Genomic DNA, 461,373 nt, shown 5'->3' with positions numbered 1-461,373 from the left:
GCAGGGTTCCTCGCGGCCCCAGCTGAACACGCTGATTTGCCCCTCCATACGGATTGCCGCCCCCGACACCAGCGGGGTTTTGCTGGCAAAGCAGAGCCGGTTCAGCTGTTCGCGCGTCTCGAGGTTATCGCAGCAGTCGATCACCAGCTGATGCCGGGCAATAAGCTGTGCCATCCCGTCATCATCTAGGCGCGCGTTAACCGCCTCGATGGCGATCGATGAGTTGATCGTGGCAAGGCGTGCCCTTGCCGAGTCGACTTTTGCCATCCCCAGCTGCGCCTCGCCGTGCAACACCTGGCGTTGCAGATTCGAGAGCGTCACCTCGTCGAAATCGAGCAGCGTCAGCTGGCCAATTCCGGCGGCGGCAAGATACTGGCTGGCGGCGCAGCCCAGCCCGCCGAGCCCGACCACCAGCACGCGCGCGGCCTTTAGCTGCTCCTGGCCGTCGAGATCAAAACCGCGCAGCACGATTTGACGGTTATAGCGCAGCATCTCCTTGTCGCTTAGCTCGGGTAACATATCAGCCCTCCAGCAGCGCGTTAAACGGCTCAACGTCGACCCATTCACCGGCCGCCACGTTGCCGCGCTCGCGCTCCAGCACGATAAAACAGTTAGCCGCATGGAACGAGCTGAAGATGTGGGAGCCCTGATGCCCGGTGGTTTTTACCTCCAGATCGCCATGAGCATCGCGTTGTACAATACCGCGCTGGAAGTCGAGGCGGCCCGGCGATTTTTTCAGAAAGCTGGCGCAGCGAACGCGCTGGCGCGGGGGCAATGCCGGACCATGCTGTCCGGTTAGCCTGGCCAGCAGCGGTTGCACCAGCTGATAAAAGGTCAGTACCGCCGAGACCGGATTACCCGGCAGGCCGCAGAACCAGCTGTGCGGCAGGCGGCCGAAGGCAAAGGGTTTGCCCGGTTTGATCGCCAGCTTCCAGAAGCCAATTTCACCCAGCTCTTCTAACATCTCTTTGGTGTGATCCGCCGCGCCAACCGATACGCCGCCGCTGCTGATCACCACATCGGCGCTGGCATCAGCCTGGGTAAACGCCGCGCGCAGCGCCGCCGGATCGTCGCGGATAATACCCAGGTCAATCACTTCACAGCCGAGCTTATCCAGCATCAGCCGCACGGCAAAACGGTTAGTGTCATATATCTGTCCTGCTGCCAAAGGCTGACCAACCGGCTGTAGCTCGTCCCCGGTGGAAAAAATCGCCACGCGCAGTTTGCGCACAACGCTGACTTCAGGAATGCCGAGAGAGGCCAGCAGCGGCAGTTGCGCCGCGCCGAGCTTGACCCCGGCAGCCAGCACTTCTGCGCCTTCAGGGATATCTTCCCCCGCACGACGAATATTTTGTCCGGCGCTGATCTCAGCGGTCATGCTCACCGCATCACCCACTAAAGCGGTTTGCTCCTGCATCACCACCGCCTCGCAGCCTGAAGGGAGCGGTGCGCCGGTCATAATGCGAATGCAGCTACCCGCAGGCCATACGCCGTCATACGGGCTACCGGCAAACGCTTTTCCGGCTACCGGCAGCGCGGCGCGCGCGTCGAGGTCCGCCATGCGCAGAGCGTAACCGTCCATCGCCGAATTATCGAAAGGCGGCACGTTCAGCGGGGAAATCACCGGACCTGCCGTAATTCGCCCTACCGCCTGCGTCAGGCTAACGGTTTCGCTATCTGCTAACGGGATAACGCGTGCCAGCAGGGTAGTCAGGGCGTCGTCCAGGGAGATTAATCCCGTAGTCAATGTTTCCATCGGTTGTTTCTCCAGGATACGAACGAAATAGGCGGGCTACATTATGACGTGGATCCGGTACAGGGTCACGTTTGCCGGTGCTAACGGGCGACGGGCTTAACTTATAACTATTAGTTATAAATGCAGGGGAAATATTCCGCTTTACATATCTATACAGCCTACCTATAGTCAAAAAGGTTATTTCCTTGATAAATATATTCTAACTCAGTGTTTTTCATGCTGATTTGCTACAGGTTAAATTAAATAATGGCCAAAGCGACGATTGCAATTCATGGTGGTGCTGGCGCCATTGCGCGTGCCAGCATGAATGCCGGGGATGAGCAGCGCTATCGTCAGGCGTTATCACTCATTGTTGCAGACGCACAGTCCAGGCTGGCGGCAGGGCAGAGCGCGCTGGACGTGGTTACCGAAGCGGTGCGGCAGCTGGAGGAGTGCCCGCTGTTTAATGCCGGGCGCGGCGCGGTATTGACTCATCAGGGACAGCATGAACTGGATGCTTGCGTGATGGACGGTAGCACGCGCGCGGCAGGTGCGGTGGCTGGTGTGACCCGCGTGCGTAATCCGGTGCTGGCCGCACGTGCGGTACTGGAAAACAGCCCGCACGTGCTGTTGATTGGCGAAGGCGCGGAATCGTTTGCGGAAGCACAAGGCCTCGAGAGGGTTGAAAATCACTTTTTTACCACGCCACAGCGCCGCGCCCAGCTCGAACGCGCCATTGCCGACAACCAAATGCGGCTTGACCACGATGCAGGCTCCCTTAGCCCGGATCGTAAATTTGGCACCGTGGGGGCCGTTGCCCGCGACAGTGCCGGCGGGCTGGCGGCAGCTACCTCGACGGGCGGCATCACCAATAAGCAGGCCGGCCGCGTAGGCGATTCGCCGCTGCCCGGCGCGGGCTGTTATGCCAGCGCCGGGGTGGCTGTCTCCTGTACCGGGAGTGGAGAAGTGTTTATGCGCCTGCTTGCGGCCTATGACGTCGCGGCGCTGATGGAGTATGGCGGGCTGTCGTTAGCCCAGGCGACGCAGAAGGTTATTATGGAAAAAATTCCCGAACTGGGCGGAAGCGGTGGGCTTATCGCCGTTGATGCGGCAGGCAATCTGGCGCTGCCTTTCAACAGCGAGGGCATGTACCGCGCATATGGCGTAGCGGGCGAACAGCCGGTGGTGGCTATTTATCGGGAGGACGCCCGGTGAGCGCATTTTCACAGCATGACAAGGTACTGTCGGTGCGCGATCTTAGCGTCAGTTTTGCGCGCGAAGATCGCCAGCGTATTCAGGTCGTAAAGAATTTGTCACTGGATGTGCATGCCGGTGAAACGCTGGCCATCGTTGGTGAGTCCGGCTCAGGAAAATCGGTCACCTCTCTGGCGCTGATGCGTCTGGTGGAGCAGGGGGGCGGCAACATCGACAGCGGCACAATGTGGCTGCGCCGTGAGCGGAAGCCACCGGTCGATCTTGCCACCCTGCCGCAGTCGGAGCTACGCAGCATTCGCGGCGCGGACATGGCGATGATTTTCCAGGAGCCGATGACTTCACTCAATCCGGTGTTTTCGGTTGGCGAGCAGATTGCCGAGTCTATCCGCCTGCATCAGGGGAAAAGCCATGCGCAGGCGCTGGCCGAGGCGCGGCGCATGCTCGATCTGGTGCGCATTCCCGAAGCCAAAAATGTGCTGGCGCGCTACCCGCACCAGCTCTCCGGCGGCATGCGTCAGCGGGTGATGATCGCAATGGCGCTCTCCTGCCGCCCGTCGCTGCTGATTGCCGATGAGCCCACCACCGCGCTGGATGTCACCATCCAGGCACAAATCCTGCAATTGATCCGCGTGCTGCAAAAAGAGATGCAGATGGCGGTAATTTTTATCACCCACGACATGGGGGTGGTCGCGGAGATGGCGGATCGGGTACAGGTCATGTATCGCGGCGACGTATTAGAGAGCGGCAGCGTTCAGGAGATTTTCAGCCATCCGCAGCAGCCGTACACGCGTTCGCTGCTTGCCGCAGTGCCTAAGCTGGGAGCGATGAGTGGGCGCGATCTGCCGGCGAAATTCCCCCTGTCTGGTGATATTGGCGAGCCGGTGGCAGAAGCGCCGCAGGATACGGTCAATCAACTTGACGCCCCGATCCTCCAGGTACGTGACCTGATCACCCGCTTCGATATTCGTGGCGGTATTTTCAACCGGGTGCAGCGGCGGGTACACGCCGTTGAAAAGGTGAGCTTCGATTTGCGCGCCGGTGAAACGCTGGCGCTGGTCGGCGAGTCCGGCTGCGGCAAATCCACCACCGGGCGCTCTTTGTTGCGTCTGGTGGCAAGCCAGGGCGGCAGCATCACCTTTAACGGCCAACGCATCGACCGCCTGCACGGCTCAGCTCTGGCGCATCTGCGCCGCGATATCCAGTTTATCTTTCAGGATCCGTATGCCTCTCTCGATCCCCGCCAGACGGTGGGCTATTCGATAATGGAACCGCTGCTGGTTCACGGCATTGCGCGCGGGCAGGAAGCGGAACGGCGGGTGGCCAGCCTGCTGGAGCGCGTCGGGCTGCAGGCGGAGCATGCCCGGCGCTATCCGCATGAGTTCTCCGGCGGGCAGCGCCAGCGTATCTGCATCGCGCGCGCGCTGGCGCTCAACCCGAAAGTAGTGATTGCCGATGAAGCGGTTTCGGCGCTGGATGTTTCGGTTCAGGCGCAGATCGTTAATCTGATGCTCGATTTACAGCGGGAGTTTGGTATTGCGTTTCTGTTTATTTCCCACGATATGGCGGTGGTGGAACGTATCAGCCACCGGGTAGCGGTGATGTACCTCGGTCAGATTGTGGAGATCGGACCGCGACGGGCGGTATTTGAGCACCCGCAACATCCTTACACCCGCAAGCTGATGGCATCGGTGCCGGTGGCTGACCCCACCCATCGTCGACGTGAGCGTGCTCTGCTAGTTGATGAAATACCCAGTCCTGTCCGCGCCCTCGGCGACGAACCGGACGTGGCTCCGTTGGTTGAGGTTGGAAGCGGACATTTTGTGGCGCGCCACGCCATCAGCCGAACCTGATTGCTGCATAACGAAAACAAGGGATAAGCTAAGATGATGAATAAGCATACGCGTAGGCTGTTGTTAACGGCTGGCCTGTTGGGTAGCTGTGCCACATTCACCGCCTGGGCGGCGAAAGATGTCACTATCGCGGTAGCCTCTAATTTTACCACTCTCGATCCTTACGATGCCAACGACACCCTGTCGCAGGCGGTGGCCAAGTCGTTCTATCAGGGGCTGTTTGGCTTTGATAAAGAGATGAAGCTGGAAAACGTGCTGGCAGAAAGCTATCAGGCCAGCCCGGACGGATTAAGTTACGTTATTAAGCTCAGGAAAGGGGTGAAGTTCCAGGACGGCACGTATTTTGATGCCGCGGCGGTTAAAGCGAACCTCGACCGCGCCAGTAACCCGGATAACCATCTCAAGCGTTATAACCTGTTTAAAACCATCGCCAGTACCGACGTGCTGGATGCCAGTTCGGTGAAAATTACGCTAAAACAGCCGTTCTCGGCATTTATCAACACGCTTGCCAGTCCGGCCGCGGCAATGATTTCGCCGGAGGCACTCAAGAAATACGGTAAGGACATCGGCTTCCATCCGGTGGGTACCGGCCCCTATCAGTTTGTCGCCTGGAATCAGACCGATTTTGTCAAAGTCGCGAAATTCAGCGGTTACTGGAAGCCGGGTTATCCGAAGCTGGACAGCATTACCTGGCGTCCGGTGGTGGATAACAATACCCGTTCCGCGATGCTGCAAACCGGGGAGGCCAACTTTGCTTTCCCAATCCCGTTTGAGCAGGCCAAACTGCTGGAGAAAAACAGTAAGCTGAACCTGGTGGCTTCCCCATCGATTATGCAGCGCTATATCAGCTTTAACGTGACGCAGAAGCCGTTCGATGACCCGAAGGTGCGCGCCGCGATCGGCTACGCCATCAACCGTGAGGCGCTGGCTAAGGTGGCATTCGCCGGGTATGCCACCCCGGCCAGCGGCATCGTTCCGCCGTCTATCCAGTATGCGCAGCAGTATCCTGCCCCGGAATACAACCCGGCGAAAGCGCGTGAACTGCTGAAAGAAGCGGGCTATCCCAACGGCTTTACCACCACGCTGTGGTCTTCACATAATCACAGCACGGCACAAAAGGTGTTGCAGTTTACCCAGCAGCAGCTGGCCCAGGTGGGGATTAAGGTGGAAGTGACGGCGATGGATGCCGGTCAACGCGCGGCACAGGTTGAAGATAAAGGCCAGAAGGAGAGCGGCGTACGCATGTTCTATACCGGCTGGTCGGCTTCCACTGGTGAAGCTAACTGGGCGTTAACGCCGCTGTTTGCCACCCAGTCCTGGCCGCCAACCATCTTTAATACCGCTTTCTACAGCAATCCGCAGGTCGATAAAGATTTAAGCGACGCGCTGAATACCACCGACGGTGAGAAAAAAGCGGCGCTGTATAAAGATGCGCAGGATCGTATCTGGCACGACCAGCCCTGGGCACCGCTGGTGGTTGAAAAGCTGATTTCGGCCAACACCCGCAATTTGAGCGGTTTCTACGTGATGCCGGATACGTCGTTCAACTTTGACGATGCCGATCTGAAGTAACGGTTCAACGCGCCTCCCCCGGGGGGCGCAGGGTATAACATGCTTAATTATTTTCTGAAACGGCTACTGGGGCTGATCCCCACGCTGCTCATTGTCGCCGTGCTGGTGTTTCTTTTTGTGCATCTGCTGCCGGGCGATCCGGCACGACTGATTGCCGGACGCGAAGCCGATGCCGAAGTTGTGGCGCTGGTGCGCCAGCAGCTGGGGCTGGATTTACCGCTGCCGCAGCAGTTTTGGCACTATATCACCCATGCACTACAGGGCGATTTAGGCGTATCCATGGTGTCCAAACGGCCGGTTTCTGAGGAGATCGCTCAACGTTTCCTGCCCACGCTGGGCCTGACGCTGAGCAGTATGCTGTGGTCAGTGATCTTCGGGATGGTCATCGGCGTGGTTTCCGCCGTGTGGCGCAACCGCTGGCCCGATCGGCTGGGTATGACGCTGGCGGTGTCGGGCATTTCGTTCCCCGCTTTTGCGCTGGGTATCCTGCTGATGCAGGTGTTTTCCGTTCAGCTTGGCTGGCTACCAACCGTGGGAGCGGATAGCTGGCAGCACTATATCTTACCGTCCATTACGCTTGGCGCGGCGGTAGCGGCGGTGATGGCGCGTTTTACCCGCGCCTCATTTGTTGAGGTGATCCAGGAAGACTATATCCGTACCGCGAGGGCAAAAGGCGTACGGGAATCGGTAGTGATGGTCAAACACGGTTTGCGTAATGCGATGATCCCGGTAGTGACCATGATGGGCCTGCAGTTTGGTTTTCTGCTTGGCGGCTCTATCGTGGTTGAAGTGGTATTTAACTGGCCGGGGCTGGGACGGCTGCTGGTGGATTCGGTAGCAATGCGTGATTATCCGGTGATCCAGGCCGAAGTACTGCTGTTTTCGCTGGAATTTATTTTGATCAATCTGCTGGTCGATATGCTGTATGCAGCAATCAATCCAGCCATTCGCTACCAGTAAGGATGTACGATGATTAACTGGCGACGTAATGCCTTACTCTCTTCGCTGCCTCAGGTTTCCCCGGATCGGGTTCGCACGCCGTGGCGTGAGTTCTGTCGTCGTTTTCGGCAGCAGCATATGGCGATGGTGGCGGCGATGTTCGTATCACTGTTGATCCTTATTGCGCTCTTTGCCCCTTATTTGGCGCCTTTCGATGCAGAAAACTATTTTGACTACGATCGGCTGAACGAGGGACCTTCGCTGCTGCACTGGTTTGGCGTCGATGCGCTGGGGCGCGATATCTTCAGCCGGGTGCTGTTAGGCAGCCGGCTTTCGCTGGTAGCCGGATTTTTTTCCGTCGCCGTTGGGGCGGTCATTGGCAGCGGGCTGGGGCTGCTGGCCGGCTATTATGAAGGCTGGTGGGATCGGGTGATTATGCGTATTTGTGACGTGCTTTTCGCCTTCCCCGGCATTCTGCTGGCCATTGCGGTGGTGGCGGTGATGGGGAGCGGCATGTCGAACGTGATCCTGGCGGTGGCAATTTTCAGCATTCCAGCCTTTGCGCGGCTGGTACGCGGTAACACGCTGGTGCTGAAGCATCAGACGTGGATCGAGTCAGCGCGCAGTATTGGCGCCTCTGATTTCACCATCATCATGCGTCATATCCTGCCCGGGACGCTTTCGTCGATCGTCGTCTATTTTACCATGCGCATTGGCACTTCAATTATTTCTGCTGCCAGCCTGTCGTTTCTCGGACTGGGGGCCCAGCCGCCGACGCCAGAGTGGGGCGCGATGCTGAATGAGGCGCAGGCGGATATGGTGCTGGCCCCTCACGTGGCGATTTTCCCCAGCCTGGCGATTTTTCTTACCGTGCTGGCCTTCAATCTGTTGGGCGATGGTTTACGCGATGCGCTGGACCCGAAACTGAAAGTCTGAAGCAGGGCAGGCCGGAGAGGCAAATATCAGCGACAGCGGCATTCACCGTGCCGACGTCGCTGCCGGTCTGAATATCATTTTACCCAGCGGCAGACTTCCCAGCCGCGCCGTTGTGCCAACAGATCCAGTTTCTTATCCGGGTTAATCACACAGGCCCGATCGGCGTACTCCAGCATCGGCAGATCGTTTACCGAGTCACTGTAGGCCCAGATCTGCTCAAACGGCTGTCGGCATGCCAGCCACTCTTTAAGCCTGCTGACCTTACCCTGCTGGTAAGTCATGGTGCCGTAAATCTTGCCGCTGTAGCGATCGTCAACAATATCTACGCCAATCGCCAGCGCTGCGTGCGCGCCAAGCCGTTGAGCAATAGGTGAAACCAGATGCTCACCGCTGGCGGAGATAATCACCACCGTATCACCACGCTGTTGATGCCAGCGCAGGCGTTCGTGGGCGGCGGGGTAAATGCGCGGCAGAATGTCTCGCTGGATAAAACGGCGTATCCAGCTCTGAACGGTCGTGATGGCCATACCGGCCAGCGGAGAGAGGGTGGTGTGCATATACTCATCCATTGCGAGTGAACCGCGGTAATATTGCGCCATCAGCAGGCGCTCCTGCTCCAGCAGTGCGGCGGGCGCAAAGCCCTGCCACACCAGCCAGCGCAGCCACAAACCCGTGCTGTCCTCACTAATCAGCGTTTCATCGAGATCAAACAGCGCTAAATCCATCGTTGCGACTCCACGGGGTGGTTTTATTCAGATTAGCTGAATTCTGTGACATCCTGCCCATCCGGTAAAAAATCGGAATTAAGCCGTTCAAGACGCTAACTTATTGCTGCTAAAGGGCCTGGCAGGCAGAAAGCTCCGTATATATTGAACAAACACGAGAAAACTTTACCATCAGGCGGTTCTTTTTAGGACAAGAACACCTTAGTGTAGATGGGTTAATCACCTGACACTGCGTCAATTATCTTGGTCTTTCAGAGGGATACCTGCAACTCCATGAAGAAAAAAACGCTCCTCTCCTCCGCTGTACAAACTCGGATCTGCACCGCCTCACTGCTCCTGCTCACTGTTTCCTGCGCATGGGCGCAAGATGCTCCCGTTGCGCCACAGCTTGATGCCAAAGCCTGGTTTCTGATGGACTTCCACAGTGGCAAAGTGCTGGCCGAGTCCAATGCCGACCTGCGCCTCGATCCGGCCAGCCTGACGAAAATGATGTCCAGTTATGTCATTGGCCAGGCGCTGAAGGCGGGTAAAATCGGTAAGGATGATCTGGTGACCGTAGGCAATGATGCCTGGGCGACCGGAAACCCGGTACTAAAAGGCTCGTCGTTGATGTTTCTTAAACCGGGAGACCGTATTGCGGTATCGGAGCTTAACAAGGGTATCGTTATCCAGTCGGGTAACGATGCCAGCATCGCTCTGGCCGACTATGTCGCCGGCAGTCAGGATGCCTTTGTTGGCCTGATGAACAATTATGTGCAGACGCTAGGGCTTAAAAATACCCATTTTAAAACCGTGCACGGGCTTGATGCCGACGGGCAGTTCAGCACCGCGCGGGATATGGCGCTGATTGGTCAGGCGCTGATCCGCGATGTGCCCGATGAGTACGCGCTGCATAAAGAAAAAGAGTTCACCTTCAATAATATCCGTCAGCATAATCGCAACCGCCTGCTCTGGAGTAGCAACCTACAGGTTGACGGTATTAAAACCGGGCATACTTCGGGTGCGGGAAACAACCTTGTCGCCTCGGCTGTCGAAGGCGATCGACGTATGATCTCCGTGGTACTGGGGGCGGCAACCGATGCGGTTCGCTTCCGCGAAAGCGAGAAGCTGCTCACCTGGGGACTGCGCAATTTTGAAACCGTGACGCCAATCAAAGCGGGTAAGGCTTTTGCCACGCAGCGCGTCTGGTACGGCGATCGCAAAGAGGTGAGCCTCGGTGTTGCCCAGGATGCCGCGATCACGCTTCCTCACGGGCAGTTCAAGGGCCTGAAAGCCAGCTTCACGCTAAGCCAGCCGCAGCTGACCGCGCCATTGGTGAAAAATCAGGTAGTGGGAACGATTGATTTTCAGCTGAACGGTCAGTCCATTGAACAGCGCCCGCTGGTGGTGCTGGAGGCGGTGCCGCAGGGCGGATTATTTAGCCGTATTTGGGATTTCGTGATGATGAAGATGGAGGGCTGGTTCGGCAAGTGGTTTTCCTGATGCTCCGTTGAGCGCCTGAAGACGGGGAGAAACACCCCGTCTTCAGGCGTGCGGCGATAAGGAGGGTTATCACCGTCGGGTGTGGCTATCAGACCAGGTTCCAGGCCACGGCAGAAATCGCCACCAGTCCCACGATGACAACAAACACATTGCTGAGTTTTCCGCTGTATTTGCGCATAGCCGGGACCTTGTTAATCGCGTACATCGGCATCAGGAACAGCAGCACGGCGATAATCGGCCCGCCCAGACTTTCGATCAGACCGAGAATGCTCGGGTCAAGCGTTGCCACAATCCAGGTCGTCACCAGCATAAACATGGCGGTAAAACGATTCAGTTTGTGTTCGGCAATGGTTTTACCACGGCTACGCAGCATTTTATTTACCGTGCCGTTAAATCCTTCACGCGCGCCGAGATAGTGCCCGAGGAAGGATTTAGTGATCGCCACGATGGCGATAATCGGGGCGAGCCACGCCATCAGCGGCGTGTCAAAATGGTTTGCCAGGTAAGACAGAATGGAAATGTTCTGTGATTTGGCTTCTGCCAAGTTCTCTGGCGACAGGCTAAGCACGCAGCTGAAGACGAAGAACATGACCGTGACAACCATCATGATATGGCTGCGCGCCAGAATGCTTGAGCACTTGGGTTCCGCCTTATCACCGTACTCTTCACGTTTGGCGACGGCGAATGCGGAAATAATTGGCGAGTGGTTGAAGGAGAATACCATCACCGGGATGGCCAGCCACAGGGTCATCATCAGCCCTTTACCGCTGCCTTCCAGGCTGACGTTGTCAAAAATCGCGCTGCTCCAGTGTGGGATCAGATACAGCGCCAACAGCATCAGCACCAGCACAAACGGATAGACCAGTACGCTCATGGTCTTCACGATAATCTCTTTGCCGAAACGCACAATGGTCATCAGGCCAACGATCAGGATCAGCGACAGCAGCACACGCGGCGGGGGCTGCATATGTAGCTGATGGGTCATAAAGCTTTCGACGGTATTGGTAATGGCAACGCTGTACACCAGCAGGATGGGATAGATAGCAAAGAAGTAGAGCAGGGTAATAAGCTTACCGGCGCCGGTGCCAAAGTGCTCTTCGACCACCTCGGTAATATCTTCACCGGGTTTACGCCCGGAGAGCACAAAGCGGCACAGGCCACGGTGAGCAAAAAAGGTCATTGGAAAGGCGAGCAGCGCCATTATCACCAGTGGGATCAGCCCACCGATACCGGCATTAATCGGCAGAAACAATACGCCGGCACCGATGGCAGTGCCATACAGGCCCAGCATCCACATGGTGTCGCTTTTACGCCATTGGCCGTCATCCTGCGCTGACTCGGGGGTGAGCGCCGCCGTTTGGGATGTATCCATAAATTCTCCAGTATTAAAGCATGATAAATTAATGCAATCCCAGGCTACCCATTACAGCGTAATTGACTGCCTGATGTCGGATTTAATTATTCTCTGTGATTTTATGGCGCACACTCTACCACCAGACGAAATAGAAGAAAGCACTCAATGATTAATCTCCGGTGATCGCAATCACACTTCCGGCACCTTTTTAGTATTGCCATCTAAATGAAGCCACATTTTTGGCTATTTCTGCCAATTGGTTATTTCTACGCAGATGATTGCACTGATTATTTATTATTCCGCGATGTTGAAAAATATTATCTCATCGATTAATTATTATAATGTAATAAAATATTGATATTTATCAATTCATAATCAAGATGACGCAGGGGTTGCCGGGTATTTAATCAGTTGCGCAAATAGAGAAATTAATAACCTGTAGAACAGGATTGTTTGCGCAATTAAGCCGCCCAGAAGAGTGGATTTCAGGATATGACAAGAATGTTCTGGGCTGGATGACGATCGATTTCAGGGTCTGAATATTCAGACCCTGTTCTCAATTAGCCCCGCACCCAGCCTTTACTAATAGGAAAAGCAAAGAGGGTACGGTACAGGGATGAAAGGAATTGAAGAAGACGCGATCCAAAAAACGGCCAGACGATTTGCGCAAACAGACATGAGAGCATCCCGACAAGCACAGCGCCCAGCATATCCAACGGCCAGTGTATGCCCAGATATACGCGAGACCAGGCGATGAGTACTCCGGCCAGCATCAGTACCATGCCCGACCCGACCCGATGCCAGCTGATAAAGGCAATCGCAAAGGTGAAGATCACCGTGCCATGATCGCTGGGGTAAGAACCATCCGGCGCGTGTGCTAACAGCTGATGGCCAATGCCGACAGCGAAAGGACGCGAATGCGGGAACAGCTGTGCCAGGCACCATGCGATTGACAGTGCATACAGCAACGCTATGCCAGTTTTCGCCACCAGTACGCGCTGCGCGGTTAACTGATTGCGCGGGCCCCACAGCCAGAGGCCAATAATCAGTAACGGCACGACGGCGATAAGGTAGCGTGCGCAGAACGTGGCCAGCCCGATCAGCCAGCCGGGAGGCTCAGCACCGGCGTTAATGCTGAGAAACATCGACTGGTTTAGCGCTTCCATCATGATCAATTCCTCTTCTTCTTTTAAACAGCAGCGTGACGCAGCCGAAAGTGACGCATTGTGTTAACCATACCCACCATGCCGCCCACAAATTATGTGAAAGAAAATGCGCGCCGCGCATCATCTGACCAAAACCCATCGCCAGACCGACCGCGACCGCTATCCACCAGTACAAGAGGGCAAGACGTGGCCAACGTGGGTAGAACAAAAAAAACAGCGCCATCGCGCTAAATCCGCTGGAGGCGTGCCCGCCGGGGAAGCAGTGTCCCGGCCCGCTGTTAGCAGGAACGGTGCCGAAAAGCGGATAAGAAACGGCCTCGCCGCCGAACTGGACCAGGTCCCACGGGCAGGAATGGGTGCTGCCCGACTTCAATATTCCGACGACCAGCGGGCCAATCCCCATCATCAGTGCGACCAGCACCCATCGGGCCTGGCGACGTAGCAGGCCCGCCAGCAGCAGCAGGACGCCGCCGCCAATCACCAGATCTTTCAGCAGGCGGTGATTAATCACATCCAGCCAGCGATTATCCTTCCATGGAAACTGATGGTTTACCGGGTCGAACCAAAGGCGGGTCAGCGCCATATCCCAGCTCTCGTCGCGCGACAGCCAGATAAAAAACAGGGCTGTAAGTACCAGTAGCACGAACTGCTTAAGATAAAAGCGTGCTGTCAGCGGGTAAAGGGGATCGCGCCTAATGTGACGGGTCGTTTGGCTAATATTTAGGTTAACTGATGGTTTCATGTCATTTCGACTGCCTGAAAAATATGATGCTATTGTGCAGGGCAGCGCTTAAGGAAACATTAAGAGTAGGGGGCGATACGGGAACAGGCAGGGCAGAATAACAATGAAAAAAACCCGTTAATCAGTAAATTAACGGGCTCCTCAATACGGGAATTTCAAAGAAAAGCAGTGGCACTAATTAAGACTTCAGCGCCAAAAGAAAGTTCTGTGTGGAATAAGATTATTTTTTATCCCCCCAGGATGGGCCAGATGATGACGATCAGCGTGCCTGCCAGGGTGAGTAATACGTTAGCAATCGCGTAGGTTCCCGCATAACCAAGTGCCGGGATGTTACTGCGTGCGGTATCGCTGATGATCTCCATCGCCGGAGCACAGGTTCGTGCGCCCATGATCGCGCCAAAGAGCAGGGCGCGATTCATTTTTAGCACCCAGGCACCAAACAGAAAACAGATCACTACCGGCACCAGGCTGACAATTAATCCCGCACCCAGCATAAGCAGCCCGGTTTCGCCCAGCCCTTTGGTTATCCCGCTGCCGGCACTTAAACCGACACCGGCCATAAACACCATCAGCCCAAACTCTTTCACCATGGTCAGAGCGCCCTGAGGAATATAGCCAAAGGTAGGATGGTTGGCGCGCAGGAAGCCCAGCATAATCCCCGCGAAGAGCAGTCCGGCCGCATTGCCGATGCCGAAATTGAAGTTGCTGAACTGGAAAGTGATCATGCCGATCATCAGGCCGAGAATAAAGAAGGCGCAGAATGCCAGCAGGTCGGTGACCTGGCTGTGTATGGAAATAAAGCCGATACGGTCGGCAACGGATTTCACGCGCCTTGCTTCTCCGCTGATGTGCAGCACGTCGCCTTTGTTGAGAATGATGCTTTCATCAATTGGCATTTCAATCTGGCTGCGGATCACCCGATTAAGGAAGCAGCCGTGGTCGGTCAGCTTCAGCTGGCTTAGCCGTCGGTTTACCGCATTGTTATTCTTTACCACGATCTCTTCGTTAACGATGCGCATATCCAGCAGGTCGCGGTCGAACACCTCTTTGCCATTGCGGAAGCTGGGATCGAGCCGGGCATGGGCATCCGGGTAACCGACCAGCGAGATTTCGTCACCCGGCTGTAACACCGCGTCGCCATCCGGACTTGCCAGAATGCCGTTACGGCGAATTCGTTCGATATAACAACCGGTCTGGCGATAGATACCCAGCTCGCGCAGATTTTTGCCATCGCTCCAGGCCACCAGCTCCGGCCCTACGCGATAGGCACGGATCACCGGCAGATAGACTTTACGTTTACTGTCCGGGTCAAGCCCGCGCTCGCGCGCAATTTGCTGTGCGCTGGTAGGCAGGTCCTGATGCTGGAGTTTCGGCAGGTAGCGCGCGCCGAAAATTAAACTGACGAGGCCAACCAGGTAGGTCAACGCGTAACCCAGGCTAAGATGATCCTGGGCAAGACTTAAACTTTTGCCGTCCGTCAGGGTTTGGCGCAGGGTATCGCCCGCGCCAACCAGCACCGGAGTGGAGGTCATCGATCCGGCCAGCATTCCGGCCGTCAGGCCGATATCCCAGCCAAACAGCTTGCCCAGCCCCAAGGCCAGCACCATCGCGCTACTGACCATCACTATCGCCAGCATCAAATAGTTTTTGCCATCGCGGAAGAAAATAGAAAAGAAGTTGGGGCCGGCTTCCACGCCCACGCAGAAAATAAATAACATAAAGCCCAGGTTGAGGGCGTCAGTGTTAATTGAGAAGTGCTGTTGGCCGAGAAGTAAAGAGACGACTAAAACGCCAATAGAATTACCGAGTTGAACAGAACCTAACCGGAGTTTGCCTAAACATAACCCCAATGCCAATACGACGAATAATAACAGAATGTGATTTCCAATTAACAAATCTGCAACGTTTATATTCACAAGTCACTTCTTGTTGACGAATAAAATGATGATGGAAAGGGTATGTACGCTAAATTTAACCCGGTGATGCTGCCTTTCAGGCGACAGGTGGACAGCGCTATGGGCAGGCTCAATGCAAACGCCTACTACTTTAATCGTTACCGGGTTAGACAGCCACCTCGCGGCATAGTTATTTTTTATTGCCCGTGCTTTATTTTAAATCCGACGTGCCTACCAAGTAGGTATGCGGAGTGAGGGAATAGGCCGTCACGATGAGTGAGAGGGAAGGGAAACAGAGCAGAGGGCGCGGCGTGACGGTGACTGGCGCTGCGTAGGCACACAGCGCCTGTCACCGTCATAAATTACTGGAAAAGGCCCAGATTTTCTTTCGCGTAGGCTTCAAATTCAGTACAACCACCGATGTGGTTCTGATCGAGGAAAATCTGTGGAACGGTCTCAACCGGTTTGCCAACGGTTTTTTCCAGGTCGGCCTTTGTAATACCTTCAGCATGAATATCGATATAACGGAAATTGAAGTCTTCGCGCTCTTCGGTCAGCTTCTCGGCAAGCTCTTTAGCACGGACACAATAAGGGCAGGCTGGGCGACCAAAAATGACTGCAAACATGGTATCTCCTGAATTTTATAGCGGATTTTTAGTTAATGGGCTAGATGATGCCCGCATCTCTCGCTTAAAGAAAGAAGGAATTACCTGTTAGTTTGATTCGCAAGATCTATACTGAACCGTTGCAGGCCAGGGCGTGAATCGGCTTGCGAAGCCTGAACCCGCCGCAGTCATGAGAGTGTTAATGCGTGCCTTTAGTCAATTACCCCGCCCTTTACTGCTGATGGAAATATTGGGTATTGTGCTGCTGGTTGTCTCCCCGTTTGCACTGCGCGACATGCTGCCATTTTCCCCGTTGAACGGGAAGCCGACGGCAACGGCGTTGCTGTTTGCTGCAATCGTGCTGATACTGCCGGTCCCGGTCGTTATGATCTGGCGCAGCGCCAAACTACTGGCCCCCAAATTATTTCATGTGCTTTCAGTACGCAATAAACGTTAATTAAGGAGATCCCCATGACGCCAACCATCGAGTTACTGCGTTCCCATCGCTCGATTCGCTCTTTCACCGACGAGCAGATCTCCCCCGGACAGCGCGCGGCCATCATTGAGGCAGCGCAGTCCGCTTCCACGTCCAGCTTTTTGCAGTGCTCATCGATCGTTCGCATCAGCGATCGCGCGCTGCGCGAAACGTTGGTTAAGCTGAGCGGTGGCCAGCACTACGTTGCACAGGCTGCTGAATTCTGGGTTTTTTGTGCTGATTTTAACCGTTTGCAGCAGATCAGCCCGCAGGCGGAGCTGGGGCTGGCAGAGCAGCTGCTACTGGGATGCGTTGATACGGCGTTAATGGCACAAAATGCGATGATAGCCGCAGAATCACTCGGCTTCGGCGGTGTGTACATCGGCGGTATTCGTAACCATATTGCCGAGGTCACGGAAGCATTAGGCCTGCCGAAATTTGTGCTGCCGCTGTTTGGCCTGTGTCTGGGTAAGCCTGCTCAAGATCCGCAGTGCAAACCGCGTATGCCTGCCGATCTGCTGGTGCATGAAAATCGCTATCAGCCTTTAAACAGCGCGCTGCTGGCGCAGTACGATGATGAGCTGGTGCAGTATTATCAGAGCCGCGAGAGCAACCCGCGTTCTGAAAGCTGGAGTGAACATATCCAGAAGACGCTTAGCAAAGAGAGCCGCCCATTTATTCTCGATTACTTACACCGGCAGGGCTGGGCAACGCGCTAACGCTGGACGTTCGCCCGTGCGGAATAAGACGCGAATACCCGTCAGCCTGTCGCTAACATCGCGCGTCAGGCTGACGGATGAGCGCTGCGATCCCCAAACCGGCACGCCGGGTCCAAGCTGGCGTGTTGGCCCTGGGATCGTCAGCCTGCGCATTATGGGCTCTGTCTTAATTGCGCGTTTTAGCCTCATATTTCTGCGTTAACCATAGTTTTTGCCGCCGTTTTTCCGTAAGCTAGTACGCAATTTTATGGCTCAAGAGACAATTCTATATGGCTTCACTCGTCGTTCCGGATCTCGACGTGTTACGACGTTGGCTGGATCAACAAAGTATTACCTGGTTTGAGTGTGATTCGTGTCAGGCTCTCCACCTGCCGCATATGCAGAATTTTGACGGCGTATTTGATGCCAAGATTGATCTGGTGGATGAGGTTATTCTTTTTTCAGCACTGGCCGAGGTGAAGCCGACTGCGCTGATCCCGCTGGCGGGCGACCTGTCACAAATTAACGCCAGTTCACTGACGGTGAAAGCATTCCTCGATATTCAGGACGACAATCTGCCTAAGCTTATCGTCTGCCAGTCGTTAAGCATTTCGGCCGGCGTCACCTACGGCCAGTTCAAGCACTTTATGAAGCAGAGTGAAGAACAGATTTCAATGATCGTTATGGAAGCGTTCGCTAACCATCTGCTGGTGATTGCTGAAGAGGATGAACGCCCACCGATCGTCGCCAGCCATTCGCTACTGCATTAATCTGCACCTTACGTTCCTTTTCCTTCGGGTGGACGGGCTTCCGCCCGCCCGTTCCTGCATCCCCCTGTCGCTGAAAAAGTGAGTAAGGCTGTTTAACTGACGCCACTCTCCCTGCCATACCCTGTTTTATTCTGCGTTTTGTCCCGTATTGCCAGATATTTGTCCACTATTTTACTTCCAGTGCCTGTCATGTAGGGAAAAACTGCATAATAAATCGCTTACCGCGTTTTTTAATCCAGAGGCTGGTTTGGATGAATGACAGGCGCTATCTTTGTTTGTCCAGATCCGTCGTGCCCTACCGCTAAACATTGTGTTTAAGGGTATGAGCATCAGCATGAATAATGATGCATGATGAATGCGTCATATGAAGCCAGATCTGCGTAACATAAAGATTATCCCTGTTCAGGAGGATGGAAGATGTTCAACCACGTTAACAAAGGGTTGTCAGGTGCCGCTGTGGCAATGCTGATGGCGATTTCCACCGCCTCACCGGCGGCAGACAGGACGCTGCACGTTTATAACTGGTCTGATTACATCGCGCCGGATACCGTGGCAGATTTTGAAAAACAGACCGGCATCAAAGTGGTGTATGACGTCTTTGACTCCAACGAAGTCCTTGAAGGCAAATTAATGGCTGGCAACACCGGCTATGACGTGGTGGTGCCTTCGTCCAGCTTCCTGGCGCGTCAGCTGGAGTCCGGCGTGTTCCAGCCTCTGGACCGCAGCAAGCTACCGAACTATAAAAATCTTGACGCGGATTTGCTGAAAAAGCTGGAGCAACACGATCCGGGTAACAAATATGCTATCCCTTATCTGTGGGCCACGACCGGCATTGGCTACAATGTTGAAAAAGTGAAGGCGGCGCTGGGCAAAGATGCACCGGTGAACAGCTGGGATCTGGTTCTGAAGCCTGAAAATCTGGCCAAACTAAAAAGCTGTGGTGTCTCCTTCCTTGATGCACCAGAAGAGATTTTTGCCACCGTGTTGAACTATCAGGGCAAAGATCCGAACAGCAGCGATGCGAAAGATTATTCGGGGGCCGCGACCGACCTGCTGTTGAAGCTGCGTCCAAGCATTCGTTACTTCCACTCATCGCAGTACATTAACGACCTCGCGAACGGGAATACCTGCGTGGCTATCGGCTGGGCGGGCGATATCCTTCAGGCGAAAAATCGTGCGCTGGCAGCGAAAAACGGTGTTGAGATCGCCTACAGCATCCCAAAAGAGGGCGCGCTGGCATTCTTTGATACGCTTGCCGTCCCGAAAGATGCAAAAAATGTTGATGAAGCCTGGCAGTTTATTAACTACCTGCTGGAACCTAAAGTGATGGCGAACATATCGAACGCGGTTTTCTACGCCAGCGGTAATAAAGCCTCGCTGCCGTTTGTCGATGCCGCTATCCGCAATAATCCTGGCGTCTACCCTCCGGCGGACGTGATGGCAAAACTGTTCATCCTCAAGGTGCAGGAGCCAAAACTTGACCGCGTGCGCACGCGGGCATGGACTAAAGTGAAGAGTGGGCAGTAGCGCGTATCGCCACAGAGGCGCGCATAACGGCCTCTGTCTTATCATTTCAGCGGGCCCGCCTCTCCAAACGGCGGGCCCCACTTACGATGCCGGAGTATCATGGCAGTGAATGATGTCATTTCCCGTTCTCAAGGCAAAACCGGCAGGGCGCTATCGCCGCTGCTGGAGATCCGTAATCTGACCAAATCCTTCGATGGGCAGCATGCGGTGGATGATGTGAACCTCACCATCTATAAAGGCGAGATTTTCGCGCTGCTTGGGCCTTCAGGCTGCGGCAAGTCAACCCTGCTGCGCATGTTGGCAGGATTTGAATCCCCGACCCAGGGCCAGGTTGTGCTGGACGGGCTTGATCTTTCCCATGTGCCGCCGTATCAACGCCCTATCAATATGATGTTCCAGTCCTATGCGCTTTTTCCGCATATGACGGTGGAGCAAAACATTGCCTTTGGCCTCAAGCAGGACAGGCTGGCGAAAGGTGAGATAAGCGCGCGCGTAGCCGAGATGTTGACGCTGGTGCATATGCAGGATTATGCCAAACGTAAGCCCCACCAGCTCTCTGGCGGCCAGCGTCAGCGTGTGGCGCTGGCGCGCAGCCTGGCAAAGCGGCCAAAACTGCTGCTGCTTGATGAACCGATGGGCGCGCTGGATAAAAAGCTGCGCGACCGTATGCAGCACGAAGTGGTGGATATCCTTGAACGCGTGGGAGTGACCTGCGTGATGGTGACTCACGATCAGGAAGAAGCGATGACCATGGCCGGGCGTATTGCGATAATGAACCGGGGTAAATTCGTCCAGATCGGTGAGCCGGAAGAAATTTACGAGCACCCGGCTACGCGCTTCAGCGCAGAATTTATTGGCTCGGCAAACCTGTTTGAGGGAATTCTGCGCGAACGCCGGCCTGACAGTCTGCTGATTGACAGCCCGGCGCTTGGCTGTCCACTGAGAGTCCTTTCCGATGCTTCGGTGGTGGATGGTGTGCCGGTCACCGTGGCCCTGCGTCCCGAAAAGGTGATGCTGTGCACGCAGCCAACGGCCGATGGCTGTAATTATGCCGTTGGCGACGTGGTGCATATTGCCTATCTCGGCGATCTGTCCATTTACCATGTGCGCCTGGGTAACGGCCAGATGATCAGTGCCCAGCTGCAAAACGCGCATCGCTTCCGCCAGGGAACGCCGACCTGGGGTGATGAAGTGCATCTGTGTTGGGATGCCGACAGCTGTGTGATCCTGATGCAATAGGGGAGACGATGAACCCATTTTCTGAACGTCCCATGGCCGGGCCAGGCACTCGGCAAACGACTATCAAAGGCCTGCTGACCCGGATACAGATGGCGCATGGGCGTAAGCTGGTGATTGCACTGCCGTACCTGTGGCTTTCGCTGCTGTTTTTGCTGCCGTTCCTGATCGTCCTCAAGATCAGCTTCGCCGACGTGGTGCGCGCCATCCCACCTTATAGCGAACTGTTCAGCTGGGCCGACGGCCAGCTGAACCTGGTGCTGAACTTTGGCAACTATTTCACCCTGACCGACGATCCGCTGTATATCGATGCCTATCTGCACTCTTTGCAGGTGGCGGCGGTTTCGACCCTGATCTGTCTACTGATTGGTTATCCGCTGGCATGGGCGGTGGCACACGCTCCGGCATCAACGCGTAATATCCTGCTGCTGTTGGTGATCCTGCCTTCGTGGACCTCATTTCTGGTGCGCGTTTATGCGTGGATGGGGATCCTTAACGATAACGGCGTGTTAAATCGTTTTCTGATGTGGAGCGGGTTCATCGACCATCCGCTCACCATCTTGTACACCAACCTGGCCGTATATATTGGTATCGTTTACTGCTATCTGCCGTTTATGGTGCTGCCCATCTACACCGCCCTGACGCGCATTGATTATTCGCTGGTGGAGGCCGCGCTCGATCTTGGTGCGCGCCCGCTGAAGACGTTTTTCAGCGTAATTGTGCCGCTGACCAAAGGTGGGATTATTGCCGGTTCGATGCTGGTGTTTATCCCGGCGGTGGGGGAGTACGTGATCCCGGAACTGCTCGGTGGCCCGGACAGTATTATGATTGGCCGCGTGCTGTGGCAGGAGTTCTTCAATAACCGTGACTGGCCGGTCGCCTCTGCCCTGGCGGTGATTATCCTGCTGATCCTGATCCTGCCTATCATCTGGTTCCATAAGCATCAAAACAAAGCGTCGGAGGAGAAAGCGTGAATAACCTGCCTGTCATTCGTTCAAAATGGCGCACGGCGATCCTGGCGGTCTGCTTCTTCTTTCTGTACGCGCCGATGCTGCTGCTGGTGGTGTATTCGTTTAACTCATCGCAGCTGGTCGCATGGGAGAGCTTCTCGCTACGCTGGTACAGCGTCTTGTTCCACGACGATGCCATGATCAGTGCGGTGACGCTCAGTCTGTCGATTGCCGCCATGTCGGCAACGGCGGCGGCTATTCTCGGCACTATCGCGGCGGTGGTGATCGTGCGCTTTGGGCGGTTCAAAACGTCGACGGGCTTTGCCTTTATGCTGACCGCGCCGCTGGTGATGCCGGATGTGATCACCGGGCTGTCGCTGCTGCTGCTGTTTGTGGCAATGGCAAACACCTTTGGCTGGCCCGCCGACCGTGGCATGTTGACGATCTGGCTTTCGCATGTGACCTTCTGCACCGCCTATGTGGCGGTGGTGATCAACTCGCGGCTGCGTGAGCTGGACAGATCGATTGAGGAAGCGGCGATGGATCTTGGCGCCACGCCGCTGAAAGTGTTCTTTGTTATCACCGTACCGATGATTGCGCCGGCGATGTTGACCGGTTGGCTGCTGGCGTTTACGTTATCGCTCGACGATCTGGTGATCTCCAGCTTTGTCACCGGGCCGGGTGCCACCACGCTGCCGATGCAGATCTTTGCCAGCGTGCGCCGTGGCGTTAACCCGGAAATTAATGCTCTGGCATCGCTGATCCTGTTCGTGGTGGGGCTGGTCGGATTTATCGCCTGGCGGCTAATGGCGCGAGAAGAGCAGCAGCGAGTGAAAAATATCCGCAAGGTTCACGCTGGGGAATAAGCGGGGGTCTCTCGCCCGCCGCCTTGATGGGCAAACGTAGCGGTAAGGATCCTCAAAGGATATCAGAGAGTTGTATTAACCAACCTTCATCCCCTTTTTTGTCTCGTCGGGCGCAAATTCCTGACGTGGGACTAAGTATTTTCTTACTAATGGCTATAATTAACCGGATGGCGGTACGAGCCGGTTAATGACGCGATCGGATCATGTGCCGTAACGGATCTTTTATTCGCACAGCGGTAGGCAAAATGCGTTTATTTGCCGCCGTACCGGGCGGAACAGCACTGATGTAGAGCCCTGAAAAGGCGGTTGCACCATCAGGAAATCGTGGGGTAGGGAGTTATGTCACAGATATCTGGAGAGAGTCAGGCGTTGTTCAGTGGTACGAATTCTGTCCCGGTCACGGTGTGGATCGCCGGTTGTTCCATCATTGCCACCCGCTGCCTCGGCGTTCTGCTACTGGCGAACGAACTTGGCTATGAGGAGCTGCTGAATCTTATCCATCGTAGCGCCCAGGCCTGGGGATCGACGCTGATTTTTATCGCCAGCCTGCTGGTGTGGTTGACAGAGCTGCGCAGCGCGATTGCCCTGCTGCGTGGACATAACTGGGGCCGATGGGTTTTTCTCACCACCCAAGTGCTGGTGCTGGCGTATATGTTTTCCGCCTCGGCAGGCTGGATTTATCCTGAGCTGTTCAGCATCGTCAGGGAACATGATGCTCAAATACTGCCTTCGCTGTTGCTGGACAAATCTCCTGACCTGCTGGTGCTCCTGCTGCTGTTCGTTCCGGCGAGCAGTCGGCGCTTTTTTCGCTAACCGACCGATGCTGGCCGCATAGAGGGGGCAGCCTTTACGGCCGCGCCCATCCGTGACGCAGATTACTGGGGGAACCAGCGCTGATTCAGCTTTTCGATAGTGCCATTAGCTTTCAGCACGTCAAGCGCCGCGTTAAACTCTGCCAGCAGCGCGGCATTGTCTTTGCGCACCGCAATACCGACCCCAGTACCGAAGAAGTCGCTGTCGGTAATATGTTCACCGACACTCGCCAGGTTCGGATTGGTTTTCAGCCAGGCGCCCACTACCGCGCTGTCTCCCAGGATACCGTCCAGCCGGTTATTTTTCAGGTCGAGAATAGCATTCTGATAGCTGTCGTAGGCAACGGTGACGATCTCCGGGTGTTTTTCCTGTAGGTATTTCTGGTGCGTGGTGCCATTTTCAACCCCCACACGTTTCCCTTTCAGCTGATCCACGCGGGTGAATTTGCCCTGTTGCGCAATGATAATCGCCGAATTCGCGTAATAGGGCTGGGTGAAACTGACCTGCTTGCTACGCTCGGCGGTGATATCCATACCGGAGATGACCGCGTCATAGCGGCGGAATTTAAGCGCCGGTACCAGGCTGTCAAAAGGATTGTTGGTAAAGCTGCACTCGGCCTTCATCTGTGCGCACAGCGCGTTAGCCAAATCGATATCAAAACCGACGATTTGATTTTCGCTGTTTAAGGACTCAAAAGGCGGGTAGGTTGCCGATGAGGCAAAACGAATTTTTTCTGCGGCCTGGGTGCCAAAGGCGGCGCTGGCGAGCAGGGCGGCCAGAATGACTTTTTTCATCTTCTTAGTTCCTTGCGGTCGTATTGTTCGGGCGGTGATGACGATCGTCAGCGAATGATTGCGGTGATCAACCCATTTTCTGCGGGTAGTGGATCAGGTACGGCGTTCAAAGGCCAGCGCCCGTCGTTCGACCAGCCGCATCAACAGGGTCAGCAGACCGTTAACGCAGAGATAGATCACGCCAGCGGCAGCAAATACGCTGATATCGTAGGTGCGTCCGTACAGCAGCTGTCCGTGGCCCATCACCTCCATTAGCGTGATGGTGTAGGCCAGCGAGGTACTTTTAAACACCAGCACTACCTCGTTGGAATAGGAGGAGAGCGCCCGTTTCAGCGCGTAGGGTAGCAGGATGCGCAGCTGTTCTTTGCGGCCCATACCCAGCGCGGCGCAGGCCTGCCATTGCCCGGACGGGATGGCGCGTACCGCCCCGTGAAACAGTAATGTGGTATAGGCGGCGCTGTTCAGTGACAGCGCCAAAAGAGCGCACAGCCAGGGTTGTGACAGCAGGCCCCATAGCCAGGGAATGCTCTGGATCGCCGGGAACTGCCCCGGGCCGTAGTAAATCAGAAAGATCTGCACCAGCAGCGGAGTACCGGTAAACAGCGTGATATAGCCACGGGTTAACAGGCTCAGCACCGGCACTTTCAGCGCCAATACCACGGTGAAGATCAGCGCTAACACCAGGGCCAGGGCCAGCGAAGCCAGGGTGAGCGACAGGCTGGTGTGCAGCCCCTTCAGCAGTTCAGGAAAATAGCTCAGCATCAGGCATCTCCTCGCTCAAAGCGCGTGGTTCGCAGCTCAATGCGTTTCAGCACCTGCTGGCTGAACAGGGTGATTAGCAGGTAGATAGCCGCGGCAACCACATACCAGGTGAAAGGCTCCTGGGTGCGTGTGGCGATACTTTTGGTCTGTAGCATAATGTCGTTTACGCTGATCAACGACACCAGCGCGGTATCCTTCAGCAACACCAGCCACTGGTTGCCCAGGCCGGGCAGCGCATGACGCCACATCTGCGGCACGATCAGGCGCACGAAAATGGCAGATTTTTTCATTCCTAACGCCTGGCCCGACTCCCACTGGCCCTGGGGCACCGCCTTCAGCGCGCCTCGTAGGGTTTGAGAAGCGTAAGAGGAGTAGAGGATCGCCAGCGCGATCACCCCGCAGAGGAAGGGGCTGACGTCAAAATTCTCAATATTGACCTGCACCGGGATCTGTACCAACGCCAGATTAAGGGTGAAACCATCCGACAAGGTCAGCAACAGCTGCGAAGCGCCGAAATAGATGAACAGCACGACGAGGATTTCCGGTAAGGCACGAAACAGCGTAACCAGACCGGTGCCCACCCATGCCAGTGGACGCCAGCGTGCAGATTCCCAAACGGCAAACACCATCGCCAGCATTAATCCGGCAATCAGGGCGCAAACGGCCAGCCCGACGGTCATGCCGGCGGCGCTGGCGAGAGTGTAAAATTCGTTCATTAATTACTGCTGAAACCACTTGCTGTAGAGAGTTTTATAGGTACCGTTGGCTTTCACTTTATCCAACGCCGCGTTGAGCTTGCTCTGCAGCTCGCTATTGCCCTGACGCACGGCAATGCCGAGGCCGTTGCCGAAATACGTTTTGTCAGTCACTTTTTCACCCAGCGGGGCCAGCTCCTGATTATTCTTCAACCATTCGTTGACCACGGCGGTGTCACCGAATACGGCATCGATACGGCCATTTTTCAAATCGAGAACGGCATTCTGATAGCTGTCGTAAGGCACCACTTTGACATCCGGCAGCTTCTCGCCAATGTATTTCTGGTGCGTGGTTCCGTTTTGCACGCCAACACGCTTGCCTTTCAGCGCATCCATATTGGCCAGTTTGCCTTTCTGGGCAATAAACAGGGCGGAATTGTCGTAGTAAGGCTGGGTGAACAGCACCTGTTTTTCACGCTCTGGGGTGATATCCATTCCTGACATCACCGCATCAAAGCGACGGAATTTCAGGCTGGGGATAAGGCTGTCAAAAGCCTGGTTGGTAAAGGTACAGTCGGCGTCAATTTCGTGACACAGGGCATTTGCCAGGTCGACATCAAAGCCCTGAATTTTATTATCCGCATCAATAAATTCGAACGGAGGGTAAGAGGCTTCGGCGGCGAAGCGAATGGTCTGGCTGGCGCCTGCGCTCAGACTGAAACCCGCTAACAGTGCTGCAATGACAATTTTATTCATCGTTATATCCTGCAATCAGTGCGAAAGATAATGTGCAAACGCCTCGGTTTGCGGCTGGTTAAAGCGGCTGTTATCACCCTGCTCTACGATGTAACCGTTTTCCATGTATACCACGCGGCTGGCGGTTTTACGCGCCACTTCCACCTCATGGGTCACGATTACCTGGGTAATATTGGTCTGCGCCAGCTCACGGATAATGCTGACGATCTGAGCGGTGATTTCGGGGTCAAGTGCGGCGGTAGGTTCATCAAACAGCAGCACGGCCGGTTCCATCATTAGCGCTCGTGCGATGGCAACACGCTGCTGTTGCCCCCCCGACAGATGCAGTGGATACCGATCGGCGAAGGGGGTCAGACGCAGCCTGTCCAGCAGCTTTTTCGCCCGTTCATGCGCCTGTGCTTTGCTCAGGCCCAGCACGCGGCAGGGGGCTTCAATCAGATTGTGTGTGACGGTCAGATGTGGCCAAAGATTATACTGTTGAAATACCATGCCGACATTTTGCCGCAGTTCGCGAACGGCGCTGTCAGCAGGGGGTTTACTGAAATCAAAGTTGTTGCCAGCAATGGAAAGCGTACCGGACTGCGGCATTTCCAGCAGGTTTAACACGCGCAGGAGGGAGCTTTTGCCGGCACCGCTCGGCCCGAGCAATACCAGCGTCTCGCCCTCCGGGCAGGTTAGCTGAATGTCAAAAAGCGCCTGGTGGGCACCGTAAAAGCAGTTAATAGCGTTTAGTTGAATACTCATGCGCATAAAGTGAATAGCAATTGATGGCGCAAATCTTAACGCCGACAGAATAGTTATGCAATCATCGTGCGTTAAAATTTATTTTTGTTGGCAGAAAGAGTGAAGCGTAGCACATCATAGCGCGTTCTGAAGTCTCTTAGTCGCCATCCGTCGTGGTTATTCAAATCTGCGCGCCGCACAACAGGCACGCAGAAAACCCTTATTTTGACAGTCGCTGATAAAGAGAACCGTTGGCTAAATGCGGATGAGCGCCAAGATAGCGCACGTCATCCAGCACCCAGCAGTTTCCTTCGCGTACCATTAAGACTTCATCCTGCCACTCGCTGCTGCCGTGTTCTAACGTCACCCGCAGAGGAATATTGCGGGCATCGCGGTTAGGAATGGTCGATGAGTTGGCAACGCTGGCGTGTGTGGCTCCTTCACGGGCGCTGGAAAAAATATCACCGCTCAGCGAGGCGCTTTTCTGGCCGTCTCGCCGTAGGCCATCGAGTGACTGATACAACCTGTCGCTGAAATAAGGACGGTATTTCGCCAGTAGCTGCGCATCCGGTACGCCTGATGAAGGCTGTTGCTCATGCAGATCGTAGAACTGCTGCGCCACGCTGTCCGGGCCGCCAGCAACGCATGCACCGAGGCGTGAGCCGGCGTCCTTATAGGCAGGCTCCACGGCAGTACAGGCGCTTAGTAGCAGGGCCAAAGGCACTATGGCGGCGAAAGGCGTGTATTTCATTCTGATTTCCTTATTGTTATCAGCGGGTGTGCATTATCATTGAGTATAGTCACTCAGCTTAACCCTGAGAACCCAACCCGTTTTGCACAAGGAGATCGGTATGAAATTTTCCACAACCCCCACGCTGGAAGGCCAGCAGATAACCGAATACTGTGGCGTGGTAACCGGCGAGGCAATCCTCGGCGCAAATATCTTCCGCGACTTTTTTGCCGGGATCCGCGATATCGTCGGCGGGCGTTCCGGCGCTTATGAAAAAGAGCTGCGTAAGGCGCGTCAGATTGCGTTTGCCGAACTGGAAGAACAGGCTGAAGCGCTGGGCGCTCAGGCGGTGGTGGGCATTGATATTGATTATGAGACCGTTGGTAAAGACAGCAGTATGCTGATGGTCAGCGTCAGCGGTACTGCGGTTAAACTGCGGCACTAATGCGTCCTCTGTCCGTCACACGGCCGCTGTGGGTGCTGTTAACCCTCTTCCTTTTTACCTCAATAACCCCGCAGGGGCTTCAGCCGCAGCACGGGTATATGGTGGATACCCGGCAGGAGGCTTTCGGTGCGCGTCCGCGCATTAAGGTGCTGGTTATTCACTATACGGCCGGAGATTTTTCGCGTTCGCTTAACGTACTGACCGATCGTAGCGTTAGCGCGCACTATTTGCTCCCCGCCGCGCCGCCGAAATATGACGGCCAGCCGCTGGTGTGGCGGCTGGTGCCAGAGTCGATGCTGGCCTGGCATGCGGGGGTCAGCTTCTGGCGCGGTGCCACCCGGCTGAACGATACTTCTATCGGTATTGAGCTGGAAAACGCAGGCTGGAAGCGGACTAACGCCGGCGTGGACTGGGCGCCGTTTCCCGATGGGCAGATGGCGGCGCTGTTGCCGCTGATGCGTGATATCGTGCAGCGTTATGGCATCAGCCCGCAGGACGTGGTGGCGCACAGCGATATCGCGCCGCTGCGCAAGCAGGACCCCGGGCCGCTGTTTCCCTGGCACTGGCTCGCCGCGCAGGGCGTCGGCGCCTGGCCTGATGATGACCGCGTGGCGTTTTATCTGGCCGGACGGCCGGTTAACCAACGGGCAGACAAGGTGAAGCTGCTGGGCCTGCTGGCGACCTATGGCTACGAAGTGCCTACGCAGATGCAGCCGTATCAGCAGCAGGCGCTGATTACGGCATTTCAGATGCACTTTCGTCCGACAGATTATCGCGGCGTGGCGGATGCTGAAACGGAAGCTATTGCCGCCGCGCTGGTGGAAAAATACGGTGAGCAGTAGAAATTTGACGGACGGTGAGCGTAGCGCGGTACAAGGCCCGCGCTTCGAGCGGAGCGACGCCGCCGCGTCCGTCATATCGCCCTGAACCCTGTTACCGCAGCCAGTTGGTTTTAGCCAGATCGATCACCTCATCGCCGCGACCGCTAATGATCGCCCGCAGCATATACAGGCTGAACCCTTTGGCCTGTTCCAGCTTTATCTGCGGCGGCATGGCTAACTCGTCGGTCGCGGTGACCACGTCAACCAGCACTGGGCCATCGTGGGCCAGCGCCTCGCGCAGCGCTTCATCCAGCTGAGATGCCCGTTCCACGCGAATGCCCTTCACCCCACAGGCGTTGGCAATGGCGGCAAAGTTGGGGTTGTTCAGCTCGGTGCCGTCGGTCAGATAGCCGCCCGCCTTCATCTCCATCGCGACAAACCCCAGCACGCTGTTGTTAAACACCACGATTTTCACCGGCAGTTTAAGCTGCGCCAGCGACAGGAAATCCCCCATTAGCATGCTGAAACCGCCGTCACCGCACAGGGCAATCACCTGGCGCTGTGGGTCAATCGCCTGGGCGCCAATTGCCTGCGGCATGGCGTTGGCCATAGATCCGTGGCTGAAAGAACCTATCAGACGCCGCCTGCCGTTCATTTTCAGATAGCGCGCGGCCCACACGGTCGGCGTTCCGACATCGCAGGTAAAGATGGCGTCCTCACTGGCATGTTGACTGATTTGTTGCGCGAGATACTGCGGATGGATCGCCTGATTATCGTTGGCGGTGGCCAGTGAATCCAGGTCTTTGCGCGCCTCAACATAATGCTTCAGGGCTTTATCGAGGAACTTACGCTCGGTTTTCACCGTCAGCTGCGGCAGCAGGGCGCGAGTGGTGGTTTTAATATCGCCCACCAGCGCCATATCAACGTGGCAATGGCTGCCAATGCTGCCGGGATTGATATCGATCTGGATGATTTTCGCTTTCGGCGGATAGAAAGCGCGATAAGGGAACTGGCTGCCGAGCACCAGCAGCGTATCGGCATTCATCATGGCGTGATAGCCGGAAGAAAAGCCGATCAGGCCGGTCATCCCGACGTCATAAGGATTATCGTATTCTATGTACTCTTTGCCGCGCAGCGCATGTACGATCGGCGCTTTCAGGGTTTCAGCCAGTTTGACCACTTCGGCGTGAGCACCGGCACAACCGCTACCGCAGAGCAGGGTGATTTTCTCGGACTGATTAAGGGTCGCCGCCAGACTGGCCAGCTCATCGGGCACCGGCTGCACCTGCGGCAGTCGTGGTGGATACCAGTCTGGGGTGGCATCTTCAGGTGCCGGCTGTAGCGCCACATCACCGGGTAACACCACCACCGACACGCCCCGATTAAGGATCGCTTTACGCATTGCAATGCCCAGCACCTGTGGTAGCTGTTCCGCACTGGACACCAGTTCGCAATAGTGACTGCACTCACGGAACAGCTCCTGAGGGTGCGTTTCCTGGAAATAGTTACTGCCGATTTCACTTGAAGGAATATGCGCCGCGATAGCCAGTACCGGAACATGGTTGCGGTGGCAGTCGAAAAGACCGTTAATCAGGTGAAGATTACCCGGTCCGCATGAACCGGCGCAGACCGCCAGTTCGCCTGTCATATGCGCTTCTGCCCCAGCGGCGAAAGCAGCCACCTCTTCATGGCGGGTGGGCATCCATGCAATGGTGCCCATTTGGTTCAGGCTGTCGCTCAGGCCGTTCAGCGAGTCGCCGGTGACGCCCCAGATACGTTTAACGCCGGCGCTTTCCAGCGTTTTTGCTACCAGTGATGCAACGGTTTGCTTCATGCTTTTCTCCTCAGTTAAGGCATTATCCTTCAGCCGGAAGGGATAAGTTGCTGCACAAGCATAGTTCAGGTTAACGCCTGCGGGGATAGTGGTATGAAACAAGCCGTTTCTCCTTGACCCTGCGCCTGCTGCCAACCATTCTCAATATATGAAAGAGGGAGGCAAAGGCAAAAATGATCCTGGAAAAAATCGCCGTTAGCGGATTTCGTGGCATTAACCGGCTGTCTCTTAAGCTGGAAGAAGACAACGTTTTAATCGGCGAAAATGCCTGGGGGAAATCCAGCCTGCTGGATGCGTTGACGCTATTATTGGGGCCTGGAGAACTTTATCAATTCAGCGCCGGGGACTTTCATTTTCCGCCGGGCGATGCCCACCGGCGCGAGCGCAATATCCATATCCGTTTTACCTTTCGTGAGTACGAGGCCGGACAGCGCCAGGCACCGCGCTATGCGGCGTTTAGCGGCCTGTGGCAGCGGGGGGAAGGGGGCGCTTATCAACTCTGTTATCAGGTGCAGGGTGAACTGCTGAAGGAAGGCACGGCGATCACCCGGCACCAATTTCTCGACGCTCGCGGTGAGGTACTGGCGGGAGAACGCGCCATGCTGGTCGACACGCTTAAGCGCCTGCATCCGGTTCTGCGCCTGCGCGATGCGCGGTTTAACCGCCGCATGCACCTTGAGCCTACGCAGCACAGCGACGAGGCCGGCTTTAATGCGTTGGCAGAGCAAATTGATACCCTGACGCGTGATTTGCAGTCACGCCCGCAAAACCTGACCGACAGCGCACTGCGTCAGGGATTGACGACCATGCAACAGCTGCTGGAGCACTATTTTTCACTGCATCAACCGGCCGCAGCATCACAAAGCGGTCGTTTATCTCACCAGTTGGCCTCCCGCAGCGGCTGGCGCTACCTGGATAATATCAATCAGCTGATAGCCGAGGCGGATAGCCGCAGTCGCAAAGTGATCCTCCTGCGCATGTTTGCGCTGTTGGTACAGGTGAGAGGGGCGCATCAGCTTGATCCCCAGGCGCGTCCGCTGTTGCTGATTGAAGATCCGGAAACGCGTCTGCACCCGATTATGCTGGCGGTGGCGTGGGGGTTGCTTAACCTGCTGCCGTTGCAAAAAATCACCACCACCAATTCTGGAGAACTACTGTCGCAGGTTCCGGTGGAACAGATCTGTAGGCTGATCCGTGAGCCTGAACGGATTGCCGTCTGGCGTATCGGCCCCGGCGGTATGAGCGCTGAAGAGAGCCGCCGTATTGCTTTTCATATCCGCTTCAACCGCCCTTCTTCGCTCTTTGCCCGCTGCTGGCTGTTAGTCGAGGGCGAAACCGAAGTCTGGGTGATGAATGAACTGGCGCGCCAGTGCGGCCATCATTTTGCTGCTGAAGGGGTAAAGGTCATTGAGTTTGCCCAGTGTGGTCTGCGGCCGTTGCTGAAGTTTGCCGTGCAAATGGGCATTGAATGGTATGTGCTCACCGATGGCGATGAAGCAGGAAAAAAATATGCCGCCACCGCCCGTAGCCTGCTGGAGGGGGAAGACGAACAGCAGCATCTGACACAATTACCCGCACTGGATATGGAGCATTTCCTGTACAGGCAGGGATTTTCTGAGGTTTATCATCGTTTCGCCCGGTTGCCCTCTGGTGCAGCAATGAATATGCGGCGGATTATCGCTAAAGCGGTTCACCACTCATCAAAACCTGAGCTGGCGATTGCCGTGGCGATGGAGGCGGCAGAAAGGGGAACGGAGGCGGTGCCGGTTTTGCTGCGTAAAATGTTTGCCAGGGTACAGTGGTTGGCGCGTGGCAGAGCGGATTGAGCGCTGGTCTTAAGGTGGCTGATTTACGTTTTGCAAAGGATGATCGGACGGCACTTGAAATCGGCACACCACCACCCATATTGATCAAAGCGGCCCTGAATATCAGGTCAGGGCCTGGCCAGAGACGCAGCACGGCAAGCGATCGCCGCGCAGAGGTAAGCAAATGAAGGGCGATGTCTCGGAAAAAAGCATCTATATTTAAGGCAGTTAAAGCTTCTGCGCGTTCACGGATAAAGGCCACTGTTGACGGTGCCGCAACACCATCTCAACCACCCTGTATGACATATTGTTCTGGTTATTCCTGGCCTGAATGATGTTAGTCTGACGAAAGTTATGCTAAGCACACTGGATAAATATGGGAAAGACTAACGACTGGCTTAATTTTGAACAGCTTGCGGACGATAAAGTCCGTGAAGAGCTTAAGCCGCCATCAATGTATAAGGTTATTTTGAACAATGACGATTTCACCCCTATGGAATTTGTTATTGACGTTCTGCAAAAGTTCTTTTCTTATGATATTGAACGTGCAACGCAACTGATGCTTACCGTTCACTACCAGGGCAAAGCGATTTGCGGTGTTTTCACCGCCGAAGTGGCAGAAACCAAAGTCGCTCATGTGAATAAGTATGCCAGGGATAATGAGCATCCGTTGCTATGTACGCTGGAAAAAGCCTGAAAAAGGCGATCTACTGTGAGAGGTGCCTATGCTCAACCAAGAACTGGAACTCAGTTTAAATATGGCTTTCGCCAGAGCGCGTGAGCACCGTCATGAGTTTATGACCGTCGAACATCTGTTACTGGCCCTGTTGAGTAACCCGTCGGCCAGAGAGGCACTGGAAGCCTGTGCGGTGGATATCGTGGCATTACGTCAGGAGCTTGAAGCCTTTATTGAACAAACCACCCCGGTTCTGCCGGCGAGCGAAGAAGAGCGCGATACGCAGCCCACGCTGAGCTTTCAGCGCGTGCTGCAACGTGCGGTTTTCCATGTGCAGTCGTCGGGCCGCAGCGAAGTGGCCGGCGCCAACGTCCTGGTTGCTATTTTTAGCGAACAGGAGTCGCAGGCCGCCTATTTGCTGCGTAAACATGAAGTTAGCCGCCTTGACGTCGTGAACTTTATTTCTCACGGTACGCGTAAAGATGAGCCTGGCCCGGCATCGGGTGCAGAAAATCCTGTTAATGAAGAGCAGGCAGGCGGGGAGGAACGTATGGAAAATTTCACCACCAACCTCAACCAGCTTGCCCAGGTCGGAGGGATCGACCCGCTGATTGGCCGCGATAAAGAGCTGGAACGTACTGTACAGGTACTCTGCCGCCGACGTAAAAATAATCCGCTGCTGGTCGGTGAGTCCGGCGTGGGTAAAACCGCGATTGCAGAAGGGCTGGCCTGGCGGATTGTGCAGGGCGATGTGCCGGAAGTGATCAAAGAGTGCACCATTTATTCGCTGGATATCGGCTCGCTGTTGGCCGGGACAAAATATCGCGGCGATTTTGAAAAGCGCTTCAAAGCCCTGTTGAAACAGCTGGAGCAGGATAAAAATAGTATCCTGTTTATTGATGAAATTCACACTATCATCGGTGCGGGTGCGGCTTCTGGTGGCCAGGTGGATGCGGCAAACCTGATTAAACCGCTGCTATCGGGCGGTAAAATTCGCGTAATGGGTTCTACGACCTATCAGGAATTCAGCAATATCTTTGAGAAAGATCGTGCTCTGGCACGCCGTTTCCAAAAAATAGATATTACTGAACCCTCCATCGATGAAACGGTACAGATCATTACCGGCCTGAAGCCGAAGTATGAAGCGCATCACGATGTACGTTACACCGCGAAAGCGGTGAGAGCGGCGGTGGAACTGGCGGTGAAGTACATTAACGATCGCCATCTGCCCGATAAAGCGATCGATGTTATCGACGAGGCCGGGGCGCGTGCGCGTCTGATGCCGGTCAGCAAACGCAAGAAAACCATCAACGTGGCGGATATTGAAACCGTGGTGGCGCGTATTGCCCGCATCCCGGAAAAGAGCGTTTCGGCCTCCGACCGTGATTCGTTGAAAACGCTGGGTGATCGCCTGAAAATGCTGGTGTTCGGACAGGACAATGCAATTGAAGTGCTGACCGAGGCGATCAAAATGAGTCGTGCCGGGCTGGGGCAGGATCGTAAACCGGTCGGCTCTTTCCTGTTTGCCGGCCCAACCGGGGTCGGGAAAACCGAAGTGACGGTCCAGCTGGCGAAAGCGTTGGGCATCGAGCTGCTGCGTTTTGATATGTCCGAATATATGGAGCGCCATACCGTCAGCCGTTTGATTGGTGCACCTCCTGGCTATGTGGGCTTCGATCAGGGCGGTTTGCTCACAGATGCGGTGATCAAACATCCGCACGCGGTGGTGCTGCTGGATGAAATTGAGAAAGCGCATCCTGACGTATTTAATCTCCTGTTGCAGGTGATGGATAACGGGATGCTGACCGATAACAACGGCCGTAAGGCGGATTTCCGCAACGTGGTGCTGGTCATGACCACTAACGCCGGAGTACGTGAAACCGAGCGCAAATCAATTGGCCTGATCCAGCAGGATAACAGCACGGATGCAATGGAGGAGATCAAAAAAATCTTCACGCCTGAATTCCGAAACCGTCTGGATAACATCATCTGGTTTAAACACCTTGACCAGGCTGTTATTCACCAGGTTGTCGACAAGTTCATTGTTGAACTGCAGGCGCAGCTTGATGCGAAAGGCGTTTCGCTGGAAGTAAGCGATGATGCGCGCGACTGGCTGGCAGAGAAGGGCTACGACAAGGCGATGGGTGCCCGCCCTATGGCGCGTACCGTACAGGAAAACCTCAAGAAGCCGCTGGCCAATGAACTGCTATTTGGTTCCCTCGTTGATGGCGGCTCGGTCTCCGTGGCGCTGGATAGAGAGAAAAACCAGCTGACCTACCACTTCCTGAGCGCGGAGAAGCGCAAGGCTGAAGGTACGGTCCATTAACTCATCGAAATAACGGCAAAACGCCTGGCGAGATGATATCTCGTCAGGCGTTTTTTTTCGCTTTGCGCCAGAGGCCAGCCGTGATGATGAAAATGCCCTGAAGAAAAGGCCGGACAGTTTCCTGTTCGGCCTTATTATCAGTGTTGCAGTATGTACGGCAGCACGGTGGAATGGGGCAAATTAGCGACTACGGAAGACAATGCGGCCTTTGCTCAGGTCGTACGGGGTCAGCTCTACAGTGACTTTGTCGCCCGTCAGGATGCGGATATAGTTTTTGCGCATTTTACCGGAGATATGAGCGGTAACTACATGACCGTTTTCTAATTCAACGCGGAACATGGTGTTAGGTAACGTATCCAGTACGGTACCCTGCATTTCAATATTGTCTTCTTTGGCCATCGAATCCTCTAGGTGGACTACCTTAGTTTTGAACCGGCAAGATAATGCCGAATTTCACGTATTAAGTAAACAATTGCGGGTGAATTCACCCACATCAACCCCTCTTGCGCACGCCAGGCGCAGACGAGTTACGAATAAATCTGGAGTTAATAGCGTCAGCGTGGGGGAACAGCGGGCTAAGAATCTGTTTAACTATGCTGTAAGCGCACGATTAAAAACAGTTCTGACAAGGTGCGTTGCGATTCTCAACCTGGTATTCCGCATCACCATCTTGTACCGGTGAAAGGCGGACGACATACCAAACGCGCATATTATATCACTGTTCTTATGACCTTGCGTGGAAAACATCAGAAGATTGCACTAAAAAAGCCGCTGCGGGCTCCAGCATTCAGAGGAAAGTGGCCGAAAGGCGAGGGAATGAAGATAGGACAGATAGCTGGCGCGCGGGATTTCCTGCGCACCCAAAGACTGGGTATGAGGGTTCAGCACCTGGCAATCAATCAGTTTACCGCCCTGTTGCAGAAAATATCGACTGAATACCAGTAGTGCGGTCTTTGACGCATTCTCGCCCTGGCTGAACATGGATTCGCCGCAAAAAATCTGCCCCAGTGCCAGTCCATACATGCCGCCAACCAGCTCCTCGTCTTGCCAGACTTCAATCGAATGTGCATGGCCAAGCTCATGCAGGCGCTGCCAGGCCAGCTTGACTTCATAAGTGATCCAGGTTCCTTCCTGACGATCGCTGGCGCAACCTTCGATCACCTGCCGGAACCGTTGATTCAGAGTCACACGATAGGGCGATTTCTGGTGGAAACGCTTCATGCTGCGGCTGAGGTGAAAATGCTGCGGCAACAGAATCGCGCGTGGATCGGGTGACCACCAGAGGATCGGATCGCCCGCCGCAAACCACGGAAAAATGCCGCGGTGGTAAGCGTTAAGCAGCCGCTGGGGGCTGAGGTCGCCACCCATTGCCAACAGGCCGTTCGGTTCCCGCAGCGCCCTGTCAGGCGGCGGAAAGTTGAGCGATTCGTGAGAGAGTTGGGCTAGCCGCATCGGGATATACTCATCGGTACGAGATAATGACTATAGCGCAAAGCGCTGAAGAAATGTCCAGTAGCGCCCCTGTTTTGTGATGAGTTCCTCGTGATTTCCCTGCTCAATCAGCCGCCCGTCATCCAGCACGCAAATTTGGTCAAAGTGCGTCAGTCCCCGGAGCCGGTGGGTGACCATAATCAGAGTTTTACCAACCGCGACTTTACGCAGCAGGGTGAGGATCTGCCGCTCGGTTTCCGCATCCAGCCCCTCGGTAGGCTCATCCAGCAACATCAGGGGAGCATCCTTCAGTAACACACGTGCCAGGCCAAGACGGCGTAACTCTCCGCCGGAAAGCTGGCGGCCACCTTCACCCAGCCAGGCATCAAGGCCCTGACCGTTATCCAGCAGTTTCTCCAGCCCCACCTGGCGCAGCGCGTCACAGAGCTTTTCATCGCCCGCCGTCGGCGCGGCTAATAGCAGATTATCCCGCAGGCTGGCGGTAAAGAGATGCACGCGCTGGGTAACAACGCTGATGCAGGAACGCAGATCGGCCTCACTCCAGGCGTGCAGCGGACGATCGTTTAGCATAATGCTGCCGCTTTGCGCATCCCATGCGCGGGTAAGCAGCTGTAGCAATGTCGACTTGCCGCAGCCGGTGCGCCCCAACAGGGCGATATGCTGTCCGGCGGCAATATCAAGGGACAGATTTTTAATGGCGAACGGGCCTTCATCATAGCGGAAGCTAACGTTCTGCAGGCTCAGGCTCGCCGTATCCCATTGTGCCTGTGGCGCATTGGCGTCAAACATGACCTGTGGCGGCTGGGTAATAATTTCAGAAACGCGCTGCGCTGAAGCGATAACATGGCCAAGATGCTGGAATGCGGTTGCCACCGGGGCCAGCGCCTCGAAGGCGGCTAGCGCGCAGAAAACAAACAGGGCAATATATGCACCGGGGTGGGCATCGCCGCCGATACCGCCGGCGCTTAGCCATAATATCAGCGTCACGGCGATGCCGCCCATTAGCATCACCAGCCCCTGAGATATTCCGGTCAGACTGGCCTGGCGCTTTTGGGCGGTCAGCCATGACGCTTCGGTTGCGTCCATACCCTGACGGAAACGGATGGCACCACCATAAAGGTTGAGCTCCGTCTGCCCGCGCAGCCAGCTGGTCAGACTGCCACGATACTCCGCGCGCAGGCGGGTCAGCGCAGCACCGACCGGCAGCCCGGCGCGATAAAACACCGGCGGCAGCAGCAGCAGAGTCAGCAGCATCAATCCTCCGAGGGTAAGCGCTAACCGGCCGTCCAGCCAGCTCAGCCCTGTGGTGACCACCATCAGGACGACCAGCGCGCCAACCAGAGGTGAGATCACCCGCAGGTAGAGATGATCCAGCGTATCGACGTCTGCAACCACGCGGTTAAGCAGATCTCCCTGGCGGAAGCGGGCGATACCCGCCGGCGATAGCGGTAACAGCTTGCTGAAAGTGAACACCCGAAGGTGTTGCAATACGCGGAAAGTCACATCATGACTGACCAGCCGCTCCAGATAACGGGCAACGGTACGGGTGATGGCCGCCCCGCGCACGCCGGCGGCGGGCAGCATATAGTTAAAGCTATAAATGCCCGCCACGCCGACCAGCGCAGTGGCGGCAAGGAACCAGCCGGAGAGTGTCAGCAGGGCAATGCTGGCCAGCAGAGTGACCGCCGCCAGAAGGATGCCACAACACAGCCGCAGACTGTGACGGCGATAGAGTTTCAGAAATGGCAGCAGAGTTTTCATTCGAGCGATCCTCCACGTAGGGCTAACAGTTCGGCAAAGGGGCCGGGATGATTTACCAGCACTTCCCAGCTTCCCTGCTGTACAATGTTGCCGTCACGCATGAGCCAGATTTCATCCCACTGCGCGAGCCGGTCCAGCTGGTGGGTGATAAGCAACGTCGTTTGTGCTTTAGATGCCTTCAGCAGCGCGCGGTTAACGTGCTGCTCGCTGTGCGCATCCAGGCTGGCATCGGGTTCATCCAGTAGCAGTAGCTGGCAGGGCTTCATCAGCGCTCGCGCAACGGCTACGCGCTGTGCCTGGCCGACCGACAGCGTAGCGGCCTGATCTCCGGTGTCACTATCAAGGCCTGCGGGCAATCGTGGCAGAAACTCGTTTACCCCTGCGAGCTCAAGCACCTGCTCCAGACGCGACTCATCATAACTGACGCCGGGCAGTATATTCTGCCGCACGGTTGCCGCCGGCAGATGCGGGTTTTGCCCCACCCAGGCGAGCTGCTGCTGCCAGTGGGGCAGAGCGATATCGCGCAGCTCCGTGCCATCAATCAGTAGTGAACCCTGGTAGGGCAGGTTACCGAGTAGCAGATTGATTAATGAGGTTTTGCCAGCACCACTTTGTCCGACCAGCGCGACACGCTGCCCGGCGCGCAACGTGAAGTTCAGCGGGCCTGCCAGCTGCTGCCCGTCTGCGGTCAATATCGTCAGGTCGGTGGCCACCAGGCTAAAACCGTCTTCCAACCGTGGCGTTAACTCCCCTCGCTGTACCGCGGCCGTTTCACTCTCTTCAAGGAAGGTTTGCAGCACGTCGGCTGCGCCAACGGCCTGCGCTTTAGCATGGTAAAAGGTACCAAGATCGCGCAGCGGTTGATAAAACTCTGGGGCGAGGATCAGCACCAGGAAGCCTGCAAACAGCGTAACCGGGCCGTTGTAGTGACCGAAATCAAAGATGCCAAGATAGGAGAAGCCAAAATAGACGGCGATCAGCGCAATGGAAATTGAAGCAAAAAATTCCAGCACCGCCGAAGAGAGAAACGCCATTCGCAGAACTTCCATAGTGCGCAGACGGAACTGCTCCGAAGCGCTAGCGATGGTGGCCGTTTCCGCCCTGGCCCGATGAAACAGACGCAGCGTATCCAGCCCGCGCAGGCGGTCGAGGAACTGTCCGCTAAGACGAGACAGGGCCAGAAAATTGCGGCGGTTTGCATCAGCGGCGCCCATACCTACCATGGCCATAAACAGCGGAATAAGCGGGGCAGTCGCCAATAACATCAAGGAGGCGACCCAGTTCACCGGAAGCAGCACCAGCAGTACCATTAGCGGGATCGCCCCGGCGAGCATCATTTGAGGCAGATAGCGGCCATAATAATCCTGCATATCTTCGATCTGCTCCATCAGGAGCGTGGCCCAACTTCCGGCCGGTTTGCCCTGAATCCAGGCCGGGCCAAGATGCGCAAGGCGATCCAGTACCTGCTTGCGCAGCGCCTGGCGGATGGCCTGACCGGTTTTGAAACCTACCTTTTCACGCAGCCATGCCAGCAGCGCGCGCCCGGCGAAGCAGGCCAGCAGCATGTAGAAGTAGGCCAGCAGGCCGTTACGCGGCTGCTGGTCAACCAGCAGAGCCTGCAACAGCGTGGCCAATAGCCAGGCCTGAGCAAGGATCAACAGAGTGCTCAAAATACCTAGCAGAAATGAGAGACGCAGCCAAAGCTGGCCGTGCACGCTCTGACTCTTTAGCCAGCGGGTGAGAAGTTGTTGCCGTGTTTTGTTCATCTGTTGCCGTATTGCCCTGACGTAAACAGTAGACAGGCAAAAGCCTGGAAAGGTTGATATAAAGCCAGGGGATGGTACAACGCGGAGGGTAAAAAGGCGACAATTGCTCGTCGCCTTGGGTGTAATTCGCTCAGAGTTTTAACAACTTACTGATTATTTTTAACCAGACCGTCAAGGTAGCGTTCAGCATCAAGCGCCGCCATACAGCCCGTACCGGCAGAGGTAATGGCCTGGCGATAAATGTGGTCCATGACATCCCCTGCGGCGAACACGCCAGGGATACTGGTTTGCGTCGCGTTACCGTGAGTGCCTGACTGCACCTTGATATAACCGTTTTCCAACGCCAGCTGACCGTCAAAAATAGCCGTATTCGGGCTGTGTCCGATGGCGACGAACAAACCGGCAACGGCGAGGTCTTTGCTCCGGTCATCTTTAGTGGAACGCAGGCGCAGGGCGCTTACGCCCATCTGATCGCCCAGCACTTCGTCCAGCGTGTGGTCGGTGTGCAGCACGATGTTGCCGTTTTTCACCTTTTCATTCAGGCGATCGATCAGGATTTTCTCTGCGCGGAAGCTGTCGCGACGATGGATCAAATGGACTTCAGCCGCGATGTTGGCAAGGTATAGCGCTTCTTCTACCGCCGTATTCCCCCCACCGATCACCGCAACTTTCTGATTGCGATAGAAGAAGCCGTCACAGGTGGCGCAGGCGGAAACGCCACGTCCTTTGAACTCTTCTTCTGAAGGCAGGCCGAGATAGCGTGCTGACGCGCCGGTAGCGATAATCAGCGCATCGGCGGTGTACTCACCTTCGTCACCGATCAGGCGAAAAGGGCGGTTTTGCAAATCGACGCTGTGGATATGATCGAAGATTATCTCGGTATTAAATTTCAGCGCATGTTCCTGCATACGCTCCATCAGCAGTGGGCCCGTTAGATCGTGCGCATCGCCCGGCCAGTTTTCGACGTCGGTCGTTGTGGTGAGCTGGCCCCCTTTTTCTAATCCGGTGATCAGTACCGGATTCAGGTTAGCGCGAGCTGCATAGACGGCAGCGGTGTACCCAGCGGGGCCGGAACCCAATATCAGTAACTTACTGTGTTTAGCCGTGCTCATGAGACCCTCATTATTTAACTGGCAAACAGATATGAGGATTGTAGGGAATTTGACGAGGCAAAAAAAGCATTCTGCGATTTTGTTAACAATTAATGAAAAAGCTTGCGCCAATCAACCGCAGAAGCAGGCCAGACACGGGCTAAAAAAAGATCGTCCGCCTTTTTGGATGGCAGCGAATTAGTTGTGAAATTCTCATTTAAAACAGACAGACAGCGGCTCGTTTGGCATGTTGTACTGATTTTTTTTGTTTTGCTTTGACAATCGGCTGCGCTTTTGCGAAAACATTATGGGAAGCAGAGAGTATTCGGTGGTAAAAGTCAGGTTTACGCCCGGCCTTTACGCTTAGGGTCGAATAAGCTCAGTCTGTTATTTGGAATGACGCATGGTGTGGACAGACAACATGCGTCATGCGGATAAAGCGTTCAGTCACGCACAGGCTATATGTCTTCTACTTATGATCAAACCTGTTACGTGGATGTCGTTCAGGCTTTGGCAGGTATAGGGAAGAAGTATATGAGAGACATTAACGATGGTAGAAAATAAAAAACGACCGGGTAAAGATCTGGATAGAATCGATCGCAATATCTTAAATGAACTGCAGAAAGATGGCCGTATTTCTAATGTCGAACTATCCAAACGCGTTGGCTTATCACCCACACCGTGCCTGGAGCGTGTACGCCGTCTGGAGCGACAGGGCTTTATTCTTGGCTATACCGCGCAGCTCAATCCGCATTATCTTGACGCGTCATTACTGGTATTCGTTGAGATTACTCTGAATCGCGGTGCGCCGGACGTATTTGAACAATTTAACGCCGCCGTGCAAAAACTTGAGGAAACTCAAGAGTGTCATCTTGTTTCAGGCGATTTCGACTATTTATTAAAAACCCGCGTACCGGACATGTCGGCCTATCGCAAACTGCTCGGTGAAACCTTGCTACGCCTGCCGGGCGTGAACGATACCCGCACCTATGTGGTCATGGAAGAAGTAAAACAAAGTAACCGGTTAGTGATTAAAACTCGGTAACACAGGGCAGGTGCAAAACCTGGTAGTTTTCGCTACACTCCTGTGAATTCATACAGGTCAAGCGTCGGGCATGCCCGGCGCTGTTTCCTTCATAGTTTACAGGCACCTGGAGATACTCTTGAGCCAGGAATACTCAGAAGATAAAGACGTCACGTTACAACCCTTAAGCGGTGGGCATCGCCTGCTTGAGGCATCATTGATTATTGTTGCTCTATTCGCCGTGTATTTGATGGTGGCGCTGGTGAGTTTCAATCCTTCCGATCCCAGCTGGTCACAAACGGCCTGGCATGAACCTATCCATAATATAGGGGGGGGAGTGGCCGCCTGGCTCGCCGACACGCTATTCTTCATGTTTGGCGTCATGGCCTATGCCATTCCAGCGGTGATTCTGGGACTGTGCTGGATCACTTTCCGGCAGCGCCATTCCCAGGAGTATATCGATTATTTTGCCGTTGCCCTGCGCCTGATCGGCGTGCTGGCGCTGGTTGTCACATCCTGCGGTTTAGCCGCACTCAGTGCTGATGACATCTGGTACTTCGCCTCTGGCGGGGTGATTGGTAGCCTGTTAAGCAGCGCTATGGCTCCGTATTTAAGCGGTTCAGCCGCCACGCTGACCCTGCTATGTGTCTGGGCTGCTGGGCTGACGCTTTATACCGGCTGGTCCTGGCTCACTATCGCTGAAAAAATTGGTGCGATGGTGATGGGCGTGCTCACCTTTGCCAGTAACCGTTCGCGCGGTGACGAGTCATGGCAGTACGAAGAACAGGATAGTGACGACAATCAGGACGAAAGTGCGCTAACGTCCCGGCATGACAACTCCGCGCATGCTGACGATGTTCTTCTTTCTAAGCCAAAGGCCGCGCTGGATAAAGTAAGCCACGAGGGGAACGGCGCAGCCTCAGCAAAATCCACGGCGCAGGCTGGCGGTGAGGCGACGGCTGACCAACAGACCGTACCTGCCGCTGCCGCTGCCGCTGTTAAGCCTGCGGAAACGGCTTCTGTCGAGATCGGCCAGCAGGCGGCGACAGAACAGGCTGTGGTGACACCAGCCGATGAACGGATTGATCCGCCGCTTTATCGCTTTGAAATGCCACCCGAAGAACAGACGCCAGCGCCTTCCGTGCCGCTTGATGAAGAAGATGCAGGCCCGCAGAGGGGCAACTGGCGGGAGACATCAACGGCTTCGCCGTTTGATTTCTCCACAGCGCACGCTTCTCACCCTGCTTCGGTAGCGGCCGCTGCCACCGGTGCTGCGTTGGGTGCTGTAGCGCAGTCCGCCGCTGGCAACGCGCCATTTATGCCTGGTTTTAGTGCGACCAGCGTTGACGATGTGAATCGCCAGGTTAAGCAGGGTATTGGCCCGGAATTGCCCCGACCTAAGCCTGTGAAGCTGCCAACGCGGCGTGAACTGGCTTCCTACGGTATCAAGCTTCCTTCACAGCGTATGGCCGAAGAAAAAGCAAAAGAGCAGGAGCAGCTTCAGACGCAGCAACCGGCCGACGTTCAACGACAGGTTCCTGCTCAGCCGGACGTGACTGAGCATGCCGCCTTTTTCGACCAGCAGCATAGCGGTGGCAATAAGGCTACGGAAGATGAAGAAGCCCTGGAACAGGCCGAGCTGGCGAATCAGTTCGCCGCGCAGCAGCAGCAGCGTTATGCCCCCGAGGCCAGGCCTGAAGTTAAAAACGACGGGCCGGCCTTTATGCTGGATACGCGTGGCGCATTCGATTTCTCTCCAATGGATGATTTGGTAGAGGAAGGCCCGAGCGAGCCGCTGTTTACCCTGCATGACGTCGAGCCTGCGCCGTCGCCAGTCGCCGAAACGGCGCATTCTGCGGCCCCGACCTGGCAGCAGCCGCCAGTCGCCGAAACGGCGCACTCTGCGGCCCCGACCTGGCAGCAGCCGCCAGTCGCCGAAACGGTGCATTCTGCGGCCCCGACCTGGCAGCAGCCGCCAGTCGCCGAAACGGTGCACTCTGCGGCCCCAACCTGGCAGCAGCCGCCGGCCGCCGAAACGGCGCACTCTGCGGCCCCGACCTGGCAGCAGCCGCCGGCTGATAAAACGCCTGAAGCGGTTCCTCCAGCAGGCGTGCCGTCGGCTAAACCGCAGGAGCCGGACATGGACAGCTTGATCCATCCGTTCCTGATGCGTCATGAGCAGCCAACACACAGGCCAACCACGCCGTTGCCTACTCTCGACCTGCTGGCGTCGCCACCGTCAGAAACAGAGCCGGTCGACCAGTTTGCGCTTGAACAGACCGCCCGTCTCATTGAAGCCCGACTCGCCGATTATCGGGTTAAAGCTGAGGTGGTAGGCTATTCGCCCGGCCCGGTCATCACGCGTTTCGAACTGGATTTAGCGCCCGGAGTGAAAGCTGCGCGTATCTCTAATCTGTCGCGCGATCTGGCGCGTTCATTGTCAGCGGTGGCGGTACGTATCGTGGAGGTGATCCCCGGCCGACCTTATGTCGGGCTGGAACTCCCCAACGTGCATCGTCAAACGGTCTATCTACGTGAAGTGTTGGACTGCCCTGCATTTCGTGATAACCCCTCGCCGCTGTCAATCGTGCTGGGCAAGGATATTTCAGGCGATCCGGTAGTTGCCGATCTCGGCAAAATGCCTCATCTGCTTGTCGCAGGTACCACGGGTTCCGGCAAGTCGGTGGGCGTGAATGCCATGATCCTGAGCATCCTGTATAAAGCCACGCCGAAAGAAGTGCGCTTTATCATGATCGATCCGAAAATGCTTGAACTGTCGGTGTATGAAGGTATTCCGCATCTGTTAACTGATGTGGTTACCGACATGAAGGATGCGGCAAACGCGCTGCGCTGGTGCGTGGTTGAAATGGAACGCCGTTATAAACTGATGTCGGCTTTGGGCGTGCGAAATATCGCTGGCTACAACGAAAAGGTGGATATGGCGGAGGCGATGGGCCGTCCAATCCCCGATCCGTTCTGGAAACCCACCGACAGCATGGATATGGATCCGCCAGTGCTGGAGAAAGAGCCGTATATCGTGGTCATGGTCGATGAGTTCGCCGACCTGATCATGACCGTGGGTAAAAAGGTGGAAGAGCTGATCGCCCGCCTGGCCCAGAAAGCGCGCGCTGCCGGCATCCATCTGGTACTGGCCACCCAGCGGCCGTCAGTCGATGTTATTACCGGCCTGATTAAAGCCAATATTCCAACGCGTATCGCTTTCACCGTTTCCAGTAAGATCGACTCGCGTACCATCCTCGATCAGGCTGGCGCAGAGTCGCTGCTGGGTATGGGCGACATGCTGTATCTGGCGCCTAACTCATCGATCCCGGTGCGCGTGCACGGTGCCTTTGTGCGCGATCAGGAAGTCCATGCGGTGGTTAAGGACTGGAAAGCGCGCGAGCGTCCACAGTATAAAGAAGGGATACTTAGCGGCGGTGAGGATAGCGAAGGTGCTGCTGGTGGCATTGACGGTGAAGAGGAACTGGATCAGCTATTCGATCAGGCGGTTGAATTTGTGGTGGACAAACGCCGTGCCTCGATCTCCGGCGTACAGCGCCAGTTCCGTATTGGCTACAACCGCGCGGCGCGCATCATCGAACAGATGGAAGCGCAGGGCATTGTTTCATCTCCGGGCCATAACGGTAACCGCGAGGTGCTTGCTCCCCCGCCGCACGAGAGATAACGCCCCTTGATGACCTCTGGCGACCAACGGGTAAGGCTTGCCTTGCCCGTTGAATTTTTCCCTTTTGCCACCATATCTTAGCGTACTGGCGCAGGGATCAGTTTTTTCTCCTGTTGTTACAGCGACTCCCTGGCTAAAGTTATTCATGTCATGCTTAACCCGAAAGGGGATACAAGACCTTCAATAAGGATGCCGTAATGAAAAAATTAATCATTTCCTGCTGTCTGCTGGCGACATTTTCTGCTGCTGGTGCATGGGCGGATGCCGCAGGCGATCTGCAACAGCGCCTGGATAAGGTGAAGAGCTTCCACGCTACCTTTAGCCAGAAAGTGACGGATGGCAGCGGAACATCGGTGCAGGACGGCGAAGGTGAGATGTGGGTGCAGCGCCCGAATCTGTTCAACTGGCATATGATAACGCCCGATGAAAGTATCCTGATCTCCGATGGAAAAACCCTGTGGTTCTATAATCCGTTCGTTGAGCAGGCCAGCGCCAGCCTGCTTAAAGACGCCACCAGTAACACCCCGTTTATGCTGATAGCGCGTAACCAGGCCAGCGACTGGAAACAGTATCATGTGGCACAAAAAGGTGACGATTTCTCGCTGACGCCGAAATCAGCAGACGGCAATCTGAAACAGTTCACCATCAACGTGGCGCAAAATGGAACCATTAACCAGTTCAGCGCGGTTGAGCAGGATGGGCAACGCAGTAACTATGCCCTGAAAAGCCAGCAGAGCGGGCCGATAAGCGCCGACAAATTTAAGTTCAGACCGCCAAAAGGCGTGACCGTGGACGATCAGCGACAGTGAGGTTTCCGTGAGTAACCTGTCCCTCGACTTTGCCCACAATGAGTTTCAACCTCTGGCCGCACGCATGCGGCCACGCACGCTGGCTGAATATATCGGTCAGCAGCATCTTCTGGCCGCCGGGAAACCATTACCGCGTGCCATTGAAGCCGGTCACCTTCATTCGATGATTTTATGGGGGCCGCCGGGAACGGGAAAAACCACCCTGGCAGAGATCATTGGCCACTACGGTCAGGCGGATGTTGAACGTATTTCGGCCGTCACCTCTGGGATAAAAGACATTCGCGAAGCGATTGAGCGTGCGCGACAGAATCGCCACGCCGGACGCCGTACCATCCTGTTCGTCGATGAAGTTCACCGCTTCAATAAAAGCCAGCAGGATGCTTTTCTGCCGCATATCGAGGATGGCACCATCACTTTTATTGGTGCCACGACGGAAAACCCCTCGTTTGAGCTGAATTCTGCACTGCTGTCTCGCGCCCGCGTCTATTTATTAAAATCGCTCACCGATAAGGATATCTCGGCGGTACTCGACCAGGCCATGCAGGACAGTGAGCGGGGCTATGGCAAAGACAACATCGTATTGCCGGACAACACCCGCGATATGATTGCGCAACTGGTTAACGGCGATGCGCGGCGTGCGCTGAATACGCTGGAAATGATGGCCGATATGGCCGAGGTTAACGGCAAAGGCAAGCGTGAACTGACTTCGACCCTGCTCAATGAAGTCTCCGGGGAGCGCAGCGCCCGCTTCGACAACAAAGGCGACCGCTTCTACGACCTGATCTCGGCCTTGCATAAGTCGGTGCGCGGATCGGCACCGGACGCCGCTCTGTACTGGTATGCACGAATTATCACCGCGGGTGGCGACCCGCTATACGTTGCGCGTCGTCTGCTGGCGATCGCCTCTGAAGATGTTGGTAATGCCGACCCGCGTGGTATGCAGGTGGCTATCTCTGCCTGGGACTGTTTCACCCGCGTTGGGCCGGCAGAAGGGGAGCGGGCGATTGCCCAGGCAATCGTCTACCTTGCCTGTGCACCGAAAAGCAACGCGGTATATAACGCTTTTAAGGCCGCCTTGCGCGATGCGCGTGACAATCCCGATTATGATGTGCCTGAACATTTACGCAACGCGCCAACCAAACTGATGAAGGAAATGGGGCTGGGCGCTGAATATCGCTATGCCCATGATGAAGTTAACGCTTATGCCGCCGGCGAGAGTTATTTTCCGTCGGAGCTGGCGCATACGCGATATTATCTGCCGACATCGCGCGGTCTGGAGGGGAAGATTGGTGAAAAGCTTGCCTGGCTGGCCGAACAGGATCAAAATAGCCCGACAAAACGCTACCGCTGATGATGGCGTTGCGGTAAGGTTAGTAATGAAATCAACACATTCACTGGGTGAGTGTGCCCCCTCTTTTTTACTCAACAACTATTCACAGGACAACCATGCTCGATCCCAATCTACTGCGTAACGAGCCAGACGCAGTCGCTGAAAAACTGGCACGCCGGGGCTATAAGCTGGACGTTGACACGCTGCGCGCGCATGAAGAGCGCCGTAAAGTGCTACAGGTTGAAACAGAGAATCTGCAGGCCGAGCGTAATTCACGATCCAAATCCATCGGCCAGGCTAAGGCACGCGGGGAAGATATCGAGCCATTGCGTCAGGAAGTGAATGCGCTGGGTGAACGTCTGGACGCGGCAAAAGCAGAGCTGGACGCGCTGCTGACCTGCATTAACGACTTTTCAATGGCGATCCCTAATATTCCGGCTGACGTGGTGCCACTGGGCAAAGACGACAGTGAAAACCAGGAAATTTCCCGCTGGGGTGAACCGCGTCAGTTCGATTTTACCGTGCGCGACCACGTTGAGCTGGGTGAAATGGCCGCCGGTCTGGATTTTGCCGCTGCGGTAAAGCTCACCGGCTCACGCTTTATTGTGATGAAGGGCCAGATAGCGTTGATGCACCGTGCCCTGAGCCAGTTTATGCTCGATCTGCACACCGAACAGCATGGCTATCAGGAAACCTACGTGCCTTATCTGGTTAACCATGCCAGCCTGTACGGCACCGGCCAGTTACCGAAATTTGGCGAGGACCTGTTCCATACGCGTCCGCTGGACGAAGAGGCCTCCAGCAGCAATTATGCGCTGATCCCAACCTCCGAAGTGCCGTTGACCAATCTGGTGCGCGATGAAATTTTGGAAGAGGAAACTCTGCCATTGAAAATGACCGCCCACACGCCTTGCTTCCGTTCCGAAGCTGGTGCCTATGGTCGGGACACGCGTGGCCTGATCCGTATGCACCAGTTCGATAAAGTCGAAATGGTGCATATTACTCGCCCGGAAGATTCGATGGATGCGCTGGAAGAGTTGGTGGGGCATGCCGAAAAGGTCCTACAGCTTCTCAATCTGCCTTACCGTAAGGTGTTGTTATGTACCGGCGATATGGGCTTTGGCGCACAGAAAACCTACGATCTGGAAGTGTGGTTGCCGGCGCAGGATACCTACCGCGAAATTTCTTCCTGCTCAAACATGGGTGATTTCCAGGCTCGCCGCATGAAGGCGCGCTGCCGTCCCAGGGGCGAGAGCAAAACCCGCCTGGTGCATACCCTGAACGGTTCTGGCCTTGCCGTGGGGCGTACCCTGGTTGCGGTGCTGGAAAACTATCAGCAGGCCGATGGACGAATCGAAGTGCCGGAAGTGCTGCGCCCTTATATGAAGGGTTTACACTTTATTGGCTAAATCCCTGCCTGACTGGCAGGAGGTTGAGTAAGGAACCCGCCGCCGGCGGGTTTTTTTTGGCTGCGGTTAAGCAAAATAAATGATGGATGATTTCAACTTCATTCTTTCTTGTTTCATTTAATTCAACAGGTTAAACGAGTTTTCTGTGAAAATAAGGACGTTTCTCGATCTGCGAGGATTAACGTCTTAAATCGGCCAAGTGCAAATCGTGCTATTGCCCGTCTATTACGCTTTTCCAATCGTCAGAGCAATGGCATGATGCGCGCAAAATATCCCCCCCGTTTCGGTTATTCACTACTATGTCTACCTGGTCTCGCCCTGTGCTGGTGTTGCTTTGCGGCCTGTTGCTGCTTACGGTTTCAATTGCCGTGCTTAATACTTTAGTTCCTTTGTGGATGACGCATGACGCCCTGCCGACCTGGCAGGTGGGCATCGTCAGCTCCTCTTACTACGCTGGAAACCTGCTGGGTACGTTAGCCGCAGGCTGGGTGATTAAACGATACGGTTTTAACCGCAGCTATTATCTTGCATCATTGATATTTGCAGTGGCGATCGTCGCGTTGGGATTAGGAACCAGCTTTGAATTATGGGCGCTGTGGCGTTTTATTGCCGGGATTGGTTGTGCGCTGATTTGGGTCGTGGTCGAAAGTGCACTAATGTGCAATGGAACGGTACGTAACCGTGGCCGCATGCTGGCAGCTTACATGATCGTCTATTACCTCGGCACCGTCGTGGGGCAGCTGTTAGTGAGCAAGGTCTCTACGGAAGTTATGCAGGTTCTGCCGTGGGTAACCGGGGTCGTGTTGGCGGCAATGCTCCCGCTGGTATTCTGCCGCGTAACGGCTAATCAGGGCGAAGAAGAGGTCCCGGCAGGGCGGATGTGGTCAATGCTGCGCCGCCGTAGCGCCCGCCTGGGAATTAACGGCTGCATAATCTCCGGGATCGTGCTCGGCTCATTGTACGGCCTTATGCCGCTTTACCTTTCGCATCAGGGTATGACCGATGCCGAAGTCGGTTACTGGATGGCTCTACTGGTGAGTGCTGGAATTATTGGCCAGTGGCCGGTTGGCCGGTTGGCGGATCGTTATGGTCGTCTGCTGGTGCTGCGTGTACAGGTATTTGTGATCATCATGGGTGCTCTGGCCATGTTAAGCAATGCCGCGATGGCTCCTTCGCTCTTTATCCTCGGCTGTGCCGGATTTACCCTATATCCGGTTGCTATGTCCTGGGCTTGCGAAACCGTGTCAAACCACGAGCTGGTGGCGATGAACCAGGCGCTGTTGCTAAGCTACACTTTGGGCAGTCTGGTAGGTCCGGCAATGACCTCCTTATTAATGCAGCGATACTCCGACAGCCTGCTGTTTGTCATGATTGGCGGAGTGGCGTTGGTCTACCTGGTCATGCTGCTACGAAAGGCCGATCGCCAGGCCACGCCTATCGCGCACGCGTAGGTTAACAGGCCGCCAGCGCGAAGCGGCACGGTTAATACATCACGCTGTGCCCATAGCTTTCCAGAATATGCTTTACCCGCTCAAGCGTTTCGGCTTTGGGCGGGCGTACACCTTCCAAGCCGTATGCTTCTCCCATTGCCAGCCATTTATGCTTGCCGAGCTCATGATAAGGCAGTAGTTCAATCTTCTCTACATTGGTCATATCGCGGGTAAATTCCCCGAGCTGGTGGGCCGACGCATCATCGTCGCTATAACCCGGAACCACCACATAGCGTATCCAGGTACGGATGTTGCGCCGTGTGAGATAGCGGGCAAAATCGAGCGTCCGGCGGTTTGAAACGCCCACCAGCGTTTGGTGTCTTTCGTCATTGACCTGCTTGAGATCCAGCATTACCAGATCGGTCACATCCAATAGTTCGTCGATAACTGCATCATAACGGCGCACGAAACCGTTAGTATCAAGACAGGTATGGATGCCTTTAGCACGGCAGGCGCGAAACCAGTCGCGAACAAACTCAGCCTGTAGAATGGCTTCACCGCCTGAGGCGGTCACGCCGCCGCCGGAGGCATTGATATAGTGACGATAGGACAGTACGTCATCCATTAATTCCGCTACGCTCACTTCCTTACCGCCATGCGTATCCCAGGTATCGCGGTTGTGGCAGTACAGGCAGCGCATCAGGCATCCCTGAAAAAAGGTAATAAAGCGAATGCCGGGGCCGTCAACGGTGCCACAGGATTCAATTGAGTGAATGCGTCCGGTTACTGACATGGCGATGGTATCTCCAGGTGACACGCTCTTTAGCCGCGTTAAGTCTGTTTTGCCGGTAGTCTGATTCAGGCCACCGGAAAAACGACCTGCTGGTACAATAGGGCTCCCCGATGGGAGCCCTAATCGCCTACAGGGATTGCGTAAAGGTGCGAGTGATCACATCCTGCTGTTGCTCTTTGGTCAGGGAGTTGAAGCGCACGGCGTAGCCAGAGACACGGATCGTCAGCTGCGGGTATTTTTCCGGGTTTTCCATCGCTTCCAGCAGCATATCGCGGTTCATCACGTTGACATTGAGATGCTGGCCCCCCTCAATACTGGCTTCATGGTGGAAGTAACCGTCCATTAAACCGGCAAGATTGGCCTTGCGCACATCGTCATTTTTCCCCAGAGCGTTTGGCACAATAGAGAAGGTGTAAGAGATCCCGTCCTTCGCATAGGCAAACGGCAGTTTTGCCACCGAGGTCAGGGAGGCAACGGCACCTTTCTGGTCGCGGCCGTGCATCGGGTTTGCCCCAGGTCCGAAAGGCGCTCCGGCACGTCGGCCGTCAGGCGTATTACCGGTTTTCTTACCATAGACCACGTTAGAAGTAATGGTCAGGACGGATTGTGTCGGAACGGCGTTACGGTAAGTCTGCAGTTTTTGAATTTTCTTCATAAAACGTTCAACGAGATCGCAGGCAATGTCATCCACGCGGGCATCATTGTTACCGAACTGTGGGTACTCACCTTCGATGTTGAAATCAACCGCTAAACCGTCTTCATCACGAATAGTGGAAACCCTGGCATATTTGATCGCAGACAGTGAGTCGGCCGCGACCGACAGTCCTGCAATCCCGCAGGCCATAGTGCGATAGACATCGCGATCGTGCAGCGCCATAAGTGCAGCTTCGTAGCTGTACTTGTCATGCATGTAATGGATAATATTCAGCGCGGTAACATACTGTTTTGCCAGCCAGTCCATAAAGTGATCCATGCGCTCCATCACTTTGTCATAGTCCAGCACGTCATCCATCATCGGAGCTTCTTTCGGCCCGACCTGCATTTTGAGCTTCTCGTCCACGCCACCGTTGATGGCGTACAGCATGGTTTTTGCCAGGTTGGCGCGCGCGCCGAAGAACTGCATCTGCTTACCGATAATCATCGGGCTTACGCAGCAGGCGATGGCATAGTCATCGCTGTTGAAGTCCGGGCGCATCAGGTCATCATTCTCGTATTGCAGAGAAGAAGTATCGATAGAGACTTTTGCCGCGTACTGTTTAAATTTCTGCGGCAGTTTTTCCGACCACAGTATGGTCATGTTGGGTTCCGGCGAAGGCCCCATGGTGTAGAGCGTATTCAGAAAACGGAAGGTGCTTTTGGTTACCAGAGTACGACCATCAACCCCCATACCGGCCAGTGATTCGGTTGCCCAGATGGGGTCTCCAGAGAACAGTTCATCATATTCCGGGGTGCGCAGGAAACGCACCATCCGCAGTTTCATCACCAGATGGTCGATCAGCTCTTGGGCTTCTCGTTCATCGATCGTGCCTGCTTTGAGATCGCGTTCGAAATAAATATCAAGGAAAGTGGATACGCGGCCAAACGACATCGCCGCACCGTTCTGTGATTTTACCGCCGCCAGGTAGCCGAAGTAGGTCCACTGCACCGCTTGCTGTGCAGTGGTCGCCGGGCCGGAGATATCACAGCCATATTTTGCCGCCATCTCCTTCATCTGTCGCAGGGCAAGATGCTGGTCTGCAATCTCTTCGCGCAGGCGAATGGTAGCTTCCAGATCTATGCCGTTTTCCAGATCGTTCTGGAGCGAGGTGAACTGAGCGAACTTGTCTTTCATCAGCATATCGATGCCGTAAAGCGCAACGCGGCGGTAGTCGCCAATAATACGGCCGCGGCCATAGGCGTCCGGCAGGCCGGTCAGCACGCCGGATTTACGGCAGCGTAGGATATCCGGCGTATAGACATCGAACACGCCCTGGTTATGAGTCTTACGGTATTCAGAAAAGACTTTTTTCAGCGACGGGTCCAGTTCCCGGCCATATACCTTACATGAACCTTCCACCATTTTGATCCCGCCAAAGGGGATCAGAGCACGCTTTAGCGGAGCATCGGTTTGCAGGCCAACGATTTTTTCCAACTCGCGGTTAATATAACCCGCCTCGTGCGAAGTTATTGTCGAAGCCAGATCGGTATCGAAATCAACCGGCGCGTGGGTGCGGTTTTCCAGCTTGATACCTTCCATCACCTTATCCCACAGGCTGGTGGTAGCTTCGCTTGCCCCGGTGAGAAACGCTTCGTCACCGTCATAAGGGGTATAATTCGTTTGGATAAAGTCACGCACATTGACACTGTTCTGCCACTCGCCCGGTGTGAAGTCTTCCCAGGCTGCTGCCATCTTTTGATTGAGATCTGTCATTAGAAACCTACCCTTTAAAGTAAAATCCGTTGTGTCTTCTCGCCGTACAGCCGTATCAGGCGATGACAAAATCCAGTGAAGAGAATTAGCGGCGATCGCCATCTCGCAAATAAATGACCCAGTAAGTCAGTCCAACCAGCAAACCACCGCCGATGATATTGCCGAGCGTCACCGGGATCAGGTTGTCGTTGATAAACTGGCTAATGGTGAGGTGTGAGAACTGCCCGGCGGTTGCGCCCGTGGCGGTCCAGAAATCGGGTGCCGAGAAATTTTTAATGATGATGGCCATCGGGATCAGAAACATATTGGCGATGCTGTGTTCAAAACCGCTGGCAACAAACATAGCCACTGGCAATATCATGGCGAACATCTTATCCAGCAGGCTGCGGCCGGAATAACTCATCCATACCGCCATGCACACCATCAGATTGGCAAGAATGCCGAGACACACTGCCTGCAAGAAGGAGTGATGCATTTTGTGTTCGGCAGTCTGTAAAACATTCAGCCCCCATGCCCCGTTGGCGGCCATATGCTGTGCGGCAAACCAGACCAAAGCGACAAAGAAAATGGCACCGATAAAATTACCGATATAAACCAGGGCCCAGTTGCATGCCAGCTGGATCCAGCTGATGCGTCCGCTGGCCTTTGCCACTACCGTTAGCACCGTGGAGGTAAACAGGTCAGCCCCGCAGACCACTACCAGCATCAGGCCGAGAGAAAAGCAAACGCCGCCAGTCAGTTTTGCCAGGCCCCATGGAATACCGTCGCTGCCGGTGGTGGCGGTGATATAGAAGGTAAAAGCAATGGAAATAAACACTCCGGCTGTAATTGCCAGGAAGAAGGTCGTAAAGGGGTGTTTCGTTGCCTTATAAACGCCAGCTTCTTCAGCAACTTTTGCCACTTCAGAAGGTACGATTAGATCAAAGGGGCTGCCAGCATTCACACTAAGATCCTCCCAGAATTCGTCAGCAAGGGAAGTCTAGCAAAGGTGAAAATCTCAGGATTTGATGTGGATCATACTGGTCTGGTATAGGCCGGGTGAGCAGGATGGGAGTGTTAAATATAAGTTAATATTTTACGAAAAATATTATTTTTTATAAAAACATCCTCAGGGGAGTCACAAAAAAAGGGTTTTACCTGTATCAAAAACTCTAAAATGGTTGAATTCAACGGTATGTCGCCTGCACTAAACCGAATTTTCATGGGTATAAAAAATACTGGTTATAAAAAAGGTAACCGTCTGCACGGTTACCTTTACTGAGCATGGCATCAGAGCCGTATCAAGGCCCCGAAAGACATACTGCCTTGTTTAGAGGCGGTGATACTCTGGAGATGTTATTTCCAGTGACGGCGCTTAGCGACCTGCAGTTTTTCATAGGCAGCCAGCAGAGACTGATGCGCCGGGAATGCTTTCAGATCGCTGTCTACGTTCTGTAAACCATAGAACGGTGCTTCACCCGAAATAGCGGCCGATGCCGCATCTACCGCGCTCTGACCATACATACGTACGAAGGCACCATAGTACTGCTGCGGGTCGCGTTCTTCTTCCTGGCTTAGCAGCAGTAGTGTCTGCAGACAGCGGTAGTAGTTTGCTCGTTCTGCACTGAAAATTGACTGGTTGAACTCCATAGTCCATTCGGTCCAAATTAGCGCCTGTTGCAGATCTCCGCCCGCCAGGGCGAGCATGGACTTGAGCTCTCCAATACGCAGCGTATACCAACCGTTATCTTTACCGGTTGCCAGGCCAAGCAGTTCGCGCACACGCGTGAAGTCGTCGTGGCCATCTTCATCCAGCTGTTCTAGCAGCGACAGATAGTCTGCCTGTTCCCAGCGGCTTTCCGGCAGGCTAAGAAGGGTGTCACGCAGGTAAGCGCCCATACTGTTATTGGCCAGCAGCAGATCTTCTGCCGGGTAGATATCTGACATGCCCGGAACGATGATACGGCAAGCGTAAACATCGAGATGCTCATAATCCGCGATATAAACTTCCTGATCTTCCGACTTAAAGATCGCCATCAGCGTGGCAAATTCTTCTTCAGTCGAACCTTTAAAGCTCCAGTCCGCAAAGGCGTAATCGGCATCGTCCTTAAACATATCCCAGGAAATCAGCCCGCTTGAGTCGATGAAATGCGTCTCCAGGTTGGCATGCTCGGCCACTTCCTCGTCATCGAAGGTTGGCGGAGTAAAGACGTCCAGATCTTTCAGGCCGCGCCCTTGTAACAGTTCGGTGACGGTACGTTCCAGGGCCACGCCAAAGTCAGGATGCGCCCCGAACGAGGCAAAACAGGTACCGTTTTCAGGGTTGAACAACACTACGCAGATCACCGGATACTTACCGCCTAGTGAAGCATCATAAGAGAAGATAGGGAAACCTTCTGCTTCAAGCGTGGCAATTGCTTCCACTACGCCGGGATAGCGGTTAATGACTTCTTGTGGAATGGTTGGCAGGCTGATGGATTCGGCGATAATACGGTTCTTAATATGGCGTTCAAACACCTCTGAAAGGCCCTGTACACGCGCTTCGTTGGCGGTATTTCCCGCCGACATACCATTTGACACATACAGATTGCCGATAATATTCATCGGAATATAGACGGTTTGCCGATCCGACTGGCGGGTAAAGGGCAGCGCACAGATGCCGCGTGCAGCATTACCCGATTGCAGATCGACCAGATCGCTGGCGCTAACTTCATTTTCCGGATCATAGAACTGACGCAAACGCGAATCGAGAATGCCATCGGGCAACCGATCATCATCCGGCAATGGGAACCACTTCTCGTCAGGATAATGGACGAAATCGCCGTTGGCGATCTGCTGGCCTAGCCAAAAATCTGCAAAGAAATAGTTGGTGGACAGACGTTCAAAATATTCACCCAGCGCAGAGGCCAGTGCCGCCTTTTTGCTGGCACCCTTTCCGTTAGTGAAACATAGCGGGCAGTCTCGATCGCGAATATGGACTGACCAGACGTGTGGAACCGGGTTCAGCCACGATGCTTCTTCAATGTTGAAGCCGAGATCCTGCAATTTTTGCTGAAAGCGTGCGATGGAAACTTCCAGCGCGGCGTCTTTGCCTGGGATATAAGTTTGAGTCATTTTGTCCACTCGTGATTGATTGTGCGGAAAGCGCGCAATGATACGGGTTTTCCACTGGAACCGCTATGTAGCAGCGGAAATTTCATGGCGGGAAGAGTGCCATATTTCAGTGAAAAGTGAAGCGGGTCATTCCGCGATCGGGATAGTGCCTCACAAAATATCGTTCTCTGTTACATTTGCCCTACAAGCTGTTGCGGCGCTTCCCGTAGTTGCAGGATGTTTAGCGGATAAATTATTGCAGCAATGGGGTGGCAATGATAAAACCGATAAAGGAATTAAACCGATTGTTCTGAAGGTGGTGAGGGGAAATGAGTCAGATTTTCAATTTTAGCTCTGGCCCGGCTATGTTGCCGGTAGAAGTGCTTCGTCGTGCTGAGCAGGAACTTTGCAACTGGCGTGGTTTAGGAACCTCCGTAATGGAGATCAGCCACCGAAGTAAAGAATTTATACAGGTTGCTGAAGAGGCCGAAAAAGATTTTCGCGATCTGCTGAAGATCCCCTCAAACTACAAAGTTTTATTCTGTCATGGTGGTGCGCGTGGACAGTTTGCAGCGGTGCCGTTAAATTTGCTGGGGCAGCACGGCAAGGCAGATTATGTTGATGGCGGCTATTGGGCAGCCAGCGCAATCAAAGAGGCGCAAAAATACTGTACGCCAAATGTAATTGATGCAAAAACTACGCTAAATGGCCTGCGCGCGATAAGCCCGATGAACAGTTGGGAGCTCTCCGACGATGCTGCCTACGTTCATTTTTGTCCGAATGAAACTATTGACGGCATTGCAATCCATGAAACGCCTGATTTTGGCGATAAGACCGTCGTCGCAGATCTTTCCTCTACGATCCTCTCGACGCCGATTGACGTGAGTCGTTATGGCGTGCTGTACGCCGGTGCACAAAAAAATATCGGCCCTGCTGGCTTAACGTTAGTGGTGGTGCGTGAAGATTTGTTGGGCCACGCGCGCAAAGAACTGCCTTCCATCCTTGATTACACAGTGCTGGCGGAAAACGACTCAATGTTCAACACCCCGCCGACCTTTGCGTGGTATCTGTCTGGCCTGGTATTCAAATGGCTTAAAGAACAGGGGGGCGTTGGCGAGCTGGACAAACGCAATCAGGCGAAAGCCGACCTGCTGTATGGCACTATCGACAGCAGCGACTTCTACCGCAATGATGTGGCTGTTGCTAACCGTTCACGTATGAACGTGCCGTTCCAGCTGGCGGATGCCGCGCTGGATAAACTGTTCCTTGAAGAGTCATTTGCTGCTGGATTACATGCCTTAAAAGGTCATCGGGTTGTTGGTGGCATGCGTGCTTCCATCTACAACGCTATGCCATTGGCAGGTGTGAAAACGCTGACCGACTTTATGATCGACTTTGAACGTCGTCACGGCTAAGGTACATCCGCAACCGTAGCAAGCTTTATCATCTGAAACCTCGCTCCCGGCGGGGTTTCATTGCAATTATTTTGGAGAATACGTTTCACATGCAGGATTCCCTGACGTTACAACCAATCGCCCTGGTCGACGGCACCGTTAACCTTCCTGGCTCCAAGAGCGTATCTAACCGTGCCTTATTGCTGGCAGCGCTGGCAGAGGGAACGACCCGTCTGACCAACCTGCTCGATAGTGATGACGTGCGTCATATGCTGGATGCGCTGAAGGCGATCGGCGTAAAATATTCACTGTCTGCCGACCGCACATGCTGCGAGATAGTTGGTCAGGGTGGGCCACTGAATGCGAAAGAACCGCTTGAGCTTTTCCTCGGCAATGCGGGCACCGCGATGCGCCCGCTTGCGGCAGCATTGTGTATTGGTAACGGCGATGTTGTTCTTACCGGTGAGCCGCGAATGAAAGAGCGCCCGATAGGACATTTGGTGGATGCCCTACGCCAGGGGGGGGCCGAAGTCGAGTATCTTGAGCAGGAGAATTACCCACCACTGCGTGTTAAGGGCGGGTTCAGCGGTGGTGAAGTCACGGTAAATGGTAGCGTATCCAGCCAGTTTTTGACCGCGTTGTTGATGGCCGCACCGCTGGCGCCAAATGATACCCGGATCGTGATCAAAGGCGATCTGGTTTCTAAACCTTATATTGATATCACTCTCAAGCTGATGGCGACTTTCGGCGTAGTGGTGGAAAATAACGACTATGATACTTTCCATATCAGCGGGCAGCAGCAGTATCAGGCAACGCGCGAATATTTGGTAGAAGGCGATGCATCTTCTGCTTCTTACTTTCTGGCCGCTGCGGCAATCAAAGGCGGTACGGTCAAAGTGACCGGTATTGGCCGTAACAGTATGCAGGGCGATATTCACTTTGCCGATGTACTGGAAAAAATGGGTGCCAGCGTGGAGTGGGGCGATGATTACATTGCCTGCACGCGTGGTGACCTCAACGCCGTCGATTTGGATATGAACCATATTCCCGACGCTGCTATGACCATTGCCACCACCGCATTATTTGCACAAGGCACCACGGTAATGCGCAATATTTATAACTGGCGTGTGAAAGAGACCGACCGTCTGACAGCGATGGCTACCGAGTTACGCAAAGTGGGAGCTGAAGTTGAAGAGGGGCATGATTTCATTAGTATTACTCCTCCAGCGAAAATCGTATTCGCGGAAATCGGTACTTACAACGATCATCGCATGGCAATGTGCTTCTCGCTGGTGGCGCTCTCTTCCAGTCCGGTGACTATCCTTGACCCGAAGTGTACTGCCAAAACGTTCCCTGATTATTTCGAACAGCTGGCCCGTCTTAGCCATTTGGCATAACGGTTAGCGTGGCCTGGCACTGACCGCGTGCTGAATGTCTTGGCGCGCGTTTGCTGCGGTTGCAGGTTAGGTTATGAAAGGTATAATGCGCGTCGATAATTCCCTGAGCATGTGCTGCTCGGGCATTCCACCGAAAGGAGAACGACATGACGGCTACAGCCCCTGTGATCACTATTGATGGCCCGAGTGGTGCAGGGAAAGGCACATTGTGTAAAGCAATGGCTGAAGCATTGCAGTGGCACCTGTTGGATTCCGGCGCAATTTATCGGGTACTGGCTTTAGCCGCGCTACATCATCAGGTAGATATCAGCTCTGAAGAAGCGCTGGCTCCGATTGCCGCTCACCTTGACGTGCGTTTTATTTCTCACAGCGGTGAGATAGAAGTGATTCTCGAAGGTGAAAACGTTTCTACAGAGATTCGCACCCAGGACGTCAGTAATACCGCATCCCGTGTCGCCGCGTTTCCCCGCGTGCGCGAAGCGCTACTGCGCCGTCAGCGTGGTTTCCGTGAGTTGCCGGGGCTGATTGCTGATGGTCGCGATATGGGAACGGTGGTGTTCCCCGATGCCCCGGTCAAAATCTTCCTTGATGCAAGTTCTGAAGAACGCGCCAGTCGACGTATGCTGCAGTTGCAGGAGAAGGGGTTTAGTGTTAACTTTGAGCGCCTTTTATCTGAGATAAAAGAGCGAGATGACCGCGATCGCAATCGCGCCATTGCACCGTTGGTGCCCGCAGCCGATGCCTTAGTGCTTGATTCGACGACCATGTCGATTGAGCAGGTGATTGAAATTGCGCTCAACTATGCGCGAGAAAAACTCGCTTTGGTATGATAGTTGGCTATGCTTATTCCTGTGGTGATAAGCAACATCTCGCCGAATGATTTATCTAACCCTGTGATATGGACGTCATGGGGCATGTGAAACAACCCCACCCGTCAGGATGTCAGGTGGACGTTAAATTGAAGAATCCTGAAGATTATCAATATGACTGAATCTTTTGCTCAACTATTTGAAGAATCCCTAAAAACAATCGAAACCCGCCCGGGTTCCATCGTTCGTGGCGTTGTTGTCTCTATCGACAAAGACGTTGTTCTGGTTGATGCGGGTCTGAAATCTGAATCTGCAATTCCTGCAGAGCAGTTCAAGAACGCAGCCGGTGAACTGGAAATTCAGGTTGGTGACGAAGTTGACGTTGCCCTGGATGCAGTAGAAGACGGCTTCGGTGAAACCCTGCTGTCCCGTGAAAAAGCTAAACGTCATGAAGCTTGGATCACGCTGGAGAAAGCTTACGAAGACGCTGAAACTGTTACCGGTGTTATCAACGGCAAGGTTAAAGGCGGCTTCACAGTTGAGCTGAACGGCATCCGTGCGTTCCTGCCAGGTTCACTGGTAGACGTGCGTCCAGTGCGCGATACGCTGCACCTGGAAGGCAAAGAGCTTGAGTTCAAAGTCATCAAGCTGGATCAGAAGCGCAACAACGTTGTTGTTTCACGTCGTGCGGTAATCGAATCCGAGAACAGCGCAGAGCGCGATCAGCTGCTGGAAAACCTGCAGGAAGGCATGGAAGTTAAAGGTATCGTTAAGAACCTCACTGACTACGGTGCATTCGTTGATCTGGGCGGCGTTGATGGCCTGCTGCACATCACTGACATGGCTTGGAAACGCGTTAAGCATCCAAGCGAAATCGTCAACGTTGGTGACGAAATCACTGTTAAAGTGCTGAAGTTCGACCGCGAGCGTACCCGTGTTTCTCTGGGTCTTAAGCAGCTGGGTGAAGATCCATGGGTTGCTATCGCTAAACGTTACCCAGAAGGCACCAAGCTGACGGGTCGTGTAACCAACCTGACTGATTACGGCTGCTTCGTTGAAATCGAAGAAGGCGTGGAAGGCCTGGTACACGTTTCAGAAATGGACTGGACCAACAAAAACATTCACCCATCCAAAGTTGTTAACGTTGGTGATGTTGTAGAAGTTATGGTTCTGGACATCGACGAAGAACGTCGTCGTATCTCCCTGGGTCTGAAGCAGTGCAAATCTAACCCATGGCAGCTGTTTGCAGAAACCCACAACAAGGGCGACCGCGTTGAAGGTAAAATCAAGTCAATCACTGACTTCGGTATCTTCATCGGCCTGGACGGCGGCATCGATGGCCTGGTTCACCTGTCTGACATCTCCTGGAACGCTACCGGAGAAGAAGCGGTTCGTGAATACAAGAAAGGCGACGAAATCGCAGCTGTGGTTCTGCAGGTTGACGCAGAGCGCGAGCGCATCTCTCTGGGCGTGAAGCAGCTGGCAGAAGATCCGTTCAACAACTACATCTCTCTGAATAAGAAAGGTGCAATTGTTAACGGTAAAGTCACTGCGGTTGATGCCAAAGGTGCTACAGTTGAATTAGGTGACGGCGTTGAAGGCTACCTGCGTGCTTCTGAAGCATCGCTGGACCGCGTAGAAGACGCAACTCTGGTTCTGAATGTTGGTGACGATGTTGAAGCCAAGTTCACCGGTGTTGACCGTAAAAACCGCGTTGTCAGCCTGTCTGTTCGTGCTAAAGACCAGGCAGATGAGAAAGAAGCCATCAACACTGTTAACACCAAACAGGAAGAAGGCAACTTCTCTAGCGCTATGGCGGAAGCATTCAAAGCAGCTAAAGGCGAGTAATTGCTTAGGGGCAGCGCAAGCTGCCCTGTTACCGTCGTTAACTGTCATAACTATTCCTGTCAGGGATTAACCGGAGGTTTTATGACCAAGTCAGAACTGATTGAAAGACTTGCAGGCCAGCAATCTCATATTCCGGCGAAAGTCGTTGAGGATGCGGTAAAAGAGATGCTTGAACATATGGCAACCACGTTGTCAGAAGGTGAACGTATCGAAATCCGGGGATTTGGCAGCTTTTCTTTGCACTATCGTGCACCTCGTACTGGCCGTAACCCGAAAACGGGTGACAAAGTAGAGTTGGAAGGTAAATACGTTCCACACTTTAAACCAGGAAAAGAGTTACGCGATCGCGCCAATATTTACGGCGGCTGATAAGCAATTTATCGATAAAACGACACTTCGGTGTCGTTTTTTTTTGCTTCAAATAAATCTATCATCTCTCGCAAAAAATCTGGCGACTTGCTGTAACGGTGCAAACTCTTTACGCGCTGCTATCCACATCTATTTTTCTCTGGCTGTTCGCTCTTTCAAGATACGGCACACTTAGCCTGTCTTGAACAGGGAGAGAGTATGTCGCTGACGGTTAATCTCATTTCGTGGAGCGTTATTATCGCAACGCTTCCGCTTAACTTCTTGCCCCATCTGCCGGGAACTCTTATAACGCTTGTCGTCCTGTTGCTCTCTCTTGCCCTGGCGCTGTGTCCTTGGCAGCTAACAAAGTTTCTGGCACTAACGTTAGTTATGTTTGTTTGGGCGACAACCACAGGGCAGTCTTTACTGAAGCAAATTAATGAGTTATCCCGGGCGCCGATTGACGCTGAAGTACAGATTGAAGGCATACAGCCGGATGGCGAACGGTTAAAAATACGCATATTAAAATATCGGGAAAAATGGGTGTTTCCCCCTGTTCATGCCAATGTGAAGTTACAGCCACAGGATAACGCATTCTGCACCGGCCAGCGGTGGAGGATGCATCTGGTCCTTCGGCCGGTACATGCGCAACTCAATGAAGGGGGATTCGATCGCCAACGTTTTGCCCTTGCGACCCATACGCCGCTAACCGGCAGAGTAAAAAGTGCAAAGATTATCGCGGCAGACTGTAGCTGGCGTGGCCGTCTGATTGAATCGGCGAAAAAAAGTTATCAGCATCTGCCATGGCAGGGATTAATTTCCGCGCTGGCTTTTGGTGAAAGGGCAGAAGTCAGTAAGAAAATTAATCAGCTATTACGTGAAACCGGTACGGCGCACCTTATGGCCATTTCAGGAATGCATATAGCCCTTGCAGCCAGCTTCGGCTGGTTGATGATACGCGGCCTGCAGTTTGCATTCCCCGTCAGATATATAGGCTATCGACTACCGCTGTTTTGCAGTCTGTTGGTGGCCTTGATTTATAGCTGGCTTTCGGGCGGGAATGCGCCGGCAATGCGCGCCATGCTGGCTTTACTTGCGTGGAGTATCCTGCGGTTGCGCGGTATTCATTGCCAGCCCTGGCAGATATGGAGCCTGTGCATTGCTTTGATCCTGTTCTTTGACCCGCTCAGCCTGCTTTCAGACAGCCTATGGCTTTCATCTATGGCGGTGGGCGGCCTGCTGCTTTGGTACCACAATTTTCCACTACCCGTGCGTTTCCTGCGTCGATGGTACTGGTTACCGCTACGTTTACTGCACCTTCAACTGGGAATGATGCTGCTGCTGATGCCCGTGCAGGCACTGATGTTTCATGGAATCAGTCTGAGCGCGCTGGTAGCGAATCTGTGGGCGGTTCCTCTGGTTTCACTGGTCACCGTGCCGCTGATCCTGGTAGCATTAGTTTGTCATGCGCTTCCCGGGATATCTGCTCTGTTGTGGTTTGGTGTCGATCGCTCTTTGGCACTGGTTTTTATACCCTTGCAATACTTGCCACACGGCTGGTTACCTGTCGACAGGACGCTAAGCGTAGCCAGCGTGTTGTGCTGGTTGATTTTAGCCTGTCTGCGCTTCGGCTGGTGGCGGACTTCAACAGCCAGCATCGCGAGCACGGCATTGCTGTTATGCAGCTGGCGTTCATTGTTGCCCGAGCCGGAATGGCGTGTAGATATGCTGGACGTGGGGCACGGGCTGGCGGTGGTGGTCTCTCGCAACGGTGAGGCCACGCTGTACGATACCGGCAATCGCTGGCCCGGTGGCGATGCAGCCCGCAGCCATATTCTGCCGTGGCTTGCCTGGCAGGGACTGCACGTCGGTCACATTATCATCAGCCATGGTCATCTTGATCATATCGGTGGGCTGGCCAGCGTACAGGCCGCCTTTCCACAGGCCAGCGTACGAAGCGCGCTTGCCCGACCGGGGCATCTTTCCTGCCGCAAGGGAGATAACTGGCGATGGCAGGGATTATGGTTTCGTGTGCTTTGGCCTCCAATAGAAGCAAAAGGTGAAGGTAATAACCAATCATGCGTGGTCGCCGTCACCGATGGCAAATGGCGTGTCCTGTTAACCGGCGATATTGAAGCGGCGGCAGAAATGATGCTGGCCGCCGAACGGCGGGACGATCTGCATGCAGATCTGCTCCAGGTGCCACATCATGGCAGCCGAACCTCCTCCACCGGACCCTTTCTGCGCGCCGTATCTGCAAATGCTGCAATAGCTTCTGCTGCACGCTACAGCGCCTGGCGTTTGCCTGCGGCAAAGATTATTAGCCGATACGGTGAAAATGGCGTCGAATGGCGCGATACCGCGCTTTCCGGCCAGCTAAGTGCGCGTTTTTATGCGAATCGATGGCAACTTATCGGGCTAAGAGAACAAATAATGAACCGTTGGTATCATCAGTGGTTTGGCGTACCCAGGGATTCCGGCTAGAATAAGCGGCTATTTTCAACTAAAGCTGGTTAAACAATGCATTTGGATAAAGATCTCTCCACCTGGCAGACATTTCGTCGTCTCTGGCCAATGATTGTGCCATACAAGACGGGGTTGATTGTGGCCGCTGTCGCGCTGATCCTCAATGCGGCGGGCGATACACTTATGCTGTCATTGCTGAAGCCTTTACTTGATGATGGTTTTGGTAAAGCCGATAACTCGGTACTGCTATGGATGCCGCTTGCCGTTATCGGGCTGATGTTGGTACGTGGCGTTACCAGCTACGCTTCCAGCTACTGTATTTCATGGGTTTCAGGCAATGTGGTGATGAAAATGCGCCGCAGTCTGTTCAGCCATATGATGGGCATGCCTGTTTCCTTTTTTGACCAGCAGTCCACCGGAACCTTACTGTCGCGCATTACCTATGACTCTGAGCAGGTTGCCTCCTCCTCGTCCAGCGCGTTAGTGACCGTGGTGCGTGAAGGGGCCTCTATCATCGGCCTGTTTATCATGATGTTTTACTTCAGCTGGCAGCTGTCGGTGATCCTGATCGTGCTGGCACCGGTTGTGTCCTTTGCTATCCGCACCGTTTCTAAGCGTTTCCGCAATATCAGTAAAAATATGCAGAACACCATGGGGCAGGTGACCACTAGCGCAGAGCAGATGCTGAAAGGGCATAAAGAAGTGCTGATCTTCGGCGGGCAGGGCATTGAGAGCGAGCGTTTTAATCGCGTCAGCAACCGCATGCGTCAGCAGGGAATGAAGCTGGTTTCGGCGTCTTCAATTTCCGATCCCATCATTCAGCTGATTGCTTCACTGGCGCTGGCATTTGTACTGTTTGCCGCCAGCTTTCCAAGCGTGATGGAAACGCTAACCGCCGGTACTATCACCGTGGTGTTCTCATCCATGATCGCGCTGATGCGTCCGTTGAAATCCCTGACTAACGTCAATGCTCAGTTCCAGCGTGGAATGGCGGCCTGCCAGACGCTGTTTTCCATCCTTGACAGTGAGCAGGAGGTGGACACGGGTAAACGCAATGTTGAGCGTGCAAAGGGCGATATCGAATTCCGCGATGTTACCTTCTGCTATCCGGGCCGCGATGTGCCCGCGCTGAAAAATATCAATCTGGCGATCCCGGCCGGAAAAACCGTCGCCCTGGTCGGACGCTCTGGTTCCGGCAAGTCAACGATGGCCAGCCTGTTGACGCGCTTTTACGATATCCAGCACGGTAATATTCTGATGGACGGGCATGACCTGCGTGAATACACGCTTGCTTCTCTGCGCAATCAGGTGGCGTTGGTATCGCAAAATGTCCATCTGTTCAACGACACCGTCGCCAATAACATCGCCTATGCCCGTCATGAGCAGTACAGCCGCGAAGATATCGAAAAGGCTGCGACCATGGCGCACGCTATGGACTTTATCAGCAAGATGGATGAGGGCCTGGATACGGTGATTGGCGAAAATGGCGTGCTGCTCTCCGGCGGGCAGCGTCAGCGCATTGCCATCGCGCGCGCATTGCTGCGTGACTGCCCGATTCTGATCCTTGATGAAGCGACCTCCGCGCTGGACACCGAATCTGAACGTGCCATCCAGTCAGCGCTGGATGAACTGCAGAAGAACCGTACCTCACTGGTGATCGCACACCGCCTTTCTACCATCGAGAAAGCGGATGAGATCATTGTGGTAGAAGATGGACAAATTGTGGAACGTGGTACGCATGAACATCTGCTGGCAGAGCGTGGTGCATATGCGCAGCTGCATAAGATGCAATTTGGCCAATGATTGAACGTATCTGGAGTGGGCGTAATGCACTCTATCTGCTGCTGCTTCCCTTTAGCCTTTTCTACGGGCTGATAAGCAACTTCACGCGCCTTAGTTATCGCTGGGGCTGGCGTAAAGCGTGGCGCGCACCCGTTCCGGTGGTGGTGGTGGGTAACCTCACCGCCGGAGGCAATGGCAAAACCCCGGTAGTGATTTGGCTGGTGCAGGCGTTGCAGCAGCGCGGATTGCGCGTTGGCGTTGTTTCGCGCGGTTATGGCGGTAAGGCAGAATACTATCCGCTGGTGCTGGGGCCAAAAACGACCACTGATGAAGCGGGCGATGAACCCGTACTGATTTATCAGCGCACTGGCGCAACGGTAGCCGTTGCGCCAGTGCGTGCTCAGGCGGTTAAAGCGGTGTTGCGCAGTGCGGCGGTAGATATCATCATTACCGATGACGGATTGCAGCATTATGCACTGGCTCGTGATATTGAGATCGTCGTGATTGACGGCGAACGACGTTTTGGTAACGGCTGGTGGCTTCCTGCAGGGCCGATGCGTGAACGCGCAGCCCGTCTGCAAAGCGTCACGGCAATCGTTACCAATGGCGGTAAAGCTCTGCCCGGTGAAATGGCCATGCGGCTAACGCCGGGTTTGGCCGTGAACCTGAAAACCGGTGAGCGGCGGCCTGTTACAGAGCTGGATAATATTGTGGCCATGGCCGGTATTGGTCATCCGCCGCGCTTTTTTAATACTCTGCGGCAGTTGGGAGTGACGCCGCTCAGGCAGGTGGCCTTTGCTGACCATCAGCACTACAGCGCCGAAAGCCTGTACTCACTCACCTCCAGTGGTCAAACGCTGCTGATGACGGAAAAAGATGCCGTTAAAGCCAGCGCTTTTGCTGCTGATAACTGGTGGTACCTGCCGGTAGATGCTTCTCTGCCTACCGCAGAGGCTGAAGCGCTTTTGGCTACGATAACTGCAACATCAGCAGGCTAACATTAGCTGCCCCGCATGACGATTTCCTTGTGCCATTTCTGGCTGGATCGGTTGGTGTCTTCAGCCAGAAATAGCGCTAAAACACGTTTATCTTTCGCCTGTGCAATCAGCCAGTCAGTGAGTCTGGCTCGACACGCAAAACAACGGGCCCGTCTGCCAGCAAATTTCGGGCAGTCTGGGTAACTTCCGGCTCTTTAGCTATGATATTCTGAAGCGATAAATATATTGGCTTTATCGCCGTGCCCCTTACGGAGGAATTATGGATCATCGTCTACTTGAAATCGTCGCTTGCCCGGTTTGCCATGGCAAGCTCTACTACAACAAAGAGCAGCAGGAACTTATTTGTAAACCTGACGGCCTGGCCTACCCGGTGCAGGACGGCATTCCCGTACTGCTGGAGGTTGAGGCGCGCGCGTTGACGTTGGAAGAGAGTCACCCATGAGTTTTGTTGCCATTATTCCTGCCCGTTTTGCTTCTACCCGTCTGCCGGGGAAACCGTTGGTGGATATTCACGGTAAGCCGATGGTGGTTCACGTTATGGAGCGGGCGCTCGAATCGGGCGCTGAGCGAGTGATTGTGGCAACCGACCATATTGACGTAGCGCACGCGGTTGAAGCAGCCGGAGGCGAGGTCTGCATGACACGTGCCGATCATCAGTCTGGTACTGAGCGCCTGGCAGAGGTGATCGATCACTACCAATTCCCTGATGACAAGGTGATCGTTAACGTCCAGGGTGATGAGCCGATGATCCCTCCCGTAATCATCCAGCAGGTAGCAAAAAACATCGCCCAGCGTAGCGTGGGAATGGCTACGCTGGCAGTGCCTGTCGACTCTGTGGAAGAGGCGTTTAACCCTAACGCCGTGAAGGTGGTGCGTGATGCCCAGGGTAACGCGCTTTACTTCTCTCGAGCCACCATCCCGTGGGACCGTGAGCGCTTTGCCGTTTCACAGGACAGCATCGGCGACAACTTCCTACGCCATATTGGCATTTATGGCTATCGTGCCGGCTTCATTCGTCGCTATGTGCGCTGGGAGGCCAGCCCGCTTGAGCAGATCGAGCTGCTGGAACAGCTGCGCGTGCTGTGGTACGGCGAAAAGATCCACGTTGACGTGGCGCAAGCCATCCCCAGTGCGGGTGTGGATACGGCTGAAGATCTGCAGCGTGTTCGCGCAGCCATGCGGTAAATTTCGTGCGGAGCCGCTGCGGCGGCCCGTCATGCTTTCCGTGGCCCGCTCCATTCTGGCGCAATTATCCTTCGCCGCGCCATCATATAGCTTCTTGCCAGTGAGAAACAAAGATGGAACTACTGCGTTCTGAACTGGCGCTGGTACTGGGTGAACCCATCAGTCGGGTTGAATGCATTAGCCAGCAGCCCTATGCCAGCCTGTATACCCTTTATGACGACGGCGGCCATGCGCTGCCGCTCGTGGCCCGGTATTTCAGAGTGCAGGGTGCCGCCGCCCAGGAAGCGCACAAGCTGTCGATATTGGCGCGTGAAGGGAAAGTGCGCGTTCCGATAGTTTATGGTCTGGTTATCAGCCAGCAGATGCCACGACATGAAGTTTTACTGATCGAGCGAATAAGCGGCTTTCCGCTTGATATACCCATGCGTGCTCCGGACCGCTGGCGCCAGCTGCGCGAGCAGGTCGTGGCGGGGCTACTCTCCTGGCATCGCATAGAGAGTAAGGGCCTGGTCGGTAACGTAGACAGCACTCAGCAGAATAGCTGGCCCGCCTGGTATGCGCAGCGTATAGAGGTGTTATGGGCCAGCCTTAACTATATGCGTCCGACCAGGCTGAAGATGGAAGATCGGCAGATATTATTCCGCAGCCGCGCCTGTGTGGGCGCGCTGTTCGCGGGCTTTAACGATCCCTGCGTGTTGGTACACGGAAATCTCACGTTGAACAACATGCTTAGAGAAGCCAGCAGCGATCGTCTACTGGCAATGGTTAATCCTGGCCCGGTTCAGTGGGCCCCGCGTGAATTTGAACTGTACCCACTGTGTGAAACCGGAACGGGTGATGAAGTGCTTGGTGAGTATTTGCAATCTGCGCCGGTAGCAGAGGGGTTTGCTGCCCGCCGCTGGCTGTATATTCTCTGGGAAGAAGCGGCGCACCTCGTCCACCGTGAGCCGTTTGACAGCGCACGGTTCAGGCTCGCCGCGGATTCACTGCTGCCGTGGATCCCCTGAAGATGCCTCTGGCTGCTTCAGCCACTGCCACATACGCCCGATACTTTCATACAGCGCGCGTTCACTGTGGCCGAGCCAGAATGAGGATGGCAGCACGCGCTCCCAGAGGTTAAGCGGCGAAGCAATAGCTAACTGATTGGCAGGCGCAGGCCAGGGCTGTAATCCCTCCTGCTGGAAATAAAGCATGGCTCGGGGCAGATGATTGGCGGACGTTACCAGCGCGAAGGGGCGGTTAGTGACAATTTTTGCGACTTCATGCGCCTCCTGTTCAGTATCGCGCGGCCTGTCAAGAATGATCATTGCCCCGTCGGGGATGCCGAGGGATCGTGCCGTATTGGCGGTGACTGCGGCAGAACTTAACGGATTGCCCTGGGCTTTCCCCCCGGTAAAAATCAGTTTTGCTCGCGGATTTTCGTGCCAGATGCGGATACCTTCGGCCAGACGAGGCAGGCTGTTATTCAGCATGTTGGAGCTGGGTGCCCATTGCGGATTCCAGGTATAACCGCCGCCAAGCACCACGATATAATCCAGCGGCTGCTGATTGTGCCAGCTGGGGTAGCGGTTTTCCAGCGGGGCCAGAAGCCTGTCGGCAACCGGTTGCAGGCTGATAAGTAATAAAACCAGCCAGGCCACGGAGATAAGCGTTCTGGCGCTTTTCTGCCAGCGGCTGAACCAGAGCAGGCAAAGTCCCAGCCCCATGATTAACAGCAGGATGGGTAGCGGAAGCAGCAGGCCACCAATAATTTTTTTTAGGGTAAAAAACATGAAGCTGGCCTCTTTTTGTCCGAAAAAACATCATCCAGGCGTAAAGCCGCGACTGAAAGGTTCATTATTTGCCAGTGTATGCCAAAATACCTCGCTGAATCACGCCCTGAAAGCCGGAGCTGCCTGAATGCAGGATCGCAATTTTGATGATATCGCCGAAAAATTCTCGCAGAACATTTACGGCACCACGAAAGGACGCATTCGCCAGGCGATCCTCTGGCAGGATCTGGATGCGCTGTTAAGCACGTATCCAGCCGGGCAGCTATCGGTGCTGGATGCCGGAGGTGGCGAGGGGCAAACCGGGTGCGGTATTGCAGCGCGTGGGCACCAGGTGCTTTTGTGCGATGTTTCACAAGAAATGTTGGCGCGCGCTCAGCGTCTTGCTCAACAGAAGGGCGTGAGTGATAACATGCAGTTCAAACAGATTGGCGCTCAGCAGATTAACCAGCATTTGGCTGAGCCGGTCGATCTGGTATTGTTTCATGCGGTGCTGGAATGGATAGCGGAACCGCAGCAGGCATTAACCGAATTATATCAGGCGCTTAAGCCAGGCGGCGTCCTGTCGCTAATGTTTTACAACCTGAACGGCCTGCTGATGCAAACGATGGTACTGGGCAACTTCGGCTATTTGCAGGCGGGGCTGAATAAACGCAAAAAGAAAACGCTATCTCCCGACTACCCACGCGATCCGCAGCAGGTTTATGCCTGGCTGGAAGCATGCGGATTCGTCATTGAACATAAAACCGGCATTCGGGTTTTCCATGACTATCTGCGTGATAAAAGCAAACAAAGCGATCGGTTTGATGAGGTGCTGGCCCTGGAGAAGCAGTATTGCCGCCAGGAGCCATTTTTAAGTTTAGGGCGTTACATCCACGTTACCGCGCGGAAACCCATAAGGCAGACGAACTATGAGTGATTTTTCCCAGACAGTACCTGAACTGGTGGCCTGGGCGCGAAAAAATGATTTTTCCGTCTCGTTGCCGACCGAGCGTCTGGCCTTTTTGCTGGCGATCGCCACCCTCAACGGTGAGCGCATGGATGGGGAAATGAGTGAGGGCGAGCTCATTGATGCGTTTCGCCACGTCAGCGAAGGATTTGAGCAAACCAGCGAAACGATAGTGGTTCGCGCCAACAATGCCATCAATGACATGGTGCGTCAGCGCCTGCTGAATCGCTTTACCAGTGAACACTCTGAAGGTCATGCCATCTACCGTTTGACGCCGCTGGCTATCGGTATTACCGACTATTATATTCGTCAGCGCGAGTTTTCCACCCTGCGTTTGTCAATGCAGCTGTCTATCGTCGCCGGTGAGCTGAAGCGTGCAGCAGATGCCGCCGAGGAAGATGGCGATGAGTTTCACTGGCATCGCAACGTGTTCGCACCGTTAAAATATTCGGTGGCGGAGATTTTCGACAGTATTGATATCACCCAGCGCATAATGGATGAGCAGCAGCAGGCGGTGAAAGACGATATTGCGCAGCTTTTGAATAAAGACTGGCGCGCCGCCATCTCCAGCTGCGAGCTGCTGCTGAACGAAACCTCCGGCACGCTGCGTGAATTGCAGGATACGCTGGAAGCCGCAGGGGATAAGCTTCAGGCTAACCTGCTGCGAATCCAGGATGCCACCATGAGCAGCCCGGATCTCGGCTTTGTCGATAAGCTGGTCTTTGACCTGCAAAACAAGCTTGACCGGATTATCAGCTGGGGCCAACAGGCCATAGACCTGTGGATCGGCTACGACCGTCACGTTCATAAATTTATCCGTACCGCCATCGATATGGATAAGAACCGCGTGTTTGCCCAGAGACTGCGCCTGTCGGTGCAAAACTACTTCGATATGCCGTGGGCCCTGACCTACGCGAACGCCGAACGCCTCTATGAGATGCGTGATGAAGAGCTGGTGTTACGCAATGAAGAGGTGACGGGTGAACTGCCTTCCGAGCTGGAATACGAAGAGTTCAATGAAATTCGTGAGCAGCTGGCGGCGATGATCGAAGAAGCGCTGGCTGACTATAAAACGCAGCAAAAGCCGCTGGATCTCGGCGCGGTGATGCGCGATTACCTGACACAATATCCGCGCATTCGTCACTTCGACGTGGCGCGCATTGTTGTCGATCAGGCCGTACGCTTAGGCGTGGCCGAAGCAGATTTCTCCGGCCTGGCTGCTCAGTGGCAGGCTATTAATGATTACGGAGCCAAGGTGCAGGCACATGTCATCGACAAATATTGAACAAGTGATGCCGGTCAGACTGGCACAGGCGCTGGCCAGCCCGATTTTTCCGGCCCTGGATAGCCAGCTGCGTGCCGGGCGTCATATCGGTATTGAAGAGCTGGATAATCACGCCTTTCTGATGGACTACCAGGAGTTCCTGGAAGAGTTCTATGCCCGCTACAACGTAGAACTGATCCGTGCGCCGGAAGGCTTTTTCTACCTGCGTCCGCGCTCGACCACGCTTATCCCGCGTTCGGTGCTTTCCGAGCTGGACATGATGGTGGGGAAAATTCTTTGCTATCTCTATCTCAGCCCTGAACGCCTGGCCAATGAAGGGATTTTCAGCCAGCAGGAGCTGCACGACGAGCTGATGTCTCTGGCCGATGAAGGTCGCTTGCTGAAGCTGGTAAACCAGCGCTCCACCGGTTCTGACCTCGACCGCCAGAAACTACAGGAAAAGATGCGCGCGTCATTAAACCGCCTGCGCCGCCTGGGGATGGTGTGGTTTATGGGTAACGACAGCAGCAAATTTCGCATTACCGAGTCGGTATTTCGCTTCGGGGCCGATGTTCGCAGCGGTGACGATGCGCGTGATGCGCAGCTGCGGATGATCCGTGATGGTGAAGCGATGCAGCTTGACGGCGGCCTGACACTGAACGATGACAGCGAAGAGGGTGATAATGAAGCGAAAAACAGCGCGCCGGACAGTGTGGAGGATGAGTAAATGATCGAACGTGGAAAATTTCGCTCACTGACGCTGATTAACTGGAACGGTTTTTTCGCCCGTACCTTTGATCTTGATGAGCTGGTGACGACACTCTCAGGCGGTAACGGCGCCGGCAAATCAACCACCATGGCGGCGTTTATTACCGCGCTGATCCCCGACCTGACGCTGTTACACTTTCGTAACACGACCGAGGCGGGCGCGACCTCCGGCTCACGTGATAAAGGGCTGCACGGAAAGCTGCGGCCCGGCGTGTGTTATGCGGCGCTGGACGTGGTTAACTCACTTCATCAGCGCGTGATCGTCGGCGTACGTCTGCAACAGATTGCTGGGCGTGACCGCAAGGTTGATATCAAACCGTTCAGTATTCACGGTCTGCCGACGGCGATTAACCCCACCGAAATTTTGACCGAATCGGTCAGTGCTCGCCATGCGCGCGTACTGCCGCTGAGCGAGTTGAAAGAGAAGTTTGAGGCGATGGAGAGCGTGCAGTTTAAGCAGTACAACTCCATTACGGACTACCACTCGGTGATGTTTGACCTGGGGATTGTGGCGCGCCGCCTGCGCACCGCTGCCGACCGCAGCAAATACTACCGCCTGATTGAAGCCTCCCTGTACGGCGGCATTTCCAGCGCGATCACCCGCTCGCTGCGTGACTATCTTCTGCCGGAAAACGGCGGCGTGCGCAAAGCGTTCCAGGATATGGAGGCGGCGCTGCGTGAAAACCGCATGACGCTGGAAGCGATCCGCGTCACCCAGTCCGATCGCGATCTGTTTAAACATCTGATATCAGAAGCCACCAACTACGTATCGGCTGACTACATGCGTCACGCCAACGAGCGGCGTATTCATCTTGACGCCGCGCTGCTGCTGCGTAACGAACTTTTTACCAGCCGCAAGCAGCGCGCCAGCGAACAGTATCGGCATATCGAAATGGCGCGTGAGCTGGCAGAACATAATGCGGCCGAAAGCGATCTGGAAACCGATTATCAGGGTGCCAGCGATCATCTGAACCTGGTGCAGACCGCTTTGCGCCAGCAGGAAAAGATTGACCGCTATGATGCCGATCTTGAAGAGCTGACCTTCCGCCTTGAAGAACAGAATGAAGTCGTGGCGGAAGCGCGCGAAGTGCAGGAAGACAACGAAGCGCGCAGCGAGGCCGCCGAGCTGGAGGTCGACGAGCTGAAAAGCCAGCTGGCTGACTATCAGCAGGCGCTGGACGTGCAGCAGACCCGCGCCATCCAATATCAGCAGGCGCTACAGGCGTTACAGCGCGCTCAGGATATCTGTCAGCTGCGCGATCTTAGCGTCGACAATGCCGAAGAGTGGCAGGAAACTTTCCAGGCGAAAGAGCTGGAAGCAACCGACAAACTGCTGATGCTGGAGCAGAAAATGAGCGTGGCGCAGGCCGCGCACAGCCAGTTCGAGCAGGCATATGAGCTGGTGACCCGTATTGCTGGCCCGGTCAGTCGTAGTGACGCATGGCAGGTGGGGCGCGATGTGCTGCGCGATGCCGGTAACCAGCGCTACCACGCCGAACAGCTGGAGCCGTTACGCAGTCGCGTGAGCGAGCTGGGGCAGCGTTTACGCGAACAGCAGGATGCTGAACGTCTGCTGAGCGATTTCTGTAAACGATACGGCCAGCAGGTGGACGCCGCCGATCTGGAAAATTTACAGGCCGAGCTTGAGGCGCAGATCGAACTGCTTAATGAAAGCGTGGCCGATGCCGGCGAGCGGCGCATGACGTTGCGCCAGGAGCTGGAACAGCTGCGCGAACGTATTGCGCGCCTGACGAAGCAGGCTCCGCAGTGGCTGGCAGCGCAGGAGATCCTCTCCCAGCTGGGTGAACAAACCGGGCAGGCTTTGGAAAACAGCCAGCAGGTTACCGAGTTTATGCAGCAGCTGCTGGAGCGTGAGCGCGAAACCACGGTAGAGCGCGACGACATCGCGGCGCGTAAGCGCGAGATCGAGCGGCAGATTGAGCGCCTTAGCCAGCCCGGGGGATCGGAAGACGCCCGTCTGAACCACCTTGCGGAACGTTTTGGCGGCGTGCTGCTGTCGGAAATTTATGACGATGTTACCATTGATGATGCCCCCTATTTTTCGGCGCTGTATGGACCGGCGCGCCATGCGATCGTGGTGCCTGACCTGTCGTTGATCCGTGAGCAGCTTGATGGCCTGGACGATTGCCCGGAAGATCTCTACCTGATAGAAGGCGACCCGCAGTCGTTTGATGACAGCGTATTTAATGTTGAAGAACTGGCGAAAGCGGTGGTCGTCAAGGCGGGTGACCGCCAGTGGCGCTATTCACGTTTCCCTAAAGTTCCCCTTTTTGGCCGAGCCGCGCGTGAAAACCAGCTGGAAGTATTGCGTGCCGAGCGTGAAACGCTGGCCGAACGTTTTGCCACCCTGTCATTTGACGTGCAGAAAATTCAGCGACTGCACCAGTCGTTCAGCCGGTTTATCGGCAGCCATATCGGCGTGGCTTTTGAACCCGATCCTGAAGCGGCATTACGTCAGCTTAACGGCCGCCGTAATGAAGTCGAGCGTGAGCTGAACAATCATGAAAGCGAAAACCAGCAGCAGCGCCAGCAGTATGAACAGGCCAAAGAGGGCGTATCCCAGCTAAACCGCCTGCTGCCACGCGTTAGTCTGTTGCTGGATGATACGCTACAGGACCGCCACGAGGAGATTCAGGAAAGGCTGGCCGAAGCGCAGGAAGCCACACGCTTTGTGCAGCAGCACGGCGCACAGCTCGCCAGGCTGGAACCTATCCTGGCCGTTCTGCAAAGTGATCCGGAGCAGCATGAGCAACTCACGCTGGACTACCAGCAGGCACAGCAGCAGCAGCGTGATGCGCGCCAGCAGGCGTTTGCCCTGACGGAAGTGGTGCAGCGCCGGGCGCACTTTGGCTATATCGATTCGGCGGGCATGCTGAATGGCACCAGCGATCTGAATGAAAAACTGCGCCAGCGCCTGGAGCAGGCCGAGGCCGAGCGCGCACGTGCACGCGAGCAGCTGCGCCAGCATCAGTCGCAGCTCACCCAGTATTCGCAGGTACTGGCCTCGCTAAAAAGCTCGTTTGATGCCAAACGCGATATGTTGAAAGAGCTACAGCAGGAGATGCAGGATATTGGCGTGCACGCCGATGCCAGCGCCGAACAGCGTGCGCGTTTGCGCCGTGATGAACTCTACGGTGCGTTGAGCAACAACCGCGCGCGCCGTAATCAGCTGGAAAAACAGCTGACGTTCTGCGAGGCCGAAATGGACGCGCTGCAGAAAAAGCTGCGTCGTCTTGAACGCGATTACCAGCAGGGCCGTGAGCAGGTTGTCAGCGCTAAGGCTGGCTGGGTCACGGTGCTGCGAATGGTGAAGGACAATGGCGTCGAACGCCGTCTGCACCGCCGCGAACTGGCCTATCTGGGCGGTGACGAGCTGCGCTCGATGTCCGATAAAGCGTTGGGAGCGTTGCGTCTGGCGGTGGCAGATAATGAACATCTGCGTGATGTGCTGCGCCTGTCCGAAGATCCCAAACGACCAGAGCGCAAAATTCAGTTCTATATCGCCGTATACCAGCATCTGCGCGAACGTATTCGTCAAGATATCATCCGTACCGACGATCCGGTGGAAGCGATTGAACAGATGGAAATTGAGCTGAACCGCCTGACCGAGGAGCTAACCGCCCGCGAGCAGACTCTGGCTATCAGCTCGCGCAGCGTGTCGAATATTATTCGTAAAACGATACAGCGCGAGCAGAACCGCATCCGCCAGCTAAACCAGGGGCTACAGGCCGTCAGTTTTGGTCAGGTGAAGAGCGTGCGTCTGAATGTTAACGTTCGTGAAGCCCATTCAACGCTGCTGGATGTCTTGTCGGAACAGCACGAGCAGCATCAGGATCTGTTTAAAAGTAATCGTCTGACCTTCTCCGAGGCGCTGGCGAAACTTTATCAGCGTCTGAATCCGCAGATTGATATGGGGCAGCGGACGCCGCAAACCATCGGCGAAGAGCTGCTCGACTATCGCAACTATCTTGAGATGGAAGTGGAGGTCAGCCGCGGTTCCGACGGCTGGCTGCGTGCAGAAAGTGGTGCGCTTTCCACCGGCGAGGCGATCGGTACCGGGATGTCTATCCTGGTGATGGTGGTGCAAAGCTGGGAAGAGGAGTCACGCCGACTGCGCGGCAAGGACATTTCGCCGTGTCGTTTGCTGTTCCTCGATGAGGCGGCGCGTCTGGATGCTAAATCTATCGCCACGCTGTTTGAACTCTGCGATCGTCTGGAAATGCAGCTGATTATTGCCGCCCCCGAAAACATCAGCCCCGAAAAAGGCACAACCTACAAACTCGTGCGCAAAGTGTTTAATAATACTGAACATGTGCATGTGGTTGGCCTGCGCGGTTTTTCCGCTGAGCCGGGTGCGGCAACGGGGAGCGCGGATGTTGGCGCACACTAGTGGAGCAGGATAAAAAATAGTGTTTATCGAGTGGTAAATTAACCAACGGGGCATTACTCTCAATAACGGCATTTGTCACGTAACGGGCGAATGCCGTTTTCTGTTTGTATACTTATAACAACGATTAGTCGTTATTTTTTCTTAATAAGCTGACTTAAACAGGGAGCAGGGAATGTCGCTGCAGAAATCATTATCTATACAAGCGCTTGCGGTGGGTTGCTGCCTGCTTTCCGGGCTGGCCACTTTACCCGGCGCGGTAGCCGGTACGCCGCCCGTTTCCGCCCCGGCGGTGCCTGCTGTCAGCGTGACGCAAAGCCAGCAGCAGATCATTGCCGCTCTACCTCAGGGGACAACGCTATTTTACCTGAAAAATCTTTCCCCGCTGTACGCCAACAATCGTATGCAGCCTATGTGGGAGGATCGCCAGGCGGTCAGACAGTTCCAGCAGCAGCTGGCTGAGGTGGCTCTCTCCGGCGTTCAGCCGCAGTTTGCACAGTGGGTAAAGCAGCTGACCGATCCCGCGATTAGTGGCCTGGCCCGCGATCTGGTGTTGTCTGACGCCATGTTGGGTTATCTCCAGTTTACCTCCAACGTGCCGAGCAAAGGTGAGACCTGGCTGTACAGTAATGTTCCCTACCGGATGGAAGCGCCATCAACGATGGCGATTAATCAGTGGCAGCGCGCCCTGTCGCAGAACAACCTCAATGGGTTTGTATTGTCACTGGCTCCCCAACATCCGCAGTATGCGCGCATGCGCCAGGCGCTGAAAACGCTGCTGACGGCGGATGGCCGTCCGTGGCCGCAGCTCATTGATAAGCAGACGCTGCGTCCAGGGCAAATCAGTAACGACGTATCGGCGCTACGCGATATTTTGCAACGCAATGGCATGATGTCATCAGATAATGAACCGGCTAAACTCGCGGCGGAGGTTGTTGGGGCTGTTGATGCGCCACTTATCCACGATGATGACAATGTGCAGCCGGATGTTGCCACCCAGCAGGGTGCTGAAAACAATAGCGTAGTCAGCCCCTCCGCAGGCCCGTCAGGCAATGCCACAGCGGCAAACGGCGTCAACGTGCAGGCGGCGCTGGGCAACGCGGCCAATACCTATACGCCCCAGCTGGTGGAGGCACTGAAACGTTTTCAGCGCTGGCAAGGTCTGGAAGCTGATGGCGCGATTGGCCAGCGCACCCGCGAATGGTTGAATGTCTCTCCACAGCAGCGGGCTACGCTGCTGGCGTTGAACATCCAGCGGCTGCGTCTGCTTCCTGATGATATGCACAACGGCATTATGGTGAACATCCCGAATTACTCGCTGGCGTATTACGTGAACGGTCGTGAAATCCTTGCATCGCGGGTGATTGTAGGGCGGCCGGATCGCAAAACGCCATTGATGCGTAGCGCTTTGAACAATGTGGTGCTCAATCCACCGTGGAACGTGCCGACCACGCTAATACGCAAAGATATCGTTCCGAAGGTGAAACAGGACCCGGCGTACCTCTACAAGCACGGATACACCCTGCTTTCAGGCTGGAGCAGTGAGGCACAGGTGGTTGACCCTTCAATGATAGACTGGAGTATGGTTTCTGCCGCTTCCTTCCCCTATCGGATCCGACAGGCTCCTGGCCCCACAAATTCCCTGGGACGCTACAAGTTTAATATGCCAAGCTCTGACGCTATCTATCTGCACGACACGCCAAATCACGGCCTGTTCCAGAAAGATATACGCGCCCTGAGTTCAGGCTGCGTGAGGGTAAATCGCGCTTCCGATTTGGCCAATTTACTGCTACGGGATGTGGGTTGGAACGACACGCGTATTTCCAGCACGCTGAAAGAGGGAGATACCCGCTTCGTGTCTATTCGCCATCGCATCCCGGTCAACCTCTATTATCTGACCGCCTGGGTTGCAGACGATGGTCAACCCCAGTTTCGTACAGATATTTACAATTATGACTACACCGCGCGTTCAGGTACTCAGGCACTGGTCCGGGCTGGTCAATTATTACTCTAATGCCTGATTAACCAGAAGTTCCAGGCAGGGCGGCGGAAGGGCGTATTGGGTCAGCAAGTGACCCCGTACGCCCTTTTCGTTGACGGCCGGGTTGACGGATGTTTTCGCGCCCGGTAATGTTCCAGCCAGCGCAGTCAATGCACAACTCCGAACCTTTTAGCCAGGTAACGCAGCTTTATGGATAAAATCGACTCTCATCGCCGTAAGTGGTTGACTCTGGGCGGAGCCGCCCTGGGTGTCGCACTTTTACCGGGCCAGGCTTTTGCCTCGCTCTCTACCGCACGTCCCCGAATACTGACCCTGAATAATCTTCATACCGGTGAAAGTCTCAAAACCGAGTTTTTCAACGGCAAATCCTACGATAAATCCGAACTGGCACGTCTTAACCACTTTTTCCGAGACTATCGTGCCAATAAAAGTAAAAGCATCGACCCCCATCTTTTCGATCAGCTGTCTCGTTTGCAAGCTCTGCTCAATACTCGTAAACCTGTTCAGCTTATTTCCGGCTACCGTTCGCTGGTAACCAACAATATGCTGCGTGAAAACGGTGATGGCGTGGCTAAACACAGTTATCACACCTTGGGCCAGGCGATGGACTTCCATATTGAAGGAATTACGTTGAGCAACATCCGTAAAGCCGCGCTTGCGCTGCGCTCCGGTGGTGTTGGCTACTACCCAAAAAGTAATTTTGTGCACATTGATACCGGGCCGGTCAGGCACTGGTAAGCTGAAATTCCGGCTGTCCTGTGGCGGCCGGTAACGGAGTATTATGGAATTTCATATCATACCGGTCACGGCATTCGCACAGAATTGCTCAGTGATCTGGTGCCCTGAAACGGGTGATGCGGCACTGGTTGACCCCGGCGGCGATGCGCAAAAAATCAAAACTGAAATTGCTGCATTGGGCGTAACGCTCAAACAAATCCTGCTGACACACGGTCATCTTGACCATGTTGGGGCTGCGGCCGAGCTGGCTGAGCATTATGACGTATCGATTATCGGCCCGCACAAGGCGGATAAATTCTGGCTGGACGGTTTACCGCAGCAAAGCCAGATGTTTGGTTTTGACGAGTGTGCGCCGCTGACCCCGAACCGTTGGCTGGAAGAGGGGGAAAGTGTGCATGTGGGTCACACCGAGCTGGAAGTGCTTTTGTGCTCCGGACATACGCCCGGGCATATTGTGTTTTTCGACCGCGAAGGTCGTCTGCTGGTCTCCGGCGATGTGATTTTCAACGGTGGAGTCGGGCGCTCAGACTTCCCCCAAGGCAGTCATGACGACCTGATAGCATCTATTCACAGCAAGCTGCTGCCGCTCGGCGATGACGTCGCGTTTATTCCCGGCCATGGGCCTATGTCAACGCTCGGGCGCGAACGTATCAGCAATCCTTTTCTGCAATAATGGCTGCCGAAACGAGAACAGGCCTGCATATGCAGGCCTGTTCTCGTTCGGGGTGACGCCGGGGATATCTGCGTTACGCCGGTTCTTGCCGTTAATCAGCTACAGGACAGCGACAATTGCCTCACACAGCGGAGCCATATTATCTTCGGTCATGCCTGCTACGTTAACGCGCCCGGAGTTTACCGCATAGACGCCAAACTCGTTGCGCAGGCGGATCACCTGATCTTTCGTCAGGCCGCTGAATGAAAACATGCCGTTTTGAGCAATGATAAAGTTAAAATCACCCTGTGCCCCTTTCTCTTTCAGCGTTCTCACAAAAAGCTGGCGCATGCTCTGAATACGCTCACGCATGCTGGTCAGCTCCTGCTCCCACTCCGTACGTAAAGCGCTGTTGCTCAGGATAGTCCCCACCACGGCAGCGCCATGTGCGGGAGGATTGGAATAATTCGCACGGATGGTCGCTTTTACCTGACTGAAGGCCGTATCGGCCACGGCAGCATCGCTGGCAACCAGGGTGCATGCGCCGACGCGCTCGTTATATAGCCCAAAGTTTTTCGAGTATGAGCTGCAAACGATCAGTTCTTTATGGCTGGCTGCGAAGATACGCAGACCTTCAGCATCTTGCTCAAGACCACGAGCAAAACCCTGATAGGCAAAGTCAAACAGCGGCAGCCATCCCTTAGCCAGCGACAGCTCGGCCAGCTGCGCCCACTGTTCAGCCGTCGGATCGATGCCAGTCGGATTATGGCAGCAGCCGTGGAACAGAACGATATCACCGGCCTCGGCAGCATTCAGGCTGTCCAGCATTCCGTTGAAATCCAGTTTGTGGCTGGCTGCATCGTAATAAGCGTATTCACGAACTTCCAGACCGGCGGCGGCAAACACGTTCTGATGATTCGGCCAGCTTGGATTGCTAACCCAGACACGTTTTGCGCCGGTCTGCGTGGCGATAAAGTCGGCTGCAACACGCAGTGCGCCAGTGCCGCCAGGCGTTTGGGCCGTACGTGCACGCCGGCTTTCGATGAGTTTGCTATCGGTACCAAACAGCAGTTCTTGCGTGCAGCGAGCAAAATCGGCAATGCCGTCAATACTGAGGTAATTTTTGGTTGTTTCGTTTTCCAGCAGATACTGTTCAGCCTTTTTCACGCTGGACAGTACCGGCGTTTTGCCGGTTTCATCCTTATACACGCCGATACCGAGGTTGATCTTGTCCAAACGTTCATCCGTGCGGAAGAGATCGGCTAAGCCAAGAATAGGGTCGGCGGGTGCAGCTGCAATACGTTCAAACATAATTGGAGTCCGTTAGCTTAATCTAAAGCGAAGTGTGGCCTCAGGTTACCGCCATAATGGAGAAATTACCAACCGTTTGCGTCAAAAAAACGTCAGGTCTGAACGCGGGAAATGAAAATATTATCGGAGGGCGTTAGCCGAAATCTTAAACGGTAAGCCAATAAAAAACGGGGCCGAAGCCCCGTTGGATCATGCACATGATGCCGCAGGTTTACTGCGGCACGACGGCTATTAGAACTGGTATACCAGGCCAACACCAACGGTGTTGTCGGTAGACGTGCCGGTTGCACGAGTGAAGTCGTTTGCGTCCAGCAGGTTGATTTTATAATCAACGTAGGTGGACATGTTTTTGTTGAAGTAGTAGTAGGTAGCCACGTCGATGTATTTGTACAGATCTTGTTTACCGACGTTCTCGATTTTCTTACCTACTGACTGCACGTAGCCAAGAGACGGACGCAGGCCGAAGTCGAACTGGTATTGCGCTACCGCTTCGAATTTCTGCTCTTTGTTTACAGCGCCGTTGAGTTTTGTATCACCAAAGGTGCCGTCGATATAGGTATTGTTACGGGTTTCACCGTACATCGCCGCCAGGTAAACGTTGTTGGCGTCATATTTAACCGCGGTGGACCAGGTTTCAGCCGTTTTGCTGCCGTTTGCGAAGTAGGCATCACGCTGACCGTTGGTACGGTCGGATTTGGTGTAAGCAGCAGATACCGCTACGCCAACCGGGGTGGTATAGGTAACGGAGGTGCCCCAGCCGTCGCCATTTGCTTTCTTGATTTGACGACCGTTTTCGCTCTCTTCGTTTTTACCCTGATATTGCAGAGCGAAGTCGAGACCATCAACCAGACCGAAGAAGTTGCTGTTACGGTAGGTGGCCAGACCGTTGGAACGACCGACCATGCCATTATCTGAGTAGCCAGAGTCACCACCGAATACCGGCAGGATATCGGTCCATGCCAGTGGGTCATAGCCCACGCCGTAGTTACGGCCATAATCGAATGCGCCGTAATCAGCAAATTTCAGACCGGCGAAGCCAACGCGGGTTTTAGAACCTGAAGTGCCTTCTGCTTCAGATACGTCTGCCTGCACGTTATATTCCCACTGGCCGTAACCGGTCAGCTGATCGGTGATCTGGGTTTGACCTTTGAAGCCGAAACGAACGTAAGACTCATCGCCATCTTCGCCGGTGTTTTTAGAGAACTGGTGACGCGCATCAACTTTACCGTACAGGTCCAGTTTGTTGCCATCTTTGTTATAGATTTCTGCAGCGTTAGCCGCACCTGCTGCCAACAGAGCTGGGATCACTACTGCAAGAATGTTGCGCTTCATCATTTTTTATTACCCTCATTGGAGTTATTTGGACACCTGCCACTGCCGACAACAATTCTTTACAGAACCATGAAGAGAGTTTGGTGTCTTCCTGTGTCTGAAGGCATCTTTCCATTCGTAGCCCGGTTAATCTAGCCCGAAAATGCTACTAATCTCCTATTCTGGTAACAATTAGAAAAAATGTATTTCAAAATGTAATAATCACGGAACTTTGTGAGTCATATCTAACTTTACAAAAATAAAAAAAGGCCAGCGAGGCTGGCCTTAATATATATATGAATTTCTTATATTTAATGCAGAAATCAGAATGTCGCGCTGCGTGGGGTGCGTGGGAAGGCGATAACATCTCTTACATTTTGTACGCCGGTGACATAAGCGATTAATCGCTCGAAACCGAGGCCAAATCCTGAATGGGGTACGGTACCGTAACGGCGTAGATCGCGATACCACCAGTAATCTTCTTTATTCAGCCCCATCTCTGCCAGACGAGCATCTAACACCTCAAGACGTTCTTCACGCTGTGAGCCGCCGATGATCTCGCCAATGCCCGGTGCCAGCACGTCCATAGCGGCCACGGTTTTGCCGTCGTCGTTCAGGCGCATGTAAAATGCCTTGATATCTTTCGGGTAGTTTTTAACCACTACCGGAGCTTTAAAGTGTTTTTCCGCCAGGTAGCGCTCGTGTTCAGAGGAGAGATCGATGCCCCATGAAACCGGGTTCTCAAACTTCTGGCCGGAGGCGAGCAGGATCTCGACAGCTTCGGTGTAATCAACCTGTGCGAAATCGGTTGTCACAAAACGTTCCAGGCGCGAAACCGCATCTTTGTCTACGCGCTCGGCGAAGAAAGCCATATCATCAGCGCGTTCGGTAAGGACCGCTTTGAAAACGTACTTCAGCATGGCTTCTGCCAGTGCCGCGTTATCTTCCAGGTCGGCGAACGCAATTTCCGGCTCCAGCATCCAGAATTCGGCCAGATGCCGGCTGGTGTGCGAGTTTTCAGCGCGGAAGGTCGGGCCAAAGGTATAGATTTTCGAGATGGCGCTGGCGTAGGTTTCGCCATTCAGCTGGCCTGATACGGTCAGGAACGCCTCTTTGCCGAAGAAGTCCTCATCGTAATTGACTTTGCCTTCCGGCGTACGCGGCAGATTTTCCATATCCAGCGTGGAAACGCGGAACATTTCGCCAGCACCTTCAGTGTCAGAAGCGGTAATCAGCGGGGTAGAGACCCAGAAGAAACCCTGTTCGTCAAAGAAGCGATGCAGCGCCTGTGCCAGAGTATGGCGAACGCGTGCTACCGCGCCAATCAGATTCGTGCGTGGGCGCAGGTGCGCAACTTCACGCAGATATTCAATGCTGTGGCGTTTGGCCGCCATTGGATAGGTATCCGGGTCGTCAACCCAGCCGATCACCTCGACGTGAGTCGCCTGAATTTCAAAGCTTTGACCCTCGCCCGGTGACTCAACCACTTTCCCCGTAATGACAACCGAGCAGCCGGTGGTCAGGCGTAATACTTCATCCTGATAATTATTCAGAGAATTATTGACGACAGCCTGGACCGGATTAAAGCAGGAACCGTCATAAACGGCGATAAAGGAAATACCGGCTTTCGAATCTCTCCGGGTACGCACCCAGCCGCGTACGGTGACTTCACTGTCTACCGTTACCCGGCCGTGCAGTACATCCGCTACAGGCACAACGCTCATATCAGTCTCTCACTATTAATCTGAATAGAAATGGAATACCCCAAATTTAGGGTATCGCTATGTTACTTGTCAGTGGATGAGAAACAAGAGAAATTCTGGCGTAAGAGGAGATTTCTTCGGCAGGGTAAGCCAGGGGGAGAGATGTGCTCTCCCCCCTGGGGTTGGGACTAGCTGGCTTTTTTCACCCGTGGCAGATCGAACGCCTTGCGCAGTGCGCGCACGAAGGCTTTGTCGTGGCAAATGGTTTTGCCGGGGCTGTCCGAGAGTTTGGCGACCGGTTTGCCGTTGCACTCAACCAGCTTAATCACGATATTCAGCGGCTTAACCTGCGGTATGTCGCAGCTGAGACGAGTCCCAATGCCAAAGATCACGTTGATGCGCTGCTCAAAGTGGCGGTACAACCCCACGGCTTTATCCAGATCGAGATTGTCAGAAAACACCAAGGTTTTGCTCAGTGGGTCAATGTTCAGCTGCTGGTAGTGGGCAATCGCCTTTTCACCCCATTCAAAGGGATCGCCAGAATCATGGCGCAGCCCCTGGTAGGCATGGGCAAACTCACTGCCAAAATCGCGCAGAAAAGCGTCCGTGGTAATACAGTCGGTAAGGGCGATCCCCAGCCGGTCGGGGTATTCATCCAGCCACGCCTGAAGCGCAGCCCGCTGGCAATTTTCCAGGGTTGGGCTGATTTGTTGATGTGCCTGAAACCACTCGTGCGCCTGGGTTCCCACCGGCGCGATATTTAGCCGACGTGCGATATCGTAATTACTGGAACCGACCAGCCAGGGGAAATCCTGCTTCAGTGTGCTGACAACGGCAAGCTGCACATCGTGTGAAAAACGACGGCGGGTGCCGAAGTCCATCAGCCGAAAACGCGACATATCAAGGTCACAGGTTAGCCGTTTAAACTGCTCCAGTTTACTTTTCAACCGGCTGACGGCCTGCTCCGGGGTGATCTGCGGCGAGCGGTGGCGGTGAACCACTTCGCTGATAAGTGCCAGCAGCGGCACTTCCCACAGGATGACTTCGCGCCAGGGGCCGCTGATGCGAATATCCAGTTTTCCCTGAAGGTTCTGCACCGTAACCTGCTCAGGATTGTAGCGGAAGGTACGTAACCAGTTGAGGTAATCGGTTTTGAAAAACGGCAGGCTGGAAAGATAAGCAAACTCGTTATCAGTCAGCGTCAGCGAGGCCATGTTCGCGATCTGTTGGACTAGCTCGTCCGCGTAGATGCCGAGCATATCCTCACCCCGGCAGCGGAATTCAGCCGTAACCGTCACATCGTAATAACGATGAAAGACAGCCTGCTGCATGTGAAGTTTATAGGCATCGGTATCAAGAAGCGTGGTCAAGATCGGGGCAGCGTGTCGTGTCATGGCGCGTTTCAGCATCCTCTGGCGAAGAGCGTTATCCCTGGTTCAAATAAAGTAAAGTCGCAGCAGTATAACCTGAATACGTATTTATTGAACCTGAACGCAGCACAATTAGAGCAGCCTTCTTGAGTAGAAACAGAGCGTTTGCTGGGCACGCCGCATATTTTTCATTAATGAGCGCGATTGCGCGCGATTGAACGTGGCAACCTGGCGATAACAGGAATAGACTTTACGGGTGAACTTATTACTGACGTGAGAAGGACTTATGACGCAACTGCCGCAAGCTAAAAACCGCCATGACTACCGGGCGCCTGATTATACGATTACCGATATCGATCTGACGTTTAATCTCGATGCCGGCACCACTCAGGTGACGGCGGTCAGCCAGATTAAACGGCTGGGTGCCAGCGGTGCCGAGCTGCGTCTTGATGGTGAAGACCTGACGCTGGTATCGCTGCACGTTGATGATGGCGTCTGGCCGCATTACCACCTGGAGGAGGGCTGTCTGGTGCTGCAACAGCTGCCGGAAACCTTCACTCTGAAAATTGTCAATAATATCCATCCGGATAAAAATACTGCGCTGGAAGGGTTGTACAAGTCTGGCGAGGCTCTTTGTACCCAATGTGAAGCAGAAGGCTTTCGCCATATAACCTGGTATCTTGACCGCCCGGACGTACTGGCGCGTTTCACCACCACGATCATCGCCGCTCAGGCTTTTTATCCCTATCTGCTCTCTAACGGTAACCGCGTGGACGGCGGCCAGCTCGAAGACGGTCGTCACTGGGTAAAATGGCACGACCCTTTCCCGAAACCCTGCTATCTGTTCGCCGTGGTGGCGGGTGATTTTGATGTGCTGCGCGACAGCTTTATCACGCGCTCCGGGCGCGATGTGGCGCTGGAAATCTTCGTCGATCGCGGCAACCTCGATCGCGCTGACTGGGCGATGACCTCGCTGAAGAACAGCATGAAATGGGATGAGGAGCGCTTCGGGCTGGAATATGACCTCGATATCTTTATGATCGTCGCCGTCGACTTCTTTAATATGGGCGCGATGGAGAATAAAGGTCTGAACGTCTTTAACGCCAAATATGTGTTGGCTAAAGCGGAAACCGCCACTGATAAAGATTATCTCGGAATTGAAGCAGTGATCGGCCATGAGTACTTCCATAACTGGACCGGCAACCGCGTGACCTGTCGCGACTGGTTCCAGCTTAGCCTGAAAGAGGGGCTGACGGTGTTCCGCGATCAGGAGTTCAGCTCCGATCTTGGCTCGCGTGCGGTCAACCGTATTGATAACGTGCGCGTGATGCGCGGTTCACAGTTTGCCGAAGATGCCAGCCCGATGGCGCACCCTATCCGCCCGGAGCAGGTGATCGAAATGAACAATTTCTACACTTTGACGGTATATGAAAAGGGTTCAGAAGTGATCCGCATGATGCACACCCTGCTGGGCGAAGAGAATTTCCAGAAGGGTATTCAGCTCTATTTTGAACGCCATGACGGCAGCGCCGCCACCTGTGATGATTTTGTTCAGGCGATGGAAGAGGCATCCAACGTCGACTTGTCGCAGTTCCGCCGCTGGTACAGCCAGTCCGGCACGCCAGTGCTGTCAATCCGCGACGACTATAACCCGGAGCTGGAGCAGTACACGCTGCACGTTACCCAGATGACGCCGTCGACCGCCGATCAAAAAGAGAAGCTGCCGCTGCACATTCCGCTGGATATCGAACTGTACGATGCTGAAGGTCAGGCGATCCCGTTACAGCATAATGGTCACCCGGTGCACCATGTTCTTAACGTCACCGAAGGGTTCCAGACCTTTGTCTTTGATAAGGTCTATTTCCAGCCGGTGCCTTCTTTACTGCGTGAGTTCTCCGCGCCGGTGAAGCTGGACTATCCCTGGAGCGATGCCCAGCTGACTTTCCTGATGCGTCATGCGCGTAATGACTTTGCGCGTTGGGACGCGGCGCAAAGCCTGATGGCGAACTATATCAAGCTGAACGTTTCGCGCCAGCAGCAGGGACAGCCGCTGTCACTTCCGCTGCATGTCGCAGATGCTTTTCGCGCCGTGCTGCTGGAAGAGGGGGGCGATGCGGCATTAATCGCTCTGATCCTGACGCTGCCGGCAGAAAATGAGATAGCAGAGCTGTTCGACACTATCGATCCGCAGGCGATTGCCACGGTACGTGTGGCGTTGGTGCGCACGCTGGCCAATGAGCTGGCCGATGAGTTCCTGGCGGTCTATCACGCCAGTCAGACGGCGGAGTACCGTATTGAACATGCGGATATCGGTAAGCGGTCGCTAAAAAATGTTTGTCTGGGCTACCTGGCTTTCGCTGACAGTGAACTGGCGGATAAGCTGGTTAGCGCGCAATATCATCATGCCAACAACATGACAGATACCGTTGCCGCATTATCAGCGGCGGTGTCGGCGCAGCTGCCTTGCCGTGACGAACTGCTGACGGCGTTTGACAACCGCTGGCATCATGATGGTTTGGTGATGGATAAATGGTTTGCCCTCCAGGCCAGCAGCCCGGCGGACGATGTCGTTACGCAGGTACGGGCGTTGCTGCACCACCGCTCCTTTACCCTGAGTAACCCGAACCGCGTTCGCTCGCTGATCGGAGCCTTTACGCAGCTGAACCCAGGGGCGTTCCATGCCGTTGACGGCAGTGGCTATCAGCTGCTGGTCGAGATCCTGACCGATCTGAATACGCGTAATCCGCAGGTGGCGGCAAGAATGATAGAGCCACTGATCCGGCTGAAACGCTATGATAAAACCCGCCAGGGGCTGATGCGCCAGGCTCTTGAGCAGTTGAAGGGCCTGGATAAGCTATCGGGCGATCTGTTTGAGAAAATCAGCAAAGCGTTGAGCGCCTGACGGGAATATTGAAAAAGAAAATGGGCGACGGCGGTCGTCCATTTTACTTCCCGGAGCCGTTAGCGCTGTGCGTAGCGCCTGTCGTGGGCGGGAGGCGTGCGCTTCATTACCCTGTCTAATACTTCAGCTTCCAGTTCAGCAAGCCTGACCGATCCTTTACGGCGCGGGCGCGGCAGATCGATCGTCAGATCCAGACCAATATCCCCCTCCTCAATCAGCAGTACCCTGTCGGCCAGCGCCACCGCTTCACTGACGTCATGCGTTACCAGTAGCACGGTAAAATGATGCCGTTGCCACAGGGTTTCAATCAGATCCTGCATTTCGATGCGGGTCAGCGCATCCAGGGCACCCAGCGGTTCATCCAGCAGCAGCAGGCCTGGTCGATGGATCAATGCCCGCGCCAGCGCAACACGCTGTTTCTGCCCGCCGGACAGGGCAGCAGGCCAGTCAGGGGCACGGTCGGCAAGGCCAACCGCCTCAAGCGCCGCAAGGGCATCCTCTTTCCAGTTTTTGCCTTTCAGCCCGAGGCCAACATTGTCGATAACGCTTTTCCACGGCAGCAGGCGCGCATCTTGAAACATCAGGCGGATATCTTCGCGCACCTTGCTAAGAGGCGCTGAGCCGGCCAGCAGTTCACCGTGGCTGGTTTTCTCCAGCCCGGCCAGCAGGCGTAGCAGGGTACTTTTGCCGCAGCCGCTGCGTCCCACCACGGCAACAAACTGGCCGGATGGGATATGCAGGTTAATATCGTTCAGTACCGTCCGCCCGTGGTACTGCTTGCTGATATCCTTAATCACCAGCGGCGTACCGGCATTAAGACGCGCCGGAGAGGGGGTTAATTCGCTCATGGAGTTTCCTCTTTCAGTTGATACGCCGGATGCCAGCGTAGCCAGACGCGTTCCAACAGCAGCGCGCTGACGTCAGCCAGTTTTCCCAGCAGGGCATAGAGAATAATGGCTACCACCACCACATCGGTCTGCAAGAACTCGCGGGCATTCATGGCCAGATAGCCAATGCCAGAACTGGCAGAAATCGTTTCCGCCACGATAAGCGTTAGCCACATCAGGCCGAGCGCAAAGCGCACGCCGACCATAATCGAGGGCAGAGCGCCCGGCAGCACCACCTGGATAAACAGGCTCCAGCCGGACAGGCCGTAACTGCGCGCCATCTCTATCAGCCCACGATCAATATTGCGGATGCCGTGCCAGGTATTGATGTAGATCGGAAACAGCGTACCGAGCGCCACAAGGAAAATTTTGGCAGACTCATCGATGCCGAACCACAGGATAACTAACGGGATCAGGGCCAGATGCGGGATGTTGCGCAGCATCTGCACTGACGTATCCAGCAGGCGTTCGCCGAGCTTAGACACGCCGGTGATCAATCCAAGCACCAGGCCAATGGAGCCGCCGATGCTGAATCCGATGACGGCCCGCCAGCTGCTGATCGCCAGGTGTTGCCATAGCTCGCCGCTGGCAGAAAGCTTGTAAAACGTCACGACGATGGCCTCGGGCGAGGGTAGAATTCGCGTCGAAAGCCAGCCCGCCCATGACGCCAGCTGCCATCCCACCACCAGCACGATCGGCAGGGCCCACGGCAGCAAAAAATCTCTAATGCGGATCAACGTTCTGCTCATGTGATACCCCTAGCTTTGAGACACTTTTTGCGGCACGAACTGGTGGGCAATATGCTCACCCTGGGCCAGAATGGCGGCCGGCCGGGGGATTTCCGGCACGACAAGATCGAGGTGCGGGAACAGCAGTTCACCCACCCGATACGCCTCTTCAAGATGCGGGTAGCCGGAAAGAATAAAGGTTTCAATGCCGAGATCGGCATACTCCTGCATGCGGGCCGCCACCGTTGGCCCGTCGCCAACCAGCGCCGTGCCTGCTCCACCGCGCACCAGGCCCACCCCGGCCCACAGGTTTGGACTGATTTCCAGTCGATCGCGCTTGCCGCCGTGCAGGGCGGCCATTCGCTGCTGCCCGACCGAGTCGGTGCGTGCCAGCGCCTCCTGCGCTTTAGCAATAGTCTCATCGTCGAGATGCGAGATCAGACGGTCGGCGGCCTGCCAGGCTTCCTCATTGGTTTCGCGCACGATGACATGCAGACGAATGCCGAAACGCACTTTGCGCCCCTGTGCCGCCGCTTTAGCCTGCACTCGTTCGATTTTCTCTTTCACCTGAGCAGGTGGCTCTCCCCATGTCAGATAGACATCTACCTGTTCTGCGGCCAGATCCTGTGCCACCTCTGAGGAGCCGCCAAACCACAGCGGGGGGCGCGGTTGCTGCACCGGCTTAAACAGCAGCCGTGCGCCGCGCACATGCACATGCTTTCCTTCGTAATCAACCGTTTCACCTTCAAGAACGCGGCGCCAGACCCTGGTGAATTCAGCCGATTCCGCATAGCGTTCGCGGTGATCGAGAAATACGCCATCCCCTGCCAGCTCTTCGGCATCACCGCCGGTCACCAGGTTAAACAAGGCTCTGCCGTTGGATAAGCGGTCCAGCGTTGCCGCCTGACGCGCCGCCTGAGTAGGGGAGATCACGCCCGGGCGCAGCGCCACCAAAAAACGCAGTCGCTGGGTGACCGGGATCAGCGACGCGGCAACCAGCCAGGCGTCTTCACAGGAGCGGCCGGTCGGGATGAGCACGCCGCCAAACCCCAGGCGATCGGCGGCCTGGGCAATCTGTTGCAAATAGGCGTGATCTACCGGACGCGCACCCTCATTGGTGCCCAGATACTGCCCATCGCCGTGGGTCGGTAGAAACCAGAATACGGAAAGGCTCATGTGTTATCTTCCTCAATTAATTGGACGAAGGGCCATGCCAGATGCGGCTGGAAATATCGACCTTCACCGGCATCAGGTGGCTGGCGTAAAACAGGTCAGCAGTCTGCTGCTGCGCCCGTGCCGTTTGTTCGCTCACCAGGCTGATAGTGGTGGGAGGCCGATGATCGAGATAGCTGGCAATTACCGCGTTGGGCAACCCCATTGCCGTGGCGAGCAGATCCACGCTTTGTTCACGCTGGCTGCGCGTCAGCGCGTCTGCCTGGCTAAACGTATCCAGGACCTGCTGGAGAAAAAGGCCGTTTTTCTGCGTATAGGAACGGGTGGCCAGGTAGAACGAGCCGGTAAGACTCAAGGTCCTGCCGTCTTTCAGTACCCGCGCACCGCCCTGCTGGAGCGCGGCGGAATAATACGGATCCCAGATGGTCCAGGCATCAACATCACCCTGCTGGAAAGCGGCGCGCGCATCTGCGGGCGTGAGAAATGCAGGCTTGATATCGCTGAAGCTCAATCCCGCCTCCCGCAGCGCCCGCAGTAACAGGTTGTGGGAGCTGGAACCTTTCTGAAATGCGACTTTATGCCCTTTCAGCTCTGCGACCGTCTTGATCGGGCTGTTTTCCGGTACGAGGATCACTTCGGACAGCGGTTTGGGCGGTTCGGCACCCACGTACAGCAGGTCAGCTCCGGCAGCCTGAGCGAAAATCGGCGGTATATCACCGGTACTGCCCAGATCGATACTGTTGACGTTGAGAGCCTCTAACATCTGTGGCCCGGCGGGGAACTCCACCCATTTAATCTGTGTATCAGGAAAGCGCTGCTCCAATAAATGATGAGACTTTGCCAGCACCATGCTGACCGAGCCTTTTTGATAGCCGATACGGAGTTGTTCTGGAGCATTCTGGGTTGCTGCACCTGCAACGCCTGACGTCAACAGGCCGGTAACGAAAATGCGGGTTAATACTCGTGAAAACAAGGTCATAATGACTCCCAGATTAAACGGCCGTGGCCAACGGCTGACGGCGGCGTGCAAGGGCATGCCATAAGGTATCAACCGCTTCAGCTAAACGTTCCGCCAGCACCGGTGACAATTCCGGCTGGCGATCGTAGTGAGTGATTTGCGAGTCGTCTGCAAAGACCCCATGCAGGATCTCCTGTGCTTTCAGTGCATTAAGTACCGGCTTCAACGCATAATCCACCGCCAGCATATGGGAAACGGTGCCGCCGGTGGCGAGCGGTAACACCACTTTATGTTCCAGCGCACGCTCTGGCAGCAGGTCGAGCAGGGTTTTTAACGCCCCGGAAAATGACGCTTTATAGACGGGAGTGGCAATAATCACACCGTCCGCAGACAGCAGGTCTTGCGTTAATGCCCTCAGAGCGGGCGTATCGAAGCGGGCATACAGCAGGTCTTCAGGAAGAAAATCATGCAAATTCCACGGGATAACCTCGACGCTACGCCTCTCTAAAGCCTGCTGGCACAGAGTCAGTAACGCGGTAGAGCGTGAAGGAGAACGAGGACTTCCTGCCAGAGTGATAATGCGCATAGCGGCTCCTTATAACCAAAAGTTATTGATTAACTAAATTTAAGAACTCATGGCCTTATCCTGGCAGAGCGCTTCGGGGGGCTTAAATGATTTATTCGGCAAATTTAAGCCGTTTTCCACATATAGCGCCGCGTAACAAGCCTGCTCTTCTGGCAAACGAATATTTTTTAACGGCTTTTGCGCCAGGTCATTTCCCTTTGCGCAGAGAAACCCTGATAATCCATACCCGATTTCCACCGGGACCGCAGGAGTGACCATGTATTATCCTTTCGTTCGTAAGGCGCTTTTCAAGCTCGATGCGGAGCGCGCGCACGAGTTGACCTTGCAGCAGCTAAAACGCCTCTCAGGCACGCCTCTGACCAAACTCATTCATCAGTCGCTTCCTTTCAAGCCGGTTAACTGCATGGGCCTGACCTTTAAAAATCCGCTTGGGCTGGCAGCGGGACTGGACAAAAACGGCGAATGTATTGATGCGTTTGGCGCAATGGGCTTTGGTTTTATTGAGATTGGCACCGTCACGCCTCGTCCGCAGCCGGGTAACGACAAGCCCAGGATGTTCCGCGTGGTGGAAGCCGAAGGGATTATCAATCGTATGGGGTTTAATAACCTCGGGGTGGATAATCTGGTGGAGAATGTTAAGAAAGCGCATTTCGACGGCATTCTCGGCATCAATATTGGCAAGAATAAAGACACTCCGGTAGAACAGGGCAAAGAGGATTATTTAGTTTGCATGGATAAAATCTATCCATACGCAGGCTATATCACTATCAATATATCCTCGCCCAATACCCCCGGCTTACGATCTTTACAATACGGTGAGGCGCTGGATGATTTGCTGGCGGCGATTAAAACCCGGCAAAGCGAGTTACAAGCAAGGCATCATAAATATGTGCCGATAGCCGTAAAAATTGCACCAGACCTTTCTGAGGAAGAGTTGATTCAAGTGGCAGACAGTTTAGTACGTCATCATATTGATGGTGTCATTGCCACTAATACCACTCTCGACCGGGAGCTGATTAAAGGACTGAAGTATGCTGATGAAGCCGGGGGATTAAGCGGACGACCGGTGCAGTTGCGCAGCACTGAAATTATCCGCCGGCTGTCGGCTGAATTGCAGGGGCGCGTACCGATTATTGGCGTTGGAGGAATTGATTCGCTGATTTCCGCACGGGAAAAAATCGCCGCAGGTGCTTCGCTGGTACAAATATATTCCGGTTTTATTTACAAAGGCCCTCCTTTGATAAAAGAAATTGTGACCAACCTGTAGAAAGCAGGCTGCTTAAATAGGTCGGGGGCTTTATTTTCGCCGCCGGCTCGTTTATATTTTCCTCTGTGCACACAATAATTAATCATGAAAAAGTGTGTAGGGCTGCTGAAATTGCTTTCTGTTGCTGAGAGCGACCATCTTTTTTCGGCCGTTTGTAACTAAGTATTAATACAGGAAGCTTTTATGAAGATTAAACCAGACGATAAGTGGCGTTGGTTTTTTGATACTGAACTCGACCGTATGATGCTCGATCTCGCTAACGGCATGCTGTTTCGTTCTCGTTTTCGTCGCAAGATGCTCACCCCAGATGCCTTCAACGCCTGCGGTTTTAGCGTTGACGATGCCGCGATGTTCTTCACTTTTGAGGAGCGCTGCCGCGAAATTGAACTCAGCGACGACAGGCGTGCTGAACTGGTGTTGAATGCGCTGGTGGCAACGCGCTTTCTGAAGCCCCTGATGCCAAAAAGCTGGCATTTTGATAATTATCTTCAACCCGGCTGCCCCCCAGACTGTGGTGAGCTGGTGTGTGCAAAAGTTTCCGAAAGCGGCGAAACGGCCATGCTGCTGGTGGTAGAGCCTGGCGAAAGCGCCGCACTTTGTATGCTGGCACAGCCACAGTTGAAGATGGCTGGCCGGGAAATGTTGCTGGGGGATGCGATTAAAATCATGCACGATCGCCTGCGCCCATTAGAAAGATCTGACGGTTTACGCTTCGCACACGCGATCTAGTTTGCGGTGATGGGACCACCGTTATCGCAGTACTAAATCGCCTGCCGGAATACAGCTACAGCTCAGTACCGTTCCGTCTTGACGCACAGCATTTTTCTTCATAGCCCGGACCTCGCCACCGATCAGAGATACCCTGCAGTTGCCGCAGACGCCCGCCCGGCAAGAGTAAGGCACTTTTATTCCCTGCATTTCCAGCTGTTCAAGCAATACCTGCTGATTGTTGCCGGTAAATTGCTGGCCCTGCCAGTTTATCTGTACTTCACTGACCGTATTCGTGGCTACCTTCGGCTCATCCTGCACCTGCCCGGCACCGTAAGCTCGCGCAGGGCGCGTGGACAACACCTCCATTTCATCACCCACGCGCACCACGCCGCTGTTCCGCGCCAGCAGATTGAGGCCGAAATCGATATCACCGCTACCATCCTGCGCGCTACGAAAGCGTTGCAGGGTGTTCAGCGGTTCACCACCCGGATGCTTGCGCCCATGCTGCGTACTGACCGTGGTCAGAATACAGCGGCTACAGGGTTTCGCCACGTCAAAAATAACGTCGCCTATCCTTAGCGATGACCACTTATCCTCTGCCCATGCCTGCGCGCCGCCCACGACCAGATTGGGGCGGAACTGCTCCATTCTGACCCCGGCCGGACTGCGTTGCTGCACATCGTGCAGCGAAGACTCGCTGACCAGCAGGTAAGGATAGCCATCGGCAAAACCGAGTGGAACCTGTGTGAACCGTTTCACCCGGCGCGTCATTTCAGGCCCCACCCAGCGCAGCTGCACCGGACGTGGAAAGAAGCCGCTCAGCCACCGGTTGATATTGTCGGGAGCGATAAAAGCGGTAAACGCATTTCCCCATACCTCGGTCGGCGATGGGGTAGACTGGAAATCAGCAAAGCGCACGTTGGCGCTACTGCCATCGGGGGCGCTGAGATGCAGGCCGTCTACAACCAGCGCCGGCGTTAACAGCACCAGAGAAGGGTACTGACGTGCGGTAATGAATGTGCCGTCGGGTTCGGTCAGCATAAAGATGCGGTCAAACGCCAGTCCGCTGGCTAATGCCTGAGCATGTGAAACCTGCATGGCGCGCATTGATTTGACCGGGTGAACAAATATACGGGTCAGGCTAATCATCGATTCTCCAAAGAGTTGCACCGTTCAGGCAGGAATTTATGCAGTAAAATACGCTAACTTTATGACATGAAGCCATGATTAGCTATAATGCGCAGCAATTTTATGATGACGATAAGTGAAGCTATGAATTCTCTGTTTGCCAGTACGGCGCGTGGGCTCGAAGAGCTGTTAAAAAATGAACTGGAAGGTCTGGGAGCCGAAAGCTGCCAGATCGTTCAGGGCGGCGTACATTATCAGGTCAGCGATCGTCTGATGTATCAGAGTCTGATGTGGAGCCGTCTTGCGTCACGTATCCTGCTACCGTTGACTGAATGCGCGGTTTACAGCGATCTGGATCTCTATCTTGGGGTACAGGCGATAGACTGGCCGGCGATGTTTAGCAGTGACAAAACCTTCGCGGTACATTTTAGCGGGTTAAATGAGGTGATCCGCAACAGCCAGTATGGTGCACTGAAGGTGAAAGATGCCATCGTCGACAGCTTTACGCGTAAAAATCTGCCGCGACCGAATGTTGACCGCGAACAGCCGGATATCCGCGTCAACGTCTGGCTGAATAAAGACACCGCCAGCATTGCGCTGGACCTCAGCGGCGAAGGCCTGCATCAGCGCGGCTATCGCCAGCAAACAGGTCAGGCTCCGTTGAAGGAGAATCTGGCTGCCGCTATCGTGTTACGTTCCGGCTGGCAGTCCGGCACACCGCTGGTCGACCCGATGTGTGGCTCGGGTACGCTGCTGATTGAAGCAGCAATGATAGCCAGCGATCGTGCGCCGGGGCTACAGCGTAAACACTGGGGATTTACCGGCTGGAGCAAGTTTGACCCGTCGTTATGGAGCGACGTCACGCGTGAAGCGCACGAGCGCGCGCGCCAGGGCATTGCACAGACGTCATCGCGTTTCTTTGGCTACGATAATGATGCGCGGGTCATCGACCGTGCGCGTATCAACGCCCGTAACGCCGGGCTTGCTGAACTGATCGGCTTCACCACCCAGGATGTGTTAAAGCTGACGAATCCCCTGGCGCAAGGGCCCGTCGGCACCGTGTTAAGTAACCCCCCTTACGGTGAACGACTGGACAGCGAACCGGCGCTGATCGCTCTACATGGCCAGCTGGGGCGCATTATGAAGACCCATTTCGGCGGCTGGAACCTTTCCCTGTTCAGCGCCTCGCCGGAGTTATTAAGCTGTCTGCAGCTGCGCGCCGAGCGTCAGTTCAAGGCGAAAAATGGCCCGCTGGACTGTGTTCAGAAAAATTATCAGCTGGCGGAAAATCCGACCGGAGCCCCGGCAGGACAGCTGGCTGAAGATTATGCCAACCGTCTGCGTAAAAATGTTAAAAAACTGGACAAGTGGGCCCGCCAGGAAGGAATTCAATGTTATCGCGTCTATGATGCTGACCTGCCGGATTATAATGTGGCGGTCGATCGTTATGGCGACTGGGTAGTGATCCAGGAGTACGCCGCGCCGAAGACCATCGACCCGGCTAAGGCGCGCCAGCGTCTGTTTGATGTTATTTCCGCCACGCTCAGCGTACTGGATCTGCCCGCTAATAAGCTGGTACTGAAAACCCGTGAGAAACAGAAGGGAAAAAGTCAGTATCAGAAGCTGGGTGAGAAGGGCGATTTCTTCGAGGTCGCCGAGTATAACGCGAAATTATGGGTCAATCTGACCGACTATCTCGATACCGGTGTTTTCCTCGACCATCGCATCGCGCGCAAAATGCTGGGGCAAATGAGTAAGGGCAAAGACTTTCTTAATCTGTTCGCTTACACCGGTAGCGCCAGCGTGCATGCTGGTTTAGGTGGCGCGCGCACTACCACCACCATTGATATGTCGCGCACTTATCTGGAGTGGGCTGAACGCAATATGCGTCTCAATGGCCTCTCCGGGCGTCAGCACCGCCTGATGCAGGCTGACTGTTTGAGCTGGCTGCGCGATGCGGACGAGCAGTTTGACCTGATTTTTATCGATCCACCGACATTTTCAAACTCCAAACGTATGGATGAAAGCTTTGATGTTCAGCGCGATCATCTTGATTTGATGAAGGATTTGAAACGTCTGCTGCGTAAAAATGGCACCGTGATGTTCTCTAACAATAAGCGCGGTTTCAAAATGGACTTTGCCGGGATGGAGGCTCTGGGCCTGGTCGCGAATGAGATCACTACCAAAACGCAGTCGCAGGATTTTGCCCGCAACCGTCAAATTCATAACTGCTGGCTGATTACTCACGCCGGTAAGGAATAAGGTTTTATGTCACTAATTAGTATTCACGGCGCTTATCTCTCATTCAGCGATGCGCCGCTGTTGGATAACACCGAACTGCATATCGAAGAAAACGAACGGGTATGTCTGGTCGGTCGTAACGGGGCGGGTAAATCCACCCTGATGAAAATTATCAACCGTGAACAGCCGCTGGATGACGGACGCATCATCTATGAACAGGATCTGATCGTTGCGCGTCTGCAACAGGACCCGCCGCGCAACGTGCAGGGTTCAGTGTATGACTTTGTTGCCGAAGGCGTTGAGGAACAGGCGGAGCATCTCAAGGCCTATCACGCTATCTCCCATCTGGTCATGGAAGATCCGAGTGACAAAAATCTCAATGAGATGGCGCGGCTGCAGGCGATTCTCGATCACCAGAATCTGTGGCAGCTGGAAAGCCGGATTAGCGACGTGTTGAAACAGATTGGTCTGGACGGCGACGCGCAGCTGTCGTCACTCTCCGGCGGCTGGCTGCGTAAGGCGGCGCTCGGACGTGCGCTGGTCAGCAACCCCAAAGTGCTGATGCTGGATGAGCCGACCAACCACTTAGATATTGAAACCATAGACTGGCTGGAAACCTTCCTGAAGACCTTCCAGGGCAGCATTATCTTTATCTCGCATGACCGATCGTTTATCCGCAATATGGCGACACGCATTGTCGATCTCGACCGTGGCAAGCTGGTCTCCTGGCCGGGTGATTACGATCTCTACCTGACCAGCAAAGAAGAAGCGCTGCGCGTTGAAGAGATGCAAAACGCCGAATTTGACCGCAAGCTGGCCCAGGAAGAGGTGTGGATACGTCAGGGCATCAAGGCGCGCCGTACGCGTAACGAGGGTCGCGTGCGCGCGCTGAAAGCATTGCGTCGCGAGCGCTCGGAGCGCCGTGAAGTGATGGGCAAAGCCAACATGCAGGTTGAGGAAGCAAGCCGCTCCGGCAAGATTGTCTTCGAGCTGGAAAACGTCAGCTACGGCATTGCCGGAAAACAGCTGGTGCGTGATTTCTCACGCCAGGTACAGCGTGGTGATAAAATCGCGCTGATTGGCCCTAACGGCTGCGGTAAAACCACGCTGCTAAAACTGATGCTCGATCAGTTAAAAGCCGATAATGGAAGGGTGCATATCGGCACTAAGCTGGAAGTGGCTTATTTCGACCAGCATCGCGCCGAACTGGATCCGGATCGCACCGTGATGGACAACCTGGCAGAAGGTAAACAGGAAGTGATGGTGAACGGTAAGCCGCGCCACGTTCTGGGCTATCTGCAGGAGTTCCTGTTCCATCCGAAACGCGCAATGACGCCGGTACGCGCCCTGTCCGGCGGTGAGCGCAACCGCCTGCTGCTGGCACGACTTTTTCTCAAGCCAAGCAACCTGCTGATCCTCGATGAACCGACCAACGACCTTGACGTGGAAACGCTGGAGCTGCTGGAAGAGTTGATTGACGGCTACCAGGGCACGGTTCTGCTGGTAAGCCACGACCGTCAGTTCGTTGATAATACCGTGACCGAATGCTGGATTTTCGAGGGTAACGGTGATGTTGGTGCCTTTGTCGGCGGTTACCATGACGCCCAGCTGCAACGCCGGGCGTGGAAGGAGAATCGCACGGCAGCCAAAGGCACCGGTGCCGCTGCGCCTCAGACCAGCGTCAGGCAGGAAGCGGTAAAAAAGCCAGCGGCCAAGTTAAGCTATAATATGCAGCGTGAGCTGGAGCAGCTGCCGAAAAAAATGGAAGAGTTAGAGGCGAAGCTGGAGTCGTATCAGACGCAGGTTGCTGATGCGAACTTCTTCAATCAGCCCCATGATATGACTCAACCGGTGCTGGATGCGCTGGCGCAGTCTGAGCAGGAGCTGGAAGTCGCTTTCGAACGTTGGGAATATCTGGAGTCGTTACAAAACGGCGGTTAGTCAGACAGAGGGTTAAATATGTGTTCGTCGCACCACGCGCATCAATGGATGCTTTGTCCGCAGTGTGACCTGATGACACAGTTGCCCGATATCCGGCCGGGCAGCAGAGCAAGCTGCCCTCGTTGTCACACCACGCTGCAATCAAACTGGGTTGAGCCGCGCAAGCGGCCAACTGCCTACGCGTCAGCCGCGCTGTTCATGCTGCTGCTGGCAAATTTATTTCCTTTTATCGATATGAAGGTCGCTGGCCTGAGCAGTGAAATCACCCTGATACAAATACCCAGCGTGATGGTTAGCGATAACTACAGCAGTCTGGCCACGATGTTTTTGCTCTTCGTTCAGGGCGTTCCCGCCCTCTGTATGCTGACCATTTTGCTGTTGGTTAACTCTGCAAAGATGCCGCAGCCGCTGAAGCGCAGCATGACGCGCGTGCTGTTTCATCTGAAAAGCTGGGGTATGGCGGAGATTTTTCTCGCCGGTGTCCTGGTGAGTTTTGTTAAGCTGATGGCCTACGGCGATATTGGTATTGGCACCAGCTTTATCCCGTGGTGTCTTTTTTGCATACTGCAACTCAAAGCGTTTCAATGTATTGACAGGCGTAGCCTGTGGTTGCGGATTGCCCCTTTGCCAGCCCTTAGCTTTAAGCCAAAGTCGGCCGTGAGCGGCCTGCGCCAGGGGTTACGTTCCTGCCGCTGTTGCACCGCCGTGCTGCCAAGCGATACGGTCGTCTGCCCGCGTTGTGCAACACGCGGTCATCCCCGGCGCAAACATAGTTTACAGTGGACGATGGCGCTGCTTATCACCTCCATACTGCTCTACATCCCAGCTAATCTGATGCCCATTATGATCACCGAGGCGTTGGGTAATAAAATCACCTCAACCATTATGGCGGGTGTGATCCTGCTGTGGAGCGAAGGGTCTTATCCGGTGGCGCTGGTCATTTTTATCGCCAGTATCATGGTCCCCTCGTTGAAGATGATCGCCATTGGCTGGTTGTGCTGGGATGCTAACGGGGAAAAAAGCAACAGGAAAGACAGTGAGCGCATGCACAAGATCTATGAAGTGGTGGAGTTTGTCGGGCGCTGGTCGATGATTGACGTATTTGTCATTGCCGTGTTGTCAGCACTGGTTCGCATCGGAAGGCTGATGAATATCTATCCTGCCATTGGGGCGTTGCTGTTTGCGCTGGTGGTTATCTTGACTATGTTTGCCGCTATGACGTTTGATCCCCGTCTCACCTGGGACAGGGCAAGAGAAAAGAGTACTGAGGAGCCTGCAAGTGACGGAGAATAACGACGGAACGGCCAGAGTTGAACAGATTAAGCGCTGGTCACCTGTGTGGATCATCCCCATTGTGACCGTGCTGATCGGGGCATGGATTATCTTTTACCATTTTAGCCATCAGGGCCCGATGGTGACCTTGATCACCACCAATGCCGAAGGGATTGAAGGCGGCAAAACCAAGATAAAAAGCCGCAGCGTTGATGTTGGCACGGTGGAAAGTGCCGTGCTGACAGATGATTTGCATCATGTTGAAATCAAGGCGCGACTCAATTCGGGTATGGAAAAACTGCTGAGTGCAGACAGTGCGTTCTGGGTGGTGAAGCCGGCAATAGGCACTGAAGGGGTAACCGGGCTGGGTACGCTGCTTTCGGGAGCCTATATTGAGCTGCAGCCCGGATCTAAACAGGAAAAGGCAGAGCAGTATGCCCTGCTGGATACGCCACCGCTGGCTCCACCGGACGCTAAAGGTATCCGCATCACGTTGGATAGTGAAAAATCCGGGCAGCTAAGAGCGGGCGATCCGGTGCTGTTCCGTGGCTATCGGGTGGGCTCGGTGGAGACCAGTGCGTTTGATGCAGATAAACGCATGATGACCTATCAGCTGTTCGTATCCGCCCCCTACGACCGTCTGGTGACCAATAATGTCCGTTTCTGGAAAGACAGCGGCATTGCGGTGGATATGTCGGCTTCCGGTATGCGCGTCGAAATGGGGTCGCTCACTACGCTGTTCAGCGGCGGCGTGAGTTTTGACATTCCATCCGGATGGGATCTGGGCACGCCGGCGGAAAATAAAGCGGAGTATCGGCTGTTCAACGATCAGCGCAGTATTCAGGATTCGTTGTACAGCGTGCATAAAGACTTCCTGCTGTTCTTCAACGACTCGATCCGTGGTCTGCAAAAAGGCGCGCCGGTTGAGTTCCGCGGCATCCGCCTCGGTACTGTCGCAGATGTGCCATTTACTATGCCGGGCATCGTTCAACGTCTGAATAACGATTATCGAATTCCGGTACTGATCCGCATTGAGCCCGATCGTTTCCAGTCGCAGCTGGGCAAAGATTTCAACTTCGAGGAACATTTGAAAGATGGCGTCGCTGCCGGTCTGCGCGCCTCGCTGAAGTCTGCCAACCTGCTGACCGGGGCCTTATATGTCGATCTGGATTTCTATAATAATGCCAAACCGGTTTCCGGCCCGGCGACCTTTGCAAACTATAGCGTGATCCCGACCGTAAGCGGAGGGCTGGCGCAAATTCAGCAGAAGTTGATGGAGTCCCTGGACAAAATTAATCGTCTGCCGCTTAATCCGATGCTGAATGAAGCAACCGGCACCCTGAAGGAGAGTCAGCGTACGCTACGTGAGCTGCAAAAAACGCTGGATAACCTTAATCAGCTGACTTCAAGCCAATCGATGAAAGAGCTGCCTGCTGATATGCAGAGCACTTTACGCGAACTTAACCGCAGCATGAAAGGCTTCCAGCCGGGATCGCCGGCGTACAACAAAATGGTGGGCGATATGCAGCGCCTCGATCAGGTTCTGCGCGAGCTACAGCCGGTACTGAAAACGCTGAACACCAAAAGTAATGCGCTGGTGTTCGAAGCCAAACCGGGTCAAGACCCACAGCCAAAGAGGGCGAAATAATGATGAAATGGATCCCTGTAGCGCTTGCCCTGACGCTGAGCGCCTGTGGCAGCGGGCCGAAAACGGCTTACTATCAGCTACCTACGGTAACGCCAAGCACAGCCGTCAGCAGTTCGACACTGGCCCGGCCGCTTTGGGTCGAGCGCGTCACCGTGCCCGATTATCTGGCTGGTAGCGGTGTGGTTTACCAAAGTAACGATGTGCAATATGTTATCGCCACGAATAACCAGTGGGCCAGCCCGCTGGACCAGCAGCTACAACAAACGCTGGTCAGCAATCTGAGCGCGACGCTACCGCAGGTGCTCATTTCATCCACGCCGCTTGGCCAGCAGCATGACACGTTGAAGGTTGACGTAAGCGGTTTCCACGGTCGCTATGACGGCCATGCGGTCGTCAGCGGTGAGTGGGTGCTGGAACATAACGGTGAACTGTTCAAGCAGCCGTTTGTGATAGCGCTGCCGCAGAAAGACGATGGATATGATGCTCTGGTAAGAACACTGGCTGCTGGCTGGCAGCAGGTTGCAGATCAGGTTGCTAATGCGATGATTGCAAACGGTAAATAACCTCGTAAACACGACAGGTTCAACCTTTTATGATGGCAACCATGGACGGTTGCATAGTAAAAAGTTTTCTATAAATCATGTGGTTAGGTGATTTTTTTTGCTTTGTCGCATGAGGAAAAGAAAACTTTAGACTGGTTCACAAATATGACACTCACGTGACATTTTTGCATTGATTTTTGTTGTCAGTCGCGGTAAGAATTGACCGTGGTTGCTCGTAAAGTAACCACTGTTATCTTTCCACCAGATTCCACCAGACTAAAATGAGGGAAACGCGGCATGAAGAGACAGAAACGAGACCGTCTTGATCGGGCACATTCGCGAGGTTATCACGCAGGCATTACCGGGCGCTCGAAGGAGATGTGCCCTTATCAAATGCTGGAGGCTCGGTCTTACTGGCTGGGAGGTTGGCGACAAGCCATGGAGGACAGGACGGTTACCGCGTAACGCCTGTTTAACGAAAGGATAGACCTCCGCCGTGGCGGAGGTTTTCATTTTTCGGCAATGCGATAAAGCCTTTATCAGAAGGCGGCGGTGTCTTTAAACAGGCCCACTTTCAGATCGCTGGCGGTATAAATCACTTCACCATCGACCAGGACCTCACCGTCTGCCACGCCCATTACCAGCTTGCGGTTGATAACGCGCTTGAAGTGGATTCGGTAAGACACTTTTTTAGCCGTTGGCAGCACCTGCCCGGAGAATTTAACCTCACCAACGCCCAGCGCACGACCTTTACCCTCACCACCTAACCAGCCCAGGTAGAAGCCAACCAGTTGCCACATGGCATCAAGCCCCAGGCAGCCTGGCATCACCGGATCGCCGATGAAATGGCAGGAGAAGAACCACAGATCGGGGTTGATATCCAGCTCTGCTTCGACAAAGCCTTTATCATATTTCCCGCCGTCTTCGGTCATTTTAACAACGCGGTCCATCATCAACATATTACCGGATGGCAACGGTGGGCCTCCAGCGCCAAACAGTTCACTGCGACCTGAGGCAATCAGATCTTCTTTTGTATAGGATTCGCGTTTATCAACCATATTCTCAATAAGCCTTCTTTAAGTGAGTGTCGGATTTTAGCTTACAGGTGTAAGCTGAACAAGTCCGATCAGCTTCGGTTAAACCAGTTTAGCCAGCGCAGAGGCCAGGGATGGTGCCGGGCATCCGGCAGGGTAATTTGTGCTATACGCTCTTGTATCGTCTGGAGCAGGCAGGCGCCTTGCTCCTTATGCCACTCTTTGCCCGTCAGCAGCGGCAGCGCTTCATCAACGCTGGATACGGCCCAAAGATGAAATTTACCCTCACGTACAGCATCGACAACCTCTTGCTGTAAGGAAAGATGGCGGACGTTAGCAGCAGGAATAATAACGCCCTGATTACCACTAAGCGTGCGCTGGTTACAAATGTGGAAAAAACCTTCGATTTTTTCATTCACGCCACCTACCGGCTGTACGCGGCCGAACTGGTCGACGGAGCCCGTCACCGCAATCTGCTGGTTGATCGGTTGCAGCGCAAGGGCGCTGATAAGTGCGCAAAGCTCGGCAAGTGAAGCGCTGTCGCCGTCGACTTCTGAATAAGACTGTTCAAAGACCAGTGAGGCTGAAAACGGAAGCTGTTGCTCCAGCTCTAACTCGGTCATTAGCCAGGACTGCATGATCATCATGCCTTTTGCATGAATATTTCCGCCAAGCTCTGCCTTGCGCTCTACATCGGTGAATTCGCCATCACCGGCGTGTACCACGCAGCTGATGCGCGAGGGTTCACCAAAGGCGCGCGGATGACCGGGAAACTCCATCACCGAAAGGGCGTTGATCTGACCAATCATTTCGCCTTCAGTTTCAATCAGGATCTGCTCCTGCAAAATTTCGTCGCGCATCCTGTCCGACAGGAAGCCCTCTCGCCATTCACGCGTGCTTAGGGCATCCTGCAGATTTTGCGCGCTCAGCTCAGCGCCGTCATTGTACAACGCGGCCTCCTGAAGCTGGCGTCCAATCCACTCTGGCTCCAGCGGAAGCGCATCCTGGTCGCCGGTATAGCGTGCGGCCTCACGGACCAACACAGGCCATAAATCTGTAGCCGGGGCAGGGCAGTCAAGACTCTCTGCAACGCTTTGCACCCACATTATCCAGTGATTGATATCTTCATCATCTGCCAGCTGAATATGGTCTTCGAATTCGCTGTACAGCGATACGCTGGCCAGTTCAGGTTCCATATCCTGGAAATCAGCCAGAGCATCGCGTTCACCGATTAGAACCAGTCGAAACTGCATTGGCATTGATGGAATGTCCAGCGGCAATGGGCGATTTTCATCCTGGGAATGCCAATCAAATCGCTGATTAACCAGGATCTGTTTCAGACGCAGCCACATCAACGGCTGGGCAAGCAGAGTACGCAGAGAAAGGATCAGCACCCCGCCATTAGCTTGATGAACCAGACCGGGTGAAAGAGAGAGGTTTGAATGATGGGTACGCACGCAGCCAAAAAGCTGCTCGGGTTCGATCCAGCCGGCCTGATGCACACCGCCCACGCTGGCGAAGTTGTCATCTGCGGATTGGGCCGCATGCCAGCTTACCTGGCGGTCAGTAACCTGATAGTGACCGCCGTACAGCATTGCCGCATCGTCTTCATTGTCTGCCATGGTAGAAATTATATTCTGTAGCAAAGCAAGGTAGGCGGCGCTCTCAGGACTTTTGACCAGCATCAGCGGTACTCTAGCCCGGGTTTGCAGTAACAGACTTAGGCCATTGCATAGCCGTGCCTGCACGGCGGCAAGGCAATCCGCATCGGCAGCCGGGGCAGGCAAGGAAAGATGCTGAAAACGTTCGGTATCGGGCTGTAGGGCGCGCCATTCTAATCGGTAGTTGGTCAAAGTTATCGTTTTTTCTGAAATGAATAAAAGCGGCATTATACGCGATTTCAGCCCGTTAAGCACCGTACACATGCTTTTACCGCAGTTCTGATTGCACAATCATCTACCGCTATCCGTTTTCTTTACGGTCACATGAAAAAAAACTGTTATTCTTAAACGGTTATATGGTCAGCATGAGATCCCAATGAAATATCAGCAACTGGAAAATCTTGAAAGCGGCTGGAAATGGAAATACCTGGTCAAAAAACACCGAGAGGGTGAATTGATCACGCGCTATATCGAGTCTAGTGCGGCGCAGGTCGCCGTCGATGAACTGCTACTCATGGAGAATCGGCCGGTTGATGTGTTGCAGTGGATAGATCTGCATATCAATCCGAAGCTGGAAAATCGGATGAAGCAGACTATTCGTGCGCGGCGTAAGCGTCATTTCAATGCAGAACATCAACATACCCGAAAAAAATCGATAGATTTGGAATATCTGGTGTGGCAGCGTCTGGCGGCGCTGGCTCAACGGCGGGACAGTACGCTTTCTGAAACAATCGTACAGCTTATTGAAGATGCAGAACGTAAAGAGCAATATGCTAATCAGATGTCGTCGCTAAAGCACGATCTGCAGGCGATCCTCGGCAAATCTTAAAAATCAAAACGAGTGGGAAGCGAGCGGTAATACACCTGCTCCGATAATAAAAAACCCCGCATAAGCGGGGTTTTTTTCAAAGCGTAGCGACTTAAGCCTGTGGCTGAGTCACAACGTCCTTGATACCTTTAACTTCGATTTCTACGCGACGGTCTGGACCCAGGCAGTCGATCAGAGCTTTACGAGCTTTCACGCTGTCACAGGTATTGCCAGTTACAGGGTTAGATTTACCCTCGCCACGTGCAGAGATCTTGCTAGAAGGGATGCCTTTAGAAACAAGGTAATCCACTACTGACTGAGCACGTTTCTCTGACAGTTTCTGGTTGTACTGCTCTGAACCGATACGGTCAGTGTAGCCCAGAACAACAACAGAACCATCTTTAGGATCCAGATTGCTCAGCTGGGTGTACAGCTGATCCAGAGCCTGCTGACCTTCTGGCTTCAGAGAAGCTTTGTTGAAGGTGAACAGCACGTCAGACTTCAGAGTGAAACGCTTGGTTTCAACAACTGGAGCTGGTGCTGGTGCTGGAGCAACAACTGGTGCCGCTTCATCCTGACCGAAACGGTAGGAAACGCCAACGCTCAGCATAGAGTTGTCAGGACGCGTACCAACGGTACCTGCATCACCAATGTTGTTAACCCACTGGTAGTCCAGACGGGTTGCCCAGTTTTTGGTCAGTGCGTATTCAACACCAACGGCTGCCAGTGGAGATACACCGGTGTCGTGGTTGCTGATGCGGCCGTAGGTTGGGTTAGTCTGAGTTGAGTCAGCGCGCCATACCATACCACCCAGACGGGTGTAAACGTCCAGATCGTCAGCGATCGGGTAGCTTAATTTAGCTGCCAGCTGAACGCCCTGTGCCTTGAAAGCACCGTTGGTTACGCTGCCTTTGTTAGGCATACGTCCCAGCCAGTCATAACCCAGCTCGAAACCGAGGTATTGGTTAGCCTGATAACCAAGGAATGCACCAGCACCCAGTTGGCTTTCGTGGGTTGGGCCATTGTTGTTTTGGTAACCGTTACCGTAGTAACCAGTATCGTGGTACTGAGACCAACCCAGCTTACCACCGGTGTACCAGGTGTCATCTTTAGGGGCGGCCTGCGCTACGGTAGCGAAGCCAGCCAGTGCCACTGCAATTGCGATAGCTGTCTTTTTCATTTTTGCGCCTCGTTATCATCCAAATAGGCAATGAGCTTAAAATTAGCTCTTTGGTTTAATCCTTCGCCGGGTTGTAAAGCTCGATTATGACTCTTCCAAAAAATGGAGGTTATTGAGCACCCTGGCGAGCTAAAGTCTACAACGTACCAGCAAACTTACAAGTGCGATATGATGGTGCCCTGTAAAAAAAAACGGCTAAAGACATAAAATTTAACACCTGAGGGTGAATTTTTTGCCAGAAATGGGGTCGCGTATAGCGACTAAACCATTGCCACGCCGGGCTCAGCCTAAATTTGTCGCATAAAGAGGGTTTGTTGGAAAAAAAATTTCGGAAAATTCTCCTTTTTACTTAATGATACAAACTTGATTGAATTTTTACCCCATCCAGAGGTCTCGATGGGGATAAAACACCGCGCTCAGACCGCATAATCAGCCCCAACGCCTGGCCGGACTTCGCCGCCTGCTGTAAACGCTGACGTTCCGATACAGATATTTCGTCTGCCAGCCAACCCAAAACAACACTGTAGTTTCCCGTCTGTAATGCTTTGATCATCGCTTCTACGGTGGTGATGGTGCCGCAACGCGGAGATTGCATGACTTTGTCTAAAGGAAGGCCGGAACGCAGTAGCCAGTCGCGGCTTAGTTTTTGTTGTGGCGTTAGCCATAGCTGCCAGCGAGACTGCGTACCCAGTTGCTGCAATAGCGGTAGCAGCAGTAGTTGAGTCATACCGGGATGATCCTCATTATAAATCAATTCGCTTATCAGGCCGTTGGCACATACAGGTGAGGTCATCACCGGTGTGGAAACGTGCTGAGTGCGTTTAAGAGATTGAATTTTTATTGAATGAGTACGCATAATGTCTTCGCCCACCAGTTGACTGTATGGATATACAGTATAGTGCTGTTGAGCAAAGATCAACCTCAATCTTGCTGAGGGCCGGGCAGAAGACTCACAAAGCCAGTCTCGCCCCCTACATTATGATCGTGCGGTATCGGGATGAGATTCTCTGCACCCGAATTTATATGTCGTGGGTAAATAACAACTTTACTGCTTCATCAGCCCCGTTGATCAATAGCTTTGCCGATACGGCGTGAGTCTCCGAAATATTTCACAGCCGCCAGATTTTTTTCGTAGCGTCTCGCAAAATCATAATGCAAACCCGGAAGACGTGAATTATTCATTGAACCCTTAATCAAGATTGCCTATTTTCTAACACGCAATACCACAGAGAAAGAGATGAATTTTCTAATCGATACAGGGAGAGATCATGGACAGTTCAAGACGTAAGATAGCGGAAGTTAAACAGCGGTTGGCACGGCTTGGCGAGGTGAAATCACGAACTCAGTTTGGTGGTTATTCCCTGTCAGTCGAGAAAACCGTTTTTGCGGTTGTAGCGGAAGGTGAAATGTATCTGCGGGCCTGTGAGCGGTTACAGCCCTACATTACAGAACGCAAAATGGAAGCATTAAGCCTGAACAAGCGCGGTGTGTCGGTGGAGCTTGATTACTACCGCGTTGATCGGGCGCTGTGGTCCGATGACAATCTGCTGCTGACGTTTTCACATATCTGCCTGATGGAGGCACAAAGACAGCTGCAAGAACGTCAGAATAACCAAAGACTTAAGGATTTACCCAATTTGGGCATTCGTATGGAGATGCTGTTACGTCAGGTGGGTATTTCCAGTATCGAGATGCTCAAGAGGCAGGGGGCGAAGAACTGCTGGCTTCGTTTGCACGCGTGTAATAAGAATGTCGGGCTAACCGTTTTATTCGCACTGCAGGGAGCCATTGCCGGGCGGCACTATGAAGTGTTGCCACGGGTAGAGAAGGAAGAGTTGCGCAGCTGGTTTTACCTGTATGCACAGCAGGAGGAAAATATCGCGCATTCAGTGAGTTAGGCATGTAAAGCAAGGTCATTCTTTAGTCGTGCGATTTCGGGTAAAAGAGCCACCAGCAGGCCCATCTGCTGCAGAACCAGTGGCTCTTTGGTTTCGGTATCTGCGTTAGATTCGCTCTGTTGAAGATATGCTGTCAGGTTGTCCATTATCTTTTGCGCTTTGTTATCATCAACATTTGCCAGGTGCAGAATACTGTTGACGCAGTTTACGGCATCATCCATGAGTCCCAGCAAAGCGTCATTTTCCAGCTTTTCACGGTGCGCTCCCAGAGCAGAGATGTAGCTGAGAAATGAATGATTGAGGCACAAAAGTCTGAAAGCTTCCTCGCGCAAGTCCCGATCTGTTTTATTCTCTACCGACAGATTGGAAACGACCGAGGCTAGCTCAGCATCCCCGTTATGGGCATCGCGCCGCGCAATGCGATAATCCAGACGGTTATCCTTACCCTGGTAATACTGCACCAGGATCGCCTCCAGATAGCGGAAATTTGCCTTCAACGCACGATCGGCCACGGCAGGAAGCCGCCGAAAGCGCCAGTCAGGCCAGATAAACGTCACCGCCAGCCAGGCTATGCCGCAGCCGATAAGGGTGTCAACAACCCGTGGTAACGCCACTTCGAAACCTTCACCGAGCAGGTTGAAACAGAACAATACAAGCAGCGTGATGAACATCGTGGCATGTGCGTACTGAACATGGCGGAAGGCGAAGAAAAGTACGCCGGAGATGACTATCAAAATCAGCTGCCCTTCAACCGAAGGCACCAGCCACAGTAGCGGTAACCCCAGGGCAATCCCCGTCAGGGTGCCAATGATGCGCAGCGCAAGACGTCGACGGGTGGCGCTGTAGTTTGGCTGGCAGACGAACAGGCTGGTCAACAATATCCAATACCCGTGCTGCAGGCCGGTGATTTGTATCAACGCATAACCGGTGCACAGTAAAAGAGACAGCCGGGTCGCATGGCGAAATAGCGATGACTCTGGGCTAAGGTGACGGCTTAGGCGCAGACGGATATCACTCCAGCCGGTCAGACCTTCGTTAGAAAGCGTATGGTTTTGCTGAGAGTGTGCGTCGGCGAGGATCTGCTCGGATTCAATCGTTGCCAGTTGAGCATCAATTGCTTTCAAATTGTTCAACAGGTAAGCCATCGCTTTAACTTCAGGGCTGTCGGGCTGCTTGTTCATCAGGCGATGAAGTGTGGCCTGCAAATTGGTCAAGACCCTCTCGAAATGAGCGCTATGGTGATAAGGCTCGCGTAGCAGGATGGTACGCGACAACTGGTAGCAAGCCTGGGACTGTAGCGTTAGCAGGCGCTGAAAGCGAAACAGAATATCGCTTGTTCCCCAAGTCTCACGCAGTGTCTGATACTGGACGTGGGATGAGCTGGCTCGCTCATGAATATCCTGCGCAACGAAATAATAGTGCAGGGTACGGCGCGTACCACGTTGACCACGATCGCCACGCAGCCTCGACTGGATGGAGGCTTTCGCCTGATTCAATTGCGTCACCAGCCTGCTGTTGGCCATTGCCATATCCACAAGCGTTTGACGGTCGTCTTCTGGCTGGTCGGGGGCAAACAGGTTGGCTTTGGCTTCCAGGTAACCCGCTAGTTGGGAAAAGCAGCTTGATATACTCTCCTGGAGCGGGCGAATAGGGAATAACAGGTGTCCGATCAGCGTCAGTGCGTTATACCAAATGGCACCCAGCAGCAGCAGGGCCGGCTGCAGATACCATTGAGGAAACAGGTTAATCCCCAGCATGGTATAGATAGCGATAAGCAGCGCGCCGAAAGCGATGGTTGCATAGCGTGGGCCCAGGGCACCCAGCAAAATAAATCCCCAGCTGGACACGGCAAGGCCGGCGATAAACAGCCACGGGTAGGGGAATAACAGCTCGACTGAAACGGAAGCGACGCAGAAGCAGACCAGCGTAATAATCAGGTTACGCAGTCTGCCACTCAGGCGGTCATCGAGATCGGCCAGCGCTGCCGCCACCACTCCCAGCGTCAGGGGGATCGTCCAGGTAACCTGATGCAGCCACCAGGGCAACACGCTGGTTCCAGCCAGTGCCAGGGTAATGCGAATATTGTAGAGCCAGGCGCTGTTAAAAACGCGCTGGCGCAGATTGCCAAACATCTTCGTGGGCATGGTGATTATTCAGCGAAAACGTGCACGTGCATTGGCCTCACGGGCTGCCCTTGCGACTTCAACCGAAACGACACGGCGACCAACCGGCCATAGTGCAATGGCGGCAATTTTAAAATTGGCAATACCCACAGGTATACCGATGATGGTTAAGCATTGTGCAATACCGGCGATAATATGCGTTATGCACAGCCACCAGCCGAAAAACACCAGCCAGAGAATGTTCAGTAGGGTTCTCCCGGAGTTGCGTAATGTATTTTTACCTGTGGGATTCAGCTCATCAACGTGTACCGCTTCGTTACCGTAAGGGACCAGAGACAGTTTGGTTATTTCCCAGCAGGATCGCGTGAGCGGCAAAGTAAAGATGAAGATAATGGTGACAACCGTTGCCAGAAGCCAGCCGAGAGTGGTGACAAACCCACCTAACACAAAATTCAAAACATTTAACACCGTGCGCATAGCAGGCAACTCCTCTTTATAAGGTCTATCTGAAGACAATTCATTGATTGTACCTTGTTCTGGCGCTGTAGAGGTATACTGCAGCCAGTTAAACTGTTTGATGATTAATTTAACCGCAGCCAGGGCATCGGAATGGAACTGAAAGCGACATCGTTGGGTAAACATCTGGCGCAGCATCCTTATAATCGGGTGCGGCTGCTGACCGCAGGCATCGAGGTTAGCGGTGAAAAGCATGAATATACGATCCCTTTTAATCAGCTGCAGGCGATAAAATGCAAGCGGGGACTGGTTTGGGGCGAGCTGGAGTTCACTCTACCTGATGGTAAGGTTGTGCGACTGCATGGCACGGAATGGAATGAAACCCAGCGCTTTTACCACTACCTCAGCCAGTTATGGCAGCAGTGGAGCAGTGAAATGAGTGATGTTTCCGCCACGGTGTTAACCGCGCAGCAGCATCAAATTCATCAGGCTGAACGGCAGGACCGCTGGCTTTCTCGTGGCGATATTGCAGGCTGGCAGCGGGCAATCCATCAGGCTTTTGATTCTCTTCCGTTGCCGGTTGAGCGGCTCGATGAATTTGATAACTGCCGTGAAGCTTACCAGTTTTGTCTGAAATGGCTTAACGATGGCGAACGTCAGCGTTTCAATCGTAACGCTGGGTGGACGGAGCGCGTGCTGGAACAGCATGCCGACTTCTTTAGTCAGGTAGAAACCTCGCCGCTTAATGCTTCGCAGGCGCGGGCTGTGGTGAATGGCGAGGATGCCGTACTGGTGTTGGCGGGGGCAGGCAGTGGTAAAACATCGGTGTTGGTGGCGCGAGCCGGCTGGTTGATGATGCGCAAGCAGGCCAGCGCCGGTCAGGTTTTACTACTGGCATTCGGTCGCAAGGCCGCAGAAGAGATGAACGAACGTATTCGTGCACGGCTGGCAACGGGTGACATTCAGGCGCGAACTTTTCATGCGCTGGCGCTGCATATCATTCAGCAAGGCAGCAATAAATCTCCAGCTATCAGCAGGCTGGAAACAGATAGCGACATGCGGCAGGCGCTGCTGATTGAGGTTTGGCGTCAGCAGTGTAGTGAGAAAAAAGCCCAGGCGAATGGATGGCGTCAGTGGCTGACTGACGAGCTGAAATGGGATTTACCTGACGGGACTTTTTGGCAGGACGATCGGCTGGCGCGGCAGCTTGCCAGCCGCCTGGAGCGCTGGTTAGGACTCATGCGCATGCATGGGGGAACCCAGGCGGAGATGATCGAATCAGCCCCTGAGGCGGTCCGTTTGCTTTTCACTAAACGCGTAAAATTAATGGCCCCTCTAATGAAGGCGTGGAAAGGCGCTCTGAAAGAAGAGGGGGCCATCGATTTCGCCGGGTTGATTCATCAGGCGGTGAATCTTCTGGATAAGGGGCGTTTTATCAGCCCGTGGAAGCATATTCTGGTTGATGAGTTTCAGGATATCTCCCCTCAGCGCGCGGCACTCCTTGCCGCATTACGTCGACAGAATACGCAGAGCTCGCTGTTTGCCGTTGGTGATGACTGGCAGGCCATCTACCGTTTCAGCGGTGCTGATATGGCGTTAACCACTGCCTTCCATCATTACTTCGGTGCGGGCGACCACTGCGTGCTGGACACCACCTACCGTTTTAACCAACGTATCGGCGAAGTGGCCAATGCCTTTGTGCAGGCTAATCCCGCCCAGCTAAAAAAACCGCTCAACGGGCTTAGTAAAGGAAATAAAAAGTCGATTTCACTGCTGCCGGAGGAACAGCTGGAGCCGCTGCTGAACAAAATCAGCGGGTACGCTAAACCCGATGAGCGGATTTTGCTGCTGTCGCGATATCACCATCTGCGTCCGGAAGTGCTGAATAAAGCGGCAACCCGCTGGCCAAAGCTCAATATCGAATTTTCTACGATCCATGCCAGTAAGGGCCAGCAGGCGGATTATGTGATTGTGCTCGGACTGTCGGAAGGTAAAGAGGGTTTTCCCGCAGCGGCGAGAGAATCGGTGATGGAAGACGCACTGCTACCCGTTCCGGAGGATTTTCCGCATGCGGAGGAGCGCAGACTGGCTTATGTCGCAATGACCCGAGCCAGGCAGCAGGTTTGGCTATTGTACGATCCCGATGCGCCTTCGGTTTTTGTCGCTGAATTGAGTAAACAGGGCGTGCCCACATTGCGCAAACCCTGACACAGCGTGACGTATTATTTCAGTCGTTGCTGAAGATAAAGTTGATAATCCGGTATTTCGATTTCGACCTGCCGGTCAAACAGCGGCGAATGGATAATAAAGTCGGCGGTGGTGCGATTGGTCGCGACAGGTATGTTCCACACCGTCGCGAGGCGCAGAAGGGCTTTAACATCGGGGTCGTGCGGCACGGCGTTGAGCGGGTCCCAGAAGAAAATAAGCAGATCAATTCGGCCTTCTGAAATCAGCGCACCCACCTGCTGATCGCCGCCCATCGGCCCGCTCATCATGGCGGTGACGGGTAGGCCGGTGGCACGCTGGACCAGGTGGCCAGTGGTGCCGGTGGCATACAGAATGTGATGCTGTAGCTTCTCTTTGTGAATAGCAACCCACTGCATCAAAGAGGTTTTACAGTGATCATGGGCCACCAGCGCGATATGTTTTTGTGCCTGGACGGTGCGTGTTGTCTGATCCATTCAGATATCCTGGTTGGCTGGAGAGGGCAAAAAGGAATGAGCAAACAGAAGGTTAAGTGTAGCGCCGCAACCCGCCAGATATCAACTGGTATGCAGGGCATTCATCAGCATAATCAGACGTTGACGCGTGGCGGTATCAACCTGAAGAAGCCAAAGGCGCACGGGTTGTGCAGGATGGAGGCTGCTGGTTATGCCGGATAGAGGGCCGGCCGGAGCCTTTAGCGGCAAAGTGTGCGCAAAGCGTGGCACCGACGCCACCTTGCCCGACATATTATAGGCCAGCATTGCCTGCTCGAAACTACTCTGCGTCCTGCCCAATAGCCGATCGCGCTTAGTATCGACTTCAGCGCCCAGCTCATTAACCAGGGTGAACCGGGGCTTGCTGTCGAAATGTTTTGCCTCACGCAGCGTGGTTAGTTGCGGAATGCTGATGACCACTGAAGAGCTGCGCGCTGTAAAGGTGACAATTTGCGGTGAGGATTTCCAGCTGATGGCGGCCTGTGCAGAATTCTTAAACGTTTTTTCTACCTGAAACAATAACTGATGTTCACCACGTTCCAGCTCCAGCCCTTCTGCACCTTTCAGTAGCGACCCCGTAATTTTGCGCCCATCCAGTACCAGAAGGTCAATATCAGCAGACAATTTCAGCGTTGTCGCCAGTGAATTTGCTGCCACCAGCATTGCCAGTAGTCCGGTGATGGCCATACGCAGCTTCATTGTAACTCCAGAGTGGAACGAATAGGGAACGGATACGAGTGTATCAAAGTCTTTCAGTATGGCACCATATTAACATTTGAACATACTTATTTGTGCTACAAGGCGTAAACAGAGGAAATGTCATTCCCTATATCGCCAGGTTTGCCACAATATAGAGCACAGAGCGGTTAAAAACTGGGGGCGAAAATGAATGACGGTACCGTCGCGGATATTCTGTTATCTGCAAAAACGATTGCATTGGTGGGGGCCAGCGACAACCCCGCTCGCCCAAGTTATAGGGTGATGGCATACCTGCTAACCCAGGGGTATCAGGTGATACCCGTCAGTCCGAAACTGGCCGGAAAAACGCTTCAGGGCCAGACGGTTTATGCCGCGCTGGCAGATATTCCGGTAAAAATTGATATGGTCGATGTGTTTCGTCATTCGGATGCAGCATGGGAAGTGGCCCAGGATGCGATAGCCATTCATGCCGGGATATTATGGCTGCAAATTGGCGTAATTAACGAGCAGGCGGCGGTATTAGCGAAAGAGTCGGGATTACAGGTGGTGATGGATCGCTGTCCGAAAATTGAGATCCCGCGCTTAGGTCTGGAAAAGCCGCATTAAAAACCCCGCACTGGGCGGGGTTTAATCAGTTTCTCAGACGTGGTGCTTGCAGCTGCTGACGGATAGAGGCGGCAAGCTCATCCAGGGAGGGCTGTTCGGGATGTTCGCCTGGAATTTCCCATGAAAGCTGGGCTTCAGCCAGGTAGGTCTGAACCGTCTGGCCATCGTCATCCTCCATCACCACGTGATACCAGGGAGCGCCGCGTAGCGTTTCGCTGGTAGCAGCGTCGTCTATTTCCGTATCCGCCAATGAATATTCCGGATCGACATCAACGATCACGCCCAGAAAACCGTAAAGCTGATGGCGTACCTGTTGTCCGAGACCAAATTTGCTGGCAATCATCGTAACCTCCCAAGAAACTTTGTACTTAGTTCTATATTGAGGCGGTTACGACGTTTTCAAGTCAAATGACGCGGCAGGCAAAACCTTTCAGGTACATCCCTTCCGGGTAGCTGCTGATCACCGGATGATCCGCAGCCTGCCGGAACTGTTCGATAAACTGTACCTCGCGCTGTGCATCGACCGCCGCATCAGCAAGGATTTTTTGGAACAGGTCGGTCGCCATCAGGCCGGAGCAGGAGAACGTCATCAGCATCCCGCCGGGATTCAGTAACTGCATGGCCAGCATATTGATGTCCTTATAACCCCGGCAAGCTCCCATCAGCTGATTTTTGTTTTCTACGAATTTAGGGGGGTCCATAATAATCAAATCGAACTTTTCACCCTCGTCACGGTAGCGCCGCAGAAGCTTGAAAACGTCATCACGCTGGAAATGAGCTTTGCTGACATCTAATCCGTTAAGTTCAACGTTTTGACGCGCTACGTCCAGCGCCGCCTGGGAGGTATCAACGCTGATGACCTCTTTGCAGTTGCCCATCAGGGCAGATACGGCGAAGCCGCCGGTGTAGGAGAAGCAGTTCAGCACGCGGCGACCCTGGGCATAGCGCCGGGTTGCCTGACGGCTGTCACGCTGGTCGAGATAGTAGCCGGTCTTATGTCCGGTCTGAATATCCACCAGCAGCTTCATGCCGTGTTCGGTAATGGGCAGAAGGGGTGGCGGTGCGTCACCAAGCACTACGCCCTGAGTCAGCTCCAACCCCTCTTTCTTACGCACGCTGACATCGGACCGATCGTAAATTGCACAATCTGGGTAGCACCGTTGCAGCGCGGTGATGAGCGCCGCACGCTGGTATTCCGCGCCGGCGGATAACAGCTGCAACACAAGGAAATTGCCGAAACGATCGATAGTGATCCCCGGCAATCCATCGGACTCACCGGCGATCAGGCGATAGCTGTCCAGATTGTCACGCAGTGCCAGCCAGTCGCGTAGCTGTTGTGCGGCATTAAGCCGGCGGACGAAAAAGTCGATATCTATCGATTCATCCTGTTGCCAGCTCCAGACTCGGGCGCGGATCTGGGATGAAGGAGACCAGGCTGCGCGTGCCAGCCATTTACCCTGGCTGTCACAGACGTCAATCGTTTCTCCCGGCTGGGCTTTTCCTTCCAGACGGGCAACGGCACCGGAAAATACCCACGGATGACGACGAAGCAAGGATTTTTCACGTCCTTTGGCAAGAATTAAACGAACGGTCATGTTTGGCTATGCTTAATCTAAGAGAATCAGACGATATTGTCCGGTGCCATCCGTAAAAAAGCAATGAGTCTTGGTCAGAGGAGGAAAAATGCCAATCATCTGTCAACGCGTGTGGGTTCATGGTCGGGTTCAGGGAGTCGGGTTTCGCTACGGTACCCGGCTTGAAGCGCAAAAGCATGATCTGCGCGGATATGCAAAAAATCTGGATGACGGCAGCGTAGAGATCCTGGCCTGCGGAGAAGCGCAGCAGGTAGCGTCTCTGCTGGCATGGCTGAAGGGCGGCGGCCCCGGCCGCGCGCGTATCGATAAGGTACTGTCTGAGCCCTGGCATCCCGCAACCGTTCCGCAGGGCTTCACCACGGGCTAAGCACTACAGACACTTAACGGGTTTAGGCAGGCCGGCAATTTTCGTTGCCTGCTTTGCCGGGCCTTTGGGAAAAAGACGAAAAAGATAGCGGCTATTGCCTTTTTCCTCGCCATATTTCTGTGACATGGCTTTGACCAACATGCGCACGGCGGGAGAGGTATTAAACTCCAGATAGAACTCCCTGACGAAACGCACCACTTCCCAGTGTGCCTCGCTAAGTTCAATCGCCTCTTCTGCCGCCAGCTGCAGAGCAAGGCCTTCACTCCAGTCTGCCGTGGATTTCAGGTAACCTTGCGCATCCCGCGCGATTTCTTTGCCGTTAAACTGCACCGTCTTGCCTCAATATTGTTGACCAAAGGTTAGTTTAACAAATTTTTGTTCCGGCAAAAAATAAAGCCCTGCATGTGCAGGGCCTCGGTGACAGCCAGGATGGCTTAGTTGCTGCGGGACATTCCCAACAGGCTGAGCAGGCTGACGAAAATGTTATAGATAGAGACATACAGGCTGACGGTCGCGCGAATATAGTTGGTTTCGCCGCCGTGAATGATGTTACTGGTTTCCCACAGGATTGCTCCGGTAGAGAACAGCACGAACAGCACGCTGATAGCCATGTGCAGGGCAGGGATGTTGAGGAACAGGTTGGCCACTACGGCAATAAGCAGAACAACGAAGCCGGCCATCAACATCCCGGACAGGAATGACATATCCTTGCGGGTGGTCAGTACATAGGCAGAACAGCAGAAAAACACCAGCGCAGTGCCGCCGAGCGCCAGACCAATCACATCGCCCATTCCGGCAGACAGGAAGCTGTTCAGGATGGGTCCAAGACAGTATCCCAGGAAGCCGGTGAAGGCGAACGCCGCGAGAATGCCGCTTGGGCTGTTAGCCAGGCGGTAGGTTAAGAACATCAGGCCATAAAAACCGGCCAGCATGAGAATTAACCCCGGCGCAGGCAGCGCAAAAACGGTACTCAGCGTGGCGGTCAGCGCAGAAAATGCCAGCGTCAGGCCGAGTAGAAAATAGGTGTTGCGCAGAACTCTGTGCGTACTTAGCAGCGAGCTGTCGCGCGTGGAGGAAACGATGCGATCCATAAAGCACCTCTCGGGATGGCTGAAGTTAGAAAATGTCTGATGGTGAGCATAAGGAGAGCAAAATGGCGGGGGAAGCCGTTTTACCCTTCTTTACGCATGTTAGCGCTGCTTTTGCCAGCATTTTGTTGATAATTACGGCAGTCGCGCGCCCGGCGATTTTTTTTTACGCAACTGAAATAAAAGCTGCTTTACAAGCTCAACGCAAGTGTTTATAGTGCCGCCCAACGTGGAGGAGTGGCCGAGTGGCTGAAGGCACCGGTCTTGAAAACCGGCGACGGGAAACCGTTCTAGAGTTCGAATCTCTACTCCTCCACCATCAAATTTAACGGGTCAGCGCAAGCTGGCCCGTTTTGCTATGTGCTGAATAAACCCCCGGAGCATGGCGGTCACCAGCCCATGTCAGGATGACGATGTTTTTTTCGCCAGTTGAATTCAAATGCTCATAAAATCAACAAAATAGACAAAAATAACGTTGGCAAACGAAAAAACATCCCCTATAATGCGCCCCATCAGTTAGCGAGAGACCCTCTCAATAATTGATAACCGTGTGGAGGAGTGGCCGAGTGGCTGAAGGCACCGGTCTTGAAAACCGGCGACGGGAAACCGTTCTAGAGTTCGAATCTCTACTCCTCCACCATCAAATTCGACCCCGAGCTTGCAGAAGCTCGGGGTTTTTGTTTGTGCCTTCCGCTCCCCCGACGACCGTTGCCCGCGGCAGATTAGACATTCAGATCCCTTTGCTTCGCCATTGGCTCCGTGCGATGGAGTATCGCCAACACCGCCGTAAACATCCTGTTTCTTTTACAGACCCTTAAGCGACTCAACCGTCGGTTTAGAATCTGTTATATTCTTACTCATCTATAATTCATACGTGCCTCTGATGATGTGCTCTGCAAAGTGGTTATCCCGTCGCCTGCGTGAAGTTGCGGTCGGCAGCCTGGCGCCAGGCTCTGCTTGTCAGCAGGCCATCTCCTTCGAATCAATGGAACAAAAAGATGATTAAAAAGTTCAGCCTTTGCACCCTGGCCATTTGTTCAGCATTTTCCACGGTTCCTGCCTTGGCAGCAGATAGCGACTATCAGCTGGAACAAGTGTTGATGATGAGCCGACACAACCTGCGAGCCCCCTTAGCGGATAACGGGAGTCTGCTTGAGCAGGCGACCCAAAAAGCGTGGCCAAAATGGGATGTCCCAGGAGGTCAGCTAACCACCAAAGGCGGCGTGTTGGAAGTGTATATGGGGCGCTATACTCGCGAATGGCTTGAGCAACAGGGGCTGGCTAAACAGGGCGAATGCCCAAATTCCGATGCTGTTTATGTCTATGCCAACAGCCTGCAGCGCACCGTTGCTACCGCACAGTTCTTTGCGACAGGCGCCTTCCCAGGATGCGACATTCCCATCTCGCATCAGGATGCGATGGGCAGCATGGATCCCATATTTAACCCGGTGATCACCAACAGTAGTGAAGAGTTCAATAAACAGGCGTTAACGGCCATTAACAGTGCAAGCGAAAAGCTGGCGCTTCAGCCTGCATTCCAGCGCCTGGAAAAAATCATCAACTTTAAAAACTCTCCGGCCTGCAACGGTAAAAAGCAGTGCGATCTCTCCAGCAATAATCAGAACACCTTTACCGCAGATAATGGTAAGGAACCCAATGTTACCGGCCCTCTGAAGACAGGGAACGCGCTGGTGGATGCCTTCACCCTGCAATATTACCAAGGCTTCCCGGCGGAGCAGGTGGCCTGGGGGCAGATCAAAACCCCGGAACAATGGCAAGAGCTGGCGGCGATAAAAAATGGCTACCAGAACACGCTGTTCTCATCGCCGGTGGTCGCGCGTGAGGTTGCGGCTCCGCTGGTTGACTATATCCGAAGCCTTCTTGTCGATCAGGATAAAGCCACGGCACCAAAGGTTACGCTGATGGTCGGGCATGATTCAAATATCGCCTCACTGCTTAGCGCGCTCGACGTTAAACCTTACACTTTGCCAGAACAAAATGAGCAAACGCCGATTGGCGGCATGGTGCAGTTCCAGCGCTGGCATGATAAGAAAAATGACCGTGAGCTGGTAAAAGTGGAGTACGTTTACCAGACCTCATCGCAGCTGCGGGATGAACAACCGCTGTCGCTGAACAATCCCCCGCAGCGTGTCATCCTGCAAATGGCGGGCTGCCCGACGGATGCCAACGGTTTCTGCGGTTGGGAGCAGTTTACGCAGGTGCTGAATAAGTCGCTGCAGGGAACGCCGCTCCAGGTGGCGGCACCCGCTGCGGGTCATGAAGTGAAGCCAGCTGACAGCAACACTGCGGTGAGTAAAGCGCTGGCCGCCAAGGCGGCCGCAGATAAAGCGGCTGCTGAAAGAGCCGCAGCCGAAAAAATCGCCGCAGAAAAGGCTGTCGCCGCGCAGGCTGCTGCCGATAAAGCCGCAGCGGATAAAGTGGCGGCCGAAAAAATGGCCCAGGACAAGGCTGCTGCCGCAAAAGCCGCGCTTGACAAGGCTGCTGCTGAAACCGCTCAGGCTAAGCAAGAGCAAAATAAAGCGGTGGAAAAAGCGCCAGGCGATAAAGCCACGGTGGAGAAGGGGAAGGCGGATAACAAAGCGTCTGATGGCGCATCAGATGACAAAGATCGTGCTATCAAAAGCTAACGCATATCAGGGGCGAGCCTGTTTTCAACTCGCCCCTGAGACGTAAGATTAAGCCGGGCGCACGCGGTTAAGTGCGCCCGGTGTCTTAGCCCTTACTGACGACAACCAGCTTCTGGTTAACAAATTCTTTGATGCCAAGGTCAGAGAGCTCGCGGCCAAAACCAGAGCGCTTGACGCCGCCAAAAGGCAGTTCGGCTGAGGTGTTGGTGGCGGAATTGATGTACACCATGCCCGTTTCAATGCGTGATGCCAGCGCCTTCGCGCGAGCGATATCTTGCGTAAAGACCGAGCCGCCCAGTCCGTAATGGGAATCGTTGGCCAGCTTGACCACGTCATCGTCATCTTTTAACACATAAACCTGGGCTACCGGGCCGAAGAACTCTTCAAAATACGCCGGATTGCTGCGTTTGATGTCGGTCAGGATCGTCGGCTGATAGAAACATCCCTCACCCGCAACCGGAGCACCGCCCAGGACCAGTTTTGCCCCGTTTGCGACAGCCTGCTGTACCTGTTTATCTAAACCGTCCCGCGCTTCGGCAGACGAAAGGGGACCCAGCGTGGTGGTTTCATCAAGCGGGTCACCGATTTTTACCGCCTTGAAGGCAGCGGTGAATTTTTCCATAAACCGCTCGGCAATCTTTTCATGTATCAGAAAGCGCTTGGCGGCGGTACAAACCTGTCCACAGTTACTCAAACGTGCGCCGGCGGCGGCCTCAACGGCTTTTTCCAGGTCGGCATCTTCCAGCACTACGAAGACATCATTGCCCCCCAGCTCAAGCGTGGTTTTCTTAAGGTATTTTCCGGCCTGCTGTGCAACGGCGCTGCCCGCTCGCTCGGACCCGGTCAGGGCCGCGCCCTGCACGCGGTCGTCGGCGATAAGCGTCGCGATCTGCTCGTTGCTGACGAACAGGTTAGTCCAGGCACCTTGTGGAGCACCTGCTTCAGTCACGAGTTGTTCAAACAGTGTCGCGCAATGAGGAACATTTTTGGCATGTTTTGCCAAAACCGGGTTGCCGGCCGCAAGGTTAGGGGCCAGTACGCGCATCAGTTGGTAAAACGGAAAGTTCCAGGGTTCGACGGCAACCAGCACGCCTATCGGATGATGCTCAACCCAGGCTTCACCCAGCTCGCTGGGATAACGTTCAGGAGCAAGAAAACGCTCGGCGTTTTCGGCATAGTAGCGCGCGATTTGGGCACAAAGCTCAACTTCGCTTCGGCTCTGGCCCAGCAGTTTACCCATTTCCACGCTGGCGGCCTTCGCCAATTCTTCAGTACGGCTGTCTATCAGGTCAGCCATCTTTTTTAACACCTGCAGACGAGGCTGAATATCACCCTTTGACCAGGTTGAATGGTATAAGGCATCGGCGGTGGCTAATGCTTTTTCTACTTGGCTATCACTGTGGTCGGGCCAGGATTTAATAAGCTTATTACTTGCGGGATTGATCGTCTTATAAGACATAATGCGTTCCTTAGTGAGTAATCAGCCGAATGCTGGCTGCCAAAATTTGAATAAGTTCGGGTTAAGCCTGGTACATAAGTCGGTAGTGTGGGAGCTTATCAGACCAGTCTGAAGACGAGGGCCGGGTGAAGAGAGTCACCCGGCTGGAGGCTAGACGTTTTTACGCTCAACGACTTTATTATCCCAGGTGAGAACGTCGCTGTCGGTTTTATCGAAGGCGCGCAGCAGGACTTCATCACTGCCCTGTTGTTCCCAGATCGTTTCAGCGAGTTTTTCATCGTAGTTCGCGACTTCAAAAATCGCCTCGGCAATTTCTGTTGAAGTGCCGCGTACGTTTGCCCATTCCCCAACGCGGTGAGCTTTTGATTGTTGCGTTGCCATAACGACCTCCGGTGGTTGGTGTTGTCCGTGTTGAAACTGAGTTTTCAGTATAGAAGATAGTGAGTGGTCTGCCCGACGGTAGCTCAATCCTTGTTCAACCGAATCGACTAACCGCATTTGATGCTTAAATTCCGGTGAAAAATACGCATTTACCATGGAAAGGCCCAACGCCAGGAAAATCGAAAACGTTCAACACATTACCTCAGGGATCGCGCCTGCTGTTCTGGCCCTTGAAGGGCCGATCGCGCAAACTGACGGCAAAATTTTAGAAGAGTCTTAGAATGCCAGCTTTTTTCTCACGTTATAAATTTGTCATGAAACCACAGGAGATGGTGCTAATCCTGATCACTATGGTTTGGGGAGGAACGTTTCTCATCGTGAGTCATGCCATGACCGTCAGTGGCCCGTTCTGGTTTATCGGATTGCGCTTTGCCACGGCGGCCGTACTTCTGGCGCTGATATCGTGGCGGACATTGGGCGCGATGACCTGGCAAGAAGTGAAGGCCGGAACATTGATTGGTTTGGCGATCGGCTGTGGTTATGGCCTGCAGGCTTACGGTATGCAGACCCTCTCCGGCAGTAAATCCGCGTTTATCACCGCGCTGTATGTGCCGCTGGTGCCGCTGGTGCCACTGCTGCAGTGGGCATTTCTTGGCCGTATGCCAGGCCTGATGTCTTGGGTTGGCGTGGTACTGGCTTTTGGCGGTTTGCTGCTGCTGGCAGGCGCTGAAAGTGGCGTGGCGGCGTTTAACGTTGGTGAGATTGCTACGTTGATCGGCACGTTGGCGATTGCGGCAGAAATTATCCTGATTGGCGCCTGTGCAGGTAAAGTCAACGTGCAGCGCGTGACGATTGTTCAACTGGCGGTTGCTTCGTTATTCGGCTTTATCATCATGTTACCAAACGGCGAATCGGTGCCGTCGTTCAGTCCTTATTTGCTGTTCAGCGCCGTTGGTCTTGGCATGGCAAGCGCGCTAGTCCAGGTCGCGATGAACTGGGCGCAGTGCAGTATTTCACCCACGCGTGCTACGGTGATTTATGCCGGGGAGCCCGTCTGGGCTGGCATCGTTGGGCGCATAGCCGGGGAGCGTCTGGCGGCTATTGCCCTGCTGGGAGGCGCTTTTATCATACTTGGAGTATTGGTGAGCGAACTGAAACTACAGCGAAAGAAAAAGGGAACATGAAAGGGTCAGGATGCTCATACAGTGGCGCGACAGCAGGGCGAGCGCTTTCATTGACAGGGTGAAATACAATGAATGATCATTATGAATAATGATTTTAATTAAATGGGGCAGGGTATAAAACGGCAAATAAAAGGAAAATCCAGTCGTTATTTCTGACAGATATTAAAAACTCCACATTCAATCACGTTGCCTGAATAAGTGTGAAATGAGAGCGTGGCTATTCATTTTTTTAATCAGACTGAAAAGATAGCAATAAAGGTTCACATCCTTAAAATAAGGATAAAATCTCTTTGCAGGAAAGATAAGCGTTTTCACCTGCTAATGTTGGGGTCTTTGCCCGAAAACGGATTCATGGTCAATAATGTCGGCATAAATCGCTGTCCGTGCGGATTAATTAAAGGGCGTAGTTATGTTCCTGGTGATTTGCTATTATCCCCGAACCCATATGGATCATGAACTCAAGGTGAATTCTATCGATCGTTTACCGGCTAAAACCCCTACGCGCCGGGCCCGCGCGGTGGCAGCAAAGCGTTCAGCTATTCTTACCGCTGCGCTGGAGTTTTTCTCGCAGTACGGCATTCATGGCACCACCCTGGATAAGGTGGCTGAGCGCGCTAATGTATCGAAAAGCAATCTTCTTTATTACTTTCCTTCTAAAGAAGATCTGTATATCGCGGTTTTGAAAGATTTGCTGGACGTCTGGTTAACCCCACTGCGTGCGCTGCGCTGCGATCAGCCTCCGCTCGATGCTATTCGTGAATATATCCGTCTTAAGCTGGAAGTCTCACGTGACCATCCGCAGGCATCCCGGCTGTTCTGCCTGGAGATGTTACAGGGTGCGCCATTATTGAAAGCGGAACTGGCCGGCGACCTGCGCCAGCTGGTAGAGGAGAAGGCAGCAATCATAGAATCCTGGGTGGCAAACGGGAAACTGTCGCCGGTGCAGCCACATCATCTGATTTTTATGCTCTGGGCCACCACCCAGCACTATGCGGATTTTGCCACTCAGGTACAGGCGATAACCGGACAGTCTCTTAAAGACGAAAGCTTCTTCCATCAGACGGTGGAAAATGTCCAGCGCATGGTGATTGAGGGAATACGCGTACGCTAAACGTACAGATTACCAGGAGCGATAATGGATTTCGTTTCACAGTTAGTTCTGGGCGCGGCCGTCACCGTTGCTCTGTTAGGCAGCAGGATGCCGGTATGGCAGGCGGCACTGGTCGGTGCGGCGTGTGGCATATTGCCCGGTCTGGACATGATCCGCGACCACGGCGATGCCATTCACAATATGACCCAGCGTCACGGTGCAAGCCATGCGTTGCTCTGGCTGACGCTGTTCTCCCCGTTGCTGGCGACTTTTTTCAGGTATCTCTTCCGTCCGCAGATATCCTCTCTTCGCTGGTGGGCCGCCGTTTGGCTGGCGTTGATCTCACATCCTCTTTTTGACCTTACCACGGTGTATGGCACACAGCTGGCGCTTCCTTTCAGCGATCGCCCTTTTGCCATTGGCTGCATGTCCGTAATAGACCCGCTCTTTATTCTACCGCTGTTGCTTGGGGTGGTGGCAGCACTGATCCTGCGTAGCAGAAGCGGCTGGCGTTGTAACCTGTCGGGTCTGATATTCAGTTGTATGTACCTGATCTGGAGTATGGTGGCGCAGACGTGGGTCATCCAGGCCGCACATCGTCAACTCCTGATGCAACAAGGCGATGTACGACAATTATTGGTGACGCCCACGGCGTTTAATACGCTACAGTGGCGGATCGTTGTGATGACGCCTGAAAGCTATCGTGAAGGCTTCTATTCATTGCTCAGTCCATTTAAACCGCTGATGTTGACTACGCATGCCAGAGGAAGGGAGTTATATCAACAATACGGCGCAAACAGGTACGTGCAGCGCGTGGCATGGTTTAGCCGCGGTTTTTTTTCAATGAAAAGGGTGGATAAACGGATTGAAATAACCGATCTGCGTATCGGGGAAGAGTCACCTTACCCATTTACCTTCGATCTTGGTACGGAAACCCTGAATAACCTGTCGGATAAACCCGAACGCGTACCGTTTCAGCCCCCTCCGCTGGGCAAACTCTGGTCAAGGTTTTAAAGGGAACGGCGGAAAGGGCACCGGCCCGCAACGATCTGCGGGCCAGCTGAGATTATCTTTCCTTACGCTTACGCAAGAACCATCCTGCTGCAAGCATCACAAACCACAGTGGTGTGACCATCAGCGCCTTGCGCGTATCTTCTTCTAAAGTCAGCAGAACCAGCACAAAGGCGAAGAATGCCAGACATATCCAGCACATAAACTTGCCCAGGGGCATCTTGTAACTGGACGCCGCATGGCGCTGTGGGTGCTTCTTACGATACGCCAGGTATGAACAAAGAATAATGGTCCAGACGAACATAAACAAAATGGCTGAAACGGTGGTGACAAGGGTAAATACGGTCATCACGTTCGGGATCAGATAAATCAGCGCCACACCGCCCAGCAGACACAGGCAGGAAAACAATAGCCCGGTGGTAGGCACGGCGCGGCTCGACAGTATTCCAAAACTGCGATGTGCTACGCCCTGTTGTGAAAGGCCATACAGCATGCGGCTGGTAGAAAATATACCGCTATTTGCGGATGATGCGGCGGAAGTCAGCACCACGAAATTGACAATGCTTGCGGCCGCCGGCAAACCAATCAGTACGAACATTTCAACAAACGGACTGCGGTCTGCGACGACATGATCCCAGGGCGTAACGGCCATAATCACTATCAGCGCCAGAACATAGAACATTATGATGCGTAAAGGGATAGCGTTAATTGCACGCGGCAGCACGGTTTTTGGATCGTGAGTTTCTGCCGCTGCCGTTCCTACCAGTTCGATGCCCACAAAGGCAAATACTGCAATCTGGAAACCGGCAAAGAATCCGCTCAACCCTTTCGGGAATAAGCCCCCGTGATCCCAGATATTGCTCAATGCAGCATGACTACCGCCAGGTGAAGGGTAATGCATCGCCACCAGCACGATACCGGTAACGATCAGCGCCACGATGGCGACAATTTTGATGATTGCAAACCAGAATTCCATCTCGCCAAACAGCTTAACTGTGGCAATGTTGAGAGACAGAAACACGGCGATGCACAGCAGAGCGCTCATCCATATAGAGAAATCGGGGAACCAAAGCTGGAAATAGGAGCTGATGGCGACCACGTCGGCGATACCGGTGACGACCCAGCAAAACCAGTAGGTCCAGCCGGTGAAGTAGCCCGCCCAGGGACCTAGCAGGTCGGCAGCGAAGTCGCTAAAGGACTTATACTCAAGATTTGACAGCAGCAGCTCGCCCATCGCGCGCATCACGAAGAACAGCATAAAGCCGATGATCATATAGACAAAGATGATTGAGGGGCCGGCCAGGCTGATGGTTTTTCCCGACCCCATAAACAGTCCGGTGCCAATAGCACCGCCGATGGCGATCAGCTGGATATGACGATTATGCAGATTGCGCCGGAGCGTTTCCGGTGCCTCCTCGCAGGTGATAGATTCTTTTGATTGATCGACCATTGTCGTTTCCTGTCCTGTTTTATTGAATTTAAAGCTCTCTTGGCTTTTAACGTATCAGAATATGTCTGCGTTGTGCGCTCCAGAGCTTAACGCAAAACTCCCCGCTATAAAGTAAAATTGAGGCTAAACTGTGAATACCCCGTATTATCTGATTAAAAACTCGGCACTGCCCTCGCGACAAGGCAAAAAAACGGGATGAGGCCATCCACTATACCCGGCTATGACCAGTATCTGGTTAGCCTGTGACCATTTTGTATCGCGGCAGGAGATCAGAATAAACCGTAGGGGGGAGTATCATCAGGTTAAGAGGTAACAATAATGAGGTTAAGGGAGGGGGGGGCGGCAATGAATATAAAAACGCTATAATATATTTAACTTATTGCCAGTAAGCCAAATATTAACAAAATTTGAATAATTTTCCCTGATATCAGTGGCTTTTGCCGATGTATGTGCCAGCTTACCCATTCCATACCTCTGTCAATCAAGGTGATACAGCAAATTACCGTGAATTAACAAAACAATTAACCATTCGAAATTATTGAATGTTTATAGGAAAAATCCTATCCTTGGCGGATACCAGGCCAAATGAAGCGCTGTGTGCTGGAAAGTAGTTAAGAATAATCACGCCTGTTATTATTTTTTTCATTGTAAAGGCTATTCTCAAGATATTAGCGAAAACGTGACACAGTTTGGTTACCTCTGGCTTACTCGCTGCAATATGAATCGGCTCGGCTGGAGGCCCTTTAACTGCATCTTTCATACAGAATAATCATTCAGGTGAAGGTTTTTACCTTTCTCCGCTGAGGTGTTAATGACATCTGAAAACTATTTCATTTGGCGAGCTGATTTAAAATCGGCTTACGACAATGGAAGTGGAATTGCTCATATCACCCGGGTAATTGAGCAGCAGTTAAAAGAGCTGGAACTCGATTTTTACTCGCTGTTTATTCGGCATCCGGTGCCGTTTACGCGGCCAAAGACGTTTCTTTACAGTAATTATCCTCAAAACTGGCTTGAGCATTATTGGCGCGAAGATTTTTATCAACTCGATCCGGTGCTGAAAATTTGCAGTGTGCCCGGCAAAGTGTGGCTTTGGGATGACGAAGATTTAAGCAGTGGTCAGAGGGTCTTTGACGATGCCAGAATACACGGGATTTACCATGGTATTTCCTGCTCGGTAATGGCCAGCAACAGATCCGTTGGTATCTTATCAATGTCGACAGCGAACGCGCTTAAAAACATCGTGCTGACCCCAGAGATTGAGCTGAAAATTCAGTATATATCGGAATTAACGATGGCCGCCCTGATTGATATCAATGATATTTCTATGGCGACAACTAAACTGGACTTAAGCGAACGAGAGCTGGAAGTTCTGAAATGGACAGCCGAGGGAAAAACATCCGCGGAAATATCTCTGATACTCTCCATCTCACAAAATACGGTAAATTTTCATCAGAAAAAGATGCAGAAAAGGTTTAACGCGCCCAACAAAACGCAAATTGCCTCCTACGCAGCCGCAATCGGCTTAATCTGAAAGAGGCGATAACTACTAAGTTTGGTAGTTCCCTATTGCCTGACGGTTGTCTACCCTGCCCCCAAAGTCACAAAGCTGTCCAATCCGTCAGGTGAGGCGCTAACAATGGGTTGCGACAGGGGATCATCGATGAAAATTATCCAAACCAGGATCGGGGATATGCCATCCTCGTTACTGGCGATGCTGGGAAGTTACCGCTACAGCGTTTTTGTCAGAGAAGAGGGATGGTCGATACCCCCCCGTCTGAGTACGCCTGGGCAGGAGTACGACCGCTACGATTGTTCCGATGTTATTTGTCTGATTGCCTGGAGCGCGCAGCATGGCATTTGTGGCTATGCTCGCCTGATGGCCAGCCCCCTTGTAGACAAAGGGGGTTTGGAAGCGGGAAAAGAGCCCGGCGGCGGTGAAAATGACGCAGCCTGGGAGATGTCACGCTTATCTGCCAGGCTGGAAGTTGATGCAGAACTGCCGTTGAGCATTTTGTGGCATGCGACGCAGCTGGCTAAAGAATCAGGATTACAGTATCTGTACAGTGCTGCAACGCCGTTATTGGAAAAGATACTTGACCAGCATGACATCAGCTATCAATCGTTAATGCCGGGAATTGTTCAGTCCGAAGATAATTTATTCGCGGTAAAAATTCCGGTAAACCAGCCGAATCTGGCTGGAAAGTTTTGCGGCGTACGGTGCTTCAGCCCTGAAGAGGTCTTGCCTACCTTCGCCGCTTCGGTGAGTTTTGGCCTGCCCGAACATCTTGACTAACCGTGCCATTTCGACCATACCACGACCAGTAGCCATGCTGTTAACCCCCAACATGAAACGGCGGCCAGCAGTGCTGCAGGTAGCCGCATTACCGTAGAAAAATACCAGAGAGACAGCAGGTAAACAAAATAGGGCAGGATGGCCCACATCCCGAAAATGATGGTAGTGCGTAACGCTTCAGTGCCACGCTCGCTGGCAACAATGTAATGGGCGAGCAGGGCGAAGGTGGGGAACAGCGGTATTAGCCCGGCAAGATAATAATGTCGCGTTTTAGACAGAATGGCGATTAACACCACCACGGCTGCCCCCAGTACTGCTTTGATAAGTAGTCCCATTGCTCTGTTCGGTCAGTTAAAACATCAAAATGTGATAAATCTGTTGAAAAAGCAATGGGCTTTTTACTGCTTAAATTGGCAGCATATGGGTTGGGGCTGATTACTGGCGGAAGGCGTGCTTAATCTGTTGGATAGTATTTGTGAACACTTGTGCCTGCTGTGGGTCTTCCAGATCGTTGATGCACTGCTCCATTTTAATAATAACTTTACCGGCATCAGCCTGGCCCATAGCTTTAAGCATCAACGTAACCAGGGCTTTCATACAGGTCACTTCATTAGCTAGCGCCTGCGCTTCTTCACTGGTTGAAAAGTCAATCTGACTCATGTTGTCTCCCGATAATCATAAACGCGGTAGCCAGCACCTGTGCCAGCCTTAAAGTTGTTGAAAGTATATCATATAACTTCATTGGGTAATAAAAGCATAAGCAGAATGCGTGAGGCCTGATTCAATGCCGACTGTCAGCGATAGAGCTTTGAAGCCAGAAATGAGAGAAATGTAAAGACGAAGACGAGGGAAATACACCGGTATTTTAACTTATTGTTATGTAGCTATTAATTTGGAAACTGAACGTTATTTTCGATATTTCCGTTTATGCCTGAATGGTCAATCCCAGGGCGAATCTGCTCATTTTAGACCTCTCATATCATATCTGTTATTTTGGACCGCATACACCGATACACTGTTTCTGTTCTAACAGAATAGAAAAAGTAGTAAGATGACCGACCTGCCACTGTCACAATAGTTACCTGCCTTAGCTATTTAGGGAGCATCGTTTGATTAGCGTTTTTCTTGTTGATGACCATGAACTGGTGCGCGCTGGTATTCGACGCATCCTGGAAGATATCAAGGGCATTCAAGTTGTAGGTGAAGCTAACTGTGGTGAAGATGCGGTAAAATGGTGCCGTGCCCACAGCACTGACGTAGTGTTGATGGATATGAACATGCCGGGCATTGGTGGCCTTGAAGCGACACGGAAAATTATACGTTACGCGCCAGATTGTAAAATCATCATGCTGACTATCCATACTGAGAACCCACTGCCAGCTAAAGTGATGCAGGCAGGCGCTTCCGGATATCTGAGCAAAGGTGCCGCGCCGCAGGAAGTGATCAGCGCCATTCGATCGGTAAATGCAGGACAGCGCTACATTGCCTCGGATATTGCCCAGCAGATGGCGCTAAGCCAGATTGAGCCGCAAAGAGCAGAATCACCCTTTAGCTGTTTGTCCGAACGCGAATTGCAGATTATGCTGATGATTACTAAAGGTCAGAAGGTGACGGAAATTTCCGAACAGCTCAATCTGAGTCCTAAAACCGTCAACAGCTATCGCTACCGCATGTTTAGCAAACTCAACATAAGCGGTGACGTGGAGTTGACGCACCTTGCCATTCGACATGGTTTGTTTAGTGCGGAGCCGTTAATCAGCAGTGAGTAATGTGTTTGATTCCAAATCCTTCCTGAAGACAGTGACCAGCCAGCCGGGCGTCTATCGAATGTACGATGCGGGCGGCACGGTCATCTATGTCGGTAAAGCGAAAGATCTCAAAAAACGACTTTCCAGCTATTTCCGTGGCAACCTTGGCAGCCGTAAAACGGAAGCGTTGGTGGCGCTTATCGAGCAGATCGACGTGACGGTAACTCATACCGAAACCGAAGCGCTGCTGCTGGAACACAACTATATCAAGCTCTATCAGCCTCGCTATAACGTGCTGTTGCGCGACGATAAGTCGTACCCTTATATTTTTCTTAGCGCCGATCACCATCCCCGCCTTGCCAGCCATCGCGGTGCTAAGCACGCTAAGGGCGAGTACTTCGGCCCCTTCCCTAATGGCTACGCGGTGCGTGAAACGCTTTCGCTATTGCAAAAAATTTTCCCGGTACGCCAGTGTGAAAATAGCGTGTACCGCAATCGCTCGCGCCCCTGCTTACAGTACCAGATTGGACGCTGTCTTGGGCCATGCGTCGAAGGGCTGGTCACTGAAGAAGAGTACGCCCGTCAGATTGACTACGTGCGCTTGTTTCTCTCCGGCAAGGATGACCAGGTATTAAACCAGCTGGTGGCGAGAATGGAACAGGCCAGCGGAGATCTGCGCTTTGAAGAGGCAGGGCGCTTGCGCGATCAGATTCAGGCGGTGCGCCGGGTCACGGAGAAGCAGTTCGTTTCCAATCAGGGCGACGATATGGATGTTATTGGCGTATCGTTCGATTCCGGTATGGCCTGCCTGCATGTGCTGTTTATCCGACAGGGAAAGGTGCTTGGTAGCCGCAGCTATTTTCCCAAAGTACCCGGCGGCACTGAGCTTGCCGAAGTGGTGCAAACCTTTGTCGGCCAGTTTTACCTGCAGGGGAGTCAGGCACGAACGCTACCCAGCGATATCCTGATTGATTTCACGCTGCCGGAGAAAGATCTGCTGGCTGCCTCTTTGACGGCGTTGTCAGGACGCCGGGTGAGTATACAAAGTAAGCCGCGCGGCGATCGCGCTCGCTACCTGAAGCTGGCGCGCACTAACGCGGCAACGGCCCTTATCACCCGGCTGGCCCAACATTCAACCATCCATCAGCGTTTAGCCGCTCTGGCGCAAACGCTGAAGCTGCCGGCTATTGGTCGCATGGAGTGCTTCGATATCAGTCATACGATGGGAGAACAAACCGTTGCATCCTGCGTGGTGTTTGATGCCAATGGGCCGCTGCGTAGTGAATATCGTCGTTATAATATCAGCGGCATCACCCCCGGCGATGATTATGCGGCAATGAACCAGGTGCTGCGTCGCCGCTATGGTAAAGCCATTGAAGAGAGTAAAATTCCAGATGTGATTGTGATAGACGGCGGAAAAGGTCAGCTGGCCCAGGCCAAAGAGGTTTTTGCGCAACTGGACGTGACCTGGGACAAATCGCATCCACTATTGCTGGGTGTGGCAAAAGGCACCGATCGCAAGGCCGGACTGGAAACGCTTTTCCTTGAACCGGAGGGGGAGGGCTTTTCTCTGCCGCCAGATTCTCCGGCACTGCACGTGATCCAACATATACGAGATGATTCGCATAACCATGCTATTACAGGACATAGGAATAAACGCGCCAAGGTGAAAAATACCAGCGCGTTGGAAACCATTGAAGGTATTGGTCCTAAACGCCGTCAAATGCTGCTTAAGTATATGGGGGGCCTGCAGCCGCTGATCAACGCCTCAAAAGAAGAGATCGCCCGCGTCCCGGGGATTTCAACCGCGTTGGCTGAAAAAATCTTCTATGCGCTGAAACACTAAGCATTGCAACACCTGGAGCAATGTAGGAACATAGAGTCAAATTGGACTTTGCCCAGACAGTTAGCATAACTATGCCACTTAATATTCCGACCTTGCTCACCCTGTTTCGCGTAGTATTGATCCCATTCTTTGTGCTGGCTTTTTATCTGCCATTTCAATGGGCTCCGCTGGTTTGCGCGTTGATTTTTATTTTCGCTGCGATCACCGACTGGTTTGATGGTTTTCTTGCCCGTCGCTGGAAGCAGACGACCCGATTCGGCGCTTTCCTCGATCCGGTCGCTGACAAAGTGATGGTCGCGATGGCGCTGGTGCTGGTCGCGGAATATTTTCACTCCTGGTGGATTACGCTACCGGCGGCAACGATGATCGCCCGCGAAATCATTATCTCTGCGCTGCGCGAGTGGATGGCGGAAATCGGTAAACGCAGCAGCGTGGCGGTGTCGTGGATCGGTAAAGTGAAAACTACCGCGCAGATGCTGGCGCTATTTGCGCTGTTATGGCGTCCAAACAGCCTTGTTGAGGGGGTTGGCGTGGCGGCGCTGTATATTGCTGCGGTACTGACTTTTTGGTCAATGTTTCAATATTTGAACGCTTCACGTCGCGATTTGTTCGAACACTGATCGAAGCGATTTAAAAAGCAGCAAACGGTTACATAGTGAGGATAATTATATTGACTCATTCCTCCAAGTCAGTAGAATGCAGCGCATCGAAAGGCAGCAGCGTCTGCCAGAAGATAAGGCAAATCAGCAAGTTCTGTAAAGTTTCATCGTACAGAGCAGGCCAAGCGGGAATAGCTCAGTTGGTAGAGCACGACCTTGCCAAGGTCGGGGTCGCGAGTTCGAGTCTCGTTTCCCGCTCCAAATTTGTATTTACTATCTTCGCAAACAAATAAGTTTATAAGAGAAAAATTCTTATAACAGTAAGAATTAAGGCGCGTTGGCAGAGTGGCCATGCTACGGATTGCAAATCCGTCTACCTCGGTTCGACTCCGGGACGCGCCTCCACTTTACACCCTGGCCCGGGTGGTGAAATCGGTAGACACAAGGGATTTAAAATCCCTCGGCTTATGGCTGTGCGGGTTCAAGTCCCGCCCCGGGCACCATCTTCAAGACTAAGAATAAAAACAAGCAGTTAAAGCAATGTCGTAACCGCCTTCAAGGGCGGTTTTTTTGTGCCTGTCATTTGGGTATTGGCAGCAGGGTGGCAGCGAAAGGATCGCGCCGCGCTGCGGGTCAGGTAAGTCACAACGCCAGATTTCACCGATCTCTGCCGTAGTGTGATGCGGGAAAGGCATCGCGGGGGATAAAGTCAGGCGGTAACAGCCGGGCGTCTGCACGGCTGGGTGGCTTCGCGTTCAATCAGTTGCGAGCGCCAGCCGAAAAATGCAATCGGTCGAGGATGTGTTAACAGATCTCTACAAAACCACTAAAAAATTCGGCGCCACCGATCAGCTCCCTTTCTTTAAGGATATCGCGTGAGAGGAAGGGCTAACACACTACAAACTCTGGTTCAGGGAGCAGGCAGTGGATCTCTGCAAAAGCTCATCGTTGACCTCAAAAGCGCCCAGGGTGATGCACAGAAAGCCGCTAAGGTGATGGCGGATAACCTCGGCGGCGCATGGGAAGGTTTCCGCATTCAAATTGAGGAAACCACGGACGGAGCGTTACGCGGTCTGACAAAAAATCTGAGTAATGCCATTACCGGCGTAAGCTAATGGATGGAAGAAAACCCTAAGCTCACGCAGTCTCTGCTGCTGACTGCGGTAGCATACTTGCGCTGACCCTTGCCGTTGGTGGTTTATCGCTGGCGATCGGCCTTTTGGCGGGCCCGGTGACAAAGCTTTAGCTGGGTTTTAACGTGTTGCCCGGCGGTATAGGGATAAGCGGAACTATTAACGCTTTTCGCACGCCAGTTCGGCATCCGGCCCGACGCTGGCCAGCGTGCGCGGATGGGGACCCATTTTTGCCTCATTTAGCGAAAAGCGGCGCGTGGGTTGGCACCGTTCCATTCAGGACCACGATGCCCGAATACGGTATATGCATGGTTAGAGGGGGCTGTTAGCGTAAAGAACTGGCCGGAGTAGGCGCTTTTAATGGCCACGTTTTCAAAAATACCTATGCGGATCATGAGCTCAATATGGCGCAATGCCGGGTTTAATATGGTTTTATTAATCTGCTCAATAAGGGAAATGCGCTGCTTACTTTTTATATCGCCCAGCTCATGGCGTGAAATGACAGCACGACTGCGTTTTCGCCGGGCGGCCCATTCTTCAACGTGGTGCTTGTTGCAATACGGTGCAGCGCCCCGCTTCACATCACCCAAAGCAATATGCAGGTGCTCACGCCAGCGCGTTGCGTACTTTTTCAGATCCCTGTTCCAGTAGCGATCGTCCAGCATCTCGCTAAGCCCGTAATGGCGCCATCAATAAAGTACGCGGGTCGAATTCTCGGCGGTGTCAGGCAGAAAAGGTGCGCAAGACTCGCCGACCCGTCGTAAAGGCGTTTTGCATACTGGTGATGACTCAACGTTTCTACCGTTTCGTGACTTCGCTCAGCACTGACCGCATATAGATAGCAATATCCTACGCCAGCAGCTCGATCGCCGGGTCTGGGCGCAGCTGGCAAGATAAGCCCCCGGGTAGGGCGTTGTGCGCTGGCCAACAAATTAGCCCGAATAGTATGAACAATCCCAACACGGCAGACCTTGTTCAAAAGGTAACGATGACGCCAGTGTGACTGGCAGGTTAATCGTTAATCAAGCCGTTCCTTTCCCATGCTGGTTTTGCGGAAGCTGATGAGTGATGGCATGAAGGGCCTGTTGGCCTGATGAAAAACTGATACACAATATGACTTTCTGAAGCCGTGCAGTTTTTTTTAAGGCTCCATCAGGTGCCGAACTCATCGAGGTATAGGCACCCATGGCCATAGTGACGCCGGATAGATTGAGGCAAGCCAACATTGATCAAAAATCAGCGTTGCAAATAATGATGGGAACTCTGAATTTTTGTGTCTGACCGATCGTTCGCGATTATTCTACATCTTCCTCGCCCCACAGATAACGCGAAGGCTTCAATTTTGCGTTATCAATACCAGCCCGCTCAACTCTCCTTATACTCCGGCATCGGCTCTGTTTATGATGTAAACAATAATTTCATTGAAGCTTATCGTTTTTTCTGCCGAATTTATGATGAGTAGTTTGTCTATTCCAAAAAGATCGAGAAGCGTTTTTTTATATACGACTACGGATAGGGTGCATTTAAATAGAACTTTTGTCTCGTTCACCCAGGAACATTGATGTTTAATACCAACATATTGCAGCCGCTTCATAGGGAAGATATCAGCGACAGAATGAGCCAAGAAAGTTCAGCGGCAGTTCAGCATGGCAGCTTTCTGAACCAAATTAGCAGGGTCCTGGCTGGACCGGTTTTTCTGTGGGCAGATAATGAGTATATGAAAACTTCCCAGGGTGGCACACTCTTTATGAACAACCTGGAGGCGGTACAGCCTGCTCAGGCTACCGCATCTTCGCCATCCCATTACAGTCAGCCAGAGGTGTGTCGCAGACGGAAATATAACACTGAATTTGTTAACAAGGTTAAACAAGAGCTGTTCACCCACACAGTTGGGGAAGTGGCAAAAAGATATCGACTTCCCTATCCGACAGTCTACAAATGGTCGATTGCGCTGGGTGGCGTCAGGGCGAAGATCAAGAGAAGTAATGGCAAAGAGAAGATTAAGCAGGGTAATGCCAGAGAGAAGATTAAGCGGGGGAATGGCAGAGAGATCGCTCAGCAGAGCCGTTTCCACACGCTAATGCGGCTAAAAAAGCATTGTGTTAATAGGGTGAACGATCTCTGCTCACAGCAGCAAAACCTCCGCGAGAGAAGTCAAAAAGTGATTATCAGTAAGGTTGCAAAGGAAGAGGGCATTTGTATAGGAACACTCAAGAGCTGGGTAGTGAATGCCAGTAATTATTCATTCCACTCCAGGAGTGTCTTTCTGTTACCGATGAGTACCGCGGATAAAAACCACAGTGTAAAAAAATCTTATCCACGTCAGAGTGCCGGCGGTAATTCCGATGCACATCAGCTAAAGGCGCGCCGCAATGTTGATTTAGTTAAATTTCGGGCGAATAAGTCATCCACAACACCAACCACCGTCCGGACTGATTCAACTGATGCTCAAAAAATCGAAAAAGGTTTTGTAAAGTGTTTTCAACACCTTGCAAGATGGTTAAATAAATAATTTTTCACGTGTGTGGGCGCGCACTGCCACTATCCTACAAGGCGGAGGTTGCCACCTAATCTGAGGCGAACTTGTCGTGAACCTTGGGTGCAAGGGCAAGTCACATATGGGGCTGATACCTCTACACAGAGGGTATGCTATCCCACCTGGCGGGCAGGACGATCGTTCGCAACATGGCATGACCCCTCCGTAACGCGCAACCTCCCCTGGCAGAGAAGATAACTATTATCTAAACTGTTGGTTCACTTGCTTCCATAGCCTGTCCGGGCAGGGTTATAATGGCCGGATGTTTTTAGTTAGCCACCTAATAATCAGGCATTTCACAATTTGAACTCTCATGAACTGAACTTCTCGCGGTTGCTGCATCTTACCGCCAATGCCTGGCGTCAGGCGATCGATCGGCGAATGAAGGATAATGGTCTTAGCATGAGCAGCTGGATGGCGGTGGCGACCATTGCGACTCAGCAGCAGCCGATAAACCAAAAGGCGCTGGCGCAGGCTCTCGGACTTGAGGATGCCAGCGTGGTGCCACTGATCGACCGACTGGTCAAACAACAGTTGGTCGAACGCGTTCAGCCAGCGGAGGATCGCCGTAAACGCCTGCTGCACGTCACGCCGAAGGGAGAGCTGCTGAACCAGCGCCTGAAAACTGAAGCCGACGCGCTGCGTCACGAACTGCTATCGGGGCTCGATCCTGCCGAGTTGGCAACCACCCAGCGAGTTTTACAGCAACTGTTGACGGCGACCGAGGCAAAATAACGTGTCGGGTGATAACGCTAATCCTTATGCACCGCGCGAGTGGGCCCCCGGTGAGAAACCCATGCTGCCCGGCTCGCCCTCGACACCGAGTCATCCCGGTTATAAACGCATTGCCTTTGGCATTGTCGGTCTGCTTATTTGCATCACCGGGGCGCTAAGTAACGCGCTGGTCACCGCCAATTTGACCAATTTGCAGGGCGTATTTGGTGCCTATAGCAACGAAATCGCCTGGTTACCGGCGGTGTATGTCATGGGCAATATTTCTATCAACCTGCTGCTGGTCAAATTTCGTCAGCAGTACGGCCTGCGCGTATTTACCGAAGCATTCCTCGTGCTCTACGTGCTGGTCGCCTTCTTCCATCTACTGGTTAACGATCTCAGCTCGGCAATTATCGTGCGTGCGGCTCATGGTATGGTGGGGGGCGCGCTCAGTTCGCTGGGTATCTACTATCAGGTGCAGGCTTGGCCCGCCAGGCACCGCCTGAAGGCGTTGGCGATCGGTTTGGGGGCTTCTCAGCTGGCTATCCCGCTGGCGCGCCTGTTCTCCACCGAGCTGTTACAGCTGGATCAGTGGCGCGGACTCTATTTATTCGAGCTGGGTCTGGCGTTGATGGCGCTGGGCGCCGTGCTGATCCTCAAACTGCCACCCGGTGAGCGCACGAAAGTCTTTGAGAAAAAAGATTTTCTCACTTTTTTCCTGATGGCACCCGGTATGGCGCTGTTTTGCGGCGTGCTGTCATTGGGACGCATCGAATGGTGGACCAGCACCCCCTGGCTGGGCGTTTGCCTGGCCCTGGGGCTGGTACTGGTGACGGCAGCGGTGCTGGTCGAGCATAACCGTAGCAACCCGCTGATCAACACGCGCTGGTTGGGTAGCGGAGCGATCTTCCGCCTGGGTATTTTGATGATCCTGCTGCGCATAATGCTTGCGGAGCAAAATACGGGTGCAATTGGCTACCTACAACAGATCGGCTTGCAGAACGATCAGATGCAGGGGCTGGCGCTGGCTATCCTTGCCGGCGTTGCCGCGGGGATTATTTGCAGTGCGCTAACGATCAACCCTAAGCATCTTAGCTGGCCAATTGTGCTGTCGCTGATCGTGGTGATGGTGGCTTCGCTGATGGACGCGCAGTCCAGTCCGCTGACTCGAGCTGATAACATGTATATCAGCCAGTTTTTGCTCGGCTTCAGCACCTCGTTCTTTATTGCCCCGGCAATGCTGTTGGGCGTAAGCAGCGTCATAACCCAGCCGAAAAATCTGGTCAGTTTCGTGGTGCTGTTCGGTATGAGCCAGAACCTGGGAGGGCTGATGGGTTCAGCCCTGTTGGGTACCTTTCAGACCTGGCGTGAAAAATACCACTCCAGCCTGCTGGGCGACAGGCTATCGCTACTCGATCCCAACGTCACCGACCGTCTGACACAGTACAACAATCTCTTTGCCAGCCAGATTGGTGATACTACCCTGCTCGGTGCGCAGAGCACCACGCAACTACAAACGGCGGCAACGCTACAGGCAAACGTACTGGCCTATAACGATGTGTATATTCTGACTGCCGTATTAGCGGGGGTCACTTTACTCTGGGTGCTGTGGCGCCTGTCGCGCCTGCGCTACCTTAACTGGCAGCAGGCAAAGCGTGAAGCGGAATCCGAACGGCGCGCCATGCAACAATTAAACACGGAGAAACAATGAGTCAACAGGAACAGCAGCTTGATGAGCGTCTGAGAAATAATAAGCTGCGGATTATCTCCATCGCGCTGGGCTCCGGCATTGCGCTGGTCGGCGTGCTGGTGATCCTTTATGCCTGGCAGCTGCCCCCCTTCACCAGCCAGACGCAGTCAACGGAAAATGCCTACGTACGCGGGCAGGTGACCTTTATCAGCCCGCAGGTCAGTGGCTATATCACCGCGGTGAACGTGCTGGACTTTCAGCCGGTACACCGTGGCGACCTGCTCATGAAGATTGACGACCGCATCTATCGCCAGCGCGTGCATCAATCCAGCGCACAGTTAAATATGAAAAAAGCCGCGCTGGCCAATAATCAACAACAGCGGCGCAGCGCCGAAGCGGTGATCAAACGCAATCAGGCCGCGCTGCAAAACGCGAAGGCGCAGGCGCTGAAGGGCGCGCTGGACCTGAAACGCGTGGAAAACCTGGTTGCTGACGGCTCTTTATCCGTGCGTGAGCGAGATGCTTCGCGCGCCAGCAACAGTCAGATGCTGGCCGGGGTAGAGCAGGCCCAGGCGACGCTTGAAGTGTCGCGTCAGGACCTGGAGACCACCATCGTCAATCGTGCTTCGCTGGAGGCGGACGTTGCCAATGCGCAGGCTGCGCTGGAACTTGCGCAGATCGATCTCGATAACACTAAAATCATTGCGCCCCGCGACGGGCAGCTGGGGCAGATTGCGGTACGCCAGGGAGCATACGTGACCGCCGGGACCCGGCTGACTTCGCTGGTTCCGCAGCAGATGTGGGTGATCGCCAATCTGAAAGAGACCCAGATGGCGCGGATCCGCCCCGGCCTGCCGGTCAGCTTCAGCGTAGATGCGCTGGATGGTGAACGCTTTAACGGGGAAGTGGAGTACATCTCACCCGCGGCGGGGTCGGAGTTCAGCGCCATTTCACCTGATAACGCCACCGGTAACTTTGTCAAGATCGCCCAACGTATTCCGGTGCGGATTAAAATTACCAGCGATAATGCCGCTCGCCTCCGTCCGGGAATGTCGGTGGAAGTGAGTATTGATACGGCGGATATGCAGGGTGGGGTGAAAAAATGAGCCCTGTTGGTAAAGCGCTCGGCATGCTGCTGCTGGCGGCGGGGCTGGCGGGTTGTGCCACCCACGTTGAACGAGCCCCCTCATCGCTACCTATTCCGGCACAGTGGCGCAATCAGGCGGGGCCGGCCGCGGCGGTTGAGGCCGACTGGTGGCGGGCCTTCAACGATCCCGCGCTAAACCAGCTCGTCATGCAGGCGCTGCGCCACAACCCGGATATCCTTACGGCGCGATCGCGCGTCGATCAATACCGTGCTCAACTGCGTGGCGCAGAAGGAGATAACTTCCCTACGCTGGACGCTGGCGTGACGAGCAGTCGGGCACGGGCAATCTCGGCGGTGACCGGTCAGCCTTATCAGTATTCGGTATTCCAGGGGCTGTTGCAGGCCAACTACGACGTCGACCTCTGGGGCGAACGTAGCAGCAGTATCGATGCTGCCGGAGCAACCCTGGCGGCGCAGCAGGCCGCCGCCGCCGCCGCCGAGTTAACTATCGCCAGCTCGGTGGCTTCCGGCTATATGACGTTGGTGTCACTGGATGAACAGCTGCGGGTCACCGAAGCCACGCTGGCATCGCGCGACAACTCGCTCAAACTGGCCCAGCGTCAGTTTGAAACGGGCTATACCTCCAGGCTGGAGTGGCTCCAGTCGCGGTCGGAATATCAGACAGCGAAAGCGCAGGTTCCTCTGTTACGGCATCAGATAGCGCAACAGGAAAACGCCCTGAGCATTCTTGTCGGGATGAACCCACGCCGGGTCGCGCGTCAAAATCACTTCGAACACCTTACGGTACAAACGTTGCCGGCCGTGATGCCATCGCAGCTACTTCAGCGCAGGCCTGATATCGTGCAGGCCGAGCGCCAGCTTCTGGCGGCGGATGCCTCGCTGCGGTCGGCGCGTGCCAGCCTGCTGCCGTCGCTAAATCTGACCGCCAGCGGCACCCTGCAAAGTTCCGCGCTGCATCAGCTGGCCGATAACCCGTTTCGGCTGTGGAGCATCGGTGGCAGCATATTGGCGCCGCTGCTCAATCGTGAAGCGTTGACGGCACAGGTTGATGTCTCAATGGCTACGCGTAATCAGGCGCTGTACAACTATGAAAAAGTGGTGCGTGCGGCATTCAGCGAGGTAAATAACGATCTGGATGCCATCGAACGCTATCAGCAGCAGCTGGATGAGCTGCTGCTTCAGCAGCAGGTGGCCCAGGAGGCGCTGCGCATCGCCAGAAATCGTTATCAGAACGGCTACGCCTCCTATCTTGATGAGCTGGATGCCCAGCGGACGTTATTCAGTACCCAGCTCGGCGTCGTGCAGGCAAAAAATAATTTGCTGCTGGCGCAGATCGATCTCTATCGTGCGATGGGCGGCGGCTGGCGGCCCTGAAGAGAAACCTATTTCACGGCGCGTGTCGGGCAGAAATTGGACGCTACCTATGCTTGTGCGGGCATGGTGTTCTGATGCCTGGCCCACCGTACTTCTAATGGAAGTGCGGTGGGCCAGGCAAGTACAGATGTGCTGTATCACTATTAAGTTTCTGTATACAAAGTATTTTTAGCGAAATGACAGCGTAACGAACAGCCACAGAGTAGCCCACCGTCTGACACAATGACAGTCTCAGGAGAGAAATTCGACTTTCGTTAGCGGTAAAGCATTAATGGAAATGACGGGTCACCCGATCTGCTGATCGGAGGTTTGACAGGGCAAATATGCTAATTCTGTCGTAGATAAGAGCGCTTTATGCCCTTAGTTGCACGAGTCAATTAATTTATTTTTTTAACCAATTCAGACGCTGTGCTATTCTTTGTTGCCCGTACACGTCAATAATTTAATCTGACGAAGGGTGATTCTATTTAATGAATGCTGAGCCTACGTGAACTACGGTTTACCTCCTTACGAAACGGACGTCTTTCATCTTTTACTGGCCCCATAACAGCAATGTTTTGCCGGTATACTGTGGTTTGATATGAAAAACAGTCCTGAAACCGAGTCCGAAAAAGAAAAACGCGTGCCCTTAGAAGACGCCCCTTTCACCATTATGGTTTTTGCCATCGCCTCCTTCACGCTAATTACCTTTGTTATCGTTATTACTCTTTGGGTGTGCTGACGCCGTGAGTTACGGCTCCGATCCGCCTGCCGATCGGCTAACCGACGAAGATTAGGATTATCTGTGACTGGCGCTATCGGTGCTACTGGCTGGATTGGGTTGTGTAAATATCGTCAGTAGATGATACGTAAGTAACAGGGCATAATATTATTTGTCAGCAACGCATGGCGATCGGATAGGGGGGAAAATCAGACGGTGGTTTGATTGTGAGCCTGCTCTGATAGCGGCGATCGGACAGTCGTTTACTGCTGAAAAATAACCCTAATCAACTCAAGGATCGCCGATGACCGAGATACATCAGTGGCCAGATGCTGGCTTTTCGGCGACGACTGCGCGTTCACGGCTTGCGCAGGCCGTCATTCCGCTGGCGGAACAACATCCTGAGCACAGCGGCATCTTCCCTTTAGATGAAGGTCTGGACGCATTTGCCGCCCGCTATCTGCTGATCTCAATGGCCGAGCGCTCGCTGGATATTCAATATTATATTTGGCAAAACGACATGTCCGGGCGGTTACTGTTCAGTGCCGTATTGACTGCCGCCCAGCGCGGGGTAAAGATACGGCTGCTGCTGGATGATAACAATACCGGTGGCCTTGATGACACGCTGAGTGAACTGAATCGCCATCCCAATATTGAGATACGCCTGTTCAATCCTTTTTCGTTCCGTACTCTGCGCGCACTTGGCTACATCACGGATTTCGCCCGTCTGAACCGGCGTATGCACAACAAAAGTTTTACCGTTGACAATACGGCGACTATCGTCGGCGGCCGCAATATCGGCGATGAGTACTTTGCCGCCGGGGATGAACCTCTGTTCACCGATCTCGATGTGCTGGCCGTTGGCCCGGTAGTCGGGGAGGTTGCGCAGGATTTTTCGCGCTACTGGCAAAGTCGGGCCGTTGCGCCGCTAAACACCGTCGTTGACGAAGAGGCGGGTGAACTCTCGGCCGTCACGCTACCGCAGGCGTGGCGTGAAACCACCCGGGTACAGCGTTATCTGCGGCGGGTGGACGAATCGCCGTTTGTCAGTCAACTTGAAAGCCGTTCTCTGCCGTTTATATGGGCCAATACTCGTCTGTTAAGCGACGACCCGCGCAAAGGGTTGGGGCGCGCAAGAACAAGTACGCTTTTGCCACAACGTATGCTGTCTGCCATCGGCAAACCGCAGCGCCAGTTCGACATTATTTCCGCCTATTTTGTTCCAACGCGTGCCGGCGTGGCCCAGCTGCTTTCGCTGGTGCGTAAAGGGGTAAAAATCGCCGTGCTGACCAATTCACTGGCGGCTAATGATGTTTCCGTGGTGCATGCCGGTTACGCCAAATGGCGCAAAAAACTGTTACGTCACGGCGTTACGCTGTATGAGCTAAAGCCCCATAACGGGATGGCTCCGGCTTCGCATGACCGTGGCTTAACCGGTAACTCGGGAGCCAGCCTGCACGCCAAAACGTTCAGCGTTGATAACCAGCAGCTGTTTATTGGCTCATTTAATTTCGATCCGCGTTCGGCGATGCTGAACACGGAAATGGGGCTGGTCATTGAGAGCGAAAGCCTGGCAACGCAGGTGCATCAGCGCTTTATGACCAGTATGCCCGACAAGGCCTGGACGCTGAGGTTGGATAAGTGGGGGCACATAAACTGGGTGGAATATCCGGATGACCCGGAGAAAGAGGTTGTGCACAAACATGAACCGCAAACGCGACTGATGCAGCGTCTCTTAGTCCGCCTTGTCTCACGTCTGCCTATCGAGTGGTTGTTATAAGCCGCCGGTGACCGGGGCGCGCGCCCCGGTCACCGCTTAATGTTGTGCTTTCCCGGAGAACAGGAAGCGCAGCAGCGGAATACGCAAATGGATTTCATACAGCACAAAGGCGATGCCAAAGACGAACACCAGTCCTGCAAAGAAGCCCAGCGTGTTGTTACCTATCTCGTTAACAAAAAGAATGCCGTAGAGAATGGTTAACGGATGGTGTACCAGGTAGATAAACAGTGAGGCGTTAACAAGATACCTTACGCGCGGAGAGTGTGAATTCAGCAGGCGATAGCCGAGTGAAAACACCACATTGATCATCCACAGCCCCATCAACATGGACGTCAGCGCATCGATTTCATACAGCCAGCCGCCGCCATGGCTCCACGTCTGATTAGCGACATAGGCGGCAAACGCCAGGGCGGAACCGACAAAGGTCCAGGGCACCGGACGAACGAAAAGGGCTTTAATCGCCGGGTATTTCCACGCCATTGCTCCCAGCACAAAAAAAGGCAGATAAAATAACGTCTGCATCACGGCCATATTGAACAGCGCATCACCGAGGATCTGCGGGGCAAAGATAAACAGCGTGCGGCGGAAAATACACCATGCAAGGCAGCAAAGCAGGATCCAGAGGGTAAGACGGCCCCAGCCAAGATCGGAATGGTCTGATTTTTCCCTCTTACTGTCGCGCAAAATAGTGAAAAGCCAACGGCCCGCCAGGGTGAGCAGTACCAGCACCAGCAGAAACCACAGGTGGGAAATTAAATCCCAAACCAGCGCATTGTACTGCTGATAAAACGTCATGCTACTCCAGTTACCTATCTTGCTGGTCCACTCTTTAAGCATGAAGAATTGAGGCAGGGTGATAAGCGGAATGGCCGTCAACATTGGGATGCCAACCCGCTCCATACGCACCTTCAGCCAGCTGCTGGGGTTATAACGCAGGAACAGCATGTAGGAAAAATAGCCTGAGATGACGAAGAACACCTGCATGCGAAAGGCATGGATGAAATCATTCAGCAACGTCAGCCACTCGGAGGGGGAGCTACTGTTTACCGACCAGCTTTGAGTTGAATAAATGAGCGATACATGAAAAGGCACCCCTAATAACATTAACCAGGCGCGAATCGAATCAAGGAAGTACTCTCTTTGCTGTGTTTTTCTAGTCATAAATATCCGTTTTTCAACGCGTTATCCGCTTAGTGGATCCGTAATCAGCCTAAAGCTTACTGCTTACTTTACCAGGGCGAATAAGCGTATACTATCAGTCGAATCTGGTTCCGTTAAAAGCTTAAGGATCGGAAGTTTCGTGAATCAGAATATCGGAACAAAAACGCGGTCATGCTGTCGGAATACTAAATTATCCTTTAAGATGAATTAATTGTTTAAGCACCCGAAATGGGGGGGATGTCCGGATTAAAATGAACAATAAACCAAAACTGATGAAATTGCGCTGGGTTGGCGCTGCCGTTTTGTTCTCAATGTATGCCAACAGCAGTTGGGCTTTCAGCATTGACGATGTGGCAAAACAGGCGAAAGATTTAGCCGGAAAGAGCTTCGAAGCGCCGAAAAGTAATCTGCCTTCGCAGCTGCGTGAAATGAAATACGCTAACTACCAGCAGATCCAGTTCAACCATGACAAAGCCTACTGGAGTAAGCTTAAAACCCCTTTTAAACTTGAATTCTATCATCAAGGTATGTACTTCGATACCCCGGTACGCCTCAATGAAGTGACCGCAAACAGCGTGCGCGAGATTAAATATTCTCCAGAGTATTTCAATTTTGGTAACGTGCCACACGATGCCGACACGCTGAAGAACCTCGGTTTTGCCGGTTTCAAAGTGCTGTATCCGTTAAATAGCAAAGATAAGAAAGATGAAATTTCCAGCTTCCTCGGAGCCAGCTATTTCCGCGTGATCGGTGCAGGGCAGGTTTATGGGCTTTCTGCTCGTGGCCTTGCCATAGACACCGCTCTGCCTTCCGGTGAAGAGTTTCCGCGCTTTAAGCAGTTCTGGATCGAGCGTCCAAAGCCGCAGGATAAGCATCTGGTTATTTATGCACTGCTCGACTCGCCGCGAGCCACCGGAGCATATCGCTTCCTGATCACCCCAGGTAAAGACAGCACCGTCGATGTGCAGTCAAAAGTTTATCTGCGTGACAAAATTGGCAAGCTGGGCGTTGCACCGTTGACCAGTATGTATCTCTTTGGCGCCAATCAACCGACGTCTCAGGTTAATTACCGTCCGGCCCTGCATGATTCTAACGGCCTGTCTATCCACGCCGGTAACGGTGAATGGATATGGCGTCCGCTGAATAATCCAAAACATCTGGCGGTCAGTACCTTTACCGTTGAAAACCCGCGCGGTTTCGGACTGTTACAGCGTGGGCGCGAATTTGATAAGTTCCAGGATCTGGACGATCGTTACGATCTGCGTCCAAGCGGCTGGATAGAACCGCAGGGCGACTGGGGTAAAGGCCGCGTTGAGCTGGTTGAAATCCCAACGGCGGACGAAACCAACGATAATATCGTGGCATTCTGGACCCCGGAAAGCCTGCCTGAAGCGGGCAAAGAGATGAAGTTTGCCTATCGTCTGCATTTCACCCGCGATGAAAGCCAGCTGCATTCACCGGAGACGGCGTATGTAAAAAGTACCCTTCGCTCTACCGGCGATGTTAAGCAGTCCAACCTGGTGCGCCAGCCGGACGGTACCGTGGCCTTTATCGTTGATTTTGTTGGCCCGGAGATGAGCAAACTGCCGGAAAATACCGCGGTAACGCCTCAGGTCAGTATTGGTAACAACGGTGAACTGGTGGAGAACAGCGTTCGCTATAATCCGGTCACCAAAGGGTGGCGTCTGATGCTGCGCATTCGCATTAAAGACGCCAAACAACCTACGGAAATGCGTGCTGCGCTGGTTAACGGTGACAAAACGCTGACGGAAACCTGGAGCAATCAGTTGCCTGCCAATGAATAAGTCTACCGTAATACCTACTGAATATATCGATGCGCTGCCTCTTTCCCCTGAACGGAAAGGGGCGCTGCGTGATGCTGTGCCTGAAAACGCGGAGGATAGCTTCAGTCAGCTGCATCATCAGCTGGCTGACGAGGGTTCTACTCAAACACGTCCTGACGATGCGCCACAGGCGTCTGTCAAAGCGCGTGTCGAAATGAGCTGGCCTGACTCTGTCGATGAGGGACGTCAGTTTGGCAAAGATGCGCTGGATCGCACAACGCTGAAAGCGATGCCGAAGCACACCCGTTCTTCTATGTACCCTGAGGAGTGGCGCACCAACCCGGTGGCGCGTGCGTGGGACGCCGTGCGCGGGCGTAAAAGCACCCCGCGTTATGCCAGCAAAGAAGAGCAGAAAAGAGAGGACAAATGGCGGCATGTAGGCTCCATTCGTCGCTATATCCTGCTGTTCCTCACTGTGTTCCAGACGGTGGTGGCGACCTGGTATATGAAGACCATCCTGCCTTATCAGGGCTGGGCGCTGATCGACCCGATGGAGATGATCAATCAGAACTGGCAACAGTCGGTACTACAAATCTTGCCTTACGTGCTGCAAACCGGGATCCTGATCCTCTTTGCCGTGCTGTTTTGCTGGGTTTCAGCCGGGTTCTGGACGGCGCTGATGGGCTTCTTACAGCTGCTGATCGGTAAGGATAAATACAGCATTTCCTATCTGACCAGCGGTGATGAACCTATCAACCCGGAACATCGTACGGCGCTGATTATGCCGATCTGTAATGAAGACGTGGGGCGCGTGTTCGCCGGTCTGCGTGCCACCTGGGAGTCGGTAGTGCGTACCGGCGAACAGGACAACTACGATGTCTATATTCTTAGCGACAGCTACAATCCGGATATCGCCATGGCCGAGCAAAAGGCCTGGATGGAGCTGGTGCGTGACGTGGGCGGGGAAGGGCGTATTTTCTATCGTCGCCGTCGTCGTCGTGTGAAGCGTAAATCCGGTAACATTGATGACTTTTGCCGCCGTTGGGGCAGCCAGTACAGCTATATGGTCGTACTGGACGCCGACAGCGTGATGAGCGGTGAGTGCCTGAATGGTCTGGTACGCATGATGGAAGCCAACCCGAATGCGGGTATTATCCAGTCATCGCCGAAAGCATCGGGTATGGACACGCTTTATGCGCGCTGTCAGCAGTTTGCCACCCGGGTTTACGGGCCGCTCTTTACCGCCGGCCTGCATTTCTGGCAGCTGGGTGAGTCACACTACTGGGGCCACAACGCTATTATCCGCGTTCAGCCGTTTATTGAGCACTGTGCGCTGGCCCCTCTGCCGGGAGAAGGTTCATTTGCCGGCTCGATCCTTTCGCATGACTTTGTCGAAGCCGCGCTGATGCGCCGCGCCGGTTGGGGAGTGTGGATCGCTTATGATTTACCCGGCTCCTATGAAGAACTGCCGCCGAACCTGTTGGATGAGCTGAAGCGCGATCGCCGCTGGTGCCACGGTAACCTGATGAACTTTCGTCTGTTTCTGGTAAAAGGCATGCATCCGGTTCACCGAGCGGTATTCCTGACCGGCGTGATGTCCTATCTGTCTGCTCCGCTATGGTTTATGTTCCTGGCGCTGTCAACCGCCCTGCAGGTGGTGCATACGCTGATGGAGCCGCAGTACTTCCTGCAACCGCGTCAGCTTTTCCCGGTGTGGCCGCAGTGGCGACCTGAACTGGCGATTGCGCTGTTCTCGACGACGCTGGTTCTGCTGTTTTTGCCGAAACTGTTAAGTATTATCCTTGTGTGGTGCAAAGGAGCGAAGCCTTACGGCGGCGCATTGCGCGTGCTGGTTTCACTGTGCCTGGAAATGCTGTTCTCAGTGCTGTTGGCACCGGTACGTATGCTGTTCCACACCGTCTTCGTGGTCAGCGCGTTTCTCGGCTGGGAAGTGGTATGGAACTCACCGCAGCGCGATGACGACGCCACGCCGTGGAGCGAGGCGTTTAAGCGCCACGGCTCACAAATGCTGCTTGGCCTGGTCTGGGCTGGCGGAATGGGGTGGCTGGATCTTAACTTCTTGTGGTGGCTGTCTCCGATCGTCTTCTCGCTGATCCTGTCACCGTTTGTTTCTGTCTGGTCCAGTCGTCGTACTCTTGGCCAGGCGTCGAAGCGCGGCAAGCTGTTCCTGATCCCGGAAGAGTACAATCCGCCGCAGGAGCTGCTGGACACCGATCGCTACGTCGAGCTTAATCGCGAGCGAGCGCTGGATGACGGCTTTATGCATGCGGTATTCCATCCATCGTTCAACGCGTTGGCAAGCGCGATGGCGACATCGCGTCACCTACAGAGCGATATCCTTGACTTCGCCCGCGATCGGCGCGTCGAGCAGGCCTTGAGTGGCTCTCCGGCCAATCTCAATCGCGACAGCCGCCTGGCGCTGCTTAGCGACCCGGTAACCCTGTCACGTATGCACTATCGTCTGTGGCAGAATGCAGATAAGTATCGCGACTGGTCAGATCATTATCATAGTCTGAAGCTGAATCCGCTGGCGTTAAATAACGCGAAGTAGGTCGGTCTGGTTGCTGTACCCGCGTACAGGCCATCAAATCAAAGCCGGAACATCGCGTTCCGGCTTTTTTTACGTATTCTTTGCATTAGTCATGGCGGCGGACTCACCGTTAAGCGCTAAAATAGCGCGTCCATATGCATGAAAGTGAAGGGAAGGAGAGAGTGAAAGTGTTGATACGCGCAATGGCGATGGGCCTGAGCATACTGGTACTGAGCGGCTGTGGCAGCATTATCAGCAGAACCGTGCCCGGACAGGGGCAGGGTAATCAATATTACCCCGGCGTGCAGTGGGACGTGCGCGACAGGCCTTGGCGCTTTATTGCCATCATCGACCTGCCGCTTTCGCTGGTGGTGGATACGCTGTTACTGCCGGTGGACGCGCGGCACGGGCCGTACGAATAGCACTGATGCGGGATCAGATCAGATTATCGGATTCGCTGTTATCGTCTTCCCACTCTTCAGCGGCCGCCTTGCCCTCTTCAGTATCACCCGGTGGCTCCAGCTGAAATTCGCCGTCGTCCCACTCATGAAGGGTATTTTCCGCAAGCCACTCCTGACGCAGTTCAACCTCGTCAAATTCGCCGTCGAAAATTGCCTGTGCGGCTTCACCGCTGCTTAGCGGCAGGCATTCACCTTCATCACCGTCATCGGTGAAAAATTCAGCCTGCCACATGATATCGCCATCCTGCATCACGTATTTTTGCAGATTAAACTGACTGACTGAAACCTCATCCTCTTCCTGTTCCGGGTTGGCGGCCAGATACTCTTCGCGTGCAGCATCAATCGCTTCTTCCAGCGTGGCATAAAGGTTCATCGCGATCTCCGTGGTGTAAATAAGCTAAAGGGTAATTGTTGTCGCTATCCGCAAAGATGCAAGGGCGCGACACAAAAAAATTGTGCCGGGTACACAGCGAAAACGGTATGACAGACGGGGAATAAGAGAGACATGAAGCAGACGGCATCGGGGGGACAGGCCGGAAAATCCGGCCTGTTAAGGGAATTCAGTAAAGGGCAGGCTGTCCTTCAGGGCGAGTCTTGAAACGGCGGTGAAGCCACATATACTGATCTGGCGCCATCAATACGCCCTGTTCGACGATGTTATTCATGCGAGCGGCCGTCGCCGCTTCGTCATTTAAAGGAATGGCCTGCTCTTCAGGCAGAATAACCATCTCATAGCCTTTGCCTGCCGGCAGGCGGCGGGGCACAAAGGGGATCACCGCCGGCTTCCCGCTGCGAATAAGCAGGTAGCTTCCCTTCGTGGACGCCGCCTGATCAACGGCGAAAAACGGCACGAACACGCTGCTTTTCGGGCCGTAATCGTGGTCCGGTGCATACCAGATAATATCGCCACTTTTCAGAGCGCGTATCATGCCCTTCAGATCCTTCCGGTCAAGCATGCTTTTATTCGAACGCATGCGGCCCCATGTCTGAAGCCAGTCAATCAGCGCATTATCATTCGGTCGGTAAACGCCAATCCCCGGGTTGTGGATGCCGAAAATTCGTGCTCCCAGCTCAAGCGTCAGAAAATGCATACCGATCAACAGTACGCCTTTCTGGTCGGCAGCAGCCTTACTGATATGTTCTAATCCGCTGACCTTAAACCATTTTGTTATTCGCCACTCCGGCCAAAACCACGCCATGCCGGTTTCTATCAGCCCCATGCCCAGCGATTCGAAGTTGCGTTTCATCAGCGCTTCACGCTCGGCGGCGGGCATTTCTGGAAAACAGAGTTCGAGGTTACGTCTGGCAACGTCCACCCGGCGTTTTAGAAAGCGCATGGAAAGCCTTCCTAATCCACAACCAACATAATAAAGCACCGGATAAGGGAGTAACACCAGCACATAGAGAAGAGCAATACCCAACCAGGTAAACCAATAACGGGGATGCAGTAATGCACGACTAAATTGAGGCAGCTGAGTCATGAGTTTCCAGAACGTCAAAAAAAGGGAGCTATTATGAAGCCCATAAAAATTTAATTATGGCCTATTGTGCCATCATAAATATGAAAACTGAAATAATCTGCTGTTTCATCCTTAGTGGCGATATGGCCAAGGTAAGGACATCACACGTTAACTGATGTATTATAGACGCGCAAAAAAATTTACCCTATTTGAATTCAGGAAAGTACACCATGCCAGTGTTACATAACCTTGTGTCCAATGAAGAGCTAAAAGCGCGTATGCTGGCCGAGACCGAGCCGCGCACTACAGTTTCTTTCTATAAATATTTCACCATTGAAGATCCGCGTGCCTTCCGGGATGCACTTTACGTGGCGTTGACCCGCCTGAAAGTATTTGGTCGCGTTTATGTCGCGGCAGAAGGAATTAACGCCCAGGTCAGCGTTCCCGCAAGCCTGTATGAAGAGATGAAAGCCACGCTGTATGGCTTTCATCCGGCGCTGGACAAGCTGCGCATGAATATTGCGCTGGACGATGACGGTAAATCCTTTTGGGTGCTGCGTCTGAAGGTCCGTGAGCGCATCGTGGCGGACGGGATCACCGATGAAAGTTTTGATGCCAGCGATGTCGGGGCCTACCTGAAAGCGGCGGAAGTGAACGCCATGCTGGACGATCCCGAAGCGGTTTTCGTCGATATGCGCAATCATTATGAGTACGAAGTGGGGCATTTCGATAACGCTCTGGAGATCCCGGCCGATACCTTCCGCGATCAGCTGCCGATGGCGGTTGATATGCTGGAGCAGGACAAAGACAAAAAGATTGTTATGTACTGTACGGGAGGGATCCGCTGTGAAAAAGCCAGCGCCTGGATGCGCCATAACGGTTATGAAAATGTTTACCATATTGAAGGTGGGATTATTGAATATGCCCGCCGCGCGCGCGAACAGGGTTTACCCGTTCGTTTTAAGGGCAAGAACTTTGTTTTTGACGAGCGCATGGGTGAGCGTATTTCCGACGACGTTATCGCGCATTGTCATCAGTGCGGTGAACCCTGCGATAATCACGTTAACTGTCTGAATGACGGTTGCCACCTGCTGTTTATCCAGTGTCCGGCCTGTGCGGTGAAGTTCAATCACTGCTGTAGCCCGCTGTGCATGGAGGAGCTGGCACTCACGCCGGAAGAGCAGCGCGCGCGCCGCGCCGGACGTGAAAACGGCAACAAGATATTCAACAAATCGCGTGGCCTGCTAAGCACCACCATGCATATCCCTTCCCCGAAAGAGTGATACGCCATCTCACCGGGCAGCCGCCCGGTGAGATGCTCAACTGCGATCTTTTACTGGCGTACGCCTTCCAGAGAAATAATCAGATCAACATCCTGCGAAGCTGGCCCCAAATCGGTCTCAACATTGAAATCTTTCAGCGCAATTTTGCCGGCTGCTTCAAAGCCAGCACGGTAGCCGCCCCACGGATCTTTGCCTTCGCCCATCAGTTTGGCGGAAAGTTTGACCGGCTTGGTCACGCCGTTCAGCGTCAGATTACCGTTGACGGTCAGCCCCTCTCCCTCTTTCACCACGCCGGTAGAAACATAGGTCGCCTGCGGGAACTTGCCGGTATTAAGGAAGTGGGCGCTGCGCAGATGCTTATCACGCTCCGCATGATTAGTATCGACACTGGCAGTATTGATGACGACATTCACCTTGTCTTTGCTCGGATCCGCCTCGTCAAAAGTGAACGCACCATCGAAATCCTTAAAACTGCCGTACAGCCAGCTATATCCCAGGTGTTTGATACGGAACTGAACAAACGCATGCTGTCCTTCCTTATCAATTTTATACTCGGCTGCGTTGGCGGTGGCTCCCGTCATTAATAGCGCAGCGGTGGTCAGGCCCAGAATCGTTTTCTTCAGCATAGTGTCTTCCTTTCATGAGGTTAGTCGATGCGGTGACCCAGCATCCTTTTTAACGTGATATCGCGATCGATAAAATGGTGTTTTAACGCGGCCAGCCCGTGCAGCACGGAAAGGATCACCACGCTCCATGCCAGCCAGAGGTGAATGTTGCCAGCCAGATCGGCCTGTTCGCCCAGCCCGGTAAACAATGCCGGCACCGGCAGGACGCCAAATACATCGACTGGCTTACCTTCTGCCGTTGAAATTAGGTAGCCGCTGATCAAAATGGCAAACAGCAACCCGTAGAGCAGAAGGTGGGCTATCACCGCACCGTGGCGTACCAGCGGGCTGTAGCTCTTAAGCGGCTTGGGTGGGGGGGAAACGAACCGCCATACCACGCGCACCAGCATCACGGCAAACAGCACCATACCGATGCTTTTATGCAGTTCCGGGGCTTTGTGATACCACTCGTCGTAATAACCCTGCGTTACCATCCATAGTCCGAGTGCAAACATGCCATATACCGCAACGGCCACCAGCCAGTGCATACCGATGCTCAATGCGCCATAACGCGTAACGCTATTTTTCCACCGCATAGTGATATCCATTCCTCATCATTTGAGATAAGACTGACCATAACCCGGCGTAAAATCAACAAATATGTTTACAGTTTTAAGAATCCATTACCTGTTTCAAAAATTTTGAATTAAAAGTAATAATTTGGACAAGATATCAGAAGTGGATTCGGAAAAAAGTCAATCACGTGCTTAAGTTAACTGTTTTAAAATAGTTGTTTTCTAAAAAACATGTTCTGATTATTTGCTGGTGATTGTGTGTTTTTTCAAGATTTTGTCGAGATTTGTCAATAAAGTGGGCTGGGAATCGTTATGATATTTTATGCTTTACCCATGAAGACAATGTCAGGGAGATAACTATTTTACCAGATAAGACGTTTCCCTATTGTAAGTAGGGTGATTTCGACAGGTTATAGGTAAATATATGGCCGACTTGATCATCTGCGCGATCTTGTCTACGGTAATGTTGTGTAAATAACGAATAATGTTAGATTTACCATACATTACGGTTTCATCTTTGCAGAGTTATAGCTTTCTTCCACCATGCTCATTTCAGGCGACGAAAGCTATAAAGCTGCTCTCATATCAGTGTCACAATCGGGAGCGCTAATGGGCGAAAAATCAGAGGGGCAGCAGCCTCATAAGAAACATTTCTGGAATAAAAATAAGGCCACCGGCAAAGAACTCAACATCGACGATATCACTATTGTTGATAAGTCGATGTTGAAACGCGCCGTGGGCGCCGCTGCTCTGGGTAACGCGATGGAGTGGTTTGACTTCGGGGTTTATAGCTATCTTGCCGTGACTATCGGCAAGGTGTTTTTCCCCGGCGGCAGTCCCGCCGCGCAGCTGCTGGCCACATTCGGCGCGTTTGCCGCAGCGTTCCTCGTTCGACCGGTTGGTGGCCTGGTATTCGGACCGCTTGGCGATCGCATAGGCCGCCAGAAAGTGCTGGCAATCACCATGATCATGATGTCGATTGGCACTTTCTGTATCGGAATTATTCCCGGCTATCATTCTATCGGCATTATGGCCCCGGTACTGCTGCTGCTTGCGCGCCTGTTACAAGGGTTCTCAACCGGGGGGGAATACGGTGGCGCCGCTACGTTTATCGCCGAATACTCCACCGATGAGCGCCGTGGCTTTATGGGCAGTTTTCTTGAGTTTGGCACCCTGGGGGGGTATCTGCTGGGAGCCGGGTTGGTGACGGCGTTAACCGCAGCGATGCCGGAGCAGGATCTGCTTGACTGGGGCTGGCGCATTCCGTTCTTTATCGCCGCGCCGCTGGGCCTGTTTGGGCTGTATATCCGTTTGAAGCTGGAAGAAACGCCAGCCTTCCAGAAGCATATGGAAAAACAGGACGCGCTGGAGCACAGCAAACCACGCCTGGGTCTGTGGCAGATGCTGAGCAAGTACCGCGCCGCGATGCTGAAATGTATTGGCCTGGTGCTGCTGTTTAACGTTTCAAACTATATGCTGACATCCTACATGCCGAGCTATCTGACCGGAATACTTGGCCTGAGCGAACTCAGCTCCCTGTTACTGATCCTGGTGGTGATGTTTGTCATGATGCCGCTGACGTTGTTCTGGGGCCACTGGAATGACCGCCTGGGACGCCGTCCCGTCATCTGGGCCGGGGCGATTGGCCTGATCGTGCTGGCAGTACCGTGCATGATGCTGATCGGCACCGGTAACATGCTGCTGGTATTTACCGGGCTGATTATTCTCGGCGCCATCCATACCTGCTTCAGTGGTTCTATGCCGGCCACCTTACCGGCGCTGTTTTCCACGGATATTCGCTACAGCGCGCTGGCTATTGGTTTCAATTTATCGGTCTCACTGTTTGGCGGCACGACGCCATTGATCACGACCTGGCTGGTGGAGAAAACCGGCAATCTGCTGATGCCGGCTTATTATCTGATGGGGGCGGGAGTGATTGGGGTGATCACCGTCTTTACCCTGCGTGAAACCGCGCGTAAACCGCTGCGTGGTTCAGCGCCATCGGTCGGCAGCCGGGCGGAAGCCCAGCGCCTGGTGGATAAACTGCGGCTGCGCCGTAAAAAGGCGGCTGCCGAGTAATCATGCTGCATCCTACGATGGCTCGCTGATTGAGCCATTTTAGGGTGGGGCAGGCTACAGGTCGTTTGCAAACCGCGACAGCGAGAAAGGGGTTAAATCAAATTCGCTCTGCCTGCCCTGGGCAAACTGCGCTGCGATCTCACCCAGCACGCTGGCAAATTTGAAACCGTGCCCGCTTAACCCGCTGATTACCATACGGTCAGGCTCACCCGGCAAAGTGTCAATAATAAAGTCCCCATCCGGGGAGTTATCGTAGGTGCACGCCTCGCCCCGCAGACAAACCCCAACGCCGGGCAAAAACTGGCGTATAAAGCTAAACAGTTCGCTGCCGTCGGCTGCCAGAGCGCCAAACGGCTTACGCTCGGCGGCGGATGCAATAGGTTGACCGCCTTCATGTTTGCCCATCTTAAGGGCGTTATTATCGGCGGGGAAGCCGTAGTAGTGGTTTCCGTCGGGCATCTCCACGGTAAATGCCGGAAATTTATTGTTTTCACTGTAGCGGCCATCGGCCTGATGCCAGGCAAACACTTTGCGCACCGGGGCAACGGGTAACTCGGGGCAGAGCGTCTTTACCCAAGTCCCGGCGCTGAGTAACAGCCTGCGCGCCTGGTAAACCCCGTCTGCAGTGGCCACGGTTTGCAGCCCGTTCTGCGTATCGATATGGTTTACAGGGCAGTTAAACAGCTGGGCGCAGCCCGCCTCCCGCGCCAGACGTATCCAGCTTTTCACCGCGACTTCAGCTTTCAGATAGCCGGAAGCGGGTTCGAATACGCCGATATAGCCGTTCGGTAGCGCGATTTGCGGCCAGCGCTGCATCACGTCGGCCTCGCTGAGGATTTCCACATCCAGCCTGAATTGTTCTGCGCTGCGCATCACGTTCTGAATAAATTCAGCCTGTTGTGGCGCAAGGTTGAGCACCCCGCAGCGCTGCATGACGCGCTCGCCGCTGTCCTGCTCAAGCCGATCCCAGAGCTGTTGGGCACGTAACACCATCGGAACATAGCGAGCACCTTCGCCGTAGGCATGACGTATCAGGCGGCTTTCGCCATGATGACTGCCTTCCCGGTGCGGCGGGTGGTGGCCGTCAATCATCAGTACTTTCAGGCCAGCCTGGGTGGCGTACCATCCGGCGGCTGCGCCCACCGAACCGCTCCCTACCACAATCAAATCGTAAACCATTGCGAGCAACCTCACTTATTCGGGTAATTCTGGCAGAATAACAAATTATTACAGGCATGAAAAAGGCACCTTGATAAGGTGCCTTTGAGCAACACGGTGAAGCCTTTTAATGCTTCTTGTAATCGCGATCCTGGTAGTCGGTAGCTTCTATTTTTGCAATGCCAGCTTCAAGAATGGAAATAAATTGTCTGGCAACATCGGTGGTCAGCCAGTAGGTCTGTCCCACTTCAGCTTCATCAGCCTGCTGTTGGTTGGAAGACAGCGAATGCAAACGGATCATCATGGCATCATAACTGTCTACGGTACTGATATCCCACCCGATGAGGGGATGTGTCTGGATGACATCTTTGTTACTGTCCATCATAACCCCCTTATTACTCGTGAATGATGACAACGAAGTGATTTATCGAGGTTCAATGCGTTTATTTTTCTACAGCCAACTGATTATAACAGCAGTTCTGGCAACGCGCTGAATTTAACCACAGCACTGCAGATACCTGCGCCTCATGACAGCAGTGAAATAGCGAGCAGGTATAAAAAACCCTAAGAAAATATAACCGCGTTATTTGCGGTGCGGCTATCAGATTAAACCTATTAAAGTGATTATATAAGACACGTATTTTTTTACTTTAATAAGAGCAAAGTAGCCTAAGAGGAGCGCTCTGGCCATGTTTTAGAATATAAAAAGGCCGGAAGGCGTTTCCGGCAGAAGTGTGGCAATAAGTAATATGACGTTTAATCTGTGATAAACCAGTCGTCCGCGCTTTCCCAGGTTTCCTGTAAAATGTCCGTAATCTGGTCTTTTGCTTCTTTGTCGCCGCCCATCACCGTCAGGCTGTTCGCGCTGGCATAGCGTACTGAAATGGTATTGTTCCCGTCGGGAAAATGTTTGTCGATACGTTTAGACAATTCCTGCGTTAGCGCGTCGATAGCGCCCGCGGGCAAAGAAGTGGTTTTTGCTACAGTGACTTCAATACGCATGATAGCCTCCGGTTGAATAACTGTGAATATATACAGTAACCAATGCGAAGGCAATCACTATTAAGCGCAGGGTGATTAAAGAACCACCTGCCAGTTAAGCGTTTCACCCGCGAGGAACGGCACCAGATTATCACCATTGCCGCCAACCCTGATGCTTTCCGGGACTGTCCACGGCTGACGGATCAGCCTCACCTTATCTTCATTCAGCGGCAGACCATAAAAGCCTGGGCCGTTTTCCGAGCAGAAGGCTTCAAAATGCGCCAGCGCGCCGATCTCTTCAAACACCGTCGCATACGCGCTCAGCATTGACGGCGCGTTGAATACGCCGGCGCAGCCACAGCTGGTTTCTTTGCGGTCCCGCGTATGCGGAGCGGTATCGGTGCCGAGGAAGAAGCGTCGATGACCGCTGGCAACGGCATCACGCAGCGCCTGCTGGTGAATATTCCGTTTGAGAATCGGCAGGCAGTAGAGATGCGGGCGAATACCGCCAACCAGCATATGATTACGGTTAAACATCAGATGCTGTGGCGTAATGGTTGCCGCAAGGTATTGATTGCCTTCCAGCACATACGCCGCCGCTTCCTGTGTGGTGATATGCTCGCAGACCACCTTCAGCTCAGGGAACTGCTGGCGCAGCGGGTGTAGCACGGTTTCGATAAAGCGCGCTTCGCGATCGAAAATGTCGATGTGCGCGTCGGTCACTTCCCCGTGGATCAACAGTGGCATACCGATTTTCTGCATACGCTCAAGTACCTTAGCAATTGAGGCTATGCTGGTGACGCCGTGTGCAGAGTTCGTGGTCGCATGCGCCGGATAGAGCTTCGCGGCGGTGAAAACGCCTTCAGCAAAGCCGGCTTCGATTTCATCCGGGTCGAGGCCATCGGTCAGGTAACAGGTCATTAACGGGGTGAAGTCGTGGGCGGCGGGTACGGCAGCAACAATACGCTCGCGGTAGGCACGGGCGGCGGCGACGCTGGTGACGGGCGGAACCAGGTTGGGCATCACAATGGCACGGCCACAAATTTCACTGGTAAATGGCGCTACCGCCTCCAGCATCTCTCCGTCACGCAGATGGATGTGCCAGTCGTCAGGGCGGCGTATAGTCAGTTGCTGGGGTTGGTCGGTCATCTTAAATGCTCCGGCAGTAGGATTAAGCAGGTTTTGGCCGGGGTCTAAGCATAGGGGCAAAGCGTCAGAAAAGCATCAGATTTGTGCGCCCCGGCATAAATAAGGTACGGGGTTAACCCGTACCCGGCTTCAGTCAGTCGGTGAACGGTATGACCAGCTCACCCGGCTTCACTTCCAGCCCCTTGGCAAAGCGCTTAGCCAGCGACTCGGCCTTACTGCGATCGGTGCTTAGCACGTAGGCCGGTTTCTGGTTAAAGTAACTTTTCAGCGACTCATTCAGATAAGGCGTTAAGGTCTTCAGTACGCCCTGCATCTTCTCTGGTTGGACCTGGATATCGGTCAGCTCCATATCCTTCAGGTAGATGGCTCCTTCCTGCTGGTTAAACATCGGTTCTGCTCTCATGGTCAGCGTCATTTCTGCCTGCTGTGGGCCGAAAAGTGAGCTGATGCTGACGTTAGCCTTACCGGTCAGGGTCACACGGTTTGCCTGCTCACGGCCAATCTGGCTGTGCAGATCGGTCAGGGTGATATGTGCATCCACCAGCCCGGCAACGCCAATATTTTTTTCGTAACGGTTGTGTTTTTCCAGCGCCTGGTTAATTTCCTGTTCGCTGATGCTGTATTGCGCAATCTGGTTACAGCCGCTGACCAACAGCGCTAACAGTAAAGCGCCCAGGGCGTAAAACGACTTTTTCATAGTATTCCTCTGTTTTATTTCACCGCTCAATCCTGGCGGCGCAGGCGCATAGCATGCACCACTGGCGCAAAGAGTTCACCAGGACAACGCCGATTATTGCAGGGCAGGCAGTTACGGGCCGCGGGATAACGGCCCGTGTGCATCAGGATGCGAGGGAGGAGAGTAGGTTGATTTGCGTCTGTTTTGCCATATTATCGCGATAATCGGCAACGCGAGTTGGGTATTCTATCCCGGCAACCAGCGACAGCGAGCGAAGCAATGGAAAGAGATGAATATCGTCAAGAGATAGTTCACCGTTGACCGCATTGGACTGCACGATCAGCCTGTCGAGCTTACGCAGGTCGTCATTAACATTTTTAATCAGGCCCGGCGAATGTTCTTTCAATTCGGCAAAGTCACCGTAAACGCCCTGCTTTTTATTTTTAAAATAGCGTCGTGCTTCCGGGGTGGCAAACTCGGCAAACGGTGCTTCCGCCACGCGGGGAATAAGCAGTTTGTTGACGTAACTGCTGATATGACGCAGCCAGTCACTTATTGCCGCATGAGTGCTGCCGGTAAGCAGCGGCTGGCGGTCGGAGGCATCGACATAATGGACGATATCAAGACTTTCCGCCATGCAGCTGCCGTCCTCTTTCATCAGTATCGGCGCCATTTTCTGGCCGATCATGCGCTGCGGCGTGGCTTCATCATCATTCATCATTACCACCAGCTCGACCGGAATATTCTTCAGGCCAAAAATCATGCGGGCTTTGACACAGAACGGGCAATGGTCATAGATATAGAGTTTCAACGTCATCTCCTTGTACCCTTGCTGTTGGGGGAAGGCGGCCTTGTGGCTACCAGAATGCATCTGGTAAGTATGGAAGCTAACCGGAATAAGGGCAAATGCAGGGGCGGGAGTATCAGATTCTCTACCCTAATGCTGTTTTATCTCATTTTGACGTTAAGGATATTCTCCTTAACCCACTGGCGGTTATAGTAGTGATACGTGAATGAATCGACGCGAGTACCAGTGCATATCCTGGCATCCGCAACACACTTCAGGAGTTAAGATGTTTGGCTATCGTACCCACGCGCCCAAAGTGCGGTTGACAACCGACCGTCTGGTGGTTCGTTTGATCAATGAGCGCGATGATTGGCGGCTGGCTGACTACTATGCCGAAAATCGTGCCTTCCTCAAGCCGTGGGAGCCGGTGCGTGATGATAGCCACTGCTATCCATCCGGGTGGCAGGCGCGCCTGGGCTTGATTGGCGAAATGCACAAGCAGGGCAACGCGTTCTATTTTGCCGTGATGGATCCGCAGGAAACTGAAGTGCGCGGCGTGGCAAACTTCAGCAACGTGGTGCGCGGTTCGTTCCATGCCTGTTATCTTGGCTATTCGCTGGGTGAGAAATGGCAGGGCCAGGGAATGATGTTTGAAGCGCTGCAAAGCGCCATTCGCTATATGCAGCGACAGCAGCGCATGCACCGGATTATGGCTAACTACATGCCGCATAATCAGCGCAGCGGAGCGCTGCTGGCACGCCTCGGTTTTGAAAAAGAGGGCTATGCCAAAAGTTATTTGCTGATTGACGGACGCTGGCAGGATCATGTCCTGACGGCGCTGACCTGTAACGAATGGACGCCGGAGCGGCGCGGAGCGTAATACCACAATGAACAAGATCCTTTTCACCGCCGTTGAGGCGCGGGTGGTCGGCTGTCTGTTAGAGAAACAGGTCACGACGCCCGATCAGTATCCGATGTCGCTTAACGGCGTAGTAACGGCCTGTAATCAGAAATCGAACCGCGAACCGGTGATGTCGCTCACCGACAGCGAAGTCCAAAATACCCTTGATATGCTGGTAAAAAAACACCAGCTCACGGCGCTGAATACCGGCAGCAGGGTGGTGAAATATGAACAGCGTTTCTGTAATTCAACCTTTGGGCAGATGAAGCTCAGCGCCGCCGAAGTGGCGATTATCGCTAACCTGCTGCTGCGTGGGGCGCAGACTCCGGGAGAGCTGCGTATACGTTGTGCCCGTATACATGACTTTGCTGATATGACCGAAGTGGAGCAGACGCTGGAACGGCTGGCGCAGCATGAGCATGGACAACTTGTGGTGCGCCTGGCGCGCGAACCGGGCAAGCGCGAAAGCCGCTACATGCACTTGTTAAGCGGTGAGGTGGACGAAAGCTCGCGGGCCGACGGCCATCATCCGGATGATCATCGTGGCGATCTGGAAGGGCGCATAGCGCAACTTGAGCAACAGGTAGCGACGCTGCAACGGCAGATCGCCCAGCTGCTGAATAACGGTGAGGTGAAATGAGCGCTTTGCAGATTGGTATCGTAGGTCTCGGTGAGATCGCGCAGAAAGCCTGGCTTCCGGTATTAACCCATACGGAGGGTTGGCAGATCGCCGGGGCCTTTTCACCTAATCAGGAAAAAGCGCGTCCGGTGTGCGCCAGTTACCGCATTCCCTTGCTCACGTCGCTTGAGCAGCTGGCAGCCGCCAGCGACGCGGTATTTGTTCACAGTTCGACCGCCAGCCACTACGGTATCGTGGATTTTTTTCTGCGTGCCGGTGTGGACGTTTGCGTTGATAAGCCGCTCGCCGCCACGTTGAATGAAGCCGAGCGTCTGGTGGAGTTGGCTGATAAGCGCGGGCGCAAACTGATGGTTGCTTTCAATCGTCGCTTTGCGCCGCGTTATTTACAGCTTAAATCGATGCTCACGCAACCGGCGTCATTGCGTATGGATAAACATCGTAGCGACAGCGTCGGGCCGGATGATTTACGCTTTACGCTGATGGATGATTATCTGCATGTGGTGGACAGTGCGCTGTGGCTGAGCGGCGGTGAGGGCAAATTACAGAGCGGTACGCTGCAAATCAATGATAGCGGTCAGATGCTGTATGCCGAACATCATTTTGCCGTCGGCGATCTATCAGGTGACCGATATGCGCGACTGGCAGTGTGGAAGTGCAGGCCGCCTTTCAAAGGAGCCCGTCCCCGGCTGGCAAAGTACGCTGGAACAGCGTGGCTTTGTGGGAGCCGCACATCATTTTATCCGCTGTGCGGAAAACCAGACAATGCCGCAAACCAGCGGTGAACAGGCGCTGATGGCGCAGCGGCTGGTAGAAAAACTGTGGCGTGACGTTTCAGTAGAATAATCGTCCGCCCGTGCGCGAAGTGCTTAATCCCGGTGAGGCCTGCTCTGGTTTACGTGCCGGGTTCAGACAAAGGGTGTAACAATCCACAGTGGTTATTTCATTGCATATCAGTAGACTATCCGCACCTTAAACTGACCGGACACTGCGGGTCAGAGATTGTCGCAAGCCGGGTTCCCCGGCTATCTGAATCAGGAAACACATGAACCTGTTAAAATCACTGGCAGCGGTCAGCTCAATGACGCTGTTTTCGCGCGTACTGGGCTTTGCCCGCGATGCGATTGTGGCGCGCGTATTCGGTGCCGGAATGGCAACCGACGCCTTCTTTGTCGCCTTCAAACTGCCCAACCTGCTGCGCCGCATCTTTGCCGAAGGGGCCTTTTCCCAGGCGTTTGTACCCATCCTCGCCGAATATAAAAGCAAGCAGGGCGAGGAGGCGACCAAAGTGTTTGTTGCCTATGTTTCCGGGTTACTGACGCTGATCCTGGCTATCGTCACCGTGCTGGGCATGTTTGCCGCCCCCTGGGTGATCATGGTCACCGCGCCCGGCTTTACGGACACAGCAGATAAGTTTGCGCTCACCTCATCGCTGCTGCGCGTTACCTTTCCTTATATCCTGCTGATTTCCCTGGCATCGTTGGCGGGGGCGATCCTCAACACCTGGAACCGCTTTTCGGTTCCGGCGTTTGCACCGACGCTGCTGAATGTCAGCATGATCGGCTTCGCGCTGTTTGCCGCCCCGCATTTTCATCCACCGGTGATGGCGCTGGCCTGGGCGGTGGTGGCGGGGGGCGTGCTGCAACTCGGCTACCAGCTGCCGCATTTGAAGAAAATTGGCCTGCTGGTGCTGCCGCGCCTCAACCTGCGTGACGCCGGAGTCTGGCGCGTGATGCGTCAGATGGGGCCGGCTATCCTTGGCGTTTCCGTCAGTCAAATTTCCCTGATTATCAACACGATTTTTGCCTCTTTTCTGGTATCCGGTTCGGTATCGTGGATGTATTACGCCGATCGGCTGATGGAGTTTCCTTCCGGGGTGCTGGGAGTGGCGCTGGGCACTATTTTGCTGCCGTCGCTGGCGAAAAGTTTTGCCAGCGGCAATCAGGCCGAGTACTCGCGCCTGATGGACTGGGGGCTGCGCCTCTGCTTCCTGCTGGCGCTGCCGAGTGCGGTAGCGCTGGGCATTCTGGCAAAGCCGCTTACCGTTGCCCTGTTCCAGTACGGCAAATTCTCCGCGTTTGATGCGGCGATGACCCAGCGTGCGCTGGTGGCCTACTCGGTCGGCCTGATGGGGCTTATCGTGGTGAAGGTGCTGGCACCGGGCTTCTATTCTCGCCAGGACATCAAAACGCCGGTGAAAATCGCCCTGTTTACGCTGCTCGCCACCCAGGTGATGAACCTGGCGTTTATCGGCCCGCTGAAGCATGCCGGGCTGTCGCTGTCTATCGGGCTGGCCGCCTGCCTTAACGCCGCGCTGCTTTACTGGCAGCTGCGCAAGCAGGACATCTTCCAGCCGCAGCCGGGCTGGATGAGCTTCCTGCTGCGCCTGCTGCTTGCCGTACTGGCGATGGCCGCCGCGCTGGTGGGCATGTTATACCTGATGCCGGAGTGGGCAAGTGGAAATATGTTGTCGCGCCTGCTTCGCCTGGCGGCGGTATGTGCCGTTGGCGGCGGCGTCTATTTTGCCGTGCTGGGCGTGACGGGTTTTCGCCCGCGTGACTTCGCGCGACGTACCCAAAGCTGAACGCAAGAAACCCCGCAACGCCGGGCGTGCGGGGTAAATGTGTCGCGGTGGCCTGATGAAAATCAGGCTTTGCGACTGACCCGTCCGGAGCTAACGGCCTGCCCATCCGGGCCATAGAATTTCTGCGAATGGTAAGGTTTAAGCACCTGCAACGCCTGCTCATTATGTTTGATTTGATGGTTGAGCAGCATACCGTTGTGCGTGTTGGTATCGCGTAGTTTCAGGGTGTGGCTCTGGATAGTGGCCCAACGCTGCGCCAGTGCAGGATGATGGCTATAGGGCTCATACAGTCCGGCGGCCTTTTCCGCATCATGCCGCATTTGCTCTACGAAACTGAGCGTTGCCAGCAGGGAACTCTTATCCTCGGTGATTCGCTGTAATAAGCTGCTGTTGACCTGACCTGCCGAGAGCTGCTCTTGCTCCGCATCCATCACTTCGGCCAGCGACGAAAGCACTTCCAGCATTTTATCAAGCGAGTTTTGCAGCTTATCCATGATGTTAATTACCTTGCAGTGAGTCTTTAGCCTGTTGGATCAGCGCATCGGCAATTTTGCCGCTGTCCATCTTTAATTCGCCATTACGGATAGCGGTTTTCAGCTCTTCCACGCGGGCGATATTAATATCCTGTGAGCTGGCTTTGGTCAGCTGTGACTGCGTGCCGCTCAAAAGCACCTGAGTACCGCTGGTGACAGAGGATTTGCTCTCTGCAGCACGCGGTTTAGACGGAGTCACATCATTCGTTTCACGTTGTTGTACGCTACTGGCCGGTTTCAGAGGCTGGGTTCTGTCGATGCTCATTTCGGGTTCCTTTAATTCAGGCGCGATCCGTGCCTGTTATGCAATATTGTAATTATATAATGGCTGTTAATCACACTATCGGCAGAAATGAGGCCTTCTTTAGCGTTTTATAGTGATATCAGAACATTCCCATCAGAACCGACCTGTCCCATCACGATCTGCCCTGAATTCATGCGTACTCTCACCGATTGCAAAGCGGCCGCGTTGTTCATCGCTTTACCTTCGCTACTGATGGAAAAACCATCACCGCTGGCGTAGACAATGACCGTCTGACCCGCTTTGACGCGCCAGGCCTGGCGCATCATCATCAAAGTCATGGGCTGTCCTGGCGTGATATCCCGTAGTGTCACCGCGCCGATAGCTTCCCCCGGCTGCATCAGGGTGCGGGCCGGAAGCGTGTCCAGCCGGCCCTGCTCCATGCGCACGTCGCTGGCGCTGATGGCCTCTCCCTGGGAGATCTGGCGGGTAGCGACCACATAGCTACCCGTGACCTGTACCTGAACCTGAATATAGCGCCGGTTCCTGTCGCAGTTCGCCGCCACGCTGATATTACCCCACATGCGGCTGTTACCCGGCAGAGAAAACTGTGGGGTATCACAGGCGGGCCACATGTTTTGTGCCGTTTTCACCACCACCTTGAGCTTATCGGCACTCGCACCGGTTTGTTCATAGCGAATTTTGAAAAATTCAGTGAGCTGTGCGGTCAGGTCTGCGGCGCTGGCAGGCGCGCAGAGCAGGGACAGCAGGGCAGCCAACAGGTGCGTGGATTTTGGCATCAGGGGGTCCTGTTCTTCATGATGGCACTGATTCTAACCGCCTGACTCTCGGCTCAAGGCGCAAATTAGAGATGCTTTTTAGCGCTATTCAAGCGATAGGCTTTGCACGCGAAGATTATGCTGTTAGCTCTGAATACTCACTTGCGGAGGACGCATGCTCGACAAACTGGACGCAGCGCTAAGGTTTAATACTGAAGCCCTGAACCTGCGTGCACAACGGCAGGAAATCCTGGCTTCCAACATTGCCAATGCCGACACGCCGGGCTATCAGGCGCGCGATATCGATTTCGCCAGCCAGCTAAGCAAAGCGGTGGAAAACGGGCGGGCGCAAGGAACAGGGCTGTCGTTAGCGGTGACGTCGGCACGCCATATTCCTGCAGAAACGTTGCAGTCTCCTTCAATCGATCTGATGTATCGCATTCCCGCTCAGCCCGCGCTCGATGGCAATACGGTAGACATGGATCGGGAACGTACCGAATTCGCCGATAACAGCCTGAAATATCAAACGGATCTGACGCTTATCAGCAGTCAAATCAAGGGCATGATGTCAGTGTTACAGGGGCAATAAGTTATGGCACTTTTAAACATATTCGATATTGCCGGCTCGGCAATGGCTGCACAGTCGCAGCGTCTTAACGTCAGTGCCAGCAACCTGGCCAATGCCGACAGCGTCACCGGCCCTGATGGCCAGCCCTATGTGGCAAAGCAGGTCGTGTTCCAAACCAACGCCGCGCCCGGTTCTGCCGCCGGGGGGGTAAAAGTGGCGGAGGTGATTGACGACCCGGCCCCGGCACGACTGGTGTATGAGCCTGGCAATCCGATGGCCGATGCCAAAGGTTACGTCAAAATGCCGAATGTGGATGTGGTCGCAGAAACGGTCAATACCCTGTCAGCCTCGCGCAGTTACCAGGCCAACGTTGAGGTGTTAAACACCGTGAAACAGATGATGATGAAAACCTTAACGATGGGCCAATAAGGAGCTTCCCGATGAGTATTACCGTAGGCGTAAATGAAACGCAGGCGACCACCACGCTAAAGTCCTCCACCTCTTCTTCTGATACCTCCGCAGCGGATTTACAGGGTAACTTTCTGACGCTGCTGGTGACGCAGCTGAAAAATCAGGACCCGACCAACCCGATGGACAATAGCCAGCTGACCACCCAGCTGGCGCAAATCAACACGCTAAGCGGCGTTGAGAAGCTCAATACCACCCTCGGCTCCATCTCCGGCCAGATCACCAGCGGTCAGTCTTTGCAGGCTTCCACCCTGATCGGGCATGGCGTCATGGTCAACGGATCGCAGATTTTAGCCGGTAACAGCACGACCACGCCGTTCGGCGTAGAGCTGGCGCAGGCCGCCACCAGTGCCACCGCGACGATTACCGACGCCAGCGGCAAAGTGGTGCAAACCATCGATCTCGGGGCGCAAACCGCCGGGGTGCATACCTTCCAGTGGGATGGTAAAGCCAGCGATGGCACCACCGCAGCCGACGGTAAATATTCCGTTGCCATCAGCGCCAGCAATGCCAGCGGCCAGCTGGTGTCGCAACCGCTTAATTACGCGCTGGTTAGCGGCGTTAGTACGAACTCAAGCGGGGCAGTGCTGGATCTCGGCACCCAAGGCACCACAACCCTGGAAAAAGTCCGCCAGATTATTTAATCCACTAATTTATTCTTCAGGAGTGAGCACATGGGCTTTTCACAAGCGGTCAGCGGTTTAAACGCCGCGTCCAGCAACCTCGACGTTATTGGTAACAACATTTCTAACTCCGCCACGGCGGGCTTTAAATCCAGCACCGTGGCCTTTGCCGATATGTTTGCCGGTTCTAAAGTCGGGCTGGGAACCAAAGTTGCCTCCGTAGTACAGGACTTTGGCGATGGCACCACCACCACCACCAGCCGTGGGCTTGATGTTGCCATCAGCTCTGCGGGCTTCTTCCGTATGGCCGATGCCAACGGTGGGGTGTTCTACAGCCGCAACGGCCAGTTCACGCTGGATGCAGAGCGTAATATCGTTAACATGCAGGGGCTTAAGTTAACCGGCTACCCGGCAACCGGCACCCCGCCAACGGTGCAGGCTGGCGCTAACCCCGTGGCGCTGAGCGTGCCAACCACGGCGATGTCCGCCAGGGCGACGACAACCGCTGCGATGACCGCCAACCTGAACTCGACCGATAGCAGCAAGGATCTGACCAAGCTGAATATCAACGATTCAACTACCTACAACGCCAAGTCGGCGATGACCACCTTTGACTCGTTGGGTAACGCACATACCGTCAATCTTTACTTTGTGAAGACGGCGGATAACAACTGGACGGTGCACCCGGTCGATTCTTCTACCGGTACGGCAGGCACGAATACTAACCTGGTGTTCGACGCGAATGGTCAGTTAACCACCCCAGCCAACGGTCAGGTGAGCTACAGCATGGGCGCGCTGAACGGTTCCACAGCGCAGCCTGGCATGACGATTAGTCTGGCCGGCAGCCTCCAGCAGAACAACGGTAAAAGCACCTTCGGCAACCCGACTCAGGATGGGTACAAGCCGGGCGAGCTGACCAGCTATCAGATCAATGATGACGGTACGCTGGTCGGCAGCTACTCCAATGAGCAGACTCAGGTGCTGGGTCAGATCGTGCTGTCTAACTTCGCCAACCCGGAAGGTCTTAAGTCAGAGGGCGACAACGTCTGGTCAGCCACCTCTTCTTCAGGTCAGGCACTGACCGGCACGGCCGGAACCGGTAACCTTGGCACGCTCACCGCTGGCGCACTGGAGTCATCCAACGTCGATCTGAGTAAAGAGCTGGTGAATATGATTGTTGCCCAGCGTAACTATCAGTCGAACGCTCAGACCATCAAAACCCAGGATCAGATCCTGAACACGCTGGTCAACCTGCGTTAATTCGCTTAACAGGATCGTCTTATGGATCACGCGATTTACACTGCGATGGGGGCGGCCAGTCAGACCCTCGATCAGCAGGCGGTAACGGCCAGCAACCTGGCCAACGCCTCGACTCCCGGCTTCCGTGCGCAGCTCAACGCCGCGCGCGCGGTGCCTGTGGAGGGGCTTTCGCTGCCCACCCGTACGCTGGTGACCGCCTCCACGCCGGGGGCGGACATGACCCAGGGGGCGCTGGATTATACCGAACGTCCGCTGGACGTGGCGATGCAGGGCGATGGCTGGCTGGCTGTACAGACCGCTAACGGCACCGAGGCCTATACCCGCAACGGTAATATGCAGGTCAGTCCGACCGGGCAGCTCACCGTTCAGGGCAATGCGGTAATGGGCGACGGCGGGGCGATTGCCATTCCGCAAGGTTCGGAAATCACCATCGCCGCCGATGGCTCAATCACCGCGCTGAATCCGGGCGATCCGCCCAACGCCACCGTGCAGCTGGGCAGACTCAAGCTGGTGCAGGCCCGCGGGAATGAGCTAACGCGCGGCGATGACGGCATGTTCCGCGTTTCTGCCAGCACTCAGGCCCAGCGTGGCGCGACCCTGGAGGCCGACCCGGCAATGAAAGTGATGCCGGGCGTGCTGGAAGGGAGCAACGTTAAGGCGACCCAGACGATGGTCGATATGATTGCCAATGCCCGCCGCTTCGAAATGCAGATGAAAGTCATTTCCAGCGTCGACGAAAACGAACAAAAAGCCAACCAGCTGCTGTCAATGGGCTGATGGGAGGAGTAAAGCATGATCCGTTCTCTATGGATTGCCAAGACGGGCCTTGATGCCCAGCAGACCAACATGGATGTTATCGCTAACAACCTGGCCAACGTCAGTACCAACGGCTTTAAGCGTCAGCGCGCGGTTTTTGAAGATCTGATGTACCAGACGATGCGTCAGCCCGGGGCGCAGTCATCTGAACAAACCACGTTGCCTTCCGGTTTGCAGATCGGTACCGGTACGCGCCCGGTTGCCACGGAACGCCTGCATAACCAGGGCAATCTGTCGCAAACCGACTCGTCAAAAGACGTGGCCATCAACGGCCAGGGCTTCTTTTCGGTGCAGATGCCGGACGGCACCACCGCCTATACCCGCGACGGTTCTTTCCAGACCGATCAGAACGGTCAGCTGGTGACTAACGCCGGTTTTCCGGTGCAGCCAGCGATCGTCATCCCGCCGAACTCATTGAGCATGACCATCAGCCGGGATGGCGTGGTCAGCGTGACGCAGCAGGGCCAGGCCAATCCGGTTCAGGTTGGTCAGCTCACGCTCAGCACCTTTATCAATGATGCCGGCCTGTCGAGCATGGGCGAAAACCTGTATCAGGAAACCCAGGCTTCCGGTGCGCCCAACGAAAGTAACCCCGGCAATAACGGTGCCGGTACGCTGTATCAGGGCTATGTGGAAACCTCCAACGTGAACGTGGCGGAAGAATTGGTGAGCATGATCCAGACCCAGCGCGCCTACGAGATTAACAGCAAGGCTATCAGCACCTCCGATCAGATGCTGGCCAAACTGACGCAGATTTAATCCCACAATGGGGCGGGTTAACCGTCACGGGGCCGGGCCTCTCCGCCCGGCCCGTTAACAGCTTATTTACGTCATAAAAGGTTATTTCCATGGCACAGCAGATCTCATTGCCTGGACGTTGGTTGGTAGCCACCCTGCTGCTGACGCTTAACGGTTGCGCGCTGGTTCCCCGTAAGCCGCTGGTTGAAGGCTCGACGACGGCCCAGCCGCTGCCTGCTTCGCCCGCGCTGGTCAACGGCTCTATTTTTCAGGGCGTGATGCCGATGAACTACGGCTATCAGCCGCTGTTTGAAGATCGGCGTCCGCGTAATATTGGCGACACGTTGACCATTACGTTGCAGGAAAACGTCAGCGCGAGCAAGAGTTCCTCTGCCAATGCCGGACGTGACGGCAGCGCCGAATTTGGCCTGACGGCCACGCCGCGTGCGCTGGTCGGCCTGCTCGGTGGTGATAAATCCACGCTGGGCGGAAGCGGTAAAAACGATTTTTCCGGTAAGGGCGGTGCAACCGCTAACAATACCTTTACCGGCACCATTACCGTCACCGTTAACCAGGTCTTGCCCAACGGCAACCTGAACGTGATCGGTGAAAAGCAGATTGAAATCAATCAGGGAACCGAATTTATCCGCTTCTCCGGCGTGGTTAACCCGCGCACGATTAGCGCCAGTAACAGCGTTGTTTCTACCCAGGTGGCGGATGCGCGCATTGAGTACGTCGGTAACGGCTATATCAATGAGGCACAAAACATGGGCTGGCTGCAACGGTTCTTCCTGAACATATCACCGATGTAAGAGGCTCCAATGCGTAATGTACTGATTCGATCCGTCCTGCTGCTCACGCTGGCAGTCAGCGCTCTGGCCCAGGCCGATCGTATTCGCGATCTCACCACGGTCGGCGGAGTGCGCGATAACTCTCTGATCGGCTACGGCCTGGTGGTGGGGCTGGACGGCACCGGTGACCAGACCACTCAAACCCCGTTTACCACCCAGAGCCTCAGCAACATGCTGTCGCAGTTGGGTATCACCGTGCCGGCGGGCACCAACATGCAGCTGAAAAACGTGGCGGCGGTGATGGTAACGGCAAAACTGCCCGCTTTTGGCCGTCAGGGGCAGGTGGTTGACGTGGTGGTGTCTTCACTGGGCAATGCCAAAAGCCTGCGCGGTGGAACCCTGCTGATGACGCCGCTAAAGGGCGTGGATAATCAGGTCTATGCGCTGGCGCAGGGCAACATTCTAATTGGCGGTGCCAGCGTTTCTGCCGGCGGCAGCTCCGCACAGGTTAACCAGGTCAACGGCGGACGTATCACCGGCGGAGCCACTATTGAGCGCGAACTGCCGAATAACTTTGGCAGCAGTAACCTCGTCAATCTTTTCCTCAACCAGGAAGATTTTGGCATGGCCCAGCGCATCAGCGATGCGATCAACAGTCGCGGTGGCTACGGTATGGCGCAGGCGTTAGATGGGCGTACGGTACAGATACGCTCCAGCGCAAACGGGACTTCCCAGGTGCGCCTGCTCGCCGATATCCAGAATATCGACGTTGCGGTGGCGGTTCAGGACGCCAAAGTGATCATCAACTCGCGTACTGGATCGGTCGTTATGAATCGCGAAGTGATGCTGACACAGTGCGCTATTGCTCAAGGCAGCCTGTCGGTCACGGTCAATCAGACGCAGAACGTTAACCAGCCCAATACGCCGTTTGGCGGCGGTCAGACGGTGGTAACGCCGCAAACGCAGATTGATATGCGCCAAAGCGGCGGCGCGCTGCAAACCGTTAACGCCAGCGCCAATCTGAACAGCGTGGTGCGGGCGATGAACGCGCTGGGCGCGAAACCTATCGATTTGATGTCCATCTTACAGGCGATGCAAAGCGCCGGCTGTCTGCATGCCAAACTGGAAATTATCTGATGAGTGACAACAGCCAGTCTCTGACGAGCGCGGCGTACGACAGCCGCTCGCTTAACAACCTGAAACGTTTAGCCGCCAGCGATCCTAAAGCCCATGCGCGTGAGGTGGCTAAGCAGGTAGAGGGGATGTTCGTGCAGATGATGATGAAAAGTATGCGCCAGGCGCTGCCGCAGGACGGCATGCTGAGCACCGAACAGACGCGACTTTACACCTCGATGTACGATCAGCAGATTGGCCAGCAGATTGGGGCGAAAGGCTTAGGTCTGGCTGACACCATCGTTAAACAGATGGAGAGCCAGAAGGCACCGGATGAGAAGGCCGGAACGGTGCCGATGCCGCTCGACAAGAGCTTTATCAATACGTTGCCGCCGCTGGCAATGGAACAGATGGTGCGTAAAGCCGTACCGCGTTTCTCCGGCAGTGAAACGCCGCTTTCTGGCGATAACGGCGACTTTATCGCCAGGCTGATGCAGCCCGCGCGCGCCGCCAGCGAGCAAAGCGGCATCCCGCACCATCTTATCCTGGCGCAGGCGGCGCTGGAATCCGGCTGGGGCCAGCGGCAGATCCTCACGCGTGACGGTAAACCGAGCTATAACCTGTTTGGGATAAAAGCCACCGGCAGCTGGCAGGGTAAAACCACAGAGGTGATGACCACCGAATATGAAAATGGCATCGCAAAAAAGGTGAAGCAGACGTTCCGCGTCTACGACTCCTATTTTGCGGCGTTAAATGATTACGTGAAGCTGCTAAGCAACAACCCGCGTTATGCGGCCGTCACCAGCGCCAGCTCGCCCGAGCAGGGGGCAAAAGCCCTACAGGCCGCAGGCTACGCCACCGATCCGAACTACGCGCAGAAGCTGGTGGGTATGATCCAACAGTTCAAGAATATGGGCGAAAAAGTGGTCAAGGCCTACAGCCAGGATTTGGGCGATTTGTTTTAAATTTTTGGCAAAATCGTTCAAGTTCGGCGCGCCTTTACCGATAACCTTTTCAGGCCGGATTTCAGTTAACCCTTTACCGGCAAACGATTCGTTAATGCTGGCGCAGCAGTTGCCGGTTAACAAGGAGCCGACATGGCAAACTTAATTAATACCGCGATGACCGGATTGAACGCCGCTTCGGCAGCGCTGAATACCACCAGTAACAACATCACCAACTATGCCGTTACCGGTTACTCACGTCAGACGACGGTGCTGGCCCAGAATTCCAGCACGCTGAGCGGCAGTAATTACTATGGCAACGGTGCGTCGGTTTCCAACGTTTATCGTGAGTACGACCAGTTCATCAGCAAACAGCTGTTAGCTGCCAGTACCCAGTCCAGTGCCATCAGCACGCAGGCCGGTCAGATGTCCAATATCGACGATATGCTGTCTGGTACCACCAATACCCTGTCGACCAATATTCAGGACTTTTTCAAATCGTTGCAGACGCTGTCCAGTAATGCCGGTGATTCATCCTCTCGTCAGGCGGTACTGGGCAAAGCTGAAGGGCTGGTGAATCAGCTGAAAGTGACCGATACCTACTTAACTAACCTTGATAACAGCCTGAACGTTTCGGTCAAATCAACGGTCGATCAGGTTAATAACTACGCCAAACAGATCGCCAACGTTAACCAACAGATCACCAAGCTGAAAGGTGTGGGTGCTGGTAATGAGCCGAACGACCTGCTCGACCAGCGCGATCAGCTGGTTAGCCAACTCAATAAGCTGGTGGGGGTTAACGTCAGCCAGCAGGATGGCGGCAGTTTTAATATCAGCGTTGGCAACGGTATCTCTCTGGTACAGGGCGATAGCTACAATCAGCTGGCCGCCGTTCCTTCCAGCGCCGATCCGGGCCGAACGACTATCGCCAGCGTCGACTCCGTGACCGGGGCGAAAACAGAACTGCCGGAATCCCTTGTCACCACGGGGTCACTCGGCGGCCTTCTGGCGTTCCGTAAGGATCTTGACGGGGTGCGTAACCAGGTTGGTCAGCTGGCGCTGGCGCTGGGCAGCAGCTTTAATACTCAGCATGAAGCCGGGCTGGACAGTAATGGCGACAAAGGCGAAGCCTTTTTCAATCTCGGCAGCCCGGTAGCAACGTCCAACGGCAACAATAAAGGTGATGCCAGTCTGACGGTGGCGTATGACGCCGACAAAATCGACAACGTCAAGGCATCCAACTATAAAATGACCTGGGACGGCGGCAGCTGGAACGTGGTTCGCCTGTCGGATAATGCCCAGGTCAAGGATGTTGATGCCAGCACGCCGGGCACCGTGAAGTTTGACGGCCTGACGATAACCGTAGGTGCCAGCGGCACCTTGCAAAACGATGACAGCTACACCATCAAACCGGTGACCAACGTGATCTCCGGTATGAGCGTAAATATTACCGATGAGGCCAAGCTGGCCACGGCCGGTTCAACCGGTGGCGCCAGCAACAATGAAAACGTCAAATCACTGTTGGCTCTGCAAACGAAAAGTCTGATTAACGGGACCAGCACCCTGACCCAGGCTTATGCCGGCCTGGTCGCGGACGTGGGAAATAAAACCAGCACGCTGGAAACCACCAGCACAACGCAAACGGCGGTGGTGACACAGCTTACCAAGCAGCAGCAGTCGGTTTCCGGCGTCAACCTTGACGAAGAGTATTCCAACCTGGCACGCTATCAGCAGTACTACATGGCGAATGCTAAGGTATTGCAGACGGCTTCCACCATTTTCCAGTCGCTGCTGACGGCGGTTGGCTGATTTTTGAAGAGGAATTAACCCATGCGACTTAGTACCGGCATGATCTATGACCAGCAGATGCAGGGCATCCAGAGTGCTAACAGCAGCTGGTTGAAGGCAGGCAATGAGATGACAACCGGAAACCGCGTTAACAAGCCTTCTGACGATCCGGTCGCTGCGGCTCAGGCCGTGGTGGTCTCGCAGGCTCAGGCGGAGACATCGCAGTATGATACCGCGCGTATTTTCGCCACCCAAAGTCAGTCGACCGAAGAGACCACGCTGAAACAGGTGGCGGATGTCATTATCAGCGCGCAGACCACGATCGTGGCCGCCGCGAATGGTACGCTTTCCGACGCCGATCGCTCTTCTTATGCGACTCAGCTGGAAGGGGTCCGTGCCCAGCTGCTGAACCTGGCCAACAGCACCGACGGCAATGGCCGTTATACCTTCGCCGGTTATCAGAGTGATAAAGCGCCGTTTACCACCGATGCATCAGGGAACACCACTTACACTGGCGGTACTGTACCGATCACGCAGAAAGTGGATTCCAGCCGAACGCTGGTCACTAACCACACCGGAAAGCAGGTCTTTGATAACCTGACCAGCAGTGCGACTAAGGAGCCTGATGGCAAAGATGGAGAGAGCAATATCTTTTCAATTCTGGATACGGCGATAAAATCACTCAAAGAGCCTCTGTCCGGTGCGGATCAGAGCAAAATCGATCTGGAAAGCGCCAATATTGCTAAAACGAACCGTGGGCTGAGCAACGCTCTAAACAATGTTTCCAGCGTACGTTCCGAAATCGGTACTAACCTTCAGGAATTGAGCAACCTCGATTCGAAAAGCGGTGACACTACGCTTAATCTAAAAACGCAGATGAACTCACTGATCGGAGTGGATACGGCTGAGGCTATCTCCAGCTATACCATGCAGCAGGCGGCCCTGAAGGCTTCCTATACCGTATTCCAGCAAATGTCGAAACTGTCGCTGTTTAGCCTCAATTCTTAATTGCTTTGAACGCGCCCTGTACCCGGGCGTTTATTTCAGCCGCTGCCGTCAGTTCTTTGACGGCAGCGGTTTTTTTTGATCGTTTTTCTGCGACGACGATATGCTGCGATCGGATCATCAAGCCCTAAACGTAGCGCTGGAAGCTGTCATGATGCTTATGTCGGTACGGTCCGGCGCATCAAAGGCATAAAAAAAGCCCCGACCAGAAGGCCGGGGCTTGCATAACGTTCACTCAGGTTTTTACGGGCGGGTTGCCGGAGCCGTCGCCTGTTGTGTTGCGGCGTGACCGCCTGCCGAACCTTTACCCTCAAAATTGAAGTCCGGGCGTACCCAGTCGCTTTGGCGCGATGCTTCCGGCTGGTAATCCGGAGCAGGCGCTTTCGTCATCGGTGCCGTAGCATGATGCTTATAGCGGCCGGCCTGTTCTGGGGCCTCTGCAACGGTAACAGTCTCGGCGCGAGCCGCAACCGGAGCAGGCGCATCGTCAGCCACGGAAGGGTGTTCCGCAGAGACTACCGGCTCGTCCGTTAAGGCGTGATGCTGCTTAACCTCGGCACTGGCTTCAGCCACCAGCGGTGCGGAAACGTCCTGCACTTCATCGACCTGAGCTTCGGCGGCTTCCGGCTGAACTTCCTGAGCCGGAACGGCTTGGGCTGCCGTTTCTGCCGCTACCGCATCATCAGCTGCGGAGATCACCGCGGGCTGCTGGTCTACGGGGGCATCAATAGCGGCGGTTTCTTCAGTCTCTACCGGGGTGATTTCCGGCTGATTTTCTGGCTGTGGTTCGGCAATTTGTACCGACTCCGCCTGCACAGCAGCGGCCGGAGCAGCCTGAATCTCAGGGGCAGGGGCAACATCCGCAGCCACAGACGGCGCGGCAGCACGTTCAGCGACGCTGGCCACCGCGGGGGCGGATTCAATCGCTCCTGACGGGGCGATATCAGCATGACCGTAGGCAGGCACTACTGAGTGCGGCGGATCTTCATGCGTTTCATGATCGCTAACCTGTGATACCGGATAGGATATCCACACTTTACCTGACGCCGATTCCGGCGATGCGGCGGCGTGAGCCAGCGGCATGGGTGACTGTGTCGGATAACGCTCGTCACGGTAACGGCGGCGGCGTTGGCCACTCACGCGCAGGTGACGTGGAGAGCGGCGTGAACGACGAGGCATATTGTTGCCATCGCGCTCATCCTGCTCATCCGTTTCAACCGCAGGCTGGGCAACCACAGGAGCGGCAACGGGTGCGCTCTCTTGTGGTTCGAATGAACGCGCTGCGGTTTGTTCAGCCGTTTCGATACGCACTTTCTGGTTCAGCTGGCGCTGTTTACGGCGCGGCATGACCTGCTGGCTGTCTTCCTGCTCTTCCGTAGTCTGTACGCTTTCGATGACCGGCTCAGCAACCTTTTGTTCCTGAAGTTGCGTGCTTTTTTCTTCCTGGTTTTGACCAGGGCGACGGCGCTGACGCTCCTGACGCGGCTGGCGTGTCTGGGCGGTTTCGCTGCGCTCAAACTCGTCCGGCACCATGCGCTCACTACGCGCATCCGTCTGCTGACCGTTGCGGCGGTTGTTGTTACGACGATTGTCGTCACGACCTTCGCGTGCTTCATTGTTACGTTCACGCGGCGCGCGTTCGTTACGTTCGTTACTCCGCTCGTTACGATCGGTGTTGCGCTCGGCGCTTCGCTCGTTACGATCGGTGTTGCGTTCGGCACCTCGCTCGTTACGATCCGCATTGCGGTCATTACGTTCACCGCGGTCAGCGTTTCGCTCGGTGCGTTCACCGTTACGGTCACGGCGGTTATTCTGACGGCGATTGTTGCGGCGCTCTCCGCGCGGGGCAGAGGATGCAGCGATCTTCTCTTCAACTACCAGCTGCTCAGGCTGTTCGGCTGATTTTTCCGGCGCGGCGAAAAGCTTCTTCAATCCGCTAACAAGACGACTAATCAGTCCCGGCTGGGCAGCAGCAGGAGCCTGCGATTTGACCACAGCTTTCGGTGCGGTTTTTTCAGGCGCGGCTTCCTGCGGCGCAGGCGGTGCTTCCGGCATCACGAACGCGGCAAGAGCAGGCTGCTCTGGACGTTTGCGCTCGGCGTGTTCCTCTTCGGAGGGCAGCGCCATTTCGGCTTCGTGCAGTTTCGGCAGGTGGTAGCTTAACGTCTGGGTCTCTTCACCGCTGCGTACGCGCAGTACCGAGTAGTGCGGAGTTTGCATGTTATCGTTGGGTACGATAATTGCACGCACGCCGCCCTGGCGTTTTTCAATCGCGCTAACCGCATCACGCTTCTCGTTCAGCAGGTAGGAAGCAACCTGAACCGGTACGATGGCATGAACCTCTTTGGTGTTCTCCTTCAGCGCTTCTTCTTCAATCAGACGCAGAATAGAGAGCGACAGCGATTCGTTATCACGGATAGTGCCTGTGCCGCTACAGCGCGGGCAGACGTGATGGCTGGACTCACCCAGTGACGGGCTAAGACGCTGGCGCGACATTTCCAGCAGGCCGAAGCGCGAAATATGGCTGATCTGGATGCGTGCGCGATCCTGACGTACCGCTTCGCGCAGACGATTTTCAACCGCACGCTGGTGACGAACCGGAGTCATGTCGATAAAGTCGATAACAATCAGGCCGCCGAGGTCACGCAAACGCAGCTGGCGGGCTATCTCATCGGCGGCTTCAAGGTTCGTGTTGAATGCCGTCTCTTCGATGTCGCCGCCGCGAGTCGCGCGGGCGGAGTTGATATCAATAGCCGTCAGCGCTTCGGTCGTGTCGATAACGATTGACCCGCCTGAAGGCAGGCGCACTTCGCGCTGGAAGGCGGATTCGATCTGTGATTCGATTTGATAATGGCTGAACAGCGGAATTTCACCGGTGTAGAGCTTAATTTTGCTGCTGAAATCCGGACGACCCAATGCGGCGATATGCTGGCGAGCCAGCTCCAGTACTTTCGGGTTATCGATGAGAATTTCGCCGATGTCCTGACGTAGATAGTCGCGGAAGGCACGCACAATGACGTTACTTTCCTGGTGGATCAGGAATGGAGCAGGGCGGCTGTCAGCGGCTTTCTTGATCGCTTCCCAGTGCTTGATACGAAAACCTAAATCCCACTGCAGCGCTTCCGCAGATTTGCCCACGCCAGCGGTGCGGACGATTAGGCCCATGCCGTCCGGCAGTTCAAGTGAAGAGAGCGCTTCTTTCAGTTCGGTACGGTCATCGCCCTCAATGCGGCGAGAAATACCGCCAGCACGCGGGTTGTTTGGCATCAGAACCAGATAACTTCCCGCCAGGCTGATAAAGGTGGTCAGCGCAGCGCCTTTATTGCCGCGTTCTTCTTTATCGATCTGAACAATGACTTCCTGGCCTTCACGCAGAACGTCTTTAATGTTTGGACGACCGTGAGAATTATAATTAGAGGGGAAGTATTCGCGGGAAATCTCTTTCAGAGGCAGGAAACCGTGTCTTTCAGCACCGTAGTCAACGAATGCGGCTTCAAGGCTGGGTTCAATACGGGTGATCTTACCTTTATAGATGTTGGCTTTTTTCTGCTCGTGCCCGGGACTTTCTATATCCAGGTCGTACAGGCGCTGTCCATCGACAAGGGCAACACGCAACTCTTCTTGCTGAGTTGCGTTTATTAACATTCTTTTCATCGTAACTTACTCATTATTCTTACATTATTGACAAAGCTACGGGCAAAGTAACGCTGGACGTGAAAAACCGATGACCCCGTGTCTCATCGCAAGCCGTCAACCTCCCGGTTGTCGCCAGCTCAAGGGGTGCAAATACTCGGTAGCCTGTTTTACATATGGAAAAACAGCGCTTTGGAGGGGGACCGCCAGTAACCTACCGCTGAACCAATCCCGCTTTATCGTCCAGGCTGCAACCCGCAGCCCGCTAAATGCCTGATTGCACAATACGTCTTACGCCATTGCTGCGTGTATGGGCTATCCGGCAAAATTTCTTATTACACCCTGTCGTTTTCGTCTGCCGTTTTGCAGCTCGACGAAAGTCTTGGGGCTTACGCTATTTATTCCCTTGCGTTAACAAGTTTAGCGTCAAAAAACGCAAACATTATCCCACCGCTAAGTAGGTAATCGCAAGGTGACTTTATACGCTCATCCAAGTTTATTGCGGCTTTCAGAGCGAACTGCAGTGCTTTTCAGCAAATCGTCTAAAAACCGCTCATAGCCAGATGGCGATAACCGTCTTAGTCAGTTAAGCACATAAAAAGAGGTGGCGCTATCACAGCGCACTATTTAGAATCGCCAACCATGAAAACCAATACTCCAGCCGTACATTTTATAGCCATCTCCGCCGATGAAGCGGGGCAACGTATCGATAACTTTTTACGCACCCAGTTAAAAGGGGTGCCGAAAAGTATGATTTATCGCATTTTGCGTAAGGGCGAAGTGCGGGTGAACAAAAAGCGAATTAAGCCAGAATATAAACTGGAAGCCGGGGATGAAATCCGCATCCCTCCGGTGCGCGTGGCTGAGCGCGAAGACGACAACGTTTCGCCTAAGCTGGCCAAAGTTGCCGCGCTGGAAGCCGCCATCATCTATGAGGATGATTATCTTCTGGTGATGAATAAGCCTTCCGGCACGGCGGTTCACGGCGGCAGTGGACTGAGCTTTGGGGTAATTGAAGGGCTTCGAGCCCTGCGTCCTGACGCACGTTTTCTTGAACTGGTGCACCGTCTCGATCGTGATACCTCGGGCATTTTGCTGGTGGCAAAGAAACGTTCCGCGTTGCGTTCGCTCCATGAGCAATTGCGCGAAAAGGGAATGCAGAAAGACTATTTGGCGCTGGTGCGCGGCCAGTGGCCCTCGCATGTGAAGGCCGTACGTGCGCCGCTGCTGAAAAATATTTTACAAAGCGGCGAGCGCGTAGTGAAGGTCAGTAGCGAAGGCAAGCCGTCTGAAACGCTGTTTAAAGTGGAGGAGCGCTACGCTATCGCTACGTTGGTCAAAGCCAGCCCGGTAACCGGACGCACGCATCAAATCCGTGTGCACACACTGCATGCCGGACATCCGATAGCCTTTGACGATCGTTACGGCGAGGCGGAGTTTGACCAGCAGCTTAGCGGCACCGGGCTCAAGCGCCTGTTTCTACACGCCGCCGCGCTGCGTTTTACCCACCCAAACACCGGAGAGGTCATGCGCGTAGAAGCGCCGCTTGACGAGCAGCTGAAGCGGTGCCTTACACTACTGCGCAAAACCACTCTCACCGGCTAACGCTAAACGGGACGTCGCGCTGTCGTCCCGCCCAGTCAGACTGCCAGCGGATTGACTCCGGCGTTCCTGAGCATCTCAGCCAGCGCGATCAGCGGCAGCCCGACCAGCGTATTCGGGTCCCGCCCCGACAGACGGTCGAACAGCGCAATGCCCAACCCCTCACTTTTAAAACTGCCCGCGCAGTCCAGCGGCTGCTCTTGACGCACGTATTCTGCTATTTCTTCGTCGCTCAACGTGCGGAAGTGGACGCTGAATGGCTCACATAATACCTGCAAACTGGCGTTGCTACTGTCAAACAGCGCCAGACCAGTGTAAAACACCACGCTGTGGCCGCTTGCAGCGCGCAGCTGGGCACGGGCGTTAGCGTCAGAGTGCGGCTTACCGCAAATCTTACCATCGAGGACACATACCTGATCGGCACCGATAATAAGGTGGTTCGGGAAGTCCGTTGCCAGCGCCTCTGCTTTAGCAGCTGCCAGACGCATGACCAGCTCGGTAGCAGACTCCCCCTCCCTGGGCGTTTCGTCAGCGTTGGGCGCGGCGCTGATAAAAGGCAGCTGCAGTTTGCTTAACAGGTTTTTGCGATAGCTTGATGTGGAGGCTAAGACCAGTTGTCGCATATTTTTTTTCGGAATAGATAGCGAATCAGTGTCAGGCATCTTAAACTATGCGCCGCACTGGATGCGAATAATGGGTGAAAGATGTCGTATTACGGCCTTTTTCTTTGACTCTATGTCGTTACAAAGTTAATATGCGCGCCCTATGCAAAAGGTAAAATTACCCCTGACTCTCGATGCGGTTCGTACCGCTCAAAAACGCCTGGACTACCAGGGTGTCTACACCCCTGAACAGGTTGAGCGGATTGCCGAATCGGTAGTGAGTGTGGACAGTGATGTAGAATGTGTCATGTCGTTCGCGATTGACGAACAGCGTCTGGCAGTACTGAAAGGTACGGCCGAAGTTTCTTTGACGTTGTGCTGCCAGCGCTGCAACAAGAACTTTCCGCAACACGTCCACGTATCGTACTGTTTCAGCCCGGTCGTCACCGACGAGCAGGCCGAAGCACTGCCGGAAGCGTACGAGCCGATCGACGTCAACGAGTTTGGCGAAACCGATCTGCTGGCTATGGTGGAAGATGAAATCATCCTCGCCCTGCCTGTCGTTCCGGTGCATGATTCTGAACACTGTGAAGTGTCCGAGGCGGACATGGTCTTTGGCAAACTGCCTGCAGAGGCAGAAAAGCCAAATCCATTTGCCGTATTAGCCAGTTTAAAGCATAAGTAATAGGAGTAAGGTCCATGGCCGTACAACAGAATAAACCAACCCGTTCCAAGCGTGGCATGCGTCGTTCACACGACTCTCTGACCACTGCAGCTCTTTCCGTAGATAAAGTTTCTGGCGAAACTCATCTGCGTCACCACATCACTGCGGATGGTTACTACCGCGGTCGCAAGGTCATCGTTAAGTAATTTCGCGGTTCGCGGAGCTATTTTGACACGTTTGACCCTGGCGATAGATGCCATGGGCGGGGACTTCGGTCCCTGTGTGACGGTGCCTGCATCATTGCAGGCACTGGAATCCAACCCGCATCTGCATCTTCTTCTGGTCGGCGATCCCGACATCATCACGTCATCACTCGCCACAGCGGATTCAGCCCTAAGGGCACGACTGCAGATCATTGCAGCAGAGTCAGTTATTGCCAGTGATGCCAGGCCTTCACAAGCGATCCGCGCCAGTCGCGGAACCTCCATGCGCATCGCGCTGGAACAGGTAAAAGAAGGCCATGCGCAGGCCTGCATCAGCGCGGGTAATACCGGTGCGCTAATGGGGCTGGCAAAATTATTACTAAAACCGCTGGACGGCATCGACCGCCCGGCGTTGATGACCGTTTTGCCGCATCAGCAGCACGGGAAAACCGTGGTGCTGGATTTAGGCGCTAACGTGGACTCAGACAGTGCCATGCTGGTGCAGTTTGCGGTGATGGGAGCCGTGGTGGCCGAAGAAGTGCTGGCCATCAGCCGCCCCCGCGTTGCACTGATCAACATTGGTCAGGAGGATAGCAAAGGGTTAACGTCAATCCGTGATGCTGCCGCGATACTGCGTGCTGCAGCGGAAATTAACTTTATTGGCTATCTTGAGGGCAACGATCTTCTTACCGGTAAAACTGATGTCTTGGTTTGCGATGGTTTTGTGGGTAACGTCACGCTGAAAACCATGGAAGGCGTGGTGAGAATGTTTCTTTCGCTGTTGAAATCACAGGGCGAAGGTAAAAAGAAGGCCTGGTGGCTGAGATTGCTGGGGCGTATTTTACAGAAGCGTCTGGCAAAGAAATTCGGTCATCTCAACCCTGACCAGTATAATGGCGCTTGTCTGTTAGGATTGCGCGGCACCGTGATTAAAAGCCATGGTGCGGCTAATCAACGCGCATTTACCGTGGCGATCCAACAGGCAGAGCAGGCGGTGCAGCGGCAAATTCCTCAGCGAATTGCTGCGCGCCTTGAAGCTGTATTACCTAAGAGTGACTGAGCGAACATGTATTCGAAGATTATCGGTACGGGCAGCTATTTGCCCGAACAGGTGCGGAGTAACGCCGATCTGGAAAAAATGGTGGATACGTCGGACGAGTGGATCGTAACTCGTACCGGTATTCGTGAACGTCGCATCGCCGGCCCGGATGAAACCGTGGCAACCATGGGCTTTCAGGCGGCCAGCCGTGCGCTGGAAATGTCCGGTATCGATAAAAACGATATAGGTCTTATCGTTGTTGCCACGACCTCATCCAGTCACGCTTTTCCAAGCTCAGCCTGCATGATCCAGCAGATGCTGGAAATTGATGACGCGGCTTCTTTCGACCTGGCAGCAGCCTGTGCTGGCTTTACATATGCGTTAAGCGTGGCCGATCAGTACATCAAAAATGGTGTGGTGAAAAATGCGTTGGTGATAGGTGCTGACGTGCTGGCACGTATGCTCGATCCAAACGATCGCGGCACGATTATCCTGTTTGGCGATGGTGCCGGCGCCGTGGTGCTGGAAGCCAGCGAAGAGCAGGGCATTATTTCTACCCACCTGCATGCGGACGGTCGCTATGGCCAGCTGCTGACCCTGCCTAACCAGGATCGCGAGAATCAGGAAAATCCTTCCTACGTCACGATGGCCGGTAACGAAGTGTTCAAAGTTGCCGTGACCGAACTGGCCCATATCGTCGAAGAAACCCTTCAGGCGAATAATCTTGATCGCGCCGCCATTGACTGGCTCGTGCCTCATCAGGCTAATCTGCGCATTATCAACGCTACCGCCCGCAAGTTGGGTATGGATATGGACAAAGTTGTCGTGACGCTTGACCGCCACGGTAATACGTCTGCGGCGTCGGTTCCCACGGCGCTGGATGAGGCAGTACGCGATGGTCGTATCCAACGCGGTCAGCTGGTTCTGCTGGAAGCCTTTGGTGGCGGATTTACCTGGGGTTCAGCACTGGTTCGCTTTTGATGAAAAAGTAATGGCGATTAACAGGAAATAACAATGACGCAATTTGCAATGGTATTCCCCGGACAGGGCTCGCAAACGTTGGGTATGCTGGCCGATTTGGCAGCCGCGAATCCCCTGGTGGAGAAAACCTTCCGCGAAGCCTCCGATGCCCTGGGCTATGACCTCTGGCAGCTGGTGCAGCAAGGTCCTGCTGAAGAATTAAACAAAACCTGGCAAACGCAGCCTGCATTACTGGCTGCATCTGTTGCCATTTTCCGCGTTTGGCAGGAAAAAGGCGGAAAAGCGCCTTCAATGCTTGCAGGCCATAGCCTGGGTGAGTACAGTGCGCTGGTTTGTGCCGGAGTCATTGCGTTTACGGATGCGATCAAACTGGTTGAGCTGCGCGGCAAGCTGATGCAGGAGGCTGTACCAGAAGGTACTGGCGCTATGCAGGCGATTATTGGTCTGGATGATGTGTCAATTGCCAAAGCCTGTGAAGAATCTGCTCAGGGGCAGGTGGTGTCGCCGGTCAATTTCAACTCGCCGGGTCAGGTGGTGATTGCCGGTAACAAAGAAGCCGTTGAGCGTGCGGGTGCGGCCTGTAAAGCTGCCGGTGCCAAGCGTGCGTTACCGCTGCCGGTCAGCGTGCCGTCCCACTGCGCGCTGATGAAGCCCGCTGCGGATAAACTGGCGATTGCCCTGGAACAGCTGACGTTCAGTGCGCCGACCTTCCCGGTAGTCAACAATGTTGACGTGAAGGTTGAAAGCGCGCCTGAAGCCATTCGCAGCGCCTTAGTACGCCAGCTTTATAGTCCGGTGCGCTGGACGGAAAGCGTCGAATTTATTGCACAGCAGGGCGTCACTTCCCTGTTGGAAGCAGGTCCGGGGAAAGTGTTGACCGGACTGACTAAGCGTATTGTTGACACTCTGACGGCGGCGGCGGTAAATGACCAGGCCAGCCTGTCAGCAGCGCTTGAACAGTAACACGGAGAGATAACATGAGCTTCGAAGGAAAAATCGCGCTGGTTACCGGTGCAAGTCGCGGCATTGGGCGTGCAATAGCAGAAACCCTGGTCGCGCGCGGTGCGAAAGTGGTGGGCACCGCGACCAGCCAAAGCGGCGCTGATGCCATCAGCAGTTATCTGGGTGATAACGGTAAAGGCCTGCTGCTGAACGTCACCGACGCTGCTTCTATTGAGAGCGTGTTGGAAAATATTCGCAGCGAGTTTGGCGAAGTGGACATTTTAGTCAATAATGCAGGCATCACGCGTGATAATCTTCTGATGCGTATGAAGGATGATGAGTGGCTGGATATTCTGGACACCAATCTGACTTCCGTATTCCGCTTGTCTAAAGCGGTAATGCGAGCAATGATGAAAAAACGCGCGGGTCGAATTATTACCATTGGCTCCGTAGTTGGAACAATGGGTAATGCGGGTCAGGCAAATTACGCGGCAGCAAAAGCGGGTTTGATTGGCTTCAGCAAGTCACTGGCACGTGAAATTGCGTCCCGTGGCATTACCGTTAACGTTGTGGCACCTGGTTTTATTGAAACCGACATGACGCGTGCGTTGAGCGAAGATCAGCGTGCGGGCATTCTGGCGGAAGTTCCTGCAGGTCGCCTCGGCGGCGCGCAGGAAATCGCCAATGCTGTTGCATTTTTAGCCTCTGACGAGGCAGCGTACATCACTGGTGAAACGCTGCACGTCAATGGCGGAATGTATATGGTCTGATAATCACGAAAATGATTTGCGTTGTTTAGGGCAAAAGCCGCAAAATAGCGTAAAATCGTGGTTGGACCGACCGGGATTGAGTTGCATCTTTTTCAACATTTTATACACTACGAAAACCATCGCGAAAGCGAGTTTTGATAGGAAATTTAATAGTATGAGCACTATCGAAGAACGCGTTAAGAAAATCATTGGCGAGCAGCTGGGCGTTAAGCAGGAAGAAGTTGTTAATACTGCCTCTTTTGTGGAAGATCTGGGCGCTGATTCTCTTGATACCGTTGAGCTGGTAATGGCTCTGGAAGAAGAGTTCGATACCGAGATTCCGGATGAAGAAGCTGAGAAAATCACTACCGTTCAGGCTGCTATTGATTACATCAATGGTCACCAGGCATAAGTGAGCATCTCCAGGCGGTCATTCGACCGCCTGAGTTTTATCTGAAAGTCCCACATAGTGTCAATCTTTCCCTCCCTGGAGGACGAACGTGTCTAAGCGTCGTGTAGTTGTGACTGGTCTTGGCATGTTGTCTCCTGTCGGCAATACCGTAGAGTCTACCTGGAATGCTCTTGTTGCCGGTCAGAGTGGCATCAGCCCGATCGACCATTTTGATACTAGTGCCTACGCAACGCGTTTTGCTGGCTTAGTAAAGGATTTTAATTGTGATGACTTCATCTCGCGCAAAGATCAGCGCAAGATGGATGCCTTCATTCAATATGGAATTGTCGCTGGCATTCAGGCCATGCAGGATTCCGGCCTGGAAATTACCGAAGAGAACGCTAGCCGTATTGGTGCCGCTATTGGCTCTGGTATCGGCGGTCTTGGCCTGATCGAAGAAAACCACACCTCGCTGGTGAACGGTGGCCCGCGTAAAATTAGTCCGTTCTTCGTTCCCTCAACCATTGTTAATATGGTTGCCGGGCATCTGACCATCATGTTTGGCATGAAAGGTCCGAGTATTTCCATTGCGACTGCCTGTACCTCTGGCGTTCACAATATAGGCCATGCGGCACGCATTATCGCCTATAACGATGCTGACGTCATGCTGGCAGGCGGTGCAGAAAAAGGCAGTACGCCGCTAGGCGTTGGCGGTTTCGGCGCAGCCCGTGCACTTTCTACCCGTAACGACAATCCGCAGGCGGCCAGCCGTCCGTGGGATAAAGATCGTGACGGCTTCGTGCTGGGTGACGGTGCGGGCGTCGTGGTGTTGGAAGAGTATGAGCATGCGAAAAAGCGTGGTGCGAAAATCTATGCCGAAGTTGTCGGCTTCGGTATGAGCAGCGATGCCTATCACATGACTTCTCCACCGGAAAACGGTGCCGGAGCGGCGCTCGCGGTCGTTAACGCATTGAAAGATGCGCAGCTATCCGCAGAGAAAATTGGCTATATCAACGCGCACGGCACCTCAACGCCTGCCGGAGATAAAGCCGAAGCGCAGGCGGTGAAATCCGTGTTTGGCGCTGATGCACGCCGCGTGATGGTGAGTTCGACCAAATCTATGACCGGTCACCTGTTAGGGGCGGCGGGCGCGGTTGAGTCGATCTTCAGCATCCTCGCGCTTCGCGACCAGGTGGTCCCACCGACCATCAATCTGGATAATCCGGATGAAGGTTGTGATCTGGACTTTGTGCCGCACACCGCACGCCAGACAAAGGGCCTGGAGTACGTACTCTGTAACTCCTTCGGTTTCGGTGGAACTAACGGTTCACTGATCTTCCGAAAAGTCTGAGTATTGTCCTGCCTGATTGTAAGGCCCGCAGATGCGGGCCTTTTTTTTAGGCTAGTCGGGAGGCGTTCGTATCACCAGCGCCGAACGTTATGCGACAAAATCAGATGCTGCCAGCGCGCCAGGTGGGTAATCTGACAAGGTATAAGCTAACGGAGAGTCAGCATGATATGGGTCAACGGTGAAGTGCGGGACACTGTCGAAGTCCGCGATCGCGCCGTCCAGTTCGGTGACGGCTGCTTTACAACGGCGCGTGTCCAGCAGGGTTTTATTCAGCGTCTGGCGGCACATTTACAGCGTTTGCAGCAGGGCTGTGAACGGCTGATGATAAAGGGAGTCGACTGGCCTGCGCTGGAAGCAGAGATGATCCTGGCCGCATCCAACGGCTACGAAGGTGTGTTAAAAGTCATTCTCACCCGCGGCAGCGGCGGGCGTGGTTACAGCGCACAGGGATGTGAAAAGCCCACTCGTATCATCTCTTTGTCCACCTACCCGGCCCACTATCATCAGCTGCGCCGGAGCGGTGTCCGGCTGGCATTAAGTTCGGTGCGGCTGGGGAAAAACCCACATCTGGCGGGCATTAAACATCTTAATCGCCTTGAGCAGGTGTTGATCCGCACGGAGCTTGAGCAGACCGATGCCGATGAGGCGCTGGTGCTTGACAGTGACGGCATGCTGGTGGAATGCTGTGCGGCTAATTTATTCTGGCGCGTGGATAAACAGGTGTTTACCCCAGATTTAAGCGCTAGCGGCGTAAACGGTATTCAGCGTCAGCAGGTGATGCGGCTGGTCGCGCAACTCGGTTATACCCTGAGCGAGGTACGTGCCGGTATAGACGCGTTAGCAGCGGCAGAAGAAGTGCTGATCACCAATGCGCTGATGCCGGTTTTATCGGTTAATCAGATTGAACAGTGGCACTACGCTTCGCGCCAGCTGTTTGACCTGCTCAACCCGATGGTGAAGGACGGGAAAATTGATGACTAAAAGTAAAAAGATTGTGCTGGCACTGCTGGCGGCGGTGGTATTGATTGTCGCCTACGGCTACTGGCAAACGCGGCAGTTCGCCGTGTCTCCTTTGACGATCGATCGTGAGACTATTTTCACGCTGCCTGCAGGGGCGGGGCGTGTCGCGCTGGAGAAGGAGCTGGAGTCGCAGCATGTTATCAGAAGTACCCCGTGGTTCGGTATGCTGCTGAAGCTGGAGCCAGAGCTGGCAAATTTCAAGGCAGGAACCTACCGCTTTACGCCGAAAATGCACGTGCGTGAGATGCTGGCGCTGCTGGCGAGCGGCAAAGAAGCCCAGTTCCCGCTGCGCTTTGTAGAGGGCTCGCGCATGCAGGAGTGGCTAAGCCAGCTTCGCAGCGCGCCCTATCTGAAGCACACTCTGGCAGATGACAAACTGGCTACCGTGGCCGCTGCCCTGAAACTGACCGGTGAACAGCAGGGTGTGGAGGGCTGGTTCTATCCAGACACCTATCTTTACACGGCCAACACCAGCGACGTGGCGCTGCTGAAGCGCGCTTTTGATCGTATGGAAAAGCAGGTTGACGGCGAATGGCAGGGGAAAACGGATAATCTGCCGTACAAAAGCAAAAATGATATGTTAACGATGGCGTCGATTATTGAGAAAGAGACTGCGATCGCCACCGAACGCGGCAAAGTGGCCTCGGTCTTTATCAATCGTTTACGGCTGGGGATGCGCCTGCAAACCGATCCAACGGTGATTTATGGCATGGGGGACAGCTATCAGGGCGTTCTGACGCGTAAAAATCTGGAAACTCCCTCGGCCTACAATACCTATACCATCGGGGGCCTGCCGCCCGCGCCGATCGCGATGCCGGGCAAGGCATCGCTCCAGGCGGCCGCACACCCGGAGAAGACTGACTTCCTCTATTTTGTCGCCGATGGTAAGGGCGGGCATACCTTTACCACGAATTTGGCCAGCCACAATAAAGCCGTACAGGTTTACCGCCTGGCGCAGAAGGAAAAGCATGAACAGTAAATTTATCGTTATCGAGGGCCTGGAAGGGGCAGGGAAAACCACCGCGCGAGAAGCGGTAGTGAGTGAACTACAGCGCCATGGTATTAACGATATTATTTTTACCCGCGAGCCGGGCGGTACGCCGCTGGCGGAGAAGCTGCGAGAGTTGATCAAGCAGGGCGTTGAAGGTGAGCGCGTCACGGACAGCGCTGAGCTGTTGATGCTGTATGCCGCTCGCGTCCAGCTGGTGGAAAACGTGATTAAACCGGCGCTGGCACGTGGCGCATGGGTAGTCGGAGATCGTCACGATCTCTCTTCACAGGCCTATCAGGGCGGGGGGCGAGGTATGGATGCTGGCCTGATGAACAGCCTGAAACAGGCGGTACTGGGTGATTTCGCTCCTGATCTGACGCTGTACCTTGACGTTACCCCGCAAATAGGTTTACAGCGCGCACGCGCACGCGGGGAGCTTGACCGCATTGAGCAGGAGTCGCTCAACTTCTTCACCCGCACGCGCGAACGTTATCTGGCCCTGGCATCGGCCGACAGTCGTATCAAAACCGTTGATGCCACGCGGCCGCTGGAGCAGGTGACGGCGGCTCTGCAACAAACCCTGACCCAGTGGTTACAGGAACAGAGATGAACTGGTATCCGTGGCTCAACCACAGCTATAAGCAAATTATCGCGCAGCACGTTGCGCAGCGCGGCCACCATGCGTTACTGATACAGGCGCTGCCCGGTATGGGTGATGATGCGCTGATCTGGGGTATCGGACGCTGGCTGATGTGCCGCCAACCTGAAGGGCTGAAAAGCTGCGGAAAGTGCCATGCCTGTGAGCTGATGCAGGCCGGAACCCACCCTGACTGGTATCGGCTGGAAGCGGAAAAGGGCAAAAATGCGTTGGGTATTGATGCGGTACGGAGCGTAACCGAAAAGCTTTACCATCATGCGCAGCAGGGCGGCGCGAAGGTGGTGTGGCTGCCGGATGCGCAGCAGTTAACGGAAGCGGCCGCTAATGCACTGTTGAAAACCCTGGAAGAGCCGCCGAAAAACACCTGGTTTTTACTGAGCAGCCGCGAACCTTCTCGTTTGCTGCCCACGCTACGCAGTCGCTGTCTGCTGTGGCACCTGCCCCCGCCCGACGAGGCGCAAAGCCTGCAGTGGCTTCAGAAGCACTGCTCAGCCAGCCTCAACGAGCGCAGCGCGGCGCTGCGCCTGTCTGCCGGCGCGCCCGCGGCGGCTTTAGCGCTGCTGGAAGAGAAAAACTGGCAGCAGCGGCTGCGCGTCTGTCAGGCGCTTCCCGCTGCGCTGTCCGGCGATATCATGAGCCTATTGGCGGTGTTTAACTATGATGACGTGGCGCGGCGCATCGGCTGGTTGTGCTCACTGCTGGTGGATGCGGCGAAATGGCAGCAGGGCGGCGGGCAGTTTATCGGCAATATTGACCAGCAGGCATTGGTTATCCATCTTGCCAGCCTGTTACCAACCAGCGCGCTTGATGCCAGTTTGCGTCAGTGGGTCGTCTGCCGCGATCGACTGCTAACGGTGGTAGCCGTCAACCGCGAGCTGTTGCTGACGGAACAGTTGTTAAGCTGGGAAACCATTATTAAACCGGTATTTTCCGGTTCAGAGCTTAAAGAGTAAATATTATGTTTTTAGTTGATTCCCATTGTCATCTCGACGGTTTGAATTATGAAACCCTTCATCAGGATGTGTCTGACGTGCTGGCGAAAGCGGCGGCGCGCGATGTGAAATTTATGCTGGCAGTTGCCACCACCTTGCCGGGCTATAGGGCGATGGTCGAGCTGATTGGCGACCGGCCGAACGTGGCTTACTCTTGCGGCGTGCATCCGCTTGAACAGCAGGAGGAGTATGACTTCGCCGAGCTGCGCCAGCTGGCCGCCGATCCCCGCGTGGTGGCGATGGGGGAAACCGGGCTGGACTACTTCTATCAGAAGGAAACCAAATTGCGCCAGCAGGCCTCATTCCGCGAGCATATCCGCGTTGGCCGCGATCTCAACAAACCGGTGATAGTGCACACGCGGGATGCGCGTGAGGATACGCTGGCAATTTTAAAAGAAGAACAGGTTGAAGGCTGCGGTGGGGTGCTGCACTGCTTCACTGAAGATCGCCAGACGGCGGAGAAGCTGCTGGATATGGGCTTTTATATCTCGTTTTCCGGCATTGCTACCTTCCGTAATGCTGAACAGATCCGTGAAGCCGCGCGCTATGTGCCGCTTGACCGTATGCTGGTGGAAACTGATTCGCCGTATCTCGCGCCAGTTCCCCATCGGGGCAAAGAAAATCAGCCTGCCTATACTCGTGACGTGGCGGAATATATGGCGGTGGTTAAAGGGGTGACGATTGAAGAAATGGCGCGTGCGACCACGGAAAACTTCTCGCGTCTTTTCCACGTACCGATGTCGCGCCTGACGAGCTGATCGCGGTGCACAATTAATATTTTATCTCGTAATTAACCGACAAAAGTCGTAAAGTGCAGCGCCTTAAACGTGGCTCTGCCCTTTTTTTTGTGTTAAAAACTCGCACTTACAGCCGACGAGCAATAATAAAATAGCGCGCGTTCAACGAAACGTGATAGCCATCAAACAAATCTTGGCGTAATTATTTTACGCTTCGTAATAAATACCGAGAGCGCAAAGCGCTCCATCGGCGAAGGGTCCTCCCCCCTTTGCCACGCGTAGCGTTTTTTATTTCATTACGCGTAAAAAAAGCACACATACTCAGGAGCTTCACATTATGTTCAAAAATGCATTTGCAAACCTGCAAAAGGTCGGTAAATCGCTGATGCTGCCCGTATCGGTACTGCCGATTGCGGGCATTCTGCTGGGCGTTGGATCGGCCAATTTCACCTGGTTGCCTGCGGTCGTATCTCATGTGATGGCAGAGGCGGGTGGATCGGTGTTTGCCAATATGCCGCTCATTTTCGCTATCGGCGTAGCGTTAGGCTTCACCAACAATGACGGGGTTTCAGCACTGGCTGCGGTCGTGGCCTACGGCATTATGGTGAAAACCATGGCCGTGGTCGCGCCACTGGTACTGCATCAGTCTGCCGAAGATATCGCCGCTCACCATCTGGCGGATACCGGGGTTCTGGGAGGCATTATCGCCGGCTCGATTGCCGCCTACATGTTTAACCGCTTCTACCGTATCAAACTGCCGGAGTATCTTGGTTTCTTCGCCGGTAAACGTTTCGTACCGATTATCTCCGGTCTGGCCGCGATTTTCTTCGGCGTCGTGCTGTCGTTTATCTGGCCTCCGGTAGGTACGGCGATCCAGACGTTCTCCCAGTGGGCGGCGTATCAAAATCCGGTCGTGGCATTCGGCATTTACGGTGTAGTTGAGCGTGCGCTGGTGCCATTCGGCCTGCACCATATCTGGAACGTGCCTTTCCAGATGCAGATCGGTGAGTACACCAATGCGGCAGGCCAGGTATTCCACGGCGATATCCCACGCTATATGGCGGGCGACCCTACTGCTGGTAAACTGTCCGGCGGCTTCCTGTTCAAAATGTACGGTCTTCCGGCTGCGGCGATTGCTATCTGGCATTCAGCTAAACCTGAAAATCGTGCCAAAGTGGGCGGGATCATGATCTCTGCCGCACTGACCGCTTTCCTGACCGGTATCACCGAACCGATTGAATTCTCGTTCATGTTCGTGGCACCGATCCTGTACGCTATTCACGCCATTCTGGCTGGTCTGGCATTCCCAATCTGTATTCTGCTGGGTATGCGTGACGGAACCAGCTTCTCACATGGTCTGATTGATTTTGTGGTATTGAGCGGTAACAGCAGCAAGATCTGGCTGTTCCCGGTCGTGGGCCTGATCTACGGTCTGGTTTACTACACCATCTTCCGCGTGCTAATCGCTAAGCTGAATCTGAAAACGCCGGGCCGTGAAGATAGCACCAGTGAACAGGCGGCAGGTACAGCCAGCGAAATGGCCGCCAGCCTGGTGGCTGCGTTTGGCGGCAAGGAAAACATTACCAATCTTGATGCCTGCATCACCCGTCTGCGCGTTAGCGTGGCAGACGTGGCGAAGGTCGATCAGGCGGGCCTGAAGCATCTTGGCGCTGCTGGCGTTGTGGTTGCTGGTTCCGGCGTTCAGGCTATCTTCGGTACCAAATCCGATAACCTGAAAACCGATATGGACGACTATATGCGCAGCCATTAAGCCGGCGTATAAGACCATCAGAGGGGAGCGTAAGCTCCCCTTTTTTTTGCCTAAAATGGCGTAAAACGGAGACGTGCCGGGGCAAAGAATTGCACGATGGGCCATTTCATGTTGAAAATCCGGAGAAAAGCTCAAGCCATGATAAAAAGAAATTCACGCGCAGGTTGAAAGAAGACGATTTTCTCGCTCATACTGCGAGAACTTAACTCACAGCTGAAAGGATAACAGGCATGGCTGAAGAAACTATTTTCAGTAAAATCATTCGTCGTGAAATTCCGGCCGATATTGTTTATCAGGATGAGCTGGTCACCGCATTTCGCGATATCTCCCCACAGGCTCCGACCCATATTCTGGTCGTACCCAATCTGTTGATCCCGACGGCAAACGATGTGGTGCCCGGCCATGAGGCCGCCCTGGGCAGAATGATCACCGTGGCGGCGAAAATTGCCAAAGATGAGGGCATTGCTGAAGATGGTTACCGCCTGATCATAAACTGTAATAAGCACGGTGGGCAGGAGGTTTACCATATTCATCTGCACCTTGTTGGCGGGCATCCACTAGGGCCGATGCTGGCATCCTGAACGTTAACCAAAACGGATACAACTCTATGCGGGCAGGCATCATCGCCATTACGTTACTGGCCGCGCTAAGCGGTTGTAGCAGCGATCCCACCACCATCAACACTTCACAGTCGCTGATTATGGAATCAGCCGTCTTGTCGGCCGGTATCACTACCGCAGCGCCGACGATTGATGAGTCGCAAGGGCAGCAGCGGGCGTCAACCGTGCTGTTCAACCAGCAGGAAAAACCGGTTCAGGTCAGCTATCGTTTTTACTGGTATGATGATAAAGGGTTGGAAATTCTGCCTTTTGAGCGGCCAAATACCCTGGTTGTCCCTGCGCAGGGTAAGGCCGAAATCTCATCTCAAACCGGTAATCTAACGGCGAGCAAAGTTCGTCTTTACCTGTATTTGCAAGGAGTAGTCAAATGAACTGGACCATCATAAAGCGTTCAGGTGTGCTGATGGTGGCACTGATCCTGAGTGGTTGTATTCATCAGCCGCAACAGCCGCAGACGCCCGCACCGGTTGAACCCGTGCCGCCGCCTGTTATCGTGCCGGAACAGCCAAAGCCGGAACCGGGTCAAAACGTGCCGCCGCCGCCGAAACTACAGACTCTGGACTGGTCAGCAACCGTGTCGCCACTGGTTGGGCAGATGCTGAAAGCGGACGGTATCACCGCGGGTAACGTACTGCTGGTCGATAACGTCAAAAATAGCACCAACGGCAGTCTGCAAAGCGCCAAAGCGACCGCAGCCCTGCAAAACGCGCTGGCGAACAATGGTCGCTTTACCCTGGTGACTCCACAGCAGCTGTCGGTCGCCAGGCAAACTCTGGGCTTATCGGCTGACGACAGTCTGGTTTCGCGCAGTAAGGCTATCGGCCTGGCGCGCTATGTCGGCGCGCAGTATGTGCTGTACAGCAATGCTGAAGGGGATATCAAGTCGCCTTCTCTGCAAATGCAGCTGATGCTGGTCCAGACCGGCGAGATAATCTGGTCAGGTAGCGGTGACGTCGTTCACTGATCCCGAGCTTCAGCGGTTGCTTAAGCAACACTTCCCGGCAGCATCCGCTGCCGCTTCTTTTTTGCCGCTTGACGGATTAAGCGGCTTCAGCCTGAAGGTTAAGCTGGCGGGCAGGACGTTGCTGGCCCGGAGGGTGGCGCGCGGGGCGATGATGCCCGGCGTTGACCGTCAACGTGAATATCGGCTGCTGCGCAAGCTGGCCAGCAGCGGACGGGTGCCGCAGGTTTATGGATGCAGTCGGGACTGGTTATTGCTCAGCTGGCAACCCGGCGAGCCTCTTACGCCGCCGCAGCTGGTGGGATATTTAGAGCCATTGATCGGTGAAGTGGTCAAACTGCACCGTCTGCCGTTAACCGGCTATCGTCTGCAGCTTCTGCCGCTGCTAATGAGTTACTGGCAGCGTAGCGATGCGCGGCGGCGGAATACGCACTGGCTGCGAGCATTACAGCGCTGTCAGCGTCTGCGTGAACCCCGCCCATTACGTCTTGGCGTGCTGCACATGGATATTCACAGCGCCAATCTGCTGGCCGACGGTGAACGGCTCAGGTTTATTGACTGGGAATATGCCGGAGATGGTGATGTGGCGCTGGAGCTGGCGGCGATAATCGGCGGTAACGGGCTGGATAGCTCACAGCAACAGCTGCTGATAGCCACCTACGGGCGCTTGCAGCATATCGATGAAGAACGACTGCGCCACCAGGTGGCACGCTGGCAACCGTGGCTTGAGCTATTGGCAGCCAGCTGGTACGAACTGCGCTGGCAGCAGAGCGGCGAACAACATTTTCATACGCTGGCGGCGGAAGGCTGGCAGCGTGTCACTGGCTAAGGGGTAAATTGTGGGACCGGTAATGTTAGATGTGCTCGGCTGTGAGCTGGATGCGGAAGAACGTGAAATTTTACAGCATCCGCTCACGGGGGGGCTGATCCTGTTCAGCCGCAACTATCACGACCCGGCGCAGCTGCGTGAGCTGGTGCGCCAGATCCGCGCCGCATCGCGTCATCGGTTGGTGGTGGCGGTGGATCAGGAAGGCGGGCGCGTGCAGCGCTTTCGGGAAGGTTTTACCCGGCTGCCGGCGATGCAGGCATTTTCCGCGCTAAACCCATCGGCAGAGGCCGAAACGCTGGCGCAGCAGGCAGGGTGGCTGATGGCGTCAGAGATGATCGCCATGGATATTGATATCAGTTTTGCTCCGGTACTGGACATTGGTTACGGCAGCGCGGCTATCGGCGAGCGTTCATTCCATGAAGATCCGGCCATTGCGTTGCAGATGGCGCGCTGCTTTATCCGCGGGATGCGTGAGGCCGGCATGAAAACCACCGGCAAGCATTTTCCGGGGCATGGTGCCGTCAGTGCCGACTCGCACAAAGAAACGCCGCGTGACACGCGCAGCGAGGCGGAAATTCGCCGACATGATATGCCCATTTTTCAGCAACTTATCGCCGAGCGGGCGCTGGACGCCATTATGCCAGCCCACGTCATTTATACAGAGGTCGACCCGCGTCCCGCTAGCGGCTCATCGCACTGGTTAAAAACCGTACTGCGTCAGGAGCTGGGTTTTGACGGCGTGATTTTCTCCGACGATTTGTCGATGGAAGGCGCGGCGATCATGGGCAGCTACGCCGAGCGCGGCCAGGCGGCGCTGGACGCCGGATGCGATATGATTCTGGTGTGCAACAACCGGGAAGGAGCGGTCAGCGTACTGGACAACCTGCCCGCGATGGAGGCGGACAGGGTAGCCAGGCTTTATCACCGGGGAGACTTTACCCGTCAGCAGCTTATCGATTCTTCACGCTGGAAAGAGACCAGCGTTGCCCTCGATCGTTTACAGGGGCGTTGGCTGAATCATAAAGCCGCGGCGGGCAGATGATCGCTTAATATCCGTCAACCCGCTACGACTGGCGAATGCTGCAAAATGTTCGCCAGTCTCCCAGCGTAACCTCCTGATTTGTCACCCACGTCTGATTATTCTCATCTCAAATGACGCCTGCCCGATACTCAAAATGGTTTCCCTCTCCTGATTCAGCCTTGACAGTGTGGCGTGCAGTTTCTGCGAACGCATTGATATTGCCCCTGTGTTTGGCACGACTGAACTAAGGCACAATTTCGCTCTGAAAGCATACGGTCAGAACGATTAAATTGACCAGGATCAATTTTCGTAGAACAGATGTTTTCCGCCGTGCTATTCTGGCTTCAGCTTGCGAATTAACATCGCCAACCCTATGTTAATTAAGGTTATTTTATTAACTTTTTATTAACGATTGGTTTACTTTTGAGGGGGTCGTTTGACAACACCTATGAAAAAAATTGTTATTGTCGGCGGGGGAGCCGGAGGTCTGGAGCTGGCAACCCAACTTGGGCACAAGCTGGGGCGTAAGAAGAAAGCCCAGATTACGCTGGTAGATCGTAACCACAGCCATCTGTGGAAGCCATTACTTCACGAAGTGGCAACGGGTTCACTGGATGAGGGTATTGATGGTCTGAGTTATCTGGCGCATGCCCACAAGCACGGATTCAGCTTCCAGCTTGGTGCACTGACCCAACTCGATCGTGAGAATAACCGACTTCAGCTGGCAGAAATTCTCGATGAACAGGGCGAAGTACTGGTTCCTCAACGTGAGCTGGAGTACGACACTCTGGTCATGGCGCTGGGCAGCACTTCCAACGACTTCGGTACGCCGGGAGTGAAGGATAACTGTATTTTCCTCGATAACCCGCATCAGGCGCGCCGCTTCCGTAATGAAATGCTTAACCTGTTCCTGAAATTCTCCGCCAGCGAAGGTAAGCAGGAAAAGGTCAATATCGCCATCGTGGGCGGTGGGGCAACCGGCGTTGAGCTGTCGGCAGAACTGCATAACGCGGTGAAACAGCTGCACAGCTATGGTTACAAGGGGCTGGATAGTCAGGCCCTGAACGTGACGCTGGTAGAAGCCGGTGAACGTATTCTTCCCGCACTACCGGCGCGCATCTCCAGCGCGGCGCACAGTGAACTGACTAAAATCGGCGTGCGCGTCTTGACGCAGACGATGGTGACCAGCGCGGAAAAAAAAGGCCTGCACACCAAGTCCGGTGAGTTTATCGATGCCGATCTGATGGTCTGGGCCGCGGGCATCAAGGCGCCGGACTTTATGAAAGAGATAGGCGGTCTGGAAACAAACCGTATCAATCAGCTGGTGGTTGAACCCACGTTACAGACCACACGTGACCCGAATATTTATGCCATAGGCGACTGCGCGGCCTGTGCGCTGCCGTCAGGCGGTTTTGTGCCACCGCGCGCGCAGTCTGCGCATCAGATGGCATCACGCGTATTGGCCAACATTTTGGCTGAGATAAAAGGGCAGCCCCAAAAGCCGTATGTTTATAAAGATCACGGCTCGCTGGTTTCACTGTCTCGTTTCAGTACCGTGGGAAGCCTGATGGGCAACCTGATGCGCGGTTCAATGATGGTCGAAGGCCGCATTGCGCGTATGGTCTATATCTCGCTGTACCGCATGCACCAGGTTGCGTTACACGGCTATTTCAAGACCGGATTGATGATGCTGGTTGGCAGTATTAACCGGGTGATCCGCCCGCGCCTGAAGCTACATTAATTTTTTGCCGCCTGCGGCATCCGTCATCACGGTCAGAACGGCCTGTTGCCTAAAGCAACAGGCCGTTCTTTCTTTCATCGTCCCCCTGCGTTGATAAGAACACTCTTAAATAACCTGTCTTAATAGCGCGTAAACGCTTTTACTCCCAAATTCTTATAGTCACATTCCCTTACCTGACGCAAAATTTACTTAAATACCACGGCGCGGCGCGCACACCTGGTATGCCACAGCTGCCACCGGATGGCAGCAGGCAAGAATGCGCGGTAAATCTGTCAGGAGGTTTTCCTGTGAATAAATCAATGTTAGCGGGTATAGGCATCGGTGTGGCGGCAGCATTAGGCGTTGCCGCCGTTGCCAGCATGAACGTTTTCAGCAGTACACCGCAATATGCGCAGGTGCTTTCGGCAACTGAAATTAAGCAAACGTTGAAGGACCCGCGGCAGGAGTGCCGCAACGTGACGCTCACTCATCGTCGCCCGGTACAGGATGAAAATCGTATTGCAGGCTCGGTATTAGGTGCGGTGGCGGGGGGCGTGCTGGGTCATCAGTTTGGCGGAGGACGCGGTCGAGATGTCGCCACGGTAGCGGGTGCGCTGGCCGGCGGCTATGGTGGTAACCAGGCGCAGGGCGCTTTGCAACAGCGAGATACTTACACCACGACCGAACAGCGTTGTAAAACCGTGTATGACAAGCATGAAAAGCTGCTGGGTTATGATGTCACCTATAAAATCGGCGATCGGCAGGGAAAAATTCGTATGGATAACGATCCCGGCACGCGTATCCCCCTTGATAATAACGGTCACCTGATGTTGGGCGATAAAGCCTGAACGCCTAATCAACGGGAGAATAGCGTGTCGACCTGGTTGTGAACCTTGTCGCCATGAACAGAGTGTAAAAACGGCGGGCGCTATTGCTTATCTGATAAAAAGGGTTCATGTGGCGAACATGAACCCTTTTGACATCCGTCACCGCAGTGGGGCAACCCTGTAGGGCGGCATTGAGGGCAAAATGATTGCCCGCAAATGCCACCGTCCAATCTGTTATCGCGTACATCCAGAACAGGAGGCCGCCTTAAAGCCGCGGCCCCACGGTCGAGCGTTATACGCTGGCGTTATCCACCATCTTGTTAATAAACTCACTCACCCACGTTATGCGTACTTTACGCTCGGAGAGATCGCGAATAAATCGGATACGCGTTGGCCCATCCAGACGCCAGTGCTGCGGTTCCTGCTGTAACAGGCCGATCAGCCACGCGGGGTCAACCTTATTCTTTTCAGAGAATTCGATGAAACCGCCTTTCTCACTGGCTTCGACTTTGCGCACGCCCAGCTTTATCGCCGCCAGACGCAGCGCGGCGATATCCAGCAGGTTACGCGCCGCGTCCGGCAGCAGGCCGAAGCGGTCAATTAGCTCCACTTTGATGTCGTCCAAATCGTCGTTGTGCTGAGCGCTGGCAATACGTTTATAAAACGACAGGCGGGTATTGACGTCCGGGATGTAATCATCCGGCAACAGCGCCGGCATACGCAGCTCGATGTCGGTCTGACTGTTGGTCAGATCCTCCAGAGAAGGCTCACGTCCCTCTTTCAGGGCATCAACGGCATTTTCCAGCAGATCCATATACAGCGAAAATCCGATGGTTTCCATCTGACCGCTCTGACCTTCCCCAAGTAATTCACCGGCACCACGGATCTCCAGATCGTGCGTGGCGAGGGCAAATCCGGCGCCCAGATCTTCCAGCGAGGCTATCGCCTCCAGGCGCTTATGCGCATCGGTCGTCATGGATTTAGGATGTGGGGTCAGCAGCCAGGCATAGGCCTGATGGTGAGAGCGCCCGACGCGGCCACGCAGCTGATGCAGCTGGGCGAGGCCGAAGCGATCGGCGCGCTCAATAATGATGGTGTTAGCCGTTGGAATATCAATCCCGGTTTCAATGATGGTGGTGCACACCAGCACGTTGAAACGCTGATGGTGGAAATCATTCATCACCCGTTCCAGCTCACGCTCGCGCATCTGGCCATGACCGATCGCCACCCGGGCCTCAGGCACCAGTTCAGATAGCCGTGTTGCCGCTTTCTCAATATTTTCCACATCGTTATACAGATAGTAAACCTGACCGCCGCGCAGTACCTCTCGCAGTATCGCCTCGCGTACCGACAGGTCATCGTATTCGCGTACGAAGGTCTTTACCGCCAGTCGGCGCGCCGGAGGTGTGGCAATGATCGACAGATCGCGCATCCCGCTCATCGCCATATTCAACGTGCGCGGGATAGGGGTAGCGGTCAGGGTTAAAATATCCACGTCGGCGCGCATTGCTTTGATGCGCTCTTTATGGCGCACGCCAAAACGATGCTCTTCATCGACGATCAGCAGGCCAAGATCGCGCCATTTAATCTCATTTTGTAACAGCTTATGGGTGCCGATCAAAATATCGACCTTGCCTTCCTGGGCGTCTGCCAGCACCTGTGCCTGCTCTTTGGCCGTACGGAAGCGTGACATCATCTCAATACGGATCGGCCAGTTGGCAAAGCGATCGCGGAAATTATCGTAATGTTGCTGGGCCAGAAGGGTGGTTGGCACCAGCACCGCTACCTGCTTATGGTTTTCCACCGCGAGGAAGGCGGCGCGCATGGCGACCTCGGTTTTACCAAAACCGACGTCGCCGCAGACCAGACGGTCCATGGCCAGCGGTTGGCACATATCGCTCAAAACCGCATTGATTGCCTGTGCCTGGTCGATGGTGGTTTCAAAGGGGAAACTTTCACAGAACAGCTGGTACTGCTGCTTATCATGCTTAAAGGCAAAGCCGGTTTTTGCCGCACGCTGCGCATAAATATCCAGCAGCTCTGCCGCCACGTCGCGCACCTTTTCGGCGGCCTTCTGCCTGGCGCGGGACCAGGCGTCGCTGCCCAGCTTATGCAGCGGAGCGTTCTCCTCAGCCCCTCCCGCATAGCGGCTGATGAGATGCAGTGACGATACCGGCACGTACAGTTTTGCATCTCCGGCGTAGGCCAGCATCAGATACTCTGCCTGAATACCGCCGGTTTCCAGCGTGGTCAGGCCAATGTAGCGCCCAACGCCATGCTCCAGATGCACCACCGGCTGGCCGGGGTGCAGCTCGGCGAGGTTACGGATCAACACATCCGGATTGATGGTGCGGCGACTGTCCTGGCGTCGACGGCTTACACGCTCGCCCAGCAGATCGCTTTCACAGATGAGTGCGCGATTGCGCAAGCCATCAATAAAACCATGTTCGCTGGCGCCGATTAACAGATAGTGCCCCGGCCCGTGCGCCTCCGGCAGTGAACGGATCGCGCCCGGCTTGAGCTTGATGCGCGCCAGCAGTTCCTGTAAAGCCTCGCGGCGACCTTCACTCTCCACCGAAAACACCACCGGACCGCTGAAGGATTCGAGAAAGTGGCGCAGCGCATCCAGCGGGGCCTTCGCCTGTGCCTGTACGGCCAGGCTCGGCAACGCGGCATAATCCAGATTGGTATTACCGCTCTTCTCTGGCAGCAGCTCGGTTTTGAGCTGGATGCGTGGCCACTGCTTCAATTCACCGAACAGCTCGTCGCTGCGCAGCCACAGGGATGCGGGCGGCAATAGCGGGCGCATCGGATCGACGCGGCGGTTTTCATAACGCGCGTTAACATCCTGCCAGAAGCGCCCGGCGCTGGATTCCACATCGCCAGAAATGACCAGCAGGGTGTTGGCGGGCAGGTAGCTGAACAGCGGCAGTAAAGGTTGCTCGAAAAACAGCGGCTGCCAGTACTCTATCCCGGCGGGCAGCGTGCCTTTGCTGACCTGCTGATAGATATGTTCCGCCTCACGCCGCACGTCAAAATGTTCACGCCACTGGCTGCGGAACAACTCAATGGCGTTTTTATCGGTCGGGAACTCATGAGCCGGCAGCAGGTTAATCGCCGCCACCTCTTCCAGCGTGCGCTGGCTGTCAATATCAAACAGGCGCAGGCTGTCTATCTCATCATCGAAAAAGTCGATACGGTAAGGACGTTCACTGCCCATCGGGTAAAGATCGAGCAGCGCGCCACGGGTGGCAAACTCGCCGTGTTCCATCACCTGATCGACGCTGCGGTAGCCCGCCTGTTCAAGCTGGGCGCGCAGCGTGTCACGCGACAGCCTTTGCCCTTTCTGCATTACAAGCGCGTGGCCGTGCAGGAAATTGTGAGGGCAAACGCGCTGCATCAGGGTGTTGACCGGAAGGATCAAAATGCCTGAAGCCAGCGTGGGCAGTTGATAAAGGGTAGAAAGCCGGGAGGAGATGATCTCCTGGTGCGGTGAGAAACTGTCGAAGGGCAGGGTCTCCCAATCTGCCAACGCCATGACCGGCTGGTCGGTAAACTGTTTAATTTCATCCTGAAGGCGCAGCGCATTTTGCATATCTTGCGCAATCAGCATAACCGGGCCCTGATGTCGTTCAGCTATTTCGGCACATTCAACGGCGCAGGCCGCGCCGGTCAGTTGCCCCAGCTGGCGCTGGTCACCTGCTCTGGACGGCAGGTCATAACGGTAGATTTCTGGCATAGTCAGTTAAACGGTCTCTTCGAAAAAAGGGTATCGGAGACCCCGGCGTGCCGAGGTTCCGATTCAGCTAAGGGAAGTATACCCGTATTTTTCGGGTTCCGGGGTATTGCGGCCTGCCTTAACCTGCAAAATCAGGTCGGCACGGCGTGACGATCGTTCATCTTCGGCAGCAGGCGGCGGCACGTCAGACGTCGCCGCTGTTATCGTCTTCCACCGCCTGATAGATACGTTGTAAAATGTCGGGAAATGCCGACTGCACCCGGCTCCAGCTCGGTATAAAAGGTTTTTCATTTGGCCGCTCGATAAATGACTGCCCGGCATCAAGAATGGCCTGGGTAAACATTTCGACCGCCGCTTCCTCGGTGTGCTGGTCGAATTTCAAGCCGTTCATTGTCGCCTCATGATTATAAATTTCCATCATATCCAGCGCATTACGATAGTAGGTGGCCTTAAGGACGCGGAATGAGTCGCTGGTGATATTCACCCCCATCGTGGCCATTTTGCGCAGCAGCGACTGCACGATGTCGTTGCTCATACGCAGCAATCCGCCGGTACCATCTTCTTCTGCCAGCGGCTGGTGCTTATGATCATAGTTATCGGCTATTTCTACCTGGCAGCTCTGGCGCGTGGTGTAGTTACGGTAAATTTCAGACAGTACGCCAATTTCAAGACCCCAGTCGCCCGGGATCTTGATCCCGTTAAGGACGTGAGTGCGCATGGCAAACTCCCCCGACAGCGGATAGCGGAAGCTGGAGAGGTATTCAAGATAGTCAGAGTGGCCGTAAACCTGCTGCAACGAGCGCAGCAACGGCCCGACCAGCAGCCGTCCGACTCGCCCGTTTAACTTATTATCCGCCACGCGCGCATAGAAGCCTTTGCAGAATTCATATTGAAATCCAGGGTTAGCCAGCGGATAGAGTAGTCTGGCCAGCATGCCTCGTTCATAGGTGACGATGTCACAATCGTGCAGGGCGACACAGCTCGACTTGTCGGAGGCAAGGGTATAGCCGGTACAGAACCACACGTTGCGGCCCTTGCCGGGCTGGGCGGGGGATAATCCCTCTTTATCGAGTTCGGCATCCAGCGCTTTCAGGCGTGGGCCGTCATTCCACAAAATACGGTGGCGCTGCGGCAGACGGGAAAAAAACTCGCGCGCGTGCAGGAACTGGCTGCGGTCGGCGCGATCCAGCCCGATAACAATTTCAGCCAGATAAGGGACTTTTGCCAATTCGTCGACGATATGGCTCAGCGCTGGGCCCTCCAGTTCTGAAAACAGTGACGGCAGTATTAATCCCATCTTGCGCTTGCGCGAGAAGCGGACCAGGTCTTTTTCCAGTGCCTCCACGGAACGCCCGGTGAGATTATGAAAATTAGTAATAACGCCATTCTGATAGAAATCGCTCATCGTCTTCCCCTAATAAGGTCATTTCATCTTACCGAGTGATAAAATGATCCAGCCCGTCGCGCCAGCCTTCTGGACCGTAATGCGTCGTATGATAGATATGATGTTTATCCTGCCTTTGCAGAATGACGGGATTTTTACTGTAGCCTTTAATCACCACGGCATAGTCGACGGCGTCAAGCATGGCGGCATCATTAGGGCCGTCACCCAAGCCAATAGTGACGGGGCGATCACCCTGCACGTAGTGCTGTAACAGGTCATCCAGCGCCTCAGCTTTGCCGCTACCTTTACGCATGACGTGCCAGAAACGCCCGCCCTGCACCAGCGTTAGCCCCTGTTCTTCCAGCTGCTGGCGAAAAAGTTCAAAATTTTCAGTAGTGTCGCGCCAGATAAGGCTCTCGGAGGCCTCACGCAATTTGGCGAGGGCCGCATTTTGCGTCGTCAGCCCGGTCCAGTCGGCAACCTGTTGTGGGCTGGCGTCAGAAAATCCGATGAATTTAAAGCCAAACTGCCGTTTCAGATGCAGTAGCCGGTGGCACAACGTGCCATAGTCAATGTTACCCAGCGCCTTTATTGCCGTAGAAGCGTCCGGGTTTTGCCACTGGATGACCGCACCGTTTTCCGCAATAAACGGCTGGTGGCCGATCCCAAGAGCCTGCTGAAGAGGGGCAATTTCTGCCGCGGTTTTACTTGAGCAAATGACCAGCGGCACCTGATGTTCCTGCAGCCGCTGTAGCCATTCCGCCGCGGGTTGCCAGCTGTAGGTATGGTGGTCGAGCAGCGATCCGTCAAGGTCAGTGACGATGATTAAGGGGGCTTGCAATGTGGGCATAGGCAATTCCTCTTGATGATCCACTATAGGAAAAATCGCAGTGTAATCATGAAGTATAGCCCAGGATACAGGCGGCGCAGTCGCACTCACCGTGAGCATCATCGACCAGCAGCACGCCCATCATGATTCGATAAGCTTCCCAACACGCGGGCCAGGTTTTTTTTCATTGAGTGCAGCGATCGGCATCAAACAAGTCCTCACAGGATTGTGCTGCCCTTCGCAGCGACTCTTTTCGTCGCTGTAAGCAGGGGTGGATATCGTGTCCCCTCTCATAAACGTGACGGAATTTTCTGTTGTCAGCCACAAGAAGTTAATCGTTTTATATTTTTTATATAAGAAATTTCAATGAACCTGTCGGTGTAAATAAAGATAGCGTGCCCAATGTCTTCCCCGTCTCAATGAGGCCCTGCGTATTTTTATTTATCAGGCAGTGATTGGGATTAACCTGAACATATTAAGGAGAATAATATGGCTCATTATCAATTCAGTCATATCAGCGAACAGAATTTGCGCGGCGTGCATGGCGATTTGATAAAAGTAGTGCGTCTGGCGCTGCGAAAATCGGAAATTGATTTCCGGGTGATTGAAGGCGTACGCAATATGGCAAGACAGCGCCAGCTTGTCAGCAGCGGAAAAAGTCACACACTGCAAAGCCGCCATCTTACGGGGCACGCAATCGATCTTGCCCCCTGGATTAATCACACCATTCCGTGGGAGGACTGGAATGCCTTCGCCCTGCTGGCGAAAGCCATGAAACAGGCGGCCGCTCAGCTGTCGACACCTATAGTATGGGGAGGAGACTGGAAGACGCTAAAAGATGGACCACATTTCGAACTGGCCAAAGGTATCTATCCCTGATGCTCCTGCTCATCCGGGAAAACTGTGCAGATACATTTAATGTTCGTAAAAAGAGGGGCTGATGGAAGAAGTCGACTACGCGTGACGTTAAGTTTGCTATAATATCTTCTCGGTTAATACCGAAAAATTACCAATGGAGAATGTATGGATCTTTTACGTATTATTATCGCGATTCTGTTACCCCCGCTGGGTGTATTTTTACAGGTCGGATTTGCAGGGGCTTTCTGGCTAAATATACTGCTGACACTCCTGGGCTATATTCCGGGGATCATTCATGCTGTGTGGGTCATTGCTCGCCGTTAAACCGAGTTCGATAATAGTGCCAACGATAGCGGTCGCTCAAGGTGAGTGAAGACGGCCGGTAACGGAAATAAAGATGAAACCGACGGTAGCCGGTTTCATCTCTTAATCTATCTAATATTAACGTAAATGCCGCTGGTAACATTATCCGTCAGGCGGACTACGTGATAGATAACCTGCTTATTGTGAGTTTTTATTTTGCGTTTAATATTGCCCTTATGCGAAGACACTGTCTTAGCCTTAATTTGCATTTTGTCTGATATCTGAATGGTATCGTGGCCAGACATCCACATTTTGAGCATGTTGGACTCGGTCTGGCTAAGGGTCAACGGATGGACTTCGGCGTTTATCGCCTGACGAGGGGACAGGCTTAATCTTTTCTGAAAATAGCCGATTAGCAGAGAGTCGAGCGTAGAGATCTTAATCGCTTTTGATGTAATGACCAAATTGTTACGAACGTAGAGGTATTCTTCAAAATGGATGTTGGAGATGGCCATAAAGATGAAAAACAGAGTGTCTGGGTGCTGGAGAATGATTTTTCTAATGCGATCACTGGCGTCCGGCTCATGAATAAAACAATCTTCATTAATAAACACAACGCCGGGCTGTAACTGCTGACACTTGGTATATAGCTGCTCTATATCATTGATTAGGGATATATTTTTCTTTTTAACTCCCTTCACAGTCATATATTCAGTCAAACCCAGCCGTGTATAGTTGCATGAATCCATTATAATCGTCGGCATAACAGCGACCCTCACCAATTTGTTATAGGTTAAATTCAACGATGAATTACGCATTTACGCTAATTACCAGAGGTTAGCTAAGCGTGGTCATCTATAACATTGTCATCTAAGCGTGGTGGACAACCTGACTTTTGCCAGCTGATAATTAGCGTTTTGACAGGGCAATAAACGCCATAATACCCATATCAGCAATTTATCAATCAACGTGCGTAACTATCTGACTTAACACGGCATTTGATGCAGCAATTCATTTTGATCGACACTATCGCGTAAAATCCTAAAAATCATGATAGGACTATTCTTAAAGTTGTTCATGACATTAATTCATATCATGGTCTGAATACATAATGTTGTGAGAAACATAAGCAATACAGGCAAGTAAGCTTCAAGGGCTGAAACAGCCTACAGCTGACTTTCCAATAAAAATATGAGGTTGTGTATCTTTCAGGCATAGACTCATTCGCTACAAATCAACGATTTGAGATAGTAAAATACGCTAACCGCCATTTAATAAGAATGATTTTAAACACCGCCAGCGAATTATCAGATTTTCCTTAGCATTCGCGGAGTGAAAAGGGTGGGGGGTTAGCGCCAACTCATTAGCTAGCTTAAACAATCCTATTGATTTTACGATGCAAGTATTAAGTTTTGTTAATGGGTAGTTCGGCAAGCAGCGTGGCCAGTAGATCGAAAATTTCGCTGAATAAATGTTCACAGAAGGGGGCCAATAAAGGCATCATCAGGATGATAAAGATCATACCTATTGATAATGTCACCGGAAAACCGATGGCAAAAACTGATAGTTGGGGTGAAACGCGATTCAATAACCCCAGGGCCAGGTTTAAAGTGAGCAGCAAAGTGATTAGCGGTAACGCCAATCTCATACCGTTAAGAAATATTAAATTGGCCGCTTTGGTTAGCGCCATGAAAGCATTGCCGTTGAGCGGTTCTGCACCGATGGGAAGGGTATGAAAACTGTCCGCCACCATCGAAATGAGCCACAAATGGCCGTTGAAGGAGAGAAACAGCAGCATGGCCAGCATGTCGAGAAAACGTGCCAGTACCGGCATATTGAGACGGCTACCGGGGTCAAAAAAGGTGGCAAATGAGAGTCCCATCTGCAAACCAATCACTTCGCCCGCGGTGCGCACCGCTGCAAAGGCAAACTGCATGGTGAAACCAATCGCCACGCCAATCAGAATTTGCTGAATAAGCAGCCAGAAACCGCCAACGGAAAAGAGCGTCACGTGGGTGGGTGGCAGTGAGGGAACCAGCACCCATGTGATCATCACGCCCAGCCCAATTTTCACCTTGCGACTGATTGCTTTTTCGCTAAGCAGCGGCGCGGTCATAATTAGGGCAAGCACGCGCGCCAGGGGCCAGAAGAGTTGGCTTATCCAGAACAGAAGCTGATTGCTGTCAAAAAGGATCATTATCCGATCATATAAGGCAGGTTGTTAAACAGGGTACGCATATAGTCGAGTACCAGATTTAACATCCAGGGGCCGGCAACAACCATGGTTGTGACGACCGCAAGGATCTTAGGAATAAAGGAGAGCGTTTGTTCATTAATCTGCGTTGCGGCCTGTAACAGGCTGATCAGCAGGCCGCTGACCAGCGCTGCCAACAGCAGTGGGGCGGCAAGGGCTAACGCAACTTGCATGGCATCGTGCCCGATGACCATTACCGATTCAGGTGTCATTTTTCAGGCTCCGGGTCAGGAATAAAAGCTCTGGGCCAGCGAACCAACCAGCAGCTGCCAGCCGTCGACCAGTACAAACAGCATCAGCTTGAAAGGCAGCGCAATGGTTGCGGGCGGCACCATCATCATCCCCAGCGCCATCAGCACGCTGGCAACCACCAGGTCGATAATTAAAAATGGAATAAATACCGTAAAGCCAATCTGAAACGCCGTTTTCAGTTCGCTGGTGACATAGGCAGGGAGCAGGATGCGCATTGGAACGGCTTCTGGCCCGGCAATCGGCGCGGTATTCGCCAGCCGGGCAAACAGCGCAAGGTCAGCCTCACGCGTCTGGCGCAGCATAAACTCGCGCAGCGGCTGAGCACCTTTATCAATCGCCTCCTGCATGCTGATTTTGTCTTCACTGAACGGCTGGTAGGCATCAGTATAAATTTTGTCGAACACCGGGCCCATAATAAAGAAGGTCAGGAACAGCGACAGGCCCAACAAGACCTGATTCGGCGGTGCTGAAGGCGTGCCGAGAGCATTACGCAGCAGGCCAAACACAATAATAATGCGCGTGAAGCTGGTCATCATCAGCAGAATAGCGGGCAGGAAGGTCAACGAGGTAATAAATACCAGCGTTTGCACCGGCAGTGACCAGCTTTGGCCACCGTTTGCCATCGGCTGGCTGATCAGCCCCGGCAGCTGAGCATAAACGTTGGGTGCCAGCATCAGCAGGCCGGGCAAAAGCAGAGGAAAAAGACGTTTCATGATTTCTTCCCCTGTCCTTTACGTAACGAGTGTAAGATCTGACGAAAATCTGTCGGGGCGGCCGGTAAATCCGTGGATCCCTGGGCGGGCTTTGCCGGCAGCGTATGCAAATGGGTAATCTGTTGGGCGGTAATGCCCAGCACCAGTCGTGCATCGTCGACATCGACGATGACCACGCGTTCGCGCTGGCCCAGCTGGCAGCTGGCGCTGATATTAAGCTGCTGGCTACCGCCGCGCCTGGCGGTAAAACCAAAGCGTTTTGCCAGCCAGGCAATCGCCAGGATAAGAATAATAATGGCCGTCAAAACCCCGCTGACCTGGGTCAGCATAGAGCCGGTGGAGATCGCCGGCTGCGGCGTGACGGACTGCTGCTGGGTGCTGTTCATTTAGCGGCTCAGGCGACGCATACGTTCAGATGGCGTGATGATATCGGTAATGCGGACGCCATACTTATCGGCCACCACGACCACTTCGCCCTGGGCAATCAGATAACCGTTGATCAGAATATCCAGCGGCTCCCCAGCCAGGCCGTCGAGTGCGACCACCGAGCCCTGCGACAGGCGCAGTAGCTCTTTGATGGTCATTTTGGTGCGACCCAGCTCGACGGTCAGCTTGACCGGGATATCCATAATCATATCGATATCCTGAAGCGAGGCGTTATTCTCACCGCCTTCGAACGTGTTGAATACGCCATCGGTGGACGGGGATTTCGTCTGTTCATTCATGGCGTCAGCCCACATGTCGTCCGCAGAGATATCGTCATCGGACGGCTTATTGGTATCACTCATCGGGCTGTTCCTCGTTCATCGAATTCAAAATCGGGTTAATCAGGTGTTCCACGCGCAGCGCGAACTGTTTATTCAACGTTCCGTACTGGCTGGTCAACACCGGCACGCCATCCACATGGGCAATTATGCGGTCCGGTTTGTCAATAGGGAGCACGTCGCCAGGTTTCAACGCCAGCAGGCGTGAGATCCTCATCGAGACATCGGCAAAGTTGGCAACCAGCTCAAGTTCAGAGTGCTGAACCTGTTTAACCAGCGTGTCACGCCAGGTCTCATCTTGACTGAGGGAGTTCTCCAGCGGCGGATTGACCAGGGTTTCACGCAGCGGTTCGATCATGCTGAAAGGGATGCAGATATTGAACTCGCCCGTCAGGTTACCAATCTCAACCTGGAACGGCGTGGTGACCACGATATCGTTAGGAGAAGTGGTGATGTTGGTAAACTTCACCTGCATCTCGGAACGGACATACTCCACGTCCAGCGGATAGATAGGTTTCCAGGCTTCACTGTAGCCCTCCAGCGCCAGCTTCAGCATTCGGCCGATAACCCGCTGTTCGGTATGGGTAAATTCACGCCCTTCGACTTTCGTCGGAAAGCGGCCATCCCCACCGAAAAGGTTATCCACTGCAATGAATACCAGACTGGGTGAAAACACCACCAGCGCCGTGCCGCGCAACGGCTTGAGGTGGATCAGATTAAGATTGGTTGGCACCGGAAGATTACGGGCAAACTCATGATATGGCTGGATCTTAATCGCGCCGACGGTAATATCCGGGCTGCGGCGCAGCAGATTAAACAGCGCCATGCGATAAGCACGGGCAAAGCGTTCATTGATGATCTCAAGCGCCTGCAGGCGCTCGCGCACCACGCGGCGCTGGGTATTGGGATCATAAGGGCGAATATGATCCTCGCCCTCTTTTTTATTGGCCTTATCTTCCGTTGCGCTGTCGCTGTCGCCATTCAACAGTGCGTCAATTTCGGCCTGAGAAAGAATGTTATCGCCCATTTTTTTTCATCACCGCAGGATAAAGGCTGTGAAAAGGACATCCGTCACGGCCTGCTGTGGTTGTCCCTGTACCAGCTGAGGGGCCAATGTCTGCTTAATCTGGGTCACTAACTGCTCCTTGCCATGCTCACTGGCCAGCGAGGCGGCAGTCTGACGAGAAAGCAGCAGCAGAAGACGGCTACGGATCTCGGGTAAATAATCGCTCATACGACGACGCGTTTCTTCGTCCGGCAGGCGCAGGGTAAAACCGACGTACAAAACGCGATCCGGGTCATTATCTGGATTGATCAGGTTTACGGTGAAGGTATCCAGAGCGAAAAATACCGGTATGGCCGGCGGCTGATGTTTGGCGACCGCTGTGGGATCGGCCGGCGCCTTCATCCGTTTCCACACGGTATAACCCGCTACGCCGCAGCCGATCAGAGCCACAATCACTACCATCAGTATCAGGAGCTTACGTTTTCCGCTTCTGGATTTAGCGCTATCGGTCATATTTGCTGTGACTTCCTGTGATTATTTTCAGTAGAGCGGTACAACTCAATTCGCTGCCTCACGCCGTAATGTGCAAATTATCTCGTGTCTTGCCGTAAACAATGGGCAGAAAAGACACGAGTTTTGCCATCAGCTTGCGCGTTTGTGAGCGTCAGGCGAAGATATCAACCGCGTTAGCACCCGTTGCGCGTGCCTGCAGGCTGACGGGAACGGCGATTGGCGTGGTATCGCCGTCACCTTCGCTTCCAAGACTGAAGGGGGTGTCGGTATTGTCACGCCGCTGTTCCTGCTGGCCGTTAAAAGATTTCCCCTGCTGGAAGTTATCGCTACTGACGTTACTTTGGCCCAGGTTAATGCCGCTTTCAGCCATTGAGGCGCGCAATTGCGGTAAGGCCGCCTCCAGCGCATCCCTGACCTGGCTGTGATTGGAGACCAGGCTCAGCTGCGCATGGTCGTTATCCAACTTCAGGCTGATCTGGATACTGCCCAGATCCTGCGGATGCAGGCGCAGTTCGGCGGTCTGTAGCCCATTGCGGCTGAACATCAGGATCTGTTGCCCCAGGGCCTGTTGCCATTCCGGGCTGCCGAGCTGTGCATTCAAAAATGGCGTCGCCGGCGCGCTGACCGCGGAGGTTGTCGTTGGAACGAGCGCCGCGGTGGCGGTCATCAGCGAGCCATGCGTTGTCGGCGCGTTCAGGCTAGATTCAGGCTGGTGTTTGTCCTGAACATTCTCTTTACCCGCGCCGCTGATTAACGACTGAAACGCCGGATCACCGCCTTGTGCAGCTGAACTGACTCCGGCCTCAGGCCTGACGCCGGGTTTGTCCGCTGCCTTTGTCTGCCCTCCACCGTCACTGTTTTTTCCCGTCAGCGTATCGCTGGGCTCATCGTTCTCGCCGTGCGTTTTGCCTGCGGCCGTACTTAAAGCGTCCAGCATCGACTGCTTGTCGCTTTTATTCAGCGCGGCTTCCGTCAGTTCGTGGGCCTGAGTGGTGTTCACGGGCGTGATGGCCTGATTAGGCAACATGGCGTACAACGCCTGTAAAGCCTGTAGATCGTTTGCGCTCAGGGCAGTAACCGGAGTGGCGGGATCGTCGGTTTGTTCATCCCCCTTTTTGCCGGTGACCTCTGCCGCCGTCTGTAACAGATTGCTCAGAGTGTCAGGGTTATCCAACGTGGCCAGCAGCGCATTGACGGCGCTTGTTGCCTTGCTTTTGCCGCCGGTTTCAGCCGCCGCGCCGCTGCCGACTTCACCGGTCTGAGCATGGGTCGCTCCCTGCTGCGCCAGCGATAACAGGCGGTTACCTAACAGCGTGACAAAACCCTGTGGCAGGTTTTCCGCGCCGGAGAGCGGATCGCCGTCGACGCGGCTGTCCTGCACGTTATCGCTGTTCAGGCTGGCGGTGGTCTTGCTGCTGGTGCTGGTTGCAGCGGTTGGTAAGGTAATCATTCGCCTTTCCTCAATGATGCCCGTTGGGCAAATTCATCCATTCGTTTCTGATCCAGACGGTTTTCTTGTAACAGAGCGCTGGCATGTGCGCGTGCCTGTAGCGTTTCATATGCATGCAGGCGTTGCTGTTTGTCGCGCCACAGGCGCAGCGCGTTTTCTACCCGGGTTCCCCAGTTTGTTAACTGAGCACGGTGCTGCTCAATCGCTTTTTCCAGCGTCTGAATAAACTGGTGGTAGTTGTACCAACGGGTGCTGGCGATGCCCTCACTCATGGTGTTATTCAGGTTTTTACGGTATTCGTCCTGATAGTTGAGCAGCATCGTCAGCTGCTCATCAGCCTGTTTATAGGCGCGGCGCGCATCGCCTAACTGAATGGCCGCTTTCTCAACATCTTTGTGTGCCAGCGAGCGCAATGTGTCGATGGCGGAAGCTGCTTTAGTCATCGATCCTCCGGTGACAGGTCAGGAACTTAACCAAAAATTGCCTGCAGATGCAGGCTGGCGTCATCAAACGTGCTGCGTTCAAACATTCCCTGTTGCAGGAACGCCTCAAGCTCGGGATAAAGTTTTATTGCTTTATCCAGCGTCGGATCGGTACCCGCTGCGTAAGCACCAACGCTGACCAGGTCGCGGTTGCGCTGGTAACTGGACAACAGCTGTTTGAACTGACGGACGCGCGCGTAATGGGTGTCGTCAATCAGATGTGCCATCACGCGGCTGATTGACGCTTCAATATCAATCGCCGGATAGTGGCCGGACTCGGCCAGCCGACGGGAGAGGACAATATGACCATCAAGGATGGCGCGCGCCGAGTCGGCAATCGGGTCCTGCTGGTCGTCCCCCTCGGTCAACACGGTATAGAAGGCGGTAATTGAACCTCCCCCGTCAATTCCGTTACCGGCACGTTCCACCAGCGCAGGCAGCTTGGCGAATACCGAAGGTGGATAGCCTTTTGTCGCCGGCGGCTCACCGATAGCAAGGGCGATTTCACGCTGCGCCATGGCGTAACGCGTCAGGGAGTCCATGATCAGCAGCACATGTTGACCACGGTCACGAAAATCTTCCGCGATGCGGGTGGCGTAGGAAGCGCCCTGCATGCGCAGCAGGGGAGAAACATCCGCCGGGGCGGCAATGACCACCGAGCGGGCGCGGCCCTCGCTGCCAAGAATATTCTCGATAAAATCTTTCACTTCGCGCCCGCGTTCGCCAATCAGGCCGACGACGATAACGTCAGCCTGCGTGTAGCGCGCCATCATGCCCAGCAGGACGCTTTTACCCACCCCAGAACCGGCAAACAGCCCCATACGCTGGCCACGCCCCACGGTAAGAAGGGCATTGATCGCGCGGACGCCGGTGTCGAGTACGTCAGTGATTGGCGTGCGCTGCAAAGGGTTAAACGGCGGGGTGATCAGCGGAGCACGATAGCCGGTTTCGGGGGCTGGCAGGCCGTCGAGCGGGCGGCCGCTTCCATCCAGCACGCGCCCCAGCAGTTCTGGGCCGAGCATTAACTGTTTACCGCTGTGCTGGCTGTCGCCAGAAACGCGAGCGTAAACGCGCGCTCCGGGGACAATGCCCTCCACCTCTTCCAGCGGCATCAACAGCAGCTTCTGACCGTTAAAACCGACCACTTCACTGTCTACCTCGCCGATACCCTGATTATCGTGCCGTTCGATCACGCAGGTCGCGCCGAGCGGAAGCTGAAGGCCGGTGGCTTCCAGCACCAGGCCCGTAGCGCGTACCAGGCGGCCATAACGGCGGGCTTCCGGCAGCTGCTCCATGCGCTGTTCAAGGTTGTCGAGCGCGCCGAGCCAGCGTGACAGGCGAGTCATCATTACAATTCTCCCGGTGCGGCCAGACGGCACAACTCGTGCCAACGGGTTGCGATACTGGCATCCAGGTCGCCGTCTTCCGCGCTCACCTTGCAGCCACCCGGATGTAGAGTACTGTCACCAAGCAGCCGCCAGCCGTGCAGGCTGAGCGTAGCGCCCAGCGTGCTTTCCACGCGGGGTAAATCATCCGGATGGACGCGCAGCGTCGGTTTGCCGCTAAACATCGGTTCCTGCTGCAACATTTCCTGGATCTGACGCAGCAGGGCCGTTCCGTCAACGTGCGGGGCCTGGCCGATAACGCGCCGGGCCGCCTCCAGCGCCAGCTGCATCAGACGTGATGCGATCACGCTGTCCAGACCTTCCAGCGCATTATGGAATTCCGAAACCAGCTGCTGCATGCGCGCCTGTACAGGCGCCTGCTGCTGCTGGGATTCCGCCAGACCCTGCTGAAAACCTGCATCGTAACCGGCCTTCTGGCCTTCGGAAAAACCGCGCTGCTGGCCTTCGGCATACCCCTGTCCCTGGGCCTCGTTGCGCACCTGGGTCTGCCACTCCTCTAGCTGAAACTGCTGCTGTTCAAGCGGTTCTTCGCTCACTTCAGGCTGCACGGGCTCTTCGGTCGGCTGTGGTTTCGGCTGCGCCAGGTCATTTGGCTGCCAGCGCTGCCAAGGCAGGGAGGCATTATCAGACATAGGTTTCCTCGCCACCGCCAATCACCATCTCGCCACTTTCGGCCAGACGACGAACAATCAACAGGATCGCTTTCTGCTCGGTTTCCACCGCAGACATTCGCATCGGACCACGGTTGGCCAAATCATCGCGCAGAATGTCGGCAGCACGTTGTGACATATTGCTCAGGAACTTCTCGCGCAGCGGCTGCTCTGAACCTTTCAGGGCGACCAGCAGCGACTCGGATTCCACTTCCTGCAACAGGCGTTGAATGCTGCGATCGTCCACTTCGACGAGATTTTCGAACAGGAACATTTCGTCGATGATTTTTTGTGCCAGTTCGCCATCGAATTCGCGCACCGCTTCCATAACGGCCTCTTCCTGCTGCGTTTTCATCAGGTTGATGATTTCTGCCGCGGTACGTACGCCGCCCATCTTCGCACGTTTGAGGTTTTGACCATCCAGCAGGCCGTTGAGCACTTCGGTCAATTCAGCCAGCGCTGCTGGCTGTACGCCGCCGAAGGTGGCGATGCGTAGCATGACGTCGTGACGCAGACGCTCGTCAAACTGCGCGAGGATATCCGCAGCCTGACCACGTTTCAGGTGAACCAGGATGGTGGCGATGATCTGCGGATGTTCGTCGCGGATCAGATCGGCAGCCGCCTGTGGCTCCATAAAGTTGAGCGTGTCCATACCGCTGGTGGTTTCGCGGGTTTCCAGGATATCTTCCAGCAGCGTCGACGCGCGCTCTTCGCCCAGCGCCTTGATCAGCACTGTACGCAGGTAGTCGTTGGAGTTCAGGCTCAGAGCGGCAAACTGTTCTGCATCGGTTTCAAATTCGCGCAGCACGTCGGTCAGCTGTTTATGGGAAACCTGCCGCATATTAGAAATGGCAGAGCTGAGGTGCTGTACCTCACGCGCGTCCAGGTGTTTAAACACTTCCGCCGCACGATCCTCGCCAATGGTCATCATCATGATGGCGCTTTTTTCTGTACCGGTGAGACTCATAGTTCGTCCTTCATCCACTGGCGAATAACCAGAGCCACGACGCGCGGGTCATTTTCTGACATTTCGCGAATACGCTGGCTCATCACTTCAGCACTCATGCGGTGCTCTGATTTACGTTCCTGATCCAGCTCGTCTTTGGACAGCTTGACGGAAACGCCTTCCTGTTGCGTGCTGTTGCGCGCGGCGGATGTTGCGGCTTCCCGCGTGGATTTCTCCAGCGCTGCCTTACGCAGCAACTGCGGCCGCAGCAGTTTACGGTAGAGGATAAAGGCGACAATCAGCACCAGTAACCAGCGACCTGCTTCAAACATCTGGTCAATAAACGCGGGCTGTTTCCAGAACGGCAGCTCGTCTCCGAGATCGCTGTTCTGCGTAAACGGCGAGTTGACCACGTTCAGGCTGTCGCCTCGCTTCTCTGAGTAGCCCATTGCTTCACGAGTCAGGTCTTCTATCTGTTTGATCTGCGCCTCATTCAGGGCGATAGGTTTCCCGGCAGCATCACTGCGATAGTTAACGACCACCGCCACGGACAGGCGCTGGACTTCGCCGACGTTCATTTTGGTATGCAGAATGGTTCGGTTGACTTCGTAGTTGGTCGTATTATCACTGCGAGTGTTGGACGGAGACGTTTTTTGCGCGCCGCTGGCTGCGTTATTGGCCGGCTGGCCATTGTTGGCATTCGCGCCGTTTGCGCCGTTAGCATTAGTATTATTCGGCGTGGTTACCGGGCCTGCATTGGCTGGCGCAGGCTGATTGGACAGTGCGCCCGGCACGCCGCCAGCAGACTGCCCACCCAGCTGTTCGCTATTGCTGGTCTGGCGTGAGCGAACGGCCTGCTGCTCAGGATTGCTGTTCGGTGCGTACTGCTCGTCGGTTTTTTCCCGCTTATTGAAATCTATCTGCGCGGTAACCTGCGCGTGCACATTGCTGTTACCGACGATTGGACCGAGTATGGCTTCGATTCGCTGCTGATAACGCGTTTCAACGTCGCTGGCGTATTTCAGTTGAGCGTCATTGAGATCGCGGCCGGTCGTATCGTTTTGGGTGAGCAGGCGTCCGGATTGATCCACCACGGTAACATTACCCTGCGGCATTCCCGCAACGCTGCTGGAGACCATATGCACCACGGCGTTAATCTGACCTTCATCCAGCGCTCGCCCTGGTTGCAGGGCAAGTGTGACGGAGGCGGACGGTGATTTTTGTTCACGGACGAACAGGGTTGGTTTTGGCATTGCCAGATGCACGCGTGCATCCTTTACCGGGCCGAGCGTGGCGATGGTGCGCGCCAGTTCGCCTTCCAGCGCGCGCTGATAATTAATCTGCTCGCTAAACTGACTGATGCCAAACTTTTCTTTGTCCAGAAGTTCAAAGCCAACGGCTCCGCCTTTAGGTAAACCCTGTGAAGCGAGGCGCAGACGCAGCTCGTGCACCTGTGCTGCAGGCACCAGCAGTGCGCCACCGCGGTCGTCAAACTTGTAGGGCACGTTCATCTGCGTGAGCTGGGTGACGATAGCACCGCCATCCTCATTGCTGAGATTGTTATACAGTACGCGATAATCTGGCTGTTTCGCCCAAAGAACCATCGCGATGACAACGGCGACGACGGCGGCAGCGGCAACGATAAGCGGCACCCGTGGATTGGCGCGTAGGCGAGCGAGCAGGTCATTTACGCCTTTCTTCGCTGGATTATCCTGCGTGGCAGTTGCATTCATGACTCGTTCCTGTCTGACATTTGACTGGACTGCTGCGTGTAGTGTCGTAACAAAACTGACTCCCTGATGCGCTGGCTTAAAAAAATTCCACCTGAATGGACTGCCATTATTTTCTGAAACCTAAAAATCGATGGCTTAATAAGCTGTGATTTTTGTATCTATTTAGCGGCTTTGTCTTATTGACGCTGTGCTAAGCTTGTCGTCACTTACCATAATTTTGGCATCTATCCGGGAGTAATCATGGCTATTCAGGGTATTGAGAGTGTGATGCAGGCAATGCAGACGGCGGCTCTTCAGGCAAGCGGCAGCAAAACTGACGATGCCTCTTCGGCTGATTTCGGCGCAGAAATGAAGGCGGCGTTGAATAAGATAAGCGAAACGCAAACTGCCGCCCGCAGTCAGGCGCAGGCGTTTGAAATGGGGAAGGAGGGGGTCTCACTGAATGATGTGATGGTCGACCTTCAGAAATCCAGTGTCTCTATGCAGATGGGCATCCAGGTACGTAACAAGCTGGTCAGTGCGTATAGCGACATCATGAATATGCAGGTTTAATTTTTTTAATATTATAAGTTAAGATTAACCTTACCCTGCACGCTTCCGTTGTGGGGCATCAGCGGGGCAAAGCGGCTTAACACTTTATCCTCCTCTCTGCTCTATGGCGCTCCATCCTGACCTCTGTCATCTTGTGATTTCTATCCGGTCGAGCATGATGGATATCTTTGCCCCGTGAGTTAACTATCACGCAGCGAGACCTATCCCTTTGCACACTAATGACGGAACTTCTGCTGTTATTTTTCGCCAGGTTGCACAGAAAACCATAATACGGGGTGGCGCAAGGGATGGTATGCCGCTACCCCAGTTTCTGCTCGCTACCACGGCGAGTTTTTGCGCGACCTCTCTGGCCGTTTCCTACAACCTTAAGGCGCTAACCACAGGAAGAAGAAGAGGGTAAGGGCATCCCGTATCCCGCATAATCGTTCCATCCTCATCGACAGGTATTCAGACAGACTCACCCTGCTGTGCGCATCGCACTCAGCAATATCACGCCACGACCGCGCCAATTTCCATCATTTTGGCGATCACGCGCCGTAGATCATCCTCATTAAGCGCGAGTTGAGCCGCGATAAAAAACAGCATATGGGGAGACATAGCGCGGGGTGATACCCCTCCGGTATATTTGCGCTATTGTGAATTGCTGGCCACTCCGGCTAAATCCGCCATTTCGCGTCCGGTGTGCTTTAGCGACTCCTTAAGCAAGGTCAGGTCATCAGGTGAAGGGGGGGTATAGTTTTTAAACAGGTGCATGATGCATGTCCGTAATGTTGATTAATATTTTTTATGGGGTTTCTTCACGGTTTATATTGCAAGTTTACCGGTAACGTTCTAAGTTTTCATTAGGTTATTACCAAAACAAGATGCGAGGTGTCACCTATGATAAACCCTAAAGTTATTAATTATATTGAATTATTTGTCGTTTTACTCATTCTGGCCGCTGGCGTTTATTTAGTCAGCTCCGGGGTGCTGTCAGCCTTTGGTTGGGATCACAGTTGGCCACAACCACAGCGGTAAGCGAATGACCAACGCCTGGGAAACTAACATCACAATAAGCCATAACATAATTGCTCGCCGTCTGGACAGGGCCTTGTTGCCACCCGGATGGGTCCGTATAAAAGAGTGAGCGAATCACCATCTGTTTCTATTGCCTGCCTCGCAGGAGAGATCTTCTGTTTCGAACAGTGATAACATTTTGACTGCCGGAGTTTGAAAGCCAGAAGGAGAGAGCTTTTCTCTGGTTTTATCTCTGCCTGATTAACCGATCCTGTCAAATCCCCCCTGTATTTTTTCTCACTATTGCCGATAACAACGAAAACGATGCCTGATAGCGTTGCGCCGCGTCAGTGGACAATAATGAACAATAGACTTGGGGTAGACATGGATAACTTTCAGAAAGAGATTGATGAGAGAGCGAATCTCGCATTATCGAACAAATTTGAACTATTGTTGTTCCGTCTGGGGGCCGCTTATCAGGATGAACAGCCTGAATTATTCGGCATAAACGTGTTTAAACTGCGCGAAATCGTGCCGATGACAAACATAACCCGCGCTGCCGGAATGAAGTCTCCTTTGCTCGGCATGGCTAATATTCGCGGTCAGCTGATCCCCGTCATCGACCTGCCGGCCGTTGCGGGTTGTACCCCAGAGACCGGGCTAAACTTGTTACTGGTCACCGAATACGCGCGCAGTACCCAGGCGTTTGCCGTTGAGTCGGTAGAAGACATTGTCAGGCTGGACTGGAACCAGGTGCGAGCCGCTGAATCGGGTGTCAGTACGCGTAATATCACCAGCATTGCCTGCCTGGATAATCAGAATAAAATGGCAATGGTGCTGGATGTTGAGCAGATCCTGCACGACATCATTCCTTCAGTGCGGGAAGTGAAGGAGGGCGACATTGATGCGAAGTCGTTCAGACTGCGTGCTAATGCAGTAGCGATTGTTGCTGAGGATTCTAAAGTCGCTCGCCAGATGCTTGAGCAAGGGCTGAAAGCGATGGGCATCCCAGCGATGATGTATAACACGGGTCTGGAAGCATGGGTGAAAATCAAGCAGATGTATCAGGAAGCGCAGGCCGAAGGGGTTTCTATCCATGACAAAATCGGCTTAATATTAACCGATCTTGAAATGCCAGAAATGGATGGTTTCACCCTGACGCGTAATATTAAAAGCGACCCGAATCTTAAAAATATTCCAGTAGTGATCCACTCTTCACTCTCCGGCAGTGCCAACGAAGACCACGTGCGTAAAGTTGGAGCCAACGGCTATGTGGCAAAGTTTGAAATAAAGCAGCTCTCTGCGGTCATTTCTAAGGTTCTGGAAGACGCAGAGCTATAAAAGCCGCTGCGCGACGATCCCTCAGGCGCTTTGCTGCATTTTTTACTATCAGAGTCTTATAAAGAGCGCTCTGTTTCATTAGTTTATTAAATATTAGAATAATTAACTTATTTCTGTGCAAAAAAAACCTAAAATATAATTTGTCATTTCTAACAGGGAGACTGGAACGTGTCAGCGAGAGAAACGTTCAGAGAGTTGTACCGGGAATGTGCGCGCGAGTTGAACTCTCTTTCTGACTCATGTTCATTAACAGAGTTTATGGATAAAAAAATAAAATTTGCTAACAATATGACCGACAACCCCTCATCTTCTCAAAAAGATGTCGAGGAAGACAGAAGGGTGGAAGTGCCCAATCTGGATGACTGGGATCTGACTACCGAACAACGTGAGTTTATTGAGTCTATGCAAAGTGATGAGCTTGACAGCAAAAGTGATTGTTAAACCCGACAGGCCGCACATCGTGGCCTGTTTTAACGCTTCCATACCATGATATGAATCAAATTAGCCTCTAAATACAATCAATTATATTGATCCCCTCGTGACATCTCGGCATGTATTGACCATTTAATTATTATTGATCATCGAACCTACAGGATCTTCTTCAGTCTTGCCGTACTCTTCAGCGCATTTTGACTGAACTCGTCCACTCATCCCTCTATCGGTGCGTCTTTTTCGCTATAAAAGTCTAAATGCAAGTGCTCCTTAATTTTTCTTAGTAGTATCTGTCTGATGTCCAGATGAGATTTCCCGGCTATCAATAAGGGAATGATTTATGCCTTTCTCAATATCAGTCATTTTTATGATCTCGCTATTAAAAAATAAATAATACTTTTTGCTATAAGTAATAGTATCTATAGATTTAACTATTGCGTGGTGTTATACAGGGAAAATTAAAGCGCGTGCGCAGATGAAATATCCGGCGTCATGAGGGATGGACATATAATAATAGATTCAGATACCAGTCAGCCTTTTTAAGCACCGATCTGACGCTTACTGGCAAAGAGTAATCCTTTTTATTCTGCCAGCTATCAGTAGATCCAGTTATTCACTGGAGATCGTACGGCCTACGGCAACGACTTCGTCTTTGGCCTGCCAGCGGCGTTGGCGTTGCATCTAAATTTAGCAAGGAGCTACCTATGCGAGACATCAAACTATTATTAAGACGATGGGGGGGATGGGCTGCATTGGGTGAACGCAGGCTGGGATATGCCCCCGTGGCGTCAGGTTTCAGAGGATTAATTACCCACCATGCCAGCAGCAGGCTTCAGTGCAGTGATGATGATGGCATTATCATTGATAGCTGCATTAGCCGGTTGGCGAAAGTATCTAAAGAGCAGCATGATATTTTGGTTGCTCACTATCTCTATCAGATTTCTCTGCGCTCCATAGCCCGGCGACGACGCTGCGCGGACGGGAGTATTCGCAGAAAGATCCAGACGGCGGAAGGCTTTATCTGCGGAGTGTTGACCGCTTTGGAGAGTGAGCTTGAATGTGAAAACCTTGCGTAGTTAATTCTTCTTATCAACATATCATACGTTAATTTATCGATTATTCGTTTCGTTGACCGTTGCGTACGCAATTTCCGTTATACGCTATTAGTATCGATTTCTAACATCCCGGCGCGTGCCTTAATTTTATTAATTATTTTTTAGGGTGCTCACAGCCTTACGGTAAGAAAAGGAGTTCGTCGGGGTATCGATGCAAACGTACGCAATAGTAAGACGTCGTATTTGTATTAGAAATTACGCAGGTTATTTGGAGTGGTAGATAGATGTCGATTTTTTTGATGTGCGTGCGGTGCCGTGGAATTACAACGTCTTGTTTGGTTATAGAGAGGCTTCATGGATAAGTGCACAGCATAAACTGCCATACCACTCTTTAAAGCTCAATTAACCTAACTCTTCTCGTTTATCCTGAATAAGGCGCTGCACAGCCGTGCAATGTCCTGGAGGTTATTATGATCCAAGTTAACTCTTTTGCTGAACTGCGCCTCACCGAACCGACTAAGTCTGGTGAAATAGCGCGTTTAGCAAGTTATTACGAAGAGGATCCCGGCCTTCGTGGCGGGGGTGATTTTGTTGGATTTACCGCAACCGTGCTGCCGGTAGATGACGGCGGTACGCTGGCCGTGGGGGAGGGATTTTACTGGAAGCGCGTGAGTCATAGCGTAGAAGAACTGAACATCTTCCACTTTGGCGCGAGAGGTGACGCCCTCACCGATGACAGTCCGGCATGTAAATTAATGTTGGACTGGGCGTTAGGCGTCAATGCTAAGGATAAAAGTATCGGGGTCCGATTCCCCGCCGGTCATTTTCTAATTCACCCCGTCGATGTCTCTGCCAGTGAAATGCGGCTGTTCTATCTTTACGGTGACGACGATCCACAGGGCGTGATACCGCGTACGACCATTGTCTCCGACATGTCGACCAAACCCGTATTCAAGGTTCAGGCCAGACGCGTGGTCATTAAAGGAATGAGCTGGGACGGCCGCGCCAGTGCCGATGTTGTCACTCACCAGGGGGCAATATCGGCCGAAATGTGCAGCAACCAACAACCTTTTTTTGAAAATATCACCACTGCAGGAGAGGTCGTTCAGGTCAGCTGTTTTCGTGCACAGAACAACGGTGGCACGGTATTTAAATTACTTGATACTTTTGATACCTGCTTTGACCGGATTTATACCAATAACACCTACGGGCGGATTTTCGACGTCGGCTGGTCTGGCAGCGCAAACGGCGTATGGGATCATTCAACGGCGATAGAATTGTCGAATGCAAACTTTCAGCATGGCTACGCAGATGCGACCTTGATGATGCCGCGTGTCACTCAGGGGATTCTGCGTAATGTCTGGATAGAACACACCCGTTTTCCCGGCGACCTGAATAATGGCCAGTGGCTGATGGAAGCGCTGAGTCTGGAAGATTGTGATAATCCGCTGATCCTCGACAATGCACGCGTACAGATCCGTCAACTCAATCTTCAATCGGGCGGTTCGGTCAGCGTGAACAGCACCGCCGATCGCTGGCTGTCCGGCTTTGAAACCGGCTGGCGTCGGGATGAAAGTTTTGGCACGCAGATGACGGGCACCTTACGGGTGGGCTGGCACAGCGGCTACAGAATAACCAACAGTTCTGCCAGCGATAAGTGGTACAAACTGGGCAAAGTTTTTATGCCGAAAGAAAATCAGCAGTGGATTGTTGAGATGACAGGCAAACTGACCAATGAAGAAATAAGCGGAATTGCCGGCAATCCGGTCACGGCAATCTCTTCAGGCACCAGCTTTCTCGCGATTTCACGCTGCGCTAAGGCGATTTACGGCGACATCCGCCATTACGGATTACCGGCGGTACTCGACATTAAATACAACCGTATTGGAACGACCACATCTGAAATTTGGATAAAATTGAAGGCCAATAGTGGCGATACCTTGTTTAACCTGTCATCCACCGGGCCAACACGCTTTGAGTCTGGCGTCTGTTCATTATTTACCCCCGATCTGGATGAGGTTGAGGATCTTAACACCATTGGAACGGTATCTCCGGCCGCGCGTATAAGTTTTCATAATGGCCTGGCAGGGGTAGGGGCGAATGAGGAAGGGGTATTGACAATAGCCACCGCTACGGCAAATGTGCCGACCGATCTGACGCCCAGCGGCTATATGACGGTGAATATTAACGGAACAGACAGGAAAATTGCCTATTATTAAAGCAAATTCAAGGTTGTGGTTCGATCATTGGTGATTTGAAGACGCTCAATCTACCTCGATGCTTAAGCCTCGTAGTAGGCGCATGGAAGGTCTGGGATCGATTCAGGATCGACTCAATACAACACCCGTTGATTTTGGGCAACGCTGTCGAGGTATACACAGTATTTTCGACATTCTACGGGGCGTCCTGGCCCCGCTATAATTTACTCGTCGAAGTCAGCCTGCCGGGATACGGGGCCAATCCACTGCAGGGTCATCAGTACGCCGACGAAGTGGCGTTATTATAAGACAAATTCCGGCCTTACCTGATTACGGCCGCTGCTTTTAGCGATGTAGAGCTGTTCATCGGCGCGCATAATCGACTCGTCAAGGCTATTCACGTTACTGATGTTCAGTGCACTAATGCCGATACTGACCGTGACGCTCAGGTCATTGCCATTAAATAAAACTTTGTTTCTTTCAACGTGTCGTCGTAATCGATTGGCCAGCAGCAACGAGCGTGGCTGTGCAATCCCCTCGATCAAAATCAAAAACTCTTCTCCGCCCATACGACAAACCAACGCCGACTGCGGTAACGCCGCACGTAAACATTCTGCGGTTTTAGCCAGTACATAGTCTCCTGCCGCGTGACCCCATGTGTCATTGATGTCTTTAAAACGGTCGATGTCTATCACCAGCGCTGCGCCAGAAAAACACGGCGGCCTGTTGCGTCCGGTGACCAGCAGATCCAGTTTCGCTGAAAGACCGCTGCGGGTCAGTGCGCCGGTTAAAAAGTCATAGTCAGCACGTCGGGTAATGCGCGCCACCAGCTTTTTATTTGAGATGGTACTTAGGCTGACAATCAGCGGGCTGATTAGCATGGCCGCCACGCCAAGTCGGGCCGATGACAGGCTGTCGATGCGAAACAGGTAACCTTTGCCCTGAATGCTGAGTACATTGCCGGCAACCAAAATAATTTCACTGATGCCGGTCATCATGGTCAGAAGGCAGGTGATAAACAGCGGATAACTGATGGCGCACCAGAGTAATGCCGGCAGGGGAAAGAGCAGGCTACCGCCTCCTCCGAGCCAGATCGCGCCGGCGATAGTCACGAGTAGCGTCAGCAGAGGAAGAATACTGCTGTCGCGCAGCACCGCGATGAGCTGGGGGAGCTGGTCGCGGCGCGGCAGGCTGATGACCAGCGGCAGCAGCAGAATCGAGGTCGACATCTGTTCTGAAAACCACGAGGACCAGGCATTTAACAGCTGGTCATCAAAATAATGTCGACTGATAAAGGCACCAACCAGCGCGCAGGCTGCCGCCCCGCACAGCGATGCCGGAAACAGGTGCAGCAAAGCCTGTAGTCGTCGTGGGCGGGTGCGGTTGAAGTGCCTGGTGAGCAGTACCCAGCGCGCGGTGGCAATAAAAACGATATTGGCGACGTTGAGGCCAATAGCGACTCCAATTTCGGTGCCGTAGCAGAGGTCCGCAAATAACATGCCGAAAAAGAGCACCAGCAGGTTGCCGGGTTTATCCAGCGAGGTAAAGCGGATTAGTAATCCCAGAAATACGGCATTACAGGGCCAGAATAGCGACAGCGAGGCAATGTCACGTGATGCAAGGCCGATAGTCGACAGCATCATGGCAAGAATGAATAAAATGATGGCCTGATTCAGGTTATAAGTTTTCTTTGGCATCTTTCAGCTCATGACGGTGAAAACGAGTCGCTCACGTGACGGTCGGGTCTCAAGCTGGTTGCGTGCCTGGCCAAAGAACGATATCAGTAAAACGGAGGAAATTTATCCCTTTATAAAGACGCATGGTGCCCGGCTGCATGCAGTTTATCGATTTTTTATAATCACAGGCGGTTTCATTTACGCGTTCTCTTAACGAATAGTCATTCAGGGGGCTCTGCCTCATCCGTTATGCGGTCAGGATCTTGAGGTGCAGCAACATATAACGCAAAAAATCCAGGCGAGCGAATAAAAGAGCTCGTTATCAGCCGATTTATGATACTTCCAGATTATCCTTATTGTGACCGCTGCTTTTTCATGGGGTGCCTTGTCGTCAGTTTGTACTGCGATGGGAGGAACATATCGCTGCACGATCTCTGGCGAAGTCATATTGAGCGCGGCAGGAAGGATTTTTACAGTTTCACATCAAATTTTCAGGCCACTGGCGAAACAATGTGCAGAGTCAGGGGCTTAGTGGTTCCATAACGCGGTGCTAACCTTTATCATTCCTGCAACTGTTTACCGCTATTACAAAAGACGGATGCCATGTATCAACCTGTCGCCTTATTTATTGGTCTGCGCTACATGCGCGGGCGTGGCTCAGACCGCTTCGGTCGGTTTGTTTCCTGGCTTTCGGCCATCGGCATTACGCTGGGCGTCATGGCGTTGATAACCGTACTGTCCGTCATGAATGGCCTGGAGCATCAGCTGGAGAAAAATACGCTTGGCCTGATGCCTCAGGCTTTAATCACCAGCGAATCAGGCTCCATTGATCCCCGGCAGACGCCTGCCAGCAGCCTGCATTTGTCCGGCGTGAGCCGTATTACGCCATTATCTACCGGCGAAGTGGTGCTGCAGAGCGCTGGCAGCGTGGGCGTCGGCGTTATGCTGGGCATCAATCCGGATGAGGCCGACCCGCTCACGCCTTTTTTAGTCAACGTGAAGCAGCAACAGCTGCAGTCCGGCCAGTATAATGTGATCGTTGGTGAACAGCTGGCTGGCCAGCTCGGGCTGAAGATCGGTGAGCAGGTGCGCCTGATGGTGCCGTCCGCCAGCCAGTTTACGCCAATGGGGCGCATTCCCAGCCAGCGCCTGTTTAACGTGATCGGAACTTTCTCTGCCAACAGCGACGTTGATGGCTATCAGGTTCTCGTGAATCAGCAGGACGCTTCACGTCTGATGCGCTACCCGTCGGGTCATATTACCGGCTGGCGGCTGTGGCTGGATAAACCGTTGCAGGTTGACAGCACTAGCCAACAGACGTTGCCAACATCTCTGGTGTGGAAAGACTGGCGCGAGCGCAAGGGCGAGCTGTTCCAGGCGGTTAAAATGGAAAAAAACATGATGGGGCTGTTGCTCAGCCTGATTATTGCCGTGGCAGCCTTCAATATTGTGACTTCTCTTGGCCTGCTGATTATGGAGAAGCAGGGAGAGGTGGCGATCCTGCAAACCCAGGGGCTGACGCGTCGGCAAATCGTCGCGCTGTTTATGGTACAAGGCGCAACGGCGGGCATCGTTGGCTCGCTGCTCGGCGCGCTGCTTGGCGTGCTGCTTGCCAGCCAGCTCGATAATTTAATGCCGGTGTTGGGCGCTTTCCTCGACGGGGGCGCGCTGCCGGTTGACATCTCTTTGACCCAGGTCGCCACCATTACCGCTACCGCCATCGTGGTGGCACTGCTTTCGACACTTTATCCATCCTGGCGCGCGGCCGCCGTTCAACCCGCTGAGGCTTTACGTTATGAGTAACAAAATCCTGTTGCAGTGCGACAACCTGTGTAAGCGCTATCAGGAAGGCAGCGTGCACACCGATGTGCTCCGCAACGTGACTTTCAGCGTACGGCCGGGCGAGATGGCGGCCATCGTCGGAAGTTCCGGCTCAGGGAAAAGCACCCTGATGCATTTGTTGGGTGGTCTGGATACGCCGACCTCTGGCGATGTCCTGTTCGACGGCAACTCGCTGAATGCCATGTCATCCGCGGCGAAAGCCGCATTGCGCAACCGCGAGCTGGGCTTTATCTATCAGTTCCACCATCTGCTGCCGGACTTCAGCGCATTGGAAAATGTGGCGATGCCGCTGCTGATCGCCAAAACGGCCAAGACACAGGCGCAGGAGAGGGCGGCGCAAATGCTGAAAGCGGTCGGTCTTGAGCACCGCGCGGCGCATCGCCCGTCTGAACTTTCCGGTGGCGAACGCCAGCGCGTGGCGATAGCCCGTGCGCTGGTCAATAATCCGCGCCTGGTACTGGCCGATGAACCGACCGGCAATCTGGATGCCCGCAATGCCGATGCGATATTCGAGCTGTTAAATGAACTGAATCAAAAGCAGGGCACGGCTTTTCTGGTGGTGACTCACGATCTGCATCTGGCGAAACGTCTGCGCCGTCAGATGGAAATGCGTGACGGCCAGCTAAACGAACAAATGAGCCTGGCGGGTCGTGTCTGATGGCGGGGGCTCTTTCACTATTGCTGGGCCTGCGCTTCAGCCGTGGACGCAGGCGCGGGGGGATGGTCTCGCTGATATCGGCGATCTCCACCGTGGGGATTGCGCTGGGCGTTGCCGTATTAATTATTGGTCTTAGCGCAATGAACGGCTTTGAGCGTGAACTCAATCATCGCATTCTGGCGGTGGTTCCTCACGGCGAAATCGAGCCGGTTAATCAGCCATTTAGCGGTTGGCAGGCGCTGCTGCCAAAGATCGCGCAGGTTCCGGGCGTTGCGGCAGCGGCCCCCTATATCAACTTTACCGGACTGATTGAGAGTGGCAGTAAGCTACAGGCCGTTCAGGTGAAAGGCGTCGATCCGCAGCAGGAGAGCCGTCTTAGCGCGCTGCCATCCTATGTGCAGGGAGATGCCTGGCAAAATTTTGCGCCGGGTAAGCAGCAGATCCTGCTGGGCCAGGGAGTGGCAGACAGCCTGAAGCTCAAACAGGGGGACTGGCTGACCATTATGATCCCTAACAGCGATGCCGGGCATAAACTGTTGCAGCCGAAGCGGGTGCGTCTACAGGTGGCCGGAGTACTTAAGCTCAGCGGCATGCTCGATCACAGCCTGGCACTGGTGCCGCTGGATGATGCCCAACGGCTGTTGGGCATGGGGGATAACGTCACGGGCATTGCCATCAAAGCGAACGACCCGTTTAACGCGGCGGCGCTGGTCCGCCAGGCAGGCGAAGTCACCCATTCATACGTCTATATCCGCAGCTGGATGGGGACATATGGTTACATGTATCGCGATATTCAGATGATCCGCGCCATCATGTATCTGGCGATGGTGCTGGTGATCGGTGTTGCCTGCTTTAATATCGTCTCCACGCTGGTGATGGCGGTCAAAGACAAGAGCAGTGATATCGCGGTGCTGCGCACTCTGGGGGCCAAAGATGGTCTGATACGCGCTATTTTTGTCTGGTACGGACTGCTTGCCGGGCTGGTGGGCAGCGTGAGTGGCGTAGTGGTGGGGGTGCTGGCCGCCCTCAACCTGACGTCAGTCATTCACGCAATTGAAGCGGTAACCGGTTATCATTTCCTGTCGGGGGATATCTATTTTATCGATTTTCTTCCCTCAGAGCTGCACTGGAGTGATGTCGCTATTGTACTGCTAACGTCGCTGCTGCTCAGCCTGTTAGCCAGCTGGTATCCGGCCCGGCGCGCCAGCCGTATCGACCCGGCACGGGTACTTAGCGGCCAGTAGCGCCAGGGGGCTGGATGTTTTACGGTTTTGATATTGGCGGCAGTAAGATCGCGTTGGGCGTGTATAACGCGCATCGCCAGCTTATCTGGCAACGGCGGGTTGCCACCCCTAAGGATGACTACGCGCAGCTGCTGGCGGCGATCGACACGCTGACGCAGCAGGCGGATGGATTTTGCGGCGTACGGGGCAGCGTGGGCATTGGCGTGCCGGGGCTACCGATAGCGGATGACGGCACGATTTTTAGCGCCAATATTCCGGCGGCACGGGGCCGCACGCTGCGGGCCGATCTCAGCGCCCGGCTTGGCCGGGAAGTGCGCATTGATAATGACGCCAACTGTTTTGCCTTGTCCGAAGCCTGGGATGACGAATTTATGCAATATCCGGTGGTGTTGGGGATGATCCTCGGCACGGGCGTGGGGGGCGGGCTGATTGTTGACGGTAAACCGGTTACCGGGCGCAATTACGTGGTCGGCGAGCTGGGGCACATGCGCCTGCCGGTAGACGCATTGCGTGTACTTGGCCGTGATATTCCGCTGTTGCCCTGCGGTTGCGGCAAGTATGGCTGTATTGAAGGCTATCTTTCAGGAAACGGGTTTTCCTGGCTGTGGCACTATTTTTATCAGAAGACACACAGTGCGCCGGAGATCATCCGTCGTTATTATGAGGGAGATACCGATGCGCTGGCACACACTGAACGCTATCGTGAGCTGTTAGCCGTCTGTTTGGGCAATATTCTTACGCTGCTGGACCCGCACCTGGTGGTGTTGGGCGGCGGTTTGTCCAATTTTGATGCGCTGTATGACGGCCTGTCAGAGCGAGTGAGTTCTCATCTGTTACCGGTTGCCCGGCCGCCGCGCTTTGAAAGGGCACGTCATGGCGATGCAGGAGGAATGCGCGGTGCCGCATTCCTGCACCTAAAGTTTTAGAGGATTTAATGATGCGCACACCACGCCGTCGCTTAAGACTGGCACGCTACAAAAAGACCCGACGTCAGGTACACCAGCGTTTCCGTCAGCGCATTTTTGAACGCGACCGTAATATTGAGATTGCCCGGCACCCGCTACCGCGCATCGTGGTGCTGACCGGGGCGGGTATTTCCGCCGAGTCGGGTATCAAAACGTTTCGCGCTGAAGACGGACTGTGGGAGGACCACAGGGTAGAAGATGTTGCCACCCCGGAGGGCTTTGCCCGCAATCCGCAGCAGGTGCAGGCGTTCTATAACCAGCGCCGCCGTCAGCTACAACAGCCGGAGATACAGCCGAACGCCGCGCACAAGGCGCTGGCGGAACTTGAAGCGGCGCTGGGCGATCGTTTTCTCCTGGTGACGCAGAATATCGATAATCTTCACGAACGTGCAGGTAGCCGCAACGTTATCCATATGCACGGGGAATTGCTGAAGGTACGTTGTGCCAGCAGCGGCCAGATCCTGCATTGGAACGAAGATGTTAAACCCGACGATCGCTGTCACTGCTGCCAGTTCCCGTCGACGCTGCGCCCACATATTGTGTGGTTCGGCGAAATGCCATTGCAGATGGACGAAATTTACACGGCGATTGCCGCCGCAGATTATTTCGTGGCCATCGGCACCTCAGGGCACGTCTATCCGGCAGCGGGCTTTGTGCACGAGGCTCGCCTGCAGGGTGCACATACCGTAGAGCTTAATCTTGAACCCAGCCAGGTTGGCAGCGAATTCGAGCAGAAGCAGTACGGACTGGCGACTCAGGTGGTGCCGGAATGGGTGCATAACGTGCTGAAAATGATTGCCCGGCCGATTACCCTGAGCGACGGCGAGCACTCGTCAGCGCTTGCGCAGCGTGAGGATCAGGTGGGCGATAACGCCGCCGACTAATCCCCAGAATGCAGAGCCTATTCCCAACAGGTTGACGCCCGACGCGGTGATCAGAAAAGCGATCGCCGCGGCGTCACGCTGGCGCTCGTCACTCAGCGCTCGCTGGAGGCTGGCGGAAATCGTGCCGAGCAATGCCAGGCCAGCAATGGTCTGGATCAACGCCGTGGGAAGCGCATCAAACAGGCCAACAATGGCCCCACCAAATATCCCCGCCAGCAGATAAAAGACCCCGGCCGAAGCGGTTGCCCAATAGCGCCGCTGGGGGTCTTTGTGCACATCCTCCCCCATGCAGATAGCCGCCGTGATGGCGGCAATGCAGACGCTGAATCCGCCGAACGGGGCTAGCAGCAGGGCGGTCAGTCCTGTCCATGCAATCAGTGGTGACACGGGCAGCGTATAGCCGTGCGCCCTCAGGGCGGCTATGCCCGGCGCGTTTTGCGACGCCATGGTCACGACGAAGAACGGCACGCCAATCCCCAACAGCGAAGACAGGCTAAAGTGGGGGGCAATGAACTCCGGGGTCAGCATGGCTGGCGTATGGACAGGGTTCACATTGCCCTGAAAGGCAGCCACCGCCAATCCGGCCAGCAGGCTATACACGATGGCATAGCGCGGCAGCCAGCGGCGTGCCAGCATCCAGACCAGGCACATGGTGCCACTGAGAACAAAGTTGACCTGCAAAGCCGTAAAGGCATTGATGCCGAAATGCAGCAAAATACCGGCCAGCATTGCGCTGGTAACGGCCTGTGGGATAGCGTTCATCATACGGGCGAAAAGCCCGGTAATGCCGCAAATCAGGATCAGAGCGGAGGCGAAGACAAAAATGCCAATTGCCTCATTGAGAGGGATGCCTGGCAAACTGGTGACCAGTAGAGCCGCTCCCGGCGTAGACCATGCGGTGAGAACCGGGGCGCGATACCACAGCGACAGGCCTAGCGTGGTGGCACCCATAGCCAGTCCGAGTATCGTTATCCAGCCTCCGGTCTGTGCTGCGCTGGCTCCGGCCGCCGCCGCCGCCTGAAAGATAATCGCCGCAGAGCTGGTGTAGCTAACCAGCACCGCAACCAGTCCCGCGACAATGGCCGGGAAGGTGGGGGGGCACAAAGGCTGGGGTGAGCGCATGGACGGTTCCTCAGATGGCTCTTGGACGCAATAGCGTACAACGTAGCATCGTGCGTTATAACGTACAAGCGGTTATACTCGTGGCAAATCGCATGGAGAAACCAACGTGAACAGGCTGCAAGATCATTTGGCAAAAACGCTAAAAGCGCAACGCGCGGCCCGCGGCTGGAGTCTTACCCAGGCTGCACAAATCACCGGGGTCAGCAAGGCCATGCTTGGGCAGGTTGAACGCGCGGAGTCCTGCCCAACGGTGGCAACCCTTTGGAAAATCGCCAGCGGCTTTAATTTGCCATTAACTTTCTTTATCGCACCGGAAGTTGCCGAACCCGGCACGCCGCGCTGCCACCGGCATTTGCAGGGCTATCATCAGGAGAATAACGCCATGCAGGTCGTGCCTTTATTCCCCTTCGATGCAGAAACAGGCTGTGAAGTGCTGGTCATTGAGATGGTGTCGGGAGCTTGTAGCGAGTCCAGCGCGCATGAGCCGGGAGTAATTGAACACGTGATTGTTGTTGCCGGAGAGCTGGACATTGCGGTCGATGGAGGCAGGCAGCGGCTGAAAGAAGGGGAGGCGTTGCGCTTTTATGCAGACAGACCACACGGCTATCGTAACCCCGGCAAAAATCTGCTCTGTTTTCACAATATCATTCATTATCCTCGCCGCTAATCGCGTGTTTATCTCGCCTGAAATTAACGTGATCGGCCGTGGAGCGGTGTACAAAATAAAGGAGCTGGGCGTGGGGCGATTGCAGGCGAACGACCATCGGTAACGGCCGTTCGCGATAACCACGTTTATTCTTCGTCAGAAAAATACCAGTAGCCGCTGTTTACCAGCGCTGCCAGCTGTGCAAGAAATGCAGGATCGTCCAGCGCTTCACCCAGCGCTTCATGGCCCAGCGTCAGTTGGTTAGCCAGTACGGTCAGGGCGGAACGGTGCGTAGACTCCAGCTGTTCGCCGTTTATGAAAATCGCCTCGCCAATAGAGACGACCCGCAGGCCCCCCAGACGCGACAGCTGGCCGCCTTGCTGCAACGCATCGTAAATCTCGTCCGGCTGATACGGCGGTTCCGGCGGTGCAATATCCAGCTCGTGACGTGATTGCGAAATAAACTCGCCAAACCACTGATTGAAATGCTGGGGCTGTTCGATCACCTCCAGCATCATGGCGCGAATGCCGTTCAGCTCTGCGGAGAGTATCTCCGCATTGTTTTCGCGCATTTCAACATCCGGGTCGCTGAAGCGGTGGCTACCGAGTTCGCGTGCCAGGACATAGTCGGCGAAGCCGCTAATCAACTCACGTCCGCTCGGCGCGCGGAAACCAACCGAGTAATTGATGGCATTTTCCAGCGAGTAGCCTTCATGGGGGAAGCCCGGCGGAATATAGAGGATGTCGCCTGGCTCCATTTCTTCGTCAATAATGGCATCGAAAGGGTCGACCTGGAGCAGGTCTGGATGCGGGCAGTGCTGTTTCATCTCCAGCTTTTCACCGACCCGCCAGCGACGGCGACCGGTTCCCTGGATAATAAAGACGTCATACTGGTCGAAGTGTGGACCTACTCCGCCGCCGGGAACAGAGAAGGACACCATCAGATCGTCAACGCGCCAGTCCGGGATAGCCCGGAAAGGCTGCATCAGCGCGGCTGACGGCTCGTGCCAGTGATCGACCGCCTGTACCAGCAGCGACCAGTTATTTTCACCAAGATGGTCATAGCTCTCAAAAGGCCCGTGTCCAACCTGCCACTTGCCGTCCTGATGGCTGACCAGGCGGCTGTCGACTTCGTTTTCCATCGCCAGCCCAGCCAGTTCGTCGGGCGAAATGGGGTCGATAAAGTTTTTAAAGCCGCGTTTAAGCACCACCGGGCGTTTCTGCCAGTAGCGCTGAATAAAGTCTGGCCAGTTAAGATCGAGTTGATAATCCATAATGGTTTCCTGAAACGCCAAAGTGGATCGATTATAACAGTGTCGAGCTGCTGCTGGGTACTATCGCGGTCATACTTCAGGCAGTGCGATGTACTGGCCGAGGAGAGTTGCCGTTTCAGCCTGCCCTGTTGTGGGCCCCGCGCCCTTCGGGGCAGAGTTTCCCCCGCGCTGTTCAGAAATGGGCTGAAATTTTGTTCTGCTACCCGACTGCAACGAAATAAATTAAGCTGAAACCTTAAGCGGGTAGGCTACTGGCGCTGAAAAATGACTTCCATGCGTGCGCCGCCAAGCTTACTGGTGCTGGCGTTGATATCCCCGGCATACTGCTCAAGAATATCACGCGCCAGCGACAGTCCAAGTCCTTGACCGGGGCGCATGGTATCCGCACGTTGGCCGCGAATAAATACCAGGTCGCGCTTGTTTTCCGGGATGCCCGGCCCGTCATCTTCAACATAGATGCGTAACGTGTTTTCCGTCTGCTGCACGCTGACTTCAACAAACTCCAGGCAGTATTTACAGGCGTTATCCAGCACGTTACCCATGACTTCCATAAAATCGTTTTGCTCGCCGACAAAGATAACCTCAGGCGAGATATCAAGCGTCAATACTACGCCTTTGCGCTGATAAACTTTGTTCAGCGCCGAGATCAGGCTATCAAGCAGGGCAGGGACGGAGTGCATGTCGCGTTTGAGCGCATTGTGATCCGCCTGCATGCTGGCGCGATGCAGGTAATAGCCGATCTGCTGGGAAATACGACTGATCTGCTCCAGCATTATCGGTTCAGCCTGTTGTATAGAGAGGTTACGCCCGCCGCGCAGCGAACGTAGCGTGCTCTGCAATACCGCCAGCGGCGTTTTCAGGCTGTGTGCTAAATCGCTTAAGGTGGTTCGGTAGCGGGTATAGCGCTGGCGTTCATTGTCCAGCAGCAGGTTGAGATTGCGCACCAGCCCCTTCAGCTCTTGCGGCGTTGACGGGTCGAGAGTTTCACGACTGCCACCCTCAAGCTCACGTACCTGTGCCGCCAGCGCGCCGATGGGGCGCAAGCTCCAGTGTGCGGCAAGCCATAAGAGCGGAATGATCAGCAGCAGATTGGCCAGCAGTACGTAGCTGAACCATGACCACACTACGTCGGAATGTTGTAACTCCTGCGGGATAGAGTCCACTACCACGATGGTTAGCTTTGGCAAAGTCAGCGTGGCATCGTAGCGATTGACCGCGACCGAGTGCGTGAGCGTTTCATTACCGTCATCGTCGTAGTCGGTCAATTTTTGCTGTGCGTTATGGTCATCGCCCAGCACTTCGCGACTGGTATGATTATTGGTGTCAATCTCGTAGAAATCAGATTTGTTTAGCCAATTGCGCTGAATTTTTGAGCGGATATCCGGCACATCTCGCTGTTGCCACAGCAAATTGCCGTGATCGTCATAAATAAACACCAGGGCTGGAAAGTTAAGCGTCACGCGTTCGGGTTGTACGATAGTGAGCTTATCGTCCTTCCATTTCGCCAGCGTGAAAAAAAGATTGCTTTCACTGCGCAGTACGCGATAGGTGTTTTTGTCGAAGCTCACCACATAACCGACCACCGCAACCATACCGTAAGAGAGTGACATGGTCAGGACAACGGCTGCGGTGGCAAGGATAAAGCGAATGCGTAAAGAGAACGGTTTTTTACGGCGCAGGCTAAAATTAAACATATTTTCAGAGATCGAAGCGGTAGCCCAGACCGCGCACCGTGGTAATCACTTCCTGTGCGTATTCAGCCTGAATCTTTTTGCGCAGCCGCCCCATCAACACGTCAATGGTATGGCTCTCACGCAGTTCAGCGTCGGGATAGAGTTGCAGCATCAGTGAATCCTTGCTGACCACTTTACCGGCATTGCGGATCAACGTTTCAAGAATGGTGTATTCAAACGCCGTCAGCTTTAACAGGCGCTCGTGAATAGTCACTTCACGACGCGACAGATCTATCTGAAAAGGTTGCAGGGTAATAATTTGTGAGGCCAGCCCGCAGTTACGGCGCATTAATGCCTGCAGACGTGCGACCACTTCCTCAATATGAAACGGCTTGGTCACGTAGTCGTCGGCACCTGCCTCCAGCGCTTCCACCTTTGCTTGCCAGCCGTCACGGGCGGTCAGCACCAGAATGGGCTGCCGCACCTCCTGCGTACGCCAGCGGCGGATCAGGGTCATACCGTCTTCATCAGGTAAGCCGAGATCGACTAGCGTAATATCAGGAGTGTGTTCATTGAGGAAATAGTCAGCTTCCTTAGCATCTTCAGCCGCATCGACCTGGTGGCCCATCTCGCGCAGCTGCACCGCCAAATGATGACGAAGCAGTGGGTTATCTTCCACAACTAACACACGCATAGCGAAATCCTTAAGAATAATGAAGTGCCAGATATCGGCAGCACAGATTGAAAAAGTATAGCGGAAAGCGAATAAACCGCAGCTTAACATGGGCTAACTTGCGCCAGCCCATGCTGCCCATTACGACAGGTCGTCAACCATCTGAACCGCGCGGCCAAGGTAGTTTGCGGGGGTCATTTGCTTCAGGCGCACTTTTTCTTCTTCTGGCAGGGCCAGACCGTCGATAAAGACTTTCATCCCTTCAGCATCAACGCGCTTCCCACGGGTCAGCTCCTTCAGCTTCTCATAGGGCTTCTCAATGCCGTAACGGCGCATCACAGTTTGGATTGGCTCCGCTAAAACTTCCCAGTTACTGTCCAGCTCGTCCAGCAGACGGCCGCGATTCACCTCCAGTTTCGACACGCCCTTAAGCGTTGACTGATAGGCAATCAGCGCGTAGCCAATACCCACACCGAGGTTACGTAGCACGGTTGAATCGGTCAGGTCACGCTGCCAGCGGGATACGGGCAATTTGCTTGCCAGATGCTGCATCATCGCGTTGGCCAGTCCGAGATTGCCCTCAGAGTTCTCGAAGTCGATTGGATTCACCTTGTGAGGCATGGTGGATGATCCTATCTCACCGGCGATCGTTTTCTGTTTAAAATGGTTTAGCGCGATGTAGCCCCAAATATCGCGGTCAAAGTCGATAAGAATGGTGTTGAAGCGCGCCATGCAGTCAAACAGTTCGGCAATGTAATCGTGTGGCTCAATCTGCGTGGTGTAGGGGTTCCAGGTCACGCCGAGTGAGGTAACGAATTCTTCGCTTAGCTGGTGCCAGTCGACTTCCGGATAGGCAGCGATATGGGCATTATAATTTCCCACCGCACCATTGATTTTGCCCAATACCTCAATGCGTTCCAGCTGACGTAACTGACGTTCAAAACGGTATGCCACGTTGGCCATTTCTTTACCCAACGTAGATGGGGTCGCCGGTTGACCATGAGTGCGCGATAGCAGCGGAATGTCGCGATACTGCACCGCCAGGTCTTTTACCGCAGCAATGATCTTTTCCCAGTAAGGCACAATCACTTCGCGGCGCGCGGTGTCAAGCATCAGGGCATGGGACAGATTATTGATGTCTTCAGAAGTGCAGGCGAAATGTATAAATTCCGAGACGGCATGCAGGGCAGGAACCGATGCGACTTTCTCTTTCAGAAAGTACTCCACCGCTTTCACATCATGATTAGTCGTGCGTTCAATGTTCTTGATGCGCGCGGCGTCTTCTTCACTGAAATTACTGACAATAGTATCAAGGAAAGCGTTTGCGTCGGGATCAAAAGCCGGAACTTCCTTGATCTCTGCACAGGCAGCCAGTTTTTGCAACCAACGAACTTCGACCTCAACGCGGTATTTCAGCAGGCCATATTCGCTAAAAATAGCTCGCAGTGGGCTGACTTTGTCGCCATAACGGCCATCAACAGGTGAAATGGCGGTCAGAGAGGATAATTCCATTGTAGCTGCTCCAGGATAGATTAAAAAAATCAGGTTGGGGTTCCGTCCAGGCGCGCAAGTATCGACTTGGCTTCATTCACTAAACGGTTACGGGAAAGCATCAGCTGCAGGCGGCCACCGCCAACCTGTTGCCACAACACGGCCGCACGGATACCTGCCAGCAGCGTTGCTCGTACTTTGTTCTGTATTTGGGTATTTTGCAGGATTGCCGGAGAACCGGTAACCTGGATGCGCGGGCCTAACGGGCTTATCACTTCAACATAAATAGCGGCCATTGCGCTTAGCAGGATATCGGAGTCCAGCTCATAATGCGCCAGCTGCCGATCCAGCTGCTCAATGCGGCTGGAGAGATCGTGCAGCGCGGTTTTACTGGCGTTGAGCTTGCGTTCCAACACCATAAGACTCAGGGTATAGCGAGTCAGCTCCGCGCTTAACCCCTGACGGCTGCTGCTATTCAATACCGCTAAAAGCGTTTCCAGGCCAAACTGTAAGTTCGCTTCCTGATTGCCAAATACCGCCAAGGTTGAGGGCGGATTAAGATCCAGAAGGCTGCTTAACGACGTTTTCAGCACGTCCTGCGAGCACTGTCCCTGATGTGCGAGCTGCTGGACCAGGTGTGCGGATTGACAGATGCCCGCCAGCGCCAGGGTAATATCATAATAGTTTTTTGCCACGGTGATGGACTCCCGGCTCGTTAAGTTATGTGTGAGTTAACGCCAGACGTTGTTCAATAATGCCGCCACCGAGACAGACTTCATCCAGATAAAACACCGCGGACTGCCCAGGCGTAACGGCCGCCACCGGAAAATCAAAACGCACCTCAATGCGTTCAGCATCAACGGGGGTGACTGTGCAGGGGATATCTTGCTGGCGATAGCGGGTTTTCACCGTACAGCGCAGAGGCGTGGTCAGACTATCTCTGTCAACCCAGTGCAGCTGCTGGGCAATCAGACCTGTCGACATCAGGCGAGGATGTTCGTGGCCCTGTGCGACAACCAGCACATTATTGGCCACGTCTTTGTCTACCACGTACCAGGGATCGTCATTCGCTTCTTTTCTACCGCCAATCCCCAGCCCTTTGCGCTGACCCAGAGTATGGTACATCAGGCCCTGATGCTGGCCCACGTTATCCCCGTCTACTGAAAGGATCGGCCCTGGCTGTGCCGGTAAGTAACGCGAAAGGAACTCGGTAAACTTGCGTTCGCCAATAAAACAGATACCGGTAGAATCTTTTTTCTTTGCGGTGACCAGTTCAAGCTGTTCTGCGATGCGGCGTACTTCCGGTTTGGCAAGCTCACCGACCGGGAACAGGCTTTGTGCAATCTGTTCATGTCCGAGCGTGTAGAGAAAGTAACTCTGATCTTTATTACCGTCCAGACCACGCAGCAGGCGGCTTTTGCCGTCGACATCCTGTCGGCGCACATAGTGACCGGTGGCAATATAGTCTGCCCCTAAATCTTCCGCCGCAAACTCCAGGAAAGCTTTGAACTTTATCTCTTTATTACACAGTATGTCGGGGTTTGGCGTACGCCCAGCCTTGTACTCTTCGAGGAAGAGCTCGAAAACATTATCCCAATATTCGGCGGCAAAATTGACCGTATGAAGATAGATGCCGAGTTTGTCGCAGACGGCCTGGGCATCAGCAAGATCTTCTGCTGCGGTGCAATACTCCTCACCATCATCCTCCTCCCAGTTCTTCATAAACAGGCCTTCAACCTGATAGCCCTGTTGCTGTAGCAACCAGGCCGAAACGGAGGAGTCAACGCCGCCGGACATGCCGACGATCACTTTTTTCTGGCTGTTAGACATCGTATACCTGACTTTAAAGTTTCTACCCGTCATTTTTTAGGCAAAGAGCTAAAGCATTCAGGGTACCAGGAGCCGTTAAAGGCGGCTCTGATAAAATTGCGGACGCATTCTACCATGCGGCGGCGGCGTGCGCACTCTCGCTAAACGGCCATTGAAAGGCGCTAAGAATTTCCAGCGGATAACGCTCTCCGGTCTGATAAATATGCAGACTTTCTGCTACCAGCGGGGAACGTAGCTTTTTTGAGGCGATGATATCGTCTGCCGTTAGCCACCAGCAGCGGTCAATATCGCGATCCTGCGGCGAGGTTTCGACCGCTTTTGGCAGGTCAAGAGCGAACAGGAATCGGAGGAACGGCGTATTGTCTGGCGCTATCCACTGATGCAGGCGCAGAAAGGCCTGCGGAACGGCTTCAATACCGGTTTCTTCTGATAATTCCCGCACCGCCGCCTGCAAAAGGGTTTCATCGGCTTCCAGGTGCCCGGCAGGCTGATTCCAGGTTGTGCGCCCGCGTACCCGTTCTTCTACTACAAGAAACAGTCCCTCAGCTTGTACCACGGTAGCGACGGTGACATGCGGTTTGAACATTATCCTCTCCTTTTAAGTTCGGTATCACTCCATAAGTTACATACTTTATGACGCTTATCATTATAAATGATGAAAAAACCGTCCTTTGTCGCTAAACGTGAACGCCCAGAGTCTTTTGGATTGCCGTGACATATCCGACGTTATAAACCGTGTGACCACTCGGATTGGTCATTTCTCCATAAGTCCGAATACTCGTCCTTCCTGGGTGAAAAAGTCATTCAAAACGGCTTTCCCTTACCCAGCACGATGATCATTATCTTCCGTGAGAAGGCCGCGCTGTCCGTCTACAAAGCCGCACCACCTCACCGGACGTCCGTTGACCACAGTCGTTCCAGCAACGCCCGGTCACGCATGCCCTGTAACTCAGTTCTAACTTTTTAAGGAACAGTCCACGGTGGCCGGAATAGGCGTAGTTACTATGGCTGAGCAACATCATAAGTCAGAGAAGGTCACACCCTCTACATCAAGACGTTATACCGTGGGCTATATCAGGGATCATATTAAGCACCTGCCGTCACCGTCCATTACACTGAAGGGGCACTGGATGGCGGAGCTGGGATTTGATACCGGTCAGAAGATCGAGGTGACCACCGAACCGGGGCAGCTGATCATCCGGCTGGCGGGGGAAGGGTAACTGACTGGACTATAAAGTAAAACCCCAGCTGGTTGGCTGGGGTTTGTATTATTTTTTAATGATTACCACCATTTAGGATAATCATGGAATGCCTCGTATATGGCATTTTTCGATTCGTCAGTTAGCTTTTCTCTACCTTGTGCTGATGTGATATAGCCATCCAGATCTTCTTTAGCACATGACCATTCAAGCCAATTTTGAGCAGGATTCACCTGTAACTCAAAAAAACCATTAATATCTTTAAGAGCAGCTATATTACCTTTTCGCATATTATCGATAAATGTATCAAAACACTGACATTCTACCCATAAATCAGAGTTCACATCTGAACTATAACCAAATTTCTTTACTCGAATGGCTATATTAAATTTAATTGATAGGAGGTGTTCATCAAGTTCCACTACATTCAATGCGATATCTATAGGGTTGCTAATTTCTATATCCATTTAATGTGATCCTACATAACGAGTATGAATGATCGTCGGCAACTCACCAGCTGCGCGGGGAGGTTTGATCTCCAATTACCAGCCATCAACAGTTATTCTCTGACCATAAGGAATATTATTTTTCGTCGCTGTATTTACAGCAGACTGGAAGCTTCTTAGTTCTTCCTGACTGGCAAGCCTTACAGCTTCAGGTGTATGTGTAACAGCTTTTGATGCTACATACTCTACCATATGCTCGGTGGCATTACCGTGTACCCATACCTTTTGACCATTTGGTAATGTCATTTCAAAGGATTTAGGAATTACTGAACCAGAATATACAGGTTGAGTACCTTTAATCGAATCAAAAACAGTTCCCGTTGGCAATTGGCTGTTCTTCGCCGCATTTGCCGCCACAGCTTCGGCCTACGCGGCTGTCGCTTCCGTTACCGTCTTACCTATACCCACCGCACCGCCAGCGCCCACGCCACCCGGTACTATTGCTTCCGACATCTGGATGCCGACATTGTTCAGGCACAAGGCCACGTTACCCGCACAGGCTTGTAGCGCTGCTTTCGCTGCCGCCGCAATTTCAGGCGTTGCGGCAGCAAGAACACCGCCACCCAGCCCCGCTGGCAGAGCAACCATCAGCGCATCATTCATCGCCATGCCTTTCTGGCAGGATGCCGAGCCGGGGTTATCTACACAGGACAGCACATCCTTGCCATGCTCCTGCACGAACTTCGTCTGGGTCTCTTCATTTCCGCCCAGAAGATTATTCTCCACCGCATTTTTTCCAGCCTGCCCGCCGGTTACCGCTCCGGCAGTATCGTTCGTCGCCAGACCGCCTGCAAGCCCCGAAGCAAGCTGGCTCAGCGCGCTGACCTGCTGTTTCTCGCTTTCGCTCAGCCGCGCTATCTTCTCTGGCGTATCGGCATGGAACAGTTTATCCGCAATAACCCGTGCCGCCAGTTCGCCGCCGCCGGCGCCCAGCCCTCCGGCGACCGCGGATTGATTGCTGAGCTGCGCGGTTACCGCGCCCAGCACCGCGTGCGCCATGGCGTTGGCCGCAACGTCCACCTCGCCGGTTAGCGGGTTGGTGGTCATCCTCTTGATTTCCGTCGCCAGATACGGCGATGCGCCGCTGGCCAGCGCTCCGGCCAGGTTGTTGCCAGCCAGCGCCGTCAGCGCGCCGGTCACCGCCTGTGCCGCTTTCTGCAGGTCGCTGCCGGTGCCGTACTGCTTCATGGCATTGTCATACGCCCGCTGCATCACCTCCGCGTCGCTCGCCGGTTTTTCACTCTTCTCCAGCTGCTCCCGGGCCTGCGCCAGCGCGCCCGGGTCTTTCTGCGCCTTCAGCCCGGCGATTTCTCCCTGGGTGCGGATAACGTCCATCGCCTGACCGCCAATTTCGCCGATAAGCTGGGCCTGTTTAAGCCGGTTCTGCTCCTTCTCCTTGTTGAATATCGGGCTGATGCTGCCGTCGTTGGCGTGGCCGGTATCGTGGTTTAGCTGCGCCACATCCTGCTGCTGTTTGTCGGCGTCGCGGATTATCAGCACACCCTCGCTGACGGCGGCTTTTGTCGTGCCTTCAGCGTGCCCGCTGTTGTTGGCACCCGACAGCATGCCGCCGGCCATATTGGTCAGCAGTTCTTTGCCCACCGGCCCGCCGGTGCTGAATGAACCGCCGCTGTGCGTTGCACTGTAGTCCGCCTGGTTGTGGATGTCCGTCCAGCCCAGCGTGCCGGTATCGAGACGGTTTTTCTCCTTGTCTGCCGTGCTGGCAATCACAGCGCCGTCGAGCTGGGTGTGTTCTTTGACCGTGACGTCATACCCGTGTTTGTCCGCAACAGCAGCCGGTCGCTGAATTTTTCCAGGTGATTGCGGGGCCGCAGAAGCGACAGGGGTAACTGGTTAGTTATAAATTAAAATCCGGGCGTGATTGAATCGCACCTTACTCAGTTCTAACTTTTTAAGGAACGGTCCACGGTGGCCGGAATAGGCGTAGTTACTATGGCTGAGTAACATCATAAGTCAGAGACCGTCACACCCACAACTAAAGCAAGGCGTTATACCGTGGGTTATATCAGGGATCATATTAAGCACCTGCCGTCACCGTCCATTACCCTGAAGGGCCACTGGATGGCGGAGCTGGGATTTGATACCGGGCAGAAGATCGAGGTGATCACTGAACCGGGGCAGCTGATCATACGGCTGGCGGGGGAAGGGTAACTGACTGACGTAGATAGTAAAATCCCAACCGCAAAGGTTGGGATTCTCTATTCAGGATAGGATTTTTTCCAGAAACTCGTTAACTTTATTTGAATCTTCTGGGTGAAGTTTCAAGTATTTTTCACAGGCTAATTTAGTATATTTAAATCCTATTGCTTCTGGCACGATTTTTTCACCTTCCCATACACCAAACATGATCCCTTCAAAATGAAATTCAGGATCTATATCCTGTAGGTCTGGATAATGGCAATACGTCTCATTAATAACAAAGCCACACCTTTTTATTATATTATCAACTCCATAAAGAAGCTTTCCTTGAAGATGTAATGAGTTGAAAAAGTCTTTTAAAACCCATTCATCATCATTTTCATAATTTATGTTTTCAAACAGATATTCATTCATTTTGTCACCGGGAAGAAGTTGGTTACAGTACCGGTTTTCTGGTCCAGATATACTTGGAATTTAACGCCGCCAGCAGTTGCCATGTACTCTCTATTACCAGATGCTATTGCATCTTTATAACCACTGGCCGCTGCTTGTTGGCCTAATTGTAATATTTTCTCATCACTAAATATTTTGGGGTCATAGATGGTTTTTTCTAAAAGTTCATTTTTGTATCCAACGATGTTACCAGCTCTATCTTTTGCAGGTATTTGATATTTAATATGTGTAATACCATCGTTCCCTGGTACCTGAGAAATGATTTTAACACCATTATCAGCAACAGCTTTATTGAATGCATCGGCATTATGCGCCCCGGTAATCCCTTTCTTCTGGCTATAACCATCAAGCTGTGCCAAGTGTTCCGGCTGATTAATTTTAAAGCCGATACCCGCAGGATAAATATTAGCTTCTTTAACCATCGCGCTGAGTTTATTAGCCGCTGCCGTTCCCAGTACCGGAGTCATCGAAGCAGCAACGATCTTCATCCCGTCATAGGTTGAGACATACTGCTCTGCCGCTGCCTTATCAACCCCGAGCTGCTGCATGGCGTAATTCACCATCGCATCTTTCACCTGCTGCTGATTCTGCGCATCAACGCTGGTGATGTTCAGCAGGTTTACGATCTTCCCGTAAGCATCCGGGTACATCTCGCTGACTTTGTTATTGTACTGCCCGGTTTCGTACTCACCTTTGGCAGCAATAACGTCCAGTCTCGCACTGGCACACGCCGCGCTTCCTGCACCACCGTTACCGCATGCCTCGATAACCTTCTTATCGCGACTGATATCCAGCTCTTTCAGCTCATTGATTTTCTGCTGCGACTTCTCGCGTTCTGCCGGGTCTTTGCTGCTGAGTTTCTGCTTCGCTATCTCAAGCTCCGTCTTTTCAGACACATTCAGATAATTATTCTCAACCGCATTTTTTCCAGCCTGCCCGGCGGTAACCGCTCCGGCAGTATCGCTCGTCGCCAGACCGCCTGCAAGCCCCGAAGCAAGCTGGCTCAGCGCGCTGACCTGCTGTTTCTCGCTTTCGCTCAGCCGCGCTATCTTCTCTGGCGTATCGGCATGGAACAGTTTATCCGCAATAACCCGTGCCGCCAGTTCGCCGCCGCCGGCGCCCAGCCCTCCGGCGACCGCGGATTGATTGCTGAGCTGCGCGGTTACCGCGCCCAGCACCGCGTGCGCCATGGCGTTGGCCGCAACGTCCACCTCGCCGGTTAGCGGGTTGGTGGTCATCCTCTTAATTTCCGTCGCCAGATACGGCGATGCGCCGCTGGCCAGCGCTCCGGCCAGGTTGTTGCCAGCCAGCGCCGTCAGCGCGCCGGTCACCGCCTGTGCCGCTTTCTGCAGGTCGCTGCCGGTGCCGTACTGCTTCATGGCATTGTCATACGCCCGCTGCATCACGTCCGCGTCGCTCGCCGGTTTTTCACTCTTCTCCAGTTGCTCCCGGGCCTGCGCCAGCGCGCCCGGGTCTTTCTGCGCCTTCAGCCCGGCGATTTCTCCCTGGGTGCGGATAACGTCCATCGCCTGACCGCCAATTTCGCCGATAAGCTGGGCCTGTTTAAGCCGGTTCTGCTCCTTCTCCTTGTTGAATATCGGGCTGATGCTGCCGTCGTTGGCATGCTCTGTATCCCGGTGCAGCTGCGCCACATCCTGCTGCTGTTTGTCGGCGTCGCGGATTATCAGCACACCCTCGCTGACGGCGGCTTTTGTCGTGCCTTCAGCGTGCCCGCTGTTGTTGGCACCCGACAGCATGCCGCCGGCCGTGTTGGTCAGCAGGTCCTTGCCCACCGGCCCGCCGGTGCTGAGGCTGCCGCCGCTGTGCCCGGCGGTGTAATCGGCCTGGTTGTGGGTATCGCTCCAGCCCAGCGTGCCGGTATCGAGACGGTTTTTCTCCCTGGTCTGCCGTGCTGGCAATGACTGCCCCGTCGAGCTGGGTGTGTTCTTTGACCTTGACGTCATACCCGTGTTTGTCCGCAACAGCAGCCGGTCGCCGAATTTTTCCAGGTGATTGCAGGGCCGCAGAAGCGACAGGGGTAACTGGTTAGTTATAAATTAAAATCCCGGCGTGATTGAATCGCACCTTACTCAGTTCTAACTTTTTAAGGAACGGTCCACGGTTGCCGGAATAGGCGTAGTTACTATGGCTGAGTAACATCATAAGTCAGAGAAGGTCACGCCTACAACCAAATCAAGGCGTTATACCGTGGGTTATATCCGGGAGCATATTAAGCACCTGCCGTCCCCGTCCATTACCCTGAAGGGCCACTGGATGGCGGAGCTGGGATTTGATACCGGGCAGAAGATCGAGGTGATCACCGAACCGGGGCAGCTGATCATACGGCTGGCGGGGGAAGGGTAACTGACTGGACTATAAAGTAAAAACCCAACCACGACAGGTTGGGTTTTTGAGTCATTAATTGAAGTCTGGATCTATTCGACCTTCAGCTTTCAGGATCTCAAGGAAGCGATTATAGGCTGTTTCGTCTAATTCAAGAAGATCATCTAATAATCTCTCCTTGATTAAAGCCCAGTGATAGACCCCATAGCTATTATTTTTAAAATACAAACAGTCATAGTTGATTTCCGGATCTATAATATCAACTTCTTTGGCCGAATAAGCAGTTAATCCACCGTAATTTTTTGGCATCCCTAAAAAATTAACATTTTGATTGATATAATAAATAGCATATATATCAACTAACTCACCATCACTCTCTCTTATCTTCATTTCACTTTATCCTTTATGCTATTTATTACATTTTGTGGATCACTTTGCACTCTCTGAGGTGTGGTTATTTTCATATCGTATGCTTTGCCAGTTGTGGCGTTAAACTGGTAATGCACAGTTATTGTAGAACCATCTGCAAGCTTCTGTTTAGCTTCCATTTTCTGAAATCCAGCACTTACAGGAAAACGCGGGTCATTATTCATCCCTGGTAATGATTTACCGACAGTAGGATTTTCCTTTATCTGATTCCACAAGATCTGCTCATTCAGATCCCTCGGTGCAGTAAATTGTTGCCCTAGCTTGGCCGTCGATATTTTCTCTGCCGCACTGATAAGGATCTTATTCGAGATAACACCCGTAGCCTTACCAACCAGCGACAGCGCTTTTTCTGCCGGGATTGACGTTAACAGCGCCAGTGCATAATCCTTCGCATCTTTTGCATCCAGCAACGCCATTACCGTATCTGAGCCGGGGTTATTGCTCAAAATGGCTTTAATGATATCCGCACTTTCCGGCAGGTCGCCTTTCACCATCCTGGCCAGATCGGCCTGTACCTGCTCCGGCGGCAGACTCTTCTCCTGGGCATATTGCGCATAAGATGCAACGGATTGACCGTAATCAGCCATGCCTTTACCAAAGTCACCCGGACTAAGCGCATTATTCTCAATCGAATTCTTCCCGGCCTGCGCGCCCGCCACCGCATTTGCCGTGCTGCCTCCGGCCACGCCGCCCGCAAGACCCGCCGCCAGAGTGCCCAGCGCGCTGATGGTCTGCTTCTGCTCCTCGCTTAACTGTTCCTTCGGGATCCCCGGATACAGCTGCTGTGCGATAAACTCGCCGGCCGCCGCGCCCGATGCTCCGGCCAGCGCGGAGTTGCCGCTTGCCTGCGCTACTACCGCACCCAGTACCGCGTGGGCCATCAGGTTGGCCTGAACATTCACATGGCCGGTTGCCGGGTCGGTGGTCATATTATGAATGACCTCCGCCAGATACGGCGCCGCCGCGCCGGTAATCGCCTGCGTGATATTGCCGCCCGCCAGGCCCTGTACCGCCGCGGTGGCGGCCTGCATCGCCTGCTGTACCTTACCGCCGGTGCCGTAAGGGGCCATTGCCGTGTTGTAAGCCTGCTCCGCTATCTGTTTCTCTGTCGGATTCAGGTTGCCGTTATCGGCCAGTAATTCTTTCGCTGCCTGAAGGGCCGCCGGGTCTTTCTTCGCTTTCTCTCCGTTAATCTTACCCTGAGTCGCCGCAATATCCATCGCCTGACCGCCAATTTCGCCGATAAGCTGGGCCTGTTTGAGCCGGTTCTGCTCCTTCTCCTTGTTGAATATCGGGCTGATGCTGCCGTCGTTGGCATGCTCTGTATCCCGGTGCAGCTGCGCCACATCCTGCTGCTGTTTGTCGGCGTCGCGGATTATCAGCACACCCTCGCTGACGGCGGCTTTTGTCGTGCCTTCAGCGTGCCCGCTGTTGTTGGCACCCGACAGCATGCCGCCGGCCATATTGGTCAGCAGTTCTTTGCCCACCGGCCCGCCGGTGCTGAATGAACCGCCGCTGTGCGTTGCACTGTAGTCCGCCTGGTTGTGGGTGTCCGTCCAGCCCAGCGTGCCGGTATCGAGACGGTTTTTCTCCTTGTCTGCCGTGCTGGCAATCACAGCGCCGTCGAGCTGGGTGTGTTCTTTGACCTTGACGTCATACCCGTGTTTGTCCGCAACAGCAGCCGGTCGCCGAATTTTTCCAGGTGATTGCGGGGCCGCAGAAGCGACAGGGGTAACTGGTTAGTTATAAATTAAAATCCGGGCGTGATTGAATCGCACCTTACTCAGTTCTAACTTTTTAAGGAACGGTCCACGGTGGCCGGAATAGGCGTAGTTACTATGGCTGAGTAACATCATAAGTCAGAGACCGTCACACCCACAACTAAAGCAAGGCGTTATACCGTGGGTTATATCAGGGATCATATTAAGCACCTGCCGTCACCGTCCATTACCCTGAAGGGACACTGGATGGCGGAGCTGGGATTTGATACCGGGCAGAAGATCGAGGTGATCACCGAACCGGGGCAGCTGATTATCCGGCTGGCGGGGGAAGGGTAACTGACTGGCTTATAAAGTAAAATCCCAACCGCAAGGGTTGGGATTCCATACAGGTGTAAGGATACGATTTAATCAATGGACGTTGCTGTGTACTGATCGATGATATAAACATCTTTTACAGCGCATTCTGGATAGATCCATTTCGACCAGTTATTGATCACCCATTCGGTACTTAAAGCATGGCCTTCTGAAGAAGCACTTTCTGATGGTAATTCAACTAACATTGAACCTGCTTTAAATCCAGAGGATACAACCAAGCCATGAGTGTGTGCTAAGTCAATTACCATAAAATCTACAATATCTTCATAAGGCCACACCGCTGGCAATCTAAAAACCCTTCCTCGCCGTATAGACTTCTCTGGATAATTTAATAGCTTAATATGCTCCATCATTTAACCCTCAAGTTATGTCCGCCAGATTTATCTTTGCTATCAGGAATTTCTTTCATGGCAAAGTTAACTTCCATGACATGTTTCCCCTGTGGGGTAACTACTTCAAAACGTCCATGTTGCGTATCAAGAGCATAAAGATTTCCATCCGTCCCACGATATACATCGCGATTATTCATTTTAGTCAGCTTGTTGTCTTTAATCAGCCCATGTTCTGCAACAACTTTTGCCGTAGTTTGTTTGACTATAGCAACTCGTTCTCCTGGGGGTAATTTAAATAGACTGGCCTCAAAATCACCAACAGTTGCGCCCGTAGCTATCTTAATATTCGGGTCAACAGCTTTAACAACACCTGGAATCTTCTTGCCCGGCAATATAATCCCGGCCAGCATCCCGCCTGTGGCTTCCAGCGCTGCCTGATTTCCTTCAGACGCCTGTTTGATTGTGTCGGCGACTGCTGACCAGGTTTCGCTTTGCATCAGCGCCTTAACGCTGTCTGCTACCGCCTGGTTCTTCCCGGCCAGATCATTCATAGCCGTTCCACAGTAGCTGTCTCCGGCTGCACATGAAGCCAGCGCCATCGCCGCATCAGCAGCGTAATCCACGCCACCCAATGCCGTATCGCCGGTATCAGCCAGGCCGTTAATAATTGCGTTCGCTATGGAAGAGGTTGTGCCTTCACCCAGCGTATCCCTGACCTGATTTTTCAGGGATTCAGCGGCCTGTTTCACCGTCTCGCGGGCTTTGTCTCCCGACAGCGAGTTATTCTCAATCGAATTCTTCCCGGCCTGCGCGCCCGCCACCGCATTTGCCGTGCTGCCTCCGGCCACGCCGCCCGCAAGACCCGCCGCCAGAGTGCCCAGCGCGCTGATGGTCTGCTTCTGCTCCTCGCTTAACTGTTCCTTCGGGATCCCCGGATACAGCTGCTGTGCGATAAACTCGCCGGCCGCCGCGCCCGATGCTCCGGCCAGCGCGGAGTTGCCGCTTGCCTGCGCTACTACCGCACCCAGTACCGCGTGGGCCATCAGGTTGGCCTGAACATTCACATGGCCGGTTGCCGGGTCGGTGGTCATATTATGAATGACCTCCGCCAGATACGGCGCCGCCGCGCCGGTAATCGCCTGCGTGATATTGCCGCCCGCCAGGCCCTGTACCGCCGCGGTGGCGGCCTGCATCGCCTGCTGTACCTTACCGCCGGTGCCGTAAGGGGCCATTGCCGTGTTGTAAGCCTGCTCCGCTATCTGTTTCTCTGTCGGATTCAGGTTGCCGTTATCGGCCAGTAATTCTTTCGCTGCCTGAAGGGCCGCCGGGTCTTTCTTCGCTTTCTCTCCGTTAATCTTACCCTGAGTCGCCGCAATATCCATCGCCTGACCGCCAATTTCGCCGATAAGCTGGGCCTGTTTGAGCCGGTTCTGCTCCTTCTCCTTGTTGAATATCGGGCTGATGCTGCCGTCGTTGGCATGCTCTGTATCCCGGTGCAGCTGCGCCACATCCTGCTGCTGTTTGTCGGCGTCGCGGATTATCAGCATACCCCCGCTGACGGCGGCTTTTGTCGTGCCTTCAGCGTGCCCGCTGTTGTTGGCTCCTGACAGCATGCCGCCGGCCATATTGGTCAGCAGTTCTTTGCCCACCGGCCCGCCGGTGCTGAATGAACCGCCGCTGTGCGTTGCACTGTAGTCCGCCTGGTTGTGGGTGTCCGTCCAGCCCAGCGTGCCGGTATCGAGACGGTTTTTCTCCTTGTCTGCCGTGCTGGCAATCACAGCGCCGTCGAGCTGGGTGTGTTCTTTGACCGTGACGTCATACCCGCCTTTACCGGCAAACAGCCCGGTCTGCTCTTTCACCGAGTCGAAGTTGCTGTGTAGCTTGTCCTTGCTGGCGCTCACGTTGGCTGAACCGGTCATCGAGCCGAAGGTAAAGCTGCCGCCCGCGCTGACGTTTTGCTGTTTCGCGTCATAGCGGTCGCTGTCCCGTTCGCTTTCAAGCGTCAGGTTGCGGCCCGCGTCAACGGTGATTTTCTCTCCGCTCGCCTGTGCGCCTTTCAATGTGGTATCGCGGCCGCTGGTCAGGCTGAGATGGCTGCCCGCATCCAGGGTGGTTTCGGTATGCGTCAGGCCGTTGCCGTTCTCACGCCCCTTGCCGGCATTGACGCCGGCCGAGACGCTAATGCCATAGCCGCCCGAGCCTGCTCCGACGCCGACGCCGACGTTGCCACCTTTGCTGCTGTTCTTACCCACGGTGCTTTCGGTGTTCTGCGCAGACTGGAGGGTAATGTCCCGCGCAGCATCAAGCTGTAGTTCCTTGCCCGCTTTCAACTGGCTGCCGGTGATGGCGATATCGCCGCTTTGCGCACCGTGGTTCTTGCCGGTTGCCGTTATCGACAGGTTTTGCCCTGCCGTGAGCGTGCTGCCCTGCGACTGAAGGCTGTCGGTGCGGGTTTCGTTTTTGGACGACTGGCTGCCGTAGGAAGCGGTGACGCCGACGGTGTTGGTGGCACCCTGTGCCGCACCTTTATCACCCGACTGCAAGCCTGCTGCGGCGTTTTTCGCCTCTGCTGACGCGGTCAGCGCGTTATCCCGCTCCCAGGCCTGTGCGGCCTGCACGCCAGACAGCGCGGCCTTGGTGTTTTGTAGGGCGTTCAGACGCCCGTCTCCTTCTTTTCTTGCCTGTTGCGCGGTGCTGACGGCGGTATTGAGCGCGCTGCCCACGGTGCCCGACAGTGCAACGCTCAGGCCGCTTTGCTTCTGCTCGAAGGTTTCTTTGCGCGTGCGCGCATCAAAGCCGGGGTCGATGGTTACACTGTCGCCAGTCAGAGCCAGGTCTTTTCCCGCCACCAGATCGGCGCCGCCGATGTGCAACTGATTACCCGCCGTGATGTTTACGCTGCCCTGGCTGCTCCCCACGGTGCTGACGCTCTGGCTCTGAGTTGTGCCTTTCTCGTCGATTTCGTGCTTGCTCGACTGCTTGCCTATCGTGAAGCCGATGCCGCCGCTGCCCAGCAGGCCGCTTTTTTTCTTCTCTTCCAGAAGATAGTGAGACTCGGTTTCGGTGGCAGCGACAATATCGACGTTGTGACCGGCCTGCAGGCTGACGTCGCGGTCGGCGGTAATCGCCGACCCTTTCACCGTCAGGTCGTTACCGGCGTTGACGCTGACGCTCTCCCCGCTCAGCAGGGTGCCTTTCTCGCGGGTGATGCGATCATCGGACACGGTGTGGCTGCTGCTTTTACTCAGGAACCCTTTTTTCTGCGTGCGCTCTTCGCTGTATTGGGACTCGCTTTCGCTGGCGGTGTTGAGCAGGACGTCTTTTTTCGCCTGCAGTGCGATGGCACCCCGTTCACTGTGCAGCACGCTGCCGGTGACCGTCACGTCGCCCTCGCGTCCAATGACCGTCACGCCCTGCTGGCCGCTGAAGGTGCTGCCCGTGCTGGTCTCGCGTTCGGTTTCCTCTTCGCGGTGGCTGCGCGTTTTGCCCTCGCGCTTGTTTTCGCTGTCCAGAGCGAGCGTGTGGGTGCGCGCGTCAGTGATGGTTACGTCCTGCGCGCTCACGCCAATGCGACCTGCTTTACTGTCAACCTGAGCGCCTTCAGCCAGCAGCTGATTGCCCGCAACCAGAGTGACGCCCTGGTCACCGCCGAGGGTGCTGAGCGTCAGGCGCTCTTCCTCGCGGCTGTTGCTGACCGAGGACGTCCGGCTGTTGGCGTCCAGGTGCGTGGTGTTGGTGGTCTTGTCTGCCAGGAGATTGATATCGCCCCCGGCCTGCACGCCCAACTGGCCTCCGGCCTGGACCTGGCTGCCCGTGAGCGCCACATCCCGCCCGGCCGACAGGCTGATGTCGCCGCCGGCGGTCAGCGTGCTGCCCAGCGCCTGCTGCCATTCACCACTGACCTGCGCCATGCGCTTGCCTGCGTCCTCCATTCCGGCGTTGGTGCGGTTGCCCATCGAGCCGGAGATGACCTCAAAGTCAGCTGTGTGGCTGCTTTTGGCCGTGGTAATGGTCAAGTCGTTGCGCGCGCTCAGGCTGAGGGTCTCGGTAGCGGTAAGCTTTGCGCCTGCAAGCGTAATGTCGGTGCCACGCAGGCTGATGTCGCCGGCGCTCATCGTCGCCTGGCGCAGTGCCTCCTGCAGATTGGTGCTCAGGGTCAGACTGTCGGCCTGCACGTCAATGCTGCCGGCTTTGATGTCGCCGCCCTGATGCAGGAACTGCCCGGCGTCGACCGTCAGGGCTTTATCGGCAAACAGGTTGCCGGCATTGGTGATGCTGCCTGCCGAGAGCTGCAGGCTACCGCCGCCAATCACCGCGCCATCGCCGGTCACGCGCAGCGTTGTCTGTGCCAGATACACCTTCGGCACCCACACCGTCTGCGGGCCGTTGGCCGTTTGCACCGTCTCGCTCACCAGCCAGACGATATCCTGTTGCAGCGCCGCAATCTGCTCCGGCGTCAGGGCCACGCCCGGCACCAGGTGGAAGTCCTGGGCAACCTTAACACCGTTGCTCATCAGATGCTGGTACTGCGCCATCGCATCTTCCCCACGGACGGAGGGTTTGCCGGTGAGTTTCAGCACCTGCTCGCGCACCAGGCGCTGCTCGTAAAAACCGTCGCCCAGGCGCTTATGGGCCTGCGCGGGATCATACCCTATGCGCTCGAGCATGTAGTCGCTGCTGATAAACTTATCGCGGTGGGTAAAGCGTTCATCGGTCACCACCAGGAGCGGGCTGCCGGTCGCCGTGTTCTGGCTGAACAGAGCGTTATTGGGAATGGTTGTCGCCACGCTACCCAGGTGCTGCATCTGGGTCAGCGCCAGCTCCGAAGGCAACAATGGCCGTCCCAGCGGCGATGTTGGGGTGACGCCGGACGGCGTAAGCGGGCTACCCGCTGCCAGCGTCATGTCTCCGCCCTGGTGGGCAGCACCTTCCACCGTAAAAGCCAGCGGATTTCGCTCAAGTTCTGCCCGCTCGGCATCCACGGCGTTCAGCGCGGCCTCCAGCCGGCTGATTTGCGCCTGATTTACCGTCGTGTTGGTGATGCTGGCTCCATTGATGGTGACGTTGCCGTTGCCGGTAATAATGCCGTCAATGGTCGCCAGCGCCGTAGTGACGTCATGGTTGAACGTCGGATACCAGTGATGGGTGTCCTTGTCGTAATGATCAACGATAACCTCCTGGCGACGCTCATTGACCGAGTAACCCCGGTTGTCCACGCTGCCACCGCCGTCCTGCGTCAGGTTACCGTTGGCCGTAATGACGCTGGCGTCATTGAGCAGTTGACCGGTGATGCGCAGCAGCATGTTGCCACCCGCCAGAATACGCGCGCCGATCCCTTCACTTATCAGCGCATCGCGCGTGACGGTGCCGGTCGTGGTACGCTCGCGCAGGTTGTTGTAGTCGGTAACGTAAGGTGCGCTGTCGATATCAAGGTGCCGTTCCGGATCCCACTGCTCAAGGCGTCCCCGATTGTGTTCGCGCCAGAACGTATTCTGGTAGGGTGTAGGCACGTTGTTTTGACGGGGGCCGCGGGTCTCATAAAACGTCATGGCGTAGGTGCCGTCTGCGTTGGGGGCCAGCGCAACATAGTTCACCCACAGGTCGGTCGGTTGGCCGTTATTGTCTTTCACGCGCACCTGGGCGCGCTTGCCGGGGGCATCGATGGCCAGCAGCGTGCCGTAGCGGTTACTTTGCACCGCCGCGTCATTTTGGAAAGTCAGCTGCTGGGTGGTCGGCGCCATGGTGCTCTTATCCGTATTTACCGCAGAGCCAAAAGAACGCCAATAAAGGTTGGCGCGGTGCCACTTGTAGTCGTTCTTTGCTGCATCGCGCTGAATCTCCAGCCCTTCGCGCAGATTGTCCAGCCGGCGGGCCTCGACAGTCAGGTCGCCGTCCGCTTCGATAAAGCTCGCCCGGTTCTCAATCAGGTCATCGCTGTGGAGGGACAGGCGGTTGCCGCTGTAGAGCAGGGCGCCGTCTCGGTTGCTCAGGCGTTCACCGGTCGCAAGCTGAAGACTTTGGGACGCCGCCATCACCGCAGGCTGCCCGTGGTTGTCAATCGTGCGTGCGCGCACGGTGATATCGTCCCCCATCAGCGCCGCGGCGTTGTCCAGGGTATCGACGTTCAGCGTCATGGTATCCGCTTCAATGCGTCCGGTGTTATGCAATGCCCCGGTCGTCAGCCGTAGCGTTTTGCCGACCAGGTTGGCCGGGTTGGAGATGTTGGCCGCATTGAGCACCAGATTGCCCGGCAGCAACCAGTCCGCCAGGTTGGTAAAAGCACCGCTCAGGGAGAACGCCACCGTGCCGTTGCTGCTGACGGTTTCGCCCGCGGTGCGAGTGTAGTCCTGCTGCGCGGTCAGCGTGAGGGACTGCAGACCGAGCAGGGTGCCCTGCTGATTTTCCAGGGTGCGCGTATGCAGGGTCAGATCACCGGCACTCTCTATCCGTCCGCCCTGATTGAGCAGGGCGAGCGGTGAGTCGGCCGGCGACAGTCCTGCGTTGATATCAAGACCACCATTGGCCAGAATGCGCCCCTGCCGGTTATCTAACCGTGAGGCCGCCGAGAGGGTGAGGGTGCCGGCGCTTTGCAGACGGCCGCCCGCGTTATCGATGTCATGCGCGGTAATGCCCGTGTGCGTGGTGCCCAAGATCAGACCACCGTCGCGGTTGTTCAGTTGGCCGGTTTGTACGTTAAGCGACGCCTGGCTGCTGAGCGTGCCCTGACCGCTGTTGTCGAGTGCGCCCGCATTCAGTGTCAACCCACTCGTGGCGACGAGCTGGCCGCTTTGGTTATTCACCTGCGTGGCGTCAAGCGTCAGCGATGTAGCGCTGTGAACCTTGCCCTGCTGGTTGTTAAGCCGGTCGATGTGATAGGCGCCCGCACCCTGACTGATAAGCGTGCCGCCGTCGTTGTCCAGCTGCGCCGTGGTCATTGTAATATCTCGGCTGCTGAACACGCCCTGACGGTTATCAATGCCGGCCGCCGATACCTGTTGCTCGCCGTTGCTGCGTACCGCGCCGCCGCTATTATCAAGCATGTTTAGAATGCGCAGCGTAAGCGCCTGCTGGGCATCTATCGTCCCGCCGGTATTGTTCAGCGCCCGTGCGTCGAGCGACAAGTCTTCACCGCTCTGCAACTTGCCGCTGCGGTTATCCAGACCGTCGTTCAGATTCAGTCGCAGCAGCTTCTGACTGTGTACCTGACCGTTTTGGGTATTGCTAAGGCTCCGGGCGTTAATATGCAGCGCCTCTCCCGCCAGCCACTGGCCGCCCGCGTTGCTTATTGCGCCGGCGAAGGCATCCGGAGTCGAGCCCTGCACGGCAAGCAGGCCTTGCGCTGACACCTTACCTGCGCGGTTATCGATATCCTGCGCAACGCGCAGCACCAGGTCCGCCGTCGACTGCAGGACACCTTTAGCATTGCCCAGCCAGTTTGCTGAAAGCTGAGCGCTCCGGTGGCTTTGCACGCTGCCCTGCGCGTTATCAAAACCACCGCTGACGGCGTGCCAGCCGCCCTGGCTGCCCATCCAGCCACCGGCGTTGACAATGTCCTGCGCGTCCAGCCTCTGAGACAGCTTACTGAAAATGCGCCCCTGGGCGTTATCCAGCCTGTCGGTGAACCGCATGTCCAGGCTGTCCAGCGCGTTGATGGCCCCCTGGGCATTAAGCAGGTTTGCAGCGCGTACCCTCGTGCTCCCATTGCCGGTAAGTTGGCCGCCCTGGTTATCCCATTCCCCGGCGAGGCCGAGTGACAGCGCATTTTGACTATAAACCAGCCCCGACTGACGGTTGGTCAGTCGCCCTGCATAGAGGGACAGGGCGCCACCGCTTTGCAGTGATCCGCCGTCATTGTCAAAGAGGCTGGCCGTGCCCGCGTTGACAAGGAGGGCCTGCTGCGCAGTCAGTATGCCCTGGCGGTTAAGGATGCCTCCTGCACTGTCAAGGCTCATGTCTCCGGCAGACTGTAGCCGACCGCCGGTATTGTCGAGTGCGCGTGTGGTCGCCATCATCTGCCGGCCAGCCTGTGCGGTGCCGCCACGATTATCCCAGTCGCCCCCGGCGTTTAGCGAGAGGTCATTACCGGCCTCAAGCCAGCCGCCGGCATTGTTCAACCCCTGCTGCGACGTCAGGGTGACATTGTTTTGGGCGACAACCTTACCCAGGGCGTTATCCACGCTGCCGGTCGTCAGCGTCAGCGACTCGCCGCTGATTTCCCCCTTACCATTTCCGAGCAGCCCCGACGCGGTGAGGGTGAGTTGCCCACCGCCCAGCAGTTTGCCGTCGTCGTTGTGCATGTCCCTGACGGTCACGGTAGTCTGCCCGCTTCCGGTGAGCGTGCCGCCGCGGTTATTCAGGTCGCCGTCGGTGTGAACCGCCAGCGTGTTACCTGCACCAATGAGCCCCAGGGCATTGTCCAGCCCCTGGCGAGCACGCAGGTCTAACGTCTGTTGGCCAATCACCTTGCCCTGCGTGTTGTCGAGGCTGTCAGCGCTTACCGTCAGCGCCGTGCCGCTGATTTCGCCAGCACGGTTAGAGGTGTGCCCTGCGGCATTGAGGGTTAACTGCTGGCCGGACAGCAGCCTGCCGTCGTTGTTGTTGACGGCATTCGCCACTGCCGTCAGTGACGTTTCACCCTGCGCCGTGCCGTCCCGGTTGTCCCAGTAGCCGGTGTGAATGTTCAGGCCTTTACCCGCCCCGACAAGGCCGCGCTGGTTGCTCAACCTGTCTGTCGTCAGGCCGAGGTCGCTCTGGCTGATGACCTGCCCCTGGGTATTATCCAGATGTCCGGCCGTCAGGGTGAGCTGGCCGCCGCTCAGGGTACCGGACTGATTGCTGACGTCACCGCCCGCGCTGAGCGTCAGGGCGTTGCCGGCCAGCAGGTTACCTCCCGCGTTGTTGATCGCGCCGGAGACATTCACCGCCAGCGCCGCCTGCGTTTTTACCGTACCGTCATGATTGTCCAGACTGCCAGCGTCAAGCCAAAGGTCGCCGTTGCTGCCCATCTCGCCGCCCGCATTGTCGAGCAGGTCAGCGACCCGCCACTGCTGCGCCGCGTTATCAAGTGCAAACAGGCGGCCGCGCTGGTTGGTCAGCGCCGCTGCGTTGAAACTGAGCTGGCGGCTTTCTATGATGCCGTCGGTGTTATCAAGCAGTCCCATCAGCGTGAAGCGACTTTCACCCTTGCCCGTCTGGGACCAGGCAGCCTGCTGATTGAAAAGGTTATTCGCATCGACGTCCCAGCGGCCGGCTTTAACCTGAGCCTGGCGCGCATCAATATCGCCGGTGGTGTTAATAATAAGCTGTTCGCCGTCGATAGCTGACTGTCGCAACGCCACGCCGCCTTCGCGGGCGGTCAGCGCGATATGACCGGCCGCAACCTGCGCGTCACTGATATCAATCCGGCGTCCTGTCGCGTTGACGTTCTTTTTACTGAGCAGGCTGCCACTGGCACGAATATCGCTCTGGCTATCGAGCTGCAGGTTGGCATCCTGGACCAGCGTGCTCTCGGCATTACTGCCCGCCAGCAGGTGGCCGCTGCTCTGGATGCCGCGCGCCGCGTTCAGGTGCACGTTCCCGGCCGCCGCGAGCGTCCCGGACTGCGTTTACATTCCCTCGTGACCCTGCACGGTCAGTTGACCACCGCTGTACACTTTGCCGCGTGTCTCAATGTCGCCTTTCGCGGTCAGCTGAATATCACCGCCGGCCTGCGTAACGGCATTTTGCGCATCCGATTGCCAGCTGAGCTTGCCCTCACTGCTCACGGTCAGTGTCTTGCCTGCTTGCACCTGTCCGTTCTGATTGCGAACGCCCACGCCCACCTCGGTGCCAATCATGCGGATACTGCCGCTGTACATGCCGCCCATCTGGCCCATATCGATGGCAAGCTCAGGTCTGGCACTGCCGTCATCCGAGAGTGCAGTCGCGGTTTTGCCGTCCGCACTCACGCGGTTGCGGCCGGCCACCACCGACACGCTCTCTTTGGCCCATACGCCGGCGTTGACCTCCACCGCGCGCGCCAGAATGTCGACGTATTCGGTGTCATGACGGGTATCCCCATTCAGCCCACCGCCTTTAATGCGCACCACGCCGCGCTCGACCTGATAGCCCGCGACGCTGCCGTCGGCGTTCAGTTGCGCTTTACCGGTGGTCAGCGTCATGCGCCCGGCGTTGATGGTGCCGCAGCCGTTGCACACAATCCCGGCGGGGTTGGCCACAATCACCTGCGCCTTGCCGCCGGCCACTTCCATAAAACCGCGCAGCTGACTGGGGTTGTTGCTGTTAACCTCATTGAGGATGACGCGCGCCGGCGCAGTATTGGGATTAAGATTAGGGTTGCCCTGGATCATCCCGGCCATTTGGGTCGAGGTCATCACCGCCGAGTTGTTGAGGATGGCGCCTTTGGCGTCAACATCAAACTGCTGATACTGGTTGTGCGAGACACCGGCCTGGTTGGGGGCAGTGATGTTGACCTGCGGCAGGCCGTTCTGAGTATTGATGACATCCGGCCGCTGGGCCGGACTGGCAGCACCGTCCGCGACAATGCCGTCTGCCATCACGGGCCCGGCAAACAACGCCAGCGCCAGCAACCACACCGTCCGCCGCACGGTGACCCACAGACGCCCCCCACCGGTTATCCCTGCGCCGATGCGTTGTCCCGGTTCGCTGCTGCAGCTGCGGGCCAGCTCTGACACCACCCGCAGTTCCCCGTGGGTGCGGCTGAAGATAAGGCGATAACAATGTTTGTTCATGGGTCACATCCCTGAGAAAAATCAGTCCGTTTAGAGCGGTATCAGCAACGCTGCCGGTATCGCGATGTTCAGATTTCCAGATTTACGCTGAAACCGGCCGTGGCGCCCGAAGTGTGGAAGCCTTCTGGCTTGTACAGCGGCACGCCGGCAAACAGGTCATAGCTGAATTGCCGCCACAGTGCGCCGCGTACACCGAGCGCACTGCCCGCCAGCTGATGTCCCACCAGGTGGCGGGTGCCCGGGCCGTCCACCCGACCGTAGTCAGCGGCCAGGTACAGTTCGTGTCCGCGAGAAAACACATTCCAGGCGATTTCATTGCGCCACAGCAGGCCCTTTTCGCCGGACAACACCTGTTCGCCGTCAAAGCCGCGCACCGTGTAACGCCCTGCAACGGCCATTCGCTCCTGCGGCGTCAGCGCTTTCGCGCTCCACTGGCCCCGCACGCTGGTATAATACCGCCAGGGTTGCTCGCTCCAGGTGAACGGCTGGTTGATGCCCAGGTCGCCGAGCAACATGCCGGTTCGCGCACTGCCTTCATGGCGAGACTCTTCCGGGGCGGGCAGGGCGTTGAACGCGCCGGTACCGCGACGCCAGCTGATATTGGCATCCAGCGTGGTGGTGCCGAAGTAGCTGCGTTGGTTAAGCCCCAGCTCCCAGCCGGCGGTGCGGCGTTTTTGCGACACCATGTCGACGCTGTCTACGGCGTTGGTGGAGTGCTTGCGGTAGCTGCGCAGGTTGAGCGTTGTCTTGTGCGACTGGTCACGGTACAGCAAGCGCGAGAGGGTCAACTGGACATTGTCGCTCTTGCCGCTGTAACTCATTACTTCGTTGGCGTTGGGGATGTTCTGATGGTAGGTGTAGTCGTTGTAGTTAGCTGAAAACGCCCAATAACCGAGTGGAAAGAAATAATTCAGCGCATGCGAACGGTTGCCGAACGGCCCGTGCTGAAACAGATCCTTGCCGATGTTGGCATAGAAGAGATCGTTTTGCGCAAACGGCGCATCGAGTGCCAGGGTGGCCGAGCCGAGATAACGTCCGGTGCTTTTGGATCCGCTGTCGTCCAGCCCCAGAGTGAGCCGCACCGGACGCCCCTCGTGCCAGTTGACCTGCAGATCGCTGGTAGCTTCTTGAGCACCGGGTACGATTTTAATATCAGCATTGGCACTGGGTACTCGCCTGAAGTTTTCCAACCCCTGCTCGATATCGCGCAGGTTAAGAATATCGCCGCTTGACGCAGGGATGACATTCCACAGTCGTCCGCGCCAGGAGACCGGTTCATCAAAACGGATCTCGCCAATCCGCCCGGGTTGCATCGTGAGCGTCAGTACGTTCTGTGTCAGGTCCTGCTCCTGTGCCATCACCCGCGTAGTGACGTAGCCCTTGGCCAGCAGAGCATTTTGCACCTTGTTGATGGCGAGCACGATCCCCTGTCCGCCCAGGCAGCGGCCTTTGGCATCCGCAGCGGCGTCCAGCGCCCACTGAAAGCGAGCGGCCGACTCCCCGACCAGGGTAAGCCGGTTGATGGTGAAGCAGGGGGACTCATTGACCGGGTAATCCGGCAACACGGCCTCGGGGCGGGAAAGGCGCGCATCGGCCTGTGGGGTGTTCTGTTCAAGCAGGGTGCGCTCGCGCTCCTGCTGGCGCTGCTGCTCGCGGGCATCAATAGCGGAAGCGGCTCGCTCCGGGGTGTCGGAGGGCATGGCGGCCATAGCTGGGAAAGCGCCGGCGAAGAGAACCCCGGAGAGAAAGCGTTCCACCGTTGTGCGTGAAAACGTGTGAGAAAGAAAAGTCCTTTTCATGAAAACTCATTTCAGAAAGTGTAAAAATATTTCATTTTTGGCGCATTATCCACCCGAAAGCTTAAAATGCAAGCGAATTATGTTTCTGGCGCGCAGGGTCAGCTCCCAGTGGTTTGCTGTATCGCTGCAGTATGGGTCAGCGATGCATCGTGTGGCATCCAGTGGAGCTGCTTGCGTACAAGCACGCTGTATAGACCGTTGAAATAATAACGGATCAACACCCCCGTTTTCGGGCCTTCGTCCTAAGCATGCCGATGGCCATGCGGGGTCCTGTCCAGCTATTTGCACACGGTCATGCTCAGTCGGTCACTGGCAGCGCCATGAACCTTGGTACATTTGTCGATGGTGTACATCGAGCCACGGGGTTCCCGGTGGAGATGAATGAAGACAAAGGGATGATCCCGCTCAAGGTAAACAACCTGTTCCCGATAATGTCGTCAGAGATCCATAGATCATCCACCGCATAAGGGCTGGAACCAAAAACCGTCCTTATCGAGTTGCGGATTTTTCCAGCCAGCCCTTTACTGCTCAAGAGCTCAGCATCATCGGCATACCTGGGATTGATTGTCTTTGCTTCAGGCCGGGCTTCGCCAATTCAGATGAAAAATGCGGACAACCGCTGGATAATCTTTCCCGCATTTTTATCGGAATAGGGCTGTCAGCATAAGTGATGTTGCCTTGAGATATTGCGAGAAAAGGGCCTCAGCCTGGGCGACTTTCATCTATGAAAGGATGTGGTTACGACTGCGAGCCAGGCAATGATCCAGTAACGGCTGAAGGACTCCCGTGGGGGCAACAAAACCGGATAATACCTGTGGAATCGGTCACAACCCGGTCACTCAGGCTTGATGAGTGTCATGCCCGATCTCACCACGTTGGCAAGTCAAAATGAACGAATTCATTACCGATTTTCCAGTCGCACACGATGTCATATAAGGATAGATATACCAGGACAGAGTCCGTTAATTAACACCTTATCCCTACTTTAAGGTGCATTTTCACTCATAATTGCACCTTCTATGTATTAAATCTTGGGGGATAAATCGATACACGCGGCATTGCGCGACTAAAAAACTATATCTCACTGCTGATATCGCGCCATTCTCCGGGGGCCAGCGTCTGAAGTTGAAGCGTACCCATTGAGAATCTGATTAGGCGCAGTGTCGGAAAACCGATGTGGGCCGTCATACGTCGGACCTGGCGGTTACGTCCTTCGTAAAGCGTTATTTTCAGCCAGCTGGTGGGGATAGCTTTACGTTCACGCACAGGGGGGTGACGATCCCACAACCAGTCCGGAGCTGCCACTATTTCTACTTCTGCCGGCAGGGTCGGGCCATCTTTGAGATCGACTCCAGCACGTAGCGGCACCAGATCATTTTCGTGCGGGCAACCCTCTACCTGCACAAAATAGACTTTCCCAGTACGCTTGCCCGGCTGTGTGAGCCGCGCCTGAAGCGTACCATCGTTGGTTAATATCATCAGACCTTCGCTGTCACGGTCGAGCCTGCCTGCGGCGTAGATACCCGACTGTGGAATGAAATCTTTTAGCGTACGGCGACCGGCTTCATCACTGAATTGGGGTAACACATCAAAGGGTTTGTTAAACAGCACCACGCATCGGGGGCCTTTATCAGCCGGCCTGGCTGTATGGCGCTGAGGCTTACGCTTAGAATGATGATGAGTAAAGGAAATTTTTCGCATAGTCTTTGCACCCAGGAACAATAGGCGCATTATACCGCAAACCGGAGATGATTGGCGTGGCGGCAATATTCGAGTAGTATTGACGCGCATCTTACAAGTCATTAACAAAAAAAAGCGCTCGAAGGAGAGGTTAATGGAAAGCAAAGTAGTTGTTCCGGCGGAAGGTCAGAAAATCACCCTGGATCAGGGAAAACTCAACGTACCTAATAATCCTATCATTCCGTTTATTGAAGGCGATGGTATTGGCGTTGACGTGTCTCCGGTGATGATCAAAGTTGTTGACGCCGCCGTTCAGAAAGCTTACAGCGGTGAGCGTAAAATTTCCTGGATGGAAATTTACACCGGCGAGAAGTCAGTAGAGCTTTATGGCCAGGACGTATGGCTACCAGAAGAAACCCTCGACCTGATTAAAGAATATCGCGTTGCCATCAAGGGCCCACTGACCACCCCAGTAGGCGGCGGTATTCGTTCCCTGAATGTTGCCCTGCGCCAGCAGTTAGATCTGTACGTTTGCCTGCGTCCTGTTCGTTACTACACCGGCACGCCAAGCCCGGTAAAACGCCCGGAAGAGACTGACATGGTGATTTTCCGCGAGAACGCCGAAGACATCTATGCGGGTATCGAATGGAAAGCGGGTACGCCAGAAGCAGATAAAGTGATCAAGTTCCTGCGTGACGAAATGGGTGTGAAGAAGATCCGTTTCCCAGAAGAGTGCGGCATCGGCGTTAAGCCTTGCTCGAAAGCGGGCACTCAACGGCTGGTACGCGCCGCCATCGAATACGCTATCGCCAACGACCGTGATTCCGTAACCCTGGTTCACAAAGGCAACATCATGAAATTCACCGAAGGCGCTTTCAAAGACTGGGGTTACCAGTTAGCGAAAGAAGAATTTGGTGGTGAGCCGATCGAGGGTGGCCCGTGGCAGACGATTAAAAACCCGAACACCGGTAAAGAGATCGTGATCAAAGATGTGATTGCTGATGCCTTCCTGCAGCAGATCCTTCTGCGTCCTGCCGAGTATGACGTCATTGCCTGTATGAATCTGAATGGCGACTATATTTCGGATGCGTTGGCTGCACAGGTTGGCGGTATTGGTATTGCTCCGGGTGCCAACATCGGTGACGAATGTGCACTGTTTGAAGCGACTCATGGTACTGCACCTAAGTATGCCGGTCAGGATAAGGTGAACCCCGGTTCAGTTATTCTGTCAGCCGAGATGATGCTGCGTCATATGGGTTGGACCGAAGCGGCCGACCTGATTGTTAAAGGCATGGAAGGGGCAATCGCCGCTAAAACCGTGACCTATGACTTTGAGCGTCTGATGGATGGCGCTAAGCTGTTGAAATCGTCAGAGTTTGGTGATGCAATGATTAAGCATATGTAAGTGCGGTAGCTTGAAAAATTTGTTAACGGGAGCATAGCGCTCCCCTTTTTTTTGATAGCCTGTTAATAGTTATCAAAATTTTATCAAAATAAATTATTAAAACCCCTCACTCCGACACAGTATCTTTCTTCGGTTTTATAAGATTTTGTTCCCAATAGGAATGAATCAGAACGATTGTTCTAGAAAGCTCTAAAGCTATGGCCAGTTTGCCTGTCCAATACAATCGGCCAGTCTCTGGGCAAACTCCTCTTTGTTTATACCTACTCTGTAACGGTGGTTGCACAAAAATATAGGATTTGAAAATACGGTCGTGTCTTCGTTGGCCGCGGATATTACGGTGACTCGGGCAATAATGCAGGTTATGCCAGGCGCTGGCGCGCCGGTCTGATCACTTACGACTACGCAAACGACTTACTTATATATTACTGGTTTGAACTTTATTGTTGCTGGTTTATATCAACACTATCAGCATTGTTGCAAGCTGATAGTGTTGTAAGAGTATAAAATAGCGCGCTAATCCCAGTGAGCATCTATCATGCTGTGGTAGGTAGATTCTATCCAGGGTGAGCTACTATTTTAGCATCTTCAGAGATGGTAAAATCGCCCCAAACATCACCATCTGCCGATATAAATTTATGATAAAATTCTTTATCGTAAATTTCTTTCCATTGAGGATAATGCTCGAAGAAGAGAGAGAGGAAATTTTTTATCTCTTTATCTGTATAAGGACGAGTGCGCTCATAAATATATGCGGTTACTCCACTTGATAGTTTAAACCCAGTACCGATTTTCCTAAAAGAGGAACCGATTCCGACACCCGAAAGAATTTCATTTGCCGGTATAGTGATGACTCTTTGTCCATCCGGCGATAGGTGTGTTTGAACCGGATCCGCTACAACGAAATATTTTGAAAGTAAAGATTCGACGTTAATACCATCTCTGAGATCAACCTGGGAGGCATAGGCTATTCTTCCAGTTAACTTTCGGTAGGATATAGTGTTTATCATATCGTCATTAAGTACCGAGCTTGAGCTAAGTATCGTGACTTTATCTTTTCCTTGCGTGAGCGTTTCAATAGTTTTGACGAGTTCAACATAGTTATTGAAGTTATCAACATGCATAGGCAGAGATTTGTTGGGTAAGAACTGACCAAATGGTTGATATTGATTTGCGCTAAAGAGGGATGCGTAGTTAATGAACACACATGAAACAAGGACAATACCGAATACTGAGCATTGATAAACCTTGTTAATGGTGAGCTGTAATAATACTTTTAATCCAAAGGTGATGATTATTAATGTCCAAAGCGCAAATGGAAGGCAATGCTGTACGCCGGGACTTTGCGTTCTCGTAAAAAAAAGGAAGCTAAAGATTAGGTTGAAGGTGGAAAATATGACAAGGAGCTTTCCATTTCTGTCCTTTCGCCAAAAAATAGACAGTAATCCAATGATAAAAAAGGGTAACAGATACAAACCTATATGGTTGTAAAGGTTCTCAATAGAATAGGCCAAAGAAGACTGATAAGCAGAATACATGGTGGCGTAGTCAGTTTTTATTATTCTTCTAATCAATGCCCCTTGAAATATCAAGGTGAGCGATACGGAGACAATTCCAGCTGCAAAAAAATTTTTAACAGTAATTATTACACGCCCAAAACTATGCTTGGTATTATTGTAGATGAAATAATTAAGCACAGGCAATGACAGATACAATGATACAATTGTATATACGTACCATCTTCTCAATAAGAATGGAGACCACAAAAGCAACCCCGTCACCAGAGCCTTTTTGATTCTCACTTTATCACCGAGATCATTTTTCGAAACATATAACAGTGCTGCAATGATGGGAATCAACCCTGATATGTCAGGGTACCCTTTCATGGTAGGTGCCCAAAACTCAACAAAGGTTAAAGGTAAGATGCAAGTGAGTAACAACCACGTGAAAGAATTGTTGTCGGAAAAGCGTTTGCATAGTAAGTGAAAGAGTATCACCGTGGGGAAGAGATACATGACAGCTAATGAAGTGATATAAGACAGCCTTGATGGTAAATGAAAAAGATAGAACCATGATGTGAGTGCGACAGGCAGTGAGTTATAGTCATCATGTCTGACAGAATGAAATACCGTCCGTATTGAGTTGACAGGCTCATTTGGGAATGTGGCGCAAAACTCTTCCCATAACCTCCAATATCCGTTGAAGTCCCAATAGTAAATGTTTTGTTCATGAGCTATAAATGCGTAGGTCTGGACAATTATTGCCAATAAAACGAATGACAATAGAATAAAAAATGAGAGCTTACTGTATTTCATTTTTACTACCTATTTTTTCTTCGATAAAGAATTTTGGTCTATTTTTGCTTTCCATATAAATCTTACCAATGTACTCACCAATAATACCCAGGGAAAGCATCTGGACGCCACCAAGGAAAAAAATGGCAATCATGACAGAGGTCCATCCTGCAACTGTGTCCCCTTGCAATTTCTCAATGACTGCATAGATGGCTGCAATTGAAGATATTAAGCATGTCACAATTCCAACCATGGCGATCATTCGCAATGGGGTAATTGTAAGCGATGTTATTCCTTCCAGCGCTAGTGCGACCATCTTTTTTAAAGGGTACTTCGATTCGCCCGCGACTCTTTCATCCCTACTATAATAAACATTAGTGGACTTATAGCCAAGCAAGGGGATCAGCCCTCTCAAATAAACGTTTTGCTCTTTAAATTTATTTAAGGCCGTAAGCGCGGTACGTCCCAAAAGCCTGAAGTCCGCATGATTGGGAACCTGATTAACACCTAACCGATTCATTAATGAGTAGAATTTATTTGCCGTTGTTCTTTTGAAGGCTGAATCACTGTCTCTGTTATCACGTACTCCATAAACAATTTCAAATCCTTCACTGTATTTGTCGATCATTTTCTCAATACAACTTATATCATCTTGCAAGTCTGCATCAATACTTACAGTCACGTCTGTATTAGCATTTGATAAACCAGCCATCAGGGCTATCTGATGGCCACGGTTTCTAGATAGCTTCAGACCTTGAACAAAAGTGCTTTTACGTGATGCAGACTTAATTTGCTCCCAAGTATTATCTTTGCTGCCATCGTCTACAAAAAGAACATAGCTATTGTCCCTGATCTTTCCTTTGGAGATAAGGGTGGATAACACTGTAGTGAGTCCATCGAGGCAATAGGGGAAAGCGTCCTTTTCGTTGTAGCAAGGTACGACAATTGCTAATGATGGTGTCTTGAATAACATAGTTTCCATAATAATCTCATTCATTTCATCGACCAAAACTTATTAAGAATGAAGCCAATGGCTGTGTAAAAAAACATGCCTATAAACTGCGCAGCATAAACACTCTCAGGCATGAATAGTAAAAATACCTTCATTGCAATCAGGTTGAAAATGTAACAAATAGCGCAAGCTGATATAAATTTTATGAACCTCGTTAAGCTCAACGAGGTTGAGAACGTGAACTTTACATTCATAAGAAAACTGAAAAGAATACCCGCGATGTAACCAGAAGCATTGGAGGGGTATACGCCAACGCCGAACTGCATCAGAATAAAGATAACCGTACCCGTTAAAGCCGTGTTCGCCAAACCTACGAATACATACTTAACGGCTTGTAGTTGAGTACTGTTTAGCACCAATGACTCCATTCAACCGATTAAACTTAATGATTTTGTTATGGTGCGTTTAGATGCCCTATGCAAACCATCAAAATCAATAGCAGACTATTCTTAAAATTTCGAGTGATAATACCATTTGGAGCAAGCTCAGGGAAGACCCTAAAATAAATAGCTTTTTTTCTAACCTAAGACTTTGAATGTCTAATATCTTGATGTAAGTCTTTGAAATATAAGTTTTTATATTCAATGATCAAGCGTATGTAAGTTTGCTGAGTGGCGGAAGTTTACCGTTCCTGCCATGGCTTACATCTGGCTTTAGCTTTTCTGCAACATCCCCCCTTCAAAATCGACTAAAATCAACCAGACTATAAAGAGACAACAACCCAACCTTTACCACGATCGTTATTGTATTGGTCAGTCTGAATCTGGTTTCTACAGCTAGGAAGGTTCTTGGTATGGATTAATAAAAGATATTTTAAGGCGCGTGCCGTGGCGCAAGTTGATGCTGCCAGAGGGATAATCAGGATAAAGTTCAAGATGGCAGAAGGGTTTATCCAGGGCTGCCTGTCGATGCTGGATGTCAGGCTTGATATGGAATAACTTTGCCGAAACAGTGGCTCTAATGAGGGCCACTGTTGTAATCAAGGCAAAAGCAGGCCGAAAAAAGCGAAAGTGATAAGGCACGCCGTCGCTGCAAGCCACAGGAAAGAAAAGAACCTCATCCATATATGTATTTGGATTTGATTATCATCAAAGAAAGAATATGCCGGATCATTGCGGACCATAAAAATAACTTTCTTTCTTTGGCTTAATTTTATAAAGAATCGAATCACCGGAAAGGCACCAAAGAAACCGACCATATGATAGAAAGAATATGGGGCAGGGAATGTGTATTTTTTCCTATAGGATGAGACTAATTTATAATAATCTTGTCTTTTTACTGCATAGATTAAAAATGAGATGAATATCAGGCCACTGCCAGCCAGTCCAAAAAATAGCGCAGCATGAGCTAATATTTTGTTAGTTATCATAATATTCTATTACTTTTTTGATTATTGATTCTGCGCCTGTGCTCCCCATATATCCACCAACCATTGAACCCACGGCTGCGCATGTAACACCCCCCACACCGACGGTGGCGATCCCTACACCTGTACAGATACCCATCATTGCAGCACCGCCATAGACTCCGCCTGCCATGCCCCCGGCGGTAGTCACGGCAAACTTTGAGTATTCCTTAAAAGCGATATTCCCGCATTCACCTTCACGCCCTTTGGTGCAGGCATCCGCTATATCATTAGTCGTTCCGGCAAAAGCGAACCCAATGCCGATATATCCCCCGTACTTGAGAAAGCGAGCGGCTTTTGCGGCATTGCCGACATAGGTGGAATAACCCGGTATGCCAGTCACACCTGCCGTTGACCATTCATGCACAATCAAACGGCTGGAGAGGTTTAACGCCCTGCGCATATCTTCGTAGGGTCTGAATTTCACGGAATGGCGGGCAAGGGATTTGACCAGCGGCTTGTTGACCAGCTCTTTTAGTTGATTCAGTAGCTGATTGCGCTCAACAAAAACTGTTGGCCGATAAGCGTGCCCTGTGTGCGGTACTGGTTCTGATAGCTGGCTTCGATTTTCTTCAGGGTCTGCTCAATGGCAGAAAAGTATTTTTCGCCCACGTCTCCTGCCGTGCCAAAAATTTTATCACCGGCGCTGGTCAGCCCGGCAATCATGCCGTAGTGCTTCTGAAGAAAGCTGGCATCCTCTGCACTGACGCCGATAAGGGCGTTATTGGTTTTTGTTTTGCCTGCCTGAGCTTGTGCAGCATCTGCGTTGTTACCGGTGCCGTGGTATCCGGATCGGCAACTATCACTATCTGACCCGGTTTCAGCCACCAGGTATCCGCATTGAGTTTCATAAACAGGCTGGCGGCAGGGGAACGGATATCCCTGAACAGCTCCCGTGCCTGGAAATCAAGGTTCCCGGGCGTTCCACAACACTGTAACCTGGTGCAATCTGACGTGCCATGCATCCGTTCTCCGTTTGAATCTGTGCAAAAGCGTGGCATCAGCTTGCCATAATGCTCCGTTATGAAAGGCAGTTGTACGGCAATAGTAAATAATTCTACTGCGTTACGCAAAAGGTGTTGTAACGTGTTAAGAGTGGTGACAACGACAACAGTTTATCATCGTAATAATTCACAGCCCTGGCCTCTGCCGGGGTTTTTTACTTTTAAGGATGTAATAGTACAGCTGTTAAATTGAGTGGGAGTTATCTGTGTGTCATCAGATGCAGAACGGATAAAAAACATGTTAAAACAGAAAGATATGACATGGGGCGCGAATGTTCTTCTTTGCTGCCTCAGCAATACACACTGGAGGTCGGCTGAATATCTGGCAAACCTTAGATGAAAGCAAAGATTGGATGAAATAAAATCCTGGCAAAATACCGGGGGTAGAGAAAGTTAAGGCATGGGGGGCGCTAAACTAGTTTGTATAACTCGTTACGCGCAGCAGAGACAATGAATCCACTTCGGCTCTTGTTCTCTGGTTTGTTTCTGACAAATACCAATATCATCAATTTGGTGTAATACCCTGCGCGGCAGCTTGCTGTTAATCCTCTGCTGCCCGTCCATCAAACTTGTCGATACTTACCCAGACCAGCACCCACTGGCCAGCTGGGTAATGCCTGTCTATCTCCCCGTGGAGTTCGTCGTAAAGGAACGCCACCGGGGGACGTTTCCTGATGACGTGATCCCGACCTTCTTCAATTTCTGCCGAGGGTTCCGGGTTTGATATCTTTGCTGGGAGGGGGTACTAAAATCTGGGTTTTGAACGTGTATTATGACCGCTGGCCGGGTGATATTGATGGCGAGGGGGATCATATACTGGCTCCGGATCCTGTCTCTGCACCTTGCCAGCAGCTCTTCAAGTAACAAACCTGAGCGTTGACTTCTCACAGACAGAGGATTAGCTAACTGAGTCCCGGTTCTCCTCAGCCCAAAATGAGCATAGGGGGACAGATGGTGAAAACACGAGGGGGCTTTAAGCGAATTTCCGTCTGACTCCTCACGCGTACGCAAAATGCGATGTAATGTTAGTTAAATGGCAGTTTCACAGGGAACAGAACCTTGCCACCAGGCCCGGCGTAAGCCGGGTTTTTTTATCCCTGAAAAGTCATCTGGAATGGTAGAGGGGGCAATATGTCAGCATCATTTTTTGCATTAAATCAGGGTAGCCTCATAACGGCCGTCGGTCGCGTTGTCGGGGGTACAGACAGCACGGATTACTGTATTTTGTTTGGCGCTTTTGCCGGAGCGGTATTTTATGTGACCACGGCGGCCTATATGAAGGTCATCAGACGTGCCGCCTATTTCCTGGTCTCATGGATAGTGGGCGTATACGGTGCCAGACTGGTCGGTGCAAAGTTGGAGCAAATCCTGGGGTATAGCGAACGGCCGCTGGATGGTTTAGGCGCGGTACTACTTTCTGCATTAGCCATTAAAACGCTGACTTTTTTCAGCCAACAGGACCCCTGGAGCTGGTTCACTCGTCGGAAAGGAGGCTCACATGGTAATAAATGATCTCATGGTCATCATTAATGTCGTGCTTTGTACAGCTATAGTGGTTCGCCTGATGTTTTTCTGTAAGCCGGGGGCCAGACATCAATGCTGGGCATCGTGGCTGGCTTATCTGATCGTTCTTGCGTACGCATCCGTTCCCTTTCGCTTTCTGTTAGACGATTATTCTCAGACACATTGGGCCGTTATGATTATCAATATGATCCTGTGTGCCGCGGTGTACCGGGCCAAAGGCAATGTGGCAATCGTTTTTGCCGTATTGCGCCCCCGCCGGTGAATGAAACGAACGCGCTGGCTTGATAGGAGTGCTCATATGCGTTTTATAGAAAATATATCAGCGGCCAACAGACTATTTCTGACCCACACTCTTGGGAGTAAACAAGAATTCTCGTTAATCATCCTGAAGGTGCCAAAAAAACAGGCTGTAATCGCCGGCATAACGGCATGACTGCTTATGAAGATGGCAATATACTCATGAAAAATAACGAAATTATGGTTGCTACTGGCGTGATTAGGCGGTTAGTATTCTGTTGATACCAGCCACTGATCTGCCTCTTCAAACATCTCTTCAATGATACGCAGCAGGGTGGATTTATCGCTTTTGCTGGCATCGCTTTTTACGCTGTTAGCCTGCATTGGCTTTACCTTGACCAGCGCATCCGGAAATACCCGTTTAACCCGCTTTTCCAGCTCGCTAAGAATTAACTGCTCGGCGTTAGCCAACCCGGCGACGTTGCGCTTGTCATAAATTAGTTCAACAAACATGATTACTCCTTATTTTATAACTGTATAAAAATACAGGCATGTGCATCCATGTTCAATGACTATTTTAGAATTTATGCGTGTTACAAGGCCGGGGAGGGGGCCGCGCACTGTCGCTACTGCCCTGGCAGGTGGTAAAACGGCAGTGGTGGTTAAAAGTGTGCGAAAGTCATCGGGTGAAAAGCGCTAACGATCCCGTCTGTCAGGATGAGATACCCAGCGCTAGCCGCCGTCGTTTGATGCCTGGCTAAGGCAGAGATCGCGTGGGTTATGTTCCGCTTCGCCCAGCAATGCCAGCCACTGGCGCAAATCAACCTCTTGCCATCCCGGATGCCCAACCGTACTGCTCATCATGATAACGTCCGGGCGCAGCGCCCGATAGAAATTCAATGTTTGATGCAGGTCGTGCTCGTTGCTTTCGGCAGCACGGATCGTCATCCAGCGATGATGCGACAGGGTGACGGTATCGCCGACAAAAAGATAGGTTTTGCCATAGGGTGAAGCGTAAAGGTAGCTGGTACTGCCGGGCGTGTGTCCCGGTGTCGGTACGACATGAAAGCTTCCACAGTGCACCTCTGCCTTAGTGAATGTCGCATCAGGCTCGGCATAGCGGCTGACATGGCCAAGAGCGCGTGCATGACAATACAAAGCACTGTTAAAGCGTTGCTGTAGCTGACGGGTTGCCGGCCCAGCTTCATGCCAATGAGTCAGATAGTGGCGGATAATGCCGCCACTATCGGCAATCGCATCGTGATCTAATGGATTGTCCGCGCGAGATATCAGGATGTTGCCGCGCAAATGTTGCAGTAAGAACCCGTGCATCATCAGCTCTGGTTCAATCTTATTGGCGTTAGCTTCAGGGGTACAAATCCACAGATCTTCATACAGCTGTTTCATGCCAACTCCTCCTGCAATCGCGGCAGCACCGGGTGCCCTGATATCTGCAGCTCTGCGGACGTTTCGTTAACCGCCAGCAGGCCCTGTGCGCCGATGGGCAGCGTAACGGTATCGGCATCGTGGCCAAATGCCAGGCCCGTCACCACCGGTATTCCGGTCAGGTCGCGTATCAGGTTCCACACGCTGGCGAAATCATAGCCGTTATCGTAGGCGCTTAACGCGGCTCCGCTAAAACTGCCGGTAATGATGGCACGCTGACGGGCAAGAATACCGCTTTGATGCAGCTGAAGCAGCATACGTTCAATGCGGAAAGGGTGCTCATTAACATCTTCAATTACCAAAATACCCTGTTGGATATCGGGCATCCAGGGGGTGCCTGTGAGGGAGGCAATCATTGCCAGATTCCCCCCCCAAAGCGTGCCGTTGATCTGAAGCTTTTGAGGTGTAGTTTGCCATTTGATCTTCAGTTCAGGCTCCGTCAACGCCTGCCAAAAATGGCGAACGGTAAATTCAGATAACACCTCGGCGCCGAAATTCCCTGTCAGCATGGGCCCACTGAAGCTTTGTACGCCACTTTTTGCCAGCAGTGCCAGCTGAATTGCCGTGAAATCGCTGTGGCCGCAGATCGCCAGCGGCGCATTGTGCAGGCGCTGGCGTAGCGCAGGATAGTTGATGTCTGGCAGCAGGCGGCTGGCACCGTAGCCGCCGCGTACTGCCAGCACAATGTCCGGCAGCGTATCCATGTGCGACAGCGCGTTAATATCATTCAGGCGCTGGCTGTCATCGCCGGCAAAGCGCTGCTTGCGCCTGGCGATAATGCCGTTATCTTCAACCCGATGCCCAGCCGCCCGCAGACGCGCTATGCCGCGTGCCGCGGCTGTCGGGTTATGGCAGTAGCCAGAAGGGGCGACCAGATGAATGGTTCGAGGTGTAATCAACATCATGCTCCCTGAAAGTTTTATTTTGCGCGGCGTGAATTTTTTGCCGTCTGGCGCTGTCAGATTTCTTTGATGATGACGAATCGGAGCGGCGAAGTCATCAGCCCATAGCACAATTTAAGATTAACGGTAATTTCCTGATGGCGGCTAAGCCGTATGATAGGTGCCAGGCTAAGGCGTAGAGGATATAAAAGCGTGAGAAAAAGCGTGAAGGTGGCGACGGTCGTCGCGATAGTATTGCTTGCAGGCTGTGCCGGTAAGACAGAAAAGAAGATCGCCCTCAGGCCCAATACGCCCTTAACTCAGGCACCTCCGGCAATGGTTGCGTCGGCGTGGTCAATGATGACGGAACAGGCGGCGCTGCAAAACGGGGTGGAGCAGAAGCTTGTCGAAGCAATTATTGCCGTCGAGTCGGGCGGTAATCCAACGGTAGTCAGTAAATCGAATGCGGTTGGACTGATGCAGATTAAAGCGTCTACGGCCGGACGCGAAGTTTATCGCGCTCGAGGTCGGGCAGGGCAGCCGACAAAAGCCGAGCTGCGCGACCCGGTGAAAAATATTGATATCGGCACGGCCTACCTGCGTATCTTGCAGCGGCAGCACCTGGCCGGTATTCGCGATCCCAAAACGTTGCGTTATGCGACAATTGTCTCATACGCTAACGGCGCTGGTGCGTTACTGCGCACGTTCGCGCGGGACCGAAGTCAGGCAATCGCTATGATTAACGCTTTAAGTCCGGAGGCTTTTTATCAGCATGTGCAGAAGAACCATCCGGCTCCCCAGGCCCCGCGCTATTTGTGGAAGGTGACCACCGTCTACCGTACAATCTGATCCTCACTGGAAGCGCTTGGCTTTATCTCTGGCCAGCCGTTCAAGAGAGAAAATAACCTGCTGTAATTCACGCTCCTGCGCCGCATTCAGTGAGAGAAAACGCAGGCTGAGGCGTGGGGTGACGACAGTTTCGCACTTGCTGCCCACAACGCTGTGCTTGCCGATGCTTATCAGCTGCGCATCAACCACGAAACGCCCATATTCGCCCATTTCCAGACGCAGTTTTTTTATGGTGTCACCGCAGCTCAGGGCGTCGGGAACGGTGCCCTCTGAAAGCATGCCGATGCCCCCAATAGAAAGATCCTGTAAACGCAGACGCCCTTCGCCTGTCCCATCGGGCCAGGGAACATAGCAAAAGAAAATTGGATTGAGCGGCGCATCTACGCGGAAGAACTCGCGCCTTTGGATCATTTTAAGCTGGCCGGGTAGTGCGGCGGTAAACGCGGGCAGCCCTTCATATTCACTCATTTGCAGTGAGGTCAGTATTAATTCTATTCGCGCCCCACGGGTGTCGGCAACGATATGCAGTTCATTTGCCTCTTGTGCCAGCTGATTGTCATAGTCATTACTGCCAAAGTCGATGACCATGTTGGTCTTATCTACATGCAGCAGCCGGGTGATAAACTGTCCGCGAGGATGTGAAACCCTCATCGGCGTCTGGTTTTGCAGCAGCTCGCGCAGCACGCCCAGAACGGCCAGCGTCCCCTGTTTTAGATACTGTTCCGTATCATCCTGTTCCACATCTGCTCCCATTGAGATAGATAACCTGAGTCATTAACGCTTATCGGCGCTCTTGACAGGGTCTTTACAAAAAATTTGTCAAAATAGTAAGATAGTCTGGATTTAGATCACAGAGTTATCATTATCGCCTATACTTACAGCGTCTTACGAGTTGATAGGTTTAAACAGAAGAAACTAAGGAGTTTTTCAATGGGTATTCTTTCATGGATCATCTTTGGTCTGATCGCAGGTATTATTGCCAAGTGGATTATGCCGGGTAAAGACGGCGGCGGACTGATTATCACCGTGATTCTGGGTGTTATCGGTGCGGTTGTTGGTGGCTGGATCAGTACTTTCTTTGGCTTTGGTCGGGTAGACGGCTTCAACTTCGGCAGTTTTGTGGTTGCAGTTATTGGTGCCATTGTGGTGCTGTGGATCTACCGCAAAGTACGCAGCTAAATCAGGCTGTGACAGTAAACGGGGTGGCTTCTGCCTCCCCGTTTTTTTATGTCGCCAGACTGGATATTCCGAACGATAAAGTTAACTTTAATGCTTATTAAGGTTCTTTTTTGCTATTCAGGTCGCCTACATTGTTACAGATCGTGCCTTTCGGGCAGTAAAGATCCATCAGTTTTAACGTCACCGCATTGGTCCAGCCAAACCCATCCTGTAGCGGATATTCGCCACCGTGGGTCAGTGATACCCCCTTCACCACATACTTTTCGACCAGCTTATGGTCTTTCTCGTATGTCGTCTGGACGCTATTCAGGAAGCGCAGGCCAATTTCTTTTGCCAGCGGTTCCTGGCCGTAATGATTAAGACCCACGACGGCTACCCATTGCAGAGGTGCCCAACCGTTGGGCGCATCCCACTGCTGGCCGGATGTCACCGTAGTCGTGAGCAGCCCGCCTTCTGCCAGCAGGTGCTTTTTCACCGCGCTGGCGGTACGGGTGGCGCGTTCGCCCGTGGCGGCCTGCAAATAGAGCGGGAACAGTGCCGCCGCGGTGAGCTGCGGGCGCACGTGGGATCTCTGCCAGTCGTAATCGGCATACCAGCCCTGTTTCTCATCCCAAAGATAATGACCGATTGCGGTTTTGCGGCGTTCGGCCAGCTGCTCAAAGCGCTGGCTGGCGGCGGCATTATTCTCTGTTTTATAGGCGCGTGCGAGCGTCTTTTCCAGATGGAACATCAGCGCATTGAGATCGGCCGGCAGGATTTGCGTGGTGCGGATGGTGCTCAGATCGTCTGGCTTATCGAACCAGCGCGAGCTGAAGTCCCAACCGGATGCCGCCCCTGCGCGTAAATCACGGTAAAGTTGCGCTCTGTCAGGGCCTGCTGCCTGCCGTGCCGTGATGGTATCTTCCCTCCAGGATTCGGTACGGGGCACATCGCGGTCATCCCAGTAACGATTGAGGATCGTACCATCCCGCAGTTTCACCACGCGCTGGGTCGCGCTGCCAGGCCGCAGCGCCTCGTCGTCGACGCCAGTCATCCAGTAGCGGTACTCCTTTTCCAACTGGGGACGATATTGGCCGTAAATCTTGTCACCGCCGTGTTGAGCCAGCAGGTCAACCATCATACTGAAAAAAGGTGGCTGCGAACGGCTGAGATAGTAGCTGCGGTTGCCGTTGGGGATATGGCCATAGGTATCTAACTGATAGGCGAAGTTGTCGACCATATCCTGTACCCGTTCCCAGCGTCCGCTTTCTGCCAGGCCTAACATGGTGAAGTAACTATCCCAATAATACACCTCACGAAAGCGACCGCCCGGAACCACGTAGGGGTTGGGCAGAGGCAGGAGCGAGCCCCACTGATTGTCCACCTTATCGGAGCGTGTTAGTACCGGCCACAGGCCGTTAATATGCGCACGCAGGCTCTGTCCCTTAGGGGAGGTGTAGACATCACCGGTGGCTGGCATCGAGAAGTTGGTGGCAACGAAACGCTTAAGATCGAAATTACGCTGCATTTTCTGCATCTGCCAGTCAGAAAGGATCAGTTCCGGATCGCTTTTGGGAACGGCATCGGCGAAAGTCTTCTGGTCTGGATAGAGGTTTGCTGCCTGCACCGCCGTAAACAATGGCCCTAACTGGACATCGGGCGGCTGAGGAATGGTATCAAACACGGGCCGCTCTTCCTGTGCCTGAACGCTACAGCCAGCAGCCAGCGCGCCGGACAGTAGCAATGAGACAAACAGCGGAACGGACGATTGTTGCCTGAAAGCTCTTCTCATCGGGTATTCTCCTTTACCATGACGGTTCTGAATGTTATCGAACGTATACAGAACCTTAGACCAAAAGTATTGGAGTCAGGAGATGAGATCGATAAAGTGTGAATCAGGCAGGAATTTAATGAGATTAAGGCGTTAAGGCGGGCATGAAGGGGACGACTGACGGAGGTGCGATGTGCCGCAAACCCTCCGTCTGAGCGTGCCAACCGCCGCTCCCATCCATAGAAATAAGGCCAGTGAGGGGCGCGGCAACAACCCGTTGCAAAGGTGCCGGCTAGCGCGCCAGGCACATCACATGTTGACGCACGTAGCTTCCGGTAAACCGAGCATCAGATTCAGGTTTTGCACGGCGGCGCCCGAAGCCCCTTTACCTAAATTATCCAGGCGTGCCGCCAGGATACACTGACGCTGCTGCGCATGGCTGAAGACAAAGAGCTCCATATTATTCGTATTGTTCAGCGCTTCAGGGAGCAGATAGGGGGCGTTGCGTTCATCCAGCGCGTTCAGTGGGTTGACATGAATAAACTGCTGCCCGCTGTAATAGTCTGCCAGCGCCTGCCGTAGCGGCTCGCCGTCGATGTGATTCAAAGGGATAAATACCAGCATTCCCTGAGCATAGTCACCCACCGCAGGCTGGAAAATTGGCCGATCGCTCAAACCGCCCCAGGCCTGGATCTCTTTAAGATGCTTATGATCGAATCCCAACCCGTAGGCCGCATAACCGGTTCCCGTCTGTTGATATTTTTCAATCATCTGGTTGCCGCCGCCGCTGTAGCCTGAAACCGCGTTAATCGTCAGCGGCCTGTCTGCCTGTAACAGTCCGTTGGCGGTCAGCGGCGCCAGCAGGGCAATCGCGCCGGTGGCATAACACCCCGGATTTGAAACATGGCTGGCGGCGTGGATTTTTTCGCGTTGACCCAGAGCCAGTTCAGGCAGACCGTAGACCCAGCCGCTCTCAACGCGATGCGCAGAGCTGGCGTCCAGCACGCGTGCGCCCACCTCGTCGGCCAGGGCTACAGCATCGCGGGCGGCGGCATCCGGCAGGCAGAGGATGCTGACGTCAGCCTGTTTCATCAGCGCCTGACGGGCAGCGGCATCTTTACGCTGCGCCTCGTCAATGTTGAGCATTTCAATCTGAGGATGGCTGGCTAACCGTTGCTGGATCTGCAATCCGGTCGTGCCCGCCTGGCCGTCGATAAACACGCGATATTTCTGAATCATTACGGTCTTTGCCCTGGGTAAGTAAAAAACAGTGTGTCAGATTATGCGAGATTTATGGCCAGGGGTAAACATTGATTGACTGATTATCTGTTTTTTATGCATAAAAAATCACTCCTGTCAGGCTGGCTTGCTATCGCTACATCATGATGTTGGTGTAAGACGCAAAACGACCTTTGGTAGTGTTCACCCTGAATTGAGCATAAATATCACGATGCCGCGATACCAGGGGGAGGTGAGCAGACGCTGTTCATCCTGCTGCCGCCACTGACCGTGCTGTACCACCCCAAGTCGGAAAGGAATGTGCAGTGCAGCCAGCGCGGGAAGATAATCGGCGTAATTGGGCACCGTGTGCCGCCCCTGGTAACTCTGTACCACCAACTCGTCAATGGGTAAGGCATTTAGCGTGCCAACCTGACCGGTTTTGGCCCAGTCCAACAGCCCGGTGACCCCCAGCGCATATTCAGCAGGCATCATTTTGCGCACTCGTTGCAAAAACTGGCCGTAATCGTCAAGGCGGCTGGTGGCGGCATCAAAATCGATTTGCAGACCCACAACATGATTCCCGGCCAGCCGCCAGCGCTGCATCAGGCGCAGGATACGCGCCAGCATTTCATCGGGTACATCCAGCGTATTGGTACGAACGGTCAGCCAAATCTGCGGGAAAGTTAAGCGGCTTACCGGCAGGCCCAGGCGTTCGAATTTTACCTGTCCCTGTCGGATGACCACTTCACCCTGATGAAGATACACGGTGCGTGCCGCACGCATTTCGGGCCCAGCGCTCACCCCGGACCACAGCCAGAAGGCCTGATAATCCGCGGCATTGACCCGCTGTGAGGCGCTGGCCGCTGGGAAGAACAGTGCACCAATCAGGGGGATTACCAGTAATATTTGAGTTTTTTTGCCCATAAACTGCCCGGATAATCACTTTTTAACTGGCTGAACCAGCGTTTACGCTGCGTTTTACTGACCTCATCACCGCCACAGCCGTTATACCCTGACGGGCCGTAGCACATGACGGCGCGGTATAACGCGTAGCTTTTATCTTCCGGTTCTGCGTGATTATCGAGGATGACCTGCCGGTAGTAATGCTGCCTGTCGGGCTGCCCTCGCGGACGGTCATCTTTTACCACGCCGTCCAGCGCGCCGTTGCCTCCGCTCTCTTTCCACAAACTTACCGTCACCGCCGTGGTGCGGAAGAACTCACCGAGACAATTTAACGCGTGGCCGTCGCCAGACCGTTGACTCAGGCGGGTGACAACCTCTTCCAATCGCGGGCAGCTATAGCCCGTTGCCGCCTGCTCTCCCGACCAGTTGAAGTGGCTTAGCTGCACATCGTCAAAGGCCTCAGCCTCCACGGGATGGGCGATAGCGCGAATGAGGTTTTTATCCTGCAACCAGTCCGCATAACGTCCTTCGGTTAAGTCAGTGATCAGCAGCGTATGCAGGGCAATAGTGCGCTCTTCGTCGTTGGGGCCTGCTTTTGCCTGCTGGCGCAGGAGGGCCGGCGCAGCGCGCGTTTTTAGCACCAGCGAACGATAGCGCAGGCTGGTTACCTGACTGTCCGGCATAAAAATCTGTGCGGTCTGGTTATCTTGCACCAGCACTGCGGCAAGCCTGGCCTGTAGGAACTGCTGTTGCTCAGCGTCCTGACTCAGGCGGAGCAGGCGTGACCAGTGTTGACGTGCCGCCTCCTGCTGGTGTTGTGCCATCAGCGCATCCCCGTACAAGACCTGTTCGCTGAACAGGAGAATATCCTGTGATGGCAGGGCGGTAGCCGGCTTAATCTTCTCAATCACCGCGGCATAATCGCCGGTACGGAATGCCTGCATCAGATTGAGGTATTGCCACAGGGGCTGATGCCCGGAGCGCGAAAATATCGGCTCCAGGCCGTCAAGGAACGGTCGATCGACGCAGGGAACATTTTGCTTGCAGGGATTGATGCGCATCAGGCGCAGAGCCTGCGTGAACGTCAGTAGAGGGGCTTCCGACGCGCTGATAAAATAATTGTCGCCGCTACGATCTTTACTCTGTAGTTTTGCATCGTTCTCAGCCACCAGCGCTATCAGCCCATCGCTATCGACAGCCTGGTTCAGCGCCTGCTCATACAGCTGTGCCAGCGGGTCCCAGTCTCCCAGATACCAGTAAATGCGGCGCAACATGCCCTGCGCGGAGAGTGCATACAGTCCCTCCGGTTTTTCCGCCAGATAAGCCCGGTTCGCGCTTAGCGCCTCTGCGGCCGCATTTTTATCAATTTTTTTTACGTCGAACTCGCCGTATTCGCCGCTGGCATGCTGGCTACTCTGGTTTAACGCGGTGCGCATCAGCATATAGCCGGCGGTTTCTGCCACCCAGGGCTGTTGGGAAGACTGTAAGCGGGTGAACGTCCGTTTAGCGGCAGGGTAGTGACCCTGATAAAAGTCGCTGATGGCCAGCAGATAGTCAGCGAATGCGCCGGCGTTTGAGTCTGACGGGAAGTTCAGCGACTCAACAACCTGTCGATTTTCCGGACGTTCTGACAGCCCGATGCGTGCCTGTGCCAGCGCCCGTTTCTGTTCGGAGGAGAGCGAGTTATCGGCCAGTAATACGGTGACAAAGCCAGACAGTGTCTCTGCGGAATTAGAAACGTGGCGATTTTCCGCTTCGTCTTCGCCGAATTCCGAGGTTGCTGGTGGCGTGTAGTTAAGCCCCATCCCGGCGAGCAGCGTGTTCAGCGAGGCTGTTGTCGGGGTGCTGTCGGCAGTCGGCGGGGCGGCGGTGAAAGACTCCTCGTGAGGTCCGAAGTAAAACTCACGGCTGCGGGTCATATCCGCCGGCAAGGGTTGTAAAGGCAGGGCCAGATGTTTTCTTTCGCCCACCAGCCGTAACAGGTTATCCCGCGTGTCGTTGGTGATGTCCAGTACCGGTGAGCTGGTCAGGTAACAGCCGGTCGTTCCCCACACGCAGCCGAAGCCGTCGGATGAGGCAATGGATTGAAAGCTGGCCACCAGGGGGGCCAGCATGGACAGGGCTATCGTTTTTTTTCGCATATTCACTATCCCGTAGGAAATAAAGCGTTGATTTACCGCTATTTTAATATTAACGATCGTTTTTACCATGAGTCTGCATAATCCGTTGCAGGTATCAGGGCGCTCTTAGCGGGGACTTACGCAACCGGACTTATCACTCTATGTACGTTATATAGAATATCGCATAAAGAAACCATAAGCAGAAAGAGAGATGAGATCAGCTCAATGCGCGCGCCGTGCCGTGTCGGAACCCAGGATTTTACCGACAGTGCATATAGCGTAAGTACTGAAAAATCAAACAGGGACCACAGCAGAGTAAACGTAATGACGCTGCTGCTGAAGCTTTGGGTTATGGCGATAAACGGCGGTAAGAAAGAGAAAAAGAAAAGAATATCTTCAGGGTTGGCAATAGCCGTCAGAAATCCACGTACCAAAAAACACCCGCCGAAAAAAGACTATCGGCCTGCTGTATTACGGGTTAGAGGAGTCTGTGGCGATCCTGCCAGCGCAGGCTGTCACCTTTGTGAAGAAGCGTGAGAGACGAACGGCGAGATAATCGCCCGAAGATGAGCCGCAGCGGCTGGGTGTGTTTAACGGGATAAGTAAGTAGACGGTGGGTAAGTGGCAGGTTTAGCCCGCCTTTTCAAAACTCTGATTGATCGGGTTACCTGTCTGTCGCGGGCCGGGCGCAGGCAGACAGTTGCCCACGCCCGGCGTAACGGTTACTTCACGCACTTACCGCACTGGTTCTGCTGGATACTCTGGAAAAAATCATTGCCTTTATCATCGACCAGTATAAAGGCCGGGAAGTTTTCGACTTCAATCTTCCAGATGGCTTCCATCCCCAGTTCTGGATACTCCACGCACTCCAGGCTTTTGATGCTTTGTTGCGCCAGCACCGCAGCGGGGCCGCCGATGCTGCCGAGATAGAAACCGCCGTGCTTGTGGCAGGCATCCGTCACCTGTTGGCTGCGGTTACCTTTTGCCAGCATGATCATGCTGCCGCCGTTAGCCTGAAGCTGGTCAACATAGGAGTCCATGCGGCCAGCCGTTGTCGGGCCAAGTGAGCCAGACGCGTAACCCTCCGGGGTTTTTGCCGGTCCGGCATAATAAACCGGATGATCCTTGATGTACTGGGGCAGACCTTCGCCGTTATCGATACGCTCTTTTAGCTTCGCGTGGGCAATGTCGCGACCAACGATAATGGTGCCGCTGAGCGACAGGCGGGTAGAAACCGGGTATTCAGAGAGCTGGGCGAGGATCTCTTTCATCGGACGGTTCAGGTCAACCTGTACGACGTCGCCCTCACCCTGCTGGCGCAGTTCGGCAGGAATATAGCGACCCGGATTATGCTCCAGCTTCTCGATCCAGATGCCTTCACGATTGATCTTTGCCTTGATGTTGCGGTCGGCCGAACAGGAGACCGCCATCGCCAGCGGGCAGGAGGCACCGTGTCGCGGCAGACGCACCACGCGAATGTCGTGGGCGAAATATTTGCCGCCAAACTGTGCGCCGAGACCCAGCTGCTGGGCGGCCAGCAGCAGTTCCTGTTCCAGCTCAACGTCTCGGAACGCCTGGCCATGCTCGTTGCCTTCGGTTGGCAGTTCGTCGTAATAGTGCGTTGACGCCAGCTTCACCGTTTTCAGCGTGCTGTCGGCAGAGGTGCCGCCAATCACAAACGCGATGTGATACGGCGGGCAGGCGGCGGTGCCGAGGCTGCGCATCTTTTCCGTGAGATACGCCTTCAGTTTACCGGGAGTCAGCAGCGCTTTGGTTTCCTGGTAAAGATAGGTTTTATTGGCCGAACCGCCGCCTTTCGCCATGCAAAGGAAACTGTATTCATCACCGTCAACGCTGTACAGGTCAATCTGTGCCGGCAGATTCGTGCCGGTGTTGACCTCTTTGTACATATCTAATGGCGCATTCTGCGAATAGCGCAGATTGTCTTCGGTATAGGTGGTGTAAACGCCCTTAGCCAGAGCGGCCTCATCGCCGCCGCCGGTCCAGACACGCTGACCTTTTTTTCCCATGATAATCGCCGTGCCGGTGTCCTGGCAGGTCGGCAGAATGCCTTTGGCCGCTATTTCTGAGTTACGCAGGAACTGTAATGCAACATATTTGTCGTTTTCACTGGCCTGCGGATCTGCCAGCACGGCGGCAACCTGGCGCTGGTGCGCAGGACGCAACATAAAGGAGGCATCGTGGAACGCCTGCTGGGCCAGCAGCGTCAGCGCCTCTGGTGCCACCTTGAGGATTTCCTGCCCCTCGAAGCTGCTGACCGAAACATGTTCACGGGTTAGCAGGTAATATTCGGTTTCGTCTTTAGCAAGCGGAAAGGGCGGCTGGTAATGGAATGGTTTTTTCGACATTTTGCTCTCACTTAATGATCTGCTGCCATCCTTCTCTGATGCGGAGGTTAGGCAATGTTCACGGCGATATCGGGTCGCTTTATCCTGCCGGGCTCTCAATGCGGCCCGGCAGAGGCAGAATGGTATAACAATATGGCAACACCTGCCTATCAGTTATGCCTGACCGGCGTTCAGCCACCGATCAGAACATCATCACCATCCACGGATAGCCAATCAGCATCAACAGGCCGAGGAAGATGGCGCCGAAAAGCGTACCCAGACGCCAGTAGTCTTTGGTTGGCAGATATCCACTGCCATAGTAAATCGGGCTTGGGCCGGTGCCGTACGGCGTGATGATGCCCATGACCCCCAGAGAGGTACACATCATCAGGCAGAACACCGGCATATTGATACCCGGTATCGCCGCGGCAATGGTTAACATCGCCGGCAACAGCGCCGTGGTATGTGCAGTGGTGCTGGCAAAAAGATAGTGGAGCAGGAAGAAGGCGACCATCAGCACGACAGCGGAGATTTGCGGATCATAGCCGTGCAGCAGCAGACCGCCTTCTTTGCCCAGCCAGGCGATAAAGCCGACGCGGGCCAGGCCGTCCGCCAGCGCCACCAGGGTGGCAAACCAGGCAAACGTGTTCCAGGCCGGTTTGTTACTGGTGATATCGTTCCAGTTGAGTACTCCAGTCCACAGCATCAGCACCACGACCAGTAGCGCAGCCATCGCTGGCTCAATCCACGCGGTAGCGAAAATCCACATCAGCAGGGCGGAAACCACGAATACCAACAGCAGAATTTCGTTACGGCTGAGTCTGCCTAATTTTTCCAGCTCGCTTATCGCCCAGCGCGGCACTTCATCATTGAACTTCACTTCCGGCGGATAGAACCAGTAGGCCAGTAGCGGCATGGTGAGCAGCAGCAGCAGGCCGAGCGGCAGGAAAGCAATAAACCACATGCCCCAGGAAATATCGAAGCCGACCACGCTTTTCACCAGGGCCAGGGCCAGCAGGTTAGGCGCCAGGGCTGAAAGGAACATGGAACTGGTGATACAGGTTGCGGTAATGGCTACCCACATCAGATAAGAACCGATTTTGCGTGCGCTGGGGTCATCAGGCTTTGAACCATAGAGCGGTGGCAGGTTGGCAATAATAGGGTAAATAGTTCCGCCGCTGCGAGCGGTATTAGACGGCGTGAACGGTGCCAGCAGCAGGTCGGCGAAGGTGATGGCGTAACCCAGCGTCAGGCTGCGGCGGCCGAGATATTTCACCAGAATCAATGCCAGCCGGCGGCCGAACTGCGTTTTGTCATAGCCGGCGGCGAACATAAAGGCGCCAAAGATAAGCCATACCGTCGAGTTTCCGAAACCGCTGACGGCCCATTTGAAGGCCTGGTTGGCCGTTTTGAATGAGGGATCGGCCAGTTCGGCCGGACTGAATAGCAGCCACTGGCTGAACAGGGCGATCACCACCACCCCGGTCAAACCGATAACCGCGCCCGGAAGCGGTTCAAAAATCAGGCCAACGATCACCCCGACGAAAATAGCGAAAAAGTGCCAGGCATAAGGTTCAAGCCCTTGTGGAACCGGAACGAGCAGCAGTAAAACGGCAACCAGCACCGGTATGGCGAGCATAACCAGACGTTTCGTTTGCCGGACAGCAACGGGCGGAGCCTTAGCGTGTTGATTAACGGTCGATGAATGTTTCATAGTATTTTTCTGCAAGTTATTAAGAATTCGTTTCGCGCCCCGGCCAGGGATTTAACATTATTTATTTAATTCATTGAGCAATTTAACCGTGGCGTATAAATAAGCGGTTGGTCTTCCCGAACGCTTGTGGGGTTATTTAACTATTTGACATAGATATAGTGATACTTTGGTAAATATAATTATTGATCCAGATCAATAAATTGTGGCTTTCCATCATATTTTTTAAGGAGTTACGAATACTAATCGTTTTTTACACTAAATGAACTCTCTGATTCGTTCACTGACGTCCATTGGGTGTTATTTCTTTCAGGGTGGAGTTCAATTATTTAATTGATTTGTTTGGTTTTTTTATTGTTGTGAGTTTTTTGTTGATTAGAATGATGCATTTTTTAACATATAAATAATGGATTGATCTGGTTTCACTAAATTAAGTTTTCAGGATATAAAAAAGTTTTAAAACTAAATTTACTGGAAATGTAATCTGATTAATTGTTATATTAAAAGCATGAGGTTGGACCACTAGTATAATCAAAATGACGTCCACTAAAACATTCCAGGCTTTTTTAATTTTCGGGGTTCATACTCTATGAATACACTTACTCCTGTCCTTAATCCGCTGACGCTGCCGAACGGCTCCGTACTAAAAAATCGTCTTTTGATGGCGCCTATGACCACCTGTACCGGTTTTTATGATGGTACTGTGACCAGCGAACTGGTTGAGTACTATCGTGTTCGCGCCGGCAGCATTGGGGCCGTTATCGTGGAATGCTGTTTCATTGATGCTAAAGGCCCGGCCTTCCCCGGCGCGATTGCCATCGACAGCGACAACAAGATACCGGGTCTGGCGAAGATCGCGGATGCGATCAAAACCGCCGGGTCAAAGGCCATCCTGCAAATTTATCACGGCGGCCGTATGGTCGAGCCTGAGCTGATTGGAGGTAAAACCCCGGTCGCGCCCAGTGCTATCGCCGCCGCGCGCGTTGGGGCAACGACGCCTCAGGCGCTGAGCGCTGAAGAAGTTGAGGTCATGATCACCAAGTTTGGTGATGCGGTGAACCGTGCGATCAAGGCCGGGTTTGATGGCGTGGAGATCCACGGCGCCAACACCTATCTGATCCAGCAATTTTATTCCCCCCATTCCAATCAGCGTGATGACAAGTGGGGAGGAAGCCGCGAAAAACGCGCGCGCTTCCCGCTGGAAGTGCTGGAGATCACTCATAAAATGGCGCAACGCTTTGCCGATCCCTCATTTATCATCGGCTACCGTTTTTCGCCGGAAGAGATCGAAGTTCCGGGCATCCGTTTCGAAGATACTCTGTACCTGCTGGAGAAACTGGCCGCGCGCGGTCTGGACTATGTTCACTTCTCGGTTGGCCAGCTGCTGCGATCTTCAATTGTTGATGTCAGCGATCCAACACCCCTGATCGGCAAATATCTTGCCATGCGTTCAGATCGGCTGGCGAAGATCCCGGTGATAGGTGTCGGCGGCGTGATTAACAAAGCCGATGCCGAAAGCGCTCTCGAACACGGGTTTGATCTGGTGGCGGTGGGTAAAGCCTGCATCGCTTACCCGGACTGGGCCGATCGTGTTATTGATAACGACCGGCTGGAGCTGTTTATTGACAGCACGCAGCGCGAAGCGCTGAACATCCCGGAACCTCTGTGGCGCTTCTCACTGGTTGACGCGATGATCCGTGATGTCAGCACCGGCGGACGCAAATATAAAGCCGGCGTATATCAGGAAAAAGTCGAGGCCGAGGCGCTAAAACTGCAAATCAACGTCACGCTTGATACTGACCGTATCACCGATATTTCGCTGGAGCCGGACGCGACGTTAGACGTTGACTTCACCACCACCTTCGAAAGCCTGCGTACACGCATGCTGGTGGCAAACAGCCCGCATGTGGATGCCATCACCGGTGCCACCACACAGAGTGAGGCGCTGAAAAAGGCGGTATCCCGTGCGTTGACTACCTCCAGCAAGGAGCATGTTATTGAGGCGGGAGGTAATCCGCAGGCTCCGCAGCACTACGATGTGGTGGTGATAGGTAGCGGCGGCGGCGGTCTCGCCGCGGCGATCCAGGCCTCCGAAGAAGGGGCAAAAGTGGCGATCGTTGAGAAAATGCCTACCATCGGCGGGAATACGATTAAGGCTTCCGTAGGGATGAACGCCGCAGAGACCCGCTTCCAAAAGTTAAAGGGGATTGAAGACAGTAAAGAGCTGTTCTTCAACGAAACCTTGAAAGGCGGCAAATGTAAAAATAACCAGCAGCTGCTGCGCCAATTTGTCGATCAGGCACCGGAAGCGATTGAGTGGCTGGCGCGTCATGATATCGAACTTAACGATATCACTATTACTGGCGGTATGAGTATTGACCGCACCCACCGCCCGGCCGATCGTTCTGCCGTAGGGGGATTCCTGATCAGCGGCTTGGTGAAAAACATCAACCAGCGTGAAATTGAGGTGCTGCTGGAGACCTCCGTCGATGAGATCCTGTGTGAAAAAGGTGTCGTCATCGGGGTAAAAGTGGTCGACGAGTATAACGACAGCCGCATCCTGCATGCGAAAAGCGTTATCGTCGCTACCGGCGGCTTTAGCGCGAATCGTGAAATGGTGGTGAAATATCGTCCTGAACTGGATGGGTTTGTTACCACTAACCACAAAGGTGCCACCGGCAGCGGCATCGCAATGTTGCAGCAGATCGGTGCGGCAACGGTGGATATGGGCGAAATACAGATCCACCCAACGGTTGAGCAGACGACCTCCTATCTGGTTTCTGAAGCGATCCGCGGGGGCGGGGCGATTCTGGTAAGCCAGGCAGGCCATCGCTTCTATAACGAAATGGAAACGCGCGATAAGGTTTCGGCGCAGATCATCGCCCTGCCTGAAAAGAGTGCCTGGATCGTGTTTGACGATCGGGTGCGGGCAAATAATAAGGCTGCCGATGAATATATCGCGAAGGGGTTTGTGGTCAGTGCTCCAACGCCGTATGAACTGGCGGTGAAGCTGAATATGGATCAGGAATCGCTTCAGGCTACGCTGGAACGTTATAATCAGTTTGTCGAACGTCAACATGATGAAGATTTCGGCCGTCAGACGGCGTTGCGTCATCCGCTGGAAAAGGGGCCATTCTTTGCTATTCGCATTGCCCCCGGCGTGCATCACACGATGGGAGGGGTCACCATCAACACGGATGCGGAAGTACTGGATGCGCAGCACCAGCCGATCGGAGGGGCATGGGCGGCGGGTGAAGTGGTAGGTGGTATCCACGGCGCCAACCGTATCGGGGGAAATGCGGTAGCGGATATTATCATCTTCGGTATTCTTGCTGGCCGTAATGCCGCCACATGGGCGCTGCGTTAGGATTTTCTTATCATCAGGGGCGGCTAGCCGTCCCTGACAAGTCACTTCACCCAGGGAGGTGCCATGTCTTCAGATAGCGGCGTCTACTGCTATTCTGCTGTCCTTATGGGTTCTCCTGTGCAGCTAAAGCTGTTTGAAGATAATCAGCAGCTGGCGGGAAATGTGTTTCGCCTGATTAAGCAGCAGGAGGATATTTTCACCGTCAACCGTGAGCGGTCCCAGGTGATGGCGATAAACCGTGCGGCAGGAGAGCATGCCGTTGTCGTAAGCAGGACGCTTTATGAGGTGATCAAACTGGCTAAAAAGGTCAGTACATTACCAGGCAGCTGTTTTAACTTTACTATCGGGCCGTTGGTAAAGCGCTGGAAGATCGGTTTCCAGGGTTGTCACGTGCCGGCAGCTTCTGAACTGCGTGCGCTGCTCAGGTTAACTGACCCCAATCAGGTTATCCTGGACGACGTGGCCGCTTCCGTATTTTTGCCACTGGCGGGTATGGAGATCGATTTGGGGGCCATTGCCAAAGGGTATATTGCTGACGTGGTGCGTGACTATCTGCGCCAGCAGGGCGTTGAGAATGCGCTTATCAATCTGGGTGGCAACGTGCTGGCATTAGGAAACAGCGTTCAGCAACCCTGGAAGATAGGATTGAAGCAGCCGTTTGCAGCGGATGATGCTGCGCTCGGCGTGATCAGCGTCACTGATAAATCGGTCGTCACGTCGGGTATCTACGAACGTTATTTTGAACTGGACGGCCGCTGCTACCATCACATTCTTGATCCGCAGACGGGTTATCCGCTCGATAATGAGCTGCTGAGCGTGACCATTATTTGCGATAACGCCACCGATGGTGATGTATGGACCACCTTAATGTACGGGCAGGGCGTAGAGCAGGGCCTTGCAACGCTTGATCAAAATCCGGGAATTGAGGCTGTTTTCGTCACACGGGACAAGGAAATTATCTGCTCTTCCCAGCGTCAATTCAGCTTCAAACGGCTCAACGACGGTTACCGGCTCATTGACAATATTGCTTAAGCTGAGCGCTGTGTTCCGCCTGCAGACGATAACGGTAAACCGGGCGGCCGGTCGCGCCATAGTGAATGCTGGTAAACAGAATATTGGTCTGCGCGAGCCAGATGAGATATTTACGGCACGAAACGCGTGAAATATTGACGGCGGCGGCAAGATCGTCTGTGGAAAACTCTTCAGAAGGGTGAGCATCGATCCACAGGCACAGAGTGCGAAGGGTTTGTGGGGTTAGCCCCTTAGGCAGGCGTTTCCCGTCATCCGTGGGGGAGGGATTACCGTAAATTAGCCTATCGACATCCGCCTGCTGATAAAAAGGACGAGAATCCATCAATTTTTTTTTCCGCTGCCAGCCCGTCAATGCCTCTTCAAAACGTGAGAACTGGAAAGGTTTGATCAAATAGTCAACCACACCATAGTGCAGCGACTGTCTGATTGTGGTGGCATCGGCGGCCGACGAGATGATGATGACCTCGACCGGACGTTTTGACTCGCGTAACACGGGCAGCAGATCCAGTCCGTTATCCTGTTGCAGATAGACATCCAGTAGGATCAGGTCAATGGCTAATTGATTGTCCAGAATCAGCTCTTTGGCCTGTTGCAGGGTCGATGCCACGGCACAGCAGCTGAAGCCAGAGAGTTGTGCAACATAGCAACGGTTAAGTTCAGCCACCATCGCGTCATCATCGACGACCAGAACATTGATCATGCGTTTTTATTCTCTCCATCCCAGGGCAGTTGTACGAAAAATTGGGTATACACACCGGGTTCGGACTCTACAATAATTTTCCCGCCGAGGCTCTCGGTTTGTTGTTTTACCAGGAACAGCCCAACGCCGCGATTGTCGCCTTTTGTGGAATAACCTTTAGCGAAGATGTCATTCATCCGGGTCATTTCTATGCCAGGGCCGTCATCGCTCACTTCGCAGCTGAGCCAGCCGTTCTGATAGTGTAACAGTACGCTGATATCACCATCGCCATTTTCACCCGCGGCATCCAGGGCGTTCTCGATCAGGTTACCCAGTACGGTGATCAGAACGGCAACCTGCTGTTCACTGCCGGTTTCAGGCAGCAGACTGTCATCATTGACCGCCAAATGATTGCCGGTGTCATACGCACGGCTGATTTTACTTAACAGAAACCCGGCAATAACGGGCGACTTGATTTTTCCCAGTAACGATCCGATCTCCGTATGATAACTGTGGGCCGTCTTAAGGATGTACTCCTCCAGCCTGTTGTAGCTTTTCATATGTGTCAGGCCGAGAATAACGTGCAGCTTATTCATAAATTCGTGAGAGCGTTCACGAAGTGCATCGATATAGGTGACCATACCATCAAGCCGCTGAAGCAGTTGAATGATCTCGGTTTTATCTCTGAACGTACAGATAGCGCCAATAATAATCCCGTTATTGCGTACCGGCATGGTGTTACATAGCAATATCCGGCCATTAAAGTTGATCTCTTCATCACGTCGCGCCGTACCGCTTCTCATCACGCTATGCAGCTTGTCAATCAGTGGCCCCGATGCCGCGGCAATCTCATCATTGTCACATTCGAGCGCCTGGAGCAGACCCGTTTCACGCAGCAGCTGTCGTGCGGCACGGTTGATCAAAGTGGCCTGCATGCGATCGTCAACGGCGATCACGCCTTCCTTCATGGATTGCAGCATGGCCTGATGCTGCTCAAACAACGCGGATATTTCAAAAGGCTCAAGCCCAAGCAAAATGCGTTTGGCCGCCTTAACCAACAGGTAGGTCCCCATAGTGCCAACCAGAATACCAAATAGCGCGATCCAGAGAATGTTCCAACGGCTGTGGCTAATTTGTTGTGTAAGCTCACTAAGAGAAATTCCAATAGCTATTACGCCAATCTGGCGCCCGTGTTGGTCAAAAACGGGTGTGAACACGCGTAGCGCAACGCCGAGTTTACCCGTGTTAATCGCAACATTTTCGTGACCTTTGAGGGCGGGTAAAAGGTCATCACCGATAAAATGGCGGTTAATAAGATTTTTGTCGGGGTGTGAGTAGCGAATGCCATCCATATTTGTTGCCACGACGAAAAGGAGGTGGTTACTGCTCTGTGCAGCGTCGGTAAGTTTTTGTATGATCCCATCGGCCGGTTCTTGCTGCAGGCCTTGTTGGATCTCCGGGGAAAGAGCCAGCGTACGGGCTACCGCCAATGCTTTGTCTTTAACAGCAACCTGCGTGGAATGGCTTATCTGAAAAAAATAGAACAGGTGTGCTGTTAACAGTACGACTGCAATGACGGCGCTTACCAGCAGGCTAACGGAGGTACTGAGTTTCATCGGGCGTTTGGGTATCCAGAACGATGGCTGGGTGTGGTTCATCAAAACTCCGCTAGCAAGGAATGGCTGTTTGAAACGAGTTACCGGGTAATATAGCGCGGAAGAGGTCAGGGATGGCGTTAAGGCAGAATAAAAAAACGTGACGAGGGGCGGGCCGGACAGTGGGACTGCTCAATAAATCTGCACCTTAATCAGCGGGTATTCAACTTTTCAGGTGCAGAGGGAACGAAACCTTTGTGGGTTACTTAGGCAGCTCGCTCATTTCTTTAACGTCGGTTTTGTTAATTTGCTGCTTAACGCCATTCGCGTCTTTGTAAGCAATCAGGCCTGTTTTTGAATCTTCATGTGGTTTGCCATCGCTGATGATGGTACGGCCGTCACTTGTGTGGATGGCGTAGCTGGCGCGAGTACAACCGCTGAGAGCAGCAACACAGAAGATGGCAGCAAGAGGTAAAGCGATTAATTTTTTCATTTAGACTCCGTATTATTAATTGTTAAGTTCACTCATGTTCTTAATCTGCTCACGGTTGATCTGTTCCGATCTGCCCGTCTGGGCATCTTTATAAGAAACCAGCCCAGTGTCGCTGTCGATTTGCGGCTTACCATCCGTGACAATAGTCCTGCCATCCGTAGTTCTGATTGTCTGGTTTGATGAACAACCAGAGAGGAAGAACAGTGACAGCAGGGCAACGGTTGCAGTATTAAGCATTTTGATTTTCATCAAAGATTTCCTTACGGGTAAAAAAATCATCCGAGGTAACTATAGTCGAGATTTTGCAGCTTGCAGTTCCAAGGTGATAATTTTGAAGTCTGGCATGGAGAGGTTGAACGTTAAAAGTCTAATTTATTGAGGGTGGATGAAGCCATTAAATTGCAAAAGTAATAACCTTCGGTGATGGTGTTGCCTGGTGATAACTTGCCGTGTGAATATAAACTTCACTCGCTGGAATAAGTCAACAAAAGAGGGGGGAGTTAGAGGGCTATTATTTCAGCGCGGTGCCGCAGGATTAACCGCCTGATGATACAGTAGACAGTGACGGATATCATATAAACGACATAAATGCAGAATGGAGGTTTTTTCTCATCCGAGCAGGTGCGCTAGAGGGGGAAATCAACAAGCTGAAAGAGTATTCTGACTATAAGCAATACTCATAACAGTAGGATGTGGTCAATTGATGTGAAGAGTTGAAATGATTATTCAGTAAGTTTCAGGCATCATCGGGTGTATTGCCGATAATTACTTCAAGCACATGGCGATAAACGTCAAGTTCAATCACGTCTGAGGTCATTTCCAACTTTTCAATCAGCTTGAGAATAAGGGCCTTATTGGTAATATACCTACCTTCAGCATTCAATTCGCCTATAATATTTCCCAGCGCCTGGGCCTCTTGCGACGATGTCTCGATTCCTGAAGGGAGAAGGGCGAAAACGCTGGACTCTTGTGACATCTGCTGCATGGTAATAACCCTATAAAGGAAGGCTAACCGCTTCCTAAGAAAAACTTCTGCCAGGGAGGACACTGTGCAGAGGCTATGGAAAATGATTGAGCGGAAAATACAGATAAATAAAATCAGATTATTTATCCCGCATATATCAATGCCTGCTCTAATGCAGGGGGCCGATTGTCGACGAACGATCAATATTTTGAACATCTCATGGATGGGTAAAAAACATCACTAATGTTTCTTAACCCCGTTGGCCGGACCTTCGCTGGTAAAAAAATGTGTTACGTTATCGCGGTCGCGAATTTCTATCCTGTTAGCTGGAGGTTTTACGCTCAAGTATTGACTGACCTCATCAATAGCGCGCATGAGGGCAACCTGGCGTCGCGGGTCAGTTTCCACGGTGACCATGTCTCGGAGCTGGCGCATCAGAGCAGAATTACTGATGGCTGCATCTTGTCTGAGCAGTACCATAACGGCTTCGCCCATCATTTTATCGGATAATTTTTCATCTTCACTTTTGTACATGCAAACTTCTCGAAACCTGTGATGCGGACATACGGAAGTTGCCCACAAAGCCCTCCATCCCGGCAGTTTTATACCTGCGAAATAATCACCGTCCGGAGGCCCGGTCATTCAAACTGCTTAAAAATCTGACCGGAGAGAGAACTATCGCCAGCGATAGATATTTAACTTATTCGTCGCGGCCGAAAAGCATACCTATCAACTGCTGATAATGACGCTCCTGCTCTGGGCCAGAGGCAAGTTCCAAACGAGTCAACAATTTTGAACAAAGAGACTTACGGTTAAGGTTTCTCCCTGAACGTAAGATTTCTACGACAATGTGGCCCAACGTTTCTTGCTGTGAAGGCATGATAACCTCACTAAAATAACGGCTGATGTCATTTTCGATCTTTGGATTGGAACCGTCCTGACGCATAAGATATCCCTCAATCGTAGTGTTCATATTGTGTACACCTGCTCTGAACACAAAGTTATACAACATTAAAGGCTTTGTACAGTAATTGTTGTTTTGCACGCGGTGTGTATTTTTGCATAAAGTGCTATTTGTTATTTATCAGTTGGTTATAGGGTGGTTGTTGTACCAGGTGAAAACCATATGAAATGCCATGACGTAATCCATTATAGTCAGAAGACAAACGTCGTTACCTGGCAGGGAGCTGTCAGAAATGGAACGTAAAGACAGGATCTTCCACTCTTTAGGTGGATGGGAGATCATGATGGAGTGCATTTTTTCAGCAAACATCATCGGTCAACAATCATAGAAGCTTTTGTACTGCAGCTGAACAGAACGGGTTGCCTTATTAACTTTTCGCCACATAACGAGTGGGGGAGGACCACAACGACCTCAGTTTTAAGATGACTATAATGAATTGAAACGAATATGCCCTGGAAAAAAATTTAGTGATAATGTCCGCGGGAACGTGCAATAAGCCAATGCAGTAGCTGTGAAAAAAAGATGCTTATATCATTGATCGATGGTATGGCTTTACTATCTTTGATAAGATTTGAAATGTGAATTTAATTAATTTCCCCGCAACATTTTTTATAAAGTTTAAACGGTAGCTACAAATGTTAAGTGAAATAATAAATTTGTGTTTTATTTAACAGTGCCATTGGCTATTTCGAGGGGGGTATGTGTGCTAAGGATTTTTCTTCGGCCGATGTGATCGGTGGTGCGAATGGTGAGACTCCAGTACTCTATTATCCTTAATTAAAATTGACTCATGGGATGGTAAATCCAGAAAGTTGTAAATGGAAAATTTTATGGACGATTCAAAAATCTACTTCCTTGATTTTATATTCAACCCCAAAACAAGGACATTGCAGAAGAATGATATAAAAGTACAGCTCCGGAAAAAACAGGCTGATGTACTCAATCTCTTATGCACTAAGTATCCTGAACCGGTGTCACGAGAAGATTTTTTGGCCGGCGTGTGGAACGGGGGCTATGTTACGACTCAAAGTATTGCGCAGGTTATAAGAAGTTTAAGGCTGGATTTGGATGATACAAATAAAAAAATAATTGTGACCATTCCAAAGTTAGGATATCGGTTTACCGTCAGGCCATTATATGAAGATTCCACTGCTGATAATAAAGAAAACGAAGACAATTGTCTGAAGAGAGGAGAATATCCTCATATGGTTTTTAATAAATCGGCAGAAAAGGGGGTTACACAAGAGCTATGTGATCATACTGAGAAAAAAAATAATATTTTGCGCATGAGAAAGATGTCGGCTAAAAATGCCACTCTGGTTAAGAAGCTATTCTATAGTACAGCGTTGATAGCTGCATCCTTACTTTTGATATTATTAGTTAAGGGGGGAGTGTGAGTTCAGCGTTTAAGTATATATAGAAACAATATGGAAAAGCGTAAGTGAAAGTAGCGCTGCGGCATAGCGATATGAAAAAAAACTAGTCATCGAAGTTACAATTTTCGAAAGGAAAAAAACACATCACCCCAATGGAAAAGCTAAGCTCGGCGTGATAGACACATTTAAAATTATTGATAGGTGGCGATAGATAATGGTAGGTTAGTTGTGTTCTACTTGAGAGGGGGATCAGGTAGGGGGCTAATTGATGAATTTTCATTCTGGATTGTATTTCATAACTGAACTTAGATTTTTAACTTTAGGTAAGTTTCGAGATAGGTTCAGCATAATATAAGAAATTAAATATAATCTTAATGTATAAGTCAGCATGTATTCGCATGTTAATGAAGTATTACTCACGTTTATTGCAACTAGGCTGATACATAACGGTATTATGATATTTTACCATGCGCTGGTGGCCGGAATTGATGATCAGAATTCTACTATAAAACACATGTTTTCGATGAATGATTGTCAGTTAATATCTATAAAAAATGATAACTGGCTCTAACGCCACCCCCAGCAGCTTAGTCGCATTTCACCGCGACTAAGCTACTGGGGGTTAGCGAGTTAAACAACATGAAATTCAGCGGAGTTTGCACAAAATAAATGACATAAGATAATTCCAAATTGAGAAAATGAAATTAATTTTACTAGCTATTGAGGTATAAGTTATTGTTATTTGGCTATTTATTTCTTTTATGACTCAATGTGATTAGTTTTTGACCCATCTCGTATAAAAAGTCGGGTACAATTTTGTTGATGTTTTCATCGATCGAAGACATTTCAACCGCAGCCTGCTCTAACCACTGTTGACATAAAGAGGTGCTTTGGAAGCGCACCGCCTCTTTATCTCCCTGTAATGTGATATCACTACCATCGGTGAAAATATAGTCTGATAAGTCAGCATCATCTTTGAACTGCACTGTACGCGGCACGATTATTTTTCGTATGTTTTGCTGTTTGCAAATTCTTTTAATGTGATAAATGATTCGTTCAACAATAACCGGATCGTCAAATGATGTCCTCACCGCGTCGTTGATAAGCGATTTAAGTTTCTCAATCCGAGTACTGTGCTGCTGCTCGTAATCGTCGAGCATCATAGTTAATTGCGAAAAAATAAGTTGTAAGCCAGCAGTATATCCCTCTTTTTGGTATCTTTCTTGAAGTTCGTCTTTGCGAGACTCATATTCTAAATGGATTTGATTGCAGTGAATTAGCGTACGCTCTAGTGCGGATGAGAGACGTTGATAGCGAGAAACCAAGCTTGATTTAATCAGAATATTGCTATAACTATCAGTGGGAAGCTCATTCTCTGTAATTTTTCGCATAATTTAAAGCCATTGTTAAAAGATTAAGATGATTAGGGTTTCGTGCTATAAAGGTGTCTGGCAGATCAATCTCAGCGGGCAGGAACAGCAGTACTCGTTCCTTAAGCGCAAGAGGAAAATGTGGAATCTGACTAAGTATGAAAGCCAGTCCTAAGGATAATGTATTTGAATGCTCTCCGGTTGTAGTCAGTGAAACGTGATGAGGGATTGGTAGAGAAATAAATGATGATAAACGAGGGTTTAAGATTATCTCTGTACACTGTTTGAGTATTCGTGAGCGTAAAAGATAACCTCCAATCAAACAGGCAGCATCATTGATGAGCTCCCATTTATCAAGAAGAAGTAATGAAATATTATCATTAACCTCCCAGTTTTGTGGAAGATCTTTTAATTTAAAATGAGTAATTATCCAAAAATTTATCAGCACGCTATCGCTGCTATTCAAATTGAGAACGCTGCCCTGTAAATGTGATGGATGTGTATAGTTAAGAGGAGAATATAAAATTCTTAACATTTTTTTTATTTCAAGGGGCATTTTCCACTGACCCCTGGCTATTACGTTTAGATTTATTCATGACATCTCCTACTTTAAATCGGCGCGAAACGCGCTTAAGTAAAAATATAAAAATTGCAGCTGCCGGTAGAACAACTGCCGTTGTGAATATCAGCCATTTAGATGGTGATGGACTGGATAACTTCAATGGTTGTGTGTACTGGATTGGAGGTGTATCGAAAAGTACCACTGAAATGTTTTCATATTTAATATCATCAAGACTGTTTTTTATTAATGATTTGACTTGTGGAATGAAAAGACTCTGGTTGATATCACCCTTATAAGAAATCAACACGCCGACATGGTTGGTTAATGTTTTATCTGCCATTCCATTTTTTAAGGGGGGATAGCTGATATGCACACGAGCGTTAACAACTTGCGCAATAGTTCTCAATGACTGCCCCAACCTTTGCTCAAGCAGAGAAAGGACGCGAACCTGTTCTGCATTCGGTGAGGCAACGAGTGCACCATCAGGAAATGCTTGTCCAATTTGAATGTCAGCAGGCCACGGAAGCTGATATTGACTTATGATAGAAAGAGCAGCAGTGTTTTCGATTTCATCGACTTGAATCGTGTAGCCTGCTTTAAGGTTACCGCTTTTATTAGCAGATATATTATGCTGTTGAAGGATTGCCAAAACTTGGTTGGCCTGATCCTGAGTGAGATTTTCTAGCAGCCTTTCATTATCACAAGCAGCCAATAAAAAAGCTGTGAGAATAATAAAAAATGTAGGAGTATTCTTTTTTGACATTATTGCGCTTTTTCCAGTGTTTCGATGGTACCGATACCTTTGCGAACTACAGAGCTTATCATCGATACATAATTGGAATATTCATTAATGTACGCTTGTAGCATTAAAAGATTTTCGGGGTTGTCAGTTGATTCATGAGGCTGATTAAATTTATTTAAGACATTGTCAAAGCTTATTCTATGTTCGCTGGAGTTTTCAAAGGTGTTAGAAACGAAGTCGCTGAAAGATGCGTTGTGTGAAAAAACAGACGTGTGGTCATTGTCCTTTAACGTGTTAGGTAATGATTGTGTCAGATTTGATTGAAACTTCGTTTTAAGATTCATGAAATTCCTTATAGTGAATGGGATCATGTAGAATATTGATGAGTAGAGCAGTTACGATCAGAATTTCTGGATAATATCTTTACATATACTGCTGTAAGCTTTAATAGTACTGCTTTGAGCACTTCGAAAGAGTGTATATTCCTGCAGCTTTGCCTGATAATTAGCCAGTACTGATGGATTGGAAGGGTCGGCCTCCAGCTTTTCCAATGCTGATTGGAGTTCTGACATCATGTTTTTTGCACCTGACTCGAATGCCGACGACATATTATCTAAAAAATAATTATCTTTTAGTCCTTCGAACGTTTCATTTTTGCTTATATTGCTCACGACTCATTTCTCCTAAATGTAGTGGGAGGTACCAGTGACGAGGTGTTAAAAAAAGGTAACCATCTTTCGAATCAATGTAAGATTTATTGAATAACCAGTCTTCTTCCTGATTTATTGAAAAGTTTATAATTTCGGTTCCCCATTTATGTTGAAAACTATCTATAAACTCACCTAACCTGTGCAAAATCAGATCGCTAGGAGCATCTCGAATGATTAGGCTGTACCCAGCACCGGCCTCTATCTGGCGAAACTGAATATTTAGGTTAACCAAGCCTTTTCTTGCCTCTGCTAATAACATTTCTTTTGATTTGAATAAAACTTCGGTATCAATAGCGTAAGGGATTTTTTCAAGTACAACAGATTTTAAACTATCTTCTTTATTTTTATTTAATTTTTCATGGACTGTGATAACAGGGTGCAGGGGTAAACTATAATCAAGTTGCAATACAGGATAGCCTAATTGAATAAGTTGGCTAACGATGGTTTTTTTCTGTTGAGCAATCCATAAAGGGATGATTCTACTTTTTTCAACCTGTATCAGGATCTTTTTTTTCAACCATTCCATCTCGTGCTTTTGTGATACTAGAACAAAGATGGTCTGTTCATCCCTGCTTCTTACTATAGCAATTGGTGTTAAAGTACTTGAAACTATCTGATTCAAAATCTCCTTTTGGTTTTGGTTGTTATTAAAGTGGTTATATAAATAAATTAGTACCAAAACTAATAAGGTGATCATTATTATTGGTAATGAAAATGTGATGCTGCGAAAGTTTTTTCTCGAAGCGCCAGTATAACAATTTAGTGAGTTTTTATTTATGGCCGTATTCTGGGATTTAAAGCCTATTATTTCTTCAGACCATTTTTCCTGACTATGCTTGAAAGCAAAAAGAATATTCCCGTGTACGAAAACCTCATTCTCATAGATTTCAGTGATAGAGATTTCAGAAGAGTCATAGATCTCGATGCCAACAACACTTCCTCTTTCATTATGAAACAATGATGATAACCGGAGTAATATATTTGGGGCAGGATAATCACACGGAATATATAATGTATTATGAGTATAGTGTGTAGAGTGAGCGTGTTCCAAAGGCGAGTCGGGTTTTACAGGCAGTAATGAATTTTTAGAGCTTATTATAAAAAAATAATCTTCGTCAGTGAGGTGTAGCTCACAGCCAAACATAGGGCCAAAAAGAACTTTCAATGTGAAATTTGACTTATGATCATTAAGGTGCTCAGTAGTAATTGGTTTTTCAATATTGTTGGTCATAGCAGAAGTCTTACATTTATAAGTAAAATAGACCTTTTATAATTAACATCTTTAGCGCTATTGAACGGTCATGATATTAACATATTCTTCGCTGTGAAGATGCCTCTGAAGCAAGTGTTTTTTTATAAATAATGCACACTATTTAAGTGAGTAAATAAATAAATCTTTCATAAATTCCTTCTCTTTATTCTACACGAAAGAAAATATCGTACAGTTCGAGTCAGACAAGCACAATTGTTTTTTTTTAATTTTTCTTTATAAAATTATAAAATATTTTATAAAAAAGTTAATTACATCTATCTGTATTGACCCTTAGTTTGAATATGGGCTAGTGTTGCAAATATTCATCATATTACTTTCCAAAGCAACAACGTAACTATATAGAGGCTTTATGGGTGATTTTTTTTACCAAAAAAAACGATGCTGCTCAAAAAAAATATTCTTTAGCAACAGTAGTAGAAAGAAGGTAGAGCCGGCCGTTGTCGTTTCACAAAATGGTATCGTTGATTTAAAAAACTCATTACTTTTTGCACGTCCAATGAGCTCGGCTTCGTTTATGGCTCTTACTTTGAAAAATAGTGGTGACGAGGTGATAATAAATCAATCAAGTTTGTTAGCAAGTGTAGATACAGTGAGGATAAAGGTAACGGGTGACTGGTATTTTGAAAAACTTACCATGCCTCAAGTGGCAATACTTATCTCATTTTTAGATTATCAGATTAATCCGTGTCGGATCATTCATTCGAAAACGAACAATTACTGTGACAAATCTATTATAATGCAAACTGAGCGCTTCTATATATCAAGTGTGAATAATAATAAACGCTGCCTGATTGGGTTGCTAATCGGTAGTAGAATAATGCCACTCGATAGTGGAATCGAAAATTTCTTTGCCTTCATGAGAAAAATTGAAAATTACTGGATTTCCCACTTTTTGTTATCCTATCTGCTCAATGAAGATAAAGAAAGTGCTAGCAGCAAACTCTACAATGCCAGCAAGAGTTATGGGGTCTCTGAGTCTTATTTTAGAAAGCTTTGCCACAACACTTTTACTAAAGGTCCAAAAAAACAGCTTTGTATCTGGCGGGCTTCACATAGTGTTCTACAGCTAATTGACAATGATAGTTCTATTGCGACGATTGCTGGAAATAATGGCTATGCATCCTCATCGCATTTTTCGAGTGAAATAAAATCAATATTTGGCATTCGACCACGCGAGTTTAAGGATCTGCAAGGTTGTTTTTATGAGTAAAAAGATTGCGAAAGAATTTTTTTTGGCATTATTATTGTCATCATTTTTTTTTCTTGCATGTGCTGATGTCGTATCAGCAGAATTGCAAGATACGAGAATGCTACATCGCAAAATGTCTGGAGTGGAAGAGGCATATCGCAACGGAGAAAATATTTACATAGCGAGTGACAATAGCGTACAGCAGCTTTTATATGTAGTCGCTGAAGAAATTCGTAAACCCATTATCGTCAGCACACAAGCTGCAAAAAAGCGCGTTACGGGGAATTTTGATCTTAACCATCCGCAAACACTGCTGAGTAAGTTGGCATCTCGTCTTGGGTTGGTATGGTATAATGATGGGAGTTCAATATACGTCTACGATAACAACGAAATAAAAAGTACAGTTGTTCGTTTGATGCATGCACCTTACGAACGGCTCGTCGCGTATTTAAAGTCATCTGAATTATATGACGTTCGTTTTCCATTGCGATCTGATGGGCTGTCTGCTTCATTTTATATCTCTGGGCCACCAGTGTATGTAGAACTTGTTACTGCTGCGGCTAAATATATTGATGCATCTTATTCAAACCCCCGTGCTGGTGAAATGACGGTACGAGTGATAAAACTTAACAATACGTTTGTGAATGATCGAAATTATACGCAGAGAGACACCTCTGTATCGATACCAGGGATCGCTTCAGTTTTAAAAAATCTAATGAGTAATACAACTAAAGTATTAAATGTGAAGGGTGAAGCGATAGCCATCGATGAACACAGTGATGGGGAAGATAGATCAAAAACGCATTATTCACAATTCGATTCTATTCCAAAACTCTCTGACTTTAGTTCCCCTGATTCCGTGTTCAGCAGTGAGAGGCCGTCTGCGGCAGATATCGAAGCTGTAAGAATAGTCGCCTACACAGACACAAATAGTTTACTTGTGATGGGAAGCGAACGACAGGTAAATTTTGTAGAGGATTTAGTGAAAGCTATTGATGTTTCTAAAAGACAGATCCAGCTTTCACTGTGGATAATTGATATATCTAAAAAAGAGATAAATGAATTAGGTGTAAAATGGAGCGGTGCTGGAAAAGTGAATAATACAGGGGTGACATTCAATACCAGTTCCCTTACGCCAGAAAATAGCATCCACTTTCTTGCAGATGTTTCCGCTTTAGTCAAATCCGGTTCGGCTCAGGTTATTTCTCGTCCAGAGATCTTGACGCAGGAAAATGTACCGGCACTATTTGATAATAATAGCAGTTTTTACGCCAAGCTTATTGGTGAAAGAACATCTTCACTGGAAAAAATCACCTATGGCACGATGATAAGTGTACTGCCACGTTTGGCAACTGGCCAACAGGAAATTGAGATGATCCTTAATATCCATGATGGTACAGTCCCACTCAATGCACAGGGCGAGCCTGACAAATTTGATAGCATGCCAACGACCAGTAACACGCAAATCAGTACTGAGGCTCGTGTGCCTTTAGGACATAGCTTGCTTGTTGGGGGATATAGCCGAGATCAGGATGAACAGCATAATATAGGTGTGCCATTACTACGTGACATACCCTATTTAGGCAGAATATTTAACTATAGCTATAAAAGCCAAACAAAAATGGTTCGAATCTTTCTTATCCATCCTGAGTTGTTGACAGAAGGAGAAACATGGAAAGACGGTAAAAATGATAATCCGATCCCCGGATTCATAACCAAAGTTGAAGAGCAGACTTTAAAATCTACTGTATCAATATTGCGCGAAATGATGAATTCGAAAAAAGGGTTATAAGATAATGGAAATTCACCCTTCAAATCACGTGGGTCTGAGTTCAACTCACACTGATAATTCACAAAAAAAAATTTCTCTCCCTACCTCTAACGTGCTCGATAATGCTGCTCAATTGATCAACCTTGATGAGTCGATAATCAATTCAGCAGAAGAGTTAGCAGACGTTATCAGCACTTTTGGTAGAGCAAGTAAGACAGGCAGAAAAAATGATGCTTTCTATAATGATTCAGCTTTAGAAATCTTTGAAGATAACGTAGATGAAAAGCTTTATGCAATAATGACTCAGGTAGGGAAAATACAATCTGGTACATCTTTTTTAAACTTTTCGCGTCATCTATTTTCCAACGATTGGGATTTAATTCAGGTATTACGTGAGTTACTTTTAAATAAAAAAATGTCAGAACGGCAGAAAAAAAAGATAAAAGATGCCCTAAAGGATATAGTGAAATTCGGTGACCGAAAGAAACTACATTCTTCTGCTAATATTGGTGTTATTGCCAAGCGCTTTAGCCAGTGCATCAATGGTGATAGCCCTTCCCCTGAAGATCTTCGCAATAGTTATTTGAGTTTCCTTGAGCTTGAGTTACCCGCTACGTTTATCTATCAGGGATGGATTGATGAGTTCGGATATCATAATCGTAAACTAATGCTGTCATTTATGCTGGCTGCACTAGTAGCAGACATAAAATCCAGCGAGCCAGGAATACATTCACATGAGTTTGGACCGTTATCTACCAGACTTAGCAATGCACGAACGCTGCACACGTTGGATAATGATCTGGTCGTAAATTTCAGAAATCTAACATGCAGTTCAATGATGGCAAGTGAAAAAACAAGACAAAATGAAGAATTTTTTTTAAAACTTTTTTTGACTGGTTTAACCAACCCTGAAAAGTTAGGGGCTGATTATGATAAATTTCACAACGATTTTATGTCTGAGTTGATTGTCAAACAGCAGGCAATATTAATACAGATCTTGCGCAAAGTTTACGGCAGTACTCCAAACTTTCTTTATACCGATTATGGCTGTTGTGACAGGGCTGTTGAGTTTTTTTCTGTATTGTTGCAGTCACTTCATACGAAAGAGAGAAGGCAGGTTTCTGCAAGATTTGTTACTAATATAATCTAACCATTAGACATGTTGAATATCATCAATGAATATACTTAAAAAATTGATTTTTCAATTCAGTATTCGCCCAGAACTTATTGTGTTGTTAATGATGATCATGGTAGTGGTTATGCTGGTCATCCCTCTGCCTACGTATTTAATCGATTTTTTTATTGCTTTTAATTTGACTATGGCGTTGATGATATTTCTAGGTTCGTTTTATATTAACCGCATTCTGGAGTTTTCAACATTTCCATCGATGATAATGATCAGTACTATATTTCGTCTGGCTATTTCAATTAGTACCAGCCGTCTCGTGCTTTCAGATGCTGATGCAGGTGAAATCATAGCCAGCTTTGGGGAGTTTGTCATCGCAGATAGTTTGGTTGTGGGATTAGTTATCTTTTTTATTGTTACGATAGTGCAATTTGTCGTTATAACCAAAGGTTCTGAACGCATAGCTGAAGTTGCCGCCCGATTTTCTTTGGATGCAATGCCAGGAAAACAGATGAGTATTGATGCCGATCTTAAAGCCGGTCTTATTGATGAAAATGAAGTCAGGCAACGCCGGAGGGAACTGGAGGCTGAAAGCCAATTGTATGGTGCACTTGATGGTGCCATGAAATTCATTAAGGGAGATGCTATAGCTGGAATTATCATTATTTCAGTTAACCTCGTAGGTGGACTGGCTATTGGCGTAGCGCAGAATGGAATGGATGTCCATCATGCGTTATCTGTCTATTCTTCACTCACAATTGGCGAGGCCCTGGTAGCACAGATCCCGGCTTTATTGATTTCAATCAGTGGTGGCCTTATTGTTACGCGAGTAAACAATAATGAAAATATAAATCTTGGTGCTAAGATCCTACAGGATATTTTTAATAATAAGTCAAACTTGATTATCGCTGCGATTCTTTCTATGTCGTTGGGTTTGCTGCCGGGTTTCCCTTTCGTCGTTTTTTTCGTGTTGTCGATGATTTTGCTGGGAATATTTTGGAAGGGAAAATACAAAAAAAATAAAATAGTAAGCGTATCTGCATCTGGTATGGATGAGTCTGGCCAGACTACTGTCAAAAGTAAACCTGTCGTCATTGGAGGAGAATATATCCCCGAAACAGTTCCATTGATTATCAGGTCTTGGGCAGGGTATGAAGATTTTTTTATTTCTAATAATTTTACTTCATTACTGAAGAAGCTTTTTTTTGTAGAGTATGGAGTTCGCTTACCTGATTTCATCATCATCTATGATGAAGGTGCGGAACAGGGGAAACTGACGGTGGCAATTAATGAAATACAGGTTGCTACTTTTGACTTTTTTCCCGATATGCACAGGATCCTCTTCCGGGGTGATGAACTCAAGCTGATAAACGAGAGTGTTAAAATAGTCAACTCGTCACAAGGAATCACCTATTGGATACCAGAAAAAAATAATGAAACTGCAATAAAACTAGGTTTTTATTTACGCAGTCCAATAGACGAATTTTATTCATGCGTTTCGACATTACTCGTTCGTAATATTGCTGAGTTCTTCGGCATCCAAGAGACTAAAACTTTACTTGACGATCTCGAAAATAAATATCCTGATTTATTAAAAGAATGCTACAGAAATAATACGGTTCAACGTATTACCGAAGTGTTCCAGCGGCTGCTAAAAGAGCGTATATCAATCAGAAACATGCGACTTATTCTCGAAGCTTTGGTCCAGTGGGCTACTAAGGAGAAAGATCCTATTATGTTAGTTGAGCATGTGCGGGGGGGGTTGGCTCGCTATATCTCTAACAAATTCGCAAATCATGGACGTATCAGGACGTTAGTCATGTCGCATGATATGGAACGAATTATTCGTGATGGTATACGCCAGACCTCTGGGGGTACATTCATCAATCTACCACCTCCTGAATCTGAAAATATCATTCAGAGTCTCGAATCCTGTCTGCAAATAAATAGGGAAAATACGCGCGATGTGATCTTAATGGTATCTATGGATATTAGACGATTTACTAAAGCTCTAATAGAAGGCACTTATCCAGAACTAGACGTGCTCTCATTTTCAGAGGTTTCAAGTAGTGTGGATATTGATGTCATAGGGTCATTGTAAGATTAAAAGAGAGAGTGCAAATGAAATATGATATTGCAGAATTAATTTCTACTATGCTCAAAGATGCTGGTATGTCAGAATTTCTGAGTGATGATTTATCGAATCATTCCACTATATCTCTCAATATGAAAGAGAATATTCCGGCTATTCATATTAAAAGTGTCGATGATGATGTATGGCTTTGGACAAAACTCTGTGACTATAATATTACCTCGTTAGCCTATTGTAGTATTAACCTGCTGCCAATCATGCTGGATTATAATGAGGAATTCTTTTATACAGGCCAACCTTGTTTATACCCTGTTGACGGGCAGCTAGAATTACGTGCAAAAGTCATGGAAAAGTTCTTGGGATCTGCCGATGATTTTTTGTCCGTGTTAGATCTTTATCTTACTATCATGCTTAGTTATCGCGATGTTTTAGCTTAACCTTGAGGTTTTAACGATGAATCCACAATTGTTAGTCCGTCTCGCACATCCACTGCGTATCCAGGGGAGTGTTATTGAGGCATTCTTGCCGGGAACTAAGATTGGTGAAATTTGCGAAATTCAGAAATCGTTAATTGAAGATGATCTCTTAGGGCTTGCCCAAGTGACGGGTTTTAACAATGAAAATACTTTTTTGAGCCTGCTAACAGATAATTTGGGATTTTCCTGTGAGAATGTTTTGTTCCCCACGGGAAAGCCATTTTGTATTAATGTTCATGAGGACCTGATTGGCACCATCATCGATGCTTCAGGTGCGATCAGAGGGCGCTTCGATGAGCAGTCTGTTAATCCGTTAACTAAGAGTAAAAGTATCGTTGCGTGCAGAGCGCCGCTCGATTTTACCTTACGCAGACCCATTGCTGAGCCCTTGATAACCGGCATTCGGGCTATTGATGGTCTGCTGACCTGTGGTGTGGGGCAGAGGATAGGTATTTTTGCGGCTGCAGGCTGTGGTAAAACATCTTTGATGAATATGCTCGTTACGCATTGCGAAGCTGACGTCTACGTCATAGGATTGATTGGTGAGCGAGTTCGCGAAGTTACTGAATTCGTTGAATCCATGAAACTTTCCTCACGCCGTGCAAAAGTGATACTCGTTTATGCAACTTCGGATCGCTCTTCTGTTGAGCGCACCAACGCAGCACAAGTTGCATCAAGTATTGCAGGATACTTTAGTGAGTTAGGAAAAAAAGTATTACTTTTCATAGATTCTGTAACGCGCTATGCACGGGCGCTGCGTGATGTTGCCTTGAGTATGGGGGAGTTGCCGGCGCGACGGGGTTATCCAGCTTCAGTTTTTGAATCATTGCCGAAGCTACTTGAGCGCCCAGGTTGTTTTATAACCGGTTCAATAACCGCATTTTATACAGTATTAATCGAAAACGAAGAAGAAGCTGATGTGATTGGCGACGAAGTGCGTTCAATTCTTGATGGGCATATTTATCTTAGCCACAAACTTGCTGCAAAAGGACACTATCCGGCTATTGATATTCTGCAAAGTATTAGCAGGGTTTTTTCATCAGTCACTGATGATAATCATCAGCAATTAGCGAAAGTTTTTCGCTCTTTACTACAACGTAAAAGCGAAATGCAGTTATACATTGATCTTGGTGAATACCGTTACGGCGAAAATGTTGATAATGACATAGCTTTCGATAAAGCGGGTGATATTGAATTGTTTCTTAGACAGGATCAGGAAGAGAAAGTCGATATTTCATCCTGCCTGGAGAGGTTGTATGGATGCGTGGTCTAAAGGTCGGCAGCTAACGGTACTTTTAGATTACAGGAAGACTGCTGTTGAGCGTCAGATCTTTATGGTTAAGAAAACACTATCTGAAATTAATTTATCACTTGAGGAAAAACACGAAAGATACAATTCAATCAATAAAGAAATAAAGTCATTAACACCATGCGGGGTGTTTCACAGGACTGATATCTATAAAAACATACGACGACAGGGTGTATTGTTATCACAACAGCAATATCTATCTCATGAGATAAAAAGGCTTGAAGATAATAAAGCTGAAAATGAGCAGATGCTGCAGGAAGGGGTCAATGTAAGAAACGCTTTAGAAAAAAAAAGTTATAAACTTTTCGGCTACTTTCACAAGCAGCATGTGAAATTTATTGTTCGCAGTGAAAACAATATTGAACACGAACATCATGAGACATTTTTATATGGTAGAGCAAAGCATTAAAATAAATGAAATTTTATCATTAGAAAACGTCGGGGTATCTGACGGTGAATCTTTTATGTCCATACTCAACAGGCAGAAAAAATCGAAACAGAATGAACTCGCCCAGTGCGAAGTCTCTTTTACACAGGCATATTGTTTTCAAATTTTCTTTGAGCGTTCTCTTGGTGGTGGTGGTAATAACACGACTGGTGGAGTGGTGGGACACTTATCATCACAAGAAAAACTCAAGTTTCTAGAGCCAATGAAGAATAGTGAAAACGCTGAAAAGTCTATTTTTTATCGCATAACTCAATCTCTTTTGGTACAGCAGAAAATAAATCCTGGCTCACCGATCGAAAATAAGTTGAAACAGGAAAACAGTGAGAGCCTCGATACATCACGGATAATTTCAACCGGTTTGTTAAAGCCGGATGAGTATGCCCAGCACTTTCAAGATAAAGATGAGGTTGCTGGTGCCAGGCTATATTCTCCAGTGTCTCTTCTTCATGAAGATATGCTATCAGCGGATAAAAAAAATATTATCAATGGCGAAGCGCTTCACCAGACATTGAGCAATACTCAACAATTTATAAGAAAATCAATCTCCACCGGAGACCCCGGCGTTGAGTTAAATTCAACTAAAAATTGCGAACTTGAATATCAATTCCAACGCTGGAATGGCGATCATTTTGTAAGAGTATCACTGCCCACAGAATTTAGCAGCGATGGCATGGTTAAGCTCACGCCCTCTGATATACGTGTAGCTGATGCGCTTTCTAAAAACATAGACAGTAAGCTGCACCTTATACCCGATGTTCTCATGCAGCAACAAAAAGAGAACAGACGTGAACACCCTCATGCAGAAGAAGAGGAAGAATGAACTTACGTACTCATTTACGTCTGAGGAAGGAAATAGAATGTGGTACTGAGTTACTCAAAATTCATCATCCTGGTAGTGAAATAACAGAACTTGAGCAATCGGTGCGCTACCTTAGTCTCTCTCTTTATAATAAAGATGGAGTATATAATACAGCACTGCTTAATGTGGATATGTGGTTACAAGAGTCAGATTATGAACTTCCCGGTATTCCGTGGCACTTGGTGCCATTGAACTACATAAGGAGATTGCTCGAAACTTTGCAACTTACGTTCTTAATCGGCTCTGAAATATGGGAAATGGAGGGGATAAAACTACCGCCTCAGAATTTACCCAGTGAAGTTCTTTCTCTGCCTGCACGGCCATACCCACTTTTATGCCATGAATGGTTAGAGAGTCATAATTCACTTATTAATACTCTGTACTTGAGGAAATGTGGCATTCCCTTCGTTATTGATGTTATTTTGGGATATAGTCAGTTGCCAGTAATAAAAGTGGTTGATGTTGCTAAAGGCGATCTATTGCTCATTCAGCATCAATCAGGTTATTTGCAAATTGGGTCAAAGAAAATATTCATTCTGGATTTTGTTGACAAAAAGGAGATTGTTGTGCTGGATAAATTAACTGATTATGAAGATCACTATCGTGATGAGGAAGAAAAGTTATTTAGCTGGTCAGATCTTTCTGTTGAAATTGAGTTTGTTCTCGACAGCAAGTCTTATACTCTCACAGAATTGGATGCCATTCACCCAGGGATGATCTTACCCTTAAATCAGGATGCGGAAAAAAGGGTTAAGATATATTTAAATAAAAAGTTTTTTGCGCGCGGAGAATTGGTGGCACTCGAGAGTGGAAATCTGGCGGTGGAAATAAATCAGATCAACAAAGATTTAACGAATGAAATGGACATTCCCGATGTTGAACAATGAAATTTCATTAATTGCACTGCTCTCTTTTTTCACCTTACTGCCATTCATCATAGCAGGAGGGACTTGTTTTATAAAGTTCTCGATTGTCCTGGTTATGATGCGCAATGCACTAGGTATACAGCAGGTACCCTCAAATCTGACACTCAATGGTGTCGCGCTTGTACTTACTGCTTTTGTCATGATGCCGGTTTGCCAGCGCATTTCTGGCTATATAGAAGCCAAAAGTTTAGACTTTAACGAAAGAGGGGCACTTTCCCAGTTGATGAATGAAGGGATAGAAAGCTATCGAGAATATCTGGTGCGTTATTCTGATCATAATCTGATTCTATTTTTCAATAATGTTGAACACAGAAATGAAGTTACGCTCGAAGACCGGGTGCCTGATGAAGAACTAAGCCAGTTGTCCTTACTGACCTTGATGCCAGCATATGCACTAAGCGAAATACAGAGCGCCTTCAGAATTGCTTTTTACCTGTATATTCCCTTTGTTGTCATAGACCTGGTGGTATCCAGTATTTTACTGGCATTAGGAATGATGATGATGAGTCCTGTTACTATTTCAATTCCAATTAAATTAATCCTCTTTGTCGCAATGGACGGTTGGGCCTTATTGGCTAAGGGGCTGATCACTCAATATCTCGATCTGATGACCTCATGAATAATACATTATTTATAAGTAATACAGCACTTGTTGTCGTATTAAAACTCATTGCTGTTCCTATTGTTTTCGCTACTTTAGTAGGTATTATCGTTGGCCTTTTACAGACCGTTATGCAGATCCAAGAACAAACCTTACCTTTCGGTTTAAAAATGCTTACGGTATTTGCCAGTCTTTTAATGTTATCAGAATGGTTTTCTGCCGAGATGCTAAGTTTTTCAAGACAAGCTTTCGACATGGCGTTTGGCTGATGCGGTAAAATTCATAATGTTCATTATTCTTTATTTCAATTTTCAACATAATGCCATGATATATGTCGTTGCTTATGCTCGTCTGGCAATCGTTTTCTATTTGCTTCCGATACTGGGCGACCGGATTTTATCCAACCTGATAGTTAAAAACTCAATCATATCACTCGTTATCATTGGTCTATGGCCCTGCTATGAACCTGATATCGTCACTGAACGGGGATTGATATCTGTATTGGTCGAAGAATGTTTCATGGGCTTGCTTCTCGCAACTGTTTTATGCATTCCTTTCTGGATCGTTATTGCGCTTGGTGACATTCTGGATAACCAACGTGGGGCGACCATAAACGATATTTTCGATCCATTGAGTGGCGGACAAAACTCCGTTTTATCTGCTTTTTTCAATTTTTCTTTTGGTATGATATTTTTTTCAAGTAATGGAATGCTGTTACTAATGAATGCATTGATGAAAAGCTATCAGTATTTACCTCAGGGTCATGATATCTCAGGAGTTAATTGGTCGAAAGCTGGGAAATTATTGGTTGAATTGGTTGAGTGTAGCATCATGCTGGCAGCGCCGGTTATCATAGTGTTGCTGGTCACGGAAATATTGCTCGGAGTTTTTGCCCGATATTGCCCACAGCTGAACGCATTCTCGTTGTCACTCACTTTAAAGAGTTTCATTACATTTATCATCTTTTTGTTATACGGGTTAAATGCTTTAGCTGACGAGCCGCTTAAATATTTCTCGATCAATTCCCTATATGTTTTTTTTCCAAGTGGGTGATGATCTATGGCACAAAAAACGGAGCTTCCTACTGAGAAAAAACGCAAAGATTCTGCCAGAAAAGGACAAACTCTCAAGGTGAAAGATTTCACCACTACAGTGATATTACTCTCAGGCAGTTATTTTTTATGCTATGGCGTTAATTTTGATGATTTCATCTTTTTTTATACTGGGGTTCTGAATGATAGTGAATCGTTGAATATTGATGGTTTCATCATGGAAATGACATCTATTTTTTTAAAATTAGTGTTTCCGTTTATTGCTATTTGTTGTCTTTCGGGTATTGCCGCTACGTTGTTGCAAACTCGTTTCAATATTGCCAGTGAGGGGTTGAAGTTAAACTTTAAAGCACTGAATCCTGTTGAGGGATTTAAAAAAATATTTAGTCTTCGAACGTTAAAAGAGTGCGTCAAGTCAGTCTGCTATTTGGGCGTCTTCATATGCACCTGTTATAGTTTACTTGATAGCGATCTGAAAAATATTTTAGCTATCCGTAATGCAGGTATTGTTCAGTTAATCGTAAGTATGCTATCGCTAACGGTGAAAGCGGTGACAGTATTCGCTGCCTGGGGAGCTTTAGTACTTTGCGCCGAATTTATTGCAGAGTATTTCCTTCATGTTAAAGATCTCAAAATGGATAAATATGAGGTAAAGCAAGAACGTAAAGAAACTGAAGGGAACCCGCAAATAAAAAATGCCAGGAGACGTGCTCACCAGGAAATCCTATCCGGAGAAGAGAGAGCTGCTATCAGAAATTCTTCAGTTGTTATGGCAAACCCCACTCATATAGCGGTAGCTATCTACTTTAATCCTGATGTAGCACCTTTACCTTTCATTGCGCTGCGAGTGACTAACTTCAAGGCCAGGTCTGCTATTTCGTATGCAGAGAAAATTGGTATTCCTGTTGTGCGTAATATTTTTCTGACGCGTAGACTTTATCGTTCTTATTATCAGCACAGTTTTATTTCACTGAACGATCGCGATCTGATGTTAGTCATGGAAATCCTCATTTGGCTACGTCAGGTAGAAAATGATGATATAGGAAGAGATGATATTGAAAGAGGTGATGCGCTCAGCGAACTGGACAAGACTGAAAGTCATATGCGAGACACATAATTTAAAATTCAAAAATATAACATATACAAGATGAAAAGTACGCTTTTCTTGTACTAAGCCCCGTTAATGCCAGGTATGATGCACAATGTATACTTCACCGTCTGCATTCGGGTTAATTGCACTTACTGCTAAATATTAAGCAAGTTATCTACGAGGTTGTAAATGGAATATGAAAATACCAAGCGTATTTTGACCCCGCAAGACGAATTTAATAATGATATTCCGCTCGATGAATACTCAGATAGTCTTATCGAGGCAATTCAAAACGGGGCGACACTTAAAGATGTGCAGGGCGTATCAACTGAGACAATGAATGATATTTATAAAATTGCATACGACTTCTATCATCATGGCAAGCTCGATGATGCAGAGTCTCTTTTTAGATTTCTCTGCATTTATGATTTTTATAATTCGGAGTATTCAATGGGCTTGGCCGCTGTGTATCAATTAAAAAAGGAGTATAGAAAGGCCATTGACTTCTATGCTTTAGCCTATTCTCTGGCAGAAGAAGATTATCGTCCTATGTTTTATGCAGGGCAATGTAATTTAATGCTGCGTAATGAAGCACTGGCCCGAAAATGTTTTTCGATAGTGGTTAAACGATGTCGGATTTTACGACTTAAAGAAAAAGCTCAAACAATTCTTATAGCGCTGGATGAAATTAGCGATGGTTCAGAAGTTAGTCCACTAAATGAAAGTATTTAACGGGAATGACAATGAATATACCTTCAGACAGTTTTGACAACTCGCTTCATCTTTCGGCAGAATCAGAAGTCAGCAACGAAGAGTCAAAAAAGGCCGTTAACCGATTACACCACATTGGCAGTCGTCGTCAGCTATGGGAATATCCACGAATAGGTCAAGTCAGAGAGGCTCTTAGCTCTCTGCAGCCAGAGCAATTGTCTTCCGTGCTCGAAAAAGCAGGTAATGCACTGTATGGCAATGCAGGAAGCGTGCCTTTGAATCATCAGGATGTTCCGCACCTGTCTACTCCAGCTGATGTTTCACGTTCGGGAAATGCTGGCCAGCGTGAACCGATTGCAGCTCACGAAGCTCAACACAAATATAGCGCTTCCGTAGAAATGACCGCGTTGTTGTGCAGAGTTACTCAGTTAGCGGCGGACAGCTCTCTGGAAAAAATGGCGTCAACACTACACGCGTTTAATGCAATGATACGCGGAGCAACGCTTTCCTATACCAACTTTGCTACTGACATAGAAAGCCAGGGACTAGACTGGACGACTAAAGCCGACATGCTGGCAGAGGCGAGGTCACAGGATGCTGGCCTCCAGTTGCAAATAGGTAAAGCACAATCCACATTGGATGACGCGCAGCATACCCTTGTCGATCTGCTTAATCAGGCTGAAACCCAAGACCCCATATCTGCATCGCTGCAAAAACAACTCATGGAAGCAGAGGGTCGATTCGTCGCTGCGCAATCAAAGTTCAACAGCATCACACAGAGTCATCAACGCTACGTGGCCGCCGTGCTTAATCCCGCGATTCAGTCAGAAAGCCTGTCTAAATTGGTGCTGAATACCACGATGGGCCAGGCAATCTCGTTGATAGCTTCACTAACGCTACAGCAGCAAAACATCATTCTGATCCGCCATCAGGAAAGTGAAGAGGATGCGAACAGTCTGACTTTCCTTATCGCTTTAATGTCGAAGTTAATTAATCAAAATGCAGGGGAAGACCTGAAGGCCACATCCATTTTGAAACAGAAGTTATCTGAAGCCGCTGCAAAAGACGCGGAGAAAAAAGCTCAGGAGTATGAAACTCAAATCCGTAAGGCTGAGGAGATGCAGAAAACGATGGGGTGCGTCGGTAAGACACTTGGATGGATAATCACCGTAGTCAGCATTGCCGCTGCAGTATTTACGGGTGGCGCATCTCTGGCTTTCGCTACGGTGGGGCTTGCTCTTATGCTGGGAGATGAAATTAATCAGGCTATTAATGGACATTCGTTTATCCAGGAGGCCATGCAGCCGATTATGGAAAGTATTATTCAGCCCCTGATGAAATTATTGGCTGATGCTTTTACTGAAATCGTTAGTATATTCGGTGCGGACAAAGCCGCTGCCGAAATGGCAGGTCAAATTATGGGGGCGCTGGCCGTTGCTATACTTGTCATTGCTGGCGTGATGCTTGTTGGTGTTGGTATCAGCAAAGTTGGTGGGGTGCTGATGGAAAAAATCACTAGCAATATAGCCAGTGGATCACTTAGAAAGATTATGGACAGTGCGGCAGGACAGGTGTTTAAGCGTATCACCCAGGGACTTTCTCGTTCTTTCAATGTAGATGAAGTCACAGCCGCGCGCGCTTCAACCTATAGTCAGGCTGCCGTAACGGGGGCTGGAATGATTAACACGGTCATTAAGTCCGCCGGCAATATCGAAGCGGCAGATATGATGGTTATTGCCGCGAAAGCTCAAGCTAAACTAATGAAAAACTCTGCCATGCAGGACCTGCTTGACAGTCTGATGAATCAGGCGACTGATGCATTCAGTCTACGGCTTAGAATGGTTAAAAAAATTATTGAGAATATTGCTACGGTAGCAGAAAACCAGGTGCAGGCCGGGAGATATATACTCGATAAAATGAGCCATGTGGCGGGCTAGTTCTGTCTTCTCGTTATTATCAACTCTTCAGAAAGGAAATCTCTATATGACTCATGTAAATGCGACGGTTTTCCCTACAATATCATTACCAAACTTGGACCACGATGTGCCCAGGCATCTTAAGCAGAATCAAATAAATATTACCGAGGATATCTTTAAGTTTTTGGATGAAAACAGTTATCCAGACGCTGAAAATAGACCTGAGTTATCGAGCCCGATACAGAAAAAGACTTCTGCGAATAATATCAATATCAACAACGTACGAAGTCCTACAAAGAGTAGGGTAAACACTCGTGATATTGATTCTCTTGAGCTAATTGCGAAATCTCGTGGGGATGATTTCAGCTTAGAGATTGCAAAATTATCGACAGAGGTTATAAAACCTCCCAGATCGTCACAAGCCCCTTTGCCCCGTTCATCTTCATTTAAAAATATGTTTGGCGATTTAGGAATGTTGTCGGTGAGTAATTTAGTTGTCCACATGACTAATATAGAACGTACGGTGTTCAACGTATTGTCTTCTGAGAGTATTCGACGAATGGTGACGACTGCAGTCAATGCCGGTCAACATGTTATTGCTGCGGCTAAGCAGAATTTCTCTGGAGCAATTGTATCAGGCATAGTGGGTTCTGGTGTACAGGTTGCCAGCGGTGCGACAATGTGTAAAGCGATAAAAAAAGAACATAATTCTATCGAGGGAAACCTGAAGGCTGCAAATGTCAAAAATGCGGCGGCACAAGAAAATCAGGTAAGTATTACCAAAAATTTGCAACAGCAACATAAGGACGGTAAAACCCCTGATGATGAGATGGTGATGAAAATGGCCAGATCACATACTAAATTGCACGAAGAAGCCGCTAACCATCAGATCGATCATCAAAAAATCGTCAACAAGACTTATCAAATTCGGGCTAAAACTGACCTGGTTAATCAGGTGAATCATGCGGGGCAGCAGACTGTTGTAGCTGGTTTCGCCGTTAATGCTGCCGCAGAAACGAATCAGGCCGAAGTGTTGAAGTCTGGCCAACAGGTTCATCATGAAATTTCAGATAATCATAAACAGAAAGCTAAAAGCGCAGAAGACACGCAGGCCGCAATCAATCAATTTGTTGATGCCTGGATAGCGAATAATAACAGCGCAGTATCCTCGATTGCAGGGCGTTAGTCATATTATCAAATCAGGGGATGAGGATACATCGCTTTGGAAATGAACAGGGTTAATATGGCAAAGATTCTTGTTGTCCCATCTCAGAACGGTGAGGATTTCGCTCAAGTATATGTTGCTGACAAGCAGACTGCTCCTTTGCTTGAAAGCGAGAGAGTTTTAGATATAGAGATTTCACAGCAAATTCTGGATGCCTTATCAGGCATAGAATTTGATTATAAATTCCGTGGGCTTAAAAATACTTTGGATGGCTTTGTGTCGGAGTCCATTGAGCCTCATTCAAAGAATGTTGAAAACTTGGCTAAGAAATTGGGCGATTTATCGGCAGAGTTGTATAGCCAGGACGCCCCTTGTAGTGTGGCCAGACAAAAGGAACTCGCGGATGATATTCTTAGCATTTTAAGTGGTTTAAATAGCGAGCGGCGGAACGTTTCCGTTAAGACTGAGTTTTCACATCATCAATCTAAGCGTTCGCTAGAGGATCTTAAGGAACTACAGGCTGTCTCTCACGAAGGTAGGATCACTATCGGAACAAGTTATGCCGACCTGTGGGCGAAGATTTCTTTGGCTATATGCAGAATAAAGTCTGAGTATATCGATTTTTACGCTGGGCTAATGAAAAAATATTTAGATATGTATCAATCATATAACAAAGATGTTCAAAAGGCTTCCTCTGAATCACTTTCAGCTGGTGAAGATGGCAATAGCGTTAATTTTGATAAGAAGATAATGAGTGACGGCTATAATAAATTCAATATTTTTTTAAGTACGACCGATTTGGGTAATGTAAAAGGCTGGGAGAATATGTCGGGAGAAGAACGATTAAATATGAGAACAACGCTGGATCCTGCTTTTGAAATTGCTGAAGATGGGGCGATTTCTTTCAATATGGCTCAGTATTCATCTATCAAGGGGGAGTTTCCTAATGGTAAAAACGGACAGGTGCCTGTCGCCACATACAATTCATGGCTGGTGCGTTTTAATGCCGTTGGAAGCGCTCTGCAAAGTAATATGCAATCTTTTTCATCACGTTACAGTCAGGCAAGTAGCACGTATGATACTCTAAATAAGGTCTTTAGTGAAACCATAAACCGGATGGGTAACAATGCCCTGGATTTTTTAAAACAGTGACATCCATCGTTTACAGTAAAAATCTCTAAATATGAACTGATAGCATAATTTTATTCTTAGAATTAATGATGCTTTCCGCTCTTCATTATGCGTTTTTCGATTCAACAAGAAAATAAGGTGTTTTTATGGGAGTGAATATTGCCAATGGCTTAGATTCGAGTATCACACCTTCCATTACATTGTCAAAAAAAGAAAACCGAAGGCAAGAAAGTAAAGTTTTTTCTTCATTGTCATCGGTATATTGTCCTGACTCCTCATGTTTTCCCAGAGAAATGAAGAGAAATATCAATGAAATCGCTGAAAAAAACGGCGAACTCCACTTGTTGAGCGAGAGTCTCATTAGAGACAATCTAGGTAAAAATAAGGTCAAGCTGGCGCAGGAAAATTCTAAATCACCCCTCTATTTTACTGATGGTGCGAGAGAGCTATTCAACAATTTGACCCTTTCGGGTATTAATCTCAAGGGTTTGAATATAGAAAGGGAGAGTAAAGAGAAAAAGACCGAACTATTTCTACTGGGGATTCTTACCAATTTTTCCAAGGATAAAATTAATCATCGCGCAGCAGATGAACTGAGTAAAATAACTGAGAGTGATAATTATACGGATGCAAAAACTACTGTCCTAGGCAGGGAGCTAAAAAATCTATTATTTATATCTGGTCATGATGCATTCCATCACTTTATTGAATGTTTTAATAATGAATGTGATAAAAAATGGTCGGAAATTCATCCCGGCCTTGCGCTTAATGACCCGAAGTCCGAGCAATATAATATCAATCAACGGTTTTGCAACAAGCACGCCATAAGCCTTATTAAATCGTTAACCGCCAGAAATGCTACGGAACTTGAGATTCAGACGCGATTTCGCCTTTTCAGGGATGTATTCCTGGCACAGGCATCTACGTTGGACAGCGGATATCCTGTCGACCGTTATTTGACAGAGGAGGCTGCTGCACTGACTTCTGAAATTACACCCAACGGCGCAGGAGAGCATCTCTTTCAAACTGAACGCAGCGATAACGCCGCCCGGTCCTCATGCCAAATACAAACGGTGGCCGAAATACATGCTCCGCCAGTCAATGACAAAGTCAAACGCCTATCGCATCATGAAATAGACAGGGTTAACAAACCTAATGCAGAACCCTCAGCTCTTTACGATAACGAGTCAGATGAATGCCAAGCGATAAATAATTAAAAGGATCTTAAACTTATACTATTAATTCACGAGAGGTTAAGTTGACAACCAATACGGTGTATTATGGCTCTGAATTTCTCCCAAATAAGGTCTAATGATCGGGTGTTCCTAAAATACCATATTTCTGCCAGCCCTGGGAAACTACAGATACAATTGGAGGTTGTACCAGTCGCTACTGGCAGACTATCTGGCCGATATGTAAACTTCATAAATATGAGAGAAAAAAGTTGTGATAAAACACAGTCACGTCAAATAAATATGAACGAGATACACTTGCCTACGGACCTTTTTTCACTGCTAATAGAGCGGAAAAGTCTGGGATAAAACGCGGTATTAGACTTCTCTTGGTTATCATGCTCGTTGACCGTATTATAGTTGTCATATCAATGCCATCTTCAAGTAGCAGGAAATTATGACCTCGTTAAAAGACGTTGCAAAACGGGCATCGGTTTCTCTGATGACCGTATCGCGCGCCATCAATAATCCCGGCCTGCTAAGTCAGGAAACCTACAGACGCGTTAAGCTGGCTATTGAAGAGTTGAACTACGTACCCGATTTCTCCGCGCGTAAAATTCGAGGGGAGGGCGCTCCACCCTCCATTGGGGTGCTGGCTTTAGATACGGCGACCACGCCTTTTTCCGTCGATCTTCTGCTGTCATTAGAAAAAACTGCGCAGCAACATGGCTGGAGCACCTTCGTAGTTAATTTGTTTGACGATAATGATGCGGAGCAGGCGGTCGACAAGTTACTCTCTTTCCGCCCTGCAGGGATTGTATTTACCACCATGGGCCTGCGGAAAGTGCATATTCCAGAGCGCCTGAGCGGCAAGCCGCTGGTGCTGGCAAACTGCGTCACCGACGATCGGGCCGTTGCCAGTTATATTCCGGATGATTTTCACGGGCAATATCTGGCGACGCATAAGATGATTACTCAGGGATATCGCAAACCTCTGTGTATTTATCTGCCTGATTGCACGCTGGCCGGCGTCAGGCGACGTCAGGGGTTTGAACTGGCCTGGCAAGAGGCAGGCGTACCTGATGCCGCCCGTCAACAGCACTTACCTTTCGGTGACCAGTATTATCTAGACACCGCGAAAATCATTGCTGCTCATCTACGCGATGGCCGTCCGGATTTTGATCTTCTGGTGTGTGGTAACGATCGTATCGCTTTCGTTGCTTATCAGTATTTATTGGCTGCCGGGTTGCGGATCCCCCAGGATGTGGCAATCCTGGGTTATGACAATATGGTGGGTATCGGCGAGCTTTTTCTGCCTGCTTTGAGTACGGTGCAGTTGCCCCATCTCGATATTGGTCGTGAAGCCGCCCTGCATATCATTGAGCAGCGAAACGATGTGGAAACTCATCAGCTCTCCAGCCCGCTGCTGCTGCGTGCCTCCACGCGCTAGACGGCCCGCCCAGCGGACGGGCTACCTGTCTTGTTATTTACTGATACAGCCTAACGTCCAGTGGGTGCACTGGATCACCTGCGCATGACCGTTTTCAGCGTACAGTCTTAACACCTGTTCCTGCGCCGGCGGGTATATCCTGCTGGTCAGGCAGCTTTCTCCCTGATTGACAAACACCTCAATCGAGGAGCGATCGATAAATATTCTCAGCTCCAGAAGGTCATCATCAGGTAGCGGAACGCTACGATAGCCGGCAACGCCGAGTCCTGACTGGCCTCGATCTAATATCAGCCTTCTTGACTGATTATCAACATACAGCCGGGTGGCACACTGACCACTTTCTCCGGCAGCAAACTCCAGTCCATATCGTTCTGCATCACTGTTCTTGCTATCCAGCGTGAGCTGTATTTCACCCGTTACAACAGAGAGGTCGAACTCACAACGCTGATTTTTCAGGGAAATAGGCTCAAGAGAATGGCGATCCTTGCGTAAACTTTCCAGTTCGCGCACAGGAGCCATTCTGACCCGACCTTCTGCATCCAGCGTCAGCTCCCTGGGCAGCGTCAGACATCCTGCCCAAAAATCCTCTTTGCTTGGCATGGCAGACTCCCACATATCCATCCAGCCGAAAATAATGCGCCGCCCGTCTTCGGCGAGAAAAGATTGGGGCGCATAAAAATCATGCCCGCTATCGAGCTCCTGGAAATTCCGTTCAACCACAAAATCAACTTCCGGCTGCCACTGACCCAGCAGATAGCCGCTTTGGAAAAGATTTCGGTAGCGATAACCTTCAGCCTTCATCCCCTGGGGGGAGAACATCAGCATAAATTTGTCGCCAAGCGGGAAAAAATCCGGGCATTCCCACATATAGCCTGAATGGCTATCGGCTTTGGCCAGCACGCGCTCAAATTGCCATTGGTAGAGTGAATCAGCGCTATACAGTAAAACCTGCCCGATATTATCCTGCGTACGCGCGCCGACGACCATGTACCAGCGATTATCCTGGCGCCAGACTTTGGGGTCGCGAAAATGCATGATGCCTTCGGGCGGTGTGAGTATTACTCCCTGCTTGCTAAAGTTGATCCCATCCGTGCTGGTCGCAATGCACTGCACCTCGCGGATGGCACTGTCGTCACCAGGCTGCTTCAACCAGACGTGTCCGGTATAAATAAGAGTCAGTACGCCGTTATCTTCAACCGCACAGCCGGAAAAACAGCCGTCACGGTCATATTCATCGCCGGGTGCCAGTGCAATCGGCTGATGCTGCCAGTGGATCATATCGCGGCTGGTCATATGCCCCCAGTGCATGGGGCCCCAATTTTCATCATAGGGATGGTGCTGATAAAAAGCATGATAAAGACCACGGCTGAAGACCAGACCATTTGGATCGTTCATCCAGCCGGCGGGAGGAGCCAGGTGGAAGTCAGGATAAAAGCGGTCATTAACCTTTTTTTTCAGTTCCTGTTGGGCTTGATTTGCGCGTTGCAGCGTATTTTTCATCATTAGTTAACTCATTTAAGGCCGATATAGCAGGCGGAAATATTTTAAACTGTTAAGCAGGTACGTCGATCACTTTGGTAATTTGCTTTTCTCCCTTCAGAAGAAAAGCGGATATCACCACAAAGCTGGCCACCATCGTCCCCATAATGATATAGGTATCGGCGAAGCCGATATGGTCGTAGCCGTAGCCTGCAACAGGGGAGAGCACGCTGGCGCAAAGTTGGGTAATAAACTGGAAACCAACCAGATACAGCGTGGCGGATAAGCGCTGGTCGAAGCGTGAAGCAATATATTTAAAAATCGAAATAAGCAGAATGGGCAATTCAACGGCATGTAACAGTTTCATTGCGGAAATCATTATTGCCCCGTCCGCTAAACCGGAGCCGAAAATCCGCGCTGCCATGATCGTTCCACTCAGCAGCAGACCTTTTTTTGCCCCGATCCTGTTTATCAGGAAAGGTGAAAGAAACATTCCGCCGGCCTCCAGAAACACCTGTAGAGAATTGAGAAAGCCATACATCTCGTTGCCCTGCTGTGGGGTTGAAAACAGCGATGCAAAGTAGACGGAGAACTGCTGATCGTAGACGTTGTAAACGCTGACGCCCATCACGAAAACCACTAACGCCCAGAAATTCGGCATGGCAAGCAGTGCCAGCGCATCCTTCATGGTGAGTTTTTGTGGGTTACCGTACTCAAGGGTGCTTAGCGCATCGACTTTTACCTCTTTTACCCAATACAGCAGGACCAGGAAAATCGCGGCAGAAGCAGAAGCCAGCCAAAAGTTGATATCAGGATCGATATTTAACAGCATGCCGGCGAAAAAGGTCGCTGAAGCCCAGCCCAGAGAGCCCCACATTCTGGCTTTACCAAACTCAAACCCGGCGATGCGGCTTACACGTTCAATATAGGATTCCAGCGCTCCGGTACCGGCAAAGAAAGTCGCACCGACATAAAGGCCCCCGGCCAGTGCGCCGAGCAGGATGTTAAATCTCAGCAGTTGCGCATAGACGAAGACGAAAAAAGGGCCGGACATCAATAGCATGAAGCCGAGAAACCACAGCAAATTTTTGCGTAATCCCAGCTTGTCTTGGATAAATCCATACAGCGGCTGGGCGCAGAAGGCCACCAGTGCGATGGCGGAAAATATCACTCCGGTTTGCGCACCTCGCAATCCCACTTCCTGATTTAGCCAGATAGAGATGAGCGAAAACGATGATGACCATGTGAAAAAGAAGAAAAAAAGCAGACCACTAAGCAGAATATAGTTTTTACGGGTTTCGTTATTCATGATTGTTCCATGTAGCCGAGTACTGCGCGTATTGTTAACGTTAACTTCCGGCTGGATAAATACCTCTCCTTGTCAGAATGTGATGTTAATCACTGATGTTAACGTTAACACTGCGGGGGTGTGATCGACTCCACATTTTTATCGGGGAGGGCAGAGCGTTGTAAAAAGCGCTTTAGGGGGGCTGTAAGGCATCTCGTGCCCATCATTGGCTCCTGTCACAGGAGGATGCGTAAGATAAACCTGGCAACTGGCGCATGGAATATAATCATGGGAGGACACATTTATCATTAAATGACATGACTTCGGCTGAATTTATCCGGAGTCTGTAAAAATACGAAGATTTCTGATTTAGAATTTTGCTGATTTTGAGCCAGGTTCAGCGGATTTAACCTCACCAAGAGGATCTGATGCTAAAATAGATTTAAGCATTGCCGCATATCTTAATTCGTAATCTTCCCGCAGTGGGATGTTGGCGAGTTTAGCGGTCGGTAAGTCAATGCCATCCTCAGTACATATTTTTTCTTTCAAATCATCGAAGATAGAAAAGTCATACTCAGCATATAACTTTCGTTCATTATAGAACATGCAATCCTGCATAAAAAATTCCTTTTTTTCATCGCTCATGTTGTCAATTATTGATGGTTTGATAAACCAACCATCACAAGTTGACATTAATGATTCTACGAAGGTTATAACATTTAATCTATTTGAAAAATAATCCTCTATTTTATCTTCATAAAATTGCGCATATCCTATCTTATTGGGAATGATGCCGATTATAACATTTGATTCTTTATATGGCACAACGATTGAGAATGTTTTAATTTTTTCGCCGAAAAAACAACCCCTGGTCATTGCATTAATACTTACAGGTATTTTGAAGTTTGTTTTATAGTAAAATATACGATAACCCATATTTTTAGTCGTTAATGTTCTGAACTCACAGGTAGGTACATCGTGCATCTCAATAAAATCTAATATACGTATTAAGTAATCAGATAATTTTTCTATTTCTCTTAGGTCTCTATCAACGCTCTCCGAACGTAAAAATTGTATTTTCTTTTTAACGATCGTAACAATGCGATCATCATATAATTTTTCGATTAAATTAGAATGACCACTTTTATCAAGAAAAGCCACGACTTCTTCGATTCTTATTTTATCGTAAGCATCAGGTGAGTTTAAGCCGTAAATAGAAATTGCAGCCTTTTTTTCTTCATTATTAATGATACATAATGATCGATATGCCTGTAACAATATTTCCCTTGTTGTGTGAATCTCATCTGTGTCAAGTCTCTTAAAGAAAGAGTCGTGAGTTTCGCAAAATCCTCCTTGTGCTGTGGCTTTTGATGTGCCTATTTTTTTAAAATAGGGTTTTTTTTCATAACGACTTATCTGGCGAGGCTTGAAATGAAATAGATGATAATCTTCAGCAATCGTTTCGAGGGAAAATCTCCTTGAGATTGCATGAGAATTGATGTTTTCGTCAAAGCAGTTAGGGTAACGGCATGTTTGCGTGTTAAAAATTACCATTATTCATCTCACATAATTATTTGTTAGAAAAATATTTACTCTGTCTTATTTTTAATTTTCTATATCATCTGCTAGAAACTGCATGTAGTCATTCTTTATTCAACTCTCGCCTAATGACAATATGCCGGGCTTACCGTTGAATTTAAATGGTAGCGCCTTGCTTTTTTTTCGTTAGGTTTAACTTATCTATATACTCATTTTTTAACTGCTTTATTGCGAGATGAGTTGAGAACCTATGAAAAAAAATCCACGCAACTGCATGGATTTTATCAAGTTTGCTTATCTTTCTGAGATTGACCAAAACCTCATGAGACAACAGAAGCGATTTAGACGTTAAACAAGAAGTTCATAACATCGCCATCTTTGACGATATACTCTTTACCTTCTGAACGCATTTTGCCCGCTTCCTTAGCCCCTTGCTCACCCTTGAAGGCAATAAAGTCATCAAAAGCGATAGTCTGAGCGCGGATAAAACCTTTCTCAAAATCAGTGTGGATTTTACCGGCAGCCTGCGGTGCCGTTGCGCCAACGGGTATCGTCCATGCGCGCACTTCCTTCACGCCCGCGGTGAAGTAAGTTTGCAGGTTTAGCAGGCTGTAACCGGCGCGGATCACGCGGTTCAGGCCAGGTTCTTCGATACCCAGCTCGGCCATAAACTCTTCGCGGTCGCCATCTTCCAGTTCAGCAATGTCTGATTCGACAGCGGCGCAAACCGGTACGACGACGGAGCCCTCATTGGCAGCGATTTCACGCACCTTATCCAGATACGGATTGTTTTCAAAACCGTCCTCATTGACGTTAGCGATATACATGGTCGGTTTTAACGTCAGGAAGCTCAGATAGCGAATGGCCGCTTTATCTTCGTCGCTTAAATCCAGCGCGCGCAGCATACCGGCTTTTTCCAGATGCGGCAGACATTTCTCCAACGCAACCTGCTCGGCTTTGGCATCTTTATCGCCACCTTTGGCTTTCTTCTGCACGCGCTGCAGGGCACGTTCACAGGTATCCAGATCGGACAGGGCGAGCTCGGTGTTAATCGTTTCGATATCATCAGCCGGGTCGACTTTATTATTCACATGGATAATGTTGTCGTTCTCAAAGCAGCGCACGACGTGGCCGATGGCTTCGGTTTCCCGGATATTGGTCAGGAACTGGTTACCCAGTCCCTCGCCTTTAGAGGCCCCTTTCACCAGACCGGCGATATCAACGAACTCCATCGTGGTAGGTAAAATGCGCTGTGGCTTAACGATCTCCGCCAGCTGGTCCAGACGTGAGTCAGGCATTGGCACCACACCGGTATTCGGCTCAATGGTGCAAAACGGGAAGTTAGCAGCTTCGATACCCGCTTTGGTTAACGCATTGAACAGGGTGGATTTCCCGACGTTTGGCAGGCCCACAATACCGCATTTGAATCCCATGTTGAATCACCTTAATAGCTTGATAATCAGGGGGTTGATTAACGCCCTGATATTGTCACAGACGGTTGTCTTAAAAGTTTTCGCGCATTATACACGTTATTTAAGCCTTGATGGCGTTGATTTCTCGTGCGCCTGCTAACTTATTACTTGAGATCCTACTCACATTTTCTCATACTGACGTGACTTTACAAAGAACCGGGAACCCTGCATGCCTTGCTCGCTGCTTACGCCACCCTGAAATTACCCCCCAGAGCAACGCCTGTTGCCGCCACTCGTTATTCTGACGAGCCAGCTGTGCCCAATAAATGCGGCACGGACTCTCAATCACGCTAAATGAAGACTGGAAATAGTATGTTTAACCTGAAAAATCTCAGGGCGAGCGACGTTAAAAATGACGTCCTGGCCGGGGCCGTTGTTTCTGTTGCACTGATCCCGGAAGCCACCGCCTTTTCTCTGCTGGCCGGCCTTTCACCGACTATTGGGCTGCACACCGCCTTTATCCTCGGGCTGGTTACCGCTTTCTTCGGCGGCAAGCCGGGTATGATTTCTGGCGCAGCCGGTTCCATTATTGTTGTTTTGATCGGCCTGATAACCCAGCATGGCTACGAATATGTGCTGCTGGCGACTATTCTCGCCGGGCTGATACAGCTGTCGATTGGCGTTCTGCGGCTCGGTAAATTTATCCGGCTGGTGCCGCAACCGGCGATTTATGGTTTCGTTAACGGGCTGGCCATTGTCATTATGCTGGCCCAGTTCCCGATGATCAAAGGGCAGGGGCCGATGATGTATGCCCTTGTGGCGCTTGCTATGCTGATAGTGTGGCTGTTTCCTAAACTGACCAAAGCCATTCCGGGCTCGCTGGCGGCGCTGATTGTCATCAGCGCCATTGCGGTTGGTTTTGGCCTTGATACCAAGCGCGTGGGCGATCTGGCGGATATTTCTGGCACGCTGCCGCAGTTCCACCTGCCGACCGCGCCTCTGAGCTGGGAAACGTTAAAAATCGTGCTGCCCTATGCGGTGGTGATTGCGCTGGTGGGGCTGATCGAGTCGTTATTAACGCTCTCCGTGCTCGACGAAATGGGCAGTAAAAAGGGCGCTGGCAATCAGGAGTGCGTGGCACAAGGGATAGGAAACACCCTCTGTGGCTTCTTTGGGAGCTTCGCGGGCTGTGCGATGATCGGTCAGTCGATTATCAACTTCACCTCCGGCGGCCGCGGGCGTATCTCCAATCTCGTCGGCGCGCTTCTGTTGATCCTGTTTGTTGTCAGTCTGTCGCAGTATATCGCGTTGCTTCCTGTGGCGGCGCTGGCGGGTATTATGTTTGTGGTCTGTATCAATACCTTCGAGTGGAGCTCTCTACGTCGTCTTAAGCATATGCCAAAGGCGGATGCTGTTGTTATGGTGGCCGTGACGCTGGTAACGATTTTCACCGATCTGGCGCTGGCGGTGATCTGTGGTGTGATTATTTCTGCGCTGGTGTTTGCCTGGCAGCATGCGCGTATCAGCGTTATTGAGCGCGCGGAAACGCAGGAACAGAAGACCTATCGACTGGAAGGTCCGTTGTTTTTTGGTTCCACCACGGCTTTTCAGGCGCTATTTAATCCGCATCAAGACCCGGATAACGTGGTGATTGACTTTGCGCGTACCCGCGTCATGGATTCCAGCGGGGTAGAGGCCATTGATAAGCTCACAGCCCGTTACCAGGAGGCCGGAAAGAAACTGCTCCTGCGTCATCTTAGTGAGGACTGTATACGCCTGCTGCGTCATGCCGGGCCATTTTGCAGCCACGATTTAGACAACGCGGAACCTAAAGCTGCCGGTAACGATGTCTGAAACGTAAAGCCGCCGACGATCCTGCCGTTAATCTGAAACCGTGTTTTCATCACGGAGAGGCAAGACGGCATGAAAATGACCGGGTGCGTATCCCTGCCTGTGCGCATACCCGCGAGACTGTCGCCATCGATTTGTGCCCGCCAGCGGAATGCGAAAATAAATGTTTTTCTGCCGGCGGGCATTCACGTTGACGTGGTAACGATAGCCGTTATTGACCGCCGTATTGCCGGACGTATCAACCCGCTTTAAAGCTATGGAGCCGATTCATGGCCTTGAGGCGATCTTCTTTCATCCATACTTCGGTACAGCGTACCGCCTCATCAACCGCATCATCAATCAGCCGTTGTTCTGCTGCCTGAGGTTTACCCAGCACAAATCCAACCACTTTCTGTCGATCTCCGGGGTGGCCGATGCCGATACGCAGACGATGGAAATTCTGATTGTTACCCAGCCTGCTAATGATGTCTTTCAGGCCGTTGTGGCCGCCGTGACCGCCCCCCTGTTTGAACTTTGCCACGCCGGGCGGCAGATCCAGCTCATCATGAGCAACCAGGATTTCTTCGGCGGGGATACGATAAAAGGTCGCCATTGCGGCAACCGCCTTGCCGCTAAGGTTCATAAAAGTGGTGGGGACCAGCAGGCGCACGTCTTCACCGCCCAGATTTAGCCGCGCGGTGAAGCCGAAAAATTTGCTCTCTTCCTTCAACGACTGATTATGGCGCTCAGCCAGCAGATCGGCGTACCAGGCGCCAGCATTATGGCGCGTGGCGGCGTACTCGGCGCCGGGGTTGGCCAGACCAACGATCAGTTTAATTCGGCTCACTTATCATGTTTCCTGCAGAATTCGGATGAAAACGGCCAGTTTACTCAAGCAGAGCAGATAACTCAAAGATCTGCGTAAAAAGCCGATTCATCACAGTGGGGAGGCGGGTGTGAAAATTGAAGCACGCCAGGGGGGCGTTAAGTAAATTTTTGTCAAATAATCACCGCTGAATGTGATCGCTGACTCATAAAAAGTTCTGAATGTTTCCTAGACTGGTCCTGTCTGGCAACGGGATTTGCTGTTGAAAAAAGTCTGGGGGGCACGATGAAACGTCAACATACACATCTTTTAGGTAATATCCTGATGATATTCGGGTTTTTGTTAATGATTGTCGGCATTGGTTATTCGGTCGCGAATCAGTTCCCACAGCTTAGCCTGCCGCAGTTTATGGTACATGGCGCGATATTCAGTATTTTTATCGGTGCTCTAACCTGGCTAGTGGGTGCCAGAGTCAGCGGCCGGGAGAAAATTGCCGACCGATACTACTGGGTGCGCCATTGTGGTGACCCGCGCTGCCGTCGTGGCGGCGGCCAGCACCATCATTAGATGAGTTAGCGCCTGTCGCACAAACGGGCGCACAGCTTTTATGGCGACCTCGGCTCATTATGAGCCCTGAAGCGAAGATGTTCTATAGGCTGCCCGTCTTGTCACTGCGTAATATCAGGACCTCATCAAAGCCTGCACTCTACCTTAGTCACATTCCACCACCGATCAAATAAAAAGGGACAGGCGTTGGCCTGTCCCTTAAGTGCTGACGAAATAAATGAGTACCCGGCACCGTAAGGCTGAAGCTGCATCACGCCCTGGCATCAGATGACGCCGGAGCGAACGCGATACCCAGCCTGCTTAATGCCTTTTAATGCTCAAACATGGCTGAAATAGACTCTTCATTACTGATACGACGGATCGCTTCAGCCAGCATGCCTGACAGAGTCAGAGTACGCACGTTAGGCAGCGCTTTGATCTCTTCCGGCAGAGGAATGGTATCGCACACCACCACTTCATCAATCACCGAGTTACGCAGGTTTTCGACCGCGTTACCGGAGAAGATGGGGTGAGTGGCATAAGCAAATACTCGTTTAGCCCCACGCTCTTTCAGCGCTTCGGCTGCTTTGCAGAGGGTTCCACCGGTATCGATCATATCATCAACCAGCACACAGTCACGGCCAGCGACGTCGCCGATGATGTGCATCACCTGCGACACATTGGCACGCGGACGGCGCTTATCGATAATCGCCATGTCCGTGTCGTTCAACAGCTTGGCAATGGCACGGGCACGGACTACGCCGCCGATGTCCGGGGAGACCACAATCGGGTTCTCCAGACCAATCTGCAGCATATCTTCTAGCAGGATGGGGCTACCAAATACGTTATCTACCGGGACGTCAAAGAAGCCCTGAATCTGTTCAGCGTGCAGATCCACTGTCAAAACGCGGTCAACGCCAACGCTGGAAAGGAAGTCGGCAACCACTTTGGCAGTGATTGGAACACGGGCAGAGCGCACGCGGCGATCCTGTCGTGCATAGCCAAAGTAGGGGATGACCGCAGTGATACGACCAGCGGAAGCGCGACGCAGGGCATCAACCATAACAACCAGTTCCATCAGGTTGTCATTGGTAGGGGCACAGGTGGACTGGATGATGAAAATATCACCACCGCGTACATTTTCGTTGATTTGTACGCTCACTTCACCATCACTGAAACGACCGACGGCGGCGTCGCCCAGGCTGGTGTAAAGGCGGTTGGCAATACGTTGTGCTAGTTCCGGGGTGGCGTTACCAGCAAAAAGCTTCATATCAGGCACGAGAAGAACCTCAGGCTTTGCGTCCAGAGAATGAAATAGCGAAAACAGCACTGGGCGGCATACTGTTTACGTTTTCATACGGGTGTCTTACCCAATGTCCTTAACGCCGAAACGCCAAAGACTTGGGGTATCTGAGAGCGGCCGTGCAGTGTCTGGAACGGAGTGACACTGTCACATTGGCTCTATTGCTCCGACAGGGTGCGATGTAGCGGAGAAATGTTAACGCCTTGCGCAATAAATCCCTGCAATCCAGCCGGAGCCAGCTCAAACACCTGACGGGCCGCGGACTCGGTGTCAAATTCTGCAAACACACAAGCACCCGTCCCGGTCAGGCGTGACGGCGCGTATTCTAGCAGCCAGGAAACAAGCTGTTCAACCTCACGAAAACGATTTCTTACGACTGCCTCACAATCATTGCGGAATTCAGCGGATAACAGGGCGCTGATTTCACGACGTGGCGTGTTTCTGGTCAATAAAGGATCATTGAACACCAAAGGAGTGGCGATACTGACCCCAGGGTGCATCACAAGATACCACTTCTCCGGGGGGGAGACCGGCATAAGCCGCTCGCCAACGCCTTCGGCAAAGGCGGCGAAGCCCTGCACAAACACCGGCACGTCGGCACCCAGCTGCAGGCCAAAGGCTGCCAGCTGGTGTAAACTGAAGCCGGTTTGCCAAAGGTGATTAAGCGCCACCAGCACCGTGGCGGCGTTAGAAGAACCGCCGCCCAGCCCGCCGCCCATCGGCAGCCGTTTCGTTACCGCCAGATTTGCGCCCGCGTTGGCTGGCAGGGTGCTGTGCTTTTGCGCCTGTTCGCGCAGCAGTTTTGCCGCACGAATAATCAGGTTGTCATCGTCCGGCACCCCGTCCAGCGGGCTCAACAGCCGTAAAGTCCCACTTTGATTGGTTTCAATCGTCAGGGTATCGCCATAATCGAGGAACTGAAACAGCGTCTGCAGATCGTGATAGCCATCCGGGCGACGGCCAGTGATGTAGAGAAAAAGGTTCAGCTTTGCCGGTGCGGGCCATGTGGTGATCATTTTATCGTCCAGCTATCCATCTTCAGTTTGATCCGCTGGTCGCCTTGCTGTAGCTCAATGTTGGCGGGAAGCTGTGGGTTTTGCTCGGTGTGGTAGTCAAGGTAGGTAACGTGCCAGCGTTTACCCTCTTCGCTGAAGTTGACTTCACGCAGGCGATACTGGTCGTCCAGCTGATAGTCCGTTGCTTCGCCCGGCAGGCCCATCATCCATTGGCGCAGATTACTGAGTGGAATGGTCATGCCGGTCAGTTGTGAGATCATCTGGGCGGCATCGTTACTGACGTACCGCTTGCCTTTGTTATCGACGATCTGTGCGACCTGGCCTTGCTGATCCAGCTGCAGTTCAGTGCTGCCAAGCGGATTGGTCAGCAGCAGACGGTAGCGGTCCGGCGCGCTTTGCTGCCAGTTGAAACGGGCATACACTTTTTGCCGTTCGGAAAGCCAGGCGAAGGCCCCACGAGTTTGATAGTGGGTGATTTTTTCTACCGCCTGCTGATGCTGATGCCACTGTAAAGAGGTCGGGCTTTGCCCCGGGTTTTGCGGCTGCGTATGCAGGCCGCAGGCCGTTAGCAGCAGGCTGGCAAGGGGAAGAAGCCGCATCAGGCGGCGTTTCGACGATAACATAACAGGGTCAGCTCCTCAGACTCGGTTCGGGCGTACTTGCCGCATTAACCGTTCACGCTAACCAGCTAAACTGACGCCGTCAATCAGCAAATTATCTGATTTGAGCGGCGGATAGGGATATCTTGTTGCAGGGATAGATGAAGCATGGCTTTTATTGATCCCGCGCATCTTGTAGAATGCGCCTCACAAAACCCTATCAACAGTGGGATCTCCCCGACCTGTCACCATGACGTTACTGGCTCTCGGCATTAACCATAAAACAGCACCTGTGGCTCTGCGTGAGCGTGTGACGTTCACGCCAGATACCCTTGAACAGGCGCTCAACAGCCTGATGGCCCAGCCGCTGATACAGGGTGGCGTTGTGCTGTCTACCTGTAACCGTACCGAGTTGTACCTGAGCGTGGAACAGCAGGAGAACCTGCAGGATCAGCTGATTGCCTGGCTGTGTGACTATCACCAGCTCAGCCCGGACGAGGTGCTGAAAAGCCTCTACTGGCATCATGGTAATGAGGCGGTCAGTCATTTGATGCGCGTGGCCAGCGGGCTTGATTCGCTGGTGCTCGGCGAACCGCAAATTCTTGGACAGGTGAAAAAAGCCTTTGCTGATTCCCAGCGCGGGCACTCGCTTTCCGGCGAGCTGGAGCGCATGTTTCAGAAATCATTCTCCGTGGCGAAGCGGGTGCGTACCGAAACTGAGATTGGTGCCAGTGCGGTTTCGGTGGCTTTTGCAGCCTGCACCCTGGCGCGTCAAATCTTCGAGTCGCTTACCACGGTTAATGTGCTGCTGGTGGGGGCGGGTGAAACCATTGAGCTTGCCGCGCGTCATCTTCACCAGCACAAGGTGAAAAAATTAATGATCGCCAACCGTACGCGCGAGCGCGCGCAGGTGCTGGCGGCCGAAGTTGAAGCTGAAGTGATTAGCCTGGCAGATATCGACGAGCGCCTCGCCGAAGCGGATATCATTATCAGTTCTACCGCCAGCCCGCTGCCAATCATTGGTAAAGGCATGGTAGAGCGCGCGCTAAAAAAACGGCGTAATCAACCAATGCTGCTGGTGGATATCGCCGTGCCGCGCGATGTAGAGCCGGACGTGGGCAAGCTGCCTAATGCCTATCTTTACAGCGTTGATGACCTGCAGGCGATTATTGAAAGCAATATGGCACAGCGTCAGGCCGCGGCGGTGGAGGCCGAAACCATCGTTGTGCAAGAAAGCAGCGATTTTATGTCCTGGCTGCGTGCGCAGAGCGCGGTTGAAACCATCCGCGAGTATCGCGCACAGGCTGATGAGGCGCGCGCCGAACTGGAAGCGCGTGCCATTCAGTCACTGCAGCAGGGGGCTGATGCCGAAAAGGTGCTGCGTGATCTGGCGCATAAATTAACCAACCGTTTGATCCACGCCCCAACAAAATCTCTTCAGCAGGCCGCCCGCGATGGCGACGGCGAACGCCTGCAAATTTTACGCGACGGCCTCGGGCTGGAGTAGCGTTTCAGGACCCACTTTTTAAAAGGTAAAATAATACGAATGAAGCCTTCTATTGTTGCCAAACTGGAAGCCTTACAGGAGCGCCACGAAGAGGTTGAGGCGATGCTGGGCGATGCTGGCGTTATTGCCGATCAGGAACGTTTTCGCGCTTTGTCGCGGGAATATGCCCAGTTGACCGACGTCAGCCAGTGTTTCCGTCAATGGCAGCAGAGCCAGGAAGACATTGAAACCGCTGAAATGATGCTTAGCGATGCCGAAATGCGCGACATGGCACAGGAAGAGTTACAGACGGCGCGCGCCGCCAGTGAAGAGCTTGAGCAGCAGCTGCAGGTTCTGCTGTTGCCTAAAGATCCCGACGATGAACGCAACTGCTATCTGGAAGTCCGTGCCGGAACGGGCGGTGATGAGGCGGCCATTTTTGCCGGCGATTTGTTCCGCATGTACAGCCGGTACGCCGAATCGAGGCGCTGGAAGGTAGAAGTCATGAGCGCCAACGAAGGCGAGCACGGCGGCTATAAAGAGGTTATTGCTAAAGTTGTCGGCGAAGGCGCTTACGGACGCCTTAAGTTTGAATCCGGCGGACATCGCGTACAGCGCGTACCGGAAACGGAATCGCAGGGCCGCATCCATACGTCGGCCTGTACCGTGGCGGTGATGCCCGAATTGCCGGAAGCGGAGCTGCCGGATATTAATCCATCCGATCTAAAAATAGATACCTTCCGATCTTCCGGCGCGGGTGGACAGCACGTTAACACCACCGACTCCGCCATTCGTATTACCCATCTGCCGACCGGCATCGTGGTAGAGTGTCAGGATGAGCGTTCCCAGCACAAAAACAAAGCTAAAGCGCTTGGCGTGCTCGGTTCACGTATTCGTGCTGCTGAAATGGCGCGCCGTCAGCAGGAAGAGTCATCGACTCGTCGTAACCTGCTGGGCAGCGGCGATCGCTCCGACCGTAACCGCACCTACAACTTTCCTCAAGGCCGCGTGACCGACCACCGTATCAACCTGACTATCTACCGTCTGGATGAAGCGATGGAAGGTAAGCTGGATGCGCTGATTGAGCCTATCGTTCAGGAATATCAGGCCGACCAGCTGGCGGCGCTCTCCGGGCAGGATTAATGCAGATACGTAACTGGCTGCGTGCCGCAATCGCTCAACTTAGTGAAAGCGAAAGCCCGAAACGTGACGCCGAGATCCTACTGGGGTTAGTCACCGGTAAATCTCGTGCATGGCTGATCGGGTTTGACGACCACGAGCTGGACGCAGCGACGCTGAAACGACTCGACGCGCTGCTGGTTCGACGTGCGGCCGGTGAGCCAATCGCCTACCTGACGGGGGAGCGTGAGTTCTGGTCACTTTCGCTGTGCGTCACGCCGGATACGCTGATCCCACGTCCAGACAGCGAGGTGCTGGTGGAGCAGGCGCTGGCCCATCTCCCCGGTGGGCCCTGCTCAGTACTGGATTTGGGCACCGGCAGCGGGGCCATTGCGCTGGCGCTGGCCAGTGAGCGTGCGGATTGCCGGGTGCTGGGAGTCGACCGCATTCCTGCTGCGGTAGCGTTAGCGCAGCATAATGCCGCCAGACTGGGTCTGGCAAATGCGACCTTTATGCAGGGAGACTGGTTCTCCGCACTCAACCAGCAGCGTTTTGCCATGATCGTCAGCAACCCGCCGTATATTGACGCCGCCGATGAACACCTGGCGCAGGGGGACGTGCGATTTGAGCCTGCCAGCGCCCTGGTAGCTGGCGACAGTGGCCTGGCTGATATCAAAATTATCGCCGCTCAGGCAGGGCGCTATTTAGTCAACCAAGGCTGGCTACTGCTGGAGCACGGCTGGCAGCAGGGCGAAGACATCCGCCAAATTTTAGCAGACAAGGGTTTCTGTCAAATATCTACCCGCCAGGATTACGGCGGCAACGACCGCGTGACCTTCGGGCAAAAAACGGCTGATAGGGAACGTTAATGGCTGCCTGGTACATTCCGCTAAAAAATCTTCATCTATTCACCATGGCTATCACCATGCTGATGTTTGTACTGCGTTTTTACTGGCTACAGACGCATTCAGCCATGTTGTCCAGGCGCTGGGTGCGCATTGTGCCGCACCTGAACGATACGCTTCTGCTGATTTCAGGCGTGCTGCTGGTTACGGTCACTCATTTCTATCCGTTCAGCGTGCAGGGCCAATGGCTGACGGAAAAACTGTTTGGCGTTATCATCTATCTCGCGCTGAGCTTTATTGCCTTAGGGCGACGCCCACGCGCACAAAAAGTGCGCTGGATGGCGTTTGCCGTGGCGTCGATCGCATTACTGGCGGTCATCAGGTTAGCTACCACTAAAATGCCGCTGCTGGGGTTAGTATGACGTTGACAGTTGAGTTTGATTTGGATTTTGATTTTAGCAACACGTCGCTGAGTGAAGCGATGATTACCGCATCACGTTGTATTCGCAGTGATTTTCCCGAAGAAGAAGCCAGGGAGCAGCTGGCTGCACTGGTTGATGAAGCGCGAGCGGAAATTCCCTCCGATATGGCCGCAGATATGCAGATGCAGCGCCTGATAGAACTCTTCTGGGGCCGCTGGGGGTTTGGCGGTGCCAGCGGGGTTTATCGCCTGTCGGATACCCTGTGGCTGGATAAAGTCTTACGCACTCGTCAAGGTACGGCGGTGTCGCTCGGAGTTATTTTTCTGCATATCGCCGGTAAGCTCGACCTGCCTCTGCTCCCGGTGATTTTCCCCACGCAGCTGGTTCTGCGCGCCGAATGGATTGACCAAAATTTATGGCTGATCAACCCTTTCAATGGCGAAACGCTGGATGAGCACACGCTGGAAGTGTGGCTGAAGGGCAATATCGGGCCTGGCGCGGAGTTATATGAAGACGATCTTCAGGAGGCCGAACCGCTTATGGTGCTGCGCAAAATGCTCGACACGCTAAAGTCTGCGCTGATGGACGAAAAGCAGATGGAGCTGGCGCTGCATGCCAGCGCGGTGCTGGTGCAGATGGACCCGGAAGATCCGTATGAAATTCGCGATCGCGGACTGATTTTTGCCCAGCTAGAGTGCGAACATATCGCCCTGAGCGATCTGACCTACTTTGTTGAGCAGTGTCCTGAAGATCCGGTCAGTGAGATGATTAAAGTACAGATCCACTCCATTGAACAGAAACAGATTGTCCTTCACTAACCTCAGTGAACCCAAGATATAAGGCGAAGAGATGAAACAAAAAGTGGTTAGCATTGGCGACATCAAGGTGGCAAACGATCTGCCTTTTGTGCTGTTTGGCGGCATGAACGTGCTGGAATCACGCGATCTGGCTATGCGTATCTGTGAGCATTACGTCACGGTGACCCAGAAACTGGGCATTCCTTACGTATTTAAAGCCTCTTTTGATAAGGCCAACCGTTCTTCTATTCACTCCTACCGTGGGCCGGGCCTGGAAGAGGGGATGAAGATCTTTCAGGAAATCAAACAGGCTTTTGGCGTTAAAATTATCACCGACGTCCATGAGGCGAGCCAGGCCCAGACGGTTGCCGACGTGGTAGACGTGATCCAACTCCCGGCGTTTCTCGCCCGTCAAACCGATCTGGTTGAGGCGATGGCGAAAACCGGCGCGGTGATCAACGTCAAAAAACCGCAGTTCGTCAGCCCGGGCCAGATGGGGAACATCGTCGACAAGTTTGCCGAAGGCGGTAATGAAAACGTTATCCTTTGCGATCGCGGCGCTAATTTTGGCTATGACAATCTGGTGGTCGACATGCTGGGCTTCAACGTGATGAAGCAGGTATCCAACAACAGTCCGGTGATCTTTGACGTGACCCATGCACTTCAGTGTCGCGACCCGATGGGCGCCGCGTCCAGCGGTCGTCGCGGGCAGGTGAGCGAGCTGGCGCGTGCCGGTATGGCGGTCGGCATTGCCGGGCTGTTTATCGAAGCGCACCCAGACCCGGCTAATGCCAAGTGTGACGGGCCGTCGGCTCTGCCGCTTGATAAGCTGGAGCCGTTCCTGCTGCAAATGAAAGCCATTGATGACCTGGTGAAAAGTTTCCCAGAGCTTGATACCAACAGCTGATCGAACGTCTCACTTTACGGGCCCTACAGGGGCCCGTTTTCTTAGCGCATAATGCGCGCTGCCCGTGCAAAATCTCATCTTCTTAACGCGAAATGGAAAATTATCCGAAGGAGTTATCTATGAAGAACAGCATGTTATTACTGCTGGGCGCTGTCGCCGTGAGCGGCTGCAGCGGCATCGCCGCGCAGTCTGATAGCCTACAGCTGGCAAACAGGATGTTTGTGCTGAGTGCCGTGGATGGTAAAGCGGTGACGTTGCGCGAGGGCATCAGGCCAGGGATCAGCTTTGATGCAGGGCTGAAGGTGAGCGGCGTGATGTGTAACCGGTTCTTCGGTCAGGGTACACTGGAACAGGGCCAGCTGAAGGTGCCGCAAATGGCATCGACACGGATGATGTGCAGCGATCCGCAGCTTAACGAGTGGGAGCAGATTTTAAACTCGGTGCTGATGAATGGGGCCGCGGTGAAAGTCAGCAAACAGACTCTGATGCTAACGGGAAGCGGGCATTCGCTGGAGTATCAGGCGCAGACCCAACCGTAGTTGCTGCGCCCAACCCGAACGGGGGCGGTATAAGCCGCCCCCGCAATGATTTACAGCATAACCGTCATCAAATAGGCAATAAACAAGGCCAGATGCGCCGCACCGTTCAGCACGTTAGTACGTCCGGTTGAGAAAGATATCTGGCACAGCAGCAGGGCGGAGACCATCACCACCATCTGCGGTGCTTCCAGGCCGAAGAACAGCTCTTGTCCGGTCAGCGTGGCGATAATCGTCACCGCCGGCACCGTCAGAGAAATGGTGGCCAGTACTGAACCAAAGAACAGGTTCATTGCACGCTGAACCTGGTTTGCCAGCACCGCTTTAATTGCCCCCAATCCTTCAGGTGAAAGGATCAACAGCGCCACCAGGAAACCGGTGAACTGCTCCGGGGCATTCAGCTCGGTCAACAGCGATCCCAGGGTGTTGGCGTTCATTTTCGTCACCGCAATCACAGCGATAAGATGCACGATTAACCACAGGGTATGCCAGGTACTGGAGTGAGACGAAGGTTTACCGTGCTGCGGATCTTCCCCGTCATCCTCATGCTCATAAACAAAGAGGCTCTGGTGGGTTTTCGTCTGTATCAGCAGGAAAACACCATACATCGCCGCCGAAATGGCAGAAACCAGCAGTGCTTCAAGAGTGGTAAAATTACCACCGGGCAGTGCATTGGGTAACACCAGCACAATCATACCCAGCGGGAAGATGGCAATCAGGTACTGCTTCACTCCAGCAAGGTTAACGTACTGGGTGGCAAACTTGCGCCCGCCAAGCAGCAAGGCAAAGCCCACCAGCCCGCAGGTCACTATCATAATGATGGAATAGAGCGTGTCGCGCATTAGCGCGGGCGCGGCATCACCGGTGGCCATCAGCGCTGAAATCAGACTCACTTCCAGAATAACCACCGACAGGCTGAGGATCAGCGAGCCGTAAGGCTCTCCCAGTCGATGTGCCAGCACGTCGGCGTGGCGGACCACGCTGAAGGCACTGCTAAGGATAGCCACCAGCGCTATCAGGTTGATGGTCGTCACCAGCGCAAATGAAGATGTGTTGCCCCAAAACCATAAAATAATCAGTGCGGCGATGGGTAAAAGCAGAGAAGACTCTTTATGACGGGTTTTGATGCTGTCATGCGCACTCATAGGCAAACGCTCCTTATCTAAAGCCTGTTGACCTGCACCCGTTGCGCAGGATCGTGAAATACAGTCTGACAAAGTGAAAGACAAGTGGTGAAAGTATAACCCTTTTTTCTTAATCTATTGGATTTGTTTACGCGGGTTTACTGTTTTTTTGCAAATATCAATCTGAATGGCGTTATTTATGCAGGTTATCCCGCTATCTCGATGAAAAATAGCGGGGTTTATTCTGGCGTAAGACGTTAACTAAGCCATTTTAATTCGGATATGTTGCAATAATGTGATTAAAACAGGGGCTTGGTGGAACAAACAGGGTGTATCTGACTAATCGTGAAACTATTTGCGGGGTTGTCTGGCGTCCTGCCTGATTAACTTTCCAGACTATCCCCATCCGATCCTTAAATGATAAAAATTTTGCCAGCGGGCTACCTCTCATCGGCGAACGGGCTGGCGCGCCGCCATCTTAACCGTGCCGGTAGCAGGCGTTGAGACACCTGCGGTTTCTGCTCGTCAATCAGCTGCGAGATCAGCTCGAAGCAGTTCCATGCCAGTAACCTTTCATCCTGTTCGACGGTATCAATGCGCACCGACAACGCATCATACAGATAGTGGTCGTCAAAACTGCTGAGGTGCATCGGCGTATTCAGCAGCTGATGCTGGCTGAGATAGCGCAGCACGCCTTCCTGAAGCCCGCAGGCGGCGCAGAACAGCGCCTGCGGCACGCGTCCAAGGCGCGCATAAAGTTCGGCAAACAGCTCGTAGCCCGAACTGGCGTGGTAGTGTCCGTGCATCACCCATTCAGGTTTAGCCGTGACCCCGGCGCGCTCCAGGCCAAGATAAAACCCGGCGAGGCGATCGCGCGTTGGCGAGATACGCGGCTGTCCGCCGAAAAAGTAGATCTCGTCGTAGCCCATACGCATGACGGCCTGCACCAGCGTGGCGGTCGGTTCGATGGCATCAGTGATCACCAGCGGCAGCGTCGACTCGCCGAGATGACGGTCAAACAGTACCACCGGCAGCTGCTGGTTGATTTTCAGGTACTGTGCATCGTTTAACATACTCGATGCAACGATAAGCCCGTCAACCTGGCGTTGGATAAGATTATTAACCGCCAGCGTTTCCTGGCTGGCATTTTCGGCAGTGCAGGCGATCAGCAGCTGTAGGCCGGCATCGCGGCACAGCATCTCCAGTTCGTGAGAAAAACGTGCAAAGCCGTGGTTGGTCATCTCCGGCACGACCAGACCAAGAGTATGGCTGCGCGCGGAGTTAAGCGCACGGGCATGAATACTGGGCTGATAGTGCTGCTGCTGGGCGATTTCCAGCACGCGGTCGCGGGTTCCCTGTGCGACACGCAGCTCTTTCCCACGGCCATTCAGCACCAGGCTGGCGGTGGATTTGGAAACGCCAGCCAGCCGGGCAATATCGTTAATGGTAATACGTTTGTTTTTTGTCACAGCGGTACGGATGCCAGGGATCGTAATCTCATTCTATCACGCATTGTTGCAACCTCCAGTGACGCAACGCGATCTGCGCGCTGCCACTGAAACGCAATTGTGGCAGCGGATCGGGGAAATAGCGCGATGACATGACCGCTTCGCCATCATTGATAAACACTTCAATGCTGGAACGATCGCAGAGAATGCGCAGGGTGCGCACCTCACCCCGCCAGTAACGCGCCTCCGGCTCGCCGCTGCGCAGATTGTGACGCCGCAGCGTGATGCCCTGTGGTTCTGCGTCCAGCGTCAGCGTATCGGCAAAGCTGGCATGGCAGACGCCGTCGATCGACAGCGCCAGTTCGGCACTGTCGATATCCAGATCCGGCAAACTGTCCGCGCTGCCGCTGAATCGAACCTCCTGCTGACGCAGCTGCTGCAGCTCGCGCGCCGGATGCTGGAGAACGCGGCCAGCGGCCACCGTCAGCTCACGCGGGCAGGTCATAATGTGCATCCAGCCGTGCGCTTTGGTCGGCTGGAAGAACTCGTCGCCATCCGGGATGCCCATCCAGCCAATCAGTAGCCGCCTGCCGTCAGCGCTCTGGCAGGTTTGCGGCGCATAAAACTCAAACCCGTGATCCAACTCGTGAAATTCACCGTGCTGGAAATGCGCGTTCTCATAGTCCAGCTCGCCGCAAAAATAACCGCTCTGGAAGGTATTGCGGTAACGCCATTGCTCTGCCGCCAGACCCTGCGGGCAGACCACCAGAACCTGACTGCCGTCCAGCTCAAACAGATCCGGGCATTCCCACATATAGCCGAAGTCGCCCAGTCCGTTTAGCTGGCTGCCGGCAATCTCGCCGAGTAGCGTCCACTGATGCAGATCGGGGGAACGCAGCAGCAGCACTTTACCTTGCAGCATCAGATCCTGTGCGCCCAGCACCATGTACCACTGGCCTTCGTGCTGCCAGACTTTGGGGTCGCGTACGTGCCCGGTATACCCTTCCGGCAGCGCCAGCACCGGCCCCAGCTTACGGTATTCACCCCGTTCATCCCGCGTGGCGAGACACTGCCAGGCGGTACGACTGCCATCGTCGAATTTAACGTTGCCGGTATAGACAAGCGTCAGTACGCCATCGTTATCCACCGCGCTGCCAGAGTAACAGCCGTGGCTTTCATAGCTTTCCGACGGCGCCAGCGCCAGCGGCTCATGCTGCCAGTGCACCAGGTCGGAGGAGCTCCACTGGCCCCAGAATTTGGCACCGTGCTGGCAGGCCAGAGGGTTCCACTGGTAGCACAGCACATAACGTTGATTAAACTGGATAAACCCGTTGGGGTCGTTCATTAACCCCACGGGCGGGGCAAGATGCCAGGCGGGACGGTGAGGATCGCGCGATGCGCGCAGCTGACCGCTCACGACGGCGCGCAGAGCCTGTTTCAGCAAATGGGCTTCGCTCATGCTTTAACCTCAAACCTGATTTTCAGCAGCAGGGACAGCACAAAGGCGATAACAAAAGCAATCACCATGCCGATAAGGTAATGCACCAGTGAACTGGCCTGCACGATCGCCATGCCCGGCAGCGCCGTCAGGCCAACGGCGGTCATGTTGACGTGCATAGTGACGACCCAGGCACCGCCGGCCGCACCGCCGATCAGTCCGGCAATAAACGGTTTGATATAGCGCAGGTTGATCCCAAAGATGGCCGCTTCGGTAATCCCCAGCAGGGCAGAGAAGCCTGATGGCACAACAATGCTGCGTACTTTACTGTCCCGAGTCTTAAACCATACCGCCAGGCAGGCTCCGCCCTGTGCCACGTTGGCCATCGACCAGATTGGCAGCAGGAAATTCACCCCAATCGACGGATTACCCAGCAGCCCGGCTTCGACAGCATGGAAGCTGTGATGGACGCCGGTTATCACAATAACCGAATAGAGCCCCCCGAACAGCAGCCCAGCCAGCCAGCCGGCGTGGCCGATCAGCGTGCTTAACACCATGGACAGACCGTCACCGAAAGCGCGTCCCGCCGGGCCGATAACCAGCAGCGCGACGAAGCCGGAAATGATCACCGTCAGGAACGGCGTCAGGATGATGTCCAGCGAGTCGGGGATCACCCGCCGCAGGCGTTTTTCGCAGTGACTCATAAACCACACCGCCAGCAGGACCGGGAACACCGTGCCCTGATAGCCGATCATCGCAATCTCCAGGCCAAAGAAGTTCATGGTGTGGAAACCGCTGGCCACGCCCCAGGCGTTGGTCAGCGCCGGGTGGGTGAGAATACCGCCCAGCGTTGCCCCAAGAAAGGGATTGCCGCCGAATTCACGCGCCGCGGTAAAGCCAATCAGGACCGGCAGGATAATAAACGCCGCAGAGCTGCACATATCCAGCATGATAAACAGCGCGCTGTCGGAGCTGGCCCAGCCGTAGGTTTTCACCATCCCCAGCAGACCCATCAGCAGCCCGGAAGCCACGATGGCCGGAATGATCGGCACGAAAATATTGGACAGCACGCGCGCGATACGCTGAAGCGGGTTGAGTTTCTTCGCGGCAATATCTGCCGCCTCGCTTTTACTCGACTCGCCGATCCCGGCCTCGCGCACAAACGCCGCATGCACCTTATTGACGAGCCCACTGCCGAAGATAATCTGCATTTGCCCCGCATTTCGGAAACAGCCTTTAACCCCTTCCAGCGCTTCTATCGCATCTTTTTGTACCTTTTCATCATCGACCATAACCAGACGCAGACGCGTGGCGCAGTGCGCGGCGCTGGCTATATTTTCCCGCCCTCCTAGCAGGGGTAACAGATCGCGGGCCGTTTTTTCAATATTCACGTTTTCACCTTGTTTTTATGTTGCCGGATGCCTGTCAGAACCAGGTTTCCATCTGTACGCCAAAGTTCCACTGACCACCGGCACCGAATCCGCTGCTGCCGAAGGCGTCATCACTGGCATAGCGATCGAGAGAGCTGTTCCAGTCCATCCAGCTGGCAAAGAGACGAATTTCAGGACGGGTAAAGAAGTCGCCGATATCTGCAACTTTAAAGGTTGGGGCGAAGGTGAGCTTCCAGAAACTGCCGGAGACCGCCTCACGCTGCTTGTAACCCTGCGGGTCGAGATCCATATACTGGTAGCTTCCCTCGTAGGCCAGCGCGAAGTTCTGGTTAATCGCCTGGATAAAGCGCGCGTTGACGGTCGCCCAGCGATAGTGGTCACCGGCGGCGTAACGATCGCTGCTGTTTTGCGCCAGCACGGCCGGAGCAAAGCTCCACGTTTTATTGATCGGCGTGACACCGTAACTTGCAAGGCGCCATGTTTCTGCCTGCTGCGTCAGATTACCGTCCGAGCCAACGCCTTTGACCTCAGCACCGAGACCGTGACCATAAAGCAGGGCGGTTTTAGCCGTACCCTCACGCAGCCCCCAGAAACTGTCGTTATGCAGCGCCAGCATGGCATGAACGCCGCTGTCGCCGGCATTATGGTTCTCACGGCTCTTATTCACGCGCTGGTCGTTATCTTTCGCGCGCAGACCGCTGACCATCAGCTGTAACGGGCCGGCAAAGTTATTGCTGGTGACGATATAGTTCTGAATGGTGTTATCAATCGTTTCGATATCGCCGAAGTTACGTCCGTACAGCGAGAAGTTACTTTTCAGCCCATTCTGCCACTGCACGTCGTAGATACCGCCGCCCGTACCGGCAAGGAACACCACGTCCGAATCGAGCCAGTGGATATCGAAATTATCGCGGTCGAAACGTTTACCCGCCCACAGGGTACTGTTGGCAAACACGCCGTTAAAGGTAGGCAGGCTGCCCAATTCGACGAAAGCCTGGCGAATGTTCAGCTCGCTGGTACTGCCGGTCCAGTCGTTATAGTCACGCTGGCCATCAGCAAGCATCACTTTGAAGCGGGTAGTGGCGCCGTTGGCCAGGCGCTGCTTGTGCTCAAGGTTAAGCTCAACGTAGGTATTATTCTCGTTGCCCAGACGGCCAACGGAACCGCCGCTTTCTCCGGCTGGCGTCAGATACGGGCCGCTTTGCGTGCCAGCAGCCGAATCGTTCATTATCAGGCCGGACCGCGCATAGCCATGAAACTCGAACCCTTCGCTGGCCTCTGTAGCCGGGGCGGGAGCCGCGGCAACGGCCGCAGAGGACGCAGAGGACGTCGTGCTGACGGGGGCCGGGACGGCGGCAACGGGTTCTGCTTTGGGCTGCCGCGTCTGTGTTTCCAGGCGGGCAACCTGCTGCTCGGCCTCACTGGCGCGTGTTTCGGCCTGTGCAGCGCGTTTTTCAGCCTTCTGCAGTCGTTGCTCCATTGCTACCAGGCGGGCTTCCAGGCTATCCAGGGTCGGTGCGGCATAGCCGATAGCCGGCGTGCCAAGAGCAAGGGCTATGGCAAGATTAATCAGATGAGGTTTGTTCATTTAACGCTTTCCCAGAGTGATGGTTTTATTGTTTTGCTAAACCGGTTCGTCAGGAGATTAAGCGAAATGAATCAGGCTATTCAATCAGATTTATGATCATGGATGACGAAGTGTGACCGGGTTGGCAATTATCCCGTATGACTTCGGGCGGCAGGTGCGCGTAACGCCTTCCTACAGCCCGAATAATTTGGCAAGCCGCTACGGTTTGAAGCGGTCAAGATCGGTGGCGTAAGGCAGAGCGGTCATTGCCCCTTTAGCCGTAGTGGCTGCTGCACCACTGCTCTGTGCCTGCTGTACGGCAAACTCCAGTCGTTGCGGCTCAAGCGGATTAGCTTCGAGGGCCAGCGCCGCCAGCAGTCCGGCGACAAAAGCATCGCCGGCGCCGGTGGTATCGACCACTTTCACCGTTGGGGCATCGAAGTGCTGCAGGTTCCCCGAATGCCAGACGGTGACGCCCTTGCTACCACACGTCACCAACAGCAGCGCGGGCTGATAGCGGCTGGTGAAATAATCGATCCTCTGTTCCAGCGTCGGCTGGTCGGTCAGGGAATACAGTTCATCCTCGGAGAGTTTGATGATGTCCGCCAGGCTGAACGCCTCGGCCACGACTCGCGCCATTTCATCAGCGTCTTGCCACAGATCGGAGCGCAGGTTGGGGTCGAAACTGACCCAGCCACCGGCTTGCCTGACCGCCTGCATGGCCTGAAACGCCGCGCCGCGCGAGGGTTCAGCGCTCAAGGCAATGGAACACAGGTGCAGACCTTCGCCGCGGGCAAACGTCGGCAGGCGGTCCACGCTTAAAGAGAGATCGGCGGAGGGGCGAACCATAAAGGTAAAGTGGCGTTCGCCTTCGGTATCCAGCGACACCAGAACCGTCGAGGTACGCTCGCCCGCGGCGCTATACATGGACGAGATGTCAACACCCTCACGCTGCAAGGTCTGCTGTAAAAACTCGCCGAACGGATCGTCACCCACGCAGCCGATAAAAGCGCTGCTCCCCCCCAGCCGGGCGATACCGACCGCCACGTTAGCCGGCGCGCCGCCGGGGCATTTCAGCAGATGGCTTTCCTGTTCCGGTAACAGATCGACGACCGCATCGCCCAGTACCCAAATTTTTTGTTGCATCGTATTAATCCTGAAATGAAGTTTCCCCGTACGCTAAACTGGTTTAGCATAAAAATCAAAGCTCTTTTGTGCCATCAAAACCTGCTCCAGGCCAGTACAGACAGGGGTTCTCTGATGAGGATAAAAAGCATCGGGAAAAACTTTTTCTACTTTTGTGATCGGAATCAACCTTGATTGCACGGCAGGAAATGAATAAGGTCATCAATAATGTAAATTTCTGCTGAAGATAAGGTCACACAGGGAAAGTGAAACCAATGATTCAGGCAGCGATGTAAGAGGTGGCAATGCTCACAAGAGATTTTTTATTAAAAGCAGACTGTAAAACCGCTTTTGGTGATATTGAAGAATCGCTGTTATGGAGTGTAGACCAGCGCGCCGCTTCGCTTGCGGCAACGCTCGCCTCTCGTCCTGACAGCAGCTCCATATGGGTATTTGGCTATGGCTCCCTGATGTGGAACCCCGTGTTTGTCGCGGATGAAGTGGCGTCAGGAACGCTACAGGGCTGGCATCGAGCATTCTGCCTGCGGTTGACCGTTGGCCGCGGCACCGCCACTCGGCCCGGAAGGATGCTGGCGCTGAAAGAGGGGGGACAGACCGGCGGGCTGGCGTTTCGTTTGCCGGAGGATAAGCTGCATGAAGAGCTGCAGCTGCTGTGGAAGCGTGAGATGATCACCGGATGCTATTTGCCTACCTGGTGCCACCTTACCCTGGACGACGGCCGCACGGTGTGTGCGCTGGCATTTGTTATGGATCCCCGTCATGTCTTGTATGAAGCAGACTCCTGCGCGCAAACCATCGCGCCGCTGATTGCCCAAGCGCAGGGCCCGCTGGGAACCAATGCACAATATCTGTTTTCGCTTGAGCAGGAGCTGAAGCAGCGCGGGATGTTTGATGACGGTCTGAGCGAACTGGTGCAGCGAGTGCGGGAATTGCAGCAGAGCCAGCAGGGGTGTGCAGGGTAGCATAACGACTCCGCTTTTTTTCGTCAAAGGTCGGGCAATGCCGCCCCAGTTATCAGTCTCCCCGCCGAGACTGGCCCAGCGCTCACGCTTTTTAGCGTCCGTATTTATACGAAGCCGTCACACCACCGTCAATCAGGATATCGCTGCCACTGATATAGGTTCCGTTTGGCTCAAAAAGAAACTCGGCTAATGCGCCAATTTCGTCGGACGTCCCCCCCCGTCCAGCCGGAGATTTTTCAAGCATGTTGCGGTAAAACTCACCGCGTTCAGGGCTGCTGAGTTCATCATAGGCCAGCGGAGTGAAGATAATCCCGCGCTGATACCATTGACTCTGGCATGGCGCTCTCCCCATCTTACTGCTTCTGCCATCACGCGCAGTGCATTTCCCCGTTTAGAGATCTGGTAAGCATATGAACTGTCGTTAATGTTTTTCATCAACGGTAAATTCAGTAACTCTTCAGGTGTTGCCGTTGCCAGGGCATCCGCCTGGACTGTGAAAGCGCATCAATATTGAGGCGATGGCTGGATTGTGACCCGATAATCCCAGCAGAGCCGCCTTTCGCTATCACCCGGCCAAACATAACGTTCTTCATATCGATTCCTCAAGGGTGTCAATCACAGGATTTTTTCAGGGGGGGAGCCCATCACCGAATGGCGTCAGGTAAGCGCGTGAGAGCCTGGCACCCGCCGCACGAGGTTGAATTCCAGGTGAAACGCATAACGCGCAGCGAGCGGAACGCCGTTTCGCTGTCGAAGAGAGGGGGAATTCAAGGGTGCCTGCTGCAAAGAGGCAGCCGGTGCAGACGGCTAGTCAAACATTGGAGGATAAAAGCCTTGATGACCGGGCTGCGAACCTGCCGTTGGGTGGAACAGTTGTGCAAACAGTCGTGCGGTCAAAATGCCGCTGTGTATATGGGTCATCAGCGGATAACGATCGCTCTGGTTTGTCCACCAGTAGCTGGTGTACAGCGCCGGGTCAAAACGACTGGCCACCTCATTCCACGCCAAGGTACAGGGCCGATCGTTATAGCCGAGGACGTCTAAAATATCAGAGCGTACGATATCCGGCAGGGGCAGGGGGGCGATGCCGCGTATTGCCTGGTCCAGCCAGTCAACGCTGTGGCGTTCCTCCACCGCCTGATAAAGGATAGCGCCCAGCTCCTGAAACCAGTCACCGGCAATGTTCAACTGTGCGGGATGCCACTCTTTCAGCGGAATACTCTTCACCGCCAGTAAAGGGCATGCGCGCCCCACGCGGTCGCGCGAAGGCATCAGGCAGCCAATTTGCACACGCTGCACGCCGAGCGTGGCCGGCAGAACGAAATTCCATATCGGGGCCTGGCAAAATGATTCATTGTGACCGTCGTGCTCAAGATGCCAGCCCATCAGTCCGGTCTGAAACCAGGTTGCCCAGCTTTGGACGGCGTTTTCCGGCATCCCTTCCTGAAGAAAATCTCCCGCAGTGGGCAATTTACCGTACCACCCCAGGCTGTATTTCGTTGCCATAATAATGACCTTTTAATAGTGCGCGACGTCAGTCCGCAAGGTTAAATGAGTGGCAACGACGGCGGGTGTGCCTGAAGCGGATGGCATCCCGGCATTATCCAGATTTGAGGCGAGTTTTTTCATCATCAGTGCATTATCAGGTCTGTAAGGTGAGCCGAGGATCTGACGATCGAGTAACTGGATCAGATGCCAGTTCAGCTGCTGGAGCTGGCGGGCATTGACGTCCGAAGGTTGAGTGTGCCGCAGATTCTGCAACAGCCAGCTGCGAAGAAATTCACCATCATAGCTGCGCGGCTGATAGAGCATCTGGTAGGCGCGTAACGCATTGCGGCTGTACAGGGGATCGCCTCCCTGATCGTCATGCAGGATCTTCGTGATGGTTTGAGCCACGCGCGGCAGCAGTAATGATTGCAGGGCGGCCTGATACAGGCCCCAGCTTGCACGGCCAATCTGATCGCCACGATAGAGCCCGCCGCGCAGGCTTAGCGGAGGCGCATCGAAGGCAAACAGATTGCTTTGCGGTAACCTGACCAGATCGTTCAGGAAGGGCAACAGTGCGAGCATGTCTCCGCTTTTGTCGTCCATCAGCCTGCCTGCCTGCCGGGTCACAGCGGGAAGACGTTCGGAGACCTGATGCAAATAGCGCTGGTTTTTTTCATAGCCGACCAGCCATAGTGCGGATGCCCCCAACAGCGCCAGGCCCATGACGCTATAGCCAATCCAGTGCAGGATACGGTTACGATGTTCCCAGGATCGATCGCTTCCCGCCAGCCGACTTTCTGGGAAGACAACATCGTTGAGCATACCGTGAATAAAGAAACTCTTGCCTTTGTTTGCCGGGATAGGCGCGCTACGGTTGACGCTGTCCCAGCTGGAAATGGGCTGTCGCTGAACATGCGGAAGCTGCAGTTTGCGCGACAGCTCGCCCATCACCCGGTCAAAAGGTAAACCTTCCTGGGTCGCGCTGGTAAAAAACACACCGCGTGCCGCCCAGGGGATCTCGCCCTGTTGCGTTGAGAAAACAACACCGAGAAATTCCGCCAAAAGAGGGCGTAGGGCGCTGAACTCTTGCGGAAACTGGAAACATTCGGCGCGCAGGGTTAGATCGGTTTCTTGGGCCATCTTTTCTGCCAGGCTTGGCATCAGTCCAGCCGATAGCCGGCAAAATTCGCGATCGAACACGGCATCAAGGCGGTTTTCTCCCTGACTTACCGCGGGCCAGGGAAAGACAAAGCCCCACAGCTGCTGACGACGACTTTTTTCCAACGCGCTGAAATAGCGCATAAAGCCTTTGAGTAAATCCGTTTTGGTTACCATTACGTAGACAGGGAAATGAATACCCGTCAGCTGATGTAGTTCAGCCATGCGGCTGCGCAGCGCGTCGGCCTGGGCGCGGCGTACGTCAGCCGGATTGCTGAGCAGGTCGGCGACGCTGATCGTCATAATGACACCATTGATCGGCTGACGCGGACGATAGCGCTTCAACAGGGTGATAAACGTCTGCCATTCGCTGGCATCGCGCGCGCGCTGACTTTCTTGCAAAGTGTAACGACCGGCGGTATCCAGCAGAACACCCTGCCGGGTGAACCACCAGTCACAGTGACGCGTTCCACCCACGCCGCGTAGCGCCGTTTTGCCAAACTGGTCGCCGAGCGGAAACTCTAACCCGGAGTTAATCAGTGCGGTGGTTTTTCCCGCTCCCGGAGCCCCGACAATCAGATACCAGGGAAGTTGATAGAGATACTGGCTACCGAAACGCGGCAACAGGCCTCTCCGTCGGGCAAACTGGGTTTTCTTCAAAACCTGCGTGGCTTCGTTAAAGCGATTATTGAGCATCTCGCCCGCAGCCTGACGCTGTGCGTTGTCAGGATTGTCGGACTGCATCCGGGTGAGCAGCCTGCTGTTAAACCAGGCGCGACAGAGCCCAGGGATAACCAGCAGCAGCAGCCACAGCAGCCAAATCACGCCGATAATCAGCCTGCGGTTCGGCGCAGTGCTCAGGATGTGGGTGTAGGCGGGCGAGAGCAGCGGTCCGGCCAGCCAGATAAGCGCTGACAGGAGCATCACACCAGTCAGTTCCCATCCTATTCTTCTGGAGAACAGTGTAACAAAGGTAAGCGGCATCAGTGGTTTCCCGCAGCATGGCTGCAATCGTCTTTTTCAGATGAGGCAAACAGGGTTATTTCGACACGACGATTGCGCGCGCGATTTTCCGCACTGTTGTTTGGCACTCGTCCCCGGCTGTCGCCACGTCCCTCGGCGCGCACGGTAATACAGGGGTGGGCGATTAGCTGCACCATCATGTTGCTGATGGCCTCCGCCTGGGCAGCAGAATAGGCGTAGGTCGAGGTAAAAGGACTGGAATGAGGCAGTCGGTTGTCGGTGTAAACGCCGATAAGAAGAGTTCCTTTGCGTGATTCCATCGCGCTGGCGACACGCGCAACCAGCGCACGTCCTTCCGGGGTCAGTGCCGCGCCCTGGTAAGTAAACAGCGAGTCGGCCGGCAGGATAATTTTATTGCCGTAGTCGCCGTCGGTGACGTCGAGCCGGTGCGAGCCGATTAGGTCGCTCAGGCGTTGGCGCAGGTCGAACAGATCCTGAGGCGCGGCCGTACGCTGCCCGCCGGGCAGCTGCGGCAGCGGCGTTTGCCAGATTTGCTGCAGCAGCGGCTCGGCGGAGCGGCCCAGCTGCCAGTTCAGCGCGGTAAAGATCGTACAGCCGATAAGCGCCGTCACGCAGAGACAGGCCCAGAGTGGAACGGGTGGGCGCCACGGCGCGCAGTGGAGCGCAACGTCGCAAGCCTGCGGCAAATCGGCAGCGGGTTCGGTACGCACATTCTGAATAAGTTTGCCCAGGCGGCTACGCACCGCATCACGCTGTAAGCGGCCATTGTCCATATTGCGATAGCGCCCTTCATACCCCAGCAGCAGGCAATAGTGTATGACTTCAAGCAAGAATAGGTGTTTTGACGGGTTTTGCGAAATGCGCGTCAGGAGTTGGAAGACTTTGTCTCCACCCCAGCTTTCATTATGAAAAGTGACGAGCAGGCCGTTGCCAGACCAGACGCTGCGGCCCCCCCAGGGGGTTTGCGAGGCGGCTTCATCCAGCACCGCGCACAGGCAATAACGCGCGCCAACCATCGTTTCAAAAGAGAGCTCCATCCGCTTACAGCGGGCTTCAAATTGACCTACTTCACCGATCAGCTGGTGGCGTAAACCCGCCGGGTCGTCATGAGTTGCCGCCAGACGGATCTGAACAATGGCATTTAACAAAGGTAAAGCGGCAGCGAGCAGGAGATTATCCGGGCTGACAGGCGAAACTGGATTTGCGGGAGATTCCAACGTCATCAGGGTCTAATTTTCTCAACGGTGTGCCTGTTGGCAAAAAGTCATTCATGGTCGAATGTGACTTGCAGCACTTACTGCCCTCCCTGGCAACCTGCATTGTGTGGCTGGCAGCGATCGTCATGGCCCGCATTACAAGAGGGAATTTCTCTCCCCCTTAAAAAATCATCTGTCCTGATGATGGCAGGCGTAAGACGGCCGCAGCAACCTTCCACCGCGCAAGACCTCTGTTAAAAGGTCAGACGCAAAATGGATAAAAACCGTTCTGTTTACATAAAGATAAATCCGTAAGTCAGTCTACCTGACGCTTTTGGGAATGCAAACCATTGCGGTGGCATGATGAACCTGTTAGCCGCGCCAGACGCTCCGCCGACGCCCCCTACGGCGGTAAAACGGCAATTTGTTGGCGCGCAGGTTCAATGATTCCGAATTTGCGCCCGTTTGCCCACGGCCCTGCCGTTTGTGTTACTGTTATCTTTCTGGTTTTGTGATGAAACTCTCTCTTACGCCGTAAAAAAAGTGTTGTCAGCTAAGTTATGAGCCCATTCTACCGCTGTCCGTTCCTCTCTTACCTGCCGCTGGCCTTATTGGCTTTGAGCGGCTTCCCTTCCGGTGACGCCTGGGCTTTCACCCGGCAAACGCCTGTACCCGATGCACCTTTCGCCGATCCTGCGCGCTTCAGAGACATGCAGCAGCACTTACCCGAACTGGGCAAGACCAGCGATAACGGTCAGCTGGAGAAAAAAATTGCCGAAGCCGCCAAAAGCATTGGCGAGGCCAGCATGAACAGCGGCAGTGACAGATCGCTACGTGAAGAGGCCGGGATCTGGGCCTTTAATCATTTTCGTGACGTGGCAAAGCAGCGTGCGGCCAGTGAAGGCGAGCAGTTACTGTCTCCTTATGGTCGAGCCAGCGTTTCGCTGGCGCTATCCGATGACGGCAGCTTTAACGGTACTTCGGCACAGCTGCTGACGCCCTGGCAGGATAACTATCAATATTTGACCTTCAGCCAGCTGGGCATTGAACAAAGTGAATATGGCACGGTGGGCAACGCGGGGCTTGGGCAACGGTGGATAGCCGGTAGCTGGCGCGTGGGTTATAACGCTTTTGTCGACGGCCTGCTGGGGTCGGACAGACAGCGTGGATCGCTGGGGGCGGAGGCATGGGGGGAGTATCTCCGCCTTTCCGCCAACTACTATCACCCGCTATCAGGCTGGCGTAACCGGAGCAACAGTTCGCAGATGCGTATGGCGCGAGGCTATGACATCACTACGCGCGGCTATCTGCCGTTTTATCATCAGCTGGGGGTCACGCTGAGCTATGAGCAGTATCTGGGAGATCGTATCGATCTGTTTAACAGCGGCAATGCGGTGGCAGATCCATCAGCGGTGTCGCTTGGCATAAATTATACGCCCGTGCCTCTGTTTACGCTGGCCGCCAGCCGTAAAGAAGGGGAAGGTGGTGAGTCGCAGAACCAGTTCACGCTGAAGATGAATTACCGTATCGGCGTGCCGCTTCGCCAGCAGCTATCATCAGATAATGTAGCCGAAGCACGGTCATTGAGCGGCAGCCGCTATGATAGCGTGAACCGCGATAATTCACCGGTGATGGCATTTCGCCAGCTAAAAACGCTATCGGTATTCCTTGCCACACCACCGTGGCAGCTCCAGCCTGGTGAGACGCTACGGTTAAAATTACAGATCGCCAACAAAAATACCATCAAGGCCGTCAGCTGGCAGGGTGATACCCAGGCGCTGAGCCTGACACCGCCACCGGACAATAGCGACCCGCAGGGCTGGAGTATCATTATTCCTGCCTGGGATAGTCAGCAGGGGGCCAGCAATGCCTGGCACCTGTCGGTGACCCTCGAAGACAGCCAACAACAAAGGGTGACCTCGAACTGGATTACGCTGAAGCTGTCACCCCCGATCGGCTTACCGGGCCTGGACTCGGAGAGTTTGAATTTTACAGACTCCTGAAGTGGGATGAGAAGATGGTTTGTAATTCAAGAAGTTTGTCAATATGAGCCGCGCAAATATATGTGACAAAGCTCGCAAAAAACCACTTCTCATGCGCGGGGATTTTCTGCACAATCAGCGAAAAATCCCACTCGTCTGCCAATCATGATAATCCGTCCTCCTAGTCACTGGTTTTTACGCCTGTTCGCCTGGCATGGCTCCGTTCTGCCCGGCATCTGGTTCCGCCTGATGCTTAACCTTTTGATGTCATTAATCGCCATTATGTGTCTCGACTGGTATGAAACGCTGGGCATTAAGCTGACGCTGGCCCCCTTCAGTTTACTCGGGGTATCCATTGCGGTGTTTCTGGGTTTCCGCAACAGCGTCTGTTTTGGCCGCTATATTGAAGCGCGTATGTTCTGGGGAAATTTGCTTATCGCCTGTCGTACCCTGCAACGGCAGGCACTGGCTATCTCACCCGCCGATGCGCCACGGGTGACCGCACTGCTGCTGGCTTTTTGCTACAGTCTGAAGCACCAGCTGCGCCACAGCGATGCTCGTGCTGATTTACAGCGCTATCTCGGGGATGAGGCGGAAGACGTGCTGAAACGCCGCTCGCCCGCCAACTATATTGAGCTGCAATTGTCACAGTGGCTTGCCGAACAGCGTCGGCGCGGCAACCTGAGCGATATTCTATATGCCCATATGGACAGCAATATCCATCAACTGTCACAAGTGTTGGGGGGATGCGAGCGGTTGGCGAGTATGCCGGTGCCCTTTGCTTACGGTCTGCTCCTGCATCGCACCGTGTATCTGTTCTGTACGCTGTTGCCGTTCGCTCTGGTGCCCGATCTGCACTATATGACCCCGCTGGTATCGGTGTTTATCTCCTACACCTTTTTATCCCTTGATACGCTGGCCGAGGAGCTGGAGATGCCGTTTGGTCTGGCCAAAAATCATCTTCCGCTGGATGCGTTATGCACCACGATAGAAATCAATCTGCGCGAAATGAATCTTGAGCAGGATCTGCCGGACACGCCGCGGCCAGATTCGTGTTATCGACTGACCTGACAGAACAGAGGCGTCAGGGTGAGTGAGGGCAGGATAGCCAGCAGCCTGCCGTCATCAGCACAGGCTGACCTTTGGCCAGCCTGTTAACCGCCGCGTTTTATCAGAACTGATAGTTTACGCCGAGGCCGGTGACATCATCGCTGGACAACCCGAGCGGGTTCGTCTTTTTCAGCAGATTGAATTTGTACTCTGCATACACCATGAAGTTTTTATTGAAGTAGTAGTAGGTGCCCGCAGAAATATATTTGAAAATATCCGCTTCGCCTTTGTTCTCAATATCCTTACCGCGCGAGCTGACATAGGCGAGAGAAGGGCGCAAGCCGTTCAGGAACTGATATTGTGCGACCGCTTCAAAATTCACCGCTTTATTGGCAAAGCCGCCGGAAATTGGCGTTGCGTTATGGGTGTTACCGTACATGGCCGCCAGATAAATCTGGTCGGCGTCATATTTGACCGCCGTAGCCCAATGCTCTGCCCGCTCGCCTTTACCGTAGCTGGCGCGGTTTTGAGTCTCTGTACGGCCGAGGTTGGCATAGGTGCCCGACACGCCGAATCCTGAATCCCCCGTCCAGCTGACGGAAGTCGCATAGCCATCACCATTGGAACGGCGCACGGCCACGTCACCGGTACGATCGTTTTTACCCTCATACTGCAAAGCGATATTGAGTCCTTTCACCAGCCCGAAGAAATTATTGTTGCGCCAGGTGGCTACCCCGGTAGCTCGCCCCGAAAGGAACACGTCCGTGTTGCCAGAGTCACCGCCAAACTTAGGCAGCATATCCGTCCATGCCAGCACGTCATAGACCAGGCCGTAATTGCGGCCATAGTCGATTGAACCCCATTTTCCGTATTTAAGGCCGGCAAAACCGAGACGGGTTTTATCACCACTGACCGCATCGCTGCCTTCGGATTTGTTCAGCTGAAACTGATACTGCCACTGTCCGTAGCCGGTGAACGATTCGCCGAGCACCGTTTCACCCTTAAAGCCCAGGCGCGCGTATGAGGCGTCCACATTGTTGCTGTCGTCGTTAGAAAGCACGCGTCCCGCGTTGATCCTGCCGTTTAAATCGAGTTTGTTACCGCTGCTATTATAAATCTCTGCCGCCCCAACGCTGGTAGACGCCAGTAAAGCGGTTAAGGCTAGTACTAAGGAACTGCGCTTCATCATTAAATAACCCCTGTTTCTGCATTATTATGTTTTTAACTAAACGTGCGCTATTGAAAATGACATAAACAAGTGTTTCTTAAAAACCTATTACTTGTAACAAATTATTTCATTGGGGTTTTGGTTGATTTTAGGCGTTTTTTTATTCAATTTAAAACGGCAATTTTTTGCGTTTAATACGAAAAATCTAATATGTCATATGATTGCATTCGAAATTATTTAATTAAAATCAACAAGATGAAATTTTAATATCTTTTTTTAACGTTATGCGAATATAACCTGTTCTTATCTGTATTTTATCTTTCGCCTGATTTTTGCACAAAATTATCTTCGGTCGATTTTAAAGCAAATTCATCTTTTGTTAATACCTGGTGTCCATATGTAATCAGTGGGATTCGACAGCATTTAATTAACTTAATGATAAATAATCAGCGCCGGGATCATAGGTAGCGCGGCAATATTTTCTGGCTGCATCGCGATGGTGAGCCATGTTAGTGCGTGTGACACATTCTGGCGCATCGGGTGACTGTCGTTTATCACGCCTTTTAGCCAGCGATCACAGATTCAAGATTTATTTTATAAATGCATAACTGTGCTTTTTACCGGGCTTATTAACCACGCCAATCGGATTGTTATTCACTTTTTATGCATTAACTATGAATATGATTTTTACCTAACCTATTGATTGTTGGTGTTTGTGGCCGATTTATGCATTTTTTTCTCTGGATGGCACGCGGTGTGCAATCTACAGTACAGCAGTAAATGAATCATCTTTTTAACGTTAATGAAACCTTTTATTTACTTCGCCGTTGGCGGAGGTGCTAAAAACAGAGGCCACTATGCAGCGACCGGTTACCCGTCAAGATTTCGACCAATGGATTGTACCTACCTATGCCCCGGCGAATTTCGTTCCAGTAAAGGCCGAAGGCTCGACCTTATGGGATCAGCAGGGAAGGTCGTATATCGACTTTGCCGGTGGGATTGCGGTGAACGCGCTCGGACACGCGCACCCTGAACTGCAGCTGGCACTCCAGCAGCAGGCGGCGAAACTCTGGCATACCGGTAATGGTTATACCAACGAACCTGTGCTACGTCTGGCTAAGCAGCTCATTGATGCCACCTTTGCTGACCGGGTGTTCTTCTGTAATTCGGGTGCCGAAGCCAATGAGGCAGCCCTCAAGCTGGCACGTAAAGCGGCAGTCGACCGGGGCTTCACGCAGAAAAATGGCATCGTGGCATTTGACCACGCGTTTCACGGACGCACCCTGTTTACCGTGTCTGCCGGGGGCCAGCCCGCCTATTCAAAGGATTTTGCCCCGCTACCGGCTGGTATCGCTCATGCTCCTTATAATGATTTGGCCGCGGCGGCAGCGCTGATCACGCCGCAAACCTGTGCGGTCATCGTCGAACCTGTTCAGGGGGAGGGGGGGGTTAATCCCGCCACCCCGACGTTCCTGCAAGGACTGCGTGAACTGTGCGATCGCCACGGTGCCTTGCTGATCTTTGATGAAGTTCAAAGTGGCGTAGGCCGTACGGGGTCGCTTTACGCCTATATGCACTACGGCGTGACGCCTGACGTGTTAACCACGGCGAAAGCGCTCGGCGGCGGCTTCCCGATGGGCGCAATGCTGACCACTGAATCATTGGCCGCGCATCTTAATGTGGGCAGCCACGGCACAACCTATGGCGGCAACCCGTTGGCGGGTGCGGTGGGCGGTAAAGTGCTGGAACTGGTCAACCGCCCTGAAGTCCTCGCCGGGGTTAAAGAGCGCCATCAGTGGTTCGTGGAGGCGCTGCAGGCGATGGATCAGCGCCTGAAGATGTTCAAAGAAATCAGGGGGCTTGGGTTGCTGATAGGCTGTGAACTGAACCAGAACTACCGTGGCAAGGCAAAACTGATTAACCAGCTCGCCGCGCGTGAAGGGCTAATGATACTGATTGCCGGAGCGGATATTGTTCGTTTTGCGCCATCGTTGATCATCACACAACCTGAGGTGCAGGAAGGGTTGGTGCGCTTTGAAAGAGCCTGCCGCGCCGTTGCCGAAGGAGCCAGCATATGATGTATATCCGCCCCGTGGAACGAAACGACCTGACCCAGCTGCTTTTTCTCGCGGGGAAAACCGGCGGCGGGTTGACCTCGTTGCCTGCCGATCGTGACACGCTGGCGGCGCGTATCGAGCGTTCGCTGTTGACCTTTCAGGGTAAGCTGCCGCTTGCAGAACAGGGGTATGTTTTTGTGCTGGTCGACAGTGAAACGGATCGGGCTTCTGGTATCTGCGCGATTGAAGTGGCGGTGGGATTACAGGATCCCTGGTACAATTTTCGCGTAGGCTCTCAGGTGCATGCTTCGAAGGAACTGAATGTTTATAACATGCTGCCCACGCTGACGTTAAGTAACGATCACACCGGCAGCAGTGAGCTATGTACGTTGTTTCTCGACCCCGATTTCCGAAACGGTAAAAATGGTTATCTGCTGTCAAAATCACGCTTTCTGTTTATGGCTGGCTTTCCACAGCATTTTAAGCAGAAGGTGGTGGCAGAAATGCGTGGGGTGAGTGACCGGCAGGGGTGTTCGCCATTTTGGGACAGCGTAGGCAGCCGCTTTTTCTCTATGTCCTTTACCGACGCGGACTATCTTTGTGGCACCGGGCAGAAAGCCTTTATTGCCGAGCTGATGCCAAAACATCCGCTTTACATCGATTATCTTACGCCGGAAGCGCAGGCCGTTATTGGCCAGGTGCATCCGCAAACGGCTCCAGCGCGTGCCGTTCTGGAATCGGAGGGGTTCGAGTTTCAGAATTATATCGATATCTTTGACGGCGGCCCAACGCTGGAATGTGATATTTCCCGTATTCGAGCCGTGCGTAAAAGTCGCCTGTTGAGGGTGGAAGTCGACGACACGCGGCTGGACTCGCTACCGCCGTGTCTGGTGGCAAATGAAAATTATCAACGCTTCCGTGTGATGATCCTACCCGCCGATCCCGGTGGTGACAGCATCAGCATGACGGCAGCAGAGGCGGGAATTTTAGGCTGTCAGCCGGGTGATAACCTGCGCGTGGTCACGCTGTGCCAGGAGGAGAAAAAATCATGACGCACTGTATTAATGGTCAGTGGTTAGCCGGTGAGGGCGAAACGGTGATCAAAACCGACCCGGTTAGCGGTGAAGTGCTGTGGCAAGGCAGAGGGGCAAGCGCAGCGCAGGTTGCTGCTGCCTGTGAAGCGGCGCGCGGCGCGTTCCCGGCCTGGGCCAGGCAGCCCTTTGCTGAACGTCAGGCCATTGTGGAGAAGTTTGCCGCGCTGCTGGACACCAACAGGGTGGAGCTGAGCGAGGCGATCGCCCGCGAGACCGGCAAACCGCGCTGGGAAACGCAAACGGAAGTTCAGGCGATGATCAACAAGGTCGCGATTTCACTGCGCGCTTGGCATGTGCGCTGCCCTGAGCAGGTTGAGGGTGAGAGTTCAGTGCGCCATCGGCCTCATGGGGTCATGGCAGTATTTGGGCCCTATAATTTCCCAGGCCATCTGCCGAATGGCCACATTGTGCCTGCGCTGCTGGCGGGTAACTGTGTGCTCTTCAAACCGAGTGAACTGACGCCGTTAACGGCAGAGATCGCTATGCGGCTATGGAACCATGCCGGACTGCCGCAGGGGGTGCTTCATTTATTGCAGGGCGGGCGGGAGACAGGGCAGGCTTTGGTGCAGCAACCACAGGTCGACGGCATACTGTTTACCGGCAGCGCCGCCACGGGTTACCAGCTGCATCGCCAGCTGGCCGGACAGCCTGAAAAAATGCTGGCGCTGGAAATGGGGGGGAACAATGCGCTGATCGTTGAAGACCCTGACGATATTGATGCTGCGGTGCATATTGCCATTCAGTCCGCCTTTATCAGCGCCGGGCAGCGCTGCACCTGTGCGCGTCGGCTGCTGGTAAGACGCGGAGCGGCAGGCGATGCTTTCCTCGCACGGCTGGCGGCGGTGGCGGCGACCATTCGCGTTGGACGGTGGAACGATGAGCCGCAGCCGTTTATGGGCAGCGTGATCTCCCCGCAGGCTGCGGAAAAAATCTACGCCGAGTGGCAGGCCCGCATCGATGCGGGGGGAAACGTTCTGCTGCCGATGTGCTGGCCGGAACGCAGCAGCGCGCTGTTAACACCGGGTATTATTGACGTGACGGAAGTGCGTGACCTGCCGGATGAGGAAATTTTCGGGCCGTTGCTACAGGTGATGCGCTATGACGATTTTACCCACGCTATTCAACTTGCCAATGACACCCGCTACGGTCTGGCCTGTGGCCTTATTTCACCCCAGCGGGAAAAGTTCGATCGGCTACTGGTTGAGGCGCGCGCCGGGATCGTTAACTGGAACAAACCCTTGACCGGGGCGGCCAGCACGGCACCGTTTGGCGGCGTTGGCGCTTCCGGCAATCACCGGCCCAGCGCCTGGTATGCGGCAGACTATTGCGCATGGCCGATGGCATCGTTGGCTTCGGCCGATTTGAGCCTGCCGGACACACTCTCTCCGGGGCTGGATTTTAGCGTAAATAAGGAGGCTGAATGAGCGCGCGTGAAGTGAATTTCGACGGTTTACCCGGGCTGACTCACCACTACGCCGGACTGTCATTTGGTAACGAAGCCTCGGCGCGTCACCAGCACCAGGTGTCAAATCCGAAACTTGCCGCATTACAGGGGCTGAAAAAGATGAAAACCCTGGCCGACCTCGGTTACGCCCAGGGCGTTATTCCACCCCATGAGCGACCAAACATCGAGGCGCTGCGCCAGCTTGGTTTTAGCGGCAGTGATGCGCAGGTACTGGCGCAGGCCGCAAAGCAGGCCCCAAAGTTGCTCAGCGCCGTCAGTTCTGCTTCGGCGATGTGGGTAGCCAATGCGGCAACGGTTTCGCCTTCTGTCGACAGCAGAGATGGCCGGGTGCATTTGACCGTTGCCAACCTGAACAATAAATACCACCGGTCAATCGAAGCCCCGACCACCGCTGCACTGCTGCGCGCCATTTTCCGAGATGATGAACATTTCAGCGTACACGATGCTTTGCCGCAGGTCGCCCTGTTTGGGGACGAGGGGGCGGCAAATCATAATCGTTTCAGCAACGGGTATGGGGAGCCCGGCGTTCAGCTGTTTGTTTACGGCTGTGCGCAGGCTGGTGGCATCAGGCCGCTTCATTACCCCGCGCGCCAAACGCGAGAGGCCAGCGAGGCGGTCGCCAGGCTGAACCAGCTTGACGCCGCGCGCACGCTGTATGCGCAGCAGGATCCCGTCGTTATTGATGCCGGGGTGTTTCATAATGATGTGATAGCGGTCAGCAACCAGCAAACTCTCTTCTGCCACCAGCGGGCTTTTCTCAATCAGCCCCAGCTGATGGCACGGCTGGCGCAGAAAGTGCCCGGCTTTAACCTGATTGAAGTTCCTGACGAGCGCGTCAGCGTGGCGGATGCCGTGGCGACCTATCTGTTTAACAGTCAGCTGCTTAGCAAAGATAACGGCAAGATGCTGCTGATATTGCCAGAAGAGGCACGCCGACATGCCGGCGTCTGGCGTTGGCTGACGGAAATGGTGGCCGGTGACGGAACGATCGATGAACTTAAGGTGTTAGATCTGCGCGAAAGTATGTGCAATGGCGGTGGGCCGGCCTGTCTGCGGCTGCGGGTCGTGCTCAATGCGCAGCAGCAGGCGGCGGTGAATCCGGCGGTCATGATGAATGAGACGCTGTACGCCACCCTGTGCGGCTGGGTTGAACGCCATTACCGCGATCGCCTGTCGCAGGCCGACCTGGCAGACCCACAATTACTGTCAGAAGGACGAGAAGCACTGGACGAACTCACTAAGCTGCTAGACTTAGGTCATGTTTACCGTTTTCAGCAATAGAGTACGCTTTGTCTCTTCGCACTGAACGGCGATTTAATCTAAGGAGAAAACATGCAGGACTTTCTTCAACTTACCCTATCCGGCGGTCAGCCAGAACAAAAGGAGGGGCGCAACGGCCTGCTCCGCTGGCGCTGGCTGAACGTTGGGATACTTGAGTTGACGCCGCTGCACAGCGTGCCCAGGGCGCTGGTGGTATCCAGCGGCATTCACGGTAACGAGACCGCGCCGGTAGAAATTGTCGAGCAGCTGGTGAATGCCCTGCTGCGCGGCGAACTGGCGCTTCAGGCTCGTCTGCTGGTGATTTATGGCAATCCGGCCGCTCTCCGGCTGAACAGGCGCTATGTGCATGGCGATATGAACCGCATGTTTGGCGGGCGTTGGCAGCAGTATGAGGATTGCCCTGAAGCCCGGCGTGCGTGGATACTCGAACAGGCGATGGATAACTTTTGGCAGGCTGGAGACTATGAGGAGGTGCGCTGGCACCTCGATCTGCATACCGCAATCCGCGGCTCTTATCATGCGCAGTTTGGCGTTTTGCCACAGCGCATGACGCCGTGGCCGGAAGATTTTATGCACTGGCTGGCGTCGGCAGGTCTTGAGGCGTTAGTGTTTCATCGTGCAACGGGGGGGACCTTCACCAATTACAGCAGTCGACATTTCCAGGCCGCCAGCTGTACCCTGGAGCTGGGAACGGCGCTGCCTTTTGGCCACAACGATCTTACCCAGTTTGCAGCCGTACGGCTGGCGCTGCGGCAGCTGATCGCCGGTGGGGAAAATATCCCCGCAGCCGCGCAGCCGCGTCGCTACCGGGTGTCGCAGCAAATCACCCGACGCTCTGACCGCTTCGTGCTGCATATGAGTGATGAGGTACTGAACTTTACCGCTTTTCCCCAGGGAACCCTGCTGGCAGAGGACGGTGAAGATCGCGTCTATGTTCAGCAAGCACGGGAGTACGTTTTATTTCCCAATCCGAATGTCGCAACCGGCTTACGCGCGGGGCTGATGCTGGTGGAGGATAATGTGCATAATAAAGCGCTGTGATCGGCGTGCAACTTAGTGGGTATGGGCAGGGCATGTGGCCGGGGCGGGCGGCATGTTTCTCTCATACCGCCGTTGCTGAGAAAGTCAGGCGATGCGTCAGGCCGGCGATTATCCTTTCGCTATCCTTTCAAATCGATTACCTTTCTACAAAAAATTGCCATAACCCCCTGTCAGAAAATACTTGTTTGCAATTCCTCACTAAAACCTTCGCATTCTCTCCATGATTGGCGGCAAATTGTCTTTTATGCTTTCAAGGCTTTACTCATACTCTGCGTAGTTGACGTTCTGCATCGTAAACTTATTTTCGGTTTCACGATAAATTAACCGTCATAGCACTGAACAAATAAGGACAATATAATGCGTAAATTTACTTCTTTCGTCGTTGCCGCTACCCTGGCCCTCGGTGCTGCAAATATCGTTCATGCTGCGGCAGATAACCTGACGCCTCCGCCATCGGGCGCCGAAAAGACCATGATGCCTGAGCGGCCACACCACGGTGGCCCGCATGAGATGTTTAAAGGACTGGAACTAACCGATGCGCAGAAGCTGCAAATGCGCAGCATCATGAAAGCTGCGCACAAGGACATGAAGCGTCCTTCGGCGGAAGATCGCCGCGCCCTACAGAGCATTATTGCTTCCGACACGTTTGACCGGGCCAAAGCCGAAGCTCAGGCAACGAAGATGTCTGCCAACGGACAGCAGCGCGCGCTGTCGATGATGGAAACGCAGAATAAACTGTATAACGTGTTAACCGCCGAGCAGAAAAAACAGTTTAACCAGAATTTTGAGAAGCGTCTGGCTGAAAAGCCGCATCATCAGGATGGAATGCCGCCAGCGGACGACTAACGGACGCGTCATTAAGCGGACATCGGCGATGTTGTCCACCGGCCTTGCCGGCGGCGGACATCGGCGTTCATGTATCCGGCGGCTTTGGCCGCCATTGTTGTTCTACTAAGCCTTTGGCACCAGCATCACCGGCAGCTTACCTGTCAGCATCGGCTTACAGAGTATTTTATAGCCATCGCTGTCGAATCCCGGCGTTGTGCTGCACAGCGACCTGGCATCTTCCAGTTTGTTCACCGAACCCAGATAAAGCCAGTTGTTGATGATGTGATACTGGGTTTGTCCCGTCCTTTGCTCCAGAAGCGCAACCGCATCAGGCCACGGCCAGCATTGTAAGCGAACCGCCTCCAGCGCCGATATCAGGCGCTGCTGATGCTCATGCTCCGATTCATTCCCGCAGCAGGCTCCGGCGCAGCGCTTCAGGGCAAAACGGAAGCATGCGCCGCCCGAGCGCAGCTTTTCCAGCCCCAACAGGGGGTAACAGAGTCGTTGCTCGTCGGCAATTTTTTGCAGGGTTTCAAGCGCCGCCCGGCGATGGGCGTACAGGCCATAAAGGCCAGCCGTTGAGGAGAAATCCACGTCTTTCGCATACACCACCTGGGGAGTGCCCGCGGTGATTTGTAGTGAGCACAGCTGGCGATTTTTACGCAGCCGTTTATTAAACAGCGGCTGCTGAAGTTTGATCATCTGCGCTTCCAGCAGTAGCGCGCCCAGTTCCCCTGCCGTAGGGATAAAGCTGATGCGGGTAGCCTGGCGCAGCATACGCGCCTCATCGGCGGTGCGCAGGTGTGACAGCACCCGGCTGCGGATATTGACGCTTTTCCCAATATACAGCGGCATCGTTTCACTCTCACCGTGAAAAACGTACACCCCCGGCAGCTTAGGCAGCGATTCAAGCCACGGGCGCAGCTGTTCGGGATATTGGTAAATAGCCGCGGCGTCAAATTCAATGCGCGGACTGACAGGTTTTCTGACCACTACTGGCTCCGTTTACTGTTTATCCAAACAGTATAGCAGCAGGTGGCCTGCAGGCGGAGCTTTTGTTATTCGCTCCGCCGGAGGGAACGTTATTTTTTCCAGAAGTCGTCGAACACCGTGATCGGCGTGCGGCGTTTGTGCTCGGTTTTCACATACCAGCCTTCTATGATTTTTGCCGCCGCTGGATCGATGCTTTCACCCTGCAAATAGCGGTCGATCATCTCATAGGTCACGCCAAGAGCCACCTCATCCTGTAGGCCGGGGCGGTCATCCTCCAGATCGGCGGTGGGGTGCTTAAGCCAGAGGTGTTCCGGGCAGCCTAACGCGTTCAACAGCCGTTTGCCCTGGCCTTTATTCAGTCGGAAAATCGGATTGATATCGGTGCCGCCATCGCCGTACTTGGTGAAAAATCCGGTCACCGCTTCGGCCGCATGGTCGGTTCCCACCACCACGCCCGCGTTCATTCCGGCAATGCTGTACTGAACTTTCATGCGTTCACGCGCTTTTTCATTGCCGCGAATAAAATCAGACAGCGTAATGCCCGCCTCGCGCAACGCCTGTTCGCTGGCCTGCACCGCCGCTTTGATATTGACCGTCAAAACCCGGTCTGGCTGGATAAAAGTGATGGCATCCTGGCAGTCCTGTTCATCGGCCTGTACGCCGTGTGGCAGGCGCACGGCAATAAACTGATAATCGCTGTCCCCGGACTCCGCGCGTAGTTCTGTCATCGCCATCTGGCACAGTTTACCGGTCAGCGTGGAGTCCTGTCCGCCGCTGATCCCCAGCACCAGCGATTTCAAAAAAGGGTAGCGCTTCAGGTATGATTTCAGGAAATCAACGCTGATACGAATTTCTTCGTCGGCATCAATAGTGGGTTTGACGCCCAGCGCCTCAATAATGTCCTGTTGCAGAGCCATTTTCCTCTCCTCCGATTCAGCGCCGTCAGGCGGCAGCCGTTTGCGTTTTGTTCATGCAAAGCTAGCGCGCATGGCGCGCAACCACAACAATCAATCCATCAATAATGAACACGAATGATGATAATTCAGCCGTTTTTCACTTTTTAGCCATCAGTGTAAACATAATAATCGCCATCATATAGCAACCGAACAGCGTGGCGGCCATCGTCAGTACCGAGGTGCCGCCAATTCCGGTCAGCGGTACGCTGATACTGCCGAGGGTAAACATAGTAACGCCAATCACGGCAGATGCGCTGCCCGCTCTGTGTCCCTGGCTCTGCATCGCCAGCGAGGAGGCGGTCACGGAGATCACGCCGTTACTGGCTATGCTGAAAAACAGGGCGATCAGCACCAGAGGTAACGCCGCCGCCGTTAGCCCGGCTATAAGCAGACTGCCGGATGAGATAAATGCCAGTGCCAGTCCCCCTTTTAAAATGCGGTACTCGCCCCACAGCGGACACAGACGGGCGCTAATCTGAGAAGCAATAATCAGGCCAACGCCGTTAGCGGCAAAGCAGAGGCTGAAGGCCTGTGGCGAGAGCTGATAAATTTGTTGCAGTACGAACGGAGAGGCACCGATATAGGCAAACATTCCGGACATCATAAACCCTTGCGTCAGGCAGAAGCCCATAAAAGGACGATGGGTGATGACCTGACCCAGCGCCGCCCACGCGGAGAAAATACTGCCCTGACTGCGCCGATCTTCGGTCAGAGTCTCATGAAGTTTAACGCGTGCCAGCAGTAGCAGCAGCAGTGCAAGCAGGGCAATGACCATAAATAGCCCGCGCCAGTCGAGAAAAGCCATCAGCGCACCGCCCACGACCGGTGCGGCGATGGGCGCAAGCCCGTTGACCAGCATCAGCAGGGCAAAAAACCGGGTCAGCTCATGGCCGCTGTACATATCCCGGGCGATAGCCCGTGACAGCACTGCACCGCCGGCAGCGGATAATCCCTCAAACAGACGCGCCAGCAACAGCTGATGGATGTCCTGTGCCAGCGCACAGCCAACCGAGGCTAATAGCAGTAATAGCAGCGACAGTAGCAGAGGACGAATGCGACCATATTTATCGCTAAGCGGGCCGAAAAACAGCTGGCCGAAGCCCAGTCCGAGCAGCCCCGCGGTAAGGCTGAGTTGTGCTGTTGCCGTATTCGTTGCCAGGTCATTTGCCAGCTCTGGCAGTGCAGGAAGATACAGATCGATGCAAAGCGGGCCTAAAGCCGCCAGTAACCCCAGCGTAATGGCATAGCCCAGGCGTTTGCTGTGTGCAGGTGTCATGAAACCTCATTAATGAAAGGCGGCTGCCGAAAAAGGGGGAGATCGCGGGCCATCTTTAGCCAATAAACCGACATTTTTACCCGCCACATTATAAGTATGCTGCGAACAAATTGATAACAATTTGCTGCCATAAAGTTGATTAATCTGCCTTTATATCCCAAGCTTATCACCACACTGATAATGACAGAGGTAGAATAAATGCGTAAGTTAACGGGAATGATTGGTGCTGCGGTAACGCTTGCCGTGCTGTCTGGCTGTACGGTTTACGACCGCGCACAGAGCTATGCCACCAAACCGGTGGTGCAGGATGTGAAGAAAGGGATGACCCGTCAGCAGGTGCGCGATATCGCCGGGCCGGCATCAACTGAAATCACAATGGTTCACGCCCGCGGTACTTGCCAGACCTACGTGCTGGGCGAACGTGACGGTAAGCTGCAGACCTACTTCGTCAGCTACTCCGACACGGGCCGCGTTATGAACTACGGTTTCCAGAGCTGCAAAGAGTACGATACGGATCCGCAGGTGAATCAGTAATCACCGCTTAACAAAAAAAATGGTCACGATGGTGACCATTTTTTTTGCGCTGGCGCTAACTATTACACGCAAACAGGTCGCGTGCCCTCATTCTTCTGACCATCAGTATTCCGGCAGTGTTCTTCAGGTCACCCGTATCGTGGTTTACTTATAAGATAAGGGGATAAAAGCGAAGGGGCCGTGTTACCCGCTCTGGGTGAGTGTATAAGCGCGGGTCAGCGTCGCTGACCCGCATAGCAGGATTAACGCTGGGTTAGCGTCGCTTCGCTATCGGCGTCGGTATCCATAATTTGTTTATCAGTCTGTTTTAACCATTGGCTGGTGAGGGTGCCCGCCGTGATAGAACCGTTCACGTTAAGGGCGGTACGCCCCATATCAATCAGCGGCTCAATGGATATCAGTAATGCTACCAGCGTGACCGGCAGACCCATTGCCGGCAGCACGATCAGCGCTGCAAAGGTTGCCCCGCCGCCAACCCCGGCAACGCCCGCTGAACTCAACGTGACGATAGCCACTAATGTGGCGATCCACATCGGGTCAAACGGGTTAATGCCCACGGTGGGCGCAACCATGACTGCCAGCATGGTCGGATAGAGACCGGCACAGCCGTTCTGTCCTATTGTGGCACCGAATGAAGCGGCAAAGCTGGCGATGGATTCTGGAATGCCCAGACGGCGCGTTTGCGCTTCGACGCTCAGTGGGATAGTTGCGGCGCTGGAGCGGCTGGTGAAGGCAAAAGTGATCACCGGCCACACCTTACGGAAGAAGCGCAGCGGGTTGACGCCATTGGCTGACAGCAGCAGAGCATGCACGGCAAACATGATGGCCATGCCCAGGTAGGATGCCAGCACAAAACCGCCAAGCTTGATGATATCGCTGACGTTAGAGGTGGCGACCACTTTAGTCATCAACGCCAGCACGCCATACGGCGTCAGCTTCATGATTAAACGCACCAGCTTCATCACCCAGGATTGCAGCGTATCAATCGCTTTCAGCACGCGCTGGCCTTTTTCCGCATCATCTTTCAACAGCTGCAACGCGGCTACACCGAGGAACGCGGCAAAAATCACCACGCTGATGATAGACGTTGGATTCGCTCCGGTCAGGTCGGCAAAAGGATTCTTCGGCACAAAGGAGAGCAGTAGCTGTGGCGCGCTGAGATCGGCGACTTTACCTGCATAGGAGCCCTGGATCGCCGCCAGACGCGCGCTTTCCTGTGCGCCCTGGATCAGGCCTCCGGCATTCAGGCCGAACAGCCAGGTCACAAAAACACCCACAACGGCGGCAATGGCGGTGGTAAAGAGCAGCACGCCAATCGTCAAAAAGCTGATTTTTCCCAGCGATGACGCATTATGCAGACGTGCAACGGCGCTGAGGATTGAGGCAAATACCAGCGGCATAACGATCATCTGTAACAGTTGAACATAACCGTTACCGACCAGGTTAAACCAGCTGACGGATTGTTTAATAACCGGGCTGTTCTCGCCATAGATGGTGTGCAGGGCCAGGCCAAACAGCACGCCGATCGCCAGGCCGAAGAGCACCTTCTTCGACAGGCTCCAGCCCGATCCCGTCTTGGCCACTAACATCAGCAGCGCAACAAACGCGACAAGATTTATGATAAGCGGAAAATTCATTTCCATTTTCTCCCAGTGAAACCGGCCTCTGAGGGCTTTTGCTAAAGACAGTTAATGGCTGTCTTACGGTAAGTAAATCAGTTGCGAAATGGTAGCAGCTGCCGCCATGACAGCATTATATCCAAACGGAATGACTTATAACTTTTGGTGCTGACGTTTTATCAGCGGGGCTTTTGACGACCGATCAGCTCGGTAAAGCCGTTTTGTATGTTGCCAATCGCCTGGGTGGTCCATCCCGAGGCGCCAAAGGGCGGCATACCGGGTGGAAACCAGATGGCGTAGCCGACCAGCGCCAGACACAGGGCGCGCTCAAGCTGGTTGCCCTTTTGGCTTCTCAACAGCGGCAGGCCAAAACGCCAGCGGCAGGGCCACAACAGCGGAACGCCGGCCGGGGTGAGCATATCTGCGGCAATGTGGCTAAGATAACCCAGCACCATCCCCTGGAAAACGTCTGCGGGTAAAAGCCAGTCAGAGGGGAGTTTCATTTGCAGCAGGGCAACGCCCGCACCCACGGCCAACAGGCTGTGGGTAAATCCCCTGTGGCCGAAGATCCGCGCAATAGGGTAAGAGAGCCACCTTAGCCGCTGGCCGAGAAATGATTTCGGGTGGTCAATATCCGGCAACAGGCACGTCAGGAGCGCAGCCGGGACAATATGCCACCAGTCCGCACTGGCCAGTATCGGGGTTAGTTCAGCACGTTTGGCAAAAATCGCGCTGGCTATGGCAAAAATGAGGTGGCCTTCGGCCGTCATGGGAATACCTGACTACATAACTGTCGATGTATCCAGTATAGGGAATATATACAGTATAATAAATATGTGACGCTGTAACCAAAGATAAATAGGGGTGTAAAACGGGCGTGACCACGATCTTAATGGACATTAAGCCACATCGGTGGGCGGCGGCACCAGGAATTAACAGGCCGTCACATGCCGCTCGTAACGCCGCTGGCGTTGAGTGACACTTTATTATGTCAACGGACGGCGTTTTTTAACTCAGCGGTTAAGCAGGTGTTGAGACGTAACCTGTTCAAGAGTAGCCAGTTTCACATCAGCCAACGACCAGCGGGCATCGTCTGCGTGTGCGCTATCCGGCACGACAATGGAGCGCATCCGTGCAGCCTTAGTCGCAATCATGCCATTAAAGGAATCTTCAAACGTGACGCAGTTGAGTGGATCAATCCCCAGGGCCGTTGCGGCGTTGAGATAAACCTGAGGATGCGGTTTGCTGTAGGGGAGTGACTCAGCGGAAACCAACACTTCGAAATTTTCGCGCAGGTTAAACATATCCATTACGCGCTCAAGCATATGCAGTGGTGAGGCCGACGCGAGGCCGACTCTCAATCCTGCATCCCGACACGTCTGCAACGCGTGCGCTACGCCTGGCAATAGCGGGCGGGTGTCCTCAATCAGCTGTAGAACGCGATGAATGATGCGCTGGATAACTTCGGCCTGCGAAGGGCCGTTCCAGGGCTGGGCGTCGAACCACATGCGTACGACCTGATCGATGCGCAAGCCTAACGTATCGGGCATGGCTCCCCGTTGACTGAGATCGACGTCAAGCGAGGTAAATACCTCCAGTTCGGCCTGGTACCACAGGGGTTCGGAATCAATCAGCAGGCCATCCATATCAAATATGGCGGCGAGTGCGGGGCGGTGATAAGACATTCAGCGACTCCATTTAACGGTTTATGTCACCCTAACATGAAGTTACGGTGGAAAATATGACTGCGGCGTTACGCGTGGTCAAAAGGCAGGCCTGGTGTCATTTTTCGGGCGCATTGGTGAAACTCACTGTAAACTGACACTTATATCTGATGGACAGGAGAACGCATGACTTATCAACAGGCTGGCAGGATAGCGATAGTGAAACGCATCATGGGGTGGATTATTTTTATTCCAGCCCTGATATCTACGCTGATTTCGCTGATGGTTTTTCTGGAAAAAAGTCGTGAACAGCGCAGCGGGATCAATGCCGTCATGCAGGATTTTGCTCATGTGATGATTGATATGATCCGCTTCAACACCGGTTTTCTTTCCGGATTCTGGCATAACTCGCCGGTACCGGACTTTAACAACGGCAGTAATCTTCTGTTCTGGGGGATCTACATCCTGATATTTATCGGGCTCGCCATGCAGGCTTCTGGAGCGAGAATGTCGCGTCAGGCGCGTTTTCTGCGCGAGGGAATTGAAAACCAAATGATCCTGGAAAAGGCACGAGGCGCGGAAGGTCAAAGCCGTGCACAGCTGGAAGAAAAGATAGTGGTGCCGCGTCATACTTTGTTTCTGCAGATTTTCCCGTTATACATTCTGCCAGCGATCGTTGCTGTCGGCGGATACTTCATCCTCAAACTGGCTGGGTTTATCGGCTAAGAAAAGGTGACGCGCCCTTATGCGGGGCGCGCCACCTCATCTTCACCGTCAAGCAATACGCCCACCGCGCGCTGTGCGTCAGCGATCCACGTGCCGCCAAAGATATTGGCCCGGTTCAATAAATAGTAAAGTTGATAAATCGACTGGCGCTGGCGGAAGTCGTCAGGTAGGGGCCAGACCGACTGGTAGCCACGGCAGACCTGTTCGGGTGAGTGCGGGAACCAAGGCAGCATCGCCAGATCGCATTCACGATCTCCCCAGTAGCAGGCCGGATCGAAAACCCACGGGCCGTTGTCACTCCCGCCGCAGTTAGCGGGCCAAAGATCGCCATGCAGTAAAGAAGGAAGAGGGTGATGCGAGCTCAATGCGTGTTGAGAACACCGGACGATCAGCTCCATATCGCCGTACTGGATGCCTTTTTCTACGGCAAGCTGCAGTTGCCAGCCAATGCGCTGCTCAGCAAAAAAAGTAGACCATCGCCGCTGCCAGCCGTTGGGCTGCGGCGATGTGGTGATATTATTGTCAAAATCGAGGCCAAACTGCGGTTGTTCGCTCCACTGATGCAGTCTTGCCAGCTGCTGCCCCAGCTGGAAAGCACCGCATTCATCCAGCGGCCGCAGCGGAATATACTCCAGCAGTAAAAAGCTATTATCGCGCGAACTGCCCACGCCATATACCGCCGGTACGCGCACCGTATGGCTGCGCGCCAGCAGCCTGAGCTGATCGGCTTCCCAGGCGAACATATCCAGCATGTCGCGCTGGTCAGATTTCACAAACACCTCATGCTCGCCATAGCGCAAATACCACGTCGAATGGACCTCTCCGTTTGCCAGTTTCTGGCTTTCGGTGATAACACCACTGCCCAACTGCTCTCTCAACAGACGACCGATGGCTGACCACATAGGAGACTCCTCTTTAGTACTGCGATTCGACCATAGTATCGATTAAAGCATAATCAAAATCAGCGACAGTGCACATACAGGGGGACATTAGTTAACATGTGACGGCATCAGTCGTGCGACAGCGGCCAAATTTCTACATCGACGTCAGGCAGACTTTCCAGCGCCTTATCGCCTAACCCCCGAGCCAGCTGGTAGACCTGTTCCGCAGGTAACGCGCTGATAAAGCCAAAGCGATTGCTTCCCAATTCATGCGGGTGGCCGTTTGCGTCTTTCAGGCTGGTGGTGAAACCGCCGCCTGTCAGCGTGCTGGCGAGTTCCAGCAGGTCCGATAACCCCTTTTCCTGATAATGAAAAGTGACCACGTACTGCTTGATAGCATCATTACTCATAACAAAGCTCCTTAAAGAAATATTGTGATAAGCGTAGTTCATAAAGAGCGAATTTTCGGCACAGGGAGGACGGCAGAGGATGTGGGCTGCCGTTGGCAGGATTGATGCAGATTGAAGTAAAATTTTCGTAAGTTGGTACGATTAATGCCATTGGCTTTGCAGTTAAGTACTTGTAATTAATATATTTTATTACTGAAGTCCGGGGCCGGATAATATTTGAATGGCCTGTAAGGAATATTTCTCAGGTCTGTCCTGGTGTTTTATTGCTTATAACCCCTTATAATGCGCGCCGTTAACGAAAGAGTCCTTACGAAATGGGCTGTCAGGTTCAATGCAAAGGTGTCAGAGTTAGCATAAAGGGCATTGATCGTCCCTCAAAACGCTTCACACTCACTTCTTCTCCATTTGTCGCATAACAGGTCACATTCAAATGAAAGCCCTTAACAAACTCTCTGTAGTATTGCTGCTCTCCGCGGGAGCACTGTGTCAACAAGCCTTGGCGGATAATAATGTCTTCACGGTGATGGACGACCCTTCCACGGCGAAAAAAGATTTCGAAGGCAACGCAGCGGCTGGCTATATGGCCCAGTCGGGTAATACCACCAGTTCTTCAGTCACGGCAAATTCCAACCTGACCTGGTATACGCCGAGCTTTGCCTACAGCCTGTGGGGCAACGCCAGCAACACCTCGTCAAACGATGAGCGTTCATCAGAAACTTATCAGGTTGGCGGTCGTACACGTTATAATCTGAACAGCGCTGATTACCTGTTCGGTCAGGCGAGCTGGTTAAGCGACCGTTTTAACGGATATGACGGCCGTTCCATCCTCGCTGCCGGTTACGGTCGCCAGATATTGAATGGCCCGGTGCATTCACTGCGACTGGAAGCCGGTCCTGGCGTTCGCTATGACGAATACCGTGAAGGCGGCCATGAAACCCAGGCTCTCGCCTATGGCGCATTGAGCTATCAGTGGCAGCTAACTGACAACACTAAGTTCATTCAGGGTATCTCCGTATTGGGCAGCGACAGCACGACGGTGAACTCAGAAACCGGACTGCAGGTAGGCATTAACGACCACTTTGCGTTGAAAATGGCTTATAACGTGACCTGGAACCAGAGCCCACCCGCATCAGCACCCGATCGTACCGACACCAAGACCACCATTTCGCTCTCCTACTCACTGTAATCTCATTACGGGCCGCTCTCTCCGGCCCGTTTTATCCCCTCTGTTCCTTTACCGCCACGGCATCTCAGTCAACGGGGATAACCTTGCGTTATGCCCGGCGCTTTTTTATCGGACTTCATCGCTTTCAATGGCCTTCAACATTCCCGTCACGCCCGTTCAATCTGGCGGGTGACGATCAGGGCTGCTGCTGCATAGCGGCCGCTCTGGGGATGGCGTCCATGAAGGGTCAGGACGATGTCACATTCGTGCTGTAAAAGGCCTGTCCGTGCAATTGATGTCCGTCATGTGTAAGATAAGCACCCTGCGAAAGTATCAGGCGCAAGCCCACTTTCGGATATGTGTACCAGACAGGTTACCAAACGGACAAATGTGAGTCGGTTTCAAGTAAAACTGTTTGATGTATAAACAAAAACTAATTTTTGTATGTAGCCTTACGTGTGGGTTACCACTGCAATTAAGGATGTTTCATGCCTGTAATTACTCTTCCTGATGGAAGCCAGCGCTCTTTTGACCATGCCGTTAGTGTGATGGATATCGCTATGGACATCGGTCCTGGACTGGCAAAAGCCTGTATCGCCGGACGCGTCAATGGCGAACTGGTTGATGCGGTCGATCCGATCGTCGACGATGCCAGTGTGGCAATCATTACCGCTAAAGATGAAGCCGGGCTGGAGATTATCCGCCATTCCTGTGCTCACCTGCTGGGGCACGCTATCAAGCAGCTGTGGCCAGATACCAAAATGGCCATCGGTCCGGTTATTGACAACGGCTTCTACTATGACGTCGATCTCGACCGCACGCTGACCCAGGAAGACATCGAACTGCTGGAAAAGCGGATGCATCAGCTGGCAGAGACAAATTATGATGTGATCAAGAAAAAGGTTAGCTGGCAGGAAGCCCGCGATGCTTTTGCCGCGCGTGGTGAAAACTACAAAACGACCATTCTTGATGAAAACATCAGTCATGACGATCGTCCGGGCCTGTACCATCATCAGGAATATGTCGATATGTGCCGTGGTCCGCACGTACCGAATATGCGTTTCTGTCACCACTTCAAACTGCAAAAGATTTCTGGCGCATACTGGCGTGGCGACAGCAATAACAAGATGTTGCAACGTATCTACGGCACCGCATGGGCCGACAAAAAGCAGCTGGCTGCCTATCTGCTGCGTTTAGAAGAGGCGGCGAAACGCGATCACCGCAAAATTGGCAAGCAGCTTGACCTGTATCATATGCAGGAAGAGGCTCCAGGCATGGTGTTCTGGCACAATGACGGCTGGACTATTTTCCGTGAACTGGAAGTGTTTGTTCGCACCAAGCTGAAAGAGTATGAGTACCAGGAAGTGAAAGGGCCATTTATGATGGACCGCGTGCTGTGGGAAAAAACCGGGCACTGGGAAAACTACAAAGAGGCGATGTTTACGACCTCTTCAGAGAACCGTGAATACTGTATTAAGCCGATGAACTGCCCTGGGCACGTGCAGATTTTCAATCAGGGTCTAAAATCTTACCGTGACCTGCCGTTACGTATGGCAGAGTTTGGTAGCTGTCATCGTAACGAGCCGTCAGGCGCGCTACATGGTCTGATGCGCGTGCGCGGCTTTACTCAGGATGATGCGCATATCTTCTGTACTGAAGAGCAGGTGCGCGACGAGGTTAACAGCTGCATTAAGATGGTGTACGACATGTACAGCACCTTTGGCTTTGAGAAGATCGTGGTGAAACTCTCAACGCGCCCTGAAAAGCGCATTGGCAGTGACGATCTATGGGACCGTTCAGAAGCCGACCTTGCCGCTGCGCTAAAAGAGAATGGCATTCCATTCGAATATCAGCCGGGCGAGGGCGCGTTTTACGGCCCGAAAATTGAATTTACCCTACACGATTGTCTCGATCGTGCCTGGCAGTGTGGTACCGTACAGCTGGACTTCTCGCTGCCGGGCCGTCTGAGTGCGTCCTATGTGGGTGAAAGTAATGAGCGTCAGGTGCCGGTGATGATCCACCGAGCCATTCTGGGGTCCATGGAACGCTTTATCGGAATATTAACCGAAGAGTATGCCGGTTTCTTCCCAACGTGGCTGGCTCCGGTACAAGTTGTGGTGATGAATATCACCGATGGTCAGTCCGAATATGTTGCAGAATTGACCCGAAAATTGCAAAATGCGGGCATTCGCGCAAAAGCGGACTTGAGAAACGAGAAGATTGGCTTTAAAATCCGTGAACATACATTGCGTCGTGTGCCTTATATGTTGGTCTGTGGTGATAAAGAGGTGGAAGCTGGCAAAGTAGCCGTTCGCACCCGCCGCGGTAAAGACCTGGGTAGCATTGACGTCAATGAAGTGATCGCGAAGCTGCAGGATGAAATCCGCAGTCGCAATCTTCATCAATTGGAGGAATAAAGTATTAAAGGCGGAAAACGAGTTCAACCGGCGCGTCCTAATCGCATAAATAGAGAAATTCGCGCTACTGAGGTTCGTCTGACTGGCGTCGATGGCGAACAGATTGGTATTGTCAGTCTGAATGAAGCTTTGGAAAAAGCTGAAGAAGCAGGTGTTGATCTTGTCGAGATCAGCCCTAACGCCGAACCGCCCGTCTGCCGTATTATGGATTACGGCAAGTTCCTTTATGAAAAAAGCAAATCTTCTAAGGAACAGAAGAAAAAGCAAAAAGTCATCCAGGTTAAGGAAATCAAATTCCGTCCTGGTACCGATGATGGCGACTATCAGGTAAAACTACGCAACCTGATTCGCTTTCTGGAAGATGGCGATAAAGCCAAAATCACGCTGCGTTTCCGTGGTCGTGAGATGGCGCACCAGCAGATCGGTATGGAAGTGCTTAACCGCGTCCGTAAAGATTTGTGTGAAGATATCGATCTGGCAGTTGTCGAATCCTTCCCTACGAGGATTGAAGGCCGTCAGATGATTATGGTGCTCGCTCCCAAGAAGAGGCAGTAGGCCCTAAAGTCATCGCTCCGCGTACTTCGGTGCGCGGCGCAGTGCGCCTGTCTGGTTCATTTTATTAACAATGCGAAGTGGATATTTTTTAAATGCCAAAGATTAAAACTGTACGTGGCGCGGCCAAGCGCTTCAAGAAGACCGCTTCTGGCGGCTTCAAGCGTAAGCACGCTAACCTGCGTCATATTCTGACTAAAAAATCTACTAAGCGTAAACGCCACCTGCGTCCTAAAGGTATGGTGTCTAAAGGCGATCTGGGTCTGGTCATTGCCTGCCTGCCGTACGCATAAGTAACCCTTTTTTAGTCCCGACAACGTTCGTTATGAATGGCGAAGGGCAAACAGAATATTAAACAGGAGAGCTAAATGGCTCGTGTAAAACGTGGTGTAGTTGCTCGCGCACGTCACAAAAAAATCTTAAAACAAGCTAAAGGTTACTACGGTGCGCGTTCACGCGTTTACCGCGTTGCCTTCCAGGCTGTTATCAAAGCTGGTCAGTATGCTTATCGTGACCGTCGTCAACGTAAGCGTCAGTTCCGCCAGCTGTGGATTGCGCGTATCAACGCCGCCGCCCGCACTAACGGTATCTCTTACAGCCGTTTCATCAATGGTCTGAAAAAGGCTTCGATCGAAATCGACCGTAAGATTCTGGCTGACATCGCGGTATTCGACAAAGCAGTATTTGCTGCTCTGGTAGAAAAAGCGAAAACAGCACTGGCGTAAGTCAGATTGAAGAGGGGGCTTGGCTCCCTCTTTTTTATCTCCTTCGCTTTTATTTATGTAACTTCAGCAAAAGGTTGACATTTTTATCCATTGGCTTTCCAATAGGCCGTGCCGATAATAAGACTGCAACCAGGTAATGTAAGCATGAACGCTGCTCTTTTTCGTTTCTTTTTTTACTTTAGCACCTGATTTCGGGGGCTTTTGCGCATAGAAAAGAAACGAAAAATCGCGCTGAAAGCCTCCCTCGTGGAGGCTTTTTTCGTTTTAGCGCCAATGAGACACAGTGATTACCGGGCGACTATACGTCCTGACATAAAACAGATCGGCCGTATGGCTGGAAGAAGAGGAAAGCATGTCACATCTCGCAGACCTGGTGGAGCGCGCGCTAGCCGCCATCAACGATGCTCAGGATGTCGCCGCGTTAGATAACGTTCGCGTCGAATATCTGGGTAAAAAAGGGCATCTTACGCTCCAGATGACCACACTACGTGAACTGCCCGCGGAAGAACGTCCTGCGGCAGGTGCGGTGATCAACGAGGCTAAACAGCAGGTGCAGGATGCGCTCAATGCGCAGAAAAATGCGCTGGAGTCTGCGGTAATGAACGCGCGTCTGGCGCAGGAAACCATCGACGTTTCGCTGCCGGGACGACGTATTGAAAATGGTGGCCTGCATCCGGTTACCCGCACCATCGATCGTATCGAAACCTTCTTCGGTGAGCTTGGATTTTCGGTGGAAACCGGCCCGGAAATTGAAGATGACTATCATAATTTCGATGCGCTCAATATTCCGGCGCATCACCCGGCTCGCGCCGATCATGATACCTTCTGGTTTGATGCCACTCGCCTGCTGCGTACCCAGACTTCTGGCGTACAGATCCGCACAATGAAAAATCAGCAGCCGCCGATTCGAGTCATCGCACCCGGCCGCGTTTACCGTAATGATTACGATCAAACCCACACGCCAATGTTCCATCAGATGGAAGGGCTGATTGTGGATAAGAACATCAGCTTTACCAATCTCAAGGGCACTCTGCACGATTTCCTGAACAACTTCTTTGAAGATGATATGCAGGTTCGCTTTCGCCCTTCCTATTTCCCGTTTACCGAACCCTCTGCCGAAGTGGACGTGATGGGTAAAAACGGTAAATGGCTTGAAGTGCTCGGCTGCGGGATGGTTCATCCAAACGTACTTAGTAACGCGGGCATTGACCCGGAAGTCTATTCTGGCTTTGCGTTCGGTATGGGTATGGAGCGTCTGACCATGCTGCGCTATGGCGTCACCGATCTGCGTGCCTTCTTCGAAAACGATTTACGTTTCCTCAAACAGTTTAAATAAGGGCGGGTAAAACCAATGAAATTCAATGAACTCTGGTTACGTGAATGGGTCAACCCGGCCATTGATAGCACCGCTCTTTCCGATCAAATCACCATGGCCGGCCTTGAAGTGGACGGCGTAGATGCCGTGGCCGGCGCATTTCACGGCGTGGTCGTGGGTGAAGTGGTCGAATGCGGCCAGCACCCTAATGCTGACAAGCTGCGTGTGACTAAAATCAATGTGGGCGGCGATCGCCTGCTGGACATCGTCTGTGGTGCGCCCAACTGCCGTCAGGGGCTGAAAGTCGCGGTGGCAACCGTTGGCGCGCTTCTGCCCGGTGACTTCAAAATTAAAGCCGCTAAACTACGCGGTGAGCCATCTGAAGGCATGCTGTGCTCGTTTTCCGAGCTGGGTATCTCCGTCGAACAGGACGGTATCATTGAGCTGCCGCAGGATGCTTCGGTAGGAACCGACATTCGTGAGTATCTTCAGCTGGATGACAACACGATTGAAATCAGCGTCACGCCAAACCGGGCGGACTGCCTGGGCATTATCGGCATTGCTCGTGATGTCGCGGTACTGAACAGGCTGCCGTTGAACGAGGTGGATATTCAGCCGGTTACCGCAACGTTGCCTGACACTTTCCCGATCCGTGTTGATGCACCTCAAGCCTGCCCACGTTATTTGGGCCGGGTGGTAAAAGGTGTCAACGTGAACGCTGACACGCCGTTATGGATGCAGGAAAAATTGCGCCGCTGCGGAATACGCTCGATCGATCCGGTCGTTGACGTAACAAACTACGTTTTACTTGAACTGGGTCAGCCGATGCACGCTTTTGACCTCGACCGCATTGATGGTGGTATCGTGGTACGTCAGGCTGAAGAGGGGGAAACGCTGAAGCTGCTTGATGGTAACGAAGCCAGAATGAGCAGCGACACGCTGGTGATAGCGGATAGCAAGAAAGCGCTGGCAATGGCCGGTATTTTTGGTGGCGAAGATTCTGGCGTAAACCCGCAAACCCAGAACGTACTGTTAGAGTGTGCTTTCTTCAGCCCGCTGTCCATTACCGGGCGTGCGCGCCGTCATGGACTGCATACCGATGCCTCTCATCGCTATGAACGTGGAGTCGATTCGGCACTGCAATACAAAGCCATCGAACGCGCGACTCGTCTGTTGCTAGATATCTGTGGTGGCGCAGCCGGCCCGGTGATAGATGTTACGGATCAAGCCGCGTTGCCTCAGCGCAGCACCATTACTCTGCGTCGTGAAAAGCTGGATCGTCTTATCGGTCATGTGATTGCTGATGCCGATGTGAGCGATATTTTGTGCCGTCTGGGCTGTGAAGTCACAGAAGAAGAGGGGAAATGGCACGCGGTAGCCCCGAGCTGGCGTTTCGATATCTCTATTGAAGAAGATTTGGTGGAAGAGGTCGCACGCATTTATGGCTACGACAATATTCCTGACGTACCGGTGCAGGCCGGTCTGGTTATGACCAAACACCGCGAGGCTGACCTGTCGCTGAAACGTGTTAAAGCGTTACTGGTGGACAAAGGTTACCAGGAAGCCATTACCTATAGCTTTGTTGATCCTAAAATTCAGGCGCTGCTGCATCCCGGTGAAGAGAACCTGATATTGCCAAGTCCGATCTCGGTAGAGATGTCGGCGATGAGGCTATCGCTGTGGAGCGGCCTGCTGGGCGCGGTGGCTTATAATCAGAATCGTCAGCAATCACGCGTGCGCCTGTTCGAAAGCGGTCTGCGTTTTGTTCCGGATACGCAGGCGAACCTCGGTATCCGCCAGGAAGTGATGCTGTCAGGCGTCATTGCCGGTCACCGCAATGAGGAACACTGGGAGCTGGCACGTGATGCGGTAGATTTCTATGACTTAAAAGGTGATTTAGAATCTGTCCTTGAGCTAACCGGTAAGCTTGACGACATCCGGTTTGTGGCAACGGCCAACCCGGCGCTTCATCCTGGTCAGAGCGCTGGCGTGTATTTGCATGATGAACATATTGGATTTATCGGAGTCGTTCATCCTGAACTGGAACGTAAGCTGGATCTTAACGGGCGCACGGTGGTTTTCGAACTGCTCTGGAACAAGGTTGCAGACCGCATTCTGCCTGATGCCAACCCGGTTTCTCGCTTCCCGGCAAACCGTCGTGATATCGCTGTCGTGGTTGCTGAAAACGTACCCGCGGCAGATATCATCACAGAGTGTAAGAAAGTTGGCGCAAATCAGATAGTTGGCGTAAACTTGTTTGACGTGTACCGTGGTAAGGGCGTAAATGAAGGTTTTAAGAGCCTCGCTATCAGCCTGATTTTACAAGATACCAGCCGGACACTCGAAGAAGAGGAGATTGCCGCTACCGTTGCAAAATGTGTAGAGGCACTGAAAGAGCGATTCCAAGCATCCTTGAGGGATTGAACCTATGGCGCTTACAAAAGCTGAAATGTCTGAATACCTGTTTGAAAAGCTCGGGCTTAGCAAACGTGATGCCAAAGAGCTGGTAGAGCTGTTTTTTGAAGAGGTGCGTCGTGCTTTGGAAAACGGTGAACAGGTCAAACTGTCAGGATTTGGCAACTTCGACCTTCGCGACAAAAATCAACGTCCGGGAAGAAATCCTAAAACGGGTGAAGATATTCCTATTACGGCGCGACGGGTTGTGACATTCAGACCTGGTCAGAAATTAAAAAGCCGGGTTGAGAACGCCACGCCGAAAGAAGATTAAAGACAGTTGTTCAAAAGGCCGCGCAAGCGGCCTTTTTCATTGCGTTCGATATAGGGCCTGAAGCGGTAAAGATGTTTTAAAACTGGCGGTCAGGGGGCCTCAAATGAGGAAAGCGGTTGTTATCTCCACAGCTAACAGGAAAAAAGATGAGCTTATTTGAAACCGAGCTGGTGACACTGGACGGCGAAAAAACAACGCTGGCCCAGTGGCAGGGAGAAGTGCTGCTGGTGGTCAATGTGGCATCAAAATGTGGCCTGACGCCGCAATATGAACAGCTGGAAAATTTACAGAAAAAGCTCCATTCACTGGGGCTGACAATCCTGGGATTTCCCTGCAATGCTTTTCTCGAGCAGGAGCCGGGTAGCGAAGCCGAGATCAAAACGTTTTGCAGCACTACCTACGGTGTGAGCTTCCCGATGTTCAGTAAAATTGAGGTGAACGGCCCGCAGCGGCATTCGCTATATGCAAAGCTTATTGCGGCACGTCCGGACACTGTTGCCCCTGAAAATAGTGGGTTTGCTGCAAAAATGGCCAGCAAAGGCCGCGCTCCGAAAGAGTATGGTGACGTTTTATGGAATTTTGAGAAGTTTATCATCGATCGTGATGGTCAGGTTGTCGGGCGCTTTTCTCCCGACATGGAGCCTAATGACCCGCGTCTGTTGGAGTGTATCGGCAAGGCGCTGGGCCACTAACCCAGGTTGATATGACGAGTGGCGCTATCCCTCGCCGCCCATTTTAGCACGGGCTACAGCAGGGGCGTTCAGGCCTTATCCGCGTTCTGAAGGGCGTCGGTCACATCCTGGCCGAAATCAGCCCAACTATCGACAGTATGGGCAGGTCATGCCTGGTTTGATCAACGGCAAAAGTTGCCAGCCTACGGGTTGGCCGCTAAATTAGAACCATGAGCAATAAAGGACCGTGCATAATGCGTTTTTTCCTACTGTTGATCGTCATGGTTCTGGCCGGCTGTAGCAGCCGTGCACCCGCACCGAATTCAAGGCTTGCAGATTCTATTACCGTTATTGCGCAGTTAAACGACCAGCTTGGGCAATGGCGTGGTGCGCCATACCACTATGGTGGTATGGATCGTGGCGGCGTTGATTGTTCTGGATTTGTTTATCTGACTTTCCGCGAGCGTTTCAATTTGCAATTACCGCGCACCACGTCAGCGCAGACCGGGATCGGGACACGTATTGATAAGTCACAGCTGTTGCCGGGCGATCTGGTTTTCTTTAAAACCGGCAGCGGGGAAAATGGACTGCATGTTGGCATTTATGACACGGATAGTTATTTCATTCATGCCTCAACCAGTCGCGGAGTCACACGCTCATCATTGGATAATGTTTACTGGCGTAAAGTTTTCTGGCAGGCACGACGAATTTAATCTTTTATCTACCTGTCTGAATGCCGATTTTAGCGCCATTTGATTTATATCAACCATGTTAGCGCAAGCGGGGACGGTCATTGCGAAATGAGGTTAATTCCCCTTAAGTGTTATTTTATGAAGCATCAGTCTCCTTTTTAGTTAAGAAGTGATGAACTAAATGCCTATAACAGATTCTCCCTTTTCATTAAGATGACACGGGTAAGGACTGTTTGTGGTATTTTTGTGATAGTTTAGCGATCCGGAATGTAAGTATGAGCAAAAATAGTTGAATGACGACGGGATGACGAAGCGCTTGTCCTGTTGTTGAATACAGGTTGCGGAGATCACCGCTTAAAATGGCGAATGAAATGAAAATCCATCTGCAGGCGGATTATAAAACTCATAACGGTTTCTGTCCGATTTATGCACCAGACGGGCAACTAATGTCTGTCGAAATGTTAACTCACTTTACTCATGCGGCGGCCAACGTGTCGATCCCGCAGGAAATTTTAACTCCTCAGCTTAATGACCAGCAGCGCCTACGTTTGATGCAGGATAAAATTAATATCATCGCCAGACATCATGACTTCTTTATTCAACACAACGTCAACGTTGCCATTAATATTGACATCGCGCTGGCCAAAACCATCCTGGAAAGCGATTTATTACTTAAGAAGATGCGCCTGCTCAACTGTGTTGAACTGGGAATTAGTGAGAATTTTCCTGGTTTGAAGGCCGGAGATGCTAATCATTATCTGCTGGGCCTGCGTGAAGGTTTTAGTTTAAGCCTGAATAATTACGGAGCGGGTCAGGCAACGTCTAAAGCCATTTTCGACGATCTCTTTTATCGTATTAAACTGGATAAGAGTTTTATTCATCGTGGCATCAGGCGCTTGTCCTTTCAGCCATTTATTGGCGCTATTCTTGAGCACATTAAACCTCATTGTCAGGAAGTCGTGGTGCAGGGAATAGATAACTTCGCCGACCTGCAAACCGTTCGTCCGTTTGCTTTCGACGGTATTCAGGGGGCAATATTTATCAACGAACCTGAAGAAACGTTGACGCGCCTGCTGGAAGCGCCTTATCACCTGTTAGAACCCGCTATATGATACCCCTTATGTTAGTCGGTGTTTTGCCGCCGTCTGGCGCTTTACACTGAGCAGAATAGATCGCCGCCGTGGCGGTTCCCGATAGCGCTGGGAGAGGCGTCATGCAATTTAATAATACCTGGTTGAATGAGCTGAATGGCTTTCACACCACACTGCGACCCATGCCGCTTAAAAATGCGCGCCTGCTGTATTACAGCGCCGAACTGGCGCAGGACCTGGGGCTGGATGAGCGCCTGTTTGATGCACAAAACGTGGGGCTGTGGAGCGGCGAGCGTTTAGCCGAAGGTATGCAGCCACTGGCGCAGGTCTACAGCGGGCATCAGTTCGGCGTCTGGGCAGGGCAGTTGGGCGACGGGCGTGGGCTGCTGCTCGGGGAGCAGCAGCTGCCCGACGGGCGAAAATTTGACTGGCATCTGAAAGGGGCAGGCCTTACGCCGTATTCACGCATGGGGGATGGGCGGGCGGTGTTGCGTTCGACCCTGCGCGAATTTCTTGCCGGTGAGGCGATGTATCATCTCGGCATCCCAACCTCAAGGGCGCTGACCGTGGTGACCAGTGATGAACCGGTCTATCGTGAAACCACAGAGGCTGGCGCAATGCTGCTGCGCGTGGCGGAAAGCCACGTTCGCTTTGGTCACTTTGAGCATTACTATTATCAGGGCCAAACGGAGAAAGTGACGCAACTGGCTGACTATGTGATCCGGCACCACTGGCCTGAATTAGTGCAGGAGAAAGACAGGTATTTACTGTGGTTTAGCGATGTGGTTCAGCGTACCGCGCGGATGATTGCCGGCTGGCAAAGCGTCGGTTTTGCGCACGGCGTCATGAACACGGACAATATGTCGATCCTCGGCCTGACGTTTGATTATGGCCCCTACGGTTTTCTCGACGACTACCGGCCGGATTTGATCTGCAATCATTCTGACCACCAGGGCCGCTACAGTTTCGAAAATCAACCCATGATCGGCCTGTGGAATTTGAATCGTCTGGCTCATGCGCTTTCAGGCCTGATGAGCCCACAGCAGCTTAAACAGGCCCTGGCAGGCTATGAGCCGGAGCTTATGCGCTGCTGGGGGGAAAAGATGCGCGCAAAACTGGGGCTGCTGACCCCCGCGAAGGACGACAATAATATTCTCACCGGGCTGCTGTCGCTAATGACCAAAGAGGGCAGTGACTACACGCGTACGTTCCGTCAGCTTAGCCAGAGTGAGCAGCTCCAGTTACGCTCGCCAATGCGCGATGAGTTTATCGACCGTGACGCCTTCGACAGCTGGTATAACGTCTGGCGCCAACGGGTGCTGCAGGAGGAGCGCAGCGATGAGGAACGTCAGCAGACGATGAAGCTGGCAAATCCGGCGCTGGTGTTGCGTAACTATCTGGCGCAGCAGGCAATAGAACGGGCTGAACAGGATGATATTAGTGTGTTAGCACGACTGCATCAGGCCCTCTCGCGGCCGTTTGACGATGCGCCAGAATATGCGGACCTGGCGCAACGCCCGCCCGACTGGGGCAAAAAGCTGGAAGTCAGCTGCTCAAGCTAACGCCGTAATGACACCTGGGGCACCCCTTCGCTGCGATGCGGGTGAACCATCACATCGGCGTGATACCAACGGGTCAGCATTGTTTCGTTTACCACATCTTCTGGCGCGCCCTGCGCAACCAGCCGCCCGTCGGCCAGTAGCATCACGCGATCTGACCACAGGGCGGCAAGGTTCAGGTCATGCAGCACGCAGCAAACGCTGAGCGGGTGTTCACGCGTCAGGCGGAAGAGCAGGCGCAGCAGGTGCTGCTGATGGTAAAGATCCAATGCTGAAGTTGGTTCATCGAGGAACAACCAGCCGCGTGGCCCGTCCTGACGCCACAATTGCGCCAGCGCTCTGGCGAGCTGTACCCGCTGTTGCTCCCCGCCGGAAAGCTGCAGATAGTCGCGGCTGGCCAGTTCGGCACAGCCTGTCAGGGTCATTACCCGCTCCACCACCGGTTTAACCGCCTGCTGGGGCCAGGGCGCGCGTCCCATCGCGACCACATCGCTAACGCGGAGCGGAAAAGCCATGCTGCTCTGCTGACGCATCACCGCACGCAGCTGCGCCAATTGCCCGGCGGGCCAGCGTGCTATCGGTTGGTTATTCAGCAGGCACTGACCATGATCAGGGGGGAGAAATCCGCTTAACAGGCGCAGCAGCGTGGATTTACCTGCCCCGTTGGGGCCGATCAGCGAAACCATTTCGCCTAAACGCAGGTTCAGTGAAATATCCTCTATCAACCAGCGCTGCCCCCGGCGGTAACTCAACCCATTTGCTGTCAGTACATCATCCATTCAGGCCTCCCTGTCGACGTAAGATCAGCCACAGGAACCAGGGACCGCCAATCAGGCTGGTCAGCAGCCCCACCGGCATTTCTGCCGGAGCGACCAGCGTTCGGGCAAGGGTATCCGCCAGTAGCAGCAGCAGCGCGCCACTAAGTAATGAAGAGGGCAGCAGCCAGCGATGGTCGCCGCCGAGGCAAAAGCGCATCAGATGCGGCACGACCAGGCCAATAAAGCCAATCACGCCGCTCACCGCAACGGCAGCCGCCACCAGCAACGCGCTGAACACCAGCAGATAGCGCTGCGTGCGCGGAACGTCAACGCCGAGGTAGTGAGCCTCCTCGTCACCCAGCTGCAGGATATTAAGACGATTTGCCAGGCGTTGCACCAGCACCATACATGGCAGTACCACGGAGGCACAGAGCAGCACCGTTGACCACTGCGCCTGACCCAGACTGCCCATTCCCCAGAGCGAAAGCTGGCGTAGCTGCTGATCGTTACTCAACCACGACAACACGCCAACGGCTGCACCGCACAGGGCATTTATCGCAATGCCGACCAGCAGCAATCGGCTCAGGCCACCCGTTCCTTTACGGCTGAGCAGAAAGATGACCAGCGTGACGGCCAGACTGCCGAAAAACGCAGCCAGCAGCGGCAGATACAACATCAGTACGCCCGGCAGAGAGAATGAGAGCACAATCGAAACGGCCACGGCCAGGGCGGCACCGCTGCTGATGCCCAGCAGGCCAGGGTCGGCCAGGGGATTGCGGAACAACCCCTGCATGACGCAGCCGGACAGGGCCAGCGCACCGCCGACCAACACCGCCAGCAAAACGCGCGGCAGGCGGATGCCGGACCAGATCTGCCAAAGGATGCTGTCGCTGCCCGCCTGCCATAACAGGGGAAGCGACAGCTTCATAGGGCCGATATTAGCGGCGGTGACGGTCAGCGTAAGCAACAAAAGGGCCAGCATGCAAAGCCAGCGTCGGGGATGTGTTAATCTCACGGCACGGCTTCCGCAGCCTGGCGTAATCGAAGGATGGCTGCCGGGGTATCGATACCAAAACCCGTCAACGCCATATCATCAACAATCAACAGCTGCCGTGCTTTCCCTGCCGGCGTCATCGCGATACCGGGTAGTTTCCACAAGTTTTCTGAACCACCCAGAGTGCGTATGCCGTCAGTGGTGGCGACGATCAGCTGTGGTGCGCTGGCTATCACCCCCTCCTGGGATAATGGCTGGTAGCGCTCTATCCCGCTCATGGCGTTCTGCAATCCGGCCGCAAGGATCGCCGCATCGGCAGAGGTGCCGCTGCCGGCACCCATCGTTCCCATTCCCTGATGTGCCAGAATAAACAGGACTTTTATCGGCAAAGGGCGGCCTGGCACGCTGCTGAGCTGCATTTTCACCTTTTCCTGCAAAGCCTGGCCGTCCTCTTCACGATGCAAGGCCGCGGCGACCGCGTGGATCTTCTCTGCAATCGCGTCGATACGGGGTTGCCCGGTGATAGTGATCACCCTGACGCCGCTCTTCTCAACCTGCTGTAGCGCCAGGGTGGGCTTTGCCAGTTCGCTGGCAATCACCAGCGTGGGCTCGAGGGCGAGAATGCCCTCCGCATTCAGCTGGCGCATGTAGCCCACGTCGGGCAGCTTCTGCACCACCGCAGGATGCAGGCTGGTGCTGTCGCGGGCCACCAACTCCTGCTGCGCGTCGAGGGCGTAGATAATCTGGGTGACATCGCCACCAATACTGACGATACGCTCCGTTGCGCTGGCACAGAATGTCAGGAATAAAGTGAACAGCGCGGCGAAAGGGGATTTCATGCCGTGGCCCCGTCAGTCGTCAGAGCCAGGTTGGTGAGCTGTTGACGCCATTCGGGCTGCTCCGGCTGGCCTTCACTGCGCTGACCAAATAGCTGGGCGATTTGTGTGCCGTCAGCGGCAAACAGCTCCAGGCTGGTAACGATGCCGTCGACGGTGGGTTTCCGCGTTATCCAGCTTTCAGCGATCTGCTGCTCCTGTAGGTGCAGAGTAAAGGCCGCATTGAAAGTGTTCAGCCAGTTGTCCATTGGCGTCAGCTTTTCGATCTTCCCGGTGAAGATCTGCGTGCAGGCACGGTTGCCGACAAAGATCATGATTTCATTCCCCTGCACCCGCACGCTTTCCAGCAGTGAGGACAGGGAGCCATTGTCTATCCGCTGTGCCAGGTCGCTGCCAACCGCATGAAATGCCTGCTGGCGAGAAACGCCGTGCTTTTTGAGCAGGCGGAAGAATTGATGGACGTCGGTCATCTCACGCCACTCTTTTTCCAGCAGTGCGGCATCAAAATCGTCAGCATATCGCGGCGCGAGAACTGGGGTTACGCTGAGATCCGTCGGGGCTTCGTCACGGAAGCGCGCAATCAGCTGCTGCCAGGCTTCAGTATGGGTGTTCTGCGTGGCGTAAACTTTCAGTACCGCATCGCCATGCTGGTCAAAAAACTGGAGGCTCTGGCGCTCGCCATGGCCGGTCATTTCTTGTAAATGAAACACGCTGGCCCACTGATTGACGAACACGCGCAGATCGAGGGCGCGCGGATTAAGTACGATCCCGGCATGGGCATTGATATGAACATGACTGAAGACGCCGAGATGTTCATGCACCGCATATTCATTACGGGTAATACATTTTGTTTCACCCACGGCCTCAAGAGCGTGCAACAGTTCGCGCATCTCTGGACGTAATGGCTGCGCCTCGTGTCCTGAGCGGATAGCGGTCAATTCCGCCTCGCTGATACCCATTAATGCTGCCAGATCGCGCGCATATTTCTTCGGGTGTTGCGCTTTGAGTTCAATATAACGTTGATATTGTGCTGTCATTTGTGTGGTCCTTACAGAGGGATAGCGGACGTGTCCATATTCAGAATGATAATCATTATCAACAAAAAGATGCGGCGCGCAAGGGGAAATAGTCGGTGCGGAGGGGATAGGGAGATAAACAAAACAGGCTGGCCCGCCGGGGGCCAGCCCGGTCGATTAAAAGCGGCTGTCTACAGCATCCGCGAGCTGCTGCAACACCTCGGCGCTGTCTTGCCAACCCAGGCAGGGATCGGTGATTGACTGACCGTAAAGCAGCGGGATACCGGGCTGAACTTTCTGGGTGCCTTCCTGCAGGAAGCTTTCGAACATCACGCCGGCAATCGCCTGGCAGCCATTGCGGATTTGCTGCGCCACATCGGCGGCGACTTCTTTCTGTCGGCGGTGCTGTTTCAGGCAGTTGCCGTGGCTGAAGTCGATAACCAGCCGGGGAGGCAAATGAAATTCGCGCAGGCAGTCTGCGGCCGCGGCGATATCTTCCGCGTGATAATTGGGCGTCTTGCCGCCGCGCATAATGATATGGCCCGCAGGATTTCCGCTGGTTTGATAAATGGTCATCTGGCCGCGTTTATCTGGTGAAAGGAACATATGGCTCACACGCGCGGCGCGAATGGCATCCACCGCAATGCGAATATTGCCGTCGGTGCCATTTTTAAAGCCCACCGGGCAGGACAGCGCCGAGGCCATTTCACGGTGGATCTGGCTTTCCGTCGTGCGCGCACCAATTGCCCCCCAGCTGATCAGGTCGGCAATAAACTGTCCGGTCACCACATCGAGAAATTCAGTGGCGGTGGGCATACCGAGCGCATTGATGTCCAGCAGGAGTTTACGCGCCACGGCCAGACCATGATTGAGGCGGAAGCTGCCGTCGAGATCCGGATCTGAAATCATTCCCTTCCAGCCCACGACCGTGCGCGGTTTTTCAAAATAGGTGCGCATGACGATTTCAATACGTGAATGGTATTTTTCGCGCAGTGTGCATAACCGCTCAGCATATTCCAGCGCCGCCACCGGGTCATGTAGAGAGCAGGGGCCAACCACAACCAGCAGGCGCGGATCTTCGCCATTAAGAATACGGGTAATACGTTTTCGTGACGTTGTCACGTTATCGGCAATGGCCGCATCGATCGGGAACCTCTCCTGCAATTCAGCCGGCGTAACCAGGCTCTCAATGCGTGCGGTCCGCAGTTCATCAGTTTTGTTCATCTCGTTCTCTAGAATTCCGTCTTCACGCGGCAGGAACGCCGGGAAGTCATGCGCTTCACCTTAAAGCAAAGCATGATGATTTCAACCGCAAATCGGCAGGCGCAGCACCGATTTATTTTGCTGCCGTCAGAGGGCATGAACGACGTTCAGTACATACGGCGTGTCAGGCTCATGATATCGAGGATCTTAGTGGCGATTTCCTCCACCGAATAGTTGGTGCTGTTGAGATAGCGGATCTGCTGGGTGCGAAACAGTGCTTCAACCTCACCGACTTCCAGCCGACACTGGCGCAGAGATGCGTAGCGCGTATTCTCGGCGCGCTCCTGTCGAATGGCAGCCAGGCGTTCCGGCTCAATCGTCAGGCCAAAAAGTTTATGCTGGAAGGGCTTCAGCGCCGCGGGCAGTTTAAGGTTATCCATATCGTCGGCAATGAACGGGTAATTGGCCGCGCGTATACCAAACTGCATCGCCAGGTACAGGCTGGTGGGGGTTTTGCCACAGCGTGACACGCCCAGCAGGATAACCTGTGCATCCTCCAGACCGCGTAACGAAATACCGTCATCGTGTGCGAGGGTATAATCAATAGCGGCGATACGCGCATCGTACTTGCTGAGGTTACCCGCGGTAAGCCCGTGCGTGCGATTTGCAACCGGGGCTGGAAGTAACCCCAGCTCTTGTTGTAAAGGGCCGACCAGAGACTGCACGATATCCTGACAGAAGCCATCGCTTTGCAAAATGATATCGCGTATCACCGGCGTTACGATGGAAATAAAGACCAGCGGGCGCAGGCCACTCTGCTGATACAGCGCGTTGATTTGAGCCTTTACCGCCTGAGCGCGCTGTACGGTTTCGACAAAGGGCAGGGTAACGCCGTGCGTGGCGACAGGGAATTGCGACATCACCGCATGGCCGAGCACTTCAGCGGTAATTGCCGTGCCGTCAGAAATATAAAAAACACTGCGTTCGGTGTTTACGTCCATCTTGTCTCCGACTGTCGTTGTCTGTGCAGCCTAAGTGAGTTTGCCTGTTTGAGGCAAATCGAGATGAGCCAGTGAGAAAATTATCATCAACATTCATGATGAAATTTATATTTGAAAAAATGCCTTTGTACATAAATATTAATTGAATTTGCTATGAATTCTCCAATCGCTATGCCTTTTTGTCGCCGTTATTTAAAAAATCATTCTTATAAGGAATCATTACCTAGCGTTATGCGGACCTATTTTCATTAAAATACTGATTTTATAACTAACTGTTTTTAAATGAAATTTAAATAAGTACTGCCCCGAGTGTCTGATACATGTAGCACGGAGGATTCTTAAAGTGATTGATTTCGCCAGCTTGAACGATTCAACACTTTATCTCTCCCTTTCATCTGTGCCAGTCTCATAAAGTACATACCGTACCGCACCATTTATCATTACTTCTTACAAGGATTGAATCAATGTCCAATCAAGGCGAAGCGCCGCTTGTACTCTGGTATGACCAGTTAGGCATGCACGATGTCGATCGGGTGGGAGGTAAAAATGCCTCTCTGGGTGAAATGATTACCAACTTGTCATCGCTGGGCGTTTCCGTCCCGAATGGCTTTGCGACAACCTCAGCGGCGTTCAACCTGTTTCTCGATCAAAGTGGCGTTAATCAACGTATCTATGAGCTGCTGGATAAGACCAATATTGATGACGTTGATGAGCTGGCCAAAGCGGGCAAACGGATACGCCAGTGGGTGATCGAAACGCCGTTTCAGCCCGAGCTGGAACAGGCTATTCACTCTGCTTACAGCCAGCTGTCTGCCGATGATGCCGGGGCGTCGTTTGCCGTGCGCTCGTCGGCCACCGCGGAAGATATGCCCGATGCTTCATTTGCTGGCCAGCAGGAAACTTTTCTCAATGTACAGGGCTATGATGCGGTGCTGGTGGCGGTGAAACATGTTTTCGCTTCCCTGTTCAACGATCGGGCGATTTCTTACCGCGTGCACCAGGGCTACGATCATCGTGGCGTGGCGCTTTCTGCGGGCATTCAGCGCATGGTTCGCTCCGATCTCGCGGCTTCTGGCGTTATGTTTACCATTGATACCGAGTCGGGGTTCGATCAGGTTGTGTTTATTACCGCCGCGCACGGGCTTGGCGAGATGGTGGTCCAGGGGGCGGTGAACCCGGACGAATTCTACGTGCACAAACCCACGCTGGCGGCCGGGCGGCCGGCAATCGTGCGCCGCACGATGGGGTCGAAAAAGATCCGCATGGTTTACGCCGACTCGCGGGAGCACGGCGAGCAGGTGAGCGTTGAGGATGTCCCGCAGTCCGACCGGGACCGCTTCTGCCTGAGTGATAAAGAGGTTGAAGCGCTGGCTTTGCAGGCGGTACTGATTGAAAAGCATTATCAGCGCCCGATGGATATCGAATGGGCAAAAGATGGCCATACCGGCAAGCTGTTTATCGTTCAGGCGCGTCCGGAAACGGTTCGCTCGAATGGGCAGGTGATGGAGCGCTACACGCTACGGTCTGGGGGTAAAGTCGTGGTGGAAGGCCGTGCCATTGGCCACCGTATCGGTGCCGGAGAGGTAAAGGTCATTCACGATATCAGCGAAATGAACCGGATTGAAAAAGGGGACGTGCTGGTCACCGATATGACCGATCCCGACTGGGAACCGATCATGAAAAAGGCTTCGGCGATCGTGACTAATCGCGGAGGGCGCACCTGTCATGCTGCGATCATTGCGCGTGAGCTGGGTATTCCCGCCGTTGTTGGCTGCGGGCACGCCACGGAAATTCTGCGCGATGGTCATAAAGTGACGGTCTCCTGTGCGGAGGGCGACACGGGCTACGTCTACCAAGGTCTGCTCGATTTTGAGGTTAAAAGTTCGCAGGTGGATGAAATGCCTGCTCTGCCGCTGAAAATCATGATGAACGTAGGTAACCCGGACCGGGCTTTTGATTTTGCCTGCCTGCCGAATGAAGGTGTCGGGCTGGCACGCCTGGAGTTTATCATCAACCGTATGATCGGCGTGCATCCGAAGGCTCTGCTGGAGTTTGATAAGCAGACGCCCGAACTACAGCAGCAAATCCGCGGCATGATGAAAGGCTTCGATGACCCGCTGGAGTTTTACATTGGCCGCCTGACTGAAGGGATCGCCACGCTTGGCGCCGCGTTTGCGCCCAAACGGGTTATCGTTCGTCTGTCGGACTTCAAAACCAATGAGTATGCCAACCTGGTAGGCGGCGAACGCTATGAGCCGGAAGAAGAGAACCCGATGCTGGGCTTCCGAGGTGCGGGGCGTTACGTTGCCGACAGCTTCCGCGATTGCTTTGCTCTGGAGTGCGCGGCGGTCAAACGCGTGCGCAACGAGATGGGGCTGACCAACGTTGAAATCATGGTGCCGTTTGTGCGTACCGTTGCCCAGGCCCGGGCGGTGGTGGAAGAGCTGGAACGCCAGGGGTTGAAGCGCGGGGAAAATGGACTGAAAATTATCATGATGTGTGAGATCCCCTCAAACGCGCTGTTGGCGGATGAGTTTCTGCAATTCTTTGATGGTTTCTCCATCGGCTCTAACGATATGACGCAGCTGACCCTGGGATTGGATCGCGATTCTGGCGTGGTTTCAGAACTGTTTGACGAGCGCAACGATGCGGTTAAAGCCCTGCTGTCAATGGCAATCCGCGCGGCTAAAAAGCAGGGCAAGTACGTAGGTATTTGTGGGCAGGGGCCGTCGGATCATCAGGATTTTGCCGCGTGGCTGATGGCGGAGGGTATTGATAGCCTGTCGCTGAATCCGGACACCGTGGTACAAACCTGGATCGGCCTGGCCGAACTGAAATAATTACCTGTCCCTACGGCTGCCCGACGATGGGTGGCTGCTGACACCGAGGACAATCGATTAACCGATTGTCCTTTTTTTTGCAAAAAAAAGCCCATCACAGGGGATGGGCAAAGACTACACACAGCAATTCTTTAGTTCACTCTGGGGAAATACGCTTATTCAAAATCAGACAGGTGATTTCAAACCTTGAGGTCATACTAGGGAAGAGGGTTTACGGCGTCTTTAAGAATCATCTTATTAGTTATCAACGATAATGTTTTCTCGCCTGATAACCTGTTTTAACCGGTCTTAATGAGTAAAAAAAAGACAATTCAGCGAATTAAGGAGGTGAAATAAGTGAAACCTCACGATTCGGCATCGGTTTTCGCCGTCGGACGTTACGATTTCAGTTAGAAAATCATTCTAAATACTAATGATTCCGGCCAGATGATCTGGCCGGAAGGGGAAAATTATACCTTCAGCTGGTGCGACTCGGCATCCACTTCAGCCAGTTCTTCAACCACAGCCAGCGGATCTTCATGGGGGGCAGGGGCTTCATGAACCCATACTGACACCAGCCGGTAGGATATGGCCAACACCACGGGACCAATAAACAGGCCAATCATGCCAAAGGCGATCAGCCCACCGATGACGCCAGAGAGGATCAGGATCATCGGCAGGTCTGCGCCCATGCGGATCAGCACTGGACGCAGCACATTGTCCAACGTGCCCACCACGCAGCTCCAGACCAGCAGAACCGTACCCCAGGTGGTATCACCGCTCCAGTAAAGCCAGATAATGGCCGGAACCAACACGACCAATGGCCCCAGCTGAACCAGGCATGACAGGATCATCAGCACGGTGAGGATAGTGGCAAAGGGTATGCCGGAGATGGCCAGTCCGATGCCGCCGAGTACCGCCTGCACTAATGCGGTGACGACCACCCCCAGCGCAACGGCGCGAATAGCTTGCGCCGCCAGCAATACCGCAGCATCGCCACGGCGTGACGCCAGCCGAAACGCGAAATGCCGGATCCCCTGGCCTACCTGCTCACCACGCCAGTAGAGCAGCACGCTGAACAGCAGCATCAGGCCAAGATGCATCATAAAGCGACCAAAATGACCGGCCTGAGCAAAAAAGAAGCCGGTAGTGCGGCCTATATAGGGCTGTACCTGGGCGAGCAGTGCCGTACCGCCGCCGGCGACCAGGTTATGGTAAGCCGAGTAGAGCTTTCTGCCCACCAGCGGAATGCTTCTCATCCACTGGAGTTCGGGCATTTGCAGATGCCCGGAGCCAAGCCAGGCGATCAGCGGCCCGCTGTTCTCGATCAGGCTGTTCACCAACAGGGCAACGGGAATGATAAAAACTAAAATCAACAGCAGCGTCATGGTGATCACCGCCAGAGAGCGCTTTCCCCACAGCAGGCGCTGAAATTTGATCATCAGCGGCCAGGTGGCGATAACTACCATGCTGGCCCAGGCAAATCCCAGTATAAATGGCTGAACTATCCAGAAACACGCGACGATCGTGAGGCTGATAAACAGCAGTGAAAACACGATTTGTGCCAAGTCCCAACCTTTTTGCGCGTTCTTCATCGATTAACAATGACCTCATATAAGATGCGATTTAGCTAAAAATTCAGCTCGGGCGAATTTAATACCCTGAACCTGAGCTTTAAATCCGTATGGGAAATACAGATTTGCGTCAGACGCGACAGATTATGCTTTTACTTCGTTTTTTGAAATAACGACAGGTGATAAAAAAATGTGATAAAACGAATCACTGCGCAATTTGAGCACCGCAAACGTTTCACATAACTTTGGTCTTTCTATAATGATCCCACTGATTTCACAGGCACCAGGCCTTGAACCTCTGGTACTGAATTTTCTGGATGCGTTAAAACAGCAGGGTTTCAGCGGCGACACCGCCACCCACTACGCCGACCGTCTGCTGATGTCAACGGATAACAGTATTTACCAGCTGTTGCCCGATGCGATTATTTTTCCACGCTCAACTGAAGACGTGGCGATCCTGTCGCGTTTGGCGGCCGACAGCCGTTTCGACTCGCTGGCATTTACGCCGCGCGGCGGCGGCACCGGCACCAACGGGCAGTCCCTCAATCAGGGTATTGTGGTCGATATGTCACGTTACATGACGCGCATTCTGGAAATCAACGTTGCCGAAGGCTGGGTAAAAGTTGAAGCGGGGGTGATCAAAGACCAGCTTAACGTCTGGCTAAAGCCGTATGGCTATTTTTTCTCTCCCGAACTGTCGACCAGTAATCGAGCAACGCTCGGTGGCATGATCAATACCGATGCTTCCGGACAAGGATCGCTGGTATACGGTAAGACTTCCGACCATGTGCTGGGTCTTAAGGCGGTGCTGCTGGGCGGTGATATTCTTGACACCCAGGCGATGCCGGTCAGCCAGGCAGAAATCAAGGCGCAAAAAGCGGACAGGGAAGGCGAAATCTACCGTGTGGTGCTGGAGCGCTGCCGCCTGAAGCGCCAGCCGATCGTCGAAAAATTTCCAAAACTGAACCGCTTTCTGACCGGTTACGATCTGCGCCATGTGCTGAGTGATGACCTGGCTTCCGTCGACCTGACGCGCATCCTTTGCGGTGCCGAGGGAACGCTGGCCTTTGTTACCGAAGCCAGACTTGATATTACCCCGATCCCGAAAGTACGGCGGCTGGTTAATATCAAATATGATTCGTTTGACTCGGCGCTGCGCAACGCGCCCCTGATGGTTGAAGCCCAGGCACTGTCGGTAGAAACCGTGGATTCAAAGGTGCTTAACCTGGCGCGTGAGGATATCGTCTGGCATTCGGTGAGTGAACTGATCGCCGACGTGCCTGATAAAGAGATGCTGGGCCTGAATATGGTCGAATTTGCCGGCAACGACCGGGTGCTGATCGACGGCCAGGTGGATACGTTGTGCCTGCGTCTGGATGCGCTGATGGCGGAACGGCAGGGGGGGGTAATTGGCTACCAGCTGTGTGACGATGTTTCCGGCATTGAGCGGATCTACGGAATGCGTAAAAAGGCCGTTGGTCTGCTTGGCAATACGAAAGGCAGCGCCAAGCCGATCCCTTTTGTGGAAGATACCTGCGTTCCGCCACAGCATCTTGCCGATTATATTGTTGAGTTCCGCGCCCTGCTTGATGGCCACAATCTGAGCTATGGGATGTTTGGTCATGTTGATGCCGGCGTGTTGCACGTGCGTCCGGCGCTGGATATGTGTGACCCCCGGCAAGAAATGCTGATGAAGCAGATCTCTGATGAGGTGGTCGCCTTGACGGCGCGCTACGGCGGTCTGCTGTGGGGAGAACATGGTAAAGGATTCCGCGCTGAGTACAGCCCCTCCTTTTTCGGCGATGAACTGTATAGCGAGCTGCGGCGCATTAAAACGGCTTTCGATCCGCAAAACCGGCTGAATCCGGGTAAAATTTGTGCACCGCTCGGCGTTGACGACCCGATACTGAAAATCGATGCGGCCAAACGGGGTACTTACGATCGCCAGATACCGGTTAATGTGCGTAGCGACTGGCGGGGGGCGATGGAGTGTAACGGTAACGGCCTGTGCTTTAATTTTGATGTGAAAAGCCCGATGTGTCCCTCGATGAAAATCACCCGCGATCGAATTCACTCGCCAAAAGGGCGCGCTACGCTAACGCGAGAATGGCTACGTTTGCTGGCGGAGCAGGGGGTTGATCCGCTGACGCTGGAAAAACAGCTGCCCGCCAAAGGCGTCAGTCTGCGTGGCATGATTTTGCGCACCCGCAATAGCTGGCAGGCGAAGCGCGGTCAGTATGATTTTTCGCATGAGGTAAAAGAGGCGATGTCAGGCTGCCTGGCCTGTAAAGCCTGCTCCACGCAGTGCCCGATTAAAATTGACGTGCCCGGCTTTCGCTCGCGCTTCCTACAGCTCTATCACACGCGCTATCTGCGGCCCGTTAGCGATTATCTGGTTGCCACGGTAGAAAGCTATGCGCCACAGATGGCAAGAGCACCTAAGGTCTTTAACTTTTTCCTGCGCCGACCGTGGGTTAAGTCGCTTAGTCAGCGTCATATCGGCATGGTCGATCTGCCGTTGCTCTCATCGCCCACGCTGAAGCAGCAGCTGGCCAGTCACCGATCGGCGAATATCACGCTTGAACATCTTGAAGGAATGAGCGGCGAACAGCGCGCAAACTGCGTGTTGGTGGTACAGGATCCCTTCACCAGCTATTACGAAGCGCGACTGGTGGGTGATTTTGTGCGCCTGATCGACAAACTAGGCTATACCGCGGTCGTGCTGCCTTTTTCGCCTAATGGTAAGGCAGAACATATTAAAGGCTTTTTGCAGAAGTTTGCGCGTACCGCACAAAGAACCGCAGATTTCCTCAATCGTGTGGCGCAGCTGGGGATACCGCTGGTGGGCGTCGACCCCGCGCTGGTGCTGTGTTACCGCGATGAATATAAGCAGGTGTTGGCCGATAATCGTGGTGATTTTCACGTTCAGCTGGTGCACGAATGGCTACAAACCGCGCTGACGGTAAAAGATACGCTGCCGCAGCGCGGAGAAGCATGGTATCTGTTCGGCCATTGCACAGAAACCACCGCGCTGCCGGGAGCAATAAAACAGTGGGAAACGATTTTTGCCCGCTTCGGGGCTAAGCTTGAGAATGTCAGCGTTGGCTGCTGCGGCATGGCCGGCACTTACGGTCACGAAACCAAAAACCTGGAAAACTCGCTGGGAATTTATGCACTTTCCTGGCAGCAGGCCTTGCAAAAATTACCGTTGGACCGCTGCCTGGCAACGGGATATTCCTGTCGCAGTCAGGTGAAACGCGCAGAAGGAAACGCTATACGCCATCCTCTCCAGGCGTTACTGGAGTTAATCTGATTTTTTCAGGATAGAGGGTGGCAACCCTCCTCTGGGATCTTTACGGTTTCATTTGCAACCGCCATTGGGCAAGAGCGGCCCATAACCCCGTTTATTTCGGGGTTTTTCCCGGCAGTGCCACAGGGTATAATGTGGGGCTATCACATAATCGATGATGCGTGCGTAACAAATTCATTTTGCAGCACGGTGGCTTTATTCCACTCGCCGTTGAGCATCAGCTGATGACATAAACGGCTCAATGAGTGTCGTGCCAGCTGCCATGCCTGCATGCGGAACAGTCGCTCACGTGATGTGTTGCTTAGCTCATTAACCAGCCGCTGGTGGAGTTTACCCATTGCGTGCAGATAACTCTGATCGTCACCGTTTAACTGGCAAAGTTCTGCCATATCCAGGCAGGTATCATTGAACTTGCGCAGCTGTTCAATTGTGCACTCGGGACGGTTTAATTTTGCCTGCGCCATGTAGAAATCGACGGTGAGATCACGAACGGAACAGGTGTACTCGTCAATCTTATGTTGTAGCCACGCGCTCATCGACATATTCATTGCTGGTCTCTGGCATGCTAATGATAATCATTATCATATTATAAATGTGACATTATTCAATCACCGACACGATAATATTTATCAATAAATGTCGGCTGTTGTAAAAATCGGTGAGAACGATAAGCAGAGCGGCGCAAAAGAGTAGAATATTTATTGAGCATGCCAGAATGTAGAGTAACAAAATAGAAACATCTTGTTTTCAATCGCTTATCCTTTGAGATGTTAGTCCCAACAGGTAAAGCGCAGTCTGTTTTATCCGGCCAGAGCTTAAAAATGAGTCTGATAAAAACAGCCTTGTTGTTAACCCCTGCAAAACAAGAGGTTGAAGTGATACAGGTTATCACTAACATAGGGGCACTAGCCCGAAGGGCTATCGATAGTGAGGTCAACAATGCAATCAGCAAATCCTGCCACTTTTTCACCAGATGATTATATCTGGAAAGGACTGACGCTAACCGACAGCGCAGCCAAACAAATCATCAGCCTTGCTGCCGGAGACCCCGACATTAAGGGTCTGAAGCTCGGCGTAAAGACGTCCGGCTGCGCCGGTTTCGGCTATACCATGGATATGGTGAAAGAGTCAGCGGCAGATGATTTGGTGTTCAGCCATAACGGAGCGACCTTATTCGTGCCCCTGCAGGCGATGCCCTATATCGACGGCACGGAAGTGGATTACGTGCGCGAAGGCCTGAACCAGATTTTCAAATTTAATAATCCTAAAGCTCAACACGCCTGTGGCTGTGGTGAGAGCTTTGGCGTTGAGTGAAACCTATGTCTCGTAATACTGACGCATCTGACGATGTACAGGTTTGGGAAGGCGGCCATCAGAAATATAAAGAGGGCTTCTTTACCCAACTGCAAACCGAAGAGTTCGAACACGGCATCAATGAAGATGTGGTGCGCGCAATCTCGGCTAAACGTAATGAACCTGAGTGGATGCTGGAATTTCGCTTAAAAGCGTTTGCAGCCTGGTTGGAAATGGAAGAGCCGCACTGGCTAAAAGCCGACTATAAAAAATTAGATTACCAGGATTACAGTTACTACTCTGCGCCATCCTGCGGAAGTTGCGATGACAGCTGCGCATCCGAGCCCGGCGCGAAGCAGGCCTCTGGCAGTGCGCCTGATTACCTGACCCAGGAAGTTGAAGAAGCATTCAAGCAGCTGGGCGTGCCGGTACGTGAAGGGCAGGAAGTGGCGGTTGACGCCATTTTTGACTCAGTATCCGTGTCGACCACCTACCGCGATAAGTTGGCGAAAGAGGGAATTATCTTCTGCTCCTTCGGCGAAGCGATCCACGAGCACCCGGAGCTGGTCAAACAGTATCTCGGCACCGTGGTACCCGCCAACGATAACTTCTTCGCAGCCCTAAACTCCGCCGTAGCCTCTGACGGCACCTTTGTTTATATCCCCAAAGGCGTGCGTTGCCCGATGGAGCTGTCGACCTATTTCCGTATCAATGCGGCAAAAACCGGCCAGTTCGAGCGCACCATCCTGATTGCCGACGAAGGCAGTTACGTTAGCTACATTGAAGGCTGCTCCGCCCCGGTGCGTGATACCTACCAGCTTCATGCAGCGGTCGTTGAGGTTATCATCCACAAAGATGCCGAGGTGAAATATTCCACGGTGCAAAACTGGTTCTCCGGCGGAGATTCTGAAGGTGGTATTCTCAACTTTGTGACCAAACGCGCGCTGTGTGAAGGTGAAAACAGCAAAATGTCCTGGACGCAGTCAGAAACGGGTTCAGCCATTACCTGGAAGTATCCCAGCGTTATCCTGCGCGGTGACAACTCCATCGGCGAGTTCTTCTCGGTGGCCTTGACCAGCGGTCGCCAGCAGGCCGATACCGGCACCAAGATGATCCATATTGGTAAAAATACCAAATCAACCATCATCTCAAAGGGCATTTCGGCGGGTAAAAGTCAGAATACCTATCGTGGGCTGGTGAAGATAATGCCAACCGCGACCAATGCACGTAATTTCACCCAGTGTGACTCGATGCTGATTGGTGCCGAATGCGGCGCGCACACCTTCCCGTATGTGGAAGTGCGCAACAACACCGCCCAGCTGGAGCACGAGGCAACCACATCGCGTATCGGTGAAGATCAGCTGTTTTACTGTCTGCAGCGCGGGATCAGTGAAGACGATGCGATTTCGATGATCGTAAACGGTTTCTGTAAGGATGTCTTCTCGGAGCTGCCGCTGGAGTTTGCGGTTGAAGCGCAGAAGCTTCTGGCTATCAGCCTGGAACATAGCGTGGGCTAAGCCCGCGCGAACAAGAACAGTTTACAGTGCCTTCAGGCACTGCGAAGGATAATCTATGTTAAGCATCAAGAATTTACAGGTCAGCGTCGAAGATAAAGCTATCCTGCGTGGTTTGGATCTTGAAATCAAACCGGGTGAAGTACACGCGATCATGGGCCCGAACGGATCGGGAAAAAGTACGCTTTCCGCCACGCTGGCAGGGCGCGAGGACTATGAAGTCACCGGCGGATCTGTCGAATTCAAAGGCAAGGATCTGCTTGAGCTGGACCCGGAAGAGCGTGCGGGTGAAGGCATCTTTATGGCCTTCCAGTATCCGGTGGAAATCCCCGGCGTTAGCAATCAGTTTTTCCTGCAGACCTCGGTGAACGCCGTGCGTAAGTACCGTGAGCAGGAAGCGCTGGATCGTTTTGACTTTCAGGACTTCATTGAAGAAAAAATCCACCTGCTTAAGATGCCTGAAGACTTACTGACACGTTCAGTTAATGTCGGCTTCTCCGGTGGGGAAAAAAAGCGTAATGACATTTTGCAAATGGCTGCTCTGGAACCGGATCTCTGCATTTTGGATGAGACCGACTCCGGGCTGGACATTGACGCGCTGAAAATTGTTTCTAACGGCGTTAACACCCTGCGCGACGGCAAACGGTCATTTATTATCGTTACCCACTATCAGCGTATTCTTGACTACATCAAACCGGATTTTGTGCACGTCCTCTATCAGGGGAAAATCGTGAAATCGGGTGATTTCTCACTGGTGAAACAGTTGGAGGAGCAAGGCTATGGCTGGCTTACCGACCAGGAATGATAATGCCCTGCAACAGTGGCACCACCTGTTTGAAACACACGGTGAAAGTCGCTCAATGCAGGCACAACAGCACTGGCAGCAGCTGCTGCGCTTAGGTCTGCCGACGCGTAAGCAGGAAAACTGGAAGTACACACCGCTGGATCGGCTGCTGGATAACCAGTTTGTCCAGCCAGAGCCTGCGAAGCTGGATGCTGACACGATCCAATCACTGGCCTTACCCATCGATGCGGTACGTCTGGTATTTGTCGATGGCCGTTTCTCGTCTGAATTGAGTGATGGTGAGCACGATCTGTTTACCATCCAGATAGCCCAGGCCGCGGAGCGGCGGGAACTGAACGCCCCCGTACAGCCGGAGGTGTTCCTGCATCTGACCGAGAGCCTGGCAGAGCAGGTTACCTTTATTCAGTTGGCGCGTGGCAAAGCGGCGACACGTCCTTTGTATCTGCTGCATATCAGCAGCAGTAGCGCGGGTGAGCTGAACACCTCTCATTATCGTCATCATTTACAGCTGGACGCAGCGGCAGAAGCGACGGTGATTGAGCACTATATCAGCCTGAGTGCGGCGCCCCATTTTACCGGCTCGCGATTTACTGCGGAAGTGGGCGATAACGCCTCACTGGCTCACTACAATCTGTCTTTTGAAGATAGCAGTAGCTACCATTTCTCGCATAACGATCTGACGCTTGGGCGCGATACGCGAGTTCAGAGCCACAGCTTCCTGCTGGGCGCTGGGTTAACGCGCCACCACACCAGTACCCAGTTGAACGGCGAAGGTTCCGATCTGGCGATTAACAGCCTGATGCTGCCGATAGACAAAGAAGTCTGTGACAGCCGTACCTGGCTGGAACATAACAAAGGGTATTGCCAGAGTCGCCAGCTGCATAAAACCATCGTGCGCGACCGTGGCCGTGCTGTGTTCAACGGCATTATCAAGGTGGCGAAGCACGCGCTCAAAACTGACGGTCAGATGAGCAATAACAACCTGCTGTTGGGCCGCTTAGCTGAGGTCGACACCAAGCCTCAGCTTGAAATTTATGCGGATGACGTGAAGTGTGGCCACGGAGCGACTATCGGGCGTATCGACGAAGAGCAGATGTTCTATCTGCGCTCGCGTGGTATCGATGAAGCCGCTGCACAACGCATGATTATTTATGCGTTTGCCGCTGAATTAACGGAAGCTATCGCTAACGAGACGCTAAAAGAAGCCGTGATGCAACGCATCGCGCAGCGTTTCCCCGGAGGCCTGCAATGAGTTTTGACCTGGCCCGCGTTCGGGCGGAGTTTCCGCTGCTGGCGCGTGAGGTCAACGGACAGCCGCTGGCCTATCTTGACAGCGCTGCCAGCGCGCAGAAGCCGCAGGCGGTAATAGAGGCAGAAAGCCAGTTCTATCGGAACGGCTATGCTGCCGTGCATCGTGGTATCCACACCCTGAGCGCGGAAGCGACCACAGAAATGGAGAACGTTCGCGTTCAGGCCGCCGCTTTCCTTAATGCCGCCAGCGCGGAAGAAATCGTGTTTGTCAAAGGGACCACGGAAGCGATCAATCTGGTGGCCAACAGCTGGGGAAGCAGCCAGCTGCAGCCCGGTGATAACATCATCATTACCGAGATGGAGCACCACGCCAACATTGTGCCCTGGCAAATGGTCGCGCAGCGCACCGGCGCGGAAGTGCGCTTTATCCCGCTTACTCCGCAGGGAGAACTGGATATCGCGCAGCTGCCGCTGCTGATGGATAGCCGCACCCGTCTGCTGGCGGTCACACAGGTTTCAAACGTATTGGGCACGGAAAATCCGGTAAAAGAGCTGGTCGCCCAGGCAAAAGCCGCCGGAGTGGTGACGCTTATTGACGGCGCTCAGGCGGTGATGCACCACAGCGTGGATGTGCAGGATCTGGACTGCGATTTTTATGTTTTTTCCGGGCATAAAATCTATGGCCCCACCGGTATCGGTATCCTGTATGGCCGCAAGGCGCTGCTTGACCAAATGCCGCCGTGGGAAGGGGGAGGCGCCATGATCGCCACCGTCAGCCTGACGAACGGCACGACTTACGCTGCCGCGCCGTGGCGTTTTGAGGCCGGTTCGCCGAATACCGCCGCTATCATTGGTTTGGGCGCTGCGCTGAAATGGATCGGCGAACTGGGGCTGGATGTTATCTGTCAGCGTGAACGGGAGCTGATGCGTTATGCGTTGGATAAGCTGGCGCTAGTGCCTGACATCATCATTTATGGCCCGTCACAGCGTAGCGGGGTTGTCGCGTTTAACCTCGGTAAACACCATGCGTTTGATGTCGGCAGCTTCCTCGATCAGTACGGCATCGCAATTCGCACCGGGCACCACTGCGCGATGCCGCTCATGCACTATTATCAGGTGCCGGCAATGTGCCGAGCCTCTTTTGTCCTGTACAATACCGAAGAAGAAGTTGACCGTCTGGTCGCTGGCTTAACCCGTATTCATCGTTTGCTGGGCTAAATGCCCGCCGGGCGCACATCATTCTGCCTTAGGGGCGAGGCATGCCTCGCCCTTATTACACGTTAAGCCAAAAATTTTAGAATCAGATCCAAAGTGAGGAAGCAATGGCAACTTTGCCAGATAAAGAAAAGCTGGTGCGCAATTTTAATCGCTGCGCCAACCAGGAAGAGAAGTATCTTTATATGATTGAGCTGGGAGCGAGACTACCAGCAGGCACCGATTCGCTACAGCAGCCTGAAAATATTGTTCCGGGTTGCCAGAGCCAGGTTTGGATTGTTGTAGATGTTGACCAGAACGGCCTTGTCGTACTTCATGGAGAGAGTGACGCAGCGCTGGTTAAAGGGCTGATTGCAATCGTTTTTACCCTCTATCAATCAATGACGCCGCAGGAAATCGTCGATTTTGATGTGCGTCCGTGGTTCGCGGACCTGTCTTTGATGCAACAGCTGACCCCATCGCGTTCGCAGGGCCTTGAAGCAATGATCCGCGCCATTCGTCAAAAGTCACTGCTTTTAAGCCAGCGCTAACTGATATGCGTACCTCCCGGTAAATGCCCAAAAGTGCGTAGCCGGGCGTTTACCTCTCCGGCAAGCTCTGAAGAAGTTTCCAGATAACGCATTGATAGTCTAACTGCGTCTACCCGCGCTTCTTAGCGGCTTCATAACTTTTTCAGGCTACCCACATACTCTCCAGAATGATTAAAGCCTTCTGGATGCATTAGCGTTGGTTTTGGAGGGGGGGGAACAGGGCGACAGATGAATGGGGAAAAAAAAATGGCGCACACTGTGCGCCATTTTTAAAACCAGAACTCTTACTTACGGTAAGAGTGAGCCTGGTTGTCCAGACGCTGGTTAGCGCGTGCTGCGTCATCTTTAGCAGCCTGAACGTCAGAACGGATTGCAGTCACGTCGTTGCTCAGCTGGTCAACTTTCGCGTTCAGAGTCTGAACGTCGGTAGACAGCTGGTCAATTTTAGCGTTGCTTGAGCAACCAGCCAGCAGAGTTGAACCCAGGATTACCGCGCCCAGCACCAGTTTAGTACGATTCATTATTAATACCCTCTAGATTAAGTTAATCTCCATGTAGCGTTACAAGTATTACACAAAGTTTTTTCTAAAGAGAATAAATTTTTGCAGGGAAGGAGGTTAAAGTTGCTCGTTCGCTCAAAGAAACATCTTCTTTCCAGCTTTTTACATAACGTGAAGAGAAAACAGGCGATTTTAATCAGAGTACTCTGATATTTGGCGGTGATTTTAGCGGGATGTTACATCGTCAGGCGGCCGGGGAAAAACGGATCGTGTAACAAAAAAAAGCGCCAATAAAGGCGCTTTTTACGTCAGGAGTTGATCTTAATCAGAGCACATGGACTGATGAAGTGTTAGTGGTTCCGCTAGGCACTAAAGCACCTGAAACCATCACAACCACTTCGCCTTTATGAGCATATCCGCTTGCCTCTGCGGCAGCTTTACCCAGACGGTAGAAATCATCGGTAGACGCAATTTTTTCCACGACTGAGGTGATAATCCCTTTGCTCAGCAGTAGCTGACGGGAAGTCTGTGCGTTGGTCGTTAGCGCAAGAATAGTGGCATTTGGGAAGTACTTACGAATTGACTTCGCAGACTTACCGCCTTCTGTTGCCACAACGATCAGCGGGGCTTCCAACTTCTCGGCAGTTTCAACGGCACCACGGCATACGGCTTCAGTAATGCGCATTTTACGGTTGTCATGCTGCGAATCAATGCGGCTTTTCATCACGCGGTCAGTACGTTCACAGATGGTCGCCATGATGCGGACAGATTCCAGCGGATATTTGCCTTTCGCACTCTCACCTGACAGCATCACTGCATCAGTACCATCGAGGATGGCGTTGGCAACATCGCCGGCTTCTGCACGGGTAGGGCGCGGGTTCTTGATCATCGAATCAAGCATCTGGGTGGCGGTGATCACCACTTTACGTGCGTGGTTACACTTTTTGATCATCATTTTCTGCGCGAAGATCACTTCTTCCACCGGGATTTCAACGCCAAGGTCACCACGGGCAACCATGATGCCGTCAGAGGCATCAAGGATTTCGTCGAAGTTGTTCAGGCCTTCCTGGTTTTCAATCTTAGAGATGATCTGAATGTGCTCACCGCCGTGTGCTTTCAGATGCTCACGGATCTCAATCACGTCAGAACGTTTACGAATGAAGGAAGCCGCGACAAAATCAACGCCCTGCTCGCAGCCGAAGATCAGGTCATGCTTGTCTTTCTCGGCCAACGCCGGAAGCTGAATCGAGACCCCCGGCAAGTTAACGCCTTTGTTCTCGCCCAGGTCGCCGTTGTTCAGCACTTTACAGACGACGGTGCTGTCCGTCACTTCGAGAACTTCCATGCCGATAAGACCATCGTCAACCAGTACGGTATTGCCGACTTGCAGATCCGTTGCGAAGCCAGGATAGGTCACGGCAACGGTTTGTGCATTACCCACAACGCTCTGGTCGGTGGTAAAGGTAAAGGTTTGGCCTGCTTTGAGCGCAGCATCCTGTCCACCTTCCAGCTTCATGGTACGGATCTCAGGACCTTTGGTATCCAGAAGGATGGCCGCCTGGTGACCGCTTTTGCTCATAACGTTACGCAGATTGGTAATGCGCTGTCCGTGTTCCTGGTAATCCCCGTGGGAAAAGTTTAAACGCATAACGTTCATGCCGGCATCCAGCAGGTTGGTCAGCATCTCTTCAGATTCGGTTTTTGGGCCGATAGTACAAACGATCTTAGTTTTTTTCATGACGATTTATCTACTAAGTTGTGATGGATGAGAAAGCTGTATCCCGGCGGTAACCCCACCGGAAGAGAATTTTGCGTCACCAGGAAGGTTAAACTTAAAGACAGGTGACGGGATTAAAGACTGCAGGGTAATTTGAGACACGGTTTCAGCGGCGCTGTGGCAAGACATCGCGCAACGGGAAGTTATTATAAATTGAGGGGCAACCATACGCTGAAACCATTCAAGTGAAACAACTAACAATACTATAGTCGTTTAGTGCTCGAAAACCAATGAAAAGCGTGGGGCAACAGGTGCAATGGATAAAACATCGGCTGATAAGACAACAGATTATGCGTTCAATGGCTGATGGAATAAAATAGAAGGAAGCTGGTGCGTTCTAGAGGACTCGAACCTCCGACCCCCACCATGTCAAGGTGGTGCTCTAACCAACTGAGCTAAGAACGCATCGTATCTGACGTCCAGCGATCGGGCTTTTGAAGCCTTAGAGCAGGGCAGGCATACAACGGCTTAACGGGGATGTAATACTTAAAATACACCAGAAACAATTTGGTGCGTCCGAGTGGACTCGAACCACCGACCCCCACCATGTCAAGGTGGTGCTCTAACCAACTGAGCTACGGACGCATAAATCGTTTCAACTTTCATTTATTCAACAGCCTTGTCGGCCGTTGTTTGAAAGTGGTGCGTCCGAGTGGACTCGAACCACCGACCCCCACCATGTCAAGGTGGTGCTCTAACCAACTGAGCTACGGACGCACATAGCTGTCATGGCGACAGCGGGGACGAATATTAACGGCAGCCAGCACGCCTGGCAAGGAGAAAAATTGTTTTCCAGCCTGATTGCTGCGCAACTGTGCGAAGCGCAGCATTTTTAACCGTATCGTGGTGAAATCATCCGCCAAACTAGCGTGCAGAGCGAGCCATGATGATTGTTTCCGGTTCGCGTTGCAGTCGGAGTATTCGCCAAATCATCATAATCGCCGCGGACGTCAGACCGATAATAAAGCCGATCCAGAATCCGGCTGGCCCCATCGCAGGCACCACCAGATCCGTCATCCCCAGCAGGTAGCCGAAAGGTAAGCCGAGAAGCCAGTAGGCGATGAAAGTGATAAAGAAGATCGACCGGGTATCTTTATAACCTCTCAAAATGCCGCTGCCTATCACCTGAACGGAGTCAGAGAATTGATATATCGCCGCCAGCAGCATCAGCTGGGCCGCCATAGTAACCACTGCCGGATCGTCGGTGTACAGCTGGGCGATCTGCTCACGGAAGCTGATGGTAAACAGCGCGGTAACGCAGGCCATACCTATCCCTACGCCCTGGGCAGTCCAGGCTGCCACTTTCGCCTGTTCGGCTGACCCCTGGCCCAGACGAAAGCCTACACGGATGGTGGTTGCTACGCCGATGGACAGCGGCACGACAAACATGAGTGAGCTGAAGTTTAACGCTATCTGATGTCCGGCGACGTTGACGATCCCCAACGGGGAAACCAGCAGAGCCACAACGGCGAACAGAGTGACTTCAAAAAACAGAGCCAGCGCAACCGGCAGGCCGAGTCCGGTCAGTCGGCGTATCGCTTTCCAGTCCGGGGGACTGAAACGCTGTGGCAGGCGAATATCGCGCATCGATTTTGCACGATTCACCCAGAACTTCATGGCAATAAACATCACCCAGTATACTGAAGCGGTAGCCACGCCGCAGCCAACGCCACCGAGAGCAGGCATGCCCAAATGGCCATGGATAAAGACATAATTAACCGGGATGTTTACCAGCAGACCAATAAAACCCATCACCATGCCCGGCTTGGATTTGACAGGCCTTCACACTGGTCGCGGGCCACCTGGAAGAACAGATACCCTGGGGCTCCCCAGAGCAGTGCATGCAGATACCCGATGGCTTTTTCCGACAGCAGCGGGTCAACGTTATTCATGGCGGAGATCAAATGAGCAGCGTTATAGAGCACAACCATAACCAGTACGGAAACGATCCCAGCCAGCCAATACGCCTGACGGACCTGATGAGCAATAAGGTCGCGGCGACCAGAGCCGTTAAGCTGTGCTACGACCGGCGTTAAAGCCAGCAGCAGACCGTGCCCAAAAAGGATTACGGGCATCCAGATTGAGGTTCCAACGGCAACGGCGGCCATATCCGTGGCGCTGACGGCACCGGCCATTACTGTATCTACGAATCCCATTGACGTCTGCGCAACCTGCGCAAGTATTACCGGGATAGCCAAAACTAATAACTGACGCGCCTCTGAGAGGTACTTCTGCACACAAACACCTTAATTGTTTACCCTTTATTTAAAAATATTGGGATTATGATAGACAGGCGTCACTCTGGTAAGAGAAACGCATTTTCATGCCGGTTTCCGTGGGGGCGCTCATTCTAATGCTGGTGGGGTAAATAGCCAATGAACGAATGCGGAAAACGCACTTTGTGTCACGAAATGTTGCCATGCTCTATTTGGCTTTGTGACGTTGCCAGGGCAAACTAGCTAGCAGAAAACCGTTATTTAGAGGCGAAACATGTTTACAGGTATTGTGCAGGGCATCGCAGAGGTGTTAGCGATTGAAGAGAAAGCGAATTTTCGTACTCACACAGTGAAGATGCCGGTGGAGTTGCTGCCCGGTTTAGAACTAGGCGCATCGGTCTCTCACAATGGCTGCTGTCTGACGGTCACCGGCGTGGAAGGCGATCGCGTCAGCTTCGATCTGGTAAAAGAAACGCTTCGCATCACTAACCTCGGTTCGCTTAACGTTGGCGACACGGTTAACGTTGAGCGTGCGGCGAAGTTCAGCGATGAAATCGGCGGCCATTTGATGTCCGGTCATATCATGACCACCGCCGAAATCACTAAGATCCTGACTGCGGATAATAACCGTGAAATCTGGTTTAAGCCGCAGGATGCCAGCCAAATGAAATACATACTGCATAAAGGTTTTATCGGCATTGATGGCATCAGCCTGACGGTTGGAGAAGTGACGAAGACGAAATTTTGCGTGCACCTGATCCCGGAAACGCTGGCACGCACCACCCTGGGCAAAAAACGCCTTGGGCAGCGGGTGAACATTGAAATCGATCCGCATACCCAGGCTATCGTCGAAACGGTAGAGCGGGTATTGGCGCGTCGAGAGGCCGAACTCTTAGCTGCCACGGTGGCCGAAGAGCATAATGATGCTTCTTAAGCAAGATTACTGAAAAAAGGGCGGCTCTGAAGGTCGCCCACTTGTGCTTAAGCATCCTTAACGCGCTACGCGGATCCCGCCTTCTGTTCCGCGCGTAAAGACCACTTGCCAGAGTTGAATATCTCTGGCGCGAAAGGCGCCGGCGCAGGCATTCAGGTAGTAGGAAAACATACGCTTGAAACGCACGCCATATTTCTCGGCCAGCTGCGGCCAGGCAGCCAAAAATCGCTGGTGCCAGCTCATCAGCGTTACGTCATAATCAGCACCAAAGTTATGCCAATCCTCCATCACAAAATGTGGTTCGCTGGCTTCAGCGATATGGCGAACGGACGGCAGACAGCCGTTGGGGAAGATATATTTGTTAATCCAGGGATCGACGTGGTCATTCGTATTACTGGCACCAATGGTGTGCAGCAGAAAAACCCCATCCGGCTTTAAATTACGATCCACCACGTCAAAATAAGTGGCATAATTTTTTGGCCCGACGTGTTCAAACATGCCAACGGATACGATGCGGTCGAACTGCTGCTGAAGATCCCGATAGTCCTGCAAAAGGATGGTCACGCTGAGCCCTTTGCAGCGCTGTTGGGCCAGCTTCTGCTGTTCGGCGGATATCGTCACGCCAACCACGCTGACACCATGATGACGGGCCGCATATTCAGCCAGACCTCCCCAGCCGCAGCCAATATCAAGCAGCGTCATGCCGGGCTCCAGCTGGAGTTTCGCGCAGATCAGCTCAAGTTTGGCTTCCTGCGCAAGCTCGAGTGTTGCCGCGTTTTTCCAGTAACCACAGGAGTACTGCATGTAGGGGTCGAGCATATCGGTAAAGAGGTCGTTACCGAGGTCATAATGCTCTTTACCCACTATCCAGGCGCGTTTTCGAGACTGCAAATTAGTTAAACGTGAAGCGGCGATACGCAGCGTATCTTTGAAATGATGGGGAAGCTGTTGTTCAAGGTGCGCGTTGAGCACCTGCTGAAAGAAAATATCTAAACGCTCACACTCCCACCAGCCGTCCATAAAACTTTCACCCAAACCCAAAGACCCCTCCTGGAGTACTCGCTTAAAAAAATTGGGGTTAGTCACCTGGATATCCCAGGGGCGGGTTCCGTTTATTTCAATATCAGCCTTACGTAATATTTCCTGAGCGATTCGGTACCACTGGTTATTGCTCAGGTTTTCTTCTTCTAAACACGATGAACTCATAGCTTCTCCATCACCCTGTGTGATTGATACCTGAGAAAAGAATAGTCAATTTCTAAAGGTCTGTAAGAGAACACGCGGCAAAGCCACGGCCTGATAACAACGTAAAAAGAGGATTGATTGAAACGTAAAAGGGCTGAGATGAATGCGTTCAGTCAGAAGTGCCTGGCAACCGAACCCAGGCCGATAGCAAAGCGCCTGCACAGCATATACCTCTGCCAGAAGAATAATATTAACTTATTATTTTACATGACGAAGAAAAGTATATGCCTGCGGGCGGTATTGTTCAATGGCTTATCGTTAGTTTGCTAACTAGTTGAGCGCAAGTGCTTTACTGGTGCTGCATCTCCGTTTGCAATACGAGATTTTTTTCGGCCTTGCGTTGAACGAAGTAGCCTAATGCTGCTAACAAAATGGTTATCAGCATCACAAATACCGTGGTTTGCAGCGCCGCAGCAATCCATGTCGATACGGCCATGCTGGCAAGAAAACACAGTCCGAGTTGCAACATATTTTGCAGAGCAGCCGCTTTACCGGTTGCCTGAGGAAACGGAAGAAGGGCGCTGGACACCACGATAGGGTAGATAGCCCCATTGGCCATTGCCATTCCACAGAACGGGAGTAGCAGAGTCCATAATGCGGGTTGCGAAAATTGCGCAATGAGATAGAGCGCGACAATACTCAGGCTATAGAACGCCAGCAGCCACGGGAGGATCTTGCGCCCGGCAAATCGATTAAGCAACGCGCGGCAGCCAAAACCGCCGATAAGAAAAGCGGCGGTTTGCGGAACGTAGCTCAGGCCAATATCGCCCGGCGTCAGTCCTAAGTTGCCCAGAATAAAAGGTGAACCGGTAAGCCAGGCAAAGAAGCTGGCAGAGCAGGCCGCATAGGTCATCACGTTACCGCAGTAGATGGGCGATTTAAGCAGGGCAATAAAGCCCGGAGCGGGAATATCAGGTGCGGATGCGCTTTTCCCCACACGTGGGCGTGATGGCAGCAGAAAAGTCGGTATCAGCAGCAGCAGAGTGATGAGTAAAAGCGCGACGAATATGGCCTGCCATGAAAAATGGCTTAACAGCCATGCACCCAGCAGCGGTGCCAGGGCTGGTGAAAGTGCGACCAGCGGCATGATGGTGGCAAAGACGCGATTCGCCTGCGCACCGCTGTAGCGATCGACGACAAGCGCCTGCCAGCTTACGGCTGCGGCACATACCCCTACCGCCTGCACAAAACGCCATGCCAACAGTGACGTCGCGGAGTCAACCCAAAGCATGGCGGCACAGCCTATAGCAAACAGGCTCAGTCCCATCAACAGTACCGGCTTACGGCCGATGCGGTCCGAAAGGGGGCCCCATATCAGCTGGGCGCAGGCAAATCCGGCAAGGAAAATGCTTAGGCTGGCGCTGATAGCCCCGGCCTGGGTGTCAAGATCCCGCTGCATTACGCCAAATGCTGGCAGGTACATATCGGTGGCGAGAAAGCCCAGCATGCTCAGCAGCGCCAGGTAAATCATAAAACCTTTCGAATTCATACAGATTTGCTCTTGTCATACGGTTTTTTTTGCTGGCGCAGTGTAATCGCGTGCGGGGCGGCCTGTGAAACGCTAATATTCGTTGACTGTTATGAAAATTTTTGAAGGCTGGATATGTGGTCTGAACATTCACTCGAAGTCATTGATGCCGTGGCCCGAACCGGAAGTTTCACCGCCGCTGCCGCTGAACTGCACCGCGTTCCTTCTGCGGTAAGCTATACGGTGCGTCAGCTGGAGGAGTGGCTGGCCGTCAGTTTATTTGAAAGGCGGCATCGTGACGTGGTGCTGACCGATGCCGGTCGTGTATTTAGCGAAGAGGCCAGATCTGTTATCAAAAAAATGCTTGCCACCCGTCGCCGTTGCCAACAGGTAGCAAACGGCTGGCGGGGGCAGCTCAATATCGCCGTTGATCGTATGGTCCGGCCATCGCGGACCCGGCAGCTGGTGGTGGATTTTTACCGCCATTTCCCAGATATGGAGCTGCATATCATGCCAGAAGTCTTCAACGGCGTTTGGGATGCGCTGGCGGACGGTCGCGCGGATGTGGCGATAGGCGCTACCCAGGCGATCCCGGTGGGGGGGCGTTTTGCGTTTCGGGATATGGGCAGCCTGAACTGGCGCTGCGTGGTCAATGCACAACATCCGTTAGTCGGACGGCCGGGGCTGCTGACGGAAGGATCGGTACGCGAGTGGCCTTCGCTGGTCATGGAAGATACCTCGCGTGCGCTACCCAAACGCACAACCTGGACGCTTGATAATCAACGGCGGCTGGTCGTTCCTGACTGGGAAAGTGCCTTTGACTGCCTGCGAGCGGGGTTGTGTGTTGGCATGGTTCCGGGACATTTTGCGCAGCCGTTATTACAGCAAAATATATTGTGTGAACTGACGCTGAGTTCGCCCTTCCCGGACAGCCCATGCTGCCTGACCTGGTCAGAGCAAAGCGCCTCACCGGCGCTGAGCTGGCTGCTGGAATATCTTGGTAGCACTGAAACCCTTAACGCCGAATGGTTGAGTGAGCAATCCAATACGACAGTGATACAAGATCAGCGGCGGTAGTCGCGGTAAGGGCCGTCCGCCACCGAGCGTCTTTCAATCAAAGTAGGGTACACTTCAATGGTTTGCGACTCTTCGCGCTTGCTGGTGATGCGGTCAAGTAACATATTGAATGCGGTTTCACCAAGACGCTCTTTCGGTTGGTGTACGGTGGTCAATGCCGGAGTGAAATAACGGGCGTTGCGCACGTTATCATAGCCAATGACCGAAATATCCTGGGGGACCCGCAGGCCCATTTCATCGGCTGCGCAGATTGCGCCCATTGCCATAATATCTCCGCCGCAGAAAACCGCGGTCGGGCGTTGTTTCTGCGCCAGGATTTGTTGCATCGCGCGGTAGCCGGATTCAGGTTCGAAATCTCCCTGTACCAGCCATTCTTCCCGCAGAACGATGCCCGCTTCAGTCAGAGCTTTCAAAAATCCCGCATGGCGTCCGCCACCGGTGTTGCGCTCCAGCTGGCCTGGGATGGCGGCAATATCCCGGTGTCCGCGTTCAATCAAATAGCGCCCGGCAAGATACCCGCCCTCAAACGCATTATCCAATACCGTATCGGTAAAATCACCGCGCGACTTGCCCCAGTCCATAACAACCATAGGAATATTGCGGTGATCTTCAAGCATTGAAATCAGCGCGTCCGGGTATTCAGAGCACATGACCAGCAGGCCATCAACACGTTTTTGCGCCATCATTGACAGGTAAGCCTGCTGCTTTTCTATATTGTTATGGGCGTTACCCAGGATCAGGGTATAGCCTTTGGCAAAGCAGCTGTTTTCTACCGCCTCAATGATTTCAGCAAAATAGGGGGCTTCACTTGATGTTGCCAGCAGACCAATCGTTTTGGTGTGGTTTACCTTGAGGCTGCGTGCTACGGCGCTGGGGGAGTAATGCAATTCTTTGATTGCAACCCACACCGCTTCACGGGTCTCATCGGCGACAAAGCGTGTTTTATTGATGACGTGAGACACGGTGGTGGTGGAAACACCGGCGCGCTTTGCCACATCCTTAATTGTTGCCATGTAAATCGTACTCCTGGTGTTATCAGTAACCCCCTGATAACCGGTTTGTTAAACGTTTGCCTTAGCCCAGGCTCTTCCCGTTGGGCCAGAATTATTGGGGTTGTCTAAAGGGGGCGGGAAGAGAAGAAATCTGCCCGCAACAGGGTGCACGGAACCGATCGCATCGGGTTTAGCGGCTGTTGCGCAAATTAAGAGGGGAATTCTATCAAGGCTGCGCAAAGAAAACGAGAATTTTGCCCGTAAGGACAGGAATTTTTGCTGGATCGGAACGTCACAATTCGCTCGCGAGGATGAAAATCGTCAGCCGCGTTCGGATCGACGGCTTTGGGGAGCTGCAGCATGAAAGGGGGGCGTGTCACGGGCCAGAGGGTCTGCTTGTGGCCCGCTGTGGAAAAAAGCCGCTAACGAATCGTTTTCGGTGTCATAACGCGACGAGCACCCACATAATGTTCCTGCCAGTAATCGTCGCTAAGCGCACTGACCTGAATGTCTTTTCCTGTCCTTGGCGACTGGATAAATTTATTTTCACCAAGATAAACCCCCACGTGGTCGGCTGAGCCTCTTCCGTTGATGCGGAAAAACACTAAATCACCTTTCTCAAGACGGTCACGTTTGATCGGAGCCGCATCGCGCAGGTGATACATTTCATTCGCGGTGCGTGGGATTTTAAATTTAACTAAATCTTTGTAGGCATACCAGACAAGCCCGCTGCAGTCGAACCCAGTCTTAGGGGAGCTGCCGCCCCACAGATAGGGCTTACCGAGCTGCCCCATTAGTTTACTGACTGCGGTTTCACGGGCTTTTTGATAACGAATGCGGTGTGCATTACTGAGTTTCAACGGGGCTGAGGGATCGACTTTGCCAACCTTAGCTAAACTGCTTTCCGCGCGCTGTCTGCCGTAATGCTTTTTCGGTGCTTTTTTTTTGCTAGCCGTACGACTTATCCGTGCGTTAACTTTCTTGCCTTTCAGCGCTGGCTGCTTAGTCGCCGCTTTCTTCGTGAGTTTGTGATCCTGCGCCGGAGTGAGATGTGCTGCTTTTGTGGGCTGTTTTGCTTTTTTAACCGGCTGCTCTTTGGCTTTTTTTGTCGGGGAGGCTTTAACCGGGCGTCGCTTGCGTCGTTCATCTTCTCGCGCGCTATTGCGATCGGCTTTATGCTGATTTGCATTGATGAGTGTGTGGGGCGATGCGTGCGCCATATTGAAAAATAGCTGAGCAAAGGCCAACAAGAAAAGCGTAAGGAATAAACGCATCATTTCCATTAACAGTTTATGCGTCGCAACGGTCAGCAACGCGATCGTAAGTAGTGGTTTCTGCGCGCAGGCAGAAAGTTGTAACGATTCTAAACTAACTGGAGAGCAAAGAGTAAGGCCTTTTTTGTTACAATAATACAGAACGAGTATATGATTCAATATTGAGCACAATCAGTTGCTTAACCCAGCATGTTCTGACGTTAAGTCGTTAACTGATGCGGTACGCACCATAAGATAATGTTATTTTGTTATCATGACCCGATCGCCTGACTGCGTGTGGTCAGTGACAGATGAAAATGTCATTATCATCGTCAGGCCAGAATAGCTACAATCATAGCTGGCTACAGCCTATACACAAAGTATCGTATTGAGGAAGGCATTTATGAGTACTGTTGAAAAAATTCAGCGCCAGATCGCAGAAAATCCAATTCTGTTATACATGAAAGGTTCCCCAAAGCTGCCAAGCTGCGGCTTTTCCGCTCAGGCGGTACAGGCGCTCTCTGCCTGTGGCGAACGTTTTGCTTATGTGGATATTCTGCAAAACCCTGACATTCGTGCAGAAATGCCAAAATATGCTAACTGGCCAACGTTTCCACAGCTGTGGGTAGATGGTGAGCTGGTAGGTGGCTGCGATATCATTATTGAAATGTATCAGCGTGGTGAACTGCAGCAGTTGATCAAAGAGACTGCCGAGAAATATCCTGCCGACACCGCAGAATAAGAGTGATATCAGGCGTTATCTGTTCAATATTGTGAGCTTTAGAGCCAGTCAGTGAATAAGCTGACTGGCATGACGACGCCAAATTCCCGCACCTCCGGAGCCTGATAATGAAGCTGCTGCGATGAGTCCCTAAGCAGCTTCATGCCCATCCACTCCAAAATTACGCTGACCGGATGTCCAGCCGAATTAAAACGTCCTCCATTCCTGCCAGCGTTTGCCGGGAGTAAAGTACAACCTCTTTAACCGGCGTGGGATGGGTGTGCCTGGGCTAATCTGCGTCGCTCTTTGCGGCTAAAGGCAGGGGCCATCCACCCAGTCGTTTCCAGCGGTTAACCAGTTCACAGAAGAGATCGGCCGTTTGCAGGGTATCGTAAAGCGCTGAATGTGCCTGCGAACTGTCAAAAGTCATGCCGGCCGCATGACAGGCTTTTGCCAGCACGGTTTGACCCAGTACCAGTCCGCTAAGCGCCGCCGTGTCGAAGGTGACGAAAGGATGGAATGGGTTGCGTTTCAAACTGGCGCGTTCCGCGGCAGCGTTCATAAAGTTGAGATCGAAAGTGGCGTTGTGTGCCACCATTACAGCCCGGTTGCAGCCGCTGTCCTTAATCCCTTTACGCACCAGTTTAAAAATGGCGTGCAGAGACTCATATTCACTGACCGCGCCGCGTAGAGGATTAGCGGGGTCAATTCCGTTGAAGGCCAGAGCTTCGGGAAGGAGAATCGAACCGGGGAAGGGCTCAACGTGGAAATGAAGCGTTTCGTCTTTTACCAGCCAGCCATCGTTATCCATTTTCAGCGTTACCGCCGCGATCTCCAGTAAGGCATTGGTTTTAGCATCGAAGCCCGCCGTCTCGACGTCTATCACCACTGGATAAAAACCGCGAAAACGGCTGCTTAAGGTATTAAATTCATTAGATTCAGACATCGACATCTCATTGGCAAAAAAAGGCAGCGCGCATTATGGCAAATTTCGCTGATTGATGCAGCAGGGAGGGGGAAAGGAGCGCCAGGAAAGCGCCCCAAAAAGCTTAGTTGCCGATACCGTGACCAGCATGCTTGTTTTCAATAAGTTCGATCTTGTAGCCGTCAGGATCTTCTACGAAGGCAATGATCGTGGTGCCGCCTTTCACCGGGCCGGCTTCGCGGGTGACGTTGCCGCCATCATTGCGAATACGCTCGCAGGTCGCGGCGACGTCGTCCACGCCCAGGGCAATATGGCCATAGGCGTCACCGAGGTCATAGTTATCCACGCCCCAGTTGTAGGTGAGTTCGATAACCGCGCCTTCGCTCTCTTCACTGTAGCCGACGAATGCGAGAGTGTATTTGTACTCGGCATTTTCACTGGTGCGCAGCAGGCGCATACCCAGAACCTTGGTGTAAAAATCAACGGAGCGTTGCAGATCGCCAACGCGCAGCATGGTGTGAAGTAAACGCATAACATCCTCTTTTATCAGCGTCATCATTCAGATGACGTACCACTCATTATAGTGACAATACCAACGGGCGCGAATCTTAGGACCTATCACCGAGCTTTGGATAATCAGTGTACCCTTTGGCGTTACCGCCGTAGAAGGTTTCAGGCTGTGGCTCATTGAGACCGGCATGACTTTTCAGGCGATCGACCAAATCGGGATTGGCAATATAACTACGCCCGAAAGCGGCGGCATCAATCAGGCCCGCAGCGATAAGCGTTTCAGCCTTTTCGGCATCGTAACTTCCGGCAGCCACGATCACGCCAGGGTACTTAGCACGAATTGCCTGCCGAAATTCTTGGGTAAACGGTTTACCGCCTGCCCAGTCAGGCTCGGAGATATGCAGATAGGCCAGATGACGCTTTGCCAGTTCGCCAATGAAATACAGGGCGGCGGCTTCCTGGTCCTCGCCATTGTCCAGGCCATTAAATGGGCCAAGCGGAGAGAGACGAATGCCGATGCGGTCGGCATGCCAACCGGCTATTGCCGCATCCACCACTTCCAGGGCGAAACGGGTTCGATTCTCAACAGTACCGCCATACTTATCATCACGCTGATTAGAGGCCGGTGACAGGAACTGATGGATAAGGTACCCATGTGCCGCATGGAGCTCTACCAGGTCAAAGTCGGCCTCACGGGCGTTGATCACCGCCTGGCGGAAGTCATTGACGATACCGGCCACTTCATCGGTACTGAGCGCGCGTGGCGTTGAGGTCGCTTCACGCACCGCATGGCCCCCGGCATCACGCAGTGTGGTTCGGGTATCGGCATTAATGGCCGATGCCGATACCGGCGCGTCGCCGCCGGGTTGAAGGCTGAAGTGAGAAATACGTCCGGTGTGCCACAGCTGGACCGAACTATGCCCGCCTTCCTGATGGATGCCTCCGTTGATTTTCTTCCATGCGCTGATCTGTTGAGAAGAGTGCAGGCCGGGCGCGCCTGCGTAGCCCTTAGCCTGAGCGCTAATCTGGGTGGCCTCGGTAATGATTAACCCGGCACTGGCGCGCTGGCGATAATATTCCCCCATTAGCGGCGTCGGAATATCGCCAGGCTCAATGCTGCGCAGGCGTGTTAGCGGCGCCATGAAAATACGATTTGGCACGGTTATGGCGCCCAGAGTTAATGGGGTAAAGAGTGTGTTCAGCTTCATCTCTGGCTCCTTATAGACCGGTCGACTAGTAAGTAGTCTTTTTTATTAAACGCGCAGGATAAGGTTCATCTCATACAAGGCATTAATCAGCGGGGCCTCGTCGCGACATATTTTGCTGTGCAGACTGGCTCCCAGCCAAAATGTATATATTGTTTGTGCGCATGAAGCGCTGTTAAGCTCACAAGAAAGTGTTCCCTGCTGCTGCGCCTTTGCCAGCGCGGCAGCCAGCGTGTCGATCAACGCGGTAGAACCTGCCTTCAGCGCACTACGCATCGCCTCAGAAAGGTCGCAAACTTCGGCGGACAGCTTTACGGAGAGACATCCCCCAAAGCTGTTTTTCTGCTGCCACTCAAGCGACTGATGATAATACTCAAGCACGCGCTGGCGACAGCTGCCCTGATGCTGATTGAGAAAGTCACCCAGCCGCTGATGGTGACGGGCAAAGTAGCGCTCCAGCATTGCCACACCAAACGCTTCCTTTGAAGGGAAGTAATGGTAAAAAGACCCTTTAGGTACGTCTGCCTGCTTAAGCAGCTCGATCAGCCCCATGCCATTGAAGCCGCGTTGCAGACAAAACTGTTCGGCGGTGTTCAGCAAATGTTCACGAGTATCAAACAGGGTCGTTTTGTTCATGGCTACACCCTAACTGCACTCACGCTGTCTTTCAACATTCAGCTGGCCTTACGGCACGTTCGGATCATATCGAGTGCTGGCTGATATTCCCGGGTCTGGATATCCATCATCCCCAGCAGGGTATGGAACACATTATCCTGAGAGACCTCTTCAACTTTAGCCTGCTGCTGGAGACACTGGCGGTCGATGCCAAACGTTGTGGTGTAATCTGATGACAGCCAGAGCAATAAAGGAATATGTGTCTGCTGGGTCGGTGCAAACAGGTAAGGTGCGCCGTGAAGATACATCCCATGTTCTCCCAGTGATTCACCGTGATCGGAGAGATAGATCATCGCCAGATTAAACCTGTCGTCATAGGATTTCAGTAGGGTAATGGTGTTGTCCAGCATGGTATCGGTATACAAAATCGAGTTGTCATAAGTATTGATCAGCGCCTGACGATCGCAGTCCTGGATCTGGTTGCTGTCACAGGTCGGCGTAAACTGACGTGACTCCTGCGGGTAGCGCAGATAATAAGCCGGGCCATGGCTCCCCATTTGATGCAGTACGATCACCGAATCATCTTTAATACTGTCGATATAGTTGTTCAACCGATGCAGCAGTACATCATCCAGGCAATAATCGCTTCTGCACAATTCACTGACCTGCCATTTTGTCATATCGCTATGCGGCACCCGGTCACAGGCACCTTTACAGCCACCGTCATTTTCACGCCACAAGACATTGATACCGGCATGAGCCATCACGTCAAGTAAACCTTCCTGATGGCGTGCCAGGCTGGCGTCATAGTCTTTACGTGGCATATTGGAAAACATACAGGGAACGGAAATGGCGGTTTCCGTTCCGCAGGAGTGGGCATTTTGATAATAAATGACATTATCGCGCTGCAATTTGGGGTTAGTCTCTCTCGCGTAGCCGCCCAGGGAGAAATTCTCAGCCCGTGCCGTTTCGCCCAGCACGAAAAGGACCAGCGTTTTCTTTTTGTTCCCTGCAATCAGCTTTCCTTTTTTTGCGTCCTGGCCAATGGCGATCAGTGACCGATCGCCGGAAAACCATCGGTCAGTAGCATAATGCCCGATGCTGCTCACCACGTTAGCGGGGGTGACCATTTTCACCAGACCTTTGTTATTGCGGATCATTGATGCGTAATCTTTGTAGAAAAGAGCCGCAATAAGCACGATCAACAATAGAGCCGCCAATGAAGTCAGAGCGCGCCATGCTATCGACATCCACCAGGGGCGGCTATTTTCGATACGGCACAGGCAAAGAACGATCGCCGGTAGCGCACCCAAAAGAAGTAACCAGATAAGGTAACGCAGGCTGAAAAGCGCCGAGGCTTCCTGTATATCGGTCTCGAATACGTTCTGGATCATGTTGGTATCGATAACCGTGCCGAAGCTGATCATAAAATAATTGGCGGCAGCGCTGGCAATTATCAGAATCGAGAGTAGGGGCTTTCTTAACCACGGCAGTGCAAGGACGTTGAAGATAACAAGAAATGCACAAATCAGTACCAGCGGAATTGTTGCTGTAAAGAGATACTCACGTAAACCATAAACGGGGATCGTTTGCCAGGCGTGGAGCAAAAAAGAACCGTTCAGAAAAAATGTGAAAAATACCGCAGCACAAAAATTGAAGATGATTTCGTTACAACGTAACCTGTTAAGCAAGGTTTTCATGGTCGTCCAGTTACAGGGAAATATCCGCAAAGAGTAACCATTAAACCTTAGATAAACCTTAGCTATTTCAAACTTGAAGTACGGCCCGCCCTCTGCGGGCCGAAAAATTAGTAACCAACGGTAAACTGCTGGCGAATATGGTGCGGATCTTCAATTTCATCGAGAATGGCTACGGCAAGATCGGCAACGCTAATTGTTGCTGGCTTATCGCCATTCATCAGCAGGCTTGTTTTTCCCATCCTGAATTGCGCGGTGCGCGGGCCAGCTTCAAGAAAGGCTGCGGGAGAAAGATAGGTCCAGTCAAGCGCCTGTCCTTTGGCTTGAAGATGATTTCTTAGCGCACGAGCGGCCAGCGCACCGGGCTTGATATCCGCCGGGAAGGCTTCGGTATCCACCAGATCGACGCCGGGCGCAACTTCCAGGCTTCCTGCTCCGCCTACGACCAGCAGGCGTTTGACTCCGCTATTTTCAACCGCCTTGAGGATTTGCTCACTGCCGCGGGTGAATTGTTCAAACAGGTTTGGCTCTGACCAGCCCGGATTGTAGGCGCTGATCACCGCATCCTGGCCTTTCAGCACGCTGCTTAGCCAGCTGTTATCGTGGATATCGCCGTGCGCCAGGCTTAAATTATCGTCAGCGGATAAATTTTTGGCCGAACGTGACACGGCAGTGACCTGATGCCCGCGTGCCAGCGCTTCTTTAACAATATCTGGTCCGACAAAGCCAGTCGCGCCAATAACGGTAATTTTCATTTATTTGTTCCTCTGTAAGATGTGTATTGAAGCTTACTGCTTAACAGCGGTAACGATAAGAGGCATATTTTTCTTTGATAATGAAGCAGGGCTTACGAATAATGGAAAAACTCAACCGTATGGCGATATTCGCTATTGTGGTCAATGAAGGGTCGTTAGCCGGGGCTGCCCGCCGGCTGGGAATGTCTCCTTCGGCGGTGAGCCAGCACCTGAGAGCACTTGAACAGTCGGTAGGTGTGCCGCTGCTGCATCGTTCCACACGTAAATTGGCGCTTTCCGAAGCGGGGGCGGCATTTTTTCCAGGTTGCAAGGCGATGCTGGACCAGGCCCAGGAGGCCGAGAAGCAGCTGGCTGAAATGCGCGATACGCTAACCGGTGAACTGCGCATCAGTTCAACTCCGGGCATTGGTGGCCAGCCATTGTGCAGCGCCATGTCACCGATGTTACAACAACACCCCGGGCTTAAATTACGCATCTTAGCCACTGATAATGTGCTGGATATGATTGAACACCGTATTGATATCGCCTTGCGCTTCAGCCGGCAGTTGAGCGACGCTAACATCATTGCACATCCTCTGGCAGAGTGGCCGATGGTTGTCTGCGCCGCCCCCGGTTACCTCTCACGATACGGCGTGCCGGAAACCGCCACGGCGCTTATTTCTCATCGCTGGGTACACGGGCACCGCTCTCACCAGCACGTTACCCTCCATCACCCGCGCGAAGGCTCGATAGTGCTGCGTATGGCAGAGGGGCAGATCGTCAGTGATAGTATGCATGTAATACGAGCATTTACCGTTGCCGGGATGGGGGTCTCATTGCAGCCGCTACATGAGGTGCAGGAGGAGCTGAGTTCCGGGCAGCTGATGCTGTTATTGCCCGAGTGGCGCGCGGACCCGCTCAAACTCACTGCGCTGACGCTCGAACGGGTGTTGCCCGAGAAGAGCCGCCAGGCCCTACGCGCACTGCGTGAATATTTTAGTCATAATCATCAGCTAAAACTTGTGGACAGTCCCAGGGCCGACTTCAATTAAAGCTGGTGCAGCAATCAGGAGTCATTGTGGCTGAACAGCTTGAGTTTTTCCCGGTACCCAGCCCCTGTAAGGGAGTATGTCAGGTAAACGATCGCGGCTATTGTCGCGGCTGTTGGCGTAGCCGTGAAGAGCGTTTTAGCTGGATGACTTTCAGTGATGCGCAGAAAAGGGAAATTCTGCGTCTTTGTCGTCAGCGTTTGTCGCGCCAGCAGCGTACCTCAGTGGGGGCTGCGTCGGATGAACCGGATCAGCCAACCTTGTTTTAGTCCGTATGCGAACCGGCAAGAGAATTTGATTATTTTCCAGAATGTTAGGGTGTTAAATTTAATGCGAATCGTCACCCGCTATTAATTATCAATACCAACACTTTTATCTGAACAGCTGAGCGCAGGGGGAGCGAAGGACATATAGGTTATGTTTCTCGAATAATAGGTTGTGCTTCTCGAATATATGAGTAAATGATTGCGGAATCGGTTTGAGCACAGTCAACAGAGATTGAGGCCGGTGATGACATTAACCCCCGAATTCGCCAGAGATCCTCTTGTTGAAAAGCCTGCAAGACGTGTTAAATCCAGTGAAACGCTCTCGCCACGAGGCCTGACATACCCACCCCGATAGAAATCAGCGCGCCAAATAGCAGTCTGAAGTCGGCTCTTGCGTTCTGCTGAAGCCTGTGCAAATCATGGCGTAAATGACCGATATCATTTTTAATACTATGATGCAGCATGCTGATGTCTTGTTTAAGGTCCTGGCGTAGCGCTTCAGAATTCTGCCTGACTTCCTGAAGCAGGGTGTCAACGTCCTGCTTAACCTCCTGACGCAGTTCTTTAATCTCTCGTTGTATTTCCCGCTGTGATAATTTAATTGCCGTTATCTCGTCACCCGCGGGTGTGATCCTTAATGCCTGCATATATTTTCCTCCCTGAAGTCTTCATCGATGTTAAGTTCGCGCTGTTTTATGAAGCTGTACGGTAAATCACCGTAGTGATAATTAACACCATGAGTTTTAAAGTCTTGGGGCGCTCTCCAATTATTTAATGTATTTTGACTAGAGAAACATCAAATAGCGTTATAGCAATCACATTTATGCCGATTTAAGCGGTGTGAGCGAACATGCCAGACGCCAAATAATACCTGTTAATTCAGCGGCACGTTCTTCCCTGCTGGAAGTAAGCAGTTCTATCCGCTGTTGGAGGCGTTTCAGCACCTCATTCGATGAAAAGCGCCTTGCGTCGCTGTCGCCAACAATATTCTGTAAGTCGCTTAGTACAGCATCGCGTACTTGATTAAGTTCAGGCGAGCAGGTTTGCCATTCTCGTAGCTGCCAGGCGATATGCGAACAGTTAAGTAATACGACTCCCCAGCGCGCAAGCCACAGACGTGCCAGGTGGTCACCACTTGAATTAAGCTGGTTGATACGGTGGTAGATCAGCGATTCAGAGCTTTCCTGGCTACGATGGGGATGTGTTAACAACCGGTCGGCAAACTCCCGTTTTATCGCACGGATATGGCGTAAGCTACGCCGTTGATCGGAGCTTGGACGCAGAATATGAAAGGCGAGCCATACCAAAATTACGCCACAGATCTTTGCCAGGTTGTCATTAATAAAGCTCTGATAATCATAAATTGGTGGGTTTGTTACGGCAAGGAACGAACCCATAAATACAATAAGCTGCCCCCATAGCGCCGCTCGCTTCTTCTGCTGCAACTTAAACAATTGTAGTGTCAGTAACAGCGGAAAAAGTATGACAATAAATTGCCATAACGATGTCACCTGCACCATAAAACCAAACTTCATCACAAAACTGAAGATGGCTAACAGGCCGAGAGTTTTAAGCAACAGTGACACGCTGCCGGTCGGAGATGGCGATGACGAGTAAAGTACGCAGCTTATGGCCGCCAGGGTCAGCGCTGATGCCCCGGCGCTCCACTGGGTTGTGATCCAGAAGCTGCATCCCATTACGATGACAACGAAAGTTCGTAGGGCATTCCAGCCCGCTTCTACGCCATCAGCTTTGCGAGCTAATGCAGGGACACGCGGAGGCGACAGTGTGGTCTTGCCATCCGCGCGCTCAAACTGCCGCAGCCAACGTGAAACATTAAGATAGAGCCAGCAAAAGTAGCGCAGTCGATCCCAAAGGGCTTTGTGGCGATAATCTGATTTATCCTGTGGCGCTGCGCTGAGCAGGATTTGGGCGAGACGATACTTGTTTGCATCGGGACTGGCCAACTCCGCCAGCAGAAGATGAACGGCGGTGAGCAAAGAGGCGGGGGCGTTCTCCCAGTCCAGCAGCATGCGCCGCAAGCTGGAAATCACGCTGGCCAGGCGCAGCTGTTGATGCAGCACATAGTTCAGCACGTTGTTTTGACGGCGAAAACGGTAATGGCTCCAGAAAGCCTGAATTCGCAGCAGGTTCATCGTCAATATTTGACCAATCACGCTCTCATGAGCGCAACGCATATCGTCATTACGGCCGCTCTGTAACAGCAGATGGGCATGGTCAAGTAATTTAACGTGCATCTCTTTGAGCGATGTAATCAGCGCATCGCCATCAGAGGTACTGGGTAGCACCATCATCATCAGCGCCCCACAAAGAATACCGGAAATCACTTCGCAAACACGCGCCTGGGCGATGGTCCAGATACTTTCAACCTCAACGACATTCACGCTGTTAAAAGCAATGATAGCCGCGGTATATCCAGCAAGTGAGAAGGCGTAGGCAACATTGTTTTGGTAATGATTAGAGATCCCTGTGCACCCCGCCAGCCAGCCGGCGATGGAGAAAGTAAACAACCAGGGGTCATTGAGCGTATGTCCGCTAATTATCAGTGCGGCTGCTGCGCCCAGCATGCTGCCAGCAATGCGTCCGAGGCTTTTGCTAATAACGCCGCCAACGGTCGGAAAGCTGACAACGGCAGCCGAGGTCATTGCCCAATAAGGCTCATCCAGCTGAAGCCCATACGCTACGCTCAGCGCCAGACACATCGCTATGGCATTACGCAGCGCATAACGCCACTGGCCGACGGTTGCTTTCACCCACGGAAGTTGCTGCCATCCCATCCCGCTCAGATCCATAGGCTCCTCAGTGCTGGATAGAAATAGTGCAGGTTGTTCCGGCGACCAGCGTCAAACCACCAGGAACACCACTAAGACGTATACGTACGGGCACGCGCTGTGCCAGCCTTACCCAGGGGACATTAGGTTTGATATCAGGTATCAGCCCGCTGTTATTTTCCACACTCTGGTCATAAACGGCGCGGCCAATACTGTCAACCACGCCGGTCAAATCCCGGTTGTCGCTGTAGAGTTTGATATTGGCCCGGTCACCCGCATGGATATGGCGTAGTTTGGTTTCTTCAAAATACCCCATCACGTAAAACGAGTGGCTATCCACCAGTGCAAACAGCGGCGTGCCGCCGGTGGCGTAATTCCCCTCGCGGATGACCAGATTATTGACCCAGCCATCCGTCGGCGCGTAGACCACGGTCTGGGACAAATTCCACCTGGCCTGATCCAGGGTTGCCCGCGCCGCATCAACAACGGCCGCCGCCGCTTTAACCGCCAGCGTCGCGAAATCGAGGTCTTCAGCAGAGATCATGTTGCGCGACAGGCTCTGACGGCGGTGCGCCTCATGTTGAGCCTTGACCAGGTCAGACTGCGCTTTGGCAAGCTGTGCTTCACCGTTTAACACCGCGATGTGGAAAGGTTCATCATCCAGTGAAAGTAACGCGGTGCCTTTATGAACAAACTGGTTATCCTGCACATTGAGCTTAACAAGGCGTCCCGAGACCTGCGGCGTGATATTAACCAACTCTGCGCGAACTTTGCCATCACGCGTCCAGGGTGACTGCATATAAAAGTTCCACAGCATCCAACCTGCACAAAGTGCAGCAGCAAAAAAAACCAGGGTGGAAAAATACTTTAAAGAGCTAAGATTCATGAAGTTACCCGGTGAATTAAAAGCCACTGTGACGCCGTGACGCAAAGAATAAATAACGAAAGGTCGAGCAGCGTGGGGTGCCAGATATCGCCAGAATAGATCCAGTCACGCACCAGTGCATGAAGTAAAAGCCAGAAGAAAAAACCCAGCAGCAGGGCTTTAAAAAACGGTGGAAAATAGAGCGAAGATCCTAAAACCAGTTCCGTCATGGGGATTGCCATAGGTAAAAAGAGGTTATCACCAGATCAATCTTTATCGTTGCTACGTGCCGTACATCTCAAACGAAATGCGCCTGTCCGATAATGATGGATTTGTATTTTGCCCTGTAAACTCGCAAAATAGTCTAAAATGAGGCTTGATAGTTAGCAAGCTAATTATAAGGAGTTGGAATTGGATACACCATTGGGAACCGACATGGCCAGGTTAGTGCGTATCTGGCGAGCACTCATCGACCAGAGGCTGAAACCGCTAGATTTGACACAAACCCACTGGGTAACACTGCATAACATTCATCAGTTACCTCCGGAACAATCTCAGATACAGCTGGCAAAGGCGATTGGCATTGAGCAGCCCTCACTGGTACGCACCCTGGATCAACTGGAAGAAAAAGGTTTGATTTCACGTAGTACCTGTGCAAGCGATCGTCGGGCAAAACGAATCAGCCTGACCCGCCAGGCGGAGCCGATTATTACCCAAGTTGAGGAGGTCATCTCCAGTACCCGTGATGATATTTTAGTTGGTATTTCACCCGCGGAGATCGACAAAATGCTCACGCTGGTGGCGAAGTTAGAGAGAAATATTCTCGATTTACAGGGAAAGGACGATTAAAAAAAAACCGGCATTTACGCCGGTTTTTTAAAGGGTAGTATTTAACGCGGGGAAACGGTGACCTGGCTGCCGTTAGAGGTCATCGCAACGCGTTGACCCACAGAGTAGCGGCTTGCTGCCTGTTTCTGTACAACGGCAATAGTGCTGCCGTCATCACGGCGAATTTCAAGTTCAACGCCCTGGCTTTTATTCATAGAGCTCTGTACGCCCTGACCGGCTACGCCACCAGCCACGGCACCTGCGGCCGTCGCCAGGCTGCGACCCGCACCGCCGCCAATGGTATTACCGAGGAAACCGCCTAACACCGCGCCACCGATAGCGCCAATGACGTTAGTGTTGTCATCGCCCTGAATCTGCACGGGGCGAACTGAAACCAGCGTACCGTAAGTCACGCGCTGGATCTGTTTCGCTTCGGAAGCCGAGTAGACATCGCCCGAAAGTGAATTGTCATTAACACACCCAGCCAGCGTAACCCCTGTAAGTGCCACGATTAACAAACGCTTCATCATGATAAAACTCCTATTTATTGCAGGTGCTGCTAGCATTTGGCGGGCAGCGTATAATCGCTCTATTATAAGGCAATTATCGCGATTTTTCTCACTTAGTGTGTCGCGAATTCAGCAACAGGCTATCCGCAGTTACCTGAACGCGGAATCAATCAGGGTAAAAATTCCTGTCAGACGGTGAAAAATTTAAAAGTCGCTGGCAATAGAAATTATTCGGTAATTTTGCCAGGCTTGCGCAATATATCTCACACCCGGCTGACGGGGAAAGGCGGAAGAAAGGATGAAATCAGGACGGTATATTGGCGTGATGTCCGGAACCAGCCTTGACGGGGTCGATGTTGTCATGGCGGTGATTGATGAAAATATGGTCGCGCAGCAGGCCCGCTACCATCATCCGATGCCGCAGGCGTTACGCCAGCAAATTCTGGCCGTTTGTCAGGGGCAATCGTTAACACTGTCGCAGTTAGGACAGCTAGATACGCGCCTTGGCAGGCTTTTTGCCGAAGCGGTTCTGGCATTGCTCAAACAGCAGGGGCTGTCGGGGGAAGAGATAACGGCTATTGGTTGCCACGGTCAGACCGTGTGGCACGAGCCGCAGGGCGAGGCCCCCAACACGTTACAAATCGGCGATAACAATCAAATAGCCGCCCTGACCGGGATCACCGTCGTGGGTGATTTTCGGCGGCGTGACATGGCGCTGGGTGGGCAGGGTGCGCCCTTAGTGCCTGCTTTCCATCATGCGGTGCTAATGCACCCGGCGGAGCGCCGCATGGTGCTGAACATCGGCGGTATTGCTAATCTTTCGCTGCTGCTCCCGGGGCGAGAGCTGCGGGGGTTCGATACGGGGCCAGGCAACATGTTGCTTGATGCCTGGATTTGGCGTCAGCAGGGGAAAGCCTATGATAAAGACGGTGCCTGGGGGGCCGGGGGGCAAATCGTCTGGCCACTGCTTAAACAAATGTTGAGCGATCCTTACTTTGCACTCAGCGCGCCAAAAAGTACCGGCAGGGAATATTTCAACCTGGGCTGGCTTGAGCAACAGCTTCACTCTTTTCCCGGCTTGCCAGCGCAGGACGTCCAGGCGACCCTAACTGAACTGACAGCAACCACAATTGCGCAGCAGGTCTTGTTAAGCGGAGGATGCGATCGTCTGTTGGTCTGTGGCGGTGGTGGGAAAAATCAGCTGCTAATGACGCGCCTTGCTGCTCAATTAGCCGGAATTGAAGTCACGAGTACCGACAAAGCGGGTATCAGCGGTGATGATATGGAAGCGCTAGCGTTCGCCTGGTTGGCCTGGCGAACGCTGAGTGGTCTGCCGGGGAATTTACCCTCCGTAACCGGCGCGCGCGCGGCCAGCGTTATCGGGGCAATATACCCGGCGAATCGTTCGCTGCCTTTGTAAGGTTTGCAAGGCAGAATGCCTGCCATGCGCATACGGCCACAGAGGCTGCATGACCGGTAAGTCGTTGAAAAATTCTGAGGTGCGGAGCACAATAACCTTCACTTCCCCCTTAGTCAGAGCCAGAACGATGACCGATAGCGATCGCCTGCAACAAATCGCCCATCTGCGGCGCGAATATACTCGTGGTGGCTTGCGCCGCAAGGATCTTCCCGAAGACCCGTTAAATCTGTTTGAGCAGTGGCTGGATCAGGCCGTGGCGGCCGGGCTGCCCGACCCTACGGCGATGAGCGTAGCCACGGTGGATGAGCACGGACAGCCTTATCAGCGTATCGTGTTGCTCAAGCACTTCGATCGGCGCGGCATGGTGTTTTATACCAACCTGGGCAGCCGTAAGGCGCAGCAGCTGGAGAAAAACCCGCGCATCAGCCTGCTGTTTCCCTGGCATATGCTGGAACGTCAGGTGATGGTGCTGGGCAGCGTTGAGCGCCTGTCGACGCTGGAAGTGCTGAAGTATTTCCACTCGCGGCCGCGAGACAGCCAGCTGGGTGCCTGGGTATCGAAACAGTCGAGCCGTATCTCCGCGCGTGGCGTTCTGGAAAGCAAATTCCTTGAGCTTAAGCAAAAATTCATGCAGGGCGAGATCCCGCTCCCCAGCTTCTGGGGAGGTTATCGTATCAACATTGAATCAATGGAGTTCTGGCAGGGCGGCGCGCACCGTCTGCATGACCGTTTTTTCTATCAGCGTGAAGGCGATGCGTGGAAAATTGACCGTTTGGCACCTTGAAATATGAAATAATGCTGCTAAGCGCTGGATCGGAGCGGTTCAGCGCCTTATTCTATGTTCCTTATTTTTCCGCGTTTCGGCGGTAAGCTGTGTACCAGTACAGGTGCAGACTTTTTTTACATGGAGTCTTAGATGGCCAGCAGTAACCTGATTAAACAATTGCAAGAGCGGGGCCTTGTTGCCCAAGTGACGGACGAAAACGCGTTAGCGGAACGACTGGCGCAGGGCCCAATCGCTCTCTATTGCGGTTTCGATCCGACTGCCGACAGCTTGCATTTAGGTCATCTGGTGCCACTGCTCTGCCTGAAGCGCTTTCAAGACGCAGGCCATAAGCCAGTAGCGCTAGTGGGTGGCGCCACGGGATTGATCGGCGACCCAAGTTTTAAAGCGGCCGAACGTAAGCTGAACACCAGCGAAACGGTTAACCAGTGGGTTGAAAAGATCCGCCAGCAGGTTGCGCCATTCCTGAGTTTTAACTGTGGTGACAACAGCGCCATCGCGGCCAACAACTATGACTGGTTTGGCAGCATGAACGTACTGACCTTCCTCCGTGACATAGGTAAACACTTTTCTGTTAATCAAATGATTAATAAAGAAGCGGTTAAACAGCGTTTAAATCGTGACGATCAGGGCATTTCTTTTACCGAATTCTCATATAACCTGTTACAAGGTTACGATTTCGCCTGCCTGAACGAACGTTACGGCGTGGCGTTGCAAATCGGGGGGTCGGATCAGTGGGGTAATATCACCTCGGGTATCGATCTGACCCGTCGTTTACATCAGAACCAGGTGTTTGGTCTGACCGTTCCTTTGATTACCAAGTCCGACGGCACTAAATTCGGCAAAACCGAAGGTGGAGCAGTATGGTTGGATGCGGCAAAAACCAGCCCGTACAAGTTTTACCAGTTCTGGATCAATACCGCCGACGCGGACGTCTACCGTTTCCTTAAGTTCTTCACCTTTATGAGCCTTGAAGAAATTAATCAGCTGGAAGAAGAAGATAAGAGCAGCGGAAAAGCGCCTCGCGCTCAGGGAGTACTGGCCGAGCTGGTGACCAGACTGGTGCACGGAGAAGAAGGCCTCATTGCTGCCCAGCGCATCACCCGCAGCCTTTTTGCCGGTAACGTCACCGAACTGACCGCCAATGACCTGTCGCAGCTGGCGCAGGACGGCATGCCGGGTATTGAACTGAAAATCGGGCAGGACCTACAGCAGGCTCTGGTGAATGCTGAACTTGCGCCCTCTCGCGGTCAGGCACGTAAGCTGATCGAGGCAAAATCCGTCAGCATAAACGGCAGCCTGCAAACCGATGCTGAGTATACCTTTGGCGAAGACGACCGCCTGTTTGGGCAGTACACTCTGCTGCGCCGCGGCAAAAAGAACTATAGCTTAATCAGCTGGCAGTCATAAGCGCCATGGGTTGAGCCCACTCTGAAGCCGGTTATGCCGGCTTTTTTATTGGCAAGGAAGGTCAGTACCATGAAAAACATTCTCTCCATTCAGTCCCATACGGTATTTGGTAATGCTGGTAACGGCGCGGCAGAGTTTCCTATGCGCCGCCTTGGCGCAAACGTTTGGCCCCTGAATACCGTTCAGTTCTCTAACCATACCCAGTATGGCCACTGGAGCGGAACGGTGATGCCCGCTACGCATTTGACCGATATTGCCCGTGGTATTGGTGATATCGATCGTTTGAAAACCTGTGATGCGGTGTTGAGCGGCTACCTCGGCTCCGCTGAACAGGGAGAGGCGATACTTGAAATTGTCTCGATGGTTAAAGCCGCCAACCCTGACGCCTGGTATTTTTGTGATCCGGTGATGGGCCATCCTGAAAAGGGCTGTATTGTCGCGCCCGGCGTTGCGGAGTTCCACGCGAATGCCTCGCTTCCGGCCAGCGATCTCATTGCGCCAAATCTGCTGGAGCTGGAAATGCTCAGCGGACACCCGGTAACAAACGTTGATGATGCGGTGGCCGCGGCGCGAGCGTTAATTGCTAAAGGGCCGAAAATCGTGCTGGTTAAACATCTGGCGCGTGCCGGATACCGTAGCGACCGCTTTGAGATGCTGTTGGTGACCGCAGACGAGGCCTGGCATATCGCCCGGCCGCTGATCGATTTTGGCGTGCGCCAGCCGGTAGGGGTGGGCGATCTTACCAGCGGGCTGCTGCTGGTCGATCTGTTACACGGCTTATCCCTTAAGCAGGCGCTGGAGCATATTACGGCGGCGGTCTATGAGGTGATGCTCAAAACCCATGAAATGGGTGAGTATGAGCTGCAGCTGGTCGCTGCACAGCAGGCAATCGCGCAGCCGCGGCAAGACTTCGGCGCGGTGAAACTTTAGTCACCTGGCGTGGGCAGGCTAAAAATGCCTGCCCAAGACGTGCTTATCAGATTAGTCCTTCAGCCCTTAGCGCGGCGACCACCGCAGGCCGCGCGGCAACGCGCTCAAACCAGGCGTTCAACGCGTCAAGGCCGCCCAGATTCAACTTCAACGCATGTGCCCAGCGCGTCACGGTAAAGAGATAGGCATCGGCAACGGTAAAGCGTGCCCCCATCAGCCACTGACTTCCCTTCAGTTCACTGTCCACATAGCTGAATTTTTGCTCCAGCTGCTGGCGTTGCAGGGTTTTGTATTCTTCCGGCGTATTCGGGCGAAAAAGCGGGCTGAACCCTTTATGTAATTCGGTGGCAATATAATTTAGCCACGCCAGGGTGTGATAGCGGGCCAGGCTGCCCGTGGGTGCCAGTAGCTGTCGATCCGCCTTCAGATCGGCCAAATACTGTACTATCGCCACCCCTTCGGTGAGCACCGAACCGCCGTTCAGCTGCAGTGCCGGTACCTGTCCTTTGGGGTTAATGGCCAGGTAATCTTCTCCCTGCTCGGTGAGCTTTGTGTGGGTATCAACGGTAACGAGGGTGAAATCGAGGCCGGTTTCTCGCAGCACGATATGCGGTGACAGCGAACAGGCACCGGCTTTACAGAACAGCTTCATTGTGTTCTCCTTAGGGGCAATGGGGGAGTTCATCTTACTGCGCCATGCCGCAAATGTCAGTGGTCTGGATCACTAGTTCAGATGGCCTGATGAGGGAGAGGGAGGCGTTTATTATTGCAGGGAGATTTGCTGTAGGGTAACGATCTGCTGCTAAAGCCGGGGATAAATCCCCGGCAACAGGATGTCGGGCTAGGCCACGGGCTGTTCGTCCTGCGTCATACGGTTCAGCATCGGGGCTGCCAGTACCATCAGTACGGCGATGATGCCGGTAGTGATACCAATCTTCAGGAAGACGTCACCGTACACGTGCAGCGACTGTAGCGGGTTGGTAATATTTTCTGGCACTGCCATCAGGTTAGCGACTTTGCCTGCCACCATCGCGGCTCCGGCCGTTGTCAGGAACCACGAACCCATAATAAAGCCCATCAGACGTTGAGGCACCAGTTGAGCGACCATCGCCAGGCCCAGGCCTGAAATCATGAGCTCTCCCACGCTCTGTAGCGCATAGCTAAGCACCAGCCAGCCGACCGAAACGATACCCATCTGGTTCGCCAGCGAAGCGCCCAGCGGCAACACCAGAAATGCGGCAGAGCAGAGCAGCATACCCAGCGCGAACTTATGTGGCATCGGCATGCGGTCACCCAGCTTGTTATACAGCGCCGCCAGCAGTGGGCTGAAAATCATGATCCAGAAGGGGTTGAGCGCCTGGAACTGCTCAGGCTCGAAAGCAATGCCAAGGATGTTGTGCTCGACGTTGCGAATAGCAAAGAAGTTCAGTGAGGTCGGCATCTGCATATACAGCACGAAGAAGACAATGGCCTCAACCATCAGCAGAAAAGCCACGATCATCTTACGGCGCGCTGCACCTTTCAGTACCAGCGCCTCTTTGGCGAAGATCACTACGATGGCGGCAGCAATGGCGGCCAGCACCATCCGCGCAATCCCCTGATTGTGAAGCAGCCAGGATGCCAGAGCAATCATTACGACCACGCCCACCAGGGTTGCCGCCAGTTTACGCAAATTCAGCGGCGCGAAATCGGCTTTGGAACCGTGATCTTTCACCCATTTGCGGAAGAACATAAAGTTGACCAGGGTGATCAGCATCCCGACGAAGGAGAGACCGAAGGCGATACTCCAGCCAAACTTAGCCGCCAGCCACGGCGTGGCCAGCATGGAGAAAAATGACCCGATATTGATCGACATGTAATACATGGTAAATGCGCCGTCAAGACGCGTGTCGTCTTTCTCATAACAGGTAGAAAGGAGCGCAGACGGGTTAGCTTTAAACAGGCCGTTACCCACGGCAATGGTGGCCATACCGACATACACCATCGCAACATCATGCCCGGACCATGCCACTAACGCATAGCCGACCGCCAGCACCAGTGTACCCAGCACGATAACGCGCTTAGTTCCGAGCACTTTATCGCCCAGCCAGCCGCCTACGGCAACCAGACCATAAACCAGTGCGCTGAATGACGCGAACAGCGTAATAGACTGTGCTTCGGACATACCCAGCATTTTAACCAGGTACACCGCCATGATGCCCTGCAGGCCGTAATAGCCAAAGCGTTCCCATAGCTCGATAGAAAAGATCAGATAAAATGATCGCGGTTGCTTAAAAGCATTAAGGCTGGCTGCCTCGGTGTGTTTGTTTGCAGTAGACACTCATACCTCTGGATTCATATCCTGTTTTTTGGCAGGAATTAAGTCAGCGTAACGCGGGGAATGCGTTCGCTGTATCATTATAAGATAGGAAAAACGCCAACAATCTCGCTGATAGTCTACAATGAGGCAAGCATTTTTTTAATGTTAAAAAAAGCACTCAACAGAGTAAGAAGGCGTGGCTGGCGGGATGTGTGGGTGTTTTATTTTGTTATGATGGAAATTTAAGAATTATATTCTGATATGGCTGGTTTTCTACGTCAAATTGTAGAATCAATCGCTACCTTAATACTTATCGATGAGTTATTCTTACCATTATTGATTTTTCGGCATTAACTGCTGTGTTTATTTAATGAGCAGGCGATTAATCATGTTTTTATCATGTTGCATAAATGTTGGTTGAAAAGAATTGCTGGCTGTGATCCCAGGGCCTTTCATCCTTATTATTCGCATTAACAATTATCGGAACGGACGGTCATTTTTTATTGATTGAACGTTCAATATAAAAAGACTATAATTATCGTCATTCAATAGTCAAAACCGATTAAGTGATGCCAAAGATTGGAATGAAGGCGATTCGACAGGCGCAGCTTATCAACGCTACGCTTACGGTCATTGACCGTGTGGGACTGGCTAATGCCAGTCTGGCACTGATCGCGAAAGAGGCCGGGGTGTCTACCGGCATTGTCAGCCATTACTTCGGCGACAAAAACGGGCTGCTTGAAGCCTGTATGATGCAGATCCTGTCTGACCTCTACACGGCGTTACGCCAGCAGCGTAGGAAGGCCGGGCCGGGCGCTGAAGACCAGGTCAGAGCGATCATTGATGGTAATTTTGATGTCAGTCAGATTGCTGCTCCCGTGCTGAAAACATGGTTGGTGTTCTGGGCCGAGAGCCTTTACCAACCCAATCTTAATCGCCTGCAGCGGATCAACGATCGTCGGCTGTATTCTAATCTGGCGGCACAATATCGGCGCGCCTTACCCATTCGGCAGGCGCGTGAAGCCGCTTCAAGCATGGCGGCATTACTTGACGGGCTGTGGCTGCGCTTGACGCTGGCACCGCAACCAATGGAGCAGGGGCTGGAGCAGGCCCGCATGCTTTGTTATAAAAATCTGGCGCTGTGGTTAAACAGCGCTCCCACCCCCTGACAGGAGGAGAAGGTATTATGCAACGTCGTGGTCTATTTATTAACGGGCGCGAAGTATCCGGGAATGGAGACATATTCACCACTATCAATCCTGCCAATGGCGAAGTGCTGGCTGAAATTACCGCCGCCAGCCAGCAGGATATTGATGCCGCCGTCGCTTCAGCCCATGCCGGTCAGCGTATCTGGCGCGGCTACACGCCGGTTGAACGTAGTCGTGTATTGCTTAAAGCCGTGGCGCTGCTGCGTGAACGCAATCAGCAGCTGGCAGAGCTGGAAACGGCCGATACCGGTAAGCCGATTGCCGAAACGTCAGTGGTCGACATCGTTACCGGTGCCGATGTGCTTGAGTATTACGCTGGCCTCGCGGTCGCGGTAGAAGGCGAATCCATCCCACTGCGTGACAGCGCGCTGGTTTATACCCGCCGCGAGCCGCTGGGCGTTTGCGCCGGGATTGGTGCCTGGAACTATCCGATTCAGATCGCACTATGGAAGAGCGCTCCGGCGTTGGCCACCGGTAATGCGATGATCTTCAAGCCGAGTGAAGTCACTCCGCTTAGTGCGCTGGAACTGGCAAAAATCTTTAGCGAAGCCGGGCTGCCGGATGGCGTGTTCAACGTTGTGCAGGGTGCCGGCAGCGTGGGTCAGGGCCTGAGTCAGCATCCTGACATCGCCAAAGTCTCCTTTACCGGGGAAGTGAATACCGGTAAGCGCGTGACCGCCGATGCGGCACTGGCTAATCTCAAGTCAGTGACGATGGAGCTAGGCGGCAAGTCGCCGCTGGTGGTGTTTGACGATGCCGACCTTGAACGTGCAGTAGACGGCGCAATGGCGGCGAACTTCTTCAGCAGTGGCCAGGTATGCACTAACGGCACGCGGGTATTCGTACAACGCTCGCTGCTTCCAGCATTTGAGAAGCGCCTGCAGGAGAAAATGGCTAATATTCACTGTGGCGATCCGACCGATCCGGCGGTCAATTTTGGTCCGCTGGTGAGCGAAGGTCACTGTCAGAAAGTGGTCTCTTACCTGGAACTGGGCCAGCAGGAGGGCGCTCGCCTGTTGGCAGGTGGCTCCCGTATGACTCACGGGGCGCTGGCGAAAGGCTGCTACGTAGAGCCAACGGTCTTCACCGACTGCCGTGATGATATGCGTATCGTGCAGGAAGAGATCTTCGGCCCGGTGATGAGCATCCTGGTATTCGATGACGAAGAAGAAGTAATCAAGCGCGCTAATGATACACACTATGGGCTGGCGGCCGGGGTGTTTACTAACTCCCTTAACCGTGCGCACCGCGTTATCCATCAGCTGGAAGCGGGTATTTGCTGGGTGAACACCTGGGGTGAATCACCGGCACCGATGCCGGTTGGCGGCTATAAGCAGTCGGGTCTCGGCCGTGAAAACGGTCTGGAAACGCTGCACCACTATACGCGTACTAAATCAATTCTGATTGAGATGGGCGAGTTTCCGTCCGCATTCTGATTGCTTGCCGCGGCGGCTTCGCCGCGGAATTTTCCGGAGGTTACATGCAGAAATTTGACTATATCATTATCGGGGCGGGTTCAGCAGGCAACGTACTGGCGACCCGTCTGACTGAGGATGCTGACGTATCGGTACTGTTACTGGAAGCAGGCGGTAAAGATCACCGCTGGGACTTCCGTACCCAAATGCCAGCCGCTTTGGCTTATCCTCTGCAAGGTAAACGCTACAACTGGGCATTTGAAACCGATCCTGAGCCGCATATGGACAACCGCCGCATGGAGTGTGGTCGTGGTAAAGGTCTGGGCGGATCGTCGCTGATCAACGGCATGTGCTATATCCGTGGTAATGCGATGGACTACGATAACTGGGCAAGCAAGCCGGGGCTGGAAAATTGGTCTTATCTTAACTGCCTGCCCTATTTCAGGCGTGCGGAAAAGCGCGATATCGGTGAAAACGATTGGCACGGTGGCGAAGGCTACCTCAGCGTGACCACGCCGAAACAGGGCAATAATCCCCTGTACCGCGCCTTCATTGACGCGGCCCAGCAGGCAGGACATCATGAAACCGACGATCTGAACGGTTATCGTCAAGACGGTTTTGGTCCGATGGATCGTACCGTCACCGCCGAAGGCCGTCGTTCCAGCACCGCCCGTGGCTACCTCGACGTGGCTAAGCAGCGCCCTAATCTGACCATTGTCACCCATGCGCAGACCGACCGTATTCTGTTTGACGGCAAAACGGCCACCGGCGTGACCTGGCTGCGCAACGGCAAGCAGGAACGGGCCGAAGCGAAGCGTGAAGTGCTGTTGTGCGCCGGCGCCATCAATTCGCCTCAGATCCTGCAACGTTCGGGAGTAGGGCCGGAAGAGTGGCTGCGCGAGCTGGATATTGACGTGGTTCACGCATTGCCAGGCGTGGGTCGCAATTTGCAGGATCACCTGGAAGTGTATATGCAGTACGGCTGTAAAAAGCCGGTCAGCCTCTATCCGGCGTTGCAGTGGTGGAATCAGCCTGCAATCGGTGCCGAGTGGTTGTTCAAAGGCACCGGTATCGGGGCCAGCAACCAGTTTGAAGCCGGCGGATTTATTCGCAGCGACGATCGGCCGGACTGGCCGGACCTGCAGTATCACTTCCTGCCGGTCGCGATTAACTACAATGGCACCAGTCCGGTGAAACAGCATGGCTTCCAGGCTCACGTTGGACCTATGCGCTCGATGAGCCGCGGGCGCATCAAGCTCACCTCAAAGCATCCATATGCCGCACCGTCAATTTTCTTCAACTATATGTCTGAAGAACGCGACTGGGTGGAGTTCCGCAGCGCCGTGCGCCTGACGCGTGAGATCATGCAGCAGCCAGCCCTGGCGGAATACTGTGGTGAAGAGCTGCAGCCGGGTAGCCACGTGCAGAGCGACGAAGAGATCGATGCGTTTATCCGTGAACATGCGGAGACCGCTTACCATCCGTGTGGAAGCTGCGCGATGGGTAACGATGAAATGGCGGTGGTTGATGCCGAGGGGCGGGTACATGGGATGCAGCGGCTGCGTGTGGTCGATGCTTCAATCATGCCGCAGATCACCACGGGTAACCTGAACGCGCCAACGGTGATGATCGCCGAGAAAATCTCCGATGCCATCCGTGGCAAGGCACCGCTGCCTCTGTCCACGGCCGAATACTACAAAATCTAGTTCTGTTTACGGCGTCGATTTTTAGCGGTTGACGCCCGTAACGGGGCAACGATCACCGGGGGCGAACAGCCTGCCCCCGGTTTTTTTATATCAAATTTCTACCTTCTCTTTGAATTCGCACAGATCCTCGATCAGGCAGGAGCCGCAGCGTGGCTTACGCGCTACGCAGGTGTAACGGCCATGCAGGATAAACCAGTGATGGCAGTCGACCTTAAACGCCTTTGGCACAACCTTAAGCAGCCGTTCTTCCACTTCCTCGACGTTTTTACCCGGCGCAAAGCGGGTACGGTTACAGACGCGAAAAATATGGGTATCAACCGCAATCGTCGGCCAGCCAAAGGCGGTATTCAGCACCACATTAGCCGTTTTACGCCCAACGCCGGGCAGGGCTTCCAGCGCTTCCCGGTTCTGCGGCACCTCGCCACCGTGCAGCTCCAGCAGCATGCGGCAGGTTTTGATCACGTTTTCAGCCTTGCTGTTAAACAGGCCAATGGTTTTGATGTGTTCTTTCACTCCGTCCACTCCCAGCGCCAGGATAGCGGCAGGCGTGTTGGCGAGCGGATACAGTCTGGCGGTGGCTTTATTCACGCTGACGTCGGTGGCCTGCGCCGAGAGCAGCACCGAAATCAGCAGTTCAAAAGGTGAGGTGAAATTAAGTTCTGTCGTGGGATGCGGATTATCATCGCGCAGCCGCACCAGAATTTCATGACGCTTTTCCTTGTTCACAGCGCTCCTGTTTTCCCTTCCGGCAGCCCCTGCGCCTGTGACTCGGCTTTCAGGGTGGCACGCTGTTTCATCTTGTTGTCGATGAGGTATTTGGCGGCGAGCAGCATTCCCAGGCCAATAAAGGCGCCCGGCGGCAGCATTGCCAGCAGCATCGGTGAGTCAAAATGCACAACCTGAATATGCATCGCCTTGGCCCAGGGCCCGAGCAGCTGATCGGCGCCGTTGAAGATGGTGCCATTGCCGATAATCTCGCGTATTGAGCCTAAGACCACCATCACGCTGGTGGCCCCCAGGCCGATGGCCATGCCGTCCAGCGCCGACAGCGGCACGCTGCTTTTTGAAGCAACCGCCTCTGCGCGTCCAACCACAATACAGTTGGTGACGATCAGCGGGATAAAAATCCCCAGGGACTGATAAAGCCCGTAGGCGTAGGCGTTGATCAGCATCTGCACGCAGCTCACCACCGCCGCGATAATCATCACGTAAATTGGAATACGGATCTCTGCCGGCACCCAGCGGCGCGACAGTGAAATGGCGCTGTTGGTACAGGTCAGTACCAGCGTGGTGGCCAGCCCGAGGCCAAGGGCATTCGTGGCGGTTGAGGTCACGGCCAGCAGCGGGCAGAGGCCCAGCAGCTGAACCAGCGCCGAGTTATTCTTCCACAGTCCGCCGACCAGCAGGGTTTTCGCTTCACTCATTGGCATCTCCACAGGTTGGCAGCGACGAGAGCTGCCCTGGTAAGGTTTCAATATACAGCGTTGTGCGTTTCACCGCATTCACCACCGCACGAGGGGTAATAGTGGCACCGGTGAACTGATCGAAATCGCCCCCGTCCTTTTTCACCGCAAAATGGCCGTCACTGGGGCCGTTAACTTTTTTGCCGTTGAAACTGTTAATCCAGTCGGAAATGCGCAGCTCGATTTTATCGCCCAGACCGGGCGTTTCATGGTGTTCCACCACGCGCGTACCGTAAACGATGCCGTCAAAGCTGGCACCCACGATCATCTGTATATTGCCTGAATAGCCGTCGGGAGCGGTAGTTTCCAGCGCCACGGCGACCGGCTTGTCATCTTTCCGCGCCAGATAAAGATGATGTGGGTTAGTGTTGCCCAGCGCCGGGTCAGTGACCGAATAGCACTCATCCTGAATACGATTATTGTACAATTCAGGCGGAACAACCTGGTCCAACAGAATTTTTTGTTGCACTGCGGTCTGATGCTCAATTGTCGGCTTGGTTACCGCGTTGATCACTGCCGTCAGTCCGGTGGTAATGGCGGCGAATACGGCCAGCGTTACGCCATTTTTACGAATAGCATCCAGCATTACTTCCCCTTACGGTGTCCGTATACGCGCGGCTGCGTGTAATAATCAATCAAGGGCACGCAGATATTTGCCAGCAGAACCGCGAAGGCCAGGCCATCGGGATAGCCGCCGTAACTGCGGATTAGCCACGTCAGCAGGCCAATAAGCACGCCGTAGAGCAGGCGACCTTTATTGGTCGTGGAGGCCGTCACCGGATCGGTGGCAATAAAGAAGGCCCCCAGCATCGTCGCGCCCGAAAACAGGTGGATCATCGGTGTCACCAGGCTCTGCGGGGATAACAGCCAGCCCAGGGTGGCAAAGAAGGCCAGTGAGGCGATAAAACTTACCGGGATGTGCCAGCGGATACAGCGCGTGAACAGCAGGAAGACGCCGCCCAGCAGAAAGCCAACATTGACCCACTGCCAGCCAATCCCTGCGATCACGCCGCTATAGGTCGGCTGCGCCAGCAGTTGCTCTGCGCTGTGGCCGGCGCGAAGTCCGGTTTTGAAATGATCCAGCGGCGTGGCCTGGCTGATACCATCAATTCCCACCTGGAGCTGCTGCATAGTGTGGCCATCAAGCGTATGCAGGTGGAAAATCATGCTCAGCGTGTCGGCAAAGCTGGGCGTGATGCCCTGCAACCCTACCGGCGGGAGCCAGCTGGTCATTTGTACCGGGAAAGAGATGACCAGCACCACATAACCAACCATTGCCGGATTGAAGGGGTTTTGCCCGAGACCGCCATACAGCTGCTTGGAAATAATAATGGCGAACACCGTGCCAATGGTCACCATCCACCAGGGAGCCAGTGAAGGAATGCTGACGCCCAGCAGCAGAGCGGTCAGCAGCGCGGAATTGTCTTTAAGCGTCTCCGCAAGCGGTTGTTTACGCAGGTGCAGGATGGCCGCCTCCGCGACGAGAGCGGCAACAGACGCAATCAGTACCTGGATAATGTTGCCCCAGCCGAAGTAGTACCACTGTGCGGCAATGCCGGGTAGGGTGGCGATCAGCACCAGCAGCATAATGCGACTGGTGCTGCGGCGGTTGTGGGTGTAAGGCGAACTAGCAATACGAAAAGCCATTTAATCCTCTTGCATCGAAGGCTGCTGCGTTTTACGCGCTTTGGCACGGGCAATCGCCGCTGCGATAGCGGCCTTGCGTGGATCATCTTCTGGCGCGGGCTGCAGCGGAGCCTCAGTTGCCGACGCCTCTGCGGCCTGGGCGGCTTTTTTCGCTTTGGCGCGGGCTACCGCTGCGGCCACGGCGGCCTTGCGCGGGTCATCTTCTGGCGCGGGCTGCAGCGGAGCCTCAGTTGCCGACGCCTCTGCGGCCTGGGCGGCTTTTTTCGCTTTGGCGCGGGCTACCGCTGCGGCCACGGCGGCCTTGCGCGGGTCATCTTCTGGCGCGGGCTGCAGCGGAGCCTCAGTTGCCGACGCCTCTGCGGCCTGGGCGGCTTTTTTCGCTTTGGCGCGGGCTACCGCTGCGGCCACGGCGGCCTTGCGCGGGTCGTGTTCTGGCGCGGACTGCTGCGGAGCCTCAGTTGCCGACGCCTCTGCGGCCTGGGCGGCCTTTTTCGCTTTGGCGCGGGCTACCGCTGCGGCCACGGCGGCCTTGCGCGGGACATCTTCTGGCGCGGACTGCTGCGGAGCCTCAGTTGGCGACGCCTCAGCGGCCTGAGCGGCCTTTTTCGCTTTCGTGCGGGCTACCGCTGCGGCCACGGCGGCCTTGCGCGGTTCATCTTCTGGCGCGGACTGCTGCGGAGCCTCAGTTGGCGACGCCTCAGCGGCCTGGGCGGCCTTTTTCGCTTTCGTGCGGGCAATCGCCGCTTCCACGGCGGCCTTGCGCGGATCCAGGGTCTGACGGGTAACCGGTTCGTTAGCCGCCTGAAGATCTGCCTGATGTACGCGTACCTCCGCCTCATGCTGCGCCTGAACTGCGGCCTGAAGTGAGTTATCGGCGTGGTTTTCAGGCGATACGCCTTCGGCCTGCCGTGCGGCAACCCGCTCGCGCGCGGCGGCGATCGCCCCGGCATCGCTACTGGCCACGCTCCGTTTAGCCTGCTGATGCTTCGCACTACGCGCGGCCTTCTCGCGCTCCAGCCGCTGCTGGCGCGCCTCAAAGCGGTTTTTCGCCAGCGCAGCGCGTTCAGCTTCCAGGTCGATGGCCTGAATTTCGGCCTTCTCCTGGCGGTAATATTGCACCAGTGGAATATTACTCGGACAGACGTAAGCACAGGCACCGCACTCAATACAGTCGGCGATATTGTGCGCGCGTGCCTTATCATGATCGCCACCGCGGCTGTACCAGTAGAGCTGCTGCGGCAGTAAGGCGGCAGGGCAGGCATCGGCACAGGCACTACAGCGAATGCAGCCTTGTTCAGCCTCATTCTGGCCCATCTCGCTGGCGGCTGGAGCCAGAATGCAGTTGGTGATCTTGACGACCGGAACATCCAGCGTGGGCAGCGTAAAGCCCATCAGCGGCCCGCCCATGACCACCATTTGCTCCGCGCCGGGGATAAAGCCCGCGTGTTGCAATAAATGGCTAATTGGGGTTCCCAGTCGCGCCCACACGTTGCCGGGTTGAGCAACGGACTCGCCGGTCAGCGTGACCACGCGCTCGGTAAGTGGTTCGCCATCAATAATGGCACGCTTCACCGCAAAAGCGGTGCCCACGTTTTGCATCAGCACGCCGATATCGGTAGAACGGCCGCCGTGCGGCACTTCCTTGCCGGTAAGAATTTTAGTCAGCTGCTTCGCGCCGCCGGACGGGTACTTGGTTGGGATCACGCGAATGTGCAGGTCGGTGGCGCTCCCCAGCGCCTTTTTCAGCGCGGCAATAGCCTCCGGCTTATTGTCTTCAATGCCGATCAGGACCCGTTCAGCCTGTAAAATCCACGCCAGTATACGGCTGCCTTCCAGCACCTCTGCCGCATGGTCCTGCATCAGACGATCGTCCGCGGTGATATAGGGCTCACATTCCGCGGCGTTGATAATCAGCGTATTGACCCCGTGCAGACCGCCTTTCAGCTTGCTGGCGGTGGGGAATCCCGCGCCGCCAAGACCTGCCACTCCCGCCTGATGCACGCGCGCCACCAGCTCACTACGCTCTACGCTGCGGTAGTCTTCCAGCGGCCGTTTTTCACACCAGCGATCTTCGCCGTCCGGGAGGATAAACAGGCACATTTCGGCCAGCGCGGAGGGATGAGCGGTCATATGCGGCGCGATTTTGCTTACCGTGCCGGAAGTGGGGGCATGAACGGGCAACATACGGCCCGTGCCGAAAGTGAGCGGCTGGCCGCGCAGCACCTGGTCGCCAGGACGCACGCCAATCTCACCCTCATGACCGATATGCTGCTTGAGCGGCAGAACAAACTGCGCGGGTAGCGGTAAGTGGCGCAGCGGCGTGCCGTTAGACTGGGTCTTCATCTCCGGGGGATGTATTCCACCGTCGAAGTCCCAAAGCCGATCTTTTTTGAATAAATTAAGCAGGTTAAGCATGACTTTCTACAGTAATGACCCGGACCGGGATAGTGTGCAGATCCCACTTCCAGTTAGCCGTGGTAGTAGCGACCGGACGCATCTCGATACAGTCGGTCGGGCAGGGGGCAACGCAAAGATCGCAGCCGGTACAGATATCGCTTAGCACGGTATGCATGGCGCGCGTGGCGCCAACGATGGCATCGACCGGGCAGGCCTGAATACATTTGGTGCAGCCGATGCAGTTGGCTTCGTCGATCCAGGCGACTTTACGCTCCGGTTCGCGCGCTTCTTCCGCACCCAGCGGCTGTGGTTCGACGTTAAGCAGCGCCGCCAGTTTGAGCATGGTCTGCTCGCCGCCGGGGGCGCATTTGTTGATCATCTCACCATTATTACCCACGGCGTCCGCATAGGGGCGGCAGCCAGGGTAACCGCACTGCCCGCACTGGCTTTGCGGCAAAATGGCATCAATCTGCTCAACGATCGGGTCTTCTTCCACCGCAAAGCGGCGCGAAGCGTAGCCCAGCAGGCCACCAAAAACCAGGCTCAGCGCGCTCAGCACCGCAATAGCAATCCAGATAGCACTCATCAGAACTTAACCAGCCCGGCAAAGCCCATAAAGGCCAGCGCCATCAGGCCCGCTGTCACCAGGGCAATCGACGAACCTTTAAACGGCGCGGGCACGTCGGCCAGCACCAGACGTTCGCGCACCCCGGCAAACAGCACCATCACTAGCGAAAAACCGATGGATGCACTGAAGCCGTAGATGGCGGCCTGCATAAAGGTATGATTAAGATTGACGCTTAACAAAGGCACGCCGAGGACGGCGCAGTTCGTGGTGATAAGCGGCAGAAAAATACCCAACAGGCGGTAGAGGTCGGGGCTGGTTTTCCGCACGACCATTTCGGTGAACTGCACGACAACGGCAATCACCAGAATATAGGCCATGGTGCGCAGGTAGACGAGATCCAGCGGCAGCAGGATCAGATGATTCACCAGCCACGCACAGATCGAGGCCAGGGTAATAACGAATGTGGTGGCGAGTCCCATGCCAATTGCCGTCTCCAGTTTTTTGGAAACGCCCATAAAGGGACAGAGGCCGAGAAACTTCACCAAAACGAAGTTATTCACCAGCACTGTGCCAATAAAAAGGAGCAGGTATTCGGTCATTGTTACGCCTGAAAATAGAGATAAAACCGGCCCAGTATCGGATATTGCTCACCCGACCACAACCGCCGCACGCGATGCGCCGTCTGGCAGCGCACTCAGGATTAAATTTTTGACGCTTTATTGACCATTACGGCTCAATAAATGTCGCTTTCACTCGTTGTGAGCGTCTGAAATAGGGCACCAGCACGCTGGCCGCCAGCAGGGCAATGAGCAACATACGTATTGCCGCGGCATCGGTCACCGGCGAGAAGGCGAAGGTTTTTATCGCCAGGATCACGCTCAGCAGCAGCCAGATAATGTAGTGACGCGGCAAACGGCGTGAACGCTTGCAGAATATCCATGTCACCCAGGCACTGTAGCCCCAGACTACCGCAGAGGTAAGCAACGACGCGGCCCACTGCACTAATGCACCGTGAGGAGGAGTAAACAGTGCGTGACGCATGGCCGGGTCGAACAGAGCGCTGAAGTACATCGCCATCACCAGCGCGCTGGTCAGCAGGGTCATTATCAGCCAGGCCAGCGGCACCAGCAGCCAGCCGCCGAGGCGGGTTTGAGGATCTACAGCCACATCTTGTCCTTATACGGCTGACAGGATCAGCCTTTGACGGTAAACGCAGGTTGCCTGACGGCAGCATGCACGATAAACGTGATTATACGTAATATCGCGGCGCAGGTCATTGCCGGGATTTTATCGGTAATATGCAGATTACAAAGTGCCAGGCCCACAGCATTCATTCAGCACTGCAAGGCGGATAGTATAAGGTGATAGCGTCTAAAGGCCAGTGTGCCTGGCGGAAAAAAACCGCCGGATAAGGCAGGCTAAGCCTGTATAAGCGCTGCCGGGAGTTATCCCTGTTACCTGCAAAACAGGTGGCAGCTTTGGCTACCGAAGCGGGGAGCCGATACACGGCTGATGCGGTGGGAAAGTGAAACCGGAATAAACCGGGCCGTGGCCCGATTCTTCAGAAAAAAAGCGTTAACGTTGATTCAGACGGTAATAAGCCTCATTCCAGCGCAGCGCATCACGCAGGCCGTGCAGGGTGGTCTGCTCGTCGATAACCACCACTTCGATCCCCAGCATCTCGCCGTACAGCCGCAGATCGTCAACCGTCAGCGCCTGGCTGAATACCGTATGATGTGCGCCGCCGCCGAGTATCCACGCTTCTGACGCTGTGGCCAGCGAGGGTTGTGCATGCCACAGGGCGCGCGCCACCGGCAGCTTCGGCAGCGCCCGTGGCGGCTCAACGGCATCCAGCACATTGACCAACAGGCGGAAACGATCGCCCATATCAATCACGCTGGCATTGACCGCGCGCCCCGCCTTCGCTGCGAAGATCAGCCGGGCCGGGTCGGCCTTACCGCCAATGCCGAGCGGCTGAACGTCCAGCAGCGGCCTGGCTTCGCTGGCGATGCTCGGACACACCTCCAGCATATGCGAGCCGAGCACCAGGTCGTTATCCGGCGCGAAGTGATAGGTGTAATCCTCCATAAACGAGGTGCCGCCCGTCAGATCTCCGGCCATCACCTTACAGATATGCAGCAGGGCGGCGGTCTTCCAGTCGCCTTCACCGGCAAAACCATAACCCTGCTGCATCAGGCGCTGCACCGCCAGGCCGGGCAGTTGCGTCATGCCGTGCAGCGTCTGGAAATTAGTGGTAAACGCCCGGCATCCCTCATCATCAAGGAAACGGCCGATGCCCAGCTCGATGCGTGCGGCGTCCAGCACGTTCTGGCGCTTAGCGCCGCCGACCGCCGCGGCGGCACTGAACACGTAGCGGCTTTCGTATTCGTCAACCAGCGCATTGACATCGCCATCTTTCACCTGGTTGATGACCTCGACCAAATCACCCACGCCCCAGCCGTTAACCGAGTATCCAAACTGGATCTGCGCGGCGACCTTATCACCCTCGGTCACGGCCACCTCGCGCATATTATCGCCGAAGCGCGCGACCTTGAGCTGCCTGCCCGCCTGTAAGGCTGCCGCAGTACGCATCCACTGGCCGATACGCAGCAGGGTGCGTTCATCCTGCCAGTGCCCGGTGACGACCTGATGCGGCAGGCGCATGCGCGCGCCGATAAAGCCAAATTCACGCCCGCCGTGGGCGGTCTGATTCAGGTTCATAAAGTCCATATCCATGCTGTCCCAGGGAATTTCGGCGTTGAACTGGGTATGAAATTGCAACAGCGGCTTGTGCAGCACCGACAGACCGCCGATCCACATTTTGGCCGGTGAAAACGTGTGCAGCCAGGTCATGATGCCATAACATTCGCTGTCATAATTGGCCTCACGGCACAGGGCCAGGGCTTCATCAGGCGTTTTGACCAACGGACGAATTTGCAGTCTGAAGGGCAGTATCCCCGAGCGGTTTAAGCTATCCACCACCTGCTGCCCGTGACGCTCTACCTGGCGCAGGGTTTCTACACCGTAAAGATGTTGAGTACCAATAACAAACCAGACGCTGCGGTTATTTATCTGTGTCATACATCATTCCTTACTGACTGAGAGTGGGGCAGGTGCAAATAGCGGTTCGGCTATTCTGCACCAGTCAAGGTAACGTTGATAAAGCGGCTGGAAGCGCAGAACGCGCTCCGGATCAGGTTGCAGGGTCTGCGCCAGCGGGCTGGCCATCCGCTTCTGCGCCTCGGGGATGTTCTGGTAAACCCCGGCGGCGACGGCGGCAAATATCGCCGCGCCCAGCGCACAGCACTCGTCAGAAGCGACAATACTGAGCGGACGGTTCATCACATCGCAGCACACCTGCATAATGACCGGGGATTTACGCGCAATG

419 protein-coding genes, 8 tRNA genes, 1 other RNA gene, 5 pseudogenes and 1 other annotated feature (2 of these 434 cut by a window edge) are annotated in these 461,373 nt (G+C 53.1%); of the genes and pseudogenes, 224 read left to right on the top strand and 209 right to left on the bottom strand.

Annotated features, from left to right (window positions below):
- Both moeB and moeA read right to left on the bottom strand, forming a co-directional pair.
- On the bottom strand, positions 1 to 519 hold the 5' portion of the coding sequence (moeB, locus tag ETA_RS12085; RefSeq protein ID WP_012441909.1) for a molybdopterin-synthase adenylyltransferase MoeB. It extends 252 nt beyond the left edge of the window; 519 of the gene's 771 nt are visible here — the first part of the coding sequence; its start codon is at positions 517 to 519; the stop codon falls past the left edge of the window.
- Position 520: 1 nt separating this feature from the next.
- Positions 521 to 1,756, bottom strand: a complete 1,236-nt coding sequence (gene moeA, locus ETA_RS12080; protein ID WP_012441908.1) for a molybdopterin molybdotransferase MoeA — start codon at positions 1,754 to 1,756, stop codon at positions 521 to 523.
- Between the two features lie 246 nt (positions 1,757 to 2,002).
- Between moeA and ETA_RS12075 the strand changes: the two genes are divergently transcribed.
- The 5 genes from ETA_RS12075 to gsiD are packed head-to-tail and all read left to right on the top strand — an operon-like array spanning position 2,003 to position 8,247.
- Positions 2,003 to 2,950, top strand: a complete 948-nt coding sequence (locus ETA_RS12075; RefSeq protein WP_012441907.1) for an isoaspartyl peptidase/L-asparaginase — start codon at positions 2,003 to 2,005, stop codon at positions 2,948 to 2,950.
- On the top strand, positions 2,947 to 4,800 hold the full coding sequence (locus ETA_RS12070) for a dipeptide ABC transporter ATP-binding protein (protein ID WP_012441906.1): 1,854 nt from the start codon (positions 2,947 to 2,949) through the stop codon (positions 4,798 to 4,800). Before ETA_RS12075 ends, ETA_RS12070 begins: the two co-directional genes overlap by 4 nt.
- A gap of 33 nt (positions 4,801 to 4,833) precedes the next feature.
- Positions 4,834 to 6,372, top strand: coding sequence for a glutathione ABC transporter substrate-binding protein GsiB (gene gsiB / locus ETA_RS12065; protein ID WP_012441905.1), 1,539 nt, complete (start codon positions 4,834 to 4,836; stop codon positions 6,370 to 6,372).
- Between the two features lie 39 nt (positions 6,373 to 6,411).
- Positions 6,412 to 7,332, top strand: a complete 921-nt coding sequence (gene gsiC / locus ETA_RS12060; protein ID WP_012441904.1) for a glutathione ABC transporter permease GsiC — start codon at positions 6,412 to 6,414, stop codon at positions 7,330 to 7,332.
- Positions 7,333 to 7,341: 9 nt separating this feature from the next.
- Positions 7,342 to 8,247, top strand: coding sequence for a glutathione ABC transporter permease GsiD (gsiD, locus tag ETA_RS12055; RefSeq protein WP_012441903.1), 906 nt, complete (start codon positions 7,342 to 7,344; stop codon positions 8,245 to 8,247).
- 74 nt (positions 8,248 to 8,321) lie between these two features.
- Here gsiD and ETA_RS12050 read toward each other — a convergent pair whose 3' ends face one another.
- Complete coding sequence (locus ETA_RS12050; RefSeq protein WP_012441902.1) at positions 8,322 to 8,972, bottom strand: HAD family hydrolase; 651 nt, start codon at positions 8,970 to 8,972, stop codon at positions 8,322 to 8,324.
- A 273-nt stretch (positions 8,973 to 9,245) separates the two neighbouring features.
- Between ETA_RS12050 and ETA_RS12045 the strand changes: the two genes are divergently transcribed.
- Positions 9,246 to 10,454 (top strand): serine hydrolase, encoded by a 1,209-nt coding sequence (locus ETA_RS12045; RefSeq protein ID WP_012441901.1) that lies wholly within the window; start codon positions 9,246 to 9,248, stop codon positions 10,452 to 10,454.
- Between the two features lie 88 nt (positions 10,455 to 10,542).
- Here ETA_RS12045 and ETA_RS12040 read toward each other — a convergent pair whose 3' ends face one another.
- The 5 genes from ETA_RS12040 to ETA_RS12020 all read right to left on the bottom strand — a co-directional run bounded on the left by ETA_RS12040 (position 10,543) and on the right by ETA_RS12020 (position 16,237).
- Complete coding sequence (locus ETA_RS12040; RefSeq protein ID WP_012441900.1) at positions 10,543 to 11,826, bottom strand: HAAAP family serine/threonine permease; 1,284 nt, start codon at positions 11,824 to 11,826, stop codon at positions 10,543 to 10,545.
- Between the two features lie 542 nt (positions 11,827 to 12,368).
- Complete coding sequence (gene ybjG / locus ETA_RS12035; protein WP_042959332.1) at positions 12,369 to 12,974, bottom strand: undecaprenyl-diphosphate phosphatase; 606 nt, start codon at positions 12,972 to 12,974, stop codon at positions 12,369 to 12,371.
- Positions 12,937 to 13,716, bottom strand: coding sequence for a phosphatase PAP2 family protein (locus ETA_RS12030; protein WP_012441898.1), 780 nt, complete (start codon positions 13,714 to 13,716; stop codon positions 12,937 to 12,939). Before ETA_RS12030 ends, ybjG begins: the two co-directional genes overlap by 38 nt.
- 227 nt (positions 13,717 to 13,943) lie before the next feature.
- A complete protein-coding gene (locus ETA_RS12025; protein ID WP_012441897.1) occupies positions 13,944 to 15,632 on the bottom strand; it encodes an aspartate:alanine antiporter in 1,689 nt (562 codons plus the stop codon).
- Between the two features lie 341 nt (positions 15,633 to 15,973).
- Positions 15,974 to 16,237, bottom strand: a complete 264-nt coding sequence (locus ETA_RS12020) for a GrxA family glutaredoxin (RefSeq protein ID WP_012441896.1) — start codon at positions 16,235 to 16,237, stop codon at positions 15,974 to 15,976.
- Positions 16,238 to 16,418: 181 nt separating this feature from the next.
- Between ETA_RS12020 and ETA_RS12015 the strand changes: the two genes are divergently transcribed.
- Together ETA_RS12015 and nfsA are read left to right on the top strand one after the other, a co-directional pair.
- Entirely contained in the window at positions 16,419 to 16,673 is a 255-nt protein-coding gene (locus ETA_RS12015) for a YbjC family protein (RefSeq protein ID WP_012441895.1), read from the top strand.
- 14 nt (positions 16,674 to 16,687) lie between these two features.
- A complete protein-coding gene (nfsA, locus tag ETA_RS12010) occupies positions 16,688 to 17,410 on the top strand; it encodes an oxygen-insensitive NADPH nitroreductase (protein ID WP_012441894.1) in 723 nt (240 codons plus the stop codon).
- Here nfsA and ETA_RS19985 read toward each other — a convergent pair.
- Positions 17,381 to 17,563, bottom strand: coding sequence for a hypothetical protein (locus tag ETA_RS19985; protein WP_157861802.1), 183 nt, complete (start codon positions 17,561 to 17,563; stop codon positions 17,381 to 17,383). The genes nfsA and ETA_RS19985 overlap by 30 nt on opposite strands.
- Before the next feature lie 116 nt (positions 17,564 to 17,679).
- Between ETA_RS19985 and ETA_RS12005 the strand changes: the two genes are divergently transcribed.
- From ETA_RS12005 to ETA_RS11980, 6 genes are all read left to right on the top strand, one after another.
- The gene (locus ETA_RS12005) at positions 17,680 to 18,159 is read left to right on the top strand and encodes a YbjN domain-containing protein (RefSeq protein ID WP_012441893.1); all 480 of its coding nucleotides are present in this window, start codon (positions 17,680 to 17,682) and stop codon (positions 18,157 to 18,159) included.
- 417 nt (positions 18,160 to 18,576) lie between these two features.
- Complete coding sequence (gene potF / locus ETA_RS12000; protein ID WP_012441892.1) at positions 18,577 to 19,686, top strand: spermidine/putrescine ABC transporter substrate-binding protein PotF; 1,110 nt, start codon at positions 18,577 to 18,579, stop codon at positions 19,684 to 19,686.
- A 105-nt stretch (positions 19,687 to 19,791) separates the two neighbouring features.
- Positions 19,792 to 20,925 (top strand): putrescine ABC transporter ATP-binding subunit PotG, encoded by a 1,134-nt coding sequence (gene potG, locus ETA_RS11995; RefSeq protein WP_157861847.1) that lies wholly within the window; start codon positions 19,792 to 19,794, stop codon positions 20,923 to 20,925.
- Positions 20,926 to 20,933: 8 nt separating this feature from the next.
- The gene (potH, locus tag ETA_RS11990) at positions 20,934 to 21,896 is read left to right on the top strand and encodes a putrescine ABC transporter permease PotH (RefSeq protein WP_012441890.1); all 963 of its coding nucleotides are present in this window, start codon (positions 20,934 to 20,936) and stop codon (positions 21,894 to 21,896) included.
- Entirely contained in the window at positions 21,893 to 22,738 is an 846-nt protein-coding gene (gene potI / locus ETA_RS11985; RefSeq protein ID WP_012441889.1) for a putrescine ABC transporter permease PotI, read from the top strand. Before potH ends, potI begins: the two co-directional genes overlap by 4 nt.
- A gap of 339 nt (positions 22,739 to 23,077) precedes the next feature.
- Positions 23,078 to 23,551 (top strand): YbjO family protein, encoded by a 474-nt coding sequence (locus ETA_RS11980; protein ID WP_012441888.1) that lies wholly within the window; start codon positions 23,078 to 23,080, stop codon positions 23,549 to 23,551.
- Positions 23,552 to 23,613: 62 nt separating this feature from the next.
- On the opposite strand, the gene ETA_RS11975 is transcribed toward ETA_RS11980, so the two are convergent.
- The 6 genes from ETA_RS11975 to ETA_RS11950 form a co-directional block, all read right to left on the bottom strand.
- Entirely contained in the window at positions 23,614 to 24,345 is a 732-nt protein-coding gene (locus ETA_RS11975; protein ID WP_012441887.1) for an arginine ABC transporter substrate-binding protein, read from the bottom strand.
- A gap of 93 nt (positions 24,346 to 24,438) precedes the next feature.
- Positions 24,439 to 25,107: an arginine ABC transporter permease ArtM gene (gene artM / locus ETA_RS11970; RefSeq protein ID WP_012441886.1), complete on the bottom strand. Its 669-nt coding sequence runs from the start codon at positions 25,105 to 25,107 to the stop codon at positions 24,439 to 24,441.
- Positions 25,107 to 25,823: an arginine ABC transporter permease ArtQ gene (gene artQ, locus ETA_RS11965; RefSeq protein ID WP_012441885.1), complete on the bottom strand. Its 717-nt coding sequence runs from the start codon at positions 25,821 to 25,823 to the stop codon at positions 25,107 to 25,109. The genes artM and artQ overlap by 1 nt, the downstream gene beginning before the upstream one ends.
- Before the next feature lie 3 nt (positions 25,824 to 25,826).
- Positions 25,827 to 26,558, bottom strand: a complete 732-nt coding sequence (gene artJ / locus ETA_RS11960) for an arginine ABC transporter substrate-binding protein (protein ID WP_012441884.1) — start codon at positions 26,556 to 26,558, stop codon at positions 25,827 to 25,829.
- 15 nt (positions 26,559 to 26,573) lie between these two features.
- Positions 26,574 to 27,302, bottom strand: coding sequence for an arginine ABC transporter ATP-binding protein ArtP (gene artP / locus ETA_RS11955; protein ID WP_157861801.1), 729 nt, complete (start codon positions 27,300 to 27,302; stop codon positions 26,574 to 26,576).
- Between the two features lie 199 nt (positions 27,303 to 27,501).
- Positions 27,502 to 28,032, bottom strand: a complete 531-nt coding sequence (locus ETA_RS11950) for a lipoprotein (RefSeq protein WP_012441882.1) — start codon at positions 28,030 to 28,032, stop codon at positions 27,502 to 27,504.
- Positions 28,033 to 28,132: 100 nt separating this feature from the next.
- Between ETA_RS11950 and ETA_RS11945 the strand changes: the two genes are divergently transcribed.
- Complete coding sequence (locus ETA_RS11945) at positions 28,133 to 28,456, top strand: heavy metal-binding domain-containing protein (RefSeq protein ID WP_012441881.1); 324 nt, start codon at positions 28,133 to 28,135, stop codon at positions 28,454 to 28,456.
- Positions 28,456 to 29,298 (top strand): N-acetylmuramoyl-L-alanine amidase, encoded by an 843-nt coding sequence (locus tag ETA_RS11940; protein ID WP_012441880.1) that lies wholly within the window; start codon positions 28,456 to 28,458, stop codon positions 29,296 to 29,298. Before ETA_RS11945 ends, ETA_RS11940 begins: the two co-directional genes overlap by 1 nt.
- A gap of 91 nt (positions 29,299 to 29,389) precedes the next feature.
- Here ETA_RS11940 and poxB read toward each other — a convergent pair whose 3' ends face one another.
- Positions 29,390 to 31,111 carry a ubiquinone-dependent pyruvate dehydrogenase gene (gene poxB, locus ETA_RS11935; RefSeq protein WP_012441879.1) on the bottom strand — a complete coding sequence of 574 codons (1,722 nt, stop codon included), beginning with the start codon at positions 31,109 to 31,111 and terminating at the stop codon, positions 29,390 to 29,392.
- Between the two features lie 173 nt (positions 31,112 to 31,284).
- On the opposite strand from poxB, the gene ETA_RS11930 reads away from it, so the two are divergent.
- The 3 genes from ETA_RS11930 (at position 31,285) to clpA (ending at position 35,918) form a co-directional block, all read left to right on the top strand.
- Positions 31,285 to 32,937, top strand: a complete 1,653-nt coding sequence (locus tag ETA_RS11930; protein ID WP_012441878.1) for an ATP-dependent nuclease — start codon at positions 31,285 to 31,287, stop codon at positions 32,935 to 32,937.
- 355 nt (positions 32,938 to 33,292) lie between these two features.
- Positions 33,293 to 33,613 carry an ATP-dependent Clp protease adapter ClpS gene (clpS, locus tag ETA_RS11925; RefSeq protein WP_012441877.1) on the top strand — a complete coding sequence of 107 codons (321 nt, stop codon included), beginning with the start codon at positions 33,293 to 33,295 and terminating at the stop codon, positions 33,611 to 33,613.
- A gap of 28 nt (positions 33,614 to 33,641) precedes the next feature.
- Positions 33,642 to 35,918, top strand: coding sequence for an ATP-dependent Clp protease ATP-binding subunit ClpA (gene clpA, locus ETA_RS11920; protein WP_012441876.1), 2,277 nt, complete (start codon positions 33,642 to 33,644; stop codon positions 35,916 to 35,918).
- A 180-nt stretch (positions 35,919 to 36,098) separates the two neighbouring features.
- Here the strand turns inward: clpA and infA are convergent, their stop codons facing one another.
- The 5 genes from infA to trxB all read right to left on the bottom strand — a co-directional run bounded on the left by infA (position 36,099) and on the right by trxB (position 42,009).
- Complete coding sequence (infA, locus tag ETA_RS11915; protein ID WP_002211347.1) at positions 36,099 to 36,317, bottom strand: translation initiation factor IF-1; 219 nt, start codon at positions 36,315 to 36,317, stop codon at positions 36,099 to 36,101.
- A 360-nt stretch (positions 36,318 to 36,677) separates the two neighbouring features.
- Positions 36,678 to 37,370: a leucyl/phenylalanyl-tRNA--protein transferase gene (aat, locus tag ETA_RS11910; protein WP_012441875.1), complete on the bottom strand. Its 693-nt coding sequence runs from the start codon at positions 37,368 to 37,370 to the stop codon at positions 36,678 to 36,680.
- A 30-nt stretch (positions 37,371 to 37,400) separates the two neighbouring features.
- On the bottom strand, positions 37,401 to 39,131 hold the full coding sequence (gene cydC, locus ETA_RS11905; RefSeq protein ID WP_012441874.1) for a heme ABC transporter ATP-binding protein/permease CydC: 1,731 nt from the start codon (positions 39,129 to 39,131) through the stop codon (positions 37,401 to 37,403).
- Positions 39,128 to 40,897, bottom strand: coding sequence for a heme ABC transporter permease/ATP-binding protein CydD (cydD, locus tag ETA_RS11900; protein ID WP_012441873.1), 1,770 nt, complete (start codon positions 40,895 to 40,897; stop codon positions 39,128 to 39,130). Before cydD ends, cydC begins: the two co-directional genes overlap by 4 nt.
- A 146-nt stretch (positions 40,898 to 41,043) precedes the next feature.
- Positions 41,044 to 42,009 (bottom strand): thioredoxin-disulfide reductase, encoded by a 966-nt coding sequence (gene trxB / locus ETA_RS11895; RefSeq protein ID WP_042959004.1) that lies wholly within the window; start codon positions 42,007 to 42,009, stop codon positions 41,044 to 41,046.
- Positions 42,010 to 42,538: 529 nt separating this feature from the next.
- Here trxB and lrp point away from each other — a divergent pair.
- From lrp to ETA_RS11865, 6 genes are all read left to right on the top strand, one after another.
- The gene (gene lrp, locus ETA_RS11890) at positions 42,539 to 43,033 is read left to right on the top strand and encodes a leucine-responsive transcriptional regulator Lrp (RefSeq protein ID WP_004156893.1); all 495 of its coding nucleotides are present in this window, start codon (positions 42,539 to 42,541) and stop codon (positions 43,031 to 43,033) included.
- A gap of 118 nt (positions 43,034 to 43,151) precedes the next feature.
- On the top strand, positions 43,152 to 46,697 hold the full coding sequence (locus ETA_RS11885; RefSeq protein ID WP_012441871.1) for a DNA translocase FtsK 4TM domain-containing protein: 3,546 nt from the start codon (positions 43,152 to 43,154) through the stop codon (positions 46,695 to 46,697).
- Positions 46,698 to 46,894: 197 nt separating this feature from the next.
- Positions 46,895 to 47,506: an outer membrane lipoprotein chaperone LolA gene (lolA, locus tag ETA_RS11880; RefSeq protein ID WP_012441870.1), complete on the top strand. Its 612-nt coding sequence runs from the start codon at positions 46,895 to 46,897 to the stop codon at positions 47,504 to 47,506.
- 7 nt (positions 47,507 to 47,513) lie between these two features.
- Positions 47,514 to 48,857 (top strand): replication-associated recombination protein A, encoded by a 1,344-nt coding sequence (locus tag ETA_RS11875; protein ID WP_012441869.1) that lies wholly within the window; start codon positions 47,514 to 47,516, stop codon positions 48,855 to 48,857.
- Between the two features lie 95 nt (positions 48,858 to 48,952).
- The gene (gene serS / locus ETA_RS11870) at positions 48,953 to 50,245 is read left to right on the top strand and encodes a serine--tRNA ligase (protein WP_012441868.1); all 1,293 of its coding nucleotides are present in this window, start codon (positions 48,953 to 48,955) and stop codon (positions 50,243 to 50,245) included.
- Between the two features lie 299 nt (positions 50,246 to 50,544).
- Entirely contained in the window at positions 50,545 to 51,696 is a 1,152-nt protein-coding gene (locus ETA_RS11865) for an MFS transporter (protein ID WP_012441867.1), read from the top strand.
- Positions 51,697 to 51,727: 31 nt separating this feature from the next.
- Here ETA_RS11865 and pflA read toward each other — a convergent pair whose 3' ends face one another.
- From pflA to ycaO, 4 genes are all read right to left on the bottom strand, one after another.
- Positions 51,728 to 52,468 (bottom strand): pyruvate formate lyase 1-activating protein, encoded by a 741-nt coding sequence (pflA, locus tag ETA_RS11860; RefSeq protein WP_042959002.1) that lies wholly within the window; start codon positions 52,466 to 52,468, stop codon positions 51,728 to 51,730.
- 127 nt (positions 52,469 to 52,595) lie between these two features.
- Positions 52,596 to 54,878: a formate C-acetyltransferase gene (gene pflB / locus ETA_RS11855; RefSeq protein WP_042959001.1), complete on the bottom strand. Its 2,283-nt coding sequence runs from the start codon at positions 54,876 to 54,878 to the stop codon at positions 52,596 to 52,598.
- Between the two features lie 85 nt (positions 54,879 to 54,963).
- On the bottom strand, positions 54,964 to 55,821 hold the full coding sequence (gene focA / locus ETA_RS11850) for a formate transporter FocA (protein ID WP_012441864.1): 858 nt from the start codon (positions 55,819 to 55,821) through the stop codon (positions 54,964 to 54,966).
- 392 nt (positions 55,822 to 56,213) lie between these two features.
- Positions 56,214 to 57,971: a 30S ribosomal protein S12 methylthiotransferase accessory factor YcaO gene (gene ycaO, locus ETA_RS11845; RefSeq protein WP_012441863.1), complete on the bottom strand. Its 1,758-nt coding sequence runs from the start codon at positions 57,969 to 57,971 to the stop codon at positions 56,214 to 56,216.
- 37 nt (positions 57,972 to 58,008) lie between these two features.
- Between ycaO and ETA_RS11840 the strand changes: the two genes are divergently transcribed.
- The 12 genes from ETA_RS11840 to ETA_RS11785 all read left to right on the top strand — a co-directional run bounded on the left by ETA_RS11840 (position 58,009) and on the right by ETA_RS11785 (position 71,184).
- The gene (locus ETA_RS11840; protein WP_042958998.1) at positions 58,009 to 58,302 is read left to right on the top strand and encodes a hypothetical protein; all 294 of its coding nucleotides are present in this window, start codon (positions 58,009 to 58,011) and stop codon (positions 58,300 to 58,302) included.
- Entirely contained in the window at positions 58,280 to 59,365 is a 1,086-nt protein-coding gene (serC, locus tag ETA_RS11835; protein WP_012441862.1) for a 3-phosphoserine/phosphohydroxythreonine transaminase, read from the top strand. Before ETA_RS11840 ends, serC begins: the two co-directional genes overlap by 23 nt.
- Positions 59,366 to 59,454: 89 nt before the next feature.
- Entirely contained in the window at positions 59,455 to 60,741 is a 1,287-nt protein-coding gene (aroA, locus tag ETA_RS11830; protein WP_012441861.1) for a 3-phosphoshikimate 1-carboxyvinyltransferase, read from the top strand.
- Positions 60,742 to 60,887: 146 nt separating this feature from the next.
- Positions 60,888 to 61,571, top strand: a complete 684-nt coding sequence (gene cmk / locus ETA_RS11825) for a (d)CMP kinase (RefSeq protein ID WP_012441860.1) — start codon at positions 60,888 to 60,890, stop codon at positions 61,569 to 61,571.
- Positions 61,572 to 61,724: 153 nt separating this feature from the next.
- A complete protein-coding gene (rpsA, locus tag ETA_RS11820; RefSeq protein ID WP_012441859.1) occupies positions 61,725 to 63,398 on the top strand; it encodes a 30S ribosomal protein S1 in 1,674 nt (557 codons plus the stop codon).
- Positions 63,399 to 63,479: 81 nt separating this feature from the next.
- Positions 63,480 to 63,767 (top strand): integration host factor subunit beta, encoded by a 288-nt coding sequence (gene ihfB, locus ETA_RS11815; RefSeq protein ID WP_012441858.1) that lies wholly within the window; start codon positions 63,480 to 63,482, stop codon positions 63,765 to 63,767.
- Positions 63,768 to 63,965: 198 nt separating this feature from the next.
- On the top strand, positions 63,966 to 66,230 hold the full coding sequence (locus tag ETA_RS11810; RefSeq protein ID WP_012441857.1) for a ComEC family protein: 2,265 nt from the start codon (positions 63,966 to 63,968) through the stop codon (positions 66,228 to 66,230).
- Positions 66,231 to 66,266: 36 nt separating this feature from the next.
- Positions 66,267 to 68,015: a lipid A ABC transporter ATP-binding protein/permease MsbA gene (msbA, locus tag ETA_RS11805; RefSeq protein WP_012441856.1), complete on the top strand. Its 1,749-nt coding sequence runs from the start codon at positions 66,267 to 66,269 to the stop codon at positions 68,013 to 68,015.
- The gene (gene lpxK / locus ETA_RS11800) at positions 68,012 to 68,992 is read left to right on the top strand and encodes a tetraacyldisaccharide 4'-kinase (RefSeq protein ID WP_012441855.1); all 981 of its coding nucleotides are present in this window, start codon (positions 68,012 to 68,014) and stop codon (positions 68,990 to 68,992) included. The genes msbA and lpxK overlap by 4 nt, the downstream gene beginning before the upstream one ends.
- Positions 68,993 to 69,251: 259 nt before the next feature.
- Positions 69,252 to 69,434 (top strand): Trm112 family protein, encoded by a 183-nt coding sequence (locus ETA_RS11795; RefSeq protein ID WP_012441854.1) that lies wholly within the window; start codon positions 69,252 to 69,254, stop codon positions 69,432 to 69,434.
- Positions 69,431 to 70,177 carry a 3-deoxy-manno-octulosonate cytidylyltransferase gene (gene kdsB / locus ETA_RS11790; protein WP_012441853.1) on the top strand — a complete coding sequence of 249 codons (747 nt, stop codon included), beginning with the start codon at positions 69,431 to 69,433 and terminating at the stop codon, positions 70,175 to 70,177. Before ETA_RS11795 ends, kdsB begins: the two co-directional genes overlap by 4 nt.
- Before the next feature lie 113 nt (positions 70,178 to 70,290).
- Positions 70,291 to 71,184, top strand: coding sequence for a YcbJ family phosphotransferase (locus ETA_RS11785; RefSeq protein WP_012441852.1), 894 nt, complete (start codon positions 70,291 to 70,293; stop codon positions 71,182 to 71,184).
- On the opposite strand, the gene elyC is transcribed toward ETA_RS11785, so the two are convergent.
- Positions 71,161 to 71,949 carry an envelope biogenesis factor ElyC gene (gene elyC, locus ETA_RS11780; RefSeq protein WP_012441851.1) on the bottom strand — a complete coding sequence of 263 codons (789 nt, stop codon included), beginning with the start codon at positions 71,947 to 71,949 and terminating at the stop codon, positions 71,161 to 71,163. The two genes, ETA_RS11785 and elyC, sit on opposite strands and share 24 nt — an antisense overlap.
- Positions 71,950 to 72,076: 127 nt before the next feature.
- Here elyC and cmoM point away from each other — a divergent pair, with 127 nt between their 5' ends.
- From cmoM to ETA_RS11745, 7 genes are all read left to right on the top strand, one after another.
- Positions 72,077 to 72,865 carry a tRNA uridine 5-oxyacetic acid(34) methyltransferase CmoM gene (gene cmoM, locus ETA_RS11775; protein WP_012441850.1) on the top strand — a complete coding sequence of 263 codons (789 nt, stop codon included), beginning with the start codon at positions 72,077 to 72,079 and terminating at the stop codon, positions 72,863 to 72,865.
- Positions 72,858 to 74,180, top strand: a complete 1,323-nt coding sequence (gene mukF / locus ETA_RS11770) for a chromosome partition protein MukF (RefSeq protein ID WP_012441849.1) — start codon at positions 72,858 to 72,860, stop codon at positions 74,178 to 74,180. Before cmoM ends, mukF begins: the two co-directional genes overlap by 8 nt.
- A complete protein-coding gene (gene mukE / locus ETA_RS11765) occupies positions 74,161 to 74,886 on the top strand; it encodes a chromosome partition protein MukE (RefSeq protein ID WP_042958995.1) in 726 nt (241 codons plus the stop codon). The genes mukF and mukE overlap by 20 nt, the downstream gene beginning before the upstream one ends.
- Entirely contained in the window at positions 74,887 to 79,338 is a 4,452-nt protein-coding gene (gene mukB, locus ETA_RS11760; protein WP_012441847.1) for a chromosome partition protein MukB, read from the top strand.
- A gap of 172 nt (positions 79,339 to 79,510) precedes the next feature.
- Positions 79,511 to 81,349 (top strand): L,D-transpeptidase, encoded by a 1,839-nt coding sequence (ldtD, locus tag ETA_RS11755; RefSeq protein ID WP_012441846.1) that lies wholly within the window; start codon positions 79,511 to 79,513, stop codon positions 81,347 to 81,349.
- Positions 81,350 to 81,526: 177 nt separating this feature from the next.
- The gene (locus tag ETA_RS11750; RefSeq protein WP_012441845.1) at positions 81,527 to 82,075 is read left to right on the top strand and encodes a YcbK family protein; all 549 of its coding nucleotides are present in this window, start codon (positions 81,527 to 81,529) and stop codon (positions 82,073 to 82,075) included.
- 43 nt (positions 82,076 to 82,118) lie between these two features.
- Positions 82,119 to 82,748: an MBL fold metallo-hydrolase gene (locus tag ETA_RS11745; RefSeq protein WP_012441844.1), complete on the top strand. Its 630-nt coding sequence runs from the start codon at positions 82,119 to 82,121 to the stop codon at positions 82,746 to 82,748.
- A 99-nt stretch (positions 82,749 to 82,847) separates the two neighbouring features.
- On the opposite strand, the gene ETA_RS11740 is transcribed toward ETA_RS11745, so the two are convergent.
- The 4 genes from ETA_RS11740 to pncB all read right to left on the bottom strand — a co-directional run bounded on the left by ETA_RS11740 (position 82,848) and on the right by pncB (position 88,446).
- Positions 82,848 to 84,038, bottom strand: coding sequence for an amino acid aminotransferase (locus ETA_RS11740; protein WP_012441843.1), 1,191 nt, complete (start codon positions 84,036 to 84,038; stop codon positions 82,848 to 82,850).
- Positions 84,039 to 84,269: 231 nt separating this feature from the next.
- The gene (ompC, locus tag ETA_RS11735; protein ID WP_012441842.1) at positions 84,270 to 85,373 is read right to left on the bottom strand and encodes a porin OmpC; all 1,104 of its coding nucleotides are present in this window, start codon (positions 85,371 to 85,373) and stop codon (positions 84,270 to 84,272) included.
- Positions 85,374 to 85,672: 299 nt separating this feature from the next.
- Entirely contained in the window at positions 85,673 to 87,073 is a 1,401-nt protein-coding gene (gene asnS / locus ETA_RS11730) for an asparagine--tRNA ligase (RefSeq protein ID WP_012441841.1), read from the bottom strand.
- A gap of 167 nt (positions 87,074 to 87,240) precedes the next feature.
- Positions 87,241 to 88,446 (bottom strand): nicotinate phosphoribosyltransferase, encoded by a 1,206-nt coding sequence (gene pncB, locus ETA_RS11725; RefSeq protein ID WP_012441840.1) that lies wholly within the window; start codon positions 88,444 to 88,446, stop codon positions 87,241 to 87,243.
- A gap of 262 nt (positions 88,447 to 88,708) precedes the next feature.
- Between pncB and pepN the strand changes: the two genes are divergently transcribed.
- Complete coding sequence (pepN, locus tag ETA_RS11720) at positions 88,709 to 91,324, top strand: aminopeptidase N (RefSeq protein ID WP_012441839.1); 2,616 nt, start codon at positions 88,709 to 88,711, stop codon at positions 91,322 to 91,324.
- Positions 91,325 to 91,383: 59 nt separating this feature from the next.
- On the opposite strand, the gene ssuB is transcribed toward pepN, so the two are convergent.
- From ssuB to ETA_RS11690, 6 genes are read right to left on the bottom strand one after another with little or no spacing between them, the layout of a single operon-like run.
- Positions 91,384 to 92,172, bottom strand: coding sequence for an aliphatic sulfonates ABC transporter ATP-binding protein (gene ssuB / locus ETA_RS11715; protein WP_012441838.1), 789 nt, complete (start codon positions 92,170 to 92,172; stop codon positions 91,384 to 91,386).
- Positions 92,169 to 92,960, bottom strand: coding sequence for an aliphatic sulfonate ABC transporter permease SsuC (gene ssuC / locus ETA_RS11710; RefSeq protein ID WP_012441837.1), 792 nt, complete (start codon positions 92,958 to 92,960; stop codon positions 92,169 to 92,171). The genes ssuB and ssuC overlap by 4 nt, the downstream gene beginning before the upstream one ends.
- 9 nt (positions 92,961 to 92,969) lie before the next feature.
- Positions 92,970 to 94,115: an FMNH2-dependent alkanesulfonate monooxygenase gene (gene ssuD / locus ETA_RS11705; RefSeq protein ID WP_012441836.1), complete on the bottom strand. Its 1,146-nt coding sequence runs from the start codon at positions 94,113 to 94,115 to the stop codon at positions 92,970 to 92,972.
- 16 nt (positions 94,116 to 94,131) lie between these two features.
- Positions 94,132 to 95,091, bottom strand: coding sequence for a sulfonate ABC transporter substrate-binding protein (locus ETA_RS11700; RefSeq protein WP_012441835.1), 960 nt, complete (start codon positions 95,089 to 95,091; stop codon positions 94,132 to 94,134).
- Positions 95,092 to 95,104: 13 nt separating this feature from the next.
- Positions 95,105 to 95,656, bottom strand: a complete 552-nt coding sequence (gene ssuE / locus ETA_RS11695) for an NADPH-dependent FMN reductase (protein WP_012441834.1) — start codon at positions 95,654 to 95,656, stop codon at positions 95,105 to 95,107.
- A 39-nt stretch (positions 95,657 to 95,695) separates the two neighbouring features.
- Complete coding sequence (locus tag ETA_RS11690) at positions 95,696 to 95,914, bottom strand: hypothetical protein (protein WP_012441833.1); 219 nt, start codon at positions 95,912 to 95,914, stop codon at positions 95,696 to 95,698.
- Between ETA_RS11690 and pyrD the strand changes: the two genes are divergently transcribed.
- Positions 95,913 to 96,923, top strand: a complete 1,011-nt coding sequence (pyrD, locus tag ETA_RS11685; protein ID WP_012441832.1) for a quinone-dependent dihydroorotate dehydrogenase — start codon at positions 95,913 to 95,915, stop codon at positions 96,921 to 96,923. The genes ETA_RS11690 and pyrD overlap by 2 nt on opposite strands.
- Positions 96,924 to 97,106: 183 nt before the next feature.
- Positions 97,107 to 97,652, top strand: a complete 546-nt coding sequence (locus ETA_RS11680; RefSeq protein ID WP_012441831.1) for a cell division protein ZapC — start codon at positions 97,107 to 97,109, stop codon at positions 97,650 to 97,652.
- Between the two features lie 21 nt (positions 97,653 to 97,673).
- On the opposite strand, the gene ETA_RS11675 is transcribed toward ETA_RS11680, so the two are convergent.
- Positions 97,674 to 98,783, bottom strand: a complete 1,110-nt coding sequence (locus ETA_RS11675) for a YcbX family protein (protein WP_012441830.1) — start codon at positions 98,781 to 98,783, stop codon at positions 97,674 to 97,676.
- 123 nt (positions 98,784 to 98,906) lie between these two features.
- On the opposite strand from ETA_RS11675, the gene rlmKL reads away from it, so the two are divergent.
- From rlmKL to rmf, 6 genes are all read left to right on the top strand, one after another.
- Positions 98,907 to 101,024 carry a bifunctional 23S rRNA (guanine(2069)-N(7))-methyltransferase RlmK/23S rRNA (guanine(2445)-N(2))-methyltransferase RlmL gene (gene rlmKL, locus ETA_RS11670; RefSeq protein WP_012441829.1) on the top strand — a complete coding sequence of 706 codons (2,118 nt, stop codon included), beginning with the start codon at positions 98,907 to 98,909 and terminating at the stop codon, positions 101,022 to 101,024.
- A 6-nt stretch (positions 101,025 to 101,030) separates the two neighbouring features.
- A complete protein-coding gene (locus tag ETA_RS11665) occupies positions 101,031 to 102,944 on the top strand; it encodes an ABC transporter ATP-binding protein (protein ID WP_012441828.1) in 1,914 nt (637 codons plus the stop codon).
- An 18-nt stretch (positions 102,945 to 102,962) separates the two neighbouring features.
- On the top strand, positions 102,963 to 104,237 hold the full coding sequence (gene pqiA / locus ETA_RS11660; protein WP_012441827.1) for a membrane integrity-associated transporter subunit PqiA: 1,275 nt from the start codon (positions 102,963 to 102,965) through the stop codon (positions 104,235 to 104,237).
- Positions 104,224 to 105,864 carry an intermembrane transport protein PqiB gene (pqiB, locus tag ETA_RS11655; protein ID WP_012441826.1) on the top strand — a complete coding sequence of 547 codons (1,641 nt, stop codon included), beginning with the start codon at positions 104,224 to 104,226 and terminating at the stop codon, positions 105,862 to 105,864. The genes pqiA and pqiB overlap by 14 nt, the downstream gene beginning before the upstream one ends.
- Positions 105,864 to 106,427: a membrane integrity-associated transporter subunit PqiC gene (gene pqiC / locus ETA_RS11650; RefSeq protein ID WP_012441825.1), complete on the top strand. Its 564-nt coding sequence runs from the start codon at positions 105,864 to 105,866 to the stop codon at positions 106,425 to 106,427. The genes pqiB and pqiC overlap by 1 nt, the downstream gene beginning before the upstream one ends.
- Positions 106,428 to 106,703: 276 nt before the next feature.
- The gene (gene rmf / locus ETA_RS19305) at positions 106,704 to 106,871 is read left to right on the top strand and encodes a ribosome modulation factor (protein WP_071819178.1); all 168 of its coding nucleotides are present in this window, start codon (positions 106,704 to 106,706) and stop codon (positions 106,869 to 106,871) included.
- Between the two features lie 74 nt (positions 106,872 to 106,945).
- Here rmf and fabA read toward each other — a convergent pair whose 3' ends face one another.
- The gene (gene fabA / locus ETA_RS11645) at positions 106,946 to 107,464 is read right to left on the bottom strand and encodes a bifunctional 3-hydroxydecanoyl-ACP dehydratase/trans-2-decenoyl-ACP isomerase (protein ID WP_012441823.1); all 519 of its coding nucleotides are present in this window, start codon (positions 107,462 to 107,464) and stop codon (positions 106,946 to 106,948) included.
- 68 nt (positions 107,465 to 107,532) lie between these two features.
- Positions 107,533 to 109,365, bottom strand: a complete 1,833-nt coding sequence (locus ETA_RS11640; RefSeq protein WP_042958993.1) for an AAA family ATPase — start codon at positions 109,363 to 109,365, stop codon at positions 107,533 to 107,535.
- A gap of 112 nt (positions 109,366 to 109,477) precedes the next feature.
- Between ETA_RS11640 and matP the strand changes: the two genes are divergently transcribed.
- Complete coding sequence (gene matP / locus ETA_RS11635; protein WP_012441821.1) at positions 109,478 to 109,930, top strand: macrodomain Ter protein MatP; 453 nt, start codon at positions 109,478 to 109,480, stop codon at positions 109,928 to 109,930.
- A gap of 91 nt (positions 109,931 to 110,021) precedes the next feature.
- On the opposite strand, the gene ompA is transcribed toward matP, so the two are convergent.
- Positions 110,022 to 111,089 carry a porin OmpA gene (ompA, locus tag ETA_RS11630; RefSeq protein WP_012441820.1) on the bottom strand — a complete coding sequence of 356 codons (1,068 nt, stop codon included), beginning with the start codon at positions 111,087 to 111,089 and terminating at the stop codon, positions 110,022 to 110,024.
- 349 nt (positions 111,090 to 111,438) lie between these two features.
- Complete coding sequence (sulA, locus tag ETA_RS11625) at positions 111,439 to 111,945, bottom strand: SOS-induced cell division inhibitor SulA (RefSeq protein ID WP_012441819.1); 507 nt, start codon at positions 111,943 to 111,945, stop codon at positions 111,439 to 111,441.
- A 412-nt stretch (positions 111,946 to 112,357) separates the two neighbouring features.
- On the opposite strand from sulA, the gene ETA_RS11620 reads away from it, so the two are divergent.
- Entirely contained in the window at positions 112,358 to 112,987 is a 630-nt protein-coding gene (locus ETA_RS11620; protein WP_012441818.1) for a TfoX/Sxy family DNA transformation protein, read from the top strand.
- Here ETA_RS11620 and yccS read toward each other — a convergent pair.
- Positions 112,984 to 115,131, bottom strand: coding sequence for a YccS family putative transporter (yccS, locus tag ETA_RS11615; protein ID WP_012441817.1), 2,148 nt, complete (start codon positions 115,129 to 115,131; stop codon positions 112,984 to 112,986). The genes ETA_RS11620 and yccS overlap by 4 nt on opposite strands.
- Positions 115,132 to 115,140: 9 nt before the next feature.
- Positions 115,141 to 115,587 (bottom strand): YccF domain-containing protein, encoded by a 447-nt coding sequence (locus tag ETA_RS11610; RefSeq protein WP_012441816.1) that lies wholly within the window; start codon positions 115,585 to 115,587, stop codon positions 115,141 to 115,143.
- A 132-nt stretch (positions 115,588 to 115,719) separates the two neighbouring features.
- Here ETA_RS11610 and helD point away from each other — a divergent pair, with 132 nt between their 5' ends.
- Positions 115,720 to 117,774, top strand: coding sequence for a DNA helicase IV (gene helD, locus ETA_RS11605; protein ID WP_012441815.1), 2,055 nt, complete (start codon positions 115,720 to 115,722; stop codon positions 117,772 to 117,774).
- A gap of 14 nt (positions 117,775 to 117,788) precedes the next feature.
- On the opposite strand, the gene ETA_RS11600 is transcribed toward helD, so the two are convergent.
- Both ETA_RS11600 and ETA_RS11595 read right to left on the bottom strand, forming a co-directional pair.
- Positions 117,789 to 118,247, bottom strand: coding sequence for a methylglyoxal synthase (locus ETA_RS11600; RefSeq protein ID WP_012441814.1), 459 nt, complete (start codon positions 118,245 to 118,247; stop codon positions 117,789 to 117,791).
- Positions 118,248 to 118,328: 81 nt separating this feature from the next.
- The gene (locus ETA_RS11595; protein WP_012441813.1) at positions 118,329 to 118,964 is read right to left on the bottom strand and encodes a YccT family protein; all 636 of its coding nucleotides are present in this window, start codon (positions 118,962 to 118,964) and stop codon (positions 118,329 to 118,331) included.
- Between the two features lie 186 nt (positions 118,965 to 119,150).
- On the opposite strand from ETA_RS11595, the gene ETA_RS11590 reads away from it, so the two are divergent.
- Positions 119,151 to 119,570 carry a CoA-binding protein gene (locus ETA_RS11590; protein WP_012441812.1) on the top strand — a complete coding sequence of 140 codons (420 nt, stop codon included), beginning with the start codon at positions 119,151 to 119,153 and terminating at the stop codon, positions 119,568 to 119,570.
- A gap of 25 nt (positions 119,571 to 119,595) precedes the next feature.
- Here ETA_RS11590 and hspQ read toward each other — a convergent pair whose 3' ends face one another.
- A complete protein-coding gene (gene hspQ, locus ETA_RS11585) occupies positions 119,596 to 119,913 on the bottom strand; it encodes a heat shock protein HspQ (protein ID WP_012441811.1) in 318 nt (105 codons plus the stop codon).
- Positions 119,914 to 119,974: 61 nt separating this feature from the next.
- Positions 119,975 to 121,165, bottom strand: a complete 1,191-nt coding sequence (rlmI, locus tag ETA_RS11580) for a 23S rRNA (cytosine(1962)-C(5))-methyltransferase RlmI (protein ID WP_012441810.1) — start codon at positions 121,163 to 121,165, stop codon at positions 119,975 to 119,977.
- Positions 121,166 to 121,253: 88 nt separating this feature from the next.
- Between rlmI and yccX the strand changes: the two genes are divergently transcribed.
- Positions 121,254 to 121,532 carry an acylphosphatase gene (gene yccX, locus ETA_RS11575; protein WP_012441809.1) on the top strand — a complete coding sequence of 93 codons (279 nt, stop codon included), beginning with the start codon at positions 121,254 to 121,256 and terminating at the stop codon, positions 121,530 to 121,532.
- A gap of 3 nt (positions 121,533 to 121,535) precedes the next feature.
- Here the strand turns inward: yccX and tusE are convergent, their stop codons facing one another.
- Complete coding sequence (gene tusE / locus ETA_RS11570; RefSeq protein WP_012441808.1) at positions 121,536 to 121,862, bottom strand: sulfurtransferase TusE; 327 nt, start codon at positions 121,860 to 121,862, stop codon at positions 121,536 to 121,538.
- 104 nt (positions 121,863 to 121,966) lie between these two features.
- A complete protein-coding gene (gene yccA / locus ETA_RS11565; RefSeq protein WP_012441807.1) occupies positions 121,967 to 122,623 on the bottom strand; it encodes an FtsH protease modulator YccA in 657 nt (218 codons plus the stop codon).
- A 32-nt stretch (positions 122,624 to 122,655) separates the two neighbouring features.
- On the opposite strand from yccA, the gene ETA_RS11560 reads away from it, so the two are divergent.
- The 4 genes from ETA_RS11560 (at position 122,656) to agp (ending at position 125,268) form a co-directional block, all read left to right on the top strand.
- Complete coding sequence (locus ETA_RS11560) at positions 122,656 to 122,838, top strand: hypothetical protein (protein WP_042958991.1); 183 nt, start codon at positions 122,656 to 122,658, stop codon at positions 122,836 to 122,838.
- Positions 122,839 to 122,851: 13 nt separating this feature from the next.
- Positions 122,852 to 122,939: transfer RNA gene (locus ETA_RS11555), tRNA-Ser, on the top strand.
- Between the two features lie 233 nt (positions 122,940 to 123,172).
- Positions 123,173 to 123,260 (top strand) — tRNA-Ser (locus tag ETA_RS11550).
- A 358-nt stretch (positions 123,261 to 123,618) separates the two neighbouring features.
- The gene (agp, locus tag ETA_RS11545; RefSeq protein WP_012441806.1) at positions 123,619 to 125,268 is read left to right on the top strand and encodes a bifunctional glucose-1-phosphatase/inositol phosphatase; all 1,650 of its coding nucleotides are present in this window, start codon (positions 123,619 to 123,621) and stop codon (positions 125,266 to 125,268) included.
- 85 nt (positions 125,269 to 125,353) lie between these two features.
- Here agp and ETA_RS11540 read toward each other — a convergent pair whose 3' ends face one another.
- Together ETA_RS11540 and ETA_RS11535 are read right to left on the bottom strand one after the other, a co-directional pair.
- Positions 125,354 to 126,727 carry an NAD-dependent succinate-semialdehyde dehydrogenase gene (locus ETA_RS11540; RefSeq protein WP_012441805.1) on the bottom strand — a complete coding sequence of 458 codons (1,374 nt, stop codon included), beginning with the start codon at positions 126,725 to 126,727 and terminating at the stop codon, positions 125,354 to 125,356.
- A gap of 150 nt (positions 126,728 to 126,877) precedes the next feature.
- Positions 126,878 to 127,108, bottom strand: coding sequence for a YccJ family protein (locus ETA_RS11535; RefSeq protein ID WP_012441804.1), 231 nt, complete (start codon positions 127,106 to 127,108; stop codon positions 126,878 to 126,880).
- Positions 127,109 to 127,389: 281 nt separating this feature from the next.
- On the opposite strand from ETA_RS11535, the gene ETA_RS11530 reads away from it, so the two are divergent.
- The 3 genes from ETA_RS11530 (at position 127,390) to ETA_RS11520 (ending at position 130,396) form a co-directional block, all read left to right on the top strand.
- Entirely contained in the window at positions 127,390 to 128,292 is a 903-nt protein-coding gene (locus ETA_RS11530) for a DMT family transporter (RefSeq protein WP_012441803.1), read from the top strand.
- A 445-nt stretch (positions 128,293 to 128,737) separates the two neighbouring features.
- Positions 128,738 to 129,403: an HTH-type transcriptional regulator RutR gene (rutR, locus tag ETA_RS11525; RefSeq protein ID WP_012441802.1), complete on the top strand. Its 666-nt coding sequence runs from the start codon at positions 128,738 to 128,740 to the stop codon at positions 129,401 to 129,403.
- Between the two features lie 24 nt (positions 129,404 to 129,427).
- Positions 129,428 to 130,396 (top strand): metal-dependent hydrolase, encoded by a 969-nt coding sequence (locus ETA_RS11520; RefSeq protein WP_012441801.1) that lies wholly within the window; start codon positions 129,428 to 129,430, stop codon positions 130,394 to 130,396.
- A 52-nt stretch (positions 130,397 to 130,448) separates the two neighbouring features.
- Here the strand turns inward: ETA_RS11520 and cycA are convergent, their stop codons facing one another.
- Together cycA and ETA_RS11510 are read right to left on the bottom strand one after the other, a co-directional pair.
- Complete coding sequence (gene cycA, locus ETA_RS11515; RefSeq protein WP_012441800.1) at positions 130,449 to 131,843, bottom strand: D-serine/D-alanine/glycine transporter; 1,395 nt, start codon at positions 131,841 to 131,843, stop codon at positions 130,449 to 130,451.
- A gap of 535 nt (positions 131,844 to 132,378) precedes the next feature.
- Complete coding sequence (locus ETA_RS11510) at positions 132,379 to 132,603, bottom strand: hypothetical protein (RefSeq protein ID WP_042958988.1); 225 nt, start codon at positions 132,601 to 132,603, stop codon at positions 132,379 to 132,381.
- Positions 132,604 to 132,654: 51 nt separating this feature from the next.
- On the opposite strand from ETA_RS11510, the gene sdiA reads away from it, so the two are divergent.
- Both sdiA and ETA_RS11500 read left to right on the top strand, forming a co-directional pair.
- Positions 132,655 to 133,377 (top strand): transcriptional regulator SdiA, encoded by a 723-nt coding sequence (gene sdiA / locus ETA_RS11505; protein WP_012441799.1) that lies wholly within the window; start codon positions 132,655 to 132,657, stop codon positions 133,375 to 133,377.
- A gap of 129 nt (positions 133,378 to 133,506) precedes the next feature.
- Complete coding sequence (locus tag ETA_RS11500; RefSeq protein WP_012441798.1) at positions 133,507 to 134,139, top strand: autoinducer synthase; 633 nt, start codon at positions 133,507 to 133,509, stop codon at positions 134,137 to 134,139.
- Here ETA_RS11500 and ETA_RS11495 read toward each other — a convergent pair.
- Both ETA_RS11495 and ETA_RS11490 read right to left on the bottom strand, forming a co-directional pair.
- On the bottom strand, positions 134,136 to 134,474 hold the full coding sequence (locus tag ETA_RS11495; protein ID WP_012441797.1) for a GlpM family protein: 339 nt from the start codon (positions 134,472 to 134,474) through the stop codon (positions 134,136 to 134,138). The genes ETA_RS11500 and ETA_RS11495 overlap by 4 nt on opposite strands.
- A gap of 100 nt (positions 134,475 to 134,574) precedes the next feature.
- Complete coding sequence (locus ETA_RS11490) at positions 134,575 to 134,799, bottom strand: DUF2594 family protein (RefSeq protein ID WP_012441796.1); 225 nt, start codon at positions 134,797 to 134,799, stop codon at positions 134,575 to 134,577.
- 449 nt (positions 134,800 to 135,248) lie between these two features.
- Between ETA_RS11490 and uvrY the strand changes: the two genes are divergently transcribed.
- From uvrY to ETA_RS11455, 7 genes are all read left to right on the top strand, one after another.
- Complete coding sequence (gene uvrY / locus ETA_RS11485) at positions 135,249 to 135,908, top strand: UvrY/SirA/GacA family response regulator transcription factor (protein WP_012441795.1); 660 nt, start codon at positions 135,249 to 135,251, stop codon at positions 135,906 to 135,908.
- Positions 135,901 to 137,733 carry an excinuclease ABC subunit UvrC gene (uvrC, locus tag ETA_RS11480; protein ID WP_012441794.1) on the top strand — a complete coding sequence of 611 codons (1,833 nt, stop codon included), beginning with the start codon at positions 135,901 to 135,903 and terminating at the stop codon, positions 137,731 to 137,733. The genes uvrY and uvrC overlap by 8 nt, the downstream gene beginning before the upstream one ends.
- A gap of 71 nt (positions 137,734 to 137,804) precedes the next feature.
- A complete protein-coding gene (gene pgsA / locus ETA_RS11475; RefSeq protein WP_012441793.1) occupies positions 137,805 to 138,353 on the top strand; it encodes a CDP-diacylglycerol--glycerol-3-phosphate 3-phosphatidyltransferase in 549 nt (182 codons plus the stop codon).
- A gap of 164 nt (positions 138,354 to 138,517) precedes the next feature.
- A tRNA-Gly gene (locus ETA_RS11470) sits at positions 138,518 to 138,593 on the top strand.
- A gap of 70 nt (positions 138,594 to 138,663) precedes the next feature.
- Positions 138,664 to 138,737 (top strand) — tRNA-Cys (locus tag ETA_RS11465).
- Between the two features lie 12 nt (positions 138,738 to 138,749).
- Positions 138,750 to 138,835: transfer RNA gene (locus ETA_RS11460), tRNA-Leu, on the top strand.
- 372 nt (positions 138,836 to 139,207) lie between these two features.
- The gene (locus ETA_RS11455) at positions 139,208 to 139,447 is read left to right on the top strand and encodes a hypothetical protein (RefSeq protein ID WP_042958986.1); all 240 of its coding nucleotides are present in this window, start codon (positions 139,208 to 139,210) and stop codon (positions 139,445 to 139,447) included.
- Positions 139,448 to 139,704: 257 nt separating this feature from the next.
- Here ETA_RS11455 and ETA_RS11450 read toward each other — a convergent pair whose 3' ends face one another.
- A complete protein-coding gene (locus ETA_RS11450; RefSeq protein ID WP_042958984.1) occupies positions 139,705 to 140,130 on the bottom strand; it encodes a replication endonuclease in 426 nt (141 codons plus the stop codon).
- 896 nt (positions 140,131 to 141,026) lie between these two features.
- On the opposite strand from ETA_RS11450, the gene ETA_RS11445 reads away from it, so the two are divergent.
- From ETA_RS11445 to ETA_RS11420, 6 genes are all read left to right on the top strand, one after another.
- On the top strand, positions 141,027 to 141,977 hold the full coding sequence (locus ETA_RS11445; RefSeq protein WP_042958983.1) for a hypothetical protein: 951 nt from the start codon (positions 141,027 to 141,029) through the stop codon (positions 141,975 to 141,977).
- A 327-nt stretch (positions 141,978 to 142,304) separates the two neighbouring features.
- Positions 142,305 to 142,736: a MarR family winged helix-turn-helix transcriptional regulator gene (locus tag ETA_RS11440; protein ID WP_012441791.1), complete on the top strand. Its 432-nt coding sequence runs from the start codon at positions 142,305 to 142,307 to the stop codon at positions 142,734 to 142,736.
- A 1-nt stretch (position 142,737) separates the two neighbouring features.
- Entirely contained in the window at positions 142,738 to 144,426 is a 1,689-nt protein-coding gene (locus ETA_RS11435) for an MFS transporter (RefSeq protein ID WP_012441790.1), read from the top strand.
- The gene (locus tag ETA_RS11430; protein WP_012441789.1) at positions 144,423 to 145,511 is read left to right on the top strand and encodes an HlyD family secretion protein; all 1,089 of its coding nucleotides are present in this window, start codon (positions 144,423 to 144,425) and stop codon (positions 145,509 to 145,511) included. The genes ETA_RS11435 and ETA_RS11430 overlap by 4 nt, the downstream gene beginning before the upstream one ends.
- The gene (locus ETA_RS11425) at positions 145,508 to 146,887 is read left to right on the top strand and encodes an efflux transporter outer membrane subunit (protein WP_012441788.1); all 1,380 of its coding nucleotides are present in this window, start codon (positions 145,508 to 145,510) and stop codon (positions 146,885 to 146,887) included. The genes ETA_RS11430 and ETA_RS11425 overlap by 4 nt, the downstream gene beginning before the upstream one ends.
- Positions 146,888 to 147,891: 1,004 nt before the next feature.
- On the top strand, positions 147,892 to 149,367 hold the full coding sequence (locus tag ETA_RS11420; protein ID WP_012441787.1) for a phospholipase D family protein: 1,476 nt from the start codon (positions 147,892 to 147,894) through the stop codon (positions 149,365 to 149,367).
- Positions 149,368 to 149,403: 36 nt separating this feature from the next.
- Here ETA_RS11420 and mdoC read toward each other — a convergent pair whose 3' ends face one another.
- The gene (gene mdoC / locus ETA_RS11415; RefSeq protein ID WP_012441786.1) at positions 149,404 to 150,528 is read right to left on the bottom strand and encodes a glucans biosynthesis protein MdoC; all 1,125 of its coding nucleotides are present in this window, start codon (positions 150,526 to 150,528) and stop codon (positions 149,404 to 149,406) included.
- A gap of 269 nt (positions 150,529 to 150,797) precedes the next feature.
- Here mdoC and ETA_RS11410 point away from each other — a divergent pair, with 269 nt between their 5' ends.
- The 3 genes from ETA_RS11410 to ETA_RS11400 all read left to right on the top strand — a co-directional run bounded on the left by ETA_RS11410 (position 150,798) and on the right by ETA_RS11400 (position 155,285).
- Positions 150,798 to 152,333, top strand: coding sequence for a glucan biosynthesis protein G (locus ETA_RS11410; RefSeq protein ID WP_193345538.1), 1,536 nt, complete (start codon positions 150,798 to 150,800; stop codon positions 152,331 to 152,333).
- Positions 152,326 to 154,884 carry a glucans biosynthesis glucosyltransferase MdoH gene (gene mdoH / locus ETA_RS11405; RefSeq protein ID WP_012441784.1) on the top strand — a complete coding sequence of 853 codons (2,559 nt, stop codon included), beginning with the start codon at positions 152,326 to 152,328 and terminating at the stop codon, positions 154,882 to 154,884. The genes ETA_RS11410 and mdoH overlap by 8 nt, the downstream gene beginning before the upstream one ends.
- Positions 154,885 to 155,066: 182 nt before the next feature.
- The gene (locus ETA_RS11400; RefSeq protein ID WP_157861846.1) at positions 155,067 to 155,285 is read left to right on the top strand and encodes a YceK/YidQ family lipoprotein; all 219 of its coding nucleotides are present in this window, start codon (positions 155,067 to 155,069) and stop codon (positions 155,283 to 155,285) included.
- Between the two features lie 13 nt (positions 155,286 to 155,298).
- Here the strand turns inward: ETA_RS11400 and ETA_RS11395 are convergent, their stop codons facing one another.
- Together ETA_RS11395 and ETA_RS11390 are read right to left on the bottom strand one after the other, a co-directional pair.
- Positions 155,299 to 155,697, bottom strand: coding sequence for a MysB family protein (locus ETA_RS11395; protein WP_012441781.1), 399 nt, complete (start codon positions 155,695 to 155,697; stop codon positions 155,299 to 155,301).
- A 187-nt stretch (positions 155,698 to 155,884) separates the two neighbouring features.
- Positions 155,885 to 156,805, bottom strand: coding sequence for a Kdo(2)-lipid IV(A) acyltransferase (locus ETA_RS11390; protein ID WP_012441780.1), 921 nt, complete (start codon positions 156,803 to 156,805; stop codon positions 155,885 to 155,887).
- Between the two features lie 209 nt (positions 156,806 to 157,014).
- On the opposite strand from ETA_RS11390, the gene trhO reads away from it, so the two are divergent.
- Positions 157,015 to 158,067 carry an oxygen-dependent tRNA uridine(34) hydroxylase TrhO gene (trhO, locus tag ETA_RS11385; protein WP_012441779.1) on the top strand — a complete coding sequence of 351 codons (1,053 nt, stop codon included), beginning with the start codon at positions 157,015 to 157,017 and terminating at the stop codon, positions 158,065 to 158,067.
- Between the two features lie 50 nt (positions 158,068 to 158,117).
- Here trhO and ETA_RS11380 read toward each other — a convergent pair whose 3' ends face one another.
- Together ETA_RS11380 and ETA_RS11375 are read right to left on the bottom strand one after the other, a co-directional pair.
- The gene (locus ETA_RS11380; protein WP_193345537.1) at positions 158,118 to 158,690 is read right to left on the bottom strand and encodes a YceI family protein; all 573 of its coding nucleotides are present in this window, start codon (positions 158,688 to 158,690) and stop codon (positions 158,118 to 158,120) included.
- 23 nt (positions 158,691 to 158,713) lie between these two features.
- On the bottom strand, positions 158,714 to 159,268 hold the full coding sequence (locus ETA_RS11375) for a cytochrome b (protein WP_012441777.1): 555 nt from the start codon (positions 159,266 to 159,268) through the stop codon (positions 158,714 to 158,716).
- 588 nt (positions 159,269 to 159,856) lie between these two features.
- On the opposite strand from ETA_RS11375, the gene proP reads away from it, so the two are divergent.
- Positions 159,857 to 161,326: a glycine betaine/L-proline transporter ProP gene (proP, locus tag ETA_RS11370; protein WP_012441776.1), complete on the top strand. Its 1,470-nt coding sequence runs from the start codon at positions 159,857 to 159,859 to the stop codon at positions 161,324 to 161,326.
- A 54-nt stretch (positions 161,327 to 161,380) separates the two neighbouring features.
- Here proP and solA read toward each other — a convergent pair whose 3' ends face one another.
- The 6 genes from solA to grxB all read right to left on the bottom strand — a co-directional run bounded on the left by solA (position 161,381) and on the right by grxB (position 166,101).
- Positions 161,381 to 162,505 carry an N-methyl-L-tryptophan oxidase gene (gene solA, locus ETA_RS11365; RefSeq protein ID WP_012441775.1) on the bottom strand — a complete coding sequence of 375 codons (1,125 nt, stop codon included), beginning with the start codon at positions 162,503 to 162,505 and terminating at the stop codon, positions 161,381 to 161,383.
- A 106-nt stretch (positions 162,506 to 162,611) separates the two neighbouring features.
- Positions 162,612 to 162,866 carry a biofilm formation regulator BssS gene (gene bssS, locus ETA_RS11360; protein ID WP_012441774.1) on the bottom strand — a complete coding sequence of 85 codons (255 nt, stop codon included), beginning with the start codon at positions 162,864 to 162,866 and terminating at the stop codon, positions 162,612 to 162,614.
- A 374-nt stretch (positions 162,867 to 163,240) separates the two neighbouring features.
- A complete protein-coding gene (gene dinI, locus ETA_RS11355) occupies positions 163,241 to 163,486 on the bottom strand; it encodes a DNA damage-inducible protein I (RefSeq protein ID WP_012441773.1) in 246 nt (81 codons plus the stop codon).
- Between the two features lie 75 nt (positions 163,487 to 163,561).
- The gene (gene pyrC / locus ETA_RS11350; protein WP_012441772.1) at positions 163,562 to 164,614 is read right to left on the bottom strand and encodes a dihydroorotase; all 1,053 of its coding nucleotides are present in this window, start codon (positions 164,612 to 164,614) and stop codon (positions 163,562 to 163,564) included.
- Between the two features lie 133 nt (positions 164,615 to 164,747).
- The gene (locus ETA_RS11345; RefSeq protein ID WP_012441771.1) at positions 164,748 to 165,311 is read right to left on the bottom strand and encodes a lipoprotein; all 564 of its coding nucleotides are present in this window, start codon (positions 165,309 to 165,311) and stop codon (positions 164,748 to 164,750) included.
- Between the two features lie 142 nt (positions 165,312 to 165,453).
- Positions 165,454 to 166,101 (bottom strand): glutaredoxin 2, encoded by a 648-nt coding sequence (grxB, locus tag ETA_RS11340; protein ID WP_012441770.1) that lies wholly within the window; start codon positions 166,099 to 166,101, stop codon positions 165,454 to 165,456.
- A 262-nt stretch (positions 166,102 to 166,363) separates the two neighbouring features.
- On the opposite strand from grxB, the gene rimJ reads away from it, so the two are divergent.
- From rimJ to murJ, 4 genes and pseudogenes are all read left to right on the top strand, one after another.
- Positions 166,364 to 166,957: a ribosomal protein S5-alanine N-acetyltransferase gene (gene rimJ / locus ETA_RS11335; RefSeq protein WP_012441769.1), complete on the top strand. Its 594-nt coding sequence runs from the start codon at positions 166,364 to 166,366 to the stop codon at positions 166,955 to 166,957.
- A 7-nt stretch (positions 166,958 to 166,964) separates the two neighbouring features.
- Positions 166,965 to 167,618, top strand: coding sequence for a DUF480 domain-containing protein (locus tag ETA_RS11330; RefSeq protein WP_012441768.1), 654 nt, complete (start codon positions 166,965 to 166,967; stop codon positions 167,616 to 167,618).
- Positions 167,615 to 168,461 (top strand): annotated as a pseudogene (locus ETA_RS11325) (Gfo/Idh/MocA family protein). Before ETA_RS11330 ends, ETA_RS11325 begins: the two are co-directional and overlap by 4 nt.
- A gap of 199 nt (positions 168,462 to 168,660) precedes the next feature.
- Positions 168,661 to 170,199, top strand: a complete 1,539-nt coding sequence (murJ, locus tag ETA_RS11320) for a murein biosynthesis integral membrane protein MurJ (RefSeq protein WP_012441767.1) — start codon at positions 168,661 to 168,663, stop codon at positions 170,197 to 170,199.
- A gap of 62 nt (positions 170,200 to 170,261) precedes the next feature.
- On the opposite strand, the gene flgN is transcribed toward murJ, so the two are convergent.
- From flgN to flgA, 3 genes are all read right to left on the bottom strand, one after another.
- On the bottom strand, positions 170,262 to 170,693 hold the full coding sequence (gene flgN, locus ETA_RS11315) for a flagellar export chaperone FlgN (protein WP_012441766.1): 432 nt from the start codon (positions 170,691 to 170,693) through the stop codon (positions 170,262 to 170,264).
- A 4-nt stretch (positions 170,694 to 170,697) separates the two neighbouring features.
- Positions 170,698 to 170,997 (bottom strand): flagellar biosynthesis anti-sigma factor FlgM, encoded by a 300-nt coding sequence (gene flgM, locus ETA_RS11310; RefSeq protein ID WP_012441765.1) that lies wholly within the window; start codon positions 170,995 to 170,997, stop codon positions 170,698 to 170,700.
- A 107-nt stretch (positions 170,998 to 171,104) separates the two neighbouring features.
- A complete protein-coding gene (gene flgA / locus ETA_RS11305; RefSeq protein ID WP_012441764.1) occupies positions 171,105 to 171,773 on the bottom strand; it encodes a flagellar basal body P-ring formation chaperone FlgA in 669 nt (222 codons plus the stop codon).
- A 154-nt stretch (positions 171,774 to 171,927) separates the two neighbouring features.
- Here flgA and flgB point away from each other — a divergent pair, with 154 nt between their 5' ends.
- From flgB to flgL, 11 genes are all read left to right on the top strand, one after another.
- On the top strand, positions 171,928 to 172,341 hold the full coding sequence (gene flgB, locus ETA_RS11300; protein WP_012441763.1) for a flagellar basal body rod protein FlgB: 414 nt from the start codon (positions 171,928 to 171,930) through the stop codon (positions 172,339 to 172,341).
- Between the two features lie 3 nt (positions 172,342 to 172,344).
- Positions 172,345 to 172,749: a flagellar basal body rod protein FlgC gene (flgC, locus tag ETA_RS11295; RefSeq protein ID WP_012441762.1), complete on the top strand. Its 405-nt coding sequence runs from the start codon at positions 172,345 to 172,347 to the stop codon at positions 172,747 to 172,749.
- An 11-nt stretch (positions 172,750 to 172,760) separates the two neighbouring features.
- Complete coding sequence (flgD, locus tag ETA_RS11290) at positions 172,761 to 173,432, top strand: flagellar hook assembly protein FlgD (protein ID WP_012441761.1); 672 nt, start codon at positions 172,761 to 172,763, stop codon at positions 173,430 to 173,432.
- A 30-nt stretch (positions 173,433 to 173,462) separates the two neighbouring features.
- Positions 173,463 to 174,671, top strand: a complete 1,209-nt coding sequence (flgE, locus tag ETA_RS11285) for a flagellar hook protein FlgE (RefSeq protein WP_012441760.1) — start codon at positions 173,463 to 173,465, stop codon at positions 174,669 to 174,671.
- Between the two features lie 21 nt (positions 174,672 to 174,692).
- Positions 174,693 to 175,448 (top strand): flagellar basal body rod protein FlgF, encoded by a 756-nt coding sequence (locus tag ETA_RS11280; RefSeq protein ID WP_012441759.1) that lies wholly within the window; start codon positions 174,693 to 174,695, stop codon positions 175,446 to 175,448.
- Positions 175,449 to 175,463: 15 nt separating this feature from the next.
- Positions 175,464 to 176,246 carry a flagellar basal-body rod protein FlgG gene (flgG, locus tag ETA_RS11275; RefSeq protein ID WP_012441758.1) on the top strand — a complete coding sequence of 261 codons (783 nt, stop codon included), beginning with the start codon at positions 175,464 to 175,466 and terminating at the stop codon, positions 176,244 to 176,246.
- Between the two features lie 89 nt (positions 176,247 to 176,335).
- Positions 176,336 to 177,037 carry a flagellar basal body L-ring protein FlgH gene (locus ETA_RS11270; RefSeq protein ID WP_012441757.1) on the top strand — a complete coding sequence of 234 codons (702 nt, stop codon included), beginning with the start codon at positions 176,336 to 176,338 and terminating at the stop codon, positions 177,035 to 177,037.
- A gap of 9 nt (positions 177,038 to 177,046) precedes the next feature.
- A complete protein-coding gene (locus ETA_RS11265; protein ID WP_012441756.1) occupies positions 177,047 to 178,153 on the top strand; it encodes a flagellar basal body P-ring protein FlgI in 1,107 nt (368 codons plus the stop codon).
- Entirely contained in the window at positions 178,153 to 179,094 is a 942-nt protein-coding gene (gene flgJ / locus ETA_RS11260; RefSeq protein WP_012441755.1) for a flagellar assembly peptidoglycan hydrolase FlgJ, read from the top strand. Before ETA_RS11265 ends, flgJ begins: the two co-directional genes overlap by 1 nt.
- A gap of 132 nt (positions 179,095 to 179,226) precedes the next feature.
- Positions 179,227 to 180,882, top strand: coding sequence for a flagellar hook-associated protein FlgK (flgK, locus tag ETA_RS11255; RefSeq protein WP_012441754.1), 1,656 nt, complete (start codon positions 179,227 to 179,229; stop codon positions 180,880 to 180,882).
- Positions 180,883 to 180,903: 21 nt separating this feature from the next.
- Positions 180,904 to 181,869 carry a flagellar hook-associated protein FlgL gene (gene flgL, locus ETA_RS11250; protein ID WP_012441753.1) on the top strand — a complete coding sequence of 322 codons (966 nt, stop codon included), beginning with the start codon at positions 180,904 to 180,906 and terminating at the stop codon, positions 181,867 to 181,869.
- A gap of 240 nt (positions 181,870 to 182,109) precedes the next feature.
- On the opposite strand, the gene rne is transcribed toward flgL, so the two are convergent.
- A complete protein-coding gene (gene rne / locus ETA_RS11245) occupies positions 182,110 to 185,520 on the bottom strand; it encodes a ribonuclease E (RefSeq protein WP_012441752.1) in 3,411 nt (1,136 codons plus the stop codon).
- Positions 185,521 to 186,141: 621 nt separating this feature from the next.
- Here rne and rluC point away from each other — a divergent pair.
- On the top strand, positions 186,142 to 187,104 hold the full coding sequence (gene rluC / locus ETA_RS11240) for a 23S rRNA pseudouridine(955/2504/2580) synthase RluC (RefSeq protein ID WP_012441751.1): 963 nt from the start codon (positions 186,142 to 186,144) through the stop codon (positions 187,102 to 187,104).
- Between the two features lie 35 nt (positions 187,105 to 187,139).
- On the opposite strand, the gene ETA_RS11235 is transcribed toward rluC, so the two are convergent.
- A complete protein-coding gene (locus ETA_RS11235) occupies positions 187,140 to 187,724 on the bottom strand; it encodes a Maf family protein (RefSeq protein WP_083772845.1) in 585 nt (194 codons plus the stop codon).
- 142 nt (positions 187,725 to 187,866) lie between these two features.
- On the opposite strand from ETA_RS11235, the gene yceD reads away from it, so the two are divergent.
- The 21 genes from yceD to ETA_RS11130 all read left to right on the top strand — a co-directional run bounded on the left by yceD (position 187,867) and on the right by ETA_RS11130 (position 206,191).
- Positions 187,867 to 188,388, top strand: a complete 522-nt coding sequence (gene yceD / locus ETA_RS11230) for a 23S rRNA accumulation protein YceD (RefSeq protein WP_012441749.1) — start codon at positions 187,867 to 187,869, stop codon at positions 188,386 to 188,388.
- 14 nt (positions 188,389 to 188,402) lie between these two features.
- Positions 188,403 to 188,573 (top strand): 50S ribosomal protein L32, encoded by a 171-nt coding sequence (rpmF, locus tag ETA_RS19300; RefSeq protein ID WP_004157101.1) that lies wholly within the window; start codon positions 188,403 to 188,405, stop codon positions 188,571 to 188,573.
- A gap of 22 nt (positions 188,574 to 188,595) precedes the next feature.
- Entirely contained in the window at positions 188,596 to 189,630 is a 1,035-nt protein-coding gene (plsX, locus tag ETA_RS11220; RefSeq protein WP_012441748.1) for a phosphate acyltransferase PlsX, read from the top strand.
- 6 nt (positions 189,631 to 189,636) lie between these two features.
- Positions 189,637 to 190,590 (top strand): beta-ketoacyl-ACP synthase III, encoded by a 954-nt coding sequence (locus tag ETA_RS11215; RefSeq protein ID WP_012441747.1) that lies wholly within the window; start codon positions 189,637 to 189,639, stop codon positions 190,588 to 190,590.
- Positions 190,591 to 190,623: 33 nt separating this feature from the next.
- The gene (gene fabD, locus ETA_RS11210; protein ID WP_012441746.1) at positions 190,624 to 191,553 is read left to right on the top strand and encodes an ACP S-malonyltransferase; all 930 of its coding nucleotides are present in this window, start codon (positions 190,624 to 190,626) and stop codon (positions 191,551 to 191,553) included.
- Positions 191,554 to 191,567: 14 nt separating this feature from the next.
- Positions 191,568 to 192,302 (top strand): 3-oxoacyl-ACP reductase FabG, encoded by a 735-nt coding sequence (gene fabG, locus ETA_RS11205; protein ID WP_012441745.1) that lies wholly within the window; start codon positions 191,568 to 191,570, stop codon positions 192,300 to 192,302.
- A gap of 154 nt (positions 192,303 to 192,456) precedes the next feature.
- Positions 192,457 to 192,693 (top strand): acyl carrier protein, encoded by a 237-nt coding sequence (gene acpP, locus ETA_RS11200; RefSeq protein WP_004157115.1) that lies wholly within the window; start codon positions 192,457 to 192,459, stop codon positions 192,691 to 192,693.
- Positions 192,694 to 192,781: 88 nt separating this feature from the next.
- The gene (gene fabF, locus ETA_RS11195) at positions 192,782 to 194,023 is read left to right on the top strand and encodes a beta-ketoacyl-ACP synthase II (protein WP_012441744.1); all 1,242 of its coding nucleotides are present in this window, start codon (positions 192,782 to 192,784) and stop codon (positions 194,021 to 194,023) included.
- Between the two features lie 162 nt (positions 194,024 to 194,185).
- Positions 194,186 to 195,004, top strand: coding sequence for an aminodeoxychorismate lyase (pabC, locus tag ETA_RS11190; protein ID WP_012441743.1), 819 nt, complete (start codon positions 194,186 to 194,188; stop codon positions 195,002 to 195,004).
- Positions 194,997 to 196,022, top strand: a complete 1,026-nt coding sequence (gene mltG / locus ETA_RS11185) for an endolytic transglycosylase MltG (protein ID WP_042958980.1) — start codon at positions 194,997 to 194,999, stop codon at positions 196,020 to 196,022. Before pabC ends, mltG begins: the two co-directional genes overlap by 8 nt.
- Positions 196,012 to 196,644 carry a dTMP kinase gene (gene tmk / locus ETA_RS11180; protein WP_012441741.1) on the top strand — a complete coding sequence of 211 codons (633 nt, stop codon included), beginning with the start codon at positions 196,012 to 196,014 and terminating at the stop codon, positions 196,642 to 196,644. Before mltG ends, tmk begins: the two co-directional genes overlap by 11 nt.
- A complete protein-coding gene (holB, locus tag ETA_RS11175; RefSeq protein WP_012441740.1) occupies positions 196,641 to 197,645 on the top strand; it encodes a DNA polymerase III subunit delta' in 1,005 nt (334 codons plus the stop codon). The genes tmk and holB overlap by 4 nt, the downstream gene beginning before the upstream one ends.
- Before the next feature lie 5 nt (positions 197,646 to 197,650).
- The gene (locus ETA_RS11170) at positions 197,651 to 198,442 is read left to right on the top strand and encodes a metal-dependent hydrolase (RefSeq protein WP_012441739.1); all 792 of its coding nucleotides are present in this window, start codon (positions 197,651 to 197,653) and stop codon (positions 198,440 to 198,442) included.
- Between the two features lie 316 nt (positions 198,443 to 198,758).
- On the top strand, positions 198,759 to 200,192 hold the full coding sequence (ptsG, locus tag ETA_RS11165; protein ID WP_012441738.1) for a PTS glucose transporter subunit IIBC: 1,434 nt from the start codon (positions 198,759 to 198,761) through the stop codon (positions 200,190 to 200,192).
- A 230-nt stretch (positions 200,193 to 200,422) separates the two neighbouring features.
- Entirely contained in the window at positions 200,423 to 200,773 is a 351-nt protein-coding gene (gene hinT, locus ETA_RS11160) for a purine nucleoside phosphoramidase (protein ID WP_012441737.1), read from the top strand.
- A 26-nt stretch (positions 200,774 to 200,799) separates the two neighbouring features.
- The gene (locus ETA_RS11155) at positions 200,800 to 201,183 is read left to right on the top strand and encodes a YcfL family protein (RefSeq protein WP_012441736.1); all 384 of its coding nucleotides are present in this window, start codon (positions 200,800 to 200,802) and stop codon (positions 201,181 to 201,183) included.
- Positions 201,180 to 201,776 carry a penicillin-binding protein activator LpoB gene (gene lpoB, locus ETA_RS11150; RefSeq protein WP_012441735.1) on the top strand — a complete coding sequence of 199 codons (597 nt, stop codon included), beginning with the start codon at positions 201,180 to 201,182 and terminating at the stop codon, positions 201,774 to 201,776. The genes ETA_RS11155 and lpoB overlap by 4 nt, the downstream gene beginning before the upstream one ends.
- Positions 201,760 to 202,602: a thiamine kinase gene (gene thiK, locus ETA_RS11145; protein WP_012441734.1), complete on the top strand. Its 843-nt coding sequence runs from the start codon at positions 201,760 to 201,762 to the stop codon at positions 202,600 to 202,602. The genes lpoB and thiK overlap by 17 nt, the downstream gene beginning before the upstream one ends.
- A 22-nt stretch (positions 202,603 to 202,624) precedes the next feature.
- Complete coding sequence (gene nagZ, locus ETA_RS11140) at positions 202,625 to 203,644, top strand: beta-N-acetylhexosaminidase (protein WP_083772844.1); 1,020 nt, start codon at positions 202,625 to 202,627, stop codon at positions 203,642 to 203,644.
- A 415-nt stretch (positions 203,645 to 204,059) separates the two neighbouring features.
- A complete protein-coding gene (locus ETA_RS11135) occupies positions 204,060 to 205,364 on the top strand; it encodes an NAD(P)/FAD-dependent oxidoreductase (protein WP_012441732.1) in 1,305 nt (434 codons plus the stop codon).
- A gap of 287 nt (positions 205,365 to 205,651) precedes the next feature.
- The gene (locus tag ETA_RS11130; RefSeq protein ID WP_012441731.1) at positions 205,652 to 206,191 is read left to right on the top strand and encodes a glycine zipper 2TM domain-containing protein; all 540 of its coding nucleotides are present in this window, start codon (positions 205,652 to 205,654) and stop codon (positions 206,189 to 206,191) included.
- Between the two features lie 271 nt (positions 206,192 to 206,462).
- Here the strand turns inward: ETA_RS11130 and mfd are convergent, their stop codons facing one another.
- The 3 genes from mfd to ETA_RS11115 form a co-directional block, all read right to left on the bottom strand.
- Entirely contained in the window at positions 206,463 to 209,909 is a 3,447-nt protein-coding gene (gene mfd, locus ETA_RS11125) for a transcription-repair coupling factor (RefSeq protein WP_012441730.1), read from the bottom strand.
- 184 nt (positions 209,910 to 210,093) lie between these two features.
- Positions 210,094 to 211,314, bottom strand: a complete 1,221-nt coding sequence (locus tag ETA_RS11120; protein ID WP_012441729.1) for a glycosyltransferase family protein — start codon at positions 211,312 to 211,314, stop codon at positions 210,094 to 210,096.
- Positions 211,315 to 211,342: 28 nt separating this feature from the next.
- Entirely contained in the window at positions 211,343 to 212,143 is an 801-nt protein-coding gene (locus tag ETA_RS11115) for a mannosyl-3-phosphoglycerate phosphatase-related protein (RefSeq protein WP_012441728.1), read from the bottom strand.
- A gap of 468 nt (positions 212,144 to 212,611) precedes the next feature.
- On the opposite strand from ETA_RS11115, the gene ETA_RS11110 reads away from it, so the two are divergent.
- Positions 212,612 to 213,001: a M15 family metallopeptidase gene (locus ETA_RS11110; RefSeq protein ID WP_042958977.1), complete on the top strand. Its 390-nt coding sequence runs from the start codon at positions 212,612 to 212,614 to the stop codon at positions 212,999 to 213,001.
- Between the two features lie 144 nt (positions 213,002 to 213,145).
- On the top strand, positions 213,146 to 213,304 hold the full coding sequence (locus ETA_RS18850; RefSeq protein WP_012441726.1) for a YqaE/Pmp3 family membrane protein: 159 nt from the start codon (positions 213,146 to 213,148) through the stop codon (positions 213,302 to 213,304).
- Positions 213,305 to 213,411: 107 nt separating this feature from the next.
- On the opposite strand, the gene rcsA is transcribed toward ETA_RS18850, so the two are convergent.
- From rcsA to fliF, 14 genes are all read right to left on the bottom strand, one after another.
- Positions 213,412 to 214,047, bottom strand: a complete 636-nt coding sequence (rcsA, locus tag ETA_RS11100) for a transcriptional regulator RcsA (protein WP_012441725.1) — start codon at positions 214,045 to 214,047, stop codon at positions 213,412 to 213,414.
- 641 nt (positions 214,048 to 214,688) lie between these two features.
- Positions 214,689 to 215,480, bottom strand: coding sequence for a flagellar biosynthetic protein FliR (fliR, locus tag ETA_RS11095; protein ID WP_012441724.1), 792 nt, complete (start codon positions 215,478 to 215,480; stop codon positions 214,689 to 214,691).
- Positions 215,480 to 215,749: a flagellar biosynthesis protein FliQ gene (gene fliQ, locus ETA_RS11090; RefSeq protein ID WP_012441723.1), complete on the bottom strand. Its 270-nt coding sequence runs from the start codon at positions 215,747 to 215,749 to the stop codon at positions 215,480 to 215,482. The genes fliR and fliQ overlap by 1 nt, the downstream gene beginning before the upstream one ends.
- Before the next feature lie 15 nt (positions 215,750 to 215,764).
- The gene (fliP, locus tag ETA_RS11085) at positions 215,765 to 216,502 is read right to left on the bottom strand and encodes a flagellar type III secretion system pore protein FliP (protein WP_012441722.1); all 738 of its coding nucleotides are present in this window, start codon (positions 216,500 to 216,502) and stop codon (positions 215,765 to 215,767) included.
- Entirely contained in the window at positions 216,499 to 216,888 is a 390-nt protein-coding gene (fliO, locus tag ETA_RS11080) for a flagellar biosynthetic protein FliO (RefSeq protein WP_012441721.1), read from the bottom strand. The genes fliP and fliO overlap by 4 nt, the downstream gene beginning before the upstream one ends.
- Entirely contained in the window at positions 216,889 to 217,290 is a 402-nt protein-coding gene (fliN, locus tag ETA_RS11075) for a flagellar motor switch protein FliN (RefSeq protein ID WP_012441720.1), read from the bottom strand. It abuts the gene before it with no gap.
- Positions 217,283 to 218,293 carry a flagellar motor switch protein FliM gene (gene fliM / locus ETA_RS11070; protein WP_012441719.1) on the bottom strand — a complete coding sequence of 337 codons (1,011 nt, stop codon included), beginning with the start codon at positions 218,291 to 218,293 and terminating at the stop codon, positions 217,283 to 217,285. Before fliM ends, fliN begins: the two co-directional genes overlap by 8 nt.
- Positions 218,294 to 218,302: 9 nt before the next feature.
- Positions 218,303 to 218,785: a flagellar basal body-associated protein FliL gene (gene fliL / locus ETA_RS11065; RefSeq protein WP_012441718.1), complete on the bottom strand. Its 483-nt coding sequence runs from the start codon at positions 218,783 to 218,785 to the stop codon at positions 218,303 to 218,305.
- A gap of 151 nt (positions 218,786 to 218,936) precedes the next feature.
- Positions 218,937 to 220,235, bottom strand: coding sequence for a flagellar hook-length control protein FliK (locus ETA_RS11060; protein WP_012441717.1), 1,299 nt, complete (start codon positions 220,233 to 220,235; stop codon positions 218,937 to 218,939).
- Complete coding sequence (fliJ, locus tag ETA_RS11055; protein ID WP_012441716.1) at positions 220,232 to 220,678, bottom strand: flagellar export protein FliJ; 447 nt, start codon at positions 220,676 to 220,678, stop codon at positions 220,232 to 220,234. Before fliJ ends, ETA_RS11060 begins: the two co-directional genes overlap by 4 nt.
- Before the next feature lie 26 nt (positions 220,679 to 220,704).
- Positions 220,705 to 222,066, bottom strand: a complete 1,362-nt coding sequence (gene fliI / locus ETA_RS11050) for a flagellar protein export ATPase FliI (protein WP_042958974.1) — start codon at positions 222,064 to 222,066, stop codon at positions 220,705 to 220,707.
- The gene (gene fliH, locus ETA_RS11045) at positions 222,066 to 222,755 is read right to left on the bottom strand and encodes a flagellar assembly protein FliH (RefSeq protein WP_012441714.1); all 690 of its coding nucleotides are present in this window, start codon (positions 222,753 to 222,755) and stop codon (positions 222,066 to 222,068) included. The genes fliI and fliH overlap by 1 nt, the downstream gene beginning before the upstream one ends.
- Positions 222,748 to 223,740, bottom strand: a complete 993-nt coding sequence (gene fliG / locus ETA_RS11040; RefSeq protein ID WP_012441713.1) for a flagellar motor switch protein FliG — start codon at positions 223,738 to 223,740, stop codon at positions 222,748 to 222,750. The genes fliH and fliG overlap by 8 nt, the downstream gene beginning before the upstream one ends.
- On the bottom strand, positions 223,737 to 225,452 hold the full coding sequence (gene fliF, locus ETA_RS11035) for a flagellar basal-body MS-ring/collar protein FliF (protein WP_012441712.1): 1,716 nt from the start codon (positions 225,450 to 225,452) through the stop codon (positions 223,737 to 223,739). The genes fliG and fliF overlap by 4 nt, the downstream gene beginning before the upstream one ends.
- Before the next feature lie 240 nt (positions 225,453 to 225,692).
- Here fliF and fliE point away from each other — a divergent pair, with 240 nt between their 5' ends.
- On the top strand, positions 225,693 to 226,004 hold the full coding sequence (fliE, locus tag ETA_RS11030; protein ID WP_012441711.1) for a flagellar hook-basal body complex protein FliE: 312 nt from the start codon (positions 225,693 to 225,695) through the stop codon (positions 226,002 to 226,004).
- A 630-nt stretch (positions 226,005 to 226,634) separates the two neighbouring features.
- Here the strand turns inward: fliE and ETA_RS20595 are convergent.
- Positions 226,635 to 226,757, bottom strand: coding sequence for a hypothetical protein (locus tag ETA_RS20595; protein WP_012441709.1), 123 nt, complete (start codon positions 226,755 to 226,757; stop codon positions 226,635 to 226,637).
- A gap of 627 nt (positions 226,758 to 227,384) precedes the next feature.
- Between ETA_RS20595 and ETA_RS11020 the strand changes: the two genes are divergently transcribed.
- The 4 genes from ETA_RS11020 (at position 227,385) to ETA_RS11005 (ending at position 232,047) form a co-directional block, all read left to right on the top strand.
- Positions 227,385 to 228,341 (top strand): chemotaxis protein, encoded by a 957-nt coding sequence (locus ETA_RS11020; protein ID WP_042958971.1) that lies wholly within the window; start codon positions 227,385 to 227,387, stop codon positions 228,339 to 228,341.
- Between the two features lie 168 nt (positions 228,342 to 228,509).
- Entirely contained in the window at positions 228,510 to 228,782 is a 273-nt protein-coding gene (locus ETA_RS11015) for a hypothetical protein (RefSeq protein ID WP_012441707.1), read from the top strand.
- 695 nt (positions 228,783 to 229,477) lie between these two features.
- Positions 229,478 to 229,849, top strand: coding sequence for an antiterminator Q family protein (locus ETA_RS11010; RefSeq protein WP_012441706.1), 372 nt, complete (start codon positions 229,478 to 229,480; stop codon positions 229,847 to 229,849).
- Positions 229,850 to 230,298: 449 nt separating this feature from the next.
- Positions 230,299 to 232,047, top strand: coding sequence for a hypothetical protein (locus ETA_RS11005; RefSeq protein WP_012441705.1), 1,749 nt, complete (start codon positions 230,299 to 230,301; stop codon positions 232,045 to 232,047).
- 281 nt (positions 232,048 to 232,328) lie between these two features.
- On the opposite strand, the gene ETA_RS11000 is transcribed toward ETA_RS11005, so the two are convergent.
- Positions 232,329 to 233,723 (bottom strand): GGDEF domain-containing protein, encoded by a 1,395-nt coding sequence (locus tag ETA_RS11000; RefSeq protein WP_012441704.1) that lies wholly within the window; start codon positions 233,721 to 233,723, stop codon positions 232,329 to 232,331.
- 582 nt (positions 233,724 to 234,305) lie between these two features.
- Here ETA_RS11000 and lolC point away from each other — a divergent pair.
- Genes lolC through cobB form a run of 5 tightly spaced genes read left to right on the top strand, consistent with a single transcriptional unit; the run spans position 234,306 to position 239,295 of the window.
- Entirely contained in the window at positions 234,306 to 235,505 is a 1,200-nt protein-coding gene (lolC, locus tag ETA_RS10995; protein WP_012441703.1) for a lipoprotein-releasing ABC transporter permease subunit LolC, read from the top strand.
- A complete protein-coding gene (lolD, locus tag ETA_RS10990; RefSeq protein ID WP_012441702.1) occupies positions 235,498 to 236,202 on the top strand; it encodes a lipoprotein-releasing ABC transporter ATP-binding protein LolD in 705 nt (234 codons plus the stop codon). The genes lolC and lolD overlap by 8 nt, the downstream gene beginning before the upstream one ends.
- Complete coding sequence (lolE, locus tag ETA_RS10985) at positions 236,202 to 237,446, top strand: lipoprotein-releasing ABC transporter permease subunit LolE (RefSeq protein ID WP_012441701.1); 1,245 nt, start codon at positions 236,202 to 236,204, stop codon at positions 237,444 to 237,446. Before lolD ends, lolE begins: the two co-directional genes overlap by 1 nt.
- Positions 237,447 to 237,460: 14 nt before the next feature.
- Positions 237,461 to 238,372: an N-acetylglucosamine kinase gene (gene nagK / locus ETA_RS10980; RefSeq protein ID WP_012441700.1), complete on the top strand. Its 912-nt coding sequence runs from the start codon at positions 237,461 to 237,463 to the stop codon at positions 238,370 to 238,372.
- 11 nt (positions 238,373 to 238,383) lie between these two features.
- Entirely contained in the window at positions 238,384 to 239,295 is a 912-nt protein-coding gene (gene cobB, locus ETA_RS10975) for a Sir2 family NAD+-dependent deacetylase (protein WP_012441699.1), read from the top strand.
- Here the strand turns inward: cobB and ETA_RS10970 are convergent.
- Complete coding sequence (locus ETA_RS10970; protein WP_012441698.1) at positions 239,245 to 240,417, bottom strand: benzoate/H(+) symporter BenE family transporter; 1,173 nt, start codon at positions 240,415 to 240,417, stop codon at positions 239,245 to 239,247. The genes cobB and ETA_RS10970 overlap by 51 nt on opposite strands.
- Before the next feature lie 106 nt (positions 240,418 to 240,523).
- On the opposite strand from ETA_RS10970, the gene ETA_RS10965 reads away from it, so the two are divergent.
- Complete coding sequence (locus ETA_RS10965) at positions 240,524 to 241,084, top strand: helix-turn-helix domain-containing protein (RefSeq protein ID WP_012441697.1); 561 nt, start codon at positions 240,524 to 240,526, stop codon at positions 241,082 to 241,084.
- A 125-nt stretch (positions 241,085 to 241,209) separates the two neighbouring features.
- On the opposite strand, the gene ETA_RS10960 is transcribed toward ETA_RS10965, so the two are convergent.
- The 7 genes from ETA_RS10960 to ETA_RS10930 all read right to left on the bottom strand — a co-directional run bounded on the left by ETA_RS10960 (position 241,210) and on the right by ETA_RS10930 (position 248,590).
- Positions 241,210 to 242,337 carry a ribosomal protein uL16 3-hydroxylase gene (locus ETA_RS10960; RefSeq protein WP_042958965.1) on the bottom strand — a complete coding sequence of 376 codons (1,128 nt, stop codon included), beginning with the start codon at positions 242,335 to 242,337 and terminating at the stop codon, positions 241,210 to 241,212.
- A 248-nt stretch (positions 242,338 to 242,585) separates the two neighbouring features.
- Positions 242,586 to 244,031, bottom strand: a complete 1,446-nt coding sequence (gene phoQ / locus ETA_RS10955; protein WP_012441695.1) for a two-component system sensor histidine kinase PhoQ — start codon at positions 244,029 to 244,031, stop codon at positions 242,586 to 242,588.
- Between the two features lie 4 nt (positions 244,032 to 244,035).
- Entirely contained in the window at positions 244,036 to 244,704 is a 669-nt protein-coding gene (phoP, locus tag ETA_RS10950; protein ID WP_012441694.1) for a two-component system response regulator PhoP, read from the bottom strand.
- A 120-nt stretch (positions 244,705 to 244,824) separates the two neighbouring features.
- Positions 244,825 to 246,195, bottom strand: coding sequence for an adenylosuccinate lyase (purB, locus tag ETA_RS10945; protein WP_012441693.1), 1,371 nt, complete (start codon positions 246,193 to 246,195; stop codon positions 244,825 to 244,827).
- A gap of 29 nt (positions 246,196 to 246,224) precedes the next feature.
- A complete protein-coding gene (gene hflD, locus ETA_RS10940) occupies positions 246,225 to 246,869 on the bottom strand; it encodes a high frequency lysogenization protein HflD (protein ID WP_012441692.1) in 645 nt (214 codons plus the stop codon).
- A gap of 25 nt (positions 246,870 to 246,894) precedes the next feature.
- Positions 246,895 to 248,004 carry a tRNA 2-thiouridine(34) synthase MnmA gene (gene mnmA / locus ETA_RS10935; protein WP_012441691.1) on the bottom strand — a complete coding sequence of 370 codons (1,110 nt, stop codon included), beginning with the start codon at positions 248,002 to 248,004 and terminating at the stop codon, positions 246,895 to 246,897.
- A 109-nt stretch (positions 248,005 to 248,113) separates the two neighbouring features.
- Complete coding sequence (locus tag ETA_RS10930; protein WP_012441690.1) at positions 248,114 to 248,590, bottom strand: NUDIX domain-containing protein; 477 nt, start codon at positions 248,588 to 248,590, stop codon at positions 248,114 to 248,116.
- Positions 248,591 to 249,008: 418 nt separating this feature from the next.
- On the opposite strand from ETA_RS10930, the gene ETA_RS10925 reads away from it, so the two are divergent.
- Positions 249,009 to 249,224: a SymE family type I addiction module toxin gene (locus ETA_RS10925; protein ID WP_231853279.1), complete on the top strand. Its 216-nt coding sequence runs from the start codon at positions 249,009 to 249,011 to the stop codon at positions 249,222 to 249,224.
- Positions 249,225 to 249,286: 62 nt separating this feature from the next.
- Here ETA_RS10925 and ETA_RS10920 read toward each other — a convergent pair whose 3' ends face one another.
- The 3 genes from ETA_RS10920 to ETA_RS18845 all read right to left on the bottom strand — a co-directional run bounded on the left by ETA_RS10920 (position 249,287) and on the right by ETA_RS18845 (position 251,440).
- Positions 249,287 to 249,670 (bottom strand): hypothetical protein, encoded by a 384-nt coding sequence (locus ETA_RS10920; protein WP_012441688.1) that lies wholly within the window; start codon positions 249,668 to 249,670, stop codon positions 249,287 to 249,289.
- Between the two features lie 75 nt (positions 249,671 to 249,745).
- Positions 249,746 to 250,066: a hypothetical protein gene (locus tag ETA_RS19295; protein WP_012441687.1), complete on the bottom strand. Its 321-nt coding sequence runs from the start codon at positions 250,064 to 250,066 to the stop codon at positions 249,746 to 249,748.
- A 9-nt stretch (positions 250,067 to 250,075) separates the two neighbouring features.
- Entirely contained in the window at positions 250,076 to 251,440 is a 1,365-nt protein-coding gene (locus ETA_RS18845) for a VENN motif pre-toxin domain-containing protein (protein WP_012441686.1), read from the bottom strand.
- Between the two features lie 285 nt (positions 251,441 to 251,725).
- Between ETA_RS18845 and ETA_RS10910 the strand changes: the two genes are divergently transcribed.
- Complete coding sequence (locus ETA_RS10910; RefSeq protein WP_004155650.1) at positions 251,726 to 251,881, top strand: SymE family type I addiction module toxin; 156 nt, start codon at positions 251,726 to 251,728, stop codon at positions 251,879 to 251,881.
- Between the two features lie 51 nt (positions 251,882 to 251,932).
- On the opposite strand, the gene cdiI is transcribed toward ETA_RS10910, so the two are convergent.
- Complete coding sequence (gene cdiI, locus ETA_RS10905; protein ID WP_012441685.1) at positions 251,933 to 252,283, bottom strand: ribonuclease toxin immunity protein CdiI; 351 nt, start codon at positions 252,281 to 252,283, stop codon at positions 251,933 to 251,935.
- A pseudogene (locus ETA_RS20590) lies at positions 252,280 to 254,302 on the bottom strand (VENN motif pre-toxin domain-containing protein); the annotation flags it as partial. The pseudogene ETA_RS20590 and the gene cdiI, both read right to left, overlap by 4 nt.
- Positions 254,303 to 254,530: 228 nt before the next feature.
- Between ETA_RS20590 and ETA_RS10895 the strand changes: the two are divergent.
- The gene (locus ETA_RS10895; protein ID WP_012441683.1) at positions 254,531 to 254,686 is read left to right on the top strand and encodes a SymE family type I addiction module toxin; all 156 of its coding nucleotides are present in this window, start codon (positions 254,531 to 254,533) and stop codon (positions 254,684 to 254,686) included.
- Between the two features lie 54 nt (positions 254,687 to 254,740).
- Here ETA_RS10895 and ETA_RS10890 read toward each other — a convergent pair whose 3' ends face one another.
- Together ETA_RS10890 and ETA_RS20585 are read right to left on the bottom strand one after the other, a co-directional pair.
- The gene (locus ETA_RS10890; protein WP_012441682.1) at positions 254,741 to 255,055 is read right to left on the bottom strand and encodes a hypothetical protein; all 315 of its coding nucleotides are present in this window, start codon (positions 255,053 to 255,055) and stop codon (positions 254,741 to 254,743) included.
- Positions 255,052 to 256,767: pseudogene (locus tag ETA_RS20585) on the bottom strand (VENN motif pre-toxin domain-containing protein); the annotation flags it as partial. The gene ETA_RS10890 and the pseudogene ETA_RS20585, both read right to left, overlap by 4 nt.
- A gap of 228 nt (positions 256,768 to 256,995) precedes the next feature.
- Here ETA_RS20585 and ETA_RS10880 point away from each other — a divergent pair.
- Positions 256,996 to 257,151, top strand: a complete 156-nt coding sequence (locus ETA_RS10880; protein ID WP_004155650.1) for a SymE family type I addiction module toxin — start codon at positions 256,996 to 256,998, stop codon at positions 257,149 to 257,151.
- Positions 257,152 to 257,219: 68 nt separating this feature from the next.
- Here ETA_RS10880 and imm45 read toward each other — a convergent pair whose 3' ends face one another.
- From imm45 to ETA_RS10865, 4 genes are all read right to left on the bottom strand, one after another.
- Entirely contained in the window at positions 257,220 to 257,543 is a 324-nt protein-coding gene (gene imm45, locus ETA_RS19290) for an Imm45 family immunity protein (RefSeq protein ID WP_231853278.1), read from the bottom strand.
- Positions 257,540 to 267,094 (bottom strand): hemagglutinin repeat-containing protein, encoded by a 9,555-nt coding sequence (locus tag ETA_RS20225; RefSeq protein WP_068794409.1) that lies wholly within the window; start codon positions 267,092 to 267,094, stop codon positions 257,540 to 257,542. Before ETA_RS20225 ends, imm45 begins: the two co-directional genes overlap by 4 nt.
- Before the next feature lie 33 nt (positions 267,095 to 267,127).
- Positions 267,128 to 268,273 carry a two-partner secretion domain-containing protein gene (locus ETA_RS20710; RefSeq protein WP_068794408.1) on the bottom strand — a complete coding sequence of 382 codons (1,146 nt, stop codon included), beginning with the start codon at positions 268,271 to 268,273 and terminating at the stop codon, positions 267,128 to 267,130.
- Positions 268,274 to 268,341: 68 nt separating this feature from the next.
- Complete coding sequence (locus ETA_RS10865; protein ID WP_012441679.1) at positions 268,342 to 270,072, bottom strand: ShlB/FhaC/HecB family hemolysin secretion/activation protein; 1,731 nt, start codon at positions 270,070 to 270,072, stop codon at positions 268,342 to 268,344.
- 320 nt (positions 270,073 to 270,392) lie between these two features.
- On the opposite strand from ETA_RS10865, the gene ETA_RS10860 reads away from it, so the two are divergent.
- Positions 270,393 to 270,539 (top strand): hypothetical protein, encoded by a 147-nt coding sequence (locus tag ETA_RS10860; RefSeq protein WP_157861800.1) that lies wholly within the window; start codon positions 270,393 to 270,395, stop codon positions 270,537 to 270,539.
- A gap of 607 nt (positions 270,540 to 271,146) precedes the next feature.
- Here the strand turns inward: ETA_RS10860 and rluE are convergent.
- Positions 271,147 to 271,803 (bottom strand): 23S rRNA pseudouridine(2457) synthase RluE, encoded by a 657-nt coding sequence (gene rluE / locus ETA_RS10855; RefSeq protein ID WP_042958962.1) that lies wholly within the window; start codon positions 271,801 to 271,803, stop codon positions 271,147 to 271,149.
- A 103-nt stretch (positions 271,804 to 271,906) separates the two neighbouring features.
- Here rluE and icd point away from each other — a divergent pair, with 103 nt between their 5' ends.
- A complete protein-coding gene (gene icd, locus ETA_RS10850; RefSeq protein ID WP_012441677.1) occupies positions 271,907 to 273,157 on the top strand; it encodes an NADP-dependent isocitrate dehydrogenase in 1,251 nt (416 codons plus the stop codon).
- 554 nt (positions 273,158 to 273,711) lie between these two features.
- Here icd and ETA_RS10845 read toward each other — a convergent pair.
- Genes ETA_RS10845 through ETA_RS10835 form a run of 3 tightly spaced genes read right to left on the bottom strand, consistent with a single transcriptional unit; the run spans position 273,712 to position 276,726 of the window.
- A complete protein-coding gene (locus tag ETA_RS10845) occupies positions 273,712 to 275,469 on the bottom strand; it encodes a hypothetical protein (protein ID WP_157861799.1) in 1,758 nt (585 codons plus the stop codon).
- Entirely contained in the window at positions 275,456 to 276,430 is a 975-nt protein-coding gene (locus tag ETA_RS10840) for a glycosyltransferase family 2 protein (protein WP_157861798.1), read from the bottom strand. The genes ETA_RS10845 and ETA_RS10840 overlap by 14 nt, the downstream gene beginning before the upstream one ends.
- 11 nt (positions 276,431 to 276,441) lie before the next feature.
- Positions 276,442 to 276,726 carry a GtrA family protein gene (locus tag ETA_RS10835; protein ID WP_231853330.1) on the bottom strand — a complete coding sequence of 95 codons (285 nt, stop codon included), beginning with the start codon at positions 276,724 to 276,726 and terminating at the stop codon, positions 276,442 to 276,444.
- A gap of 561 nt (positions 276,727 to 277,287) precedes the next feature.
- Between ETA_RS10835 and ETA_RS19960 the strand changes: the two genes are divergently transcribed.
- Positions 277,288 to 277,398 carry an antiterminator Q family protein gene (locus ETA_RS19960; RefSeq protein ID WP_231853277.1) on the top strand — a complete coding sequence of 37 codons (111 nt, stop codon included), beginning with the start codon at positions 277,288 to 277,290 and terminating at the stop codon, positions 277,396 to 277,398.
- A gap of 41 nt (positions 277,399 to 277,439) precedes the next feature.
- Here the strand turns inward: ETA_RS19960 and ETA_RS10830 are convergent, their stop codons facing one another.
- The gene (locus tag ETA_RS10830) at positions 277,440 to 277,829 is read right to left on the bottom strand and encodes a hypothetical protein (protein ID WP_042958958.1); all 390 of its coding nucleotides are present in this window, start codon (positions 277,827 to 277,829) and stop codon (positions 277,440 to 277,442) included.
- A pseudogene (locus ETA_RS10825) lies at positions 277,819 to 278,826 on the bottom strand (hypothetical protein). The gene ETA_RS10830 and the pseudogene ETA_RS10825 overlap by 11 nt, the downstream one beginning before the upstream one ends.
- A gap of 1,174 nt (positions 278,827 to 280,000) precedes the next feature.
- On the opposite strand from ETA_RS10825, the gene ETA_RS10820 reads away from it, so the two are divergent.
- Complete coding sequence (locus ETA_RS10820; RefSeq protein WP_012441669.1) at positions 280,001 to 280,381, top strand: putative holin; 381 nt, start codon at positions 280,001 to 280,003, stop codon at positions 280,379 to 280,381.
- Positions 280,368 to 280,655: a phage holin family protein gene (locus ETA_RS10815; RefSeq protein ID WP_042958957.1), complete on the top strand. Its 288-nt coding sequence runs from the start codon at positions 280,368 to 280,370 to the stop codon at positions 280,653 to 280,655. The genes ETA_RS10820 and ETA_RS10815 overlap by 14 nt, the downstream gene beginning before the upstream one ends.
- Before the next feature lie 242 nt (positions 280,656 to 280,897).
- On the opposite strand, the gene ETA_RS10810 is transcribed toward ETA_RS10815, so the two are convergent.
- The 3 genes from ETA_RS10810 to ldcA all read right to left on the bottom strand — a co-directional run bounded on the left by ETA_RS10810 (position 280,898) and on the right by ldcA (position 282,978).
- Positions 280,898 to 281,143, bottom strand: a complete 246-nt coding sequence (locus ETA_RS10810) for a DinI-like family protein (protein ID WP_012441667.1) — start codon at positions 281,141 to 281,143, stop codon at positions 280,898 to 280,900.
- Positions 281,144 to 281,362: 219 nt separating this feature from the next.
- On the bottom strand, positions 281,363 to 282,037 hold the full coding sequence (locus ETA_RS10805) for an MBL fold metallo-hydrolase (RefSeq protein WP_012441666.1): 675 nt from the start codon (positions 282,035 to 282,037) through the stop codon (positions 281,363 to 281,365).
- A complete protein-coding gene (gene ldcA / locus ETA_RS10800) occupies positions 282,034 to 282,978 on the bottom strand; it encodes a muramoyltetrapeptide carboxypeptidase (RefSeq protein WP_012441665.1) in 945 nt (314 codons plus the stop codon). Before ldcA ends, ETA_RS10805 begins: the two co-directional genes overlap by 4 nt.
- 192 nt (positions 282,979 to 283,170) lie before the next feature.
- On the opposite strand from ldcA, the gene emtA reads away from it, so the two are divergent.
- Complete coding sequence (gene emtA / locus ETA_RS10795) at positions 283,171 to 283,806, top strand: membrane-bound lytic murein transglycosylase EmtA (protein WP_042958955.1); 636 nt, start codon at positions 283,171 to 283,173, stop codon at positions 283,804 to 283,806.
- 3 nt (positions 283,807 to 283,809) lie between these two features.
- Here emtA and ETA_RS10790 read toward each other — a convergent pair whose 3' ends face one another.
- The gene (locus tag ETA_RS10790) at positions 283,810 to 284,559 is read right to left on the bottom strand and encodes a flagellar brake protein (RefSeq protein ID WP_012441663.1); all 750 of its coding nucleotides are present in this window, start codon (positions 284,557 to 284,559) and stop codon (positions 283,810 to 283,812) included.
- 177 nt (positions 284,560 to 284,736) lie between these two features.
- Between ETA_RS10790 and ETA_RS10785 the strand changes: the two genes are divergently transcribed.
- Positions 284,737 to 284,985, top strand: coding sequence for a GlsB/YeaQ/YmgE family stress response membrane protein (locus ETA_RS10785; protein WP_042958952.1), 249 nt, complete (start codon positions 284,737 to 284,739; stop codon positions 284,983 to 284,985).
- Between the two features lie 97 nt (positions 284,986 to 285,082).
- Here the strand turns inward: ETA_RS10785 and treA are convergent, their stop codons facing one another.
- The 4 genes from treA to ETA_RS10765 form a co-directional block, all read right to left on the bottom strand.
- Entirely contained in the window at positions 285,083 to 286,756 is a 1,674-nt protein-coding gene (gene treA, locus ETA_RS10780; RefSeq protein WP_012441661.1) for an alpha,alpha-trehalase TreA, read from the bottom strand.
- A 288-nt stretch (positions 286,757 to 287,044) separates the two neighbouring features.
- Complete coding sequence (argC, locus tag ETA_RS10775) at positions 287,045 to 287,974, bottom strand: N-acetyl-gamma-glutamyl-phosphate reductase (protein ID WP_012441660.1); 930 nt, start codon at positions 287,972 to 287,974, stop codon at positions 287,045 to 287,047.
- A gap of 183 nt (positions 287,975 to 288,157) precedes the next feature.
- Positions 288,158 to 288,880, bottom strand: a complete 723-nt coding sequence (locus tag ETA_RS10770; RefSeq protein ID WP_012441659.1) for a DUF3142 domain-containing protein — start codon at positions 288,878 to 288,880, stop codon at positions 288,158 to 288,160.
- Positions 288,850 to 291,000 (bottom strand): tetratricopeptide repeat protein, encoded by a 2,151-nt coding sequence (locus ETA_RS10765; RefSeq protein ID WP_042959324.1) that lies wholly within the window; start codon positions 290,998 to 291,000, stop codon positions 288,850 to 288,852. The genes ETA_RS10770 and ETA_RS10765 overlap by 31 nt, the downstream gene beginning before the upstream one ends.
- A gap of 303 nt (positions 291,001 to 291,303) precedes the next feature.
- Between ETA_RS10765 and ETA_RS19955 the strand changes: the two genes are divergently transcribed.
- Complete coding sequence (locus ETA_RS19955) at positions 291,304 to 291,516, top strand: hypothetical protein (protein ID WP_157861797.1); 213 nt, start codon at positions 291,304 to 291,306, stop codon at positions 291,514 to 291,516.
- 185 nt (positions 291,517 to 291,701) lie between these two features.
- Here the strand turns inward: ETA_RS19955 and fumA are convergent, their stop codons facing one another.
- The gene (gene fumA, locus ETA_RS10755; protein ID WP_012441657.1) at positions 291,702 to 293,348 is read right to left on the bottom strand and encodes a class I fumarate hydratase FumA; all 1,647 of its coding nucleotides are present in this window, start codon (positions 293,346 to 293,348) and stop codon (positions 291,702 to 291,704) included.
- Between the two features lie 181 nt (positions 293,349 to 293,529).
- Positions 293,530 to 295,041 carry a DASS family sodium-coupled anion symporter gene (locus ETA_RS10750; RefSeq protein ID WP_042958950.1) on the bottom strand — a complete coding sequence of 504 codons (1,512 nt, stop codon included), beginning with the start codon at positions 295,039 to 295,041 and terminating at the stop codon, positions 293,530 to 293,532.
- A gap of 586 nt (positions 295,042 to 295,627) precedes the next feature.
- Here ETA_RS10750 and ETA_RS10745 point away from each other — a divergent pair.
- On the top strand, positions 295,628 to 298,405 hold the full coding sequence (locus tag ETA_RS10745) for a flavocytochrome c (protein ID WP_012441655.1): 2,778 nt from the start codon (positions 295,628 to 295,630) through the stop codon (positions 298,403 to 298,405).
- A 63-nt stretch (positions 298,406 to 298,468) separates the two neighbouring features.
- The gene (locus ETA_RS10740) at positions 298,469 to 299,437 is read left to right on the top strand and encodes an FAD:protein FMN transferase (protein ID WP_012441654.1); all 969 of its coding nucleotides are present in this window, start codon (positions 298,469 to 298,471) and stop codon (positions 299,435 to 299,437) included.
- On the opposite strand, the gene dcuR is transcribed toward ETA_RS10740, so the two are convergent.
- The 7 genes from dcuR to ycgZ form a co-directional block, all read right to left on the bottom strand.
- Complete coding sequence (gene dcuR, locus ETA_RS10735) at positions 299,418 to 300,137, bottom strand: two-component system response regulator DcuR (protein ID WP_012441653.1); 720 nt, start codon at positions 300,135 to 300,137, stop codon at positions 299,418 to 299,420. The genes ETA_RS10740 and dcuR overlap by 20 nt on opposite strands.
- The gene (locus tag ETA_RS10730) at positions 300,134 to 301,774 is read right to left on the bottom strand and encodes a sensor histidine kinase (RefSeq protein WP_012441652.1); all 1,641 of its coding nucleotides are present in this window, start codon (positions 301,772 to 301,774) and stop codon (positions 300,134 to 300,136) included. The genes dcuR and ETA_RS10730 overlap by 4 nt, the downstream gene beginning before the upstream one ends.
- Before the next feature lie 199 nt (positions 301,775 to 301,973).
- Complete coding sequence (locus ETA_RS10725) at positions 301,974 to 302,204, bottom strand: YgdI/YgdR family lipoprotein (RefSeq protein ID WP_012441651.1); 231 nt, start codon at positions 302,202 to 302,204, stop codon at positions 301,974 to 301,976.
- A gap of 15 nt (positions 302,205 to 302,219) precedes the next feature.
- The gene (locus ETA_RS10720; RefSeq protein WP_012441650.1) at positions 302,220 to 302,453 is read right to left on the bottom strand and encodes a YgdI/YgdR family lipoprotein; all 234 of its coding nucleotides are present in this window, start codon (positions 302,451 to 302,453) and stop codon (positions 302,220 to 302,222) included.
- Positions 302,454 to 302,940: 487 nt separating this feature from the next.
- Complete coding sequence (locus ETA_RS10715) at positions 302,941 to 303,189, bottom strand: biofilm development regulator YmgB/AriR family protein (RefSeq protein WP_042959323.1); 249 nt, start codon at positions 303,187 to 303,189, stop codon at positions 302,941 to 302,943.
- Between the two features lie 219 nt (positions 303,190 to 303,408).
- A complete protein-coding gene (locus tag ETA_RS10710) occupies positions 303,409 to 303,702 on the bottom strand; it encodes a hypothetical protein (protein WP_042958948.1) in 294 nt (97 codons plus the stop codon).
- A 166-nt stretch (positions 303,703 to 303,868) separates the two neighbouring features.
- Positions 303,869 to 304,114: a regulatory protein YcgZ gene (gene ycgZ / locus ETA_RS10705; RefSeq protein ID WP_012441647.1), complete on the bottom strand. Its 246-nt coding sequence runs from the start codon at positions 304,112 to 304,114 to the stop codon at positions 303,869 to 303,871.
- Positions 304,115 to 304,962: 848 nt separating this feature from the next.
- Here ycgZ and ETA_RS10700 point away from each other — a divergent pair.
- On the top strand, positions 304,963 to 305,529 hold the full coding sequence (locus tag ETA_RS10700; RefSeq protein WP_042959322.1) for a winged helix-turn-helix domain-containing protein: 567 nt from the start codon (positions 304,963 to 304,965) through the stop codon (positions 305,527 to 305,529).
- A 725-nt stretch (positions 305,530 to 306,254) separates the two neighbouring features.
- Here ETA_RS10700 and ETA_RS10690 read toward each other — a convergent pair.
- From ETA_RS10690 to ETA_RS10670, 6 genes are read right to left on the bottom strand one after another with little or no spacing between them, the layout of a single operon-like run.
- Positions 306,255 to 306,899, bottom strand: a complete 645-nt coding sequence (locus ETA_RS10690) for a hypothetical protein (RefSeq protein WP_012441644.1) — start codon at positions 306,897 to 306,899, stop codon at positions 306,255 to 306,257.
- The gene (locus ETA_RS19270; RefSeq protein ID WP_071819177.1) at positions 306,877 to 307,434 is read right to left on the bottom strand and encodes a hypothetical protein; all 558 of its coding nucleotides are present in this window, start codon (positions 307,432 to 307,434) and stop codon (positions 306,877 to 306,879) included. The genes ETA_RS10690 and ETA_RS19270 overlap by 23 nt, the downstream gene beginning before the upstream one ends.
- Positions 307,424 to 308,203, bottom strand: a complete 780-nt coding sequence (gene sctJ / locus ETA_RS10685) for a type III secretion system inner membrane ring lipoprotein SctJ (RefSeq protein ID WP_012441642.1) — start codon at positions 308,201 to 308,203, stop codon at positions 307,424 to 307,426. Before sctJ ends, ETA_RS19270 begins: the two co-directional genes overlap by 11 nt.
- The gene (gene sctI, locus ETA_RS10680; protein WP_042958944.1) at positions 308,203 to 308,526 is read right to left on the bottom strand and encodes a type III secretion system inner rod subunit SctI; all 324 of its coding nucleotides are present in this window, start codon (positions 308,524 to 308,526) and stop codon (positions 308,203 to 308,205) included. Before sctI ends, sctJ begins: the two co-directional genes overlap by 1 nt.
- Positions 308,527 to 308,583: 57 nt before the next feature.
- The gene (gene sctF, locus ETA_RS10675; RefSeq protein WP_012441641.1) at positions 308,584 to 308,790 is read right to left on the bottom strand and encodes a type III secretion system needle filament subunit SctF; all 207 of its coding nucleotides are present in this window, start codon (positions 308,788 to 308,790) and stop codon (positions 308,584 to 308,586) included.
- Positions 308,791 to 308,830: 40 nt separating this feature from the next.
- Positions 308,831 to 310,123: a PrgH/EprH family type III secretion apparatus protein gene (locus ETA_RS10670; RefSeq protein ID WP_012441640.1), complete on the bottom strand. Its 1,293-nt coding sequence runs from the start codon at positions 310,121 to 310,123 to the stop codon at positions 308,831 to 308,833.
- Between the two features lie 391 nt (positions 310,124 to 310,514).
- Between ETA_RS10670 and ETA_RS10665 the strand changes: the two genes are divergently transcribed.
- The 19 genes from ETA_RS10665 (at position 310,515) to ETA_RS10575 (ending at position 330,649) form a co-directional block, all read left to right on the top strand.
- A complete protein-coding gene (locus ETA_RS10665) occupies positions 310,515 to 311,375 on the top strand; it encodes a helix-turn-helix domain-containing protein (protein ID WP_012441639.1) in 861 nt (286 codons plus the stop codon).
- A complete protein-coding gene (gene sctC / locus ETA_RS10660; RefSeq protein WP_012441638.1) occupies positions 311,368 to 313,146 on the top strand; it encodes a type III secretion system outer membrane ring subunit SctC in 1,779 nt (592 codons plus the stop codon). The genes ETA_RS10665 and sctC overlap by 8 nt, the downstream gene beginning before the upstream one ends.
- A gap of 4 nt (positions 313,147 to 313,150) precedes the next feature.
- The gene (locus tag ETA_RS10655; protein ID WP_012441637.1) at positions 313,151 to 314,275 is read left to right on the top strand and encodes an HrpJ domain-containing protein; all 1,125 of its coding nucleotides are present in this window, start codon (positions 313,151 to 313,153) and stop codon (positions 314,273 to 314,275) included.
- A gap of 31 nt (positions 314,276 to 314,306) precedes the next feature.
- Complete coding sequence (locus ETA_RS10650; protein ID WP_042959319.1) at positions 314,307 to 316,352, top strand: EscV/YscV/HrcV family type III secretion system export apparatus protein; 2,046 nt, start codon at positions 314,307 to 314,309, stop codon at positions 316,350 to 316,352.
- A 20-nt stretch (positions 316,353 to 316,372) separates the two neighbouring features.
- Entirely contained in the window at positions 316,373 to 316,780 is a 408-nt protein-coding gene (locus tag ETA_RS10645; RefSeq protein WP_012441635.1) for an InvB/SpaK family type III secretion system chaperone, read from the top strand.
- A 16-nt stretch (positions 316,781 to 316,796) separates the two neighbouring features.
- Positions 316,797 to 318,092: a type III secretion system ATPase SctN gene (gene sctN, locus ETA_RS10640; RefSeq protein WP_012441634.1), complete on the top strand. Its 1,296-nt coding sequence runs from the start codon at positions 316,797 to 316,799 to the stop codon at positions 318,090 to 318,092.
- Entirely contained in the window at positions 318,076 to 318,537 is a 462-nt protein-coding gene (locus ETA_RS10635) for a hypothetical protein (RefSeq protein ID WP_012441633.1), read from the top strand. Before sctN ends, ETA_RS10635 begins: the two co-directional genes overlap by 17 nt.
- Positions 318,518 to 319,396, top strand: a complete 879-nt coding sequence (locus tag ETA_RS10630) for a SpaN/EivJ family type III secretion system needle length determinant (protein ID WP_042958941.1) — start codon at positions 318,518 to 318,520, stop codon at positions 319,394 to 319,396. The genes ETA_RS10635 and ETA_RS10630 overlap by 20 nt, the downstream gene beginning before the upstream one ends.
- A complete protein-coding gene (locus tag ETA_RS10625) occupies positions 319,393 to 320,322 on the top strand; it encodes a FliM/FliN family flagellar motor switch protein (protein ID WP_012441631.1) in 930 nt (309 codons plus the stop codon). The genes ETA_RS10630 and ETA_RS10625 overlap by 4 nt, the downstream gene beginning before the upstream one ends.
- Positions 320,312 to 320,980 carry an EscR/YscR/HrcR family type III secretion system export apparatus protein gene (locus ETA_RS10620; protein ID WP_407919832.1) on the top strand — a complete coding sequence of 223 codons (669 nt, stop codon included), beginning with the start codon at positions 320,312 to 320,314 and terminating at the stop codon, positions 320,978 to 320,980. Before ETA_RS10625 ends, ETA_RS10620 begins: the two co-directional genes overlap by 11 nt.
- Positions 320,977 to 321,231 carry a type III secretion system export apparatus subunit SctS gene (gene sctS / locus ETA_RS10615; protein WP_042958939.1) on the top strand — a complete coding sequence of 85 codons (255 nt, stop codon included), beginning with the start codon at positions 320,977 to 320,979 and terminating at the stop codon, positions 321,229 to 321,231. Before ETA_RS10620 ends, sctS begins: the two co-directional genes overlap by 4 nt.
- Before the next feature lie 13 nt (positions 321,232 to 321,244).
- Positions 321,245 to 322,015 carry a type III secretion system export apparatus subunit SctT gene (gene sctT / locus ETA_RS10610; RefSeq protein ID WP_042959318.1) on the top strand — a complete coding sequence of 257 codons (771 nt, stop codon included), beginning with the start codon at positions 321,245 to 321,247 and terminating at the stop codon, positions 322,013 to 322,015.
- A 6-nt stretch (positions 322,016 to 322,021) separates the two neighbouring features.
- Entirely contained in the window at positions 322,022 to 323,131 is a 1,110-nt protein-coding gene (locus tag ETA_RS10605; RefSeq protein WP_012441628.1) for an EscU/YscU/HrcU family type III secretion system export apparatus switch protein, read from the top strand.
- Positions 323,132 to 323,293: 162 nt separating this feature from the next.
- On the top strand, positions 323,294 to 323,836 hold the full coding sequence (locus ETA_RS10600) for a SycD/LcrH family type III secretion system chaperone (RefSeq protein WP_042958938.1): 543 nt from the start codon (positions 323,294 to 323,296) through the stop codon (positions 323,834 to 323,836).
- 11 nt (positions 323,837 to 323,847) lie between these two features.
- Positions 323,848 to 325,752, top strand: a complete 1,905-nt coding sequence (gene sctE, locus ETA_RS10595) for a type III secretion system translocon subunit SctE (RefSeq protein WP_042958936.1) — start codon at positions 323,848 to 323,850, stop codon at positions 325,750 to 325,752.
- 46 nt (positions 325,753 to 325,798) lie between these two features.
- Positions 325,799 to 326,917 carry a hypothetical protein gene (locus tag ETA_RS19950; protein WP_157861796.1) on the top strand — a complete coding sequence of 373 codons (1,119 nt, stop codon included), beginning with the start codon at positions 325,799 to 325,801 and terminating at the stop codon, positions 326,915 to 326,917.
- Positions 326,918 to 326,974: 57 nt separating this feature from the next.
- Positions 326,975 to 328,048: an IpaD/SipD/SspD family type III secretion system needle tip protein gene (locus ETA_RS10585; protein ID WP_083772862.1), complete on the top strand. Its 1,074-nt coding sequence runs from the start codon at positions 326,975 to 326,977 to the stop codon at positions 328,046 to 328,048.
- A 125-nt stretch (positions 328,049 to 328,173) separates the two neighbouring features.
- On the top strand, positions 328,174 to 329,244 hold the full coding sequence (locus ETA_RS10580) for a hypothetical protein (protein WP_012441623.1): 1,071 nt from the start codon (positions 328,174 to 328,176) through the stop codon (positions 329,242 to 329,244).
- A gap of 412 nt (positions 329,245 to 329,656) precedes the next feature.
- Entirely contained in the window at positions 329,657 to 330,649 is a 993-nt protein-coding gene (locus tag ETA_RS10575; RefSeq protein ID WP_012441621.1) for a LacI family DNA-binding transcriptional regulator, read from the top strand.
- Between the two features lie 33 nt (positions 330,650 to 330,682).
- Here the strand turns inward: ETA_RS10575 and ETA_RS10570 are convergent, their stop codons facing one another.
- From ETA_RS10570 to ychF, 4 genes are all read right to left on the bottom strand, one after another.
- Positions 330,683 to 332,149, bottom strand: a complete 1,467-nt coding sequence (locus ETA_RS10570; protein ID WP_042959315.1) for a glycoside hydrolase family 32 protein — start codon at positions 332,147 to 332,149, stop codon at positions 330,683 to 330,685.
- A gap of 52 nt (positions 332,150 to 332,201) precedes the next feature.
- On the bottom strand, positions 332,202 to 333,437 hold the full coding sequence (locus ETA_RS10565) for an MFS transporter (protein ID WP_012441619.1): 1,236 nt from the start codon (positions 333,435 to 333,437) through the stop codon (positions 332,202 to 332,204).
- Positions 333,438 to 333,785: 348 nt separating this feature from the next.
- On the bottom strand, positions 333,786 to 334,970 hold the full coding sequence (locus tag ETA_RS10560) for a hypothetical protein (RefSeq protein WP_012441618.1): 1,185 nt from the start codon (positions 334,968 to 334,970) through the stop codon (positions 333,786 to 333,788).
- A gap of 326 nt (positions 334,971 to 335,296) precedes the next feature.
- Positions 335,297 to 336,388, bottom strand: coding sequence for a redox-regulated ATPase YchF (ychF, locus tag ETA_RS10555; protein ID WP_012441617.1), 1,092 nt, complete (start codon positions 336,386 to 336,388; stop codon positions 335,297 to 335,299).
- A 351-nt stretch (positions 336,389 to 336,739) separates the two neighbouring features.
- On the opposite strand from ychF, the gene ETA_RS10550 reads away from it, so the two are divergent.
- Entirely contained in the window at positions 336,740 to 338,221 is a 1,482-nt protein-coding gene (locus ETA_RS10550; protein ID WP_012441616.1) for a SulP family inorganic anion transporter, read from the top strand.
- A gap of 69 nt (positions 338,222 to 338,290) precedes the next feature.
- Positions 338,291 to 338,470, top strand: a complete 180-nt coding sequence (locus ETA_RS19945; RefSeq protein ID WP_157861795.1) for a hypothetical protein — start codon at positions 338,291 to 338,293, stop codon at positions 338,468 to 338,470.
- Here the strand turns inward: ETA_RS19945 and pth are convergent.
- Positions 338,457 to 339,044: an aminoacyl-tRNA hydrolase gene (pth, locus tag ETA_RS10545; protein ID WP_012441615.1), complete on the bottom strand. Its 588-nt coding sequence runs from the start codon at positions 339,042 to 339,044 to the stop codon at positions 338,457 to 338,459. The two genes, ETA_RS19945 and pth, sit on opposite strands and share 14 nt — an antisense overlap.
- A 264-nt stretch (positions 339,045 to 339,308) precedes the next feature.
- Between pth and ychH the strand changes: the two genes are divergently transcribed.
- On the top strand, positions 339,309 to 339,590 hold the full coding sequence (gene ychH / locus ETA_RS10540) for a stress-induced protein YchH (RefSeq protein WP_012441614.1): 282 nt from the start codon (positions 339,309 to 339,311) through the stop codon (positions 339,588 to 339,590).
- A gap of 310 nt (positions 339,591 to 339,900) precedes the next feature.
- Here ychH and prs read toward each other — a convergent pair whose 3' ends face one another.
- From prs to lolB, 3 genes are all read right to left on the bottom strand, one after another.
- Positions 339,901 to 340,848, bottom strand: coding sequence for a ribose-phosphate diphosphokinase (gene prs, locus ETA_RS10535; protein ID WP_013201847.1), 948 nt, complete (start codon positions 340,846 to 340,848; stop codon positions 339,901 to 339,903).
- 182 nt (positions 340,849 to 341,030) lie between these two features.
- Complete coding sequence (gene ispE, locus ETA_RS10530; RefSeq protein ID WP_012441612.1) at positions 341,031 to 341,888, bottom strand: 4-(cytidine 5'-diphospho)-2-C-methyl-D-erythritol kinase; 858 nt, start codon at positions 341,886 to 341,888, stop codon at positions 341,031 to 341,033.
- Entirely contained in the window at positions 341,885 to 342,511 is a 627-nt protein-coding gene (gene lolB, locus ETA_RS10525; RefSeq protein WP_012441611.1) for a lipoprotein insertase outer membrane protein LolB, read from the bottom strand. Before lolB ends, ispE begins: the two co-directional genes overlap by 4 nt.
- A gap of 226 nt (positions 342,512 to 342,737) precedes the next feature.
- Here lolB and hemA point away from each other — a divergent pair, with 226 nt between their 5' ends.
- From hemA to ETA_RS10490, 7 genes are all read left to right on the top strand, one after another.
- Positions 342,738 to 343,994: a glutamyl-tRNA reductase gene (gene hemA / locus ETA_RS10520; RefSeq protein WP_012441610.1), complete on the top strand. Its 1,257-nt coding sequence runs from the start codon at positions 342,738 to 342,740 to the stop codon at positions 343,992 to 343,994.
- A 39-nt stretch (positions 343,995 to 344,033) separates the two neighbouring features.
- On the top strand, positions 344,034 to 345,116 hold the full coding sequence (prfA, locus tag ETA_RS10515) for a peptide chain release factor 1 (RefSeq protein WP_012441609.1): 1,083 nt from the start codon (positions 344,034 to 344,036) through the stop codon (positions 345,114 to 345,116).
- Positions 345,116 to 345,961, top strand: coding sequence for a peptide chain release factor N(5)-glutamine methyltransferase (prmC, locus tag ETA_RS10510; protein ID WP_012441608.1), 846 nt, complete (start codon positions 345,116 to 345,118; stop codon positions 345,959 to 345,961). Before prfA ends, prmC begins: the two co-directional genes overlap by 1 nt.
- A complete protein-coding gene (locus tag ETA_RS10505; protein ID WP_012441607.1) occupies positions 345,961 to 346,359 on the top strand; it encodes a SirB2 family protein in 399 nt (132 codons plus the stop codon). The genes prmC and ETA_RS10505 overlap by 1 nt, the downstream gene beginning before the upstream one ends.
- Entirely contained in the window at positions 346,356 to 347,177 is an 822-nt protein-coding gene (gene sirB1, locus ETA_RS10500) for an invasion regulator SirB1 (RefSeq protein ID WP_012441606.1), read from the top strand. Before ETA_RS10505 ends, sirB1 begins: the two co-directional genes overlap by 4 nt.
- Before the next feature lie 31 nt (positions 347,178 to 347,208).
- Complete coding sequence (kdsA, locus tag ETA_RS10495) at positions 347,209 to 348,063, top strand: 3-deoxy-8-phosphooctulonate synthase (RefSeq protein WP_012441605.1); 855 nt, start codon at positions 347,209 to 347,211, stop codon at positions 348,061 to 348,063.
- Between the two features lie 119 nt (positions 348,064 to 348,182).
- A complete protein-coding gene (locus ETA_RS10490; protein WP_012441604.1) occupies positions 348,183 to 348,602 on the top strand; it encodes an META domain-containing protein in 420 nt (139 codons plus the stop codon).
- A 50-nt stretch (positions 348,603 to 348,652) separates the two neighbouring features.
- Here ETA_RS10490 and chaA read toward each other — a convergent pair whose 3' ends face one another.
- The 6 genes from chaA to ETA_RS10460 all read right to left on the bottom strand — a co-directional run bounded on the left by chaA (position 348,653) and on the right by ETA_RS10460 (position 356,713).
- Positions 348,653 to 349,744 carry a sodium-potassium/proton antiporter ChaA gene (gene chaA, locus ETA_RS10485; protein WP_012441603.1) on the bottom strand — a complete coding sequence of 364 codons (1,092 nt, stop codon included), beginning with the start codon at positions 349,742 to 349,744 and terminating at the stop codon, positions 348,653 to 348,655.
- Between the two features lie 419 nt (positions 349,745 to 350,163).
- Positions 350,164 to 351,192, bottom strand: a complete 1,029-nt coding sequence (locus tag ETA_RS10480) for a LacI family DNA-binding transcriptional regulator (protein ID WP_012441602.1) — start codon at positions 351,190 to 351,192, stop codon at positions 350,164 to 350,166.
- Positions 351,193 to 351,220: 28 nt separating this feature from the next.
- The gene (locus tag ETA_RS10475; protein WP_012441601.1) at positions 351,221 to 352,630 is read right to left on the bottom strand and encodes a sucrose-6-phosphate hydrolase; all 1,410 of its coding nucleotides are present in this window, start codon (positions 352,628 to 352,630) and stop codon (positions 351,221 to 351,223) included.
- A complete protein-coding gene (locus ETA_RS10470; protein ID WP_012441600.1) occupies positions 352,627 to 354,000 on the bottom strand; it encodes a sucrose-specific PTS transporter subunit IIBC in 1,374 nt (457 codons plus the stop codon). Before ETA_RS10470 ends, ETA_RS10475 begins: the two co-directional genes overlap by 4 nt.
- Before the next feature lie 34 nt (positions 354,001 to 354,034).
- Entirely contained in the window at positions 354,035 to 355,588 is a 1,554-nt protein-coding gene (locus ETA_RS10465; RefSeq protein ID WP_012441599.1) for a carbohydrate porin, read from the bottom strand.
- Between the two features lie 198 nt (positions 355,589 to 355,786).
- Positions 355,787 to 356,713 (bottom strand): aminoimidazole riboside kinase, encoded by a 927-nt coding sequence (locus ETA_RS10460; protein WP_012441598.1) that lies wholly within the window; start codon positions 356,711 to 356,713, stop codon positions 355,787 to 355,789.
- A 284-nt stretch (positions 356,714 to 356,997) separates the two neighbouring features.
- Here ETA_RS10460 and ETA_RS10455 point away from each other — a divergent pair, with 284 nt between their 5' ends.
- Positions 356,998 to 357,675, top strand: coding sequence for a gamma-glutamylcyclotransferase (locus tag ETA_RS10455; RefSeq protein WP_012441597.1), 678 nt, complete (start codon positions 356,998 to 357,000; stop codon positions 357,673 to 357,675).
- Positions 357,676 to 357,766: 91 nt separating this feature from the next.
- Here the strand turns inward: ETA_RS10455 and ETA_RS20705 are convergent, their stop codons facing one another.
- The 5 genes from ETA_RS20705 to icmH form a co-directional block, all read right to left on the bottom strand.
- The gene (locus tag ETA_RS20705) at positions 357,767 to 358,027 is read right to left on the bottom strand and encodes an SDR family oxidoreductase (RefSeq protein WP_012441596.1); all 261 of its coding nucleotides are present in this window, start codon (positions 358,025 to 358,027) and stop codon (positions 357,767 to 357,769) included.
- A 94-nt stretch (positions 358,028 to 358,121) separates the two neighbouring features.
- Positions 358,122 to 358,268, bottom strand: a complete 147-nt coding sequence (locus ETA_RS20700; RefSeq protein WP_231853276.1) for a hypothetical protein — start codon at positions 358,266 to 358,268, stop codon at positions 358,122 to 358,124.
- Positions 358,269 to 358,482: 214 nt separating this feature from the next.
- Positions 358,483 to 359,181 carry a type VI secretion system-associated protein TagF gene (tagF, locus tag ETA_RS10445; RefSeq protein ID WP_012441595.1) on the bottom strand — a complete coding sequence of 233 codons (699 nt, stop codon included), beginning with the start codon at positions 359,179 to 359,181 and terminating at the stop codon, positions 358,483 to 358,485.
- Positions 359,182 to 359,193: 12 nt separating this feature from the next.
- Complete coding sequence (gene tssM, locus ETA_RS10440) at positions 359,194 to 361,305, bottom strand: type VI secretion system membrane subunit TssM (protein ID WP_012441594.1); 2,112 nt, start codon at positions 361,303 to 361,305, stop codon at positions 359,194 to 359,196.
- Positions 361,305 to 362,528 carry a type IVB secretion system protein IcmH/DotU gene (gene icmH, locus ETA_RS10435; protein ID WP_012441593.1) on the bottom strand — a complete coding sequence of 408 codons (1,224 nt, stop codon included), beginning with the start codon at positions 362,526 to 362,528 and terminating at the stop codon, positions 361,305 to 361,307. Before icmH ends, tssM begins: the two co-directional genes overlap by 1 nt.
- 533 nt (positions 362,529 to 363,061) lie before the next feature.
- On the opposite strand from icmH, the gene ETA_RS10430 reads away from it, so the two are divergent.
- Together ETA_RS10430 and ETA_RS10425 are read left to right on the top strand one after the other, a co-directional pair.
- A complete protein-coding gene (locus ETA_RS10430) occupies positions 363,062 to 364,504 on the top strand; it encodes a YchO/YchP family invasin (protein WP_012441592.1) in 1,443 nt (480 codons plus the stop codon).
- Positions 364,505 to 364,648: 144 nt separating this feature from the next.
- Entirely contained in the window at positions 364,649 to 365,554 is a 906-nt protein-coding gene (locus ETA_RS10425) for a bestrophin family protein (RefSeq protein ID WP_012441591.1), read from the top strand.
- 100 nt (positions 365,555 to 365,654) lie between these two features.
- On the opposite strand, the gene ETA_RS10420 is transcribed toward ETA_RS10425, so the two are convergent.
- Positions 365,655 to 366,722, bottom strand: coding sequence for a porin (locus tag ETA_RS10420; RefSeq protein WP_042958928.1), 1,068 nt, complete (start codon positions 366,720 to 366,722; stop codon positions 365,655 to 365,657).
- Between the two features lie 836 nt (positions 366,723 to 367,558).
- On the opposite strand from ETA_RS10420, the gene ETA_RS10415 reads away from it, so the two are divergent.
- From ETA_RS10415 to spy, 6 genes are all read left to right on the top strand, one after another.
- A complete protein-coding gene (locus tag ETA_RS10415; protein ID WP_012441589.1) occupies positions 367,559 to 368,779 on the top strand; it encodes a bifunctional succinylornithine transaminase/acetylornithine transaminase in 1,221 nt (406 codons plus the stop codon).
- On the top strand, positions 368,776 to 369,810 hold the full coding sequence (gene astA, locus ETA_RS10410) for an arginine N-succinyltransferase (RefSeq protein ID WP_012441588.1): 1,035 nt from the start codon (positions 368,776 to 368,778) through the stop codon (positions 369,808 to 369,810). The genes ETA_RS10415 and astA overlap by 4 nt, the downstream gene beginning before the upstream one ends.
- A complete protein-coding gene (astD, locus tag ETA_RS10405; RefSeq protein WP_012441587.1) occupies positions 369,807 to 371,276 on the top strand; it encodes a succinylglutamate-semialdehyde dehydrogenase in 1,470 nt (489 codons plus the stop codon). Before astA ends, astD begins: the two co-directional genes overlap by 4 nt.
- Positions 371,273 to 372,598: an N-succinylarginine dihydrolase gene (gene astB, locus ETA_RS10400; protein ID WP_012441586.1), complete on the top strand. Its 1,326-nt coding sequence runs from the start codon at positions 371,273 to 371,275 to the stop codon at positions 372,596 to 372,598. The genes astD and astB overlap by 4 nt, the downstream gene beginning before the upstream one ends.
- Before the next feature lie 51 nt (positions 372,599 to 372,649).
- Complete coding sequence (astE, locus tag ETA_RS10395; protein ID WP_012441585.1) at positions 372,650 to 373,639, top strand: succinylglutamate desuccinylase; 990 nt, start codon at positions 372,650 to 372,652, stop codon at positions 373,637 to 373,639.
- A gap of 357 nt (positions 373,640 to 373,996) precedes the next feature.
- Positions 373,997 to 374,485, top strand: a complete 489-nt coding sequence (gene spy / locus ETA_RS10390) for an ATP-independent periplasmic protein-refolding chaperone Spy (RefSeq protein WP_012441583.1) — start codon at positions 373,997 to 373,999, stop codon at positions 374,483 to 374,485.
- 105 nt (positions 374,486 to 374,590) lie between these two features.
- On the opposite strand, the gene cho is transcribed toward spy, so the two are convergent.
- The 3 genes from cho to ETA_RS10375 all read right to left on the bottom strand — a co-directional run bounded on the left by cho (position 374,591) and on the right by ETA_RS10375 (position 377,692).
- Positions 374,591 to 375,460, bottom strand: coding sequence for an excinuclease Cho (cho, locus tag ETA_RS10385; protein ID WP_012441582.1), 870 nt, complete (start codon positions 375,458 to 375,460; stop codon positions 374,591 to 374,593).
- Between the two features lie 89 nt (positions 375,461 to 375,549).
- Positions 375,550 to 376,377 carry an ammonia-dependent NAD(+) synthetase gene (nadE, locus tag ETA_RS10380; RefSeq protein WP_012441581.1) on the bottom strand — a complete coding sequence of 276 codons (828 nt, stop codon included), beginning with the start codon at positions 376,375 to 376,377 and terminating at the stop codon, positions 375,550 to 375,552.
- Between the two features lie 136 nt (positions 376,378 to 376,513).
- Positions 376,514 to 377,692, bottom strand: coding sequence for a multidrug effflux MFS transporter (locus tag ETA_RS10375; RefSeq protein WP_012441580.1), 1,179 nt, complete (start codon positions 377,690 to 377,692; stop codon positions 376,514 to 376,516).
- Between the two features lie 198 nt (positions 377,693 to 377,890).
- Here ETA_RS10375 and osmE point away from each other — a divergent pair, with 198 nt between their 5' ends.
- A complete protein-coding gene (osmE, locus tag ETA_RS10370) occupies positions 377,891 to 378,226 on the top strand; it encodes an osmotically-inducible lipoprotein OsmE (protein ID WP_012441579.1) in 336 nt (111 codons plus the stop codon).
- Positions 378,227 to 378,468: 242 nt separating this feature from the next.
- On the opposite strand, the gene ETA_RS10365 is transcribed toward osmE, so the two are convergent.
- The 3 genes from ETA_RS10365 to hxpB form a co-directional block, all read right to left on the bottom strand.
- Positions 378,469 to 379,863 carry an L-cystine transporter gene (locus tag ETA_RS10365; RefSeq protein ID WP_012441578.1) on the bottom strand — a complete coding sequence of 465 codons (1,395 nt, stop codon included), beginning with the start codon at positions 379,861 to 379,863 and terminating at the stop codon, positions 378,469 to 378,471.
- A 161-nt stretch (positions 379,864 to 380,024) separates the two neighbouring features.
- On the bottom strand, positions 380,025 to 380,615 hold the full coding sequence (locus ETA_RS10360; protein WP_012441577.1) for a metal-dependent hydrolase: 591 nt from the start codon (positions 380,613 to 380,615) through the stop codon (positions 380,025 to 380,027).
- A 243-nt stretch (positions 380,616 to 380,858) separates the two neighbouring features.
- Complete coding sequence (gene hxpB, locus ETA_RS10355) at positions 380,859 to 381,530, bottom strand: hexitol phosphatase HxpB (protein WP_012441576.1); 672 nt, start codon at positions 381,528 to 381,530, stop codon at positions 380,859 to 380,861.
- 165 nt (positions 381,531 to 381,695) lie between these two features.
- On the opposite strand from hxpB, the gene ETA_RS10350 reads away from it, so the two are divergent.
- A complete protein-coding gene (locus tag ETA_RS10350; RefSeq protein WP_012441575.1) occupies positions 381,696 to 382,235 on the top strand; it encodes a YniB family protein in 540 nt (179 codons plus the stop codon).
- Positions 382,236 to 382,252: 17 nt separating this feature from the next.
- Here the strand turns inward: ETA_RS10350 and ETA_RS10345 are convergent, their stop codons facing one another.
- Both ETA_RS10345 and ghoS read right to left on the bottom strand, forming a co-directional pair.
- Entirely contained in the window at positions 382,253 to 383,137 is an 885-nt protein-coding gene (locus ETA_RS10345; protein ID WP_012441574.1) for a fructosamine kinase family protein, read from the bottom strand.
- Positions 383,138 to 383,244: 107 nt separating this feature from the next.
- Entirely contained in the window at positions 383,245 to 383,526 is a 282-nt protein-coding gene (gene ghoS, locus ETA_RS10340) for a type V toxin-antitoxin system endoribonuclease antitoxin GhoS (protein ID WP_012441573.1), read from the bottom strand.
- A gap of 430 nt (positions 383,527 to 383,956) precedes the next feature.
- Between ghoS and ETA_RS10335 the strand changes: the two genes are divergently transcribed.
- From ETA_RS10335 to ETA_RS10280, 13 genes are all read left to right on the top strand, one after another.
- Positions 383,957 to 384,712 carry a DUF481 domain-containing protein gene (locus ETA_RS10335; protein ID WP_012441572.1) on the top strand — a complete coding sequence of 252 codons (756 nt, stop codon included), beginning with the start codon at positions 383,957 to 383,959 and terminating at the stop codon, positions 384,710 to 384,712.
- A gap of 467 nt (positions 384,713 to 385,179) precedes the next feature.
- The gene (thrS, locus tag ETA_RS10330) at positions 385,180 to 387,108 is read left to right on the top strand and encodes a threonine--tRNA ligase (RefSeq protein ID WP_012441571.1); all 1,929 of its coding nucleotides are present in this window, start codon (positions 385,180 to 385,182) and stop codon (positions 387,106 to 387,108) included.
- A 3-nt stretch (positions 387,109 to 387,111) separates the two neighbouring features.
- Entirely contained in the window at positions 387,112 to 387,663 is a 552-nt protein-coding gene (infC, locus tag ETA_RS10325) for a translation initiation factor IF-3 (protein ID WP_071819175.1), read from the top strand.
- A gap of 92 nt (positions 387,664 to 387,755) precedes the next feature.
- Complete coding sequence (gene rpmI, locus ETA_RS10320) at positions 387,756 to 387,953, top strand: 50S ribosomal protein L35 (RefSeq protein WP_004157374.1); 198 nt, start codon at positions 387,756 to 387,758, stop codon at positions 387,951 to 387,953.
- Between the two features lie 75 nt (positions 387,954 to 388,028).
- Positions 388,029 to 388,385, top strand: coding sequence for a 50S ribosomal protein L20 (gene rplT, locus ETA_RS10315; protein ID WP_012441569.1), 357 nt, complete (start codon positions 388,029 to 388,031; stop codon positions 388,383 to 388,385).
- A gap of 139 nt (positions 388,386 to 388,524) precedes the next feature.
- Positions 388,525 to 388,648 (top strand) — a sequence feature (Phe leader region).
- Positions 388,530 to 388,574: a pheST operon leader peptide PheM gene (gene pheM / locus ETA_RS19940; RefSeq protein ID WP_152525475.1), complete on the top strand. Its 45-nt coding sequence runs from the start codon at positions 388,530 to 388,532 to the stop codon at positions 388,572 to 388,574. It overlaps the preceding feature by 45 nt.
- Positions 388,649 to 388,737: 89 nt before the next feature.
- Positions 388,738 to 389,721, top strand: a complete 984-nt coding sequence (pheS, locus tag ETA_RS10310; RefSeq protein ID WP_012441568.1) for a phenylalanine--tRNA ligase subunit alpha — start codon at positions 388,738 to 388,740, stop codon at positions 389,719 to 389,721.
- A 15-nt stretch (positions 389,722 to 389,736) separates the two neighbouring features.
- Positions 389,737 to 392,124 (top strand): phenylalanine--tRNA ligase subunit beta, encoded by a 2,388-nt coding sequence (gene pheT, locus ETA_RS10305; RefSeq protein WP_012441567.1) that lies wholly within the window; start codon positions 389,737 to 389,739, stop codon positions 392,122 to 392,124.
- Between the two features lie 4 nt (positions 392,125 to 392,128).
- Entirely contained in the window at positions 392,129 to 392,428 is a 300-nt protein-coding gene (gene ihfA / locus ETA_RS10300; RefSeq protein WP_004157378.1) for an integration host factor subunit alpha, read from the top strand.
- Positions 392,429 to 392,574: 146 nt separating this feature from the next.
- A complete protein-coding gene (locus ETA_RS10295) occupies positions 392,575 to 393,120 on the top strand; it encodes a glutathione peroxidase (RefSeq protein WP_012441566.1) in 546 nt (181 codons plus the stop codon).
- A gap of 233 nt (positions 393,121 to 393,353) precedes the next feature.
- Positions 393,354 to 393,812 carry a C40 family peptidase gene (locus tag ETA_RS10290; protein WP_012441565.1) on the top strand — a complete coding sequence of 153 codons (459 nt, stop codon included), beginning with the start codon at positions 393,354 to 393,356 and terminating at the stop codon, positions 393,810 to 393,812.
- A gap of 338 nt (positions 393,813 to 394,150) precedes the next feature.
- The gene (locus tag ETA_RS10285) at positions 394,151 to 394,903 is read left to right on the top strand and encodes an EAL domain-containing protein (RefSeq protein ID WP_331421479.1); all 753 of its coding nucleotides are present in this window, start codon (positions 394,151 to 394,153) and stop codon (positions 394,901 to 394,903) included.
- 101 nt (positions 394,904 to 395,004) lie between these two features.
- Positions 395,005 to 396,444, top strand: a complete 1,440-nt coding sequence (locus tag ETA_RS10280; protein ID WP_012441563.1) for a protein adenylyltransferase SelO — start codon at positions 395,005 to 395,007, stop codon at positions 396,442 to 396,444.
- On the opposite strand, the gene ETA_RS10275 is transcribed toward ETA_RS10280, so the two are convergent.
- From ETA_RS10275 to ppsR, 6 genes are all read right to left on the bottom strand, one after another.
- Positions 396,441 to 397,220 (bottom strand): heme ABC transporter ATP-binding protein, encoded by a 780-nt coding sequence (locus tag ETA_RS10275; RefSeq protein WP_012441562.1) that lies wholly within the window; start codon positions 397,218 to 397,220, stop codon positions 396,441 to 396,443. The two genes, ETA_RS10280 and ETA_RS10275, sit on opposite strands and share 4 nt — an antisense overlap.
- Positions 397,213 to 398,181 (bottom strand): FecCD family ABC transporter permease, encoded by a 969-nt coding sequence (locus ETA_RS10270; RefSeq protein ID WP_042958925.1) that lies wholly within the window; start codon positions 398,179 to 398,181, stop codon positions 397,213 to 397,215. Before ETA_RS10270 ends, ETA_RS10275 begins: the two co-directional genes overlap by 8 nt.
- Before the next feature lie 29 nt (positions 398,182 to 398,210).
- Entirely contained in the window at positions 398,211 to 399,032 is an 822-nt protein-coding gene (locus tag ETA_RS10265; protein WP_012441560.1) for a heme/hemin ABC transporter substrate-binding protein, read from the bottom strand.
- Positions 399,029 to 400,066 carry a hemin-degrading factor gene (locus ETA_RS10260; RefSeq protein ID WP_012441559.1) on the bottom strand — a complete coding sequence of 346 codons (1,038 nt, stop codon included), beginning with the start codon at positions 400,064 to 400,066 and terminating at the stop codon, positions 399,029 to 399,031. Before ETA_RS10260 ends, ETA_RS10265 begins: the two co-directional genes overlap by 4 nt.
- 156 nt (positions 400,067 to 400,222) lie before the next feature.
- Complete coding sequence (locus ETA_RS10255) at positions 400,223 to 401,269, bottom strand: 3-deoxy-7-phosphoheptulonate synthase (RefSeq protein ID WP_012441558.1); 1,047 nt, start codon at positions 401,267 to 401,269, stop codon at positions 400,223 to 400,225.
- Positions 401,270 to 401,415: 146 nt separating this feature from the next.
- Positions 401,416 to 402,249 (bottom strand): posphoenolpyruvate synthetase regulatory kinase/phosphorylase PpsR, encoded by an 834-nt coding sequence (gene ppsR, locus ETA_RS10250; RefSeq protein ID WP_012441557.1) that lies wholly within the window; start codon positions 402,247 to 402,249, stop codon positions 401,416 to 401,418.
- 464 nt (positions 402,250 to 402,713) lie between these two features.
- Here ppsR and ppsA point away from each other — a divergent pair, with 464 nt between their 5' ends.
- Positions 402,714 to 405,089, top strand: a complete 2,376-nt coding sequence (gene ppsA / locus ETA_RS10245; RefSeq protein WP_012441556.1) for a phosphoenolpyruvate synthase — start codon at positions 402,714 to 402,716, stop codon at positions 405,087 to 405,089.
- Positions 405,090 to 405,168: 79 nt separating this feature from the next.
- Here ppsA and rprA read toward each other — a convergent pair.
- An RNA gene (gene rprA, locus ETA_RS18825) (antisense sRNA RprA) lies at positions 405,169 to 405,277 on the bottom strand.
- Positions 405,278 to 405,538: 261 nt separating this feature from the next.
- Positions 405,539 to 406,663 carry an AI-2E family transporter YdiK gene (gene ydiK / locus ETA_RS10240; protein ID WP_012441555.1) on the bottom strand — a complete coding sequence of 375 codons (1,125 nt, stop codon included), beginning with the start codon at positions 406,661 to 406,663 and terminating at the stop codon, positions 405,539 to 405,541.
- Between the two features lie 238 nt (positions 406,664 to 406,901).
- On the opposite strand from ydiK, the gene ydiJ reads away from it, so the two are divergent.
- Positions 406,902 to 409,955, top strand: a complete 3,054-nt coding sequence (gene ydiJ, locus ETA_RS10235) for a D-2-hydroxyglutarate dehydrogenase YdiJ (RefSeq protein ID WP_012441554.1) — start codon at positions 406,902 to 406,904, stop codon at positions 409,953 to 409,955.
- Between the two features lie 140 nt (positions 409,956 to 410,095).
- On the opposite strand, the gene ETA_RS10230 is transcribed toward ydiJ, so the two are convergent.
- Positions 410,096 to 410,500, bottom strand: coding sequence for a hypothetical protein (locus ETA_RS10230; RefSeq protein WP_012441553.1), 405 nt, complete (start codon positions 410,498 to 410,500; stop codon positions 410,096 to 410,098).
- Between the two features lie 391 nt (positions 410,501 to 410,891).
- On the opposite strand from ETA_RS10230, the gene sufA reads away from it, so the two are divergent.
- The 6 genes from sufA to sufE all read left to right on the top strand — a co-directional run bounded on the left by sufA (position 410,892) and on the right by sufE (position 416,560).
- A complete protein-coding gene (gene sufA, locus ETA_RS10225; RefSeq protein WP_012441552.1) occupies positions 410,892 to 411,266 on the top strand; it encodes a Fe-S cluster assembly scaffold SufA in 375 nt (124 codons plus the stop codon).
- A gap of 5 nt (positions 411,267 to 411,271) precedes the next feature.
- The gene (sufB, locus tag ETA_RS10220; protein WP_012441551.1) at positions 411,272 to 412,762 is read left to right on the top strand and encodes a Fe-S cluster assembly protein SufB; all 1,491 of its coding nucleotides are present in this window, start codon (positions 411,272 to 411,274) and stop codon (positions 412,760 to 412,762) included.
- Between the two features lie 55 nt (positions 412,763 to 412,817).
- Positions 412,818 to 413,564, top strand: a complete 747-nt coding sequence (sufC, locus tag ETA_RS10215; protein WP_012441550.1) for a Fe-S cluster assembly ATPase SufC — start codon at positions 412,818 to 412,820, stop codon at positions 413,562 to 413,564.
- Positions 413,539 to 414,816, top strand: a complete 1,278-nt coding sequence (gene sufD, locus ETA_RS10210) for a Fe-S cluster assembly protein SufD (RefSeq protein WP_042958924.1) — start codon at positions 413,539 to 413,541, stop codon at positions 414,814 to 414,816. The genes sufC and sufD overlap by 26 nt, the downstream gene beginning before the upstream one ends.
- The gene (gene sufS, locus ETA_RS10205) at positions 414,813 to 416,033 is read left to right on the top strand and encodes a cysteine desulfurase SufS (protein WP_012441548.1); all 1,221 of its coding nucleotides are present in this window, start codon (positions 414,813 to 414,815) and stop codon (positions 416,031 to 416,033) included. Before sufD ends, sufS begins: the two co-directional genes overlap by 4 nt.
- Positions 416,034 to 416,137: 104 nt before the next feature.
- Positions 416,138 to 416,560, top strand: a complete 423-nt coding sequence (gene sufE, locus ETA_RS10200) for a cysteine desulfuration protein SufE (protein ID WP_012441547.1) — start codon at positions 416,138 to 416,140, stop codon at positions 416,558 to 416,560.
- Positions 416,561 to 416,844: 284 nt separating this feature from the next.
- Here sufE and ETA_RS10195 read toward each other — a convergent pair whose 3' ends face one another.
- The 6 genes and pseudogenes from ETA_RS10195 to ETA_RS10170 all read right to left on the bottom strand — a co-directional run bounded on the left by ETA_RS10195 (position 416,845) and on the right by ETA_RS10170 (position 421,074).
- Positions 416,845 to 417,081, bottom strand: a complete 237-nt coding sequence (locus ETA_RS10195; RefSeq protein ID WP_004157411.1) for a major outer membrane lipoprotein — start codon at positions 417,079 to 417,081, stop codon at positions 416,845 to 416,847.
- A gap of 304 nt (positions 417,082 to 417,385) precedes the next feature.
- Positions 417,386 to 418,798 (bottom strand): pyruvate kinase PykF, encoded by a 1,413-nt coding sequence (gene pykF / locus ETA_RS10190; RefSeq protein WP_012441546.1) that lies wholly within the window; start codon positions 418,796 to 418,798, stop codon positions 417,386 to 417,388.
- A gap of 367 nt (positions 418,799 to 419,165) precedes the next feature.
- Positions 419,166 to 419,242: transfer RNA gene (locus tag ETA_RS10185), tRNA-Val, on the bottom strand.
- Between the two features lie 103 nt (positions 419,243 to 419,345).
- Positions 419,346 to 419,422 (bottom strand) — tRNA-Val (locus ETA_RS10180).
- A 55-nt stretch (positions 419,423 to 419,477) separates the two neighbouring features.
- Positions 419,478 to 419,554: transfer RNA gene (locus tag ETA_RS10175), tRNA-Val, on the bottom strand.
- Positions 419,555 to 419,701: 147 nt separating this feature from the next.
- A pseudogene (locus ETA_RS10170) lies at positions 419,702 to 421,074 on the bottom strand (MATE family efflux transporter).
- A 253-nt stretch (positions 421,075 to 421,327) separates the two neighbouring features.
- Here ETA_RS10170 and ETA_RS10165 point away from each other — a divergent pair.
- Complete coding sequence (locus ETA_RS10165) at positions 421,328 to 421,987, top strand: riboflavin synthase (RefSeq protein ID WP_012441545.1); 660 nt, start codon at positions 421,328 to 421,330, stop codon at positions 421,985 to 421,987.
- Positions 421,988 to 422,044: 57 nt separating this feature from the next.
- On the opposite strand, the gene cfa is transcribed toward ETA_RS10165, so the two are convergent.
- Both cfa and punC read right to left on the bottom strand, forming a co-directional pair.
- Entirely contained in the window at positions 422,045 to 423,193 is a 1,149-nt protein-coding gene (cfa, locus tag ETA_RS10160) for a cyclopropane fatty acyl phospholipid synthase (RefSeq protein ID WP_012441544.1), read from the bottom strand.
- Positions 423,194 to 423,521: 328 nt separating this feature from the next.
- Positions 423,522 to 424,721: a purine nucleoside transporter PunC gene (gene punC / locus ETA_RS10155; RefSeq protein ID WP_012441543.1), complete on the bottom strand. Its 1,200-nt coding sequence runs from the start codon at positions 424,719 to 424,721 to the stop codon at positions 423,522 to 423,524.
- 114 nt (positions 424,722 to 424,835) lie between these two features.
- Here punC and punR point away from each other — a divergent pair, with 114 nt between their 5' ends.
- Positions 424,836 to 425,777, top strand: a complete 942-nt coding sequence (gene punR, locus ETA_RS10150) for a DNA-binding transcriptional activator PunR (RefSeq protein WP_012441542.1) — start codon at positions 424,836 to 424,838, stop codon at positions 425,775 to 425,777.
- On the opposite strand, the gene purR is transcribed toward punR, so the two are convergent.
- Together purR and ETA_RS10140 are read right to left on the bottom strand one after the other, a co-directional pair.
- Entirely contained in the window at positions 425,765 to 426,790 is a 1,026-nt protein-coding gene (gene purR / locus ETA_RS10145) for an HTH-type transcriptional repressor PurR (protein ID WP_012441541.1), read from the bottom strand. The genes punR and purR overlap by 13 nt on opposite strands.
- A gap of 401 nt (positions 426,791 to 427,191) precedes the next feature.
- Positions 427,192 to 428,043: a C40 family peptidase gene (locus tag ETA_RS10140; RefSeq protein WP_012441540.1), complete on the bottom strand. Its 852-nt coding sequence runs from the start codon at positions 428,041 to 428,043 to the stop codon at positions 427,192 to 427,194.
- Between the two features lie 382 nt (positions 428,044 to 428,425).
- Here ETA_RS10140 and ETA_RS10135 point away from each other — a divergent pair, with 382 nt between their 5' ends.
- Positions 428,426 to 428,764 (top strand): Grx4 family monothiol glutaredoxin, encoded by a 339-nt coding sequence (locus ETA_RS10135; RefSeq protein ID WP_012441539.1) that lies wholly within the window; start codon positions 428,426 to 428,428, stop codon positions 428,762 to 428,764.
- Positions 428,765 to 429,032: 268 nt separating this feature from the next.
- On the opposite strand, the gene rnt is transcribed toward ETA_RS10135, so the two are convergent.
- The 6 genes from rnt to ETA_RS10105 all read right to left on the bottom strand — a co-directional run bounded on the left by rnt (position 429,033) and on the right by ETA_RS10105 (position 434,450).
- Complete coding sequence (rnt, locus tag ETA_RS10130) at positions 429,033 to 429,695, bottom strand: ribonuclease T (RefSeq protein ID WP_042958921.1); 663 nt, start codon at positions 429,693 to 429,695, stop codon at positions 429,033 to 429,035.
- Positions 429,696 to 429,792: 97 nt separating this feature from the next.
- Entirely contained in the window at positions 429,793 to 430,200 is a 408-nt protein-coding gene (gloA, locus tag ETA_RS10125) for a lactoylglutathione lyase (RefSeq protein ID WP_012441537.1), read from the bottom strand.
- 76 nt (positions 430,201 to 430,276) lie between these two features.
- A complete protein-coding gene (nemA, locus tag ETA_RS10120; protein ID WP_012441536.1) occupies positions 430,277 to 431,386 on the bottom strand; it encodes an alkene reductase in 1,110 nt (369 codons plus the stop codon).
- 45 nt (positions 431,387 to 431,431) lie between these two features.
- On the bottom strand, positions 431,432 to 432,019 hold the full coding sequence (locus ETA_RS10115) for a TetR/AcrR family transcriptional regulator (protein ID WP_012441535.1): 588 nt from the start codon (positions 432,017 to 432,019) through the stop codon (positions 431,432 to 431,434).
- Between the two features lie 38 nt (positions 432,020 to 432,057).
- Positions 432,058 to 433,698: a phosphoethanolamine transferase EptA gene (gene eptA / locus ETA_RS10110; RefSeq protein WP_012441534.1), complete on the bottom strand. Its 1,641-nt coding sequence runs from the start codon at positions 433,696 to 433,698 to the stop codon at positions 432,058 to 432,060.
- Positions 433,699 to 433,805: 107 nt separating this feature from the next.
- Complete coding sequence (locus ETA_RS10105) at positions 433,806 to 434,450, bottom strand: NAD(P)-dependent oxidoreductase (protein WP_012441533.1); 645 nt, start codon at positions 434,448 to 434,450, stop codon at positions 433,806 to 433,808.
- Between the two features lie 101 nt (positions 434,451 to 434,551).
- Here ETA_RS10105 and ETA_RS10100 point away from each other — a divergent pair, with 101 nt between their 5' ends.
- Positions 434,552 to 435,481 carry a LysR substrate-binding domain-containing protein gene (locus ETA_RS10100; protein WP_012441532.1) on the top strand — a complete coding sequence of 310 codons (930 nt, stop codon included), beginning with the start codon at positions 434,552 to 434,554 and terminating at the stop codon, positions 435,479 to 435,481.
- Between the two features lie 23 nt (positions 435,482 to 435,504).
- Positions 435,505 to 435,747 (top strand): DUF1289 domain-containing protein, encoded by a 243-nt coding sequence (locus ETA_RS10095; RefSeq protein ID WP_231853328.1) that lies wholly within the window; start codon positions 435,505 to 435,507, stop codon positions 435,745 to 435,747.
- 299 nt (positions 435,748 to 436,046) lie between these two features.
- Here ETA_RS10095 and ETA_RS10090 read toward each other — a convergent pair whose 3' ends face one another.
- The 4 genes from ETA_RS10090 to ETA_RS10075 form a co-directional block, all read right to left on the bottom strand.
- Positions 436,047 to 436,391, bottom strand: coding sequence for a hypothetical protein (locus ETA_RS10090; protein WP_012441530.1), 345 nt, complete (start codon positions 436,389 to 436,391; stop codon positions 436,047 to 436,049).
- A 174-nt stretch (positions 436,392 to 436,565) separates the two neighbouring features.
- Entirely contained in the window at positions 436,566 to 438,557 is a 1,992-nt protein-coding gene (locus ETA_RS10085; RefSeq protein WP_012441529.1) for an FUSC family protein, read from the bottom strand.
- Between the two features lie 7 nt (positions 438,558 to 438,564).
- On the bottom strand, positions 438,565 to 439,422 hold the full coding sequence (locus ETA_RS10080; protein WP_012441528.1) for an efflux RND transporter periplasmic adaptor subunit: 858 nt from the start codon (positions 439,420 to 439,422) through the stop codon (positions 438,565 to 438,567).
- Complete coding sequence (locus ETA_RS10075; RefSeq protein WP_012441527.1) at positions 439,419 to 439,643, bottom strand: DUF1656 domain-containing protein; 225 nt, start codon at positions 439,641 to 439,643, stop codon at positions 439,419 to 439,421. Before ETA_RS10075 ends, ETA_RS10080 begins: the two co-directional genes overlap by 4 nt.
- A 169-nt stretch (positions 439,644 to 439,812) precedes the next feature.
- On the opposite strand from ETA_RS10075, the gene slyA reads away from it, so the two are divergent.
- Positions 439,813 to 440,250, top strand: coding sequence for a transcriptional regulator SlyA (gene slyA / locus ETA_RS10070; RefSeq protein ID WP_042958917.1), 438 nt, complete (start codon positions 439,813 to 439,815; stop codon positions 440,248 to 440,250).
- A 41-nt stretch (positions 440,251 to 440,291) separates the two neighbouring features.
- Here slyA and slyB read toward each other — a convergent pair whose 3' ends face one another.
- A complete protein-coding gene (gene slyB / locus ETA_RS10065; protein ID WP_042958916.1) occupies positions 440,292 to 440,759 on the bottom strand; it encodes an outer membrane lipoprotein SlyB in 468 nt (155 codons plus the stop codon).
- Positions 440,760 to 441,036: 277 nt separating this feature from the next.
- Here slyB and anmK point away from each other — a divergent pair, with 277 nt between their 5' ends.
- The 4 genes from anmK (at position 441,037) to pdxY (ending at position 445,282) form a co-directional block, all read left to right on the top strand.
- Positions 441,037 to 442,158, top strand: coding sequence for an anhydro-N-acetylmuramic acid kinase (gene anmK / locus ETA_RS10060; RefSeq protein WP_012441524.1), 1,122 nt, complete (start codon positions 441,037 to 441,039; stop codon positions 442,156 to 442,158).
- A gap of 127 nt (positions 442,159 to 442,285) precedes the next feature.
- On the top strand, positions 442,286 to 442,942 hold the full coding sequence (gene pdxH, locus ETA_RS10055; RefSeq protein ID WP_012441523.1) for a pyridoxamine 5'-phosphate oxidase: 657 nt from the start codon (positions 442,286 to 442,288) through the stop codon (positions 442,940 to 442,942).
- A gap of 132 nt (positions 442,943 to 443,074) precedes the next feature.
- The gene (gene tyrS / locus ETA_RS10050) at positions 443,075 to 444,352 is read left to right on the top strand and encodes a tyrosine--tRNA ligase (RefSeq protein ID WP_012441522.1); all 1,278 of its coding nucleotides are present in this window, start codon (positions 443,075 to 443,077) and stop codon (positions 444,350 to 444,352) included.
- Between the two features lie 69 nt (positions 444,353 to 444,421).
- Complete coding sequence (gene pdxY / locus ETA_RS10045; RefSeq protein WP_012441521.1) at positions 444,422 to 445,282, top strand: pyridoxal kinase PdxY; 861 nt, start codon at positions 444,422 to 444,424, stop codon at positions 445,280 to 445,282.
- 46 nt (positions 445,283 to 445,328) lie between these two features.
- On the opposite strand, the gene gstA is transcribed toward pdxY, so the two are convergent.
- Positions 445,329 to 445,934 carry a glutathione transferase GstA gene (gstA, locus tag ETA_RS10040; RefSeq protein ID WP_012441520.1) on the bottom strand — a complete coding sequence of 202 codons (606 nt, stop codon included), beginning with the start codon at positions 445,932 to 445,934 and terminating at the stop codon, positions 445,329 to 445,331.
- A 189-nt stretch (positions 445,935 to 446,123) separates the two neighbouring features.
- On the bottom strand, positions 446,124 to 447,602 hold the full coding sequence (gene dtpA / locus ETA_RS10035) for a dipeptide/tripeptide permease DtpA (protein WP_012441519.1): 1,479 nt from the start codon (positions 447,600 to 447,602) through the stop codon (positions 446,124 to 446,126).
- Between the two features lie 548 nt (positions 447,603 to 448,150).
- Between dtpA and betI the strand changes: the two genes are divergently transcribed.
- From betI to betA, 3 genes are read left to right on the top strand one after another with little or no spacing between them, the layout of a single operon-like run.
- Positions 448,151 to 448,750: a transcriptional regulator BetI gene (gene betI / locus ETA_RS10030; protein ID WP_012441518.1), complete on the top strand. Its 600-nt coding sequence runs from the start codon at positions 448,151 to 448,153 to the stop codon at positions 448,748 to 448,750.
- Between the two features lie 17 nt (positions 448,751 to 448,767).
- Positions 448,768 to 450,225, top strand: a complete 1,458-nt coding sequence (gene betB, locus ETA_RS10025; protein ID WP_012441517.1) for a betaine-aldehyde dehydrogenase — start codon at positions 448,768 to 448,770, stop codon at positions 450,223 to 450,225.
- Between the two features lie 44 nt (positions 450,226 to 450,269).
- Positions 450,270 to 451,910: a choline dehydrogenase gene (betA, locus tag ETA_RS10020; protein WP_012441516.1), complete on the top strand. Its 1,641-nt coding sequence runs from the start codon at positions 450,270 to 450,272 to the stop codon at positions 451,908 to 451,910.
- 90 nt (positions 451,911 to 452,000) lie between these two features.
- Here betA and nth read toward each other — a convergent pair whose 3' ends face one another.
- From nth to ETA_RS09970, 10 genes are all read right to left on the bottom strand, one after another.
- Positions 452,001 to 452,636: an endonuclease III gene (nth, locus tag ETA_RS10015; protein ID WP_012441515.1), complete on the bottom strand. Its 636-nt coding sequence runs from the start codon at positions 452,634 to 452,636 to the stop codon at positions 452,001 to 452,003.
- Positions 452,633 to 453,334, bottom strand: a complete 702-nt coding sequence (locus ETA_RS10010) for an electron transport complex subunit E (RefSeq protein ID WP_012441514.1) — start codon at positions 453,332 to 453,334, stop codon at positions 452,633 to 452,635. Before ETA_RS10010 ends, nth begins: the two co-directional genes overlap by 4 nt.
- The gene (rsxG, locus tag ETA_RS10005) at positions 453,327 to 453,959 is read right to left on the bottom strand and encodes an electron transport complex subunit RsxG (protein WP_012441513.1); all 633 of its coding nucleotides are present in this window, start codon (positions 453,957 to 453,959) and stop codon (positions 453,327 to 453,329) included. Before rsxG ends, ETA_RS10010 begins: the two co-directional genes overlap by 8 nt.
- A complete protein-coding gene (gene rsxD, locus ETA_RS10000; protein WP_012441512.1) occupies positions 453,959 to 455,020 on the bottom strand; it encodes an electron transport complex subunit RsxD in 1,062 nt (353 codons plus the stop codon). Before rsxD ends, rsxG begins: the two co-directional genes overlap by 1 nt.
- Positions 455,021 to 457,435, bottom strand: coding sequence for an electron transport complex subunit RsxC (gene rsxC, locus ETA_RS09995; RefSeq protein WP_012441511.1), 2,415 nt, complete (start codon positions 457,433 to 457,435; stop codon positions 455,021 to 455,023).
- Complete coding sequence (gene rsxB / locus ETA_RS09990) at positions 457,428 to 458,003, bottom strand: electron transport complex subunit RsxB (RefSeq protein WP_012441510.1); 576 nt, start codon at positions 458,001 to 458,003, stop codon at positions 457,428 to 457,430. Before rsxB ends, rsxC begins: the two co-directional genes overlap by 8 nt.
- Positions 458,003 to 458,584, bottom strand: coding sequence for an electron transport complex subunit RsxA (gene rsxA / locus ETA_RS09985; RefSeq protein ID WP_012441509.1), 582 nt, complete (start codon positions 458,582 to 458,584; stop codon positions 458,003 to 458,005). Before rsxA ends, rsxB begins: the two co-directional genes overlap by 1 nt.
- 127 nt (positions 458,585 to 458,711) lie before the next feature.
- Positions 458,712 to 459,152 carry a DUF2569 domain-containing protein gene (locus ETA_RS09980; RefSeq protein ID WP_012441508.1) on the bottom strand — a complete coding sequence of 147 codons (441 nt, stop codon included), beginning with the start codon at positions 459,150 to 459,152 and terminating at the stop codon, positions 458,712 to 458,714.
- A gap of 408 nt (positions 459,153 to 459,560) precedes the next feature.
- Complete coding sequence (gene araA, locus ETA_RS09975) at positions 459,561 to 461,066, bottom strand: L-arabinose isomerase (RefSeq protein ID WP_012441507.1); 1,506 nt, start codon at positions 461,064 to 461,066, stop codon at positions 459,561 to 459,563.
- A gap of 3 nt (positions 461,067 to 461,069) precedes the next feature.
- Positions 461,070 to 461,373: the 3' portion of a ribulokinase gene (locus ETA_RS09970; RefSeq protein WP_012441506.1), read on the bottom strand. It continues 1,388 nt past the right edge of the window; 304 of the gene's 1,692 nt are visible here — the last part of the coding sequence; its start codon lies beyond the right edge, outside the window — the gene reads right to left on this strand; it ends in the stop codon at positions 461,070 to 461,072.

The organism is Erwinia tasmaniensis Et1/99 (assembly GCF_000026185.1).
In the GTDB taxonomy this organism is placed as follows: Bacteria; Pseudomonadota; Gammaproteobacteria; order Enterobacterales; family Enterobacteriaceae; genus Erwinia; species Erwinia tasmaniensis.
The sequence above is the reverse complement of the archived record's forward strand: the minus strand, read 5'-3'. Positions and strand labels throughout refer to the sequence as shown.

Bases quoted from the DNA above. Each gene is read 5' to 3' on its own strand.
- moeA (WP_012441908.1), bottom strand. From the start codon at position 1,756: ATGGAAACATTGACTACGGGATTAATCTCCCTGGACGACGCCCTGACT.
- ETA_RS12075 (WP_012441907.1), top strand. From the start codon at position 2,003: ATGGCCAAAGCGACGATTGCAATTCATGGTGGTGCTGGCGCCATTGCG.
- gsiB (WP_012441905.1), top strand. From the start codon at position 4,834: ATGATGAATAAGCATACGCGTAGGCTGTTGTTAACGGCTGGCCTGTTG.
- gsiC (WP_012441904.1), top strand. From the start codon at position 6,412: ATGCTTAATTATTTTCTGAAACGGCTACTGGGGCTGATCCCCACGCTG.
- gsiD (WP_012441903.1), top strand. From the start codon at position 7,342: ATGATTAACTGGCGACGTAATGCCTTACTCTCTTCGCTGCCTCAGGTT.
- ETA_RS12050 (WP_012441902.1), bottom strand. From the start codon at position 8,972: ATGGATTTAGCGCTGTTTGATCTCGATGAAACGCTGATTAGTGAGGAC.
- ETA_RS12045 (WP_012441901.1), top strand. From the start codon at position 9,246: ATGAAGAAAAAAACGCTCCTCTCCTCCGCTGTACAAACTCGGATCTGC.
- ETA_RS12040 (WP_012441900.1), bottom strand. From the start codon at position 11,826: ATGGATACATCCCAAACGGCGGCGCTCACCCCCGAGTCAGCGCAGGAT.
- ybjG (WP_042959332.1), bottom strand. From the start codon at position 12,974: ATGGAAGCGCTAAACCAGTCGATGTTTCTCAGCATTAACGCCGGTGCT.
- ETA_RS12030 (WP_012441898.1), bottom strand. From the start codon at position 13,716: ATGAAACCATCAGTTAACCTAAATATTAGCCAAACGACCCGTCACATT.
- ETA_RS12020 (WP_012441896.1), bottom strand. From the start codon at position 16,237: ATGTTTGCAGTCATTTTTGGTCGCCCAGCCTGCCCTTATTGTGTCCGT.
- ETA_RS12015 (WP_012441895.1), top strand. From the start codon at position 16,419: ATGCGTGCCTTTAGTCAATTACCCCGCCCTTTACTGCTGATGGAAATA.
- nfsA (WP_012441894.1), top strand. From the start codon at position 16,688: ATGACGCCAACCATCGAGTTACTGCGTTCCCATCGCTCGATTCGCTCT.
- ETA_RS19985 (WP_157861802.1), bottom strand. From the start codon at position 17,563: ATGCGCAGGCTGACGATCCCAGGGCCAACACGCCAGCTTGGACCCGGC.
- ETA_RS12005 (WP_012441893.1), top strand. From the start codon at position 17,680: ATGGCTTCACTCGTCGTTCCGGATCTCGACGTGTTACGACGTTGGCTG.
- potF (WP_012441892.1), top strand. From the start codon at position 18,577: ATGTTCAACCACGTTAACAAAGGGTTGTCAGGTGCCGCTGTGGCAATG.
- potH (WP_012441890.1), top strand. From the start codon at position 20,934: ATGAACCCATTTTCTGAACGTCCCATGGCCGGGCCAGGCACTCGGCAA.
- ETA_RS11980 (WP_012441888.1), top strand. From the start codon at position 23,078: ATGTCACAGATATCTGGAGAGAGTCAGGCGTTGTTCAGTGGTACGAAT.
- ETA_RS11975 (WP_012441887.1), bottom strand. From the start codon at position 24,345: ATGAAAAAAGTCATTCTGGCCGCCCTGCTCGCCAGCGCCGCCTTTGGC.
- artM (WP_012441886.1), bottom strand. From the start codon at position 25,107: ATGCTGAGCTATTTTCCTGAACTGCTGAAGGGGCTGCACACCAGCCTG.
- artQ (WP_012441885.1), bottom strand. From the start codon at position 25,823: ATGAACGAATTTTACACTCTCGCCAGCGCCGCCGGCATGACCGTCGGG.
- artJ (WP_012441884.1), bottom strand. From the start codon at position 26,558: ATGAATAAAATTGTCATTGCAGCACTGTTAGCGGGTTTCAGTCTGAGC.
- artP (WP_157861801.1), bottom strand. From the start codon at position 27,302: ATGAGTATTCAACTAAACGCTATTAACTGCTTTTACGGTGCCCACCAG.
- ETA_RS11950 (WP_012441882.1), bottom strand. From the start codon at position 28,032: ATGAAATACACGCCTTTCGCCGCCATAGTGCCTTTGGCCCTGCTACTA.
- ETA_RS11945 (WP_012441881.1), top strand. From the start codon at position 28,133: ATGAAATTTTCCACAACCCCCACGCTGGAAGGCCAGCAGATAACCGAA.
- ETA_RS11940 (WP_012441880.1), top strand. From the start codon at position 28,456: ATGCGTCCTCTGTCCGTCACACGGCCGCTGTGGGTGCTGTTAACCCTC.
- poxB (WP_012441879.1), bottom strand. From the start codon at position 31,111: ATGAAGCAAACCGTTGCATCACTGGTAGCAAAAACGCTGGAAAGCGCC.
- ETA_RS11930 (WP_012441878.1), top strand. From the start codon at position 31,285: ATGATCCTGGAAAAAATCGCCGTTAGCGGATTTCGTGGCATTAACCGG.
- clpS (WP_012441877.1), top strand. From the start codon at position 33,293: ATGGGAAAGACTAACGACTGGCTTAATTTTGAACAGCTTGCGGACGAT.
- clpA (WP_012441876.1), top strand. From the start codon at position 33,642: ATGCTCAACCAAGAACTGGAACTCAGTTTAAATATGGCTTTCGCCAGA.
- infA (WP_002211347.1), bottom strand. From the start codon at position 36,317: ATGGCCAAAGAAGACAATATTGAAATGCAGGGTACCGTACTGGATACG.
- aat (WP_012441875.1), bottom strand. From the start codon at position 37,370: ATGCGGCTAGCCCAACTCTCTCACGAATCGCTCAACTTTCCGCCGCCT.
- cydC (WP_012441874.1), bottom strand. From the start codon at position 39,131: ATGAAAACTCTGCTGCCATTTCTGAAACTCTATCGCCGTCACAGTCTG.
- cydD (WP_012441873.1), bottom strand. From the start codon at position 40,897: ATGAACAAAACACGGCAACAACTTCTCACCCGCTGGCTAAAGAGTCAG.
- trxB (WP_042959004.1), bottom strand. From the start codon at position 42,009: ATGAGCACGGCTAAACACAGTAAGTTACTGATATTGGGTTCCGGCCCC.
- lrp (WP_004156893.1), top strand. From the start codon at position 42,539: ATGGTAGAAAATAAAAAACGACCGGGTAAAGATCTGGATAGAATCGAT.
- lolA (WP_012441870.1), top strand. From the start codon at position 46,895: ATGAAAAAATTAATCATTTCCTGCTGTCTGCTGGCGACATTTTCTGCT.
- serS (WP_012441868.1), top strand. From the start codon at position 48,953: ATGCTCGATCCCAATCTACTGCGTAACGAGCCAGACGCAGTCGCTGAA.
- ETA_RS11865 (WP_012441867.1), top strand. From the start codon at position 50,545: ATGTCTACCTGGTCTCGCCCTGTGCTGGTGTTGCTTTGCGGCCTGTTG.
- pflA (WP_042959002.1), bottom strand. From the start codon at position 52,468: ATGTCAGTAACCGGACGCATTCACTCAATTGAATCCTGTGGCACCGTT.
- pflB (WP_042959001.1), bottom strand. From the start codon at position 54,878: ATGACAGATCTCAATCAAAAGATGGCAGCAGCCTGGGAAGACTTCACA.
- ycaO (WP_012441863.1), bottom strand. From the start codon at position 57,971: ATGACTCAAACTTATATCCCAGGCAAAGACGCCGCGCTGGAAGTTTCC.
- ETA_RS11840 (WP_042958998.1), top strand. From the start codon at position 58,009: ATGATACGGGTTTTCCACTGGAACCGCTATGTAGCAGCGGAAATTTCA.
- serC (WP_012441862.1), top strand. From the start codon at position 58,280: ATGAGTCAGATTTTCAATTTTAGCTCTGGCCCGGCTATGTTGCCGGTA.
- aroA (WP_012441861.1), top strand. From the start codon at position 59,455: ATGCAGGATTCCCTGACGTTACAACCAATCGCCCTGGTCGACGGCACC.
- cmk (WP_012441860.1), top strand. From the start codon at position 60,888: ATGACGGCTACAGCCCCTGTGATCACTATTGATGGCCCGAGTGGTGCA.
- rpsA (WP_012441859.1), top strand. From the start codon at position 61,725: ATGACTGAATCTTTTGCTCAACTATTTGAAGAATCCCTAAAAACAATC.
- ihfB (WP_012441858.1), top strand. From the start codon at position 63,480: ATGACCAAGTCAGAACTGATTGAAAGACTTGCAGGCCAGCAATCTCAT.
- ETA_RS11810 (WP_012441857.1), top strand. From the start codon at position 63,966: ATGTCGCTGACGGTTAATCTCATTTCGTGGAGCGTTATTATCGCAACG.
- msbA (WP_012441856.1), top strand. From the start codon at position 66,267: ATGCATTTGGATAAAGATCTCTCCACCTGGCAGACATTTCGTCGTCTC.
- lpxK (WP_012441855.1), top strand. From the start codon at position 68,012: ATGATTGAACGTATCTGGAGTGGGCGTAATGCACTCTATCTGCTGCTG.
- ETA_RS11795 (WP_012441854.1), top strand. From the start codon at position 69,252: ATGGATCATCGTCTACTTGAAATCGTCGCTTGCCCGGTTTGCCATGGC.
- kdsB (WP_012441853.1), top strand. From the start codon at position 69,431: ATGAGTTTTGTTGCCATTATTCCTGCCCGTTTTGCTTCTACCCGTCTG.
- ETA_RS11785 (WP_012441852.1), top strand. From the start codon at position 70,291: ATGGAACTACTGCGTTCTGAACTGGCGCTGGTACTGGGTGAACCCATC.
- elyC (WP_012441851.1), bottom strand. From the start codon at position 71,949: ATGTTTTTTACCCTAAAAAAAATTATTGGTGGCCTGCTGCTTCCGCTA.
- cmoM (WP_012441850.1), top strand. From the start codon at position 72,077: ATGCAGGATCGCAATTTTGATGATATCGCCGAAAAATTCTCGCAGAAC.
- mukF (WP_012441849.1), top strand. From the start codon at position 72,858: ATGAGTGATTTTTCCCAGACAGTACCTGAACTGGTGGCCTGGGCGCGA.
- mukE (WP_042958995.1), top strand. From the start codon at position 74,161: ATGTCATCGACAAATATTGAACAAGTGATGCCGGTCAGACTGGCACAG.
- mukB (WP_012441847.1), top strand. From the start codon at position 74,887: ATGATCGAACGTGGAAAATTTCGCTCACTGACGCTGATTAACTGGAAC.
- ldtD (WP_012441846.1), top strand. From the start codon at position 79,511: ATGTCGCTGCAGAAATCATTATCTATACAAGCGCTTGCGGTGGGTTGC.
- ETA_RS11750 (WP_012441845.1), top strand. From the start codon at position 81,527: ATGGATAAAATCGACTCTCATCGCCGTAAGTGGTTGACTCTGGGCGGA.
- ETA_RS11745 (WP_012441844.1), top strand. From the start codon at position 82,119: ATGGAATTTCATATCATACCGGTCACGGCATTCGCACAGAATTGCTCA.
- ETA_RS11740 (WP_012441843.1), bottom strand. From the start codon at position 84,038: ATGTTTGAACGTATTGCAGCTGCACCCGCCGACCCTATTCTTGGCTTA.
- ompC (WP_012441842.1), bottom strand. From the start codon at position 85,373: ATGATGAAGCGCAACATTCTTGCAGTAGTGATCCCAGCTCTGTTGGCA.
- asnS (WP_012441841.1), bottom strand. From the start codon at position 87,073: ATGAGCGTTGTGCCTGTAGCGGATGTACTGCACGGCCGGGTAACGGTA.
- pncB (WP_012441840.1), bottom strand. From the start codon at position 88,446: ATGACACGACACGCTGCCCCGATCTTGACCACGCTTCTTGATACCGAT.
- pepN (WP_012441839.1), top strand. From the start codon at position 88,709: ATGACGCAACTGCCGCAAGCTAAAAACCGCCATGACTACCGGGCGCCT.
- ssuB (WP_012441838.1), bottom strand. From the start codon at position 92,172: ATGAGCGAATTAACCCCCTCTCCGGCGCGTCTTAATGCCGGTACGCCG.
- ssuC (WP_012441837.1), bottom strand. From the start codon at position 92,960: ATGAGCAGAACGTTGATCCGCATTAGAGATTTTTTGCTGCCGTGGGCC.
- ssuD (WP_012441836.1), bottom strand. From the start codon at position 94,115: ATGAGCCTTTCCGTATTCTGGTTTCTACCGACCCACGGCGATGGGCAG.
- ETA_RS11700 (WP_012441835.1), bottom strand. From the start codon at position 95,091: ATGACCTTGTTTTCACGAGTATTAACCCGCATTTTCGTTACCGGCCTG.
- ssuE (WP_012441834.1), bottom strand. From the start codon at position 95,656: ATGCGCATTATCACTCTGGCAGGAAGTCCTCGTTCTCCTTCACGCTCT.
- pyrD (WP_012441832.1), top strand. From the start codon at position 95,913: ATGTATTATCCTTTCGTTCGTAAGGCGCTTTTCAAGCTCGATGCGGAG.
- ETA_RS11690 (WP_012441833.1), bottom strand. From the start codon at position 95,914: ATGGTCACTCCTGCGGTCCCGGTGGAAATCGGGTATGGATTATCAGGG.
- ETA_RS11680 (WP_012441831.1), top strand. From the start codon at position 97,107: ATGAAGATTAAACCAGACGATAAGTGGCGTTGGTTTTTTGATACTGAA.
- ETA_RS11675 (WP_012441830.1), bottom strand. From the start codon at position 98,783: ATGATTAGCCTGACCCGTATATTTGTTCACCCGGTCAAATCAATGCGC.
- rlmKL (WP_012441829.1), top strand. From the start codon at position 98,907: ATGAATTCTCTGTTTGCCAGTACGGCGCGTGGGCTCGAAGAGCTGTTA.
- ETA_RS11665 (WP_012441828.1), top strand. From the start codon at position 101,031: ATGTCACTAATTAGTATTCACGGCGCTTATCTCTCATTCAGCGATGCG.
- pqiA (WP_012441827.1), top strand. From the start codon at position 102,963: ATGTGTTCGTCGCACCACGCGCATCAATGGATGCTTTGTCCGCAGTGT.
- pqiC (WP_012441825.1), top strand. From the start codon at position 105,864: ATGATGAAATGGATCCCTGTAGCGCTTGCCCTGACGCTGAGCGCCTGT.
- rmf (WP_071819178.1), top strand. From the start codon at position 106,704: ATGAAGAGACAGAAACGAGACCGTCTTGATCGGGCACATTCGCGAGGT.
- fabA (WP_012441823.1), bottom strand. From the start codon at position 107,464: ATGGTTGATAAACGCGAATCCTATACAAAAGAAGATCTGATTGCCTCA.
- ETA_RS11640 (WP_042958993.1), bottom strand. From the start codon at position 109,365: ATGTGTACGGTGCTTAACGGGCTGAAATCGCGTATAATGCCGCTTTTA.
- matP (WP_012441821.1), top strand. From the start codon at position 109,478: ATGAAATATCAGCAACTGGAAAATCTTGAAAGCGGCTGGAAATGGAAA.
- ompA (WP_012441820.1), bottom strand. From the start codon at position 111,089: ATGAAAAAGACAGCTATCGCAATTGCAGTGGCACTGGCTGGCTTCGCT.
- sulA (WP_012441819.1), bottom strand. From the start codon at position 111,945: ATGCGTACTCATTCAATAAAAATTCAATCTCTTAAACGCACTCAGCAC.
- ETA_RS11620 (WP_012441818.1), top strand. From the start codon at position 112,358: ATGGACAGTTCAAGACGTAAGATAGCGGAAGTTAAACAGCGGTTGGCA.
- yccS (WP_012441817.1), bottom strand. From the start codon at position 115,131: ATGCCCACGAAGATGTTTGGCAATCTGCGCCAGCGCGTTTTTAACAGC.
- ETA_RS11610 (WP_012441816.1), bottom strand. From the start codon at position 115,587: ATGCGCACGGTGTTAAATGTTTTGAATTTTGTGTTAGGTGGGTTTGTC.
- helD (WP_012441815.1), top strand. From the start codon at position 115,720: ATGGAACTGAAAGCGACATCGTTGGGTAAACATCTGGCGCAGCATCCT.
- ETA_RS11600 (WP_012441814.1), bottom strand. From the start codon at position 118,247: ATGGATCAGACAACACGCACCGTCCAGGCACAAAAACATATCGCGCTG.
- ETA_RS11595 (WP_012441813.1), bottom strand. From the start codon at position 118,964: ATGAAGCTGCGTATGGCCATCACCGGACTACTGGCAATGCTGGTGGCA.
- ETA_RS11590 (WP_012441812.1), top strand. From the start codon at position 119,151: ATGAATGACGGTACCGTCGCGGATATTCTGTTATCTGCAAAAACGATT.
- hspQ (WP_012441811.1), bottom strand. From the start codon at position 119,913: ATGATTGCCAGCAAATTTGGTCTCGGACAACAGGTACGCCATCAGCTT.
- rlmI (WP_012441810.1), bottom strand. From the start codon at position 121,165: ATGACCGTTCGTTTAATTCTTGCCAAAGGACGTGAAAAATCCTTGCTT.
- yccX (WP_012441809.1), top strand. From the start codon at position 121,254: ATGCCAATCATCTGTCAACGCGTGTGGGTTCATGGTCGGGTTCAGGGA.
- yccA (WP_012441807.1), bottom strand. From the start codon at position 122,623: ATGGATCGCATCGTTTCCTCCACGCGCGACAGCTCGCTGCTAAGTACG.
- ETA_RS11560 (WP_042958991.1), top strand. From the start codon at position 122,656: ATGTCTGATGGTGAGCATAAGGAGAGCAAAATGGCGGGGGAAGCCGTT.
- agp (WP_012441806.1), top strand. From the start codon at position 123,619: ATGATTAAAAAGTTCAGCCTTTGCACCCTGGCCATTTGTTCAGCATTT.
- ETA_RS11540 (WP_012441805.1), bottom strand. From the start codon at position 126,727: ATGTCTTATAAGACGATCAATCCCGCAAGTAATAAGCTTATTAAATCC.
- ETA_RS11535 (WP_012441804.1), bottom strand. From the start codon at position 127,108: ATGGCAACGCAACAATCAAAAGCTCACCGCGTTGGGGAATGGGCAAAC.
- ETA_RS11530 (WP_012441803.1), top strand. From the start codon at position 127,390: ATGCCAGCTTTTTTCTCACGTTATAAATTTGTCATGAAACCACAGGAG.
- rutR (WP_012441802.1), top strand. From the start codon at position 128,738: ATGGATCATGAACTCAAGGTGAATTCTATCGATCGTTTACCGGCTAAA.
- ETA_RS11520 (WP_012441801.1), top strand. From the start codon at position 129,428: ATGGATTTCGTTTCACAGTTAGTTCTGGGCGCGGCCGTCACCGTTGCT.
- cycA (WP_012441800.1), bottom strand. From the start codon at position 131,843: ATGGTCGATCAATCAAAAGAATCTATCACCTGCGAGGAGGCACCGGAA.
- ETA_RS11510 (WP_042958988.1), bottom strand. From the start codon at position 132,603: ATGAAAGATGCAGTTAAAGGGCCTCCAGCCGAGCCGATTCATATTGCA.
- sdiA (WP_012441799.1), top strand. From the start codon at position 132,655: ATGACATCTGAAAACTATTTCATTTGGCGAGCTGATTTAAAATCGGCT.
- ETA_RS11500 (WP_012441798.1), top strand. From the start codon at position 133,507: ATGAAAATTATCCAAACCAGGATCGGGGATATGCCATCCTCGTTACTG.
- ETA_RS11495 (WP_012441797.1), bottom strand. From the start codon at position 134,474: ATGGGACTACTTATCAAAGCAGTACTGGGGGCAGCCGTGGTGGTGTTA.
- ETA_RS11490 (WP_012441796.1), bottom strand. From the start codon at position 134,799: ATGAGTCAGATTGACTTTTCAACCAGTGAAGAAGCGCAGGCGCTAGCT.
- pgsA (WP_012441793.1), top strand. From the start codon at position 137,805: ATGCCACTTAATATTCCGACCTTGCTCACCCTGTTTCGCGTAGTATTG.
- ETA_RS11450 (WP_042958984.1), bottom strand. From the start codon at position 140,130: ATGCTGGACGATCGCTACTGGAACAGGGATCTGAAAAAGTACGCAACG.
- ETA_RS11445 (WP_042958983.1), top strand. From the start codon at position 141,027: ATGTTTAATACCAACATATTGCAGCCGCTTCATAGGGAAGATATCAGC.
- ETA_RS11430 (WP_012441789.1), top strand. From the start codon at position 144,423: ATGAGTCAACAGGAACAGCAGCTTGATGAGCGTCTGAGAAATAATAAG.
- ETA_RS11425 (WP_012441788.1), top strand. From the start codon at position 145,508: ATGAGCCCTGTTGGTAAAGCGCTCGGCATGCTGCTGCTGGCGGCGGGG.
- ETA_RS11420 (WP_012441787.1), top strand. From the start codon at position 147,892: ATGACCGAGATACATCAGTGGCCAGATGCTGGCTTTTCGGCGACGACT.
- mdoC (WP_012441786.1), bottom strand. From the start codon at position 150,528: ATGACTAGAAAAACACAGCAAAGAGAGTACTTCCTTGATTCGATTCGC.
- mdoH (WP_012441784.1), top strand. From the start codon at position 152,326: ATGAATAAGTCTACCGTAATACCTACTGAATATATCGATGCGCTGCCT.
- ETA_RS11400 (WP_157861846.1), top strand. From the start codon at position 155,067: ATGGCGATGGGCCTGAGCATACTGGTACTGAGCGGCTGTGGCAGCATT.
- ETA_RS11395 (WP_012441781.1), bottom strand. From the start codon at position 155,697: ATGAACCTTTATGCCACGCTGGAAGAAGCGATTGATGCTGCACGCGAA.
- ETA_RS11390 (WP_012441780.1), bottom strand. From the start codon at position 156,805: ATGACTCAGCTGCCTCAATTTAGTCGTGCATTACTGCATCCCCGTTAT.
- trhO (WP_012441779.1), top strand. From the start codon at position 157,015: ATGCCAGTGTTACATAACCTTGTGTCCAATGAAGAGCTAAAAGCGCGT.
- ETA_RS11375 (WP_012441777.1), bottom strand. From the start codon at position 159,268: ATGCGGTGGAAAAATAGCGTTACGCGTTATGGCGCATTGAGCATCGGT.
- proP (WP_012441776.1), top strand. From the start codon at position 159,857: ATGGGCGAAAAATCAGAGGGGCAGCAGCCTCATAAGAAACATTTCTGG.
- solA (WP_012441775.1), bottom strand. From the start codon at position 162,505: ATGGTTTACGATTTGATTGTGGTAGGGAGCGGTTCGGTGGGCGCAGCC.
- bssS (WP_012441774.1), bottom strand. From the start codon at position 162,866: ATGGACAGTAACAAAGATGTCATCCAGACACATCCCCTCATCGGGTGG.
- dinI (WP_012441773.1), bottom strand. From the start codon at position 163,486: ATGCGTATTGAAGTCACTGTAGCAAAAACCACTTCTTTGCCCGCGGGC.
- pyrC (WP_012441772.1), bottom strand. From the start codon at position 164,614: ATGACCGACCAACCCCAGCAACTGACTATACGCCGCCCTGACGACTGG.
- ETA_RS11345 (WP_012441771.1), bottom strand. From the start codon at position 165,311: ATGAAAAAGTCGTTTTACGCCCTGGGCGCTTTACTGTTAGCGCTGTTG.
- rimJ (WP_012441769.1), top strand. From the start codon at position 166,364: ATGTTTGGCTATCGTACCCACGCGCCCAAAGTGCGGTTGACAACCGAC.
- ETA_RS11330 (WP_012441768.1), top strand. From the start codon at position 166,965: ATGAACAAGATCCTTTTCACCGCCGTTGAGGCGCGGGTGGTCGGCTGT.
- murJ (WP_012441767.1), top strand. From the start codon at position 168,661: ATGAACCTGTTAAAATCACTGGCAGCGGTCAGCTCAATGACGCTGTTT.
- flgN (WP_012441766.1), bottom strand. From the start codon at position 170,693: ATGGATAAGCTGCAAAACTCGCTTGATAAAATGCTGGAAGTGCTTTCG.
- flgM (WP_012441765.1), bottom strand. From the start codon at position 170,997: ATGAGCATCGACAGAACCCAGCCTCTGAAACCGGCCAGTAGCGTACAA.
- flgA (WP_012441764.1), bottom strand. From the start codon at position 171,773: ATGCCAAAATCCACGCACCTGTTGGCTGCCCTGCTGTCCCTGCTCTGC.
- flgB (WP_012441763.1), top strand. From the start codon at position 171,928: ATGCTCGACAAACTGGACGCAGCGCTAAGGTTTAATACTGAAGCCCTG.
- flgC (WP_012441762.1), top strand. From the start codon at position 172,345: ATGGCACTTTTAAACATATTCGATATTGCCGGCTCGGCAATGGCTGCA.
- flgD (WP_012441761.1), top strand. From the start codon at position 172,761: ATGAGTATTACCGTAGGCGTAAATGAAACGCAGGCGACCACCACGCTA.
- flgE (WP_012441760.1), top strand. From the start codon at position 173,463: ATGGGCTTTTCACAAGCGGTCAGCGGTTTAAACGCCGCGTCCAGCAAC.
- ETA_RS11280 (WP_012441759.1), top strand. From the start codon at position 174,693: ATGGATCACGCGATTTACACTGCGATGGGGGCGGCCAGTCAGACCCTC.
- flgG (WP_012441758.1), top strand. From the start codon at position 175,464: ATGATCCGTTCTCTATGGATTGCCAAGACGGGCCTTGATGCCCAGCAG.
- ETA_RS11270 (WP_012441757.1), top strand. From the start codon at position 176,336: ATGGCACAGCAGATCTCATTGCCTGGACGTTGGTTGGTAGCCACCCTG.
- ETA_RS11265 (WP_012441756.1), top strand. From the start codon at position 177,047: ATGCGTAATGTACTGATTCGATCCGTCCTGCTGCTCACGCTGGCAGTC.
- flgJ (WP_012441755.1), top strand. From the start codon at position 178,153: ATGAGTGACAACAGCCAGTCTCTGACGAGCGCGGCGTACGACAGCCGC.
- flgK (WP_012441754.1), top strand. From the start codon at position 179,227: ATGGCAAACTTAATTAATACCGCGATGACCGGATTGAACGCCGCTTCG.
- flgL (WP_012441753.1), top strand. From the start codon at position 180,904: ATGCGACTTAGTACCGGCATGATCTATGACCAGCAGATGCAGGGCATC.
- rne (WP_012441752.1), bottom strand. From the start codon at position 185,520: ATGAAAAGAATGTTAATAAACGCAACTCAGCAAGAAGAGTTGCGTGTT.
- rluC (WP_012441751.1), top strand. From the start codon at position 186,142: ATGAAAACCAATACTCCAGCCGTACATTTTATAGCCATCTCCGCCGAT.
- ETA_RS11235 (WP_083772845.1), bottom strand. From the start codon at position 187,724: ATGCGACAACTGGTCTTAGCCTCCACATCAAGCTATCGCAAAAACCTG.
- yceD (WP_012441749.1), top strand. From the start codon at position 187,867: ATGCAAAAGGTAAAATTACCCCTGACTCTCGATGCGGTTCGTACCGCT.
- rpmF (WP_004157101.1), top strand. From the start codon at position 188,403: ATGGCCGTACAACAGAATAAACCAACCCGTTCCAAGCGTGGCATGCGT.
- ETA_RS11215 (WP_012441747.1), top strand. From the start codon at position 189,637: ATGTATTCGAAGATTATCGGTACGGGCAGCTATTTGCCCGAACAGGTG.
- fabD (WP_012441746.1), top strand. From the start codon at position 190,624: ATGACGCAATTTGCAATGGTATTCCCCGGACAGGGCTCGCAAACGTTG.
- fabG (WP_012441745.1), top strand. From the start codon at position 191,568: ATGAGCTTCGAAGGAAAAATCGCGCTGGTTACCGGTGCAAGTCGCGGC.
- acpP (WP_004157115.1), top strand. From the start codon at position 192,457: ATGAGCACTATCGAAGAACGCGTTAAGAAAATCATTGGCGAGCAGCTG.
- pabC (WP_012441743.1), top strand. From the start codon at position 194,186: ATGATATGGGTCAACGGTGAAGTGCGGGACACTGTCGAAGTCCGCGAT.
- mltG (WP_042958980.1), top strand. From the start codon at position 194,997: ATGACTAAAAGTAAAAAGATTGTGCTGGCACTGCTGGCGGCGGTGGTA.
- tmk (WP_012441741.1), top strand. From the start codon at position 196,012: ATGAACAGTAAATTTATCGTTATCGAGGGCCTGGAAGGGGCAGGGAAA.
- holB (WP_012441740.1), top strand. From the start codon at position 196,641: ATGAACTGGTATCCGTGGCTCAACCACAGCTATAAGCAAATTATCGCG.
- ETA_RS11170 (WP_012441739.1), top strand. From the start codon at position 197,651: ATGTTTTTAGTTGATTCCCATTGTCATCTCGACGGTTTGAATTATGAA.
- ptsG (WP_012441738.1), top strand. From the start codon at position 198,759: ATGTTCAAAAATGCATTTGCAAACCTGCAAAAGGTCGGTAAATCGCTG.
- hinT (WP_012441737.1), top strand. From the start codon at position 200,423: ATGGCTGAAGAAACTATTTTCAGTAAAATCATTCGTCGTGAAATTCCG.
- ETA_RS11155 (WP_012441736.1), top strand. From the start codon at position 200,800: ATGCGGGCAGGCATCATCGCCATTACGTTACTGGCCGCGCTAAGCGGT.
- lpoB (WP_012441735.1), top strand. From the start codon at position 201,180: ATGAACTGGACCATCATAAAGCGTTCAGGTGTGCTGATGGTGGCACTG.
- nagZ (WP_083772844.1), top strand. From the start codon at position 202,625: ATGTTAGATGTGCTCGGCTGTGAGCTGGATGCGGAAGAACGTGAAATT.
- mfd (WP_012441730.1), bottom strand. From the start codon at position 209,909: ATGCCAGAAATCTACCGTTATGACCTGCCGTCCAGAGCAGGTGACCAG.
- ETA_RS11120 (WP_012441729.1), bottom strand. From the start codon at position 211,314: ATGAGCGATTTCTATCAGAATGGCGTTATTACTAATTTTCATAATCTC.
- ETA_RS11115 (WP_012441728.1), bottom strand. From the start codon at position 212,143: ATGCCCACATTGCAAGCCCCCTTAATCATCGTCACTGACCTTGACGGA.
- ETA_RS11110 (WP_042958977.1), top strand. From the start codon at position 212,612: ATGGCTCATTATCAATTCAGTCATATCAGCGAACAGAATTTGCGCGGC.
- ETA_RS18850 (WP_012441726.1), top strand. From the start codon at position 213,146: ATGGATCTTTTACGTATTATTATCGCGATTCTGTTACCCCCGCTGGGT.
- rcsA (WP_012441725.1), bottom strand. From the start codon at position 214,047: ATGCCGACGATTATAATGGATTCATGCAACTATACACGGCTGGGTTTG.
- fliR (WP_012441724.1), bottom strand. From the start codon at position 215,480: ATGATCCTTTTTGACAGCAATCAGCTTCTGTTCTGGATAAGCCAACTC.
- fliQ (WP_012441723.1), bottom strand. From the start codon at position 215,749: ATGACACCTGAATCGGTAATGGTCATCGGGCACGATGCCATGCAAGTT.
- fliP (WP_012441722.1), bottom strand. From the start codon at position 216,502: ATGAAACGTCTTTTTCCTCTGCTTTTGCCCGGCCTGCTGATGCTGGCA.
- fliO (WP_012441721.1), bottom strand. From the start codon at position 216,888: ATGAACAGCACCCAGCAGCAGTCCGTCACGCCGCAGCCGGCGATCTCC.
- fliN (WP_012441720.1), bottom strand. From the start codon at position 217,290: ATGAGTGATACCAATAAGCCGTCCGATGACGATATCTCTGCGGACGAC.
- fliM (WP_012441719.1), bottom strand. From the start codon at position 218,293: ATGGGCGATAACATTCTTTCTCAGGCCGAAATTGACGCACTGTTGAAT.
- fliL (WP_012441718.1), bottom strand. From the start codon at position 218,785: ATGACCGATAGCGCTAAATCCAGAAGCGGAAAACGTAAGCTCCTGATA.
- ETA_RS11060 (WP_012441717.1), bottom strand. From the start codon at position 220,235: ATGATTACCTTACCAACCGCTGCAACCAGCACCAGCAGCAAGACCACC.
- fliJ (WP_012441716.1), bottom strand. From the start codon at position 220,678: ATGACTAAAGCAGCTTCCGCCATCGACACATTGCGCTCGCTGGCACAC.
- fliI (WP_042958974.1), bottom strand. From the start codon at position 222,066: ATGATGACTCGCCTGTCACGCTGGCTCGGCGCGCTCGACAACCTTGAA.
- fliH (WP_012441714.1), bottom strand. From the start codon at position 222,755: ATGTCTGATAATGCCTCCCTGCCTTGGCAGCGCTGGCAGCCAAATGAC.
- fliG (WP_012441713.1), bottom strand. From the start codon at position 223,740: ATGAGTCTCACCGGTACAGAAAAAAGCGCCATCATGATGATGACCATT.
- fliF (WP_012441712.1), bottom strand. From the start codon at position 225,452: ATGAATGCAACTGCCACGCAGGATAATCCAGCGAAGAAAGGCGTAAAT.
- fliE (WP_012441711.1), top strand. From the start codon at position 225,693: ATGGCTATTCAGGGTATTGAGAGTGTGATGCAGGCAATGCAGACGGCG.
- ETA_RS20595 (WP_012441709.1), bottom strand. From the start codon at position 226,757: ATGCACCTGTTTAAAAACTATACCCCCCCTTCACCTGATGACCTGACC.
- ETA_RS11020 (WP_042958971.1), top strand. From the start codon at position 227,385: ATGGATAACTTTCAGAAAGAGATTGATGAGAGAGCGAATCTCGCATTA.
- ETA_RS11010 (WP_012441706.1), top strand. From the start codon at position 229,478: ATGCGAGACATCAAACTATTATTAAGACGATGGGGGGGATGGGCTGCA.
- ETA_RS11005 (WP_012441705.1), top strand. From the start codon at position 230,299: ATGATCCAAGTTAACTCTTTTGCTGAACTGCGCCTCACCGAACCGACT.
- ETA_RS11000 (WP_012441704.1), bottom strand. From the start codon at position 233,723: ATGCCAAAGAAAACTTATAACCTGAATCAGGCCATCATTTTATTCATT.
- lolC (WP_012441703.1), top strand. From the start codon at position 234,306: ATGTATCAACCTGTCGCCTTATTTATTGGTCTGCGCTACATGCGCGGG.
- lolD (WP_012441702.1), top strand. From the start codon at position 235,498: ATGAGTAACAAAATCCTGTTGCAGTGCGACAACCTGTGTAAGCGCTAT.
- lolE (WP_012441701.1), top strand. From the start codon at position 236,202: ATGGCGGGGGCTCTTTCACTATTGCTGGGCCTGCGCTTCAGCCGTGGA.
- nagK (WP_012441700.1), top strand. From the start codon at position 237,461: ATGTTTTACGGTTTTGATATTGGCGGCAGTAAGATCGCGTTGGGCGTG.
- cobB (WP_012441699.1), top strand. From the start codon at position 238,384: ATGCGCACACCACGCCGTCGCTTAAGACTGGCACGCTACAAAAAGACC.
- ETA_RS10970 (WP_012441698.1), bottom strand. From the start codon at position 240,417: ATGCGCTCACCCCAGCCTTTGTGCCCCCCCACCTTCCCGGCCATTGTC.
- ETA_RS10960 (WP_042958965.1), bottom strand. From the start codon at position 242,337: ATGGATTATCAACTCGATCTTAACTGGCCAGACTTTATTCAGCGCTAC.
- phoQ (WP_012441695.1), bottom strand. From the start codon at position 244,031: ATGTTTAATTTTAGCCTGCGCCGTAAAAAACCGTTCTCTTTACGCATT.
- phoP (WP_012441694.1), bottom strand. From the start codon at position 244,704: ATGCGTGTGTTAGTTGTGGAAGATAACCCACTGCTTCGTCATCATTTG.
- purB (WP_012441693.1), bottom strand. From the start codon at position 246,195: ATGGAATTATCCTCTCTGACCGCCATTTCACCTGTTGATGGCCGTTAT.
- mnmA (WP_012441691.1), bottom strand. From the start codon at position 248,004: ATGTCTAACAGCCAGAAAAAAGTGATCGTCGGCATGTCCGGCGGCGTT.
- ETA_RS10930 (WP_012441690.1), bottom strand. From the start codon at position 248,590: ATGTTCAAACCGCATGTCACCGTCGCTACCGTGGTACAAGCTGAGGGA.
- ETA_RS10925 (WP_231853279.1), top strand. From the start codon at position 249,009: ATGGCTGAGCAACATCATAAGTCAGAGAAGGTCACACCCTCTACATCA.
- ETA_RS10920 (WP_012441688.1), bottom strand. From the start codon at position 249,670: ATGGATATAGAAATTAGCAACCCTATAGATATCGCATTGAATGTAGTG.
- cdiI (WP_012441685.1), bottom strand. From the start codon at position 252,283: ATGAATGAATATCTGTTTGAAAACATAAATTATGAAAATGATGATGAA.
- ETA_RS10890 (WP_012441682.1), bottom strand. From the start codon at position 255,055: ATGAAGATAAGAGAGAGTGATGGTGAGTTAGTTGATATATATGCTATT.
- imm45 (WP_231853278.1), bottom strand. From the start codon at position 257,543: ATGATGGAGCATATTAAGCTATTAAATTATCCAGAGAAGTCTATACGG.
- ETA_RS20710 (WP_068794408.1), bottom strand. From the start codon at position 268,273: ATGAACAAACATTGTTATCGCCTTATCTTCAGCCGCACCCACGGGGAA.
- ETA_RS10865 (WP_012441679.1), bottom strand. From the start codon at position 270,072: ATGAAAAGGACTTTTCTTTCTCACACGTTTTCACGCACAACGGTGGAA.
- ETA_RS10860 (WP_157861800.1), top strand. From the start codon at position 270,393: ATGAACCTTGGTACATTTGTCGATGGTGTACATCGAGCCACGGGGTTC.
- rluE (WP_042958962.1), bottom strand. From the start codon at position 271,803: ATGCGCCTATTGTTCCTGGGTGCAAAGACTATGCGAAAAATTTCCTTT.
- icd (WP_012441677.1), top strand. From the start codon at position 271,907: ATGGAAAGCAAAGTAGTTGTTCCGGCGGAAGGTCAGAAAATCACCCTG.
- ETA_RS10845 (WP_157861799.1), bottom strand. From the start codon at position 275,469: ATGAAATACAGTAAGCTCTCATTTTTTATTCTATTGTCATTCGTTTTA.
- ETA_RS10840 (WP_157861798.1), bottom strand. From the start codon at position 276,430: ATGGAAACTATGTTATTCAAGACACCATCATTAGCAATTGTCGTACCT.
- ETA_RS10835 (WP_231853330.1), bottom strand. From the start codon at position 276,726: ATGCAGTTCGGCGTTGGCGTATACCCCTCCAATGCTTCTGGTTACATC.
- ETA_RS10830 (WP_042958958.1), bottom strand. From the start codon at position 277,829: ATGATAACTAACAAAATATTAGCTCATGCTGCGCTATTTTTTGGACTG.
- ETA_RS10820 (WP_012441669.1), top strand. From the start codon at position 280,001: ATGTCAGCATCATTTTTTGCATTAAATCAGGGTAGCCTCATAACGGCC.
- ETA_RS10815 (WP_042958957.1), top strand. From the start codon at position 280,368: ATGGTAATAAATGATCTCATGGTCATCATTAATGTCGTGCTTTGTACA.
- ETA_RS10810 (WP_012441667.1), bottom strand. From the start codon at position 281,143: ATGTTTGTTGAACTAATTTATGACAAGCGCAACGTCGCCGGGTTGGCT.
- ETA_RS10805 (WP_012441666.1), bottom strand. From the start codon at position 282,037: ATGAAACAGCTGTATGAAGATCTGTGGATTTGTACCCCTGAAGCTAAC.
- ldcA (WP_012441665.1), bottom strand. From the start codon at position 282,978: ATGTTGATTACACCTCGAACCATTCATCTGGTCGCCCCTTCTGGCTAC.
- ETA_RS10790 (WP_012441663.1), bottom strand. From the start codon at position 284,559: ATGGGAGCAGATGTGGAACAGGATGATACGGAACAGTATCTAAAACAG.
- ETA_RS10785 (WP_042958952.1), top strand. From the start codon at position 284,737: ATGGGTATTCTTTCATGGATCATCTTTGGTCTGATCGCAGGTATTATT.
- treA (WP_012441661.1), bottom strand. From the start codon at position 286,756: ATGAGAAGAGCTTTCAGGCAACAATCGTCCGTTCCGCTGTTTGTCTCA.
- argC (WP_012441660.1), bottom strand. From the start codon at position 287,974: ATGATTCAGAAATATCGCGTGTTTATCGACGGCCAGGCGGGCACGACC.
- ETA_RS10770 (WP_012441659.1), bottom strand. From the start codon at position 288,880: ATGGGCAAAAAAACTCAAATATTACTGGTAATCCCCCTGATTGGTGCA.
- ETA_RS10765 (WP_042959324.1), bottom strand. From the start codon at position 291,000: ATGCGAAAAAAAACGATAGCCCTGTCCATGCTGGCCCCCCTGGTGGCC.
- ETA_RS19955 (WP_157861797.1), top strand. From the start codon at position 291,304: ATGACGCTGCTGCTGAAGCTTTGGGTTATGGCGATAAACGGCGGTAAG.
- fumA (WP_012441657.1), bottom strand. From the start codon at position 293,348: ATGTCGAAAAAACCATTCCATTACCAGCCGCCCTTTCCGCTTGCTAAA.
- ETA_RS10750 (WP_042958950.1), bottom strand. From the start codon at position 295,041: ATGAAACATTCATCGACCGTTAATCAACACGCTAAGGCTCCGCCCGTT.
- ETA_RS10745 (WP_012441655.1), top strand. From the start codon at position 295,628: ATGAATACACTTACTCCTGTCCTTAATCCGCTGACGCTGCCGAACGGC.
- ETA_RS10740 (WP_012441654.1), top strand. From the start codon at position 298,469: ATGTCTTCAGATAGCGGCGTCTACTGCTATTCTGCTGTCCTTATGGGT.
- dcuR (WP_012441653.1), bottom strand. From the start codon at position 300,137: ATGATCAATGTTCTGGTCGTCGATGATGACGCGATGGTGGCTGAACTT.
- ETA_RS10730 (WP_012441652.1), bottom strand. From the start codon at position 301,774: ATGAACCACACCCAGCCATCGTTCTGGATACCCAAACGCCCGATGAAA.
- ETA_RS10725 (WP_012441651.1), bottom strand. From the start codon at position 302,204: ATGAAAAAATTAATCGCTTTACCTCTTGCTGCCATCTTCTGTGTTGCT.
- ETA_RS10720 (WP_012441650.1), bottom strand. From the start codon at position 302,453: ATGAAAATCAAAATGCTTAATACTGCAACCGTTGCCCTGCTGTCACTG.
- ETA_RS10715 (WP_042959323.1), bottom strand. From the start codon at position 303,189: ATGCAGCAGATGTCACAAGAGTCCAGCGTTTTCGCCCTTCTCCCTTCA.
- ETA_RS10710 (WP_042958948.1), bottom strand. From the start codon at position 303,702: ATGTACAAAAGTGAAGATGAAAAATTATCCGATAAAATGATGGGCGAA.
- ycgZ (WP_012441647.1), bottom strand. From the start codon at position 304,114: ATGCGTCAGGACGGTTCCAATCCAAAGATCGAAAATGACATCAGCCGT.
- ETA_RS10700 (WP_042959322.1), top strand. From the start codon at position 304,963: ATGGACGATTCAAAAATCTACTTCCTTGATTTTATATTCAACCCCAAA.
- ETA_RS10690 (WP_012441644.1), bottom strand. From the start codon at position 306,899: ATGCGAAAAATTACAGAGAATGAGCTTCCCACTGATAGTTATAGCAAT.
- ETA_RS19270 (WP_071819177.1), bottom strand. From the start codon at position 307,434: ATGCCCCTTGAAATAAAAAAAATGTTAAGAATTTTATATTCTCCTCTT.
- sctJ (WP_012441642.1), bottom strand. From the start codon at position 308,203: ATGTCAAAAAAGAATACTCCTACATTTTTTATTATTCTCACAGCTTTT.
- sctI (WP_042958944.1), bottom strand. From the start codon at position 308,526: ATGAATCTTAAAACGAAGTTTCAATCAAATCTGACACAATCATTACCT.
- sctF (WP_012441641.1), bottom strand. From the start codon at position 308,790: ATGTCGTCGGCATTCGAGTCAGGTGCAAAAAACATGATGTCAGAACTC.
- ETA_RS10670 (WP_012441640.1), bottom strand. From the start codon at position 310,123: ATGACCAACAATATTGAAAAACCAATTACTACTGAGCACCTTAATGAT.
- ETA_RS10665 (WP_012441639.1), top strand. From the start codon at position 310,515: ATGGGTGATTTTTTTTACCAAAAAAAACGATGCTGCTCAAAAAAAATA.
- sctC (WP_012441638.1), top strand. From the start codon at position 311,368: ATGAGTAAAAAGATTGCGAAAGAATTTTTTTTGGCATTATTATTGTCA.
- ETA_RS10655 (WP_012441637.1), top strand. From the start codon at position 313,151: ATGGAAATTCACCCTTCAAATCACGTGGGTCTGAGTTCAACTCACACT.
- ETA_RS10645 (WP_012441635.1), top strand. From the start codon at position 316,373: ATGAAATATGATATTGCAGAATTAATTTCTACTATGCTCAAAGATGCT.
- sctN (WP_012441634.1), top strand. From the start codon at position 316,797: ATGAATCCACAATTGTTAGTCCGTCTCGCACATCCACTGCGTATCCAG.
- ETA_RS10635 (WP_012441633.1), top strand. From the start codon at position 318,076: ATGGATGCGTGGTCTAAAGGTCGGCAGCTAACGGTACTTTTAGATTAC.
- ETA_RS10630 (WP_042958941.1), top strand. From the start codon at position 318,518: ATGGTAGAGCAAAGCATTAAAATAAATGAAATTTTATCATTAGAAAAC.
- ETA_RS10625 (WP_012441631.1), top strand. From the start codon at position 319,393: ATGAACTTACGTACTCATTTACGTCTGAGGAAGGAAATAGAATGTGGT.
- sctS (WP_042958939.1), top strand. From the start codon at position 320,977: ATGAATAATACATTATTTATAAGTAATACAGCACTTGTTGTCGTATTA.
- ETA_RS10605 (WP_012441628.1), top strand. From the start codon at position 322,022: ATGGCACAAAAAACGGAGCTTCCTACTGAGAAAAAACGCAAAGATTCT.
- ETA_RS10600 (WP_042958938.1), top strand. From the start codon at position 323,294: ATGGAATATGAAAATACCAAGCGTATTTTGACCCCGCAAGACGAATTT.
- sctE (WP_042958936.1), top strand. From the start codon at position 323,848: ATGAATATACCTTCAGACAGTTTTGACAACTCGCTTCATCTTTCGGCA.
- ETA_RS19950 (WP_157861796.1), top strand. From the start codon at position 325,799: ATGACTCATGTAAATGCGACGGTTTTCCCTACAATATCATTACCAAAC.
- ETA_RS10585 (WP_083772862.1), top strand. From the start codon at position 326,975: ATGGCAAAGATTCTTGTTGTCCCATCTCAGAACGGTGAGGATTTCGCT.
- ETA_RS10580 (WP_012441623.1), top strand. From the start codon at position 328,174: ATGGGAGTGAATATTGCCAATGGCTTAGATTCGAGTATCACACCTTCC.
- ETA_RS10575 (WP_012441621.1), top strand. From the start codon at position 329,657: ATGACCTCGTTAAAAGACGTTGCAAAACGGGCATCGGTTTCTCTGATG.
- ETA_RS10570 (WP_042959315.1), bottom strand. From the start codon at position 332,149: ATGAAAAATACGCTGCAACGCGCAAATCAAGCCCAACAGGAACTGAAA.
- ETA_RS10565 (WP_012441619.1), bottom strand. From the start codon at position 333,437: ATGAATAACGAAACCCGTAAAAACTATATTCTGCTTAGTGGTCTGCTT.
- ETA_RS10560 (WP_012441618.1), bottom strand. From the start codon at position 334,970: ATGGTAATTTTTAACACGCAAACATGCCGTTACCCTAACTGCTTTGAC.
- ychF (WP_012441617.1), bottom strand. From the start codon at position 336,388: ATGGGATTCAAATGCGGTATTGTGGGCCTGCCAAACGTCGGGAAATCC.
- ETA_RS10550 (WP_012441616.1), top strand. From the start codon at position 336,740: ATGTTTAACCTGAAAAATCTCAGGGCGAGCGACGTTAAAAATGACGTC.
- ETA_RS19945 (WP_157861795.1), top strand. From the start codon at position 338,291: ATGAAAATGACCGGGTGCGTATCCCTGCCTGTGCGCATACCCGCGAGA.
- ychH (WP_012441614.1), top strand. From the start codon at position 339,309: ATGAAACGTCAACATACACATCTTTTAGGTAATATCCTGATGATATTC.
- ispE (WP_012441612.1), bottom strand. From the start codon at position 341,888: ATGATCACCACATGGCCCGCACCGGCAAAGCTGAACCTTTTTCTCTAC.
- lolB (WP_012441611.1), bottom strand. From the start codon at position 342,511: ATGTTATCGTCGAAACGCCGCCTGATGCGGCTTCTTCCCCTTGCCAGC.
- hemA (WP_012441610.1), top strand. From the start codon at position 342,738: ATGACGTTACTGGCTCTCGGCATTAACCATAAAACAGCACCTGTGGCT.
- prfA (WP_012441609.1), top strand. From the start codon at position 344,034: ATGAAGCCTTCTATTGTTGCCAAACTGGAAGCCTTACAGGAGCGCCAC.
- prmC (WP_012441608.1), top strand. From the start codon at position 345,116: ATGCAGATACGTAACTGGCTGCGTGCCGCAATCGCTCAACTTAGTGAA.
- ETA_RS10505 (WP_012441607.1), top strand. From the start codon at position 345,961: ATGGCTGCCTGGTACATTCCGCTAAAAAATCTTCATCTATTCACCATG.
- sirB1 (WP_012441606.1), top strand. From the start codon at position 346,356: ATGACGTTGACAGTTGAGTTTGATTTGGATTTTGATTTTAGCAACACG.
- kdsA (WP_012441605.1), top strand. From the start codon at position 347,209: ATGAAACAAAAAGTGGTTAGCATTGGCGACATCAAGGTGGCAAACGAT.
- ETA_RS10490 (WP_012441604.1), top strand. From the start codon at position 348,183: ATGAAGAACAGCATGTTATTACTGCTGGGCGCTGTCGCCGTGAGCGGC.
- chaA (WP_012441603.1), bottom strand. From the start codon at position 349,744: ATGAGTGCGCATGACAGCATCAAAACCCGTCATAAAGAGTCTTCTCTG.
- ETA_RS10475 (WP_012441601.1), bottom strand. From the start codon at position 352,630: ATGAGCGAAGCCCATTTGCTGAAACAGGCTCTGCGCGCCGTCGTGAGC.
- ETA_RS10465 (WP_012441599.1), bottom strand. From the start codon at position 355,588: ATGAACAAACCTCATCTGATTAATCTTGCCATAGCCCTTGCTCTTGGC.
- ETA_RS10460 (WP_012441598.1), bottom strand. From the start codon at position 356,713: ATGCAACAAAAAATTTGGGTACTGGGCGATGCGGTCGTCGATCTGTTA.
- ETA_RS10455 (WP_012441597.1), top strand. From the start codon at position 356,998: ATGCTCACAAGAGATTTTTTATTAAAAGCAGACTGTAAAACCGCTTTT.
- ETA_RS20705 (WP_012441596.1), bottom strand. From the start codon at position 358,027: ATGGGGAGAGCGCCATGCCAGAGTCAATGGTATCAGCGCGGGATTATC.
- ETA_RS20700 (WP_231853276.1), bottom strand. From the start codon at position 358,268: ATGAAGAACGTTATGTTTGGCCGGGTGATAGCGAAAGGCGGCTCTGCT.
- tagF (WP_012441595.1), bottom strand. From the start codon at position 359,181: ATGGCAACGAAATACAGCCTGGGGTGGTACGGTAAATTGCCCACTGCG.
- tssM (WP_012441594.1), bottom strand. From the start codon at position 361,305: ATGCCGCTTACCTTTGTTACACTGTTCTCCAGAAGAATAGGATGGGAA.
- icmH (WP_012441593.1), bottom strand. From the start codon at position 362,528: ATGACGTTGGAATCTCCCGCAAATCCAGTTTCGCCTGTCAGCCCGGAT.
- ETA_RS10430 (WP_012441592.1), top strand. From the start codon at position 363,062: ATGAGCCCATTCTACCGCTGTCCGTTCCTCTCTTACCTGCCGCTGGCC.
- ETA_RS10425 (WP_012441591.1), top strand. From the start codon at position 364,649: ATGATAATCCGTCCTCCTAGTCACTGGTTTTTACGCCTGTTCGCCTGG.
- ETA_RS10420 (WP_042958928.1), bottom strand. From the start codon at position 366,722: ATGATGAAGCGCAGTTCCTTAGTACTAGCCTTAACCGCTTTACTGGCG.
- ETA_RS10415 (WP_012441589.1), top strand. From the start codon at position 367,559: ATGCAGCGACCGGTTACCCGTCAAGATTTCGACCAATGGATTGTACCT.
- astA (WP_012441588.1), top strand. From the start codon at position 368,776: ATGATGTATATCCGCCCCGTGGAACGAAACGACCTGACCCAGCTGCTT.
- astD (WP_012441587.1), top strand. From the start codon at position 369,807: ATGACGCACTGTATTAATGGTCAGTGGTTAGCCGGTGAGGGCGAAACG.
- astB (WP_012441586.1), top strand. From the start codon at position 371,273: ATGAGCGCGCGTGAAGTGAATTTCGACGGTTTACCCGGGCTGACTCAC.
- astE (WP_012441585.1), top strand. From the start codon at position 372,650: ATGCAGGACTTTCTTCAACTTACCCTATCCGGCGGTCAGCCAGAACAA.
- spy (WP_012441583.1), top strand. From the start codon at position 373,997: ATGCGTAAATTTACTTCTTTCGTCGTTGCCGCTACCCTGGCCCTCGGT.
- nadE (WP_012441581.1), bottom strand. From the start codon at position 376,377: ATGGCTCTGCAACAGGACATTATTGAGGCGCTGGGCGTCAAACCCACT.
- ETA_RS10375 (WP_012441580.1), bottom strand. From the start codon at position 377,692: ATGACACCTGCACACAGCAAACGCCTGGGCTATGCCATTACGCTGGGG.
- osmE (WP_012441579.1), top strand. From the start codon at position 377,891: ATGCGTAAGTTAACGGGAATGATTGGTGCTGCGGTAACGCTTGCCGTG.
- ETA_RS10365 (WP_012441578.1), bottom strand. From the start codon at position 379,863: ATGAATTTTCCGCTTATCATAAATCTTGTCGCGTTTGTTGCGCTGCTG.
- ETA_RS10360 (WP_012441577.1), bottom strand. From the start codon at position 380,615: ATGACGGCCGAAGGCCACCTCATTTTTGCCATAGCCAGCGCGATTTTT.
- hxpB (WP_012441576.1), bottom strand. From the start codon at position 381,530: ATGTCTTATCACCGCCCCGCACTCGCCGCCATATTTGATATGGATGGC.
- ETA_RS10350 (WP_012441575.1), top strand. From the start codon at position 381,696: ATGACTTATCAACAGGCTGGCAGGATAGCGATAGTGAAACGCATCATG.
- ETA_RS10345 (WP_012441574.1), bottom strand. From the start codon at position 383,137: ATGTGGTCAGCCATCGGTCGTCTGTTGAGAGAGCAGTTGGGCAGTGGT.
- ghoS (WP_012441573.1), bottom strand. From the start codon at position 383,526: ATGAGTAATGATGCTATCAAGCAGTACGTGGTCACTTTTCATTATCAG.
- ETA_RS10335 (WP_012441572.1), top strand. From the start codon at position 383,957: ATGAAAGCCCTTAACAAACTCTCTGTAGTATTGCTGCTCTCCGCGGGA.
- thrS (WP_012441571.1), top strand. From the start codon at position 385,180: ATGCCTGTAATTACTCTTCCTGATGGAAGCCAGCGCTCTTTTGACCAT.
- rpmI (WP_004157374.1), top strand. From the start codon at position 387,756: ATGCCAAAGATTAAAACTGTACGTGGCGCGGCCAAGCGCTTCAAGAAG.
- rplT (WP_012441569.1), top strand. From the start codon at position 388,029: ATGGCTCGTGTAAAACGTGGTGTAGTTGCTCGCGCACGTCACAAAAAA.
- pheS (WP_012441568.1), top strand. From the start codon at position 388,738: ATGTCACATCTCGCAGACCTGGTGGAGCGCGCGCTAGCCGCCATCAAC.
- pheT (WP_012441567.1), top strand. From the start codon at position 389,737: ATGAAATTCAATGAACTCTGGTTACGTGAATGGGTCAACCCGGCCATT.
- ihfA (WP_004157378.1), top strand. From the start codon at position 392,129: ATGGCGCTTACAAAAGCTGAAATGTCTGAATACCTGTTTGAAAAGCTC.
- ETA_RS10295 (WP_012441566.1), top strand. From the start codon at position 392,575: ATGAGCTTATTTGAAACCGAGCTGGTGACACTGGACGGCGAAAAAACA.
- ETA_RS10290 (WP_012441565.1), top strand. From the start codon at position 393,354: ATGCGTTTTTTCCTACTGTTGATCGTCATGGTTCTGGCCGGCTGTAGC.
- ETA_RS10285 (WP_331421479.1), top strand. From the start codon at position 394,151: ATGGCGAATGAAATGAAAATCCATCTGCAGGCGGATTATAAAACTCAT.
- ETA_RS10280 (WP_012441563.1), top strand. From the start codon at position 395,005: ATGCAATTTAATAATACCTGGTTGAATGAGCTGAATGGCTTTCACACC.
- ETA_RS10275 (WP_012441562.1), bottom strand. From the start codon at position 397,220: ATGGATGATGTACTGACAGCAAATGGGTTGAGTTACCGCCGGGGGCAG.
- ETA_RS10270 (WP_042958925.1), bottom strand. From the start codon at position 398,181: ATGCTGGCCCTTTTGTTGCTTACGCTGACCGTCACCGCCGCTAATATC.
- ETA_RS10265 (WP_012441560.1), bottom strand. From the start codon at position 399,032: ATGAAATCCCCTTTCGCCGCGCTGTTCACTTTATTCCTGACATTCTGT.
- ETA_RS10260 (WP_012441559.1), bottom strand. From the start codon at position 400,066: ATGACAGCACAATATCAACGTTATATTGAACTCAAAGCGCAACACCCG.
- ETA_RS10255 (WP_012441558.1), bottom strand. From the start codon at position 401,269: ATGAACAAAACTGATGAACTGCGGACCGCACGCATTGAGAGCCTGGTT.
- ppsR (WP_012441557.1), bottom strand. From the start codon at position 402,249: ATGGACGTAAACACCGAACGCAGTGTTTTTTATATTTCTGACGGCACG.
- ppsA (WP_012441556.1), top strand. From the start codon at position 402,714: ATGTCCAATCAAGGCGAAGCGCCGCTTGTACTCTGGTATGACCAGTTA.
- ydiK (WP_012441555.1), bottom strand. From the start codon at position 406,663: ATGAAGAACGCGCAAAAAGGTTGGGACTTGGCACAAATCGTGTTTTCA.
- ydiJ (WP_012441554.1), top strand. From the start codon at position 406,902: ATGATCCCACTGATTTCACAGGCACCAGGCCTTGAACCTCTGGTACTG.
- ETA_RS10230 (WP_012441553.1), bottom strand. From the start codon at position 410,500: ATGAATATGTCGATGAGCGCGTGGCTACAACATAAGATTGACGAGTAC.
- sufA (WP_012441552.1), top strand. From the start codon at position 410,892: ATGCAATCAGCAAATCCTGCCACTTTTTCACCAGATGATTATATCTGG.
- sufB (WP_012441551.1), top strand. From the start codon at position 411,272: ATGTCTCGTAATACTGACGCATCTGACGATGTACAGGTTTGGGAAGGC.
- sufC (WP_012441550.1), top strand. From the start codon at position 412,818: ATGTTAAGCATCAAGAATTTACAGGTCAGCGTCGAAGATAAAGCTATC.
- sufD (WP_042958924.1), top strand. From the start codon at position 413,539: ATGGCTGGCTTACCGACCAGGAATGATAATGCCCTGCAACAGTGGCAC.
- sufS (WP_012441548.1), top strand. From the start codon at position 414,813: ATGAGTTTTGACCTGGCCCGCGTTCGGGCGGAGTTTCCGCTGCTGGCG.
- sufE (WP_012441547.1), top strand. From the start codon at position 416,138: ATGGCAACTTTGCCAGATAAAGAAAAGCTGGTGCGCAATTTTAATCGC.
- ETA_RS10195 (WP_004157411.1), bottom strand. From the start codon at position 417,081: ATGAATCGTACTAAACTGGTGCTGGGCGCGGTAATCCTGGGTTCAACT.
- pykF (WP_012441546.1), bottom strand. From the start codon at position 418,798: ATGAAAAAAACTAAGATCGTTTGTACTATCGGCCCAAAAACCGAATCT.
- ETA_RS10165 (WP_012441545.1), top strand. From the start codon at position 421,328: ATGTTTACAGGTATTGTGCAGGGCATCGCAGAGGTGTTAGCGATTGAA.
- cfa (WP_012441544.1), bottom strand. From the start codon at position 423,193: ATGAGTTCATCGTGTTTAGAAGAAGAAAACCTGAGCAATAACCAGTGG.
- punC (WP_012441543.1), bottom strand. From the start codon at position 424,721: ATGAATTCGAAAGGTTTTATGATTTACCTGGCGCTGCTGAGCATGCTG.
- punR (WP_012441542.1), top strand. From the start codon at position 424,836: ATGTGGTCTGAACATTCACTCGAAGTCATTGATGCCGTGGCCCGAACC.
- purR (WP_012441541.1), bottom strand. From the start codon at position 426,790: ATGGCAACAATTAAGGATGTGGCAAAGCGCGCCGGTGTTTCCACCACC.
- ETA_RS10140 (WP_012441540.1), bottom strand. From the start codon at position 428,043: ATGCGTTTATTCCTTACGCTTTTCTTGTTGGCCTTTGCTCAGCTATTT.
- ETA_RS10135 (WP_012441539.1), top strand. From the start codon at position 428,426: ATGAGTACTGTTGAAAAAATTCAGCGCCAGATCGCAGAAAATCCAATT.
- rnt (WP_042958921.1), bottom strand. From the start codon at position 429,695: ATGTCGATGTCTGAATCTAATGAATTTAATACCTTAAGCAGCCGTTTT.
- gloA (WP_012441537.1), bottom strand. From the start codon at position 430,200: ATGCGTTTACTTCACACCATGCTGCGCGTTGGCGATCTGCAACGCTCC.
- nemA (WP_012441536.1), bottom strand. From the start codon at position 431,386: ATGAAGCTGAACACACTCTTTACCCCATTAACTCTGGGCGCCATAACC.
- ETA_RS10115 (WP_012441535.1), bottom strand. From the start codon at position 432,019: ATGAACAAAACGACCCTGTTTGATACTCGTGAACATTTGCTGAACACC.
- eptA (WP_012441534.1), bottom strand. From the start codon at position 433,698: ATGAAAACCTTGCTTAACAGGTTACGTTGTAACGAAATCATCTTCAAT.
- ETA_RS10105 (WP_012441533.1), bottom strand. From the start codon at position 434,450: ATGAAAATTACCGTTATTGGCGCGACTGGCTTTGTCGGACCAGATATT.
- ETA_RS10100 (WP_012441532.1), top strand. From the start codon at position 434,552: ATGGAAAAACTCAACCGTATGGCGATATTCGCTATTGTGGTCAATGAA.
- ETA_RS10090 (WP_012441530.1), bottom strand. From the start codon at position 436,391: ATGCAGGCATTAAGGATCACACCCGCGGGTGACGAGATAACGGCAATT.
- ETA_RS10085 (WP_012441529.1), bottom strand. From the start codon at position 438,557: ATGGATCTGAGCGGGATGGGATGGCAGCAACTTCCGTGGGTGAAAGCA.
- ETA_RS10080 (WP_012441528.1), bottom strand. From the start codon at position 439,422: ATGAATCTTAGCTCTTTAAAGTATTTTTCCACCCTGGTTTTTTTTGCT.
- ETA_RS10075 (WP_012441527.1), bottom strand. From the start codon at position 439,643: ATGGCAATCCCCATGACGGAACTGGTTTTAGGATCTTCGCTCTATTTT.
- slyB (WP_042958916.1), bottom strand. From the start codon at position 440,759: ATGATGAAGCGTTTGTTAATCGTGGCACTTACAGGGGTTACGCTGGCT.
- anmK (WP_012441524.1), top strand. From the start codon at position 441,037: ATGAAATCAGGACGGTATATTGGCGTGATGTCCGGAACCAGCCTTGAC.
- pdxH (WP_012441523.1), top strand. From the start codon at position 442,286: ATGACCGATAGCGATCGCCTGCAACAAATCGCCCATCTGCGGCGCGAA.
- tyrS (WP_012441522.1), top strand. From the start codon at position 443,075: ATGGCCAGCAGTAACCTGATTAAACAATTGCAAGAGCGGGGCCTTGTT.
- pdxY (WP_012441521.1), top strand. From the start codon at position 444,422: ATGAAAAACATTCTCTCCATTCAGTCCCATACGGTATTTGGTAATGCT.
- gstA (WP_012441520.1), bottom strand. From the start codon at position 445,934: ATGAAGCTGTTCTGTAAAGCCGGTGCCTGTTCGCTGTCACCGCATATC.
- betI (WP_012441518.1), top strand. From the start codon at position 448,151: ATGCCAAAGATTGGAATGAAGGCGATTCGACAGGCGCAGCTTATCAAC.
- betB (WP_012441517.1), top strand. From the start codon at position 448,768: ATGCAACGTCGTGGTCTATTTATTAACGGGCGCGAAGTATCCGGGAAT.
- betA (WP_012441516.1), top strand. From the start codon at position 450,270: ATGCAGAAATTTGACTATATCATTATCGGGGCGGGTTCAGCAGGCAAC.
- ETA_RS10010 (WP_012441514.1), bottom strand. From the start codon at position 453,334: ATGAGTGAAGCGAAAACCCTGCTGGTCGGCGGACTGTGGAAGAATAAC.
- rsxG (WP_012441513.1), bottom strand. From the start codon at position 453,959: ATGCTGGATGCTATTCGTAAAAATGGCGTAACGCTGGCCGTATTCGCC.
- rsxD (WP_012441512.1), bottom strand. From the start codon at position 455,020: ATGGCTTTTCGTATTGCTAGTTCGCCTTACACCCACAACCGCCGCAGC.
- rsxC (WP_012441511.1), bottom strand. From the start codon at position 457,435: ATGCTTAACCTGCTTAATTTATTCAAAAAAGATCGGCTTTGGGACTTC.
- rsxB (WP_012441510.1), bottom strand. From the start codon at position 458,003: ATGAGTGCTATCTGGATTGCTATTGCGGTGCTGAGCGCGCTGAGCCTG.
- rsxA (WP_012441509.1), bottom strand. From the start codon at position 458,584: ATGACCGAATACCTGCTCCTTTTTATTGGCACAGTGCTGGTGAATAAC.
- araA (WP_012441507.1), bottom strand. From the start codon at position 461,066: ATGACACAGATAAATAACCGCAGCGTCTGGTTTGTTATTGGTACTCAA.